Genomic DNA, 451,758 nt, shown 5'->3' on the forward strand with positions numbered 1-451,758 from the left:
CAACCCCCGAACCCAAAGACCGCCGCATGCTGGCGACCTGGCTCAGCCATGACGATCTCGAACGTCTGGTGGTCGCTGCGCTCACCGCGCCCATCGTCGGACACAGCATCGTCTACGGCATGTCGGACAACCAAACCACCTGGTGGGACAACACCCATGCCAAACACATTGGTTACCGGCCGCAAGACTCTTCGGATGTGTTCCGCAGCGCGGTGGAAGCTCGCCAGCCATTGGTTGACACGAAAGACCCTGCAGCCATTTACCAGGGCGGTGCGTTTGTAAAAGTCGCGCCCCACGGCTGAAGACAGGTTCTGCATGGGGTATCCTCCAGCCGCAAAAGGAAACCCCATGAGCCACCTGCCCGCTTGCCCCAAATGCCACGACGAATACACCTACGAAGATGGCAACCTGCTGATCTGCCCCAGTTGCGGGCACGAATGGAACCCCACTGAAGCCCCTGCGGCAGAAGCCGCCAAAGTCTGGAAAGACGCCAACGGCAACGTGTTGCAAGACGGTGACACGGTTACCTTGGTCAAGGACCTGAAGATCAAGGGCTCCTCGTCCGTCGTCAAGGTCGGCACCAAAGTGAAGAACATTCGCCTGATTGAGGGTGACCACGACATCGATTGCAAGATCGACGGTTTCGGACCGATGCAGCTCAAAACAGAATTTGTGAAAAAAGTCTGACCACGCACAACAGGTGTCTGCTCACATCAGACAGCCTGTTCTGCGATCCATCACAAAGCGTTATTTTTTGGGATATAAATCAGGATACATGTCTTTCAACAGGCAGCCTGTTTCGCTGTTGGCGGGCATGTTGCCTGTGCGTTGCGCTTCGGCCAATTCGGCCTTGACCTGTTCACGGGTCTTGCAAGGCACCACAGGCTTGGGCGGATAAGCAGATGGGTTGACCTCATTGAGCAAACAGCCCGACTCGCCGGGAGCCATCATGTTGCCCGTGCGCTTGGCCTCTTCCAGCTCAGCCTTGACCTGTTCGCGTGTCTTGCAAGGCACGACCGGCTTGGGCGGGTAGGCGGAAGGATTGACCTCATTGAGCATGCGACCAGTTTGGTCGTTGGCAGGCATGTTTCCCTTCCGAATGGCCTCCTTCAGTTCGTTTTTGACCTGCTCGCGTGTCTTGGGCCCCGCAGAATCTTGCGCCATGACCTGGCCTGAGCACAACGCCAACAGCGTCAGAGTCAGGGCTGAAATTGAGGTTCGCACTTGCATATTGGATTCCTTTCAAAATGAATAAGAACGCTGGCTTTGAGTCCTTCGAGAACGACAAATTCATTCAAGGCTCAGCGTTGCCCTCAATTTAGAAAACCTCTGGGTTGGCGTCTGTGCGTTAATTCACGTCTGCCCCCACGACTGCCATGACAGAAGAATTCCAGATCCACATCCCGCCATCTTTCATGGCGCTTTACGTGCCGCCAGGCAAGATCAAGCCGACTCTCGGCCTACGGGACATGGCCGAGCGCTACGAACTGTGCGAAGACCTGGCCAACTTGCTCACCGAAAAAGCAGCCAACATGCAGTTCACACTAGGCATCACCGAGGAGCTGGTGCTGCAGCAATGCGAGCTGGGTCTGCTGGCAGAGCCTGCAGTGGTCATACCGGTTGAAGCACGCTGGGTGGTGTGTCGCCTGGCGGAGTTGCTCAACTGGCCCATGGACCAGCTGCTGCAAAACCCACCCTTGTCAGATCCTGTCGCCTAAGTCAACTGCTCGGGCTGCCCAAGCTGCCAAGATGCAGGCATGAGCCCACAACACAACGACCTGCAGCGCCTGCTGAACGCCCCCATCTTGCCCACCCTTTTGCGACTGGCCGCACCCAATGTGCTGGCCATGGTCATGACGGTGCTGGTGGGCATTGCAGAAACCTACTACGTGGGCCGCCTGGGCACAGCGCCGCTGGCCGCCATGGCACTGGTGTTTCCGTTTGCCATGCTCACGCAGATGATGTCGGCCGGGGCCATGGGCGGCGGTGTGTCGGCAGCCATCAGCCGTGCTTTGGGCGCATCGGACACCCCACGCGCCCAAACCTTGTTGCTGCATGCGCTGGTCATTGGCATGGGCGCGGGTGTGATCTACAGCGCCATCTTTCTGAGCTTCGGTCCTCACTTGTACAAACTGCTCGGCGGCAAGGGTGCTGTGCTCGAAGAAGCGGTGCGCTATTCCGGTATTTTGTTCACCGGTGCCCTGCTGGTCTGGCTGATCAACACGCTGGCTTCTGTCTTGCGCGGCACGGGGAATATGCGGGCACCGTCCGTGGCGCTGGTGGCCACGGCGTTTTTACAAATTATTTTGGGCGGTGTTCTCTCCTTAGGGGCCGGTCCGGTACCCGCCATGGGCATGGTGGGGGTGGCACTGGGTCACATCATGGCCACGGCGGTTGGCGTGGTCTATTTCTTTTGGTATCTCATCAGTGGACAGGGCCGCCTGACGCTCCAACTGAAAAACTTTGAACTGCAAAAAAGCATGTTTGCGGACATCCTCAAAGTGGGAGCCATCGCCTGCCTGTCGCCGGTGCAATCGGTGCTGGCCATTTTGATTTTTACGGGCATGTTGGCGCAACTGGGCACCGAGGCACTGGCCGGTTATGGCATCGGTCAGCGGCTGGAGTTCTTGTTGATTCCCATCGCTTTTGGCATCGGTGTGGCTTCAGTCCCCATGGTCGGTATGGCCATGGGTTCGGGCAACGTGGTCCGTGCACGGCGCGTGGCCTGGGTCGCTGGGGGCGTGTCGGCCTTCAACCTGGCCGTGATTGGTGCCGTCGTTACATTGGCGCCTGATCTGTGGGCACGGCTGTTCACGCAAGACGAAGCGGTGCTGACGTATGCGCGGCAATATCTGGTGACCGCAGGCCCGGCTTTTCCATTCTTTGGGCTGGGCCTGACGCTCTACTTTGCATCGCAAGGTGCGGGCCAGGTGATTGGTCCGGTGCTGGCGGGCACGGTGCGACTGGCGTTGGTCGCCATTGCGGGTTACTGGTTGTCACAACACCAAGGCACTGCCGAGCATTTTTATGGTCTGGTGGCACTGACCATGGTGCTGTACGGTCTGATCACCGCCGCCGCCGTCAAGATCACGCCGTGGAGCTTGAGCCGCAAAAACTGAAGCGCCAACCCCATCAAAACGTGCGAACGATCACCAAGCCGACAGATGTGCGGGTCACCACCGGCACCAAAAGATATTTATCGGTGGCCCAAGCCCCCAGCGCCGAGCCCAGGGCATGCCAAGCCATGTCCTTGATCTGGCTGTTGCGGTTGGCACCACGCGAAATTTCGTAGCCCTGCTCCAAGACCACTGCGGCCGTGCTCACGGCAAAGCCTATCCATGCGCGGTTTTCCGATTCGCTGTAGATTTTGGTCACGGCACCCGCCAGCAATGCGCCCCCAACCGCATGGCTCAACTCACTGCTCAAACCGTCATAAGCATGGCTGTGGGCGGAACAAAACAACAGCGCGATAGCCCAAAATTTTTTCATGGATTTGCCGCTTTCAACAAATATGCAACTCTAAGACAGAACGCATAAATCGCGGCACTGGATGCGCAAAAGCTTGATCCAGATCAGCATGCCCGCCCACCCGCACGCAGCCAGGGTGGGCATCGCATTCAAGCCGCTTTGTCCAGGCCCAACAAACGCACCGCGTTGTCTTTCAGGATGCCGGGCATCACTTCGGGGCGGAAACCGGCCACTTCAAAGTCTTTCATCCAGCGCTCGGGCGTGATGAGCGGGTAATCGCTGCCAAACAAAATGCGGTCTTTGAGCAGCGTGTTGGCGTACTGGATCAGCTGCTTGGGAAAGTACTTGGGGCTCCACCCCGACAGGTCGATCCACACATTGGGTTTGTGCGTGGCCACGCTCAGGGCTTCGTCTTGCCACGGAAAGCTGGGGTGCGCCATGACGATCTGCATGTCGGGCCAGTCAATCGCCACATCGTCCAGGTGCATGGGGTTGCTGTAGGCCAGACGCAGACCGCCGCCGCAGCGCATGCCCGAGCCAATGCCGCTGTGCCCGGTGTGAAAAATCGCAGGCAGCTTGTATTCGTTGATGACCTCGTAGATCGGCCAGGCCATCTTGTCGTAGGGGTGGTAGCCCTGCACCGTGGGATGAAACTTGAAGCCCTTGATGCCTTCTTCCTTGATCAGGCGCTCGGCCTCACGGGCACCCATCTTGCCCTTGTGCGGGTCGATGCTGGCAAACGCAATCATCATGTCGCTGTTCTCGCGAGCGGCCTTGGCGATTTCCTCGTTCGGGATCCGGCGACGACCCAGCTGCGATTCGCTGTCCACAGTGAACATGACCAGGCCGATCTTGCGCTCGCGGTAATAGGCCACGGTTTCTTCAATGGTCGGGCGGCGGTTGCTGCCAAAGAACTTGTCAGCGGCGCGGTCGTATTCCTCGCCGTAGTTGTCAAAGGGGTTCCAGCAACTCACTTCGGCGTGGGTGTGGATGTCGATGGCGATCAGGTCTTGGTGTTTCATGGTGCGCTCAATTGCGTTGAATTGCGTTGGACACGAGGTTAACGATAGCCGATACGCGCCGTACCGACTTTTGTTTGCAAGCTGAATGCGCAAGCCCCTCCATCCAACCTAGGGTAAATCCCAAGAAGAAAAGTGCAACTGCTTGCGCACAATATCGTTATCAATAATAACCTTCTTGGCCATTGGGTCAAGTCTTCTGAAGGACACCACGATGACACACCCGAGCAACCCCATCCTTGACCGTGCTGCAGCCCATGGCGTTGCTTTGGAGATGCAAGGCACTGTCGCCGTGGTGCGTTTGTGCCGCCCCGCCAAGCGCAACGCCCTCAACGATGGTCTGATCGAAGGACTGCGCGATGTGTTCCAGAACTTGCCTGCTGAAGCGGGTGCGGCCGTGATCCACGGCGAAGGCGACCACTTCTGCGCAGGTCTCGATTTGTCCGAACTGAAAGAGCGCGACGCCGGTGAAGGCATTCACCACTCACGCGGCTGGCACGTCGCTCTCAACGCGATTGAGCAAGGCCGCGTGCCCGTGGTCGCCGCCCTGCACGGTGCGGTGGTGGGTGGCGGGCTGGAGCTGGCCAGCGCCTCGCACATCCGCGTAGCCGACGAAAGCACTTTTTACGCCCTGCCCGAAGGCACGCGCGGCATCTTCGTGGGTGGAGGCGGCTCGGTGCGCGTGCCCAAACTGATTGGCGCAGCCCGCATGACCGACATGATGCTGACAGGCCGCGTCTACAACGCACAAGACGGCGAACGCGTGGGCTTTGCCCAGTACCTGGTGCCCACGGGCACCGCTTTGACCAAGGCCATTGAACTGGCCACCCGCATTGCCACCAACGCCCCCCTGACCAACTTTGCCCTGATGCACGCCCTGCCCCGCATCGCCGAGCAACCGGCCGACCACGGCTTCTTCACCGAAGCGCTGATTTCATCGATTGCACAAGCCGCGCCAGAAGCCAAAGCCCGTGTGCGCGCCTTCCTCGAAGGCAAGGCCGCCAAAGTCCAGAAAACCAACTGAATACCCTGTAGGAGGCCGCCCCCGCGGCCGAATGGACGCCAAGCCACAGTCCTTCTGTCGCAGGGGCAACCTCCTAAAACACCTCACTGAGGAGACAAAAAATGAGCACCCCCAAATTCCGCCCTCTCAAGTTCGGTGTGACCCGCGTCACCGTGCGCGATGGCGTGCCCGGCACGCATTACCTGACGGCCGAGCAGCCCCTGCAGCCTTTTGCAGAGCGAATGACCGACCGCCTGCAACACTGGGCTCAAACCAAGCCCGAGGACACCTTCATGGCCCGCCGCGTCAAGCAGGCCGACGGCAGCACGGGCGACTGGAAGCACATCACCTACGCTCAGGCTTGGGCTAGCGCACGCAGCATTGCGCAAGGCCTGATCAACCGGGGCTTGAGCGCAGATCGCCCCGTGGTCATCCTGAGTGAAAACAGCCTCGAACACGCTCTGCTAGGGCTGGGCTGCATGCTGGCTGGTGTGCCTTTTGTGCCTACCTCGCCGCCGTATTCGCTGGTCAGCGTGGACTACGACAAGCTCAAGCATGTGCTGAAAACCGTGACGCCGGGCATGGTGTTCGCAAGCGACGCCCGCTACGCCAAAGCCATTGCCGCCACCGTCAGCGATGACATGGAAGTGGTGATGTGTGAAGGCGGTGTGGATGGCCGCAACGTGACCTCGTTCGAGAGCCTGTGCGCCACAGCCGCCACGCCTGCGGTGGACGCGGCCATTGCGGCCACCGGCCCCGACACCATCGTCAAGTTCTTGTTCACCAGCGGCTCCACCAAGCTGCCCAAGGCCGTCATCAACACCCAGCGCCTGTGGTGCGCCAACCAGCAGCAAATGGCCCAGTCCATGCCCGTGCTGGCCGAAAAAGAACTGGTCTTGGTCGACTGGCTGCCGTGGAACCACACCTTCGGTGGCAACCACAACGTGGGCATGACGATCTACCACGGCGGCACGCTCTACATCGACGACGGCAAGCCCACCCCCGCCCTGATTGGCGAGACCCTGCGCAACCTGCGCGAGATCGCGCCCACGGTCTACTTCAACGTGCCCACCGGCTTTGAAGCCATTGCCAACGCGATGAAGACCGACGACCAGCTGCGCAAGACCCTGCTGTCGCGTGTGCAGATGTTCTTCTACGCCGGTGCCGCATTGGCCCAGCCGATTTGGGACAGCCTCTACGAATCGCAAGAACGCGAAATCGGTGAGCGCATTGTCATGGGCACGGGCCTGGGCATGACCGAGTCGGGTCCGTTCGGCATCTTCGTGACCAACCCTTTTGTTCAGGCGGGTGATTTGGGCGTGCCCACCCCCGGCCTGGAACTCAAGCTGGTGGACATGCAAGGCAAAACCGAAGTGCGCTACCGCGGCCCCAACATCACGCCGGGCTACTGGCGCAACCCGGAAGAAACCGCAGGCGCGTTTGACGAAGAAGGCTTCTTCAAAACCGGCGATGCGGTCAAGTGGATCGACGAAACCGATGTGCATTTGGGTCTGAAGTTTGACGGCCGCATTGCCGAAGACTTCAAGCTGGCCACGGGCACCTTCGTGAGCGTGGGCCCGCTGCGCGGCAAGATCATTGCCGCAGGCGCCCCCTACATCCAGGACGCGGTGCTCACGGGCCTGAACATGAAGGAAGTCGGTGCCATGATTTTCCCGACGCCTGCCGTGCGTGCGCTCAGCGGCCTGCCTGCTGACGCCCCCCTGGCCGACGTACTGGCCTCTGCGCCTGTGCTCGCCAAGTTCCAGGAGATCGTGAACGAGTTGGCCAAAACCGGCACCGGCAGCGCCAACCGCATCGCCCGCCTGTGCCTGCTGTCTGAGCCGCCCACCATCGACAAAGGCGAGATCACCGACAAGGGCTCAATCAACCAGCGCTCGGTGCTCACCCACCGCGCCGACACCGTGGCGGCGCTGCACGCCGACACGCTGCACTACATCGTTAAACCGACGAACTGACACCATGTGGGAGGCCGCCCCTGCGGCCGAATGTCCCGATACACATCGATTCGGCCGCAGGGGCGGCCTCCTACAAAAAAGGCTGATATGGCTTCCAAAGGATTTTTCAACGCGTTTGCCGATGTGTGGATGCACGAAGGCGTGCGCACGCCCATGGTGGACTATTGCGGCGCACTGGGCCACATCTCGCCCACGGACCTGGGCATCAAGGCCGCACGCGAAGCTTTGAAGCGCGCAGGCATCGCCCCCACCGAAATCGGCTCGGTCATCACCGGCAACATGGCCCCGGGCGACTTTGACCAGTTCTTCTTGCCCCGCCACATTGGGCTGTATGCCGGTGTGCCGCAAGAAGTCCCGGCCATCATGACCCAGCGCATTTGCGGCACCGGCTTTGAGCTGTTCCGCCAGGCCGGTGAGCAAATCGAAGCGGGCGTGTGCGAGGCCACGCTGGTGGTCGGCACCGAGAGCATGACGCGCAACCCCATTGCCGCCTTTGACCACCGCACCGGCTTCAAGCTGGGTGCGCCCGTGGGCTTTAAGGACTACATGTGGGAAGCGCTGAAAGACCCGGCCGCTGGCATCAACATGATCCAGACCGCCGAGAACCTGGCCAAAAAATACAACATCACCCGCGAAGAGGTGGACCAGTTCGCGTCTGATTCGTTTGCCAAGGCCGTGGCCGCACAAGAAGCTGGCTTCCACGCGGGCGAGATCGTGCCCGTGGTCACCGAAAAGTTTGAACTCGAAGGCTACAAAGCCCGTGGCATCAAGCTGCAAGGCAAGGTCACCGAAGTGGCCACCGACACGCACCCCCGCATTTCACCTCCCGAGGTGCTGGCCAAGCTCAAGTCCGTTTACGAAGGCGGCGTGCAGACCGGTGGCAACAGCTCGGCCCTGGTCGATGCCGCTGCGGCCTGTGTGGTCACCTCCGGTGCTTACGCCAAAGCCCAAGGCAAGAAGCCACTGGCTCGCGTGGTGGCTGCGGCTGCCGTGGGCGTGCCGCCCGAGATCATGGGCATTGGCCCTGCCCCAGCGATTCGCTTGCTGCTGGAGCGCACCGGACTGCAACTGTCCGACATTGGCCGCTTTGAAATCAACGAAGCCCAAGGCGCGCAAACCCTGGCCGTGGGCCGCGAGTTGGGCCTGGACTTGTCCAAGCTCAACGTCAACGGCGGCGCGATTGCGCTGGGCCACCCGCTGGCCGCCACCGGCGTGCGATTGACCATCACCTTGGCTCGTGAACTGAAACGAAGCGGCTTGCGCTACGGCATCTCCAGTGCCTGCGTGGGCGGTGGCCAGGGCATTGCCCTGCTCATCGAAAACCCCGACTTCACAGCCTGATATTCCCCATATTTCGACAAAGGAACCGACATGAAAATCCAAGGACAAGCAGCTCTGGTCACCGGCGGTGGCTCCGGTCTGGGCGAAGCCACGGCCCGCGAATTGGCCCGCTTGGGCGCGAAGGTCGCGGTGCTCGACCTCAACATGGACAACGCAGAGCGCGTGGCCAAAGACATCGGTGGCGTTGCGGTCAAATGCAATGTGAGCGATCCAGACAGCATGGCCCAGGCCATCGAGACCGCGGCGGCTGCACACGGCCCCGCCCGCATCCTGATGCAGATCGCAGGCATCGGCTCTGCCAAACGCGTCGTCGGCAAAGACGGCAACGCCGCCCCGCTGGAAGACTTTGCCAAGGTGATCAACGTCAACCTGATCGGCACCTACAACGCAGCGCGACTATTTGCTGCGGCTTGCGCCAAGCTCGACCCCATGGAGGACGGCGCGCGAGGCGTGATGGTCTTCACCGCCTCGGTCGCGGCCTTCGACGGCCAGGTCGGCCAGCAGGCCTACAGCGCCTCCAAAGCAGGCGTGGCCGGCATGACGCTGCCCATGGCACGCGACTTGGCGCAACACGGCATCCGCGTGTGCACCATCGCCCCCGGCCTGTTCAAAACCCCGCTGCTGGCCAGCTTGCCCGAGCCGATACAACAGTCCCTGGCGGCCAGCATCCCCTTCCCGGCACGTTTGGGCAAACCCAGCGAGTTCGCCGAACTGGCCTGCCACATCGTCAGCAACGACCATCTGAACGGCGAAACCATTCGCCTGGACGGCGCTTTGCGCATGGCCCCCCGCTGAAAGAGCCTCATGAACAAAACCGTTGTTTACGAAGTGCAAGTGATGTTCGGTGACTGCGACCCCGCAGGCATCGTCTTCTTTCCCAACTTCTCCAAATGGATGGACGCGTCGTCGCTGAACTTCTTTGTGAAGTGCGGTGTGCCGCCCTGGCGCGAACTGGTCAAGACGCGCGGCATCATCGGCACGCCGCTGCTGGAGATCAACACCAAATTCATCCGCCCCGCCACCTATGGTGAGACCCTGCAGGTGCACACCAGCGTGCAGGAGTGGCGCGAAAAGGTCATCGTGCACAAGCATGTGGTGATGCGTGGCGACACCGTGTTGTGCGAAGGCACCGAAGTGCGTGCGTTTTGCATCAAGCACCCCGATGATCCTGACCGCATCAAGGCCATTGCAGTGCCTGAAGACATCAAGGCCCTGTGCGCCTGATACGGGCATTTGCGCTGTTCAACCGTTCCGTTTTCCCCTAACCTGCGTTTTCCAACCACCCCTCCGAGGAGACAAGCATGAAACTCAAGAAAACCCTGCTGGCTTTGGCCATCACCGCCGTGTCCAGCACCGCTGCGCTGGCCGACATCAAAATCGGCGTGAGCCTGGCCCTGACAGGCCCCGGCTCCGGCCTGGGCATCCCCATGCAAAACCAGCTCAAGCTGTTCCCCCAAAGCATCGGCGGTGAAAAGGTCCAGCTGATCGTGCTGGACGACGGCACCGACCCCGGCAAAGGCGCAGCCAACGCACGCCGCTTTGTGACCGAAGACAAGGTGGACCTGATCATCGGTTCGTGCATCACCGCTGTGGCCGCTGCCATGACCGACATCGCCGCCGAAGCGGGCACCGTGCAACTGGCTGGCTCGCCCGTGGGCGTGCCCCCCGGCAAGGACAAGTGGATGTTCCGCCTGCCCCAGTCCAACACGGTCATTGGTCATGCCATGGTCGAGCACATGAAAAAGCAAGGCATCAAGACCGTGGGCTTTTTGGGCTACACCGACGCCTACGGTGAGCAATGGCTCAAAGAAGTCACGCCCCTCCTCGACAAAGCGGGCATCAAAATCGTCGCCACCGAGCGCTTCGCCCGCACCGACACCAGCGTGACACCACAAGCCCTGAAGATCAACGCGGCCAACCCTGATGCCGTGCTGGTCGTGGCCTCGGGCTCTGGCGCTGCCATGCCCCAGCTGGGTCTGGCCGAGCGTGGTTACAAAGGCAAGATCTACCAAACACACGCCGCAGCCACCATGGACCTGATGCGCGTGGGCGGCAAGACCGTTGAAGGCACTTTTGTGGCCGCAGGTCCCGTGATCGTGCCCGAGCAACTGCCCGACAGCCACCCTTCCAAGAAAGTGGCGCTGGACTTTGTGGCCAAGTACGACAAAGCCTATGGTGCTGGCAGCCACAACCAGTTCTCTGGTCACGCTTACGACGCGCAGATCGCTTTGGAAAAAGCCATTCCCATGGCGCTGAAAAAAGCCAAGTCCGGCACACCCGAATTCCGCGCCGCTTTGCGTGACTCACTTGAAACCATGGGCCGCACCGTTTTCGCACACGGCGTGATGAACTGGACACCCGCTGACCACTGGGGCTACACCATGGAAACCGGTGTGGTCATGAAAGTGGCCGACGGCAAGTTCAAGGTCGAATAAGACCTTGTCCATCACCCGCAGGGGAGCTTCTGTAGGAGCCCGCCCCTGCGGGCGAAAAGACCCGCCAGAAAGCCGTCTCCACTGAGGCGGCTTTCTCTGCCCCAGGGCCTCACCGTTTTTCTCTTCAAGGTTCCCCCATGGACTTCTCGATCGCCAGCATTTTGCTGCTGGACGGATTCACCAATGGCGCTGTCTATGCCCTGCTCGGGCTGGCCACCGTGCTGGTGTTCACCGTCACGCGGGTCATCTTCATCCCGCAAGGCGAATTTGTGGCCTACGGTGCCCTCACCCTGGCCATGCTGCAAACCGGCAAAACACCGGGCACCGTCTGGTTGCTGATGATTTTGGCCGTGGTCGCTGCCCTGATGGAGCTTTTTGAGCGCTGGCAACACCATGGCAACGCGGTGCGTGCGCTGCAATCGGCCTTCAAAACGCTGGCTTTTCCGGCCCTGATTTCTGCGTTGTCCATTTGGGCAGCGCCTCAACAATTTCCGCTGGGTGTGCAAGCCGCACTCAGCGTGGCCATCGTCACCGCATTCGGTCCGCTGGTGTACCGCGTGGCCTACCAGTCGCTCGAAGCGGCCACCCCGCTGGTGCTGCTGATCGTGTCGGTCGGTGTGCACTTTGCCATGACGGGTCTGGGCCTGCTGTTTTTCGGTGCTGAGGGCTTTCGCAACCCGCCCTTCTGGGATGCACGCTTCAGCGTCGGTCCCCTGAGTCTGTCGGGTCAAACCGTGATCACCTTCATCACCTCACTCGCCCTGATCGTGCTGCTGTGGCTCTACTTTGAAAAATCGCTGCGCGGCAAAGCCCTGCGCGCCACCGCCGTCAACCGCACAGGTGCCCGACTGATGGGCATCTCCAGCCACACCTCAGGCCAATTGACCTTTTTGCTGGCGGCTTTCATCGGAGCCCTGTCGGGCCTGCTGATCGGACCCACCACCACTGTGTTTTACGACTCGGGCTTCCTCATCGGTCTCAAAGGTTTTGTGGCCGCCGTGATCGCGGGCCTGTCGAGCTACCCCGGCGCTTTGCTGGGGGCCTTGTTTGTGGGTGTGGTCGAGTCTTTCGGCTCCTTTTGGGCCAGCGCATTCAAAGAGGTGATCGTGTTCACGCTGGTGCTGCCCATTCTTCTAGTGCGCTCGCTGCGCAGCGGCCATTCGGACGAGGACCACTGACATGTTCAAAAAACAAAACATCGCTTTGTGGCTGCTGATCGCCGCCGTGCCCTTGGTGGCCGTGCTGCCGCTGCCTGATTTCTGGATCGCTCAACTGAACTACATCGGCCTGTACAGCCTGGTCTGTCTGGGTCTGGTGCTGCTGACCGGCGTGGGGGGGCTGACATCGTTTGGTCAGGCCGCCTTTGTGGGCATGGGCGCGTACACCACCGCCTGGCTCACGCTCAACACCGGCATGTCGCCATGGCTGACCTTGTTCGTCGGACTGGCGCTCACGGCTGTGAGCGCGCTCATCGTGGGCATGATCACCTTGCGCATGTCGGGCCACTACCTGCCGCTGGCCACAATTGCCTGGGGTTTGTCGCTGTACTACCTCATGGGCAACCTCGATGCTTTGGGCAAATACGACGGCTTGCTGGGCCTCAAAAGCCTGTCCATCGGCAGCATTGACATCGGCCAAGGTCGCCTGTTCTTTGTGCTCACCTGGGCCATCTTGCTGGCCGGGGCGATTGCCCTGCTCAACCTGCTGGACTCGCGTCCGGGCCGGGCGATCCGCTCGCTCAAGGGTGGTTCACAAATGGCCGAGGCCATGGGCATCAGCACCTTCCGCTACAAGGTCACGATCTTCATCATAGCGGCCTTGTTCGCCTCGGTGGCGGGCTGGTTGCTCGCGCACTTCCAGCGTACCGTCAACCCCTCTGCTTTTGGCCTGAAGATGGGCATCGAATACCTGTTCATGACCGTGGTCGGAGGCGTGGGTTATGTCTGGGGCGCCATCGTGGGCGCTGGCTTGATCAAGCTGCTCGACGACCAGTTGCAAGTGCTGCTGCCGGCCCTGATCGGCACCAGCGGCAGCTACGAAGTCATCGTGTTCGGCATCGCACTGGTCCTGGTGCTCAAGTACCTGCCCGATGGCCTGTGGTCGGTCGTGGCGCGCAAGCTGCCACGCCCCCCGCGTGCGGTCGACTGGCAAAACGCCGCCGACCTGCCCGCGCGCAGCAAACCCGCTGTAGGCGATGTGGTGCTCAAGGTCGACAAGATCCGCAAACAGTTTGGCGGCCTCACAGCGGTGAACGACATCAGCTTTGACATCCAGGCGGGCCAGATTGTCGGCCTGATCGGCCCCAACGGCGCAGGCAAATCCACCACCTTCAACCTGATCACGGGCGTGCTGTCCAAAACCAGCGGTCAAGTGCTGTTCCGTGGTGAAGACATCAGCGCCCTGCCCTCGCGCGAGATTTCCCGCCTGGGCATGGCCCGCACCTTCCAGCACGTCAAGATGATCCCCGACATGACCGTGCTGGAAAACGTGGCGCTGGGTGCCTACACACGGGGCAGCAGTGGCGTGGTTTCGTCGATGCTGCGCACCAACCAGGCCGAAGAGCAGCGAATGATGAAAGAAGCCCAGCGCCAGTTGGAGCGCATTGGCATGGGTGCCTACCTGCACGAACAAGCTGGCAACCTGGCCATGGGCCCACAACGCTTGATGGAAATCGCCCGTGCGCTGTGCAGCGATCCGGCCCTGTTGCTGCTGGACGAACCCGCGGCCGGTCTGCGCCACAAAGAGAAACAAGGCTTGGCTCAGGTGCTGCGCCAGTTGCAAGGCGAAGGCATGAGCATCTTGCTGGTCGAGCACGACATGGACTTGGTGATGGACGTGTGCGATCAACTGGTGGTGATGGAATTCGGCACGCTGCTCACTCGCGGCACCCCCGCCGAAGTGCAAGCCAACCCGGCCGTTCGCGCCGCTTACCTCGGAACGGAACACTGACATGGCAACCCCTCTCCTCAAAGTCACCGACCTGCGTGCGGGCTACGGCAAAGCCGAAGTGCTGCATGGCCTGAGCCTGGACGCGGCCAAGGGCAGCGTGATCACCGTGATCGGCCCCAACGGCGCGGGCAAGTCCACCTTCTTGAACAGCCTGATGGGCATCCTGCCCGCCAAAGGCCAGATCGAATTCGAAGGCCAATCGATCACCGACCTGACGCTCGAAGAACGCGTGATGCAAGGCATCTCGCTGGTGCCCGAAAAGCGTGAGCTGTTTGGCACCATGAGCGTGGAAGACAACCTGGTGCTGGGCGGCTACCGCCAGATGCGTCTGGGCAATGCGCAGTGGCGCAGCCGCCTGGATGACGTGTTCGACCTGTTCCCCCGCCTGAAAGAGCGCCGCTTGCAGGAAGCTGGCACGCTGTCGGGTGGCGAGCGCCAGATGCTGGCCGTGGGCCGCTCGCTCATGTCGCGCCCCTCGCTCTTGATGCTGGACGAGCCCAGCCTAGGCTTGGCCCCGCTGATCGTCAAAGAAATCTTCACCATCATCGAAACCCTGCGCCAAACCGGCGTGACGATCGTGCTGGTCGAACAAAACGCCCGCGCCGCGCTGGCCGTGGCCGACGACGGCTATGTGCTGGAGATGGGCGAAATCGGCTTGCACGGCAAAGCCGCTGACCTGGCCCAGGACCCCCGCGTGATCGACACCTATCTGGGTGCCGCCAAGAAATAAATTGCGAGATTGACCATGAACGCCTTCCAACCCCGCACCGACGACATGCAGTTTGTGTTGTCACGCGTTTTGAACGCGCCCGCCCAACTGCAAGCCCTGCCCGCCTTTGCCGAGGTGGACCCGGAACTGATGCAGCAGGTGCTGGAAGAAGCAGGCAAGTTTGTGGGCGAAGTCATCGCGCCACTCAACCGGTACGGCGATGAAATCGGTGCGCAATGGAAAGACGGCGCAGTCACGATGCCGCCTGGCTTTAAAGCTGCTTACCAGTCTTTCTGGCAATCGGGCTGGCCCGCGCTGGCATCCAGCACAGAAGACGGCGGCCAGGGCCTGCCCAGCGTGCTCGAAGCCATGCTCTACGAAATGCTGTCGGCTGCCAACCACGGCTGGACCATGGCCCCCGGGCTGCTGCACGGCGCTTACGAGTGCATCAAGCACCACGCCAGCGACGAACTCAAAGCGCAATATTTGGAAAAAGTGGCCACCGGCGAATGGCTGGCCACCATGTGCCTGACCGAGCCACACGCAGGCTCTGACCTGGGCCTGGCCCGCACCAAAGCGATCCCACTGCCCGACGGGAACTACGCCGTCAGCGGCACCAAAATTTTCATCTCGGGCGGCGAGCACGACCTGACCGACAACATCGTGCACCTGGTGCTGGCCCGGCTGCCCGACGCGCCGCCCGGCCCCAAAGGTCTGTCGCTGTTTTTGGTCCCCAAGTTTTACCCCGACGGCTCGCGCAGCCGTGTACATTGCGACCGCATCGAAGAAAAGATGGGCCTGCACGGCAGCCCCACCTGCGTGATGCGCTTTGACGAAGCGGTCTCTTCAATAGTGGGTGAGCCCGGCAAGGGATTGGGCGCGATGTTCGTGATGATGAACGCCGCCCGCCTGCACGTGGCGCTGCAAGGCATTGGCCTCTTGGACGCCGCCTGGCAAAAGGCCGATGCCTATGCGCAAGAGCGCCGCCAAATGCGTGCGCCGGGCAAGGGCAAAAGCGCTGGCGAAGCCGACCTGATTGGCGAGCACCCCGCCATGCGCCGCATTCTGGACACGCAACGCGCCTGGGTCGACGCCGGTCGCGTGCTGGCCTACCGCACCGCGCTCGAACTCGACCTGATCAAGCACAGCCAGGATGCCGACACGCAAGCCGCCGCGCAGCGCTGGTGCGCGCTCGTCACGCCGGTCATGAAATCGGTGTTCACCCACCAGGCCTTCCATGGCGGCAGCGACTGCCTGCAGGTGTTTGGCGGCCACGGCTATGTGCGCGAGTGGGGCATCGAGCAGATCGTGCGCGATGCCCGCGTGGCCATGATTTACGAAGGCACCAACGAAATCCAGGCGATTGACCTGCTGGTGCGCAAGGTGCTGGCCGATGGCGGCACCGGCATGAACGCCCTGCTCGACACCATCGCCTCTGACCTTCCCCAAGAGGCCAAAGCCAGCACCGCAGCCGCAGCCCGCATCCAGACGCTGCGCGCCGTCACTGCTCAAATCGTCAAGGCTGCTCCGCAAGACGCGGCGCTGGCCTTCCGCGTGGCCGACGACTACCTGCGCGCCGTGGCCCTGGTGCTGATGGACTGGGCTTGGTTGCGCATCGAAGCAGGTGTGGACGACAGCACGCCCAACGCCGATGCACGCTGGCTGGCCCCCGCCAAAGCCCTGCGCAGCTGGGTGCTGCCCGAGTTCCAGATGCGCACCTTCATCATCGTGCAGCAGTGCACGGCGGCAGCGGCATAATCGCCCGGCCATGCCCACCCCTCAAAAGCCCATGCCAACCCAAAGTGCCGCCAGCTCGGGGAAAGCGCGCGCCAGTGCAATCGAAGACCTGAAGGGCAAAGCACCGCGCGCAGCCACGGCCAAGAAGCCCAGCGCTGGCCTGGCGGTCGACAAGGTGGACACCCGTTACCTGCAAACCTTGATGGGCTACAACGCCCGTCGTGCAGCGCTGAGCATCATCGAATTGTTTTTGGAGCGACTGGCGCCGTATGGCCTGAAGCCCGTGGATTTTTCGGTGATGTCCACCATCCAGCACAACCCGGGCGTGACCTCGCGGCAACTGTGCGCCGCGCTCAACCTGCTGCCCCCCAATCTGGTGGGCTTGATCCAGTCGCTGGAGTCACGCGGGCTGATCGAGCGCAAACCCCACCCGCACGATGGCCGTGCCGTGGGGCTGCACGCCACCCCAAAAGGTCAGGCCTTGATGGTGCAAGCCGAGCAAACCGCCTCGGATCTGGAAATCGAAAAAACCGCCAAGCTCACACCTGCACAGCGCAAAACACTGTTGGCGCTGTTGCAAAAAATTTACCTCTGACCCCGCTCAGCCAGGTAAATTTCGATCCGGCGGTTGCGGGCACGGCCAGCTTCGGTGCTGTTGTCTGCTATCGGCTCTCGTTCGCCCCGTCCATCAATCGTGATGCGGCTGGCATTCACACCACGCGCCACCAGATAATCGCGCGCACTTTGTGCCCGGTTCACCGACAAGGCGTTGTTCAGGGCATCACTGCCCACATTGTCAGTGTGGCCCACGATGCGCACCTCGGTACTGGGCTGCTGCGACAAGCCTTGTGCAAACTGGTCGAGGATGGGCCGCAGGTTCGGTTTGATGTCATAGCGTCCCGAATCAAAAGAAATATCGTTCGGGATGGTGAGTTTGAGCTGGTTATCAGGCGTTTGCGTGACCACCGTGCCGGTGCCTGCAGTGGCAGCCTCCATGGCGCGTTTTTTGTCTTCCATGCTTTTGGACCAAACATAGCCACCCAAGGCCCCCAAACCCGCACCAATGGCCGTGGATTTGGAGTCGCGTCCCAAAATTTGTCCTGCGACCGCGCCAATCAGTGCGCCGGTACCCGCCCCCTTTTGCTCCGGGGTGGCCGTTGCGCAAGCTGTCAGCAAAACAGCGGCTGCGCAAGTCGCAGCGCCCATGGCTCTGAAAGTAATTTGTGGGTTCATTTGGAAAGTCCTTTCAATCCGTGCAGGGAACTCTAAGCCGAATGCGTTGCCGCGACCGTACTTCAGCGCACAAGATTGCAACCAATTGCGACAGACCTTCCGACCTGACCCAGACCCCAAGCCCGTGGGTGACAGCTGGCGCATGGCCCATCTGGCAAGATAATTGCGATTGATTTGTCAGGAAAACCCATGAACATCACCTTGCCCGCACACAGTGACCATGCCTTGCTCATTGGCCGCATTTGGCAGCCGGCCGTCGGCCCGGTCCTGGTCGCGGTCACAAGCGATGACGTGCTCGATCTGTCCGGTTTGGCACCCACCTGCAGCGATTTGCTGGAACAAGATCAGGCTGCGCTCAAGGTCCGGCAATTCATCGCTTCCGGCCAAGCCACGCGGCTGGCGAAAACCTCAGCCGTTTTGGCCAACAGCGACGAACCCCATCGCAAGCAAACCTTGCCGTGGTTTTTGGCACCTTGCGATTTGCAAGCCATCAAAGCATCGGGCGTCACCTTTGTGGCCAGCATGCTCGAACGTGTGATCGAAGAGCAAGCCCGAGGCGACGCCAGCCGCGCCGAAGCTGTGCGACAGGCGGTGGTGGCCGTGATCGGCGACAACCTGCGCAGCGTGAAACCAGGCTCGCCCGAGGCCGCCAAACTCAAAGACGTGTTGCTGGCCCAAGGCATGTGGTCGCAATACCTGGAAGTGGGCATCGGCCCGGATGCCGAAATCTTCACCAAAGCACAGCCCATGAGCGCCGTGGGCCCCGGTGCGATGGTCGGCATTCACCCAGGCAGCCAGTGGAACAACCCGGAACCCGAAATCGTGCTGGCGGTCAACTCGCGTGGCGAAGTACTTGGCGCGACCTTGGGCAACGATGTCAACCTGCGCGATTTTGAAGGCCGCAGCGCCTTGTTGTTGGGCAAAGCCAAGGACAACAACGCCAGTTGCGCCATCGGCCCGTTCATCCGCCTGTTCGACGCACACTTTGGCATCGACGATGTCCGCCAGTGCGATTTGAGCCTTCAAGTGCACGGCCCGGAAGGTTTTGTGATGCAAGGCAGCAGCTCGCTCAGCCAGATCAGCCGCGACCCGCTGGACCTGGTGGCGCAAGCCATGGGCCCGTACCACCAATACCCGGACGGCATGGTGCTGTTTCTGGGCACCATGTTTGCACCTACCCAGGACCGCCATGGTCCGGGCCAGGGCTTCACACATGTGGTGGGCGATGTGGTGAGCGTTTCCACGCCGCAATTGGGCACGTTGGTCAACCGCGTCACGACCTCGGACCAGGCCGCCCCATGGGTCTATGGCACTCGGCAATTGATGCACGATCTGGCGCAACGGGGGCTGCTGGCATAATTTTGGCTTTTCGCCCTGAGCCAGCGTCCATGGGACAAACCCATTGACGGCACAGGGCACCACCGAGAGAAAGCCATTTCATGAACACCACACCCTCTGGCCTGCAATACGAAGACACCCTCGTGGGCGAAGGCGCCGAAGCCACCGCTGGCCAAGATGTCACCGTGCATTACACCGGCTGGCTCTACAAAGACGGCGTTCAAGGTGCCAAGTTCGATTCGAGCCGTGACAGACGCGATCCGTTTGTGTTCGGTTTGGGTGCTGGCATGGTCATCAAGGGCTGGGACGAAGGCGTGGCCGGTATGAAAATCGGTGGCCAGCGCACCCTGATCATCCCTGCGGAGCTGGGTTACGGTGCACGTGGTGCTGGCGGTGTGATTCCGCCAAACGCCACTTTGAAATTTGACGTTGAATTGTTGGCTGTCGAATAACGCCCAGCGATGGCGTTGACTGCAGCCACCAGGCGACTTACGCCCATCGCGCTCACAGCTTGCGTCTGGATGAGCTTGAGCTCGGCATGGGCCCAAGCACCTCACATTGAATCCATCCCGAGACCCAAAGCATTGCCGGTCACGTCAACTCTGGCGCGCAGTCTGGCCGCGTGGGATAAGGAGCAAGCTCAATTGGCCAAGGAATGTGCCAAAGACGTGGCGCAAATCAAGGCCCGCGAGAAAAATTCACCCATATCAGTGGAGTTCACTCTTCGGTATGAAGTGCTTCTTGATTCTTCGCGAATCTACACCGTGGCCAGTCTGTTGAACATTTATTGCGGTGGTCCCTATCCTGCATTTGTCGAAAATGCGGTGGTATTTGACCTCACGACCGGCAAGCGATACGACCCGTTGAAGCTTTACGCCATTTCACGCAGAGGTCGCTATGGCGCAGAATTTCGTCCGGCCGTTCGCAAAATGGTCCGAGAGGCCTTGATCGCAGAACGAAAGCCGATCGAAAAAGACGACGACTGCATACCCGTTCTCCAGCAAGACGACATCCAGTTGATCGAAAAAGACACGATCGGGCTGGGTGCCCAAGGTTTGCACGTGATGTACGCGGGCGCCCATGTGGTCCAGGCCTGCTACGGGAACGTGGTGCTGCCCTATGAGCGCCTCCAGAAATTTCTGAACACTAAAGAAGCCAAAAGAATCCATTGGGTGCACTGAATTTTCAGAGAGCCCCTCTTGAAAACAGGGATTGGCACCCCCAGCTGATTTAAATCATTGAAAAACGTCCAAAAATGTCTGACACCACCCAACCCATGCCCCAAGGCAACCCCGCTGAAGAGCCGTCAACCGCCACTGAGGCCGTCCAGTCGCTCGACCCCTTGGCCGATGCCCAAGCCGAGCTGGCCAACCTGAAAGCAAAAAACGCCGACTTGGCCGACCAGTACCTGCGCGCCCAAGCCGATGTGCAAAACGCCCGCCGCCGGGCAGATGACGAGATTGCCAAAGCCCGCAAGTTTGCCGTCGAAGGCTTTGCTGACAGCTTGCTGCCCGTGCTGGACAGCCTGGAAGCCGGTCTGGCCATCCCCAACGTGACCATTGAGCAAATCCGCGAAGGCTCTGAAGCCACGCTGCGCCAGCTCAAAAGCGCGCTGGAACGCAACAAGGTACTCGAAATTGCCCCACCTGCTGGCACCAAGTTCGACCCGCATCACCACCAGGCCATCAGCGTGGTGCCTGCAGAGCAAGAACCCAATACCGTGGTCGGCGTGCTGCAAAAAGGCTACTCCATTGCAGACCGCGTGCTGCGTCCAGCCTTGGTGACGGTCACCGCCCCCAAATAATCAAAAACCTTTTTTGGCGTAAGGGGACTTGAAAAGCGTCCCACCTGCCTCAACTGCAGAACATCTGCACTTTTACTTAATTTCGGAGCATCAAAATGGGAAGAATCATCGGTATTGACTTGGGCACCACCAACTCGTGCGTGGCCATCATGGAAGGCAACACGACCAAAGTGATCGAGAACGCCGAAGGCGCTCGCACCACCCCGTCGATCATTGCTTATCAGGAAGACGGCGAAATCCTGGTCGGTGCCTCGGCCAAACGCCAAGCGGTCACCAACCCCCGCAACACCCTGTACGCGGTCAAGCGCCTGATCGGTCGCAAATTCGCCGAAAAAGAAGTCCAAAAAGACATCGACCTGATGCCTTACACAATTGCCAAAGCCGACAACGGCGACGCATGGGTGGAAGTGCGCGGCAACAAGCTGGCCCCCCCACAAATCAGCGCTGAAATCCTGCGCAAGATGAAGAAAACCGCCGAAGACTACCTCGGCGAAGAAGTGACCGAGGCCGTGATCACGGTGCCCGCTTACTTCAACGACGCACAGCGCCAAGCCACCAAAGACGCTGGCCGCATTGCCGGTCTGGATGTCAAGCGCATCATCAACGAGCCGACCGCTGCCGCTTTGGCTTTCGGCCTGGACAAGACGGAAAAAGGCGATCGCAAGATTGCCGTCTATGACTTGGGTGGCGGCACGTTCGACGTGTCCATCATCGAAATCGCCGACGTTGATGGCGAAAAGCAGTTTGAGGTGCTGTCCACCAACGGTGACACCTTCCTGGGCGGCGAAGACTTTGACCAGCGCATCATCGACTTCATCATCACCGAGTTCAAGAAAGAATCCGGCGTTGACTTGGCCAAAGACGTGCTGGCGCTGCAGCGCCTGAAAGAGGCCGCAGAAAAAGCCAAGATCGAACTGTCCAGCTCCGCTTCGACCGACGTCAACCTGCCTTACATCACGGCAGACGCCACCGGCCCCAAGCACTTGAACGTCAAGCTGACACGCGCCAAGCTGGAGCAGTTGGTGGAAGAGCTGATCGAGCGCACCATCGCCCCTTGCCGCATGGCCATCAAGGACGCTGGCGTGTCGGTCGGTGACATCGACGACATCATTTTGGTCGGCGGTATGTCCCGCATGCCCAAGGTGCAAGAGAAGGTCAAAGAGTTCTTCGGCAAGGAGCCGCGCAAAGACGTGAACCCAGACGAAGCCGTGGCCGTGGGCGCTGCGATCCAGGGTCAGGTCTTGTCGGGCGACCGCACCGACGTGCTGCTGCTGGACGTGACGCCTTTGTCTTTGGGCATTGAGACCATGGGCGGTGTCATGACCAAGATGATCACCAAGAACACGACCATCCCGACCAAGTTTGCACAGACCTTCTCGACCGCTGAAGACAACCAGCCAGCCGTGACGATCAAGGTGTTCCAGGGTGAGCGCGACATCGCTTCGGGCAACAAATTGCTGGGCGAGTTCAACCTCGAAGGCATTCCACCGGCTTCACGCGGCACACCGCAAATTGAAGTGTCGTTTGACATCGACGCCAACGGCATCTTGCATGTGGGTGCCAAAGACAAAGGCACCGGCAAAGAAAACAAGATCACCATCAAGGCCAACTCCGGTCTGTCCGAAGCCGAAATCCAGCAAATGGTGAAAGACGCCGAGCTGAACGCCGAAGAAGACAAGAAGAAGCTGGAGCTGGTGCAGGCCCGCAACGCCGGTGAAGCCGCCGCCCACAGCGTCAAGAAAAGCTTGGGCGAGCACGGCGACAAGATCGAAGCGGCCGAAAAAGAAGCCATCGAAGCGGCCACCAAGGAACTGGAAGAAGTTTTGAAGGGCGAAGACAAAGACGCCATCGAAGCCAAAACCGAAGCCCTGATGACCGCCAGCCAGAAGCTGGGCGAGAAGGTCTACGCTGAAATGCAAGCGCAGCAAGCTGCTGCGGGTGCAGGTGCAGCGGGTGCGGCCGAAGCCAAACCACAAGATGACAACGTCGTGGACGCTGAAGTCAAGGAAGTCAAAAAGGGCTGATGCCCAAAGTGATGCTGTGGGAGCGAGCACCCGCTCGCGAAGGCATTCGCCCGCAAGGGCTGCCTCCCACAAATCAGCTGCAGCGTCCCGTGCCTTGCCCGGGACGCTTTTTGCATGAAACGGCCTGAAGGCCAGGGTCCAAAGTCATGGCGACAAAACGAGATTTTTACGAAGTGCTGGGCGTTGCCAAAAACGCCTCGGACGAAGACATCAAAAAGGCTTATCGCAAACTGGCGATGAAGTACCACCCTGACCGCAACCAGGGTGAAGACGCCAAGGCCAAAGAAGCCGAAGCCAAGTTCAAAGAGGTCAAGGAGGCCTACGAAATGCTGTCGGACGCGCAAAAACGCGCGGCCTATGACCAGCACGGCCATGCCGGTGTCGACCCCAACATGCGCGGTGGTGCCGAAGGCTTTGGCGGTTTTGGTGATGCGTTTGGCGACATCTTTGGCGACATCTTTGGTGGCCAGGGCCGCGGTGGTCGCGGCGGAGGACGCCAGGTCTTCCGGGGTGCCGACCTGAGCTACGCGATGGAAATCACGCTCGAAGAAGCGGCCAATGGCAAGGATTCACAGCTGCGCATCCCGAGCTGGGACGCCTGCGACACCTGCAGTGGTACCGGCGCCAAGCCGGGCACCAGCGCCAAGACCTGCTCGACCTGCCATGGCCAAGGCCAAGTGCAAATGCGCCAGGGCTTTTTCAGTGTGCAGCAGACCTGCCCCAACTGCCGTGGCACTGGCAAGATCATCCCCGACCCTTGCGGCACTTGCCACGGGCAAGGCAAGCTCAAAAAGCAAAAGACGCTGGAAGTCAAAATCCCGGCGGGTATCGACGACGGCATGCGCATTCGCAGCGCGGGCAACGGCGAGCCGGGCACCAACGGTGGCCCTCCTGGTGATTTGTTCATCGAAATCCGCCTCAAGAAGCATTCCATTTTTGAGCGCGATGGCGACGACCTTCACTGCGCTGTGCCGATCAGCTTCACCAAAGCAGCTTTGGGCGGCGAGATCGATGTGCCCACCTTGGGCGGCAAAGCGGCCATTGACATTCCCGAAGGCACACAGACCGGCAAACAGTTCCGTTTGCGGGGCAAGGGCATCAAGGGCGTGCGCGGCAGTTACCCAGGCGATCTGTACTGTCACATCACGGTAGAAACGCCTGTCAAGCTCACCGAGCACCAGCGCAAGCTGCTCAAGGAGTTTGACGAATCGCTCTCCAAAGGCGGTGGCAAACACCAACCCAGCGGCGAGAGCTGGACCGACAAGCTCAAGGGCTTTTTCGGGGCCTGACGACCGACCGTGTGGGGGTGCGCCAGCACTTGCGCCGACCACGAGGCTGTTTGACTTGCGTCAAGCAGCCTTTTTTCTTTTGGCGTCAGCATGCAACCATGAGCGCCACCATCACCTTCCTCGGCGGAGCCGACACCGTCACCGGCTCCAAGTACCTGATCGAACACAACCACCAGCGTCTGCTGGTCGATTGCGGGCTGTTTCAGGGCTACAAGCAACTGCGCTTGCGCAACTGGGGCCCCTTGCCCGTCGCGGCAGATCAAATCCATGCCGTGGTGCTGACCCACGCCCATCTGGACCACAGCGGCTACCTGCCGCTGCTTGTGAAAAATGGCTTCAAGGGCCGCGTCCATGCGACAAACGGGACTTGCGATCTGGCGAGCATTTTGCTGCCCGACAGCGGTCACATTCAGGAAGAAGATGCCTTTTTTGCCAACCGGCATGGGTTCAGCAAGCATGCCCCGGCCTTGCCGCTCTACACCAAGCGGGAAGCCATTGACTCGCTCAGACAACTGCACGCCGAGCGGCAGGGTCAGTGGTTCGAACCGATTCGCGGCTGGAAGGCCCGCTTCCAACCCGCCGGACACATTTTGGGCGCCGCCAGTTTGCTGCTGGATGTGGCAGGACGACGCATCTTGTTTTCGGGGGATTTGGGCCGCCCCGATGACCCGCTGATGAACCCGCCAGAGCCGCCCCCACAAGCCGATACGGTGTTGATCGAGTCGACCTATGGCGACCGGCAGCACCCCAAAGAAAAAGTGTTTGAGGAACTCGGGCCGCTCTTGAAAAAGCTCGCTGCTCGCGGCGGTGTGGCCGTCGTGCCGGTGTTTGCTGTGGGACGGGCGCAGGCGGTGCTGCACACCATCGCGCAACTCAAGGCCGCAGGGCAAATTCCACGCAGTCTGCCCATCTTTTTGGACAGCCCCATGGCCATTCACACCACCGCATTGTTTGAACGCCACCCCGGCGAGCATCGCCTGAGCACACAAGAGGTGCGCAACATGGACCATGTGGCCACCATGCTGGAGACGCCCGAACAATCCAAGTCACTGGCCAAGCGACACGGGCCCATGGTGATTCTGGCGGCCAGCGGCATGGCCACGGGTGGACGGGTGCTGCACCACCTGGCGCAATACGCGGGCGACCACCGCAACATGGTCATCCTGACGGGCTACCAAGCCCCGGGCACGCGCGGGGCTGCGCTGGCCAGCGGGCACAGCAGCATCCGCATCCATGCGCAAGACGTGGCTGTGCGGGCAGAAGTGGTGCAGATCGAATCGGCGTCTGCACATGCCGACGCCAACCAATTGCTGAGCTGGTTGCACAAAATGCCCAGCGCACCGGGGCAGGTGTATGTGGTGCATGGCGAGCGCGAGGCGTCTGACATGCTGCGCCAGCGCATCGAACACGAGATCAAATGGCGGGCGCTGGTGCCAGAGCAAGGCTCGGTCTGGCCGCTCTGAAGCGCGGCAAAGCGCGTCTCAGAGGAAACGGTCGAGCAGTTTGCGCGAGTGCTTGTCCATACCCGCCAAGTCGCGGATCATGAACTGAACGCCATTGGCATCGTTGATGAGCAGCACCGTGCCGGTCAGGCGGCGGATGTCTTCCTCGCCCTTGAGCAAAAACTGCGTGACTCCCCGATCAGTCACCACCGACCAGGTGCTGGGTGTGGCAAAGCTGCTGACTTCTGTCAGCTGAAGGATTTCGGGCAAGAACTCACGCTCGGTCAAGGCTTGCAAAAGCTTGGCACGCAAGGGCGCATCGAGTTGGGCCAGCTCATCGATCCAGACGATCTCGTGTCCATCGGCATCCATCAGCGCCACCCCGGCATCGGGGGCCGACACCGGATACGCACGCAAAGCGGTCACAGGGCAATAGCGCGTCCCGTCGGGCATTTCCAGCGCCCAGCGGCCAAAGGCATCGCGTTGCAAGTCAAACGGGTTCATGCGCTCACCTTCTGTTCTGGGGCTTCGATGCTGCCACCCAAAACCGCTTCGGTTTCGGCTTGCCGCTGTTGGGCTTCATACAAGCGCCAATAAGCCCCCTGGGCCTCGATCAACGCGTCGTGCGTGCCCTCTTCCACCACCACACCTTTGTCCATCACCACCAACCGGTCGGCTTTGCGCAAAGTCGACAAGCGGTGGGCAATGGCGATGGTCGTGCGACCACGCACCAGGTTGTCCAGCGCCCTTTGAATCTCTTTTTCGGTCTCGGTGTCCACCGCCGAAGTGGCTTCGTCCAGGATCAAAATGCGCGGGTTGATCAGCAAGGCACGGGCGATCGAAATGCGCTGACGCTCCCCGCCCGACAAGCCTTGACCCCTTTCGCCAACCAGCGAGTCATAGCCCTGCGGCATGCGCAAGATGAACTCGTGGGCATGCGCGGCGCGGGCGGCGGCCACGACTTCTTCGCGGGTCGCGTCGGGCTTGCCGTAGGCGATGTTGTCTGCAATGGTGCCAAAGAACAGGAAAGGCTCTTGCAACACCAAACCAATTTGTCGGCGGTAATCGGCCACTTTCAGCTGCCGGATGTCGACGCCATCCAGCTCGATGGCGCCATCGGTCAGGTCGTAAAAACGGCAAATCAGGTTGACCAAGGTGCTCTTGCCTGAGCCGCTGTGGCCGACCAGGCCAATCATCTGTCCGGGCTGGATGTCCAGATTGAGCTGTCGAATCACAGCGCGGTTGCCATAGCGAAAGCCCGCCTCTCGCACCGTGATGCGGCCTTGCACCTGCGGCGGCAAAGGCACGGGGTTGACTGGCTCAGGCACGCTGGAGACGTGGTCCAGGATGTCAAAAATGCGCTTGGCCCCCGAAGCCGCCTTTTGCGTGTTCGAGACGATCCGACTCATCGAATCAAGGCGGCTGTAAAAGCGGCCGATGTAGGCCAGAAAAGCGGTCAACACACCGACTGTGATCTGGTCGTCCGAAACCAGCCAGATGCCAAAACCCCAGACCACCAGCAAGCCGATTTCGGTCATCAGGGTCACCGTGGGCGAGAACAGCGACCACACCCGGTTCAAGCGGTCGTTGACTTGCAGGTTGTGTTTGTTCGCGTCCTTGAAGCGCTGGGCTTCACGGTCTTCTTGCGCAAACGCCTTGACCACACGAATCCCTGGAATGGTGTCGGTCAGCACGTTGGTCACTTCGGCCCAGACGCGGTCGATCTTCTCAAAGCCCGTGCGCAGTTTTTCGCGCACCACATGGATCAACCATGCGATGAAAGGCAAGGGCAGCAAGGTGACCAAAGCCAAGGTGGGGTTGATGGTGAACAGGATGACCGCCGTCATCAGGATCATCAAAACGTCGGTCGCAAAATCCAGCAGATGCAGCGACAAAAACACGTTGATGCGGTCGGTCTCGCTGCCAATGCGGGCGATCAGGTCGCCCGTGCGGCGTCCACCGAAATACTCCAGCGACAGCTTGAGCAGATGCTCATAAGTGGTGGTGCGCAAATCGGCACCGATGCGCTCGGACACCAGCGCCAAAATGTAAGTTTTGGCCCAACCCAAGCCCCAAGCCAGCAAGGCGGAAGCCAGCAAACCCAGCAAGTAGAGGGACACCAACGAGGGATCGATCTCTTTGCCGTTCTGGTACGGGATCAGGATGTCGTCCATCAGCGGCATGGTCAGATAGGGCGGCACCAATGTCGCGGCTGTGGCCGCCAGTGTCAGCGAGAAGCCGGCCAGCAAAGAGCGCTGATAAGGCCGCGCGAAGCGCCACAGCTTGAACAGCGTCCAGGTGGAGGGCGGCGCCAGATCCTCGCGGCCGCAGCTCGGACAGTCTTCGTCCTCGTCGCCCATGACGGTCTGGCAGACCGGGCACACCGAACCCGACAACACCGCCTGCAACGGTCGCCCTTCCGAAGGACCGCCAGATGGCGCCTGCTGGTGCGCCAACTGGCTTTCAAACTGCGCCACCCAACGGGTGACTGCGGCCTGCAAGCCCAAAGTGAAGCGCCAAACCGCCAACTGCCCATCGGCGTTGGTCAAAGCCAGACTGCCCACACCCGCATGGTCCGTGAGTTTCAGAGACAAACCTGGCTGCAAAGCCCAGCTGGACCAGTTTTTTTCGCCCTCAAGGCGAGATAAGACCCGTTGATCGGTCAAAATGATGGCACTTTTGACGAATCGCAAGCTGCCGTCAAGGTCAACCTCCAACCAGGCTGTCGCGTTTTCTTGAGGTTGCAGACACGAATGGACTTCGACCTGCCAAGCGTCGGGAAGAACCTGACGGGATGCAACGGCCAAAGTAGAAGTTGATGTCATGAAGGATGAACCGGAAGCGACTCGAACGACCACGGCGGTCGACGAGACAAAAAACAACCATTGATGTCGCCCACGACTGCACATGTACTGCCCATGTATCTTTTGAATCCAGAGCAATCAGCCAGCGCCGTGACAGGCCGGTCATTGTATAGCCGCCCTTTTCATTCATGAACGCCAAAAACATCCAATTTCTGCGCATGACCCATTTGCGCGGGCCCAACATCTGGACTTACCGTCCTGTCATGGAGGCGCTGGTCGACATCGGTGAGCTGGAAGACTTCCCTTCCAACACCTTGCCCGGATTCAACCAACGACTGACGGCATGGCTGCCGGGTTTGATCGAACACCGCTGCAGCGTGGGCGAACGCGGTGGTTTCTTGCAGCGGCTTGAAGAAGGCACTTGGTCTGGCCATGTTCTGGAGCACGTCGCACTGGAGTTACAAACCCAGGCCGGCATGCAAACCGGTTTTGGCAAAGCACGCGAGGCTGGCCCCCGGGGTCTCTACAAAGTCGTCATCCGGACGCGCCACGAAACCGTCAGCCGCAGCGCGCTTGAAACCGCTCGCGACCTGATCATGGCCGCCATCGAAGACCACCCTTTTGACGTCAAGAGCGAAATCAACCGCCTCAAGCAAATGGTGGACAGCCTGTGCATTGGCCCCAGCACAGCCAGCATTGTGGACGCGACCAGTGACCGAGGCATACCCGCCATCCGTCTGAACGACGGCAACTTGGTGCAACTCGGTCATGGTGCACAGCAGCGCCGCATCTGGACAGCCGAGACCGACCGCACCAGCGCCATTGCCGAAGGCATCTCCAAAGACAAGGACCTGACCAAGCAGCTGCTCAGCATGTGCGGCGTGCCTGTGCCCCAAGGTCAAATTGTGGACAGCCCCGCTGCGGCTTGGGAAGCGGCACAGGACATCGGTTTGCCCGTGTGCGTCAAGCCCACAGACGGCAACCATGCGCGTGGTGTCTCGCTCGAACTGTCCAAACAAGAAGACATCGAAGCCGCCTACGACATCGCCCTGGCCGAAGGCAGCGAAGTCATTGTGGAAAGCTTCATCCTTGGTGAAGAGCACCGCCTGCTGGTGGTGGGCGACCATGTCGCCGCGGCCAACAAAGGCGAAACCGCCAGCGTGGTGGGCGATGGCGTGCACACCGTGACCGAGTTGATTGAACTTCAGATCAACTCCGACCCCCGACGTGGTGAAGAAGAAGATTTTCCGCTCGACACCATTCGGCTCGATGAACACACCACTTCCGTGCTGGAGCTCAAACGCCAAGGCCTCACGGCCGACAGCGTGCCGGAAGCTGGCCGGTCGGTGCTGATCATGCGCACCGGCAACATGGCGCTGGACGTGACCGACGAAGTGCACCCCGATGTGGCGGCGCAAGCTGTGCTGGCCGCACGCGTGGTGGGCTTGGACATTGCAGGCGTCGATCTGGTCGCGCGCGACATCTCGCAACCCCTGGCTGCACAAGGCGGCGCGATCGTCGAAGTCAACGCAGGTCCAGGCTTGCTGATGCACCTGAAGCCCGCCGTAGGCCAGCCACGCCCGGTGGGTCTGGCCATTGCCAACCATTTGTTCAATCCCGCAGAGACCGGCCGCGTGCCAGTGGTGGGCCTCATGGGCGATGGCGACACGACCCGCCCAGCCAAATTGGTGTCCTGGCTCTTGCACCTGAAAGGGCTCTACACCGGTCTGGCCTGCGCGGATGGTTTGTTCATGAACCAGCGCCAACTGCAAAGCCAAAACGGCATGGCCTGGGAAAACGCCCAGCGGCTCTTGATCAACCGGTCTGTTCAGGCTGCGGTGTTTGAAAGCGATGCCCGCCATTTGCTGGCCGAAGGCTTGCCCTACGACCGTTGCCAGGTGGGCGTGGTCACACGCATGCCCAAGGCCCAAGGTCTGGACGACTTGTACGCAGGCAGCGACGAAAAAATGCCCGGCTACGTGCGCACACAAATCGACGTGATCCTGCCCCATGGCACAGCGGTACTGAATGCCGCTGACGATCAAGTGGCCGATCTGGCACGGCATTGCGATGGCGGTGTGATTTTTTATGCCGATGACGAGAACACCCCCCGCCTTGTTGCCCATCTGGCCGCAGGAGGTCGCGTGGCCTTTTGGCGTGACGGACAACTGGTCTTGAGCGAAGGCCAGCGCGAATCTTTGGTGTTGTCGACCAAGCGGCCTGCGGTGTCCCGCCTGCTGCAAGATGGCAGACTCAACACCGACGACATGCTGATCGCCGCCTGTGTGGCTTGGGCTTTGGACATCAGCACGGATTTGATACGCGCTGGTGTGAAAAGCTTCGCTCAGAACACCTCTCATTAACACCCGACGAGCCCCTCGGCCTTACCGCATCACAGGAATCCAGGTTCATGGAAGTGTCAAGAATTCGCGCGCTGCGCGGTCCCAATTTGTGGAGCCGTCACACGGCCATTGAAGCCATCGTGACCTGCCCCGAGGCTGAACGCAGCCTGGTGGCCAACCACCCCATCGAGCAGCGCTTGCGCCGCATTTTTCCCGAAGTCGGCCCCATCGAGGGCAGCCGCTCGGGCCAAGCGCCGTCGATGGCCCATGCACTGGAAAAAGTCACGCTGGCCTTGCAAGCCCAGGCAGGATGCCCCGTCACATTCAGTCGAACCACGGCCACCGAAGAAGCGGGTGTTTACCAGGTTGTGGTCCAGTATTCCGAAGAAGCCGTGGGTCGCTTGGCACTGGAGCTGGCCGAGAAGCTTTGCCAGTCCGCCACGCAAGGTCATGGGTTTGACCTCGAAAGTGCTTTGGCCCAACTGCACGAATTGGACGAAGACGTGCGCTTGGGACCGTCCACCGGCTCCATCGTCGATGCAGCCGTTGCACGGGGCGTTCCGTTCCGACGACTGACCGACGGCAGCTTGGTGCAATTTGGCTGGGGCTCGCAGCAGCGCCGCATTCAAGCGGCAGAAATTGACTCCACCAGCGCCATCGCCGAATCGATTGCACAAGACAAAGATCTGACCAAAAAATTGCTGCATGCCGCTGGCGTGCCCGTGCCCTTGGGCCGTCCGGCACAAACACCTGACGAAGCCTGGGCCATTGCCCTTGAAGTCGGTCTGCCCGTCGTGGTCAAGCCGCAAGACGGCAACCAAGGCAAAGGCGTCACGGTCAACATCACCGAGCGCACTGCGTTTGACAACGCCTACGCCACGGCCGAGCGCTATGGCACCGTGATGGTGGAGAAGTTTTTGCCTGGCCATGATTACCGCCTGCTGGTGGTGGGCAACAAACTGATCGCGGCAGCACGCCGCGAACCCCCTTTGGTGGTGGGCGATGGCAAGCACACCGTGCGCCAATTGGTCGATCTGGTGAACGCCGATCCACGTCGCGGCACCGGTCATTCCACCTCCTTGACCAAAATCCGTTTTGACGACATCGCCATCGGCCGTTTGCACGCCCAGGATCTGGAGCCAGAATCGGTGCCCGAAAAAGGCCGCCGGGTCATCCTGCGCAACAACGCCAACCTGTCCACCGGCGGCAGCGCCACCGATGTGACCGACGATGTGCACCCCGAAGTGGCTGCACGCGTGGTGGAGGCCGCCCAAATGGTGGGCCTCGATATTTGCGGTGTGGACGTGGTGTGCGAATCTGTTTTGCGCCCCCTGGAAGAACAAAACGGCGGCATTGTCGAGGTCAATGCCGCCCCCGGCTTGCGCATGCACATCAGCCCGTCGTACGGCAAAGGCCGTGACGTGGGCAACGCCGTGATCGACCAGATGTTTCCCAACGGTGCCACTGGCCGCATCCCGGTGATTGCGGTCACCGGCACCAACGGCAAAACCACCACTGTTCGCCTGACCGCCCACTTGCTCAAGGCACAAGGTCTGCGTGTGGGCATGACCAACACCGATGGCGTGTATGTGAACGGCCGCCAGACCGACTCAGGCGACTGCAGCGGCCCGCGCAGCGCCCGCAACGTGCTGATGCACCCCGATGTGGATGCCGCTGTTTTTGAAACCGCACGCGGCGGTCTGCTGCGCGAAGGCCTGGCCTTTGACCGCTGCAATGTGGCCATCGTCACCAACATGGGTGGTGGCGACCATCTGGGCCTGAACTACATCACCACGCTCGAAGACCTCTCGGTCTTGAAGCGCGTGATCGTGCTCAACGTGGAACAAAGCGGCATGGCTGTGCTCAATGCAGCCGATCCTGCCGTGGCCTCGATGGCACCGCACTGCCCGGGTGATGTGACCTTTTTTGCACTCGACGCCAACCAGCCTGTGCTGGCCACGCACCGTGCCCAAGGCAAGCGTGTGGTGTTCACCGAAGACGGCCACATCGTGGCCCAAAAAGGCAAGCAGGTGTTCCGCATCCCGCTGGCACAGGTGCCACTGACCCGACAAGGTCAGATCGGTTTTCAGACCGAAAACGTCATGGCCTCGATTGGGGCCGCCTGGGCGGTGGGTGTGCCATGGGAAGCCATTGCGCAAGGTGTGGCCACGTTCATCAGCGATATCCAGGGCGTGCCCGGCCGGTTCAACGTGTTTGACTACAGGGGTGCCACCTTGATCGCCGACTACGGCCACAACCCGGATGCCATCCAGGCACTGGTGCAGGCGGTGGACAACATGCCTGCCAAAAAACGCATGGTGGTCATCAGCGGTGCTGGCGACCGCCGCGACCAGGACATCCGCGACCAGACCAAAATCCTGGGCCAGGCTTTCGACGAGGTCTTGCTGTACCAGGACGCCTGCCAGCGCGGACGCGAAGATGGCGAAGTGATTGCCTTGCTGCGCGAAGGCTTGCAAGGTGCGGCACGAACCACTTACGTGCAAGACATCCAGGGTGAGTTCAACGCCATTGACACGGCCTTGAGCCGCCTGTCCTCGGGCGACCTTTGCCTGATTCTGATTGACCAGGTGGAAGAGGCTTTGGCCTACATTGGTCAGAAGGTCGCATCCGCCAGCTGACGGCTAAAGCCCGTCGACAGGGCTGCCGATGCGGCCCTGTCTTCAACGCAAGCGTTCAGGCCAGCGCCATGGCCAGCCCACCGCTCAACACAAACGCCAGCTGCCACAGCAGCAAATGACCCCAGGTGGCAGGCCTGCGCTCCACTGCACGGTAAAGCACCGAACCGGCACACAGCGACAAGGCAAACGAGAGACACATGCCCGCCAGATTGGCCCATGGGTCTTGCCAATCGGCTTGGTACCAAGCTGCGCTCACCAGCAAGCTGACCGCAAAGTGCACCAGAAAGACCGAATACGATTTTTCTGCCAGGCTTGAGATGGCGCGTTGCCAGCGCGCACCCACAGATGCAACAGCCGCGGACGCCGCACCGGGTGCAGCGATGGGTGGCAAGGCCGCCAGCATCAAGGCCAAGCCCCAAGCCAGGCCCATGCGCATGCGCGGCTCCAGCCACAAAGCGAACAGCCCCAACACAAAAATGATGGACCATCCTTTGGCCGTGATGCGACTCAGGCGAACCCGGTAAGCCAGCATGCCCAAACCATAAGAGCCAAAGAAATACAAGCCCTGAACATCCAGGTTGTCCTGACGGTTCCACCAGTCCAACGACAAAGCGGACAAGAGCAACCACAACAACACCGTCAACCCACGCAGATTGAACCGAGGCTGCCACCGTTGAATTTGACCGGCCAACCAGACACAGCCCACAGCAATGGCAAACAACTGGAAATCAATGGCCACATACCAGATGCCCGCAGACAAGGCAGGCACACCCAGCAGGTCTTGCAGCATCAACGCGTGCACCACCAGCGTCCAAACGCGGGGGGCATCGGACAAAGAGTCATGCGGGTACCAAGGCCGAACCAGCGCCGTCACGCACACGGTGAATGTGAGCGCGGCCATCAAAGGAATGGCCAGCCGCAAATACCTTTTGGCCAGCAAATGGGGCACGGAAAAGTGGGCGGACAAGCTTTGTGCACTCACCGGCACAAACCGCAAAAGCTGCGCTGCGCTGAGGAAACCCGCCACCACCAGAAAAGCCTGAACAGCCAGTTGGCCGTGGTTATAAAGCGCAGCGAAAGGGTCTGGCGCCAGCCACATGACCCGGTCAAACATGGGGCTGTACACCGCCAGGTGATGCCAGACGATGAGCACGCAGCCGATGGCTTTGATCACATCCAGTAAAAACCAACGGCCTCCATCACTGGAGGCCGTTGCAGGGGAAAAATGACGAATCGAATCCAAATCAGCTTTCAACAGTTCCCATCAAAGCGCCAGTCTGGCGCGTGCAGCTGAGTATTCTCGCTTGAATTTGGCCACCAAATCGGCCGTGCTTTGCACCGCCTGGATGGCCCCAATGCCCTGACCGCAACCCCAGATGTCTTTCCAGGCTTTTTTGGCATCACCGCCAAAATTCATTTTGGTTGGATCGGACTCGGGCAGGTTCTCGGGGTCCAGGCCCGCCGCGCGGATCGATGGCGCCAGGTAATTGCCGTGCACGCCTGTGAACAGGTTGCTGTAGACGATGTCATCCGAGTTGCTGTCGACGATGGCTTGCTTGTAGTCGTCTGCCGCACGCGCTTCGTGCGTGGCAATGAAGGCCGAGCCAATGTAGGCAAAGTCTGCGCCCATGGCTTGCGCGGCCAAAATGGCATCGCCCGAAGCGATCGAGCCCGACAAAGCCACCGGACCGTCGAACCACTGGCGGATTTCCTGAATCAGGGCAAACGGGCTCTTGACACCCGCATGACCACCAGCACCTGCTGCCACGGCGATCAGACCATCAGCGCCTTTCTCGATGGCTTTGTGTGCATGCTTGTTGTTGATGACATCGTGCAGCACCACGCCACCATAGCTGTGTGCCGCCGCGTTGATCTCTTCGCGTGCACCCAAGGAAGTGATGATGATTGGCACCTTGTATTTCACGCACAAGGCCATGTCGTGCTCCAGACGGTCATTGCTCTTGTGCACGATCTGGTTGATGGCAAACGGTGCGGCAGGCTTGTCCGGGTTGGCTTTGTTGTAGGCGGCAAGTGCTTCGGTGATTTCAATCAACCACTCTTCAAGTTGCGCAGCAGGACGCGCATTGAGCGCCGGCATGGAGCCGACCACACCTGCTTTGCATTGCTCAATCACCAACTTGGGGTTGCTGATGATGAACAGGGGCGAAGCGATGGCAGGAAATGGCAGGTGGGCCAGAACGGGGGGCAACTTGGACATGGGGTCTCCTCAAATGATGAACTGATTGTGTAAGACCGGAGCAGAGATGGCTGTCGGCGCGGAGACACGCCAGCCAACATGCAACCGCCCAAAACCAACAGGCCCGCCCGAAGGTGCGGGCCTGTCAGGCTTCAGCCGTGGACAGGCAAACTCAGAACGCGTCGAGCGCCAGTTCCGTCACGCTGCCTGCGCCTTCGACGATGCTGTCGCGGATGCCGGGCACCTTGGACAGGATGTGGTCGGCGTAGAAACGCGCTGTCGTGACCTTGCTGGCCATGAAAGCGGCGTCTTGGGCTTGTGCCTCGGGTGTCAAGGCCACCAGCATGGCGCGGCCCATCTGCCAGCCTGCCATCAGGTTGCCGGTGAGCATCAGGTAAGGCACGCTGCCTGCGAACACGTCGTTGGGCTTGGCTTTGGTGTTGCCTGCCACGAAGTTGACCACGTCCACAAAGGCTTCGCGGGCGGCCTTCAGGCGCTTGGCCATGGCCTGCGCGTCGGCGTTGCCAGAGGCCACCAGTTGCGCCTCGGTTTGGGCCACTTGATCGGCCAGGGCTTTGGCGGTTTGACCACCGTCGCGCGAGGTCTTGCGACCGACCAGGTCGTTGGCCTGGATGGCGGTGGTGCCTTCGTAAATGGTCAGGATCTTGGCGTCGCGGTAGTACTGGGCGCAGCCGGTTTCTTCGATGAAGCCCATGCCGCCGTGCACCTGCACGCCCAAGCTGGTGACTTCCAGGCTCATCTCGGTGCTGTAGCCCTTGACCAGCGGCACCATGAATTCATAGAAGGACTGGTTTTGCTTGCGCACTTCGGCATCGGGGTGGTGGTGCGCGGCATCGTAGGCGGCGGCGGCCACCGAGGCCAGCGAACGGCAGCCTTCGGTGTAGGCGCGCATGGTCATGAGCATGCGGCGCACATCGGGGTGGTGAATGATGGGGCCAGCTGCCGGCAAGCTGCCGTCGACTGGGCGGCTTTGCACACGGTCACGGGCGTACTGCACGGCATGCTGGTACGCGCGCTCGGCGATCGAGATCCCCTGCACGCCCACCGCATAGCGGGCGGCATTCATCATGATGAACATGTATTCGAGGCCACGGTTTTCCTCACCAACCAAGAAGCCGGTGGCGCCGCCGTGGTCGCCGTATTGCAACACCGCCGTGGGGCTGGCCTTGATGCCCATTTTGTGCTCGATGGAGACGCAATGCACATCGTTGCGCGCGCCCAGGGAGCCATCGCCATTGACCATGAATTTGGGCACCACAAACAGACTGATGCCTTTGACGCCCTCGGGCGCACCCTGCACACGGGCCAACACCAGGTGGATGATGTTGTCGGCCATGTCGTGCTCACCGTAGGTGATGTAGATCTTGGTGCCAAAGACTTTGTAGGTGCCATCGGGCTGGGGCTCGGCGCGGGTGCGCACAGCCGCCAGATCGGAGCCTGCCTGAGGCTCGGTCAGGTTCATGGTGCCGGTCCACTCACCCGAGATGAGTTTTTCAAGGTACTTGGCCTTCATGTCGTCCGAGCCTGCCGTCAGCAGCGCTTCGATCGCGCCATCGGTCAGCATGGGGCACAGGGCAAAACTCATGTTGGCCGAATTGAGCATCTCGCCGCAAGCCGCGCCAATGGTCTTGGGCAAGCCCTGACCACCAAACTCGGCCGGGTGCTGCAGGCTTTGCCAGCCGCCTTCGGTGAATTGCTTGTAGGCCTCCTTGAAGCCGGGCGTGGTCGTCACCTGGTTACCGCTGTGGTGAAAAGACGGGTTCTTGTCACCTTCCCAGTTCAGCGGCGCGATGACTTCAGTGTTGAGCTTGCCGCATTCCTCCAGCACCGCTTGCGCGGTTTCCAGACCGGCGTCTTCAAAGCCGGGAATCTGCGCGATCTGGTCGATGCGGGCCAGGTGCTCGATGTTGAACAGCATGTCTTTGAGGGGGGCGGTGTAGCTCATGAAAGTCTCCGGTAAGTCTGGGTTTGGGTACAAAAAAGACCTCTCTCGGAGGCCTTTTTTGCAGTCGTCAAATGATCACAGTGCGTTGGTCAATTCAGGCACAGCGGCAAACAGATCAGCCTCCAGGCCAAAGTCAGCCACGCTGAAGATCGGGGCTTCAGGGTCCTTGTTGATCGCCACGATCACTTTGGAGTCCTTCATGCCCGCCAAGTGCTGGATCGCACCCGAGATGCCGCAAGCCACATACAACTGAGGCGCAACGATCTTGCCGGTCTGACCCACTTGCAGGTCGTTGGCGGCATAACCGGCATCGACTGCAGCGCGGCTGGCACCAATCGCTGCACCCAGCTTGTCGGCCAGGGGGGTCATCACTTCGTTGAACTTCTCCGAGCTGCCCAAAGCGCGGCCACCCGAGACGATGATCTTGGCGGCGGTCAGTTCTGGGCGGTCGTTCTTGGCGATCTCGCTGCGCGTGAAGCTGCTCTTGCCGCTGTCGGCCTGAGCTGCAGCGGCTTCCACCGCTGCGCTGCCACCGGTGGCGGCTGCGGCGTCAAAGCCGGTGGTGCGCACGGTGATGACTTTGGTCGCGTCGGTGCTTTGCACGGTGGCGATGGCGTTGCCTGCGTAGATCGGGCGCTCGAACGTGTCGGCCGAATCCACTTTGGTCACGTCGCTGATCTGGGCCACATCGAGCTTGGCCGCCACGCGGGGGGCGACGTTTTTGCCAGCAGCGGTGGCAGGGAACAGGATGTGGCTGTAGTGGCCTGCGATGGCCAGCACCTGGGCTGCAACGTTTTCAGCCAGGCCGTGGGCCAAGGCTTCGCTGTCGGCGTGGATCACTTTGGACACGCCAGCAATCTGCGCGGCAGCTTGTGCTGCGGCAGCGGCGTTGTGGCCAGCGACCAGCACGTGCACGTCACCGCCGCAAGCGGCGGCAGCGGTCACGGTGTTCAGGGTCGCGCCTTTGATCGAGGCGTTGTCGTGTTCTGCAATAACGAGGGATGTCATGTTTTTTCCTTGATTCGTTGTTTCTGTAGGAGCGAGCCCCTGCTCGCGAATGGTTGTTCACCACCATTCGGCCGCGGGGGCGGCCTCCCACATGGACTTCAGATGACCTTGGCCACGTTCTTGAGCTTGTCCACCAGCGTGGCGACATCGGGCACCTTGATGCCGGCGCTGCGCTTGGCAGGCTCTGCCACTTTGAGTGTCTTGATGCGGGGAGCCACATCGACGCCCAAGTCTTCAGGCTTGAAGGTGTCGAGTTGCTTTTTCTTGGCCTTCATGATGTTGGGCAGCGTCACGTAGCGCGGCTCGTTCAGGCGCAAGTCGGTGGTCACCACCGCTGGCAGGCTGATGCTCAGCACTTCCAGGCCGCCGTCGATCTCGCGGGTCACTTGGGCTTTGCCGTCCACGATCTCGACCTTGGAGGCGAAAGTCGCTTGGGGCAAGTCGGCCAAAGCAGCCAACATCTGGCCGGTCTGGTTGCAGTCGTCGTCAATGGCTTGCTTGCCCAAAATGATCAGGCCGGGTTGCTCTTTGTCGACCAGCGCCTTGAGCAGCTTGGCCACGGCCAAAGGCTGCAAGTCCATATCAGCGGGGGTCTCGACCAGGATGCCACGGTCTGCACCGATGGCCATGGCGGTGCGCAGGGTTTCCTGGCACTGTGCCACGCCGCAAGAGACGGCGATCACTTCGGTGGCGAAGCCTTTTTCTTTCAGGCGCACAGCTTCTTCGACGGCGATCTCGTCAAAGGGGTTCATGCTCATCTTGACGTTGGCAATGTCCACGCCGGAGCCATCGGACTTGACACGGACTTTGACGTTGTAGTCCACGACCCGCTTCACGGGAACCAGAATTTTCATGAAAGCATCTCCATTGATAGATCAAAACCAGCGACGTTTTGAAACACGCCATTGAGGGAAATCAGTTGACGTTAACGTAAACGTCAATTGTGCATCAAAACACTTTTAAAACCATGAATTATGGACAAAAAAGCACGGTCGTTCGTATTTTCCAGACTGCATTCTGTCATTTTTTCAACATCCTAACCCCGGGAATTCACCGACCAATCGGTTGGCGAATCAGGGTTAGCATGGAGTGCGTTCTGGCCGAATCCAGATTAGATTATGTTTTGTAACCAATTTGACGGAGCATTTTGATGAAAAAAACCCTGATTTCCATGGCCGCTGTCGCCCTGACCAGCTTGACAGGTTTGGCACAAGCGCAAACGGTGTTGACCGTCTCCAGCTGGCTCCCCCCAACGCACACGGCCAGCATGGCGCAAAAGGAATGGTGCGATCTGTTGACAGAAAACACCAAGGGTCGCATCAAGTGCAACATCTTGCCCCGCGGTGTCACACCCGCACCAGGCACTTATGACGCCGTCAAAAACGGTCTGGCTGATCTGTCTTACACCGTGCACGGCTACACGCCAGGTCGTTTCGTGATGACACAAATGACCGAATTGCCTTTCCTGGGCAACAGCGCGGAAACCATTTCGGTGGCTCTGAGCCGCGTCACAGGCAAGCACCCTGAATTCGCAGCCGAACACCAAGGCGTCAAGGTCCTGACCTTGTTCTCTCACGGTCCTGGCATCGTGTTCAACACCAAACGCCCCATCACCAAAGTGGACGATCTCAGCGGTCTGAAGTTCCGCGTGGGTGGCGGCATGGTCAACGAAATGTCCAAAGCACTCGGCATGAACGTGACCTTGAAGCCTGCGCCTGACTCTTATGAACTGCTGTCCAGCGGCGTGATGGACGGCACCCTGTTCCCGGCCGAATCGACCGAGTCGTTCAAGATCGACAAGATCATCAAGCACGCCACCACCTTCCCCGGTGGCATGTACAACACCAGCTTCGTCTTCATGATGAACCAGGCCAAGTACGAGAAGCTGTCGCCTGAAGACAAAAAGGCCGTGGACGACATCTCTGGCGAAACCGCAGCGCGCATCTTTGGTCGTGGCTGGGACAAAGTGGACCGCCGCGCCTTTGCCTTGATGCAAGCCAACGGCGTGGTCATCACCAAGGCCGATGCCAAATTCGTCAAAGAAGTCAAGGACAAGACTGCACCGCTGGAGCAAGCTTGGGTCAAGGCCGCTGAGGGCAAGGGCCTGAAGAACCCTGCCAAAGTGCTGGCCGACTTCCGTGCCGAAATCATCAAACTGGAAAAGTAATTCCCACTTTGCCGCGAGCGCAAAAGGAATACCCGGCAGTCCCTGTCCGCAAGGCGGGGACTGCCTTTGAATTTGAAAGACCCGATTTTGAAAAAATTGCTTGAAACCCTCAGCGGGCTGCTGGCCGGAATCGCCCTGTTTGCGATCATGGTCCTGACCTTTCTGGACGTTGGCGGGCGCAAACTGTTCGACAACTCCATCACAGGCTCGCTCGAACTGACTGAACTCTTGATGGTCGTCGTCATCTTTGGTGCGCTGCCCCTGGTGTCCGAACGCGGTGAGCATGTGGTGTTCGACTCCTTGGACCCCTACTTGCCTGAATTCGTTCAAAAAATCCAACGCGCCCTGGTGCACCTGCTTTGCGCGGGCTCACTGCTTGCACTGGGCTGGTTGATGTGGAAAACAGGTGGCGACTTTCTGGAAACGGGTGAAACCACCGCCCAACTCAAAATCCTCAAGGCCCCCTTCATTTATGGCATGGGCCTGCTGTGCGCCTTCACCGGCGTCATCCACTTGGGCTTGATGTTCAAGGAACAACAAGACAACGAAGGAGGCGTACTGTGATTGAAGCGCTGATTGGATTTGCGGCCATTTTTGGCCTGGCGCTCTTGCGCGTACCGCTGGCTTTCTCCATGGGCCTCGTGGGTCTTGTGGGCATTGGCCTGACCCGAGGCTGGATGCCCGCCTTCGCCAGCACAGCCCAAGTCGTTTACGAGACCGGATTCGCTTACACCCTGTCGGTGATCCCGTTGTTCATCTTGATGGGCAATTTTGTGGCCCGCGCCGGTCTGGCGCATGAGCTGTTCCATGCGGCCTACACCTTCATTGGACACCGTCGTGGCGGCCTGGCGCACGCCACCATCGCTGCTTGCGCGGGCTTTGGTGCCATCTGCGGTTCGTCGATAGCAACTGCGGCGACCATGAGCAAAGTCGCTTACCCGTCGATGAAAAAGCTCGGCTACAGCGATGCCTTGTCTACCGGCGTGATCGCCGCGGGCGGCACCTTGGGCATCATGATTCCTCCCTCCACCATCATGGTCATCTACGGCATCATCACCGAGACCCACATCGGCAAGCTGTTTGCAGCAGGCGTGATCCCCGGCCTCCTGACCGCCATATTGATGATGGTGGCAGTGGTCATCATGACTTCGCGTGACCCGCAGCATGCCCCCGCAGGTGAAAAATTCACCTGGTCCCAACGCTGGGCTGCCTTGCGCGGCATCTGGGGCGTGTTGCTGCTGGTGGTGATCGTATTGGGCGGCATCTATGGCGGCTTCTTCACCGCCACAGAAGGCGCGGGCATGGGTGCCATGGGTGCCTTCCTGTTTGCCGTTGCACGCGGTGCGCTGAGCTTCAAAGCCTTGTTCGAGGTATTGGTCGAGTCGGCCCGTACCACCGCCATGCTGTTCACCTTGCTGATTGCCGCGACGATCTTCGCCAATTTTGTGAACTTCACCAGCATGCCCATGGAACTCAAGGAGTGGATCACCCACCTGGGACTGTCACCGATCATGGTCGTTGCCGCCATGATGCTGATTTACGTGATCCTGGGGACCGTGATGGAAGAGCTGACGATGGTGCTGTTGACCATTCCCTTGTTCTTCCCGATCGTGGTTCAACTCGGCTTTGACCCGGTCTGGTTTGGCGTACTGATCGTGATGGTCATTCAAATTGGCCTGATCTCGCCACCCGTGGGCATGAACCTGTTTGTGCTCAACACCTTGTTGCCCAAAGTCGGCCTGGGCACCATCTTCCGTGGCGTGTGGCCACTGGTGCTGGTGCTGGTCATCACGCTGGGCATCTTGCTGGCATTCCCCAGCCTGAGCCTGTGGCTGCCGTCCATGATGGACTGAAGTCCCGGCACTTCAAGCCCAAAGGCACACCCCAGAGTGTGCCTTTTTTCATGGACATCACTAAGAAGATACGGCTCTTAGGGCTTGGAGGGCATGTGCACCACGCGCTGAGGAAACGGAATCTCGATGCCGTTTTCCCGAAGGGTTTTCAAGATGGCCCGATTGATGTCCGATTTGAGGCTGAGTTGGCCGCTGGCAGGGTCTTCAAACCAGTAGTTGACCGTGAACTCCAGCCCATCCGCGCCAAAAGCCGACAAAGCGACCAAAGGTGCCGGGTCGGCCAATACGCGGGGCTGCGCCTGGCAGGCTTGCAACAGCAAATCCATCACCTGGTCCACCGGCGCGTCATAAGCTACCGACACGATGGTGGTCTGCGCGACCTTGGAGTCGGCGAGTGACAAACTCTCCACACGCTGCGTGATCAACATCTCGTTGGGGACGATGGACTCGCGCCCCGAAGGAGAGCGAATCACGGTGTAGCGGGCCTTGATGTCGGTGATGCGTCCTTCAAAATTATCGATCTTGACGCTGTCGCCGATGCGCATGCTGCGCTCGGCCAGAATGACAAAACCACTGACATAGTTGGCGGCCAGTTTTTGCAGGCCAAAGCCGATGCCCACGCCCACCGCACCGCCCAGCACAGACAAAGCCGTGAGGTCAATGCCCACTGAAGACAGCGCCAGCAGCAGGCCGACAAACATGAGCAAAGCCCGCACCGTGTTGCTGATGACTTTGCGCAGCGACAAATCGCTGCCGGTGGCCGACTTGAGCAAACGCGACTCGAGTGCCGAAGACACCCAAAGCGCAAAGATCAGCACCGCGCCAGCGGTGAGCGCGCCCTCGATCAGGGTGCGAACCGACAGCATGGAGCCGCCGACCTTCCAGCGGATCTGGTCCAACTCTTCCAGGATCAGCGGCAAAATGCCCGTGACCCACAACACCACAGCCAACCAGGCGATCCATGAAATCGTGCGCTCCAGCATCCGCACAAACGGGGCTTCACCAAAAGCCACCTGCAACACCTTGACCCCAAATCGGATCAAGGCCAACGAGATGCAGACGGGCAACAAAATGCCAAACAAGGCGACCGGGTGGTCTTCGGTCAACAAGGCTCGGGCGACGAAGGTCAGACCCAGCAAGACCGTAGGAAACAAGACCCCGTCAATCAGGCGCTTGCCCAACAAGACAGACAGCTCGTGTCCCGCAAACGCCCGGCGAACCAGCCACACCAGCAACCAGGCCAAGGCGATGCAGACGCCAAATGCCGCCAACACCTGAAGCGATTCGGCCCGGACCAAGGTGTCCAGCCAGACCATGGGGTCGGCAATGCTCAAAGATTTCATGCTCGCCATGAGGGTTTCCTTTTGTCGATGAAGGCCTGAACGCCCTCTTGGGCAACCTCGTCCATCATGTTGCAGGCCATGGTCTGGCCAGCCAACTGGTAAGCGGCTTCCACGCCCATTTCGCGCTGTTTGTAAAACAAGGCTTTGCCCAAACGCACCGCTTCTCGCGGCTTGGCTAAAATGGCATTCACCAGCTCATCCACCTGCTCATCCAGATCGGGGGCAGCGCACACCCGGTTGACCAGCCCACTGCTGCGGGCCTCGGCAGCTGAAATGAAGCCGCCGGTCAACAGCATTTCCATGGCTTGCTTGGCGTGCATATTGCGCACCAAAGGCACACTGGGTGTAGCGCAAAACAGACCGACATCGATGCCATTGACCCCGAATGTGGCGCTGTCGACCGACACCGCCAGATCGCATTGCGCCACCAGCTGGCAACCCGCTGCGGTGGCAATGCCTTGCACACGGGCGATCACCGGCACCGGCAAATTCTGAAGCGACAGCATCATGCGTGTGCACTGTGCAAAGAGCTTTTGGTAATACGCCAGCTCAGGCTGGGCCCGCATTTCCTTGAGGTTGTGCCCGGCGCAAAAAGCCTTGCCTGCAGCAGCCAACACCAGCACGCGGGCCTGCTCGTCCTGCGCGATCACATTCAAGGCTTGTTGCAGCGCATCCAGCAGGGATTCGCTCAGGGTATTGAAGCTGCTGGGGCTGTTGAGAGTCAGCCTGTGCACGCCACGCGCATCGCGCTGGTGGAGCAACAGGTCTGTTGAAGTGGGGGCGGTTGCGTCGGTCATGGCTAGATTGTGCACAAACGCGCCGTGCAGCAACCCAGACCAGACCGCTCACAGCGGCCTTGATTCAAACGTCGGCCAGCACGCGCAGGTGCGCTTCCACACTGCGGCCCAAGGCGCTGAGGCTGTAGCCCCCCTCCAGGCAACTGACGATGCGCCCTTTGGCAAAACGCAACGCCACATCCTTGATGCGCTGGGTGATCCAGGCGTAATCCTGCTCAACCAGGCCCATCTGGCCCATGTCGTCTTCGCGGTGGGCATCAAACCCTGCGCTGATGAAAATCAGCTCGGGCTTGTGCGCTTCCAGTCGCGGCATCCACATCATGTCGATCAGCTCACGGATGTCCATGCCCTTGGTGTAGGCTGGAACCGGCAAATTGACCAAATTGGCGGCATTCGATTGCGAACCGCCTTCCGGATAAAACGGGTGCTGAAAAAAGCTGACCATCAAAATCCGATCGTCCCCGGCCACGATGTCCTCGGTGCCATTGCCGTGGTGCACATCAAAATCCACAATCGCCACACGTTGGAGGCCATGGCGCTCCAGCGCATATTTGGCAGCGATGGCCACATTGTTGAAAAAGCAAAACCCCATGGCCTTGTCGCGGCAAGCGTGGTGCCCCGGTGGCCGCACGGCACAAAAGGCGTTCTCCAGCTCACCGGCCAGCACCGCATCGGTGGCATCAATGGCCGCACCGGCAGACAGCAAAGCCGCATCCCAAGTGTGCGCGTTGATCATGGTGTCCGGGTCCAGCGAGGTGTGGGTGGGCCCACCTGCAGCCATGTCTTCCCGCAGCACATCGCCCAAACCGCGCAAAGCCGCCACATGCATGCGCCCGTGCGCCAATTCGATGTCGGCCAAAGCGGCAGGGGTGGGCTCTCGGCGCTGCAAAGCCATGTCCAGACCCGTGATCAGCAGGCGGTCCTCAATGGCCCCCAGCCGCTCGGGGCACTCGGGATGCCCTGCGCCCATTTCGTGTTTCCAGCATGTGGGATGTGTGAAATACCCTGTTGCACCCATAAAGACTGTCTTCCTCTTGCTCCAGCGCTTGTTAGAGCTGTTGATTTTTTTGAATTACCGCACATTTATTATTTTCAGCTTATCACGCCAGCCCCACTTTCCGAGCTGCCTGCGCCTCTGGCGATTAAACTGACTTGGCATGAATTTTCCATCTCACTCCTTACGCGGTCTGGCCACAGGCCACCTGATCACCCTCTGCGCGAGCCTGATCGGCCTTTGCTTGTGCCTGACATCGCCAAATGCGGCCCATGCGCAAGCCCCGCACACCAAGCACGCGGCACAACACCACAAAAAGTCCAAGAAGAAGTTGCCCCACTCCGCCCAGGCATCCGGCAAGCCTTCTGACAGAAAGATGGCAGCGGTGTCTGGCACCCCGTTGACCGACAACCCCGAAGTGCTGGTGTGGACACAGGATGCGGCAACTCGCTTGCAACTTGACCCGAACTGGGTGCAAAAAACCATGAACCAAGCCCAACGCTTGGCCGTGGTGGAAAAACTGGTATTGCCCCCTGCCAGCCCGGTGGCCAAGGACTGGGGCGCTTACCGTGCGCGCTTCATCGAACCTGTCCGCATTCAGGCGGGGCTGCGCTTTTGGTTAAAGCACAAACCAGCACTGGAGCGAGCCGAACGCGAATACGGCGTGCCTGCATCGATCGTGGTCGGCATCATTGGCGTTGAGACGCTGTATGGCCAAAACACCGGCAACTTCCGCGTGGTGGATGCCTTGGGCACTTTGGCCTTCCATTTTCCACAAGCCCACCCCAGAGCCGCAGAGCGCCAAGCCTTTTTCCGCAGTGAGCTGGAGCATTTTTTGCAACTGACTTCACGCAGCGGCGCAGACCCCTTGTCTGTTCGCGGCAGCTACGCAGGGGCTTTGGGCCTGCCACAGTTCATGCCCTCCAGCTGGGCCAAATTCGCGGTGGATTTTGATGGCGATGGCCGCATTGACTTGTTCGGCAGCCCCCAAGACGCCATCGGCTCGGTGGCCAACTACTTCAAGGCCTTTCAGTGGCGCACCGGCATGCCCACGCATTACCCCGTGACTTTGACGTCCGGCCAAACCGACATGGACAGCCTGATGGCCCCGGACATCCTGCCAACCTTCAGCGTGGGCAGCTTTGTGGGCAAAGGGGCAGCCCTCGAAGGCTCAGCGCTCACGCACCCCGGCCCGCTGGCACTGATAGAACTGCGCAACGGCAGCAACCCACCCAGCTACGTGGCGGGCACCGAGAACTTTTACGCCATCACGCGATACAACTGGAGTAGCTACTATGCGATGGCGGTGATTGAATTGGCGGAGGCTGTGGCGCGGGAAATGCAGAGCAGACCCTGAGACATCAGCAATGCCCACGCCAACACTTGATCGACGCTCACTCCGTTTCAATCAGTCCAGTAAATGTCCTGTCTTGACAAAGATGGTGCACCCCTCTTTGCTGAAGGGCTGGTGCAAGCTCATGTGAGGACTTCTGATCCATGAGCCGGCCGGATAGCGCCCGTGCTCATCTTCAAACACCCCATCGACCACAAAGATCTCTTCGCCGCCAAAGTGTCTGTGCGGATTGAAATAGGTTTCAGGTGCCCACCTCACCAAGGTCGATCCACTGCCCTGCTGCATGAGCGGCATGACGTTCAGGCCGGGCACCATACCTTGGTACCAAGGCGCTGTTGCCGTGTTCAACACCTCTCGCTGCACTTGATCCGCACCCAGGTGCCGCAGCTTGACGAAAAGCATGCAGCCGGTTTGGCTGTGAGGCGCGTGAGAAGAGCCTAGCGGGTTCATCATGTACGTGCCAGCGGGGTAGTCGCCAGTCTCGTCACTGAACACGCCAGCCAACACCAATATCTCCTCCCCCAACTCATGGGTATGGGTTGGAAACTTGGCTCCGGCTTGATAACGAACGATGGAAGTGGCTTTTGCAACCTCGTCACCCTTGCGCTCAAGCATTCGCCTCTCAACCCCAGTTTCAGGGCTGGGGATCCAAGGCAAATCATGGTGGTTAACCACGACCCGCTTGCTGTAGTCAGCGTTGATGTCCATTCATGGCATTTCAAAAAATCCAAACACTTCAAATCGGCCGGGTTCAGTGGAGGCAGGTGGGTGCAAATTAAGACCTCGTCGCACTTTTGCAATCAAGGTCTCTGTCTGGCTGTTCAAGCCCCGTGCGCTTTCATGGCCTTGCCCACTTCCAGCGTGCCCTGCTCCGAGCCCGAACGCGGCACGGTTTCGCCTTGACGGTCAGTGACCTGCTCCAGCGCTGCGGCCAGGCGCTCTGGGGTGTCGGGGCCGGTGCCCAAATACACGCCTTGGGTCAGGGTGATGTGCGCCACTTCAAAGCTGCCCGCGCCGGCGCAGATGATGGTGCGGTTGGGCGCGTCTTCGCTGGCCATCACCAGCATGGCGGGCACCACGGCGCTGGGGTCGAGGGCTTTGAGCACCGCTTCGGGCATCAGGCCTTCGGTCATGCGTGTGGCAGCCGTGGGGGCCAGGCAGTTGACGCGGATGTGGTGTTTTTCGCCTTCGATCGACAAGGTTTGCATCAGCCCAGCCAGCGCCATCTTGGCAGCGCCGTAGTTGGCCTGACCAAAGTTGCCGTACAAACCGCTGGATGAGGTGGTCATGACGATGCGACCGTAGTTCTGCGCCTGCATGATCGGCCAGACGGCCTGGGTGCAATGGAATGCACCCATGACATGGACATCCATCACCAGTTTGAAGTCGGCCAGTGCCATCTTGCCAAAGCTCTTGTCGCGCAATATACCGGCGTTGTTGACCAGAATATCGACCCGCCCCCAGGCGTCGACCGCCTGCTGGACCATGGCTTTGACGGCTTCAACATCGGTCACTGATGCGCCGTTGGCCATGGCTTCTCCGCCTGCCGCCAGGATTTCATTGACCACGGCTTGCGCCGCTGACACCGAACCACCCTCGCCATGCACATCGCCACCCAAGTCGTTGACCAGCACTTTGGCGCCCCGTGCGGCTAGGGCCAAAGCGTGCTGCTTGCCCAAACCGCCTCCTGCGCCAGTGACGATCGCGACGCGGCCTTTGAAATCGATGCTCATGGGTTTTCCTTGATTGAATGCTTGTGAATGGGTGACAGGGCGTTTCGGCACCATCTGCTAATCTGGCTGCCAATTGAAGCCTTGCCCTACTTTAAAACAGCCAGCGCCTTGGCTGTGTTGCACGATTGACACCTTGCCATGGAACTGAACACCGAAATCATCACCACACCGCCCCTGGACTCCGCTTCGGTGGTTTTGCTGCGCGACAGTGCGGAGGGTATGCAAGTGCTGCTGCTCAGACGCCACCAGGCGTCGAATGTGCTGGGCGGGGCTTATGTGTTTCCGGGCGGCAAGCTCGACCCGGAAGACCAACACCCGGCCCTGTTGTCCCAGCTCAGCCAGGATGCCGCCACCTTGCACCAACGCTTGGCCGAGCCCGAGCTGAGCCCAGACCGTGCAGCGGGTCTGTTTGTGGCCGCCATTCGCGAAGCGTTTGAGGAATGCCGCATTTTGCTGGGCCAAACCGGCGGCGGCACGCCCGACCTGCAAGCCTTGCAAAATGCCTTGGCCAGCGGGCAAAGCTTTTCGCAGGCTTTTCAAAGCCTGTCACTTCAGTTACACACCGATGCGCTGGTGCCCTGGACCCGGTGGATCACACCCCGACAGGCGTCTGTGACCCACAAACGCTTTGACACCCGTTTTTTCATCACCCGGGTGCCCGAGGGCCAAACCGCCGAACACGACAACTTTGAGGCCACCGAAACCCTGTGGACCACGCCGCGCGAAGCCTTGATCCGCTATTGGGACCATGAAATTGAACTCGCGCCGCCCCAAATCATGGGCCTGGTTCAGCTGGCACGGCATCCGGACACCCAAAGCGCGTTGACCGAAGCCCAGAGCCGCCAACCACCCGTGGTGCAACCTGAACCGTTTGACCAGGACGGCGTTCGCACCATTTGCTACCCCGGTGACCCCAAGCATTCGGTACCGCTGGCGGTATTTCCAGGCCCCACACGTTTGTTGTTTAAAAACAAGCGTTTTGAGCCCGAGCTCGGTTTAGCCGCTTTGCTTGATTAAAATTGAACGAATTACAATTTGTAACTTTTGAACGCATTGATACGCCACTTGACTGTATGAGCCAACCATCTGAGCCAATTTACCTGTCTGTTGAACGGGCCATGGAATTCATTGGCGATGCCAGCGGGGTTCTGTCGCTGTTGAAAACCTTGCACCAGACACTGGGGGAGGACCTCCCGCGCATCAAGGCCCTGCTGGACAAAGACGACATGCACGGTGCCAACCGCTTGTTGCACCAGCTCAAAGGATTTACCCCCGTGTTCTGTGTGGACAGCTTGGTGGAGCTGGTCGTGTCGGTCGAGCACCTGAGCAAGCACGGAGAGTCTTCAGAAGTCACTGCCGCCTACAACCAGCTGGCACCCCAACTGGAGCAGCTTCGCAACGAAGTGGCCACTCACCTGGCCGAGCACCCCGAGGTCTGAGCCAACCGCTAAGGGTGCGCGGCCCAACCACGCGGTACTTCAGAAAAAATCGACCCGCCCAATCAAGGGCGACCTGCCTTGACAGGTGTTTTTATGCCGCTGGCAGCGCTTGCGCATCCAGCCATTGCGCGATCTGGGCGGGGTCGTGCATCAAACGCAGCTGGTCAAACGCTTCTTGTGCTTCGGGATAGACCCGGCGCAAATAATTGAGCCACTGTTTAAGCCGTCCCGCACGGTGCCTCGGAGCCACGCGCAGGCTGATGCCCTGCCAGAACAAGCGCATCAACACCACAATGTGCGACCAGGTCACGCCCTCGCCGGTCAAGCGGCTATCGAACAAGGCATCGTGTTGCGTGATGGCCAAAGCCAGGCCAGGGTCGGCCACCATGCCGCGCCCAATCATCAGCCGCTCACACCCGGTCACTTCGCGGCAACGTAAAGCATCTGCCAAAGTCCAGATTTCGCCATTGGCCACCATGGGCAAGCGCACATGCTGGCGCAAATCGGCAATGCGGTCCCAATACGCCGGAGGGCGGTAACCATGGGCCTTGGTGCGTGCGTGCACCACCAGGTCGCTGGCCCCTGCGGCCTCAATGGCGAGCGCGCAGTCTTCGGCGCGGCTGTCGTCGTTGAAGCCCAGGCGCATCTTGGCCGAGACCGGAATGTGCGCAGGCACTGCCCGGCGCACTGCCGCCACGATTTGCCCCACCAACTCGGGTTCGTCCAGCAAAACAGCGCCGCCACGGTGCTGGTTCACCGTCTTGGCAGGGCAGCCAAAGTTCAAATCGATACCCGCGGGCTGGAGCTCGGCCAGCGCCGCAGCGTTGGCCGCCAAATAATCGGGGTCAGACCCCAACAATTGCACCCTCACAGGCACACCGGCCACCGTGCGGCTGTTGTTCAACAGCTCGGGGGCCACCCGAATGAAAGCGCGCCGCGGCAACACCGTGTTGGTGACGCGGATGAATTCGGACACGCACAAGTCAACGCCCCCAACACGCGTGAGCATGTCGCGCAAGGTGTGGTCCAGCAGCCCCTCCATGGGGGCCAGCAAGACACGCGCCCCCAAATGGCCCATGGTCATGCGGTCAATGCGTCAGGCCAATTTGCGCTTGAGGCGCACTTCTTCGACCTTGACCCCGCCCAAAGGCACGGTGCGGGCGGTGTTCATTTCGCGCTTGAAGCCCGCCAGATCATGGAAACGCAGGGTTTTTTCGTGCAACAAGGGCAGCCAGACCGTGACGTCGGTGCAACCTTCTTCTTCCAGGCCTTCGCGGGCCGCATCCCACAAAGCCAAGCCAATGCCTTGGCCCAAGCGGTCTGGCGCTGCATAGATGGCCCAGATTTCGCCCGTGGTGTTTTTGGACTTGGGATCGCGCGAACGGTCAAAACCAACAAAACCGACCACATCCTTGCCATCCGTGGCCACGATGACTTGGGGTTCGCCGTATTCAATGGCCTCTTTCCAGAAAGAGACCCGTTTGGGCATGGGGGTGGCATCCCAATGGGCATCGGGCACTTGCCCGGCATAAGCGGCACGGCAAGCGCTGGCGTGCAAAGCCGCCACAGCGGTGGCGTCTTGTTGGGTGGCAAATCGGACTTGGATATCGGACATGGCTTGAATGGGAATGAGAAAACAACAGAGCAATGGGCGGTCATGCCCAAAGTCAAACCCTGTATTGTCGCTGCTTCGGTTATCTTCAAGGGATGTGGAAGCTACTGAAACCCTTGAAACTGCCCAAAGTCTGGATGGCACTGTCAATCCTGGCCTGCTGCGCTGCTGCGACAGCCCAAAACCCGACGGCCCCAACGGCCTCACCGGCCGCCTCATCCACGCCCCGCGTCCGTTTTGAAGACAACATGGCCGAGCGCACCAAGGCGTGCACCGCCTGCCATGGAGACCAGGGCCGCGCCGGGCCAGATGGTTATTACCCGCGCCTGGCAGGCAAACCGGCAGGCTATCTGCACAACCAGCTGCGCAACTTTGCCCAAGGCCGACGCCATTACGAGCTGATGACGCGCCTGATCGACCCGCTCTCAGACGCGTATCTGGGCGAAATGGCGCGGTATTTTTCTACTTTGGAATTGCCTTACCCGAAACCCAGCGCCAGCAACACGATTTCGGCGGAACGCCTGGCCAAAGGCCAGCAACTGGTGACACAAGGCGATGCATCGCGCGGACTGCCTGCCTGCACCCAATGCCACGGCGTGCGCTTGACGGGCGTGCAACACCATGTGCCCGGCTTGCTGGGGCTGCCGCTGGATTACCTGAATGCCCAGCTGGGCGCATGGCAAACGGGCCAGCGCAAGGCCCATGCCCCCGACTGCATGGCCGAAGTGGTCAAGCGCATTCCGTCTGAAGACCTGATTGCCGTGTCCAGCTGGCTGGCACGCCAGGCTTTGCCTGCCGACACACACCCCGCACCTCGCCCACCGGCCGGTCCGCCATTGCCTGCGGCCCTGCGCTGCGGCAGCGCACCCGAACTGTCCAGCACCGCAGGGGGTCAGCCATGAAAGCATCACGCATCGGCTGGGGTCTGGCCTGTGGCGTTCTGGCATTGACCGCCTATGTCGCTTGGGACAACTGGGGCGACACCTGGCTGGCACCCGCCAAGCCCGCCACAAGTCCAGCTGCCAACACCACCGCCGGACCTTTGGAGAAAAGCGCTCAAATTGAACGCGGCCAGTACCTGGCCCGCGCGGGCAACTGCGTGGCTTGCCACAGCGCACGCGGGGCTGAGCCCATGTCTGGTGGGCGGCGCATCGAGACACCTTTTGGCGCTGTTTTCAGCAGCAACCTGACGCCAGATGCGGCCACCGGCATCGGCACCTGGAGCCCCCAGGACTTTTGGCAAGCGCTGCACCACGGTCGCTCCAAAGATGGCCGACTGCTGACACCGGCTTTCCCCTACAACCACACCAGCGTCATCACCCGTGAGGACAGTGACGACCTGCTGGCCTGGCTGCAAAGTCTGCCTGCGGTGCACCAGCCTGTTCAACCCCACACCCTCATGTGGCCCGTGGGCACACAAGCGGCGCTGGCCGTTTGGCGCAGCCTGTTTTTCAGCCCTGCACCGTTCAAGGCGGACCCGGCGCAATCGGCCGAGTGGAACCGGGGCGCTTACTTGGTGAAAGGCCTGGGCCACTGCGCCGCATGCCACAGCCCGCGCAATGCTTTGGGGGCCAGTGGCGCTGTCGACGATTTGTCGGGCGGTCTGATGCCCGTGGTCAACTGGTATGCCCCGGACCTGACCCGAGAAAGCGAAACGGGCTTGGCCAGCACACCGTTGGCCGACATCGTGCAATTGCTGCGCACCGGCCAGAGCCGCCAGGCCCAAACCAGCGGCCCCATGGCCGAAGTGGTGCAGCACGGCACCCAACACATGACCGAAGCAGACTTGCAAGCCATGGCGGTGTATCTGCAGTCCCGCGCGTCAAAAGCCGCCACGGCTGCCACAGCGACCGTGCGCGCCAAAGTCAGCTTGGTGGTGGCCGAAAAAGGCCTGCAAATCTACGATCGGCATTGCGTGCAATGCCATGGTGAGCAAGGCCAGGGCATCACCACGGCAACCGGGGATGCGGCCTATCCGGCGCTGGCGGGCAACCGCGCCGTGCTGCTGAGCGACCCCACCAACCTGGTGCAAACGGTTTTGTACGGCGGCTATGGCCCGGCCACGGCGCTGCACCCCCGCCCCTTTGGCATGCCGCCAGCGGTGTTGGAACTCGACGACCGCGACATCGCCGCTGTGCTGACCCACTTGCGCACCCAATGGGGCAACCAGGCCAATGAAGTCACACCTTTGCAGGTCAACCGCATCCGGGCAGCGCAAGGCCATTGAAATTTTTAACACATGAAACACCACCTTTACATCCTGACAGGCGCCTCTCGCGGCATGGGCTTGGCCATTGCGCAGCAATTGCTCGGCGCCGGCAACAGCCTGTTGTGCATCTCGCGCCACGCCAACGATGCGCTGGCCAATGCGGCCCAAAGCAGCCAAGCGCCACTGGTGCAGTGGACCCATGACCTGAGCGATGGCCAAGGTGCCAGCCAGCGCCTGCGCGACTGGCTTAAGAGCCAAAACATGGCCTCTTACGCCAGCGCCACGCTCATCAACAACGCCGGGGCCATTCCCCGCATTGGGCCGCTCAGCCAAGCCGATGCCCAGGATTTGGCCCAAGCCTTGCGGGTGGGGCTGGAAGCGCCCATGCAACTGTGCGCGGCTTTTCTGGGAGCAACCGAAAGCTGGGCCCTGCCCCGCCGGGTGCTCAACATTTCATCGGGTCTGGGCCGCTACCCCATGGCCTCGCAAGCCGGATATTGCGCCGCCAAGGCGGGCATGGACCACTTCACGCGCTGCATGACGCTCGACGAAGCCCTCAAGCCCAACGGGGCCAAAGTCTGCTCGCTGGCCCCCGGCGTCATCGACACCGACATGCAGGTGCAGCTGCGCGGCGCGGCGGGCGAGGCGTTTCCGGACCAAGCCAAGTTCTTGCAGCTGAAGGCGCAGGGCCAGCTCAGCTCCCCCGCGCAAGCGGCCGAGCAGGTGCTGCGATTTTTGGCGCGGCCTGACTTTGGCCGTGAGCCGGTCGCCGACGTGCGGGGCTGAAAAGCCCTGGCGACGCCCGCAGGCACGCTTGTCAGGCCGCTGTAGCCATTGCGTCTGACACTGTTTGCGTTGTACCCCTTGCCATTTCATCCATTTTTTCAATTCGGAGACTTTCCATGAGCCGTGAAGTTGTTGTTGTCAGCGGTGTGCGCACCGCCATTGGTACCTATGGCGGCAGCCTGAAGGACATCGCCCCCACCGAGCTGGCCGCCCAAGTTGTGCGCGAAGCCCTGTCCCGCGCCGGAACCGACGGCAAGGACGTCGGCCATGTGGTGTTCGGCCATGTGGTCAACACCGAACCCAAAGACATGTATTTGTCGCGCGTGGCGGCCATCAATGGCGGCTGCGCCGAAGGCACGCCCGCTTTCAACGTGAACCGCCTGTGCGGCTCGGGCCTGCAGGCCATCGTCAGCGCCAGCCAGTCCATCCTGCTGGGTGACTGCGACATCGCCATTGGCGGCGGCGCTGAAAACATGAGCCGTGGCCCCTACGCATCCCTGAGCGCCCGCTGGGGTGCCCGCATGGGTGACACCAAAATGGTCGACATGGTGGTCGGCGCGCTGCACGACCCCTTCCACACCATCCACATGGGCGTGACGGCCGAAAACGTGGCCGCCAAATACGGCATCACCCGCGAAATGCAAGACGCGCTGGCCGTGGAAAGCCACAACCGCGCGGAACGTGCCACCGCCGCCGGTTACTTCAAAGACCAGATCATGCCGGTCATGCTCAAGAGCAAAAAAGGCGATGTGGCTTATGCCACCGACGAGCACTTCCGCCCCGGTTGCAAGCTCGAAGACATGGCCAAGCTCAAGCCCGTCTTCGTGAAAGAAAACGGCACCGTGACCGCTGGCAACGCCTCGGGCATCAACGACGCCGCCGCCGCTGTGGTGCTGATGGAAGCCGGTGCTGCCAAAGCCCGTGGCGCCAAGCCGCTGGCCCGCCTGGTGGGTTATGCCCACACCGGTCTGGACCCCAAGATCATGGGCGTGGGCCCGATCTCGGCCACACACGCCGTGCTCAAGAAGACAGGTCTCTCGGTGAACGACCTGGACGTGATCGAAGCCAACGAAGCCTTTGCTGCCCAGGCCTGCGCCGTGACCCGCGAACTGGGTCTGGACCCCGCCAAAGTCAACCCCAACGGCTCGGGCATCTCGCTGGGCCACCCCATCGGCGCGACGGGCGCTTTGATCACGGTGAAAGCGCTGTACGAGCTGCAACGTGTGAACGGCCGCTATGCGCTGGTGACCATGTGCATCGGCGGCGGTCAGGGCATCGCGGCGATTTTTGAGCGCATGTGACGCACCGGGTCAGGCCTCAACGGCCTGGTCTGATCAGGCCATAAGCGCCTGAGCAAGCAAGAAAAATGGGCATCGGTTGATGCCCATTTTTTTGCTTCATTGCTTTTCGACCGTCTCAAGGTTTCACTGCCGCCGTGACCACCACCTCGATCAAATAGGCCGGGTTGGCCAGCGGCGCTTGCACCGTGGCGCGTGGTGGCGCGCTGCCTGCCACCACCCAGGCATCCCACACCTCGTTCATGGCAGCGATGTCGGTGATGTCTTTGAGGTAAATCTGGGTGCGCAGGATGCGGGTTTTGTCGCTGCCCGCCTCCAGCAGGCGGTGCTCGATCTGGCGCAGCACATCGGCCGTCTGGCTGCGGATGTCGGTAGCTTCGCACTCGGGCACCATGCCAGCCAGATACACCACGCCGTTGAAGATGGCCGCTTCGCTGTAGCGGGCTGCCACATGCAAACGTTGAATGTCTTGGCTCATTCTTTTTTCTTTCCCAATTTGGACTCGGTCCCAGCCAACAGGCGGTTGATGTTTTCACGGTGACGCCAGACCAGCAGCAAGGCCATGATGGCCAGGCACAAGACCTCCGCCCCGTTCGCATCCCAAGCCACGCCGTTGCCGAAGAGATAAAACACGGGCGCAAACACAGCGGCCACCATGGACGCCAGCGACACGTAGCGGCTGAAATACACCACGATGCCAAATGTGAGCACGGTTGCCACAGCCAAGGCACCGTTGACGCCCACCAGCACGCCCACGGCCGTGGCCACACCCTTGCCGCCCACAAAACCAAAAAACACCGGGTACAGATGCCCTAAAAAGGCCGCCAACCCCGCCAGCGCGGCCACACTGGCACCCAAACCGTGTTCAGGCCCCCAGGCCAGCACCAGCGCCACCGGCAACCAGCCCTTCACGGCATCCAGCAACAAGGTCAGGATGGCCGCCTTTTTGCTGCCCGAGCGCAACACATTCGTCGCACCGGGGTTTTTGCTGCCGTAGCTGCGCGGGTCGTTCAACCCCATCAGGCGGCTGACGATCACTGCAAAACTGAGCGAGCCCATCAAATAACTGGCCAACACCACGGCCACCGGAATCAACAAATCCATCGAAAGCTCCCTTGTTCTTGTATGGGCGTCATTCTGCCAGCGCGCAATTCACCACCTTCGCGTCCAGCAGCTGCACGCAGACCTGCGGGTCGATGCCCACCAGATAACCGCGCCGCCCACCGTTGATGCAGATGCGCGGCAAGCCGAGGATGGTTTCCTCGATGTAGACCGGCATTTGCCTGCGCGTGGCAAACGGCGAGGTGCCGCCCACCAGATAGCCGCTGTGCCGGTTGGCCACCTCGGGCGCGCACGATTCAATGGCTTTGAGGCCGACTTGCCGCGCCAGGTTTTTGGTGGACACCTTGCGGTTGCCGTGCATCAGCACCACCAGCGGCTTGGCGTCCTGGTCTTGCATGATCAGGGTCTTGACCACGGCAAACGGGTCCATGCCCAACACCTGCGCGCTGTGCTGCGCGCCGCCGTGCTCCAGGTATTCGTAGGGATGCTCGGTGAAGCTCACCCCGTGCTGGCGCAGCAGCGCCGTGGCCGGGGTTTCGCTGACTTTGTCTTTCTTGGCCATGGGCCGAAATCACAAAGCTGGGTCGCGCATTTCCCAGCGGATCGCATCAATCGCCTTGAGCACTTCGGGCGACAACTCGGTCGACCAGGCCGCCAAGTCTTCGTTCAATTGGGCCACCGAGGTCACGCCAATGATGGTGCTGGCCACGCTCCAGCGGTGGTAGCAAAACGCCAGCGCCATCTGGGTGGGCGTCATGCCGTTGTCGCGTGCCAGCTGGTTGTAGCGGCGCGCCGCCACCAAGGCTTCTGGGCGGCCCCAACGCTGTTTGCGCATCGAGTCGTAGCGGGCAATTCGGCCACCATCAGGCACCAGCGGACCGGTCAGGTCAGTGTGGTCGTATTTCCCTGTCAACAAGCCAAAGCCCAGCGGTGAATAAGCCAGCATCGACACGTTCAGGCGGTGGCAAGTTTCGTCCAGCGCATTGTCGTAAGTGCGGTTCACCAGGCAGTACGGGTTTTGGATCGTGGCCACGCGCGGCAAACCATGCTGCTCGGCCAAGCGCACAAACTCGTGCACGCCATAGGGCGTTTCGTTCGAGAGGCCCACATAACGCACCTTGCCCGCCTTGACCAACTTGGACAGGGCTTCGAGTTGCTCGTGGATCGAGGTCTGCGGCTTGTCTTTGCTCGGGTCGAAATAGGTCATGCCAAACACCGGCACATGGCGCTCGGGCCAGTGGATTTGGTACAGATCAATCACATCGGTTTGCAGACGGTGCAAGCTGGCATCACACGAGTTCAGGATGTCCTGACCGGTCATGCCGGAGCCTTCACGAATCCAGGGCATGCCGCGCGAGGGACCTGCAACCTTGGTGGCCAGCACCAGTTTCTGGCGGGCACCGGGGTTTTTGGCAAACCAGTTGCCGATGTAGGTTTCGGTGAAACCACAGGTGGCTGCGGTGGCGGGCACGGCATACATCTCGGCGGTGTCGATGAAGTTGACCCCGGCTTCGAGCGAGCGGTCTAGGATGGCGTGCGAGTCGGCCTCGTTGACCTGCTCGCCAAAAGTCATGGTACCCAGACAAATGGGCGTCACTTGCAAGTCGGACTGGCCGAGTTGAACGAGTTTCATGGTGTTTCCTGTGTTGTTCTGAATCGGTGGTGGCAGAGTCAACAAAAATGGCCTGCACGGAGCGATGGCGACACAGCGCTCATGGACGCGCTGTGTCGGGCGCTTATTTTGTCACGCCGAGGCACCGGTGCCCGCCGCCCTCGCCTCTTCTTGCTGCCGCAGCACGCGGCGCTGCACTTTGCCGGTGGTGGTCATGGGCAGCTGGTCAATGAATTCGATCTCTTTGGGGTATTCATAAGGGGCCAGCAAGCCGCGCACATGGGCTTGCAGCTCCCGGCGCACTTCCTCGTCAAAAGCGCTTTGCCCTGGGCCTGTGGGCCTGCGGCTTTGCCAGTCGGGCGACAGCACCACATAGGCTTTGACCAGCGCGCCGCGATCCTGGTCGGGTTTGGGCACCACGGCGGCATTGGCCACGGCGGGGTGTTTGACCAAGCAGTTTTCGATCTCACCAGGGCCAATGCGGTAGCCCGCCGCCTTGAACATGTCGTCGGTGCGGCCCTGGTACCAAAGGTAGCCGTCCTCATCGCAGACTGCCATGTCGCCCGTGCGGCACCAGTCGCCGGTGTATTTGGCTTGGGTGGCTTTGTCGTTGTTCCAGTAGCCCAAAAAGAACACCGGGTCGGGGTGGCCATGCACGTCAAACCGGTTGACCGCCACCTCGCCGGGCGTGCCTGCGGGGCACAAGCGCCCGGCGTCATCGATGACCGCCACTTGGTGCCCCGGATAGCCTTTGCCCATGCTGCCGGGCTTGGCGGGCCACAGGCGGGCGCAGTTGCCCACCACGTAGTTGATCTCGGTCTGGCCAAACATCTCGTTCACCGTCACGCCCAGTTGCTGCTGCACATAGGCAAACACCGCGTCACCCACCGCCTCGCCTGCGCTCATCATGGCTTGCAGCTTCAGGCGGTAGCGGCCCCGCACCTCGGGCACGGCCTTCATCATGGCTTTGAGCGCGGTGGGGAACAAAAAGGTGTGCGTCACGCCGTGGCTTTGCAAAATTTCAAACGCCGCCTCGGGCGAAAAACGCCCGTTGAAAGCCACGATGGGCCGACCGAAGTACAGGCTGGGCAGCAAGGCGTCCATCAGCCCACCGGTCCAGGACCAGTCGGCGGGTGACCAGAACACCGCTTTGGAGGGCCGCTCGGCTTTGAAGGGGTCAAAGCCAAACCAGTTCTGGCTGCACACAAAGCCCGTGAGGTTACCGATCAGGGCCCGGTGGGGGATCAAAGCGCCCTTGGGGTTGCCCGTGGTGCCGCTGGTGTAGATCAGCACCGCCGGGTCTTCGGCCAGGGTGGACACGGGTTTGAACGTGGGCGCGCTGGCGGCCATGGCCTGATTCAGGTCCAGGTCGGCCAGGGCTGCCGCCTCGCCCACCCCCAGCAGCACTTGCAAGCCGGGGCAATCGGCACGGGCCTGCAGCAGGGCCTGCACGGTGGATTCGTCGCACACCGCCACGCGGGCCTGGCTGTCGTTGATGCGAAACGACAGCGCCTCAGGCCCAAACAGCATGGACAGCGGCATGGCCACCGCGCCCATTTGCAGCACCGCCATGTAGGCCACAGCGGTTTCGTAGCGCTGGGGCATGACGATGGCCACGCGGTCGCCGCGCTGCACACCGTGCGCGCTGAGCACCCGGCTCAGGCGGTTGGCGTCTTGCTGCAACTGCCCGAAGGTCCAGCTGCGCCCCAGGCCCTGCCCGGCCACATGCTCGCGGATGGCCTGGCGCTTGGCGGTGGCTGCTTGCGCCGCCCATTGACCGCAACAGGCCTGCGCCATGTTGAAGCGCTTGGGCACTTTCCAGCCAAAGCCCTGGTGGATGGCCTGGTAACGGTCCGGGGTGGCAGGGGCTTGGCGGTCCTGGTTGCGACTGACGCTCATCGGTTGTCTCCTTATGATCGAAAGTATGTACCAAGTTCAACGCGAATCACAAAGCTTCTGGGTGCCGCTGCGCGGCTGTCGTTACCACGTTCGCCAATGGGGCACGCCCACACCGGGTGCCACGCCGCTGGTGTTGGCACACGGTTGGATGGACGTGGCCGCGTCTTGGCAATTCATGGTGGATGCCTTCAGCGAAGCCTTTGCACAGCAGCGCCCGATCATCGCCATGGACTGGCGCGGCTACGGCCTGACCGAGTCACCGCCCACCGACAGTTATTGGTTCCCCGACTACCTGGCCGATCTGGACGCCTTGCTCGACGCCCTGTACCCCGACCAGTCCATCGACCTGGTGGGCCACAGCATGGGCGGCAATGTGGTCATGATGTATGCGGGCACACGGCCAGAGCGCATTCGCCGACTGGTCAACCTGGAGGGCTTTGGCATGCCCGCCACCCGCCCGGCACAAGCACCTGGGCGCATGGGCCAATGGCTGGACGAACTCAAAGCGCAGCGCGGCGGCAGCAACGACTTGAAACCTTATGCCGATGCAGCGGGTGTCGCGTCACGGCTGATGAAAACCAACCAGCGCCTGGGACAAGACAAAGCCACTTGGCTGGCGCAACATTGGGCCCAACCCGGCAGCGATGGGCAGTGGCGCATCTTGGGCGATGCGGCGCACAAGGTGGTCAACCCCTACCTCTTTCATGTCGACGAAGCGCTGGAAATGTACCGCCGCATTGCAGCGCCTGTGCTGGCGGTGGAGGCCTCTGACGACTCGCTGGGCATGTGGTGGAAGGGCAAGTACACGCTGGCCGAATTTCATGAGCGCTTGCAAGCCGTTCCAGTGCTTGAAAAAGCCACCATTCAGGACGCAGGCCACATGCTGCACCACGACCAACCCCAAACGCTGGCGGCGATGATTGAAAAGTTCACCCGGTAAGAAGCCCTAAAATCACACCGTTTTAATATTGATGATCGTTCGCCATGCACCCCGTACACACTTTGCGCTTTTTTCTGGCTGTGGCCCTCTCGGCCTTGTTTTCATTGGCGCACGCGGACAGCACCAACCGCTTTTGCCCTGACCTTTTGGCCGTCAAAGGTGCGCCAGAGCCCACACACCGGGGTGAGTTCACGTTTTCCCCTTACACCCACCACTGGAGCCAAAACCCGGATCACAAAAAAGTGGTTTTGGTGGCGATTGACGAGCAACTGCCGGGCGACCGTTTGTGCGGCGTCAGCTTTTTCAGCAACTCGTTTGGCCAGCCCTCAGTGTACGTGTATGCCGGGCAGCAGTTCAACAACCTGATGGGCGTGCCCCAGCTGTTCGCCAAAGTCACGGGCGGCCTGATGTACGGCTATGTGTCCCCTTACGAGAACAAAGTGCCCCTCAATTACAAGGGCTTCAATCCCGCCATCATCCCGGCTGTCGGCTACAAGCTGACGCAGCACGACTCGGTCCAGGTCAAGTTTTTGGGCACTGCCGCCCTCATGTTCTCTTACGGGCGTCAGTTTTAAGCCCCAATACAGGCGTGCGAGACGCCAACTCATGAGAAAATGTCCGGTTTACCGAACCGGACACTTTCCCCATGGACGCAGAACACATCAACCAAATCGGCGCATCCCTCACAGACCTGACCGCTCGTACCCACGAGTTACGGGGGTATCTTTGACTACGATGCCAAATCTGAACGGCTGAGAACCGTCAACGCATCACTCGAAGATCCTTCGGTCTGGAACGACCCGAAAAAAGCCCAAGAACTGGGCAAAGAGAAAAAAGCCCTCGACGGCGTGGTGGTGACCATCACCAACCTGACCAGTGAGTTGGCCGACAACCTTGAGCTCTTCGAAATGAGCAAGGAAGATGGCGACGATGCGGGCCTTCAAACCATCGAAGCCGAAGCCGCCAAGTTGGCCAAAATGGTGGAAGACCTTGAATTCCGCCGCATGTTCCGCCACGAGGCCGACCCGCTCAACTGCTTTGTGGATATCCAGGCAGGCGCAGGCGGGACCGAAGCCTGCGACTGGGCCAGCATGTTGCTGCGCCAATACATCAAGTACGCCGAACGCAAGGGCTTCAAGGCCACCGTGGAAGACGAAACCCCGGGCGACACCGCAGGCATCAAGGGCGCGACCATCAAGATCGAAGGCGAATATGCGTTTGGTTTGCTGCGCACCGAAACTGGCGTGCACCGTTTGGTCCGCAAGAGCCCCTTCGACTCGTCGGGAGGCCGCCACACGTCTTTTGCCTCCTTGTTTGTGTACCCAGAGATCGATGACTCGATCGAGATCAACATCAACCCCTCTGACGTGCGCACCGACACCTTCCGTGCCAGCGGCGCGGGCGGTCAGCACATCAACAAAACCGACTCGGCAGTGCGATTGACGCACATCCCCACGGGTATCGTGGTGCAGTGCCAAGATGGCCGCAGCCAGCACAGCAACCGCGATGTGGCTTGGCAACGCCTGCGATCGCGCCTGTACGACTTCGAAATGCGCAAGCGCCTGGAAGAGCAGCAAAAGCTGGAAGACACCAAGACCGATGTGGGCTGGGGTCACCAGATTCGCAGTTATGTGCTGGACAACAGCCGCATCAAGGATCTGCGCACCAACGTCGAAATTTCGGCCACCCAGAAGGTGCTCGATGGCGACCTTGATGCGTTCATCGAAGCCTCACTGAAACAAGGCCTCTGACCCGGTCAGACCTCAACCAAAACGGAGTTAGTGATGCGTGAAGGACAACCCACCGCGATTCACCGGGAGGCTTATGCCGCCCCGGCTTTCTGGATCGACACGGTCGATCTGACGTTCGACCTCGACCCGACCAAAACCCGCGTGCTCAACAAGATGCGCCTGCGCCGCAACCCCGACGTGGCGGCGCAGCCGTTGCGCCTGGATGGCGAAGACCTGAACCTGGCGCGCGTGCTGGTCAACGGCGGTGGCACCTCGTTCAAGATGGACGGCAATCAGCTGGTGCTGGAGAACTTGCCCGAAGGCAACGACGCCTTCGATCTGGAAATTTTCACCACCTGCAACCCCGAGAAGAACACCCAGCTGATGGGCCTGTACGTCAGCAACGACTCGTTCTTTACGCAGTGCGAGGCTGAGGGCTTCCGCCGCATCACCTATTTCCTGGACCGTCCGGACGTGATGGCCAGCTACACCGTCACCCTGCGCGCCGACAAAACCAAATACCCGGTGCTGCTGAGCAACGGCAACCTGGTGGCGCAAGGCGCATTGGACGACGGACGCCACTTTGCCAAATGGGTCGATCCGCACAAAAAGCCCTGCTACCTGTTCGCCCTGGTCGCGGGCCAATTGGTGGCGCGTGAGCAGCGCATCGTCAGCCGCAGCGGCAAAGAGTATTTGTTGCAGGTGTTCGTGCGCCCCGGCGACCTCGACAAAACCGAGCACGCCATGAACTCGCTGATGGCCAGCGTGGCCTGGGACGAAGCGCGTTTTGGCCTGCCGCTGGATCTGGAACGCTTCATGATCGTCGCCACCAGCGACTTCAACATGGGCGCGATGGAAAACAAGGGCCTGAACATCTTCAACACCAAATACGTGTTGGCGAACCCGGCCACCGCCACCGACATGGATTTCGGCAACATCGAATCGGTCGTCGGCCACGAATACTTCCACAACTGGACCGGCAACCGCATCACCTGCCGCGACTGGTTCCAGCTCTCGCTCAAAGAAGGCCTCACCGTCTTCCGCGACCAGGAGTTCAGCCAGGACATGGCTGGCGAGGCCAGCGCCCGCGCGGTCAAACGGATTGAAGACGTGCGCGTGCTGCGCACCGTGCAGTTTGCCGAAGACGCCGGCCCCATGGCCCACCCGGTGCGCCCGGACAGCTATGTGGAAATCAACAACTTCTACACCGTCACCATCTACGAAAAAGGCTCCGAAGTCGTTCGCATGATGCAGACGCTGGTGGCCACGCCCACTGACCTGCAAGGCCGCGACGGTTTTGCCAAAGGCATGAAGCTCTACTTTGAGCGCCATGACGGCCAGGCCGTGACCTGCGACGACTTTGCCCAGGCCATTGCCGATGCCAACCCCGGCTCGGCGCTGGCGCACAACCTGAGCACCTTCAAGCATTGGTACAGCCAGGCGGGCACACCGCGCCTGCAGGCTAGCGGCAATTACAACGCCGCCGAACGCACCTACACCCTCACACTCAGTCAAAGCTGCCCCGCCACGCCCGACCAGTCGAACAAAGCCCCCTTCGTGATCCCTGTCACGCTGGGTCTGCTCAGCCGCGACGGTCAGGCACTGCCCCTGCAACTGGCCGGTGCCACCGACACAGTCACGCAGCAAACGCTGGTGCTGACCGAAGCCAGCGCCAGCTACACCTTTGTCAACATCGACAGCGCACCTGTGCCCTCGCTCCTGCGCGGTTTCAGTGCCCCGGTGGTGCTCGAAGACGGCCTGAACGCTGACGACCTGCTGATCTTGCTGGCCCACGACAGTGACCCCTTCAACCAATGGGAAGCAGGTCAGCGCCTGATGCTGCAAAGCGCCATCGACGCGATCCACCACAACAAGGACCTGACGGGCCAACCCGTGCTGTCCGACGCTCTGGTGGCGGCCCTGCGCAACGTGCTGCGACACCCCACGCTGGACGCCGCCTTCAAAGACCTGGCGCTCACGCTGCCGTCTGAAAACTATATCGCCGACCAGCTGGATGTGGTGGACCCGCAGCGCGTGCACGCCCTGCGCGAAACCATGCGCCTGCAATTGGCCACGGCCTTGCAAGCCGACTGGCAATGGGCCTGGGAGGCGCACAAGCACAACGGGGCCTACACGCCCGATGCCAAGTCGAGTGGTCGCCGCGCCCTGGCAGGCCTGGCCATGACCATGCTGTGCATCGCCGCCGTGCAAAGCGGCGACGCCGTCACGCCCGGCCGTGTGTACCAGCAGTTCAAGGACGCCAGCAACATGACCGACCGCTTCAACGCCTTGTCGGCGTTGGTGGTCAGCGGCCATGCTCTGGCGCAAGACGCATTGGCCCTGTTCCACAAGCTTTTCAGCCACGAAGCGCTGGTCATCGACAAATGGTTTGCCCTGCAAGCCGGTGCGCCTGACCGCGCGGGCGACATCCTGCCGCGTGTGCGCCAGCTGATGCAGCACCCCGACTTCAGCCTGCGCAACCCCAACCGGGCACGCAGCCTGATCTTCAGCTATTGCAGCGCCAACCCGGCAGGCTTTCACCGCGCCGACGCGGCAGGCTATGTGTACTGGAGCGAGCAGGTGCTGGCGCTCGACGCCATCAACCCGCAAGTGGCCGCCCGCCTGGCCCGCGCCATGGACCGCTGGAGCCGCCTGGCAGAGCCCTACCGCAGCGCGGCCCGCGTGGCCATCGAGCGCGTGGCAGCCAAAGCCGACCTCAGCAATGACGTGCGCGAAGTGATCAGCCGCGCTTTGAACAGTCATTGACAGCACCAGAACCCAAGGAACGAACATGAGCAGCAAAATTTCCCTGTCACGCTACCTGGTAGAGCAACAACGCGACAAAGGCCACATTCCGGCTGACTTGCGCTTGTTGCTCGAAGTGGTGGCCCGCGCCTGCAAGAGCATCAGCCACGCCGTGAACAAAGGCGCTTTGGGCGGTGTGCTGGGCAGCGCCGAAAGCGAGAACGTGCAGGGCGAAGTCCAGAAAAAGCTCGACATCATCGCCAACGAGGTACTGCTCGAAGCCAACGAATGGGGCGGACATCTGGCGGCCATGGCCTCTGAAGAGATGGACAGCATCTACCTGGTGCCCAACCGCTACCCGCAAGGCGAATACCTGCTGTTGTTTGATCCTTTGGATGGCTCGTCCAACATCGACGTCAACGTCAGCATTGGCACCATCTTCAGCGTGCTCAAAAAGCCCGAAGACAGCCAAGGCGTGACCGAGCAGGACTTCCTGCAACCCGGCAAGAACCAGGTGGCCGCGGGTTACTGTGTGTATGGACCGCAAACCACCCTGGTGCTTACCGTGGGCGATGGCGTGGCCATGTTCACCCTGGACCGCGAGCAAGGCTCTTTTGTCCTCACGCAAGAAAACGTGCAGGTGCCCGCCGACACCAAAGAGTTCGCCATCAACATGAGCAACATGCGCCACTGGGACGAACCCGTGCGCCGCTACATCGATGAATGCCTGCAGGGCAAGGAAGGCCCGCGCGGCAAGGACTTCAACATGCGCTGGATCGCCAGCATGGTGGCCGATGTGCACCGCATCCTGACCCGTGGCGGTGTGTTCATGTACCCCTGGGACAAGCGCGAGCCGCACAAAGCCGGCAAGCTGCGCCTGCTGTACGAAGCCAACCCCATGAGCTGGCTGATTGAGCAAGCTGGTGGCGCATCGACCAACGGCAAGCAGCGCATTCTGGACCTGCAACCGGGCCAACTGCACGAGCGCGTGAGTGTGGTGCTGGGCTCCAAAAACGAAGTTGAGCGCCTGACCGAATACCACGTGAAGGCCTGAGCTTCAGGCCCTGCAGCTTTGCTGCTGAAACGCCCCAATCAAAAGGCCCCTGACACGCGAGTGTCAGGGGCCTTTTGACATTCATGACCGCAAGCTTTTGACCTGCGTCTGGATTTATTCGTCGCCGTCTGGCGGGAAGCCATCGCCAGCAGGCACAGGCGCTGCAGCCACGGCAGGCTCAGACACCACGGCACGCAGGGTTTCGCGCAACATTTTCTTCTCGGGCAAGCTCAAGGCACGGGCCAGGCGTTGACGCATGCGCAACAAGAGTTGGCGGTCGACTTCCTGAGGAATGCCACGGCTAATCTGCAGGGCATCACGCAGGTCTTCGCGCAGGTCTTCGGGCTCATCCGCCCACCAAGCTGTGATGATCTCGTGCATCGACTTGCGCAGCTCTTCCACGTCTTCGACAGCCAGCCCCATGCCCGTCGGAATTTTGCCTTGCAGCATGTCCGCCAGCGCTTGCGAATTGACCACCACACGGCGATCCGCCTGCGCCAGCAAACGGGCCCAACCCGGATCGGTTCGGACCATTTGGGGCATGTTGCGCGCGGACTCATCGGCCAACAGGTGGACGCTCAGGCCACTCAGCTGGGCTTCGTCGATGGTGGCAAGGAAGCGCTCGTCATCGCTGGCCACCAACACATGGTCACAGGCGTGGTGTTCGGCCAATTGTTTGAGGTCATGACCCAAGGAACGCAGCAAGGATGCACCGCCATCGGCATCGTGCGTTTGGACCAGACGCACAATTTGGTCATCAATGATCAAGCCGTCCGAGCGGTCGCTGTACCAGTAAATCCGGCGCAAGTCGACATCCAGCCCGGAATGCGACAGCGCTTGTGACAGCAGGCTCAGCAAGCCTTGACGGTTCACCGACTCGCCCGTGGCCCCCACGGCACCTTGTTGGGCCATCCAGATCAAAAAACGGCCATCGATCAAAGCCATGCAAGTGCCTGAACGGTGTTCGCCAAATCGACGGTCAGAGGGAGTGCCTTGAGAAAAATAATCACGCTTCATGGTGTCAACCTAAATCAATAAGAAAATAGCGCTGCTAAAAAATGCAACGTTGGCCATTCTAAAGCGGCAGGCGTGTCTGTCGGTTATAAATACCGCCTGTGTCCAGCCCTTTGTCCTTCGATCCCCGCAATGTTCCGATTTGGCGCATCGATCACGATATGCCAGCGGTGCCGAGTGCGCATTTGCGACCTGACGCACTGAAAACCCGCTTCGCGCAGCCCCCTGTCTGGCAACCCGAGGTCGAACGGGAAACCTCTTTTTCTACCCGAGCACCCGCCCATGCGGCGGTTTTGGTGCCCATCGTGATGCGCGGGCCTGACTTCTCGGAGTCGACCATTTTGCTCACCCAGCGGGCCAACCACATGTCCACGCACTCGGGGCAAATCGCTTTTCCCGGCGGCAAGGTGGACCCAGAAGACGCCAACAGACATGCCACCGCACTGCGTGAAACCTATGAAGAAGTGGGCTTGCACCCCAGGCACGTGGAAATCATTGGCGAATTGCCCGTTTATGTGACAGGCACGGCCTTTTGGGTCACCCCCGTCATTGCCCTGGTTTCACCTGACTTCGAGCTGGCACCGAACGCCGATGAAGTGCAAGACGTTTTCGAGGTGCCTCTGGCTTATTTGATGAACCCGGCACACCACCGACGCCACCAATTCGAATGGCAAGGTGCCCAACGGCAATGGTTTTCAATGCCCTACCAGGAGTCCCGACCTGCCGCCAATGGCCAAACCGATCTGGTCGAGCGCTTCATTTGGGGTGCCACAGCCGCTATGCTTCGTAACTTTTATCGGTTTCTAGTGGTTCATCCCGCGGAATGAGGACCCCATGAGTTTTTTTGCAATCCTGCTGGCCTTGGTTCTGGAGCAAGCCCGCCCGCTCAATGCGGTCAATTGGATCTACACCACCGTGGCGCATTGGGTCGCCTGGGTGGCCCGCACTTTTGATGCGGGCGTGCGACACCAGGCCTGGATCACCTGGGGCATCACAGTGATCGGCCCTGCGCTGTTGACCATGGCGGTGCACTGGTTGCTTGAGTTTGGTTTGGGCTGGCTGTTTGCCGTCGTCTGGAATGTGGCGCTGCTCTACGTCACTTTGGGGTTTCGGCAATTCAGCCACCACTTCACCGCCATCCGCGAAGCCCTGGAAGACGGCGATGAAACCAAGGCCAGAGAACTGCTGGCCGAGTGGCAACAAGTCCAAGTGGGTCACATCCCGCGCAGCGAAATCGTTCGGCATGTGATCGAGTACTCCATGATCGCCGCCCACAGGCATGTGTTTGGCGTGTTCTTTTGGTATGCGATCTTGTCCATCATTGGCTTGGGGCCTGTCGGCGCGGTGGTTTACCGCCTGACCGAATTGGCCCAGCGCCGTTGGCAAGAACCCACCGAAGATGGCTCCGTGGTGAGTGAGGCGCTGCAATCGGTGGCATCCCGGGCATGGCAAGCCATGGACTGGTTGCCCTCGCGCATGACCGCTCTTGGGTTTGCCATTGTGGGCAGCTTTGAAGATGCCATGGACGGCTGGCGCAACCATGCGCAAAATTTTCCGAACGACAACGATGGCGTGATTCTGGCTGCGACAGCAGGCGCCATCAACATCCGCTTGGGAGGCGCCCCGTTGCAGGCCCCCAACGATGACCTTGAAACCAACGACACCGCAGGCGCCAGCAGCACACCAGGGCGCACGCCCGAAGTGGCGCACTTTGCTCAAGTGGTGGGTTTGGTCTGGCGCACGGTGATCATGTGGTTGGTGCTGGTGGCTTTGCTCACCATGGCCAACTTGGTGGGCTGAAAACCCGCAGGGGGCGCTTGAGCAGCGCCCTGCCGCTCACCAGCGCTGCTGGCTCAATTCCTCAAACAGCTGCGCATAAATCCGGTGGCGGCGGACGCTGATGGTGCCGCTTTGGTGTTCGTTCTCGACCTGGGCCAACACGGCACAACCCGGCTCATGCAAATGCGTGCAGTTGTAAAACTTGCAGCCTCCCACATGGGCACGCAAATCGGGCATGCAGTCGGCCAGGCGGGTCGGCTCGATGTGGTGCAAGCCAAACTCCTGAAATCCAGGTGAATCGATCAAGGCCGTTTTAGCGCTGCCCGCAGGGGCCGAAACGTCGAGCGCAGGCACCCAGTACCAGCGCGTGCTGGTGGTGGTGTGCTTGCCCGAGTTGAGTGCCAGGGAAATTTCACCGGTCTCCACCTGCGCATCGGGTACCAAACGGTTGATCAGGGTGCTTTTGCCGCTGCCCGAAGGCCCCAGCACCAAGGTGGTCAGGCCCTGCAAATGCGCGCACAAAGCCTGCACGCCGTCATCGGCCACCGGGCTGCGCGGGCTCAGGCTGATGGGCATCACGCTGTAACCCATGGCGCGATAAGGCGCCAAACGTTCCCAGGCTTGCGCAAAGGGTTGCGCCAGATCGCTTTTGTTCAATGCAATGATGGGCGTGATGCGTTCGGCTTCGGCAGCCACCAAGGCACGAGACAGCTGGCTTTCCGAATACTCGGGATCGGCTGCGATCAAAATCAGCACACGGTCCAGGTTGGCTGCGAACGATTTGGTGCGGATTTCGTCTTGGCGGTAAAACAGGTTGCGACGGTCCTGCAGCTTTTCGATGCTGCCCTCGTCACCCGCGATTTGCCACAACACCTGGTCACCCACCACCACTTGGTTTTTTTTGCCTCGGGGGTGGCAAATCAACCGGCGTCCTTCGGGTGTTTCCACCAGACAGTGGCGACCATAGGTGGCCACCACCAGGCCCGGCTCCAGATCAGCAGCCAAAGGAATGTCCGGGCGTTGTTTGGGTTTACTCATGAAATTTCATGTCGGCAACAAGGTGTCGGTTTGGGTGGCGGCGTCAAAGTCGAGGCGACTGAGCCCTTGCACGTCGTGGGTGCGCCAACGCACCACACAGCGCGCGTGGTTCAACACCATCTCCGGGTGGTGGTTGAGCTTTTCGGACAACCAACCCACGCTGTTGACAAACAGCAGCGCATGGCTGTGCTGGTCAAACACAAAGGTTTTTTCAATCGCAATGTTTTCACCGTCGCCAGACAAGGTCCAACCGGGCACCTGGCTGAGCGCCATGACCACTTCGGTGGGCTTGAGAGCACGGATGTCAGGCGTGGTCATGTGGAGACCATCCGGGAAAGGCGCTCACTGGCAGGCGGGTGCGAGTAATAAAACTTCACGTACAACGGATCGGGCGTCAAAGTCGAGGCGTTGTCTTGGTAGAGCTTGAGCAAAGCCGACGACAAATCAGCGCCTGGCGTTTGCGACACAGCGTAGGCATCGGCTTCAAACTCTTGCTGGCGTGAGCGCCAGGACGAAATGGGTGCCAAAAACAAGGTGAAGACGGGCGTGACCAGTATGAACAACACCAGCGCCAACGCGTTGTTGCTGCCCGTCAGGCTGGGTATGACGCCCAAGCCCGTGTAAAACCAGACCTGTTGCGCCAACCAGCCCAGCAGCGCCAAACCTCCCAAGGTCATGGCAAAGCTGGTCGCCATCATCTTGACAATGTGCTTGTGCTTGAAATGGCCCAGCTCATGCGCCAGCACCGCCTCCATTTCGGCAGGGCTCAGTTGCTTGAGCAAGGTGTCGAAAAAGACCACGCGCTTGCTTGCACCAAAGCCTGTGAAAAAAGCGTTGGAATGTGCCGAGCGGCGGCTGCCGTCCATCACAAAAAACCCTTTGGCGGTGAACCCCGCGCGCTGCATCAAGGCCTGCACACGGGACTTGAGCGACTCGTCATCCAATGGTGTGAACTTGTTGAACAGCGGCATGATCACATTGGGGGCAATGGCCATCAAGAACAACTGCCAGCCGACCAGAACAGCCCAGGCCCACAACCACCACGCGTTGCCCCCGGTTTGCATGAGCCATAAGACCACCCACAACAAAGGCACCCCCAGCGCCAGCCCCAGCAGCAGGCCTTTGGCCATGTCACCCAACCAAAGTGCGGGGGTGATTTTGTTGAACCCAAAACGCTGCTCCACACCAAAGGTCTGCAGCAGCGACAAGGGCAAGCCGATCACGCCGCCCACCAAGGCAAAGGCCAGCACCAAAGCGATTTGCTGGGTCATGCCCGGGCCCATCCAATCCAGCAAGACCTGGTTCAGCGCATCGAGCCCGCCCAGCAAAGTCCAGCCCAAAAGCACAGCCGCATCGAGTGCGATGTCCATTTGTGACAAACGGGCTTTGGCCAGCGTGTAGTCGGCTGCCTTTTGGTGGTCTTCCAAGGACACTGTCTGGGCATAGGCCACAGGCACAGCTGCACGGTGGCTGGCCACATGCCTGACCTGGCGGGCATTGAGCCAAAATTTCAGCGCAACGTGCGCCAGCAAAGCGGCCACCAGCGTCAGGGTCAATGTGAGTGAAGCATTCATGGGCGCAAAGTGTAGGGCAGTTTGAATCCACGTTCAGCGCCACCGTCATCGGCGACAATCCATCCATGTCTCAAGCACCCTCCACCTCTACCGCCACCGGAACAACCGACCTGCCCAAATCCGACCTCAATTTGGTGTGGATAGATTGTGAAATGACAGGCCTCGATCCTGAAAATGAGCGCTTGCTGGAAATTGCCGTCATCGTCACAGCGCCCGACTTGACACAACGCATCGAAGGTCCGGTTTTGGTCATTCACCAAAGCGATGAACTGCTGGGCAAGATGGACGCCTGGAACAAAGGCACGCATGGCAAAAGCGGCTTGATCGACAAGGTCAAGGCATCTGCGACCAGTGAAGCCGATGCGCAAGAGCAAATTCTGGCGTTCTTGAAAAAATATGTGGGCAAAAACAGCTCGCCACTTTGCGGCAACACCATCAGCCAAGACCGCCGCTTCCTGGTCAAATACATGCCCAAGCTCGAAGCGTTTTTCCATTACCGCAATCTGGACGTCAGCACCCTCAAGGAACTGTCACGCCGCTGGAAGCCCGAGGTGTATTCAAGTTTCAAGAAACAGCAAAAGCACACCGCACTGGCCGATGTGCACGAATCCATCGATGAACTGGTGCATTACCGCGAGCATTTCATTAAATTGTGATTTTTCAGGGAAAACCCTAGCGTTTTTTTCTGAGCCATGGCATAATCCGGGGCTCACTGCACACAGGTGCGGCGTTTCCTACATCTCCCTTCACGCCTTGACCCAACGATAGGGTCACTCACAGCGGCCAGGCTCCACGCCCAGCGCCTCTCGCGAGCACCGTTTGATGGTTGATGTTTTTTCAACCTTGCGGTGCCTGCGGCCTTAGCAATATTTGCGGCCGTTGTTCCGTGCGAGTTTTTATACACACATGACTGACACTTTGAACACAGTGCAGGACGACTTGTCGCCTGCCGAAAACATTTCCATTTCCGCCGAGTCGGCACCCGTGACGGCAACGCCCAATCTGGCCACCGAAATCATGCAGACAGCGGCCATGACCGAAGCCACGCCAGAGCAAGCTACCGCCGAAGTGGCTGTGGAAGCCGAAGCCGTGGCTGAAGCGCCCAACGGTTTCGTCGAACTGGGCCTGGCCCGCGAGCTGGTGCAAGCCGTGGCCGATCTGGGCTACACCCAACCCACCGCTGTGCAATTGCGCGCCATTCCTTTGGCATTGCCCACAGCCGGCGGATCCAAAGACGGCAAGTCGAATGGCTACACCGACCTGATGGTCTCCAGCCAAACCGGCAGCGGCAAAACCGCCGCATTTTTGCTGCCCGTGTTGCACACCTTGATCGCCCAGATGGCCGAGCAGGAAGACGCAGAACGCGCCGAGTTTGAGCAAGCCTGTGCCGACGCAGCCGCCAAGGGCGAGCCAGCGCCCAAGCGTGCCAAGCGCAAAGACCCCACCAACCCACGCAACTTCAAGGCACCAACACCTGGCGCCCTGATCCTGTGCCCTACACGTGAATTGGCCCAACAGGTGGCGCACGACGCCATCGAACTGGTCAAGCACACACGCGGCCTGCGCGTGGCCAACGTGGTCGGCGGCATTCCTTACCAATTGCAAATTGCCAAGCTGCAAAACGCCAACTTGGTGGTGGCCACACCAGGCCGTTTGCTTGACCTGCAACGCTCGATGCAAATCAAGCTGGACCAAGTGCAGTTCCTGGTGGTCGACGAAGCCGACCGCATGCTGGACCTGGGTTTCTCGGACGATTTGGCCGATATCAACCAGATGACCAGCCAACGCCGCCAGACCATGATGTTCAGCGCCACCTTTGCGCCGCGCATTCAGCAACTGGCCATGCGCGTGATGCACGACGGTGGTTCTTCGGTCCAGAAAATTCAGATCGACAACCCCCAAGAAAAACACAACAACATCAAGCAAGTGCTGTTCTGGGCCGACAACGCCCAACACAAGCGCCAGTTGCTTGACCATTGGCTGCGTGACGCGACCATCGACCAAGCGATTGTTTTCTCAAGCACCCAGATCGAGTGCGATGGCTTGGCCGCAGACCTGCAGGAAGCCGGCTTCTCTGCCGTGGCATTGCACGGTGCGCTCAGCCAAGGTCTTCGCAACCGCCGCCTGATGGCGCTGCGCAACGGTCAGGTGCAAATTTTGGTGGCCACCGATGTGGCTGCTCGCGGCATTGACGTGCCCACCATCACGCACGTATTCAACTACGGTCTGCCCATGAAGGCCGAAGACTACACCCACCGCATTGGCCGCACAGGTCGTGCTGGCCGTGACGGTTTGGCCGTGACCTTTGCTGAAATCCGCGACCGTCGCAAAATTGGCGACATCGAGGCTTACACACGCCAACCTTTCAAGGCCGAAGTGGTTCCTGGTCTGGAGCCCAAAGTGCGCATGCCAGAAGCACGCAAGCCGATGGGCCGTGGCGGTGACCGCTTTGGTGGCGAGCGCAACTATGCCAACGCAGGTGGTGGTTTTGCAGGCCGCGGTCGCCCAGCGGGTGGCCGTGACTTTGGCGGCAACCGCGATCGCGATGGCGGTGGCTTTGACAACCGCGCCCCCCGTGGCAACTTCCGCGATGAACAGCCCCGCTTTGAGCAACGCGCCGAACCCCGTTTCGACCAGCGCAAAGAAGGCGGCCGTTTTGACGCCCCCCGTGGCGACAATCGCCCGGACAACCGAGGCGGTGACCGCTTTGAGCAACGCGCTGCACCCGCCCACCCATGGGACCGTGGTGACAGCCGTGGCGCACCGCGTCAGGACGCCCCCCGTCAAGGCCAAGGTGGCGGACGTTGGGAAGAGCGTGGCGGCGACAACCGCAATGCAGCACGCCCAGCACCCCGCGGTGCAGCCGGTGACAAATTCGGTCGTGGCCCCAAGCAGTTCGGTGCCAGCAATTTCAAACCCCACGCAGCAGCGGGCGAAGGCCCTGCCGGCAAACGTGGCGGTACCCGCGTGCTGAAAATCACACGCGGCTGATCCAGCTCCAGGGTTCACGCCCTGGACTTTGAGACGCCTGAAAAGGCCTTGCCCTCACCGGCAAGGCTTTTTTTTCATGGCTTGGCGATTCTGGCGAAACCATAAAAAAACCGCCCTGGGCGCAAACCCGGGCGGTTTTTTCGTATGGCCGAAAAGGCTTTACGCTTTGGCTGCTGGTGCTGCTTTGCGCTGTGGCAACTTTTCTTTGATACGTGCCGACTTGCCGCTGCGGTCACGCAGGTAGTACAGCTTGGCACGGCGAACATCACCGCGACGCTTGACTTCAATGCTGGCGATCACTGGGCTGTAGGTCTGGAACGTACGTTCCACGCCTTCGCCACTGGACATCTTACGCACGGTGAAGCCGCTGTTCAAACCACGGTTACGCTTGGCGATCACAACACCTTCGTAGGCTTGGACACGCTTGCGCGCACCTTCAACCACGTTGACGCTGACGATCACGGTGTCGCCGGGGGCAAATTCAGGAATCACTTTACCCAAACGGGCAATTTCTTCCTGCTCAAGAGTTTGAATCAAATTCATTTTTTGAACTCCGTCCGATCATGCCTCGCTACACAAGGGGCGTTTTGTGCTGTAAAGGCCATGCCAACATGTGCATGACTGAGCCAAATCGCGGCGGGTAGAGGATCGAAAAGCCTTTGATTATAGCTTTTTCGAACCCGTGCTGTTGATTGCATCTGGAGCGTCATCCCGAACCTGCTTTAAACAGGCTTCGTCCTGACGGCTCAGCAAGCCAGACAGACGGGCTTGCACCAGCAATTCGGGCCGGTGCTGTGCAGTCAGCCGCAGACTTTGCTCGCGCCGCCAGCGCGCGATGTGGGCATGGTGGCCCGACATCAACTCAGCGGGCACGGCGTGGCCCTGCCAGACCTCGGGGCGGGTGTAGTGGGGGCTGTCCAGCAAGCCGTCCAATGCCGGGTTGAAGCTGTCCAGCTGGTGGCTGCCTTCGTCATTGAGCACGCCGGGTTGCAAGCGGGCCACGGCATCGAGCAAAGCCATGGCGGCGATTTCGCCACCTGACAGCACAAAGTCACCCAAACTGATTTGCTGATCGACATATTGGTCGATGAAGCGCTGGTCGACCCCTTCATAGCGGCCACACAACAACACACCGCCTGCGCTTTGAGACCACTGCTCGACGGCGGTGTGGTTCAGCGTCTGCCCTATGGGAGAAAACAACACCAAAGGTGCCGGATTCGTTTCTTGGCGCGCAGCGCGAATGGCCGTGAGGCATTTGAACAAGGGCTCGGCCAACATGACCATGCCGGGACCACCACCAAATGAGCGGTCGTCGATGCGGCGGTAATTGCCTTCTGCGTGGTCGCGCGGATTCCAGAAGTGCACATCAACCAAGCCACTTTCGTAGGCACGGCGCGTGATGCCACTGGTCAACAGCGGCGCGAACAACTCGGGAAACAGGGTGATGATGTCAAAGCGCATGGATGGCCCTCCACGGCCGGGGCCGATCAGTAGTCGGGTTGCCAGTCCACCGTGATGCGCTTGCCGGGCAGGTCCACGCCATCGACGAAAGCCGCGACAAACGGGATCATGCGCTCGACCGTTTTGCCACCTTCGGCATCGGAAGTGGCTTCAATGACCAGCACGGTTTGTGGTCCTGTGGACATGAGATCGCGCACCAAGCCGAGGTCAAGGCCTTCACGGTTCACGACTTGCAGGCCGATCAGGTCGACCCAGTAATACTCGCCTTCGGCTGCGGTCGGAAAACTGGAACGCGGTACAAAAATGCGTGCGCCACGCAAAGCCTCGGCCGCATTGCGGTCGTTGATGTCCTGGGCGCAGGCCACCACGGTATCCGAATGGTCTTTGGCTTCCTTGATGCACAACAGCAAAGGCTCGGTCCAAGCCACTTGCTCGGTTTTGGAAGCAGCGATTTCGGTCGCGCGTTTGGGCTTCATGGGCCGATCGGGCGGCAACAAGAACCAGCGCTTGGAAGAAAAAAGCGCCTCGGGCGAGGCGCTGTGGGGCAAGACCTTGAACCAGCCTTTGATGCCCCAAGCATCGGCAATGCGCCCTATTTCGATGGCATCAGCCGGCAAGGCGGCTGTTTCCAAAGGGGGACGCATGGCCAAGGCGAGTCGCCGATCAGGCGGCAGCTTTGCCAGCTTGACGAATCAGGCGTTCCACGGTGGGGGAAGCCTGGGCGCCAACGCTCTTCCAGTAGGTCAGACGGTCTTGTGCAATGCGCAGACCTTCTTCGCCACCTTTGGCTGTGGGGTTGTAGAAACCGATGCGCTCGAGGAAGCGACCATCGCGACGCACGCGCTTGTCAGCAACGACGATGTTGAAGAAAGGACGTGCTTTAGAGCCGCCGCGGTTCAAACGAATAACAACCATGATTTATCCTTGGGTGGTTGGGTATCTTCGGAACAATTGCCGAGACGCCCGGTATCCTTCAGCGTTTGAGACACGCAACTGGCCACCCGGCCAGTGACACACTGAAAAGCCCACCATTATACAACGGGAGCCCTGCCTTGCCTCTGATCCGACCCAGCCGCGACGAAGATATCGCCGCCATCACGGCCATTTACCGCCACCATGTGCTCACGGGCACCGGCACTTTCGAGATCGACCCGCCCACTGAGGCCGACATGGCCAGTCGCCGAGCCGATGTGCTGTCCAAAGGACTGCCCTATTTGGTGGTGGAAGATGAGGGCCGCGTGATGGGGTTTGCCTATTGCAACTGGTTCAAACCGCGCCCCGCTTACCGTTTTTCTGCCGAAGACTCCATTTACATGGCCCCCGATGTGCACCGCAAGGGCATGGGCCGGGCCTTGCTGGCCGAGTTGTGCAGCAAAGCCGAGCAAGCCGGTGTGCGCAAGTTTCTGGCGGTCATTGGCGATTCAGCCAATGCGGGATCGATTGGGGTCCACACGTCAGTGGGCTTCAGCCATGTGGGCATCCTCAAGTCATGCGGCTGGAAATTTGACCGCTGGCTGGATGTCGTGATGATGGAAAAGCCTTTGGGCGCTGGCGACAGCACCGCTCCGCAATAATCAGCACCATGAAAAACAAAACACTCGCGACCTGGTTGACTTTTTGGGGCGGCCCTTTGGGCTTGCACCGCTTTTACCTCAAGGGCTTGGGTGACACACTGGGTTGGCTGCTGCCCGTGCCCACCGCACTGGGCATTTACGGTTTTGAGCGCGTCCAGGCGCTGGGTCTGGACGACCAATTGAGCTGGTTGCTGATTCCCTTGCTGGGCTTCACCATCGCCGGCTGCGCCCTCAATGCCATTGTCTATGGCCTGATGCCTGCAGAAAAATGGAATGCCAAATTCAACCCGCAAGCCGCGCCCGATACCTCCGCAGGCCAGACCCAGTGGAGCACCGTGATTGGCATCGCCACGGCCCTGCTGATTGGCACCGCCATCTTGATGTCCAGCTTGGCGTTCAGCTTTCAGCGGTATTTTGAATACCAGATCGAAGAAGCACGACTGATCAGCCAATGAAAAAGCCGCCTGGTTTGAATCAGGCGGCTTGGACGACGAAGTCTCGCCGAGTCAGCTCATTGCGGCCCGTTGGCCATGGTCATTCAAAAACCTGAAAACTGACCCAATAAGCGACAGCAGCCACAAAAGCGCTGGCGGGAATGGTCAAGACCCACGCCCAAATGATGTTGCCTGCAACCCCCCAGCGCACAGCGCTGGCTCGTTGCGTGGAACCCACGCCCACGATGGCACCCGTGATGGTGTGGGTGGTGGAAACAGGGATACCCAGCGTCGTCGCCAGAAACAAGGTCATGGCACCACCGGTCTCAGCACAAAAGCCACCCACCGGTTTGAGTTTGGTGATTTTTTGGCCCATGGTTTTGACAATACGCCAGCCACCGAACATGGTGCCCAGGCCAATGGCCATGTAGCAACTGATCACCGTCCAGGTGGGGGGTGACTTGTCAGCCGTGCTGGCATAGCCCGTGGCGATCAACATCATCCAGATGATGCCGATGGTTTTTTGAGCATCGTTGCCGCCGTGGCCCAAGCTGTAGGCACCAGCAGACACCAACTGCAGACGGCGAAACCATTTGTCGACCTTGGAGGGTCTGGCACGGCGGAAAATGTGGGCAACAGCCACCATCATCAAAGAGCCCAGCAAAAACCCCAGCAATGGCGACACAAAGATGAACGCCACCGTTTTCATGATGCCCGCAGACACCAAGGCACCCGCGCCCGCTTTGGCAATCACCGCACCCACAATGCCGCCAATCAAGGCATGCGAAGAGCTGCTGGGAATACCGTAATACCAGGTGATCACGTTCCAGGTGATGGCGCCTACCAAAGCGCCAAACACCACATGGGTGTCCACGATGCCTGGCTGGACAATGCCCTTGCCCACCGTGGCCGCCACGCTGAGGTGGAAGATGAAGATGGCGACAAAGTTGAAGAAGGCGGCAAATACCACCGCCTGAGCCGGTTTGAGCACGCCCGTGGACACCACGGTCGCAATCGAGTTGGCGGCATCATGAAACCCGTTCATGAAGTCGAAAATGAGCGCCAAGGCGACCAGCAAGATCACCACCCACAAGGCGGCTTGTACGGTTTCCATAGTCGGGCCGTCCGCTTCTAAATCAGGAGTTCTCGAGGACGATGCCCTCGATCTGGTTGGCCACGTCTTCGCACTTGTCGGTGATGGTTTCCAGCAGTTCGTAAATGGCCTTGAGCTTGATGATCTCGCGCACATCGGGCTCGTCGCGGAACAGCTTGCTCATGGCGCTGCGCATGACGCGGTCGGCATCCGACTCCAGGCGGTCGATTTCTTCGCAGGTTTTCAGGGCCGATTCGGCCACCGCAGGCTCGCCGATGCGGGACAAGAGCTTGACCGCGTCCTGCACACGCTCACAGCAACGCACCGACAGGTCGGTCAGGCGCGAAATTTCTTCGGTCATGTGGCGCACGTCGTACAGCGCCATGGTTTCCGCCGAGTCCTGAATCAAGTCAGCCACATCGTCCATCAGGTTGATCAAAGCGTGAATTTGTTCGCGGTCGATCGGTGTGATGAAGGTGGTGTGGATCAGGCGGTTGACTTCCTGGGTCACGCGGTCCGCAGCGTGTTCTGCGTTGTCCACATCGCGGTTGTATTTTTCGCGCAGGTGCAGATCGCTGTAATTGGCCACCAGGTTCGAGAACGCCCGAGCCGCTTCGACAATGCGCTCTGCGTGTTGGTTGAACAATTCGAAGAAGTTGCCTTCTTTGGGCAGCAATTTGCCAAACAGCATGAGAAGCTCCTGATAACGGAAAATGAACGAATGTGATGACTTCGTGACAGCGGCGAGTTTAACCGCTCGGTTTGAGCCAGGGAGCGCAGAAATACTTATGCGCTGCGGAAAATGAAATAAACCGCCCCGACCATGCACAAAGCCGCCCAGAGGTAATCCAGCTTGAACGGCTCTTTCAGGTAAAAGACCGCAAAAGGCACGAAAACGCTCAAAGTGATCACCTCTTGAATGATCTTGAGCTGACCCACGCTGAATTGGGTGTGGCCAATGCGGTTCGCGGGCACCTGAAACATGTATTCCAGCGAAGCAATGCCCCAGCTCACCAAGGCTGCCGCATACCAAGGTGCCGTGGCCATGTTGCGCAGGTGGCCGTACCAAGCAAAGGTCATGAACACATTGCTGGCCAGCAAAAGCAAAATCGTCTGCAAGGAAATCGGCAGGCTGGTGAAAAACGTCATGGCTTGGACTCCGGCACAACATCGATCGCCTGATCTGACACGCGAGCCCGGTCTTCTGCGGTCACTTGACCTGGGCACACATCGGCCAAGGGGTACAGCACAAAAGCCCGTTCGCGCCAACGAGGATGTGGCAGGGTCAAACGTGGGCTGTGCATGGTCGCCTGCCCGTACATCAGCAAATCCAGATCCAGGGTGCGCGGGGCATTGATGTAGGGTCGCTCACGCCCGGCCTGGTTTTCGAGTGTCTGCAGGGCATCCAGCAATTCGGGGGCCGTCAAGCGGGTTTCGATTTGCGCGACCGCATTGATGAAATCAGGGCCCTGGGCTTCAAAAGGTGCGGTGCGGTAAATCCGGGAACGACCCGTGACGCGCGTGCCAGACAGCAATGCCAGCGCGTCAAAAGTCTGCAACACCGTTTGCAGGGCTGGGCCCAAATTGGCCCCCAGCGCCACATAAGCGGTCACGGGGTCTCGCAGCATCGACACCTTGGAACAGGCGCAGGCTTATTCAGCGCTGCCCGAATCTGCACCCGCTTGGTCACCGGCTGTGCCGGGCTTACGACGGCGGCGGCGGCGTTTTTTCGGCGCGCCTTCATCGCCAGATTCTGGCGACGGGTTCACGGGGTGGGGTTCTGCGGGGTCTGCTGCCTGCCGGGGTGCCGCTGCACCCTCTGGCTTGGGCGCACGGCGCACGCGGGGCTTGGCCGCTTGCGAGGCCGCCTGCTCGGCTTTCGCAGCCTGCACCAGGTCTTCGCGCTCCGAGTCGCTGGCCATGCTGAACTCTTGCCACCAGTCGGCCAAGCGCACATCGACCTCTTCGATGTCTGCGCGCAAACGCAAAAAGTCAAAACCAGCCCGAAAGCGCGGCTGCTCAACCAAGCCAAAAGGCGTGCTGCCGACGCGCTTTTCAAAGCGCGGCTGCATCATCCAGATCTCGCGCATGTCGGCCGCCAGCTTGCCGCGACCGGAGACATCGCCAATGCGCGCGTCAAACACCTGATCGATCGCGTCCTGCAAAGCCGGGTGTGGGTGTTCTTTGCGTGCCAAGCGCTTGGCCCATCCCTCGCGCACATCGGCCCACAGCACGCAGGCCAGCAAAAAGCTCGGGGCAACGGGCTTGCCCTCGCCCACGCGGCGGTCGGTGTCGGCCAAGGCCACTTGCACAAAAGCACTTTCCGCCCGCTCCACCACCACATCCAGCAAGGGGTAAATGCCGGTGGCCAGACCCAGCTTTTTCAGCTGCGCAATGGACGCCAGGGCATGTCCGGTTTGCAAGAGCTTGAGCATCTCGTCAAACAAGCGGCTTTGCGGCACATCGGCCAACAAGGTGGCGGACTGGGTCAGGGGTTTGGCGGTTTTGGCTTCGAGCTTGAAGCCCAAAGGGCTGAGCTTGGCCGCAAAACGCACCGCACGGATGATGCGCACCGGGTCTTCGCGGTAGCGCGCCACCGGGTCACCGATCATGCGCAAGACGCGCTTCTTGGCATCCGGAATACCCCCGTGGTAATCCACCACGATCTGCGACTCGGGGTCGTAGTACATGGCATTGACTGTGAAATCGCGGCGGGTGGCGTCTTCGTCTTGTGGACCCCAGACGTTGTCGCGCAGCACACGACCACTGGAGTCGACAGCGTGGTGCATGCCTTCGAGTTGGCGTTTGCTGGTGCGCTCATTGCCTTTGACCTGTTCGGCCGCAGCATTGTCCAAGTGGGCGCGAAAAGTCGAGACTTCGATCACTTCGTTGTCGCGGCCTCGGCCGTACACCACGTGCACGATGCGAAAGCGGCGACCGATGATGAAGGCGCGGCGAAACAGGCCCTTGACCTGCTCGGGCGTGGCGTCGGTGGCCACATCAAAGTCTTTGGGGCGCAGGCCCAGCAGCAGGTCGCGCACCGCGCCGCCCACAATGTAGGCCTCAAAGCCGGCTTGCTGCAGGGTGCGCGTCACATTGATGGCGCGTTCGTCCACCAGATGGGGGTCGATGCCGTGCACCGATGCAGGCACTTCTGTGCGGCGGCCAAAGTGGGGCTTGTTGCTTTTGGGCGCTTTGCCCATCAGCTTGTCGATGAATTGTTTGATCATTCTTGAAAGAGTTCGAGGATGCGCCAGCCACGCTCTGTGGCCAGTTGACGCAACCGAGCGTCAGGGTTCGTTGCCACCGGATGGTGGGCTTTTTCCAGAAGCGGCAGGTCGTTCATGGAGTCCGAGTAGAACGTCATCTCTACATCGCCCCAGTCCAGGCCCTGTTGGGTCAGCCACTGGGCAACACGGGTGACTTTACCTTCTCTGAATGAGGGGGTTCCCTTGATCTCGCCGGTGATCCAGCCCGTGGCATCGCGCTCAAGCTCCACCGCAATCAGCTCGTTCACCCCGAAAGCCTGGGCAATCGGGCGGGTCACAAACTCGTTGGTGGCCGTCACGATCATGACTGTGTCCCCTGCGTGCTGGTGCGATCGTACCAGCGCCAGCGCCTCGGGCGTGATGCGCGGACGGATGACGTCGTCCATGTAGCGAGCATGGGCGTGGGCCGCCTCTGTCGCGCCGCGTTCGCGCGCGGCACGGGTGGCAAAGCGCACGTAATCGTGAATATCGAGCGTGCCCGCTTGGTAGTGGGCATAAAACTCGTCGTTGCGCTGGCTGAACACAGCGGGATCGTTCCAGCCCATCTCGGTCGTGAAAACACCCCAGGTGTGGTCGGAGTCCAGTGGCAAAAGCGTGTGGTCCAGGTCAAACAACGCGAGTTTCATTCGTTCTCCAGCATGGCGCGCACCAAGGGAATGGTCAGGGCGCGCTGCGTTTGCAAGGCGTATTGGTCCAGGTTGTCGAGCAATTGCATCAAGCTGCCCAGATCACGCGAAAAGCGGTTCAGCATGTAAGACATGACTTCATCGCTCAAAAACAGGCCACGGGCGTCGGCCTCCTGGCGCAACACGGCACGGCGTTCGGGCTCGTCTAGCACCTGCAGGGCGTCAATGTGGCCCCAGCCCAGGCGCGAGCGCAAATCGTCGCGCAGTTTCAGATCAGCAGGCGGCAAGGCACCTGCGGCCAGCACCCAACGCGGCAAGCCTGTGCGAGGTGTCAAGGCGTTCACAAACCAGTTGAAGGCCGTGTGTTGCTGCTCGGAGTTGTACAGGTGCACATCGTCCATCAGCACCGCACTCCACTCGTCATTGAATTCGGGCGGGTTCAGCGTGTGCGCGTCGAGCCAGCCGACTTGGGCCCCCTGCTCTTTCAACGCATGGTGAACCGCGTGCAACAAATGGGTTTTGCCCGAACCGCTCTCGCCCCAGAGGTAACTGGGCACAGGTGAACGGCTGCTGGAGGCGGTCCACAAGCGCAAATGCGCCACGGCCGCCACATTGGGTCCGGCGAAAAAATTGTCCAGCGTGGGCGTTGAGGCCAGGCCGATGTCCAAAGCCAGTTGCTTCATGCCGGGTCAGGCCCCTGCCCGGCATCGTCCGCACCACTTTTTTGGTACAGGTCACTTTGCAAATAACGCAGACGCAGGCGGCGCAGGGCCACCAGCAAAACAGCGCTGGCGGGCAAAGCGATCAACACGCCCACAAAGCCCAGCACTTGGCCAAACGCCATCAAGGCCAAAATGACAGACAAGGGGTGCAAGCCAATGCGCTCACCCACCAAGCGGGGCGTGAGCACAAAACTCTCTATCAATTGGCCCAGGCCAAACACCACGGCCACCATGACCACCGCTTGGGCCGATGCAAATTGCAGCAGGCCTGCCAGCAAAGCCAAAACCAAGCCCAAACCAAAACCCAGATAAGGCACAAACACGGCCAAGCCGGTGAACACGCCAATCGGCAAGGCCAAGTCCAGTCCAAACAGCTTCAGGCCCACTGCGTAAAACACCGCCAAAGCCAGCATGACCAGCAACTGCCCACGCAGGTACTCACCCAACACCTGATCGCTTTCCTGCATGAAACCGTCAAAAGTCCCGCGCCAAGCGGGTGGCACCAACTCGATCACACCGTTCACCATCCGCGTCCAGTCGTGCAGCAAATAAAACAAGGCCACGGGCACCAGCACCACATAACCCATCAAAGCCAAGGCCGCGCTGCCACCCATCTTGAGCGACGACATGAGCGGAGCCCACCAGTCTTCACGGTTGGCACTCAGGTAAGCCACCAACTGGGTTTTCAAATCGCGCAAATCAAGCGACAGGTTCATGCCCAACTGGTTCAACAAGGGGTTGATGGCGTCGCCCAAACGGTCCAACAGCAAAGGCAATTGCTGCTGGAGCAAAGGCCACTCCCTCACCAAAATCGGCACCAGAAGCAACAAGATGCCCAGCAGCGCCAGAATGGCCAAAACCTCGACCAGCAGCACGGCCAGGGCGCGCGGCAAACGCACACCGGCCAAACTTTCCAATCGAAGCACCAAGGGGTGCAAGACATAAGCCATGACCGCCGCGACCACAAAGGGTGCCAACACCGGGGCCAACAGCCAAAAAACCAAGGCAGCGACCAAGGCCACACCCAACCAAGCGGCCAGACGGGTCATTAAAAATGGGAGGGGTGCTTGCACGTGGGTCTCGTCTTTTGCGGCGGGTTGTCCAAACTGGTCAGGGTCAACCCTTAAAATAGACTCTGATTTTAGTCTGCCAGCCCGTTTATTGGCCTCTCGTTCCCCATTTACCTGCCCCTTTCGGGCCAAAACCATGAGTCAAACTCCACTTTCCTACAAAGACGCCGGTGTCGACATCGTTGCAGGCGACGCCTTGGTCGAGCGCATCAAGCCTTTGGCCAAGAAAACCATGCGCGAAGGTGTGCTGGCGGGCATCGGCGGTTTTGGTGCCCTGTTTGAAGTGCCCAAGCGCTACAAAGAGCCTGTGCTGGTGAGTGGCACCGACGGCGTGGGCACCAAGCTCAAGCTGGCTTTTGAATGGAACATGCACGACACGGTGGGCATCGACCTGGTGGCCATGAGCGTGAACGACGTGTTGGTGCAAGGTGCTGAGCCTTTGTTCTTCCTCGACTACTTTGCCTGCGGCAAGCTCGATGTGGACACCGCAGCGGCCGTGGTCGGCGGCATTGCCAAAGGTTGCGAGCTGTCAGGCTGCGCCCTGATCGGTGGCGAAACCGCCGAGATGCCCGGCATGTACCCTGCGGGAGAATACGACCTGGCCGGTTTTGCGGTCGGCGCGGTCGAAAAATCCAAGATCCTCACCGGGCAGAACGTCCAGGCGGGCGATGTGGTGCTGGGCCTGGCCTCGAGCGGCGTGCACTCCAACGGTTTCAGCCTGGTGCGCAAGTGCATCGAGCGCGCAGGCTCAGAAGCCCCCGCTACGCTGGACGGCAAGCCCTTCAAACAAGCCCTGATGGAACCCACCCGCTTGTATGTGCTGAACGTGTTGGCTGCGCTGGCGGCACACCCCATCAAGGCGCTGGCCCACATCACGGGTGGCGGCTTGCTGGAAAACATCCCGCGCGTCTTGCCCGACGGCCTGGCCGCTCACCTGCAAAAAGGCAGCTGGCCCCAGACCGAGCTGTTTGCCTGGTTGCAAAAAACCGCCGGCATCGACGACATCGAGATGAACCGCACCTTCAACAACGGCATCGGCATGGTGGTGGTGATTGACGCGGCCGAAGCCGAGGCCTGCGCCCAAACCCTGCGTGCAGCAGGTGAGCAAGTTCACGTCATCGGCAAGATCGCACCCCAAGGCAGCGGCGCTCAGGTCGTGGTCGCCTGAGGCCAACAAAAGTCAGGTGCTTGAGAGTTCGCTGATGCGATCTCTCAGCGCATCCTGATCGGGCGCCAAGGGCTCGGCCTGCAAATACATTTGCAAATCCTGCAAGGCCTCGTGCTTGCGCCCCAACTCCGCCAACACCAAACCACGGTCGCGGCGTTCAGACCACACCTCGGGCAAAAGCACCACCAGTCTGTCGAGCACGCTCAACATGCGTGGCCAATCTTCTTGTGACCGGAAGACTTCTTTGAGGTTGCGCAGCATGCGGGCCAGCAAATCACGCGGTGGGCAGGGCTGCAAATACAAACCCAAAGGCGTTTCGCCATCGTCCAGATCAGCGCCAGACACCACATCCGATGCATCGCGATAAGGCCCCAAGCGTTCAGCCAGGTTGTCGACACCCAAAGACTCCCCCGTCAACGGGTCGAGCACCACCAAACCACCCTGCAAGGTGATCTTCACCAGAAAGTGGCCCGGAAATGAAATGCCCTGCGCATGCAGACCCAAACCTTGGGCCAAATCCAGCCAGATCACGGCCAGAGAAATCGGAAGTCCCCGCCGGGTGCGCAACACTTCATTCAGGTAACTGTTTTCCGGGGCGTAGTAATTGTTGGCATTGACGCCAAAACCCATTTCTTTGTAAAAAACCTGGGTCAGGATGGCCAGGCGGGTCAGATCGTCGGCATCCGCAGGCAAGCGGGCTTTGACCTTTTTGAACAAGCGCGCCACATCGTCAAGCACCAGCTGCACATCCAGATCGGGCTCTTCGTCTTGTGCCAAGCTGGCTGCGGCTTCCAGCAAAGGGAAATGCGCATCGCTTTGCACCAAACTGGCAAAGTAATCCAGGGGCGAGGGGGTGGCGAAGTTCAAATTCATGAAGAAATCAGCCCCTTCAACGCTTCAAGAAGGCCTTGAGCCGCAAGCCAGTGGCCCACAAAACACCAAAATACAGCACGGCAGACGCAAGCATCACCAGGACCATCCAGCCGATGCGCTGCCAGGCATCCTGTCGCATGGCCACCCAAGGCAAGGCGTGGGCGGCAAACCAGAGCAAGCCTGCAAGCAAGCCCGAGGCCAACATGACCTGAAACACAAAGCGCAGCCAACCCGGCTGGGGCTTGTAACTGCCTCGGCGCAGCAGGCCCACCAGCAACCAGCCCGCATTGACCAGCGCCCCCAGACCAATCGAAAGCGCCAACCCCGCATGCGCCAGATAGGGCACCAAAAGCACGTTGAACACTTGCGTGAGCACAAGTACCACCACCGCAATCCGCACGGGCGTGCGGATGTCCTGGCTGGCGTAATAGCCGGGTGCCAGCACCTTGATGGCCACCAGCCCGAGCAAGCCCACGCCATAGCCGGTCAAGGCCAAGGTGGTTTGCTGTACATCCCGGTCGGTGAAGGCACCGTAGTGGTACAGCACCGACACCAGCGGCTGCGAAAACACCAACAAAGCCGCGGCACAGGGCACGGTCAACAACAGCACCAGACGCAAACCCCAATCGAGCATGGCGGCGTAGCGCTCGCTGTCACCTGTGGCTTTGGCTGCGGCCAATTGGGGCATGAGCACGACACCCAACGCCACACCCAGCATGGCGGTCGGAAACTCCATCAAGCGATCGGCATAGGTGAGCCAGCTGACGCTGCCCGGCGCGAGGTGAGAAGCGATCTGGGTGTTGATGAGCAGAGAAATTTGCGCCACGCCAACGCCCAGCAAGGCAGGTGCCATGAGGCGCAGGATGTTGCGGGTGGCCGGGTTGGTCCAGGCTTTTTTAACAGCGGCGGGTCCCAGTCCCAGACGGGGCAACAAACCCAGACGATGCAGCGCCGGAATTTGCACGGCCAGCTGCAGGAAACCGCCCACCATGACGCCAACGGGCAGTGCATAAATGGCTTCAAACCCTTGACGAGCCAGCCAAGGTGACAAAAACCAGGCGGCGGCAATCACGCTCACGTTGAGCAAAACCGGTGTAGCCGCTGGCACAGCAAAACGACGCCATGTGTTCAAGACCCCAGCCGACAACGCCACCATGGACATGAAGGCAATGTACGGAAACATCCAGCGCGTCATGTGGACCGCCGAAGCGTAGCCTCGGGCATCTTGCTGCAAACCACTGGCCAAAGCCCATACCAACCAGGGCGAAGCCAACACGCCCAAAATGGACACCACCAGCACAGACCAGGCCAAAGCGGTGGCCACGCTGTCGATCACTTCTTTGGTGGCTTCATCACCGCGCTGGGCGCGGTTGGCCGCCAAAACCGGGACAAAAGCCTGGCTGAAGGCCCCTTCCGCGAACAAGCGCCGAAACAAGTTGGGGATGCGAAAGGCCACATTGAAGGCGTCGGTCAAGGCACTGGCGCCAAAAGCCGAGGCAATGAGCAGCTCGCGCACCAAGCCCGTGACCCGGGAGGCCAAGGTGAAAAACGACACGACAGAAGCAGAACGTAAGAGGCTCACAGAGGGCGAGTGTAGCTGTCCTGAGCTTGGCAACGGTCCGCCGGGGAGATAAATCGCAGGGGAAAGATCGCACATCTGCTAGAATGCCGGGTTCGCTGGACATCATCCTCAGACACTGAAAGAACTTATATATGGCATCCGCTAAACCCAAAAAGAAAAACCCCCGTCTTGCTTCCGGCCGTAAACGCGTCCGCCAAGACGTCAAAATCAACGCCGCAAACTCTTCGCTGCGCTCCAAATACCGCACTGCTGTGAAAAACGTCGAAAAAGCCGTTGCAGCTGGCGACAAGACCAAAGCCACAGAGTTGTTTGCCAAAATGCAAACCGTGGTGGACATCATTGCCGACAAGGGCATCTTCCACAAGAACAAGGCTGCTCGTGACAAGAGCCGCCTGAGCGCCAAAGTCAAGACTTTGGCCCTCGCCGCAGCCTGATCCGCTCCAACAGATCAACAGCCCGGCGAGGCTCTGTCCTCGCTGCCGTTTGAAACGGGTGCGCTGTCCGCGAAAACTAAACCGCCTTTGGGCGGTTTTTTTATGGGCGCAGAGTCCGCCGGGGGCAGGGTATGGGCTGGCTCCTCATGATTCGCTTCGCTCATAAAATCGTCACCCACCCATACCCTGCCCCCGGCTCTGTGGACTCACAATCAAAAAACCGCCCGAAGGCGGTTTGGTTTCTTGGGGGTTATTTTTGGGCGGGTGGGTCCGGTAGCAAACAGGCCTCAGCCACTTGCAAGTGGTTGTCGCGGGCAAAGTTCATCACGAAGTCCCATGCCATCACGTCGTAATCGCGCAAATCATGGTGGACCACCACGCATTTCACGTTACCCATGGTCGTAGGAATGCACCAAGGGGAATAGCTCAGGTGGCTGCCCGGAATGGCCCCGCCAGGACGGAACTGGCTCATCACGCCTGCCAAGCGCTCAGCCCAATCGCTGGGTCTGAATGTCTTTCCGTCCTCGGTGATGCCCTGGATGAAGACTTCTTTGGCAGTGTTGGAGACCATCGGATAGAGGGGTTAGTCAAGGGAGCACAGAGTGCGGGATCGCCGCCTTCTGGTTTACCCGGGTATTGTATCTTATATAAGACTTAAAACACGTTTGTCACTTGGCGGCACACACTGGACACCCGCCAAATGGGCCCGGTATTTCTGCCTCTAAAATCTGGTTTCAGCGGCCCTCTTCGTTGGGCCGATTTTTATTTCAGGAGTTCACGCATGTCCGCTTTCATTGAAGCCGCCTCACCGCACACCATGAACACCTATGGCCGACTGCCGATCGCACTCAGCCATGGTCAGGGTTGCCGAGTTTGGGACGTCAATGGCAAGTCCTACCTGGACGGACTGGCCGGTATTGCGGTGAACACCTTGGGTCACAACCACCCAGAGCTGGTGCCTGCACTGCAAGACCAGCTGGGCAAGATGATCCACAGCTGCAACTACTTCCATGTGCCCAACGCCGAAGTGCTGGCGGCCAAGCTGGTCGAGTTGTCGGGCATGACCAATGTGTTTTTTTGCTGCACGGGCCTTGAGGCCAACGAAGCGGCCATCAAGCTGGCGCGCAAGTTCGGTCACGACAAAGGCATCGAGAAGCCCGAGATCGTGGTTTATGAAAAAGCCTTCCATGGCCGCAGCATTGCCACCCTGAGCGCCACAGCGAATGAAAAGCTCAAAACCGGCTTTGGCCCCATGCTTGAAGGCTTTGTGCGCGTGCCGGTCAACGACATCGAAGCCCTGAAAAAAGCCACACAAGGCAACCCCAATGTGGTGGCCGTGTTCATGGAAACCATCCAGGGCGAAGGCGGCGTCAACCCGATGCGCATTGAATACCTCAAGCAAGTGCGCGCCCTGTGTGACCAGAACGACTGGCTCATGATGATCGACGAAGTGCAGTGCGGCATGGGTCGCACCGGCAAGTGGTTTGCCCACCAGTGGGCAGGCATCGTGCCTGATGTGATGCCGCTGGCCAAGGGCCTGGGCTCGGGCGTGCCGATCGGCGCGGTGGTGGCTGGCCCCAAGGCCGCCAACATCTTTCAGCCCGGCAACCACGGCACCACCTTTGGCGGCAACCCGTTGGCCATGCGCGCCGGGGTCGAAACCATCCGCATCATGGAAAAAGACGGCCTGATGGCCAACGCGGCGCGGGTCGGCGACCATTTGCGCGGTGCCCTTGAAAAGACCCTTGCTGGCGTTCAAGGCGTTAAGGAAATCCGTGGCCAGGGCCTGATGTTGGGTGTGGAACTCGACCGCCCCTGCGGCGCCATCTGGAGCCGCGCTGCCGAAGCCGGGCTGCTGCTGAGCGTGACCGCCGACAGCGTGATCCGCCTGGTACCTCCACTCATCATGACCGAGGCCGAAGCCGACGAAGTGGTCGCCATTTTGGTGCCCCTGATCAAGACCTTTTTGACGGAGTCTGCATGAGCCTCTCCAAACCCGTACCCGTGCGGCATTACCTGCAATTCACTGACCTGAGCGCCGACGAATACGCGCACCTGTTCGCCCGTGCCGCCGAGATCAAGCGCAAGTTCAAGGCCTACGAAAAATACCACCCACTGGCCGACCGCACGCTGGCCATGATTTTCGAAAAAGCCAGCACCCGCACCCGCGTGAGCTTTGAGGCGGGCATGTACCAGCTGGGCGGCTCGGTGGTGCACCTGACCACAGGCGACAGCCAGCTGGGCCGCTCCGAGCCCATCGAAGACAGCGCCCGCGTGATCAGCCGCATGACCGACATCGTCATGATCCGCACCTATGGCCAGGACAAAATCGAGCGCTTTGCCGCGCACTCGCGCGTGCCCGTCATCAACGGACTGACCAACGAGTTTCACCCCTGCCAGATTCTGGCCGACCTGTTCACCCTGCTGGAGCACCGGGGCCTAGACGCCCAGGGCAAGCCTGACCCGTCTTACCTGAAGGGCAAAGTGGTGGCCTGGGTCGGTGACGGCAACAACATGGCCAACACCTGGCTGCAGGCGGCCGAGTTGCTGGGCTTCACGGTGCACCTGAGCACGCCGAGCGGCTACGAAGTGGACCAGGCCGTGGCCGGTTTGCGCAGCGCCGACTGCTACAAAATCTTCCAAAACCCACAAGACGCCTGCCGAGGTGCCGACCTGGTCACCACCGACGTGTGGACCAGCATGGGCTACGAGGCCGAAAACGAAGCCCGTAAAAAAGCTTTTGCCGACTGGTGCGTGGACGAAGCCATGATGCAAGTCGCCAAGCCCGACGCCCTGTTCATGCACTGCCTGCCCGCCCACCGAGGCGAAGAAGTCAGCGCCGAAGTCATCGACGGCCCGCAATCGGTCGTGTGGGACGAAGCCGAAAACCGCATGCATGTGCAAAAGGCGCTCATGGAGTTTTTGCTGTTGGGTCAGGTGACTTGATCGCAAATGAATATGGAACTGATCGAAGGGCTTCTCCCGCAATGGCAGTTCAGTGAACGACACACCTTGGTGCTGGATGGTGTGACGCCCGTTCACGCTTACGCCAGCATCATTCCAGGCCTCAGCACGCAAGCCCCACTGGTTAACCAAGCGATTGCGCTTCGCGAAGTGCCTGGTCGCTTATTGCGTGCGCTAGGCTTGTCAAGGAACGGCCTGCCTTCACAAGCTTTTGGCGTTCACAGTTTTGCACTATTGGGTCAAGTGCCCAACAAGGAAATCGCCTTTGGTCTGGCTGGTCGCTTCTGGCAGCTGGATTACGGACTTCGCCCTGTCGCCAACGCACAAGCGTTTGCCGCCATGATCGACCAACCGAGGCTGGTGCTCAATGTCTGCGTGGAACCCTTGGGCGATCACAGCTGCCGTTTGGTGACACACACCCGCGTGCACTGCCCCGACGAGGCACAGCGCCGCCGCTTCGCGCCCTATTGGTACGTCATCCGTCCGGTCAGTGGCCTGATCCGCCAGCGTATGCTGAGGCGCATCGCCAAGCTTGCCCTCGCCACATCGCCATGAGCCAATGCACCAGCTGCGGTGCCTGCTGCGTGAGCTTCCGGGTGGACTTTTCCGTGTACGAATACGAAGAAGGCGGCGGCGATGTGCCTGCGGGCTTGGCCTCGCCCATCACCGAACACACCTGCCGCATGCGCGGCACCGACCACAGCCCGCCGCGCTGCGCCGCGCTGTATGGCAAGACCGGTGAAAAAGCCGTTTGCGGCATCTACGAATGGCGGCCCTCACCTTGCCGCGAGTTTGAAGAAGGCAGCCCTGCCTGCGAACAAGCACGCCGCCGACAAGGCCTGCCTGCACTCGGCCCCCATTTCGACCCCTGAAGGGTTGGAGGTATTCGCGAGCAGGGGCTCGCTCCCACGAAAACCCCAGGCCATCTCCACCGTAGGAGGCTGCCCCTGCGGCCGAATGGGATTCAGGCTGTAGCGTGTGAATGGGCTACAAGTCTTTTTTGGCAGGTGTTGGAAATAACCGACACCACGGTTTTTTCTCAAGTGCTACCTTCGCACACCATGAAAAAACTTTGGGACATTTCTCCGCCCGTCAATGCGCAAAGCCCGGTCTTCCCCGGCGACACGCTCTACACCCAACAGTGGGCTGCCACGCTGTCTGACGCGTGCCCCGTCAACGTGAGCGCGATCACTTTGTCGCCGCATGTGGGCGCGCACGCCGATGCGCCACTGCATTACGACCCGCAAGGCGCGACCGTGGGCGCTTTGGACCTGCTGCCCTTTCTGGGCCACTGCCGCGTCATCCACGCGCTCAACGCCAGCCCACTGATCACCCTCGCGCATTTGCAACACGCGCTGACCGATCTGCCCCCACGCGTGCTGGTGCGCACCTACCGCCAGTTTCCGCTCGCACACTTCGACACCCAGCTCACCGGCTTTGACCCCGCCTGCGTCCAGAACCTGGCCAACCTCGGCGTGCAGCTGATCGGCACCGACAGCGCCAGCATCGACCCAACCGACAGCAAGCAACTGCCCAGCCACCAAGTCATCCGCCAGCGCGGCCTGCGCGTGCTGGAAAACCTGCTGCTCGACGACGTGCCCGAAGGCGATTACGAACTGATCGCCCTGCCTCTCAAACTCATGACCGCCGACGCCAGCCCCGTGCGGGCGGTCTTGCGCGAACTTTAAAAGCCTACTGAAAGACCGCCCCATGATGAACCTCACCCCCACCTTGCAAGACTGCGAACTGCTGGACGCGCAAGACCCGCTGCGGCCCCTGCGCGACCAGTTCGATTTGCCACCCGGCGTGATTTACCTGGACGGCAACTCGCTGGGCGTGCTGCCCAAAACCGCCCTCGCTCGCTTGGCCCATGCCGTCACGCACGAATGGGGAACCGATCTGATCAAAAGCTGGAACACCGCGGGCTGGTTCAGCCTACCCCAGCGCGTGGGTGACAAGATCGCCCGCGTCATTGGCGCGCAAGCAGGCGAAGTGATCGCGGCCGACAGCACCTCGATCAACCTGTTCAAAGTGCTGGCCGCAGCGCTGCACATCGCCAAGGCCGACCACCCGCATAAAACCAAAATCGTCAGCGAGCGCAGCAACTTCCCCACCGACCTTTACATCGCAGAGGCCTTGTGCAAAGAGCGTGGCTTCACCTTGCAATTGGTGGAAGCGCAAGACATTTCCGCCGCGCTGCAGGCCGATGTGGCGGTGCTGATGCTCACGCATGTGAACTACCGCACCGGGGCCATGCACGACATGCAAGCGGTGACGGCACAAGCCCATGCGCAAGGCATACTCACCGTATGGGACCTGGCGCACAGCGCGGGTGCTGTGCCGGTCGACCTGAACGGCTCGGGCGCCGACTTTGCGGTGGGCTGCGGCTACAAGTACCTCAATGGCGGCCCTGGCGCACCGGCATTTGTGTGGGTGCACCCACAACACACCGACCGATTTTGGCAACCGCTGGCCGGTTGGTGGGGCCACGCCGCGCCGTTTGCCTTCACCCCGGATTACCAACCCGCCAAAGGCATCACGCGCTACCAGTGCGGCACGCAACCCATCTTGAGCCTCACGGCGCTCGACTGCGGGCTTGACGCCTTTTTGGCCGCTGAAGCACTGGGCGGCATGACCGCACTGCGCCAAAAGTCCCTGGCACTCACCGGCTTGTTCATGCAGCTGGTGCGCACGCGCCTGCACGGCCACGGCTTTGGCATCGCCACCCCGGCGCAAGAAGCCCTGCGCGGTTCGCAAGTGAGCCTGACCCGCGCAGAAGGCGCTTACGCCATCGTGCAAGCCTTGATCGCACGCGGCGTGATTGGCGATTTCCGTGCAGGCGATGGCGGCCAGCACGCCGACATCCTGCGCTTTGGCTTCACGCCGCTTTATGTGGGCTATGCCGACGTGTGGCAGGCCGCTGAACACCTGTGCCAAGTCATGGAAAGCGGCGAATGGCAAGACGCCCACTTTGCGCAAAAGAACGCCGTGACTTGAGAGACCTGTCATGAGTTCTTGCCCTTTCTCATCCACCGCCCACACGGCCAGCGCCAGCACAGCGCAAGGCGAACGCATCGTGCAAGAAGAAAAAGCCCAGCTCGACTTTGACGGTCGCATGAGCTACGGCGACTACCTGCAGCTCGATGCCATCCTGAACGCCCAAAAACCGCTCTCGCCCGACCACAACGAGATGCTGTTCATCGTGCAGCACCAAACGAGCGAGTTGTGGATGAAGCTGATGCTGCACGAGCTGCAAGCGGCCATCCACAACATCGCGGCCGACGAACTGCCCGATGCCTTCAAAAAACTGGCCCGCGTCAGCAAGATCATGGAGCAGCTCGTCCACGCCTGGGACGTGCTGGCCACCATGACACCGCCCGAGTACAGCGCGATCCGCCCCTACTTGGCGCAGTCGAGCGGTTTTCAGAGCTGGCAGTACCGCTGCATCGAATTTTCGATGGGCAACAAAAACGCCGCCATGCTGCAACCGCATGCGCACCGGCCCGACCTGTCGGCCACTGTGCAGACCGCCTACGAAGCGCCATCGCTTTATGACGAATGCCTGCGCCTCTTGAAGCGGCGTGGACTGGATGTGCCGAGCACCCACACCGAGCGCGACTGGCGACAACCCTACCCCGCCAGCGAGGCGGTGGAAAACGCCTGGCTCGTGGTCTACCGCGACCCGAAGCAGCACTGGGACCTGTACCAACTGGGCGAGGAGCTGACCGATCTGGAAGATGCTTTTCGCTTGTGGCGCTTTAGGCATGTCACCACGGTGGAGCGGGTGATTGGTTTCAAGCGCGGCACGGGTGGCACCGGTGGCGTGAGCTACCTGCGCAAGATGCTGGACACCGTGCTGTTCCCCGAAATCTGGACGCTGCGCACGCAACTGTGACCGCCAGAGCGCAGCGAGGGTGACCTCCCACAAGGGCCACTCATGTCTGTGGGAGCCCCACCCTCGGGGCAATGGCTTGTGGTCTGCACGGCTTTTCGCGACGAGGGCGTCGCTCATACAGGGACAAGTCACTCCTGCACGTCAAGCTCTTGCGCAAGACCGTTAACATCTTGCACCAGCTACATTCCCGGGAGACTCCGTGCAACTGAACATCAACGGCCAAAGCCGCACATCCACCGCCGACCCGAGCATGCCCCTGCTATGGGTGCTGCGCGATGAATTGAACCTCACGGGCACCAAATTCGGCTGCGGCATCGCCGCTTGCGGGGCCTGCACAGTCCATGTCGACGGCCAGCCCGTGCGCTCTTGCGTGATGCCAGTATCGGCGGTGGCCAATCAAGCCATCAAGACCATCGAATCTTTGGGCACGACAGAAAAACCGCACCCCTTGCAAACCGCATGGATCGCAGAGCAAGTGCCGCAATGCGGTTACTGCCAAAGCGGCATGCTGATGGCCGCCGCCGCCCTGCTCGAAAAAAACCCCAACCCCAGCGACGCCGACATTGACGCCGCCATGACCAACCTGTGCCGCTGCGGCACTTACCAGCGCGTGCGCGCCGCCATCCACCGCGCTGCTGCGCAAATGAAGAAAGGCGGTGCCGCATGAAACGCCGCACCTGGTTACTCAGCGCGCTCGGCGCGACCGGCGCATTGGTCGTCGGATGGGGCGTCATGCCCGCCCGCTCGCGACTGGGCTCACCCGAACTCATGCTCAAAACCCAAGGCGATGTCGCCCTGAACGGCTGGATCAAGATCGCTGCCGACGGCGCCGTGGTGCTGGCCATGCCTCGCAGCGAAATGGGCCAAGGCGTGCACACGGCGCTGGCCATGCTGGTGGCCGAAGAACTCGATGTGCCATTGAGCCGTGTGCGTCTGGAGCAAGCCGGTGGCGACAGCATTTACGGCAACGTGGCCATGCTGGTCGCCAGCCTGCCCTTTCACCCGCTGGACAGCGAAGGCGAGCACAAACCCACCAAGATCAAGATGGGCGAATGGCTGGTGGGCAAAGTCGCCCGCGAACTGGGCCTCAACGCCACTGGCGGCTCGTCTTCGATTGCCGACTTGTGGGACCCTTTGCGCATGGCCGCTGCCACGGCGCGAGCCAGCTTGTTGCAAGCCGCTGCTTCGGCTTGGAAAGCACCCGCCAGCGAAATCACGGTGGCGCATGGCGTGATGCAACACGCGTCGGGAAAATCGGCGCACTACGGCCAGATGGTGGCCGCTGCTTCGGGCAGCACGCCCTCGGGCATCCAAACCAAATCGCGCCAGAAGTGGCAACTCATCGGTCAAGCCGCGCCGCGCACCGACATCCCGTCCAAAGTCACAGGCCAAGCCACGTTCGGCTTGGACGTGCGTCTGCCTGGCATGCTGTTTGCCGCTGTGCAAATGTGTCCCATGCTGAGCGGCAGCGCTGCGTCCATGGACACGAAAGACGCCTTGGCGTTGAAAGGCGTTTCCAAAGTTGTGCCGCTCGACGCCTGGGGCGGCGGCACTGCAGGCTTGGCCGTGGTGGGACAAACCACCTGGCACGCACGCCAAGGCGTGCAGGCCGTCAAAGTGCAGTGGCAGGCCCCTGCCAAGGGCGCAGTGGACACCCAGCGCATCCAGGCCAACTTGCTCAAGGCCTTGAACGAAGAAAGTGGCTTCACTTTCCACGAACAAGGCGTGCCCACCCAAACCGAAAAAGCTGCAGCCACCCGCATTGATGCGCTCTACCAAGCGCCTTATCTGGCCCACGCCACGATGGAGCCGATGAACTGCACGGCGCAAGTCAAAGACGGCAAGGTCGAGATCTGGGTGCCCACGCAAGTGCCGCAAATGGCCCGCGACATGGCCGCCAAAGTGGCCAAGGTCGACAAAGACCAAGTTACTGTCCACGTCACCCAATTGGGTGGTGGTTTTGGTCGTCGCCTGGAAGTGGACTTCATCGGCCAAGCGGTGCAAGTGGCCATGGCCTGCGAGGGTCAACCGGTGCAGCTGAGCTGGTCGCGCGAAGAAGACATGAAGCACGACTTTTACCGCCCCATGCACCTGGCCAAGTTCCAGGCCTCGCTGGACGAGAAAGGCGAAGTCAGCAGCTTGCGCATCAAGTCGGCCGGTGACGCCATCACCCCGCGCTGGATGGCGCGTGCAGCGCCCCACCTGTCGGGCCCCATCGACATGCCCGACAAAACCGCATCCGAAGGCCTGTTCGATTTGCCCTACGGTTTTGCCAGCCAGCACATGAGCCATGTGGCCACGAAGTCCAGCGTGCCCGTGGGCTTTTGGCGCTCTGTCGGCCATTCGCACAACGCCTTCTTTTCGGAAAGCTTCATCGACGAGCTGGCTGCGGCCACGAAACAAGACCCGCTGGCCTTCCGCTTGAAGCTGTTGAAAGACGCACCGCGCTACGCCGCCGTGCTGCAGCTGGCGGCCGACAAAGCGGCTTGGAGCACGCCCCTGCCTGCTGGCCGTGCGCGGGGCATCGCGCTGCACGAATCGTTTGGCTCCATCGTGGCGCAAGTGGCCGAGGTCTCGCTGACCGAAGGCCAAATCCGCGTGCACCGCGTGGTGTGTGCCATCGACTGCGGCACCGTGGTCAACCCCGGCACCGTGGCCCAGCAAATGGAAAGCAGCGTGGTCTACGGTTTGAGTGCCGCGCTTTACGGCCGCATCGACATCGTGGGCGGCGTGGTGCAACAAGGCAACTTCCCCACCTACCCCATGGTCTCGCTCAGCCAAGCCCCGGTGGTGGAAACCCACATCGTGCCCAGCACCCGTCACCCCGCAGGTGTGGGCGAACCGGCGGTGCCACCGCTGGCACCGGCCGTAGGCAACGCGCTGTTTGCCCTCACCGGCAAGCGGCAGCGGGCTTTGCCGCTGACCGCCTGAGCTCAGCCGCCTCGCAGGGCCTTGAGGATTTTTTGGCCGCCACGGCCATTCGCCTCATGGCCCAGGCGCTGCTGCTCGGCCCGGATCGCCTGGCGGGATGCGTCACCCAACATGCCGTCGATGGGGCCGATGTCGTGGCCGCGCATCGTCAGCAAGCCTTGCAACTCGCGCCGCTCGGCGCGTGACAGACCCGCGTCGTCGGTCGGCCAGGGTGTGACTAATGGGTCACCGCCGCGCAGGCGGTCGCTCAGGTGGGCAATCGCCAGACCGTAGCTTTCGGCGGCGTTGTAGCTGTAGAGCGCGTCAAAATTGCGCGTCACCAAAAACGCCGGGCCGTTGGCACCGGCCAGCGTCAGCAAGCCCACGTTGCCCAAACTTTCTGGCAAGGCAGCGCCATCTATGCGGCGCACGCCACGGGCGGTCCATTCAGACACCGGGCGCTTGCTGCTGCGGCCTTCTCCAGCCAAAGAGATGCCTGCTGGCAACTTGACCTCGATGCCCCAGGGCAGGCCGCGCTGCCAGCCTGCACGGGCCAAAAAGTTCGCGGTCGAGCCCAGCGCGTCCACGCTGCTGTCCATCAGGTCAGCGCGGCCGTCGCCATCAAAGTCCACCGCCAAGCGTTCAAAGGTGGTGGGCATGAACTGGGTGTGGCCAAAGGCCCCTGCCCACGAGCCCACCAAGCGCTCGGGTGCGATGTGCCCGGCTTGCAAAATGCGCAGCGCCGCAAAAAACTCGCCTCTGAAATAGCTTTGCCGCCGCCCGTGGCACGACAAGGTGCCCAGCGCCTGCACCAGCGGGTATTTGCCAAAGGTCTGGCCAAAATTGCTCTCCACGCCCCACACTGCCACCACCGTGGCCGGGTCCACGCCAAAGCGCTCTTCGGCACGCGCCAGCGCTGGGCGGTGCTGGGCCAAACGCGCCGCGCCATCGGCCACGCGTTCTTCGTCCACCAGGGCCGACATGTAGTCCCAAATAGCAGTGCGAAATTCGGGCTGAAAGTTCAGCTTCTCGATCACGCTGAAGTCGGCTTGCAGGCCTGCCGTGTGGCGAACCCAAGTGGCATCGCTGACGCGACCTGTGCGCGCTGCCGGGCGCAGCTCGGCCATGCAAGCCGACAAATCGGTGCTTTGTGCCATGGCGGTCGGTGCCGCCAAAACCAGGGCCATGCAGGCAGCGGCCCAGCGCCCAGTCACGCTTGGCGGATTCGTACGGGTGTCCCGACCTGCGGCCAGCGCAGCGACGACCAGCGGCGGTGATGATAGATGTTTGAACATGACCCATTTCCCTGAAGTGTTGAACCGGTGTGTCCGCGTGCGGGCCACAGCAACTAAGCAGGCGAATGTACAGGGGATGGCGAGCCATATAGCCAAGGCACATCCATCACCCGCTCGCCCATCAGTCGCATCGACAGGTTGCGACCCCAGGCCACGGGACCGGTGGCGTGAAAGATGCGGCCGTTGCGCATCGCCCGCGCCTGCACCCTGGCATTGCGCGCCCAGCGTTGCTCGGCATAAGCCTGCAATCGCTCGGCCACGCTGCCGGCCTCTGCACTGAGGCACAGCCCCAGCACCTGTGCATCTTCGATCGCCATACCCGCACCTTGGGCCAGATACGGCCGCATCGGGTGCGCCGCATCGCCCAGCAATGCCACGCGGCCTTGCGCCATTTCGTGGGTACCGGCCATGGGCGCACGGTCGTGCAGCGCCCACTGCCGCCAGGCGGGCACAGCAACCAATCGTTCGTGCAAATCCGCGCCCACCGCGCCCATGGCCTGCATCAGCGACTGGGTATGCCCAGCGCTGTCCCAAGCCTCGGCCTGCGCGGGTTTTTCGCCATGCACGATGGCAATCAGGTTGAGCCATTGCCCGCCGCGCACCGGGTAATGCACCACATGCAGGCGCGGCCCCATCCAGACGGTGACTTCATCCGAGCGCAAATGCGTGGGCAAATCGGCCTGCGCCACCAGCGCCCGGTATGCCAAATGCCCGGTGAAGCGGGCCGGTGCATCGCCCAGCAACTGCTGGCGCACCGCACTCCACACGCCATCGGCACCGATCAACGCATCGGCCATCAACGGGGGTACCGTTGCGGCGCCCTCCCCCCGAGGTTGGGCTGCACCAGCGGCCACCTCTTGTGCTGTGGTCACGGCCAGACCCTCAGCGGTCTCGCGCCAGCCTTGCACGGTTTGGCTCAAACGCACATCCACGCCCGCCGCCTGAACCGCTGTGTGCAGCATGGCTTGCAAATCAGCGCGGTGGATGGTGGCGTAGGGCGCGCCATACAGCGCCTGCGCCCGCTCACCCAGGCGCAAACTGCCCAGCACCTGCCCGGTGCGGGCGTCGCGCGCCTGCAAGCGTTTGGGGAATGCCGCCACCTGCGCCAGCGCGTCGCCCAGGCCCCAGGCCTGCAAAATGCGCGTCACGTTAGGGCCGATCTGGATGCCCGCGCCCACCTCGCTCAGCTGCGCGGCCCGCTCCAGCAATTGCACCGGCACGCCTTGCCGGGCACAAGCCAAGGCCGCAGCCAGGCCGCCGATGCCACCACCGGCAACCACCACTTGTTGAAGCCCCGCTGGGGCCATGTTTCTTGTCATGCGTCAATTGTGCCCCGCCCGAGATGCATCCAAAAAATTGGACAATTGAAGGCTATGACGACGATCAAATCTCCTGAACTTTTATTGCCCGCCGGGTCCCTGGACAAAATGCGCGCCGCCTACGATTTCGGCGCTGACGCGATTTATGCGGGCCAGCCGCGCTACAGCTTGCGGGCACGCAACAACGAATTCAAGCTCGAACAGATCGGCATCGGCATTGCCGAAGCCCACGCCCGGGGCAAGAAGTTTTTTGTCACCAGCAACCTGCTGCCGCACAACGACAAAGTGCGCACTTACCTGCGCGACATCGAGCCGGTGATTGCCATGAAGCCCGACGCCCTGATCATGGCCGACCCGGGCCTGATCATGATGGTGCGCGAGAAGTGGCCCGAGATGCCCATTCACCTCTCGGTGCAGGCCAACACCGTCAACTGGGCGGCCGTGAAGTTTTGGCAAAAAATGGGCGTGGCCCGCATCATCTTGTCACGCGAACTGAGCCTGGACGAAGTCGAGAAAATCCGCCAGGAATGCCCGGACATGGAGCTGGAAGTGTTTGTGCACGGCGCACTGTGCATTGCCTACTCGGGCCGCTGCCTGCTGTCGGGCTACTTCAACCGCCGCGACCCCAACCAAGGCACCTGCACCAACGCCTGCCGCTGGAGCTACGGCACGCAAGAGGCCACCGACGAGACCGATTCGGGCGAGGTCAAGCCCACCCGCATGGACGGCGACTTCAGCTTTGAGCAAGAGCAAGAAGCCGCAGAGAAAAACTTCTCGGCCTGCGGCGACGGCCAGCGCCACCCCGCCGCCGACAAGGTCTACCTGATCGAAGAAGCCGGCCGCCCCGGTGCGCTCATGCCCATCATGGAAGACGAGCACGGCACCTACATCATGAACAGCAAGGACCTGCGGGCGGTGGAGCTGATCGAGCGCCTGGTCAAAATCGGCGTGGACTCGCTCAAGATCGAAGGCCGCACCAAGAGCCTGTATTACGTCAGCCGCACCGCGCAGGTGTACCGCCGCGCCATTGACGACGCGGTGGCGGGCCGCCCCTTCAACCCCGAGCTGATCAGCGAACTCGACGGCCTGGCCTCACGCGGCTACACCTCGGGCTTTCTGGAGCGTCGCCCCGCGCAGGACTACCAAAACTACGAAACCGGCCACTCGGTGGGCCACCGCAGCCAGTTCGTGGGCGAAGTTCGCTCGGTGCAGGACGGCTGGGTTGAAGTTGAAACCAAAAACAAGTTCTCGGTGGGCGACACGATCGAGATCATCCACCCCAGCGGCAACCGCAAGGTGCAGCTCAGCGCCATGAAAAACGGCAAAGGCGAAGCCATCGACGTGGCCCCCGGCAGCCCGCTCAAAGTGTGGATTCCCCTCGACGGCCCGGCCGAAGGTGCGCTGATTGCGCGGATGTTCTGAAGAACGGAAGCCTGCGATCATGAAAACCATGGGTTGACCCCCGTCAACCCAGCGCAACGAAGCTTCAGCGGCCGTTCAGCGGATAAGCCGGGTCGTTGTAACCGGGCGTCGATGGATGCCCCGGCGAGACCAGCCCATTGACCACCGCTTCGTCTTCGGCCGTGATGTCCACATCCAGTGCTGCCGCGTAGTCTTGCCACTGCGCCAATGTGCGCGGGCCTGCAATGACCGCGCTCACATGGCGGTTGGCCAGCACCCAGGCGGTGGCGAAGTGCGCCAGCGACACCCCTTTGCGTTCGCAATGCTGTCGCAAAGTCTGGGCGATTTGCAGAGACTCTTCGCGGAACTCGGTTTCCATGATGCGCTTGTCTGCCCTGGCGGCGCGGGTGCCTTCTGCTGGCGCTTGCCCAGGTGCGTATTTTCCCGTCAACACACCACGCGCAATGGGGCTGTAAGGCACCACGCCCAAACCATAGTGCCCACAGGCCTCCAGCACTTCCACCTCTGGCATGCGGTTGAGCAAGTTGTAATAAGGCTGGCACACCACGGGGCCGGGCATGTTCATTTGTTTGGCCATGTTGACGAGTTCAGCGATGCGCCAGCCACGGAAATTGGAGACGCCCCAATAACGAATTTTTCCATCGCGCAGCAAGGCCTCGATGGCACGCAAGGGCTCTTCCAAATTCATGCCGTTGTAATCGCGGTGCAGGTAATAAATGTCCAGGTGGTCGGTGCCCAAACGGCGCAGACTGCCCTCGCAAGCACGCATGACCCAGCTGCGCGAGTAACCCACTTCATTCGGCAAGGACGACATGGGGTTGCCCAACTTGCTGGCCAACACCCAGCGGTGCCGTTGTGTAGACAGCAACTGCCCCAGCAACTCTTCCGACTTGCCCAAACTGTACACATCGGCGGTATCGATGAAGTTGCAGCCCAAGCTCAACGCGTGGTCCAGAATGCTTCGGGCTTCGTCCAGCGGGGTTTGATCCGCAAACATCATCGAGCCCACACACAGGCGGGAAACTTGCAAGGGGCTCTTGCCCAGATTGACGTACTTCATGGCAAACCTTTGGATCAAAGTTATGGCTCTCAAAGACTAAACCATTTGCAAAGACCGAACTGTCGCGTGTGCGTGAAGATGAAAAAAGCCCCCGGGCTTTTCAGCGCGGGGGCTTCCAACTCAACGGTCAGGGCCGTATCAAGCCGTCACGCCTTTGGCGATGTCCACGTACTCTTCAATCTGGTTGAAGTTCAGGTACTTGTAGATGGCTTCGCCGTCTTTGTTCACCACGCCCATTGCTTCGTGGTATTCGGCCACGGTGGGGAACTTGCCCATCTTCGAGGTGATGGCCGCCAATTCGGCAGAGGCCAAGTACACGTTGGTGTTTTTACCCAAACGGTTCGGGAAGTTGCGGGTCGAGGTAGACACCACGGTAGCGCCTTCGCGCACTTGCGCTTGGTTGCCCATGCACAGCGAGCAGCCGGGCATTTCGGTGCGGGCACCGGCAGTGCCGAATGCGGCGTAATGGCCTTCCTTGATCAGCTCGCTCTCGTCCATTTTCGTTGGAGGTGCCACCCACAACTTGACAGGGATGTCACGCTGGCCGCCGAGCAACTTGGCCGCTGCGCGGAAGTGGCCGATGTTGGTCATGCACGAACCGATGAAAGCTTCGTCGATCTTGGTGCCAGCCACTTGCGACAGGAACTTCGCGTCATCGGGGTCGTTCGGGCAGCACACGATGGGCTCTTTGATGTCGGCCAGGTCGATTTCGATGACGTGTGCGTACTCGGCGTCTTTGTCGGCTTCTAGCAGGTTGGGCGCTGCCAACCATTGCTCCACCTTCTCGATGCGGCGAGCCAAAGTGCGTGCGTCGGCGTAACCGTCGGCGATCATGTTCTTCATCAGAACCACGTTGGACTTCAAGTACTCTTCGACAGGCTCTTTGTTGAGCTTGATCGTGCAACCGGCGGCTGAACGCTCGGCAGACGCGTCAGACAATTCAAACGCTTGCTCGACCTTGAGGTTGGGCAGGCCTTCGATTTCCAAAATGCGGCCCGAGAATTCGTTGATCTTGCCGGCCTTGGCCACAGTCAACAAACCTTTCTTGATCGCGTACAAGGGAATCGCGTGCACCAAGTCGCGCAGGGTCACGCCAGGCTGCATTTCGCCTTTGAAGCGCACCAGAATGGACTCAGGCATGTCCAAAGGCATCACGCCTGTGGCTGCACCGAAGGCCACCAAGCCAGAACCAGCGGGGAAGCTGATGCCGATGGGGAAACGGGTGTGCGAGTCGCCGCCGGTGCCGACGGTGTCAGGCAACAACAAACGGTTCAACCAAGAGTGGATCACGCCATCACCGGGGCGCAGGGCCACGCCGCCACGGTTGCTGATGAAGGCTGGCAGTTCGCGGTGCGTTTTCACGTCCACAGGCTTGGGGTAAGCGGCGGTGTGGCAGAACGATTGCATGACCATGTCGGCCGAGAAACCGAGGCAGGCCAAGTCTTTCAGCTCGTCGCGTGTCATGGGGCCTGTGGTGTCTTGTGAACCCACGGTGGTCATCTTGGGTTCGCAGTAAGTGCCGGGGCGCACGCCTTGGCCTTCTGGCAAACCAACCGCACGACCGACCATCTTCTGGGCCAATGTGAAACCAGCCTTCGTGGCGACAGGCGCTGTAGGCAAACGGAACACAGTCGACGCAGGCAGACCCAGGAATTCACGGGCCTTGGCGGTCAAGCTGCGACCGATGATCAGGTTGATACGGCCACCGGCGCGCACTTCGTCAAACAGCACATCGCTCTTGAGCTGGAATGTGGTGACGGTCTCACCGTTGCGAACGATCTTGCCGTCGTAGGGCAAGACGTCGATCACATCGCCCATCTCCAGCTTCGTCACGTCCACTTCGATTGGCAGGGAGCCAGAGTCTTCTTGCGTGTTGAAGAAGATGGGGGCAATCTTGCCGCCCAAAGTCACGCCACCAAAACGCTTGTTCGGCACGAACGGGATGTCCTGGCCGGTGGCCCAGATCACGCTGTTGGTGGCCGACTTGCGGCTGGAGCCGGTACCGACCACGTCACCGACGTAAGCCACCAGGTTGCCTTTTTTCTTCAGGTCTTCGATGAACTGCATCGGGCCGCGTTTGCCGTCTTCTTCGGGCTTGAACGCTGCGCCTTCGCGGGTGTTTTTCAACATCGCCAGGTAGTGCAATGGGATGTCTGGACGGCTCCATGCGTCAGGCGCTGGCGACAAGTCGTCGGTGTTGGTCTCGCCGGGCACCTTGAACACGGTGACGGTGATTTTTTTCTCGACCTCAGGGCGGGTGGTGAACCACTCGGCGTCGGCCCAGCTTTGCATGACTTCCTTGGCCTTGGCGTTACCGGCCTTGGCTTTTTCTGCGACGTCGTTGAAGAAGTCGAACATCAGCAAGGTTTTCTTCAAAGCTTCAGCGGCCACAGCAGCCACTTCAGCATCGTCGAGCAATTCGATAAGGGGGTGCACGTTGTAGCCGCCCACCATGGTGCCCAGCAGCTCGGTGGCTTTGGCTTTGGAGATCAGGCCGACCTTGACTTCACCGTGGGCCACGGCAGCCAGGAAAGAGGCTTTCACTTTGGCAGCATCGTCCACGCCTGGTGGCACGCGATGGGTCAACAACTCCATCAGGAAGGCATCTTCGCCTGCGGGTGGGGTCTTGATCAGCTCGATCAGCTCGGCCACTTGCTTGGCGTCCAGCGGCAGCGCGGGGATGCCAAGGGCAGCGCGTTCGGCTGCGTGTTCACGGTAGGCTTTCAACATGGTTTTTTTCTCCGGTCAGTCAAAGTTTCAAGATTTATCGCCCCATGCCTGTCGTGTCGATCAGGCTGGGCGGGGGATTGGTTTTCATGTTCTCGGCAAAGGCCACTTGTTCGGCATTGGCGCATTCATCGGCCAAGCGGCGACCTTTGTTTTGGTCCATCAACATCGATTTGTTGGCCAACTGCAGCCAGACAGTGCCCGCTTTGCGGTCTTCCAGACGAATGGCGCCTGTGGTCGTTGCCACGGGGTGCATGCGATAACGAAAGCCTTTGCCGTGCAAATAAAAATAGCCTGGCTGTGAAGCGTCGGCCTCCAAGCGGACCGTGGCACCCAACTCGCAAGGCAATTGGCCTTTGTGAACGCGATCGGCGATGGCCAACTCATCAGGGCCCATGGGGGTTTCTGGCTCGACCTTGGGAGCCATTTGGGTTTTGGCCGTGGCCGGTTTCGACTTGGCTTGTGCAGATTTGGCCGTGCTCGCCGGTGCTTGCGACCAAGCGGGCGAAGCCAAAAAGGCCAACAGCAGGACAGTGGTCATCTTTTGCATGTCAACGCCCTTCGAATGAATGGATCTCATCATGATGAAACAAGCCCGTTAGGGTGGCCGAGTTCTTTGAAAAACAGCTGAACTTCTGCCGGCAAACGGCGACCGGTCTGGTGCGCCCGTTCGATCAATTGCCAGAAAAACCGGTAACTGGCCCGGTCGTGCAATTGGCCGGCATGGCTGATCGGTGCCCATTGGGCCGCTTGGGCAGCGAGGATGATCTCGCTGGCCTGATCAATTTGCGCTTCGCTGGGGGCCATAGCCTCCAGGATAGGACGAATCTGGTCGGGGTGGATGCTCCACATGCGGGTGTAGCCCAGCTCGCGGGCCGCTTTTTGGGCCGCCTGGCGGATGGCATCGGGGTTCTTGAATTCGGTGACCACGCAGTGCGAGGGCACTTTGCCGTGGGCGTGGCAGGCGCTGGCAATCTCAAGCTTGGCGCGCAGCACCAGCGGGTGTGTGAACTGACCCTGGATGCCCATGCCATCTGCGGGTATCGCGCCGCCATGGGCCGACACGAAATCCATCAGGCCAAAGCTGATGGATTGCACACGCGGGTGGGCGGCGATGTCAAAGGCGCGGTGCACGGCGGCGGGCGACTCGATCAGCACATGCAGCGGCAAATCGGCGGCACCAGCGGCGATCAGGGCGGCCTGGGCGCGGTCCACATCGGCCACGGTCTCGACCTTGGGCACCATGATGTGGGTAAGGATGTGTCCGGCGCGGCCCGCGATGTGGGCCATGTCGGCATCAAAACTGGGGTGGTCCACGGGGTGGACACGAACGGCAATGCGGGGGGGAACCAGGGCGTTAGGGCTGGCGGCGGTCGTGGCGAGTGCCATTTCTGTGACCAGTGCAGCGTGTTCGGCTTCGCCACCGACGGGCGCGCCATCTTCGCAGTCCAGGGTGACATCAAAGACGCAAGTGCCAAACTCTTGCGCCATGTCGGCCTGCAATTGCAGGCTTTTGCGCATCCGCGCTTCCACTCCGCTGTAATGGTCACACACCGGCAGCTGAACGCTACCGGCTTGCGCTCCCAACAGAATTTCGCGCGGATGGCTCACTCTGGTTCTCTGTTGAGAATCAGATCAAGTGGGCGACGCCAGCTTGCTCGTCGGTCAACTCTTTCAGAGTCTTGTCGATGCAGCCTTGGCTGAACGCGTCGATGTCCAGACCTTCAACGACTTTGTATTCGCCATTTTCGCAAGTGACGGGGAAGCCGAACATGACGTCTTTAGGAATGCCGTACCAGCCTTGCGATGGGATGCCCATGGTGACCCACTTGCCGTTGGTGCCCAGGGCCCAGTCGCGCATGTGGTCGATGGCGGCGTTGGCAGCCGAAGCGGCCGAAGACAGGCCACGGGCTTCGATGATGGCCGCGCCACGCTTGCCCACGGTAGGCAAGAACACGTTGGCGTTCCACTCTTGGTCATTGATCATGGCCTTGACCGACTCGCCCTTGATGGTGGCGAAACGGTAGTCAGCGTACATGGTAGGCGAGTGGTTGCCCCAGACGCACAGTTTTTCGATGTCGGCCACGGCTTTGCCGGTCTTCGCAGCGATTTGCGACGCAGCGCGGTTGTGGTCCAGACGCAGCATGGCGGTGAAGTTGCCGGGCTTGAGATCAGGCGCGGCCTTCATGGCGATGTAGGCGTTGGTGTTGGCGGGGTTGCCCACGACCAGCACTTTGACGTCACGCGAAGCGACAGCGTTCAGGGCCTTGCCCTGTGCAGTGAAGATGGCACCATTGATGGCCAGCAATTCAGCGCGCTCCATGCCAGGGCCGCGTGGTCGCGAACCGACCAGCAAGGCGTAGTCGGCGTCTTTGAAGGCGGTCATCGGGTCGCCGTGGGCTTCCATGCCGACCAGCAATGGGAATGCGCAGTCTTCGAGTTCCATCATCACGCCGCGCAGGGCTTTTTGTGGGCCTTCGACAGGCACTTCCAACAATTGCAGGATGACGGGCTGGTCTTTGCCCAGCATTTCGCCGGAGGCGATGCGGAACAACAATGCGTAACCGATTTGACCTGCTGCGCCGGTAACGGCAACGCGGACGGGCTTTTTGCTCATGGTGGATAACTCCAGAAGTGTTGAAAACAAGGGTCGCAGTCCCTGGCCGACAACTTTTGTCAGCGGGTCTGTCCGGCGCACCGGACCCGCGCATCAATCCCTACCGATGTGGAGATGACCGCAAGCAAACAGCTTCGAAGTGTACCCGCGAAAACCCTGATTCGTCAATTTGTCTTATGTCTTATATAAGATATGATGGCGCACCTGACGTGCAACTGACCCACACGCCGGATTCAAACCCATGAACAACATTTCCCCATTGGCCGACAGCAGCTTTCCTGCCGCAGACACCGCAGCGACCACGCCTGCGTTCAGCCCGCTGTACCAGCAAATCAAGGGATTGATCCTGCAAAACCTGCAGTCTGGCGAATGGAAACCCGGTGAGTCAATTCCCAGTGAAATGGAACTGGCCGCCCGCTACCGGGTCAGCCAGGGCACCGTCCGAAAAGCCATCGACGAGCTGGCAGGCGACAACCTGTTGGTGCGCCGCCAAGGCAAAGGCACATTTGTCGCCACGCATGCTGAACACCATGTGCAGTACAGATTCCTGAAATTGGCCCCGGACAACGGCAACCTCGACACCGAAGGCCCGGCGCAGCGCGAAATTGTCGATTGCAAGCGCCTACGCGCCACGGCCGACATCGCACGCGCCCTGGCCTTGAGGACAGGCGATGCCGTTTTGCAAGTCCGACGCGTGCTGTCTTTTGCAGGCACCCCCACCATTTTGGAAGACTTATGGCTTCCCGGCGGCCCCTTCAAAGGCCTCACCGCCGAACGCCTGGCCGACTACCACGGGCCCATGTATGCACTTTTCGAGACCGAATTTGGCGTGCGCATGGTCCGTGCCGACGAAAAAATCAGGGCGGTGCTGCCCGACGAGACCCAAAGCCAATTGCTGAAAGTTTCCGCTGGCACCCCATTGCTCAGCGTGGAACGCATTGCATACACCTACAACGACACCCCCATGGAGCTGCGCCGCGGCTTCTACCGCACCGAAAGTCACCACTACCACAATGCCTTGAGTTGACCTGCGCGGGGTGATTGAAAAATCCCCCCGCGTCAGTCATGTGCAATGCTCATGTCAGTTTGTTGCGTTGCAATAGAATCCACCGGTTTGTCATCCAAATTACGAACGCGTTACACCCAGAAAGTACCCACATGACTGAACTAGCTCGAAAGCGGCCTGAATTCCGCAACATCAACGCCCTGAAAGACCTCCCGTCTTACCGCCTTCCAGCGGCCGGCATTGTGTCCATCCTTCACCGCATCAGCGGTTTCCTGATGTTCGCGCTCCTGCCACTCATCATTTGGATGTTTGACAGTTCCATCACTTCCGAAATTTCTTTCGCGAAACTCTCGGCCGCTTTCAATGTGGGCCTCGGCTTTGTGCCAGGCTGGTTCATGAAGCTGGTCGCGCTGGCCCTGATTTGGGCTTATTTGCACCACTTCATCGCCGGTTTGCGCCACCTCTACATGGACGTCTGCCACGCCGTGACCAAAGAATTCGGCAAATCATCGGCCATCGTGACCTTGACCCTCAGCATCGGCCTGACCGCCGTGTTGGGTGCCAAGATGTTTGGTCTGTATTGATCAGCCCCCATCAGAAAAAAGGAAACTGACCTATGTCGACCGTGAACTACGGCTCCAAACGCATCGTGACCGGTGCTGGCTACGGCTTTCGTGACTGGCTTGCCCAGCGCGTGACCGGTACCCTGATGGCCCTCTTTACCGTGATCTTGCTGGCACAGGTGATCTTCACCTCCGGCCCGATCGGTTACGAAGAATGGGCTGGCATCTTTGCTTCCCAATGGATGAAGGTCCTGACCTTCTCCGTCATCCTTTCCCTGCTGTACCACGTCTGGGTGGGCATGCGTGACATCTGGATGGACTATGTGAAACCGCTGGCCGTGCGCCTGGTTTTGCACGTCTTCACCCTGGTCTGGCTGGTCGGCTGTGCTGGCTGGGCTATTCAGGCCCTGTGGCGCCTGTGATTGCGTTGACCTCACACAAAGATAAAACACCATGAGCTATACCAAAGATCAAATCACCACCCGCAAGTTTGACGTCGTGATCGTCGGCGCCGGTGGTTCGGGCATGCGTGCCTCGCTGCAACTGGCCCGCGCGGGCTTGAACGTGGCCGTGCTGTCGAAAGTGTTCCCTACCCGCTCGCACACCGTGGCGGCACAGGGCGGCATTGGCGCTTCGCTGGGCAACATGTCCGACGACAACTGGCACTACCACTTCTACGACACCATCAAGGGCTCCGACTGGCTCGGCGACCAAGATGCGATCGAATTCATGTGCCGCGAAGCGCCCAAGGTCGTGTACGACCTGGAGCACATGGGCATGCCTTTTGACCGCAACCCTGACGGCACCATTTACCAGCGGCCATTTGGCGGCCACACTGCCAACTACGGCGAAAAGCCGGTGCAACGCGCTTGCGCGGCTGCCGACCGCACCGGTCACGCCATGCTGCACACACTGTACCAGCAAAACGTGGCCGCCAAAACCAGCTTCTTCGTGGAGTGGATGGCCCTCGACCTGATCCGTGACGCCGAAGGCGACGTGGTGGGTGTGACCGCTCTGGAGATGGAAACCGGCGACCTGCACGTCCTGCACGCCAAGACCGTGTTGATGGCCACCGGTGGCGCAGGCCGCATTTATGCCGCCTCCACCAACGCCTTCATCAACACCGGTGACGGCCTGGGCATGGCTGCCCGCGCAGGCATTCCTTTGGAAGACATGGAGTTCTGGCAATTCCACCCCACTGGCGTGGCCGGTGCTGGCGTGTTGTTGACCGAAGGCTGCCGTGGCGAAGGCGCGATTTTGCTCAACAGCAACGGTGAACGCTTCATGGAGCGCTATGCGCCCACCCTGAAAGACTTGGCACCGCGTGACTTTGTGTCCCGCTGCATGGACCAGGAAATCAAGGAAGGCCGTGGCTGCGGTCCCAACAAAGACCACGTGATGCTCAAGCTCGACCACCTGGGTGCCGACACGATCCACAAACGTCTGCCTTCTGTGTACGAAATTGGCGTCAACTTCGCCAACGTCGACATCACCAAAGAGCCGATCCCTGTTGTGCCAACCATTCACTACCAAATGGGCGGTATCCCGACCAACATCAACGGTCAGGTCGTGGTTCAGAACCCCACCGACCACAACGCGGTGGTGAACGGCTTGTACGCCGTAGGCGAATGCTCTTGTGTGTCGGTGCATGGCGCCAACCGCCTGGGCACCAACTCGCTGCTCGACTTGCTGGTGTTCGGCCGCGCTGCGGGCAACCACATCGTCGACTTCGCCTCCAAGACCAAGTCACACAAGCCATTGCCAGCCGATGCCACCGACCGCACGCTGGAACGCCTGAACAAGCTCGAAGGCCGTGGCGGCGAATACGCCCAGGACGTGGCCAACGACATGCGCGCCGCCATGCAACAACACGCTGGCGTGTTCCGCACACAAGCCAGCATGGACGAAGGCGTGCAAAAGATCGCAGCCATCCGTGACCGCGTCAATGCCATCGGCCTGAAGGACACATCCAAAGTGTTCAACACCGCCCGCATCGAAGCGCTGGAAGTGGAAAACCTGATCGAAGCCGCGCAAGCCACCATGGTGTCTGCCGCGGCCCGCCGCGAGTGCCGTGGTGCCCACACCGTGAGCGACTACGAGCGTCCAGTGGATGACGCCGTCGCTCCGTTGGGTCGCGACGATGCCAACTGGATGAAACACACCCTGTGGCACAGCGAGTCCAACAGCCTGACTTACAAGCCTGTCAAGCTCAAGCCCCTGACCGTGGACTCCGTGCCACCCAAGGTTCGCACGTTCTAACGATTGTCTGGACCGCTCGCTGAAAAGCCGGCGGTCCACCACCAGAATCCAACAGGAGTTCTTCCATGACCCTACGCACTTTTCAGATCTACCGCTACGACCCCGACAAGGACGCCAAGCCTTACATGCAAACCATCCAGGTCGAACTGGACGGCAACGAACGCATGCTGCTGGACGCCCTGATGAAACTCAAGGCCGTGGACCCCACCATCTCCTTCCGCCGCTCTTGCCGCGAAGGCGTGTGCGGTTCGGACGCGATGAACATCAACGGCAAAAACGGTCTGGCTTGCCTGACCAACATGAACACCTTGCCCGGCACCATCGTGCTCAAGCCTCTGCCAGGCCTGCCCGTGATCCGCGACGTGATCGTGGACATGACCCAGTTCTTCAAGCAGTACCACTCGATCAAGCCTTACTTGATCAACAACAACATCCCGCCCGAAACCGAGCGCCTGCAAAGCCCGGAAGAGCGTGAAGAGTTGAACGGCTTGTACGAATGCATCTTGTGCGCCAGCTGCTCGACCAGCTGCCCCAGCTTCTGGTGGAACCCCGACAAGTTCGTGGGCCCCGCCGGTCTGCTGCAAGCCTACCGTTTCATCGCCGACAGCCGCGACGAAGCCACTGCCGAGCGCCTGGACAACCTGGAAGACCCTTACCGTTTGTTCCGTTGCCACACCATCATGAACTGCGTCGATGTTTGCCCCAAGGGTCTGAACCCCACCAAGGCCATCGGCAAGATCAAAGAGATGATGGTTCGCCGCGCTGTCTGATGACTGTCACACCGATCCTGGAAGACGCGTCACTGGTCGGCGCAGACCGCCTCGCCCCATTGAGCGAGCGGTCGCTGAGCAAACTCCGTTGGCGCAGCCGACGGGGCCTGCTCGAAAACGACTTGTTCATCGAGCGCTTCTTCAATCGGCATGATTCTCGCTTGACCGTAGGACAGGCCCGGGGCATGTATGTGCTCATGGATCTGTCCGACAACGATCTCATGGACTTGCTGTTGCGCCGCAAGGAGCTGCAGCCCGAGATCAGCACCGAAGAGGTGCGTGAAGTCCTGGACATGTTGAGAGCGTGACCCAAACTGGATCACACCTGGAATTTTTGAGGAAACCCACCATGAAACTCGCTGATAATAAAGCCACCCTGTCGTTCTCCAATGGCAGCCCCAGCATCGAGATGCCCGTGTACTCCGGCAACATCGGTCCTGACGTGATCGACATCCGCAAGCTGTACGCACAAAGCGGCATGTTCACCTACGACCCCGGTTTCCTGTCCACCGCCTCGTGCCAATCGGCCATCACCTACATCGATGGCGACAAAGGCGAGCTGCTGTACCGTGGCTACCCCATCGAACAACTGGCCAACAAGGCCGACTATCTGGACACCTGCTACCTGCTGCTCAAGGGCGAACTGCCCGTAGGCCAGGAAAGCAAAGACTTCCACAACCTGGTGAACCAGCACACCATGGTCAACGAGCAGATGCAGTTTTTCCTGCGTGGCTTCCGCCGTGATGCACACCCCATGGCTGTGTTGACCGGTCTGGTGGGTGCCCTGTCGGCCTTCTACCACGACAGCACCGACATCAATAACCCGGAGCACCGCCAGATTGCTGCGATCCGCCTGATCGCCAAAATGCCAACCCTGGTGGCCATGGCTTACAAATACGGTGTGGGTCAGCCTTTCATGTACCCCCGCAACGACCTGTCGTACGCTGGCAACTTCCTGCGCATGATGTTTGGCACCCCTTGCGAAGAGTACAAGGTCAACCCCGTGCTCGAGCGCGCCATGGACCGCATCTTCACACTGCACGCTGACCACGAGCAAAACGCATCGACCTCCACAGTGCGCCTGTGCGGTTCGTCCGGCACCAACCCGTTCGCGGCTATCGCTGCGGGCGTGGCTTGCCTGTGGGGCCCTGCCCACGGCGGCGCCAACGAGGCTTGCCTGAACATGCTGGAAGACATCCAACGCATGGGCGGCATCTCCAAGGTCGGCGAGTTCATGGAAAAGGTCAAAGACAAGAACTCCGGCGTCAAACTGATGGGCTTCGGTCACCGCGTTTACAAAAACTACGATCCACGCGCCAAGTTGATGCAAGAAACTTGCGACGAAGTGCTGAAAGAACTGGGCCTGGAAAATGACCCATTGTTCAAGTTGGCCAAGGCCTTGGAAAAGATTGCCTTGGAAGACGATTACTTCGTCAGCCGCAAGCTCTACCCCAACGTGGACTTCTACTCCGGCATCGTGCAACGCGCCATCGGCATTCCAGTGAACCTGTTCACCGGCATCTTCGCCCTGGCCCGCACCGTCGGCTGGATCGCCCAACTGAACGAAATGATCAGCGACCCCGAGTACAAAATCGGCCGTCCACGTCAACTGTTCACCGGCTCACCACGCCGCGACGTGCAGCGTTGATCGGTTAACACCCGAGCACGAAAGCCCGCCTTGTGCGGGCTTTTTTCTTGGTCCTGCGGGAGCGAGCCCCTGCTCGCGAATGCCTGCTCTGCGCCAATGCCCCCATTCGGCCGCAGGGGCAGCCTCCCACAGACATCACGCGAATGCAGGTATGCCCCTTGTGGGAGCGAGCCCCTGCTCGCGAATGCCTGCTCTGCGCCACCGTCCCCATTCGGCCGCAGGGGCAGCCTCCCACAAACAACCCCATGCCGTCCTGCCAATGTACCTGTGAGATCAATCCACATTCAGACTCTGGACAGCCATCTCTCCGCATAAAATGGCAGGCTGCACAGCAAGGAAGCTCCATGGCACGCACGCTTTACGACAAGATCTGGGACGAACACGTCGTCCACACCGAAGAAGACGGCACCTCCGTCTTGTACATCGACCGACACCTGGTGCACGAAGTCACCAGCCCGCAAGCCTTTGAGGGCCTGCGCCAAGCGGGCCGCAAAGTCTGGCGTGTCAGCTCCATTGTGGCCACCGCTGACCACAACACCCCCACCACCGGCTGGGAGCTGGGCTACGACGGCATCACCGACCCGATCAGCAAAGAACAAATCACCACGCTCGACGCCAACATGAAGGAATCCGGCTCGGCCGCATTCTTCCCTTTCCTGTCCAAGCGCCAGGGCATCGTGCACGTGATTGGCCCTGAAAACGGCGCCACCCTGCCCGGCATGACCGTGGTCTGCGGCGACTCGCACACCTCCACACATGGCGCGTTTGGCGCACTGGCCCACGGCATCGGCACCTCCGAAGTCGAGCACGTCATGGCCACACAAACCCTCTTGGCCAAAAAAGCCAAGAACATGCTCATCAAGGTCGAAGGCACGCTGGCCAAAGGCCTCACGGGCAAAGACATTGTGTTGGCCATCATCGGCAAGATCGGTACCGCTGGCGGCACCGGCTACACCATCGAATTTGCAGGCTCGGCCATCCGCAGCCTCTCCATGGAAGGCCGCATGACGGTCTGCAACATGGCCATCGAAGGCGGCGCGCGCGCAGGCTTGGTGGCGGTGGACGACAAGACCATCGAGTACGTCAAAGGCCGCTTGCTCTCGCCCACGGGCGTGGAGTGGGACCACGCTGTTGCTTATTGGAAAACTTTGCAGTCCGACCCCGGTGCGCACTTTGACGCCGTGGTTGAGCTGGACGCCAGCACCATCGTGCCGCAAGTTACCTGGGGCACCTCACCAGAAATGGTGCTGGGCATCGACGGTCACACGCCCGACCCGGACAAAGAAAAAGATGACGTCAAGCGCGACGCCATTGAACGCGCACTGACTTACATGGGCCTGCAGCCCGGCAAGGCGCTGTCCGACATCACCATCGACAAAGTGTTCATCGGCTCGTGCACCAACAGCCGCATCGAAGACATGCGCGAAGCCGCTGCCGTCGTCAAAAAGCTCGGCCAAAAAGTCGCCAAGAACGTCAAGCTGGCCATGGTTGTCCCGGGCTCTGGCTTGGTCAAAGAGCAAGCCGAACAAGAAGGCCTGCACGAGATTTTCAAGGCCGCTGGCTTTGAGTGGCGTGAACCCGGCTGCTCCATGTGTCTGGCCATGAACGCCGACCGCCTGGAACCCGGTGAACGCTGCGCATCGACGTCCAACCGCAACTTCGAAGGTCGTCAGGGCGCGGGTGGCCGCACCCACTTGGTCAGCCCAGCGATGGCCGCAGCTGCTGCCGTGCATGGCCACTTTGTCGACATCCGCAAATTCGCCTAAAGCGTTCGAGGAATCACACCATGCAGAAATTCACCCTCCTCAAAGGCCTGGTGGCCCCGATGGACCGCGCCAACGTGGACACCGACGCCATCATCCCCAAACAGTTTTTGAAGTCCATCCGCAAAACCGGCTTTGGCCCCAATCTGTTCGACGAATGGCGTTACCTGGACGTGGGCTTCCCCGGCCAAGACCCGGCCAGCCGCAAGCCCAACCCAGACTTCGTGCTGAACCAACCGCGCTACCAAGGTGCCAGCGTCTTGCTGGCCCGCAAGAACTTCGGTTGTGGCTCCTCGCGTGAACACGCCCCTTGGGCCATTGATCAATACGGTTTTCGCTGCGTGATCGCGCCCAGTTTTGCCGACATCTTCTTCAACAACTGCTTCAAAAACGGCCTGTTGCCCATCGTGCTGCCCGAAGCCGTGGTCGCTCAGCTGTTCGATGAAGTCGCCGCCTTTCCTGGCTACGAGCTCACCGTCGACCTGGAACGCCAGGTGATCGTCAAGCCCCAAGGCGAAGAAATCCCGTTTGAGGTGCAAGCCTTCCGCAAGTACTGCCTGCTCAACGGTCTGGACGACATCGGTCTGACCTTGCGCCACGCCGACAAGATCAAGGCCTTTGAAGCCGAGCGACTGACCACCAAGCCCTGGTTGGCACACACCGCCGTCAACGCCAACTGATTCCAGCACCCTTTGTGGGAGGCTGCCCCTGCAGCCGAATGCACGCACATATTTCGGCCGCAGGGGCGGCCTCCCACATTCAGACCCGACAAAAATGAAAATCGCAGTCCTCCCCGGTGATGGCATCGGCACCGAAATCGTCGCCGAAGCCGTCAAAGTCTTGAACGTTCTCGACTTGAAGTTCGAGATGGAAACCGCTCTGGTCGGCGGCGCGGCTTACGACGCGTTTGGCCACCCCCTGCCCGAAGCCACGCTCAAGCTGGCCATGCAGTCAGACGCCGTGCTGTTTGGCGCGGTGGGTGACTGGAAATACGACAAGCTCGACCGCCCCCTGCGCCCCGAGCAAGCCATTTTGGGCCTGCGCAAGCACATGGGCCTGTTCGCCAACTTCCGTCCCGCCATCTGCTACGAGCAGCTGGTGGGCGCGTCCAGCCTCAAGCCCGAGCTGATTTCGGGTCTGGACATTTTGATCATCCGCGAGCTCACGGGCGACATTTACTTCGGCCAGCCACGCGGTCGCCGCATCGCGACCGACGGCCACTTCCCCGGCGCCGAAGAAGCCTTTGACACCATGCGCTACTCCAAGCCCGAGATCGAGCGCATCGCCCATGTGGCCTTCCAGGCCGCACGCAAACGCAAGGCTGCAGGCAAAGAAGGCCGTGTGACCAGCGTGGACAAAGCCAACGTGCTGGAAACCTTCCAGTTCTGGAAAGACGTGGTCACCGAAGTCGGCAAAGAGTACCCCGATATCGCGCTGGACCACATGTACGTGGACAACGCCGCCATGCAACTGGTCAAGGAGCCCAAGCGTTTTGACGTGGTGGTCACCGGCAATATGTTCGGCGACATCCTGTCCGACGAAGCCTCCATGCTCACGGGCTCGATCGGCATGCTGCCCTCGGCCAGCCTGAACACCCAAAACCAGGGCCTGTACGAGCCCAGCCACGGCAGCGCCCCCGACATCGCGGGCAAAGGCATCGCCAACCCGCTGGCCACCATCCTGAGCGCGGCCATGATGCTGCGCTTCAGCCTGAACCAGGACGCCGCCGCCCAGCGCATCGAAGCCGCAGTGCAAAAGGTGCTGGCTCAAGGTCTGCGCACCGGCGACATCTGGAGCGAAGGCACCACCAAAGTCAGCACCCGCGAAATGGGTGATGCGGTGGTCAAAGCCCTCGGCTGAGCTTGAAAAAGTCCAACCGGCTGGAAACAGCCGGTCATTAATGCATTAGCATTCATGACTTTCAAATGATGGAACTTCATGCATGGATAAACGTCAGTTCAGCGAACGCGATATCTGCACAAAGTTCATCACGCCTGCTATTCAACAAGCTGGTTGGCAGCAGCATCAATTCCGCGAAGAAGTCAGCCTCACTGCAGGCCGAGTCATGGTGCGCGGTAAATTGGCTTCGCGCATCAAAAATCCGGATGCCAAGGGAGGCCCCAAACGCGCCGATTTTGTTCTGTACGGAAGGCCCAATGTACCCATTGCCATCGTCGAGGCAAAGCAGGCCAAGTTTTCTGTTGGACACGGCATGCAGCAGGCTCTGGCTTATGCAGAAATGCTGGATGCACCTTTTGCGATCAGCAGCAATGGCGAAGGTTTCCTGATCCACGATCGCACGGGCATCACTCAACCCGCTGAACGCGAGCTCCAACTCAGCGAGTTCCCTACCCTGAATGAACTTTGGCCGCTGTACCAACAGTGGAAAGGTTTGACCAGTCCCGCATCCGTCAAACTCATCGAACAGCCTTTTTATACCGACGGCAGCGGTCGAGCGCCCCACTATTACCAGTCTGTAGCCATCAACCGTGCCATCGAAGCCATTGCACTGGGCCAACAGCGAGTGTTGTTGGTCATGGCCACAGGTACTGGCAAAACCTACACCGCCTTTCAGATCATCTGGCGCTTGTGGAAAGCCAAAGCCAAAAAGCGAATCCTGTTCTTGGCCGACCGCAATATTCTTGTTGACCAAACCATGCAACAAGACTTCGCCCCCTTTGGTGAAGTCATGCACAAGGTCACCAACCGCGAGATTAAGAAAAACTACGAAATCTACCTTGCCCTTTATCAGGCGGTGACTGGCAAGGAAGAGTGGAAACAGATTTACAAACAATTTCCTTCAGACTTTTTCGATTTGATCGTTGTCGATGAGTGCCACAGAGGCAGCGCTGCTGAAGATTCAGCTTGGCGTGAGGTGCTTGAATACTTCAGCAGTGCCACCCATCTGGGCCTGACCGCCACACCCAAAGAAACCAAAGAGGTCAGCAACACCCACTACTTTGGCGATCCTGTTTACACCTATTCCCTCAAGCAAGGCATTGAAGACGGTTTTCTGGCCCCCTACAAGGTCATCCGCATCGCAACCGATGTCGACGCGGTCGGTTACACGCCAGAAAAGGGCAAGGTCGACAAACACGGGCAAGAGGTAGCTCAACGCCAATACAACACCAAGGATTTTGACCGCACGCTTGTACTGGAAAAGCGCACCAAGCTGGTGGCCAACAAGGTTTGGGAGTACCTTAAAGCTACCGACCCGATGGCCAAAACCATTGTGTTCTGTGATGACCAGGACCACGCCGAACGGATGCGGCAAGAACTTGTGAAACTTATCCCAGCCGCCGCCAGCAACCGCCGCTACGTGATGCGCATCACGGGCGACGACACCGAAGGCAAAGCCCAGCTTTCTTACTTCATAGACAACGACGAGCCTTACCCCGTCATTGCGACCACCTCCAAGCTCCTGACCACCGGGGTTGATGCCAAGACCTGCAAACTCATTGTCTTGGATCAGAACATCAACTCGATGACCGAGTTCAAACAGATCATTGGACGTGGTACTCGCCTGCGGGAGGATTACCAGAAGCTCTACTTCACCATCATGGATTTCAAAGGTGCTACGCGCTTGTTCGCTGACCCAGATTTCGATGGCGAGCCGGTGGTGATTTACGAACCCAAACCCGATGAACCCGTTGTACCGCCCGAAATTGAGCCACCAGAAGGAACCCATCCGCCCGGTGTGGCCGAACCCGATCCTCCGCCGTATGGCCCCGGCCAAGAGGGTGAGACTTCAGGCGAAGGTGGTGGAGGCAGTGGTGAAAGCCGAATCAAGTACGTGCTTGATGATGTGGATGTGCGCGTGGCCGTTGAGCGATCGCAATACCTCGACGCAGATGGCAAGCTCATCACAGAAGACTACCGGGTTTTACTGAAAGACGACATCAAAAAGGCGTTGCAAACCGAGTTCGGATCCATGACCGATTTCCTGCGTCGATGGAACAGCACGGAGCGAAAGCAAGCCGTTTTGGAAGAACTGGCCGAACAAGGGGTACCGTTGGCAACACTTCAACAGGCCGTGGCGAACGGCAGCGAGTTGGATGTATTTGACCTGGTTGCCCATGTTGCCTTTGACCAAAAACCACTCACCCGCCGTGAGCGTGCCAACAACGTCAAAAAACGCGATGTGTTTGGCAAATATGGCGATCAGGCTCGCGCTGTACTCGAAGCTTTGCTCGACAAATTTGCCGACCACGGTGTGCAGGACATTGAAGACGCCAAAGTATTGGAATTGCCTCCCTTTGACCAATTCGGCAGCAAAACCCAAATACGGCGCGGTATTTTTGGCGGCGTTGATCAATACACTCAAGCTGTTCACGAGCTCGAACAAGCGCTTTACGACACCAACGATCAGAAGCAGGCCTGAGCATATTGCGCAGGCCAAACAATAAGAACAGAACCCCATGAATCTCAGCAGCACCATCAAGTCCATTCAGGACATCATGCGCAAGGACGACGGTGTTGACGGCGACGCACAGCGCCTCGGTCAGCTCACCTGGATGCTTTTCCTCAAAGTGTTTGACCAGCGCGAAGAAGAATGGGAAGACGACAACGCCAAATACAAATCGCCCTTGCCCGAGCGCTACCGCTGGCGCAACTGGGCCGCACATGTGGCTGGCGCAGATGGGAAGAAAGCCCCGCAAAAGACCCCGACCGAAATCGTTGGCTTCATCAACAACGAACTGTTTCCCGCACTGAAAGAGCAGATTGATGCGAGCAAAAGCCCGCAGCACAAGGTCATCAAACAAGTCTTTGAAGACGCCAACAACTACATGAAGTCTGGCCCCCAGGTGCTGGCCGTGATTGAAAAGCTAGAAGAGACCATCAACTTCCACGACTTCAAAACCCGCGCCAGTTTGGGTGATGTGTACGAACAAATGCTCAACGACCTGCGTGGCGCAGGCAATGCAGGTGAGTTTTACACCCCGCGTGCCATCACCGCGTTCATGGCCGATCGCGTCAATCCGCGCTTGGATAAGCGCGAAACCGTCATGGACCCAGCCTGCGGCACGGGCGGCTTTTTAACCGCTGCCATCGACCATTTCCGCAACCAGCTCAGCACCAAATCCAGCGCCGAAGACAAACGCGCTATTGAAGAACTGATCTTCGGCATTGAAAAAAAGCAGCTGCCTCACCTGCTGTGCACCACCAACATGCTGCTGCACGGCATTGACGTGCCCAGTCAGATCGAGCACCGCAACACGCTAGGCATCGGTTGGAACGAGTGGAGTGCCAACAACAAGATGGACTGCGTCATCACCAACCCACCCTTTGGCGGCTATGAAGACGACGGCGTAGGAAGCGACTACCCTGCAGACCTGCGCACCCGCGAAACCGCCGACATGTTCATGGCGCTCATCATCAAAAAGCTCCTCAAAGAAAATGGCCGCGCCTCTGTGGTGCTGCCCGATGGCTTTCTCTTTGGCGATGGCATCAAGGGCTCCCTGAAAAAGCTGATGTTGCGCGACTGCAAACTGCACACCATCATCCGTCTGCCCAAAGGTGTGTTTGCGCCTTACACCTCCATCAAAACCAACCTGTTGTTCTTTACCAAGGGCACCACGGTGGACGATGGCACCGAACGATTCCATACCGACACCATTTGGTTTTACGAGCACCCTTACCCAACTGGCTACAAAAGCTATTCCAAAACCAAGCCGATCCGGTTAGAGGAATTCAAGCCCGAACAAGAGTGGTGGGGCAATGAGGCCAACGACTTTGCCGACCGCGTGGAAAACGAATTCGCCTGGAAGGTCGACTTCAAAACCAAACGCGAACAGGCCGAAGCCGCCGCGCAACCCCATTGGCAACGCGCCGAAGACCTGAACAACAAGGCTGCAGCTCTGGAGGGCCAAGCCACCGACCTGCGCAAGAGCTTGGTGGGCACCACCGACACCGCCCATCGCGAAAAGATTGACGCCGAAATCACCGAGCTGCGAGCCGCGGCAGAACCACTGCGCCTGCAGGCGCGCGACGCGCAGGCTGCGGGGGACCGACTCTATTGGCCGATCTACAACCTCGACATCAAAAACCCCAACGCGGCCGAGGAAGAAATCCACGACCCCGACGTGCTGCTCGACAAGTTCAAACAGCTGCTAGGCGAAATTGAAGAAACCGAGAACCAACTCAAAGGCGAGCTGGCTGCCGCCTTGGCCCACCACTTCAGCAGTCCTGAGGTCAACGATGCCTGACATCGTTCCCCTGCCCCCAGGTTACGCCGACTGGCTGACCAGTCTCAAAAGCCGCATCCACCAAGCCCAACAACGCGCCGCACTGGCGGTTAACCGCGAGCTGGTGCTGCTGTATTGGCAAATTGGCCAAGACATCCTGACACGTCAGGCCCAACAGGGCTGGGGGGCCAAAGTCATCGATCGGTTGGCGCAAGACCTGCGTGCCGCATTTCCAGACATGAAGGGGTTTTCACCCCGCAACCTCAAATACATGCGGGCCTTTGCCCAAGCCTGGCCAGATGCCGACTTTGTGCAAGGGGTGCTTGCACAATTGCCTTGGTACCACCATCTGGCACTGCTGGACAAACTGCCCAGCCCCGAAGCGCGCCGTTGGTACGCAGCCAAGGCCATTGAACACAACTGGTCGCGCAATGTGCTGGTCATGCAGATCGAAACCCAGCTGCAAGAACGCAGCGGCACGGCGGTGACGAACTTTGAGGCCCAACTGCCCAAGCTCGATTCCGACCTGGCACGAGAATCCCTGAAAGACCCCTACCGATTTGACTTTTTGGGTCTGAGCGCAGAAGCCCAAGAGCGCGAAATTGAACACGCCCTGGTCAAACACCTCACCGAGTTCTTGCTGGAGCTGGGCGCGGGCTTTGCCTTTGTTGGTCGGCAGGTGCTGCTCAATGTGGGAGGCGACGAGTTTTTTATTGACCTGTTGTTCTACCACCTCAAGTTGCGCTGCTATGTGGTCATTGAACTCAAGGGCGGCAAGTTCAAACCCGAACACCTGGGGCAACTGAGCTTTTACCTGACCGCCGTGGACACACAAATTAAAACCGAGCACGACAAACCCACCATTGGCTTGCTGCTGTGCAAAAGCAAAAATAAAGTGGTGGCCGAATACGCCCTGCGCGACAGTGCCCAACCCATGGGTGTGGCGGAGTACCAATTGATTGAATCTTTGCCGACCGAGCTGCAAACCAGCCTGCCCAGCATCGAACAAATCGAGCAGGCACTGGCCGGGGATGAAACTACTGAAGAGGACCCAGCCTGATGGACGCACAAAATTTTTTGGCGGAGTTTGGGCACCTTGCAAATGCGCCGGGCGGGGTGGGCAAGTTGCGGGAATTGGTGCTGCAACTCGCAGTATCTGGCGACCTGACAATTGCTGAAACACCTATTGACGCAGCACCGTTGCTAGAGACTATTGAAAAGCAGAAGAGAGATCACCCAGAAAGAAAAAAAGTAATACCTAAGCAGCCTTACTCATCAAGAGAGCTTATCAAAGCACCAAACCACTGGATTATCTGCCGTTTGGGTGACTTGGCTTTGACGATCATTGGGGGTGGAACTCCATCAAAGAATAACCCAGCTTACTGGGGAGGTGATATCCCTTGGGCCAGTGTTAAGGACATGAAGGAGCTGAAATATCTAGATGACACAGAGGACCATATTACGTTAGAGGGGCTTAATTCAAGTTCATCAAATCTTATTCCGCCTGGTCGAGTGATCGTTTGTACTCGAATGGGCCTTGGCAAGGTTGCAATTAACCGTATTGCGATTGCTATCAACCAAGACCTTAAGGCGCTAGAACTACCAAAGGAAGTGAATGCTGATTTTTTCTTGATCCTCTATCGAACTCGTGAGTTGAAGGGCACCGGAACAACAGTCTCTGGAATAAAACAGGATCAATTGTTGGCATTGCCCGCAGCTTTGCCTCCACTTGAAGAACAAGCCCGAATCGTCGCCAAAGTCGATGAACTGATGGCCTTGTGCGACAAGCTGGAAGCGCAGCAGCAAACCCGCAGAAAAATACAAAACAACCTGCGGCAATCCACCCTGCAAGCCGTCGCCACCAGCCAAAGTCCGCACGAACTGCAAACCAACTGGACACGACTGGCAGGTAATTTTGGCCAATTGAATGATGCGCCGGAAGACGTGGATGAAATGCTGGGAGCGTTGAAAACTTTGGCGGTACGCGGCTTGCTAGTAAAAGCTTCATCTACGCCTCCGAACCTTGATTCCATCAAGGCCGATTGCATCAAGCTGCGCGAGAAATACATTTCCGATGGGTTGATGCGTCGTCAAAAGCAGGTCGACATGGCTGATGCCGCCGAAATCTACCCTGATCATTGGGCGGTCGCAGCATTCGACGAATTGGCTGTTGTCATTGGCGGAGTCACTAAAGGTCGAAACCTTCGTGGAAGGCAGATGATCGTCTGCCCATACTTGGCGGTTGCCAACGTTCAACGTGGCTACTTCAAATTAGAAAACTTAAAGACCATTGAAATTGCTTCTGACGAACTGGCGAAGTACCAAGTCAGTGAAGGCGATCTACTGATCACGGAAGGCGGTGATTGGGACAAAGTAGGTCGTACGGCTATCTGGCGTGGTGGTGCAATGAACTGCTTGCATCAAAACCACGTGTTCAAAGCACGCGTCCCCAGTGCGCATCTTCTCAATGACTGGGTTGAATTGGTTTTTAACTCCGACATTGGACGCAACTACTTTGCTGGAGCCTCCAAGCAGACGACCAATCTCGCGTCTATCAACATGACCCAGTTGCGCAGCTTTCCAATACCGATTCCGCCTATTGACGAGCAACGTCGAATCCTCTCGATGCTTGCCAGGCTGGGGAACCGATGCGGAGAGTGGCGGAGTCAACTCAAAAAGAAGCATTCACTTGCACGGGTTTTAGCCGATGCTGTGGTGTCAGGTTTTACCGGTATAGCCATTGAAAAAGAAGAGGAACCCATGAAAGCCCCTCAAACTGAGTTGATCGCCATGCTGCACTTGGATAACCCCCCCGGCATCAAGGATCAAGCGCCGCTGGCCACCATCTTGGCTCGACACAACGGCGTAATGAGAGCCAAGGATTTGTGGCAGCGCTTTGGTAGCGAGATTGATGTCTTCTATGCGCAACTCAAAATCGAGGTGGCGCAAGGTTGGATACAAAAACCTGCGCCAGCCGTGATGCGTGAAAAACCAACTGACATGGTGAACGCTTGATATGCAGCTGCAGCGCATCCGAATCCCAGCCTTTCGCAACCTCCGCGATCTCGACATTGCGTTCGATTCGCACCTGACACCCTCTGCCAGCGCGTCGGCTGATACCAAGCCCAAGCCCATCCGAAGCCATGCGCTGATAGGCCAGAACGGCACAGGAAAATCCAACCTGATTGAGGCGCTGATCACCATTTTTCGGGACATCGACTTGGGCAATAGAGCGTCCTTGGCCTACACGCTGGAATACAGCATTCGCGGTCATGCGGTGCGTATTGAGGCCACCGAGCAGAAGACCCCTCTTGTCTGGGTAGATGGTGACAAAGTCACTCAAGACTATCTGCGCACCAACGATGATCGCTACCAATTTCCACGTGATGAGCGCCGTGGGCCACGGCTGTTGCCCACACACGTTTTCGCGTATTACTCGGGCCGAAATGAGCGCATTGAAGTGCTTTTCCAGGAGCACCAGCGACGTTTTAACCGCCGCCAAGAAATCACCACAGACGAGGTATTAGACGAACACTTATTGGAAAAATTCGCAGGCTCTGAAGCTGACATTCGCTCCATTCAAGAGGCCACACGCAGGCACGACTCTAGGTTAAAACAAGCAGGCGATGATCGCCTGCGTCGCTTGTTTTATTGTCGTGGCGGCCACAGTCAATTGGTGTTGCTGGCCTGCCTGCTGTCTGATGATCCTGTATTTAAGAAGGTTCTGAAAAATCTGCACATCGAATCACTGGAGTCAGCGCTGTTCGTACTAAAGGAGCCGCACCGTCTTCGTGAAAAGCGCAGAGGCGGCAAGTTTGATGACCAGGATTTGACCGAGGGCGATCCACGCTTTTGGTTCGCACGCGGCAACGTGGTGAGCGAGTTTCTCGACAAGCTATGGCAAGTTTCTTGGGCACCCATTGAGCAAGAGGCCACTAAGCAGATCGACTTCAGGGGGCGAAGCGAAAAGCAAAAGCAGCTTTATCTGTTCGTGCCCAGTCAGGAAAAATTAAAGAAACTTGGCGAGCTGGTGGGAAGCCCAGATAGCTTTTTCCGTTATGCAGAGGGCGCGTACATCGGCGACCTGATCGACGAGGTGCGCATCACCGTCAAGAAACGAGACGAACACGGCGGGAAGGTGAGTTTCACCCAACTCTCTGAAGGTGAGCTGCAAATGCTCACCGTGCTTGGTCTGATGCGCATTACCCGTGAGGATAATTGCTTGTTCTTGCTTGACGAGCCCGACACCCACCTCAACCCCATTTGGAAGCTCCGCTATTTCGACGACATCGAGGGCGTGCTTTCGCCCGATGACGCCATGGTGCAGGGTGAGTCACAAATCCTCATCACCACGCATGACCCAATGATGGTGGGCAGCCTCAAGCGGGAACAGGTGCACATTCTGAGGCGGCAAGGTGGAAGCACAGTAGTGGACGTGCCGTTAGAGCATCCACAAGGCATGGGTGTAACAGGCTTGCTAAAGAGTGAGTTGTTTGGCCTTTCGTCCACGTTGGACATGGAGACAGAACGACGCTTATTCCGTCGCAATGAGTTGCTCGTTAAGTTGGCGCGCACACCAGATGAACATGCTGAACTTAGTCGTCTGTCAACCGAACTTGCAGACCTAGGCTTTTCTACGTCTGATTTCCGTGACCCTGATTACGCGCTGTTCGTGCGAAAGATGGCGGAACACAGGAAGTTCCGAAAACCTACGCTCAGCCCAGATGAGCAGGCCGAGCAAAACAGGGTTGCGGACGAGATCATTGACGAGATTCTGAGAGAGGAGGTCGGCAAGTGATTTTCATCGACCTAGAACACAAACGGCCGACGGACAGCGACATTCCGGGCTGGACCCCATGGACTCAAGCGCAATGGGATACATGGTTGGTGAAGTCCGCGCAGTTAGTGGCTGACATGGCAACACTACAGGCCTCGAACAAAAAGGACGAACGTAATACCCTGATCGATGCCAACGGCCCGCACTGGGGTGCGCTCAAGCAGTGGCTGTTGGCGCTGTCGGGCGGCAAGTGTTGGTTCTCTGAGGTGCGCGATCTCTATTCGCATTACGACGTTGAGCATTTCCGGCCCAAGAAGGAGGCCAAGGCCTTGGATGGCACAGGGCGTGACGGCTACTGGTGGCTTGCTTTCGACTACATGAATTTTCGGGTTTGTGGAAACGTTGGTAATCGCAAAAAGGGCGGCTGGTTCCCATTGCAACAGGGCTCGCTTTGCTCTGCGTTTGACACGCGATGCGAGGAATCCGAGGTGCCCTACCTGCTAGACCCGATCGACGACGACGATGTCTCGCTCATCGCATTCGACGAAGAGGGCAAGCTCATCCCTATGCCGGGCAGTTCCCTTTGGGAGCAAGAACGAGTCAGTGAGACCGTAAGGCGCATGAAGCTCAATGAGCATGTGCCACTGGCAGAAGCGCGCCGTAGCGTTTGGCAGAAGGTAGATGCTTTGATTCAAGACTTTCTAGCCGCAAAAGCTAAGTGCGCATGCGGAAAGAATCCGGCGGCAAAGGCTAAGCTACTGGAAGTTCGCGCTAAGGTACGGGAATTGACAGATAGGTCAGCCGAGTTGTCATCGGTGGCACGTTGGTGCCTGCAAGTCCGCAATGAGCCACAGCTATTAAGATTGATCGGATAAGACGTTGAAATGAAAGATGGACATCGCAGGGGAAGTCTGACCTCTATCTGGAGTCAGACCTTACTGCAGCCTTTATGGAGACAACACTGATCAACAAAACCTAGATCTTCGACTGCGCTACCGCTGACGAAGCTTGAAGAAAACCAAAAACCAGATACACCCCTGACACTTACCCCGAAGCCACAACAGGCCCCCGTGTAAGGCCCACTAAAGCCTATCCGTTACAATGTTTTCCCATGTTCCACGCCCGCCTTTTCTCCCTGAACCAGATCACTGCCGCTGCAGTGGCTGCTGGCGCGCGTGCAACTTCCACAAAAACCACGACCATTAAGGGCTGATCCGGCCTGGTTCGTCGTGCGCCCCTCCCGGCCAGACGAGCCGGGCAAACAGTCTGGTCTGACACTGTTTTAAAAACTGAAAGGGCGTTGAAATGAGCAAGTTAGTAGGTTTGGTCGGCTGGCGCGGCATGGTCGGCTCGGTTCTGATGGACCGCATGATTCAGGAAAAAGACTTTGACCTGATCGAGCCATTGTTCTTCTCCACATCGAACGCGGGCGGCAAAGCCCCTTCGATGGCCAAGAACGAAACCACACTGCAAGACGCTTTCAACATCGAGCAGCTCAAACGCTGCGACATCATCATCACGGCCCAAGGCGGCGACTACACCTCTGAGGTCTTCCCTAAGCTGCGCGCTGCGGGCTGGACTGGCCACTGGATCGACGCGGCCTCGACCCTGCGCATGGAAAAAGACGCCGTGATCATCTTGGATCCGGTCAACATGCCCGTGATCAAAAACGCCTTGGCACACGGCGGCAACAACTGGGTGGGTGGCAACTGCACCGTCTCGTGCATGCTGATGGGCGTGGGCGCTTTGTACAAAGCCGGACTGGTCGAGTGGATGAGCACCCAGACTTACCAAGCCGCGTCTGGTGGCGGCGCACAACACATGCGCGAGCTGCTGACCCAATACGGCACCCTGAATGCCGAAGTCAAAGCCCTGCTGGACGACCCCAAGAGCGCGATTCTGGAAATCGACCGCATGGTCGTGGCTAAACAACGCGCCCTCACGGCAGCTGAGACCGCCAACTTTGGCGTGCCACTGGGCGGTTCGCTGATCCCCTGGATCGACAAGGATCTGGGCAATGGCATGTCCAAAGAAGAGTGGAAAGGCATGGCCGAAACCAACAAGATTTTGGGCATGGGCGAGGGCTTCAACTCTGCCGCCATTCCAGTGGACGGTTTCTGCGTGCGCGTGGGCGCGATGCGCTGCCACAGCCAAGCCCTGACCTTCAAGCTCAAAAAAGACGTGCCCGTGGCCGACATCGAAGCCATGATCGCCGCCGACAACGAGTGGGTCAAAGTGGTACCCAACACCCGCGAAGCCACTGTGAAAGACCTGACCCCCGTGGCAGTGACCGGCACCATGACGATCCCTGTGGGTCGCGTGCGCAAGCTGGCCATGGGCCCTGAGTATGTCGGCGCGTTCACCATCGGTGACCAGCTGCTGTGGGGCGCGGCCGAGCCGCTGCGCCGCATGCTGCGCATCTTGCTGGACGCTTGATGCCGGGGCGCAGCATTCTTTTGTGCGTGACCGTTCGGTGACCCAAGACGCCACTGAAAACATGCTGCGCCTGAACCGCTTCCCGCAAAAAAACCCAGCTCTGCCAAGAGCTTGGGTTGTGGCATCGCTGCTGGCCTGTGCCAGCTTGTCGGTCAAGGCGTTGACGCTGGGCCAGTTCTCGGTGGAATCAGGTTTGGGCGAACCGCTTCGGGCCGCCATTGAGATCACGCAATACAAGGTCGAAGACCTGCGCAAGCTCAAGGTACAGCTGGCAGAACCGGCCAGTTTTGAACAAGCAGGCATGGCGTTTCACCCCGCCCTTCAGGGCCTGCAAACCCGCTTGGAGTTTCGCGGTGACGGTAAACCCTACATCGCCTTGACCGGGCAAACACCGGTCAACGAGCACTTTGTCGATGTGATTGTGGAGGCCCAGTGGCCTTCAGGCCGTCTGGCCATGAACTACACGCTGCTGGTCTCGCCCGTCGGCGCATTAAAAGTCCGAACAGACAAGCCCCAAGGTGATGCAGCGGCCACCACAGCGGTCATCGCGCCTGTGGTCTCCCCGCAAGCCTTGGCGGTCACCGCAGCACCCGCGGTTGACAACACCGTTCGCAATGCCGAAGACGCCATCACCGTGCGGGCAGGCGACACCGCCTCGAAGTTGGTTTTGCGCCAAATGCCTGCCGGCGTGTCACTCGACCAAATGTTGCTGGCCATGGTGCGCGCCAACCCCGAGGCTTTCATCGAAGGCAATGTGAACCTGCTGCGCGAAGGCGCCCCAGTTCATCTGCCCAACGCGCAAGAGGCTGCGCAAATTTCGGCCGAAGAAGCCCGGCAAACGGTGATCGCACAAACTGCGGACTTTGTGGCCTATGCCCGGCGTCTTGCGCAATCCACCTTGAAGGCCACAGACACGGCCAGCCGCGAAATGACCGGTAAAGTCGCCACCGAAGCGCCCACCACGGTACCGGTCCCCACCGAGCAGGACAAATTGACCCTGAGCAAACGGGAAGTCACGGCCGACAGTGCAGAGGCCCGCTTGGCCGTGGAGCGCGAAATCCAGGACAAAACCGAGCAACTCGCGGCGCTGAAAAAGAACCTGGAAACCTTGAAGTCCTTGTCGGCCCAGCCCGGCCCCGAAAAAACAAGCCTTGCCGAGCCCTCGGCCCTGAAACCTAGCCTTCCCGTTGCGGCTGCAGAAGCTCCTTCGGCCCCCTTGCTGGACACCATCAGCCGCAACCCAAGCATCTGGGCTTGGGTCATGGCCTTGCTGGCAGGCATGGCTGGCTTGGTGTGGGTGGTCAGACGCCGCCCTGCAAAACCCGTCGATTTGTTTGGCACGGACAGCCGTTTGGCTCCAGCACGTCAGGCCTCGCCATTGCCTTCGGGCCTGCCGCCTCAATTTGCCGGTCTGGACTTGAACCTGACACCCGCAGCGGACACTACGCCTGGCCCGCAAGCGCCCCACACAACAGGCCAAAGCCAGTGAGACTCGCACTTGGCATCTGTTACTCCGGCACGGCTTACCAAGGCTGGCAAAGCCAAAGCACGGGCTTGACCATCCAGGACAAGCTTGAAAAAGCCTTGGCCAAATTTGCCGATGTACCGCGGGTCAGCACTTTGTGTGCCGGCCGCACCGATGCGGGTGTGCACGGCTTGATGCAGGTGGTGCACTTTGACACCGAGATCGAACGCGACACCCATTCCTGGGTGCGGGGCACCAACCGGTATTTGCCTCCAGACATCGCGGTGCAGTGGGCGCAAGTGGTGCCCGACAGCTTTCACTGCCGCGCCAGTGCCACGGGCCGGCGCTATGTTTATGTGCTGCTCGACTCGATCGTGCGCCCCAGCCTGGAAGCGGGCCGCGTGGGTTGGGTTTACCGACCGCTGAGCGAAGAGGCCATGCGTCAGGCCAGCTTGCATTTGTTGGGTGAACACGACTTTTCTTCATTCAGAGCCAGCAGCTGCCAAGCCTTGTCGCCCGTGAAGACACTGCGGCATATCCGCATTGCCAAGCACGGCGCATATTGGCGCTTCGAGTTTGAGGGCAACGCCTTTTTGCACCACATGATCCGCAACATCATGGGCTGCTTGGTCACCATTGGCCAAGGCAACCAGACGCCGGACTGGATGCGCGAGGTGCTACACGCCAAAAGCCGCGATGCAGCTGCCCCCACGTTTTCGCCTGACGGCCTGTATTTTGCCGGGCCCATCTACAGTCCTGAATGGGGCCTGCCCGACACCACCCCCGCTTTTGATTGGTTGCCATGACGCCGCAACAACGCACTCGCATCAAAATGTGCGGCTTCACTCGCGAAGCCGACGTGATGGCCGCCTGTGCTGCCGGCGCAGACGCCATTGGTTTTGTGCTCTACCCGCCCAGCCCACGCAGCGTGAGCATTGAACGTGCGGCCGAACTGGCCCGTTGGCTGCCCGCCTTTGTGATGCCCGTTCTGCTGTTCGTCAACGACACGCCCGAGCGCATCCAGTCAGCCTGCTCGGCTGTGCCCGGAGCCTTGCTCCAATTTCACGGTGATGAGAGCCCCGAATTTTGCGCAGCCATGAGTCTGGCCACAGGTCGTCCCCACCTCAAAGCCGCCCGAATCCCCCTGTCCGGGGTGGCCGACTTCGACTTGCTAGAATTTGCGCTCCTTCACCAGCAAGCCCAAGCCCTCTTGCTCGACGCTCATGTCGACGGATACGGCGGCGGCGGGAAAACATTCAATTGGTCACTGCTGCCACCAAACGTCAATGCTCACCTCGTTTTGTCTGGTGGACTCACACCTGCAAACGTGGGCGATGGCATTCGGGCGCTGCGCTCACGCGGGCTGTCGCTGGCCGTTGACGTGAGCTCGGGCATCGAGGCCGCCAAGGGCCTGAAAGATGCCGAAAAAATCCAGCAATTCGTGGCAGCCGTGCGTGCGGCCGATGCTGACCCCCTTTGAATTTTTCCCGGGCTGAACCCCGGCACCACTTGCCATGTACGACTACCAACAACCCGACGCCAAGGGCCATTTCGGCATTTATGGCGGCAGCTTTGTGTCAGAAACCCTGACGCACGCCATCAACGAACTCAAAGCCGCTTACGTCAAATACCAGCACGACCCTGAATTCATCGCCGAATTCAAGTCCGAGCTGGCGCACTTTGTGGGCCGCCCCTCGCCCGTCTACCACGCAGCCCGCATGAGCCGCGAGATGGGCGGCGCGCAGATTTTCTTGAAGCGCGAAGACCTCAACCACACTGGCGCGCACAAGATCAACAACACCATTGGCCAGGCCATGCTCGCCAAACGCATGGGCAAGCCGCGCATCATTGCCGAGACCGGCGCGGGCCAGCACGGCGTGGCCACGGCCACCATCTGCGCCCGTTACGGGCTGGAGTGCGTGGTTTACATGGGCGCTGAAGACGTCAAACGCCAAAGCCCCAACGTCTACCGCATGAAGCTCCTGGGCGCGACCGTGGTGCCTGTCGAATCCGGCAGCAAAACCCTGAAAGACGCCCTGAATGAAGCCATGCGTGACTGGGTGGCCAACGTGGACAACACCTTCTACATCATCGGCACTGTGGCGGGCCCGCACCCCTACCCCATGATGGTGCGCGACTTCCAGAGCGTGATCGGCGAAGAATGCCTCACGCAAATGCCCGAGATGTTCAAGAGCCTGAAAATGGCCGAGGAACAGCCTGACGCGGTGATCGCCTGCGTGGGCGGTGGCAGCAATGCCATGGGCATCTTCTACCCCTACATCCCGTTTGAAAAAACCCGCCTGATCGGCGTGGAAGCGGCCGGTGAAGGCATGGACACGGGCAAGCACTCGGCATCGCTGCAATTGGGCAGCCCCGGCGTGCTGCACGGCAACCGCACCTACATCCTGCAAGACGAGAATGGCCAGATCACCGAAACGCACAGCGTGAGCGCCGGTCTGGACTACCCTGGTGTGGGCCCCGAACATGCTTTCCTGAAAGACATTGGCCGCGCCGAGTACGTCGGCATCACTGACAAGGAAGCGCTCGAAGCCTTCCATTACCTGTGCCGCACCGAAGGCATCATCCCGGCGTTGGAGTCGAGCCACGCCGTGGCCTACGCCATGAAGCTGGCCAAAACCATGCGCTCCGACCAGTCGATTCTGGTCAACCTGTCGGGCCGGGGCGACAAGGACATCGGTACCGTGGCCGACTTGTCGAACGCCGACTTCTATTGCCGCCCCAGCTGCCAGGGCCAGTCGGTCAAAGGCGGCGAGCAGCCCGTCAATTTTTCCAAATAATCCCTCGTGGGAGGCCGCCCCTGCGGCCGAATGGTTTTCTTCGTTGTTCACCCATTCGCGAGCAGGGGCTCGCTCCTACAAAGACAGAAATGGTCATTCCATGAGCCGCATCGACGCCACCCTCTCCGCCCTCAAAGCCCAGGGCCGCAAAGCCCTGATTCCCTATGTCACGGCCGGTTTCCCGCAAGCGGGCACCACCGTGCCCCTGATGCACGCCATGGCCGCAGCCGGGGCCGACATCATCGAGCTGGGGGTCCCTTTCTCTGACCCATCGGCCGACGGCCCCGTCATCCAGAAAGCCGGTGACAAAGCGCTGGCGCTGGGCATTGGCACCGTACAGGTGCTGGCCATGGTGCGCGAGTTCCGCCAGACCAATGCCACCACCCCGGTGGTGATGATGGGCTACGCCAACCCCGTGGAGCGCTACGACCAAAAGCACGGCACCGACAGCTTCATCCGCGACGCCTCGGCCGCCGGTGTGGACGGCGTGCTGATCGTGGACTACCCGCCCGAAGAATGCGTGGAATTTGCCGCCAAACTGCGCGCCCACAGCATGGACCTGATCTTTTTGCTGGCCCCCACCAGCACCGACGAGCGCATGCAGCAGGTGGCCCAGGTGGCCAGCGGCTATGTGTATTACGTGTCGCTCAAGGGCGTGACGGGCTCGGGCACCCTCGACACCGACGCGGTCGAAGCCATGCTGCCGCGCATCCGCCAGCAAGTGAGCGTGCCGGTGGGCGTGGGTTTTGGCATCCGCGACGCCCAGACTGCCAAAGCCATCAGCCGCGTGGCCGACGCGGTGGTGATCGGCTCGCGCCTGATCCAGCTGATCGACGCCGCCCCGGCAGACCGCATCAATGCCGTGGCGGGTGAGTTCCTTTCGGGCATCCGACAAGCGCTGGACGCCTGAGCCTGAGCCTTTCACACCCGCACCGCCCCACTGAAGGTGCGGCACGGCGGCGGGGTCAACTGCGTGTTTGACTCCGCTCAGTCTTCACCCTCTCCCACGCATCCTCGACCCAGTCACACAAAATGCCACGGGTCTCCCGAGGGTCGATGATGTCCAAAATGCCGAACTTCTCGGCCGTGCGGAACGGCGAAGTCATGTTCAGGTAAAAGGCCTCCAGCTCGGCACGCTTGGCGGCCGGATCGGGCGCGGCGTCGATTTCGGTCTTGTGCGCGGCCATCACGCCGCCTTCGATGGGGATCGAGCCCCAGCGGGCCGAAGGCCAGGCGTAACGCAGGTTCAGCGCCTCGCCGTATTTGGGGGCATGCAAGGCCCCGGCCATGCCAAAGCAGCGGCGAATCAGGATCGACACCCAAGGCGATTGGCAGTCGTGCAGCGCTTCGCCCACGCGCAGGGCACCCAGCAGCGTGCCGTCGATCTCTGCTTCCAGCCCGGTCTGGTTGCCCGGCTGATCGACAAAGTTGACCACCGGCAGGCCGAACTGGCTGCACAGCTTGACGTGCCGTTCCATCTTGTAAGCCGCCTGCAGCGTCATGGCACCGCCTTGCACTTTCGGATCATTGGCGATCACGCCCACCGGCATGCCGTTCAGGCGGGCCAGCGCGGTGATGACCGAGCCGCCCTGGTAGCGGCCCATCTCAAACAAGGAGCCGCTGTCCATGACCGAGGCCAGGATTTTGCGCGGGTCGTAAATCTTGCGGCGGTCACGCGGAATCGCGTCCTTGAGCCAATCGTCGGCCCGCCAGGGATCGTCCTGCGGCGCGGTCACGGGGGGCAGGTGGTGCACGCTGCGTGGGAGGTAGCTCAAAAAGCGTTTGGCTTGCGCAAGCGCATCGGCTTCGTCTTCGGCCTCGTTGTGAACCAGCGCGCTCTTGCGGTGCACCATGTGCCCGCCCAAGTCGTTTTTGTCGACCTCTTGCGCATACGCCTGCCGCACCACATGCGGGCCAGCGGCCATGACTTGTGCCTGATCGCGCACCATCACCGAAAAATGCGAGGACAGCACTTTGACAGCCCCTTGCCCCACACAGGCCCCGAGGGCCACCCCCACCACGGGCACCGTCTTGAGCAGCTCCTGTGCAGGCCAGCTCGGATATTCAGGAATCTTGGTGCCGCCGATTTGCATAAGCAGCTTGACGCTGCCGCCGGCCGAATCGACCAGACGCACCAGTGGCATGTGCAACTGATGGGCCATGCGCTCGATGTAGATCCATTTGTCGGCAATGGTCGCCTCGGAGGATCCGGCCCGGATCGTGAAGTCGTCCGCATGCACCGCCACCTTGCGGCCATCGATGCGGCCGGTACCCACAATGGCGTTGGTGGGCTCCAGCCGTTCAAACGCACCGTCTGCGCTGTAGCGGCCTTTGCCCGCCAGCGCACCCAGTTCGCGGAAGGTGCCGTCATCGAAGATCGCGTCGATGCGCTCGCGGGCGTTCATGCGGCCACTGGCCTTGAAGCGCGCCAGTGCCTCGCCGCCGCCCATGGCACGGGCGTGTGCACGCCGCGTCTGCAGCTCGCTCAGTTCAGCGGCCCATTCACCTGCAGGTTCAAAAGTTGTCCAGCCTGTCATGCCGCCCCCAGAGCCAGTGCACTCACCAAAGCGCGGGTTTCGGTCAGCTCGGCCTCCAGGTAGCGGTGCGAATCCACATACCCTTTGAACATCGGCTGGTTGCCAGACTTCTCGACCATGGCCCGCCACTCGGAGGATTCGGCCACTTTGCGCAGTGCCTCTTCCCAAAAGCGGATCTGTTCAGCATCCACACCGGCAGGCAACAGCACGCCGTTGTAACTCACATAGTCGGCAGCCACGCCTTGCTCACGCCAGGTGGGAATGCCGGCCAGCAGGCCGGTACCCCGACGCGGTGCAGCACTGGCCAGCACGCGCACCTTGCCCGCTTGCACCTGCGGCATCACGGCGGGGCTGGTGGCCGAGACCACGTCCACATTGCCCCCCAGCAAGGCGGTCATGGACTCGCCCGATGAGCGAAACGGCACCACGGTCAATTTGTCCACCGCGATGCCCGCCACCTTGAGCGGCTTGGCGATCGCCAGGTGGGTGTTGAGCCCACGGGTCGGCGCGACCGCAAAGCTGACTGCGCCCGGATCCTGCCGCAGGCGTGCCAGCAGGTCCTGCAGGGTTCGCAGCGGGCTGTCAGCGCGCACCGCCACCAAAGAGGTTTCTTCCACCATCATGGCTACCGGCACGAATTCGCGCATGTCGGCCTTGAGGATGCCCGTGGCCTGACCGGCAATGCTGCCAGTGTGAAAGGTGCCGAGGTGGTGCGCGTTGCCGCGATTGCGCTGCAGCTGCTGCAGCCCCAGCAAGCCGGCAGCGCCAGGCTTGTTGTCGGCCAACACGGTCTGGCCGTTCAAGAGCTGCATTTTTTCCAGCACGGTCTTGATGCCACGGGCATACAAATCCACCGAGCCACCGGGGGCCACGCCAATCACGTAGCGGATCATTTCGGATGGCTTCCAGCCCGCCTCGGTGGCCAGCACCGAAGGCACCAGCGCAGCGCCTGCCATCAGGCCCAAGGCCTGGCGACGGTCAATCAATGTGTTCATGAGATGTCCTTTCAGATCGGGGAAGAATTCACAAAAAGTGCAGATGGCCATGGCCAACAGGTCATGCGGGTGGCCACCCCAGTTCTTGCAGCACTGCTTCGGTGTCCTGGCCCAGGGTCGGCCCGGTACGCACGATGGCACCGGGGGTGGCCGACAGGCGGGGCACGATGCCCGTCTGCACGGTGTGCCCCAGCTGCGGATGCGGCACTTGTTGCAGCATCTGACGCGCCCGGAAATGCGGGTCCTGAAAAATGTCGGCGATCGTGTACACAGGCGTCGCAGGCACTTGTGCCTGTTGCAACATCTGCACCAGCGCAGGGGTTTCAAAGCCCCGGCTCCAGTCGGCAATGATGGCGTCGATGGCCCGCATGTTCTCCGGCTTGCCCCGTGCCTGAATGGACTCGAACCTCGGATCGGTCAGCAAATACGGCTTTTGCATCAGGGCCACCAGACGCTGCCAAGTCGGCTGGCTGTTGGCGGCAACCAGCACCCAGCCGCCATCCTTGGCCGGATAAGAACTGTTGGGGGCCATCGAGGGCAGGTTGGAACCCTCGCGCATCGGCACAATGCCCAGTTTGTCGTGCGCTGGCACGATGGGCTCCATTTGGGTAAATGCCGCCTCGTAAAGCGCAACATCCACCACCTGCCCCTTGCCGGTGTGCTGGCGCGCATGGATGGCGGCCATGGCACCAAAGGCGGCATAGACAGACGACAGGTAATCGGTGGTGGCCAGCGCCACGCGAGCGGGCGGGCGGTCTGGGTCACCGGTCATGTGGCGCACGCCCCCCACCGCCTCGCAGATCGCGCCGTAGCCGGGCTGACCGGCATACGGCCCGTCCTGACCGAAACCACTGATGCGCACCATGACCAGGCCCGGATTGCGGGCCGACAGGGCTTCATAGCCCAGCCCCAGGCGCTCCATCACGCCGGGGCGGTTGTTCTCCACCACGATGTCGGCGCGGGCCATCAGCTCAAAAGCCACGTCGCGGCCCTGCGGGGTTTTGAGGTCAAGCACCACCGAGCGCTTGTTACGCAAGATGGAAGCGGCATACAGCGAGACGTTGTCAATGTGCTGGCCCATCTGGCGCACCGGGTCGCCCTCGGGCGGCTCGATCTTGATGACGTCAGCACCAAAATCTGCCAGCAGCCGAGCGCAGGCCGGCCCGGCAATCGTGGTGCAGACTTCGATGACCTTGAGGTCGGTCAGCGGGCCCTGACGTTGCGGCTGTGGCTTTACCCCTTGATCAGCCGGGTAATGATCAGCAGGGTGTTGGACGGACGCATTCATGACCGGGCCTCGCGTGTGCCCAGCAAGCGAACGGCCTCGTGTGCCGACTCGTCCATGCGCTGGCGTGTGAGTTGGACCAATGCCTCCACATCGCTGGCTTGCAGCGCCAATATCGCCTGCTCCCACAGCTGCACCGAGCGCTGACGGCGTTCCAAAGACGCCAGCCCGAGTTTGCTGTAACGCAGCGTCTGCAAAGAAATCGAGGTCAGCATGCGCTGCAAGCGGCTGTTCCCGGTCAGGCGGACCACCAGGATCAACAAGCGGTAAGTGGTCTCGGCATAGGACTCTCCTGCTTCGGGGTCCTGCGCCAAAGTTTGCAGGCGGTGGGTGCCCGCCACCATCAAAGGAATGAGCTCCGGGCATGGACGCGACATCAGGCGACGCACCGCCACTTCAAACAGCCCGGCACGGATATCGAGCAGCTCGGTCAGCTCTTGCGCACTCAGCTCGGTCACGATGGCCCCTCGCCGCGCCAGCAAAGTGGCCAGACCTTCCCGCTCCAGAATGCGCAAGGCCTCGCGCACCGGCCCACGGCTGACCTGAAATTCATCGGCCAGCTCCTGCTCGCTGATGCGCTCACCCGGCAACAAACGGCCATCCAGAATGCGCTCGCCCACGCGGGCCGCGATCTGTTCGGGCACCGTCATCGTGGGCACATCCTGGTCCGCAAACAGTCGAAACACGACCGCGCTTTCCCATTCTTCTGCCGAAATCCGGGTTAATTCGATGTTGTTCATGTCAGCTCCCCGCTCAGTCCAAGGTGACCAGCCACTGGCCATCGGCCACCGCTTCGCCCTCGTTCACGAAGACTTCGCGCACCGTCCCGTCAGCGGGCGCGTCCACCGGAATTTCCATCTTCATGGATTCAACGATCAACAGCCCCTCACCGGCCAGCACCCGTTGGCCGGGCTGCACCAGCACTTTCCAGACACTGCCACTGATTTCAGAATGGATTTTTTTCATGAATTTACCTTTGAAAACATTGAGATTGTTAACAATCTTAATGTTTTTCAAATCAGTGAAAACCCTTCAGAGCACAAACGGCAGCCAACTTTGCAAGTCAATGCCGCACGGTCATGAATCTCAAGGGGGTGCACGGGTCAGGTGTTTCGGGTACCACCGCCTTGAAAGCTTCGCCATGTGAAATGGGCTCTGTCCCGTTTCAACGATAATTCGCCGCTGAAGGAGATCCCTCATGAGTTGGCTAGAAAAATTGCTTCCCCCCAAGATCCAGCACACCGACCCGGCCGATCGTCGCCAGGTGCCCGAAGGCTTGTGGGTCAAATGCCCCAGCTGCGAGACCGTGCTCTACAAGACCGACCTCGAAGAAAACCAGAATGTCTGCCCCGGCTGCTCGCACCACCTGCGCATCGGTGCCCGCGCACGCCTGAACGGTTTCCTGGACGGCGAAGGCCGCTACGAAATCGGTCAGGAAGTGGTGCCGGTCGATGCCTTGAAGTTCAAAGACAGCCGCAAATACCCTGAGCGCCTGAAAGAAGCCATGAACAACACGGGCGAAACCGACGCCTTGGTGGTCATGGGTGGTGCCGTGCACAACATCGAATTGGTGGTGGCCTGTTTTGAGTTCGACTTCATGGGCGGCTCCATGGGCTCCGTGGTGGGTGAGCGTTTTGTGCGCGGCGTCGAAACCGCCATCGAGCAAAAAGTGCCTTTCGTCTGCTTTACGGCCACCGGTGGCGCACGCATGCAAGAAGGCCTGTTGTCGCTGATGCAAATGGCCAAAACCAATGCGGCGCTGACCCGTCTGGCCAAAAAAGGCCTGCCCTACATCAGCGTGCTGACCGACCCGACCATGGGCGGCGTGTCGGCCGGTTTTGCCTTTTTGGGCGATGTGGTCATTGCCGAACCCAAAGCGCTGATCGGTTTTGCCGGTCCCCGCGTGATCGAAAGCACCGTGCGCGTAACCTTGCCCGAAGGCTTCCAGCGCGCCGAGTTCCTGCAAACCAAAGGCGCAGTCGACTTCATTTGCGACCGCCGCGAACTGCGCAAGACCATCGCCAGCACCTTGGCCATGCTGCAGCGCCAGCCGGCCGATGCGGTGAGCTGACACGGGCCAAGGTATTCGGCCGCAGGGGCGGCCTCCCACAAATAAAAAGCGCATCAGGTCTTGGGTGGGAGCGAGCCCCTGCTCGCGAATGACTGCCGGAGCCTGTCAAGCGATTGGGCGACTCAGTACATCCAGCTCATTTGAAGTTGGGCCAGCACCATGCCCACAATCTGTAACACCAACAGCAAGACCACGGGTGACAAATCCACCCCGCCAATCAGGGGCACCAACCGCTGAAACGGCCGCAAAAACGGCTGACACAAGCGCGCTGCCAGGCTGTACATGGGCGAGCCGGGGTTGACCCAGGACAGCACCGCCAGCACCAACACCAGCGCACTCAAGGCCGACACCACCAGCTGGGCCATGCCCACCAGACTGACCAGCGGCAATAAGCCCAAAGCGCCCTGCCCGCCCGCCACCAGCCACAGCAGCGTGTACTGCAGCAGTTTGATGAGGAAGGCCCCCACCAGACTCGACAAATCCCAAGCCGACCATGATGGAACCACCCGGCGCAAGGGCAGCAGCAACCAGTCGGTCACCGCAAACACAAATTGGCCCAAAGGTTGGTGAAAAGAAATGCGTTGCCACTGCATCAAAAAGCGCAGCAAGCAGGTGCCTGCAATCAGGCCCGCCACCACATCCAACACCAAGCTCACCATCTGGAACAACATTGTTTTTCTCCTGCTCGTGCGATGATACCCAGATGCCTGAACGCGAAGCCCCATCTCCCGCCGCCTTGACGGAATTGCCCTTGTTCCCATTGGGCACGGTGCTTTTTCCCGGCGCTTTGCTGCCCTTGCAATTGTTTGAGTTGCGCTACCTGCAGATGATTGGCGAATGCGAGCGGCAGGGCACCGGTTTTGGTGTGGTCACCCTGACCCGGGGCCGCGAAGTGCACCGCCCCGGCACAGCGGCCGAGCAGTTTGAGGCCCTGGGCACCCGGGTGCAGATCGAGCGCATCGAGCGGCCCCAGCCCGGTTTGGTCATGGTTTGGTGTCGGGGCGTGGAGAAGTTTCGCATCGAGGCCACGCAGCAGCGCAGCGACGGCCTGTGGCTGGGCCGGGTGCAATCCTTGCCACCCGAGCCCGCCGTGCAAGTGCCCGAAGACCTGCAACACCTGTCGGCGCAAATGCACGAGGCCCTGACTCAGCTGAGCGCCCAGCCCAGCGTGGTGCTGCCCTGGAACGAAGCCTGGCGGCTGCAGGACTGCAGCTGGCTGTCCCACCGCTGGGGCGAATTGCTGCCCCTGCCATTGCAGATGAAATACCGATTGTTTGCCCTGCAAGAACCCTTGATGCGGCTGGAATTGGTGGGCGATTGGGTGGCTCCGCCTGAACCATTCACCAAGAACCCCAACAGCCCGGGCCCAAAGCCCTCTGCAAACTCTTAAAATAGACGGCTTTGCGCCTTGGCGCAGTCACAGTTCCCCCGAAACCCCGGTTCAGGTGCCCAGCGCATCCAGCCCAACCACTGCCCGCCATGTCCGACACGAACGCCAACGCCCAAACGGCACCAGCACCTGCGCCAGCCCCACAAGATGAAAACCAGCTGATCGCCGAGCGCCGCGAAAAACTCAAAGCCATGCGCCAGGCACAGGCCGACGGCAAGGGCGTGGCCTTCCCCAACGACTTCAAGCCCGAACACCACGCCGCCAACCTGCACCAGGCCCATGGCGAGAAAGCCGCCGAAGAACTGAACGGCGAAGGCGTGGCCAAGACCACTGCCAAGGTGGCGGGCCGCATGATGCTCAAGCGCGTCATGGGCAAGGCCAGCTTTGCCACGCTGCAAGACGCCACGGGCCGCATCCAGGTCTATGTGACCCGCGACGATGTGGGTGAAGACCTGTACGCCCTTTTCAAGCACTGGGACTTGGGCGACATCGTGGGCGTCGAAGGCCATTTGTTCAAGACCCGCACGGGCGAGCTGTCGATCCACGCCACCAGCATCCGCATGCTCACCAAGAGCCTGCGCCCCATGCCCGACAAGTTCCACGGCGTGGCCGACCAGGAAGTGAAGTACCGCCAGCGCTATGTGGACCTGATGACCGACGAAGCCGCCCGCAAGCGCTTTGTGGCCCGCAGCAAGGCCGTCAGCGGCATCCGCGAGTTCATGGTCCAGCATGGCTTTTTGGAAGTCGAAACGCCCATGCTGCACCCCATTCCCGGTGGTGCCAACGCCAAGCCCTTTGTGACGCACCACAACGCACTCGAGCAAGAGATGTTCTTGCGCATCGCGCCCGAGCTGTACCTCAAGCGCTTGCTGGTCGGCGGCTTTGAGCGCGTGTTCGAGATCAACCGCAACTTCCGCAACGAAGGCATCTCGGTACGCCACAACCCCGAGTTCACCATGATGGAGTTCTACGCGGCGTACTGGAATTACCAGGACCTGATGGGCTTTACGGAAAGCCTGATCCGCGACGCGGCCATGACCGCTGCGGGCACGCTGGATCTGACCTACAACGGCAAGCCGGTGGACCTGAACAAGCCCTTCGCACGCATGACGATCCGCGAAGCCATTGTCAAGCACACAGAAGCCGGTGACAACGTGGACAACGCCGAGTGGCTGATCAATGCCTTGAAAAAGCTGGGCATGAGCGAAGCCAAAGACAAGCTGTCCACACGGAGTCTCGCCAGCCTGCAGGTGTTCTACTTTGAGCAAACCGTGGAAGACAAGCTCTGGGAGCCGACTTTCATCATGGAACACCCCACCGAAATCTCGCCGCTGGCCCGCGCCAACGACACACGCCCCGAAGTGACCGAGCGCTTTGAGCTCTACATCACTGGCCGCGAGTTCGGCAACGGCTTCAGCGAGTTGAACGACGCCGAAGACCAAGCCGCACGCTTTCATGCGCAAGTGGCTGCCAAGGACGACGGCGACGACGAAGCCATGTACTACGACCACGACTTTGTGCGTGCGCTCGAATACGGCATGCCGCCTGCTGGTGGCTGCGGCATCGGCATCGACCGCCTGATGATGCTGCTGACCGACAGCGCGAGCATCCGCGACGTGATCTTGTTCCCTGCGCTGCGCCACGTGCAGGAATGAGCAGCGCAAGCGCCTGAAAGAAAAATGGCCCGCTGATGCGGGCCATTTTTTGTGGGGGAATACCGTTAAAGCACTGTCACTTGAAGATCGTGCTTGATGTACAGATCCAGACCCCAATGGGCATTGCTGTAAACCTTGTAGTTGGTCGCGTCCAGCTGCTGAGTTGTCGGCTGATTCCATGTTTGATCTGCCGACGATCCCACCAAGTCATCGAGCGACACTTTGTCACCTGCATCACCATCGATGCGCATTTGCCGATGGCCGTTCGACACAAAACTGTCCTTGACGCCAAGCGCCAGCACATCGCCCATGGTCAGTTTTAAGGTGTCATTTCCGACACCATCGGTCATCACGATGTGGTTGATCGCCGCTACAGAGTTCACTGCAGGGTTTATCGAATGAGCATCAGCAACATTCAATAAAGTTTCTTGTCCCAGAGCGAATTGGAGCTTACCAACAGCACCAGCTAAAGCAGCAGCGCCAAATGTTTTAGGGGTTTTAAAACTAGCGGACAAACTGTCTTGATTTAAGTAAACACCAGTGACGTTCGATGCAAATGCCCAAGCATCATCAACTGCAGGTGTTTGAGGGTTATCTACACTGGTCAGAGTTTTAGCTTCATTGCCCGCCAAATCCCAAAATCCCATCTTGAACATGCCATTATTGGTTGCATCAAGTAGTGAGACAGCGATGGTTGAAATTTTATTAGCAGTCGATGAGGCCCAATAGTTTCCTAACTCAGAGGAGTTAGCTGTAACCGGCGCACCCCATGTAGAGCTGGAACTTGATCCATTGAATGCCAATTCAAAAACAGGCACCACCCGGTCCACGCCAAACGACTGATCCCAAGCTTTCAAAATATTGCCAGCGTTGTCCACCAAGGTCGTCTTCAACAGGTATTGGTCATTGTTACCCGCTAAGTCGATGGTTGGCTTGAATGCCCATGCGCCAGTCGTTGCATCGGGGGTGATGTACGCGTAATCGACCGTTGTGCCGGTGATGCCCACCACCTGCACCAAGAGTTTTTGCGTAGCAGCGTTGTAGTTGGTGATCGTTCCGTCAAATTCTGGTTTCGACTGATTGGTTAAAAAATCGTCTTTGTCAAAATCGAACTCTGACTGTGTCATCTTGGTCAAGTTGAACGATGGGGATGGGTCAAGCACCTCCGACAATCGGTCCACCACAAAGGGGGTTCCCGAAAAGGGTTGCGATGTGTTGCCTGCCGCATCCTTGACCACCACCGAATAAGTCACCGGCCCGTTGTCCAATGCATCGGTATCGGGAATTTGGACCACAAATTGACCTTGCGCATTTTTGGTGGTCGAGGTGTAAATTTTCCCGTTCAAGGTGACCGTGGCGCTGACGGCATCAGCGTCAGCATCAATCAACAACCTCGGCGTGTTGTCGGCCGTGATGCCATCGCTGTTGCTCACCCCGGTATCGTCTTCGGGCGCCAATCGGGCAGCGCTGATTTTGGGTGGGGTTGTATCGGGTACACCGCCACCGCCGGTATCGCCTCCCCCTCCCCCACCAGCCCCCAACAAAGCCAATGGTGCAGCCAGCAACGGGTTAAAACCCGCCACAGCGACCAGTGCGCCGACGGCAGCCCCCGAAGCAGCGACCGGTTCCCCACCGAGGGCCATGCCGATATTGGAAGCACCATCTGGCAAGTTGCCCATCAAGGCCGATGTTTGGCCTGACTCTGGCGTGTAGGCGTAGTAAACGCCGGGATCGGTTTCCCCGATGACGGCCCCAAAGCCTGACACGGTCTGTTCGTAGTAATCGGTGATCACCAGATCGGCCTCTTCGCGGCCTTCGAAACTGATGCGCAAGTCATTGCCCGCGCGTTTGACGCGGATGTTGTCCGGCCCTTGCCCTGTGGCTTTGTCAATGAGTTGGTAGCGCGCGCCGGGGATGGCCTTGACTTTGAGTGCCCCCCACCATGAACCCGGCTCTGGAACTTCGTGGGTCGTGGACTTGGCCGAACCCTGATTGGCTTTGACGATGACTTGGTATGCGTTTTTCATGGCTGATGTGTCAGATAAGAAGGTGTCAATAGGGGCTTACCGTTTGGCACCCGTCACGATGATTTCCACACGGCGGTTGGGTGCATGACACAGCTTGTTTTCTGGTGTGGGGCTGTTGCCGCATTTGAGCTTGACCAAATGCGTTGAGCCCTCTCCTTCGACCTTGAAGCCTTTGGTGGGTCGCAGCCCTCTTTCTTGCAGCTGTTGCGCCACTACCTTGGCCCGCTCCATCGACAACTTGGCATTCGATTTGGGTTTGCCAATGGCATCGGTGTGCCCAACGACCCGGATGCGCTCGACCTCTGTGAAGTCACGCTTGAGTCTTTGGGCCATGATTTCAATGGCGTTGTAGCTGTTGGCACGCAACTCGTCCTTGCCGAACTCAAACAAGGCATCGGATTCGAGTGCATAAAGCCGTGGCACGGGCGGCTTGGGCGCTGCAGGCTTGGGTGGTGTGGGCAGCACAGACACCGGCGCTTGCGCCAGCACGGGGGCAGGTTCCTGGCAATCCTGCACCACAGGCGCACGGGACACCGTGTGGATTTGCTGCGCTGTTCCCGTCAGTTCCCGCTGGGCCTGGGCCGGCGGCACCTCCGCCAGGCGTCCGGGTTCCTGGACTTTGAGAAACAGGGTTTTACCGGCCTGAAACGTCCAAGACTGTCCCGTGCCTTGCCTGCCGGTGTGCATTTTGTTGGCGTCTGCAAGCACCGCGTGAAAAGCCACGGGGCCAGCCAAAGCACAAAACTCGGAGTAGCCGCCTTTCAACAAGGAGGCGTGATAACGACCATTCAGGTAAATGTTGACTGGCTCGTCGGGCGCGATGGGCCCTTGTCTGTAAACGAGTACCCGAGCTTGCTTGACGGGTGCGGCCTGCGCCACTGAAAACCGGGCCCCAAAAGGTTCAACGGTCTGGGAGATGGGCTCTGGGGTTGGGAGTTCTGTCCGTGTGGTGTCTTGAGCTGCGGCTTGAAAAACACAACAAATTAGCAAGGCTAATGTTTTTATTGATTTATTTGATTTTTTATACCAGGCGCGATCAGATTCAAAGTGGCTCACAGACTCTCCGACAAGCTGAAAACCTCAAATGTATCTTAAATGCCTCAAAAAAATACCAGTGATATCCCTTTACAAGTAACAAAAATACAAGAACACCTCATTTTCAGTACTTCAATATTGCAATCACTACAAACTCTGCAGCCTGCGAAATGGCCTGAATTCAATGAGGCGGTAAGCGCTGCGCGTTGTCCACCACTTCGCGCGCTTCGACGTCCACCACCTGGGCGTCTGTGGCTTGCGTCTGCCCCCAAGGGTCTGCACCTGTTGATCTGCGAAAACCGCCTTGGCTGAAGTTTTGGCGCATGGCGCGAAACTGCTGCCAAACCAGCACCACTTGGGGTTTGCGGCCAGTGAGCAGCCAGCGCAAAGTAGCCCACACGATGTAAATGCCTAATGCTCCCACCAACAAGGCCAGCACGATCAGGCCCGCCAGAGCTAGGAAAATTTTGGACAGCAATTGGTTCATGGATGGGTGAATGGACGAGGTTTTGGGAGATGGATGAGCGCAATCTCGGCCATCGCATCAGGGGCGTGCAGGCCAAGTGGCCATCTTGTCAGGGCAGGCGGTCAAGCGCCTGCATGTAGTCGGCAGAGCGCACCAGCTCGTCCCAAGGGCGGGCGGGTGATCGGGGCAAAAGGTTCAAACGCCGCTCTTCGCTGATCTCGCTGGGCGTCCAGTGGCCCTTGAGCTGAGCTTCAGCCAGCTGGTCGAGCACTTCGTCGAGTTCTACGCCACCGTTCACGGCCGAGCGGTTGCACAGCAGCGCCAAGTCACAACCTGCTCGCAGTGCGGTGATCACGGCTTCGGTGTAGCTGAGGGTGCGCCCGTCCATCTGGCGGGCAGCGGCCATCGACAGGTCGTCGGTGCAGACCACGCCCTGAAAGCCCAGCTGGGCGCGCAGGATCTCTTGCAGCCAGCGTGGCGAGAAGCCTGCCGGGCGGCTGTCGACCTTGCTGTAGATGACATGTGCAGGCATCACGGCCGTGAGCACGCTGGTGAGCCAACGGTAGGGCTGCGCGTCGTCGGCCAGGATGGCCTTGAGGCTGCGCTTGTCCACCGGCAAGGCCACATGCGAGTCGGCTTTGACAGCGCCGTGCCCGGGAAAGTGTTTGCCACAGTTGCCCATGCCCGCTTGCAGCAAGCCCTGCATCAGGCTGCGGGCGAGCAGGCTCACCACACGTGGGTCGCGGGCGAAGGCGCGGTCGCCAATGACACCGCTTTCGCCATGATCGAGGTCAAGCACAGGGGTGAAGCTGAAATCGACGCCGCAAGCGCGCAATTCGCTGGCCAGCACAAAGCCTGCCGAGGTGGCCGCCTCGCAGGCCTTGAGCACGCCTGAGCCAGGCAAGCCTTTGTCGTCTTTTGACCAGAGTTCACCCAATGCACGCATGGGGGGCAGATGGGTGAAACCGTCGGTGCGAAAGCGCTGCACGCGCCCGCCTTCATGGTCCACCGCGATCAAGAGGTCAGGACGGATGTTTTTGATGTCGGCGCACAAGTCGGTGAGCTGCGCCCGACTTTGCCAGTTGCGGCCAAACAAGATCATGCCGCCCACCAACGGATGCGCCAGACGGCGGCGGTCCACGTCGGTCAGTTGATGGCCTTCGATGTCGATGATCAGGGGGGCGTGGATGCTCATGGGTGTTCCAAGTTCAAGAGTCAGTTCGGGGTGAACCACCCCATATCAAGGGGCAACGCTGACAGAAACCGGCAAAGTGGCCGTGGCAGCGGTCTCGACCACGCAAAAACTCGCGGCGTATTCGGACTCGTCGGTCACGGTGATGTGGGCTTGCAGGCCCTTGGCTTCAAACCATTCTTTCAGCACCCCGTGCAACACGATGACCGGCTGGCCGCTGGGCAGTTTGCCGATTTCGCACAGCCGCCAGGTCATGGGCATGCGCATGCCAAGGCCGATGGCTTTGCTGAAAGCTTCTTTGGCCGAAAAGCGGGTAGCCAAATAGCGCACACCGCGCTCGGGCCAACGCGCGCTTCGGGCCTTCCAGGTGGCCATCTCGGCATCAGACAGTACCTTGGCGGCAAAGCGCTCGCCGTGCCGCTCCAGGCTGGCCTTGACGCGGCGGATGTCGCAGATGTCGGTGCCGATGCCGTAGATCATTTTTGCAGGCAAGCCAAATAGGCGTGTACCGTGGCGGCGTAACCCATCTCCAGCGCGTCGGCCATGAAGGCGTGGCCAATCGAGACTTCTTGCAGGCCTGGCACGGCCGCCACAAAGGCAGGCAGGTTGTCGCGGTTCAGATCGTGCCCGGCGTTCAGGCCCAGGCCTGCAGCCAGCGCGGCTTGCGCAGCATCGGCATAGCGCTGCAACTGCGCCGCATTCTCTGGCGTGCCCCACGTCGCCGCATAGGGCTCGGTGTAAAGCTCCACCCGGTCAGCACCCACAGCGCGGGCGGCGGCCATTTGCTCAGGCATAGGGTCCATGAACAGGCTCACGCGCACGCCCAGGGCCTTGCACTCGTCGATCAAGGGCTTCAAGCGCTCAGCATCTTGCGGAAAGGTCCAGCCGTGGTCGCTGGTGAACTGGCCTTCGCTGTCGGGCACAAAGGTCACCTGGTGCGGGCGCACTGTGCGCACATGGTCCATCAGGTTGTGAAACGGGTTGCCTTCGATGTTGAACTCGCGGTCTGGCCAGGCCTGCATGAGGGCGGTCAGCTCGGGCACGTCGCTCGCACGGATGTGGCGCTCGTCGGGACGGGGGTGGATGGTGATGCCTTGCGCGCCCGCTTGCAGGCACAGCTGGGCCGCGCGCGTGACGCTGGGGATGCCCAGGTGGCGGGAGTTGCGCATCAGCGCGACTTTGTTGACGTTGACCGACAAGGCCACACGTTGCTTGGAATGGGTCATAGGGTTTGCAGGTCCAGCATCATTTGGCGGGTGCGCAAGGCGCCGACACCGCAATGGTAGTTGAGCATGAGGCGCAAGGGGCGCTGCAGCGGCCCCAGCAGGTCGGCGCATTCGCGCAGCAAAGCGGCCAACGGGCTGGGGTTGTCGAGCGCGGCTTGCAGTGCCAGCCATTGCGCGCCACGCAAGGCGTGTCGGCTGTCTTCGGGCACCCATTGCAGCCCGGCCTCGGGCACCAGGGTGTAAAAGCCTTCAGGCTCCAGCAGCTTGAGCGTCAAGGTTTGCAGGTTGAGTGCAGGCAGCAAGCCCATGTTTTTGAGCAGCAGCAGCTCAAACGCCCGCAAGGCCCATTGCAGGGCATCGGGGTCGCCACTGGCCAGCAAGCGCACGGCAGCGGCGTAGACCTCGAACAAATGCGGATGGGGGTCGTCTCGGGCCGTCAGGCGCATCAGCAATTCATTGAGGTAATAGCCCGACAGCAGGGCTTCTCCCGTGGGCATGACGTGACCGCCCACCCATTCGGCCGATTTGAGTGTGCGGATGTCGCCATCGCCCCCAAAAGCCAGCGACAAAGGCTGCAAAGGCAGCAGCACAGGACGAAAGCTCGATGTCGGCCGCTTGGCCCCCTTGGCCACCAAAGCCACCCGGCCGTGGTGACGGGTGAAGACCTCGAGGATCAGACTGGTTTCGCTCCAGTCGTAGCGGTGCAGCACATAGGCTGGCTCGTCTGCGATCCGCTTGGTGGCCATTGAAAGTGGGGTTACTCGTAACCGAAGCTGCGCACGCGCGCTTCGTCATCGGCCCAGCCCGAACGCACTTTGACCCACAGCTCGATGAACACCTTGGCGTCCAGCAGCTTTTCCAGCTCGACCCGCGTCTCGGTGCCAATGCGTTTGAGTTTTTCGCCCTTGTCACCGATCACCATGGCCTTGTGGCCTTCGCGCTCGACCACGATGGTGGCCGCAATGCGCAGCATGCGCTTGGACGTGCGGCCCGCTTCTTCTTCGAACTTGTCGATCACCACCGTGGAGGTGTAAGGCAATTCGTCGCCCGTCAGACGGAAGAGTTTTTCGCGCACCATTTCGCTGGCGAGGAACTTCTCGCTGCGGTCGGTGAGTTCGTCTTCGGCATGCCACCAGGGCTGCTCAGGCAGGTATTTTTCGCAAATGCCCAGCAAGCGCTCGATGTCTTTGGGCTGCTTGGCCGACATGGGTACAAACTCGGTGAAGGCGTGGCGCTCTTGCATGCTTTGCAGCCAAGGCGCGATGTCGCCACGGCGGTGCACATTGTCCAGCTTGTTGGCTACCAGCAAAACCGGGATGCCGGGCTTGAGCAGGGCCAGCACTTTGGCGTCCGCTGGCGTGAAGCTGCCCGCCTCGACCACAAACAGCACCAGATCCACATCGCTCACAGCGCCGACCACGGTCTTGTTGAGCGATTTATTGAGCGCGGTGCCGTGGATGGTCTGGAAACCGGGCGTGTCCACAAACACATATTGGGCCGCGCCCTGGGTGCGGATGCCGGTGATGCGGTGGCGCGTGGTTTGGGCTTTGCGCGAGGTGATGCTGATTTTTTGGCCCACCAGGGCGTTGAGCAGCGTGGATTTGCCCACGTTGGGTTTGCCCACAATGGCCACCAAGCCGCACCGCTGGCCCTCCACCGGCACAGGCGCGGGGGCGGCAGCAACTGGGGGCAAGGCGGCGTCTTCGGACGCATCGCGTGGCTGAATGGTCACACCCGCGATTTGAACGGGGCGGCGCATGGTTTGCTCTTGAGCCGTACGCTCCGAGTCAGTGGCTTTCTTGTCGGTGCTCATGCGGCGCTTTCAGATTTCAAGGTGAGGAGCATGGCGGCTGCCGCTGCTTGTTCGGCTGCGCGACGCGATGCGCCCGAGCCTTGTTGGGTTTGGCGCAATTCGGTCACTTCGCACGAGACCTCGAATTGCTGGCGGTGCGCCGCGCCGGAGGTGCCGACCACGGTGTATTTGGGCAGCGCGAGCTTGCGCCCTTGCAGCCACTCTTGCAGCTCGGTCTTGGGGTCTTTGCCCACCGCCTGCATGTCGGGTTTGATGTCGACCTGGGCAAACAGGCGCTCGACCAGCGCTTGCGCATCCTTGTAGCCACCGTCCAGGTACACAGCGCCAATGATCGCCTCAAGGGCATCGGCCAGGATGGACGGACGCCCTTGCCCGCCCGAGCGCATTTCGCCCTCGCCCAGCCGCATCACGGCCGACAAGTCCAGGGTTTTGGCCAATTGGTGCAGGGTGTCCTGCTTGACAAGGTTGGCCCGCACACGCGACAAATCGCCTTCGGGCAAGCTGGCCAGCTGGGTGTACAGCATGTGCGCGACCGAGAGGTTGAGCACCGAATCGCCCAAGAACTCCAGACGCTCGTTGTGGTCGGCGCTGAAGCTGCGGTGCGTGACGGCCTGCTGCAACAAGCCTGGCTGGCGAAAAGCGTAGCCCAGGCGAATTTGCAATTCAGACAATGCGGGAGAAACAGCGGATGTGATGGCCACGCTCACCTCAGTCAAAAGCGCCAATGCGCTTGAGGTTGCCAAAGTTCATCCACACGAAAAAGGCTTTGCCAACGATGTTGGCGTCCGGCACAAAACCCCAATAGCGCGAATCCAGCGAGTTGTCGCGGTTGTCGCCCATCATGAAATAGTGGCCTGTTGGCACTTTGCAGGTCACGCCCTCCACGGTGTAGTTGCAGTTTTCGCGTCCGGGAAACTGGTCGGCACCGGGTATGAAGGCGGGACGGTCATCGTCCAGAATGGTCTGGTGCGGCTTGGCACCCAGCGTTTCGCTGCGGTGCTTGAAGTAACGCATGGTCGACTCGTCAAAAAAGTCGGGCAAGGCCTGGGTGGGCAGCTCTTTGCCATTGATGGTGAGCTTCTTGTTTAGATAAGCCACCTCGTCGCCGGGCACACCCACCACACGCTTGATGTAGTCCACCGTGGGCTTGGGCGGGTAACGGAACACCATCACGTCGCCGCGCTGCACAGGCGTGCCATCGGTCAACTTGATGTTGGCCACAGGCAGGCGAACGCCGTAGTGGAACTTGTTCACCAGGATCAAATCACCAATGTGCAAGGTCGGGATCATCGAGCCGGACGGAATCTTGAAGGGCTCAAACAAGAACGAACGCAAGATGAAGACCACCACGATGACAGGGAACAGGCCTGCGGTCCAATCGAGCCACCAAGGTTGCATCAACAGTTTTTCTTGCGCTTCCTTGATGTCGGTGTCCACCTTGTCGATGCCCATCTTGGCCAGGTCTGCGCGGCGCTGCGCAGTTTCGGCTTCCAGTTGGGCAGCGGCCTTTTGGCGCTGTGGCAAAAACACAAAGCGCTCGGCCAGCCAATAAATGCCCGTGACCACGGTGGCCAGCAGTAAGAGCAACGCAAAGTTGCCCTCAATGAAGCCCGTATACCAAGCACCGGCATAGCCCACAAAGGCGGCCAACACCAAAGACGTTAAAAACTGCATCAATCTTCCACCTGCAAAATGGCCAGAAACGCCTCTTGAGGCACTTCGACCGAACCAATCTGTTTCATGCGCTTTTTACCCGCTTTTTGCTTTTCGAGCAGTTTGCGTTTGCGCGAAATATCGCCACCGTAGCACTTGGCCAGCACGTTTTTGCGCAAGGCCTTGATGCTTTCACGGGCAATGATGTTGGCACCAATGGCGGCCTGAATCGCCACGTCAAACATCTGGCGGCTGATGATTTCGCGCATCTTGGCGACCACAGCACGGCCACGGTACTGAGACTGCGAACGGTGCACGATGATGGACAAGGCATCGACCTTCTCGCCGTTGAGCAAGATATCGACCTTCACCACATCAGAAGCCCGGAATTCCTTGAACTCATAGTCCATGGACGCATAACCCCGGCTGACCGATTTGAGCTTGTCAAAGAAGTCCAGCACGATCTCGCCCAGCGGCATTTCATAGGTCAGCATGACCTGACGCCCGTGGTAGGCCATGTTGATCTGAACACCCCGTTTCAGATTGGCCAGCGTCATCACCGGGCCCACATAGTCTTGCGGCATGTACAAATGCACCGTGACGATGGGTTCCCGGATTTCCTGCAACTTGCCCTGATCGGGCATTTTGGAAGGGTTTTCGACCATGACCACTTCGCCGTCCGGCTTGACCACCTGATACACCACGCTGGGCGCGGTGGTGATCAGGTCCTGGTCGAATTCACGCTCCAGACGCTCCTGCACGATTTCCATGTGCAACAGGCCCAAAAAGCCGCAGCGGAAACCAAAACCCAGCGCTTGCGACACTTCGGGTTCGTAGTGCAGCGAGGCGTCGTTGAGTTTGAGTTTTTCCAGCGCGTCGCGCAGTGCGTCGTACTGGTTGGCTTCGGTCGGGTACAAACCGGCAAACACCTGGGGCTGGATTTCCTTGAAACCAGGCAGCGCTTCGGTGGCGGGGCCCAGGTTGTTGGGCAGTTTCTTTTCCAGCGTGACGGTATCGCCCACCTTGGCCGCTTGCAATTCCTTGATGCCCGCAATGATGTAGCCCACCTCACCGGCCTTGAGCAACTGGCGCGGCTCGTTGGCCGGGGTGAACACACCCAGACTGCCGGCTTCGTAGACGGCGTTGCTGGCCATCATCTTGATTCGTTCGCCTTTGTGCAACACACCATCCACCACACGCACCAACATGACCACGCCGACATAGCTGTCAAACCAGCTGTCAATGATCATGGCGCGCAAAGGTGCATCGGGGTTGCCCTTGGGTGGCGGAATACGTGCCACCACGGCTTCGAGGATTTCTTCGATGCCCATGCCGGTTTTGGCCGAACAGGGAATGGCGTCGGTCGCGTCGATGCCGATCACGTCTTCGACTTCGCTGCGCGCATTGTCCGGGTCGGCGTTGGGCAGGTCCATTTTGTTGAGCACCGGCACCACTTCCACACCCAGGTCGAGCGCGGTGTAGCAGTTGGCCACGGTCTGGGCCTCGACGCCCTGGCTTGCATCCACCACCAACAAGGCACCTTCGCAAGCGGACAAGGAACGCGAGACTTCGTAAGAGAAGTCGACGTGGCCAGGAGTGTCGATCAGGTTGAGGTTGTAAACCTGTCCGTCTTTGGCTTTGTAGTGCAGCGCAGCGGTTTGCGCCTTGATGGTGATGCCCCGCTCTTTCTCGATGTCCATCGAGTCCAGCACCTGGGCTTCCATGTCACGCGCTTCGAGACCGCCACACCGTTGAATCAAGCGATCGGCCAGCGTGGATTTGCCATGGTCAATGTGGGCAATGATCGAAAAATTTCTGATGTGATTCATCAAGCAACGTCTGCAAGTGTTTGTGGATCAAGGATCCGTAAAAGAAAAAAGGGCGCGTCTGGTGGTGACGCGCCCTGAACCAACAATCTATGGCAACTGCGATAGTTGGGACTTCATTGTAGGCAAATTGGCCCACGCGCACAGCCCCAAAAACACGTTTGGCAGGTCGTTGCTGCTTTGCAACATGAACTTTATACACATGTTATCCACAATCAATTGCATATCTGATTGAACAACTTGTGGGTCATCTGTGGATCACCGGTGGACTCCTGTGTGGAATCTCGCATCGTGAATTCACCCCTGCGCTTTATGCCATCTATTAATGGTCAAGACCACCAATTTTATCTAAATTCGTTATGAGAGACCAATAAAGTTAGTTGGCGCAAACTTTAAAAATCTTTTTAAAGAAGCCCAAATTTTTTCCAGATCTCCATCTGAAAGCCCTGAATTGAACCGAATGCCCTCCTGAGGGCTGTGGACTCTTGACAAGTCCACGGCTTCATTTGCCAGGTCGGATCAAGACATATTGCGCTCCATCGCCACGGCGAATGAGCACATTGATGGGCCGATTTTTGTCCACACGGGACATGATCAGCTCAAACTCCTTGAGAGAGGTCACCTCAACATTGGCGATCGCCAAGATCAAATCCCCTTCGCGAATGCCAGCGCGTGCGGCCATGTCGGTGGCCGCATCAACACGCACCCCACCGCGCACACGAAACTCTTTCTTTTGCGCCTCGGTCAAATCACTGACTGCCAAGCCCCAAGGCTGACCAGTGGTCGCTGGTGCTTTTTTCTCAGGCGATGCCGCAGCCACTTTTTCGGGCTCAATTTCAGCCACCGTGATGTTCAAGTCTTTATGGCCACCACGGCGGAAAATACTGATACCCACTTTGCTGCCAGGCTTGGTGTTGCCAACCGCCCGAGGCAAGTCTGCAGGCTTGTCGATCAACTTGCCATCGAAGCGCGTGATGATGTCGCCAGCTTCCAGGCCCGCTTTGTCTGCGGGGGAGCCTTCTTCGACACCGCGCACCAGAACACCTTGCGCCTTGCCCAAACCAATCGACTCAGCCACCTCTTTGGTCACCGGTGCAATCTGAACCCCGATGCGGCCACGGCTGACGCGGCCATTGGCACGCAGTTGCTCACTGACGCGGATCGCCTCGTCCATGGGAATGGCAAACGAGATGCCCATGAAGCCCCCCGAACGGGAATAAATCTGGCTGTTGATGCCCACCACCTCACCACGCATGTTGATCAACGGCCCACCTGAATTGCCGGGGTTGATCGCCACATCGGTCTGAATGAAGGACAAGTAGTCGCCGGTGTCGCGCTGCTTCGCGCTCACGATGCCCGCCGTGACCGTGTTTTCCAGGCCAAAGGGCGAGCCGATCGCCATGACCCATTCACCGACACGCAAACGGCTCACATCACCCACCTTCACGGCGGGCAAACCGGTTGCCTGAATCTTCACCACCGCCACATCGGTGCGCTTGTCAGCACCCACAATGCGGGCTTTGAACTCGCGTTTGTCGGTCAAGGTCACCAACACCTCGTCTGCGCCATCCACCACGTGCGCATTGGTCATGATAAAACCATCGGTGCTCAAGATAAAGCCCGACCCCACCCCTTTGGGTTGGGCCTCTTCCTGGGGTCTGTTTTGACGCGGCACTTGACGCGGCGCATTGGGAATGGGCACCCCAAAAAAGCGCCGAAACAACTCCTGCATCTCTTCATCCGAGCCCCCCGGACCGGCTTCACTTGGACGCGCCTTTTCAAGGGTACGGATGTTCACCACCGAAGGTCCTACCTGCTCTACCAGTTCGGTGAAATCCGGCAAGCCCCGCACAACAGCGCCCTGCCCTTGCGCCATGACGACGCCAGCAACACCGAGGCCCAATGCCCCGACCAAACCAGCCGTCAGCAGCGCAGCGGCTGCACTTTTATTCCACATGTCTTTGAACACACCGGCCTCCTTGGGCTTTTAAAACCATCTGATCAGTCGCTCACAAGTGGTGGCAACACTCTCGACTTCAAGCCTTCAAAACGCATCACTGGCGTGATCGGCAGGCTTTCGTTCGACGTTTGATCGCGAATATACCGCGCACCGCAAACCGTGCCACATCTGGGGCATATCGCGCCCCTCCAACCAGACAAAGCGCTGGCTCAAACGCCACGGCGCCTCAACTGGGCGAAGGCCGAGCCCCAGCGCCGATCCAACATCCAGCAGCACCCGCAGCTGCGTCTCCATTTCCCGGCCTTTGGCATCGCGCCACAGCCAGACTTCACCCGTCCAAACCAAGCTGCCTCCAGCCAAAATGTCGTTTGAACTGGCGTACATGGCGGCAAGAACACAGATGGCCCATGAAGCCCAAGCCAACTGGATCACAGAAGCGTTCGCGTTCGCTTGCCAAAAACCCAAACCCAGCGCGCCGCACAAAGCCAACACCAACATGACTCTGCGGCCCCAAACAAAACGCCCCACCGGGAAAACCACAGGTGGGGCGTTGTGCATGGTTGTGGCCTTGCTGAATGGCAGATCAGATGCGTTTAAACACCAGCGAACCGTTCGTGCCACCAAAGCCGAAGTTGTTTTTCAGGGCTACATCGATTTCCATGTCGCGTGCCGTGTTGGCACAGTAGTCCAGATCACATTCGGGATCAGGGTTGAGCAGGTTGATCGTTGGCGGCACTTTTTGATGGTGCAGCGCCAACACAGTGAACACGCTCTCAATGCCGCCTGCACCACCCAAGAGGTGACCGGTCATGGACTTGGTGGAGCTGACAACGGTTTTGTACGCGTTATCGCCCAAAGCCGCCTTGATGGCGTTGGTTTCGTTGATGTCACCCAGCGGTGTGGAGGTGCCGTGTGCGTTCAGGTAGTCAATCTGATCGGCGTTGACACCGGCATTGCGCATGGCATTGAGCATGGCGCGGCGGGGGCCGTCCATGCTGGGCGCGGTCATGTGACCGGCGTCCGCGCTCATGCCATAGCCACCCAGCTCGGCGTAAATCTTGGCACCACGGGCTTTGGCGTGTTCGTACTCTTCGAGCACCATCACGCCAGCGCCTTCACCCAGCACAAAACCGTCACGGTCTTTGTCCCAAGGGCGCGAGGCGGCTGTGGGGTCGTCATTGCGGGTCGACAGAGCGCGCATGGCTGCAAAGCCACCCACACCCAGCGGCGACACGCAGGCTTCAGAGCCCCCGGCCACCATCACATCGGCATCGCCGTATTCGATCAAACGACCGGCTTCGCCAATGCTGTGCAAACCTGTGGTGCAAGCGGTCACAACGGCCAAATTGGGGCCTTTGAAACCACTGCGCATCGACACATGCCCCGAGATCATGTTGATGATCGAGGCTGGAACGAAAAATGGGGAAATGCGACGCGCACCGCGCGCCGTGTATTCGGTGTGGGTGTCTTCGATCAGCGGCAAGCCGCCAATGCCCGAACCAATCACCACACCCATGCGGCAGGCTTCTTCTTCATCCAGAGCATCGCCTGTGGGCAATCCGGCATCCTGGATGGCCTGGGCTGCGGCAGCAATGCCGTAATGAATGAAACGGTCCATCGTCCGCGCCTCTTTGGCGGAGATGTAGGACTCGAGATCAAAGTTCTTGACTTCACCCGCAAACCGGCAGGCTATGGCTGAAGCATCAAAACGTGTGATCGGAGCAATGCCGGACTGTCCGGCAAGCAGGCTGGACCATGCATCGGCCACCGTGTTGCCCACGGGGCTGATACATCCCAAACCCGTGACAACAACGCGGCGCCGGGTCATCGTCGATCAGGCCTTCTTGCTTTGGGCGTAGTCGATCGCGGCCTGCACAGTCGTGATCTTTTCTGCGTCTTCGTCAGGAATTTCGATGCCGAACTCGTCTTCGAGTGCCATCACCAATTCCACCGTGTCCAGGGAGTCGGCACCCAGATCGGCCACGAAGGCTTTTTCGTTGGTGACTTGTGACTCTTCAACGCCGAGTTGTTCAGCAATGATTTTTTTGACACGTGCTTCGATATCGCTCATGGGGTCCCTCTGAGGGTTGTGAAAAATGAAGATTTTACCTGTCCGGAAGGCGTTTCCGCCAATCGGCATATGAATCAGGCCATGAACATGCCACCATTGACATGCAATTCTTGCCCGGTGACGTAGCCCGCGTGCGTTCCGGCCAGGTAGGCCACGGCATGCGCGATGTCTTCGGGTTTGCCCAGATGGCCCAGAGGAATCTGGCCCAACAAGGCTTTTTGTTGTTCTTCGGGCAGGCTGGCGGTCATGTCGGTTTCGATGAAACCGGGGGCCACGCAGTTGACCGTGATGTTGCGGCTGCCCAACTCGCGGGCCAGCGCACGGGTCATACCCGCCACGCCCGCCTTGGCAGCGGCGTAATTGGCCTGGCCAGGGTTACCCGACGCGCCCACCACGCTGGTGATGCTGATGATGCGGCCATAGCGCTGCTTCATCATGGGGCGGATCACGGCGCGACTCATGCGGAACACGGCTTTCAGGTTGGTGTCCAACACCGCATCCCAGTCGTCGTCCTTCATGCGCATGGCCAGGGTGTCGCGGGTGATGCCCGCGTTGTTGACCAGCACCTGCAAGCCGCCGTGCTCTTTGACGATGGCGTCGATCAGGGCTTCGCCAGCGGCGGCGTCGTTCACGTTCAGATTGGCTCCCCGGCTGCCGGGGAAGGCCGACAGGGCTTGGCTGATCTTGGCCGCACCGTCATCGCTGGTGGCGGTGCCAATGACCACAAAACCTTGTTGGGCCAGGTGCAGGGCAATCGCGGCACCAATGCCACGCGATGCGCCAGTGACCAGTGCGATTTGTTTTTGTGCTTCGCTCATGCCAGGATTCCTTTCACTTCAGCCAGGGTGGCGGGGTCATACAGCGCCACGCCGGTCAATTCAGCGTCAATGCGCTTGGTCATACCTGCCAGCACCTTGCCGGGGCCGCATTCCACCAAGGTGGACACGCCACGGGCCTTGATGGCCTGCACACACTCAACCCAGCGCACCGGGCCAAAAGCCTGACGGTACAGCGCATCACGGATGCGGTCGGCATCGGTTTCGATGGCCACATCGATGTTGTTGAGCACCGGAATTTGCGGTGCACCCAGCGTCAGGGTGGCCAGCTTTTCGCGCAACTTTTCGGCAGCGGGTTTCATCAGGCTCGAGTGGAACGGTGCCGACACGGGCAAGAGCAGCGCACGCTTGGCACCCATGCCCTTGAGCACTTCGCAGGCTTTGTCGACCGCGGCCTTGCTGCCTGCGATCACGGTTTGCGCGGCGTCGTTGAAGTTCACGGCCTCGACCACTTCTGGGCTGCCTGCGGGGAATGTGGCCTGGGCTTCTTGGCACCCGGCAATGACTTTGTCGGAGGCCAGACCCAGAATCGCGGCCATCGCGCCCACGCCCACGGGCACGGCTTCTTGCATGGCGGCGGCGCGCAGGCGCACGAGCGGCGCGGCTTGCGACAGCGTCAACACGCCAGAAGCAACCAAGGCGCTGTATTCGCCCAACGAGTGACCAGCCACCACGGACGGCTTGGCACCGCCCTCAGCCAGCCAGGCGCGGTAAGCGGCCACGGCCGACACCAGCATCACGGGCTGGGTGTTGGTGGTCATGGCCAGCGCTTCTTTGGGGCCTTCGTGGATCAGTTTGGCCACGTCTTCGCCCAGGGCGTCAGAGGCTTCTTGGAGGGTTTCGAGCACCACGGGGTGGTCGCCCCAGGCGTCCAGCATGCCCACCGACTGGGAGCCCTGGCCGGGAAAAACAAAAGCAAATGTGGTCATGTGCAAATTTTTTGTATCTGGAAAGAATCCGGGAAAGTGAAATGGAGCATGCCGCGCATCACTGACCCGGGTCTGTCAAATCAAGCGCGTCAATACCGCAGGAGGACTGAGCCCCAGGTGAAGCCACCGCCCACGCCTTCGAGCATGAGGGTCTGGCCGCGCTGGATGCGCCCGTCGCGCACGGCGGTGTCCAGCGCCAGCGGGATCGAGGCTGCCGAGGTGTTGCCGTGCTGATCGACCGTGACCACCACCTTGTCGGTGCCCATCTTGAGCTTTTTGGCGGTGCTTTGCATGATGCGGATGTTGGCCTGATGCGGGATCAGCCAGTCGATGTCTGCATCGGTCAGATTGGCCTTGGCCAGGCTGGCGCGGGCGGTTTCTTCGAGCACACCCACGGCCAGTTTGAACACGGCCTGGCCGTCCATCTTGAGCACAGGGTCACCCAAAATGCCGCCCCGGTTCACGTGACCTGGCACGCACAAAATGTCTTTGTATTTGCCATCGGCATGCAAATCGGTGGCCAGAATGCCGGGCTGCTCAGAGGCTTCGAGCACGACAGCGCCTGCGCCGTCACCAAACAGCACGCAGGTGGTGCGGTCTTTGAAGTCCAAAATGCGGCTGAAAATTTCTGAACCAATCACCAATGCACGCTTGGCCGAGCCCGACTGAATCATCGCATCGGCAATCGTCAGCGCGTAAATGAAGCCACTGCACACGGCTTGCACATCAAATGCAGGGCAACCCGCCGTGCCCAGCTTGTGCTGCACCATGGTCGCCACAGACGGGAACACCATGTCGGGGGTGGAAGTGCCCACAATGATCAGGTCGATGTCGCTCGCGGCCAAACCGGCAGCATCCAATGCTTTGCGCGCGGCTTCGGTGGCCAGATCGCTGCAACCCTGGTCGTCCGCAGCAAAGTGGCGGGCACGGATGCCGGTGCGTTCCACGATCCAGTCGTCGGAAGTTTCAACGCCCTGCTGCGCCAGTTCGGCGGCCAGATCGGCGTTGGTCAGGCGGTTTTCAGGCAGATAGCTGCCTGTGCCAATGATGCGTGAATAAATTCTCATACGGGGGTGACCGCTTCTGAGCGCTCAGCCTGCGCGCCCATCAACAAGGGGGCGGCATGCGCGATGCGTTCACGAACACGGTCCAGCAATTGGTTTCGGCCTGCATCATAAGCCCGGTTCAGGGCCGTCTCGAAAGCAATCTCGTCGGCTGAGCCGTGGCTCTTGAACACCAGACCGCGCAACCCCAAAAGGGCGGCGCCGTTGTAACGGCGGTGGTCTACACGGTTTTTAAATGCAGATAGCACCGGATAGGCGAATAGTGCTGCGATTTTCGTGAAGATATTGCGAGAAAACTCAGTTTTAAGGAAGCCACCGATCATGGTCGCCAAGCCTTCGCTGGCCTTCAAAGCCACATTGCCGACAAAGCCATCGCAGACCACGATGTCCACCGTGCCCTTGAAAATGTCATTGCCTTCCACATTGCCGTAAAAATTCAAATCGCCCGAACTGGCCGCAGATCGCAGAAGTTCGCCCGATTTTTTGATGATTTCATTGCCTTTGATAGCCTCTTCGCCGATGTTCAGCAAACCCACGGTGGGGTTTTGTTTGTTCTGGAGTACCGAAACCAGAGCCGAACCCATGACGGCAAATTGCAGCAAATGCTCGGGGGTGCAATCGACATTGGCCCCGAGATCGAGCATGGTGGTGCCACCACCTTTGAAGTTGGGCATCTGGCCTGCAATGGCAGGTCGGTCAATGCCGTCCATGGTTTTGAGCACGTAGCGGGCAATCGCCATCAAGGCACCCGTGTTACCCGCCGAAACGGCAGCTGCGGCCTTGCCATCGCGCACCTGCTCAATGGCCACGCGCATGGACGAGTCTTTTTTCTTGCGCAGCGCCACTTCCAGCGCGTCGTCCATCTCCACCACTTCAGTGGTAGCCACCACTTCGGCGCGGGGATCGGCGAAACCGGCTAGCGCCTCCGCACGTCCCACCAGCAAGAGTCGGGCATCGGGGTGCGTTGACAAGAAACGGCGACAAGCGGCCAGCGTGACGCGGGGACCGTGGTCGCCGCCCATGCAATCGACAGCCAGGGTGATCGGGGTGGGCGAAGTCATGGAATCCTTGGGCTCAAAACCGGGCAATACAAAGCGAACGCCACAAAAACAAAAGCCCGATGCTACTTAAAAAGTAGCGCCGGGCCTCTTGAGGCTTGAGGGCTGACGCCGATCAGGCTTCTGACTTGTTCTTCAACACTTGGCGGCCACGGTAGAAACCGTTGGGGCTGATGTGGTGACGCAGGTGTGTTTCGCCAGTGGTTGGCTCGACAGCGATGCCCGGCACATTCAGGGCATTGTGCGAACGGTGCATACCGCGCTTGGAAGGCGACTTTTTGTTTTGCTGAACAGCCATGATGGCTCCTTGGAAGCTGGAGGCCGCGCAAATGAAGACGCAGCGTCTGGTTAATGAGAATGTCTCCCGGCAAACCGGGCGAAGCCATCGATTATAGCCTAAGCGAACGCCCATTGGAAGGGCTTGGTGACCGACTTATTTGGACGGGCCTTTTTTGAGCCCTGCCAAAACACCAAACGGGTTGGGCCGCTCGGCAGCCACTTCAAACTCGGGGTCGGCCACCGACATGGGCACCGTTTCGGGACACACCTCATGCAAAGGGACCAAGGGCAAGGACAAAATCAATTCGTCTTCGACCAACGCCAAGGCATCAAAGTCACGGCTGATCACCAAAATATCTTCTTCAGCCTCGTCGTCGAGGGCAGCTGCCGTGGCCTCATCGGCCACAAAACGGAACGAACGCTCGGCCTCCACCGTTTCCAACACGGCGGTGAGGCAACGCTGGCACTGCATGGGCAAAGCCACCGAAGCCTTCAAATCCAGCCAAATTTGGTCAGCACCGCCCGACTGAGGCACCAAACGGCCTTGCAAAGCCCAAACCACCGGGCCAGCAGGCATGGCACTGCCCCATTGTTCTTCTGCCAAGCGCACCCAATCGGCCAAAAGGCTCTCGCCCTTCAGGCTGATGGCATCACGGGCGAAAGACACCACATCCAGGTGTTGGGGGTCGAGTTTTTTTTCCATGGCTGCAGTGTAAGAGAATCACCCATCCGAATTTCACCTTGGGTTTGCGTTTTGACACCGACTTCTGCCCCCGCCTCACCCCTCAACCCGTCTGCCAGACAGGTCGTGCTGGGCTCCACCTCGCGCTACCGCCGCGAGTTGCTCACGCGCCTGCGCATCCCCTTCAGTGTGACCGCGCCCGACGTGGACGAAACCCCTGCACCCGGCGAATCTCCGCGCGAGCTGGCGCTGCGCCTGGCTTTGGCCAAAGCTCAGGCCGTGGCAGCCTTGCATCCCGAGGCAGTGGTCATCGGCTCAGACCAAGTGGCCGATCTGGCGGGTCAGCCCTTGGGCAAACCCGGCGAACACGATCGCGCTGTGCAACAACTGCGCCAAATGCGCGGTCAAACCGTGATTTTTCAGACCGCCCTGGCCGTGGTTTGCCTGGCCACAGGGTTTGAACAAGTCGATCTGGCCGAAGTGCGGGTGGTGTTTCGCGACCTGAGCGACGAAGAGATCGAGTCTTACCTGCAAGCCGAAAAACCCTACGACTGCGCCGGCAGCGCCAAAAGCGAAGGCTTGGGCATTGCCCTGCTGGAATCCATCGACAACGACGACCCCACCGCCTTGGTCGGCTTGCCACTCATCCGCACAGCCCGCCTGTTGCGCCAAGCCGGAGTCAAACTGCTGTGAATGCCCCTCAAATCAAAGGCCGCCTGCTGCTGGTGCCCACCCCGCTGGACTTTGGCTGCAACGAACAAGCCCCCATCACGCAAGTGCTGCCAGAAGCCACTTTGGCCTCGGCAGCGAACGTCCGGCATTGGGTTTGCGAGAACGCCAAAACCACCCGGGCATTCCTCAAACGCGTAGGGGAAACCCATCCGCTGATCGCACCCTTGTCCGAGCAAAGCATCACCGAACTGCCACGCCATGTGCATAAAAAAGGCGATCACCAATCGGGCTTTGACGGCAAACCTTTGCTGGCAGCGGCTTTGCAGGGCCACGACGTGGGTCTGATCAGTGAAGCCGGCATGCCTGCCGTGGCCGACCCCGGCAGCTCAGTGGTGCGTGCGGCGCATGATCTGGGCTTGACCGTAGTGCCCTTGGTCGGCCCGGTGTCCTTGTTGCTGGCCTTGGCCGCCAGTGGGCTCAACGGCCAGAACTTCGCGTTTGTCGGCTACCTGCCGCAAGACGCGGCCGAACGCGCTGCACGCCTGAAACAACTGGAATCACTGGCGCTGAAAACCGGCCAAACCCAGCTGTGGATCGAAACACCTTACCGCAATGCGGCCATGCTCAGCGGCCTGCTGCAAAGCCTGCAGGCCAACACGCGCCTGGCGATTGCCAGCGGGCTGACGCTGCCTTCTGCCAGCATCCAAAGCCACACCGTGACGCAATGGAAGAAAGGCCTGAAAGGCCCGGACGGTCACACACCGGCGGTCTACGCGATCGGCCCCTGAAAAACCAAGGGGCCCGAAGGGCCCCCTTGAATCGGCACAGGAATGACTCAGCGCAGGCTTGAACCCATGCGCAAGGCGTGTACAGCCCCCTCACCCACCGCCGCACCAAAGCGCTTGGCCAAACGCTCGGCCACATTTTCTTTCTGGGTGTAATCCACCACATCAGGTGACTTGACCACGTCACGGGCCACGCCGTCCAGACTGCCCAACGCATCGGCCAGACCCATGTCCACCGCCTGCTGGCCACTCCAGAACAAACCACTGAACATCTCGGGGGTTTCTTTCAGACGGTCACCCCGTCCTTTTTTCACCACCTCGATGAACTGGCCGTGAATTTGGTCCAACATGGCCTGGGCATGTTTGCGCTGCGCCTCGGTCTGCGGGCTGAACGGGTCCAGAAAACCCTTGTTGGCACCCGCCGTCATCAGCCGACGCTCAATGCCCAGCTTGTCCATCAAGCCTGTGAAGCCAAAACCGTCCATCAGCACACCAATGCTGCCCACGATGCTGGCCTTGTCCACGTAAATCTTGTCAGCGGCTGCCGCAATGTAATAAGCCGCCGAAGCACACGATTCTTCCACCACCACATAGATGGGCTTGTTGTGCAAAGCCTTGAGGCGTCGAATCTCATCGTTGATGAGTCCCGCCTGCACCGGACTGCCACCGGGGGAGTTGATCAGCAGCACCAAAGCCTGCGATCCCGAATCTTCCAGCGCGTTGCGCATGGCCGCCATGACGTTCTCGGCGCTGCCTTCGCCTTCGGAACCGATTTCACCCCGGATCGACACCATGGCGGTGTGCGGCAAACTGGGGTTGGTGGTGGGCGTGTTGAAGCTGAAAGCCTGCCAGAACAGCACCGACAGAAACACCAGCCAGGCCACACGCAAACCGTTTTTCCAGCGGCGGGCCGTTTGCTGTTCACGCAGGGCGGCAAAAGCCAGTTGCTCCAATGCCTGACGCTCCCAACCCGGTTGAGTGGGCGCTACAGATGGGGTGGAGGCCGGGGCGGACGTGTTGTCCTGTGGGTCTTGCATGGTCAAAATTCAAGGGGTTTTAAGTTGTAGGCAGTATGCCAGTGAACCACACCGTCCCGCTCTGAAAGGTCTATTTTCACAAGGCCTCCGCGGCAAGGGCCGCCTGAGCAAGCGCCGGTATCGGGCTGGTAAGTGGCACCGTGCGTGGCGCACATCAACCAGCGCCCGGTGTCGTCAAAAAAGCGGTCGGGTTGGTAGTCCATCTCCATCGCCACATGCGTGCAACGGTTCAGGTAGGCATGCACCTGGCCTTGGTACCGGATGGCAAATGCGCGGCAGGTCTGTCCGGCATAAACGATGTCGAAAGGCACAGCGCGCCCACCGTTGACCAAGTCGGCACTGTTGCACAAAGGGACCATGGGCTCCATGAGGGGCTCCTTTTCAGGCATTTTGCAACAACCAGTCATGCAAATCGCGCACGCTGTGCGCCACGTGGCGCGGATTCAAGACATGAAATGCCTCGGGCTCATGTGCGCCATAACTCACCCCCACACTGGCACAACCCGCGTTCACGGCCATTTGCAAATCGTGCGTGGTGTCGCCAATCATCAGGGTGCGCTCAGGCTCCACACCAAATTCACGCATCAGTTCATGCAACATCAGCGGATGGGGCTTGCCTGCCGTCTCGTCTGCCGTGCGTGAGCCGTCAAACCGATGGCGCAGCTCCACCGCTTGCAAGGCCTCGTTCAGACCTTGGCGGCTTTTGCCTGTGGCCACCGTCACCCAATGGTGCCGGGCTTTCAGGTCATCCAGCAAATCGAGCACCCCCTCAAACAGGCTGATGTCGTTTTGGTGCTGGATGTAATGGTGGCGGTAACGCTCCCCCAAAGCCGGGTACTTGTCTTTGGGCACATCCGGCGCAGCGTGGGCCAGCGCGGGCATCAGGGCCATGCCGATCACATAAGAAGCGGCCTCGCGGGTGGGCTCCTGCCCGCCCACATCCACCACCGCACGCTGAATGCAGCGGGTGATGATGGCGGTGGAGTCGAACAGCGTACCGTCCCAATCGAAGGCGATCAGGTCAAACTGGCGGGGTCTTGCGTTGGGCATGGTCAACATACGCTTTCAATTCGGGGGGTAAATCGGCTTGCAGGGCCACGCGCTCGTCGGTCACCGGATGGTTGAACTGCAAGCGCCAGGCATGCAAAAACATGCGTTTAAGGCCCGGGCTGGCACCCGGTTTTTGCAATTGGCGGTTCCAGTCGAAATCGCCATATTTGTCGTCTCCGGCGATCGGATGGCCTTGCGATGCCAGGTGCACCCGGATCTGGTGCGTGCGCCCGGTCTTGATGGTCACCTCCAGCAAAGTGGCGCCAGGCAATCGCTGCGCCACCTTGACCAAGGTGATCGAACGCATGCCGTCCGGGTCTTCAGGGGTGGTGACCTTGACCCGGCGTTCACCGTCGGGCAAAAGAAATTTGTGCAGCGGCTGGTCAATCACCTTGAGTTTGGCGGGCCAATCGCCTTTGACCAAGGCCAGATAGGTCTTGCCAGTTTCGCGTTCGCGGAACTGGTCTTGCAGGTTTTTCAGGGCGCTGCGCTTTTTGGCCACCAGCAAAATGCCGCTGGTGTCTCGGTCCAGCCGGTGCACCAACTCCAGCAACTTGGCCTGAGGCCGCGCCTGCCGCAATTGCTCAATCACCCCAAAGCTCACTCCCGAGCCACCGTGCACCGCCACACCCGCCGGTTTGTTGATCGCCATCAGGCTGTCATCTTCCAGCAAGAGAGGAAATTCTCGCCCCGGTGCAGGATGTGCGGCCTTTTCGGCCACTTTGTCTGACACGCGCACGGGCGGCAAGCGCACTTCGTCGCCGCTCTCCACCCGCGTTTCGGCCGAGGCACGGCCCTTGTTGATGCGCACTTCGCCGCTGCGGATGATGCGGTAAACGTGGGTTTTGGGCACCCCTTTGAGGTGACGCATCAAAAAGTTGTCCAAACGCTGACCGGCAGACTCTTCGTCCACCAACAACCATTTGACGGCGGGCGTCGCAGTGGCGGACTTGGCCCCTATAATGTGATTCACTGGCAATTGGCTGTAAGTGGTTGATTCAAATGGAAATGAATTCCTGAAGACGGGAGTTTAGTCCACCACCACCGCGCCAAACCAGATGGTCGATGCCACCCTCGGCACGATTTGCAGACTGAAGGCCAACGCCAACAGTGGCCAATCGCCCCGGAGGTTGGGCCGACGCCCAGAAACCCAGATACGGAATACCCCAAGTTCAATAGCCCTTCAGGCTGTTGAGCGGATCAAAGCGAGATGGTTGTGTTGTTCGGAACTTTGCTGATGTGTTTGGAGTGGCTCACGAAGCCTCGCTCCACAGTCACGCCTTGTGCCCGGCAGTTTGTCTTGGACACCGGGGGAAGCCCCCGGCAGTGGACAAATCTTTGCACGCCTTTTGCCTCGCCCCATCCACGCGCCACGATCCCCATTCCTGTGCTCACGCGCAGCTGAATGGCGATCACCCTCGGCAATTCCCTTCGTTTCAGGCGTCAGCTCCGGCAACGGAGGCTTTGAGATTCCCAGGAATCCAGAGCCAGTTGTGTAAACAGGTTCCAGACAGCAGGCATTTTTCTGCACTGGGGCCAACGCTGACAAGAGAAGGAACGCATCATGAAACGGATGCTGATCAACGCCACGCAAGCTGAAGAGCGACGCCTGGCCATCGTCGATGGACAAAAACTCCTCGACTACGAAATCGAAATCGAAGGCCGCGAACAGCGCAAGGGCAACATCTACCAAGCGGTGGTGACCCGTGTCGAGCCCTCGCTCGAAGCCTGCTTTGTGGACTACGGCGAAGACCGCCACGGCTTTTTGCCTTTCAAGGAAATCTCGCGCCAATACTTTGCTGAAGGCGTGTCCGTCAGCCAGGCGCGCATCCAAGACGTCATCAAGGAGGGTCAGTCCCTTTTGGTGCAGGTCGAAAAAGAAGAGCGTGGCAACAAGGGCGCGGCCCTGACCACCTTTGTCAGCCTGGCTGGCCGTTATGTGGTGCTCATGCCCAACAACCCCCGTGGCGGTGGCGTCAGCCGCCGCATCGAGGGCGATGACCGGGCCGAGCTCAAAGAAGCCATGGACCAGCTGGAATATCCCAAAGGCATGTCCATCATCGCCCGCACCGCAGGCATCGGCCGCTCGGCGCCCGAACTGCAGTGGGATCTGAACTACCTGCTCAAACTGTGGACTGCCATCGATGGCGCATCCCAAGGCGGCAAAGGCGCTTTCCTGATTTACCAGGAGTCGTCGCTGGTCATCCGTGCGATCCGTGACTATTTCAACAATGACATCGGCGACATCCTGATCGACACCGATGACATTTATGACCAAGCTCAGCAATTCATGAGCCACGTCATGCCCGAGTTTGCGAACCGCGTGAAGCGCTACCGCGACGACGCACCCCTGTTCAGCCGCTTCCAGATCGAGCACCAGATCGAATCGGCCTACGCCCGCACCGTGCAACTGCCTTCGGGCGGTGCCATCGTGATTGACCACACCGAAGCGCTGGTGTCGGTGGACGTGAACTCCGCCCGCGCCATCAAGGGCGGCGACATCGAAGAAACCGCCACCCGCACCAACCTGGAAGCCGCTGACGAAGTGGCCCGCCAGATGCGCCTGCGCGACTTGGGTGGCCTGATCGTGATCGACTTCATCGACATGGAAGAGTCGAAGAACCGCCGCGAAGTGGAAAACCGCCTGCGCGACGCCCTGCGCCAAGACCGTGCCCGCGTGCAGTTCGGCTCGATCAGCAAGTTCGGCTTGCTGGAGATGAGCCGCCAGCGCTTGAAGCCTGCTTTGTCTGAAGGTGCCTCGATTCCTTGCCCACGTTGCGGCGGTGCAGGCCACATCCGCGACACCGAGAGCTCGGCGCTGCAGATTTTGCGCATCATCCAGGAAGAGTCCATGAAGGACAACAGCGCTGCTGTGCACGCCCAAGTGCCCGTCGAAGTCGCGTCTTTCCTGCTCAACGAAAAGCGCTCCGAGATCGCCAAGATCGAATTGCAGCAGCGCATCAACGTGCTGCTGGTGCCCAACAAGTCGCTGGAAACACCGCACTACAAGCTGGAGCGTCTGAAGCACGACGATCCACGCCTGGACCGCATCGAAGCCAGCTACAAGATGGCCGAAGAGATCGAAGACGCGACCACCGTGACGCGTCGTTCGCAAGAACCCACCAACAAGCAAACGCCCGTCATCAAAGGCGTGTTGCCCGACGCGCCGGCACCGGTTGCACCGGTCAAACCAGAAGCCCCTGCAGCTGCCGCCAAACCGGCACGCAAGCCTGTAGCCGCACCTGTGGTTGCACCGGCTGCTGCCACAGGCGGTTTCTTTGGCTGGCTGAAAAACCTGTTCGGCGGCAGCGCCCCCGAAGCAGCGCCAGCCGCCGTTGGCAAGAAAGATGACAAAACACGCGAAGGCCGCAATGGCGAACGCCGCACCGAGGGTCGCGAAGGCGGCCGCGATGGTGAACGTCGAGAAGGTGGTCGTGATGGTCGCCGTGGTGGTCGCGATGGCCGCCGCGGTGAACGCAGCGAAGGTGCACAAGGCGAAATCCGCGCACCACGCGAAGGTGGTCGCCGTGGCGAGGGCCGAGGTGAGGGCCGTGCCGAAGGTCGCAATGAATTGCGTGAAGGCGAAGCCCGCCCCGCACGTGGCGAACGCGCTGAGCGTGGTGAGCGCACGGAGCGCCCTGCCGGTGACCGTCCTCCCCGTGAAGGCCGTCGCGATGGTCGTGGCGAGAACCGCAATGAAAGCAGAAACGAAGGCCGCAGCGATGCAACGCCCGAGCTGAACGCCGACGGCACCGAAGTGCGCAACGAACGCGCGCCCCGTGGCGAAGGCCGCCGAGAGCGTGGCGAACGCGGTGGCGAAGGCCGTCGTGAACGCGGTGGCGAACGCCGCCAGGGTGACAACGCCTCCAACGAAAGCAACGCCCCTGAAACAGAGGTGATCGTCGCTGAAGGACAAGAAGCCCAAGTCGCCCAAGAAGGTGGCGCACCCTCCGAAAACAACGGTGAACGCCGTGAACGCCGCTCGCGTGACCGCTACGGCCGTGACCGCCGTGAACGCGCAGGCGAACCACGCCAGGAAAACGCCACTGAGGAAGCCCAAGGTGATGTGAACGCTGCACCCGCTTTTGCCGCCGCCGAAGCCAATGGTGAAGACCGCCCTGCACCACGCTCTTACTTTGAGCGTGCCCAGCAAGCATCAGCAGCCCCAGCTGGCGAAGCCCCTGCGGCCGAGGCAACTGAAGCTGTGTCGGCCCCTGCCCCTGCACCGGCCCCTGCTGCTGTGGCAGAAGCACCCGTGGTCGCAAGCCCAGTGGCCCCAGTGGCTGTGGCACCGGCAGCACCCGCCCCCGTGGCCGCCCCAACAGCACCTGCAGCTGCACGCGCAGGCTTGCCTTCCGTGGCCAGCTACACCTTGCAAATCGACAACCTGCACCAAGTGGCACAAGGCTCTGGCCTGGTCTGGGTGAATTCGGATGCCGACAAAGTGGCTGCCGTCCAGGCCGCCATCGCAGCCGAACCCAAGCCGGTCCGCGTACCGCGCGAGCGTCCACCTGTTGTGGTGCTGAACGAAGGCCCATTGGTTCTGGTGGAAACACGCAAAGACCTGAAGCAGCTCAACGTGCCGTTCTAATCCGTCAGGTCAAGCGCTCATGGCGCTTCAAAAAAAACCGGGCCAAGTGCCCGGTTTTTTTTCGCCTCAAGCCATCGCAGCCCAACAAACAGGAAAGGCCTCAGCTCTGGGAAACCAGTGCAGCTTGCTTCCAGGCGGCTGCAGCGGCTGCCGGCTCCTGGCGCTGCTCAGCCAGTTCGGCCAAGGCACACCAGGCCTTGCGCTTCAATGCCGGGGTCTGCAAACCCTTGACCGATTGGGACAGCAGGCTTTGCGCCTTGCCCCACAGCTGATGGCGCAAACACACCATACCCGCCAGATACTGCAGGCGTGCATCTTGAGGGTGAGCTTGTTGCGCAGCCTCGACCCGCGCCAGCCACTGCCGGGCATCGGCAGCTTGCGCGTCTGTCAGGCAGGCTTCCATGGCTTGCACCATGCGCGCCAACTGGTCTGGGGTCCACTTCGCTTGTGGCGATTGCAAAGGGGCCCACAAAGGCTGCAGCCATGGCTTGGCCAAGGCAACCGAACCGCCCAAAGCCACAAAGCGCAAAGCAATCTCTGCGGCCAAGTCGGGCATGGCGCGTTGCGCCAAGGTCAAATTGAGCCACATGCGTTGCACAGACTCGGGATCGTGCAAGTGCGACAACCATTCCAGAATCAGGCCACGCACCAAACTGTCGGCCGTGGCAGGTGTGAAGGCGCGGTGTTTGGCCAGCAAAACCGCCGTGTCCAGGGCCTGCGCGGGTTGGCCTGCCAATCGGGCCGCCTTGAGCTGCATGCGCATGGCCACCATGCGACGCCCCAAGGCCGAGGGCAAGGATTTCAAGAGGCTCAAGCTTCCGGCGGCATCCCGGTCATCCAGCAACCAACGCGCTGCACGCAGTTGAGCGCCTTCGGTCAAAGCCTGGCGCTCGGAAGACTGGCCTTCTTTGGCCGCATCGAGCGCTTCTTGCAGGTGGGTTTGTCGCACATCGCGGTCTTGCAAAGCGTGCGCCGATTCGGCCACCATGATGTGCGCGACCGTTCGCAAAGCCACCGCATGGTCAAGTTCGAGGCCCGCATCTTTCAGGCGAGCTTCTTTGTCCAAGGCCGCCTGCGCCGATTTGCGCGCACGCAAAAAACGTCCGGCCATGAAGTTGCTGATCGATTTAAGCAGGGCCGCGTGCGCGGCCCTTTCTTTTTGTTGCAGACGCCAGCGCTGCGCTTGCTTGGGCAAAGACAGCAAGGCCGACAAAGCCTGTTGGGCCAACACCACCACCAGCACAACCAGACCCAGCATCAACAGGACCAGATTGAGTGAAAAATCGACCCGGTAGGGCATCAAGAAGAAGGTCACCGTGCCGTTGTTGTGCCAAGCCAGCCAAGCGGCGGCCACGGCCAAAGAAAACAAACTGATGAGCCAAAGAGCTGCGCGCATGGGGTCTTACCTTCCTGCAGCCGCTGTGGCCAAAGCCGTCAATGAACCATCCAGACGCGGGGACTCACTGGCTTTTAATTGCACCCCGGATTGCTCCAGCAACTGCAGCAACTGGCTTGTCTTGCGCGACGAAGCATCGGCATAGCGACGCACGATCACGGAAGCCGAAGCCAGGTCTGCACGGGCCGCGTCTTTTTGCCGTGCCAACAAACCCAGACGGGCATTGAGCAATTTGAGTTTGAGGTTTTCACGCAAGAAAAAGCCCTGCTCAGGCGAGAGCAAAGCAGCCTCCGGCGACTCGATGCGGCTCACCCGTACCAAACCCTTGAGTTGGTCGCCAAACTGCATCAAGCCCGCCATCCACCACGAGGGCGGGGTTGGCGTACTGCCTGCATCGGTCACGGACCGGTTCATGGCTGCGGTGGGCAACTCCTGGTTGGCGAGCACCAAACCATCGACCAGGGCCACGCCTTCGTCCAGCTTGATCAGCAAGCCCGGCAAATCGAATGCTGGCGTCGTGTTGAGGCGGTCCAGGTCTTTTTCAATGGCCCGAAGCACCGGGGCCAAGCGCGGCTGCGCGGCCCGTTTCACCCGCACCTGGGCCGACTTGAGTGCGGCCAGCAAGGGCTCCATACTGCCGGTCAATTGCGCCTGTTGCTGGGCCATGCGCAAAGCGGCTTCAATGTCGACCACCAAATTTTCGTCCCGTGAGCGCGACAGGCTCTGGATCAACTCTTCAAGTTGTCCACGCTGCAAGGCCACCTCGCCCAAGCGGGCTTCCATCAGCGTCAAGCGTGCGGCACTGTCTTGGACCGTTTCCTGCGCTTGTTTGGCCCAGGCTTTGGCTTCCAGCGACTGCTGTCCGGCATCGGCACTTTGGCGTGCCAGCTGCTCCTGAATGCGTGACAGCTTTTGCCACAACAACACCGACACCAACAAAGCCAGGCTGGCCACCCCCAACGGCACCCAAAGGCTCCAGACGCGTCGGCGCACAGGTTGGCTGGTCGCAGCGGAGGGTGATGGTGTTTCGGGCGTGGAGGTCATGTCAGCGATTTTATAGACACAGCTTGCGCCTCCAGGCCTGCGGGCACCGTCTCCACCCGCCCCCAGCCGGTCTGCCGCAAGCGCTGGGCAATGCGTGGGTGTGTGGCCAGCGCTCTGGCCTGCCCCACATCCAGGTCGGGACAGGCCTGTAACAGGTGCTGAGCGGCCTCGGAACTGCTGAACAGCCACCAGCTGCCATCGGTCATGGCTTGCACCGCCCTTTGCTGCTGGCTGACCGACAGAACGGGGGTCTGACGCACATAAGCCACGGCCTGCTGCACCTGCACGCCTGCGTCTGCCAACTTTTGCGCCAACCAATCACGCCCCGCCATGTGCCCTTGCGCGTCTGAACCGCGAACAATCAACACCGAAGCCTGGTCCGTCAACACAACACGATCCGACACCAAGGCCCACAAAGCCTCCGAGTCAAATTGGCTTGAATCGGCATCCGGCGAATCGATCTGGTCGGCTGGCCAGCCACTGGCCAACAAGGCCGCCTGGGTGCCGGGCCCCGTGGACCAAGCACGGCAAGCCCGCAAATCCAGCCCATCGGGTCTCGCGGCCATGAAAAACCGCACCGCATTGGCGCTGACAAACATCACCGCCAGCTGCTGGGGCACCTGCTGCCACACGGCCCGCAGGGCAGCCGCATCGGGCAAGGGCGCGATCTGAATCAGGGGAAGAGTTTCTGTGCGAACGCCTTGGCTCTGCAAGGCCGAAGCCCAAGGCCCCGCCTCACGCTCGGGCCGGGTCACGATCACCACGGAGGCTTCAGCCATGCCAAGCCAGAAAAATCAATGCGCACCCGACTGGCGCAAGGCCTGGGCCACGCTCAGGCCCAAAGCCTCTGCGGCCTGCAAGTCTGTGGCGGCAGCGTGGGCATGGGCCGTGACCAACTGGGCAGAGCCTTGCGGGTCTCCCCAGGCTGCGCGCAGCTGGAGCACGCCGTCCTCGATGGTGGCGTGCGCCGCCAAAGGCATGGAGCAACTGCCCCCCATGGCACGGCTCACCGCACGCTCGGCCGCCACCCGACGCCACGATGGGGCATCGGCCAAGGGTGCCAGCAAGGCGCGCAAGTCCGCCCGGTCGCTGCGGATCTCGATGCCCAAAGCGCCCTGCCCTGCGGCGGGCAACATCTGCTCGGTTTCAAAAATGTGGCGAATGCGCGCCGTCAGCCCCAGCCGCTTGAGGCCCGCAGCGGCCAGCACAATGCCCGCGTACTGGCCATCGTCGAGCTTGCGCAAACGGGTATCCAGGTTGCCGCGCAGGGGCTCAATCTTCAAGTCAGGACGCAAAGCACGCAGCAGCACCGTGCGGCGCAGGCTCGATGTGCCCACCACCGCGCCTTGCGGCAAGTCCTCGAGTCGGGCGTAACCGGCAGACACCCAGGCATCACGCGGGTCTTCGCGCTCCATCACGCAGGCCAGCTCAAAGCCTTCGGGCATGTCCATGGGCACATCCTTGAGCGAATGCACCGCGATGTCGGCCCGGCCTTCGTGCAGCGCGACCTCCAGCTCCTTGACGAACAGGCCCTTGCCGCCCACCTTGGACAGGCTGCGGTCCAGAATCTGGTCGCCTTGCGTTGTCATGCCCAACAAGGTGACCTGGCAGCCGCGCGCTTGCAACAAGGCTTTGACGTGCTCGGCCTGCCAGAGCGCCAAACGGCTTTCACGGGTAGCGATCACGATGGAAGGGGCAGAAGTCGAAGACACGTTGAATTTCTCGTCAAAAAGGCCTCATCAAGATGAAACCTGTTGGTAATTTACAGGGGTCGGGCGATGCTAGCATGAGGTCGCAGGCCAACCTCCTTGCCACGCCTCAGCCACCCCCCCCCCTTCACCGAACCCATTCCGATGAAACAGGCCTCCTCAGACCAGCACGCCGCAGCCAAACCGCCCCGCGCCACACCTCGCACCGAAAAACGCGACAGCGAACGCCCCCTGGTGGAAGACATTCGCCTGCTGGGCCGCATTTTGGGTGACGTGATCCGCGTGCAAGAAGGCCCTGAGGCCTATGAGCTGGTCGAGCAAATCCGCAAACTCTCGGTGGCCTTTCGGCGTGACGCCGACCACGAGGCCGACAAGGCCCTGAAAAAGCTGCTGAAAAACCTGCCCGGCGACCGCGCCGTGAGCGTGATCCGCGCCTTCACCTATTTCAGCCACTTGGCCAATTTGGCTGAAGACCGCCACCATATCCGTCGCCGCGCCATTCACGAGCGTGCGGGCCACACGCAAGAAGGCAGCATCGACGTGGCGCTGCAGCGCCTGCGCTGGGCGGGCATCACGCCGCGCAGCATCTCGGACATGCTGGCCACCAGCTATGTCTCGCCTGTGCTCACGGCCCACCCCACCGAAGTGCAGCGCCAAAGCATTCTGGACGCCGAGCGCGACATCGCCCACCTGCTGACCGAGCGCGATGCCATCAAGGCGCGCGCCGCTGCCGTCAACGCCGCCAAAGACGCGCTGACCCCCAAAGAACTGGCCGCCAACGAGCTGCAAATGCGCGCCCGCGTGATGCAGCTGTGGCAAACCCGCTTGCTGCGCTTCACCAAACTCACCGTGGCCGACGAGATCGAAAACGCACTGAGCTATTACGAAGCCACCTTTTTGCGCGAAATTCCCAAGCTTTATGCCGAGCTGGAAGAGGCGCTGCCCGGTCAGCCCATTGCCAGCTTCTTGCGCATGGGCCAGTGGATTGGTGGCGACCGCGACGGTAACCCCAATGTGACCGCGCAAACGCTGGAACATGCCTTGACCCGCCAAAGCGATGTGGCCATGCGCCACTACCTGACCGAAGTGCATTACCTGGGCAGCGAGCTGTCGTTGTCGGCCATGCTGGTGCCCTTTGGCCCCGAGATGCTGGCCTTGGCCGCGCAATCGCCCGACACCAACGAACACCGCCAGGACGAGCCTTACCGCCGGGCGCTCACAGGCATTTACGCCCGCCTGGCCGCCACATTGAAAGTCCTAACAGGGGGTGAAGCCGCACGCCACGCCGTGGTCCCGCAAAACCCCTATGCCAGCGCCGAAGAATTTCTGGCCGATTTGCGCACCATCGAAGCCTCTTTGTGCAGCCACCACGCCGAAGCCGTGGCCGCCCAGCGCCTGCACCCGCTGATACGCGCCGTGGAAGTTTTCGGCTTCCACTTGGCCACCGTGGACCTGCGCCAAAGCTCGGACAAGCACGAAGAGGTGGTGGCCGAACTGCTGACCGCTGCACGCGTGGAAAAGAACTACAGCCAGCTGGACGAACACGCCAAGCAAGCCCTGCTGCTGGGCCTGCTCAACGACGCCCGCCCGCTGCGCGTGCCAGGTGCCGACTACAGCGCGCACGCCGTGTCGGAACTGGCCATTTTTGAAATGGCACGCCGCATGCTGGCCAGCTTTGGCAAGCAAGCCATTCGCCACTACATCATCAGCCACACCGAAACCGTGAGCGATTTGCTGGAAGTGCTGCTGCTGCAAAAAGAAGTCGGGCTGCTGCGTGGCACCCTGGACGGCGAAGCACACAACGACCTGATCGTGGTGCCGCTGTTCGAGACCATCGAAGACCTGCGCAACGCCGCGCCCATCATGCGCGACTTCTACGCCCTGCCCGGCGTGGCGGCGCAGGTAGCACGCTCCGGTGGCGAACAAGACATCATGCTGGGCTATTCGGACAGCAACAAGGACGGCGGCATCTTCACAAGCAACTGGGAGCTGTACCGCGCCGAAATCGCCCTGGTGGCCTTGTTTGACAAACTGCAAAGCAGCCACGGCATCACGCTGCGCATGTTCCATGGCCGCGGCGGCACCGTGGGCCGGGGCGGTGGCCCCAGCTACCAAGCCATCCTAGCCCAGCCCCCAGGCACTGTGCGCGGCCAGATCCGCCTGACCGAACAAGGCGAAGTCATTGGCTCCAAATACGCCAACCCCGAAATCGGCCGCCGCAACCTGGAAACCCTGGTCGCAGCCACCCTGGAGGCCACGCTGCTGCAACCCACCAAACCCGCCACGCGGGCATTTCTGGACGCTGCGGCAGAACTGTCAGAAGCCAGCATGAATGCCTACCGCGCCCTGGTGTACGAGACCCCCGGCTTCACGGATTACTTTTTTGGCGCCACCCCGCTCAAGGAACTGACGCAGCTGAACATCGGCTCACGCCCCGCATCGCGCAAAGCGCTTGAAAAAATCGAAGACCTGCGCGCCATCCCCTGGGGCTTCAGCTGGGGCCAATGCCGCTTGACGCTGCCCGGCTGGCTGGGCTTTGGATCGGCCGTGGCCGCTTTTCTCGACAAGCCCGAGGCTGCAGAGCGCAAAGCCGCGCTGGCCTTGCTGCAAAAGATGTACCGCCAATGGCCGTTTTTCCGCACCCTGCTGTCCAACATGGACATGGTGCTGGCCAAGAGCGACCTGGCCCTGGCCTCGCGCTACGCCGAACTGGTGAGCGACAGCCGCCTGCGCAAAAAGATCTTTGCCGCCATCGAGGCCGAATGGCACCGCACCGCCGACGCGCTGGCCCAGATCACGGGCGAAAAGAACCGCCTGGCCAGCAACCCGGCGCTGGACCGGTCCATTCGACACCGCTTCCCCTACATCGACCCGCTGCACCACCTGCAAGTCGAGCTGATCCGCCGCTACCGGGCGGGCTTGGCCGACGAGCGCGTGCAGCGTGGTATTCACATTTCGATCAACGGGATTGCGGCGGGGCTGCGGAATACGGGTTAAGGAGGGGCGGACGCCCGATCGTTTAGCCCTATTTAGCCCTAGTATTGGAGGATGAAACGACCCTTGTTCACCATTCTCCGGCAGGTTCGGGCCCGCATCCGCCTGGTCAGTGCCACCCTGTTTGGCGTGGCGCTGCACCTGGCGCTGCCGCCGAACTGGCCCACGCTCACCACCACCCGAATTTTGCTGTGCTGGAACGCCGCTGTTGCGCTTTACCTGCTGATGGCGCTGTGGGTCATGGCGCAATCGAATGTGGACAACATGCGCCAGCGAGCCTACCGACAGGACGAGGGCCAAAAAACCATTCTGCTGCTCACCATCGGCGCAGTGCTGGCCAGTCTGGTCGCCATCGTGGCCGAGCTGTCCACCATCAAATCGCTCAGCGGCAGCGACAAGCTGCTGCACATCGGCCTGACCGGGGCCACCGTGGCCAGTTCGTGGGTGTTCATGCACCTGATGTTTGCCATGCACTATGCCCACGATTACTACCTGAGCGGGCGTCACGGGCGCGAGCCAGGGCTGGCTTTTCCGCAAGAGCCTGCGCCTGACTACTGGGACTTTCTGTATTTTTCGGCCGTGATCGGCACCTCAGGCCAGACGGCGGACGTGTCGTTCACCTCCAAAGCCATGCGCCGCACAGGCCTGGTGCACTGCGTGCTGGCCTACTTCTACAACACCACCGTGCTGGCCCTGACGATCAACATTGCCGCCAGCCTGATGTGAACCCGGCCGGGGTCTGCCCCTGCGCCCGATAAAATCCCCTACTTATGACAAACCAACTCGACAAAAAATCCCAGGCCTGGTCCGCGCTCTTTTCTGAACCCATGAGCGAGTTGGTCAAGCGCTACACCGCCAGCGTGTTCTTTGACAAGCGCCTGTGGCAAGCCGACATCCAGGGCTCGCTGGCACACGCTGAGATGCTGGCTACGCAAAAGATCATCGGCGCGCAAGACCTGGCCGACATCCAACGCGGCATGGCGCAGATCACGCAAGAGATCGAATCCGGTGCTTTCGAGTGGAAGCTCGACCTGGAAGACGTGCACCTGAACATCGAAGCGCGCCTGACCGCCCTGGTGGGCGATGCGGGCAAGCGCCTGCACACCGGCCGCAGCCGCAACGACCAAGTGGCCACCGACGTGCGCCTGTGGTTGCGCAGCGAGATGGATCTGATCATTGATTTGCTGGTCGACCTGCAAAAGTCGCTGGTCGATGTGGCCGAGCAAAACGTCGAGGTGATCGTGCCCGGCTTCACCCACCTGCAAGTGGCCCAGCCCGTGAGCTTTGCGCACCACCTGCTGGCCTATGTCGAGATGTTTGCCCGCGATGCCGAGCGCATGAGTGACGTGCGCCGCCGCACCAACCGCCTGCCATTGGGCAGCGCCGCTCTGGCGGGCACAACCTACCCGCTGGACCGCGAACGCGTGGCCCGCACCCTGGGCATGGTCGACGAGCAAGGCAACCCACAGGTCTGCCAAAACAGCCTGGATGGCGTGAGCGACCGTGACTTCGCCATCGAATTCACCGCAGCGGCCAGCCTGTGCATGGTGCACATCAGCCGCATGTCGGAAGAACTGATCTTGTGGATGAGCCAGAACTTTGGCTTTGTGCGCATTGCCGACCGCTTCACCACCGGCTCGTCGATCATGCCGCAGAAGAAAAACCCCGACGTGCCCGAACTGGCGCGCGGCAAAACCGGCCGCGTGGTCGGCCACCTGATGGGCCTGATCACCCTGATGAAAGGCCAGCCCCTGGCCTACAACAAAGACAACCAGGAAGACAAAGAGCCGCTGTTCGACACCGTCGACACGCTCAAAGACACCCTGCGCATCTTCAGCGAAATGGTTGGCGGCCAGCTCAACCCCGCCACAGGCCAAAAAGAAGGCGGCATCACTGTGAATGCCGCCGCCATGGAAGCGGCCGTGAAAAAAGGCTACGCCACCGCCACGGATCTGGCCGACTACCTGGTCAAAAAAGGCCTGCCCTTCCGCGACGCCCACGAAGTGGTGGCCCACGCCGTCAAGACCGCCCAAGGCTTGGGCGTGGACCTTTCAGAGCTGCCGCTCGAAACCCTGCAAAAGTTCGACAGCCGCATCGAAGCCGATGTGTTTGGGCCGCTCAGCCTGCAAGGCTCGCTGAACGCCCGCAACACCCTAGGCGGCACGGCGCCCGCGCAGGTGCGTTTGCAGATTGCACGTCACCGCAGCCGTTTGGCTTGACGGCCCCATCAGCGCTGCACAGCAGCGCTGATCACCCCCACTCCCGCCCCAGCCTGGGCGCTGACACCCCTTTTTGCAGGCGGATCACCGGCACGGCCATGCTGATCACGCGGGGTTTTTCGTCCTTGAGCAGCACCACATTCAAGAACAAGGTGCCCAAGCCTTTTTCGGTTTTGAAGATGCCCCAGCGCCGCTTGGGCGCGATGGCGGCCAGCAGGGCTTGTTCATCCCAATCGTCACTCAAAGGCAGGTAGCTGTAGGCCTGTTCGCGGTGACGCAACATCACATGGGTGTAGCTGTAACCCGCAATCGGCTGGCCATCAGTGCCGATGGGGCGGAACTTGATTTCGTAATCACCCGTGGCAGTGTTGCCGTGGGCGCAGCGCCCCGCATGGATGCCTTTGGCGAACTTGAAATTGGGTCGCCCAATGACCAATGGTGCGTCCATCAGGTTGCGCAGCTCGATGTTGAGCACATTGGGGTAGTTTTTGTGCCCCGTCCCCATCGAGTAGGTCAGGTGAACCGAAAACTCGGGAATTTTCTTTTTGCTGCCGCCGATCACAAAGGCCGAAATCAGCAATCCGGAGCCTGCCGTGATGAAGTCCCACAGCCCCTGGTCTTTGGCCCATTTGATCCAGGTCAGCGGCATTTGGACCCAAGTCCAGAAATCGTCAGTGAAAATCATGGGTCATTTTAATCAACTATAAGTATTCAAAATATTCACCAATAAGCTCCCGTTGGCGCCCATCCAGCTCGCTTGATTTCGATCCCAGCGCAGCAAACGAGTCGCCTGCAAGGCCTCACTGCGGCCCAAACGCTGGATGACGGCCACCGCAACAGCGGCAAAGTCAGGGCCATGGTGAGTCCGCACACAGACCCCGAAGACCCATCGCGCAAGACTTGACGTTTTGACGCGCCAAGGCGCAAAGCACCTCTCTCGGTTTGGAGAAGACGGATGAGGCCACAAGGAGACACGCCATGCAGTTCAGAGCCCACTCATCTTTGGTCGAAAACCTGACGGGTGTGCCGCGCACCTTGTTGATACCTTTGGTGGCACGCGCTAATGGGGGAACGACGTTCCCCTTGCTCGAACCCAACGACCGCTATGCCCAAGAACTGCTCACCGCCATGGGTGCCGAAGTGAAAACTTCGGGTCATGACGCCCCCACGTTTGTCAACGTGCTTTGGCGCACTGTCCTGATCAAAGAACTGGGCAGTGATTTTTTCTCTCGTGCGCCCCAAAGTCCCGGCATCAATTTGGGTGCAGGTCTGGCACATTATTTTCAGTGGCTGGGCAACGGCAAAAACACCTGGATCGATGTGGACCTGGAGCAGGTGATCGACTTGCGCAAATCGTTTTTGCCCGATTCATCTTCGCATTGCCTCAACCAGGCCATGGACATCACCCAGCCCGGTTGGTGGAACCGCCTGCCGCTGCACAAGCGTGACCACAAGCGCCCGGTGTTTGTGGTCTGTGAAGGGGTTCTGATGTATTTGGAGCCCTGCAAGGTGCGCAGCATCATCCGGGAATTTGCCGAAAACGCGCCCGAAGGCTCCGAGTTGATCCTGGACTTCGTCTCGCCTTTGGCCGTGGGGCCCACCGCCGTGCTGCGGCACAACGAAGAAACTGGCGCACCGTTCGCGTGGGGCGTGCACAACGGCCTGGAAATTGCCCATTTGCACCCGAGACTTGAATTGCTTTCGCAACACAGCGTTTCAGAAGCTTATGGACTGGGCGCATCTTGGGCCGACATGTATTGGGGCCTGTTGATGGGCGGCCCTGTTTATGGATTGGCGCATCTGAGGGTGACTGAACCCTGAGAAACACCCCGGGCTGGGCGGTTGAAGAGGTGGCAATAAGTCACGCAGCAGCGACATCCGTGATAATTCGCGGGCGATTTGCCGCTTCCAACAACTTCGACAACACCATGCAAACCTCCACCGCCGCCCCCGAACTGATGCACTGGACAGACTCGCTCAACACGGGCGATGCACGCATGGACGAAACCCACCAGGAGTTCGTGGACATGATCAACCAGATCCTGGCCACCCCTGAAGACGAGCAACTGCCGGTTTACAAAGCGTTTTTGGCCCACACGGTGGAACACTTTGCGCAAGAAGAGCGCTGGATGCTGGCCACCGGCTTTTCGGCCGACAACTGCCACGCCGAGCACCACGCCACCATTTTGGAGACCATGCGCGTGGTCGAAGCCCACTACCTGGACACCGACAAACAGATCATCACCCGCCTGGCCGAAGCGCTGGCCGAGTGGTTTCCGGGCCACGCCAACAGCATGGACGCAGGCCTGGCCGCGCACCTGAAATCGGTCGGCTTTGACAGCGAGACCGAAACCCTGGCCGACCCATCGGCCATCAAAAACGTGACCATGTCGGGCTGCGGCAGCGTCAGCTGCACCAGCTGAACTTGCCGGGCGCAAGGCCCGCAAGACAAGAAATTTCAAAGCGGCTGTCTCAAGTTTCACAAGCTGCAGGCCACTCGGGGGCTAGGATGGCGGCTCGTTTAAAACAAATGCCCCATCCGGAGACTGCCCCATGCCCGTGATCACCAACATCGAAGACCTGCGCGTTCTGGCCGAAAAGCGCGTGCCGCGCATGTTTTACGACTACGCCGACAGCGGCTCGTGGACCGAGGGCACCTACCGCGCCAACGAAAGCGACTTCCACAAAATCAAGCTGCGCCAGCGCGTGGCGGTGAACATGGAAAACCGCACCACCGCCACCAGGATGGTGGGCATCGACACCAAAATGCCCGTGTGCATCGCCCCCGTGGGCCTGACCGGCATGCAACACGCCGACGGTGAAATGCACGCCGCCATGGCCGCCAAAAAGTTCGGTATCCCCTTCACGCTGTCGACCATGAGCATCTGCTCCATCGAAGACATCGCAGCCCACACGCAAGCCCCGTTTTGGTTTCAGCTTTACATGATGCGTGACCGCGACGCCATGGTGCGCATGATCGACCGCTGCAAGGCTGCCAACGTGAGCGCCCTGGTGCTCACGCTCGATTTGCAGGTGATCGGCCAGCGCCACAAAGACCTCAAAAACGGCCTGACCGCGCCACCCCGCCCCACCCTTGCCAACATCATCAACCTGATGACCAAGCCCCGCTGGTGCTTAGGGATGGCGGGCACCAAACGCCACACTTTTGGCAACCTGGTCGGGCATGTGAAAGCTGTGACCAACATGAAGTCGCTGGCCTCGTGGACCAACGAGCAGTTTGACCCCACGCTCAACTGGGAAGACATCGCCTGGGTCAAGAAGCAATGGGGCGGCAAGCTGATCTTGAAAGGCATCATGGACGTGGAAGACGCCAAACTGGCGGTGGCCAGCGGGGCCGACGCGATTGTGGTCAGCAACCACGGCGGCCGCCAGCTCGACGGCGCGCCCAGCAGCATCGAAGCCCTGCCAGCCATCGTGGCGGCCGTGGGCAGCCAGATCGAGGTCTGGATGGACGGCGGCATCCGCAGCGGCCAGGACGTGCTCAAGGCCTGGGCGCTGGGTGCCAAAGGCACCATGATCGGCCGCGCCATGGTTTATGGCCTGGGTGCCATGGGCGAAGCAGGTGTGACAAAAGCCCTGCAAATCATCCACAAAGAGCTGGACGTGACCATGGCCTTTTGCGGCCACACCAACATCCAGAACGTGGACACCAACATCTTGCTGCCGGGCACCTTTCCGAAGGCGTAAACCTGTTCAAAGCGCAACTCATGGGGCGTGGCGGGCCTGTGGCTCGCGCTATGCTTGAAGGGTGACTGCTCCCCCCCCGCCCATCCGCCGCATTGCCCACCTCGACATGGACGCGTTTTACGCATCCTGCGAGCTGCTGCGCTACCCGCAGCTCAAGGGCTTGCCGGTGGTCATTGGCGGAGGCCGCCGCAAAGAAGACGACCTGCTGGGCAAGCTGCAAGCGGCCTACCCCGATGGCGAATGGACCGAAGAGACCTTTGCCGAACGGCTGGACCGGATTCCGGTGGATTTTTTCCCGCGCATCGAGGGCTACACCGGGCGCGGCGTGATCACCACCGCCACCTATGCGGCACGGCAATTCGGCATCGGCTCGGCCATGGGCCTGATGAAAGCCGCCAAGCTCTGCCCGCAGGCCATTTTGTTGCCGGTGGACTTTGACCGTTACCGGCACTACTCGCGCACCTTCAAAAGCATCATCCTCGACATCGCACCCGTCATGCAGGACCGGGGCGTGGACGAGGTCTACATCGACTTCACCGACGTGCCCGGCGGCCAGCGCGAAGGCGGTCGGGTGCTGGCGCGCTTGATTCAGAAAAGCATTTTTGATGCCACAGGTCTGACCTGCTCAATCGGCGTGGCACCCAACAAGCTGATCGCCAAGATGGCCAGCGAGTTCAACAAACCGAACGGCATCTCCATCGTGCACGATGCCGACCTGCAAACCCTGATCTGGCCGCTGGCCTGCCGCAAGATCAACGGCGTGGGCCCCAAGGCCGATGAAAAGCTCAAAGGCTTTGGCATCCACACCATTGGCGAGCTGGCGGCACGCGAGCCGCACTGGCTGGTCGAGAACTTTGGCAAAAGCTACGGCGCCTGGCTGCACGAAGCCGCCTGGGGCCGCGACGACCGCCCGCTGGAAACCGCGAGCGAACCCGTCAGCATGAGCCGCGAAACGACGTTTGAACGCGACCTGCACGCCGTGCGCGACCGGGCCGAGCTGGGCGCGGTCTTCACCCGGCTGTGCGAACAGGTGGCCGCCGATTTGCAGCGCAAGGGCTACGAAGGCAAAACCATCGGCATCAAGCTGCGGTATGACAACTTTCAGGCCGTGACGCGCGACCAAAGCATCGACGGCCACACGGCTGACGCCAAACGCATCCGACAGGTGGCGGGCCAGTGCCTCAAGCGGGTGGACTTGTCGCGGCGGTTGCGACTGCTGGGGGTGAGGGTCGGGGCCCTGGTCAAGGCGGGGACAGTCGTGCCATCGACCGACCGCTACATTGCACCCGAGGAGACAACCCATGAACAAGCTGAACTGTTTTTCCCTGACAACTGAGGGCCACGTTGCCCACCTGATGATGAACCGCCCCGAGGCGATGAACACCATGCACCCGACCTTTTGGCGCGAGCTGCACGAGGTGCTGACCGACATCCACAAAGCGGGCACAGCGCGGGCGCTGGTGATCTCCAGCACCGGCAAACACTTCAGCGCAGGCATGGACCTGCAAACCTTTGGCAGCGCCATCCAGATGGACGACAGCAGCGCCGAAGGCCGCTCGGCCGTGTACGACCTGTTGACCGACATGCAGCACACCTTCACCCTGCTCGAAGAATTGCGCATCCCGGTCATTGCCGCCATCCACGGCGGCTGCATTGGTGGCGCGGTCGACATGGTCACCGCCTGCTGCATGCGCTATGCCTCGGCCGATGCGTTCTTTTGCATCCAGGAAATCAACATCGGCATGGTGGCCGACGTGGGCACCTTGCAACGCCTGCCCAAGCTGCTGCCCATGGCCTTGGTCAAAGAACTGGCCTACACAGGCCGCCGCCTAGGTGCCGACAAGGCGCTGGCCCACGGCCTGGTGAACGAAGTGCTGCCCACCCACGAAGCCACCGTGGCCGCCGCCCTGCAAGCGGCCAAAGAGATTGCCAGCAAACCGCCCGTGGCCATCTGGGGCACCAAGCAAGTGCTGCACTACGCCCGCGACCACAGCACCGAAGACAGCCTGCGCCACATGGGCTGGCTGCAAGGCGCGATCTGGAGCAACGCCAACGTGCGCGAGGCCATCAGCGCCATGCAACAAAAACGTGAGGCGAACTTCGCGCCACTGCCAGCGCTCAAGGGGTTTCGCGAGTTTGGCTGACAACCAACCATGAAAATCTTCCAGAACACCCACCACGCCCAACACGCAGGCCGCCAGGAAATGTTCCGGGGCCGCATGGTCGATTGCCATGAAGTACCCGACCGTTTGCGCTTTGTGCTGGATGAACTGAAGCGCCGCCCGGTAGGGCAGTTGCTGACGCCCGATGCAGCGCTGGATGTGGATGCCGCCATGGCCCGCGTCCATGCACCCGACTATCTGGCTTTTTTGACGCGGGCCTGGGACGACTGGGTGGCGCTGGACCCTGCCAATGTCGAGCGCGACGCCCTGCCCTCGGTCTGGCCGTTGGCAGCAAAGCACGGCTTTCGCACCGACGCGCCGCCACTCAACTTTGCGGCGCGGCTGGGGCAATATGCGTTTGACTCGGGCACGCCCTTGATGGCAGGCAGCTGGGCCGCAGCACGCGGGGGCGCTGCTTGCGCACTGGCTGCCGCGCAGGCGGTGCTGGGTGGTGAGCGATTCGCCATGGCGCTGACGCGCCCGCCGGGCCACCATGCAGGCCCCAGCTTCATGGGTGGTTATTGCTTCATCAACAACGCCGCTGTGGCCGCGCAGGCCCTGCGCGACGGCGGGCTGGAGCGCGTGGCCGTGCTGGATGTGGACTACCACCACGGCAACGGCACGCAGACTTGTTTTTATGAGCGCAGCGATGTGTTCACGGCGTCCATCCACGGCGATCCGCGCACCGAATACCCCTTTTTTTTGGGCCATGCCGACGAGCGCGGGCTCGGCGCGGGTGAAGGCTTCAACCTGAACTTGCCGCTGCCGCGTGGCACCGGTTTTGACGTTTGGTGGGCCACGCTGCAAACAGCTTTGCAGGAGGTGGCTGACTTTGCCCCGCAGGCGCTGGTGGTGCCGCTGGGGCTGGACACGTTTGAGGGCGACCCGATCTCGGGCTTCAAGCTGAGAAGTGCGGATTACCTGAAGCTGGGGCAAGCGATTGCGCAACTGGGCTTGCCGACGGTGCTGACGTTTGAAGGGGGTTACGCCGTGGCCGAGGTGGGGGTGAACACGGTGAATGTGCTGTAAAGTCTACAGACCTGAACTCGTCAGCTTTTGTCATCAGCGAGATATATACTTTTTAAGTATTCAAAAGTTTTGAAAGATCCGACATGTTCTATCGGCCCCGCTTCTTAATTGGCTTGTTTTTGTCGTTGTTGCTTCACACAGCACCTGGCTGGACGCAATCGAAAAATCTGGCTCCAGGCTTCACTCGGCTGCCAGATCAAGCCAAGGTGGTGATCATGCCTGCCGATGTCGAGCTTTTTTCCATCAGCGCAGGAGGTGTTCAGGAGCCCCGAGCCGACTGGACCGAGCAAGCGCAAAAACATCTTCAACAAGAGCTGTTGCACCAACGCAGCAACTTGGCCCGTCAAGTCAGCCCGCTCAAAGCAGAACTGCACGACCCGATGGCCGAGCTCAACGGCTTGCATGGTGCTGTGGCGCAATCCATCTTTTTGCATCACATACAGGGCATCTCCAAACTGCCCACCAAAAATGGCGAACTGCGCTGGACTTTGGGCGAAGCCGTCAAAGACTTGCGCGATCAAACACAGGCAGATTACGCCTTGTTCGTCTGGATTCGTGACAGTTACGCCAGCGCCGAGCGCAAAGCCGCCATGATTGCCATGGCATTTCTGGGGGTGGGCTTGGCCGGTGGCGCCCAAGTAGGCTACGCCTCCTTGGTCAATCTGAAAGACGGCCAAGTGGTCTGGTTCAACGCCTTGATGCGCGCAAGCGGCGACTTGCGCGAACCCCAAGCGGCCGAAGAAACCGCTCAGGTCTTGCTGAGGAACTTCCCTCGGGCGCCATGATGGAGCGGGCGCACATGCACAGACGTGGTTTTTTGCGGGCCGCTTGCTGTCAGGGCTTGGGCCTGACTGGCTTGGTGGGTACGCATAACATCTGGGCACAAAGCACTGCGGCCACGACAGCCAACCAGACCGATTGGCAATCGCTGCTGAGCAGCCGATTTGTACGCCCTACGCTCGACACCGACGAAGGCGGCCTGTGGGCCATGATGGACCGGGAAGAAACGCGCTTGCGTCGCAGCTCACAGGTGGTGCGCGACACGAAGCTACAGGACTATCTGCGCGACATGGTTTGCCGACTGGTGGGAGACCACTGCCCGGACATCCGGGTGCACGTGGTGCGGACACCGTTTTTCAATGCCACCATGGCCCCCAACGGCATGATGCAAATCTGGAGCGGCTTGCTGCTGCGCGTGGAAAACGAAGCACAGTTAGCCGCGGTGGTCGGCCACGAAATCGGTCACTATCTGGAGCGCCACTCGCTGGAACGCCTACGCGACATGAAGTCACGGGCAGCCTTTGGCCAGTTCATTGGCATGTTTGGTGCGGTCGGTGCACTGGCGCAGTTGGGCGTCCTGGCAGGGGCATTTGCCTTTTCGCGCGAGCACGAGACGCGTGCCGATGTGCTCGGCATGCGCTTGCTCAAACGCGCCGGCTACCGTGCACAAGAGGCCGCACAAGTATGGGACAACCTGTTGGGTGAGTTGCAAATTCGTGGCGGAAGCGATGTCGGCCAGCGCAGCCCGATGATGGCAACACACCCTCCTGTCGCCACACGGCGAGACGACTTGCTCAAGTTGGCAGGCGACGATACGGGTGTCACGCAAGCAGAACCACTGGCCCAAGTATTGGCGCCCCACCGCCTCGATTGGATCCATGACGAAATCAGGCGCGGCCAACACGAAGAAAGTCTGGTGCTGTTCGGCCGCATGCTAAAAAACAGCCCCAGCGATGCACAGGCTTGGTATGCGCGCGGTGAAATCTACCGCCAACGAGGGCAATCTAATGATTTGGAATTGGCTTTACAGGATTTTCAGCAAGCGATTCAGGCCAGCAATACCCCACCACCCTCGTACCGCTCTTTGGGCCTGATCCACAAGCAGCAAGCCCGAAAACCAGAGGCCTTGGCTTCTTTCGAAAAATACCTTGAACTTGCACCACAGGCACCTGATGCCGCCTTGGTGCGCAGCTACATCACGGAACTACAGTCATGAAAAAAATCGTCATCCTGAGCCTCGCGCTCATCCTGAGCGCCTGCACCACCGTCACCCAAATTCAAGGCGAACAACGCATGGGCAACCGTTTGACTGTCAAGCTGCCCAGTGCTTGGAACAAGTTCTCCCAACCCGCCAGCGTACCCTATGAGGTCTGGACACAAGAAGGCATCATGCTCGATCAATTGCGCATCTGGGCCGCAGTCAAGCCCGAGCAGGCATTGATCGTCAAGCAAATGGCCAATCAACAAAAAGCAGCCAAGGTCCCCGTATTCTCCCAGGGTTTGCGCCCGGACCAATGGGTGGCGCTTTTGGAAACTGCATATGCATCAGACGGGTCGGTGGTCAACATCGACAAGGTCGAACCGTCCACCTTCGCGGGTGCCAAAGCCGTGCGGTTCGAGTTTTCCCTGACACGCAAAAACGATGACCTCGCGTTTCGGGGAGTAGGTTGGGCCACTGAGCAAGACAAACAGTTTTTTGCCGCCGTCTTCACCGCACCCCGACTGCACTTTTACGGGCAATTACTGCCCAAAGTGGAAGCGATCATTCAGACCGCACAATTCACGCCATAACCCGAATTTTCACTGCCGCGCCGTGCGCACATTGGGTGGCAACTTGCCTGGTGCACTGGTGCGCCAGGGGTTGATGTCCAGCCCGCCGCGGCGGGTGTAGCGGGCATACACCGTCAGCTGGGTGGGTTTGCAGCGCGTCCAGATGTCCATGAAGATGCGCTCGACGCATTGCTCATGAAATTCGTTGTGGTTACGAAAGCTCACGATGTATTGCAGCAAGCCCGCTTGCTCGATCTGCGGTCCGCTGTAAGTGATTTGCACGCTGCCCCAGTCGGGCTGGCCGGTGACCAGGCAATTGCTTTTGAGCAAGTGGCTGACCAGGGTTTCGGTCACGGGCAACTCTTCGGCATTGGCGCTCAAGAGGTCCGGCGCGGGCTGGTAGCGGGTGCATTCAATGTCCATTCGGTCGAGGTTCAGGCCATCGAGTTCGTGCACGGGCTCGGTGTCAAATTGCTCTTGCAGCAGCAGCTTCACGCCCACGCTGGCTTGCACCGCGCCGCCGTGCCAGATGGCGGCGCTGATGTCGCGGCGGATCATGTCGCGCACCACGTCGGCGCTCTCAAGGCGGGTGTTGTTGAAGCTGTTCAGATACAGCTTGAAGGATTTGCTCTCCACAATCTGCGTGCTCTCGGCGGGCACGGTGATGTGCGCCAGCGCCACCTGCGGCTTGCCTTTCAGGTTGAGCCAGGACAGCTCAAACGCCGTCCACAAATCGGCCCCAAAAAACACGGGCTGGCCGGTGACACCGATCTCGGCGCGTTTGGTGGCACGGGGAATCGGGAACAGCAAACCCGCGTCGTATTGGTCCACATAAGCGCTGGATTTGCCCAGCTGAGACTGCTCGGGGGTGTGTTCTGGAGAGTTCATGCTCATGCCTGCACCTTGCGACGGAAAACGAGACGGTCTGGCTCGGACACTTGGGGGTCGTAGGCGTAGCCTTCCAGATCAAAACCCAGCAGCCCCTCGGGGTGGGTGATGCGGTTTTGCACCGCATAGCGCGCCATCAGGCCCCGCGCCCGCTTGGCGTTGAAGCTGATGATTTTGTATTTGCCGCCCTTGAAGTCTTCAAACACGCATTCGATGACGCGGGCCTTGAGGGTTTTGCGGTCTACTGACTTGAAATATTCTTGCGAGGCCAGATTGACGATGACCGGGGTTTTGTCTTTGGCCAGCTGGGCGTTCAGGTACTCGGCAATTTGCGGACCCCAGAACTTGTACAGGTTGCTGCCTTTTTCTGTTTGCAGCGTGGTGCCCATTTCCAGGCGGTAGGGTTGCATCCAGTCCAGCGGGCGCAACACCCCGTACAAGCCACTCAAAATACCCACATGGGTTTGCGCCCACTCCAGGTCTTGCGCTGACAAGGTCTTGGCGTCCAGGCCCTCATACACATCGCCATTGAAGGCCAGCACGGCTTGCTTGGCGTTTTTGGCGGTGAACTTGGGCGTCCAGGCTTCGTAGCGGGCCACGTTCAGGGCCGATAGCGCGTCCGACAGGTCCATCAGCTCGGCGATTTGCTGGGGCGACTTTTGGCGCAGCACCTCGATCAGGGCCTGAGATTGCGGCACGAACTGGGGCAGCGTGTGGGGCACACCTGCGGCGGGGGTTTCGTAATCCAGAGATTTGGCGGGTGACAATAAGAACAACATGCTCGACATCCTTTACCTGGACGATTATCTCGCCATCGTCAACAAGCCCGCCGGCTGGTTGGTGCATCGCACCCCGTTGGACAAGGGCGAAACCCGCTTTGTGCTGCAAACCCTGCGCGACCAGATCGGGCAACACGTCTGGCCCGCGCACCGGCTGGACAAGGGCACCAGCGGCGTACTGCTGTTTGCACTGGATGCCGACACCGCACGCCTGCTGGGCCAGGCCTTTGAAAGCGGCCAGGGCCTGCAAAAAACCTACCGCGCCGTGGTGCGTGGCTGGCCTTTGCCTGAGGGTCTGATCGACCACCCCTTGAAGCGCATGCCCGACGACATGCGCACCGAGCGCCTGGAAGTGCAGCCCGCCCAAAGCCGCTTTGCCGCCTTGCGCCACTTTGATTTGCCGCTGCCACAACAAGGCTTTGCCAGCACCCGCTGCGCCGAAGTGGCTTTGGAGCCACTGACAGGCCGCCGCCACCAGCTGCGCCGCCACATGAAGCACATCGCCCATCCGATCATTGGCGATGCCACACACGGCAAGGGGCCGCTGAACCGGGCGGTGGCTGAGTTGATGGGGCTGCAGCGGCTGTGGCTGCATGCGGAAAGTCTGGAATTGCATCACCCAGTCAGCGGGCAGCCGTTGCGTTTGGCGGCGCCACTGCCCAGCGAGTGGGGGGTTTGGACCGCTTTTGCCATGCGGGCATCCGGCTGAGTTCAGAAAACCTTCGCGACGGGGGCGTCGCGCCTACAGGGGGAAAGTCCCCTGGATGGGGGGGGGGGTTGTCTCGCATCGGATAAGCGTCCTCGCGGTTTTCCATAGGATTCAGGGTTTGGTCGCTTTGGCGCCCCCACTTACCTACCCTTCAGACGCCCACACATGAGCCTGCTTTTCACGCCCTTCACCTTTGACGCGCCATCCGGCCCCCTCACTTTGCCCAACCGCATCGTGATCGCGCCCATGTGCCAGTACTCGGCCGACCACGGCCAAGCCACCGACTGGCACCTGACGCACTGGACCAACCTGCTCAACAGCGGAGCTGGCCTGTTCACCATCGAAGCCACCGCCGTGTCGGCCGTGGGCCGCATCAGCCCCGGCTGCTTGGGCTTGTGGGACGACGCGACGCAAGTGGCGCTGGGTGACAAACTGCACCGCGCCCCCGCCGCTTAGCACCCGCCATGCCAGTGTGCATCCAGATCAGCCATGCGGGCCGCAAGGCATCGAGCGCAGCACCTTGGCACGGCGGCATGTTGATCGCACCCGAAGACGGTGGCTGGCAAACCGTGGCCCCGAGCGCTCTGCCCCACTTGCCGCATGAGGCCGCGCCCATCGAACTGAGCTTGGCCGACATCGCTCAAATCAAGGCCGACTTCGTCAACACCGCCAAGCGCAGCCACGAGCTGGGCATTGAGGCGGTGGAGCTGCACGCCGCCCACGGCTATTTGCTGCACCAGTTTTTGTCGCCCTTGTCCAACCAGCGCACCGACCAATACGGCGGCTCATTTGAAAACCGCATCCGCTTTCCGATGGAAGTGTTCAAGGCGGTGCGCGAGGCTTTTGGCGGCACGCTGGGCATGCGCATTTCGGGGACCGACTGGGTCGATGGCGGCTGGACGATCGAAGAAACCGCCGAACTGTCCAAGCAGCTCAAGCAAGCCGGGGCGCAGTTTGTGCACATCTCGTCAGGCGGTGTTTCGCCTTTGCAAAAAATCATCTTGGGGCCAGAGTACCAAGTGCACTTGGCCAAAACGGTCAAAGCCGCCTCAGACCTGACCACCATCGCCGTGGGCCTGATCACCGAGCCCGCGCAAGCCGAAGCCGTGCTGCAACGCGGCGATGCCGATCTGGTGGCGCTGGCCCGCAGCTTTTTGTACAACCCGCGCTGGGCATGGAAGGCCGCCGCCGAACTGCAAGGCCAAGTGGAAGCGAGCAGCCCCTACTGGCGCTGCCTGCCACGCGAAGCGCAAGCTATTTTTGGCAGCGTACGCATTGGCATGAGGTGAATGGATCGAATATAAAATCGATACTTTTATCGAAAAGGGACCCTATGCCAGCCTTGCGTCTCCCCCTCTTTTGCGCAGCCGCCCTGCCATGGCTTGCAGCGATCCCATCGGCGACAGCACAAACCACCACCCCGATCAAAAATTTGATCGTAGTGGTAGGTGAGAACACCAGTTTTGACACTTTGTTTGCGACCTACCAACCCCCACAGGGAAGCAGCGTGCGCAACCTGTTATCGGCGGGCATTGTCGATGCGCAAGGCAATCCCGGGTCGGCTTATGCCAAAGCCTTGCAAAAGTTCCCGACCACGGATGGCAAGTTCGATGTCGACTTCAAGCAAACTACGCCATACAAAGCCCTGCCCAGGCCCTATGCCAGAGCTGAAAAAGGCGGCCCCAAACGCATCGACGACAAAATCCCTGCCGATCTGCCAGCAGGGCCATTCCCGATCACCAAATACCGGGCCTACACCGACTACACCGACAGCAACCCAGTTCATCGTTTCTTCCAAATGTGGCAACAAGTCAACGGCGGCCGAAATGATCTGTTTTTGTGGGCGGGCCTGACGTCTGGCGAGGGTGCAAAAGACAAAAAAGACCCCACACGGGGCACTTACTACGGTAGCGAGACCATGGGTTTTTACAACATGGCTGCAGGTGATGTACCTTATTTCAAGCAACTGGCACAGCAATACGCCATCTCAGACAACTATCACCAGGCCATCATGGGCGGCACCATGCCCAATTATTTCTTCCTCGCATTTGGCGATGTCGCTCGGTATCAAGAGGATGGAAAGACGACAACGCCGCCAGAGCTGCAGGTCGAAAATCCGGAGCCTGTCAGTGGATCAGCCAATTGGTACACCAACAGTGGCTACAGCGCTGGCTCCCATGTGGCTTGCGCTGACGAAACCCAACCCGGCGTGAGTGCAATCCGGAGGTATCTCAAAACCCTTCCGTACAAAAGCTTCAACGATGGGAACTGCGAAACAGGTGCGTACTATCTGGTCAACAACTACGCATCGCCTTACACGTTCAAGGGGGGCAAAAAAACACCCGCTGCCAATCAGTTGTTGGGCACCATTCAAACCATTCCCAATATTGCCACCCAGCTGCAAGCAGCAGGTGTGAGCTGGAAGTGGTACCACGGTGGACGTGATGGTGCGGGCGTCAAGAAAGGTGAATATGCGTCGGACACCGACCCCCTGACATTTTCCAAGCAAATTATGGAGTCCGGGCTTTCACGGCAACTGCAAGGCGATGCTGATTTTTTTGCCGACGTTGACAAAGGCCTTCCAGCCATTTCATTTATCTCACCACCACTGAGCCAAACTGGCCACCCACACTACGGTTCGCCCGCCTACTTTGAAAGCTATGTCAAAAACATCGTTGACAAAGTACAAGCCAATCCCAAAGTTTGGGAACAAACAGCCATTTTGGTCACCTACGATGAAGGCGGGGGTTACTTCGACTCTGGTTATGTGCAAGCCGTCGACTTTTTTGGAGATGGCACTAGGGTCCCCATGATCGCAGTTTCAAAGTGGGCCAAGTCTGGCCATGTCGATCACACTTATTACGACCACGCCTCAATCCACAAATTCATCCAGCGCAACTGGAACCTCAAAGCACTTTCTGCCCGAAGCAGGGACAACCTGCCTAACCCGGTCCACAGCAAGGATGCTTATGTTCCCGATAACCGCCCTGCAGTGGGTGATTTGATGAATCTTTTCCAATTCAAACCTTGAGACCATAGGCCCAAGGGCATCAAGGCGGAAACATCCTGCTCGACTGCTGCCAACAGCCCAACAAAAAGCCTGAACAGGTCAACGCCCGTTCAGGCTTTTTTATCTGATTCAGGCGACGAGATTTACTTCAAATCGCCCGCCAAACTGGCCAAGGTATCGGCAGCGATTTCGATGTGCGATGGGTAATGCGTGTGGTCGCAACCCATCTTGACGCCAGCGCCAGCCTTCACCGCCGCGCACATTACGGGCGTCAGCTCAAAGCGCACAAAGTGCACTGCCGAGGTCTTTTCTTCGGTTTCGCGGTCCAGGTCTTCGTCAGCAATGGCATACACGCGGGCATGGCCTTCGACCTCGACAAACATGCGGTCTTCCACACCGATCAGCTTGGCCAGTTCGCGCTTGCGCTCGTTGATGTCGGTGTACTCGATCATCATGGTGGCCTTCCAGTTGCTGCCGTCCGGCACCAGCGGGGCATAGGCTTCAATCTCTTGCAGGATGCCCTCCTCTTCGAAGACTTTTTCGATGCGCAGCATCTCCTGGATTTGGTAGCGAATGGTGGTTTCGCTTTCAAACTGCACATTGATGTGCTCACCCAGCTGCACGCTGCGCAGCTTGCGGTGGGCGATCACTTCGGGCTTGTGAAGCTTGCGCCACTTGGTGTAGGCCTCCAGCGACATCAGGGTCTCGGGCGTGATTTTTCCGGTCAGTTGCATGGCGGTGTTCCTTATTTGAGACCGTAGGCTTTGCGCACCAGGGTCAAGGGGTGGTTCAGTTCGGGGGCACCCAGGCCGTTGACCTCAAAGCCCTGGGCAATGTGGTGGCCGCCCAGCGGGCAGTCGGAGCTGATGAAGTCGGGCTTGGAGCCATCTTTCATGGTGGCCATGGCTTTGAACACGGGCTTGCCGATCTTCATCGCCATCTCGTGTAAGCCTTTTTTGACGCCATAGGTGCCAGCGTGGCCCGAGCAACGCTCGATGGTGTTGATCTCGGTATCGGGGATCATTTTGAGCATTTCTTCGGTCTTCTTGCCGATGTTTTGCACGCGCCCGTGGCAAGGAATCTGGTAGCTCACATTGCCCAGCTTTTGCGGGAATTCGGTCTTGAGCAAGCCGTCGCGCTTGCGGGCCATGAAGTATTCAAACGGGTCCCACATCGCGTCTTTGACCAACTGGGTGTCTGTGCAATCGGGGAACATCAGCGGAATCTCTTGCTTGAACATCAGGGCGCAGCTGGGCACCGCCGCCATGATGGCAAAACCGTCTTTGGCGTACTTGGCCAGCACGGGGATGTTGGCTTCTTTGGAGGCCTTGACCGAGTCCAGATCGCCCAGCTCCAGTTTGGGCATGCCGCAGCATTTTTCCCTCTCGACCAGCACATACGGGATGTCGTTGTGGTCGAGGATCTTCAGCAAGTCGTGGCCAATGCCCGGCTCGTTGTAGTTGATGTAGCAGGTCGAATAAATGGCGACCTTGCCGGGTGTCTTCTCGCCGTCCACCACTTTGGAAGCCTTGGCATCGGGCGCGCTGGCGCGAAACTTCTTCGTGGCCAGCGCGGGCAGCCAAGCATTTTTGTCCACGCCTGCCACGCTTTCCATGATGCTGCGTGCGGTTTCGGTTTTGTTGATGGCATTGACCGCCTGCACCACGATCGGAATACCGGCAAATGAACCGTGCACATCGGTGGAAGCCAACAGCTTTTCAGCCAAGCCGACTTCACCTTTCTTGAACTTGATGGCCTTGGCGCGCAGCATGGTGTGCGGGAAATCCAGGTTCCAGGCGTGCGGTGGGGTGTAGGGGCACTTGGTCATGTAGCACAGGTCGCACATGTAGCACTGGTCCACCACCTTCCAGTAATCTTGCTTGTCGACCCCATCGACTTCCATGGTGCTGCTCTCGTCCACCAGATCAAACAAGGTGGGGAAAGCGTTGCACAGGCTCACGCAGCGTCGGCAGCCATGGCAGATGTCAAAGATGCGTTCCAGCTCGTCAAAACACTTTTCTTCGTTGTAAAAGTCAGGGTTTTGCCAGTCCAAAGCGTGCCGTGTGGGTGCTTCAAGGTTGCCTTCTTTGGCCATGGTGTGCTCCTTAAAAGGGGACTCAAGGGGACTGATGGATGGGCTTATCTGAAAATTCGGCGTGCCAAAACTTGAGATAAGCCCGCTGCGCGGTGCAGCGCAACGGGCGAGCGCAAGCTCAGTCCACCAGCTCGTTCAAGGCTTTCTGGTAGCGGTTGGCGTGTGAACGCTCTGCCTTGGCCAGGGTCTCAAACCAGTCGGCCACTTCATCGAAGCCTTCTTCGCGGGCGGTTTTCGCCATGCCCGGGTACATGTCGGTGTACTCGTGGGTTTCGCCAGCCACAGCCGAAGCCAGGTTTTGACGGGTCGAGCCAATGGGCAAACCCGTAGCCGGGTCGCCAGATTGCTCCAGGAACTCCAGGTGGCCGTGGGCGTGACCGGTCTCACCTTCTGCGGTGGAACGGAACAGGGCGGCTACATCGTTCTGACCTTCAATGTCAGCCTTGTTCGCGAAGTACAAATAGCGACGGTTGGCCTGGGATTCGCCTGCAAAGGCGTCCTTCAGGCATTGCTCCGTGCGCGAGCCTTTGAGTGCTGCCATGGAAATCTCCTTGATCGGTTTTGAACATTGAATGCCCTGGCAGGATCGCCAGAGGCCGCCAGATTAACCCCAGACCGCTCGCTGCGCCAAATAGATTGATCAAATGGCATGGATTTATCTGGCCTATGAGGTCTGAAGCCAATTCCCCAACAGCGACGAACCGGTCAAGCGACAACCCCAACACGCCACAGACGGGCGAGTGCGTGCGCTTGCAAATGAATGCCCGGCCCACAGGTGCCCCGGGTGGGCTAGGTAAAATCACCCTTTTGGACCTTGATCGTCCTGCGCGGCATCTGCTGAGGTGCCGTTTTTCTTTTTAAGAAGCCCCCAGCCATGAGCAACGCGCCCGTCACTCCCGTGAACCAACCCGGCCTTGAGAGCCTGTCCAAATCGTTCGAGCCCGCCGCCCTGGAAGCCCATTGGGGCCCCGAGTGGGAAAAACGCGGCTATGGCGTGGCGGGTTTCCGTGGCACAGGCACACCCGTGGCAGAAGCCCCGGCGTTCTCCATTCAGCTGCCCCCGCCTAACGTGACGGGCACGTTGCACATGGGCCACGCCTTCAATCAGACCATCATGGACTCGTTGACGCGCTACCACCGCATGCTGGGCCACAACACCGCCTGGATTCCGGGCACAGACCACGCGGGCATTGCCACGCAAATCGTGGTGGAGCGCCAGCTGCAGGCCAAAGGCATCAGCCGCCACGACATGGGCCCGACACCTGCCGAGGCTCGCAAGAACTTTGTGAGCAAAGTGTGGGAGTGGAAAGAAGAGTCCGGCAGCACCATCACCAGCCAGATGCGCCGCATGGGCGACAGCGTGGACTGGAGCCGCGAATACTTCACGATGGACCCCAAGCTGTCCAAGACCGTGACCGAGACCTTTGTGCAGCTGTACGAGCAAGGCCTGATTTACCGTGGCAAGCGCCTGGTGAACTGGGACCCGGTGCTGATGAGCGCGGTGTCGGACCTCGAAGTCGAGAGCGAAGAAGAAGACGGCTCCATGTGGCACATCCGCTACGACTTGGCCGATGGCACTGGCAGCCTGACGGTGGCCACCACCCGGCCCGAAACCCTGCTGGGCGACGTGGCCGTGATGGTTCACCCCGAAGACGAGCGTTACAGCGCCCTGATTGGCAAACAGGTCAACCTGCCTTTGTGCGGCCGCACCATCCCCGTGATCGCGGACGACTACGTGGACAAAGCCTTCGGCACCGGCGTGGTCAAGGTCACGCCCGCGCACGACACCAACGACTATGCCGTAGGCCAGCGCCACAAGCTAGAAATGATCTGCGTGCTGAACCTGGACGCGACCATCAACAACAATGCACCCGAGAAATACCGAGGCCTCGACCGCTTCGTGGCCCGCAAGGCCGTGGTGGCGGATCTGGAAGCCGCAGGCGCGTTGGTTGAGGTGAAGAAACACAAACTCATGGTGCCCCGTTGCGCCCGCACCGGCCAAGTGATCGAGCCCATGCTGACCGACCAGTGGTTTGTGGCGATGAACCAAGTCGGCAAAGGCGATGCCACCGGCAAGAGCATCGCGCAAAAAGCCATCGATGCCGTGCAAACCGGTCAAGTGAGCTTCGTGCCCGAGAACTGGGTCAACACCTACAACCAGTGGATGAACAACATCCAGGACTGGTGCATCTCCCGCCAACTGTGGTGGGGCCACCAGATTCCGGCTTGGTACGACGAAGACGGCAAGGTGTATGTCGCCCGCAATGAGGCGGAAGCACAAGCCAAAGCCCCGGGCAAGACGCTCAAGCGCGACGAAGACGTGTTGGACACCTGGTACTCCAGCGCACTGGTGCCGTTCTCAACACTGGGTTGGAGCAGCGACACCAACAACGCAGCTGGCGGCAGTGGTGCCGCCGGATCGGGCGATTTGGCGAGCGAAGCGAGTATGAGCACGACCGGCGGTGCCACTGCCGCCAGCGGAACACAAGACTACGACCTGTATCTGCCCTCCTCTGTGCTGGTCACCGGCTACGACATCATCTTCTTCTGGGTCGCCCGGATGATCATGATGACCACGCACTTCACCGGCAAAGTGCCTTTCAAGCACGTCTACATCCACGGCCTGGTGCTCGATGCCCAGGGCAAGAAGATGAGCAAGTCCGAGGGCAACGTGCTCGACCCGGTCGATCTGATCGACGGCATCACGCTCGAACCCCTGCTTGAAAAACGCACCCAGGGCCTGCGCAAACCCGAGACCGCACCCAAGGTGCGCAAGCAGACCGAAAAAGAATTCCCCGAAGGCATTCCGGCCTACGGTGCCGACGCACTGCGCTTCACGTTTGCGGCGCTGGCCAGCCTGGGCCGCAGCATCAACTTTGACAGCAAGCGCTGCGAGGGCTACCGCAACTTCTGCAACAAGCTCTGGAACGCCACCCGCTTTGTGCTGATGAACTGCGAAGGCCAGGACTGCGGCCTCAAAGAACACACCAAAGCCGAATGCGCTGTGGGCGGCCCGGCCCACGGCTACCTGGCCTTCAGCCAGGCCGACCGCTGGATCAGCTCACACCTGCAACGCGTCGAAGCCGACGTGGCCAAAGGCTTCGCCGAATACCGCCTCGACAACGTCGCCAACACAATTTATGACTTCGTCTGGAACGAGTTCTGCGACTGGTACCTCGAAATCGCCAAGGTGCAGATCAACAACGGCACCGACGCGCAAAAACGCGCCACGCGCCGCACCCTGATCCGCACGCTTGAAACCATCATGCGCCTGGCGCACCCGATCATCCCCTTCATCACCGAAGAGCTCTGGCAAAAAGTGTCGGTGGTCGCCGGACGGCCAGGCGAGTCGGTCAGCATCGCGGCCTACCCCGTGAGCCAGCCCGAGCGCATTGACACCGCCGCCGAAGCCCATGTGGCCAAGCTCAAAACCCTGGTGGACGCCTGCCGCAACCTGCGTGGCGAGATGAACGTCTCGCCCGCCACCCGCATGCCCATGTACGTGCTGGGCGACACCGACTTCATGCAAAGTGTGGCCCCCGTGTTGCAGTCGCTGGCCAAGCTGAGTGAGGTCAAGGTTTTTGACACCGAAGCCGAATGGATCGCGGCCGCACAAGCGGCACCCGTGGCCGTGGTGGGCGAAGCACGCCTGTGCCTGTTCATCGAAGTGGATGCGGCCGCAGAAAAAATTCGCCTGACCAAGGAAGCCGCGCGCCTGGAAGGCGAAATCACCAAGGCCAACGCCAAACTCGGCAACGAAGCCTTTGTGGCCAAGGCCCCGCCAGCGGTGCTCGACGAAACCAAGAAACGCGTGGCCGACTTCGGTGCCACCCTCGACAAAATTCGCCAACAATTGCAACGACTGGGCTGAAGCCCTGCTTGGACAAGGAATCGACCATGAGCCACAACGTCATCCGCAAAGCCGTCTTCCCCGTCGCTGGTCTGGGCACGCGTTTTTTGCCTGCCACCAAAGCCGCGCCCAAAGAAATGCTGCCGGTGGTCGACAAGCCACTGATCCAGTACGCGGTAGAAGAGGCTTATGCGGCGGGTGTGCGCCACATGATCTTTGTGACGGGCCGCAGCAAGCGGGCCATCGAAGACCACTTCGACACCGCTTACGAGCTTGAAACCGAACTCGAAGCCGCGCACAAAGACGAATTGCTGGCCTTGGTGCGCTCAGTGCAGCCCGACGACATGGTCTGCGCCTATGTGCGCCAGAACCGCATGCTGGGCCTGGGCCACGCGGTGCTGTGCGCCGAGCCTTTGGTGGGCAATGAGCCTTTTGCGGTGCTGCTGGCCGATGACCTGATGGTCAACCAAGGCAGTTCTGTTTTGACCCAAATGGTCGATGCGTACACCAAGCAAGGCCGCTCGGTACTGGCGGTGCAAGAAGTGCCGCTCGACCAAGTCAAGCGCTATGGCATCGTGGCGGGTGAGTCAGCGGGTCTCCAATTGATTCGCGTCGAGCAGATCGTGGAAAAACCCAGCCCCGACAAAGCGCCCTCGCGCATGGGCGTGGCGGGCCGCTACATCCTGACGCCGGGCATTTTTGACGAAATCCGCAACCAGCCCACGGGCGTGGGCGGCGAGATCCAGTTGACCGATGCAATTGCACGCCTGATGCAACGTGAAGCGGTCTATGCCTTCCAGTACGAAGGCAAGCGCTACGACTGCGGCAGCAAAGAAGGCTTCCTGGAAGCCACGGTAGAGCTGGCTTTGCAGCACCCGCAAGTGGGTGCGTCGTTCCGCACATACCTCAAAGGTCTGAACCTCTGATCAGTGAGCAGTGCTGATCACTCCCGCTGTGGGAGCGAGCCCCTGCTCGCGAATGGGGTTAAAGCCATGGCCATCATTCGGCCGCAGGGGCGGCCTCCCACAGAAGATGTGGGAGTGACGTTTCTTCAACGCCGCTTGAGTGCAAACACAAACGCCGTGTCGGTTTTTTCCTGCAGCAGCAAATCATTGCCCGTCTGGCGGGCAAATGCTTCAAAGTCGCGCCAAGCCCCCGGGTCGGTGGCAATCACCTTGAGCACCTGGCCACTGACCATGTCGTTCAAGGCCTTCTTGGCTTTCAAGATGGGCAAGGGGCAGTTCAGGCCGCTGGTGTCAATTTCCTTGTCGATCTGCATCACGTTCCCTGATGGTTTTCTTGGCTTTGCGCGGCGCGCTCTTCCCAGCTCATGAACTTGGGCTCGATGCCGATGGTGCGCAACCAGTCGCCCAAGGCATAGCCGGTGCCCGCAGGCCAGCAAATCAGGTCCTTGAAATCGAACATCTTGTACTCGGCCAATTCAGGCGAGAGACGCACTTCGCCCTCGGCCACGGCGTGGTAAGCAATGATCACCTGGTTCATGCGCTGGAAGTCGTACACGCCAATCAACTTGAGCGCTGACACCTTCAGATTCGTTTCTTCGGCGATCTCGCGTCGAATACCGTCTTCGGGTGTTTCACCGGCTTCCATGAAGCCCGTGATCAACGCAAATCGACGCCCTGGCCAGGCGGCGTTGCGGGCCAGCAAGATCTGGTCGCCCACCTGCACAATGCCCGCCAGCACGGGTGTGGGGTTGTTCCAGTGGGTGAAGTCGCAGGCAGTGCAGCGCAGGCGCAGCACCTCACCGCCATCTTCCATCTGCGAAAGCCAGGCCAGGGGCGTGGCGCACTGCGGGCAAAAACGAAATTCAGCCATGGGGCATCCTGGGTTCAGGCGGGAAACACGCCTGTGGACAAGTAGCGATCACCGCGATCGCACACGATGAACACAATGGTGGCGTTTTGCACCGTTTTTGCAATCTCCTGCGCGACCCAGCAGGCACCTGCGGCAGAAATGCCTGCAAAAATGCCTTCGGTCCGGGCCATTTGGCGGCAAGTTTCTTCGGCATCGCTCTGGCTCACATAAACCAGTTCATCCACCTGGCTCGGATCGTAAATTTTGGGCAGGTACTCTTGCGGCCACTTGCGAATACCCGGAATGCGCGAACCTTCGCTGGGCTGCGCGCCGATGATGCGAACAGCCGGGTTCTTTTCTTTCAAAAAGCGCGACACCCCCGTGATGGTGCCGGTGGTGCCCATGGCGCTCACAAAGTGGGTGATGCGCCCGCCGGTCTGCTCCCAGATTTCAGGGCCGGTGGTTTCGTAATGGATGCGCGGGTTATCGGCATTGGCAAACTGGTCCAGGATGCGGCCCTTGCCTTGCGCCGCCATGTTGTCGGCCAGATCGCGGGCGTATTCCATGCCACCGCTCTTGGGCGTGAGGATCAGCTCGGCGCCAAATGCTTTCATGGTCTGGGCACGCTCGATGGACAAGTCCTCGGGCATGATCAAAATCATGCGGTAACCCTTGATGGCCGCCGCCATGGCCAGCGCAATGCCGGTGTTGCCTGAGGTGGCCTCGATCAAGGTGTCGCCGGGCTTGATCTCACCGCGCTCTTCGGCCCGGCGGATCATCGACAAAGCGGGGCGATCCTTCACGGAACCGGCAGGGTTATTGCCCTCCAGTTTGCCCAAAATCACGTTGTTGCGCGCCTTCGCGTCGGTAGCCCCCAAACGCTGCAAAGCCACCAAGGGGGTTTTGCCGATGGCATCTTCAATGGTTGGATAAATCATGGGCGTACTTTGCCATAACTTGGGCATTGCGTTCGTCAACACACCGACGCTTGACGCCGACTTTTTTATCGTTGCGCCACTGGGTGCCCGGATGAGGCATTCAGCTTGAAATGCTTCGGCAAGAAAGGTGTTTATGAAGATCAAACAGACATGCTTGGCCATTTTGTTTCTGTCCGCCACCTTGGCACAGGCCCAGTGGTACGGTGAAATTGGCGTGACCCCCTTGTCCGTCAAGGGCTCGGTGGATGGCAACACGCTCAAATCCAAACCCACCATGGCGGGGGTGGTTCTGGGGTACGAATTTCATCCCAATTTTGCGCTGGAGGGCATGGCAGGCACCAATCTGGACGCTGACCCGATCAAACTCAACGGTGTTGAAGTTCCTGGGACAAGCCTGAAAGTGCAACGTGCTTATGGTTTTTTCATCAAACCCAAGGCCATGCTAACCCCTGAGCTGGAACTGTTTGGGCGCTTGGGTTGGATTGAGAACAAGACCACCGGCCAAGTGAACAGCTATTCCCTCACCGACACGGACAATGATTTTGCGTACGGCTTGGGCTTGAACTACCACTTCAACAAAACCACCTATGGCTCGCTGAGCTATACGAACTTTTATGACAAACAAGGAACCAAGACCCAAGGGGCGACGCTCGCTGTGGGCATGAAATTCTGATTTTTGTCTTGAGCAGTCCGTGACTGCGCGAAAATGTGCCATAATTTGCGTCTTCACAAATACCGCCCGGGTGGTGAAATTGGTAGACTCAGGGGACTCAAAATCCCCCGCCGCAAGGCGTGCCGGTTCGAGTCCGGCCCCGGGCACCACGAAAACCCTATTAAAATCAATAGGTTACAAAAGCCAGCTACATGCTGGCTTTTTTGTTTTCAGCTGAACTCCAACATTCTTCCAACACAACTACAAAAGCACCCAGCAAGTCTTCCGAGCTTTAAGTCAATGCTTAGACAAGGATGCCAATTGTTTTTCAGGGCGCGGAGCATAGCCCCTGGACAGCAAGCACCTCAGCACGCGGCATGGAGCCCACCGCTCCCCTGCATTCGGGGGGATGAACCCCCTCACCCCTTCGGGGCGGCTTCGCCGTGCTACAGGGGCCCCGTGCGGATGGTCTTGATGAGCACCAGTTTCTTCGCACTGCAGATACAAACAGGAAAACGCTTAGGGTGTTAGACGGTCTAACACCCTCGACAACGAACGCAGCTTTTTCGTAAGCTATTTAAATAGAGTTCAGTCAGTGAACTCCTGCAACGACCTTTGCAGACAGCAACAAAACCAAATCCGTGGACTGTTCATCATCTCTGTTGGATACGTTGAAACCGAACAGAGAAGAACGAGAAGAAACACCGCGTGAGCCCGTCAAGCCGCCGATGACAGCGACTTCACCATCCGCTAACACAAGCGAGGTTTTAACTTGTCGCTTAGACAATGTGGGTGAACCGTTCACGCCGCTTTCCGTCTTACTAAAACTAGAAACCTGAGCATCAACGGTGGTTGAAACCATGGCGGAATCCTTTTCAGTGATTGCCACAGGCTGGACGTTGAGAAGCACACCAGAAGGCCGGTACACGACTTGACTGGTCACCTGCCCGGTGTTGTCGCGAGACTGACCGGACAGGGTAGGCACTTCGTCGCCAATGGCGATATTGAAAAGAGAACCAGACGCGACACGACCGGAAGGGCTGGCCACCTGCTTAAAGCGGCCATCACTTCGGAGAATATCAAGCAATGCCGTGAAGTTCGCGCCCTTGATCGTGATCGTGGACGTGTCAGCAGTCGCGCCGAGGTTCAAACCAAGTGAGCCGCCGAGCACGTTTGCAACCAATCCGAAACCGTAGCCATCACGCTTAGAGCCGGTCACTTCGATAAACGTCGCGGACACATCCACAAGCGTGGGCTTGATATCAAGCTGTGAAGCCAGTTCAGAAATGACTTCAAGGTGTTGCGAATGAGTAAGAACCACAACGGCAGCAGCCGGGTGACAAGTGTTCAAAAAAACACGATTGACCGATTCACAAAGAACTGTAGGCGTTGACCTAGTTGGCATAAAAACTTTAAACGAAGGTGGCAAGGGTTCAACAGGCTTAGCAGGTTCAAGAGAATCACGCGCAGAGGTAACACGCGAAGGAAGAGGGCTATCCAACAAAGAAAAAGAAGCGCGTGAGTTATCAAGGGAAACAGGCGCAGGAAGGGCAACAGAAGAGCTAGCGAGCGTTGATTTAATGCCAACGTAGGTAACACCATCACGGACAACAGCAATAAGACCCTGATCCGCAAGAAAGCCCGTAACAAAAGACCCAATCATTTCAGGCTCAAGTGACACGTTGAGCGTCACAGGACGATTAAGAGATAAAACGTCAGGACTAAGAACAAAACTCTTTTGCAAAATCTTGCCGTATAGAGTGCCCAAAAACGATTGAACACTTGCTTTATCAAAAGTCAGTTGCAAAGGTGCAGCAGCAAACGCAAACAGCGGACAACAAATAGCAAGCGCGAGAAGTATTTTTTTCATGTCAAAAACCTTTCAAATAAACCCAAGATTCACCGTGTTTGAACCGACGACCTTTAGCGTCCTTCACAAATGCTGATTCATGCACTTTGTCAGAGGTGCCATCCGATAAAGAAACAAGCCAATCAGAACCAAATCGAACAGTGCCAATCACTGACAAAGTTGAAATGGTTACAGGCTCAGCAGCAGCTTGAGGGGCAGCAGCAAAGAAGCCAGGAATGAATGCCCAAAAGACAGCACCAAGAGCAAAAGCCCCAGCATTGGTGAACGCATATTTGTAAATTTCTTTCACTTTAGTCACCCATGTTTTAGAGGGAACAAAGTCCCAAGGAAGCAACGACGAAAAGGTTCCGTGCGGATAGTCAGTCTCGAAAATTTGCTTGGTGTTGTAGGCTGAATGCAATTCATAGCCCTTGAAATACCACCGTTCAGCAACAACGGCACCAGCGCCATAACCGACACGGGCAGTCACCAAGTGAAGACGCGGCAGATAGCCCAAGCGATCATGAATAACTGAGAGCATCCAACCAACATAAGGAATGCGAACTTTGTCCAGGCGAAGACAGCGACATTGATACTCAATGAGAGCTTCACGGACTTGCTTATCAATCATGTTGGCATCTTGGACAATGAAGTAAACGTCCCATCCATGCTTACGTGCATGAATGAACCAATCAAGCAAAGCAGCCCTATCTTTGTCTTGAAAGGAACGTGAATTCAGCCAAGTTCCAAGTTCATCAAGAAGCAAAATTCCATTGCGATCTTCTTCATACGAATCAGGGTTTCCATTGCCAATTGCATCAAGATCAAAGGCAGTTGGCTTGTCAGGAATACGAACATAAGAAGAGCGCCTGAACGGTGTCAGATGCTCCATTTTCAAATCGACATTTCCAGCAACTTTGCGGCCAGCGTATAGAGCCTGCTGGGCCATCCAAACGCAAAATTTTGTCTTGCCCGTGCCTAACTTTCCCTCAACAGAATAGTTAGCCATATCAGTCCTTGAAAACAATCATTGACAGCTTCGAGGTGTACCGCATAGCAGCGACACAACCCCAAAAAATCACCAACGAAGCCAAGACGGTGCCAGCAACTGGAGGAAACAAAAGACCAATGACATTGCCAACAACCTGACCAGAACCAGAGGGGCTGCTAAGCAAGCCAGAAAACCAAGGCGCAATCATGTTGCTGAACGTCACAACACAGCCAACATACAAAGCCCCAAGCCATGCGACAAAAAGCAAGCGCCGTGCAATCGCAGAAGTGTGAATAGCGAGAACAAACGCAGTCCACTTGCCTGCAATCAATGCGATTAATTGACCAAGAGCACCCATGATGAAAGTCCTTTAAGCGGTTGCCATAACATTGCGCCAGAAGAGGCCGATAGAGCCAAAGAGCCCACCGAGAACCCATACAACGGACATGATTCCGTGGAAGGTTGGCTGGAATTGGCAAACGTCCACGCTATCAAGAACTGGAGCAAAAGCAGGCACTGAAATAACGCTACAAGTAGTGGGAAGTGCAAACGTCCAATTTATGAGAGGGAAAGCAGGCCACAAACCGGCCTTGTCTGGGTCATTGACGCGTGAATCAAGAGGCCTGAATGTGTCTGCAATGGCCGATGAAGGATTCGCCAAACCTTCAACCGTTGAAGGCACACCAGCCGAATCAACGGCTACGCTACAAGGTGGTAAAGGTGCAACACCGCAGATCCACGCAAACGAGCCAGAACCTGTAGAAGTTCCAGTTCCAGTTCCAGTTCCAGTTCCAGTTCCAGTTCCAGTGCCAGTGCCTGGAGCGGTATAAGGGAAAGATGCAGGGTTGATGGTGTCACCAGCCAAGGGCTTGGCCATATCAGCAACAGTAGGGACAGAAGCCGTATTAGCAGCACGCCAAGCCTCAACGTCAGCAGCAGTAATGGCGCGAGCTTGAGTCCAGCTGGCAGCGGCACTATCAGCAGCAGCAGCAGCTTTCCAAAGGGCATTAGCAGCAGCGGCCAATGCGTCATTTGAAGCTGGTTTATCAGCAGCAGAAGCCGGGATGTCAGAGACAGCAGCAGCAACAGATTTAGCAGAAGGCGTATAGGGCACAGACTGACCAAAAACAGTGTTTGCAACACCATTTGAAGTGCAAACGCCGTTCACAATGCCAGTACCAGCAGCGCAATCTTTATTAGAAATTGACCGTGTAATTGTCTTCGTGGCAGTCGTATTGTTCAAGTAAAGTTCAGGAATGGAATAGATATATGTCGCGTCAACTTGACTGGCGTTAACCTGATTGAATGTCGGTTGACCATAAGTAGCACGTGGGTACGTCTGCATGGTCTTATTCCAGCCGTAAGCCAAGGCCTCTTGATAGCTGCCCCAGCAGCCATCAAAGGCAGTCCAACAGTAACCACCAACCGTAGTGCCATTAGAATAAATCGGAGCTGTTGCCGCATTCATGCCAGTGCCCGAAGCAGTCACAGTGCCAGAAGAACCAAAAGCAAAATTGATACTCTTGTCATAGGCCCATTCAAGGGTTTGACGACAGCCGGTTTCCCACATAGCAGCACAGGTAACAACACCAGTAGCAATGCCACCAGCGACCATGCACAACGCCGAGCCGGGACCAGTTGCACCGCAAGCAGTACCAAGGGCAGCGACACGCCCCCCCATGCTTGCCAATGTGCGAGAAATAGCCGCTGATTCACCTAGATAACCAAGCTTGCCGCCGACAAGGGAGCCAAGTGCAGAATTCGCCACGCCGTTAAAACTGGTCACAGTTATGGCGTAGCTATGAATTGGCGCCCAAATGTACAGAACAAGAACCATAAGACCAGAAATAAGACGACGAGTAGAAGACATAAAAACTCCAAAAAAAACCCCCGAGGTTTCCCCCGAGGGTTTAAAACATCAAGAAGCTTTAGGCAGCTTTTTGACGTACTTCACGGCCACCATGAACACCACAGCAACAGCAGCCAAGCCAACCAACGCACCAGCGTAGCTTGTGACCTTAGTGGTCACAGTTGCCAAAGCGGTGTCGAAGGGGTCCGCAGTTTGAGCGAACGCCACAGCAGGCAGAAGAGCAGCAGCCGAGACGGCAGCACCGATGCGGGCGACTTGACCACGCAGAACAGCGAAACGACGATTCATGTCGAACTCCTGAAAACAGGTGAAAGCGCACCCGCCAACGCATCGAGCGATTGCCCGAATTCATGCCACGTTCTTGATGTACCTGACCCATGCAACGGATTTACCGATGCCATAGCCAAGCGCCCACAAGCCCGCGTAAATGCCAACGATGTAAGCAACCATCGCAGCACTGATGTAAGAAGTCATGTTCAACATAGGTCAACCGATCTTGTTGCCAGCGTTAACACCCATGAAGAAAATCGCCACTCCGAGAATCACAAAAATGGCTTGAAAGAGATGACTGACGTTGTTGAAGTCCATTTGTTTTCCCCTGAGTAATCGCGACAAATGAGCAAATCAAAATTGCCCCTAAAGTCATGTAAACACGCACAGAAAGGTCATTAAATTTGTAGGCTTTGAGCCCCAAGAAAAGTAAAGCCCACCAGAAAAAAGCTTCAAAACTTGTCATTGATCAAGCCTTACGTCCAAGCTGGCCGATGGTGCAGATGCCACAGCAGGAAGAACGTTCAGCACCACACCACGAACACGGCTCAGGATTTCCGTTACTGGTAACAGAAATAGCCTTGCGCTGACGATGTTCACGGGTTCGTTGTGCACCTGTCTTTGCATTGACCTTTCGTGGTCTGCCAGGCTTGTTGCCAAGCAAATCGCGGGTGTAGTAATCAGCTTCAGATTTCATTGAATAAACTCTTCGCAAGTCATGGGTTGATAGAGCTGAATCAGAGAGGCTTGGCCGTCGAAATGGTCCACAGCGGCATGAACGGCGGCTTCGCGGGTTTCGAAAGGGACGGCATGCGCTAACAAATGCACCATGACAATGCCGCCCTCACCATCAGGCGCAAGAAATGCACCGTCATCTAGTGACTGGACATACCAGCACGGGCGGCAGTCCATATCAGACCCCTTTACCGGGCTTAGTGATTTCCACCGGGCGCAGACTAACAATCTGGGTCTTTTGGGTCTTGCCGTTGGTGACGATTTCAAGCTCTGCGTCACACTCAATGGGAAAAGGCAGATGCTTGAACTTGTGATACTCGTCGCTGGTGCCGAAGTTGTATTCAACAGTGGCAAAGCCTTTACCCATGCCTTTGGAATCGTCCAAATCGGTCTGGACATAAATCTTGGTGCTGTCATAAGCCTGACCGCTTTCAAGCTGGCCTTTGCTGCCTTTGATGCCCTGAACGGTGATGCGTGAAGTGAATTTCATGGTTCGATTTCCTTTGGATTTCCGGCAGTTACGAAGGCATCAGCCCGGCCGGTTCGGGCGATGTGTGGATGAAACGTTTACAAGCCCGCTGAACACCTGACTTAATGGACTCAGAACTAAGTCCTTTCAGTGAGCGAGGTTTGTCGCGGTGAGCATGTTCAACAGCCATACGCGTGAGCCAATCAAATCCGGCTGTCATGCTGATATGAACCAAAGAGGGAGCAACAGTCTTTTCAAACCATTGCAAGGTACGCTCTACAGAAGCTTCTGCGACCTTCAAACCTGTGGGAATGGCCTGGGGTTCCACGTTCTCCAATATGCGCGCACAGAAGCCATACGCACCCGCAAAGAATGATGCTGGGCGAATCAACGCTTCCAAGGGAATGACACGGTTGTGATTGCGAAGCTCGACTTCTGCGCGCCACCATGGGTCATCCATCAATTTGAACTGGTGGCCCTTGTCGTAGCCGCGAAACAACTTGCCGGATTCACGTTTGCCGACATAGAACGTGGTGGCAAAGCCCTTCTTGCTGCCCGCGTCATCGAACGATGGTTTGCGGCCCCTGTAGCTGAATTCGTCGTTTTGGTAGGCGTCGTAAGCCGCTTGAAACCCGTATTCACCTTTGAAGAAGTCGCGGGCGAGGTCGATACGGGTTATGGTGGCTTGCAGCGGTGTGAAGAACTCATGCGCCCGGCTTTCCCACCCCGGTTTAGCGCTGGTGCAGCCATAGCCCTTGAGCGTGAAGCAGAAGGTGCCGCGTTGCATGACACCACCGCCACTGACGGAGCCAACTTCTATGCCGTCTTCGTTGACAACGGTGAACGTGTGATCGTAAAAGTCACGTCCTGGACGAACCTCGCCGGGTTCAAACCCAAGCAAACAAGCCCAATGGACAGCGAGGTCATAAACGATTTCAGCATCGGTCTGAAGACCATCGACGATCAAATCGCCCTTGCTGGGAATGCTCGACTTGAACAGGGCATCACGAACCACTGAGCAACGGAAATAGTCAACCACCACGCCAGCATCAGCACTTGTTGAACGTTCGACCGACAGGAGCTTTACCTTTCGACCCTCAAGAACCATTTTTTCTTCGGACTGGTACTTGCTCATGCTGCGCCCCCGTTTATCCCCGTGTTACTCAGGGGGGGTATAGATTGCGCCTTGCGGTTGTGGGTTGGCAGGGGCTGCGCCCGGCCCGACTTCGTCGTGTCGGGCGCAGCCCCTGCCAACCCACCCAAGTCAATACCGCCGGCGATCCACACACGCATATCAACCAAAGAACGCTTGCCCATCTGAAAGCAAGGTACCCGACCATCGCGAATCCAACGTTCGAGCGTGTCATCAGTAACGCCTACAAGCTCAGCAAAACGCTGCCGAGTGACGAAAGGGGTGAACTGTATTAACATTTTGGTAACATGCTTAAAGGTGTTATCGTTATGGTAGTTATCGTTTTAGATAACGTCAATAACCGTCAGGCGGAAAGATGTAACAAAATGAAACATAAAGAATTATTTTCACAATTTAAGGCTTTGTACGAGTTAGCAAGTGACGCTGAAGCGGCCTATGTACTAGGCGTGCAAAAAACAGCACTGTCGGCATACATCAATGAGAAAAAACCGATTCCAGTACCGCTGAAGTTCAGGCTGCTTGAGCACGTCCACTTCTCACCTGAAATCAGAAAAGTTGCGGCAGCATTTCTGAACGAGGATGAGCACGTAGTGCAACTGACCCAAGACCTAGACAGGCTCGAAGAGTTAAGACGACGCCAAGCAGGAATGGCTGTCAACTTCGCAGATCAAAAATGGATTGAGCGGGTATCAAGCCTCCAGGCAAAACATGGCCTAACGGATTCGCAAACCGCCCAGTACCTAGAAATGAAGGAAAGCGACCTGGCAGGAATCAAAGCGGGGAAGCGCGAACTAGGCCTAGATCAAAAGGCTCTCCTACTTGGACTTCTCGCAGTCAAGGACATCGTTCACAAAGAAACGCTGAAACGAAAACTCAACAAACGCATTGAGAAAAGCTGATGGCAATCAGCAAACGCAAAGACGGAAAATGGCTTGTGAACATCAAGCCAGGTGGTCGAGTAGGCAAGCAAATCAAGCGCGTGTTCAATACGGAGCGAGAAGCGAAACAGTTCGTCATTTGGGCTAACGGACAAGCACTTCAAGATCCCGACTGGGCTCCGATAAAAAAGGACACTAGAAGGCTTTCAAAGCTAATCGAACGTTGGTTTGAACTGCATGGATGCAAGTTACGTGACGGGAAAAAGCGCTTGGGCAAACTAAAAATGATGTGCCTAAGCCTAGGCGACCCAATCGCCAGTCAGTTCAAGGCATTTCACTTTTCAGAGTACAGAGCACAACGCTTGAAAGATGGCATCTCAGACAACACAGTAAATCATGAGCATGCACACCTTAGAAGCGTATTCAACGAACTACGAAGGCTTGGGGAATGGAACGAAGAAAACCCGCTTGAATCGGTCAAAGCGCTAAAGCTTCAAGAGCAAGAGATGGGAGAGCTGAACTCAGAACAAATACAAATCTTGATGAACTCATTAGACAGTGCTGAAAACAAGCACGTGAAGCTGATTGCAACAGTTTGTCTAAGCACAGGAGCACGATGGGGAGAAGCGGAAAGCCTCAACGTTAGCCAAGTAAAGGATGGTTTGATTTTGTTTGCCAACGAAACAAAATCGCGTAAAGCAAGAGGAATCCCAATTAGTGAAGAACTTGAAAAAGCACTAAAAGCGCACCACAAGAAGCATGGTGAAGGAGCAAAGCTCTTCGGACCTGCTTACAGCGCTTTTAGAAGAGCATTAGAACGCGCAGCAATACCAATGAAGCAAGGTCAAGCTTCGCATGTGCTTCGACATACTTTCGCTTCAGAATTTATGAGGCGAGGAGGGAACATACTTGTGCTGCAAAGAGCTCTGGGTCATCAAAGCCTTGCAATGACCATGCGTTACGCTCACATGGCGCCCGACCACCTAATTGAAGTAAGAACACTAAACCCGATGGCTGAAAGGTAGAAATCAAAACGTCTTGACCAACTTGCACACTGACCCGCAAAACGGTTTTATGGGTCAAAGTGCAAAACGGTTTTGCACATACATCCCAACAACGGCCAACTTTCAATTGGCACAACCCCGATCAAGAAGAAATAGTGAAAAGGTACAGTACCACACACCCTGCGGTACTGTACCGCTGGGTGGTAAAAGCTGGACTCTTAGCATGACTCAAAAAAGTCCAACATTCTTCCAACAGCAAAGACATTCAATGACTTTCAATGACGGCTAAATCATTGATATGACACACAATGACGTTCTAGGACGGCCATTTATAGGGACTCAAAATCCCCCGCCGCAAGGCGTGCCGGTTCGAGTCCGGCCCCGGGCACCAGACAAAAAGCCGCAAGCTCCAACGAACTTGCGGCTTTTTTCTTGGCCGATGCGTTCATTCAAAGCCAATATCAATCGATGCTCGCACTCCAGCGGTCATCCCAAGTCTTTTCAATTTGACGGCGATCACGCTTGGTCGGTCGGCCTTGCTCAATGCTGAGGGCAGGTTCACGGGCCAGGCGGTTCATCTCGGCGGCTTTTTGGCGCAGCGCCATGCTTTCGGCGGTTTCTTCGTAAAGCAACTGCGCTGCAGGTGCCGGGCCACGCACACCACTCGCCCCTTTGACCGTCACCGTGCGTTGCACAGCGCCTTGGCGCAGGCGCACCGTGTCGCCCGCTTTGACTTCGCGTGAGGCCTTGGCGTCTTGCCCATTGACCTGAACACGGTTTTTGCCGATTTCATCGCTGGCGATGCTGCGGGTTTTGAAAAACCGTGCGGCCCAAAGCCATTTGTCGATGCGTTGGGCGTTCATGGCGCGTTCAGTATCATGTTTCAAATCAATCGACCTTGAAGGCTCAGGCCATCGCGCACATGCGGGTAACGCAATTGGATTTTCAATTCACGTTTCATGCGTGTGTTGTCCAGACGCCGGGACTCGTTCATGAAGCTCAACAGCATCAAGGGCAAGGCTGTGCTGGCATCGCTGCGCGAAATTCGGGGGGGCTTGGGCAAGCCGTACAAGCCGGCGGCCAAATCAAAATAATCACCCATCTTCAGGTCGGTGTCGTCCGTGACGTTGATCACCCGCTGCGGCTTGCCGCGCCACAAAGCGGCGGCACAAGCCCGCGCCAGATCGTTGGCGTGGATGTGGTTGGTGTAAACATCCTCTTTGGCCAGCAGCACAGGCGTGCCTTTGAGCAAGCGGTCACGGGGCGTGCCGCCTTCGCGGTCTGGTGCGTAAATGCCGGGGATGCGCAACACGCTCACCCGCACGCCACTGCGCCCCAAAAAACGCATCAGCGCTTCGGCATCCACCCGGCGCTGCGCGCGTGGGGTATGCGGGTGCACAGGACGCGTTTCGTTCACCCGCTGCCCAGCGCAATCGCCATACACCCCCGTGGTGGAGCCATACACCAGTGCTTGGGGCGGCGTGCGCAAGCGCAAAGCACGCACCAAGGCCAGGCTGCGCGGATCCCGTTCGGACTCGCCCCGGCGGTCGCTCGGCGGTGGGGCCAAGTGGATGACTCGGTGAGCGATGCCTGCCAGACGCTTCAAACTGACTGCATCGTCCAGATTGCCCAGCAAGGGGGTGATGCCACAGGCGCGCAGCAAACGCACACGTTCGGGCGAAGAAGTCAACGCCAACAAGCGCACCCGCTGGTTTTGGGGTGCCCCCAACTGGCCCGCCGTGCGCAGGCCCACATCGCCGCAACCCACGATCAAGACACGCTGTCGGCGAAAGCGGGCGGGCAGCGCGCCCAAAGGGGTTTGGTTTGAGGGCAAAATCAGGGGTTCCGGGTCAAATGCAACCCCTCAAGGATACCCAAAAGATGAGCTTTCAAATTTCCGTGCAGCCCAGTGGCCGCAGCTTCACCGCCGATGACAACGAAACCCTGCTGGCCGCTGGCATCCGCCAGGGCATCGGCCTGCCCTACGGCTGCAAGGACGGCGCTTGCGGTTCGTGCAAATGCAAAAAAATCTCGGGCACCGTGGTGCATGGCCCGCACCAAGCCAAAGCCCTGAGCGACGAGGAAGAAGCCCAAGGCCTGGTGCTGACCTGCTGCGCCACCGCCCAAAGCGATGTGGTGCTCGAATCCAAACAAGTCACCGCAGAAGGCGGCCTGCCCGTCAAAAAGATGCCGGTGCGCGTGGTCAGCCTGGAGAAAAAATCGCACGACGTGATCGTGTTGAAACTGCAACTGCCCGCCAACGACGTGATGAAGTTCCACGCCGGTCAGTACATCGAATTTTTGCTGCGCGATGGTTCACGCCGCAGCTACAGCATGGCCAACGCGCCGCACACCTTGGAGGTGGCACCGCCGACAGTGGAGCTGCACATCCGCCACATGCCCGGTGGCAAGTTCACCGACCCGGTGTTCACCACCATGAAGGAAAAAGACATCCTGCGTGCCGAAGGCCCGTATGGCAGCTTTTACCTGCGTGAAGACAGCGACAAACCCATCGTGCTGCTGGCCTCGGGTACGGGTTTTGCGCCCATCAAGGCGCTGATCGAACACATGCAGCACCGCGGCATCACACGTCCGGCCACGCTGTACTGGGGTGGTCGCCGTCCGGCTGACCTGTACATGGCCGACTGGGTGGAGGCCCGCTTGGCCGAGATGCCCAACCTGAAATATGTGCCCGTGATCTCCAACGCCGAAGCCGAAGACAACTGGACTGGCCGCGCAGGCTTTGTGCACCAGGCCGTGTTGCAGGACTTCCCTGACTTGTCGGGTCACCAGGTTTATGCCTGCGGCGCGCCCATCGTGGTGGATTCGGCCAAGCGCGACTACGTGGCGCAAGGCGATTTGCCCGAAGATGAGTTCTACGCCGACTCGTTCACGTCTGAGGCCGACAAGGCCAAGGCCTGATTAGGCGCATTGGGGCCCCCAAGGATTCTTTGTGGGAGGCTGCCCCTGCAGCCGAATGGGCGCACCCGCCACCGCAAGCATTCGCGAGCAGGGGCTTGCTCCCACAAACGCTCAACGCCTGCCCTTCTTTCATCAGGAGCCTATCTCATGACTTTGATCACCCGCCGCCAGTTTGCTGCCGCCTCACTCGCGCTCAGCGCCCCCGCATGGGCGCAAGGCAAGCCGATCCGCATCATCGTGCCTTATGCACCTGGCGGCCCGATCGATGTCACGGCACGTGCCTTGGCCGAGCGCGTGAAAGACAGCTTGGGCACCGTCATCATTGAAAACCGCCCTGGTGCTGGAGGCAACTTGGGTGCTGACTTGGTGGCTAAGGCCGCACCCGATGGCTTGACGATCGGCATCGCGGCCACAGCCACGCACGCCATCAACCCTTGGCTGTTTGCCAAGATGCCCTACGACGCCAGCCGCGACTTTGCGCCCATCACACAAATGCTGCGCGTGCCCAATGTGTTGGTCATGAATGCCGAAACCGCACAGCGCCTGAAGATCAACACCCTAGCCGATTTGGTGGCGTATGCCAAAGCCAACCCCGCCAAGCTCAACTTTGGCTCCGGCGGCAACGGCAGTGCGGGTCATTTGGCAGGTGAGATGTTCAAACGCGCCGCAGGCATTTTTGCCGTGCACATCCCCTACAGCGGCGGCAACCCGGCCCAGCTGGCCTTGTTGTCGGGGCAGGTCGACTTCAACTTTGACAACCTGGCCACGGCAGCGGCCAACATCAAAGCGGGCCGGCTCAAGGCCCTGGCCGTGACCACCGCACAGCGCAGCAACGCCCTGCCCGACATCCCCAGCATGAGCGAGACCCTGAAAGACTTTTCGATCGACACCTGGTGGGGTCTGGTGGCCCCTGCGGCCACACCACGCGATGTGGTGGACCGCCTGAACAAGGCTTTTGTCGCCGCGCTGCAAACCCCCGAAACCAAAACACGCTTTGCCCAACTGATGGCCGAACCCGTGGGCAACACGCCTGAGCAGTTTGGGGCCTTCATGAAAAAGGAACTGACACGCTACGAAAGCGTGGTCAAGGCCAGCGGCGCTCGGGTGGACTGAAGCCAAACCGCTTCGCGTTGAAGCAAAAAAACAGCCCGGCAGTGCCGGGCTGTTTTTTTTGGGGGTGCTGCAAGCGCAACACGTGAAGGATCACTCGCCCAAATAGGCTGCACGCACCTTGGGGTCCTCGAGCATGTCTTTGCCCACACCGGTCATGGTGATGAGGCCGGAGTCCATCACATAACCGCGGTCGGCAATGGCCAGCGCACGGCTGGCGTTTTGCTCCACCAGCAACACGGTGACGCCTTGGGCGTATACATCGCGCACCACTTCGAAGATCTTGTCGACCATGATGGGCGACAAACCCATGGAGGGCTCGTCAAGCAACAAGACCTTGGGGCGGCTCATCAGGGCGCGGCCCATGGCCAGCATCTGCTGCTCACCACCGGACATGGTGCCTGCCAGCTGGTCCTTGCGCTCACGCAGGCGAGGGAAGATGGTGAACATCTTCTCGATGTCATCGGCAATGCCTGCGGCGTCCGAACGGATGTACGCGCCCATTTGCAGGTTTTCGGTGATGGTCATGCGGGTGAACACACCGCGACCTTCCGGCACCATGGCCAGCCCTTGCTTGACAAGGTCCCAAGGGCCTTGGCCCTGAATGCTTTGGCCCATGTACTCGATGTCGCCAGCTTGCAAAGGCAAGGTGCCGGTGATGGCTTTCATGGTGGTGGTTTTGCCCGCACCGTTGGAGCCGATCAGCGAGACCAGTTCGCCTTCGCGCACTTCCAGGCTGACGCCCTTGACCGCCTGAATGCCGCCGTAGCCGACTTGCAGGTCTTTGACTTTCAAAAGGATGTCGGCCATCTCAGTGTCCTCCCGTGCCCAGATAGGCTTCAATCACTTTTTCATTCTTCTGCACATCGGCAGGCGTGCCTTCGGCAATCTGCTTGCCGTAGTCGAGCACGGTGACACGGTCACACAAGCCCATGACCAGCTTCACATCGTGTTCGATCAACAAGATGGTGCGGTTGTCCTTGCGGATCTGGTCGATCAGTTCGCGCAGCTGCACCTTTTCGGTCGCGTTCATGCCAGCGGCAGGCTCGTCCAGTGCAATCAGTTGGGGGTCGGTGGCCAATGCACGGGCAATCTCGAGGCGACGCTGGTCGCCATAAGACAAGGTACGCGCCTTGTAGTCGGCGTATTTGCCAATGCCCACATAGTCAAGCAACTCTTGTGCACGCAGGGCAATCGCGGCCTCTTCGGCCTTGAAGCCAGGCGTGCGGAAAATCGCGCCCAGCAAGCCCGAGTGGGTACGCACATGGCGGCCCACCATCACGTTTTCGAGGGCCGTCATTTCGGCAAACAAACGGATGTTCTGGAAAGTGCGGGCAATGCCCGCCTTGGCCACTTCGTGCACGGCTGTAGGCTGGTAAGGCTTGCCTGCCAGCTCAAAGGTGCCGCTGTCGGGCGTGTACAGGCCGGTGATCACGTTGAAGAACGTGGTCTTGCCTGCGCCGTTGGGACCGATCAGGCCATAGACCTGTCCACGTTGAATGGTCATACCCACATCGGTGAGGGCTTGCAGACCGCCAAATCGCTTGGAGATACCCGAGACGTTCAGAACGGTGTCTTTGTTGGCTGTTGGATTCATGTTCTGCTCCTTCATTTCGTCTTGAGCGATTTGCCGTGCTCAGGCGAAGGCCACAGCCCGCGAGGACGCATCAACATGATCACAATCATGGCCAAAGCCACCAACAACTGGCGCATGATGGAGGCATCCAAACGGCCTCCGGTGATTTCTTGCAGTGGCCCGGCCACATAACGCAACACCTCAGGCAAGGCGGACAACAAAATGGCGCCCAAAATCACGCCAGGCAAATAGCCCAAGCCCCCCAAAACCACCATGGCAATGATCATCACCGACTCCATCAAGCTGAAGGACTCGGGCGAGATGAAGCCCTGGAAACCGGCAAACATCGCACCCGACACGCCACCAAAAGTAGCGCCCATGCCAAAAGCCAGCAGCTTCAGGTTGCGGGTGTTCAGGCCCATGGCTTTGGCAGCGATTTCGTCTTCACGGATCGCCATCCAGGCGCGACCGATGCGGGAAATCTCCAGGCGGTGGGAAATCAAAATCGTCACCAGCACCAAACTCAGGAACAGGTAGTAATAAAGCGAGACCGAGGCGATTTCGAAGTCGCCGATCATCAGCTTCTTGCCCAGGTTCAGGCCAAAGATCGAAATCGGATCGATTTGGTCCAGACCTTTGGGGCCGTTGGTGATGTTGACGGGGTGGTCCAGGTTGTTCATGAACACACGGATGATTTCGCCAAAACCCAAGGTCACGATGGCCAGGTAGTCACCACGCAGCTTGAGCGTGGGCGCACCCAGCAACATGCCAAACAAACCTGCAAGACCCGCGCCCACAGGCACGATGAGCCAGATTGGCATGTGCATGCCCGCAGGGAATGCGGCAGCGATCCACTCAAAGGTGTTGGTCAGGTGCGGCGACGACAGCAGGCCGTACATATAGGCCCCCACCGCAAAAAAGGCCACATAGCCGAGGTCGAGCAAACCGGCGTAGCCCACCACGATGTTCAGGCCAATGGCCAACAAGATGTAAAGCAAGGCCATGTCAGCAATACGCACCCAGGCGTTGCCAAAAATTTGCAAAATCAAAGGCAAGGCAATCAGGGCCACACCGATCAGCAGAAATTGAAGTGTTTTGTTGTTTTTCATGTTCGCCTCCATCAAGCGCGGTCGGCCACGCGCTCACCCATCAGGCCCGAGGGGCGCAGGGTCAACACAATGATCAACACAATGAACGCAAAAATGTCGGTGTAGTGGCTGCCCAGCACACCGCCCGTGATGTGGCCAATGTAGCCCGAGGCAATGGCTTCGATCAGGCCCAGCAAGATGCCGCCAATGACCGCACCGGACAGATTGCCAATGCCGCCAAACACCGCTGCGGTGAAGGCCTTCAGACCCGGCAAAAAGCCCATGGCGTGCTGTGCTGTACCGTAGTTGGACGCGTACATCACGCCAGCAATGGCCGCCAAAATGGCACCGATCACGAAGGTGGCCGAAATCACCATGTCGGGCTTCACGCCCATCAAACCCGCCACGCGCGGGTTCTCGGCCGTGGCACGCATGGCGCGGCCCAGGCGGGTGTAATTGACCAGCCACATCAGCACGGCCAATGAGACAGCGGTAACGCCCAAAATCATGATCTGCGTCGGCGTGATCACCACGCCACCCATGTTGATGGGGGTGCTCGACAGCAAAGTGGGATACGCCTTGTAGTTCGGCTTCCAGATGATCATGGCCAGGGTCTGTAGCAAGATGCTCATGCCGATGGCGGTGATCAGGGGAGCCAATTTGGGGCTGTTGCGCAAGGGTCGATAGGCGATCTTTTCGATCGAGAAGTTCAAGACCACGGCCACCACACACGCAATCAAGGTGGCCAGGATCAGGATGACCCATCCTGGTGCACCGGGCATGGCGTCACGCATCATGCCAATGGCAGTCCAGCTCGTCAGAGCTCCCACCATCAGCACTTCACCGTGTGCAAAGTTGATCAAGTTGATGATGCCGTACACCATGGTGTAGCCCAAGGCCACCAAAGCGTACATGCTGCCCATGACCAGGCCGTTGATGACCTGCTGGAAGAAGACGTCCATATATTTCTCCGTGTGTTGACCTGTTGTTAACGGGTCGCGCGTCGGTTGTTGTTATCAAATCAAGAGTCACTTTTTGGGTGAACCCTGACAACTAGCAAAAACCCCGCCAGATCAGCTCTTCACTGGGCGGGGTGGCGGGATTGTAGTGAAAGAAAGTATCGCGTCAGTATTCAATTTGCTCGGGACTTACCCTGTGGCTGAATTTCTCTTTCGCAGTTCTTCCAGTTTGTCAGCAATTTTGATCTCCAAGCCCCTGCGCACTGGCCTGTAAAAACCAGGCTCGGCCATGCCATCGGGCAAATAGCGCTCCCCCGCAGCGAAGCCGCCCTCTTCGTCATGGGCATAGCGGTAGCCCTTGCCGTAGTCCAGGTCTTTCATCAACTTGGTTGGCGCATTGCGCAAATGCATGGGCACTGGGCGGGTGCCGTCTTTTTTGACAAAGGCTTTGGCTTCGTTGAAGGCTTTGTAGGCCGCATTGGATTTGGGCGCCATGGCCAAATAAATCACGCACTGCGCCAAGGTCAACTCGCCTTCGGGGCTGCCCAGTCGCTCGTACACATCGGCAGCGTCCAGCGCCATGCGCAGCGCTCGCGGATCGGCCAGCCCAATGTCTTCACTGGCCATCCGGATCAAACGGCGGGCCATGTAGCGAGGGTCTGCACCGCCGTCGAGCATGCGGACGAACCAATACAGTGCGGCATCGGGGTCGGAACCCCGCACCGATTTGTGCAAAGCGCTGATGGTGTCGTAGAACTGCTCGCCGCCTTTGTCGTACCGGCGCATGCGCTCGCCCAACACACGCATCAACCAAGCGTCTGTCACGGGGTCGATGGCCTCTTGTTTGGCGGCCATGGCCAAGGTTTCCAGCGTGTTGAGCAAACGCCGGGCATCGCCGTCGGCGTAGGCCAGCAGACGGGCCAGGGCCTCGGGCTCGATGGCGGGAATGGCCTTGATGGCTTGGGCCCGCACGACGATGTGTTGCAGGTCGTCCTCGGACAAGGGTTGCAGCACGTACACAGCCGCCCGTGAGAGCAAGGCCGAGTTCACCTCGAAAGACGGGTTTTCGGTGGTCGCGCCGATGAAGGTGAACAAACCGCTTTCCACATGCGGCAAGAACGCGTCTTGCTGGCTTTTGTTGAAGCGGTGCACCTCGTCCACAAACATGATGGTGCGTTGCGGGTGCAGACCGGTGCGGGCGGCCTCTGCTTTTTCAACCGCTTCGCGGATGTCCTTGACGCCCCCCAGCACCGCACTGATGCTGAGAAACTGCGCGTCAAACGCATCGGCCATCAAACGGGCGATGGTGGTTTTGCCCACACCGGGTGGCCCCCACAAAATGCAGCTGTGCGGCTGGCCCGACTCGAATGCCAGACGCAGCGCCATGCCCTCGCCCAGCAAATGTTGCTGACCAATCACCTCGCCCAAATGGCGTGGGCGCAAACGCTCCGCCAAAGGGGCATGGGGTGACAGGGGCTGGGTCATGGGCGGATCACATCCACCCCGGGTGGCGCACGAAAAACAAAAGCCTGAGCGGTCAAAGTGGGATTGAGCTCAAAAGCGGTGAAGGTCAGCACCGAGCGTTGACCCAGAGTGTCCTGCACATCCATGACCGCCAGTTCGGGGCCTTTGTCGGCCACGTGCAAACCGATCATCACGGTGCGGATCTGGCCTTCAGCGGCTTTGGGGGTTGCGCTGACCCATTGCAAGCCATCACGGTCGGGCTCGGCTTTGAACACGAAATCCGCTTTCAAGGCTTCCAGGTCAGAAGCGGCGGTGAGCAAAGCGGCAGGGGTGGAGCCCAACACCTGCGCCTGCTTGCGGGCCGTGACCTGATTCAGGTCCACATCGTGCAGCCACAGCGTCTGGCCATCGGCAACCAGGGTCTGCACAAAGGGTTTGCGGTAGTCGAACCGGAATTTGCCTGGCCTTTGAAACTCAAAACTGCCACTTGAAGTCTTGACGCGTGGCGGCTGACCGGCTTTGGACGGCGATGTGACTGACTGACTGAATTGGGCCCGTCCACTGCGGGCTTGTTTCATGAATTGCGTCAGAGAGTCCAGGCCATCGGCCGACACGGTCATCGCCCAGCACAGCCCTGAGGCCAAAAGCCCCAGCACCACTCGTCTGCGGGTACGGTCCAAACGGTTCATGTTCATTACTCTGCCCGAGCAGGCACCAAAATTTCGCGCTGGCCACTGCCGCTCATGCTGCTGACCAGACCGGCTTTTTCCATGTCCTCAACCAAACGGGCCGCGCGGTTGTAGCCAATCTTGAGATGGCGCTGAACCAGTGAAATACTGGCTTTGCGGTTTTTCAAAACCACCTCGACGGCTTGGTCGTACATGGGGTCTTTTTCGGCGCTATCGCCCTCACCCAACATGCCACCGTCGTCATCGACCGTGCCGCCTTCGAGCACACCCTCGATGTAGTCGGGCTCGCCCTGACTCTTAAGGTAGCTCACCACGCGGTGCACTTCTTCGTCACTGACAAAAGCACCGTGCACCCGAATCGGAAAACCCGTTCCTGAAGGCATGTAGAGCATGTCGCCCATGCCCAGAAGGGCTTCCGCGCCCATCTGGTCCAAGATGGTTCGGCTGTCGATCTTGCTGGACACCTGGAAGGCGATGCGGGTCGGGATATTGGCCTTGATCAGGCCGGTGATCACGTCCACGCTGGGGCGCTGCGTGGCCAAGATCAAATGGATACCAGCGGCACGGGCCTTTTGGGCCAGCCGTGCAATCAGCTCTTCGATCTTCTTGCCCACCACCATCATCAGGTCGGCCAGCTCGTCAATCACCACCACAATGTGCGGCAGGCGTTTGAGCGGTTCTGGATCGTCAGGCGTCAGGCTGAAAGGGTTGTAGATGAACTCTTCACGGGCGGTGGCTTCGTCTATTTTTTGGTTGTACCCGGCCAGATTGCGCACGCCCATTTTGCTCATCAGCTTGTAGCGCTTTTCCATCTCGGCCACGCACCAGTTCAGACCATGCGCCGCCTGCCGCATGTCGGTCACCACCGGTGCCAGCAGGTGCGGAATGCCTTCATAAACCGACATCTCCAGCATCTTGGGGTCGATCATCAAGAGACGCACATCGCGGGCTTCGGCCTTGTACAGCAAGGACAAAATCATGGCGTTGATACCCACCGACTTGCCCGAGCCGGTGGTACCGGCCACCAGCACGTGCGGCATCTTGGCCAGATCGGCCACCACCGGGTTGCCAATGATGTCTTTGCCCAAGCCCATGGTTAGCATGGACTTGGCTTCGTTGTAGACCTGCGAGCCCAAAATCTCGCTCAGTTTGATGGACTGCCGCTTGGCGTTGGGCAACTCCAAGGCCATGAAATTTTTACCCGGGATGGTTTCGATCACCCGGATGGACACCAAGCTGAGCGAGCGCGCCAGGTCTTTGGCCAGGTTCACTACCTGCGAACCCTTCACACCCGTGGCGGGTTCGATCTCGTAACGCGTGATCACCGGGCCCGGAGCGGCAGCGACCACACGCACTTCGACACCAAAGTCCTTGAGCTTTTTCTCAATCAGGCGGCTGGTCATCTCCAGCGTTTCGTGCGACACCGTTTCCTGGCGCAGCGTGATGGCATCGAGCAAGTCCACCTGGGGCAGCTTGCTGTCGGGCAGTTCGTTGAACAGTGGTTTTTGCTTTTCCTTGACCACCCGATCGCTGCGCGGCACATCGACAACGGCAGGCTCGATGACCATGGGTGCCGGAGGCGGCGCGGGAACAGGCACAGGTGCCAAATCCAATTGCCCTTCGGGGGCCTTCAACTGGTCCATGTCCCACTGTGGCTCGATGGCCTGCATGGGCGCCGATTGCTCGCGTTCACGCAAAGCCTGCTGGCCCAAGGCCATGTCTTCCTGAATTTCACGTTTCACATGGCGCGACTGGATCAAGGCGTCAATGCGCGCACCAACTTGCTCTGCCAACTGACCCCATGAAAAGCGAAACACCATCGCGACACCGGCCACGACCAGCGCAATGCCCATCAATGCAGCACCGGTAAAGCCCAACCAACGGACGCTGGTAGCCCCCACCAAATAGCCCACCACACCGCCACTGTGCCCTGGCAGATGGGTCTCCAGCCTATAAAGACGCGCCCATTCGATGCTGGCACTGGCAGAAACCAGAACCAGCAAACCGACCCAAAAAATCCAGCGGCTGCGTCGCCAATAAGCGGGCAATGTCGGCATGTCTTCGCCTGACGGGCCGCGCATCCAGCGGGCCAAGCCAACCAACCAGGCACGGCCAGCCGCCGCCAGGCACCACCAAGCGGAATAACCCAAGCCGAAATACGCCAAATCGGCCAACCAGGCGCCTGCTCGCCCCACCCAGTTGCGAACGGCCGGGCTACTGCCCGAGGTAGACCAAGCGGGATCGGAGGGCTGGTAACTCAAAAAAGCCAGCAGACACAGCAAAAGCAAAGCTCCGCCCAGCAAAAGGACGATTTCTTGCGCAAATCGCGACCAAACAGTCTGAGGCGCTTCAACCTCCGTGCCGCGGGCCGTGGGGTTGGTCAATGTGTGCAGTGAATAGGTCATAAATTAAGCCTCAAGCTTACCCGATCAAGCCGCCCTCAGACCGTACGGAAGCCCGTTGGAAACCCTGTCGGTTCGCTGCCTTTGGTGGTTTCTTACAATCACCCCATGCGATGCGATGCATCCACTTTGTCTTTTAACCGACCGATTAACCCGATTGCACACCATGTCCGCCACATCCAAACACGCCCAAGTCCTGATCCTCGGCTCTGGCCCTGCCGGTTACACCGCTGCTGTTTATGCCGCTCGCGCCAACCTGAAGCCCTTGTTGATCACCGGCATGGCGCAAGGTGGCCAGCTCATGACCACCACCGAAGTCGACAACTGGCCAGCCGACGTGCATGGCGTGCAAGGCCCTGAGCTGATGCAGCGCTTTCAGGAGCACGCAGAGCGCTTCAACACCGAAATCGTGTTCGACCACATCCACACAGTGAAGCTCGACCAGCGTCCGTTCACCCTGATTGGCGACAGCGGCACCTACACCTGTGACAGCCTGATCATTGCCACAGGCGCTTCGGCCAAATACCTGGGCTTGCCGTCCGAGACCGCCTTCATGGGCCGAGGCGTGAGCGGTTGCGCCACGTGCGACGGCTTTTTCTACCGCGAGCAACTGTGCTGCGTGGTGGGCGGCGGCAACACCGCCGTCGAAGAAGCCCTTTACCTCTCCAACATCGCCAGCACCGTCTATTTGATTCACCGCCGGGACAAATTCAAGGCCGAGCCCATCCTGGTGGACAAACTGATGGAAAAAGTGGCCGCAGGCAAGATCGTGCTCAAAACCTTCCAGACATTGGAAGAAGTGCTGGGCGACGCCTCCGGTGTGACCGGCGTGCGCCTGAAAAGCACGGTGGACGGTAGCCTGCAAGACATTGAACTCAAAGGCTGCTTCATTGCCATCGGCCACGCGCCCAACACCGAGATTTTCCAGGGCCAACTGGAACTGGAAAACGGCTACATCGTGACCCAGAGTGGTTTGAAGGGTTTTGCCACACAAACTTCGGTGCCCGGCGTGTTTGCGGCGGGTGACGTGCAAGACCACGTTTACCGCCAAGCCATCACCAGCGCGGGCACGGGCTGCATGGCGGCGCTGGATGCACAGCGCTTTTTGGAACAGAACAACGGTTGAGCGGGGTTCGCCAACTGCCAGGGTGAGCTGTTGCGCACCAGTTTAAAACCACTTGCTTGGGCATCATCCCGGACTTGGGGGTGTCTGCCGGGGTTCAGAGGCGCTTCGCTTTGCCACATCACCCCGACAGACACCCCCAATGTCCAATGAGCCGTCTCGGTTGAACCACCAGAGATGCAATCCGACTCAACGCCCGGTCATGACCACCGATTTCTGGTTATAATTCAAGGCTTTGCTGGATCTGCCCGGACTCTTTGACCGGGATCACAGAGACAGCGATCTGGGATACCGCCACCCATCTTGGCGAGGTGAGGCTGGAGCGCCAGGCCCCATGCAGACTGCATGAGACCCATCGGCACCGGCTGTTTTAAAAGTATCGGAGTGTCCACATGGCACGCGTTTGCGACGTAACGGGCAAAGGCCCAATGACGGGAAACAACGTTTCCCACGCCAACAACAAAACCAAGCGCCGGTTCCTGCCGAACCTGCAATACCGTCGTTTCTGGGTTGAAACAGAAAACCGTTGGGTGCGTCTGCGCGTTTCCAGCGCCGCTCTGCGCCTGATCGACAAAAATGGCATTGATGCCGTTCTCGCTGACCTGCGCGAACGCGGTCAAGCCTAAACCCAGAATATTAGGAGTCATACACCATGGCAACCAAAGGCGGACGCGAAAAAATCAAGCTGGAATCCACAGCTGGCACTGGTCACTTCTACACGACCAGCAAAAACAAGAAAACAATGCCCGAGAAAATGTCGATCATGAAGTTCGACCCCAAAGCTCGCAAGCACGTTGAATACAAGGAAATCAAGCTGAAGTAATTCGGCCTGATCCTTGCAAGAAAAACCCGCTGTCTACACAGCGGGTTTTTTTATGCCCGAAAGATGGGCGATGCTTCGGGGTCGTGTGGCTTGAGACTCTTGCGCCTTGGCCATGCTCAAGACTGAGCCTGTGCACGCCTTGTCGGCGCTGAGTCTCGGCCCTGCGAGGCAAAACCGGATGGCCTGTCGGTCAGTGGCTTCAACCACCATATGGGAAGCCGAATGCGCCAGAGCTCAAACGATCTATGACCAAAAGCAAACAGGGCCCGAAGGCCCTGTTTGCATGGGTGCTGAAAAGCTCAGGCGGTCTGGCGAACAGCGCGCAACTTCACGGAGAAGTCACGCAAAGCAGCGATACCGCTTTCTTCGGCCCGGCGGCACCAGGCTTGCAAATCGGCCGCCAGTTGCTCGCGTGAATGCGAGGTGTTGAGCCAGATCTGGGTCAGCTCTTCGCGCATTTGCACCATCTTGTCGAGTACGGGGCTCGCAGCGCGTGCTTGCTCGAGCTGCGCCTGTGCAGCGGCGGGCACTTTGGCTGTGTCACGGTGCAACCAACGCTGGGCAGCCTGTAAGGCATTGGCATCCAGCTTGAGCTTGCTGGCTTCTTGCTGCATCACCGCGCGCACATTGCGTGCGTAACCGGCCATCACTTCGTAGCGGTTGGCGATCAGGGCTTCGAGTGTCTTCTCGTCTGCGACAGGGCGAATGTCGCCATACGCCAAACGGGGAGCAGTCTTCTTGACGGTCGCCATGCCCAGGGTTTCGAGCACACGAATGTACAACCAACCGATGTCGAACTCGTAAGGCTTGACCGACAACTTGGCCGAGGTGGGGTAGGTGTGGTGGTTGTTGTGCAACTCTTCGCCGCCAATCAGGATGCCCCAAGGCGAAATGTTGGTGCTGGCGTCATGCGCCTCAAAGTTGCGGTAACCCCAATAATGGGCAGCACCGTTAATGATGCCTGCCGCCGTGATCGGGATCCAGGCCATTTGAACCGCCCAGACCGTCAGGCCCAGGAAACCAAACAAGGCCACGTCGATGATCAACATCAAAGCCACGCCTTGCCAAGAAAAGCGGGTGTACAAATTGCGCTCAATCCAGTCGTCGGGCGTACCGTGACCGTAGCGCTTCATGGTTTCCAGGTTCTTGGATTCCTTGCGGTACAGCTCAGCCCCGGTGAACAACACGGTCTTGATGCCGTGCACGTGCGGGCTGTGCGGGTCTTCGGCTTGCTCGCACTTGGCGTGGTGCTTGCGGTGAATGGCAGCCCACTCCTTGGTCACTTGGCCGGTGGTCAGCCACAGCCAGAATCGGAAGAAATGCGAGGGAATGGCATGCAGGTCCAAAGCGCGGTGCGCTTGGTGACGGTGCAGGAAAATCGTGACGCTGGCGATGGTGATGTGGGTCAGGCCCAAGGTGACCAACACCATTTGCCACCACGACAAATCGAACAGGCCATGGCCCATCCACTGAATCAAAGCATCCAAAAAAGCCCAATCAGGCAACAACATGAGTCTGTCTTTCTACGAGCGCCTGATTTCAGGCAATTTGTCGATTTTAAGTTTTCCGTCCTCAAAAGGACAGCTATTTCGGCCGAATCCGCACGCAACGCGTTTTAAATGATTACTTTCTAACCCACGCCGCAGCAAAAAAACCATCCGTGGCATGGCGATGAGGCCACAAACGCAAGAATGTGCCAGCAGGCAGATCTTCTGGTGCGACATCTTGTGGGGTCTGCGCCGATGGCGCAGGAGAACACAAGCTCGCTGCATCTGGCACCTTGAGTCGCTCCAGCTCTTGCGCCACGTTCAAGGGCACAAAGTCCGGGTTGGCGGCGCTGAAGGCTTGTGCGATCAGCTCATTTTCTTCGGGCAAGACGCTGCAAGTGGCGTAGACCAAACGGCCACCCGACTTGACCATGCGCGAAGCGCTTTGCAGAATAGCTTGCTGCTTCTCGGTCAACTCTTGCACAGCTTGGGGCTTTTGACGCCATTTCAAGTCGGGGTTGCGGCGCAAGGTGCCCAGGCCCGAACACGGTGCATCGACCAGCACGCGGTCGATCTTGCCCGCCAGGCGCTTGACGCGGTCGTCCCGCTCGTGCGCAATGGCGGCAGGATGGACATTGGACAAACCACTGCGAGCCATGCGGGGCTTGAGCGCATCCAGGCGGTGGCCCGACACGTCAAAGGCATACAGGCGACCCGTGCTGCGCATGGCAGCGCCCAGCGCCAGCGTTTTACCGCCCGCACCGGCGCAAAAGTCGACCACCATCTCGCCGCGGTGCGCGTCCACCAGCAAAGCCAGCAGCTGCGAGCCTTCGTCTTGCACCTCGATCGCGCCACGTGTGAACGCATCGGTCTTTTGCAGGGCGGGCTTGCCTTCGAGGCGCAAGCCCCAAGGGGAGTAAGGCGTGGGCGTGGACGAGATGCCGACTTGCGCCAACTCCTTTTGAATCTCGCTGCGTTTGGCTTGAAACATGTTGACCCGCAAATCGAGCGTGCCGGGTTGCTGCAGGTTCTCGGCCAAGGCCCAGAAATCGTCACCCAATTGGGCCTGCAAAGCCTGCGCCATCCACTCGGGCAGGTTGTGGCGGTGGGGGGCCATCAGGGCATCCACCGGAATGGCGTCGCACGTGGCCAGCCATTGTTTTTCGGTGTCGTTCAGGGCCGCTGCCAAAAAGTCACGCGGACCGAAAAACCCCAAAATGGCGAGCTTGCGCTCTTTGGGACCCGACCCGGAACGGGCCAATTGCTCAAACAGCAATTTCTTGCGCAAAACGGCAAAGGCCGTTTCGGCCAAGGTGGCCCGCTCACGCGGACCGAGCGAACGGTGTTCACGAAAATAGCGCGACACAACAGCGTCGGCAGGATGTTCAAATTGGAGAACCAGCCTGACCAAATCGGCACAGGCGTCTAAAAGGGCTTTTGGATGCATGGGGCGTATTGTCCCATCCCCGCCCTTGCAAATTGACCCCACACGCAGAAAGCACCCCATGTCCGAGCCACTTCCAACGTTGATCGAAACACCCAAAGGCCTGTATCGGCACTACAAAGGCGGCATGTACCGGGTGCTGGGCACCGTGCGCCACAGCGAAAGCCTGGAGCCCATGACGCTGTACCAAGCCCTTTATGGCGACCAAGGTCTGTGGGTGCGCCCTGCGGCCATGTTTGCGGATGTGGCCGAGTTCAACGGGACAGTCCAGCCCCGCTTCACCCGCACGGGGGACTGAGCCGGCGGCTGCAGGTGTCGTTCAGGGCAATGCCGCCAGAAATTGCGCCACTGCGCGGGGGTAAATCAGATGCTCTTGGCTCAGCACCCGTGCCGCCAAGGTGGACGCCGCGTCGTCCGCCAGCACAGGCACAACGGCCTGGGCCAAAATGCCGCCATGGTCCAGCTCGGCAGTCACTTGGTGCACCGTGGCGCCTGCAAACTGGCAACCCGCATCGATGGCGCGCTGGTGCGTATTGAGCCCTGGAAACGCCGGCAGCAAAGACGGATGAATATTGAGCAAACGGCCTTCGTAATGCGCCACAAATGCGGGCGTCAGGATGCGCATGAAACCCGCCAAAACCACCAATGCGGGAGAAAGCGGGTCAATCTCGGCCATCAAGGCCTGATCGAATGCTTCACGGCTGGCAAAGCCTTTGTGGTCCAGCACCGTTGTGGCAATGCCGTGGTCTTTGGCGAAACGCAGGCCCTCGGCGTCGGCACGGTTGCTGATCACAGCGGCGACCCGGGCATTCAAGCGCTCGCCCCAGCGGCCTTGCTCTGCAGCGCGCACGATGGCGGCCATGTTGGAGCCCGAGCCGGAAATCAAAATGACAATGTTTTTCATGGTTTGTGTCCGATTATCCCAGCACCGCTGTGCCCTTAAAACGGATCAACCAGCGCACCAAAAGCGCACGACTGGGCGCATTTTTGTCGCAACCAGGACAGGCCTGTGCCGACGGGGCGTGATAAAAAGCACGACCGTTTGATTTTGATGGCGCTGCTCATTGGCGCAGTCACCACCCCCACCGGAGAAAGTCCCCCATGGATTTGGCATTCACCCCCGAAGAACTCGCATTTCGCGATGAGATTCGCACCTGGGTCAAGGAAAACTTGCCCGCCGACATTTCACACAAAGTCCACAACGCCATGCGCCTGACGCGTGAGGACATGCAACGCTGGGCCAAGATTTTGGGCAAAAAAGGCTGGCTGGGCTGGGGTTGGCCCACAGAGTTTGGCGGCCCGGGCTGGGGCGCTGTGCAAAAGCATTTGTTTGAAGAAGAATGCGCCCTCGCCGGAGCACCCCGTGTCGTGCCTTTTGGCCCTGTCATGGTGGCACCGGTGATCATGGCTTTCGGCAACGCCGAACAGCACAAGCGCTTTTTGCCTGGCATCGCCAGCGGTGAAGTCTGGTGGAGCCAGGGCTACAGCGAACCGGGCTCCGGCTCGGACCTGGCCTCCCTCAAAACCCGCGCCGAGCGCGTGGGCGACAAATACATCGTCAACGGCCAGAAAACCTGGACCACCCTCGGCCAATACGGCGAGTGGATCTTCTGCCTGGTGCGCACCAGCACCGAAGGCAAACCGCAAACCGGCATTTCCTTCTTGCTGATCGACATGAAGTCGCCCGGCATCACCGTGCGCCCGATCAAGCTGCTCGACGGCGAATGCGAGGTGAACGAAGTCTGGTTTGACAACGTTGAAGTGCCCGCAGAAAACCTGGTCGGCGAAGAAAACAAAGGCTGGAACTACGCCAAGCACCTGCTGGCCCACGAGCGCACCAACATCGCCGATGTGAACCGCGCCAAGCGCGAACTCGAGCGCTTGAAGCGCATCGCCAAGGCCGAAGGCGTTTATGACGACCTGCGCTTCCGTGACGAAATCGCCAAGCTCGAAGTCGACATCGTGGCCCTCGAGATGTTGGTGCTGCGCGTGCTGTCCGCCGAAAAGTCGGGTAAAAACTCCCTCGACATCGCGGGTCTCCTGAAGATCAAGGGCAGCGAAATCCAGCAGCGTTACACCGAGCTGATGATGCAAGCCGCTGGGCCCTTTGCCCTGCCCTTCATCTTTGAAGCCATGGACGCAGGCTGGCAAGGCAACTTCCCCGGCGGCGTTTTGGCCAATGCGCCACTGGCCGCCAACTACTTCAACATGCGCAAGACCACCATTTATGGCGGCAGCAATGAAGTGCAACGCAACATCGTCGCGCAAACCGTGCTCGGCTAAGGAGAGACAAAGATGGATTTCGATTTTTCTGACGACCAAGAACAACTGCGCGACGCGGTGCGCAAATGGGTGGACAAGGGCTACGACTTCGAGCGTCGCCGAGCCATCGTGGCCGCTGGCGGTTTTGACCGCGCTGCCTACTCCGAGCTGGCCGAGCTGGGCCTGACAGGTCTGTACGTGAGCGAAGAGCACGGTGGCATGGGCATGGGCCCGACCGAAGCCATGGTGACCATGGAAGAACTCGGCCGCGGCATCGTGCTCGAACCCCTGACCCAAACCCTGATCACCAGCGCCACGCTGCAAACCCACGCGCCTGCAGCACTGCAGTCCGCCTGGCTGCCCCGCATGGCCGCAGGCGAAGCGATCGTGGTCCTGGCCCACCAAGAACGTGGCGCACGCTACCAACTGAACCGATGCGCGGCGCAGGCCAGCGAGTCGGGCGGTCAATGGACCGTGACAGGCACCAAGAGCGTGGTGGCCGCAGGCGACCAGGCGGATGCTTATGTGGTTCCCGCCATGGTGAATGGCCAAAATGGGGCCAGCTTGGCCCTGTTCCTGGTGGAGCGCAGCGCCAGCAGCGTGAGCACCCAGGCCTACGTCACGCAAGACGGTTCACGCGCCGCCGAAGTCGTGCTGAACAAAGCCCCCGCACAACTGATCACCCTGAACGGCATGACCGCCCTCGAAGAAGCTGTGGACATTGGCATCGCCTGTGTGTGCGCCGAAGCGGTGGGTGTGATGGACAAGACTTTGGCCATCACCGTCGAGTACATGAACACGCGCAAGCAATTTGGCGTGGCCATTGCCAGCTTCCAGGCGCTGCGCCACCGCGTGGCCGACATGAAGATGCAGCTGGAACTGGGCCGCTCCATGAGCTACTACGCCACGCTGAAGCTGCACGCGCCCGCCGAAGAGCGTCGCCGCGCCATGGCCCGTGCCAAATACCAACTGGGCACCTCCATGCGTTTCATCGGCCAACAAGCTGTGCAGCTGCACGGCGGCATTGCCGTGACGGACGAATACATCGTGAGCCACTACTTCAAGAAATTGACGCAGCTGGACATGACCTTTGGCGACAGCCTGCACCAGTTGGGTGAAGTGTCAGCCCGGATGCAAGACACCGCAGGCGTGTTTGCCTGAGGTACCTTGTGGGAGGCCGCCCCCGCGGCCGAACGGTGTTTCTGAAAAGCAGACATTCGCGAGCAGGGGCTCGCTCCCACACGGTTCACTCCGGGTCACGCACCCGCAAAAAAGAAGCAAACCGTGGCAAGCCCGATGGGGTGCGGTCCCGGTAACGGTAAGTCACCCAGGCCCCAACAGGTGGAGGAACGCGGCGCAGAGCGTCACTCAAACCCGATCCCAGAGCAAACCGCTGGCCCGTGGGCATCTGCAGCAGCAAGGCACCTGTCATGCCCTGCAAACGGCCTTTGCCCGCCTGGTAGCCCACCACCAAGCCTTCTTCGTCGGGTTCGGGTTTGAGTTTGTACAGCGCATCGGTGCGCCCTGAACGCCAAAGGGCGTCGGCACGGTGCAGCACCAGCCCCTCACCGCCTTGCGCGACTGTTTGGCGCAAACGCGCTTGCAAGGCCTGAGCGCCATCCACAGCCGCTTGCGCCACAGGCGAGAGCCAGGGCACGCCCGCAGCATCCAGCGTGTCTTGAAGCTCACGCACCCGCTCGGCAAACGGTGCGGCATGACCGGGCACATCAAACACCAGGTATTTCACCGCACGCCAAGCCTCGTCATCGGGCACCGCTTTGCGCACCACGCCCGACAAACGATCAAACTGCCCCCGCCCCATCCAGAGTTCACCGTCCAGTGGGTTCGAGGGCAAGGCCGAGGCAAACCACGCGGGAGCGGTCAGAACGCGTCCACTGCGAAAGCGCAACACCTGTCCGTCCCAGACCGCGCGCACGCCGTCGAATTTTTCACTCACCAAAAAGCCTTGTGGCGAACGACCAGGGGGCCAAGTGGTCGCCAATTGCACGGGGGCTTCATCGGCCAAGGCCACAGGTGCAAGCCAGGGGCTGATGACCAACACCCCCAAGGCTTGCCGCCGGGTCAGGCCCTGCCCCGGCGCTGCGTCATCGGCCTGTGTGTGGCCCTGTGTTGGGGTTCGCATGGTGTGTCTCCCTGAGGGCTCAGGATCTTGAACCCCGGCCTTTTGTTTTCAAAAAGCCATGATGCGACCGTTTGCCCACCAGTGCAAGCGCCCCGTCGGGGCCTGCCGCGTCAGCCCATCAAACGGGAATTTTTGGGCACATGCGCCATCAAAAAGGCCATCTGGTCAGACAGAATGCGGCGGTTGCGCAGGATGAAGTCCTCCCACAGGCTGGGGATGTACGGCGCATACAGCAGCGGCATGCGGGCCTGCTCGGGGGTGCGGTTGCTTTTGCGGTGGTTGCACGAACGGCAGGCCGTGACCACATTCATCCAGTGGTCAGGGCCGCGCTGCGCCAGCGGCACAATGTGCTCGCGGGTCAGATCTGCCTCATGGAAATGCCCGCCGCAATAAGCGCACACATTGCGGTCACGCACAAACAATTTGGTGTTGGTCAAGCCGGAGCGCATCTCAAACGGGTTGATGCGCGGCACGCCCTGGGTGCCGATGATGCTGTTGACGGTGATGATGGATTGCTCGCCCGTCAGCGCGTTGTGGCCGCCATGAAAAACCGCCACTTGCTGGCCCGCCTCCCAGCGCACCTCATCGGCGGCGTAGTGGGTGACCGCCTGCTCCAGTGTGATCCACGATTGCGGCAGCCCTTGGGCCGAGAGTTTCAAAACCTTCACAGACGCCTCCATCCAACAGTTCAAAGACCACTGACACGAAAAGTTCCGTCTCGATCCTGCGCCACCGGCATGGGGCCACGGTTGGGAGGATCGGGCTCAGTCACAATATACCCTCTTACATTGACAAAACCGTGAAGCTTGGCGCATGGCCAGCTGACCGGACAGGACACCCCAAACAACATGAAGGTTTTTCGCGGCTTCCAACACCCTGACCTGGCCCCGGCCTGCGCCCTGACCATCGGCAACTTCGATGGCGTGCACCGTGGGCACCAGGCCATGCTGGCGCTTTTGCGCAGCGAGGCAGCCCACCGGGGCGTGCCCAGCTGCGTGATGACTTTCGAGCCCCATCCGCGTGATTACTTTGCCAAGGCCCTCAACAAGCCTGAGCTGGCCCCGGCCCGCATCGCCACCTTGCGCGACAAGCTGCAAGAGCTGGAACGCTGCGGTGTCGACCAGGTGGTGGTGGTGCCCTTCGATGCCGAATTGGCCAGCCAATCGGCCGAAGACTTCATCCAACAGGTGCTGGTGCGAGGCCTAGGAGTGCGCTATGTGCTGGTGGGCGACGATTTCCGCTTTGGTGCCAAACGCGCTGGCGACTACACCATGCTCGACGCCGCCGGGCAAAAGCTGGGCTTTGATGTGGCCCGCATGAACAGCTACGAAGTGCATGGCCTGCGGGTGTCCAGCTCGGCCGTGCGCGAAGCCCTGGGCCAGGGCCGATTGCAAGACGTGCAGGCACTGCTGGGCCGCCCCTACAGCATCAGCGGCCATGTGGTGCACGGGCGCAAGCTCGGGCGCGAGCTGGCCGCCACCGCCCAGGGCGCGGGTGACGGTTTTCGCACTCTGAATTTGCGCTTTTCGCACTGGAAGCCCGCCGCCAGCGGCATCTTTGTGGTGCAGGTGCACGGCCTGGCCGAGCAACCCTTGCGCGGCGTCGCCAACCTGGGCATACGCCCCTCTCTCGACCCGAATGACGTCAACGGCGGGCGCGTGCTGCTGGAGACCCATGCCTTCGACTGGCCCGCCCATCTGGGGGCCGAGGGGGGCTACGGTAAAATCATCCGCGTGGATCTGCTGCACAAACTACACGACGAGCTCAAATACGACGGTCTGGACGCCCTGACAAAGGGCATCGCCAAAGACTGCGAGGACGCACAGGCGTGGTTTGCCTCCCGCCACGGCGAAACCAGCCGCCAGACCACCCGCGACCGAATTTGACGCTCACCCGTCCCGGCGTCGACATTGGCAATGCCTCTGCGCCACACCTCCTCGGGCCGGTTTGCACTGCCCACCTTTTGCTCCCAGCGGCTTGATGGCCGCGCTCTCGGATTCCTCTCATGTCTGAACAAAACAACGCCCCCAGCACCGCATCCGGCACCGATTACCGGGCCACGCTGAACCTGCCGGACACCCCCTTCCCGATGCGCGGCGACCTGCCCAAGCGCGAGCCGGGCTGGGTGAGCGGCTGGAACGACGGCGGCCTCTACAAAAAACTGCGCGCTGCCCGCCAGGGTGCACGGCTGTTCGTGCTGCACGATGGCCCACCCTATGCCAACGGCAAACTGCACATCGGCCACGCACTCAACAAAGTGCTCAAAGACATGATCGTCAAGTCCAAGCAGCTCGCTGGCTTTGACGCGCAATACATCCCCGGCTGGGACTGCCACGGCCTGCCGATCGAAAACGCCATCGAAAAACTACACGGCCGCAACCTGAGCCGTGACGACATGCAGGCCAAAAGCCGCGCCTTTGCCACCGAGCAGATCAACCAGCAGCGTGAAGACTTCAAGCGCCTGGGCGTGCTGGGCGACTGGGAGCGCCCTTACCGCACCATGGACTTCGCCAACGAGGCCGGTGAAATCCGCGCTTTCAAACGCGTGATCGAGCGCGGCTTTGTCTACCGTGGCCTCAAGCCCGTGTACTGGTGCTTTGACTGCGGCTCGTCGCTGGCCGAGTTCGAGATCGAATACGCCGACAAAAAGAGCGACACGTTGGACGTGGCTTTTGAAGCCGACAACAACGCCGCGCTGGCCGCCGCCTTTGGCCTGCCCAAACTGCCCGGCGAAGACAGCAAAAAAGCCTTTGCCGTCATTTGGACCACGACCGCCTGGACCATCCCGGCCAACCAAGCGCTCAACGCCCATCCCGAGCTGGAATACGCCCTGGTGGACACACCCCGTGGCGTGTTGATGCTGGCCGCGAGCCTGGTCGAGAAATGCCTGGAACGCTACAAGCTCGAAGGTTCTGTGATTGCCACCGCTGTGGGCGAGAAGCTGCGCGGTCTGGTGTTCCGCCACCCACTGCACGATACCGTGACCGCCGAAGAAGGTGGTGAATACAGCTACCGCCGCAAATCACCGCTGTACCTGGCCGAGTACGTCACCGCCACCGACGGCACCGGTATCGTGCATTCGTCGCCCGCCTACGGCGTGGACGACTTCAACTCCTGCGTGGCGAACGGCTTGAAATACGACGATATCCTCAACCCCGTGCAAGGTAACGGCGTCTATGCGCAAGAGCTGCCTTTCTTTGGCGGTCAGCACATCTGGAAAGCCTGCGCCCGCGTGATCGAGGTGCTGGGCCAAAGCGACCGCCTGATGGCCACGGTGGAAATCACCCACAGCTACCCGCACTGCTGGCGCCACAAGACGCCCGTCATCTACCGCGCTGCCGCCCAGTGGTTTGTGCGCATGGACGAGGGCGAGGGCGTGTTCACCCAAGACAAAGCCCCCAAGACCCTGCGCCAGCTGGCGCTGGACGCCATCGAGCAAACCCAGTTCTACCCGGAAAACGGCAAGACCCGCCTGCGCGACATGATCGCCAACCGCCCTGACTGGTGCATCTCGCGCCAACGCAGCTGGGGCGTGCCCGTGCCGTTTTTCCTGCACAAGGACAGCGGCGAGCTGCACCCGCGCACCATGGAAATCCTGGACCAAGCCGCTGACATCGTGGAAAAAGGCGGCATCGAAGCCTGGAGCCGCGTGACGGTGGAAGAAATTTTGGGTGCAGCCGATGCACCGCACTACAGCAAGAGCACCGACATTCTGGAAGTCTGGTTCGATTCGGGTTCTACCTTCCAGCATGTGCTGCGTGGCAGCCACAAAGACGCTTACGGCGTGCCGCCTTTCCACAGCACACCGGACAATTCCAGCCCTGAAGCCGACCTGTACCTGGAAGGCCATGACCAGCACCGCGGCTGGTTCCACAGCTCGCTGCTGCTGGGCTGCGCCTTGTACGACCGCGCCCCTTACCGGGGCCTGTTGACCCACGGCTTTGCCACCGACGGCCAAGGCCGCAAGATGAGTAAAAGCTTGGGCAACACCGTCGAGCCGCAAACCATCACGAGCAAAATGGGTGCCGAAATCGTGCGCCTGTGGGTGGCCAGCACCGACTACTCAGGTGACCTGAACATCGACGACAAGATCCTGGCCCGTGTGGTCGACGCCTACCGCCGCATCCGCAACACCCTGCGCTTTTTGATGGCCAACGTGAGTGACTTCGACCCGGCCACCGACACCGTGCCCGACGACCAGCTGCTGGAAATCGACCGCTTTGCCTTGGCCCGCGCTGCCCAGTTGCAGGCCGACATCCGCGCCCACTTCGACATGTACGAGTTCCACCCCGTGGTGTCCAAGCTGCAAATCTATTGCTCGGAAGACCTGGGTGCGTTTTATCTGGACGTGCTCAAGGACCGCCTATACACCACAGCGCCCAAGTCGCTGGCACGCCGCAGCGCACAAACCGCTTTGTGGCGCATCACCCACGGCATGCTGCGCTGGATGGCACCGTTCTTGTCCTTCACGGCCGAAGAGGCCTGGAGCACCTTTGGCAGCTCCGAGTCCATCTTCATGGAAACCTTCGGCGACTTTGGCTCGGCCGATGCGGCGCTGTTGGCCAAGTGGCATGACATCATCCAGGTTCGTGATATCGCTAATAAGAAAATTGAAGAAAAACGTGTTGAAGGGCAAGTGGGCGCATCACTGCAAGCCGAATTGCTCATCGAATGTGACTCACCCGTTTTCCAAGAACTCGCTTCACTTGGTGAAGACCTGAAGTTCATCTTCATCACATCAAAGGTCACGCTCAAGCAAGTGGCAGGTAAGGGGCTGACCGTCACCGTGACGCCCAGCCAAGCCACCAAATGCGAGCGCTGTTGGCACTACGCCGACGATGTCGGCCAGGATGCGGCGCACCCTACCATTTGCGGCCGCTGCGTGAGCAACCTGCATGGCGCGGGCGAAACACGCCTCGTTGCCTGACCCTCAACACCCGGCAAAGAACAAGGCAAGCCCATGGCCAGCTCCAAAAAATTCGGCAAAGGCAGCTCCAGCAAAAACCAAAGCATGGTGCTCTGGCTGGGCATCGCCTTGCTGGTGCTGCTGATTGACCAGTTCACCAAAGTGCTGGTGCTGGGCGCTTTTCAGCTGGGTGACAGCACGCCCATCACCGGTTTTTTCAACTTGGTGCGGGTGCACAACCACGGCGCGGCATTTTCGTTTTTGGCCAGCGCTGGTGGGTGGCAGCGTTGGTTCTTCACGGGCATCGGCGTGGTGGCAGCACTGTTCATGCTGTGGATGCTGCGCTCCCATGCAGGGCAAAAACTCTTCAGCCTGGCCATCGCCCTGATTTTGGGCGGCGCCATTGGCAACGTGGTGGACCGCCTGCTGCACGGCTACGTGGTCGACTTTCTCGACTTTTACTGGGGCGCTTGGCACTTCCCGGCTTTCAACGTGGCCGACAGCGCCATCAGCGTGGGCGCAGCCTTGCTGATCCTGGATGAAATCTTGCGGGTGCGGCGCGGTCGCTGACCGCCCCCCCGACATTCGGCCGCAGGGGCGGCCTCCCACAAATACCACCAAGCCACCGCTGATCCTGCTGGCCTTGGCCAATGACCATTGGCCCTTGGCTGTTTGGCTTTTGTGGGAGCGAGCCCCTGCTCGCGAAGGTATTTACAAAGTGATGATCGTGCAGCCTGTGGTCTTGCGCGCTTCCAGGGCGATGTGCGCATCCTGGATGTTGGCCAACGGGAAGGTCTGGTCGATGTGGATCTTGACCTTGCCGCTCGTCACCGCTTCAAACAAATCATCGGCCATCTCTTGCGTGCTTTCACGCGTGGTGATGTGGCTGAACAAGGTTTGGCGCGTCACATACACCGAGCCCTTGGGGCCAAGGATGCCGGGCGCAAACGGGGCCACAGGGCCCGACGCGTTGCCAAAGCTGGCCATCAGGCCAAACGGGGCCAAGCAGTCAAGCGACTTGTCCCAGGTGTCTTTGCCCACCGAGTCGTAAACCACCTTGACGCCCTTGCCACCCGTGATTTCTTTGACCTTGGCCTGGAAGTCTTCGGTCGAATAGTTGATGCAGAACTCGGCGCCGTTGGCCAGGGCCAACGCACACTTGGCGTCACTGCCCGCTGTGCCGATCAGGCGCAAGCCCAAGGCCTTGGCCCACTGGCAAGCGATCAGGCCCACACCACCTGCTGCGGCGTGGAAGAGCACAAAGTCACCCGCTTTCAGGCCGCCTTGGGGCAGCGTGCGCTTGAGCAAATATTGCGCTGTCAGACCCTTGAGCATCATGGCCGCGCCCGTCTCGAACGAGATCGCATCGGGCAGCTTGCACACGCACTTGGCGGGCATCACTCGCACTTCACAGTAGCTGCCGGGCGGCTGGCTGGCATAGGCGGCGCGGTCACCCACTTTAAGGTGCGTGACGCCCTCGCCCACGGCTTCGACCACGCCCGAGCCTTCCATGCCCAGCTTGAGCGGCATGGGCAGCTGGTACAGGCCGCTGCGCTGGTAGACGTCGATGAAGTTCAGGCCGATGGCCTTGTGGCGGATGCGGATCTCGCCGGGGCCGGGTTCACCCACGGTCACATCGACCAGTTTCATGACTTCGGGACCGCCGTGTTGGTCGATCTGGACTGCAAGGCTCATGGAATTCTCCTAAGGGTGAAAGCAAACGATGCGTGACTTTGCCACGAAATCCATGACCCAGCGAACCCGAAGGACAGCTGCGCGACAGCGGGAAAACCCGAACCCCGATACAGTGCCGCATGTCCCAAAAACTCTCCCCGGTCACCGCCTTGTTGCTGACGGTGCCGCCGCTCATGTGGGCGGGCAATGCCGTGGTTGGCCGCCTGGTCACCGACCTGGTCCCGCCGATCACGCTCAATTTTTTGCGCTGGTTCGTGGCGCTGTTCATCTTGCTGCCCCTGGCCTGGAAGGTGCTGCGCCCGGGCAGCGGTCTGTGGTCACACTGGCGGCGCTTTGGGCTGCTGAGCCTGTTGGGCGTGGGCTGCTACAACGCGCTGCAGTACCTGGCGCTGCAAACTTCGACGCCACTCAACGTGACCCTGGTCGCGGCCAGCGGGCCATTTTGGATGCTGGTCATCGGCGCCCTGTTCTTCAAAGCCCCGGTGCGGCGCATGCAGCTGGTGGGCGCGATGCTGTCCATCAGCGGCGTGCTGGTGGTGCTCTCGCGCGGCCAATGGGCTGAGCTGTTGGCCGTGCGGCTGGTGGCGGGCGACATGTACGTCCTGCTGGCCACGGCGTGCTGGTCTTTCTACAGCTGGCTGCTCAGCCGCCGCGATGAGCCAGACGCCATCCGCAACGACTGGGCGGCCTTTTTGCTAGGGCAAGTGGTGTTTGGCCTGGGCTGGTCGGGCCTGTTTGCCGGACTGGAGTGGACCTTCACCGACGCCCACATCGTGTGGGGCTGGCCTTTGATCGCCACGCTGGCCTTTGTGGCCGTGGGCCCGGCCGTGCTGGCCTACCGCTGCTGGGGCCTGGGCATCCAGCAGGCAGGCCCAGCGGTGGCGGGCTTTTTTGCCAACCTCACGCCGTTGTTTGCGGCGGTGTTGTCGGCCGCGTTCTTGGGCGAGCTGCCGCACCTGTACCACGTGGCGGCGTTTTCGCTGATTGTGGGCGGGATTGTGGTGTCGGCCAGGCAATGAGCCGCAAGGGTTTTGCTCAGCTGCATCTGGAATTTTTGAAGTTGATGCTTGCTGCGATAACTAGCGGAAATTTTTTAGAAAGACTGATTTGCAGCGAATGCTGCCGTTGCAAATGGTCTCGGCTTGATTCGGTTTCAGCCTGCTCCTAACGTTTTAGGAAGAAATTTTTCCCTAAAATTTATTGTCACACCATCCGAACTCATTTGCCAAGTTGAAATCCTGATAGCAGGCACTATCGCTTATTACTTTCCAATTGTGATCAATCAGCGCTTGGAACTTGGACACATCAATTAGCTGCATATAGTCAACCCGGTTAAATTCGCGACTAAACCCCAAACAGTCATCAGCCGACTGGACAAGAGATGTGGGGTAATAGGTCCAATCAGCGTGTGCTACAGCTTGGTCTCGAATCTCGAGAATCTTTTCGTGGAGTTCGGCCAGATCAGGACGCCCATCAAATAGGTTGATTTCATTTGCGTTCAGCCACTTAGACGCATTGCCGTTTGAGAGTGTTTTTTTGAAATGCCTAGCGTAAACAACTATGGATGCAATGATGATTGCATCCTTGGCCTTCTTTAGTCGGTATTTACTCAGATTCCCGAGATTTTTTTCGACCTCACGGAGCGACCATAGATAGTCACCAACCTCCCCCATATCTCGGGCTGCTAGAAATACTTTATGAGCTAACTTTTGCTTTTCTTGACTCATTGGTGAAATGATAATCTCCAGTAGCTCAAGACATCCGCCGGACGGCGCCCAAGCAAATGACGGCTCTCAGCCTTAAGCTGAACATTGGACTACGTTGACCGGTACCCATCAGATCTGACCAAGTTATCCGAAGAAAGGAGCTTATTCAGTCACGGAAATTACTCCGCTGAAGATGGCCTTACATGCTGACTGCACTATTCCATTCGCATGGCGTTTGAACAACAGCACGATTGCGGCAAAGAATCGTGTCCGGCTCTTTCTGGTCGATCGTAAGAAGAGCTAGCAGTCAATACTGTATGAATTTTTGCCAATCGCCATGTGCATCATGCTTAGTCCTTCACCGCTTTTTTCCCGAGCTGATTGTTAACAGCATCAATTACGCCAGCGACAACCCAAACAATAACAATCACTCCAAGGACGATCATCGTTGTGGCCAGCCATCCGCGCCCTGCGATAACGGGCATTGCGACAACAAATTCATAAGCGGTGTCCCATACCGTCCCAGCGACATGCATCAGAAGGGTAAAACTGACAATCCAAAATAAATTTCGGAAAGTCCAGAGGCTTTGCTTGCTCCAAGCTATATATTGCTCTTCATAGCTTGACTCAAGTTGCTGAATCTTCGCCTCGTTTTCTTTTGCTCTCTCTGCGTAAGCTGCACGCAAAGCATCTCGTTCAGCCTCCGATTTGCTCTCCCAGTTTTCCGACTCAACGTCCCAGATCGCATCTTCTTTGGCACGGGCCTCTGCCCGTGCGTCGTCCATTGCCTGCCAGACGTCTTCAGGCTGCTTTAGCCCTAACCAGATCTCGCGTACAGACTGTGGCTTTGCCAGAGATCTAGAGACAAGAACCGAACCACTAAGGACCAAAATCGCCAGCAAGACAATTACATCGAACTCTTCTTTTTTAAGGTACTGGAATGTCACCATCACTGCAAGCCCGAATGCAATGTAGCCAAGAACTTTGAGCGTCTTCTTGGTCGCAGCTTTGCGGTCAGCTTCAAAGGAAGCGCGGATTTTTCTGTAATTCGTCCAGACGATAGCCGGAGGAACAATTACACCCAATGCTGCACTTATGACTAATGACCAAGTGCTGTCGTTGTTCAAAGAATTTGACCAAAGCAAAACTCCGAGGAATAACGACCATATTAAAAAAATGAAAGCGAACAGGAGGGCGTACTTGATAACCTTATTGACGGCCAGTGCAGCCCCCTGATTCGATTGCATGAGCGCAACAAGAATCAGAGCAAGCAAAATAGCGATGATCCAAGTCATAGTATTTTTTGATAATTAATAGCTACAGGAGTATAGGACCTTTCCGCGCTTTTGCTTTGGCAAATACGAAGACTAACTTTGTCATGTAGTGCTCGTGTGAGCGATAACGCCACACAAGCTGTACTTGTCCAATTTTGGAATAAGTCGGCTGCTACCGTAACCAGAAGTCCTGCAAGTTCAACTTCCAGCCCATGTAGAGCATTGCACCAACTGCCCCTCGGCTAAATCGAGATCAATGATTAACTAAAGGCCACCGCAATGGCCCAACAGCCATTGCAGAGCTTCAACTCTTAGCCTTAAGCAGTGTCAATACGTCCCCGGATAAGCCCCGCCATCGGCCAACACGTTCTGGCCCGTCATGTAGGCCGCGTGCTGACTGCACAAGAAGGCGCAGATCGCCCCAAACTCTTGCGGGTTGCCGTAGCGCCCAGCCGGGATTTGCGCTTGCTGGATGGCGCGCATTTCTTCAACTGTCTTGCCTTGCTTTTGCGCCATCGCGGGCAGCGTGGAGCGGATGCGGTCGGTGTCGAACTTGCCGGGCAGCAGGTTGTTGATGGTCACGCCCTGGCCCGCGATCTTGCTGCGCGAGGTGCCGGCCACAAAACCGGTCAGGCCACTGCGGGCACCATTGGACAAGCCCAGCACATCGATGGGCGACTTCACCGAGCTGGAGGTGATGTTCACAATGCGGCCAAAGCCGCGCGCGGCCATGCCGTCCACCGTGGCTTTGATCAGCTCAATCGGTGTGAGCATGTTGGCGTCGATGGCCTTGATCCAGGCCTCGCGGTCCCAGTCGCGGAAGTCGCCTGGGGGTGGGCCGCCTGCGTTGGTGACCACGATGTCGTAGTCTTTGCCCGGGCCGCCAGCCACGTTCCAGATCGCTTCGCGGCCGGCTTCGCTGGTGATGTCTTGCGCCACGGCGATCAGTTGCACTTGGCCACCTGTTTCGGCACGCAAGTCATCCACGGCTTTGTTCAGCACTTCGGCGCCACGCGCCACCATGACCACGTTCACGCCTTCCAGCGCCAGCGCACGTGCGCAACCCCAGCCCAAGCCTTTGCTCGCGCCACCCACCAATGCCCACTTGCCTGCAATGCCCAAATCCATTTTTTTCTCCTGTTGATTTCAAATTTTGGGTGCGCGTGTCACCCAGAAAACACCCGACAGCACCAGCACGGTGCCGCCCACAATCCACATATTGAAAGGCTCACCCAAAAGGACCACACCCATGAGCAGCGTGGACATGGGTCCGATCATGCCGGTCTGAGCAGTCAGTCCAGAGCCGATGCGTTCAATGGCCATCATGACCAAGACCACGGGCACCGCCGTGCAGGCGGTGGCGTTGAGCAGTGACAACCAGATCACGGGTTCGGCCACCTGCGCTGCAGACAGCGGCCGCAGCAACACGAACTGACCAATGCAAAACACACAGGCCACCGAAGTGGCCCAGCCAGCCAGCCGCAGCGAACCCAAGCGCTGCACCATCTGACCGCTGTAACTGAGGTACAGCGCATAACTGATGGCACTGCCCAGCACCAGCGCCGCACCCAGAGCGGCGTTCTTGCCGTCCAGTGCAGCCTCGTGGCCGAACACCAGCATCACACCCGCGTAGCTGATGGCCATGCCCACCCCTTGGCGGTAGCTGATTTTGCGGCGATACAAGAACCAGCCCAGCACCAGCACCAGTGTGGGGTTGAGGTAAAGGATCAGTCGCTCGAGCGAAGCGCTGATGTATTCGAGCCCCCAAAAGTCCAGAAACGAAGCCAGGTAGTAACCGCTGAAGCCCAGACCCAAAATGCCCAGCCAGTCACGCCCACTCATGCGGGGTTTGCCGCGCCCAGCCCACAAAGCCATGAGCAAGAACATGGGTAAAGCGAAGAGCATGCGGTACATGACCAGCGTGACAGCGTCCACACCATGGCGGTAAGCCAACTTGACGATGATGGCCTTGCCACTGAAAGCGATCGAGCCGGCCATGGCCATGAGCAGGCCGGAAGTCATTTGGGAGGGTTTGAAGGCGGTCATGGTTCAACGGCCCGTTCGGGCTTTGACCCAGTCCAACAATGCGTCGGATGCGGCCTCGGGTGTGGTGGCATGGTTCGCTGGCACCACCAGATAACGGCTATCGGCATGCACCGGTAATTTTTGATAAATCGCGGCAGAACCAGAAGGGTAGAGAGGGTCTTGGGTCCCGATGGCCCAGAACACGGGCACGGGTTTGCGGAAGTTCTGAGCACTCAGCGCCATGTTGCCCCAACCTTGCGGATCAAAATAACTCCACAATGCTGCGGCCGTCGCCTTGACCGTCCGTCGCTGGCCCTGGTTGATGTCGGTCATCTCCACCCCAGCTGCGCCTTGGCCTGACGCTACCGCCTGGCGTGCGGCGTCAATGCCGGTGCGAACATCCGCGATGGCATAAAAATTTTCAGGCACGTGGCCCGGCGCCATGGGCAGCACCGCGTCCACATCACCCTCTTGCGCCATGTAGGCCAAAGAAGCATTGGCACCAAAACTTTGTCCGCCCACGGCCACCCACTGCAAGCCCGATTGCCTGAACTGGTGGACAGCTTCGCGAATTTGCGCGATCGCATCGGCATAAGGCTTGTCATACAAGCGCGCACGCGACCAAGGCATCTCCAGCGACTTGACCTGGCACATCGGCTCCAGTTTTTGCACCACCGGCTTGAGGTACGGCGTTTGGGCAGTTCCCCATTTGCCATGCATCAGCACCACACCGCACGAAAGCGGTTCGGCCCATGCCGGCGCACCCGCCCAAAGGCCTGCGCCCAAAAGGCTGAGTGCAACTGCGCGAATGTGCATCAAAAGCCCACCGCCTGCCCATCACGGCGCGGGTCGCTGGCGGCCATGTAACCTTCCACGCCCGGATCGCCCATGCGCCAGATGAACTGGCCTGCGCCAAAGTCTTGGTACGAGTCGTTGATGATGTCCAGCTCGTGACCACGGGCGATCAGGCCCTGCACGGTCTGGGCGTTCATGGCGGCTTCGACGTTGATGTTCATGCCGGTGTTGTAGCGCCAGCGCGGTGCATCGCAGGCGGCTTGCGGGTTTTGCTTGTAATCGAGCATGCGCACCAGGGTTTGCATGTGGCCCTGCGGCTGCATGTTGCCACCCATCACGCCGTAGCTCATGACGGGCTGGCCGTCCTTCGTCAGAAAAGCCGGGATGATGGTCTGGAAAGGCCGCTTGCCAGGCTTGACCAAGTTGGCCATGTTGGGGCCGTTGAGGTTGGTGCTGAAACCATGGCCCCGGTTTTGCAGGCTGATGCCGTAGGTCGGCTCCACCACACCCGAGCCAAAGCCCATGTAGTTGCTCTGAATGAAGCTGACCATCATGCCGTTTTCATCGGCAGCCGTCAGGTAAATGGTGCCGCCCTTGACCGGGTTGCCTGCCTGGAAGTTTTGTGCTTTTTTCAGGTCGATGAGCTTGGCACGGCTGGCCAAATAGGCCGGGTCGAGCATTTGCTCGGGCGTGACCTCCATGTAGCGCGGATCGGCCACATAGCGGTACACATCGGCAAAGGCCAGCTTCATGGCTTCGATTTGCAGGTGCTGCGAATCCACACCGTCCACCGCGTGGCTGGCCAGGTCAAAGTTGGAGAGAATGCCCAAGGCGATCAGCGCGGCGATGCCCTGCCCGTTCGGCGGAATTTCGTGCAGGGTGTAGCCCCGGTAGTCTTGCGCAATGGGCTTGACCCACTCGGGTTTGAAGTCGGCCAGGTCTTTGGCGGTGATGCTGCCGCCGTTTTCCTTGGCGAACTTTTCAATCGCCTCAGCGATTTCACCGCCATACAAGGCTTGGCCTTTGGACTCGGCAATGGCGCGCAGACCACGGGCGGCATTTTTGAACTGGAACAGCTCACCCACCTCGGGCGCACGACCCCAAGGCAAAAAGCTTTGTGCAAAACCCGGCAATGACTGCAACTCGGGTGTCGCAGCCGCCCATTTCTGCTGCACCACCACGGGCATCAAGTAGCCACGCTCGGCCACGTCGATGGCGGGCTCCAGCAAATCGGCAAAAGGCAGCTTGCCAAAGCGCTCACTCAGCGCCACCCAACCTGCCACCGCGCCGGGCACGGTGACCGAATCAAAGCCGCGCTTGGGGGGCGTGAGGGCGTCAGCGCCGTATTTGCGGTGAAAGTAGTCGGGCGTCCAAGTGGCCGGGGCGGGGCCGGACGAGTTGAGGCCGTGCAATTCTTTGCCGTCCCACAAAATGGCAAAAGCGTCCGAACCGAGGCCGCAACTCACGGGCTCGGTCAGCGTGATCACCGCTGCAGCGGCAATGGCGGCGTCCACCGCGTTGCCACCCTTGAGCATCATGCGCAAGCCGGCTTGCGCCGCCAAAGGGTGAGAAGTGGAAACGATGTTGCGCGCAAACAGCGGCAAACGGGTGCTGGTGTAGGGGTATTGGTTTTGAAATTGCATGTCAGTCCAATGTGATCTTGCGCTCGGTGATGGTCTTTTTCCATTTGGCCGATTCCTTGGCCAGCATGGTGGTGAATTGGGTGGGTGTGCCACCCACAGGCTCGATGCCAAAGCGTTGGAGCTTGTCGATCACTTCAGGGTCTTGCAGCACCTGGTTGGCGGCAGTGTTCACTCGGCTGATCACATCGGCAGGCAGCCCCTTGGGGCCAAACAGGCCAAACCAAGTGGTGGATTCGTAACCGGGCAACACATCGGCAATGGGCGGAACGCCAGGGGCCAAAGGCGTGGCTTTGAGCGAGGTCACACCCAGCGCACGCAAACGACCGTCGCGCACATGTGGCAGGCCCGTGGGCAAGCTGTCAAACAGCACGTCGACCTTGCCGCTGACCAAATCAGGAATGGCCAGGGCTGTGCCCTTGTAGGGGATGTGCACCACAAACAGATTGGCCTGCGCTTTGAACAGCTCAGCCGTCAACTGCACGATGGTGCCGTTGCCACTGGAGGCGTAGTTCAGGCGACCCGGGTTCTTTTTGGCGTAGTCGATCCATTCCTTGACGGTCTTGGCCGGAGAACTGTTGGGCACCAGCATGATGCTGGGCGCGTTGCCCACCTGGCCGATGGGGGTGAAGTCTTTCACAGCGTCATATGGCATGCGCGGGTTCAGATTGGGGCCAATCGAGTGCGTGCTGGAGGTGGCCAGCAGCAAGGTGTAACCATCGGGCGTGGCTTTGGCCACCAAATCCGAGCCCAAGGTGCCGCCCGCACCGGGGCGGTTTTCGACCACCAAGGTTGTGCCCATTTTTTCGCTGAGTTTTTGCGACAGCGTGCGGGCAAACAAATCGGTGGCCCCTCCCGCTGGAAACGGCACGATCAGACGGACGGGCTTGGTCGGGTAGGACTGGGCTTGCACGGAAGTGACGCAGACCAAGCCCACAAAGGCAGCCAGCAGCGCATGGATCACATCTTGTCTTTTCATGAGGTTTCCAAAAACAAAAAACAGGGCCCAAGCCCAATAAAAAACTTATTTTGGCAGAGCCACGGCCGGTGCTGCGCGCTCTGGTGACATGCCCCTTGGACGGACCAAAGAAAACGGCCTCCAAGGAGGCCGTTTTCGCATTGAAAGCTTCAGTCGATCATTCTTCGACGAAAGCCTCTTCACGCTTGGACTTGATCGATGGCAAAGTCACAATGACCAAGAGGACCAAAGCCGCCGCCAACAAACTGGCAGACAGGGGACGCGTGACAAACACGCTCCATTCACCACGCGACAGCAACATGGCGCGGCGCAGGTTTTCTTCCATCATCGGCCCCAAAATGAAGCCCAGCAGCAAAGGTGCAGGCTCCATGCCCAGCTTGATGAAGCCGTAACCCACCACACCAAACAAGGCCACCAACCAGATGTCAAAGGTGTTGTTATTGGTCGAGTAGACACCGATCGCGCAGAACAGCACGATGGCGGGGAACAACCAGCGGTAAGGCACCGACAGCAACTTGATCCAGATGCCGATCAAAGGCAGGTTCAAGATCACCAGCATGGCGTTGCCGATCCACATCGAGGCAATCAGGCCCCAGAACAACTCGGGGTTGCTGGTCATGACCTGAGGGCCAGGCTGGATGTTGTGGATCGTCATGGCACCCACCATCAAGGCCATCACGGCGTTGGGCGGGATGCCCAAAGTCAGCAAAGGAATGAACGAGGTTTGTGAGGCTGAGTTGTTGGCCGACTCAGGCGAGGCCACACCACGGATGTTGCCTTGACCGAAAGGCACTTCGCCTGGCTTGAGCTTGGTCTTTTTCTCGATGGTGTAGGCAGCAAACGAGGCCAACAAAGCACCGCCGCCTGGCAAGATGCCCAAAGCGGCACCCAGGAAAGTGCCACGCAACACAGCCGGGACCATGTTCTTGAAGTCTTCCATGGTGGGCATCAAGCCCGTCACTTTGGCGGTGAAAACTTCGCGGTCTTCTTCTTTTTGGGACAGGTTGGAGATGATCTCGCCGTAACCAAAAACACCCATGGCGATGGTGATGAAGCCCACACCGTCGGTCAGCTCAGGAATGTCGAAGCTGAAACGCGCCACGCCAGAGTTCACGTCGGTACCGATCAGGCCCATGAGCAAACCCAAGACGATCATGCCCACAGCTTTGACCAGTGAACCCGAGGCCAGCACCACGGCACCGATCAAGCCCAGAACCATCAGCGAGAAGTACTCGGCAGGGCCGAACTTAAACGCCACTTCGGTCAATGGACCCGCGAAGGCCGCCAACACCAAAGTACCCACACAACCGGCAAAGAAAGAACCCAGACCGGCCGCTGCCAAAGCAGGACCTGCCCGGCCTTTTCGGGCCATCTGGTAACCGTCGATCATGGTCACCACCGAGGAAGCTTCACCCGGCAGATTGACCAAAATGGCGGTGGTGGAGCCGCCGTACTGGGCACCGTAGTAGATACCGGCCAGCATGATCAGCGCAGCCACAGGAGGCAGCGCATAGGTGGCAGGCAGCAGCATGGCGATGGTGGCCACAGGGCCAATGCCAGGCAGCACACCAATCAGGGTGCCCAAAAGGCAACCAATCAGCGCGTAAAGCAGGTTTTGAAAAGTGAACGCGACCCCAAAACCGAGCGCAAGGTTGTCAAACAATTCCATGAATTTTTCTCCTCAACCGGTAATGAATGTGGGCCAAACAGGGAACTGCAGCTTGAGCAACATCACGAAAGCGCCGTAACTGCCGATCGACAGGATCGTGGCAAGCACCAAGACTTCTTTGAGTTTGAAGGTGTCACCAGCCAGGCTGACCACCAAGGTGGTGCCGAAGATGGCCACAACCAAACCCATGGCCGGCACGCCCAAACTGGGCAGACCACCCAGCAAAATGCCAAACAGCACGTTGCCTGCAATGATGAAGAACAAAGGCTTCCAAGCCCATGCACCGATCTTGTCGCCGTCCTGGGTCTCAACGGTCAAGGACTTGAACATGACGAAGGCACCGATCAGGGCCAACAAAATGCCCAGCAGCAGCGGGAAGTAGCCAGGGCCCATGCGTGCGCCTGAGCCCACGGTGTAGTTGGTGGCTCCGTAGGCGAAGGCTGCGCCTGTGACTGTGTAGAACAGTCCGGAAAAAAAGTCTTTTTGACTCTTGATGTTCACGAGATATCTCCTCTGATTTGAGTTGACAAGATTCTGCGTGAACAATCCGGTTTTATGGATGTGGGTTACACCTATGTTCCCGAGGTGACAAACACATGGTTTACCCTGATGCGCGTCCGATGGTTGCAGCCATCAAACTCGATCACTCATTTGACCAAAGGCTTGAACACCTTGAGCCATTTGACAGCGGGCAAGCCCCATTTGTCCTGAATGTCAGCAGCTGCGGCGATCAACTCTTCACGTTGGGGTCGACTTGCGGTGCGCTGTGCCAGCACGATGGCATTGCCCTCACGGGTGGGTTTGAATTCCCATACGGCGTCTTCGCCAAAAGCTGCGCAAATTTTTTCCACGCTCTCGGCGTAGCTTGACGAGCGGCCAAACAGGTTCACCGTCATGCAACCATGCTGGCTGAGCAGTTCACGGCAGTGGCGGTAAAAGTCTGGGGTGTCCAGCACCGGGGCCGCCGCCTCTTCGTCGTACAGATCAACCTGCAAGGCATCTACCGTGCCGCGCCATTCGTCCGACTGGATTTCCTGCGCCGCATCGGCCAGCACCACGCGCAAGCGCTCGTCATCGGGCGGCAAACGGAACCAGCCCCGGCAGGCGTGCAGCACACCGGGGTTGAGCTCAATCGCAGTGGTGGTCATCTTGAGTTTTTTATAGCAAAACTTGGTGATCGTGCCTGCACCCAAACCCAGCTGCATGGCGTGTGCGCCCTTGACTTCGTCGTGCGGGAAAAACAGCAGCCAACCGAACATGCGCTGCACGTACTCCAGCTCGATGTCAAAGGGTCGGTCCAGAAACATCGAGCCCTGAATCCATTCGGTGCCCAGGTGCAGGTAACGGATTTCACCATCTTCGGAAAAATTGACTTCGGGCAGTTCGATGGCTTTGGCTGTGGCTTTTTTGCGGATCATTCAGATTTTCCGTGCGGGTGCGCCATTCAGGCGTCAGGGGTGTCGTTTGGGTCCGTTGCATCGCCGGACCACAGGCCATGCGCTTGCATGACCGCACCCCAGGCAGCGCGTTTTTGTTCAAAAGTCCATGTCGCATTCGCGGGACTGGTCGATGGTAGGCGATGGAGCGTGACTTGCTCGGCCAATCCGGCTTGCGCCAGAGATTTTTTGACGGCCTGGGCATGGCGAAAGCTCTCGCTCCCGTTGTGGGCGATGCCGGTCAGATGGGGACAGCGCTGCAACAATGCGGGAAAGTCATTCAATTGCGCGGCACGGATCGCGCTGTCCAAGCTGCCTTCGCGCTCGCATTGCGCATACACATCCCACACACCCACGCCTTGGGCCAGCAGGCACTGGCAGCGCTGCGGGTAATCGCGATCGGCGGGCCAGGGGGCATTGGGCCAAAGGGATTGCATGATGCGCCAGAAATGGTTTTGCGGGTGAGCGTAGTACTGCTGCAACTGCAGGGATTTGACGCTCGGGAAACTGCCGAGCACCAGCACACGCGCACCCACGCCCACCAATGGCTGCAAACCCTGCAAACGCAGGGGAGCTGACAAATCAGATGGCGCAAGTTGGTTCATCGGCTGGCACCTGCCAACCCGGGCAAGACCCGCTGCGCGTTGCGCGTGGTTGCTGCGGCCAGATCGTGCAGCGACAGGCCCCGCAAATCGGCCATCACTTTGGCGATGCGCGGCAACTCAGCCGGGGTGTTTCGGCCTTGCACAACGCCTTGGGCACGTTGGTCGGCGGTTTGGTAGATCCACTGCGGCGGGATATCCGGTGCGTCGGTTTCCAACACGATGTCGCACAAGGGCAGTTCACAGGCAAGGCGTCGCAGTTGCAAAGACCGCTCATAGGTGAGTGTGCCGCCAAAACCCAGCGCAAAACCCTGGTCTACAAAAGCTTGTGCTTGCTGCGCACTGCCATTAAAAGCGTGGCCAATGCCCGAGACCACCGGGTATTGGCGCAAGCCTTTGAGCAAGAGGTCAGCCGATCGCCGCACGTGCAAGATCACGGGCAAGCTGTGTTGTTGCGCCAGCTTGAGCTGCGCGGTATAAAAAAACCATTGGCGCTCGCGCATCTCGGGAGTGCACAGCGCAGGCAGAAAAAAGTCCAGACCGATCTCGCCCACCGCCACCAGCCTCGGGTCGCCTGCGTGCTCGCGCAAGGCCTGGTCCAGCGCCTGCAGATCGGCTTCTTGGGCCTGCGGTACATACAAGGGATGGATGCCCAAGGCGTAAGCATCACCATGCCGCTCGGCCAGTTGCGCCACCTCAGCCCAATGACTGGCGTGCACCGACGGGATCACGCAGCGCGTCACCCCTGCTTGGCGGGCTGCCTCGCGCACCACATCCCTGTCGGCGTCAAACTCGGCCGCGTCCAGGTGGCAGTGCGTGTCGATCCACATTCAAAATTCACACAGGCGCTTGCAACACGCCCTTGACCAGGTGCAATTGCCGGTCGCAACGCGCCGCCAAGGCCTGGTCGTGCGTGACCACCACAAAGGCTGTGCCACGCTCACGGGCCAGCTGCAGCATCATGGCAAACACGCCGTCGGCGGTTTCGCGATCCAAATTGCCGGTGGGCTCGTCCGCCAACACACAGGCCGGGTCATTGACCAATGCGCGGGCCAAGGCCACACGCTGGCGCTCGCCGCCCGACAACTCCGATGGCCTGTGGTACAGGCGCTCGCCCAAGCCCACGCGTTGCAACCAGCCCGAGGCCACCGCAGCGGCTTCGGCGCGGTCTTGCCGGCGAATCCACAATGGCATGGCCACGTTGTCGAGCGCGCTGAACTCGGGCAGCAGGTGGTGGAACTGGTAAACAAAACCTAAATAACGGTTGCGCCACTGGCCCTGCTCGGCTGCACTCAGGGCGGACAGCAATTGACCTTTGAGCTTGACCGAGCCTTGCGTAGGCGCGTCCAACCCGCCCAGCAAATGCAGCAAGGTGCTTTTGCCTGAGCCCGAAGCGCCCACGATGGCCAAGGTCTCACCAGCGTTCACTTGCAGATCCACGCCTTGCAGCACGGTCACGTCCAAGCGCCCTTCGGTGAAGCGCTTGGTCAGGCCTTGGGCCTGCAATACGGTGCCCACGTTTTTGGTGTCATTCATAACGCAGTGCCTCCGCCGGATTGACCTGGCTGGCCCGCCAGCTGGGGTAGAGCGTGGCCACAAAAGCCAGCACCAAAGAAATGATGGCCACCGGCCAAATGTCGCTGGCCAAAGGCTCGCTGGGCATGCGGCTGATCAGGTAAATGTCTCGCGGCAAAAAGCTGGCGTTGAACAGTTTTTCCAACGCGGGCACGATCACGTCGATGTTGAAGGCCACCAGCAGGCCCAAGAGCAAGCCACTCATCGTGCCGATCACCCCAACCGCCGCGCCCTGCACCACAAAGATGCCCATGATGCTGCGCGGGCTGGCCCCCAGTGTGCGCAAGATCGCGATGTCTGCACGTTTATCGGTCACCGTCATCACCAGTGTGCTGACCAAATTGAAAGCAGCCACCGCCACGATGAGGGTGAGGATAATGAACATCATGCGTTTTTCGACCTGGACGGCGGCAAACCAGGTCTTGTTTTGCTGCGTCCAGTCGCGCACAAAGAATTGCGGGCCCAGCTCAAGCTGCAGGTCGCGCGCCACCTCACGCGCGAAGTGCAAATCGCGCAGCTTCAAGCGCACGCCGCTCGGACCTTCCAGGCGGAACATGCGGGCGGCGTCATCGACATGCATCAGCGCCAGCGCCGAGTCATATTCGTAATGCCCGGAAGAAAACGTGCCCACCACGCCCATTTGCTTCATGCGTGGCACCACACCCGCAGGCGTGACCTGGCCTGACGGCGACACCAGGGTCACTGGATCACCCGTCTGCACGCCCAAGTTGTTGGCCAAATCGCGGCCCAGCACCAGGCCAAACGCACCTGGCTGCAATCGCTGCAGCACCCCGGCTTGTGTGTCGTTCGACAAATCACTGACCTCAGGCTCCAGCGCCGGGTCAATACCGCGCACCAACACACCCTTCATGTCCTCACCCCGGGCCAGCAGGGCCTGCGCGGTGATGAAAGGCGCAGCACCCACCACTTGCGGGTGCGCCTTCAAGCGGGTGAGCAATGCGGGCAACTGGTCAACCGCCGCGCCGTCGGCGGCATACACCTCAATGTGCGAGACCACGCCCAACATGCGGTCGCGCACCTCTTTCTGGAAGCCGTTCATCACGCTCAACACGATGATGAGCGCCGCTACCCCCAGGCCAATGCCCATCATGGACACACCAGAAATGAAAGAAATGAAGCCGTTGCGCCGCGTGGCACGGCCCGCGCGGGTGTAACGCCAGCCGAGCACCAGCTCGTAGGGGATGTTTTTGAAAAAAGCCATAGACCGCTATTGTGACCAATCGGTCAATGCCCTGAGCAAAGCTCAAAAACACGTGCACACATGGTGTTTCCACCGAGAAAGTCGCTGCAGTGACGGTGCTTGCATTGCTTTGAATTAAAACTTGGACACCTGTGACGTTCAACCATGCCCCCAGAGTGCCTGAGCTCAAGGTTAGAAGCATCTTTTACCCCAAGGAAGCCCGCTATGAAAACACAACACGTCAGCCTGTACACCTTCGCCGCAATCGCCCTTTTAAGTGCCTGCCAAACCGCCCCCGTCAATCGCGCTGAGCCACCCACCTCACCCGAAGTCGTGGGCGAGTTTCGCAAGGGGTCGGGTTATTTGAACGGTTATTTGGACCGCAAAGCCTTGCCCGACAGCCTAGCCCTGGTGCCTCCGCCACCGCCCCCCGGATCGGCCCGACACGCGGCAGACCTCGAGGCGCACCGCCAAACACGCGCTTGGCGCGACACGCCTCGCTGGGCACTGGCCACCCAAGATGTGAACCTGAAGTTCCCTGAGGCCGGCGGGGTGTTCTCGTGCGCACTCGACGTACCCATCTCGCAAGAAGCCACGCCCCACCTCAACATGTTGCTGCGGCGCACCCTGATCGATGCAGGGTTGGCCACGTACAAAGCCAAAGACCATTACGCGCGCAAACGCCCATTTGCACAACTGAGTGAGACCACCTGTTCGCCCAAGGAAGAAGCGCAGCTGGCCAAAGACGGCTCCTACCCTTCAGGCCATGCCGCCTTGGGCTGGGCCTGGGGCCTGATCTTAACAGGCGTGGCACCCGAAAAAGCTGACGCCCTGTTGCAACGTGCACACGCTTTTGGGGACAGCCGCATGGTCTGTGGCGTGCATTGGCAAAGCGACTTGGAAGCCGGGCGCGTGGTGGGTGCCGCCGCCGTGGCCCGCTTGCAAGCCGATCCGGTTTTTCAGGCGCAGGCCCAGCTGGCCAAAGTCGAAATAGCGAGCGCCCGCGCCAAAGGTCTGAAATCCGACCGACAAGATTGCGCCACAGAAGCAGCTGCACTGCAGCGGTGAAATGCGGGTGCGTCTGCACCCGCAAAGGTCAGCGCTGATCACGCCCCCCCGGTGCTGAACTTGCCGATCTGCAAGTTAAGGCCTGTTGTTCTCCGTTGGCGACTTCAGCCCCGACGGTTTTCAGCGGCTGGCCTTAGCCAGCGCCTGGTCGATGTCCCACAGGATGTCGTCCAGATTCTCCAAGCCTACCGAAATGCGCACCATGTCGGGCGGTACACCTGCGGCCAGTTGCTGCGCTTCGTCGAGCTGGCGGTGCGTGGTGCTGGCCGGGTGGCTGATCAGGGTGCGGGTGTCGCCAATGTTGACCAGGTGGCTCATGAACTGGGCCGACTCGATGAAGGTCACGCCCTGCGCCAAGCCACCTTTCACGCCAAAGGACAACAGACCCGAGGCACCGCGCATCTGGCGCTGCATCAGGGCGTGTTGCGGGTGGTCGGGCAAGCCGGGGTAATTGACCCAGGCCACACGCGGGTCGGCCTGCAAAAACTTCGCCACGCCCAGCGCGTTGTCGCAGTGCTTTTGCATGCGCAGCGGCAAGGTTTCGACGCCTTGCAGAATTTGCCAGGCACTCATGGGGCTGAGCGATGCGCCGAACACGCGCAGGCTTTCCATGCGGCAGCGCATGGTGAAGCCAAAGTCGCCAAAGGTCTCGTAAAACTTCACGCCGTGGTAGCCCTTGGACGGCTCGGTCATGCCCGGAAACTTGCCGTTGTCCCAAGGGAATTTACCGCCTTCGACCACCACACCGCCCAGCGTGGTGCCATGGCCCGCCAGGTATTTGGTGGCCGAATGCACCACGATGTCAGCGCCCAGCGCGAGCGGATTGCACAGCAGCGGACTGGGCACGGTGTTGTCGATGATGAGCGGCACGCCGTGCGCGTGGGCCACCGCGGCCACAGCCGCGATGTCCAGCACCACCATGCTCGGGTTGCCCAGGCTTTCGGCGTACACCGCGCGGGTGTTGGGTCGCATTGCGGCGGCAAAAGCTTCGGGTTTGGTTGCGTCCACAAACGTGGTCTCGATGCCAAATTTAGCCAAGCTCACGGCCAGCATGGTGACCGAGCCGCCGTACAAGGCTCCAGCGGCCACCACATGGTCACCCGATTGCAAGATGGTCATGAGCGCCATGGTCTCGGCTGCCATGCCCGAGGCACTGGCCACCCCGGCGCGTCCGCCTTCGAGCGCGGCCACACGCTCTTCGAGCACCGCCACCGTGGGGTTGCTCAGGCGAGAGTACACATTGCCAAAGGTTTGCAGGTTGAAGAGTGATGCTGCGTGCTCGGCACTGTCAAACACAAAGCTGCTGGTTTGGTAGATGGGCAAGGCGCGTGCGCCGGTGGCCGCATCGGGAATTTGCCCGGCGTGGATGGCCAGGGTTTCGGGGTGAAATTGGCGGTCGGTCATGGTGTTCGGTATGAAAAGTTGGCTTGAATTTGTAGGAGCCCACCCCCGTGGGCGATGGCTTGTTTCACACCAAGCGCCGCGCCGAGATGATGCCGGTGTTCACACCCACCCAGTTCAGGCCGCCAAACAGCCGGGCATGCTCAATCTTCACGCAGCGGTTGCTCACCGAATCCAAACCCGCTTGCCGGGCCAGGGCGTCGGCTTCGGAGTTGGCCACGCCCAGTTGCTGCCACAGGCACTTGGCACCGATCTGCACCGCTTGCTCGGCAATGGGCAGCACATCCTCGCTGCGGCGAAACACATCTACCATGTCCACCTTGAAAGGAATGTCGCTGAGGTTTGCGTAACAGGTTTCGCCCAAGATTTCCTGACCCGCATAGCGCGGGTTCACGGGCACGATCTTGAAGCCGTGCGACTGCATGTACTTGGCTGCAAAGTAGCTCGGTCGATGCCACTCAGCCGACAGGCCCACCACAGCGATGGTGGGGCAGGTTTTGAGGATGCGCCGCAGCGCGTGCAAATCGTTGTGCATGAGGTGATTCTTTCTCAATTCAATACCGCGCTTGGCCGCAGCGTTTCATTTGCCGTGATGCCCAGGTGGCCATGAGCGACAGCACGCCGCACACCGCCATCACGCCCAAATAATGCCCGCTGTGGTCAAACACCGCACCGGCCAATACGGGGCCTAACAAATTGCCCACAGCCGCGCCGCTGTAGAGCGTTCCCACCACGCTGGCCACCGAGCGACCGCCAAAGTAATCCATACAAATCGCAGGCAAAAGCGAGACGATGGACCCATAACTCAGGCCAAACCACAAAGCAAACACCACCAACATGATTTGCCCGCCCGCCGCGCCCCACAGCGCATAGGACGCACCCATGGACAGCTGCATCAGCACCAGCGTCTGCGCGCGGCCCAGTCGGTCGGCCAACAGGCCAATGGCAAAGCGCCCGACCAGACTCCCCACCCCAATCAGGCCCACCAAACCGACTGCAAAGGCTTCGCCCAGGCCCATATCACGCGCCGAGGCCGATACATGGGCGAAGGGAATGAACATTACAGGTGAAGCCAGCACGGTGGCCAGGTAAAGCCAACGGAAGGTGGGGCTGCTCAGGGTCTCGCGCAAGCTCAGGCCAGAGGCGGCGCCACCCGCAGTGGGCACACCCGGGGCGGCCTGTGCCGCAGGGGCGCGGCGCAGCAAACCGGCTGCCAACAAACCCAGCACCAACACCCCAAAAGCCAACAACTGCATGGCTTCACGCCAGGGCATGGGGCCAATCGCCATGGCCACCAGCACCGGCACCAGCAAGGTACCTGCGCCCACGCCCGAACTGGCAATGCCACCGGCCAGGCCACGGTGGGTAGTGAACCAAGGCTGCACGCTGGCAATGGAAGGTGTGTACACCAATGCAATGCCCAAGCCTACTAACAAGCCGTAACTCAGGTACACCGCCAGCAAAGATGAAGCCCAGCTGGTGGCCAACAGGCCCAGCGCAATGAGTGCCATGCCCGCCGAGCACACGATGCGCGGACCAAAACGGTCGGCCAGCATGCCGCCGCCCGCGCCCAGCACAAAGTAGACAAAGCCAGACAGGCCAAAAATCCAGGACACATCGGCCCGCTGCGCCGAAAACTCGGCTGCGAAAGATTCAAAAAATGCCGCAAACGAATACGACACCCCAAAGATCAGGGCCAAGCACACAAACGTTGCCCAAACCACCACCCAGGCATAGGGTTTTTCTTTCATGGTGTCTCCGTATTTTTTTTCGGCTGTGGTCGATTGTGCCCCCAAGGTCGAGGGCCCGCTGACCACCATGAACACCCGCCCCCGTCCATGAAAGTCGCAATGGACGGCATGAATGACCACACAGGGCTGCTCCCACTCGTCCCCGGCCAAAACCCTGGCACTTGGGGCCTGCGACAATCTGGACCCATGCACTTGATCATTCCCTACGCGGCCAGCCACGCCTTCAACGGCCCCGAGGTCTGGGGCGGTTTGCAGCTGCCCCATCTGCAAACCCTGCTGGGTCAGCTACAGCGCCAGCAAATTTGGCAAGACCCCGAACGAACACCTTTGCACCTGCCCCACGAACGTCTCCAGGCCCAAGCCTTGGGCTGGGTCAGCGACGCCACCGCCCTGCCTTGGGCTGCCTGGCATCAGGCGCAACAAAGTCAGCCCAGAGACCAAGCGCAGGCTTGGATGACACCTTGCCACTGGCAAGTGGGCATGGACCAGGTGGTCATGGCCGACCCGGCGCACCTGCACTTGTCTGACGAAGAGTCGCAACAACTTCTGCAGGCCATGCAGCCCTTCTTGATTGAGGACGGCCTGCAAGTGACTTGGCACAGCGCCTTGCTCTGGCACGCCCAAGGTGCCCTGTTGGCCGAGCTGAGTTGTGCCTCGCTGGACCGCGTGATCGGCCAAAACGTCAAAGCCTGGATGCCCGACAGCCCGACAGCCCGCCCGCTTCAGCGCCTGCAAAGCGAAATGCAAATGCTGCTGTACAACCACCCTGTCAACAACGCCCGCGATGCACGCAGGCAAATCGCCGTGAATTCATTTTGGCTGCACGGCGCGGGCAGCTTGCCAGTCGGCACACAGCCAAAGGTGCACCCCGTGACAGTGCCCGAGGGCCTGCGCTCAGCCGCCTTGCATGGCGATGTGCAGGCCTGGCGGCAAGCCTGGCAGCAGCTGGATACCACCACCGTGGCCGATGCGCTGGCCCACCTCCAAGCCACCGGCCAAGTCACGCTGAGCCTGTGCAGCGAACACGCGGCACACACCTACACCGCTGCGCCTGCGGCCTGGCACCAGCGGATCACCCGCCTGTTCAACAAGACGACCCCTGCGGCGGCATTGGCTGCCCTCATCACTCCTTAAACGCTCATTGATTGCCCATGAATTTGCTCACCCGAGATGTGCCACCCCGCAGCGCCTGGGCGCTGGAACAAGCGGGCATCCACCCCCTGCTGGCCCGCCTGTATGCCGCTCGCGGCGTGCAGTCCAAAGACGAACTCGACGACGCGCTGAACCTTCTGCTGCCCCCGGCGGGCATGCTGGGCACCCAAGAGGCCGCCAAGTTGCTGGCCGATGCCATGGCGCAAAACAAGCGCCTGTGCATCGTGGCCGATTACGACTGCGACGGCGCCACCGCCTGCGCCGTGGGCGTGCGCGGCTTGCGCATGCTGGGCGCGCAAAACGTGAACTACTTGGTGCCCGACCGCGTGGTAGACGGCTATGGCCTCACGCCCCCCATCGCCCAGCGCGTGCACGCGCAAGGCGCCGATGTGCTGATCACCGTGGACAACGGCATCGCCAGCGTGGCAGGTGTGCAAGCCGCCCAGGCCCTGGGCTTGCAGGTGCTGGTGACCGACCACCATTTGCCAGGCAGCGAATTGCCCACAGCAGAAGTCATCGTCAACCCCAACCAACCCGGTTGCGGCTTCACCAGCAAGTCCATCGCCGGTGTGGGCGTGATGTTTTACGTGTTGCTGGCCCTGCGCGCCGAGTTGCGCCAGCGCGGTGTGTTTGACGCCAGCACCCAACCGCGCCTGGACGCCCTGCTGCCCCTGGTGGCTTTGGGCACCGTGGCCGACGTGGTCAAGCTCGACGCGAACAACCGCCGCCTGGTGGCGCAAGGCCTGCGCCGCGTGCGGGCAGGCGCGCTGCCTCCGGGCATGTCGGCGCTGATGCGTGCGGCCAGCCGCGAAACCGCCAAGGCCACGACATTTGACTTTGGTTTTGCCTTGGGGCCACGCATCAACGCCGCAGGCCGCCTGGCCGACATGACGCTGGGCATCGAGTGTTTGCTGACTGACGATGCGGGCCGCGCCGACGAGCTGGCCAAGCAGCTGGACGCGATCAACCGCGAACGCCGCGTGATCGAGGGCGACATGCGCGAGATGGCCATGGAAATGGCCGAGTCGCTGTTTGACGAAGGCGACGAGCCGCCCCCGGCCATTTGCGTGTTCGATCCGGATTTTCACGAAGGCGTGGTGGGCATCGTGGCCTCACGCATCAAGGACAAGCTACACCGGCCCACCTTTGTGTTTGCCGCCAGCAGTGCGCCGGGCAAAGAGCACGAGCTCAAGGGTTCCGGCCGCTCGATTGCGGGGTTCCATTTGCGCGATGCGCTCGACCTGGTGGCCAAACGTGCCCCGGGCGTGCTGCTGCGCTTTGGCGGGCACGCCATGGCGGCGGGCTGCACGATTGCCGAAGAGCACCTCGATGTGTTTGAGGAAACACTGAACCAGGTGGCCATGGAATGGCTGGACGCTGCCACACTGCAACGCCGGCTGGAAACCGATGGGCCGCTGCCTGCCGAGTACCGCCGGGTCGATTTGGTGGACATGCTGCACCACGAGGTCTGGGGCCAGGGCTTCGCGCCACCGGTGTTTTGCGAAGAGATCGAGATCGTGTCGCAGCGCTTGGTGGGTGAAAAACACCTGTCGCTCAAGATGAAACACCAGGGCCAGCCGGTGGACGGCATCTGGTTTGGCCGCACCGAACCGCTGCCCTCAAAGGTGAAGCTGGCCTACCGGCTGGACGCCGACGAGTGGCAAGGCCAAAAGCGCGTGCGGTTTTTGGTGGAAGGCGCGGAAGTTTGAAGATCGTTGGGCCTGAAGGTCCGACCTGCAAGCAAAGCCTTCTCTGTGGGAGGCTGCCCCTGCAGCCGAAAGCTTATTTGTGGGAGGCCGCCCCTGCGGCCGAATGCTTGTTCTGCCACCACGTTGGCGGTAGCTCACAGGCCAAAGCCCCATCGGAGATTCGCGAGCGGGGGCTCGCTCCCACGGCAGACCAACACGCCCGGCACAAGCGTGCCGTCAATGTTTGGTGGCCACCTTGCCTTGCAAGGCGTTGAGCACCGGGGCAGACACCAAGCCCGACACATCGCCGCCCAATTTGGAAATTTCTCGTACCAGCGTGCTGCTGATGTGCTGCACACCCGCGCTGGTGTGCAAAAACACGGTGTCCACTTCGGGGGCCAAATGGCGATTCATGCCAGACATTTGCGTTTCGTAGTCGTAGTCGGTCACCGAACGCAGGCCCCGCACGATCACTTGGGCGTGTTGCGAACGCACAAACTCGACAATCAGGCCGTCAAACGGCATGGCTTTCACATTCGGGCAATCGGCCAACGCGGCTTGCGCCAGGGCCACGCGTTCGTCCAGGCTGAACAGGGTTTTTTTGTGGTGCGCCACGGCCACGGCGATGATGACCTGGTCAAACATCTGCGCGGCGCGGCGGATGGCGTCTTCGTGCCCCAAGGTCAGGGGGTCAAACGTGCCCGAATACACAGCGGTCACAACGGTGTTGGCAGATCGGCTCATGGGGTTGTCCTTGAAAAACAGCTGCAAACTGGAATGGTTTGCCCAGCAAATTATGCAATCCGCTGCAACAAATGGGCATGCACTGCGCCGGCTTTGAGGTGGCGTTCGCACTGCAACCCCAAGGCACCCAATGCCTCAGCGGTCCAGGCCACGGGGGCTTCCAGATAAATCCAGCCCCCCGCAGGCACGGCACGGGCCGCTGCTTTCAGCGCCGGTTCAAACCAGGGGCCGTCAAAAGGCGGGTCCAGAAAAATCAGGTCCACGCTGCCAGCAGGCAAGCGACTCAATGCGGTCACGGCATCGCCACGCTGCACATTGACCATGCTTGCTTTCAGGCGCGCGGCATTTTCTTGCAAATCACGCACCAGCACCGCGTCTTGTTCCACCATCAACACCTGGGCCGCGCCACGCGAGGCGGCTTCGAGGCCCAGCACGCCGGTGCCTGCGAATGCATCCACACAGCGCCAGCCACTCAGGTCCTGGCCCAGCCAGTTGAACAGGGTTTCGCGCACACGGTCGGGCGTGGGGCGCAGGCCCGGTTTGTCGATCACTTTCAGGCGCGTGCGACGCCACTGCCCGCCGATGATGCGGATTTCGTGCGAAGGCGGGCCTTTGGGTGCCCGATGCACAGGCTTTTTGGCGTCAGGTTTGCGGGCATTGCCGCTGGGCGACTGACGTGAAGATTTGGATGAAGGCATAGGGCGCAAGTGTAAAGGCCATCCAACCAAGCGGTGGACTGCCCCGTCCCCGAAGGCCCATGCCTTGCGCGAGACACAGACAGAAAAAAACCAGCACGCAGCTGGTTTTTTCTGAAGCGGAGGCCAAGCCAGAAGCTTGGCCATTCAGCTCACTTGGCTGGAGCGACTTTGGCATCCATTTTGGCGTCGGCCTTGGCGGCTGGTGCATCGGCCTTGGCAGCTGCTTTGGCGGCTTTCTTTTCCGCTTTGGCGGCAGCTTTTTTCTCGGCTTTCACTTTGGCATCGGCCTTGGCATCTTTGGCCTCAACCTTGGCTGGAGCGACAGCTGCAGCAGGCGTTGCAGCGACAACGGGCGCAGCAGAAGGCGCTTGGGCAAATGCACCGACAGCAAAGAAACCGGCGACGAGGGTGGCGAGCAGCTTGTTCATGAGAGATGTCCTTGATTCAGGTTTTCAGTCCAACACCTTGTTGAACTTGCAACTACAACGCGGCCCGACACGGTGCTGATGACCGCAAGAGCCCTGCAGTTGTAACGCCATGTGTCTTGTGCATCAGCACCAAGGACTTCACGCCGCCATGCCGCACAGACGTCACCGCATTTTTTGCAAGGGCCGACATGACTTGCATCAAAAAAATTACAGATGGTGCTTGGCCGAAAAGTTGGCTCAACCTAAAGTGAAACATCGACAGCCGTTTGAGATCCATCACCATGAACACATCTGACACCGAAGCCCCCATTTCACACTTCTCCAACTGCCACTTGGGTATTTTTGCGCAACTGTCGCGCATGGGGGACTTGCCCGCCTTGCTGGGCCCAGCGGCCCAAGCCCGAAGAATTGCCGACGAGTCCCTCGCCTTCTTCAGCAAAGCCATGTACAGCCACCACAGCGAGGAGGAAAAAGACCTTTTCCCGGCTGTTCATCAAAGCGCTGACGCAGGTGTCGAGCGTCTCAGGGTAGAAGGCTTGGTGGCGCAATTGACACATGACCACAGAGCCTTGGAGAAACTCTGGGAGTCGCTCGAGCCCGGTTTGCGCAAAGTGGCCAAAGGGCAGGACACCACACTGGACGTATTGGCACTGCAGTCCATGGTGCAACGTTATCAGGCGCACGCCAAATTAGAAGAGCAGGAATTTCTGCCTTTGGCCCAGACCATTTTGGGGCGCAACGACAACCACATGGCCGCCTTGGGACTGACCCTGCACATGCGGCATGTGCCGCATTTTGCAGCCCACATTTGACACTCAGGGCGTGGGTGCCCCAACCACCACCGTGACCATGCGTTGGGGTTGCAGCACCCGCGCCATGGCACGGCGAACATCGGCCACAGTGACTCGTTCAACTTGTTGGGTCCAGGTGTCCAGATAATTCAGGGGCAACCGGTTCCAGGCGATGTTGGCCACGTTGTCGAGCAGCTTGCGGTTGCTGTCAATGCGCAAGGCGAAACCACCCACCAAGTTGGATTTGGCCGCTTGCAGTTCGGCCTCGGTCGGACCTTCGCTCACAAAACCTTGCACCACGTCCTTGGCCACGGCCACGGCTTGCGCAGCCTGGTCAGGCCGGGTTTGCAGGCCCACAGTGAACGCCCCGGCATGCAAGCCCGGTGAGAAATAGCTGTACACGCTGTAGCTCAGTCCGCGCTTTTCTCGCACCTGTTCGGTCAAACGCGACACGAAGCCGCCCCCACCCAGAATGTGGTTGCCGATCAGAAGCGGAAAAAAGTCAGGGTCGTTGCGTTTGTAGCCCGGCTGCCCGATCAGGACGTGGGCCTGGGCTGAATCAAAAACCACATTCAGGTTCTGAGGTTCGGCCAAGGGCTGGACCTCGGGCACCACGGGCAGGGCTTGGCATGGCCCTTCGGCAGGCCACAGCGCCAGCAAACGCTGAACCAGGGCATCGGCCTGTGCACGCGTCACCGCACCGACCAGACTGACCGATGCGCGGCACGCTTGAAGCGACTTGGCGTGCAGTGCTTTCAAGTCCTTGACCCCCATGCGCGACAGCGACTCGGGCGTGACGCGGTAACCATACGGATGGTTGCCGTACACCGCTGCAGCAAAGCTGTTTTGCACCAGCGTACCCGGCTGGGTCAAGGACTCGCGCAGGGATGCCGACATGCGCTCCCGGTCGCGCAACCAAACGTCTTCCGGAAAAGAAGGATGCGCCATTTGCCGAGCAGCCAAAGCCACCGCCTTGCCCAGCAAATCCGGATAACTCAGGCTGCGCAAGGCAAAGCTCAAACGGTCCGCGCTGGCGCTGCTCGAAAAACTCGCCCCCAGATCGGCCCAGGCTTCCCCGATCTGGTTTTCATCCAGGGCCTGCGCATAAGGGCCCTTGCCGGCAGGGGCCGCACGCATGCCGCTGGACATCTGCCCCGCCATCACGGATGCCAAGCCCGCTTGGGCGGCGGGATCGCGACGGCTGCCGGCATCCAGGTCAATTTGGACATCGACCATGGGAATGGCGTGGCTCTCCACCAAATACACACGGGCGCCGCCCGGCTGTGTCCAGTGCTGAATCGGCAAAGCGGCTTGCGCCGCGCCCAAAGCACACCAGCCAGCCAGCACCAGCGTCGAGTGCACCAAAAAATTCGACACGACCGACGGATAAGGAATCAAGGCCATTTTGCTTTTGACTTTCATGAAATAACGGCGACTCAATGCCGAGCACCGGGAACCGCTCGACGAGCACGCGGCTGGCCTGACAAAGGCTGGGGTCGCAAAACAGCGACCGTGAGGCTGTCGTCACCAAAGTATTTTTGAGCAACGGTCTGCACCTGTGCCGGTGTCACTTGGCGCAGACGCGCAATCAATTGCGTGCCGTAATCCGGTGGCAGACCCAAGGTCCAGGCCACACCCAATTCACGCCCCTGGTTGAACACCGAATCGAGTTTGTAAATTTCACTGGCCACCCACTGGGTTTTGACACGCTGCAGTTCTGCTTCGGTCACGCCATCTGTCGCCACGCGTTTGACTTGCGTGCGCAAGGCCACCTCCAGCGCTTCAGGTGTTTGGCCTTTGGCGGGCACCCCGTCCATATAAAAGAACTGCGGGCCTCTGCCCATCAGCCCATTGTGCGCACCCACGCTGTCGGCCAGCCGGTTGTCGCCTTGGGTCAGGCTGCGTTCAAGGCGTGCGCCGCTGTAACCGTCCAGCACAGCGGCCAACACCGTCAGAGCCAAAGCATCGTCGTGCTCGGGCGTGACCTCCAGACTGGCCAGTCGAGGCACCTTGAAGGCCAGGGCCACATAAGACTGCTCGGCGGGCGCTTTGAATTCAAAACGCCGCTGCCCCTGTTGCGCGGGTTCTTGCTGGGGCTTGCGATCGGCGACCGGACGCACGGGGATGCTGCCGTAGTATTTTTCAGCCAGTGCCTTCACCTGCATGGGATCAACATCCCCTGCCACCACCACCGCCGCATTGCTCGGCACGTACCACTTGCGGAAAAAATCGCGTGCGTCTTGCGCGGTCATGGCGTCCAGGTCGCTCATCCAGCCCACGATGGGGCGGCGGTAAGGCGAAGCGGACAAGGCCGTCGCCGATAGCATCTCGTGCAATTGGGCCCGGGGATTGTCATCGGTGCGCATCCGGCGCTCTTCCTTGACCACCTCCAGCTCCTTGGCAAACTCCGCGTCGGGCCACTGATTGTTGGCAAAGCGGTCAGCCTCCAGGCGCATCACGGCTTCAAGCTGATTGGACGGAATTTGTTGGTAATAGCCGGTGTAGTCCTTTGATGTGAAGGCATTTTCCCGCCCACCCAAAGCAGCTACGCGGCGGGAAAACTCCCCCGCGCTCAAACTGGGTGTGCCCTTGAACAGCATGTGTTCGAGCACATGCGCCACACCGCTGGTGCCATCCACCTCGTCCATCGAACCCACACGCACCCAAACCATGTGCACAGCCGTCGGGGCACGGCGGTCGGGCTTGACCCACAGCGTCATGCCATTGGCCAAGGTGAAGGTGTGGACCTGAGCGGCCAAGCTGCTGGGGGCACCCGAAGTTGGGCCTGCCAGACTTGCAAGGCCTGTTGGGGCCTGCGCCCCAGCGCCTAAAGCAGCCCCGAGCAAGGCCATGGCCAGAGAAATATCCAGGAGAAAGTTCGGTTTCATAGAATGCATGATCCTTGAAATCCACACCATGTTCAGTTTTTTCAAAAAAAAATCCCCCGCTCCCGAGGCCCAATCCGTCCCAGCGCCTTTGCCACAGCCCGCGCAAGCGCCTGACGCGGGAGTCTCCACTGCAAGTTCTGCAGCCCAGCCCGAGATCGCCAGCCAGGCACCAACCCCGCCAAGCGGCGCGGCAACCGCTCCGGCAACCCGGCAAGGTTGGCTGGACCGCCTGAAGGCAGGCCTGCGCAAAACCGGCTCCAGCATCACCACCGTCTTCACCGGCACCCGGATCGACGACGAACTGTACGAAGAGCTGGTAACCGCCTTGCTGATGGCCGATACCGGGGTCAAAGCGACCGAGCATTTGCTGCAAGACCTCAAACGCCGCGTCAAGGAGACCAAGGCCACCGACCCCTCGCAGGTGAAAACCTTGCTGGCCGATGCCATCACCGACCTGTTGCAGCCCCTGCAAAAGCCCCTGTCCATCGGTGACCACCACCCGACGGTGATCATGGTGGCGGGCGTCAACGGCGCGGGCAAAACCACCTCGATTGGCAAACTGACCAAGCACCTGGCCGACGAAGGCCTGAGCGTGTTGCTGGCAGCGGCCGACACCTTCCGCGCGGCGGCCAAAGAGCAGCTGGCCGTCTGGGCCGACCGGAACACGGTCGAAATCGTCAGCCAGCAAGGCGGCGACCCGGCAGCCGTGAGCTTTGACGCCGTGACCGCTGGCCGCGCACGGGGCCGCGATGTGGTGCTGGTGGACACAGCAGGCCGCCTGCCCACACAAACGCACCTGATGGAAGAGCTGAAAAAAATCAAGCGCGTGGTGCAAAAAGCCGATGGCACGGCCCCGCACGAGGTGCTGCTGGTGATCGACGGCAACACTGGACAAAACGCCCTGGCCCAGGTGCGCGCCTTTGACGACACCTTGGGCCTCACGGGCCTGATCGTCACCAAACTGGACGGCACGGCCAAAGGCGGCGTACTGTGTGCCATTGCCCGTGAAAAGCCGATCCCGGTGTATTTCATTGGGGTGGGCGAGAAGCTCGAAGACTTGGAAACCTTCAATGCCCGCGAATTTGCCCAGGCTCTCTTGAGCTGAGCCCTGTCTTTCAACGCACAGACATCGTGGCACGCGGGCCTCAAAATAAGGGAAAACCCTGATGTCAGCGCGCCATCAAGGTCAGGCTTAGCACTCCACCCCTTGGAGTGCTAATATCTCGGTATTCTGAAAGGAGTTCTGGTATGAACATTCAAACTGGTTCCCCCACCACAGCCATCACGCTGAGCAACCCTTGGGCGGTGGTGCCCTCGCTCGGCCACCTCGACGCCTACATCTCTGCGGTCAACCGCATGCCCATGCTCACCCTTGAGGAAGAGCAAGCAGCCGCCCGTCAACTCAAAGCCAACGACGACCTCGAAGCCGCGCGCAAGCTGGTGCTGTCGCACCTGCGCTTGGTGGTGTCGGTGTCGCGCCAATATCTGGGCTATGGCCTGCCGCACGGTGACCTGATCCAGGAAGGCAACGTGGGTCTGATGAAGGCCGTCAAGCGTTTCGACCCCGACCAAGGCGTGCGTTTGGTCAGCTACGCGCTGCACTGGATCAAGGCCGAGATTCACGAGTACATCCTGAAAAACTGGCGCATGGTCAAGGTGGCCACAACCAAGGCCCAGCGCAAGTTGTTTTTCAACCTGCGCTCCATGAAGCAAGGGTTCAAGGCCGAGGCCGAAGACGGTACACACCGCGACACCCTGACGCCCGAGCAAATTGACGTGATGGCCCAAAACCTGAACGTCAAACGCGAAGAAGTCATGGAAATGGAAATGCGCATGTCCGGAGGCGATGTGCTGCTGGACCCAGCGCCCTCTGACGATGGTGAACAAGCCTTTGGTCCCATCGCGTATTTGGCCGATGTCAACCACGAACCCACAGCCATGATCGAAGCGCACCAGCGCGATGTGATGGCGAGCGATGGACTGGCCACCGCGCTGAATGCGCTGGACGAACGCAGCCGCCGCATCGTGGAAGAGCGCTGGCTCAAGGTCAACGACAACGGCTCGGGTGGCATGACGCTGCACGACTTGGCCGACGAGTACGGCGTGAGCGCCGAGCGCATCCGCCAGATCGAGGTCGCCGCCATGAAAAAGATGAAAAAGGCGCTGGTCGAATTCGCCTGAATGGCACCAGCCCTTAAGCGCCTCTGGATACCCGGTCTTGACCGGGTATTTTTTTGAGTGCGTCGAAGCGCAGAGGGGCAAAGAAACGGGGCCTGCTGCGCTAAAGTGGCCCCTGTTTTTGAATTGGAAGGAATTGACCATGAACATCCGCTCGCTGGTGCTTTTTTCTCACCGCTGGACACGCCAAGTGGCCTGCGCCACTTTGGCCTTGGGCATGGCCTCGGCTTGGTCTGCTGGATCAGCCACATCTACCGCATCTGCCAATTGGCCCACACAGACGGTGCGCTTGGTGGTGGGTTTTCCGGCAGGCTCCAGCCCTGATCTGACCGCACGCGCCTTGGCCGAGCCTCTGGGCAAGGCCTTGGGCCAAAACGTGATTGTGGAAAACAAAGTGGGTGCCGGTGGCAACATTGCCGCTGACTTTGTGGCCAAGTCAACCGACGGCCATACCCTGGGCCTGATGATCAACGGCAACATGACGATTGCCCGCATCCTGAACCCCAAGGTACCGTATGACCCCTTGAAAGACCTCGCCCCGATCAGTCTGGTTGGCAAAGCCCCCTTGGTACTGACTGTGCCGGCCAATGCACCGGGACAAACGGCCGCCGAATGGCTCAGCCAAGCCCAAAAAGCGGGTGACAAGCTCAGCTATGCCTCACCCGGCGTGGGCACTGTGGCGCATTTGGGCATGGAGCTGTTGAAAACCAAGGCAGGCATCGCCCCCGTGCATGTGCCCTACCCTGGCAACCCACAAATCATCACCGCCATGATCGGTGGTCAGGTCCAATTGGCCTTGCTGCCACCCGCCATGACGGCGGCCCAAGTGCGTGGCGGCAAGTTGCGCGCCATCGGCACCACCAGCACCGGTCGCAGCCCTGTGGCCCCCGAAGTCGCCAGCCTGTCCGAAATCGGCGTGAAAAACTACCAATTGGAAATCTGGAACGCGGTGGCCGCACCAGCGTCCATGCCAACCGCCGTAGCCAACAAGCTCTCGGCCGTGGTCAGTGACATCGTGCGCTCAGCTGACATGCGCGAACGCTTGTCTCAGCAAGGCTGGCAGGTGGTGGGTTCCTCACCCGAAGGCCTGCGCAACCGCATCCAGGCAGATACCCAGGCCTTGGGAAGCATCATCCGCAGTCAGAAAATCGAGGTGAACTGAAAGACCGATGGCTGCGACGGGGCAGTGGCTTTTCACTGCCCTTTGAGCAACATCCTGACATCGTCGGCCAGCGCCGCAGCGCCGCTGCCATGGCGGTTGTACAAGCGCACCCTGCCTTGCGGGTCAAAGGTAAAGCTGCCCGCCGAATGATCCATGGTGTAGCTGGTGGGCGTTTTGCCTTCCACCTTTTTGTAATAAATCTTGAAGTCCTTGGTGACTTTGGGCAATTGTTCAGGCGTGGGGTGCAACGCCACAAAATCGGGCCCGAAGTTGGCCATGTAGGCCTTGAGCAATTCCGGCGTATCGCGCTCCGGGTCCACCGTGATGAAAACACCCTGCAGCTTGTCGGCGTCTGCGCCCAACAGCTGCTTGGCTTCGACCATTTCTTGCAAAGCGGTCGGGCACACATCCGGACATTGCGTGTAGCCAAAAAACACCACCACCGCTTTGCCCGCAAAGTCTTTCAGGGTCCGCACCTGGCCATTGTGATCGGTCAGTTCCCAGCCTTGGGCATAGTCAGCGCCCGTGATGTCCACGCCCTTGAAGGCCGGTTTGTCTTTTCCGCAACCAGTCAAACCCAACAAAACCGACAGACTCAGCACACCCAACCATTGACGTTTGTTCATGGTGATTCAAAAAAGGTAGTGGTCCACCAGCAACGCGGCAAACAGGGCGCTCAGGTGAATCAGTGAAAAACGGAAAGTCTTGCGGGCCAGCTCGTCCGAATAGGCGCGGTAGAGCGCGATGGCATAGGCCATGAAACCGATGCTCAACACCACCGCCACACCCAGGTAAAGCCATGAACTCATGCCGTACACAAATGGCATCAAGCAAGCGGCCATCAAGACCACGGTGTAAAGCAAAATCTGCAAACGCGTGAATTCGTTGCCATGTGTCACGGGCAACATGGGCAGACCTGATTTGCGGTAGTCCTCCACGCGGTACAAGGCCAAGGCCCAGAAGTGCGGAGGCGTCCACAAGAAAATGATCAGAAACAAAATCAAGGCTTCGGGGCCCACATCACCCGTCATCGCGGCCCACCCCAACACCGGTGGCATGGCCCCGCTGGCCCCACCGATCACAATGTTCTGCGGCGTGAGTGGTTTCAGGATCACGGTGTAGATGATGGCGTAGCCCACAAAGGTGGCAAACGTCAGCCACATGGTCAAGGGGTTGACCATGACATAAAGCACGACCGAGCCCACGGCACACAACAGCCCCGAAAACAACAAGGCCTGGCGGTCACTCAGCTCACCCTTGGCCGTCGGACGCCAGGCGGTGCGTTTCATTTTGGAGTCGATCGTTTTCTCGACGAGGCAGTTGAAAGCAGCGGCAGCACCTGCCACCAGCCAGATGCCTGCGCAAGCCCAGAGCCCCAACACCAACTCTTGCGTGCCAGGTGCACCGGGGACAGCCAGCACCATGCCAATCAGTGCGCAAAACACGATCAGTTGCACCACACGGGGTTTGGTCAGCGCGTAATACTGACGCCAAGTCGAAAGAGAAGCAGTCGCAGCAGTCATGCAGCAGGCCTTGAATCAAAAGAAGGATGCCCCGCCTTGGGCGGCGCATCAGAAGCAACAAAAATAGCCGACCGGCTGATGCTCAGCGCCCAGGTCAATGAAACGACCATGGCCGCAGCCCCACCGGTGTGCAGCACCGCCGCGATCAGTGGCCATTCGAACACCACATTGCTCACGCCCGTGAGCAATTGCAATGCCGACAAAGCCAACAAGCACTGGCCTGCGCGCTGCATGCCCGGCACTCGGCGCAAACGCCAACCCACTGCCACCAACACCGCCAACACCACCCAAGCGGCACTGCGGTGCACAAAGTGAAGTGCCGACAACGCAGCGAATGGCAAGATTTGACCGTCTGCGGCGAGACCCAGTTCGCGCCACAGCGCGAAACCTTGCATGTTCATTTCGGGCACCCACTGACCGTGGCAAGTCGGAAAGTCCGGGCATGCCAGCACGGCATAGTTGGTGCTGACCCATCCGCCCAAGGCAATTTGCACCCACAGCAATCCAAAAGCCAGCCACAAGCCCTTGCGCAAAAGGGGCGGCACAGTCCGGGATTGCCAACCGTCATAACGCACAGCCTGCACCATGAGCAAGGCCAACAAGCCCATTCCGAACATCAGATGCAACGTCACGATGACGGGAAAAAGCTTCATGGTGACAGTCAGTGCGCCAAACGCGCCCTGCAAACACACCCAAACCAGCGTCAGCGTAGGCCACCAAGGACTGACGGCCGAAGTCGCTTGCCGAAGTCGCTGCCACCAAGTCATGGCAGCCAAAGTCAGAATCAACACCCCGACACCCGTCGCCAAATAGCGGTGAATCATTTCGACCCAGGCTTTGCTGTGCGTCACGGGGCCCGTGGGCATGGCCGTCTGTGCCGCCGTGATGTGCGCTTGGGCCCCCACAGGGCTGGCGCTGCCGTAGCAACCTGGCCAATCCGGGCAGCCCAGACCTGAATCGGTCAAGCGCGTGAAAGCACCAAACAGCACTAAATCAAAAGTGAGGAACAAGGTCAGCACGGTCAAGGCCTGCAGGCGGCGCGATGGCGCAGCATGGCGCTGCCGCCAAGCCAGCCAAGCCAGCGGCAAGGCCGCCACAGCCAAGCCCACCCCCATGAGGTGAAAGACAGGCTGCAGGTTGTACAAGTCGGCGTCGGTCATGGCTCAGCGTCCTGCTTGGTCCCAAGATGCAGAGGCACGCAGCAAGCGCTCCAGATCTTTCTTGGCCTTGGACGCACTGGCCACATCCATGTTCGCGGGGAATCGCATCATCCAATTGCCCATCGGGTCAATCACATACAAATGGTCTTGCAGTGCATGGCCCGGCGCTGGGCTGAGCCACGCCTGCAACACAGCAGGCGCGATGCGCAGCACATGGGCTTGATTCAAAGCGGGCAACAAAGTTTCAGGGATAGCCGCGTCATCGCTCACCAGCCAGACACGGTCAAGCCGGTCTTTTTCTTTGCCCATGATTTCACGCAATTGGCGCTGGAAATACAGATTCTTCTGACAACGATCGTCACACGCGCCCGGCGCCACCGTGACCAGCAACCACTGGCCTTTCAGGCCGGACAAGGGCACCGATTCGCCTTTCAGGTTCTTCGCCTCTGCTTGCGGCAAATCTTTCTGGGGCGAAATCAATTCACCGTAATTGCGACGGGCCTCAGGCCGCAGCACGTAATACGTGAAATACGACGCAATGACCGGTGCGGCACACACCAACATCAAGGCCACCATCTTCCAGCGGCCCAAGCGTGTACGTTGCCCATCCGCCTGCGCCACTTCTCCGGGCTGCGGGATGGAGTGAACGGTCATGCTGAGCGGGCCGTCAGGCAGTTCGTTTTTTTCGACGGGGTTGGACAATTTGAAACCAGACATAAAGTAAAGCGATCAAGGCACTCAGCCCGAACCATTGAAAAGCGTATCCGTGGTGCTTTTCAACACCACTGGCCACCACGGGCCAATCACGCAACAAACCTTCCAATGCAGGACCTTGTTGAAGCACACTGACCTCCAGCAAGGGCAAGCCCGTTTGTTGCCTGAACAACGCCAGGTCGAGATTTTGCCGTATCGGCCCCTCTTCAACACCGCCAAAGTCATACAGCCGTGAAGGCCATGGGGCCAAATGGCCGACCACTTGCACCTCGCCGCCAGGTGTTTCGATCTCTGGCAAAGCAGCACGGTCTGTGAACGAACGGGGCGCCCAGCCCCTCTGGACCAAGACAAGCGTTCCGGTTTCGGCGACCTTGAACGGCGTCATGACGAAAAATCCAGGCCGCCCGTGCATCTGGCGGTTTTCCAGATAAACCGTATGTTCTGCCTGCCAATGGCCTTTCATGACCACCTTCCGGTAAATCAAGCCCTGTCGATTGGCCACGGAATCAGCCGAGCCGCCCAGTGTCCGCCCATCCAGAGGGGCCAATGCCGACTGCTGGTCTTTGGCCTGCTGCAAAGCCATTTTTTCGGCCCCACGCCCCAATTGCCACAGGCCCAACGACACGGTGACAGCCACGCCCAAAAGGGCGGCCACCAGGACCAGGATGCGTTGCCAAGCAGGGGTTTGCTGACTCATTGATAATGCCGGTTATGAAAATTCTGGTTGCAATTGCTTTTATCGCCATCCTGGCAAGTCTGGCTTCGGCCTTGATGTACATGATGCGAGCCCCTCGCGAAGATGGGGCACCGCCACCCAAGGGCAACATGGCGACCGCATTGGCCTTGCGAGTGGGCTTGTCAATTGTGCTCTTTGTTTGTGTCCTGATTTCCTGGAAGATGGGCTGGATTCAACCCACAGGCATCCCGCCCGGCGCCTGAAAAACGGACATCTCAATGCACCAACAAAAAAGCGCCCTCGGGCGCTTTTTTGTTGCAGGCTGTGCGCATTACATCCAGTAAACCAAGATGTACAAGCCCAACCACACCACGTCCACAAAGTGCCAGTACCAAGCTGCGCCTTCGAAGCCAAAGTGACGCTCTTTGGTGAAGTGGCCTTTTTGCAAACGCAACGTGATGAACAACAACATCAACATGCCAACCAAGACGTGGAAGCCATGGAAGCCGGTCAACATGTAGAAAGTCGAACCATAGATGCCCGAAGACAACTTCAGATTCATCTCAGTCCATGCGTGCGCGTATTCGTAACCCTGAACAAACAGGAACGTCACACCCAACAGCACGGTCATCCACATGAACTTGATGGTCTTGCTGCGGTCACCGTGCTGCAAAGCATGGTGTGCAACCGTCAAAGTCACACCCGAAGTCAACAACAAAGCCGTGTTGATGGTGGGCAACCAGAAGGGGCCCATGGTCTGGAAGGGCTCAATGATGCCGGCAGGCGATGTGGTCGCACCTGCGACCAAGCTGGGCCAAGCGGCTTTGAAGTCTGGCCAGAGCAAAGCGTTTTCGAGGCTGCCCAAAGCTGGCACAGAGTGCGAGCGAGCCCACCACAAAGCAGTGAAGAATGCTCCGAAGAACATCACTTCGGAGAAGATGAACCAGGTCATGCTCCAGCGGTAAGACAAGTCGATTTTGCGACCGTACATGCCGCCTTCACTTTCAGCAATCGCCTCTTTGAACCACTGGTACAAAACGGTGAGCCACCAGACCAGGCCGAAATAGAGCGAATACATGCCCCACTCGGCACCATTGATCCATTGACCTGCGCCCAGAATGACAAAAAACAAACCAATGGCGGCCATCACGGGATGACGCGACTCATGTGGCACGTAGTAATAAGGCGTTGTGCCGTGTGCTGCTGAACTCATGGTGACTCCTGCTCTCTCTTCTTTCGAAATCTAATCTTGCGGGTTACAGCCCAGTTGGCTGAACAACAACCCAATTGACCAGGGCGATCAGCCCCAGAACAAACAACAATGCCGCGCCGATGGCCACACCAATGATGTGGAACGGGTTGAGCTTTTCAATGTCTTGCTGGTATTCGGAATTCTTGCGAAGACCGACAAATGACCAAAGCACGGCCTGGATGGTGCGCAACCATGAAGCTTTCGGCGCATCCATGACAGGTTTTTTACTCATGAACCCACTCCACTTTTCAGAGGGGCAGGGACCGGTTGAACCACTGCAGCCACTGGTGCTGTTGGCGTTTTGCCGCCCACTTCAAAGAAGGTGTAGGACAAAGTGATGGTGGTCACGTCTTTGGACAACTTGGGATCGATCACAAAGGCGACGGGCCAAACTTTTTTCTCACCGGGCTCCAGGGTGTACTGGTTGAAACAGAAACACTCGAGCTTGTTGAAATGGCTGGCGGCTTGGCGCGGTGCATAGCTGGGAATGGCTTGTGCCGACATCCGACGGTTTTGCACATTCTGGAATTCGTACATGACCGTACTCAATTCACCAGGATGAACCTGAATGGAGCTCTTTTCGGGTTTGAACTCCCATGGACCACGGACGTTTGCGTCGAATTCGACGGTGATCGTGCGTGTGGTGTCCACCTGGGTGTTGGCAGGAAGGCGCGCTTGGTCGCCAACTTTGCCATTGCCCGGAACCATGCGCTCTGAAATGGACAGGATGTTGATGCCCGTCATTTCACAGATGTGCTTGTAGATCGGAATCAGCGCGTACCCAAAGCAGAACATGCCCGCGGTCACAACCGCCAGCTTGCCCACCATCTTCAGGTTTTCACCACGCAAATTCATGCTTGATCTCTCAACGGCTCAGCAAAACCAGCTTGGCCACAAAACCCGCCAATACAGCCAGTGCCACCGAGGCCAGGATCAGGCCAAGGCGCACGTTGCTTTTCTTTTGTTCAGGTGTCAAGGCCATCCTGGTTCAACCAATCACGCGGGTCGCAGTTGCGTCCAGCTTGGGTGGGTTTTCAAAGGTGTGGAACGGCGCGGGGGATGGCACTTCCCACTCCAGGCCTTCAGCCGCTTCCCAAGGTTTTTGAGGTGCTTTCTCGCCCTGACCGCGCATGGTAGGCACGACCACGAACAGGAAGAAGTAAAGCTGAGCAAAACCGAAGAAGAAAGCGCCCACCGATGCGACCATGTTGAAGTCTGTGAACTGCATGGGGTAGTCGGCATAACGACGTGGCATGCCAGCCAGACCCAGGAAGTGCATCGGGAAAAATGTCACGTTGAAGGAAATCAGCGACCACCAGAAGTGGATCTTGCCGCGTGTCTCGTGATACATCACACCGGTCCATTTGGGCACCCAGTAGTAGAAGCCTGCAAACAAGGCGAACAAGGAGCCAGCCACCAACACATAGTGGAAGTGGGCCACCACGTAGTACGTGTCTTGCAATTGGATGTCGATGGGAGCCATGGCCAGGATCAGACCGGTAAAACCACCCATGGTGAACACAAAGATGAAGCCCACAGCAAACAGCATGGGGGTTTCAAACGTCATGGAGCCACGCCACATGGTGGCGATCCAGTTGAAGATCTTCACAGCGGTCGGCACAGCGATCAGCATGGTCGCATACATGAAGAACAGCTGGCCGGTCACAGGCATGCCGGTCGTGAACATGTGGTGCGCCCACACGATGAACGACAAAATAGCGATGGACGATGTGGCGTAGACCATGGAGGCATAGCCGAACAGTTTCTTGCGTGCAAAAGCAGGCACGATCTGGCTGATGATGCCGAAGGCCGGCAAGATCATGATGTACACCTCGGGGTGACCGAAGAACCAGAAGATGTGCTGGTACATGACCGGATCACCACCACCAGCGGGGTTGAAGAAGCTGGTGCCAAAGTGACGGTCGGTCAAAGTCATGGTGATCGCGCCAGCCAAAACAGGCATCACGGCGATCAGCAAGTACGCGGTGATCAACCAGGTCCATGCAAACATGGGCATCTTCATCAAGGTCATGCCAGGAGCGCGCATGTTCAGGATGGTCACGATGATGTTGATCGAGCCCATGATGGACGAAGCACCCAGGATGTGCATGGCAAAAATACCAGCGTCCATTGAAGGACCCATTTGCAGGGTCAGAGGTGCATACAGTGTCCAGCCAGCAGCGGGTGCGCCGCCAGGCATGAAGAACGAACCCACCAGCATCAATGCGGCAGGAATCATCAGCCAGAAGCTGAAGTTGTTCATGCGGGCAAAGGCCATGTCGGAAGCGCCAATTTGCAAAGGCAGCATCCAGTTCGCGAAGCCCACGAAGGCGGGCATGATCGCACCGAACACCATGATGATGCCGTGCATGGTGGTGAACTGGTTGAACAACTCGGGGTTGACCACCTGCAGACCAGGCTGGAACAGCTCGGCGCGGATACCCAGCGCCAAAATGCCACCGATCATGAGCATGGTGAAGCTGAACAACAGGTACAAGGTACCAATGTCTTTGTGGTTGGTGGCATACACCCAACGACGCCAGCCAGCAGGCGCGTGACCGTGATCGTCATGGGCGTGATCGTGATGGTCTAGAACGGCACTCATCTTGATTTCCTTTGATTTGAATACGGTACGGCTTACTTGCGAGCGGCCAGAACTTCAGCCGGTTGCACGATTTGGCCGGTCTTGTTGGACCAGTTGTTCTTGGTGTACGTGATCACGGCGGCGATCTCGGTATCAGACAACTGCTTCCAGGCGGGCATGGCACCGTTGTTCTGACCATTCAGCAACACAGCCACTTGCTTGGACTTGTCGGCATCCAGGACAACAGCCGAACCGTCGAGAGGCTTGATCGGGCCAGCGCCCTTGCCGTTGGCCTGGTGGCAAGCAGCACAGTTGGCCGCATAGACTTTTTCGCCACGCTTGGACAAATCGTCCAATGCCCAGACTTTGCTTGGATCGTCGGCTTTGGCAGATTGCTTTTTCTTCTCAGCCACAACCCAAGCGGCGTAGTCTTCAGCAGACAACACTTTCACGTGGATGGGCATGTAGGCGTGCTCTTTGCCGCACAACTCTTGGCATTGGCCGTAAAAGTCGCCTGTTTTTTCAGCGCGGAACCAAGTGTCACGCACGAAACCAGGGATGGCATCTTGCTTGATACCAAAAGCAGGAACAGCAAACGCATGGATAACGTCGTTGGCCGTGGTGATCACGCGCACTTTTTGGCCAACAGGAACCACCAATGGATAGTCCACCTTGAGCAAGTAGTTGTCACCTTCAGGCTTGCCTGCATCGGACATGGCGCGCTGCGTAGAGTCGAGCGTGGAGATGTAGCTCAGGCCCTCGCCCTCGCCCTTGATGTAGTCGTAACCCCATTTCCACTGGTAACCCGTGGCCTTGATGGTCAAGTCGGCGTTGGTGGTGTCCTTCTGAGCAACCAACACCTTGGTCGCTGGCAAAGCCATCAGGATCACGATCAGGAAAGGCACTGCCGTCCAGATCACTTCAACCGTGATCGATTCGGTGAAAGTCGCCGGCTTGTGCCCGACCGACTTGCGGTGCTTCCAGATGGAATAGAACATCACCGCAAAAACGGCGATGAAAATCACGGTGCAAATGATCAACATGAACCAGTGCAGCCAATGCTGCTCTTCGGCAATCTTGGTTGCCGGAGGGGCAAAGTTGAGCTGGTTGACCGCCGGGCCACCCGGCAAGTCTTTGACCGCATGGGCGGCGGTGGCCAGCCAAGCGCCGACAAAAATGCCCGCACGCGACAGCAGCGAAGCCAATTGGTTGGAAATATTCTTCATGGTTCTCACTAACTTCCAAGTCTCTGTTGAACTCACACCATGGACAAGACCAGCCAAGGCCAATCTTGCCAACCAGCATCACGCAGTGCGCAACGCCCTTCTGATTTCTCGCGCCAGCACTTGGCGCAACTCGGGACGCACAAAACGCCCCACCTCAATCGAACGACCTTGGCCTGACAACTCGATCAGACTGTGGTCACCCGACTTTGGCTCGACCCTCACCCATTGACGCGCAAACTCCGCTCGCTCACGCCGCCCGGCAGATTCACATTCCACGACAAGACTCGCGCCTTGCAATGAAATCCACTCGCCATCGGCCGCATGCCGGGCATAGGCCAAAAAGGCCACCCCCACCAGCGTAATTTCCAATCCTGCAAAGGCGAGCACCAAAGTGGCCCCTTGCAACCAAAAGAACAAGCCGATGCCCAAAGACACCGCGCACAAAGAAAGGTAAAGCCAACCCAATTGGGCAGGCGTTACCGAGCAATTGCGCCTGAGCCGCCAATGAATGGCCGGGCCAGACTCTTGTGCGAACTGGTAAGTGGGATTTGACACGCGTCAACTTTCAATAACCTAACATGCCCTAGGGCACGCATTCTGGCTAAATTCGGCCGGATTTTACCCGAGTTACGAAGGGGTTTTGATTTAACTCAAAGTTTGTCGGATATCCCGGCGGGGGTGCGCAACATTTGTCGCATTTGATCCAGCCCGATTTCCGTGTGCGCACTGAGCCGGGCTCGCGGCTGGGGTTTCAGGGCATGGCCATACACGATTTCAAAACTCAAGGACAGTCGCCCGCCCTCTTCGGGACGCGCCAAAGTCATCAAAAGCTCCAGCAGTTGTGCGCGCCAACGGCGACCTCGCCAACCGGCAAAACGCTGAACATGCAGATTTCGACCCAACTCACGCAATTCAGCCAGCATGCGTTCTGGCGTTTCATAAGTCAGGGTGATGCGCTCCATGTCCATGACGGGCTCGGCAAAACCGGCCTCCATCAGCATGTCCCCCCAATCGTGCATGTCAGTGAACTCATGCGCGGGCTCAGGCCACCCCCGCTGGGCGTAGGCACTGCGCAACTCGCGCAAAGTGTCCGGGCCCAAACAGGAAAACATCAAAAAACCGTCCACGGCCAACGCCTGGTGCCAGGTTTTCAGCAAATGCTGGGGGTGGGCAGACGTGTGCAGCAGCATATTGGCCCACAGCATCTGTGCTTGCCCCTCGGGTGGTGAACCGACCCGAATGCGGGGCTCCATCCACCGTGCAACTTGCCACCACCGTGCTTGCACCAAGGATTTCGCCCGCAAAGCCTGCTGGGGTTGATCACTGCTGAGCCACACCTGCGCCTTCGGATAACGCTGTCGCAAAGCCTCATGGGCCTGCAAGCCGCCGCGCAAAGGCTCCCAATGGACCCATTGATGGGGCTGCTGTTTGATGAAGTCCAACCGATCCAGCATGCGGGAGGCGACCTCTTCATGCAGCCAGGGTGAAGCCATCCCCGCAGGATGTGCCGCCCAGCGGGCTGCAGCAACAGGGTCAAGGGAAGGTGGACGTTCGGGTGCAGACATGGTCAAAGGAGAAAAAGAGAAAAGCCTGCGCCCAAGTAGCGCGCAGGCGCCGCGCTTGTGATCAAGCCATGGCGGCAGTATATTGATTCCATGTGGCCCAAATGGTTCAGGGGGATAGGCTCAACACCTGCGGTACACCATCCCGACAGGGCTTGGGGTTGGCTGCCCAGCCGTTGCGCCATCTGCCGCAGTTGGCCGCAAGCCCCCCTGTGCGACACCTGCATCAGCCGTTTTGCCCCTCCGCTGCACCGATGCTGCACTTGTGCCCTGCCCTTGGCCAGCCCAGCACAAAGATGCGGGGCATGCCTGACCGAATCCCCGCCACTGGACCAATGCCTGACGGCAACGGCCTACGTCTGGCCCTGGAACCAACTGATCGCCGATTTCAAATTTCACCAAAGGGCAGGCTGGGCAGGTCCACTGGCAACCCTGATGGTGAGCGCCACCGGCGCAGAAGACGCGTTGGATGCAGCCGACTGGGTGCTACCGATCCCTTTGTCGGCACAACGCCTTTCCGAGCGAGGCTACAACCAGGCTTTGTTGTTGGCCCGTCAGCTCAGTCCGCACAAAACCGATGCCAACCTGCTTTTGCGCACACGCCACACCTTGGCTCAACGCACCCTGCCAAGGGCTGAACGGCTCTCCAATTTGGCAGGTGCCTTCGCCGTCGATCCCTTGCGCGCACATGAAATCAAAGGCCGTCGGCTGGTCCTGGTTGACGATGTGATGACCAGCGGGGCTTCACTCCACACCGCCGCCCAAGCTTTGCGCCAGGCCGGTGCAGCCCACATTTGCGCCCTTGTCCTGGCACGCACAGAGGCCGATCTAGAAGGCTGACCCACACGATGCGCCATCGAGGCGGGGCCGTCGCCAAGGCACAATACCCGCCATGTTTCACATTGTCCTGGTCGAACCCGAAATCCCCCCCAACACGGGCAACATCATCCGTTTGGCCGCCAACACCGGCTGCACACTCCATTTGATTGAACCCTTGGGTTTTTCAATGGACGACAAACACATGCGCCGGGCGGGTCTGGATTACCACGAGTACGCGCAATTGCGCCGCCATACCGATTGGGCCACTTTCCTGACCAACGAACAGCCTGCGATCCACCGCATGTTTGCCCTGACCACCCGGGGCAGCCGCGCTGCGCACGGTGTGGCCTTCGAACCAGGCGACTGGCTTGTGTTTGGTTCTGAAACCAGAGGTCTGGCACCTGAGTTGCGCGAGCAATTTGCACCTGAGCAACGCATCAAGCTGCCCATGCGCGAGGGTCAGCGCAGCCTGAACCTGTCGAACGCAGTGGCGGTCACCGTGTTCGAGGCATGGCGTCAAAACGGTTTTGGGGGTGCCAGCTTGGCAGCCAACACCGACGCTCAGGCGTAAAGGCGCACCAGCGACTCGGCAGCGCAAACGGGTTTGTCGCTGCCCTCACGCTCCAGCGTGACGTTCCACTGCAATTGCAAGCCGTTGCCCTCAATGGGCGTGGCAGAGTGCAAATGCAAATGCGCCCGCAAGCGGCTGCCCACAGGCACCGGCGCCATGAAACGCACTTTGTTGAGCCCGTAATTGACGCCCATGCGCGCGGAAGACACCACGATGGTCTTGTCAAAAAATTGCGACAACAACGACAACGTCAAAAAGCCGTGGGCAATGGGTGCGCCAAAAGGTCCCTGCTGAGCCCGCTCGACATCCACGTGGATCCACTGGTGGTCACCCGTGGCCTCTGCAAACTGATTGACTTGCTGCTGAGTGATGTCCACCCACTCTGTGGTGGCAACATGTTGGCCCACGCAGGCGGCCAGATCGGCCAGTGTTTCAAATTTTTTCATGCTGATGACTTTAGTCACCTTCCGCCATCCGAGGTGTCGATAGCGTGACACCGCCATGCCAAGGGACCAGGACCCTCAACCCCTGCTTTTGCCAACCACCGCGCTGAAGTCAAAGGTTTGATTCCGCACCGTCCGAACGCATGCGCACAAGTTCTGCACGCAAACGCGCCAGTTCGGCCTGGTAATTTTCGGCATCGCCATAGTCTGCAAACCCGTGGTAATGCGGGTGCGCCTGCATCACTCGGCGTGCGTGCTTGATGGGGCACCAATATTGTTCGGTCAAACCCACCACTTCACGGCAATAAGCAATCAGGCCATTGGCATAGGAACAATAAGCGCAGTTGATTTTTTCAAGCACATTCAAATACGCCAGATGTGTGCGGTCATATACAAAATAGTCTGAGCGCTTGACACGCGCAATCCGATACAAGGGAAAGCAAACCCACTGGTACAGGGTGACAAAGAAATCCAACAAGACCAGGGGCAAGAGCACCGGGTAAATGAAAGGGACGCTCAGCACATGTCGCCAATCGGCTGTCAGCACATAGCGCAGCAGTCCTTCTTTGAAGCGTCGCTGCTGAGCCAGTACTTCCTTTTCAAACTTGACTTTGTGCTCGTCAAAGTCCACTTGCAGCTGTTGCCTTCGCAGCTGAATTTCCTGTTCAATGCCGGCCTCCAATTGGCGGATGCGCTCCAGAAATTCATTGATTTGGGTGTTCATGATCGTCCTTCAACAAAAAAATGAGCCCACGCTCGAGGCGTTCCATTTCAGGGGGCTTGACCTGCATCAAGCCAACACAGACCCCAACACGGCACAGTCCGTGCTCTTATGCCTGCAAATCACCTTAACACTCTTGACGGTCTAACGACAGCCGAAGCATCAAGACGCTTGACAGAAAACGGGCCCAACGAGATTGCGCAGACGCCCCCCAGATCCGTTTGGCGACGTGGCACCGACATGCTGCGCCAGCCCATGTTTGCCTTGCTGTGTACGGCGGCCTTGCTTTACATCTTCTTGGGTGATTTGACAGAGGGGCTGACGTTGTCCGTTTTTGTGCTGGCCGTGTTGGCACTCACGTTTTACCAAGAGGGCAAGTCAGAAAAATCGATCCAGGCCTTGCGCGACCTCACCCAGGCCTACGCCCAAGTGGTGCGCTCAGGCCAAGTCATCAAAGTGCCTGCACGCGATGTGGTGGTCGGGGATTGGCTGATGTTGTCCGAGGGAGATCGGGTCGCTGCAGATGGCCGCCTCATCCGTGTCGACCACCTGCAAATCGACGAATCCTTGCTGACCGGGGAATCGGTGCCGGTCAACAAAGCGCCACCAGACAATGCCAACGTCTCAGCCGATGGCAGAGTCAGCGCAGGCACCTTTGTGGTAAGGGGCCAAGGCTTGGCCGAAGTCACGGCCACCGGCAGCCAGAGTCAGATTGGGCGAATCGGCTTGTCACTCGCCCAACTGCACGCAGATGCCACCCCCCTGCAAAAGCAAACCGCACGGCTGGTGAAAGTGCTGGCCGGCATCGTCGGCATTTTGTGTGTGGCCATGGTGATCACTTTGGGCATTCGAACAGGACAATGGTTGCCTGCGCTGCTGTCTGGCATTGCCCTGGCGATGGCCATACTGCCCGAAGAATACGCGGTGGTGCTCACGATTTTTCCGGCCATGGGTGCGCACCGTCTCGCGCACGAAGGTGTGCTCACCCGGCACATCAATGCGATTGAGACGCTGGGAGCCACCAGTGTGCTGTGCACCGACAAAACCGGCACCTTGACGGAAAACCGCATGACCGTGACGGCGCTGGCCGCTCCGAAATACCGCGATCTCAACCACAACGCCGCCGAGCAAGCCGAAGTCGCGACCTGGAATGCAGCGGCAGGTGGACTGTCTGAAGCTTTTTATGCATTGGTCGAGCACGCCATTTTGGCCAGTGCGCCTGAACCATTTGACCCCATGGAAGCGGCATTCCACGCCATGGGCCAACAGCATTTGAGCGACACCGGTCACCTGCACAGCGACTGGGCACTGGTGCAAACCTACGCACTCAGCACTGCCTTGAAAGCCATGTCGCATGTCTGGCAAATGGATGCCGGACCTGCACGCACCGTCTCAGCCAAAGGTGCCCCCGAAGCGGTGATGGACCTGTGCCACCTGACACAGGCACAACGCCAAACCTGGGGCCGCGCAGCAGACGACATGGCGGCGCAAGGCTTGCGTGTTTTGGCCGTGGCACAAAGCCGCTTTGTAGGCGACAACTGGCCAGACACCGCGCATGCTTTTGACTTTCAGTGGCTGGGCCTGATGGGCTTGACCGACCCGCTGCGTACGGAAATCCCCCAAGCCGTGGCCGAATGCCAATCGGCAGGCATTCGGGTGATCATGATCACTGGGGACTACCCGACCACAGCGCGTGTGATCGCATCCCAAGCCGGTTTGCCAGATGGCGAAACGCTGACAGGCGATGCACTGGATCAACTGAGCGATGTGCAATTGCGCGAAGCCCTGCCCCGTGTGACTGTCTGCGCACGCATCGCACCGCACCAAAAATTGCGGATTGTGCATGCACTGCAAGCCAATGGCGAAGTGGTCGCCATGACCGGTGACGGCGTGAACGATGCACCCGCCTTGAAAGCCGCCCATGTGGGCGTGGCCATGGGCGCACGGGGCACCGATGTCGCGCGCGAAGCGGCAGACTTGATCCTGGTCGACGACAACTTCGCGTCGATCGTGCGAGGCATCAAGGTCGGCAGGCGCATTTTTGGCAATCTGCAAAAGTCGATGCATTACATCTTCGCCATCCACATTCCCATTGCGGGCATTGCGCTCTTGCCCATGATGATGGGCTGGCCGCCATTGGTGTTGCCATTGCATGTGGCCTTGCTGGAGTTGGTGATTGACCCTGCATGCTCGGTCGCATTCGAGAATGAGCCTGCCGATGCGGATGTGATGCAAAAACCACCACGTGACACCCATGCCCCCTTGTTTGGAGTTCATGCCATCGCTTTGGCCATGGGGCAGGGCTTGTGCGTGTTGGCCAGTGTGGCACTGACATTCTTTTGGGCCCAGACGAGAAATGACTCCGGGGCCAACGCCCTCCTGAGTGAAGAACAAATCCGCGCCATGGTCTTCATCACCTTGATCGCAGGCAATGCAGCGCTCATCTTGGTCAACCGGGCTGGTGGCGGGAAATTTTGGCGCAGTTTGCGCACCCCCAACCGTACGGCCTATGCCGTGATCGGATTGGCCATGGCATTTCTGGCCTTGGCCATCCACTGGCCCTGGCTGGCCACGCCCTTGAAGTTTGAACCGATCACTCTTTGGCCAACAGTCATCGCCCTGGGCTCAGGCCTGCTCAGTTTGATCAGCGTCTCGGTTTTGCAATGGGTGGTCGCGGCGTGGTCGCAAAAATCGAAATACCAACGCTGATCAGAAACCGCCACATCGCCATCTGGTTCCACATGGCCTCAGAGCTCAGGCCAGGTCACCACCACGCGCAAGCCCCCAAGTTCTGAACTGCGCTCAACCAGAACCCGCAACCGGTAACGCTGCGCCAAGCGCCGCACGATGGACCAGCCCAAGCCACTGCCATCTGCACCATTTGCGGCGACTCGGAAAAATCGATCCCCCAAACGCGCCAAATCTGCATCGCTCAGACCCGGACCACTGTCCTCCACCACCAGTTGCGGCAGCGGTGTGGCATGCCATTGCACATGGATACTCGCGCCTTCGGGGCTGTAGCGTTGGGCGTTGTCCACCAAATTGCCCACCAGCACACCCACCAAACCAGGTGGCATGGCGAGTTGCAAACTGTCTGGCGCATTCAAACTCAGGTGCTGACGTCTGGCCAAAGCCTGTGGCCCCAAATCCGCCAAAGTCGCACGGGTTTCAGCCACAGCATCGCAAGGGCCCACGCCCACAACGGCTTCATCGGCCTCCAGTCTGGTCAACTGCAGCAACTGGGCCACCAAGCGTGTGGCGCGATCACAGCCTTGCAACACGGCATCCAGAGCGCTGTTCCGCTCACCGTCCTCCTGGGTGCCACGCGCCACTTGCGCCTGCATGCGGATGGCGGCAATCGGCGTTCGCAGTTCATGGGCGGCATCGGCTGTGAAGCGACGCTCCCCTTCCATTTGCAAGGCCATCTTTTCAAACAAGCGGTTAAGCGCCTGAACCAAAGGTTTGACCTCCATCGAAACTTGCTCGTTCAGGGGCTGGCGGGCATCGGCATGCCGTTGAGACACCGATTGGCTCAACTGGCGCAACGGCACCAGCGACCTGAAGATCACGCCCCAAATCAAAAAGGCCAAAACAGGCAAGGCCAGCAGCATTGGCACGATGGCAGACTTCAATCCGGCCATCAAAATATCATCACGCGCCGAATGCAACTCAGCCACCACCACCCAAACACCGTCTTCACGTCCGGGTGTTGCAAAGACGCGCCAGTATTTTTGGCCCTGCCATTGATCGGAAATACCGCTTGCGCCCAAGGGTGCAAAAGGCACCATCGGGGCTCCGGCTGAACGCGCCAACAAAGTCTTGTCGTGCCAGATCTGGAACGCCACGCGGGGCTGGTATTTGTGCAATACCGCAGCGGTCGTGAAGTCGTCATCGTGCTCATCGTCTGTTTGAACAGCCAACACGGCGGCAGTTTGGGCCAGGTGGGCGTCCAGCAGCTCACTGAGTTCATGCGCCGTATTGAGCCAGGTCATCACCAGCACCAGCGCCCAAACCAGGCCCGTTGCCAGCAACAGGCTGAATGTCAAACGCCATTGCAATGATGACTGTGACCAGGATTTCATGCCGTGCCCTTGTGAGCTGTCACAGCATCCGGCTTGACCTGTTGCGGCATCATGTAGCCCACACCGCGCAAAGTTTCGATCACGTCCGAGCGGAGCTTTTTGCGCAGGTTGTAAATGTGAACCTCCACCGTGTTGCTGCTGACCTCGGTGCCCCACTGATACAGCTGCTGTTCAATCTGTGTGCGGGTCAAAACCCGCCCTGCATGGAGCATGAAAATTTGTAAAACCTCATATTCACGCAGTGACAACTCAACCAAGCGATCGCTCAGCCAGACTTGTCGCGATGCGGGGTCCATGCGCAAAGCACCCACCTCCATCATGGGTTCGACAACCCCATGGGCCCTGCGCACCAAAGCACGCAAACGTGCAGCCAATTCCAGCAAATCCACCGGTTTGACCAAGTAGTCATCTGCTCCGGCATCCAGCCCGGCAATCCGATCGGGCACACCATCGCGAGCGGTCAGGATCAACACAGGTGTCGTGATTTTTTGTTGTCGGACCGTGGCCAGACATTGCATGCCATCCTGCCTGGGCAAACCCAAATCAAGCACACAAGCCTGATAAACACCGGTCAACAATTCACGCTGAGCCGCCACACCATCTCGAACCCAGTCGACTTGAAAACCTTGTTGCTGCAAACCCGCCCGGAGGCCAGACCCCAGCAATTGATCATCTTCGGCCAATAAAACGCGCATGTGCAGTACCTGACTTTCCATTCAGAAAAACATCAATCATCGTCTTCTTCAGATTGTGCCTTGCCTGATACCGAGTGCGATCCATCCGGACCGCCGCTCGTCTGCAATGGTGGACCCGACTGCCATTGCCACACCCAAAATGACAGCACCGCCGTCAGCAACACAGCCGCCAACACCGCATGGTTGCGCTTGACCAAATCCGGCCCAACGCCAGGCACGCGCCCCGTGAGCATGGGCGTGGCCAGATTGCGACGGCGCAACAAACTGAGCGCCAGCACACCGCCAATGTGAGCCAACACGGCCATCAGCATGAAATTACCGAAAAACTCATGCACTTCTTCCATCCAGTCACCCGTCCACTCTTGGTAGGTCACATAGCCCGACACCACCAAGGGTGCGATGGCCAACAAGAGCAGTGCCACCGACACCGCCATGTACAGATTCTGAGCTTGGCTCCAGGATGCCTGGCCTGCTCGCAGTCCCTGAAACCAATTGCCCAAACCGCGCAGCTTGCCCCACAAGGCTGACAAACGTGCATGACGGGGCCCCAGCACGCCCCAGACCACACGAGCCAACAGCAAGCCGCCCAAGGTATAACCCAAGCTCACGTGCACCCATCTGAAAATTTCACTTTCAGCTGTGACGTAGGCCCCCACAAAGCTCAAAGCCAGCAAGGCATGCAAGGTCCGAGTGAAAGCATCCACGGTGCAGCGAGTGGGTGTGGGCACGCCATGGCGCGCATCGGCAACTGAAGAAATGTTCGACGTCATTGAGGGACTCCTTGTACACATGTGCGTGACGTATGGCTTGAAGAACTGGGATGTAAAGCGACCTGTCAGCGCGGAATCCGCACCTGATGCTCATCAAAGTTCCCCGCGTCGGCTTGGGTATGGCAGGCGCTGCACTGCGCGGCACTCTTGATGCTGGCCCGCTTCCAGACCGAGGATTCCACTTCGCGATGTTTGCGAACAAACCAGGCCGATCGGGTGATCCGGTCGTCGGCCGGCTCTTCGCGCACACGTTTATAAGTGCCCGCATTGGCTTGCAACCAGGCCCCAATTTGCTGAACTTGTGCAGGTTCCATCGCCGCATCGCTGCCGTAGTGCCGATCCAGCCCATGGAGGATGCGTCGCCAAGACGCCGCAGGCAACAGGCCCGGCGGATAGGCCATGTGACAGGCCGCACATTCTTGTTTGTACACGGCAGGCACTTGTGCAGGCATGAGTCGTCCATCGGCCCATGCCGAGACAAAGCCACTCCAACCTGCACAAAATAACACCACCGATTTGATGCACATTGATTTCATCATTTCAACCCGATCAGGTAAGCCAGCACGTCGGCCTTTTCAAGCGCCGTGCACTCACGTGACAAAACGTCCTTGCAGTTGCGCTTGAACCATTTGTCAACCTTGGCACTGTCGGTGAAGCGTTCGGCATTGAACCCCGGTGCCAACGCAGAGATCTTCTTGCCTGTAGAGGCGTGCTTGCTGTCCCGCGTAGGGGGTTGACCGTGGCATGACGCGCACGACCACTCACCGTTATGACGCCGTCCGAAAAAAACCTGTCCCCGGCCTGCATCACCCGGCTGCCCTGCCGCCTGTTGCCAACGTTGCAATTCGCTTTGGGGTGTAGCCGCTAAAGCCACAAGCGGCAACATCAAGGCACTGATGGCCAAGGCAGCCACTTTTGCACAGGAAATTTTGTTCAAGCTCATCATGGATTCGACCTTTCATGGCATCTCAATTCAGAGATTAAAGATCGTGGATGAAGCACGGCTTAAACAAAAAATCCCATAGGCCAGAGCACAAACACTCTGACCTGTGGGCGGATGAACCCCGATCAGGCTTGTGGTGCCTGCCCCTCTGACCCCTCGTACACACTGCCGCCAAACTTCAAGGCCGTGTGCTCACGCTTGGATTGCAGCAAGGGGTACCACATCTGGTGGTACCAGCGCTCCTGACCAAACAACTTGTCATCGATCAAGCCGACCTGCGCAGGGTAGCGGCGTGTGATGTGCGCGCTGCCAAAAATGATGTCCCACAAAAACAGCAGGTTGCCAAAATTGCCTTTGTAGTGCCCCACACCATCGGCATTGGAGATCGCATGGTGCGCCCAGTGCGTTGCCGGTGTTGAAATGGTCCGCTCCAGAACCCACATGACCGGATGCAATGCGCGGATGCGGTACAAGGGCTCGTCCCAGCGCCAAGCGCTGTGCGCCCCCAAAATGACAAAGAGCTTGACCACGATGTAGCCCGCGTAAACCATGCCCCCAAAACCCAAATACAACAGAGCGCCTGCAAACCAAAGGCCCGGCATCATCAGGTAATAGAAGAAATTGTTGCGGAACGTCACCCGAATGCTCATGTACTCGGCAGAGTGGTGCGCACGGTGCAAAGGCCACAGGAACGAAGTGTGCGACAAGCGGTGCCACCAATACTGCGTCATGTCATCGAACACCAGCAAAACACCCACCATGCCCCACCATGGCATGTCAGCCAGCACACCCTTGTATTGCGGAACCCACAAGGCCCCCAGTTTGGCCGTGACAAAAATGGCCAAGGGCTGCGTCACAGCCAGCACGCTCAGAAACATCAACAGCTCAAGTTTGGTGTCATTGCCTGTGGCATGGACGGTTTGTTTGTAGCGTCGACTGACAAACTCCATGGTTGCAAAACCGACAATGGTGCAAAGCACCAACGCGTTCTGTATCTGTGCAGCGGTCATGGATGTGTCTCCTCTTATGGATCTGCGACCCTCAAGACGGTAGAGGGCCAGATGCCGCTTAAGGTATCAAATCATCCAAGGATCGAACATCCGGGTATTCCCCTTCCTGCTTGCGCGTGATTAAAAAGGATTCAATGTATTTCATGAATTCCAGACCATCTATGGCGATTCACATGGGTGCCAAGACCTCGAATATCGAGTACGTCCATTACCCTCCCACATAACGCTTTCTCCAGAAAATGAGCGCCAACCCGATGGCAACGAAGCCCATGAACACCTCGGTCAAAAACAAGCCATGGTCGGAATGCAGGGCCGGAAAATTTTCAAAGTTCATGCCGAAAAATCCGGTGATCAAATTCAACGGCAAGAAAATGGCTGTCAACACCGTCAAGGTGCGCATGATGTCGTTGGTGCGGTTGCTTTGTGCGTTGAAATGCATCTGAACAGCCGTCTCCGCGCTTTGCTCCAAACGCCCCACATGGTGCACCACGCGTTCAATGTGCTCCAGCACATCCCGGCTTCGAACCTTCAGCATCTCCAGGTATTCAGGCAGCAAAACATCATCGACTTTCCAGGCATCCAGCGCGTCAATCCAATCGGTAATGGCTGCGCGCTGGTCTTCACACACCTCGTCAAGATAGTGCAATGTCAATCGGGCGTTGAGCAAGGCACTCCAGTCGTTGAAACTGGTTTTAGGATTGATCAACTCACTTTGCCAATGATCGAGCTGACGGGTCAATTCACGCCGCAAATCAAGATACCCATCCACAACGCTGCTGACCATGCGCAACATCAAATCGGCTGAATTGGCGGGCAATCTGTGGGCTGCCTGAACGAATGAAGAATGAGTCGCACTGAGCATGCGGGCGGCAAACACATCGCGCACACTGCAGTCGGCCGGATGAACAGAAATGACCACGCGATCCAGCACCAAAAAAGCGACGGGGCTGGTGTCTATTTTTCGCAAAATGCTCGGACCACCTCGGGTGTTTTCCTGATGCAGGATTTCACCGGGTTTGGACACATCGGTTTCAGTTCGTCCCCGAGCCAGTCTGCGAAAAACCAGCAAATCGTAGTCTGCCGTGAAATCATAATGAGATGGCAACTGGTTGTTGAGCAAATCCTGCAAGTGCAAGTCATAAATTTGCGCACCGCAATGCGCCAACAAGAACGCCTGGACCTGTTGCTGCAATATTTCAAATTCGCGCCGCGCAAAAGCCATCCACAAGAACCCCTGCAGTGGCAATGCCAGCGGCAATATGGCTGACTCTTGAATTTGGTCTTTTTGAATCGAAAAAATACGCATATCGCCCTTTGCAGAAATCAAGCTCAAAAGACCATGCTGAACCGCCGTCATGAAAGTGTCATGACAATCTCAAACAACAGGGGGCGACTTGTCATGAAATTTTCATCAAACAACACGACAGTGGAAGGCTGTTTCTACTTGATGAACTGACATGACGCCGATTAACCACATCAACGAAGACCAGATGCGCCAGCTGCGCGAAGACTTGCTCGACAGCCTCGACGAAGAACTGGAGCTGGAACTGGACGACCGCTGGGGCACAGAGGGCGCCGCCAATGACTCGACCGTAGGCGAGAGGGCTCACTACTTCCGCGAACTGTTGCGTCTGCAGTCGGAACTGGTCATGCTGCAGGACTGGGTGGTCAAAACCGGTCACCGCATGGTCATCCTGTTCGAAGGCCGTGACGCTGCCGGCAAAGGCGGTGTGATCAAACGCATCACGCAACGCCTGAACCCCCGCGTGTGCCGGGTGGCTGCCCTGCCCGCCCCCAACGACCGCGAAAAAACCCAGTGGTATTTTCAGCGCTACATCTCGCACCTGCCTGCAGCTGGCGAGATCGTGCTGTTCGACCGCAGCTGGTACAACCGCGCCGGCGTTGAAAAAGTCATGGGCTTTTGCAACGACGAAGAATACGAAGAGTTTTTCCGATCCGTGCCCGAGTTTGAAAAGATGCTGGTGCGCAGCGGCATCCAGCTGGTCAAGTACTGGTTCTCGATCACCGATGACGAGCAGCATGCCCGCTTTCTGGGTCGCATTCATGACCCCCTCAAGCAATGGAAGCTCAGCCCCATGGACCTGGAAAGCCGTCGCCGCTGGGAAGACTACACGCGCGCCAAGGAAACCATGATCGAGCGCACCCACATCCCCGAAGCCCCTTGGTGGGTGGTGCAGGCTGTGGACAAGAGAAAAGCCCGACTGAACTGCATTGACCACCTGTTGGGCCAGGTGCCTTATCACGAGATCGAACACCCAGAAATCAACTTGCCCGGTCGCGTGCGCAATCCAGACTACATCCGCCACCCGGTGCCGTCAGAAATGGTCGTTCCAGAGAAATACTGAAACGATCACCGGCGCACCCCGCTGCTTCAGGCGGGCTTCCTCAACAAGGCCTGCCCCATCTTGATGCGTTGGCCCGTGGCGATGCCATCGGCCCACTCAAAACCTGGCGGCACAAACACCAAAATGGTTGAGCCGTGCTCGAACCAACCCATCTCTTGGCCTTTGGCGTATGCAGCATCGCAAGGCATTTCGTTCGGTCCCTTGTAGCGCAGATTCAGCAAAACATCGACCGCATGAAAGCGCATGCTGGCCACCAGCACAGCGGCCACCGGCACGATCAAAAATGGCACCCCGTCTTGCGTCTGCATGTGCAGGACAGCGCGTTCGTTCTTGCAAAACAGTTGCTCGACGCGCTTGAGCGCAACGGGATTGACATTCCACGTGTCGCCCGAGATGTAGGTCACATGCTTGAGCTGCACATCGTGGGGCGCATGGAAACGGTGGTACATGCTGCTGGTCAAGCGCAAGGTCAGGTATTTGCCCACCTCCAGCGCACCAGGCCACGCACGACACTGTTCCGATTCACCCAATAAGCTGTGCAGCTGGTAAGGGAAACCTTTGGCCTGAAAGACCTGCCCCTGGTGAATTTCACCGCAAGCGCCCACGATGGCATCGCACGGCGAAGTCATGAAAGAAGGATCGGCATCCACAACTCTGGCACCCGGGACAAGTTCGCGTGTGAAGCAGGCGTGCAGGCTTTCGAATTCCTTTTGCTTTGCATCACTCAAATCCAGGTCTGTGAACAGACGCCAAACCGCGATGGATCCTTTGACCACCCAGGGGTTTCGTATCTGGCTCCACCAGCCCATGAAACGTGTCAGGGTGATGCGTGGAATTCGGTTGGTCAGCAAAAAGTTCAGGTCTTCTTGCAGCATCCATTTTTGGAACAGTGGGCGAATCTTCATCATGTTGTCACTCAAATTGAATAAAAAGAAATTTCATTGACACAAGGAAATTGACTGTGAACCCCACTTGGATCAGTTTGGCCGTTTTGGCGGCGCTGGCACCCTCCCTGCAAAGACGCATCCAGCTGTCCAGGGCCAAGCACCGCTCGCTGGCTGGCCACTCGCGCATGGCCAAGCGGCTCGCCCGCTGGTTGCCTGGATACAGCTTCGACGAGCCTGCATTCTTTGGCTGCGATGACGCACCGGCAGAGATTCAGGCTGGACGCCGAGCCGCGTTTTTCGCGATGGCCAACACGCTCCAAACACGGCATCGCCTGAGCATCGAAGCCACTGCGGCTGCGCGCGAAAACATCTCGGACATGCAGTTCATTGCCGCCTACCGGGTGCCGTTCCAGTTCAGTCGGCTGGTCCGCGAGCACTTGAAGGTCGGCTCTTTTTTGCAGTCGGCACAAGGCGTGCAGGTCACCGATCTGGATGGACATGTGTTTTACGACCTGACGGGCTCGTATGGCGTGAACGTGTTCGGTGCCGACTTTTACAAGCACACCATGACCGAAGGTCTGGCCCGCACCCAGGCGCTGGGGCCGGTATTGGGCTCTTACCACCCGGTGGTGGCCACCAACGCAGAACGCCTCAAAGCCTTGTCGGGCATGAACGAGGTGTCCTTTCACATGTCCGGCACCGAAGCGGTCATGCAGGCCGTGCGCTTGGCCCGTTACCACACACGCCGCAAAAACATCGTGCGGTTTTGCGGGGCTTACCACGGCTGGTGGGAAGACGTGCAACCCGGCCCGGGCAACCCCATGCCACCACGTGAAACCTACACACTCAGCGACATGAACGAGCGCAGCCTCGATGTGCTGCGCACTCGCAAAGACATTGCCTGCGTGCTGGTCAACCCCTTGCAGGCGTTGCACCCCAACGCCAACGCACCAGGTGACTCCACCTTGGTGGACAGCAGCCGCCGTGCCGCCTACGACCGACAGGCCTACACCGCATGGCTCAAGGCCTTGCGCCAGGTCTGCACGGACAAAGGCATCGTGCTGATTTTTGATGAAGTTTTTTTGGGTTTTCGACTGGCCACAGGGGGTGCACAAGCCTACTTTGGCGTGCAAGCCGACATGGTCACTTACGGCAAAACTCTGGGAGGCGGATTCCCTGTGGGCGTGGTGTGTGGCAAAAAAGAATGGATGCACCGCTTTCATGAAGACCGCCCTGCGGACATCTGCTTTGCGCGTGGCACCTTCAATGCCCACCCCGTCGTGATGGGGGCCATGTCGGCCTTTCTGGACCAACTCGAAGCACCCGAAATTCAGGCCATTTACCAAGGGCTGGATGAACGCTGGAACGCACGTGCGCAACACTTTAACCGCGTGATGCAGGCTGAGGGCTTGCCACTGCAAGCGGCCAACATGTCGAGTGTCTGGACACTGTTTTACACACAAGCCAGCCGTTACAACTGGATGCTGCAGTACTACCTCAGGCTGCATGGTCTGGCACTCAGTTGGGTGGGGACAGGACGTTTGATCTTCAGCCTCAACTACAGCGACGCTGATTTCGAGGCCGTGGTTCAGAAGTTTGTATTGGCCGCGCAGCAAATGAAAGAGGATGGTTGGTGGTGGCACACACCTGCACTCACCAACAAATCCATACGCCGCCGCATCCTCAAAGAAACCCTGTTTCGCTGATTCAACCCCTGTTCAGGTGCAGGCACCTGAACAGGCCATCAAGAAACGTCATTCATCGACTGGCGTGCAAATCGTGGTCAGCAAAACGCTGACCACGCAGCAATTGCCAAGGGGCTTTGTGGTACAGGTAGATGTCGTGGAAAGGGTCGGTCAGTATTTTGCTCATCCAGACCAAGCCGGTCTGAACATCTTGCAGAATGAACAAATGCACGGTGCGAAACAGCAAAGCCGCAGCGCCAAGATACAACCAGGCATAGCCCACTGCACGCAAGAATTCAGGCAGTGTTTCATGCTCTGGCAACACCCCCAGGAAACCCGGATTCATAAAAATAAGCAAAGGCAACAAGGCCCAGGCGCTCAACAACACCACTTTGCGGCGCAGGTTGTAACCCACCTTGATCTCTTCCTTGAATTCGTTGGTGGCTTGATTGACGTGGTCATAGCCCAAAGGCTCAAAGAAAAAATGTCCTGCTTGTCTGGATGTCATGGACACCAACCAGGCCACCAAGGCGGCTACCGAGGGATCAATGAACAACAGCACGTAAGCTAAAACAAAGGCCATGGCACTCAAAAAATGCAAGGACTGGTTGATGCGGCAGTGGTGGTAATAACGATGATCGTCCCAACGCTGCACCCGCAAAGCTTCTAAGAAATCTTTCACACGCTCACCTCTTGATAGACGAACCCTGATCATCAGGACTTCGTGTGAAAAATCGATGACAACACACCTTTCAAGGTATTGAAACATGGCATTCAAAAATCTGTCTTTGTCATCAAGTTGTTAAACACGGTCGTCATGATCCAAGTCATGGACCTTTCACAAACCGACCGAATTTTGGTGGAAAACTTTGAACCAGCGTCCGCCTCAATGCGGATTGCCGTGGTCACAGAGACGTGGCCGCCCGAAGTCAACGGCGTTGCACTCACGCTGTCCAAGTTGATTCACATGCTGAGTCAACGCAACCACACCATCCAATTGATTCGCCCTCGACAAGACAAAAATGATGCAGGCGCCGATCAAATCGGTTGGTCGGAGATGTTGATGAAGGGCTTACCCATCCCTCACTACCCTCAGTTGAAGTTGGGACTGCCCAGTAAAAAAGCACTTGTCAAAGCCTGGAGTCATAAAAGACCGGACTTGGTTCACATTGCCACAGAAGGGCCATTGGGTTGGTCCGCCTTGCAGGCGGCCCGGGTCTTGCGCTTGCCCGTCACGTCTGACTTTCGAACCAACTTCGCCAGTTACAGCAAACACTACGGCGTTGGCTGGTTGAGCAAACCCATCATGGCCTATTTGCGGAAATTCCATAACCGGACTGCCTGCACCATGGTCCCGACCCATGCACTGAAAACACAACTCCAAAGCTGTGGCTTTGACAACCTGCGTGTTGTCGCACGCGGAGTGGACACACAGCTCTTTCATCCAAACCAACGCAACGAAGTCTTGCGCCAATCGTGGCAAGCCGATCAGAAAACCACCGTTCTTTTATCTGTCGGTCGCTTGGCTGCCGAGAAGAATCTGGATTTGATCGTGACCACCTACCAGACACTCAAGCAAAGTGGTCGTTCCGTGAAATTGGTTTTTGCCGGTGATGGCCCTTACCGGGCGACACTTCAGGCCCATTGCCCGGATGCGTATTTCATGGGCATGTGCAGCCACGCGAAACTGGCAGAGCTGTATGCCAGCGCTGATCTATTCTTGTTCCCCAGCTTGACGGAAACTTTTGGCAACGTGACCTTGGAGGCACTGGCCAGTGGCACCCCGGTGCTGGCATACGACTGTGCAGCCGCCACCGAGTTGATCAAGGACACTTACAACGGATGGCTGGTCGAGGGTGAGGACCCACAACGCTATGTCCTCAAGGCCCTTGAAATCACCCAGCACGCCAACACCCTTGCAAACGCCCGGCAGCACACACACACCAGTATTCACCAATGGGATTGGCAGGAAATCACACGACAGGTCGAGGTGATTTTTCGCATGGCAGCGATGAACAGCGGGAATATCTGAGCGGGAAATTTTCTGTCAGTGAAGTCAGCATGTGAGCAGTGTCTGCCGCAAGCGCTCATTTAGCGCGCAATGGCCACCTGATTTTCAGACGCCACGGCATGACCGCAGCCAGCAAGGGCAACATCAGCAGCAGCATCACAGACAACAAGGGAACTTGCCAGGCCAACAAGACGCTGTAAGTGCCCAACATGAGCAAAACACTCAAATTTTCATTGAAACCCTGCACAGCGATGGAGCGGCCTGAAGTCAGAATTTTTTGACCCCGATGCTGCAGCAATGCGTTCATCGGAACCAGCAGCATCCCTCCCGCGCATCCAGCCAGTATCAACAAGGGAACAGCCAGCCACAACGATGTCGTCAGCGCCATGCAGGGCAACAATACCGCCAACACCAGGCCCCAAGGCAATGCGTTGTGGGCATTGAAAATCTGAAATACGTTTGCGGCCATCACCGCACCCGAAATCACACCCACGGCCACGAGGGCCTGCAGATAGGCTCCGTGCTGCAAACTCAAACCAGCAGAGGTCTGGGCCCAAGCCAAAACTGCAAACTGAAGCACCGCCCCAACACCCCAGCTGAGCGTGGTTACGTACAAGGAAACCCCGCCCAAAGGGTCTGCCCACAATTGACGGTTGTTTTTCCAAAACAAAGGCCATTGAATTGAATGCCAAGTCAAAGGGTGCCTTGTGCCTCGGGCATCCATCGAATTCAAGCCCATGTTCAGGCCTGATGACACGATGTAAATCAGACACACCGCCACAAAGGCAGGAAATATCTGCGTGGGTGCAAGTTGTGGAGGCAAGTCCTGGAAGATGGCAAAAGCCTCATTGATCCATGGGTCCTTGTGCCAACCTGTCAGCCACCCGCCCAAGGCCACGCCCAACAACACAGACAAGACCACAGAAACTTCCAACCAAGCATTGGCTTTTACCAGCAAGGAGGCAGGAACCGATTCGGTGACCAAGGCATATTTAGCGGGCGCATAGACAGCAGCCGCCAAACCGGCCAACGCAAACCCAAAAAAGGGATGAACACCGCACAAAAGCAAGACCACACCGGCAAGCTTCAACATGTTCATGGACGCCATCAAACGTCCTTTTGGAAAAGCGTCTGCAATGGGGCCCACCACGCCGGCCAGAACGACATAACTCAAGGTAAATGAAAACTTCAACAAGGGCGACCACCATCCTGGATGGCCCTGCTCTTGTAAAAAGCAAACCCCCAGAATCATCAAAGCGTTGTCTGCCAAGCCACTGGCGAACTGCGCCAGTATCAGCAGATAAAAGCCTTTAGGCATTGACCATCAGATCATGCATCGTCGGGTGTGAACCTTGAAAGACCTCGTCACTAGGCAGCACAGGATCAAAGGACAACAGTTGCACCAAATCGTTGCGACGCCCCACCCCTTGGTAGGCCATGCCCAGCTCACTCAGCGCTTCGGGGTTGTAAAGGTTCCGGCCATCCAGAATAAAAGGCCTGCGCATCAAGGCTTTCATGGCCTCGAAATCTGGGTTGTGAAAAATCTTCCACTCGGTCAAGACCATCAAGGCGTCTGCGCCTTGCAAGGCCTGCATGTCGTCTGAGGCCAATTCAAACCGGTCCAACCAATCGGGATTTTGCTCACAATCGATTCTTAAAACCCGCAGAGCCTCTGGGCCTGCCACCGGATCGCAAGCACTGACCTGCGCGCCACGCATCAGCAAATTCTGAATCACCACTCGGCTGGTCGCCTCACGCATGTCGTCGGTATTGGGTTTGAAAGACAGGCCCCAAATGGCTATTTTTCGACCCGTCAAATCAGCCCCCATGCGCTGTATCAAGCGCTCCACCAACAACAGCTTTTGTTGCGCATTGACTTGCTCTGTCGCGCTGACGAGCCTCATGGACTGGCCGTGTGACTTGGCTGTGCTCACCAAAGCCTGGGTGTCTTTGGGAAAACAACTGCCGCCATAGCCGCAACCGGCATACAAAAAGCTGTGCCCAATGCGACTGTCCGCACCGATGCCCCGGCGGATGTGGTCCACATCTGCACCCAAGACATCGGCCAGATTGGCAATTTCGTTCATGAACGAGATGCGCGTGGCCAGCATGGCATTGGCAGCGTATTTGGTCAGTTCGGCACTGCGCACATCCATCCAGACGGTGCGCGAGTGGTGCCGATTGAAGCTGGCGTACAAATCGCCCATCATGCGTTGGCTTTTGGCCTGATTCACACCATCGTCGACACCGACCACGATGCGATCCGGCCGCATGAAATCGTCAATGGCGGCGCCTTCCTTCAAAAACTCCGGGTTTGAAACCACGTCAAACAAATCAGGAGGCATGCCGCGATGGGCCAACTCATGAGAGATCGCAGATCGAACGCGGTCTGCCGTTCCTACCGGAACCGTGGATTTGTTGACCACCAGTTTGAAGCCCTTGAGGTGACGCCCAATCAGGGAGGCCACAGACAGCACATGGCCCAGATCTGCCGAACCATCTTCTGCGGGGGGTGTTCCTACGGCAATGAAAAGAATGTCGCCATGCTCGATCGCTTCACAGGCATCGGTTGTGAAACGAATGCGGCCATCGGCTCGGTTTCTGGACAAAACCTCTTTCAGACCTGGCTCGTAAATAGGCACATCCCCCTCTTGCAGGGCCCGAATTTTGGCTTCGTCTTTGTCAAGGCAAACCACTTTGAAGCCCAAGTCAGACAGACAAGCGCCTGTGACCAAACCCACGTAACCCGAACCTATGACCGTGATGCGCATCGTTCAACTCCTCGTTGAAATCAATGATTCATCTTTCAAGTGAAATGCTGACGTCAGTTTGGAGAATTTCAGATGACAGTGAAATTCTGTTGGCTTTATTTTGTCGATCACAGTTCCGGTTCAGCTTGCGGGCAAACCCATGATCAATGTGGCGTCTTTGCCCGCTAGATTGCAAGTCCAGCACAACTGTCAAATGCAAACAGTCCTCATGGGTACGGATCTAAGTGACATCCGTGACGCAGGCCTGCTCTGGCTCAACGGCTCAAGCCGTCAACGCAACTTGTTGCAAGTGGGCGTTGTAATGGCTCAAGTCGGGCACAACTTTGGCGGGCACCTTGGCCAAGTCGTCGTAACGGCGCAAACGCACTGCTTCAGTCGCAAAAGGTTGAGAAATGAAGGCTTCGGCCTCGGCCTCGCTAAACACCCCTCCCTGCTGTTCCAGGCTGTGCTTGGATGCGGGCGACAGATCAGCCCAATAACCAGGATCAATCAGACAAAGATAACGTTTGGCATCCACATGCATGCGGATCGGCTCCAGCACTGCATCGGGAAATAAATTGCGGATGAAGGGCAATGCGATGTATTGGTGTAAATCGTCATGCTCGGTGGTGTGCTCTTTGCTGCCATCACGCTCGGCGGCCAACAAATGCCCCAAGTCGTGCAACAACGATGCCACTACGGTCTCTGGCGTTTCACCCGCTTTTTCTGCCAAATCGGCACACTGCAAAGCATGTTCTAGCTGATTGATGGCTTCCATACCGTATTGGTTCTGGCCACGGCGTTGGAGCAAAGTAAGCACTTCAGGCAAGGTCAAAGACATGCTGCACCTCAGACAAAGAGTTGGCGAATGCGGGACGACACCAGGTCAATCAAACTGACGGTGACGATGATGATGAGCATGACGGCACCGGTTTCGGCGTACTGGAAACCCCGGATGATTTCCCACAACACCACCCCAATGCCACCCGCGCCCACCATGCCCACCACCGACGCGGAGCGCACATTGGCCTCCAGCCGGTAGAGCGTGAACGAGATCCACAGCGGGATGACCTGGGGGATCACGCCATACACAATCTCGTGCAGTGCAGAAGCGCCGGTGGAGCGGATGCCTTCGACCGGCTGCGGGTCAATGGCTTCCACGGCTTCGGAAAACAGCTTGGCCAGTGTGCCGGAAGTGTGAATCCACAAAGCCAATACCCCGGCAAATGGCCCCAGGCCGACAGCCACCACAAACAGCATGGCAAACACCATTTCGTTGATGGCCCGGAATGCATCGAGCACCCGGCGCATGGGTTGGTACACCCACCACGGCACGATGTTGGAGGAGGCCAGCAAAGCCATCGGCACCGCCGTCACCACGGCCAATGCGGTGCCCCAAAGGGCGATCTGCAAGGTGACCAGCATCTCATAGACATACAAGCGCCACTGCGAAAAGTTGGGTGGGAAAAACTCCTTCGCATAGGTGGCCATGTTGCCGGAGTCCCGCCACAGGTCTGCCGGCCGCATGTCGGCACCTTGCCAGGAAGCGGCCAGCAAGACAAGCAAAAGGCCCCAGCCCAAATAACCGAAGAGGCTGCGTCGGGACGCCGCCGATGCAGCGAGAGCCTGCATTTTGGAGTTGACCAAGGTGTGGGACATGCGAATCAATTAAAAATGGGGCGCTGTGCTGCACAGTGATGCAACGCAGCGCCGGTCCAAGCCAAACGAATTACTTGAGTGCGGCCAGTTGTTGGTCGATCTCAGCCAACTTGGTTTTCTTGTCGGCTTCTGACAGCATGGTGTCGGCCTCCAGCTTGGTGCGTTTGCCAAACAGGTCCAGCTGGCGAATGGGCTTGAGCTGGTCGTTGGTCGAGGCCTTGAAGCCCGACAACTTGGAGATCTTCATCACGATCTCTTTTTCACGGGCATCGGTCTTGGCGTAGTTGTAGAAGAAGTTTTTGACCTTGAGCTTGGTGGCTTCAGGCAGGTTCTTGCTCATCACCAGCGGGTCCAGTGCGATCAGCGGCGAAGTCCAAACCACTTTGATGTCCTTGAACTTCTCGGGCTGACGCTCCCGGATTTTTTCCAGGTTTTCGCTGTTGTTGGTGGCCACATCCACTTGCTTGTTGGCTACGGCCAATGCGTTGGTTTCGTGGTTGGCGTTGCGCACCACTTTGAAGGCGGTCTTGGGGTCCACCTTGTTTTGGGCGAACACATAAAAGCCGGGCACCAGGAAGCCCGATGTGGAGTTGGGATCGCCATTGCCGAAGCTCAGGTTTTTGGCATTCTTGAACACATCGTCCAGGCCTTTGATGGGGCTGTCCTTGTGCACGATCAGGTGCGAGTAGTAGCCCTGACTGCCATCTGCGTTGACCATCTGGGCAAAAACTTCACCGTTGGAGCGGTCCACCGCTTCCATGGCGGATTTGTTGCCCATCCAGGCCAGCTGCACCTTGTTGAAGCGCATGCCTTCAATGATGCCAGCGTAGTCCGATGCAAAGAAAGCCTTGACCTTCAAGCCGGTTTGCTTTTCCATGTCGTCCAGCAAGGGCTGCCAATCGGCTTTGAGGTTTTGGCTGGCTTCGGTCGAAATGAACCCAAAGTTGATGTCTTGCGCCATGGCGCTGGAAAGGCTCAGGCCCAAAGCCAGTGCCGAGAGGGTTGTCTTGAACATGTCAGGAACTCCGTTGAAGTTAAAAAGAAAAATCAGGCCGCCTGGGCCATGGGCGTGGGCCAGGCCAATACCGGCGCGGGGTGATGCAATGCAGCTGCTGGCGCTTGTGCAGAAGTCAGCAACTCGCTGCCACTCAAAAATTCATCGGCCTGCATGCCGTACAACTCACGCAGCAAAGCAGGGGTCAGGCTGGCCGAGGGACCGTCGTACACCACCTGGCCCTGGTTGAGCGCAATCACACGCGGGCAATAGCGGATGGCCATGTCCACCTGGTGCAAGGACACCACCACCGTGCGGCCGTCTTCGCGCTGGATGCGGGTCAGGATTTCCATGACCTTGCGTGAGGCCTCGGGGTCGAGCGAAGCGATCGGTTCATCGGCCAACACCAGCTGGGCACCTTGCACCAGCGTGCGGGCAATGGCGGCACGCTGTTGCTGACCACCCGACAAAGTCGAGGCGCGCTGTGCATGGCAATCCATGATGCCGACACGCTGCAAGGCGTCCAGTGCCAATGAGCGCTCATGCTGATTGAACCAACGTGCCAGGCCGCGCCACCAGGGCATGGTGTGCAAACGCCCCACCAGCACATTGACCAGCACAGGCAGGCGGTCGACCAGGTTGAATTGCTGGAACACAAAGCCAACCTGCGAACGGATGGTTCGGATGTCCGACGTGATGCGCCCGTTGCGCTGCACACACTGGCCATTGACTTCGATCAACGAGCCTGACCCGGCATCGGCTTCTAGCAGACCCGCCACCATGCGCAGCAAGGTTGATTTGCCTGAGCCTGATGCACCGATCAAGGCCACCATTTCACCGGTGCCAATGTCGATGTTGATGTCACGCAAAGCGTGCTTGCCATTGGCAAAATGTTTGTCGATGTTTTGGATACGCAGTGCCATGTGAATGACTTTCGGAAGATGTCTATACAAGCGGAGTTTGGACAGGCTGTGTGACAGGCTTTTGACACCTGCGGGAAGCTTGCGTGTCAGTGCATCAAAGCACGCGCTGCCCTTCACGCCAAACGGCACGCACCACCGCATGGCGTTGGCCTTGGGGCATGTCCACAAAGCGCACCTGGATCAGGTCGGCGCGCAGGCCTGGGGCGATTTGTCCCCGGTCTTTCAGGCCGGTGGCCTGTGCCGGGTTGTGGGTGACGGTGGCCACGGCCTGCGGCAAGCTCAGGATGCCGTCATCGACCAAGCGCACCACGGCGCTCAGCATGCTGCCGGGCACATAGTCCGACGACAAGATGTCGAGCAGGCCATGGCGTGCCAGTTCGCCCGCCGACACATTGCCCGAATGCGAGCCGCCGCGCACCACATTGGGTCCGCCCATCACGTTCAGCAGGCCATGCGCGTGGGCCGTGCGTGCAGCCAGCACGGTGGTCGGAAACTCGGACATGCTGGCCCCTTCGGCATGGGCTTGCGCCACATGGGCGGCGGTGGTGTCGTCGTGGCTGGCCAGCGCAATACCGTGGCTGCGGCAGTAGTCCACAAAGTAAGCGCGGTGGGGCTGGGCGTAGCGGTCTTGCAACTCGGCCGACAAAGCCACCTGGCGTTCGAATTTTTCATTCGACCAGCCTTTTTTTCCGGTGTAGTAAACGCGGGCCACATCGATGTTTTCCCACTGGCGCTGACCGGGTGTGTGGTCCATCAGCGAGATCAGCGACAAGCGTGGGTGGTCATGGAAGGGCTTGAACAAATCAATGGTGTTGGGCGCAGGCAACTCGCAGCGCACATGCAAATGATGGTCGGCGCGCAGCAGGTTTTGCCGGGTGCACAGGTCGATGGTCTCGATCACCGGGTCCCAGGTGCTGCCGCGCAGGCTGTCCGGGTCGGCATCGCCCACGCCCAGTGCGTCAAACACGGTGGTGATGCCTGCTGCGGCCACCTCGGCGTCGTGCGCCAGCAACGCAGGCATTTCTGCCCACTGCACTTTGGGGCGAGGCATCAGGTGGCGCTCGAAGTTGTCGGTGTGCATCTCCACAAAGCCGGGCATGAGGTAGTCGCCTTCCATGTCCAAGCCTTCGGCACCCGAGGCGCTGCCCTGGTCCACCGAATGGATGCGCCCGTCCTTCACATGTACGCTGCCTTGCACTACTTCGGTGGGCAACACAAGGCGGGAATTTTTGAAGATGGCGGTGGTCAACACAGCGGCATTCATGCGGCGCTCCTGAACTGGGCCACGTCGACACGGCGGGTCGCCACAGCAGCGCCCACATGCGCGTCATGGAAGATGCCCACCAGCGCGGCACCCCTGCCCACGGCTTCGTGGATCAAATCGATCACGGTCTGGGTGTTGGCCGCGTCGAGCGAAGCGGTGGGCTCGTCGAGCAAAAGGATGGGGCGGGGTTTGATCATGTTGCGGGCAATGTTGATGCGTTGTTGTTCGCCACCGGAAAAGGTGGCCGGAGGCAGGTGCCACAGGCGCTCGGGAATGCGCAGGCGGGTCAGCCACACACGGGCTTGTTCGCGGGCGGTTTCCATCGCCTCGGCCTGTTCGGCCACGTCTTCCATCAAAGGCTCGGCCACCACATCGAGCGCCGATACACGCGGGATCACGCGCAAAAACTGGCTGACATAGCCCACCGTGTCGCGGCGCATGCGCACCAGTTCGCGGGGTGAGGCCTGCGCCAGGTCGAGCACCTGACCGTTGGCCTGGCGCACCTCAATCTGCCCACTGGTGGCGCGGTAGTTGGCATAAATGAGCTTGAGCAAAGTGCTCTTGCCCATGCCCGATGGGCCGTCGAGCACCACGCATTCGCCCGGGGCCACCGACAAATCGACCTGGTTGAGCACCTGCAGTTCGGCGCCATTTTGGTGGTGCAGCGTGAAGCGCTTGGACACCTGTTTCATGTGCAGCATCGTGGGGTTTCCGAAAGGTTCAGGGTTGCAAGACAGAAGACACCAGCAATTGGGTGTAGGGGTGTTGCGGGTCATCGAGCACTTGGTCGGTGAGCCCGGCTTCGACCACACGGCCGCGCTGCATGACCATCATGCGGTGGGCCAGCAAACGGGCCACGGCCAGATCGTGCGTGACGATGACCACGGCCAGTTGCATCTGGCGGGTGAGCTGGCGCAGCAAATCCAGCAAGCGCGCTTGCACCGAAACATCGAGCCCCGAGGTGGGTTCGTCCATGAAGACCAGTCGTGGGCGGGTCACCAGATTGCGGGCAATTTGCAGGCGCTGGCGCATGCCGCCCGAGAAGGTGCGCGGCGCATCGTCGATGCGGGCCGCGTCGATCTCGACCCGCTGCAACCAGTCTTGCGCGGTGCTGCGCAACTGGCCGTAATGCTGCTCGCCCAGGCCCATCAGGCGTTCGCCCACGTTGGCCCCGGCAGACACGTCCATGCGCAGACCATCGGCCGCGTTCTGGTGCACAAAGCCCCAGTCGGTGCGGGCCAGCAGGCGCTGCTGGGCTTCGGTCATGGTGTAAATGTCTTGCAGCTGGCCGTCGCGTCCCAGAAACTCGACCTGACCGGCATCGGGTCGGCTGCGCGCCGCAATGGCGTTGAGCAAGGTGGTTTTGCCCGAGCCGGATTCGCCGACCACGGCCAGCACTTCGCCGGGCCACAGGTCAAAGCTGGCCTCGTGCAGGGCGACGCGCTCGCCATAGCGTTTACCCACGCCACGCACGCGCAAAAGTGGCAATGTGTTGTCCAGAGTGTCCATCTCAAATCCCGATCACAAAACTGAAACCGTGCCGCTGAAAACCCAGCGACTCGTAAAAGGCATGGGCGCGTTCGCGCTTTTGGTTTGACGACAGCACCAGCTTGTAGCAAGCGGCTGCACGGGCCTGCTGCTGGGCGTGCTGCATCATTTGCTGGCCAATGCCCTGGCCTTGCCGGTCGGCGCTGACCACCACGTCTTCGACGATGGCCGATGGTGTGCCCCGGTGCGCCAGGTTGTGCATGATGAGCAAGGCATAGGTACCCACCACTTCACCGCCGCTGGCGGCTTTGCTGTTGTTGCCGTTGTCGTTGTTGCAGGCCACCCACAGCCGGTAGCTGGGGTACTGGCGAAACTGCGCCAACAGCAGCTTGGCCTCATCGGGCGTCAGCACCTGGCCGTCGTCCATGCCCGGCTGGGCGTAAAGGGCCAGCACGGCGGGCAGGTCGTCCTCGGTGGCTTCGCGGATCAGCAGGTTCATGACGCGACCGTTCCCAGCGCTGCGGGGATCTGACTCCCGGCCTCATCCTGCCGAGTCTGGCAGTAGTCTGAATCGGAGCACACATGCATGCGGCCTCCGGCATCGTCGGTGATGACTTCGTCCAAAAAGGAATCGGTGGCCCCGCACAAGGCACAAGACGCTTTCCACTTTTGCACTTCAAACGGGTGGTCATCGAAGGCCAGACTTTCCACCGGCGTGTAGGGCGGCACCGCGTAAATGCGTTTTTCGCGGCCAGCGCCAAACAACTGCAGCGCCGGGTTCATGTGCATCTTGGGGTTGTCGAACTTCGGAATGGGTGAAGGCGACATGATGTAGCGCTGGTTCACCATGACCGGGTAGTCGTAGGTGGTGGCGATGTGGCCATAGCGTGCGATGTCTTCGTAGAGCTTCACATGCATCAGCCCGTATTCGGCCAGGCCGTGCAGGGTGCGGGTTTCGGTCTCGCGGGGCTCCAGTCGCTGCATGGGCTCAGGCACTGGCACCTGGTACACGATGATCTGGCCTTCGGTCAAAGGCTTCTCGGGTATGCGGTGGCGCGTCTGGATCAGCGTGGCTTCGTGCGTACGGGTGGTGGTGTCCACGCCCGCAGTGCGCTCAAAAAAGCGGCGGATGTTGACCGCGTTCACCGTGTCGTCCGAACCTTGGTCAATGACCTTGAGCACGTCCTGCGGGCCGATCACCGAGGCGGTGACCTGGATGCCGCCTGTGCCCCAGCCGTAGGGCAAAGGCATTTCGCGTGAGCCAAACGGCACCTGGTAACCGGGAATGGCCACGGCCTTGAGGATCGCGCGGCGGATCATGCGTTTGGTGCGCTCGTCCAGGTAGGCGAAGTTGACTTCGGGGGCGCTGTCTGGGGTGCGGGGTGCGCCGTTTTCGGGGGCAGCCCATTCAGGGAATTCGCGGGGGGCGTTCATGCGGTCTCCTCGGGGTGCTCGGATGCGCTGGCGGCTTGCGCGCGCATCTTGCGCACCAGCTCTAGTTCGGACTGGAAGTCCACGTAGTGCGGCAGCTTCAGGTGCTGGACAAAGCCCGAGGCCTCCAGGCTGTCACTGTGTGAGAGCACAAACTCCTGCATCTGGGCTGGGGACTGGATGTCTTCACCCAGCTCGTCGGCACGCAAAGCGCGGTCCACCAGGCTCATGGCCATGGCTTTGCGTTCGCTGTGGCCAAAGGCCAGGCCATAGCCGCGTGTGAATTTCGGCGGCTCGGTTTGGCTGCCGCCAAACTGGTTGACCATTTCGCATTCGGTGATTTCGATGTCACCGATCGAGATGGCAAAACCGAGTTCTTCGGGTTCGATCTCCACCGCCACCTGGCCCAGCCGCACTTCGCCGACAAACGGGTGGGTGTGCGAATAACCGCGCTGGGTCGAATAGGCAATGGCCAGCAAAAAGCCTTCGTCGCCGCGTGCCAGGTTTTGCAAACGGGTGGCACGGCCTGCCGGAAAGCGCAACGGCTCGCGGGTCAAGTCGGATGGGGCCGGGTCTTCTGCGGCTGGGGCGAAGGTTTCAATCAGGCCTTCCTGGTTGAGCAGGTCCACCACGCGGGGCACGGCTTCGATGGGTGTGGTGGCCAGTTCCGGTGCGGCGTCAGGCGCGTGATCCAAAGTTTGCGCGTCGGCCAGCAAGCTGAAGTCGAGCAAGCGCTGTGTGTAATCGTAAGTGGGACCCAGCACCTGGCCACCGGGCAAGTCCTTGAAGGTGGCCGAGATGCGGCGGTTCAGCTGCATGTGGCTGGTGTCCAGCGGGCAGGTGCTGCCCAGGCGCGGCAAGGTGGCCCGGTAGGCGCGCAACAAAAAGATGGCTTCCACCAGGTCGCCGCTGGCTTGCTTGATGGCCAGCGCGGCCAGTTCAGGGTCGTACACCGAGCCTTCGGTCATGACGCGGTCCACCGACAGTTTGAGCTGCTGGCAGATTTGGGCCACAGACAGTTCGGGCTGGGTGGTGTCACCACGGCGCTGCGCGGCGAGCAGCTTGTAGCTGTTGAGGATGGCGGTTTCTCCGCCTTTGACGGCAACGTACATGTCAGGACTCCGTGGCGGGCAGGATGCGCGTGGTGCGCGGCAGGCCTGCGATTTGGGTGTTGGTGCAGATGAACACGTCAACTCCCCGGGGGAAGCTGGCGTGGTTGTCGGCCCATTGCTGGTTGAAGTCAGATGGCAAACCGCGCACACGCAAATTGCGTTCAGCCGGAATGCCCGGGCCTTGCAAGCGCCAGCCCATGGCATCGGTTTGCAGGCTGTTCACGTCGAGCACGCAGGTGGCGGACTGGTCGGGGTAAGCGTCGCTGCCTCCTTGCAAACTGGCCAGGGCAGGCAGCTCATCACCTTGCGCCACCCATACAAATTGTGCAACGCGGGCATCGACCACGATGGGGCAGCCGGTGTGAAAGCGCAGCCAGGCGGGTGCATCGCTGCTGGCCAAAGTCGGTGACAACCAGAGCGGGGTATCGGCGTCGAGCAAGCCCAGCAGCAATGCCGCTGCCGCGCAATGGCCTTGCCTGGGCAGTGCGGTGTTCAGCGGCATGTCGAGTGGGCGACCCGGGTGCGACAAGGCATTGAGCGCGACGCGAAACACCGCCTGGCTGCCAAAGGCCTCATGGTCGAATCCGGCCACGATGTTTTGCAGGTCAGGGGCATTCATGCTTCATCTCCTTCGTCGTCACCACCGGCTTCGCGGGCCACCGTCAAAAAGTCCACCTTGGTGGTCTGGACGCGTTCGTGGCGCTGGGCTTGCATTTGTTGCAGGTGCTGGCGCACAGGGTCGATCAGCTGTGCTTCGAGCAAGTCGCGCTGCAAGGGGTCTTGCAGCAAGGCGTCGGCCATGGCGGCCAGTTGCGCCTGGCGGTGATTGCGGCCCAGCACATAGGCCACGCCCACCGGGGCATTGACGTCTGCATCGGTGTCGGCACCGGCCAGCCGCAAGGCGCATCGGGTCACGGTGACTTCTCCCAAGTTGAAACGCTCGCCAGTGCCGCCTGCGCGGCCTTGCACCATCATCAAGCCGGTTTCAGGTTTGCGCAGCCACAGCGGCTTGGTGTGGGTGTGGGCCGTCAAAGCCCCGCTGAGCAAGGGCAAAGGTGCCCGGGCCAGCAGCGCCATCCATTCGGGGCGGGAAATTTTCCGGTCCGAGCCGGCATTGTCAAATGCGTGAAACATCGTTGTGGCACCCTGTCACTTGTCTATACAACTCAAACATGGGTGCCAGCTTAGGCAATCCGTGTGTAGCTTTCATGACAGCCATGACCACTTCATTGACGAGTCCACAGCCCCCCACTCAGGACATGCCCGAGCGCGACAGCTTTTGGTCGCGCATCGCGCAGCAACTGGCCGATGCCATTGGGCAAGGGCACTACATGCCCGGTGAACGCCTGCCATCCGAGCACGCTTTGGCGGAACAGTTTGGTGTGAACCGTCACACCATCCGCCGCTCTTTGGCCAATCTGGGCCAACGCGGCCTGGTGCGCTCCACGCAAGGGCGCGGCACCTTTGTGGAAGCGTTTGCGGTGGACCTGGTGCTGGGCAAGCGCACCCGCCACCGCCAAGGCCTGGCGCAAGCCGGCGTGCGTGGCGGACTGCAAATCATCCAGTCAGAAACCGTGCAGGCCAATGCCGATCAGGCCCAGGCTTTGGACCTTGCTTTGGGCAGCCCTTTGCTTTATCTGCAAGTGCTGGGCGAAGGTGCAGGCCAACCGCTGCATGTGAGTGAGCGTTACTTTCCCCTGCCGCGTTTTGCCCGGCTGTCCAATGTTGTGCAAAGCAGTGGCTCCATCACTGAGGCATTCGCACAACATGGCGTATCGGATTACTTGCGACAGGAAAGCCGCATCAGCGCACGCCTGCCCAATACAGAAGTCGCGGCGCTCCTGAGTCAGACCAGCACACGTCCCGTGCTGCTGGTGACCAGCGTGAACGTGGACACGCAGGGCGTGCCCATTGAATACGCCCGCGCCTGGTTTGCGGGTGACCGCGTGACATTGACGGTGAAACACGATGAACTCTGAACGCCATTCAACACCTTACCGCTGCGCGGTGTATTTCGTGCCCGAGGTCCACAGCGACTGGTGGCAAGCGGGCAGCCATTGGCTGGGGCGCTGCGCGGCGAGCGGCGCATCTTATGCACCGCCCGACATCCATGGCGTGACGCCTGGCGAGTTTCAGGCCTGCACCGCCGACCCGCGCCGCTACGGCTGGCACGCCACACTGAAAGCCCCCTTCGCTCTGGCCCCCGGGCAAAGCCTGGACGCGCTGCGCAGCGCCATGCGGGAACTGGCAGACAGCTTGCCCGCCTTTGACCTGCCGCCGTTGCGGGTGTGTACGCACGGTGGTTTTTTAGCCTTGCGTCCAGATGGCGATACCGCGCACATCAACGCCACGGCGGCGGCCTGCGTGAAACGCTTGCACGGCTTGGCACAACCTTTGAACGCAGCTGAATTGGCGCGCCGCCGAAAAGCCCGCCTCACACCCGAACAAGACCAGCTGCTGTTGGAATGGGGCTACCCCTGGGTGCTTGAACATTTTCAGTTTCACCTGTCCCTGACAGGGCCACTCGATGCGGTCTCAGCCGACGTCCAAACCGCTTTGGTACAAGCGGCGCAGGCACGCTTTGAGTCTCTGCCGCCGTGTCGGTTTGCGCACATCGCCCTGTTTGCTGAACCCCAAGCCGGTGCCGATTTTGAATTGATCGAACAAATGGAATTGCGCGGATGAACCAGCGACTGATTTATGTGATGGGGCCTTCGGGAGCGGGCAAGGACAGCGTACTCGGCTGGCTGCGTGAGCACTTACCCCCAGACCTGCCGGTGCATTGGGCCCAACGCACCATCACCCGACCGGCCCTAGCGGGTGGTGAAGCACACGAAGAGATCGACACTGCCAGCTTTATCAGCTTGCGAGACCAAGGCCAATTTGCAATGGCATGGCAAGCCAACGGTTTGCATTACGGCGTGCGTCACGCCGAACTGCTGGCCTTGCAAAAGGGGCAATGGGTCTTGGTCAATGGCTCACGAGGTCACCTGCTCCAAGCGCAGCAAAGCCATCCAGGGCTGCAAGTGGTGCACATCACCGCCGATCCGGCCACGCTGATGCAGCGCCTGACCGCACGCCAACGCGAAACGCCCGAGCAAATTCTGCAACGCGTTGAAAGAGCCAAGGCCTTTGCTGTGCCACACGAGGCGATACAGATTTTCAACAACGGTGCTTTGGAACAAGCAGGGCAAGATCTGCTGCTGGGTCTCAAAAATCTGGAAAATTGGCCAGTGCGATGAGTGTCCTCAGCTGCAATGGTCAATTTCCGTCAACTTGTGAACGGCGCCATCTGCGCTTTCAAAGCGCTGACTGTGGGCTTTGTTTCAGTCGGTCAACGGTTCGATTCGGCTCGCGGGCAACACCAACATGAACGTGGAGCCTTTGCCCACTTGGCTCTGGATGCGAAGTTCCCCCCCATGGCGCTGGACCACGTGCTTGGCAATGGCCAAACCCAGACCTGTGCCACCGGTTTCACGGGATCGACTGCGATCCACGCGATAGAACCGCTCTGACAAGCGAGGCAGATGCTCAGGTGCAATCCCTGGTCCAGTGTCTTTCACTGAAAAAATGGCACCATCCGCTGTGCGTGACCACGCTGCACGAATCACGCCACCGGCAGGGGTGTAGCGTATGGCGTTGCTCACCAAATTTGACATGGCACTGAGCAACTCAGACCGAACGCCCAGCAATGCCCAATCGGGTGCGGGCTCAAAAATCAGATCGTGAACCGGTCCACGATCATCACCCTCTTGACCAGACAAGACCGATGACAGCGCCAGCGCATCCGAAGTCACACGAGCCATCAAGTCGGGCAAGTTGACCTTTTCGTACAAACCAGGAGGTGAGCTGCCTTCAAGCTGTGACAAGGTCAACAAATCGGCCACCAGGCTTTGCATGCGATCGGCCTGAACAGCCATCAATTCCAAATATTGCTGGCGTTCGCTGTCTTCCATGGGGATGGACTGCAAAGTCTCCACAAAGCCACTGAGCACAGTCAAGGGAGTACGTATTTCGTGCGACACATTCGCCACAAAGTCGCGGCGCATGGCATCGGCCAAGGTCACCGAGGTGATGTCACGACTCAGCAGCAACTGCTGCCCTTCACCATAAGCATGGAGCTGCACCGACAACTTGGGTGTGCTTGACACTGAACTGGCACGGCCATCCATGATCACCTCCGAGTCATGATCTCCCGTCGCGAAATATTTCGAAAAAACGGGATCGCGAACCAAATGGACAATGTGCTGCTTCAAATCACGGCTGATATCCAGCCCCAGGTGGCTGGAGGCGGTGGAATTGCACCACTCAATGCGACCTTGTGCATCCAGCAAAGTCACGCCATTGGGTGAAGCCTGAATGGCCTGCAAAAAATACTGCAATCGCTGCTCTGCAACAGTCACTTGATTTTCGCGTTGGCGCAACAAGCGCTGAATGCGATGAGCAATCTCTGACCAGACGCCTTTCCAGGGCACGGGGGTATGCAAATCAGATTCAGACAACCACCGTTCAATGCGGTAGGTTTTCCAGATCACCCCAACCGCACAGACCAAAACGACCAACAGCGCAGCGAGGGCAGCTTCTGTCAAGCCAGCCCACCACCAGACCGACAAAGCCACCACCAGCACTGAAAAAAACAGCTCAATTAAGGAGACAAGCATTCAAACGCCAACCGTTAAATCGCGGGAGAGCCGGTCATGCGGTAGCCTGCACCGCGCACCGTTTCGATCATGCTGCCTGCATCACCCAGCGACTCTCGCAAGCGCTTGACATGCACGTCCACCGTCCGTTCTTCAATGTAAACGTGATCACCCCAAATTTTGTCTAGCAACATGCCGCGCGTGTGCACACGCTCCGGATGGCGCATCAGGTATTGCAGCAACTTGAATTCGGTCGGGCCGACTTTGATCGGCTTGTCTTGCCAACTGACACGGTAGGTATCCGCATCCAGTTGCAATTCGCCAATCTTCACGGCACCACCAGCGGACTCAGGAACCCGACGGCGAAGAACCGCACGGATTCGGGCCAGAAGCTCACGCGGCGAAAACGGTTTAACGATGTAATCGTCAGCGCCTGCGTCCAAACCAGCGACCCGGTCGGCCTCATCACCACGCGCAGTGAGCATGAGGATCGGAATGGCCTTGGTGCGCGCAGCAGACCTCCAGCGGCGTGCCAATGCCAACCCACTTTCACCCGGCAGCATCCAGTCCAGCAAGATCACATCGGGCAAGATTTCGTCCAGTTCACGCTGCGCCGACTCCGAGTCCATGGCCCAGACGGGTTGAAACCCGTTGTGGCGCAAGTTCACCGAGATCAACTCGGCAATCGGAGCCTCGTCCTCGACGATCAGAATTCTGGGCAGGCTTCTCATTGGAACGCTTTTTCGATGTCCGTCAGGGCCGTGTGGCGTACGTCGGCACCCTTGACCACATAAATCACAAATTCAGCAATGTTCTTGGCATGGTCACCAATGCGTTCAATCGCCTTGGCCACAAACAACAGATCCAGGCTGGCCGAAATGGTGCGGGGGTCTTCCATCATGTAGGTGACCAGCTTGCGCACAAAGCCATTGAACTCGGCATCGATCAGATCGTCTTCTTTGAGAATCACAAGTGCCGTATTGACATCCAGGCGCGCAAACGCGTCCAGTGCTTTGCGCAGCAAATCTGAGGCCAAATCTGACGCGATGCGCAACTCGGAAGAAGGCAGGTTGCGAGGACTGCCTTGCTCCAAAATCTGCTTGACCATGCGGGCAATGCGCTCGGCTTCGTCACCAGCGCGCTCCAGGTTGCCGGTGATCTTGGAGATGGCCATCAGCAAGCGCAAATCGCGGGCAGTCGGCTGGCGGCGGGCAATGATTGAAGCCAGTTCAGCGTCAATTTCCACTTCGAGCGTGTTCACTTGCTTTTCGGTGGCAATGACCTGGTTGGCAACTTCCATGCTGAACTGGGCCAAAGAGTAGACAGCATGGCGTGTCTGCGACTCCACCAGGCCCCCCAGCTCCAGAACGCGGGACGACACGTTGGTCAAGTCGGCATCGAATTGGCTAGAAATGTGTTTTTCCATGGTACTTCTCCTGATCAGCCGAAACGGCCGGTGATGTAGTCTTCGGTCTCTTGGCGTGCAGGCTTCATGAAGATTTGCTCGGTCTGCCCAAACTCAACCAACTCGCCCAAATACATGTAGGCCGTGAAGTCAGACACACGCGCTGCTTGCTGCATGTTGTGCGTCACGATGGCCACGGTGTGGTCTTTCTTGAGCTCACTCACCAGCTCTTCGACCTTGGCAGTAGAAATCGGATCCAACGCAGAAGTCGGCTCGTCCAGCAAAATCACCGAAGGCTTGACGGCCACGGTGCGGGCAATGCACAGGCGTTGCTGCTGACCACCGGACAATGACAAACCGCTTTGGCCAAGTTTGTCCTTGACTTCGTTCCAGATCGCGGCCTTGGACAATGCCCACTCCACGCGCTCGTCCATGTCGGCTCGGCCCAAGTTTTCATAAAGGCGGATACCGAAAGCGATGTTGTCGTAAATCGACATCGGAAATGGCGTCGGTTTCTGAAATACCATGCCAACGCGGGCGCGCAGCAAGTTCAAGTCCTGCTTGGCATCCAGCACGTTTTGACCATGCAGGTTGATCTCACCTTCGGCGCGCTGGCCGGGGTAGAGGCTGTACATGCGGTTGAGCGTGCGCAGCAAAGTCGATTTGCCGCAGCCCGAAGGACCGATGAAAGCGGTGACCTTGTTCTCGGCGATGTCGAGGTTGACGTTTTTCAGGCCCTTGAAGGTACCGTAGAAAAAGTTCAGATTGCGAATTTCAATCGCATTCTTCAATGGCAATGGTGAAGTTGCAGGCATGTCAATTCCGATTCATTCAAAAATTAGGCTTGGGATTTGTCGCGGAAAAACACGCGCGCCAGGATGTTCAAAATCAGCACCGTCAAGGTGATCAGCAAAGCGCCGCCCCAGGCCAACCGAACCCAGTTGTCGTAAGGGCTCATGGCGAACTGGAAGATCACCACCGGCAAGTTGGCCATGGGTGCGTTCATGTCGGTCGAGAAGAACTGGTTGTTCAGTGCCGTGAACAGCAAAGGCGCTGTCTCGCCGCTGATGCGGGCAAGCGCCAGCAGTAAACCAGTCATGACACCCGACTTGGCCGCACGCAGCGTGATGAAGGTGGCCACTTTCCAGCGGGGTGCACCCAGCGCAAAAGCCGCCTCGCGCAGGCTGCCGGGCACCAGGCGCAGCATGTTTTCAGTGGTGCGAACCACCACCGGCACGGCAATCAGCGACAGGGCCAGCGAACCAGCCCAACCGGAAAAATGCTGCACCTGCGCCACCAAAATGGCATAGACAAACAGGCCCAAAACAATCGAGGGCGCCGACAACATGATGTCGGTCACAAAGCGGGTCAGTTCGGCTGTTTTGCTCTGGTCGCCATATTCGGCGAGGTAAACCCCGGCAAAGATGCCGATCGGTGTGCTCACAAAGGCCGTGACCAGCACCATCATCAAGCTGCCCACAATGGCGTTGGCCAGACCACCACCATCCGAGCCGGGTGCGGGGGTGGATTGCGTGAACATGGCCCAATCGAGCGCAGCGATACCGTTCGAGAACAGCACGTACAAGATCCACAACAAAACGAACAAGCCGAGACCCATGGCCATCATGGACAAGCTCAGTCCGACCCGATTGGCCAGTTGCCTGCGTTTGTAAATTTTCAAATCCATCAAATTTCTCCTGTGCGGTGCTCAGCTTTTGGTGCCTTTGGCTTTTTCTGCACGGATCAACATGATCTTGGCAATGCTCAAGACAATGAAAGTGATCACGAACAGCAAGAAGCCCAATGCAAAGAGGGTGGACAAATGGAAGTCTGCAGCCTCGCCGAATTCATTGGCCAAGGTGGAAGCGATGGTGGTGCCTGGCGAAAACAGCGATGCGCTCAAGCGCTGTGAATTGCCAATCACAAAGGTCACGGCCATGGTTTCACCCAGTGCACGCCCCAAGCCCAGCATGACGCCGCCGATTACACCTTTTTGGGTGTAGGGCAACACAATGCTGCGCACCACTTCCCACGTGGTGCAGCCCAAACCATAAGCCGACTCACGCAAGATGGGCGGCACGATCTCAAACACATCGCGCATCACAGCGGCAATGAAGGGCAAGATCATGAAAGCCAAAATAATGCCTGCTGCCAAAATGCCCACGCCGTTCATGGCCCCGCCGAACAGACTGCCGATGATGGGCATTTGACCCAAGGTGGACTGCAAGGCAGGCTGTCCGTACTCGGCAAAGAGCGGGGCAAAGATGAACAAACCGAACATGCCGTAAATGATGGATGGCACTGCAGCCAGCAATTCGATGGCCGTGCCCAGGGGGCGGCGCAAATACGTGGGGCAGGTTTCAGTCAGGAACAAGGCAATGCCAAACGACAAAGGCACTGCAATCACCAATGCGATGACCGCGCTGACCAGCGTGCCAAAGATGGCGATCGCTGCGCCGAACTCGTCGTTGACGATGTCCCACTCAACGCGCCAGATGAACTGGAAGCCGAACTTCGACAGCGACGGCCAAGCGTTGATGAGCAAAGAAATGATGATGCCCAAGAGGGCAAACAAGACCAGCAGGGAAAAGCCCAGCGTGATTTTGTGAAAAAAGAAATCCTGGATGCGTTGTCGCTTCACGACGGACAGCATGTTTTGATCGGGCACTTGGCTGGCCGTTTCGATCGAGCCCATAGTTATTCCTTGTGACAACTGCATAGCAAATACCACTGTTTTGAGCAAAGACCCCTCACCCATGTGGGCAAGAGGTCTGTGAAGCCTGCACAGCAGGCTTCAACTCGGTTTACTTGATCTCGGACCAGACTTTGGTGCGGATCTGGCTGGTCAGGCTGTCTGGCAATGGCACATAGTCCATGTCCGCGGCCATTTTCTTGCCATTCTTGAAAGACCATTCAAAGAACTTCAGGACTTCGTCTGACGCAGCCTTGTCGGCGGGCTTCTTGTACATCAAGATGAACGAAGCGGTGCTGATGGGCCAGCTCTCGTTGCCCTTGGCATTCACCATGGACACGCCCATGCCGGGCACGCTGAACCAGTCGGCGCTGGCCGCTGCGGCCGCAAAGGTCAAGTCATCAGGGCTCACATACTTGCCCGCCGCGTTTTGCAGCTGCAGGAAAGTCATGTTGTTTTTCTTGACGTAGGCGTATTCCACATAACCCACAGCACCCTTGACGCGGTTCACGTTGGCGGCCACGCCTTCGTTGCCCTTGCCACCCACGGACGAATCAGCCGGCCACTTCACAGCAGCGCCCTTGCCCACTTTGTCTGCCCAATCTTTGCTGATGGCAGTCAGGTAGTCGGTGAAGTTGAACGTGGTGCCCGAACCGTCAGCGCGGTGCACCACGGTGATGGCCTGGTCAGGCAACTTCTTGCCAGGGTTCAGCGCCGCCAATTTGGCATCGTTCCACTTGGTGATGACACCCATGTAAACCTCGGCCAGCACAGGGCCGGTGATGCGCAATTCGCCGGGCTTGAAGCCTTCCAGGTTCACAACCGGCACAGTGCCGCCCACGATGGCAGGAAACTGGACCATGCCGTCTTTGTCCAGATCAGCACCCGACACGGGCGCGTCAGAAGCGCCAAAGCTCACGGTTTTGGCACGAATTTGCTTCAAGCCACCCGAAGAACCGATGGATTGGTAGTTCAGGCCCACACCAGTGGCGGCTTTGTAAGCCTCGGCCCACTTGGCGTAGATGGGGTATGGGAATGTGGCGCCGGCGCCTGTGATGTCAGCAGCCCATGTGGTGGCAGCCACCACACTCAGGCCAATCGCAGCGATGGCAGATTTCATTTTCAACATGTCAACTCCTGGTTCAGGGTGATAAAAATTCGGGATTCGGACGGGTGCTCACGATAGCTTTTCGGCACCTGTTTCAACTTTATCCACCAATTGTGACAATGCCGTGTCAGAAAACCCTTTGTTTTGATGACGAACACTGGCCGGATCCGCTAAAACTTGGTCCAGATCAAGTTTTCAACCGCCTGAAGGACTAGGCTCATGAGCCTTTCTGTTCTCAAAAAGCATCAAATGTCGAGCTTTCTCTCTGTTTCGGTTCTTTTTGATCTTTCTGTTGCTTTGGGCATTGGTTTGCTGGTCGGGGCCGAAAGAGAGCGCCGCAAAGGCGATGGCCCCTTGCGGCGCTCGGCAGGCATTCGCACATTTGCAAGCGTGTCTTTGTGCGGTTTTGTTGCGCAAAGCCTGGGCTCATGGGTGCTGCTTGGTGCTGCGCTGCTGACCGTGGGCGCATTGGCTTTCGCGTCCTACCGACTGTCTCGCCGTCACGACCCCGGCATCACCTCTGAAGTCGCCATTTTGTTGACCTTTTTGCTGGGGGCCATGGCCGTACAAAACGCGGCTTTGGCAGCGGTCATCGGCATTGTCTTGACTGCCCTGCTGGCGCAACGTGAGCGCCTCCACCAGTTCGTGCGCCAAGCCATGACGCAACAAGAGCTGGAGGACCTGATTGTCTTTCTGGCTTTGGCCATGATTGTGTTGCCACTGGCACCCGACGAATTTGCAGGCCCCTTCAACGCGGTCAACGGGCATCAATTGACACGCTTTGTGATTTTGATGATGACCATTGGCGCCTTGGGGCATGTCTTCAGACGATTGCTGGGGCACCGCGGTGGCTTGGCCTGGGCAGGCTTTTTGGGTGGGTTTGTATCGAGCACAGCCACCGTTGCCAACATGGCCAAATTGTCCAAATCAGAGCCCGCACAACTGCCACTGGCTGCAACAGGCGCTTTGCTGTCCTGCGCATCCACATTCATCCAGTTGGGCTTGCTGGTGGCGATCACCCTGCCTGAATTGCTGGTGCACATGTGGATACCTCTGGCTTTGGGGACAGGCATCGGTCTGGCCCTGGCCGCTTGGCAAGCACGCATCAAGACTGACACGCCAAGCTCGCAAGACATGGCACTGCAAGGCCATGCGTTCGACCTCAAAACGAGCTTGCTTCTGGCGCTGGCCTTGCTCGGCGTCACCGTGATGACCGCAGGCTTGAACCAGCAATGGGGCACGCCCGGCGCATGGATTTCGGCCGCGTTGTCAGGCCTGGTCGATGCACACGCCACCGTGGCCACCATGGGTGTGCTGGTCAAGCAAGACCTGATTTCACACCCGCAAGCACAGGTTTGCATCTGGCTGGCCGTGAGCGCCAACAGCCTGAGCAAAGCATTGATGGCCGTGCTGGTGGGTGGCAAGGCCTTTGCGATGCAGTTTTTGCCAGGCCTGTTCACCCTCATTGCGGCGGTCTGGCTCAGTTTGCTGGTGGTGAATGGGCCGTTTTTTCGCTGAGCCAGACAAAGTGCAATCAAAAAAGGCCACGCACGGGGCGTGGCCTTGGCGTCACCCGGAAAACGGGCAAACCGACTCTGTCGCGTTTACAAGCCGATCAGACCACCGTCTTTGCGTGTGATGACGATGGTGGCCGAACGGGGACGGCCTTTGGGGCCAAAACCCTGATTCCCTGGCCATGTGCTTTGCGGGGCGATGCCCGAAGACAAGGGCTTGGACAGCTCGCCCGGGTGCTGGATGTTGACAAACAAGGTTCGACCATCGGCCGTTTCGGTAATGCCGGTCACCTCAGAACCCTTGGGTGCCACCAGAAAACGGCGCAGTTTCGCTTCACCCAAAGCCGCGCCCAAAAATGTTTCCTGTGTGCCCGTTTGCTCAACACCATTGACGATCATTTTATTTTTGACCGTGACCTTGGCACCGTCCCCCACCTGCCCAGGAATGGCGGCCAGCATCATGCAATTGGTCTCGTCGGTGTAGGCACCATCGTCCGTCTGGATCCAGCAAATGCCGGTGGCTTTGCTGAACCACAGGCCATCCGGCGAAGAAAACGCGTTTTTGGCCGTCAGACCCGACAAGTTGGCATCGCTCATGTCTTCTTCTGCACCAAACAAGAAGATGTCCCAGGCAAACGCTTTGGCGTTGGCTTGGTGTCCCGACTCCCTGAACCGAATGATGTGGCCGTTGGGGTTACCCGAAGACTTGATGCCATCCAGATCCATATAGGCACGTGGATTGGCTGCGTCCACTTTGGAGGGCGTGCGGTTGGCAGCGCTGTTGTTGGTCAACGAAAAGTAAATTTCGCCATTGCGGTGGTTGACGGCACCCCACTCCGGGCGATCCATCTTGGTGGCCCCCACCGCGTCTGCGGCATGGCGGGCATTGACCAATACATCACCCTGATCGGCAAACTTGTAGGCGCTGTGCTGAGCGATGCGCGGGTCGGCGATGTTCAGCTCCAACCATTCGCCCTGACCGCTGGCGTCAAAGCGGGCCACGTAAAGTTTGCCCTCACTCAGGTATTTGTCACCCGCTACCATGCCGCCGCCCACATCACGTGGGTCCCACACGGCAGCGGTCACGAACTTGTAGATGTATTCGTTGCGCGAATCGCAACCCATGTAAAACGCCAAAGGCTCGCCCGCCTTGGGCACACCACAAACGGCGGCTTCGTGGGCGAAGCGTCCCATGGCCGTGCGCTTGGCTGGTGTGGAGTTGGGGGCCAGCGGGTCGATTTCGAGGATGTAGCCAAAGGTGTTGGCTTCATTGCGAAAATCCTTTTCAGCGTTGGCGCCCACAGCGGCCAGATTCCAGCGGGAAAAACGGTCATCTGTCGCAGACACGGTGTGCCAGCCCTGGCTCACGGCTTTGGTGGCACCAGTGGCAGGGGGCTCTGATGCCACGCCATAACGCTTGCGCGAGGCCACTTCTTTGGCCGACAAAGCGGCACCTGCGCCAGTGGTCTGAAAGTAAAAGGCCCAATTTTCTTCGCAGCCCAGGTAAGTACCCCAAGGGGTTTTACCGTGACCACAGTTGTTCAAAGTGCCCCGAGCCATGGCACCGGCCGTGTCCCAACGCGTGACCATGAGGCTGCGAATCTGGTCAATGGCGGCTCGGGGGCCACTGATGCGAACCGGTGTTTGCGCCGTGATGCGACGGTTAAGAGGCGAGTCTTGCACGATGCGCCAGCCTTGTGGTGTTTTGACGATCTCGACCACGCTCACGCCATGGTGGTTGATTTCCTTGAGCACTTCCAGCTCCGGACGTGTGCCCAGATCCCATTGACCAAACTGGTCGAATTTTTTACCACTGACGTTGTTGGAGGTCTGGCCGTTGGGGTGCATGAAATGTGCATCGGCCGAGCTTTCATGGTTCACACACAGCACAGCACGGGCCGTTTCCTTGTCGGAATAGCGGCCATTTGCATCGATGTAATAAATGTCCATGCCGTCATGGTGATCACCAATCCGACGCGACCAGTCGTCGGTCTCGGTGCCCAAGTTGGAATAGGCGGGCAAGCTGGAGTCCAGCGCATCGCCCGTGGCGTGCAAAACGCTGTACTGGTAGCCAGGAGGCAACATCACGTTGTCGAGCAGGCTTTTGTCCACCGCCGCAAAACCCAGCGCGGTGGGCGCAGCGGCCATGCCGGATGTCAAAGTGGCGCAGCCGGGCAACATGGCCAGACCCGCCAGGCCTAAACCACCGCGCAACAAGCCACGGCGCATGGGGTTTTGCAAGGACTGTGTCAAAACATCCTGAAAGTGGAGGTTGTCAGAGGTGTTGCAAACAGGGTCAAGGTCGTGGTTGGACATGGTAAAGCTCCAGTGAGAAAAGCTTGATTTCATGTTTTTGATGTGACGATTTCATGGCTTTATTTTGACAATTTAAAGACGAGCAGACGAGGTGTTTGCCGCGCCTGAACGTCACGCAATCGTCACAGAGTCATGACAAAATGCAGAAAACCACATTTCCAGAACCATTGAAAGATAAAGCATGAAAGTCGGTATCAACGGCATGGGACGCATCGGCCGCTTGGCCTTGCGTGCGGCCATGGGCGCTGCCGAGCGCCAGCAAGACGACCCCCGCGCAGGCAATCGCCTGGAGGTGGTGCACGTCAATGAGCTCAAAGGCGGCGCAGCGGCCACGGCCCATTTGCTGGCGTTTGATTCTGTGCAGGGCAAGTGGCGTGAGCACATCGAAGCCGAAGGCGAAAGCCAGATCAGCATCGGTGATCGCACCTTGGGTTTTTCATCGCACGCCAACCCGGCCGACATCCCCTGGGGCGACATGGGCGTGGACCTGGTGCTGGAGTGCACGGGCAAATTCCTCACGCCCGAAACCATTCAGGGCCACCTGGACCGGGGGGCTAAACGCGTCATCGTGGCCGCGCCCGTCAAGGTGGGCGATGTGCTGAACATCGTGATGGGCATCAACCACACGCAGTACAACCCAGCCAAAGACCGCATCGTCACAGCCGCGTCTTGCACCACCAACTGCTTGGCCCCGGTCGTCAAAGTCGTGCACGAAGCCATCGGCATCAAGCACGGGCAGATCACCACCATCCACGACCCGACCAACACCAATTTGGTGGTCGATGCGCCGCACAAAGACCTGCGCCGCGCCCGCAGCGCCATGACCAGCCTGGCCCCCACCACCACCGGCAGCGCCACGGCGATTGCCCTGATCTACCCCGAGCTCAAGGGCAAGCTCAACGGCCACGCGGTACGTGCCCCGGTGCTCAACGCCTCGCTGACCGACTGCGTGTTCGAGATGAAGCGCGAAACGAGCGCTGAAGAAGTCAACGCCTTGTTTGCCGCCGCAGCCCAAGGCCCGCTGGCCGGCATCCTCGGCTACGAAACGCGCCCCTTGGTCAGCGTGGATTACGCCCGCGACACGCGCAGCGCCATCGTGGACGCACTGTCCACGCTGGTGACCGACGGCACGATGCTCAAAATCTATGCTTGGTACGACAACGAAATGGGCTACGCCTGCCGCATGGTGGACCTGGCTTGCCACATGAACGAAGTCGGCATCTGAGATGAACGCTGCTGAACGCCACTACGGCGGTGTCACCACCGCTGAACGCAACTACGGCATCGTCACCGCCGCCTATTGGGGCTTCACCCTGACCGATGGCGCTTTGCGCATGTTGGTGCTGCTGCATTTTTACAAGCTGGGCTATTCGCCTTTCACGCTGGCCTTTTTGTTCTTGCTGTACGAAGCGGCGGGCGTGCTGGCCAACCTGATCGGCGGCTGGCTGGCCACGCGCTTTGGCATCGCCCGCATGCTCACCGTGGGTTTGACCACGCAGATCATCGGCTTTGGCTTGCTGTCGGCACTGCAACCCGAATGGACCGCCAGCCTGTCGGTCGCCTGGGTCGTGTTGTCGCAAGGGGTGTGTGGTGTGGCCAAAGACCTGACTAAAACCGCCAGCAAGTCGGCCATCAAGATCACGCAGGCGCAAGCCAAAGACCAAGGCAACGGCCAATTGTTCAAATGGGTGGCTTGGTTCACCGGCAGCAAAAATGCCATGAAAGGCTTTGGCTTCTTTTTGGGCGGCTTGCTTCTGGAGACGCTGGGTTTTCAGGGTTCGCTCTGGGCCATGTCAGGCCTCTTGGCTTTGGTATTGATCGGGGTGGTGAGCAGCTTGCCACCCATGATGGGCAAGAGCAAAGCCTCGGGTTCGGCGCGTGAGTTGTTTGCAAAGAGTGAAGGCATCAACGCGCTGGCTGCTGCCCGTGTGGCCTTGTTTGGCGCACGCGACGTGTGGTTTGTGGTGGGCGTGCCGGTGTTTTTGTATTCAGTCGGCTGGACCTTCACCATGGTGGGCGGCTTTTTGGCCGCCTGGACGATTGGCTACGGCCTGGTGCAAGCGCTGGCCCCGCAACTGGTGCGCCGCAGCGCCGACGGCCTGAGCCGCGAGGTGCCTGCTGCGCGTTGGTGGTCGGCGGCGCTCACGCTCATTCCACTGGGCATTGCCGCCGCCGTTTGGCTGCAAGCGCCGCAGCTGCAGTGGTGGGTGGTCGGGGGCCTGAGCCTCTTCGGCTTTGCCTTTGCCATCAACTCGTCGGTGCACAGTTACCTGATATTGGCCTACGCGGGCTCTGAAAAAGCGGCCGAAGACGTGGGCTTTTACTACGCGGCCAACGCACTGGGCCGCTTCATGGGGACGCTGCTGTCGGGCCTGCTGTACCAATGGGGCGGGCTGCTGTACGCCTTGCTGGGTTCGGCGCTCATGCTCTTGCTGTGCTGGCTGACCACCTTGCGTCTGCCCGTAGGTTTGCTTGAACACACCAAGCCCTTAGAAAAGACAGGCACCCCATGACCACCGACACCTTTTTGAACGCCATGGACGAAGACCTTGCCGTCAGGGCCCTGGCGGCTTTAGCACAACCCTCGCGCTTGCGCGTGTTCCGGGCCATCGTGGGCGCAGGCCCCGAAGGCATGCAGCCGGGCCAGCTGTCGCAAGCGCTGCAAGTGCCACCCAACACCTTGTCTTTTCACCTCAAGGAACTGCACCATGCGGGCCTGGTGAGCGTGCAACGCGAAGGTCGTTTTATGCGTTACCGCGCCGACATGACCGCCATGCAAAGCCTGGTCGGTTTTTTGACCGACCACTGCTGCCAGGGCGTGCCTTGCGTTGACATGTCGCCGGTGGCTTGTGGGCCGGACAACTGCTGTACAGCGGAGCCTGCGATACGTTGAACCCAGGCGCTTGCTGTCAGCATCGCGTTCCGAACCCAGCGCCCGTCATCGAATCGACATACATCCGTCACATAATCTGAACCTTCCTTTGCCAACGCCACCTGCCCTCATGCAAACCAAGTCTCTCTACGCCGCCATTGATCTGGGCTCCAACAGTTTTCGGCTCGAAATTGGTCAAATGGATGCGGGTCAGTTGCGGCGCGTGGAGTACATCAAGGAAACCGTGCGACAGGGCAATGGCCTGGACACCGAGCGCAACCTGACAGACGAAGCGATGGAGCGCGGTTGGGATTGCCTGGCCCGTTTCGGCGAACGCATTGCAGGCTTCAGGCCCAGCCAAGTGCGTGCGGTGGCCACACAAACCCTGCGCGAGGCTCGCAACCGCGATGTGTTTTTGGCCAAGGCCAAGCGCATTCTGGGTTTTCCGATCGAAGTGATCGCCGGCAAGGAAGAAGCCCGTCTGATCTACCTCGGTGTCTCGCACCTGTTGCCTCAGTCCGATGAGCGCCGCCTGGTGGTGGACATTGGCGGGCGTTCCACCGAAATGATTTTGGGCCAGCACGAAAGCGCAAGCACCCTGGAGTCTTACCGCGTGGGCAGCGTGGCCTGGTCGATGAAGTTTTTCCCCGACGGTTTGTGGACCTCATCGGCCTTCAAGTCGGCCGAAATTGCGGCCAAGGCCGTGCTGGACGAAGCCCAAATTCTGTTCAACCGCAGCCACTGGGACAAGTGCTACGGCTCTTCTGGCACCGTGGGGGCTGTCTCGGATGTGTTGACAGCGGCAGGCTGGCCGCCAGGCCAGATCACGCGCGAAGGCCTGGCCTGGCTCAAGGACCGCTTGCTCAAAGCCCAAAAACCAGAAAATCTGCGGCTCGAAGGTGTCAAAGAAGACCGCAAACCCGTCATTGGCGGGGGCTTGGCGGTCTTGCAAGCGGTGTTTGACTTGCTGCAAATCGATGAAATGCACGTGGCCCAAGGCGCGCTCAGGCATGGTGCGCTGTACGACCTGATTGACCGCGAAGGCACGCAGGATGTCCGTTCATCGATGGTCGATTGGCTGGCGCAACGCTTTGGCACCGACAAAGTGCAAGCCGACAGGGTGTCCCGAACGGCCCAAAGCCTGCTGCAGGCGATGATTCCAGACAACGCTGGCACCCCTGCAGGTGAGCGCCAGCGTTATTTGCAAAAACTGCATTGGGCGTGCCAATTGCACGAAACCGGTCTGCGCATCTCGCACAGCGATTACCACAAGCATGGTGCCTACATTCTGGACAACACCGACCTGCCCGGCTTCACCCTCGACGAGCTGCACCGCCTGAGCCAATTGGTGCTGGGCCACCGGGGCAAATTGCGCAAACTCGAAGTCGAGATGGAGGACGGCAGCTTTGTGCAACAACTCATGGCCCTGCGCCTGGCCGTGATTGTGTGCCATGCACGACGTGACCCCGACTTGTCAGGTCTGGACATCAGCTGTGATGCGCTGCGACGCACAGCCCGCCTGAAAATCAGCCCCGACTGGGCAGAACTTTGGCCCCAGTCCACCCACCTGTTGCGGGAAGAAAAAACGGCCTGGCAAAAAACCGACTGGACGTTTCAGGTGCAAACAGATTGAACATTTGCATGTGTGCAGGCACACACAGACGCCGGAATTTGGAGCCACGGTGAGGGCCAAGTCTGTTGGTGCTGACCGACTGACTTGTCATTTTTGAATCAACGGTATAAACTGTATACACCGTTAATTTTAAAATTCACTCACCATGAACATGACTTCAAGCCCATCGACCCCATCCACACCTGCTGCCGATACAGTCCAAACACCTGCACGCAAAAAAGCAGCGGCACCGGTGAAAGCGGCATCCACCAAAGCAGCCCCAAAACCACAACGGGCCAAGCCTGTGGCAAAAAAACCCGCAACAAAGCCAAGCCCCAAAACAGCTGCCAAGCAGCCCGCGCTCAAAAAGCAGGCAGCAGCACCTGCAAAACCCTTGAAAGACAAAAAAGTCAAAGTGGTGCGTGACAGTTTCACCATCCCCAAAACCGAGCTGCTGCAAATCGGCGAGATGAAAAAGCGTGCATTGACGCTGGGTGTTGGCGTCAAGAAAAGCGAGCTGATTCGCGCAGGCTTGAGCGCACTGGCCGGCATGGCAGATGCATCATTCAAAAAGGCCTTGGCCAGCATTCCGACCATCAAGACCGGACGCCCTGCCAAAGACTGACACCTTTACAGTTTTTCCGGGGAGGTCACGGCCAAAAGGACTGTCTGGTCCAGGCCTTCCCGGCTGCGTCGGCGCAACCACCAGACGGCACCTTTGCGGATGGCACATGCGTCATCCGGCATTTTCAGCAAATGGGCGATCACGCTGCCCAATGCGGGCTGGTGCCCCACCAACAAAACCGGGTACTTGGCATCAGGCCAGCCCGAAGTTTCCAGAACATCCTGAACCGAAGCGCCTGGCGACAAGGCATCACGCACTTTGTATTTCCGTCCCAAGGCACGCACCGTTTGCTCGGACCTGACGGCCGGACTGCTCAAAATCCGGGTGCCTTGTGGCAGCTGGTTTTCAAGCCAGACCGCCATGCGCTCCGCCTGTTTGCGGCCACGGGGAGTCAAGACCCTTTGCATATCGTCTTCACCGGACTCAGCCTCGTGGGCTTCGGCATGACGCCAGACAATCAAGTCCATCGCATTACTCCTGGTGGGTAGCGGCGCTGTAGCGTTGCATCAAAGCGTTCTGAGCGCCATGGCCGGGCGCCGTCAAACCCACACGGTGGTATTGACCGTCGGGGGCCAGATCCCAGGCATCGCGGCCATCGTGCAGGTAGGCAATCAGGCATTCGTCAATGATGCGTTGACGCAAAACCGGGTCTGTCACGGGCCATGCCAATTCGATCCTGCGCGTCATGTTGCGGCTCATCCAGTCGGCACTCGACAGATACAGCGATTCGTCTTGGTCGGCGCAAAAGTAAAACACCCGCGAGTGCTCCAGAAAGCGGCCAATGACCGAGCGCACCCGGATGTTTTCACTGAAGCCCGCCACACCGGCAGGCAGCATGCAGGCCCCGCGCACAATCAGGTCGATCTTGGCGCCTTTTTGTCCCGCCTCCAGCAAAGCCTCGATCAAAGGCTCATCGGTCAAGGCGTTCATCTTGATCACAATGCGCCCCACAGCGCCTCGCGCCGCCGCATCGCCCACAGCCCTGATGCGCGCTTGCATGTCGGCATGCAGCTGAAAAGGGGCCACCAGCAAACGCTTCATTTTCGGCAAGCGGCTCTGGCTGGCCAAGTGGCCAAACAACTGGTCCATGTCCGAGGTGATGTCGGCATCGGCGGTGAGGTAGCTGATATCGGTGTAGAGGGCTGCAGTGCGACGGTTGTAATTGCCTGTCGACAAATGCCCATAACGCTTGAGCGAGCGCCCCTCGCGCCGCGTGACCAACAACATCTTGGCGTGTGTCTTCAGACCCACGATGCCGTAAACCACCTGCACGCCAATCGATTCGAGTTGCTCAGCCCAGTTGATGTTGGCTTCTTCGTCAAATCGGGCTTTCAACTCCACCACCGCGGTCACTTCCTTGCCGCGGCGGACGGCTTCGCGCAGCAAATCCATCATGGTCGGATCGCTGCCTGCACGGTAAATCGTTTGCTTGATGGCCAGCACATTCGGGTCCATGACGGCTTCACGCAAAAACGCCAGCACGCCATCGAAACTCTCAAACGGCTGGTGGATCATCACATCACCGTCTTTGAGGCGCGCAAAGATCGAACCGTGCTGCGGCACTTGTATTGGAAAACTGGCTTTGTAAGGCGGGAACAGCAATTCGGGCGCATCGATCAGATCGATCAGCTGCATCAAGCGCACCAGATTCACGGGTCCATTGACCCGAAACACCGATGGCTCCGGCAGCTGAAACTCCTTGCGCAAAAACTCCACCAAGCGGGGTGAACAGTTGGCAGACACTTCCAGTCGAACCGCCTGGCCGTAGTGACGGTGCTGCAGTCCTTGGCGCAAGGCCATGCGCAGATTGGCGATTTCGTCTTCGTCTACCGCGAGATCCGAGTTACGCGTGACCCGAAACTGCGAGAACTGCCCGACCTCACGGCCCGGAAACAACTCGGCCAAATGCGCCCGAATCACACTGGACAGCATGACAAAGGCGGTGCTGCCATCACACACCTTGGCTGGCAAGGGGATCAGGCGGGGCAACACACGGGGTACTTTGACGATCGCGATTTCATTGGATCGGCCAAAAGCATCCTTGCCCGACAGCTGAACAATGAAATTGAGGGACTTGTTGGCCACCTGAGGAAACGGGTGTGCGGGGTCCAAGCCTACAGGCACCAGCAAAGGTTGAACCTCGCGCTGGAAATAGCTGCGCACCCATTGGCGCTGCGCCGCATTGCGCTCGCCGTGGGACAGGATGCGGTAACCCTTGCGCTGCAAGGTGGGCAGCAAATCGTCGTTGTACAGCGCGTATTGCCGCGCGATCATCGCATTGGTTTTTTCAGAAATGGCGGCCAGACTCGCTGCGGTGTACTGCCCCGATTTCAAACTCTGCAAACTGCCCATCACGTGGGGCTCTGCACGCACCTCAAAAAATTCGTCCAAGTTGGACGACACAATGCACAGATAGCGCAAACGCTCCAGTACGGGCACTTCCGGGCGGTGCGCCCAGTCCAGCACACGCTCATTGAAAGCAAGGATGCTCAGATCCCGGTCCAGCAGGGCATACCGATCGTCTGCAAATGAAATCGCGTCTTTTGAATGAACCATGGCACTGTGTAATGAATTGAAAAATCATTCTAGGAAGCCACCGTGTCAATTTGATGACATCTTCGTGAATCACAAACCAGTGCCGCCGCCTGATGCAGGCACCAGATGCGATACGAACAGTTCTACCGTTTTGGGCCAACCAAACGCCTCAGCTCGCTGACGCGGCTCTGCGCGGTCAATCGAAAGGCAATTCAAGACCGCCGCATTCAAATCCTCAGACAACTCACCGCCCATCGTCTGCCCATCCGCATCGCCCAGCACTTGCAAGGGGCCATCCACCGGAAACGCCGCCACCGGGGTGCCGCACGCCATGGCTTCCAACATAACCAGCCCAAAAGTCTCGTTGCGCGAAGGAAAGACAAACACGTCGGCAGCCGCATACACCTTGGCCAGCTGATCGCGTGGCAACACGCCCATCCAGACCACGTCCGGATACCGAGCCTTGAGCTGCGCCTCCAGCGGACCGACGCCGCAGACAATGCGCGTGCCTTCCAGCTTCAAGTCCAAAAAAGCATCGATGTTTTTCTCGTAAGAAACACGGCCCACGAACAAGGTGTACGGTCGCGGATGGCCCTGCAATTCGGGGATTTCCAGGGGCAAAGTGTGGTGATCAAACAAATCCAGGTCCACACCGTGTGTCCAAGGCTTGAGCGACTTGAATCCCCGGCTTTCCAGCATGTTCAGCACCCCTTGCGTGGGCACCATCACCCCCGAAGACGGGCGGTGGAAATGGCGAAACAAGCCATAGCCCAGGAACAAAGGCACACGCAACGCGGCCTTGAGGATTTCAGGAAATTTGGTGTGAAATGCGGTGGTGAATTTCCACCCCCTTTTCAGGCAATGCTTGCGTGCAGCCCAACCCAAAGGGCCTTCAGTGGCAATGTGCACCGCATCCGGCTGCAGAGCATCCAGCATCGCGGCCAGCGCTTTATAGGGGCGCACGGCCAGATCAATGCCCGCATAACCGGGACAGCTTCGATTCTTGAAAAGGCCCGGGTGCATGACCGACACATTCACACCCCATGGGCCCATGGCTTGCACCAACTCATGCAAGGTGGTGACCACGCCATTGACCTGGGGGTGCCAGGCATCGGTGATGAGTGCCAGCTTCATACAGGCACCACCGCAGCCACAGGCGCACGGCTGAGCACCACCGCCTGGCCACCCCAGTGGATGATTTCCAGGCGGCCATCAGGGTGTTCCACCAAGGCGGTTCGGCTTTCCACCCAATCGCCATCGTTGCAATACAAAGTGCCATTCACTTCGCGAATTTCTGCATGGTGAATGTGCCCGCACACCACGCCGTCAAAGCCCCGGCGCTTGGCTTCGTGCGCGACAGCCACCTCAAAATCACTGATGAAGTTGACCGCCTTTTTGACTTTCAGCTTGAGGTAGGCCGACAAAGACCAGTATTCCAGTCCGATTCGGGCCCTGAAACTGTTCAAGTGTCGATTGATCTTGAGGGTCAGCTCATACAACCAGTCACCCACATACGCCAGCCACTTGGCACACTGGATCACACCATCGAAATGGTCACCATGCACCACCCACAGCTTGAGACCCTTGGCGGTGGTGTGGGCCGCTTCGTGCATCACCTCCACGCCACCAAATGCGTGGCCCACAAAATGCCTGGCGAACTCGTCGTGGTTGCCCGGCACATAAATCACGCGACACCCTTTGCGGGCCCTGCGCAACAGTTTTTGCACCACATCGTTGTGGCTTTGTGGCCAGAACCAGCGCCTGCGCAACTGCCAGCCATCCACAATGTCGCCCACCAGATACAACACATCGCTGGGGTGGTGCCGCAAAAAGTCGAGCAAGGCTTCGGCCTGAAACCCCGGTGTCCCGATGTGCAGGTCTGAAATGAAAATCGCCCGCAACCGTTGATGGTCTGCAGGCGATGCTTCTTCATCGTGGGGCGGAATTCGCCCCCCGACACCCAGTGGCTCTCCCACCAAGGTCTCGTCCAGACCCGCATAAGAGGTCTTGAACAGGGGGCTGTTTTGCAATGGCCCAAGCGGCGACGTCATGGCACACCCATCGAAAAATGCTTGCGGTACCGGGCAGGCAAATCTGCTGTGCGCATCATCATGGGCAAGTCGGCCGTGTTGAAGTCAGGGTCCCATGCCGGTGCGCCCAAGACCTTGGCCCCCAGCCTCAAATAGCCTTTGATGAGCGCAGGCGGATCGATCTGCACATCATGGCCCAGCTCGTCCACAGGCAAAGGCAATCGTGGTCGAACATGGTATTGAATATTCGCCAGGTGTGTCTCACGCAGCTGGTGCCAGATGCTGGCCGCAGCGTCGCCCGTGACCACGCCGTTGTGGAGCATGGGAATGCTGGCGCAGCCGATCATGGTGTCCAGGCGGTTGCGGTCCATGAACTCAAACAAGGCGCCCCACAAAGCCATGATCACGCCGCCATGCCGGTGCTCGGCATGGACACAGCTGCGGCCCAGCTCCACCATCCGTTTGCGCAGATCACGCAAACGGGTCAAATCAAATTCGGTGTCGCTGTAAGTGCTGCCGGCACGCTTGGCTTGCGCGGGCGTGAGCACCCTGTAAGTGCCAATCACCTGTCCACTCAAGGTGTCACGAACCAGCAGATGCTCGCAGTAGTCATCGAACAAATCGATGTCATGACCGGGCAAGGTTTTCGGCAGTCTCGCGCCCATCTCGGTCGCGAATACCGAATACCTCAGTTGCTGTGCCTCCCGAACTTCATCCTGATGCTTCGCCCAAGCAACTTGAATGGTGCTTTGCACACGCCGAGGCAAAAAATCCACATTGGGGTTGGCTGGCCCTGGATGAAGTGACCCCCTGGGAAAATACACGGGCGATAGCGCAAAAGTGGGATTTGGCAACTCTTTCATGGCAACAACTCCTTGTGATCCATGCCACCATGGTCCCCAAAAGCAATGACAGGAAAAAGTCTGCTGTATGAATATTTCGTGTCGCCTGCAACTTATGCAGCGAGCGCCAGCGCCAACGCGCGCCCATTCAAAAGCGACTCAGATGGCCCGCAGCGCCTCACTCAACTGGTCGATGCGATTGGCCCAGTCAGCGTCTTCCAGAAGTTTTTCACGCAAAAACGCCGCCTAGGCAGGCGTCCAAAAATCGGCATCTGGCAGTGCAATGTCGCCTGCCAGTGGCGTGTGCGTTTTGATAAACGCCGCAATGCTCAACCGATCACAAGGCAAGCCCAGTTGCGCAAAGAGTTCATGAAATGGATGGTGAGGCGTGTCCATGGCAAAAGCCTTTCATTTTTGCAACACATACTGACCCGGTGCATCGTCCATGGGAGACAAGCCCATGTCGGGTGCGCCCATGGCAGGCAAAGGCCCCACTTCGCCCGAATGGGCTTGCAACCACGCCAGCCAATGCGGCCACCACGAGCCTTCATGGCGGACTGCAGCTTGCAGCCAGGCTTCAGGATCGAGATACGGCCCATCGTGCCTGCGAGTCAACACTTGGTAACTTCGCCCCGGCAACCCTGGCGGATTGACAATGCCCACATTGTGCCCCCCTGATGTCAACAAAAAGGTGGTGTCTACATTGGTCAACAGGTGTAATTTGTGAACCGAGCGCCAAGGTGCAACATGGTCACGCACCGTGCCAATGCCGTAAATCGGGCATTGAACATCGGTCAAGGCCACCGGCTTGCCATTGACGGGGTAGCGGCCACTGGCCAAATCGTTTTTCAAAAACATGCGGTGCAAATATTGGGTATGCATGCGGTAAGGCAAGCGTGTGCCGTCGGCATTCCAAGCCATCAAGTCACTGAACGGCGTGCGTTCTCCCAACAAATAATCCTTGAGCAGTCGCGACCAGATCAGGTCGTTGGAGTTCATCCATTGGAACGCGCCCGCCATCTGCGCACTGTCCAGATAACCCCGGTCCCACATGATGTCCTCCAGATGGGCCACCTGGCTGTCGTCAATGAAAAGTTCCAACTCGCCCGGCTCGGTGAAATCGGTTTGGGCGGCGATCAGTGTCATGCTGGCCAGGCGGTCATCGGCCTCTCTGGCCATGGCCGCTGCAGCGATGGCCAGCAGCGTTCCGCCCAGGCAATAGCCCACAGCGTGCACTTTGTGTCTGGGCACCACGGCGCACACCACCTCCAGCGCATCCATGACGCCCATGCGCAAGTAGTCGTCCATGTCCAGTTCGCGGTCATCGGCCGTGGGATTGGTCCACGACATGGCAAACACGGTGTGCCCCTGATCCACCAAGTATTTGATCAGCGAGTTGTTTGGCGACAAGTCGAGGATGTAGTACTTCATGATCCAAGCGGGCACGATCAACACAGGCTCTGGCCTCACCTGCCCCGTGGTGGGTGTGTACTGAATCAACTCGATCAAGTGGTTGCGGTAAATGACCTGCCCCGGCGTCACCGCCAGATTGCGCCCCACCTCATAAAGCTCTGACCCTTTGGGCGCAGCACCTGACTGGTATCGCTGGATGTCTTCCAGCCAATTTTGAAAACCCTGACGCAAATTGGCCCCCATGGTTTCCTGGGTGCGTTCCAGCACTTCGGGGTTGGTCAACACAAAATTGGCGGGCGACACCATGTCCAGACACTGTCTGGCCGTGAAATTGACCACGGCTTCGTGGTGCGGCGAAACGCCCCTCACACCGGTCGTCGCTTCTTGCCACCATTGTTGTGTCAGCAAAAAGGATTGGCTGATCGCGTTGAACGGCCAGTGCTGCCAACCGGGATATGTGAAACGGGTGTCGTGCACCATGGGCTCGATGCAGGGTTTGCAGTCGTTTCTTTGCGCTTGAACTGCGTAGTTAAGCCCATGCTGCACATTTTGCATGGCCAGTTGGAGCAACTTGAGTTGCTCGGCCGGATTCATGGACAGATGCGTGACCCAGTCGTCAAACGCCATTCGCAAAGACGCGGTGGAAACGCCTCTTGTGTATGGCGACAACTGGGTGTGCGCCCAGCGGTCAAGCGTAGGCCCCGGACGATGCGAATCGGCAAAACGCTGGCGATAGTGAGGCATGTTCATCGCAACATGCTATGCCGCGCTGCGCCCGCCTCACATTGGCCTTTCGGTGTGTTTAGCTACACCGATGGAACCATACCGTTCAGGGTATCCCCAGCTGACGCGCGGCACGCAGACAGCCGGGATCGAACCCACAAGGCTCAGAGCATCATGCTCAACTGGAACACCGAGTTGGGCGCTTTGGGCATGACCGGCGCAGGCATGGGCTTCAGGCGGAACTGGCCCAGCATGGACGTGACGCGGGCATCGCGTGGCATGTGGGGCACGGCCACATCGTCCAGCGTTTGCTCAGACAATGTTTCTTGAAGATGCCGCTGAATTTCGGACTCCAAATGCTTCATTGGGTGCGCGTCATCGGGGTAAACCTCGTCAAAACTGTGCACCACTTCGAAGTGTTTCACCACATCCCACAAAGTGATGTCTTCGGGATTGCCACGAATTTGATAACCACCACCCGGACCACGGTGAGCGCGGATCAAGCCCGCTTCGCGCAGCTCCTTGAGGATCGACTCGGTATATGAGCAAGAAAGGCCCAGGCCCGTCGCAATTTCTTCGGTTGTGACAGGCTTCACGGTGGCACGAGACGTGATGTAAACCGCGATATCGACGGCTTTGGCTGTTTTCTTCAAGATCATGGCGGGCCTTTGTTTGAATAGACATTGTATTGTTTAAAACAGAAAATTCAATTCAAAACATGTTTTTTCTTTACAAATTTCTTTTAAGACATAAAATATCTATTCAATACATAAACAAACAATGAACACACCTCACTCGCCCGATTCGGCGCTTTACCGCATTGGTGCCGTCTCCAAGCTCAGCGGCATTCCCGTACCGACCTTGCGCGTTTGGCAAACGCGTTACGGGGCTTTTTCGCCCACCACCACGCTCGGGCAGCACAGGCTCTACAACGAAGACGATGTGCGAAAAGCAGTGTTGTTGAAATCGCTGACCAGCCAAGGCCATGGCATCAGCCAGATTGCTGGCTTGTCGACCACACAACTGCAGCAATTGCTGCAAACAGGTTCTGGCTTTGCTGCGGCACAAGCACAGCAAGCCGATGCGCCAGGCCACGCCTCAGGCACATGGGTGGTGATTGGGCAGAGCTTGGCCAATCGGCTGCAATCGGACACATTCACCTCAACCCGCTGGGGGCAGCCATTGCCTATCCAGCAGGTTTGGACTGATCTGGCGGCCGTCAGTCGCAGCCCTCTCGACCCAGCGCCGGATGTGTTGATGGTCTCGGTCAATGGTCTGAATGAGCACATCGCTCAACAAATTCAGACCGTGGCGCAGCAACTCGCAGCACGCCAAACGGTGGTGCTTTACGCCTTTGGCCAAATGGCTGCCGTCGCGCGCTTGCGCCATGCGGGTTATGGGGTACACCAAGACCCTTTGAACGACAGCGCCTTGCTCAACATCGTGCAAAGCACCCGCCCACCGCTGTCCGTTCCTTCGTGGGCACTGGACCAGTTTCCCAACCCGATTCCGGCACGACAATTTTCGGATGCGGTGTTGCAACGCGTGGCCAACATCCCCAGCCAGGTGCTGTGCGAATGCCCTCGGCATGTGGCTGAACTCATTGGCCAGCTGGGTCGTTTCGAAGACTACAGCCGCGACTGCCTGAACCAAAGCCCCAAAGATGCCGAACTGCACACACAACTGAACATCATGGCCGCCACAGCGCGCGCCTTGTTTGAAAAAGCACTGCACATGGTGGCCACGCACGAAGGCATTTCCTTGCAAGAAAGCGTTTGACCCGATGCCCCTCAAAGCCAGCGCATGAAACGCCACGTCGCAGCCACCTTGATGGCGGTGCTCGGTTTTCTGATCATCGACAGCCACATCGACTGGGTCCACCACGATAACGGGACACTGCTGGAGGTGAGTGGTCAACCGTTTGACCCGCGCGGCTGGATGGCCGAACAATGGCGGCAACTGCGCAAAGACTGCCGCCTTGTACGCAGGGAGTCCCCCAGCAGTGCCACGTCCAACGCCGTGCTGCAGGTCATTCAACAGCACAGCCTGCCCGACTCGCTCGATGCCCAATTGCTTCAATTGCAGCTGCAAGCCGATTGGGGCATGGCCGAGGTCGAGTTCAAAACACTGAACCCCAGCATCGTCGTGCTGCACCAAGTGAACGGGCACTGGCAAATACAAGACACCGCCATTTGGAGTGGGTCCACATCGCCCTGGATGGCAGCCGATTTTGTGCGCCGGTATTTGCGCCAACAAGCACCCGAGTTGCCGCAAGCGCTGCTGGATTGCATGCCCATCGACGCCCACCGGTATGCCGCAGCCACGTCAAGGCTTGGGGCATGACTTACCGCGTCGTCTGGTTCAAGCGCGACTTGCGGCTGCACGACCATGCCGCGCTGATGCATGCCGCGCGCCAGGGACCGGTGCTTTGTCTGTACATCGTTGAGCCCGAACTGTGGGCGCAGCCCGATGCTGCCTTGCAGCACTTTGAGTTTGTGCGCGAATCGCTGACCGAACTGCATGCCGACTTGCAGGCACTGGGCGGTGCTTTGCACCTGCGCGTGGGGCCTGCAGCGCAAGTGCTGGCAGCGCTGCACCAACAAGCGCCATTTGCCGAGCTGGTCTCGCACATGGAAACCGGCAACGCCTTCACTTACGAGCGTGACTTGGCTGTGGCCGCATGGTGCCGCAGCGTGAACCTGAGCTGGACCGAATTACCCCAGTTTGGCGTGGTGCGCCGCCTGAAAGACCGCAACACCTGGCAACGCCGCTGGGAAGCCCACATGGCAGCGCCGCAAGCGGTGTTGCCAGACTTGTGTTTCTTTGCAAACGCCAACACCGGTACAAGCCAGCTCACACCCGCGACTTTGCAAGCTCCCACAGGTCTGCAGCACAACCCGACCCAGCGCCAGCGCGGCGGGCGCAGCCTGGCTTTGGACACGCTGCACAGCTTCTTGAACGCCCGAGCGCTGGGCTACCGGGGTGGCATCTCATCGCCACTGTCTTCGCCCGATGCGTGTTCTCGCCTGTCGGCCTATCTGGCCTGGGGCTGCATCAGCCTGCGCGAAGTGGTGCAAAGCACCCGCGCCACGCTGGACGCGCTGCCACCGCAAGCGGGCCGCCACCGGGCGGGGCTGGTGGGTTTCATGAGCCGCCTGTATTGGCACTGCCACTTCATTCAAAAGCTCGAAAGCGAGCCTGAGATCGAATGGCGCAACATGCACCCCGGCTACGATGGCCTGCGCGAAGACGGCTGGAACGACGCGCACTTTGCGGCGCTGACTGCTGGCCGCACTGGCTGGCCCATGGTGGACGCCTGCGTGGTCATGCTGCGCGAGACCGGCTGGCTCAACTTTCGCATGCGCGCCATGCTGGTGTCGGTGGCGGCTTACCCCTTGTGGCTGGACTGGCGGCCCGTGGGCCAATGGCTGGCCACGCAGTTTCTGGACTACGAGCCCGGCATCCACTGGAGCCAGCTGCAAATGCAATCAGGCACCACCGGCATCAACACCACGCGGGTGTACAACCCGATCAAACAAGCACAAGACCACGACCCACGGGGCATCTTTGTGCGCCGCTGGCTGCCGCACATGCGGCGCGTGCCCGACACCTGGCTGTTTGAACCCTGGCTCATGCCGCCCGAAGTGCAGCGCCACTGCGGCCTGACCGTGGGGGTGGACATTCCGCAGCCCTTGGTTGATCTGGCCGAAGCCACCCGCACCGCCAAAGCCGCGCTGCACGCCCGCCGGGCCGACCCTGATGTGAAAGCCGGCAAAAAAGCCGTGATCGACAAACACGCCTCGCGCCGCGTCAGCACCAGCACGCGCAAGCGCCGCGCCCCATCCACAGACACCCCACCCAGCAGCCAACTGGGCTTTGATTTTTGAACATGCCCACCACCCCATCGACCACCTTGTATTGGTTTCGCAACGACCTGCGCCTGCAAGACCAACCCGCCTTGCTGCAAGCCGCCGCACACGCCACGGCGCACGGCCAGGCCCTGTTGCTGGTCTATCTGCACGACGCCGAGCAAGACGCGACCACCGCCTGGGGCTTTCGGCGCATGGGGCCGCACCGCAGGCGCTTTGTGGCAGACACCTTGCAAGACCTGCACACATCGCTGCAAACCCTGGGCCAGACGCTGGTGCTGCTGCACGGCACAGCGGGCACGGCGCTGGCCGATTGCGCAAGGCACGTTCAAGCCACCACCGTGTTTTGCGAAGACATCGCAGCCCCCGAAGAGCAAGCCCAAGTGCAGGCGCTGCGCGATGCGGGCCTGACGGTGCACACCGTCTGGCAATCGAGCTTGCTTGAACCGGCAGACTTGCCTTTTGACGTGACCGACTTGCCGCAGGTGTTCACCACCTTTCGCCAACGCATCGAATCAGCAGGCCTGCGGCCCCGCTCGCCACTGCCCGCGCCCACGCAACTGCCTGCACCGCCACATGTTGAGCTGTACACCCTGCCCGGCTGGGCAGGCAACCCCGAGAAACTGCTGCAAGCGCCCGAAGGCCAAAACGCTCACGAAAGCTCGAATTTTCCGTACACCCTGCCCCACTGCCGGGGTGGTGAGGCCAGCGCACTGGCGCACTTGCAAAGCTACCTGACCCCGCCCTGGCCCGACCGCTACAAGCAAACCCGCAACGCCCTGCAAGGGGCGCACACCAGCAGCCACTGGTCGCCCTGGTTGGCCACGGGGGCGGTGTCGGCACGTACCATTTGGGTCGCCCTACACACCTACGAACAACAACACGGCGCGAACGACGGCACCTATTGGCTCTGGTTTGAACTGCTGTGGCGAGATTACTTTCGCTTTTTGCACCTGCAACACGGTCGCCAGTTGTATGCCGCCAGCGGTTTGTCCCAGCTGCCACGCCCCTCGCACTGGCCCAAAGACTTTCAGCGCTGGTGCGACGGCGAAACCGGCGAGCCCATCGTCGATGCCGGCATGCGCGAGCTGGTCGCCACCGGCTTCACCTCCAACCGCATGCGCCAGATCGTGGCCAGTTACCTGGTGCACGACCTGGCCTGCGACTGGCGGGCAGGCGCGGCTTGGTTCGAGTCGCAGTTGGTGGACTTTGACGTGTGCAGCAACCAGGGCAACTGGCTCTACATCAGCGGCCGGGGCACCGACCCGCGCCAGGGGCGGCGTTTCAACCCCACCAAACAAGCCCAAGACCACGACCCACAAGGCCGCTACCAAAAGGTCTGGCTCTGAACCTGGTCGGGGCGAAAGCCCACGACCTGCAATAACCACGTCCCTGTCGGTCGGCACCTTCAGGTCGGACGCTTTGGGCTTCGACCCAGCAACATCGATAATCCCCAACATGTACGGAATTCAATCTTGGGGTGAAACCCTTCGCCTGTTGGTCGAGTTGTCGGCCACCGCCGCTTTCGCACTTTCTGGCCTGATGGAAGCCGCGCGCAAAAGGCTCGATGCGGTGGGCGTGTGCGTGGTGGCTTTTTTAACCGCGTTTGGCGGCGGCACGCTGCGCGATTTGCTGCTCGATCAAAGGCCCTTCTTTTGGGTTCAACACACCGAAATGCTCTGGGGGATGCTGGCCCTGTGCGTGCTCGCCATGCTGTTCATGCGCCAGCGCCATTTTGAAGTCACCGAAAAAGCCATCCTCTGGCCGGATGCATTGGGCCTGGGCCTGTTCACCGCGACGGGCGTGCACCACGCGCTGCACGCGCTCATGCCGCCAGTGGTCGCCGTGCTGATGGGTTTGATCACGGGCGTGTTTGGTGGCGTGCTGCGCGACATGGTGTGCAACGAAATCCCCACCGCCTTCAAAGACCACCGGCCTTATGCGGTCTGCGCCTTTGCGGGCGGCTGGACCTATGTGGGCCTGTGGTTCACCGACGCCCCAGGTTGGGTGGCCCTGATGGGCTGCCTGGTGGTCACCGTCGGCTTGCGCGCGCTGGCACTTTGGCGCAACTGGCAACTGCCCGCCTGGCGCGCCTGACCCCTTTCTTCAAGACATATGCCCAAAAACGCCAGCGCCTTCTGGGGCGGTATCTTCTTTTCATTGGCCGCCGGACTCATGTGGGGCCTGGTGTTTGTCGGCCCGCTCATGCTGCCCGAATACCCCGCCGCGCTGCACACCTTTGGTCGCTACCTTGCCTTTGGCCTGATCGCCTTGCCCTTGGCCTTTGTCGACCGCGCTGAAATCAAACGCCTGACCCGGGCCGACTGGCTGGCCGCGCTCAAGCTGGCGGCCATCGGCAACGTGCTTTATTACCTGTTCCTGTCCAGCGCCATCCAGCGTGCAGGTGGTGCGCTGCCCACCATGATCATCGGCACGCTGCCGGTGGTGATCGCGGTTTCGGCCAACCTGCTCAACCACCAACGTGACGGGCGTTTTCCGTGGCTCAAACTGGCCCCGCCTCTGGCGCTGATTTTGTTGGGCATTGCCTGCGTCAACCATGTGGAATGGACCGCCATGCTGCAAAACCCGCAGGCCGACACGGGCCGCTACATCACCGGGGCCGTGCTGGCGGTGGGCGCAGTAGTCTGCTGGACCTGGTACCCCCTCAAAAACGCCGACTGGCTGCGCGGCCACCCCGACCGCAACGCCCGCGTGTGGGCCACCGCACAAGGCCTGGCCACGCTGCCCCTGGCCTTGCTGGGTTACGCCGCTTTCTGGCTGTGGAGCAGCGCCACCAACAACCCACTGCCCATGCCCTTGGGTCCGCGCCCCCTCGAATTCATAGGCCTCATGATGGCCATCGCCCTGTTCGCCTCGTGGCTGGGCACCCTGTGCTGGAACGCCGCCAGCCAGCGCCTACCCACCGCCTTGGCGGGCCAGCTCATCGTGTTCGAAACCCTGGCCGCATTGACCTACGCATTCTGGCTGCGCGGCCAGTGGCCAGAGCCCCTCACACTGGCGGGCATTGCGCTGCTGGTGGCGGGGGTGATTGGCGGGGTGCGCGTCAAAGCGGTCTCGAGCTGATCAAACCAGCTTCATGAGGTCCAAAATGCTACGTCAACCAGGCATCAGCGCTCAGGCCCTGGACAAAAACTGCTTGAGGCCAAACGCCAGCAGCAAAACGCCAAAAAGCGACTCGAAATAAACCTTGAAACGTCGGAAGGCGCTGCTCGCACGTGGGGTAGACAAGACCAACACCACCACAGAAAACCATATGACCGCCACGGCCACCACAACGGTCAACATCCAGCCCAGCAACAACATGCTCGCGTTTTCAGGTGCTGCCGACGAGAGAGCAGAGGCGTAGTACAGGGCCGCTTTGGGGTTCGCCATGGTGGTGGACAGCCCTTTGGCGAACGAGGTGCCAAGAGACAGGGAAGGGTCTGCGGCCGTCCTTTCGGGCAAAGGCGTTCGAGCGGAGCGCAGCAACTGAATGCCCAGCCAAGCGATGTAGGCCGCGCCAGACAACTTGATCGCCAGGAAAAGTGAGGGAAACAGAGCGAACAAGGCACCCACACCCAAAAGGGCGGCGCCTGCCCAGATGCCATTGCCCAGCACCACGCCGGCCGCTACGGCAGCGGCGTCTCGCCGCAGGCCGGTGATGGCGGCATAACTGACGGCCAGAAAATCAGGCCCTGGACTCATGATGCCCACGGCCGCAATGGCGGCCACGGTCCATAAGGCGTGGATCGATTCCATATTCCCCTTGATCGCCCATGGGGCGGGTTGTTCAATACACCGGCTGATGCTGCTTCAAGCTCGCAATCACTTCCGGCGTCAGCACAAACCCCGCACCATACTTCGTTGCCAATTCCGCGCAGCGCTTTACAAACGCATCCATCCCCTGGCCATAGATGAACTGCAACGCCCCACCCGTCCAGGCCGGAAAGCCGATGCCGAAGATGGAGCCGATGTTGCCGTCGTGTACCGAGGTCAGCACGCCTTCTTGCAGGCAGCGGGCGGTCTCCACGGCCTGGCGGTAGAGCAGGCGGTCCTTGATGTCTTGCAGGTTGAGCGCCACGTCGGCTTTTTCAAAGCGGGTTTTCAGCTCGGGCCACAGCACTTTCTTTTGCCCTGCGGGGTAGTCGTAAAAACCACCGCCTGCGGCACGGCCGGGGCGCTTGAGTTCTTTGAACATGCGCTCGACAAACAGCTCGCCGGGCGTGGCGGTGTGGGTCTTGCCTTCTTTGGCGAAGTCTTCGCGGGTTTGGTCCAGCACATGCACCGACAACGACAGCGCGGTTTCGTCCAGCACGGCCAGCGGCCCGACGGGCATGCCCACTTGCATGGCCAAGTTCTCGATCACGGGGGCGGGGATGCCCTCGCCCAGCATGGCCGCACCTTCCATCACAAAGGTGCCAAAGGTGCGGCTGGTGTAAAAACCGCGCGAGTCGTTCACCACAATCGGCAGTTTGCCCAGCGCCTGCACATAGTCATAGGCACGGGCGATGGTTTCGTCGTCGGTCTGCGCGCCGCGAATGATTTCCACCAGCTGCATCTTGTCGACTGGGCTGAAGAAATGGATGCCGACGAATTTGTTGGCATTGGCGCTGGCCGTGGCCAGGCCGCTGATGGGCAAGGTGGAGGTGTTGCTGGCAAAGAAGCCGCCCTCGGCGAGCATGGGCTCGGCCTCTTGCGTGACGCGGGCCTTGAGCTCGCGGTTTTCAAACACGGCTTCGATGATCAGGTCGCAACCTTTCAGGTCTGCGGCGCTGGCGGTCGGCTGGATCAGTGACAACAAGGCCGCTTGTTTGTCCACCGCCATGCGGCCTTTGTCCACGCGCTTCTGCGTGAGCTTGTGGCTGTAGGCCTTGCCTTTTTCTGCGGCCTCAACGCTCACGTCTTTGAGCACAGTGGCGATACCCCGGCTGGCTTGTGAATACGCAATGCCAGAGCCCATCATGCCCGCGCCCAAAATGCCTACCTTTTGCGGCTTGTAGCGCGGCGCAGCCTTGGGGCGGCTTTGGCCGCCCTTGATGCTGTTCATGTTGAAGAAGAAGGTGTTGATCATGTTGCGCGCCACCTGGCTGGTCATGAGGCCAGCGAGGTAACGGCTTTCGATGCGCATCGCGGTGTCAAAGTCCACCATCGCGCCTTCGACCATGGCGGCCAGCGCCGCTTCGGGCGCGGGGTAAAGGCCGCGTGTTTTTTGCTTGAGCACGGCCGGGGCAACACTCAGCATGCCCGCGATCTTGGGGTTGCTCGGCGTGCCGCCGGGCATTTTGTAGTCCTTGCGGTCCCACAAGTGCTGGGCGGCTTCGGGCTGGCCCTGGCTGCCCGCGATGTGCGCCAGAGCGCGGGGGCGCAGCTGGTCATCGCTGGCCACGATCTCGTGCACCAGGCCCAGCTTTTGCGCTTCTTCGGGGCCAAAGAGTTTGCTCTCCAGCACATAGGGCTGCGCGGCCAGCAGGCCCAGCTGACGCGTCATCTTGGTGATGCCGCCGCCACCGGGGATCAAGCCCAGCGTGACTTCGGGTAGACCGAATTGGGTTTTGGGGTTGGCTGTGGCGATGCGGTAGTGGCCGATCAGCGCCACTTCCCAGCCACCGCCCAGCGCCGTGCCGTTGAGGCAGCTGACCACCGGCACGCCCAGCGTCTCGATGGTGCGAAAAGCTTTCTTGATGCCTTCGATCTCGGCAAAGACACGCGGGCCGTCTGAGGCTTGCGAGCGCATCACGCCCTTGAGGTCGGCCCCTGCAAAGAAGGTGGACTTGGCCGAGGCCAAGATGACCCCTTTTAAAGATGCCTTGTCTTTGGCCACCTGCTCGGCCGCCTGTGTCAGGTCGGCCTGCCATTGCAGGCACATGGTGTTGACCGGCGAGCCTTGCTCGTCAAAGGTGATGGTGGCGATGCCGTCCGCCAGTTCGTAGCGCAGTGTTTTCAAAATCATTTTGGTGTCTCCCCGATCAAACGCGTTCAACGATGGTGGCAATGCCCATGCCGCCGCCCACACACAAAGTGGCCATGCCGTAACGCAACTTGCGGCGGTGGAGCTCGTCGATCAGGATGCCGATGATCATCGCGCCCGTGGCCCCCAGCGGGTGGCCCATGGCGATCGCGCCGCCGTTGACGTTGACCTTGTCGTGCGGCACATGCATCTCTTGCATGAACTTCATGGGCACGGCAGCAAATGCCTCGTTGATCTCGAACAAATCGATCTGGTCAATCGTGAGGCCCGCCTTGGCCAGCGCCTTGCGGGCGGCGGGCATGGGGCCTGTGAGCATGATGGTCGGGTCAGCACCCGACAAGGCCACCGACACGATGCGCGCACGCGGCGTGAGGCCATGGGTTTTGCCAGCGGCCTCTGACCCGATCAACACCGCCGCTGCGCCGTCCACGATGCCGGACGAGTTGCCTGCGTGGTGCACATGGTGGATGCGCTCGACCTGCGGGTAGCGCTGCAAGGCCACGGCGTCAAAGCCCATCGCGCCAAGTTGTTCAAACGAGGCTTTGAGGCCGCCCAGTGTTTCCACCGTGGTGCTGGGCTTGATGAATTCGTCTTGCGCTAGGATGACCTGGCCCAGCTTGTCTTTGACCGGCACGACCGAGCCATCGAAGTAACCCGCCGCACGCGCCGCCGTGGCGCGCTTTTGCGATTCGACCGCGAAGGCGTCCACATCGTGGCGCGTGAAGCCGCTCATGGTGGCGATCAGGTCAGCGCCAATGCCTTGCGGCACAAACAACGTGGCGCTGTTGGTCTCGGGGTCTTGCGCCCAGGCGCCGCCGTCCGAGCCAATCGGCACGCGGCTCATGCTTTCGAGGCCACCGGCCACGACCAGGTCTTCCCAGCCGCTGCGCACTTTCATGGCGGCGGTGTTGACGGCCTCTAAACCCGAGGCGCAAAAGCGGTTGAGCTGCACGCCTGAGCAGCGCCAGTCCCAACCCGCAGCCAGCGCCGCCACTTTGGGGATCACCGAGCCCTGTTCGCCAATGGGCGAGACCACGCCCATGACCACGTCGTCCACTGCCGCAGTGTCGAACTGGTTGCGGCTTTGCAGCTCGCGCAGGACGCCCGACAGCAAGCTGATGGGCTTGACTTCGTGCAGGCTGCCGTCTTTTTTGCCTTTGCCACGCGGTGTGCGTATGGCGTCATAAACAAATGCTTCGCTCATGGGGTCTGTCTCCTCGGTGTCATCAGGGGGATTGCCCTGTGTTGTGGGTTTCAGCATTCAGTATAGACTTTTACCAAGCAAACGCTTTGTGAAAATACCAACCCCCAAGTCTTGAAGGTGACACCATGATTGAACGCACACTCTTTTCCGCCGACCACGAAGCCTTTCGCGACAGCTTTCGCCGCTTCATGGACAAGGAAATCGCCCCCCACCACGAAGCCTGGGAAGAGCAAGGCTATGTGGACCGCGCCGTGTGGGACAAAGCCGGTGAAAACGGCTTTTTGTGCATGACGCTGCCCGAGGCCTATGGCGGCTCGGATGCCGACAAGCTGTATTCGGTGGTGCAGATGGAGGAACTCTCACGCGCTGGCTTTACCGGCATCGGCTACGGCCTGCACAGCGAAATCGTCGCCCCCTACATCCTGCATTACGGCACCGAAGCGCAAAAGCAAAAGTACCTGCCCAAACTGGCCAGCGGCGAGATGGTGGGCGCGATCGCCATGAGCGAACCGGCTGCGGGCTCAGACCTGCAGGGCGTCAAAACCACCGCCATGCTGCAACCTGATGGCACTTACCTGATCAACGGCAGCAAGACCTTCATCACCAACGGCTGGCACGCCGATCTGGTGATTTTGGTGGCCAAGACCGACCCGGCTGCAGGAGCCAAAGGCACCAGCTTGTTTTTGATCGAGCGCGGCATGCCAGGATTTGAAAAAGGCAAGCGCTTGAAGAAATTGGGCCTCAAGGCACAAGACACGTCTGAGCTGTTCTTTGACAACGTCAAGGTCAGTGCCGACCAGCTGCTGGGCGGCGCAGCCATGCAGGGCAAGGGCTTCATTTGCCTGATGGAGCAGCTGCCTTGGGAGCGCCTGCAAATCGCGATTGGCGGCATTGCCGCAGCGCAAGCGGCCATCGACTGGACGGTGCAATACGTGAAAGACCGCAAAGTGTTTGGCCAGGCCGTAGGCAACTACCAAAACACCCGCTACACCTTGGCCGAGCTGCAAACCGAGGTACAAGTTGCCCGTGTGTTCGTGGACAAGTGCTCTGAACTTTTGCTGCAGGACAAACTGGATACCGCCACAGCTAGCATGGCCAAGTACTGGTGCTCAGACTTGCAATGCAAGGTGATGGACGAGTGCGTGCAGCTGCACGGCGGCTACGGCTACATGTGGGAATACCCCATCACCCGCGCCTATGCCGACGCCCGCGTGCAACGCATCTACGGCGGCACCAACGAGATCATGAAAGAAGTGATCTCGCGCAGCATGGGTTTGGCAGGGCGCTAAATGCCCACCATCCCTGCCGTCTTTTGGGAACAATGCTCTGAGCGGGAGCAACCCTCTCTGTGGGAGCGACGCCCTCGTAGCGAAGGTTTTCTGCCATGACCGAACTGGCCGAGCCCAAACGCGCACGCGGCCGCCCCCGCAAGACTGAGGACGAGCGCGACGACGGCAACCGCCGTCAAGCGCTGATCTCGGCGGCGGCGCAGCTGTTTCACCGCAAGGGCTACGACGCGACCAGCACCCGCGAGATCGCGGCGCTGGTGGGCATGCAGCCGGGCTCGCCGTTTTATCACTTCGACAACAAACAAGACCTGTTGCTGGCGGTGATGGTGGAAGGCATGAAGCAGGCCAGCCAAAGGCAAACGACCGCCTGCGCTGACCTGCCGGATGACCTGCCCCCACGAGAACAACTGCGCGCCCTGATCCGCAACCAGTTCGATGTGCTGCTGGGGCCTGACAGCGATTTCATCCCGGTGATGCTGTACGAATGGCGGTCCCTCAACGGCGAGCAGCGCCAGACCATTACGCAAATCAAAGACGACTACGAAGCCGCGTGGACGCCCGTGTTGCAAGCGCTGCATGTCAGTGGCCAGTTGCAGGCCCCGGTGCAGCTGGCGCGCTTGATGATTTTTGGCGCGCTCAACTGGGCGGTGCAGTGGTACCAGCCCCCCGCTGAAACAGCCACCAAGCCCACCCCCAAAGCCAAACAAAAAAGCCCCCCACGCGCATCGCTGGACGATTTGACCGATGCCGCACTGGCCTTGTTTTTGAGAGACCCCACATGACAACACCCACGCCTTACCAATCGGTCTTTGCCCCCGGGCTCCTCACGGGCCAGGCAATCCTGGTCACCGGCGGTGGCTCGGGCATTGGCCGCTGCACCGCGCACGAGCTGGCCAGCTTGGGCGCGCATGTGGTGCTGGTGGGCCGCAACCCCGACAAGCTGACCGTCACCGCGCAAGAGATCACGGGTGACGGTGGCCAGGCGAGCTGGCACAGCTGTGACATCCGGCGCGAGGGCGATGTCCAAGCCATGGTCGCGCAGGTGGTGCAGCAGCACGGGCGGATTCACGGCCTGGTCAACAACGCAGGCGGTCAATACATCTCGCCCCTGGCCCACACCAGCGCCAAAGGCTGGCAAGCGGTCATCGACACCAACCTCACCGGTGGCTTTCTGGTGGCACGTGAGTGCTTCAACCAAAGCATGCAACAGCAAGGCGGTGCGGTGGTCAACATCGTGGCCGACATGTGGGGCTCGATGCCGGGCATGGGCCACAGCGGCGCGGCGCGGGCGGGCATGGTCAGCTTCACCGAAACGGCCGCGCTCGAATGGGCCGCTCAAGGCGTGCGCGTGAACGCCGTTGCCCCAGGCTACATCGCCAGCAGCGGCATGGACCACTACCCGCCCGAGGCGGGCCCGATGCTGCGCGAGATGCGCAACACGGTTCCACAAGGCCGCTTTGGCACCGAAGCCGAAACGTCCGCCGCCATTGTGTTTTTGCTGTCACCCGCTGCCAGCTTTGTGAGCGGCACGGTGTTGCGCGTAGACGGTGCCCGTCCGCAAATGCGCATGGGCTGGCAGCAAGCCGTGGCCCAAGCCGATGTGCAAGAACGCGATGCCGTCAAACCCTTTGACGGCTTTCACCGCGCCGTGACCCCCAAGGTATTCCAATGACTTTTGAATCCACCTGGAACCCGCACAGCCCCGTGGCCCAGCAGCGGCGCGAAGCCGCCCTGGCCCGCTTGGCGCAGTGGCATGCCCTGCAAGACCGCGCAGCGCTTGCCTCGGCCCAATCCAAACCGGTGTTTGACAAACGCGGGCAGTTGCTGCCGCGTGAACGTGTGGCCTTGCTGCTTGACCCGGGTGCACCTTTCTTGCCGCTGTGTGCGCTGGCGGGCTTCATGCAGGACACACCCGACCCGGCCAAGTCGGTACCCGGCGGCGGCATGATCGCGGGCATCGGCTTCATCAGTGGTGTGCGCTGCATGGTGGTGGCCAGCGACTCGGGCATCGAAGCCGGGGCCATTCAGGCGCGAGGCCTCGAAAAGATTTTGCGCGTGCAAGAGTTGGCCCTTGAAAACAAACTGCCTTTTGTGCACCTGGTCGAAAGCGCCGGGGCCAATTTGATGCAGTACAAGGTCGAAGGTTTTGTGCTGGGCGGCAGCCTGTTCCGCAACCTAGCACGCTTGTCGGCGGCGGGCCTGCCGGTGCTCACCGTGCAGCACGGCTCGGGCACCGCAGGCGGGGCCTACATGCCGGGGCTGAGTGACACCGTGATCATGGTGCGCGGCCGCTCGCGGGCCTTTTTGGCGGGGCCGCCTCTGCTCAAAGCCGCCACCGGTGAAGTGGCCACCGAAGAAGAACTGGGCGGGGCCGAGATGCACACCAGCGTGTCGGGCTTGGGTGAATACCTGTGCGAAGACGACCGCCACGCGCTGGGCACGGCCCGGGATGTGGTGGCGCGTTGGGACTGGGCTGCGCACAACTCGCAACGGCAAGCAAAGCCCCCGCGCCTGGACGCTGAAGAACTGCTGGGCCTCATGCCCGCCCACCACCGCGAACCCATCGACATGCGCGAAGTCATCTTGCGCTTGATCGATGACTCGGATTTTCTGGAATTCAAACCGCTGTTCGGCGCGGCCACGGTGTGTGCGCAGGCCCGCATCGGCGGTCATGCGGTGGGCATCATCAGCAACAACGGACCGATTGATGTGGCCGGGGCCAACAAGGCCACGCACTTCATCCAGTGGATGTGCCAGCTGGGTCATCCCATCGTTTATTTGCAAAACACCACCGGCTACATGGTGGGAAAAGACAGCGAACAAGGCGGCATGATCAAGCACGGCTCCAAGATGATCCAGGCCGTGACCAGCACCACCGTGCCGCAAATCACCATCCAGTGCGGGGCATCGTTTGGGGCGGGTAATTACGGCATGTGCGGGCGAGGTTATGCACCGCGCTTTTTGTTCAGCTGGCCGGGGGCCAAGACGGCGGTGATGGGCGGCGAGCAAGCCGCCCGCACCATGCAGATCGTGGCCGAAGCCGGCATGGCCCGCAAAGGCATCACGCCCGACCCCGAAAAAATGCAGGCCCAGTTCGACAAGATCGTGGCCCTGTTTGAAGCGCAGGCCGATGCCTTCTACACCAGCGGCCTGGTGCTGGACGACGGCGTGATCGACCCGCGCGACACCCGCAGCGTGCTGAGCTTTTGCCTGGACACCTGCCTGGAAGCTGCAAAGCGCCAACCCCGCGCCATGACGTTTGGCGTGGCCCGCATGTAAAAAAACCAACCCCCACGGAGACACACCATGCAATACACTCACGAACACCGCGAGATCCAGAACACGCTCAAGCGTTTCATCGAAGCCGAGATCAACCCCCATGTGGACGAGTGGGAAGCGGCCGAGATTTTTCCGGCGCATGAGGTCTTCAAAAAAATGGGCAACTTGGGCCTGCTGGGCCTGACCAAGCCCGAAGCCTTTGGCGGCGCGGGGCTGGACTATTCCTACAGCATTGCCATGGCCGAGGCGCTGGGCCACATCGACTGCGGCGGCATTCCCATGGCGATTGGCGTGCAGACCGACATGGCCACGCCCGCCTTGGCGCGTTTTGGCAGCGACGAGTTGCGAGCGCAGTTTTTGGCCCCAGCGATTGCGGGTGACATGGTGGGCTGCATTGGTGTGAGCGAGCCGGGTGCGGGCAGCGATGTGGCGGGCATCAAAACCGTGGCGCGCAAGGATGGCGACGACTACGTCATCAGCGGCCAAAAAATGTGGATCACCAACAGCTTGCAGGCCGACTGGATGTGCATGCTGGTGAACACAAGCGAAGGACCGATCCATAAAAACAAAAGCCTGGTCATGGTGCCCATGCGCGAAAACGGCAAACTGCTGCCCGGCATCGAGGTGGGCAAAAAGATCAAAAAGATCGGCATGAACAGCAGCGACACGGGTTTGATTTATTTTGACGAAGTGCGTGTACCGCAGCGCTACCGCATCGGGGCCGAGGGCCAGGGCTTCATCTACCAGATGCAGCAGTTCCAAGAAGAGCGCCTGTGGTGCGCGGCCAGCACGCTGCAGTCGCTGACCAACTGCATTCAGTGGACGGTGGAATGGGCGCAAGAGCGCAAGCTGTTTGGCAGCACACTGGCAGACCAGCAGTGGGTGCAGTTCAAGCTGGCCGAACTCAAGGCCGAGGTGGAAAGCCTGCGCGCATTGACCTACCAGTCTTGTGAACACTACATCGCCGGTGAAGACGTGACCGAATGGGCCACCATGGCCAAGCTCAAAGCGGGCCGCTTGAACCGCACCGTGCCCGACACCTGTTTGCAGTTTTGGGGCGGTATGGGCTTCACCTGGGAAAACAAAGTCTCGCGCATGTACCGCGACGGGCGTCTGGCCTCGATTGGCGGCGGCGCCGACGAGGTGATGCTGGGCATCTTGTCCAAGATGATGGGCATTGCCAAGCGGCCACAAGCATGAGCACTTTGTTGATCGAACGCCAGGGCCCGGTCGAGACCTGGACCCTGAACGACCCGGCCACCCGCAACGCCCTGAGCGACGCGGTGGTGGATGGCTTGCTGCAAGCCTGTGCGCGGGCAGCGCAAGACGCGACACTGCGCATCGTGGTGCTGACCGGCGCAGGCGGTGCCTTTTGCGCGGGTGGTAGCCTGGGCGGCTTTGCCAGCCTGATTGGCCAGCCCTTGCAGACTGGCCAAACCGACCCGCTGCTGGCCATGAACCGTGGCTTTGGTGACCTGCTGCATGCCTTGAGCGCCCTGCCCCAGTTGCTGGTGTGCCGGGTGGATGGCGCGGCCATGGGCGGCGGTTTTGGCCTGGTGTGCTGCGCCGACCATGTGGTGGCCACAGCCCGCTCGGTGCTGGGCACGCCCGAGGTCACGCTGGGCCTGCCGCCTGCGCAGATTGCGCCTTTTGTTTGGCAACGCCTGGGCGAGAGCGCCGCACGCCAGTGCCTGCTGCAAGGCCTGAGCTACACCGCAGCGCAAGCGCTGCAAGTGGGCCTGGTGAACGAGGTGATCGAGCAGAACACCGATGAAGCCTGGCAAACAACACTGACGCGCCTCATGCGCGCTGGCCCCGGCGCGGTGGCCAGCACCAAACAACTGCTGCGGCAGCTGCGCGGCCCGGTGCCTGATTTGCGCGATGCCGCAGCACAAGCTTTTGCACAAGGCCTGCGCAGCGCCGAAGCCGCACAAGGTCTGGCCGCGTTTGCACGCAAACAGCCTGCGCCCTGGACACTTTCTGGCAAGGACACGACATGACTTCGACCTTGTCCACCACTTTGCCCCATAAGGTCACGCGCCTGCTGATCGCAAACCGGGGTGAGATCGCCCGACGGGTGATCCGCACCGCCCGCCACATGGGCATTCAGACGGTGGCCGTTTATTCCGACGCCGACTGCGATGCGCTGCATGTGAAAGAAGCCGACACCGCCGTTGCATTGGGCGGCACCCTTTCAGCTGACTCGTATTTGCACATCGACAAACTGCTCCAAGCGGCTCGTGACACCGGGGCAGACGCGGTGCACCCGGGCTATGGTTTTTTGAGCGAGAACGCCGAGTTTGCGCAAGCGGTGATCGACTCGGGCCTGACCTGGGTAGGCCCACCGCCTGCGGCCATCCGGGCGCTGGGCAGCAAATCGGCTGCCAAAGCGCTGGCTTTGAAACACAGCGTGCCCTGCTTGCCGGGCTACTTTGGCACCGACCAAAGCGACGCGACCTTCACCGCACAAGCGCAGCAGCTGGGCTTGCCGCTCATGGTGAAAGCCGTGGCCGGGGGCGGCGGGCGCGGCATGCGCCTGGTGACCGACATGGCCCAACTGCTGCCCGCGCTGAACAGCGCCCGCTCCGAAGCCCTGGCCGGGTTTGGCAACGGCGACTTGTTGATGGAGCGCGCCTTGCTGCGCCCCCGCCACATCGAGGTGCAGATCATGGCCGACATGCATGGCCACTGCATCCACCTGGGTGAGCGCGACTGCTCGGTGCAGCGGCGGCACCAAAAGATCATCGAAGAATCGCCCAGCCCGGCGGTGGATGCTGCACTCCGCGCGCAACTCGGCAAGGCAGCCATTGCGCTGGCGCAATCGGCGGGCTATGTGGGTGCGGGCACGGTGGAGTTTTTGCTGGACGAAGCACAAGCTAACAAGCCGTTCTATTTGATGGAGATGAACACCCGCTTGCAGGTGGAACACCCCGTCACCGAAATGCTCACCGGGTTGGACTTGGTCGAGTGGCAACTGCGCATCGCACGCGGCGAACCGCTGCCGCTGACGCAAGCCGATTTGCGCCTGCAAGGCCACGCCATCGAGGTGCGCCTGTGCGCCGAAGACGAACACTTCACGCCGCAGACCGGCACGGTGCAGGCCTTTTCAGCGCCAGAGGGTTTGCGCTTTGACCATGCGCTGCATGTGGGCGCAGTGGTCACGCCGCACTACGATTCGATGCTGGGCAAGTTGATCGCTCACGCGCCCACACGCCATGACGCTATCGCCAAGCTGTGCGCAGGCCTGAACCAGACCACCGTGCTGGGCTTGCCGACCAACCGGGCTTTTTTGGAAGCTTGTTTGCAGCACCCCACGTTTGCAGCAGGCGAAGCCTTGATTCCGTTTTTGGCCGAACAAGCCGACACGGTGCGCGAGCGCCTAGAGGCCACGAGCGACGCACGCACCGTGGCCTTGCTGGCTGTGCTCTATGCACAACAAACACCCGCCGCCGCGATGCCCAGCCCCTTCACGCGGCCTGTGCACATGGGCCTGGGCGATGAGCTCTTGTCGCTGAGCTTGCAGGAGCTGGGGCAAGGACAAGTGCGCGTCCAAATCCAAGATGCCACGCACGAGGCCCACATCCACCGCAGTGGCGATCTGCTGCACATCACGCTGAACGAACGCCGCTGGCAAGCCCGCGCAGTGGCCTGCTCTGGTGCGGTCAAGCGCTGGCATGTGCAACTGCAAGGCCCGGAATGCTTTGAGCTGTGGCTCACCGACCAAAACCACAGCGCACCCAGCACAGGCGCCAGCGCCCAAGCGACGCAGTCACTCCGCGCGCCCTTCAACGGCAAGCTGATCGCTTTGCATGTGCAAGAAGGCCAATCGGTCCAACAAGGCGAAGCCGTGCTGGTGATCGAGTCGATGAAGCTCGAACACATTTTGTGTGCCCCACGCGATGCGGTGGTGCACAGCCTCTCGGCCAGCGTGGGCCAACAAGTGGGCCCCGGCCAGGTGCTGGTGCAATGGAAGGACGCCGCATGAGTACCGCTGGATTCACCGCTGATTTCACAACCGAAGACCTGCAAAGACTGCAAGCCACTGTGGAGCGTTTTGCCAAACAAGCCATCGCCCCGCATGTGCCCGCCTGGGAAGAAGCCGGTCAATTTGACCGCAGCCTCTACAAGCAAGCCGCTGACCTGGGCCTGCTGGGCCTGGGCTACCCCGAACACCTGGGCGGCACACCCGCACCCTGGCGTGCACGCAACCTGCTGTCGCAAACCCTGGCGCGTCACGGCGGCAGCGGCGGCGTGATGGCCAGCCTGTTTTCACACAACATTGGCTTGCCGCCCGTGATGGCGCATGGCAGCGCCGAGTTGCAAGCCGAAGTGGTGCCGCCTGTGTTGCGCGGCGAGCGCATCGCCGCGCTGGCCATCACCGAACACGGCGGCGGCTCGGACGTGGCCAGTTTGCGCACCACCGCCCGCGCCGATGGGGCCGACTACGTGATCGACGGAGAAAAAGTTTTCATCACCTCGGGCCTGCGCGCCGACTGGATCACCCTGGCCGTGCGCACTGACCCGGCCAGCAAGGGGGCCAGCGGCATTTCCATGATCGTGGTGCCTGGCGACACGCCCGGCATCTCGCGCACACGCCTGCACAAGATGGGCTGGCACAGCTCGGACACGGCGCAGCTGCGCTTTGACGGTGTGCGCGTTCCCCAGCGTTACCGCCTGGGCGAAGAAGGCGCAGGCTTTCGCATGATCATGGGCAACTTCAACGGCGAGCGTCTGGCCATGTCGGCCATGGCTTTGGGCTTTGCGCAGGCTTGCTTTGACGAAGCGCTGAACTGGGCACGCCAGCGCCAGACCTTTGGCGCGGCCCTGATCGAGCGGCAGGCGATTCGCCACAGGTTGATGGACATGCAGATGCGCATCTCGTCCACGCAAGCCTGGGTCGATGCTGTGACGCACCAAGCCGACGCAAGCCAGACCGGTGCCGACTGGGTGGCACAGGTCTGCCTGCTCAAAAACCACGCCACCCAAACCATGCAGTTTTGCGCCGATGCCGCCGTGCAACTGCTGGGCGGCATGGGCTACATGCGCGGCACCGTGAGCGAGCGGGTTTACCGCGAAGTCAAGGTGATGATGATTGGCGGGGGGGCCGAAGAAATCATGAAAGAGCTGGCGGCGAAACAGTTGGGGATTTGAATCAGCCTATGAAACTTTTTGCTGCATGCAGGTACAAAGGGATACCCAACAAAATATTGAAGGGGAACGTCAATCCCAACGACATGCCGAAATAGAGCGAAGGGCTGGCTTCCGGGATGGCGTGCCGAATAACCGCTGGCACCGCAATGTAAGACGCACTGGCCGACAACACCATCAACAAAGCCGCATTGCCCACCGAGAAGCCCAGTGCCCAAGCCATCAACAAGGCCACTGCGGCATGGACAAGCGGTCCCAATATGGCATAAGCGACCAGCCACAGCGACTGGCCTTTGATCTGCGCCATATTGCGTGCAGCCAATAGCCCCATGTCGAGTAAGAAAAATGCCAGCATGCCTTTGAACAAGTCCACCGAGAACGGCTTCATCGCAGCTTGTCCAGCATCTCCCGTCAACAAGCCAATCAGCATGGCCCCCAACAGCAACATCTGCGCACCGTCGGTCAGTGCCTCGTGCAATATGCCGCCCAAGCGTGGATTACAGCTGGCTTGCGCATCGACACGGCCATTGGTCAAGTGGGCATTGGCGTTCATCCGCCGTCGCACTTGGTTGGCCATGACCACCGCAAACACAATAGCGGGTGACTCCATCAAGGCCATGGCTGCAGCCATGTGACCACCAAACGCCACGCCCTGGTTGTCCAGGTGTTGTACGGCGGTGATGAAGGTCACTGCGCTGACCGAACCGTATGTCGCAGCAATGGCTGCCGCATCCAAGCCCGACACAAATTGACGCAAAACGGTGTAGCCGATAATGGGCACAATGAATGCCATGGTCAGTGCAGCACCGAGGGTGATGACCACTTCACGACTGAGTCCCGAGTCAGCCAGCGCAAAACCACCTTTGAGACCCAAGGCCATCAGCAGGTAAAGCGACAGGAATCGGGAGATCGCCGCAGGTATTTCCAAATTGGACTTCAAGAATCCAGCCAGCATGCCGAACACAAAAAACAAAATGGCAGGATCAGAGAAGATGTTCATGGGCAACTCAAATCATCAATCAAAAATTTCATGCAGCCAGGATTTTTTGCGCTTGTAGTGGGCCTGATGGTCATGGCCATAACGGCCTTCAACAAACGCCTCTGATGGTACTTGGCCCCGCGTGGGTTGAGACGCCTGCGTCGATGACAAGGCGGATGCTTGGATCGTTGCCAGTGCACGATCAAGCAATTTGTCCAGTTCTCCACGATCAAGCCAGATGCCTCGACACGCAGGACAGTAATCGATCTCCACGCTTTGGCGTTCTGCCATGACCAAGGATGTTTCTGTGCATGTGGGGCATTTCATGGGGACTCCTTGGCGTTTAAAAATGCAACGGATGTATGGCAGTGGCCAGGTTCAAGCACTTGGCTTGAAATGGACTGTTCAAATTTATCCAGACAAGAACCATTTAAAAAGCAGATAATTTAAGACAAATACTCCATGAAAAACTGAGATGCGTACCACTTTCAACTACAAGCACTTGTATTACTTCTGGGTGGTAGCCAAAGAAGGCGGTATCACTCGGGCGGCAGAGAAACTCGACATGGCGGTGCAAACAGTGAGCGCACAGGTGCGTGAGCTTGAGCGCTCTCTTGGTTATGCGTTGCTCAAACCTGCAGGGCGCGGTTTAACGCTGACGGATGCGGGTGTAGCCGCAATGCAGCAGGCTGACCAAATTTTCCAATTGGGTGAAAACCTGCCCAGCAAAGTACGCGACGCGGTGAGTTCTCCCACCGTGCGTCTGGCCGCAGGCATATCGGATGGCCTGCCCAAACTGGTGGTGCGACGCCTGATGCAGCCTGTGATGGGCGAGCCCAATTTGCGCTTGCTTTGCCACGAGGGCGAGTTTGATGACCTGTTGGGCGACTTGGCCCTTCACCGGCTGGACGTGGTGCTGTCAGACCGCCCTGCACCGGCCAACGCCAACATCAAGCTGTACAACCATGCACTGGGGTCATCGGACGTGTCCTGGTATGGCAGTGCGGCGCTCGTCAAGTCGGCCAAAAAGAAATTTCCGGCCAGCTTAGCCGAGGTGCCAGTGCTCTTGCCCACCGCCCACACGGCGGTGCGTACCCGACTGGACCATTGGTTTGAGCACCACGCCATCCAGCCGCGCATCGTGGGCGAGTTTGAAGACAGCGCCTTGCTCAAGACGTTTGGTGAAAGCGGCATGGGCGTGTTCCCGGCAGCCGGGTGGGTGCACGACGAGTTGCTGGCACATTACGATGTGCAGCGCCTGGGATCGTGCGATGGCGTGAAAGAACATTTCTTTGCCATTGGCACCGAAAAGAAAGTGCAACACCCGCTGGTGCAGCGGCTTTTGCAAGCCACAGAATCCGCTGCTTGAAAAGCAAAGAGCCCCCGGGGTGAACTGACCCCGTGGGCTCTTTCGCATTGCTGACCGTTAAGCCTTGGCTGAACGCACACTCAACAACATGGTCACCGCCAGGATACCGACCACCACACCCAGGGAGATGCCCACCGGTATCTTGAACACATCGATCAGGCACATCTTGGTGCCGATGAACACCAGGATCACCGCCAGACCGTAGTTGAGCAGGTGGAACTTGTTGGCCACAGCGGCCAGAAGGAAATACATGGCACGCAAACCCAGGATGGCGAACACGTTGCTGGTCAACACGATGAAGGGGTCCGAGGTGATCGCAAAAATCGCCGGGATCGAATCCACCGCAAAGATCACATCCGTCAACGCGATCAAACAGATCACCATGAACAAGGGCGTGGCGATCTTCTTGCCGTTTTCCACGGTCCAGAAACTTTCACCGTCGTAGTTTTTGCTGACAGGCAAAACCTTGCGCAGCAGCTTGAGCGCCGGGTTGTCGTCGAGATCAGGCTCTTTGCCTGCAGCCCACCACATCTTCACACCCGTGAGGATCAGGAAAGCACCAAACACATAAAGCACCCAGTGGAACTCGGCCAGCAACCAGCCCCCCACCAGAATCATCACGGTGCGCAGCACGATGGCACCGATGATGCCGATCATCAGCACGCGCTTCTGGAAATTCGTGGGCACAGCGAAGTAGGTGAAGATCATCAGGAAGACAAAGATGTTGTCCACCGCCAATGATTTTTCAATCAGGTAGCCGGTCAGAAACTCCAACGACTTGGTGTTCGCGAGCTCGACCGAGCCAGTGGTGTCCTTGATGGCCCACCAGAACAGTCCGTTGAACAAAAAGCTCAACGCGATCCAGATCAGGGACCAGTTGAGCGCTTCCTTGACGCCGATGTCGTGAGCGCCCTGCTTTTTGAGCACCACAAAATCCACGAAGAGCGACACCAGCACGATGGCCACGAAGGTGGCCCAGAGCCACAGGGGAGCAATGGTTTCCATCAAATACCTCTTTGTTATTGAACACACACTGTAGGCCGAATCGGTTTTCGAACTGACGTGAATGTTTATCCACATACACGACAGAACAAGGGATTCGGATGCCCGTATTTTTACTGAATAAATCTATTATTTACTCTTAAAAAACAAGAGTTTCAAACTTGATTTTCTTGCTGTTTTCCGTAGCCCTTCATGGGCAACATGCCCTATCGACTTAGCGGAAGCGTCATGCCTTTCTTTAAAACCCTGCATTCCTCCCTGCAAAGGGCATTACCCACACGCGAATCACTGGCGCAACATACCTGGCTGAAACCGATCGCGCACCACTTGCTGAATCCACAGCTCTGGCGTCTGCAGCATGAGTCTGTCGCCCGAGGCGTGGCGATTGGCACTTTTTGGGCCTTCGTGATTCCATTGGGCCAGACTTTTGTGGCAGCGGCAAACTGCACTTGGTGGCGCGGTAACATTCCCGCAGCTGCCGTCATGACCATGCTGACCAACCCTTTGACTTTCGGATTCTGGTTGTGGTTGGCCTACCGTGTGGGCCATCTGGTTCTGGGGGTGCCCGTACCGACAGAAACGCTGGCCATAACAGGCTGGAGCCACAACCTGCAAGAGGTGGGTGGCCCCATTCTGCTGGGCATGGGCATTTTTGGTGTGGCTGGTGCCACTTTGGGCTATCTGCTGGTCAAACTCAGCTGGCGTCTGCGAGTGGCGCTCAGACGGCACAAATCGAACACGGTTGCATGAAAGTTCGTTAACCGCAGCACTCTTTAAGCAAAAACCGCCAGCCCCTTTCGGAGACTGGCGGTTTTTTCATGCAGCCTCAGCTGAACGCATCACTTGGCTTTCGGGTAATCAGAAACCACTTTCCAGCGGCCGTCCTGAATTTGGGACATGCGCGAAATGTTGCTGCCCAAGCGCTTGGTGGCACTGAAAGTCATTTCAGGGCTACCGAACATGTCTGCAGGGATCTTCATCGTGTCCATGGCCTTGATGAAGCTTTCGGTGGTTAGGTTGGCACCGGCCTTTTCAACCGCACGCAGGTACGAGTCCAAGGCGTTGTAGCCATAAACCGAGAACACGGTCGGGTCTTCGTTGAACTTGGTCTTGTACTTGTTGGCCCAGAAACGGATGTTCTGCGCGGCTTCGTCCAGGTAAGGGTGCTGCACGGTCATGGTGGCGTAAAAGCCGTTCATGGCGGGGCCGCCCAGCTTGTGGATCAGGTCGGTGTAGGCGGCGCTGGAACCGATGAACGTGGGGTTGAAACCCAGACGGCGCGCGGTGGCAATGCCGCCAATCGTTTCACGGATGATGGTGCCCATGACCACAAAGTCGCACTTGGCCGAAGAGAGCTTTTGCATCTGCGAGGCGAAGTCGGTTGCGCCGCGCTTGTAGGTGGTAACTTCTGCAAACTGCAAGCCGGCGTCCTTCAGACCTGCTTCGGCGCCCCGGAACACTTCAAGGCCGAATTCATCGTCTTGGTACATGGCGCAAATTTGCTTGGCACCTTTTTCTTTAACCAGAACCGGGACTGCCTGGCGCATCTGGTCAAAATAGGTGGCGGCAAAAGAGTACTTGAGCTTGTGGAAGGGCTCGTACATCTCACGCGCAGCGGTCACAGGGAAAAAGTTGACCACGTTTTTCTGGAACTGCACAGGCATGGCGGCCATGTTCTGGGCCGTGCCGATGTGGGCGATCATGCCGAAGATCTTGTCCTGGTTGACCAGCTTCTGAGCTGCCAGCACCGCGCGGCGTGGGTCATAGCCGGAGTCTTCCACCAGCAGCTTGATCTTGCGACCACCGACACCGCCTTGTTCGTTGGCTTCATCGGCGCGCAGCATCATGCCCAGGCGCACTTGCTTGCCAAAACCAGCCAGTGGGCCGGACAAATCCTGGATGGACCCCAGCACAAGTTCGTTTTTGCTCACACCTTGCGTTTGGGCCATGGCGCTGCCTGCGGTCAAGGCCATCGCCGCAGCGATCAGACTGAGTTTGATTTTCATGGGGCTTGTCTCCTGTTGTAGTGAAAAAGGTGAATCGGTCAGCGGTACATCGCTTCAATTTGCGGCGCGTACTTTTGTTGAACCAGTTTGCGCTTGAGCTTCATGGTGGGGGTCAGCTCTTCGTCTTCGGCGGTGAGTTGCGTCTCCAGCAGCCAGAATTTCTTGATCTGCTCGACGCGGGCAAATTTCTTGTTCACACGCTCAAGCTCGTTCTGGATCAGGTCCTGCACCTCTGCAGCGCGAGTCAGGCTGGCGTAGTTCGAGAAAGGCACATCGTTGTCCTGTGCAAATTTCTCCACGTTTTCCTGATCGATCATGATGATCACTGTGAGGTAAGCCCGTTTGTCGCCAATGACCACCGCATCGGTGATGTAGGGCGAAAATTTCAGTTCGTTTTCCAGCTCGCTGGGGGTGATGTTCTTGCCCCCAGCCGTGATGATGATGTCTTTCATCCGATCGGTGATGCGGAAAAACCCTTCCTCGTCGACCACGCCCACGTCACCTGTGTGCAACCAGCCGTCCGCGTCGATGGTCTCGGCGGTTTTTTCGGGCAGGTTCAAGTAGCCCATGAAGACGTTGATGCCACGGACCAGGATCTCACCGGTCACTGGGTCCAGACGGACTTCGTTGAAATCGGCCGCAGGGCCAATGGAGCCGGGTTTGATGTGGTCAGCGGGCACACCGGTGGCCGCACCACAGGTTTCGGTCATGCCCCAGACTTCCAGCATGGGCAGGCCCAGCGCCAGATACCAGCGCACCAGATCGGGCGAGATGGGCGCGGCACCGGTCACCAGAAAGCGGGCACGGTGGATGCCGATCATCTTGCGCACGTTGTTGAGCGCGAGCCAGCGTGCCACATGAAAGCGAGCCTTCAGGTGCGCAGGCACAGGCTTGCGCGCCAGCACCAAGTCGGCCACCTGCTGGCCCACGCCGATGGCCCAGGCATAAATGGCCTGCTGAAAGCCACCAGCCTCTTTCAGCGCGATCATCACGCCGGAATAAAACTTCTCCCACACACGCGGCACACCCGTGAACACGGTGGGCGCGATCTCGCGCACATTTTCGGGCACGGTTTCGGGATTCTCGACAAAGTTGAGTTTGGCACCGGTGTAGAGCGAAAAATACTCGCCGCCCATGCGTTCGGCGATGTGGCACAGGGGCAAGAAACACATGCACTCGTCGGTCTCGTCGCGCGCGATCAGCGTGTTGTAGCCGCGCACGCTGTGCACCAGCCCCCGGTGGTTGTGCATGGCGCCCTTGGGTTTGCCTGTGGTGCCTGAGGTGTAGACCAGAATGGCCAGGTCTTCGGGACGGCAGGCCTGCGTGCGCTGCGCCAGCATGTCGGGATGGGTCTTCAGATGCTCACGGCCCAAGGCGCGCAAGTCATCCAGGCTGATCACCTGCGGGTCATGGAACTCGCGCAAACCGTCCATGTCGAACACGACAATTTTTTGCAGCAGCGGCAATTTGTCGCGCACGGCCAGCGCTTTGTCGAGTTGCTCGTCGTCTTCGACAAACAGAACCGACGTGCGTGAATCTTCACTCAGGTAATGCACCTGATCGGCCGCATCGGTGGGGTAGATGCCGTTGGACACACCGCCGGCACTGAGCACCGCCAAGTCACACAAGACCCACTCGATGTTGGTGTTCGAGAGGATGGATGCGGTGTGCTTGGCCTCAAAGCCCAGCGACATCAGGCCATGGCCGATCTCGCGCACAGCTTGGGCCGTTTCGTTCCAAGTCCAGCTGCGCCAGATGCCCAGCTCTTTTTGACGCATCCAGACATTGGGGCCGCGAGCGGCCACCGCGTTCCAGAAAATCGCGGGGATGGTGTCGCCCGCCATGACGATGTTTTTATTGGGCGCAATGCCCGAGGCGTCCCAGAGGTTGCTCATCTCTTATCTCCAGGTTTTCTTCTTTTTCCAGCGGCGGTCGGCGCGCACGCCTTCTTCCTTCATGCCCAGATAGAACTCCTTGATGTCGTCCTTTTCACGCAAGCGGGCACAGCTGTCTTCCATCACGATGCGACCGTTTTCGAGCACATAACCGTAGTCCGAAGCGTTAAGGGCCATGTTGGCGTTTTGCTCGACCAGCAAGATGGTGGTGCCACGCTCGCGGTTGATGCGCACCACGATCTCGAAAATCTCTTTGGTCAGCTTCGGGCTGAGGCCCAGGCTGGGCTCATCGAGCAAGATCAGATCGGGGTTGGCCATGAGGGCCCGGCTGATCGCCAGCATTTGTTGTTGGCCGCCCGAGAGCAAGCCCGCGTCTTGCGCCGCACGCTCTCGCAAGATCGGGAAGTAGTTGAACACCGCTTCCATGTCGCGCGCCACGCCATCGCGGTCGTTGCGGGTGAACGCCCCCATCAGCAGGTTGTCGCGGATCGACAGCAAGGGGAACACCTCGCGGCCTTCGGGCACATGCATCAGGCCGCGCTGCACAATGTGGGCCGGGTCCATGGCGGTGATGTTTTGGCCCTTGAATTCGACCGAGCCCTTGCGCGGATCGATGATGCCGCTGATGGTCTTGAGGATGGTGGTCTTGCCCGCGCCGTTGGAGCCGAGCACGGTGGCGATTTCGCCCTTTTTGACCTGCAGGCTCACGCCCCGGATGGCCTTGATCGGGCCGTAGGCGCTTTCGACGTTGAGCAGTTTGAGGACGATGTTGGCTTCGTTCACGGCGGTGTTCATGCGGCCTCCGCTGTGTGGTTTTCGCGGCGCAGGCTGGACACATCGTCCACCGAACCCAGATAGGCCTCGATGACACCGGGATCGCTTTGCACTTGGCTGGGTGAGCCGGTGGCCAGCTCCTGGCCCTGGCTCATGGCCAGCACGCGGTCAGAGACTTTGGACACCAAGCCCATGTCGTGCTCGACCATGAGCACCGAAATGCCCAACTCGTGTTGGATGTCGGAAATCCAGAAGGCCATGTCTTCGGTCTCTTCGACGTTCAGGCCCGACGAGGGTTCGTCCAGCAACAAGAGCTTGGGCTCGGTGCACAGAGCGCGGGCCAGCTCCACCACTTTGCGCACGCCGTAGGGCAAGCCTGCGACCATGGAATCGCGGTGGTGTTGCAGGTCCAGGAAGTCGATGACTTCTTCGACTTTTTCACGCGCTTCGATTTCGGCCGCACGGGTTTGGCTGCTGAAAAACATCTCACTCCACAAACCCGTTTTGCGGTGCGTGTGGCGACCGATCAACAGGTTTTGCAGCACGGTGGCGTGCTCGAACAACTCGATGTTTTGGAAAGTGCGCGCAATGCCCAGCCCGGCAATGTTGTGCGCGGGCTGATCCGTCAGGCGCAGCGTGCCCTTGGGGCCTGCGTAGTCGATCGTGCCCGTGGTGGGCGTGTAGATGCGGCTGATCAGGTTGAACACCGTGGTCTTGCCCGCGCCGTTGGGGCCGATCAGGGTGAAGACTTCGCCGCGTTTGACGTCGAAGCTGACGTTGTTAACGGCCAGCACACCGCCAAAGCGGACGCTCAGGTTCTGAGCCGAAAGGAGGATGTCGTCGTTCATTTGAGGCGGTCCGACTTCTGGAAGGATTTTTGACGCTTGAACATGCCACGGCGGTAAAACGGGAACAGCTGGAACCAGGTGCGCACCTTGAGCCAGCGACCGTACAAGCCCATGGGCTCAAACAACACAAAGGCAATCAACACAATGCCGTAGACCGTGCCTTGCAAACCGGTCGCACCGCCAATGGCGGCAGGCAAAAAGTCTTTGCCCATGGCAATCAGCTGCGGCATGACGATCAAAAAGATCGCGCCCAAAAACGCACCGTGCACCGACCCCAAACCGCCGATCACCACCATCAACAGCAAGTCGATCGACTGGATGATGTTGAACTGATCGGGCGAGAGGAACTGGATCTTGTGCGCGTACAAAGCGCCGCCAATGCCTGCCAGCGCGGCCGACAAAGCAAACGACAGGGTCTTGTAACGGGCCAGGTGGATGCCCATGCTTTGCGCCGAAATTTCAGAATCGCGGATGGCCACAAAGGCCCGGCCTGTGGACGAGCGCAGCAAGTTGAGGATGGCCAGCGTGGCCCCCACTGCCACCACCAGGCAGAGGAAATAAAACTCTTCGGTGCTGTCCAGCGTCCAGCCCAGCATGGCAGGCGGGTTGACGCTCAAACCGGCGTTGCCACCGGTCATGTGCTCCCAGCGCGCAATGCCCTCTTCGACGATGAAACCGAAGGACAAAGTGGCCATGCCCAGGTAAATGCCTTTGACGCGCAGCGCGGGCAGGCCCACGACGACACCGGCGATGGCCGAGAACAGCCCGGCGCACACCAGCGCCAGCAGAAACGGCACCCCGGCATTGACCATCACGGCTTCGGTGTAGGCGCCCACGCCCAAAAAGGCCGCATGCCCCATGGAGAACAAACCGGTGAAACCGGCCAGCAGCATCAGGCCCAGGCCCACCACGGCGTAGATCAGCACAAAGGTCAGTTGGGCCAGCCAGTATTCAGCCACCACCCAGGGGGCGGCGATCAGGAACAGCGCCAGCAAGCTGTACCAAAAGACATGGCCACCATGCTTGGCCAGCGTGATGTCCTGGTTGTATTGGGTTTTGAAAATGAATCGCATGCGAGGGCCTCAGACTTTCTTGCGCAGTTTTTCGCCGAACAAGCCATTGGGCTTGAGCACCAGCATGAGCAAGACCACGATGTAAGGCGCGATGTCTTTCACGCCTTCAGGCAAATAAAAGCCCGCGAGCGACTCCACGATGCCGATCACCAGACCCCCCACGATGGCGCCCGGCAAGCTGCCAAAGCCGCCGACCACCGCTGCGGGGAAAGCTTTCAGGCCAATGAAGCCCATGTTGGCGTGCACAAAGGTGATGGGCGCTAAAAGCAAACCCGCCACCGCCGCCACACCCGCCGCCAAGCCCCAAACCAGACCGTTGAGGCTTTGCACCGGGATGCCCATGTAATAGGCCGCCAACTGGTTTTGCGACGAGGCCTGCATGGCGATGCCCAGCTTGCTGTACTTGAACATGGCAAACAAGCCCAGGCACAGCACCGAGGTGAAAGCGATCACCACCAGCTGCTCAGCCGCCACCACGAGCCCACCCATCTGCAAGACCTGGCCCGCATACGGTACGGGCATGGTGTGGGTGTCGGTGCCCACGTCGGGGATCATGGTGATCAGGCCGCGCAGCACATAGCCCACCCCGATGGTGAGCATGACAATTGAAAAAGCAGGCTGGCCAAGGATGGGGCGAATGACCAAGCGTTCGAGCAGAACGCCAAACACACCCATGGCCACGATGGCGGCAGGCACCGACACCCAGAACGGAAAACCCAGCCACGTCATGGCAGCCAGGCCCGCGAAGGCGCCGACCATCATCAGATCGCCCTGGGCAAAGCTCACCGTTTCGGTGGCCTTGTAAATCAGCACGAAACCCAGGGCGATGAGTCCGTAAATACAGCCCTGAGCCACACCGCTGATCAGCAGTTGCAGCAATTGCACGCTTGTCTCCTTTTTTGTACTTTTGTCGATTTGCCTCTGCTGGATGGTGCTTTTGGTGCACACCCCTGCATTTGCGAACGATCGTGCGATTGTGTATGTCTTTCACGAGACTGACCCTAGGGGTTGTCCCCCATCCACAGTCACGTGAGCGGCAGCAAGATGAGGGCATGAAGCAATCCATACGCATCGGCTCAGGCCTCGGTTTTTACGGAGACAACTGGGAGCCCGTGGTGGCCAGCATTGAGCGCGGCGAAGTGCAGTTCATTGCCAGCGACCATCTGGCCGAACTCACTCTGGCGATCTTGCAAAAAGACAGACAACGAGACCCGAGTCTGGGTTTCGCCCGCGATGTGGTGCCCATGCTTTTGCGCCTGTGGCCTTTGATGCAGCCGCGTGGTGTGCGCTTTGTTTGCAACGCCGGCGGCTTGAACCCTATGGGCGCAGCCCAGGCCGTGCGCACTGCCTTGGCCAGTAAGGGATGGCACCCACGGATTGCCGTGGTCTCTGGCGACGACGTGCTGAGCAAGTTACAAGATGCGCAGGCTGACTTTGACCACATGATGAGCGGCACCGAGGTGAACAGCGTTCGTGATCGTCTGGTCTTTGGCAACGCCTACTTGGGCGCGCAACCGATCGTTGACGCCTTGGACCGAGGGGCCGACATCGTGATCACTGGGCGTGTGGCCGATGCAGCGCTTTTTTTGGGACCGCTGGTGCATGGCCTGGGCTGGAAGCTGGGCGATGCCAGCACGCCAGAAGACTTCAATCGCCTGGCGCAGGGCCTGACGGTGGGACATTTGCTGGAGTGCTCAGGCCAGGGCAGCGGCGGCAATTTTGGCGACCAGGGCCACTGGCAAAGCATCCCGGATCTGGGCCACATCGGTTACCCCATCGCCGAAGTGTTTGCCGACGGCACGGCCATCATCACCAAAACGCAGGACACTGGCGGGCTGGTGAACTTTGACACCGTGCGCCAGCAATTGCTGTACGAGGTGCACAACCCGCACGCGTATTTTTCACCCGACGTGGTGCTCGACATGGGGCAAATTCAGCTGCACGACGAGGGTCAAAACCGTGTGCATTTGAGCGGTGCACAAGGCAGTGCTCCTTCTAACCAACTCAAAGTGGTGGCTGGCTTCAGGGACGGCTTCAAGGCCGACATCACCTGGGGCTTTTCATGGCCCGAAGCTTGGGACAAGGTTCAAGCGGCCGAGCGCATCATCCGCGAGCAATTGCGCGAGAGAAAAATCCCTTTCGACGAACTGTTTGTGGAATACCCCGGCCTGAACTCTGCCCATGGGGCATTGACCCCCTTGCCACCCGCCGCCGAACTCAATGAACGCCATGAAATCTGGGTGCGCATGGTGCTGCGCACGCCCAGCAAAGCGGCAGCCGATGGCTTTGGTCGGCTTTTTCCATGGATGGCCCTGAGCGGCCCGGCCTACACCTGCGGCTTTCAGGGCCTGAACAACACCAGCGAACTGCTGGGCATCTGGCCCACGCTCATCGATCGAAATCTTGTCAAAGCGCACGTTGAAATGCTGGAGGTGCAAGCATGAACACCACACTGCGCATACCCCTGGTGAAACTGGCCCACGCCCGCAGCGGCGATAAAGCCGACTGGGTGGACTTTGGCCTGTTCGCCTGGAATGAAACGGGTTACCGCATCCTCGCACGCGAGGTGTCTGCTGCCAAAGTGCAAGCGCACTTCGCACCCTGGCTGCCCGGCCATGTCGATATCTGGCCGCTGCCAAATATTCTAGCCATCAAGTTGGTGCTGCACGCCGCCTTGCAAGGCGGCGGTGCACGCAACCTTCGCTTGGACAACTTGGGAAAAGCAATGGGTGCAGCCCTGCTGCGCATGGAAATCAACGTCAGCCCCGAAGAACTCGAGCAGGCACAAAAAAGCCCCCGAAGGGGGTGGTGGCCGGACTTACCCCGGACTTGATCCGGGGTTCATGGTTCAAACGCGCTCGATGATCAACGCAATGCCCTGACCCACGCCAATGCACATGGTGCACAGCGCGTAACGGCCCGCAGTTTGCTGCAAACGGTTGATGGCGGTGGTGGCCAAACGGGCACCCGATGCACCCAGCGGGTGGCCCAGCGCGATCGCACCGCCCCAGGCGTTGACACGGGCGTCGTCGTCTTTCAGACCCAGCATGCGCAGCACCGCCAGGCCTTGCGCAGCAAACGCTTCGTTCAACTCGATCACGTCCATGTGGTCAATGGTCAACCCCGTCTGGGCCAGCACCTTGAGCGTGGCGGGCGCAGGGCCAATGCCCATGACACGCGGGGCCACACCGGCCGTGGCCATGCCCACGATGCGGGCTTTGGGCGTCAGGCCGTTTTTGGCTGCAGTGGCTTCGTCGGCCAGCAGCAGCGCACAAGCGCCATCGTTCACACCGGAGGCATTGCCTGCGGTCACGGTGCCGTCCGGGCGCACCACGCCTTTGAGTTTGGCCAACGCTTCGAGGCTGGTTTCGCGAGGGTGCTCGTCGGTATCGACAATGATCGCATCACCCTTTTTCTGGGGAATGCTCACACCCACAATTTCACGCGCCAAGTGACCGGCCTTGATGGCGGCCACAGCGCGCAACTGGCTGTTGTAGGCCATCAGGTCTTGTGCTTCGCGCTCGATCTTGTAATCGGTGGCCACGTTTTCGGCCGTCTCAGGCATCGAATCGACGCCGTATTGGGCTTTCATCAGCTTGTTCACAAAGCGCCAGCCAATCGTCGTGTCGTACACCGCGTTGGCGCGGCTGAAGGCGCTCTCAGCCTTGGGCATGACAAAGGGGGCGCGGCTCATGCTCTCGACACCGCCAGCAATCATCAAACCCGCTTCACCAGCCTTGATGGCGCGCGCGGCGGTGCCGATGGCGTCCAGACCCGAACCACACAGGCGGTTGATGGTGGCGCCCGGAACATCAATGGGCAAACCGGCCAGCAAGCTGCTCATGTGGGCCACGTTGCGGTTGTCTTCACCAGCCTGGTTGGCGCAGCCATAGAGCACGTCGGTCACCGCCGCCCAGTCCACATTGGGGTTACGGGCCATCAGGGCGCGCAGGGGCACAGCGCCTAGGTCGTCGGTCCGCACGCTGCTCAAGGCACCGCCGTAACGGCCGAAGGGGGTGCGGATGGCGTCGCAAATGTAGGCTTGATTCATGTTTTTAGTCTCCAGATTAAGGTTGCATGCATTTTATTGCATGTTTTGAGTTTGCTTGGGTTCATTCTAGGTGCTGAATCCGCAAGGGGTATGTGCGGCGCTGCCCGGGCTCAGAGGCGCTTCGCTTTGCCACATCGCCCGAGCAGCGCCGCACATACCCCTTGCTCAGTCTTCGGCTTAATTTGTACTGCACCCATGCTGGTGTGTTGGGCTCAGGGGCTGGGGTGATGTGGCAAAGCGAAGCGCCTCTGAACCCCGGCCCCTGAGCCCAACACACCAACCCACGCAGGGCGACATGAAGGACAATCCATCCCATGCTGATCCAACCTTCACAAGCCGACGTACGGCGATTTTTTTGTGGTGTTTACGCCAAAGCCAAAACCTCAGCCGCTCTGGAGCCGATGGAAATGCTCGTCAGCCAATGGATTGACGAGCACCCTGAATACCACGCCGAATTGGCCGATATGGATGCCGCGCTGGCCAGCATGCACAAAGCCGATCCCCACAAGGAAAATCCATTCCTGCATTTGTCCATGCACCTGTCCATCAGCGAGCAATGCAGCATCGACCAACCTCGCGGCATTCGCCAAGCGGTCGAGTTGCTGACACACAAACTGAACTCGCTGCACGACGCCCACCACCAGACCATGGAATGCCTGGGCCGCATGGTCCACGAAAGTCAGCGTGCAGGCCGCATGCCCGATGGGGCGGCCTACATCGACTGCGTACAGCGCCACGCCACCAAGGACTGAGGCTGCGCAAGGCTCAAAGGGCCGTGAACGCGATCAAAGCGCTGTGCGGCTCTGGATGTGCGACAGGATGTCGGCGACCGACACCTTGGTCGCTTCGGCATCGCGGCGGTGCTGGTACTCGACCACACCGTCTTTGAGGCCCTTGTCGCCGATGGTGATGCGGTGCGGCACACCGATCAGCTCCCAGTCCGCAAACATGGCGCCGGGGCGCTCGCTACGGTCGTCCAAAATCACGTCCACACCTGCGGCCAGCAGACCGTTGTAGATGCGCTCGGCCTCGGCCTTGACGGCTTCGCTGCGGTCCATGCCGATGGGGCAGACCACCACGGTGAAGGGGGCAATCGCGTCGGGCCAGATGATGCCGCGCTCGTCGTGGTTTTGCTCGATGGCGGCGGCGGGCAGGCGGGTCACGCCGATGCCGTAGCAGCCCATCTCCAGAAACTGCGGCTTGCCGTTTTCATCGAGGAAAGTGGCGTTCATGGCCTTGGAATATTTCGTGCCCAGGTAGAACACATGGCCGACTTCGATGCCGCGCTCGATCGCCAGCTCACCTTGGCCGTCGGGCGACTTGTCGCCAGCGACCACGTTGCGGATGTCCGCCACCAGTGCGGGCTCGGGCAGGTCACGGCCCCAGTTGACGCCGGTGATGTGGAAGTCTTCTTCGTTTGCACCGCAGATCCAGTCGGCCATCACGGCCACATCGCGGTCGGCCACCAAGTGCACGGGCTTTTGGAGGTTCAGCGGGCCGAGGTAACCGGGCTTGCAGCCGAAGTGCGCTTCGATTTCGCTCAGTGTGGCGAACCGGAAACCGCCTTCCATGCCGGGCAGCTTGCCGACTTTGACCTCGTTCATGTCGTGGTCACCGCGCAGCAGCAAGAGCCAAACTTGGGATTTGACGATCTCGCCCTGCTCGTTCAGGGTGTCGGTGGCCAACACCAACGACTTGACGGTGGTAGACAGCGGCACGTTCAGCAAGGCGGCCACGTCTTCGCAGGTGCTCTTGCCGGGCGTGGGCGTTTTGCTCAGAGCTTGGGTGGCTGCGCCGCGTGGCTGGCTGGGTGCCAGGGCCTCGGCTTTTTCGATGTTGGCGGCGTAGCTGCTGGTCGGGCAGTAGACGATGGCGTCTTCGCCGGTGGCGGCAATCACCTGGAACTCTTCGCTCAGGTCGCCCCCGATGGCGCCGCTGTCGGCGGCCACGGCGCGGTAAGTCAGGCCAAAGCGGTCAAAAATCTTGCGGTAAGCGGCGGCCATCACCTGGTAGCTAGCCTTGGCGCTGACCATGTCGCGGTCAAAGCTGTAGGCATCTTTCATGATGAATTCACGGCCACGCATCAGGCCAAAACGCGGGCGGCGCTCGTCGCGGAACTTGGTTTGGATTTGGTAGAAGTTTTTGGGCAGCTGCTTGTAGCTGCGCACTTCCTGGCGCACCACGTCGGTCACGACTTCTTCGCTGGTCGGTTGGATCACGAAATCGCGGCCGTGGCGGTCCTTGATGCGCAGCAATTCCGGGCCCATCTTGTCAAAGCGGCCGGTCTCTTGCCACAGCTCGGCGGGCTGCACCACGGGCATGGTCATCTCAATCGCGCCTGCGCGGTTCATCTCTTCACGCACAATGGCCTCGACCTTGCGGATCACGCGCAAACCCATGGGCATGTAGTTGTAAATGCCTGCGCCCAGCTTCTTGATCATGCCGGCGCGGGTCATCAGCTTATGGCTGACAACTTCCGCGTCCGCTGGGGCTTCTTTGAGGGTGGAAATGAGGAACTGGGAGGCTTTCATCGCGGCAGACTATCTTGACAAGGGCATCAGGGAAACATCCAAGAGCGAGCGCTGGTGCGGCGTGCATAATGGACACAATTTAAAAATTTGAGGTTGATTATGCTTGACCGTGAAGGCTTTAGGCCGAACGTCGGCATCATTCTGCTCAACCAGAGAAATCAGGTTTTCTGGGGCAAGCGCATACGCACCCACAGCTGGCAGTTTCCGCAGGGTGGCATTGACCGGGGTGAAAGCCCTGAACAGGCCATGTTCCGTGAACTGCACGAAGAAGTGGGGCTCCACCCGGAGCATGTGCGCATCGTGGCCCGAACCCGTGACTGGTTGCGCTATGAGGTGCCAGACCGCTTCATCCGAAGGGATGCACGCGGCTTTTACAAAGGCCAGAAACAGATCTGGTTTCTGCTGCAGATGGTCACGCACGACCACCACTTGAACCTGCGCGCCACCGACCACCCCGAGTTCGACGCCTGGCGCTGGAACGACTACTGGGTGCCACTGGATGTGGTGGTGGAGTTCAAGCGCGGCGTGTACGAAATGGCGCTGACCGAGTTGGCGCGCTTTCTGCCTCGCAATGACCGGCAAAACCGTTATTTGCGCGGCGGCTCTCGTGGTCCACGCGAAGGCATGGATGCAGACAACGGCAGCATGGAAATGCAGCCTCCACCGCACATGGAGTTGCCTCCGGGTGCCAGCTTTGATCCCAATCCGCAAGGGTGATCGAGGCGAGCAGACATTAAAAAGCCCACTTCAAGTGGGCTTTTTTGCGTGCCATCGGCGGCAAGCCGTCATGGTTGGTGTCAACGACTGAGGATCAGGTTGTCGCGGTGCACCATTTCCGGCTCGGCGGTGTAACCCAGCAAAGCTTCGTATTCGTGCGAGGGCTTGCGGCACAACAAACGGGCCTCGGCGCTGGCGTAATTGGCCAGACCGCGGGCGATTTCAGCGCCCTGTTCATCGCGGATGGCGATCACGTCACCGCGCGAAAAATCACCCGACACCCCATTCATGCCGATGGGCAACAAACTCTTGCCTTCGTTCAGCACCTTGTGGGCGGCCCCAGCATCCACCGTGACCGAACCGCGCAACTGCAAGTGGTCGGCCATCCACTGCTTGCGCGCTTGCTGCTTGGCGGTTTGGGCCACCAGCAAAGTGCCCATGTTGTCGCCCTGACACAAGCGCAGCAGGGCATCGGGTTCGCGCCCCCAGGCAATCACCGTGGATGCCCCAGAGCCTGCAGCCCGTTTGGCCGCCAAAATTTTGGTGATCATGCCGCCCTTGCCCAAGCTGGAGCCTGCACCACCGGCCATAGTTTCCAGCGTGGGGTCGCCTGCACGGGCTTCGTGCACGAACTTGGCGGAGGGGTCTTTGCGCGGGTCGGCGGTGTATAGACCCTTCTGGTCGGTCAGGATGACCAACAAATCGGCTTCTATCAGGTTGGCCACCAAGGCACCCAGGGTGTCGTTGTCGCCAAACTTGATCTCGTCGTTGACGACCGTGTCGTTTTCGTTGATGACCGGCAACACGCGGTGCTGCAGCAAAGTCAGCAGCGTCGAGCGGGCATTGAGGTAACGCTCACGGTCAGCCAGATCGGCGTGCGTCAGCAGCACCTGGGCGCTGCCCATGCCGTTTTCACGCAGCTTGGTTTCGTACATCTGCGCCAAGCCCATCTGCCCAACAGCAGCGGCCGCTTGCAGGGCGGGTACTTCGCTCGGGCGAGTGGTCCAGCCCAGGCGCTTCATGCCCTCGGCAATCGCACCGCTGGAGACCATGACCACTTCTTTGCCTTGGGCGCTGAGCAGCGCCATTTGGCGGCACCATTCGCCAATCGCGCCCTCGTCCAGACCACGCCCTTCATTGGTCACCAGGCTGGAGCCCACTTTCACAACGATGCGGCGGGCGTCACGCAAGAGGGAGGAAACAGCAGGAGTGGTCATGCTCAAGGGTCTACTTTGGCTTTTGATCAGCAGTGGGCAGCAATAGCGCCCGGTGTGGCGTTATTCAGAAGGCAGCGCTTTGAAACGCGGGTCATCGGCATCGGGCTCTTGCGGCTTGTCCTGCTCCTTGAAGCGAGGATCAATGTCCACCACACCCTGCTCAATGATCTGCTGGGCACGGATGTGCTTGTAGATTTCCTTGATCAGCGGCTCACAACCTTCGCGGGTCAAAGCTGAAATCTGGAAAACCGGGCCTTTGTAGCGCATGCGTTTGATGAAGTCTTTCACGCGCGCCTCGCGCTCGTCGGCTGGCACCATGTCCAGCTTGTTGAGCACCAACCAGCGCGGCTTGTTGTAGAGGCCCGGATCGTATTTTTTCAGCTCGGCCACGATGGCCTTGGCTTGCTGCACCGGATCGACGTTTTCGTCAAACGGCGCAAAGTCGACCACATGCAAGAGCAAGCGGGTGCGCTGCAAATGGCGCAGAAACAAGTGGCCTAAGCCCGCACCTTCGGAGGCACCTTCGATCAAACCTGGCACATCGGCCACCACAAAGCTTTGCTCGGGACCCACGCGGACCACACCCAAGTTGGGGTGCAAAGTGGTGAAAGGGTAATCGGCAATTTTGGGGCGGGCGTTCGAGACGGCCGCGATGAAAGTGGATTTGCCTGCGTTGGGCATGCCCAGCAGACCCACATCGGCCAGCACCTTCAATTCGAGCTTGAGCTCTTTTTTCTCACCCAGCCAGCCGGGTGTTTTTTGGCGCGGGGCACGGTTGATCGCGCTCTTGAAGCGCATGTTGCCAAAACCACCGTCACCGCCTTTGGCAATCATGATGGTTTCACCCGGCACCAACAGTTCGTACAGCACTTCGCCCGTTTCGGCGTCGGTGATGATGGTGCCCACCGGCATTTTCAGCGTCACATCGTCACCGGCCGCACCAAACATATCAGAGCCCATGCCGTGCTGGCCACGTTTGGCTTCGTGACGGCGCGAGTAGCGGTAATCGACCAGGGTGTTGAGGTTGATGTCGGCATAAGCGAACACATGGCCCCCACGACCGCCATCGCCCCCGTTGGGACCACCGAATTCTTTGTACTTTTCATGGCGGAACGAGACGCAGCCGTTCCCGCCGTCACCCGCGGAGATGTCAATATAGGCTTCGTCAACGAACTTCATGAGATTTCCAGTGTAGCTTGGGGCTCGCCGTCAAATACCAGCGAGCCAAAATGCGAAAAGCCCCGGCTTGCGGGGCTCCTCTTCGCAATGGGCGAGACAGGCTTAAACAGCCGGTGTCACGTTGACCATGTGCTTGCTGAGCTCACCTTTGGTGGAGAACGACACGTGGCCGTCAACCAGGGCAAACAAAGTGTGGTCCTTGCCGATACCGACATTGTTGCCAGCATGGAACTTGGTACCACGTTGACGAACGATGATCGAGCCAGCGCTGATCAGTTCACCACCGAAAGCCTTGACACCCAGCATCTTCGGCTTGGAATCACGACCGTTACGCGTAGAGCCGCCGCCTTTTTTCTGTGCCATGACCTATTCTCCTCAGGCAGAGATCGCGCCGATTTGCAGTTCAGTGAACTGCTGGCGGTGACCCTGACGTTTCTGATAGTGCTTACGACGGCGCATCTTGAAGATGTGCACTTTGTCGTGCTTGCCATGAGCCAAAACTGTGGCTTTGACTGTGGCGCCGGACACCAGGGGCGTGCCGATCTTGAGTTCAGCGCCGGTACCGACGGCCAAAACTTGATCAATCACGATTTCCTGGCCAACGTCCGCAGCAATCTGTTCTACTTTAATTTTTTCGCCAGCGACAACACGATACTGTTTGCCACCGGTTTTTATGACCGCGTACATAAATGACCTCTTTGAATGGAAGTTTCCAAGGGCTAATCCCCAAGGAACCGAAGATTCTAACACGACACCGACAGATCAGGCAAATGCCCCGAGCAAGCCGACCGCTTGCGTCAAGGTGTCACAAACGCGGTCCCTATAATGAGTGGGCATCCAGAACACCCCCCATTCACCCCCTCCCGCCTCGGCTTTGCCGGGCCACCCTGCCGGATATTTCAAGTTGTCTGCCTCCGAACACAGCACCGCCACCGTCCTGGAACTGGTGGCTCCCGATATGGCCGAAGTCGACCGGGTCATCGCCCAGCGACTGGATTCAGGTGTCCCTTTGGTGGGTGAGGTGGCTCGGTACATCATCTCAGCCGGAGGCAAACGCCTTCGCCCGGTGCTTTTGCTGCTGACTTGCGGCGCTTTAGGCTTTACCGGGGCACAACGCCACAACTTGGCTGCCGTGGTCGAATTCATCCACACAGCCACCTTGCTGCATGACGATGTGGTGGACGAATCCACCTTGCGGCGCGGCCGCCCCACCGCCAACGAAAACTTTGGCAACCCGGCCAGTGTGCTGGTGGGTGATTTTTTGTATTCACGTGCCTTTCAAATGATGGTGGATGCCGAAAGCATGCGCGTCATGCAAACCCTGGCCGATGCCACCAACGTGATCGCTGAAGGCGAAGTGCTGCAACTGATGAACATGCACGATGCCTCGCTCGACGAAGAAGGTTATTTGCGGGTCATCCGCTCCAAAACAGCCAAATTGTTCGAGGCCAGTGCCCGGCTGGGGGCCATTTTGGCCGGCAGCCCGGCAGACATTGAGTCTGCTTGCGCCGACTATGGTCAGGCACTGGGCACCGCATTCCAGGTCATCGACGACGTGCTCGACTACGACGGCAATGCCGCGGAAATGGGTAAAAACTTGGGTGATGACTTGCGCGAAGGCAAAGCCACCCTGCCGCTGATTTTGGCCATGCAACGCGGCAGCGAAGCTCAGCGCCAGACTGTTAGTGAAGCCATTGAAACCGGCAGCGTCGACCGCTTGGCCGACATTGTGGCCATCGTGCGTGAAACCGGTGCCCTGGAGGCCACACGCGACGCCGCAGCAGCCGAAGCGCAGCGCGCCATCGATGCCGCCATGCAACTGCCAGACAACGCACACCGCCAAGCCATGGTGGTGCTGGCCTCTCAACTGCTCAACCGCAGAACCTGAGGATTTTCGCCGCTGATGAGCCCATCTCTGCTCCAGCTCAACACCGGCCATCAACCGATAGTTCATGATTCAGGCAACCAGAAGAGACTGAGAACCATGAAACTGACCCGACCCATCGCTTGCGCCCTCATGGGCTTGTCGCTCCTGCTGTGCTGGGGGGCCAAGGCCAGCACCAAGTGGGAAGCCATCATGCTCAACGACCAAGGTTTGTTCTACATTGACCCCAAGTCCATCACCGAAGAAGATGGACGCAAAAAAGTGTGGAGCGCCCTGGATTACAAAAAGCCCCAGACCACAGGCGACGGCAAGCCCTACTTGTCCATCCACTCACAGATCCAACTCAATTGCCATTTGAAAATGGCCCGGGTTTTGCACTTGACCTATTACACAGGCCCGATGCTCACAGGCCAGGTCGTGAGTCGGCAAGGCATGCTGCACGAATGGTTGGACATTGACCCCTCGTCCCCCATTCAGAAAATCGCCAGACGCGTTTGTTGAGTGCCAAGCGCGCGGTGACCCCGCGCTCAGTCGGTCACCATCCGGCAAGACTCTTTGATTTTCAGTTCTTGCCGTTTTTCTTCGCAATAACGCATGGCGCGGCGTGCGCCCTCGGCGGCCATTTTGATGTGCACTGAGCACTGCAAAGTCATTTTTTCAACGTCGCTGTGGTTATCAAAAGCCGCCGCACACCGGCTGGTTTCCGTCATCTCCGGCCTGGTTTGTCGCCAGACCATCTTGAGTCCTTCGGGGATGTCCCTGACCCGAACCGTGGGATAGGCATCTGCCGCCATCACCTGCGCCGCACTGGCAAATAACAGAACGGTCAGTAATAAATTTTTCATGAGAAACCCCGTTTGCGCTTTGTTGTTCCACCAGCGCCACCCATGACGCGGATGGGCCATCCTCACCGCTCGATTTCAGTATCGCGCAACCGCGCCACCTCTTCGCGCAAGGCATGGGCCCAAGCACGGCGATCACGGCCCTCGGCATGCTGCAATTGCCCAAAATGAACCACCGCCGTGATGCGGGGTGCGGTCAGTGTGCGCCAGATGGAGCCCAACAAAGTGTCATCACCGATGTAGCAAGGCGCAAAGCTGGGCTCGCCACTTCGTGCGTCCAGGAACTGCAGCGACATCGGCTGCACCGGGGCTTCGGCTTGGATCGCGGACTGGATCAGGTTGGCGTGAAACGGCAGCAAATTTCGACCGTCACTGGTGGTGCCTTCAGGAAAGACCGCCACCACATCGCCGTTTTGCATGGCATCGGCCATGTCCTTGACCATGCGCAGCGCATCCTTGCGGCTGGTGCGCTCGATGTAGAGCGTGCCCGCCCCCGTGGCCAAGGCCCCGACCAAGGGCCAATCCCGAATGTCTGACTTGGAGACAAAGCGGCAATGCCGCGCCGCATGGATGACAGAAATGTCCAGCCATGAAATGTGGTTGCACACCATCAGCGCCGGGCCTTGGGCCACAGGCTGCCCCAGCACCTTGAGGTGAATGTCCCAAATCGCCAAAAACTGCAAGGCCCAAGCTTGCACACGCATTTCGCGCTGCTCAGGACCGAGCTGAGGAAAGCGGACATAAATGGCCCAAATGCCCATGAGCACATGCCACAGACCACGCAGCAGCTTCCAGATGGCTTTCAGCGTCCGCATGTCAGCCCATCACAGGCCGACGCGTGCACACACACGCATGCATGGGGCCCATAGAAAAAACGTGCATGAAAGAAGGCTGAGGTTCAATGCGCTTCAAAAGCCACATGCCCTGCGACCACCGTGGCCAGCACCCGTCCGGGCAATTCGTAGCCCGAGAACGGGGTGCTCTTGCCCTGACTGCGCAAAGCCTCAGCGGTCACAGGCCAGTGGCCTTGGTCCGACAAGACGCACACATCGGCAACGCCACCCACAGCCAGCTGGCCCACCGAGCCTTGCAATGTGGCAAGCGAAGCGCCCAGCACACGGGCCGGATCGGCCGTGATGCGCGAGAGGACTTGCATCAAGGGCAAGCCAGCGTCTTGGCCCCACTTGAGCGCCAGGCTCCACAGCAACTCAACGCCGGTGGCACCGGGTTCGGCTTCGGCAAACGGCAGCGCCTTCGCGTCGGCATCGACCGGGGTGTGGTCGGACACCAGCGCATCGAGCGTGCCGTCGGCCAGGCCTGCGCGCAGCGCATCGCGGTCGCGCTGCTGGCGCAGCACGGGCGTCAAGCGCGCACGGCTGTCAAAGTAGCCCATGTCGGCATCGGTCAGGTGCAGCGAGTTGATGCTCACGTCGGCGGTGACCGGCAGCCCCTCGGCCTTGGCCTGACGCACCAGTTCCACGCCTTGGGCGCTGCTGATGCGGCACAGGTGCACGCGGGCGCGGGTGCTGCGCACCAACTCGAAAATCGTGTGCAGGGCAATCGTCTCTGCCGCCACCGACACACCCGACAAACCCATGCGCGTAGCCAGCGGGCCGCTGGCGGCCACACCTTTGCCCAGGTGCAACTCTTGTGGGCGCAGCCAGACGGTGTAAGCAAAGGTGCTGGCGTATTGCATGGCGCGTTGCAACACCTGGGTGCTCGGGATCGGCACTTCGGCCTGGCTGAAACCCACGCAGCCTGCGGCGGTGAGTTGGCCCATTTCGGTCAACACATCACCCTTCAGACCAGCCGTCAGTGCGCCCAAAGGCAGCACGCGGGCCTGGTGCAGTTTTTCGGCGCGGTAACGCAGCATCTCGACCAGACCGGGTTCATCGAGCACCGGGTCGGTGTCGGGCGAGCAGACCAAGCTGGTCACACCACCGGCCACGGCCGCGGCCATTTCGCTCTCGAGCATGCCCGCGTGTTCTTGCCCAGGCTCGCGCAGGCGCGCCGCCAGGTCCACCAAACCGGGGGCGACGATGCAACCTTTGGCGTCGATGACGCGGTTGGGCGAAAAGTCGGCAGGAGCTTGGCCCACCGCCACGATGCGGCCAGCGGCGATCGCCACATCGGCGGTTTGATCGAGGCCACTGGCGGGGTCGATGACGCGGCCGTTTTGAATCAGGATCTTCATGTTCTTGTCCTTATGCCTCGTTGCCCGCGACGATGCTCATCACCGCCATGCGCACCGCGATGCCAAAGGTCACCTGCGGCAAGATCACGCTTTGCTGGCCGTCGACAACGGCCGAGTCGATCTCGACGCCGCGGTTGATCGGGCCGGGGTGCATGACGATGGCGTCGGGTTTGGCCAGTTGCAGTTTTTCGGGCGTGAGGCCAAAGCTCTCGAAGTATTCCTGGCTGGACGGCAGCAGCGCGCCGCTCATGCGTTCGTTTTGCAAGCGCAGCATGATGACCACGTCGCAGCCCTTGATGCCTTCTTCGAGATTGTTGAAGACGCGCACCCCCATCTGGGCCATGTCAGCAGGCACCAAAGTCTTGGGGCCGACCACGCGCACTTCGGCGCAGCCCAAGGTGGTGAGCGCGTGGATGTCTGAGCGCGCGACCCGCGAGTGCAGGACGTCGCCCACGATGGCCACAGTGAGGTTGGTGAAATCTTTTTTGTAGTGCCGGATGGTGTACATGTCCAGCAGACCTTGGGTGGGGTGGGCATGGCGACCGTCACCGGCATTGACCACATGCACATGGGGCGCGACGTGTTGCGCGATCAAATACGGCGCACCCGACTCGCTGTGGCGCACCACAAAGATGTCAGCGGCCATGGCGCTCAGGTTGGCGATGGTGTCGAGCAGCGACTCGCCTTTGCTGGCCGACGAGCGGGCGATGTCGAGCGTGTAGACATCGGCCGACAGGCGGGTGGCGGCGATGTCGAAGGTGGTGCGGGTGCGGGTGCTGTTCTCGAAGAACAGGTTGAACACGCTCTTGCCGCGCAAGAGGGGCACTTTTTTCACTTCGCGGTCGCTCACGCTGACGAAGCTGGCCGCCGTGTCGAGGATGTGCGTCAGGATGTCTTTGGACAGCCCTTCGGTGGAGAGCAGGTGGATCAGCTCGCCGTTTTTGTTCAGTTGGGGGTTGTTGCGTTTGTAGAGCATGTTGTTCTTACCTCGTGGCCTGTGGAAGCGCCTTCAAGAAAGCGGGGCTTTGATCTCCACGTCAAAACTGAAGCGACCCGCCGCGTCGCGGGCCAGCGCCAGCGATTGCGTCTCGGGCAGGGCCACACGGGCAGCGGCGTAGTCGGCTTGCACCGGCAACTGGCGCCCCCCGCGGTCCACCAGCACCGCCAGCTGCACGCGGGCGGGACGACCGTAGTCAAAAATCTCGTTGAGCACCGCACGGATGGTGCGCCCGGTATAGAGCACATCGTCGAGCACCAGAATGTCGGCACCATCCACCTCAAACGGCAGGTTGGTCTGGCCACCGGCCGACAAGCCGCGTTGGGCAAAGTCGTCGCGGTGCATGACCGAAGACACCTGGCCCGAATCACCGGCCAGGCCCAGATCGCGCTGCAGGCGCTGGGCCAGCCAGGCGCCACCCGAAGTGATGCCGACCAAGCGGGTATTGGCCTGGCACAGGCTGCGCACGCCGCGCAGAAGTTCTTGGTACAGGGCCTCGGCATCGAGAGCGAGGGCACTCATGACAGTTCTCCCGCCGGGCCGCCGCAAGGGAGAACAGCGCCCCCGCGGGGGGCAGCGATGACACGAAGTGCAGAGCGTGGGGGCTTCATGTAAGGCTCCTTAAAAATTGGTCAAGAATGATGGCCGCTGCCGCCGCATCGGCGTCTTTGGCGCCATAAGAATGGGCTTCGGTGGTGGTGTAACGCTCGTCCACTTCATAAACTGCCAAGCCAAAGCGGCCGCGCAGCTGGCGACCGAACTTGCGGGCGCGCAAGGTGTTTTCGTGCTCACCGCCATCGGGGTGGGTAGGCACACCGATCACCAGCGCGTCGGGCTGCCACTCCTTGATGCGTTTGGCGATGTGTTCAAACCGGGCATCGCCCTCGGCGGCAATCGTGCCTTGGGGGGTGGCGCTTTTCATCAGGCGGTTGCCCACGGCCACGCCAGTGCGTTTGAGGCCATAGTCAAAAGCTAGGAAAGTCTGTTGCGAAGCGGGGACGGTGTTTTCAGGCACGGCGCTCATGCGTGCCCCGCTTCTGGCGAAAGCATCCAGCTTTTGAGGCCCAGCAGGTCCAGTGCGCGGTCGTAGCGCTCGGCCATGGGCACGTCAAAAATCACCTCGGCTGAAGCGGGCACCGTCAACCAGGTGTTTTCGCCCAGCTCGGACTCCAGCTGCCCCTCGCCCCAAGACGAATAACCCAAGGTGATCAGCACGCGGCGTGGCCCGGCACCCGAAGAAAGGGCTTCCAGCACATCGCGAGAGGTGGTCATCTCCAGCCCGCCCGGCACAGCCAGTGTCGAGGCGTAAACGGAACCCCCACCCTCTTCGGTCTTTTCCATCACCACAGGGTCGTGCAGCACAAAGCCACGTTCGGTTTGCACTGGCCCCCCCTGTGACACGGGGTTTTGCACCAAATCTTCGCGGCGCAGCGGCAAATCCACCTTGTCAAACAACAAGCGCATGCTGATGTCGGCAGGTTTATTGATGATCAGCCCCATGGCCCCGCGGGCGCTGTGTTCACACATGTAGATCACGCTGCGGGCAAAAGTCTCGTCCTCCAACCCGGGCATGGCGATCAGGAAATGATGCTTGAGGTCGATGGAGGCACAATCTGTCATGCACCGATTTTAGCGGTCTGGCCCTTGCGGCTGGGTCTGAATGTGCATTGATTGATCCAACCCGGCAAACCCTGATGGAAACCCCTTTTTCTTGCGGCCTGGTCTGGCTGCGGCGCGACCTGCGCGTGACCGACCATGCGGCCCTGCACCAAGCCCTGAAGCATTGCCAGCGGGTGCATGTGGTGTTCGTGTTCGACACCGACATCCTGGACGCCCTGCCCCGCGCGGACCGTCGGGTCGAATTCATCCGCGAATCGCTGGTCGAAGTCGATGCCCAATTGCGCGAGTTGGCAGGTCACCCCCAGGCAGGCCTGATCGTGCGCCATGGCGTGGCCAAGGACAAAATCGTCAAACTGGCCCAGCACCTGCAGGCCCAGGCGGTGTTTGCCAACCACGATGACGAGCCCCAGGCGCTGGCCCGCGACATCCAGGTGCGCGGCCACTTGGCGGACCACGGCATCGTGCTGCACACCTTCAAGGACCATGTGGTGTTTGAGCGCAATGAGGTGCTGACCCAAATGGCCAAACCCTTCAGCGTGTTCACACCCTACAAGAACGCCTGGCTGAAAAAACTCACGCCCGAAGACCTGCAGGCCTGGCCGGTGGCCCCTTTTGCCACCCGCCTGGCGCCCCGGCCGGATGATCTGGCCCAGCCAGTGCCCGCCCTGCAAGACCTTGACTTTGAAACCACCAACCTGCAGGCCCTGAAAATCCCGACCGGCGAGTCGGGTGCCCAAGCCTTGCTGCAAGACTTTTTGACGCGGATTGACCAGTACGAAGACACGCGCAATTTCCCGGCCGTCAAAGGGCCCAGTTACTTGAGCGTGCATTTGCGCTTTGGCACCGTGTCGATCCGCCAGCTGGCGCGAGAGGCCCATGCCCGCATGCTGGCGGGCAGCCCCGGCGCCAGCGTTTGGCTGTCCGAGCTGATCTGGCGCGACTTTTATGTGCAGGTGCTGCACAACTTCGCGCATGTGGGCCACGGCCAAAGCTTCAAGCCCGACTACGACGCCATCCACTGGGAACACGGCACCCATGCCCACAAGCTGTTTGACGCCTGGTGCGAAGCCCGCACCGGCTACCCGCTGGTGGACGCAGCCATGCGCCAGCTCAACCAAACCGGCTACATGCACAACCGTTTGCGCATGGTGGTGGCCAGCTTTTTGGTCAAGGACTTGGGGATCGATTGGCGTTGGGGCGAAAAGTACTTTGCCACCCACCTGAACGACTTTGACCTGTCGGCCAACAACGGCGGCTGGCAGTGGGCCAGCTCCAGCGGTTGTGATGCACAGCCTTACTTTCGCATCTTCAACCCGATCAGCCAGAGCGAAAAGTTTGACCCGGAGGGCAAATTCATCCGCCGCTATGTGCCCGAGCTGGCGGCCTTGTCCACCAAAGACTTGCACGCACCCTGGCTGGCCAAGCCCCTTGAGCTACAAGCGGCCGAGGTGGTCATGGGTCAAACCTACCCAGCGCCCATCGTGGACCACGCCGCAGCACGCGAAAAAACGCTGCAACGTTACGCGGTGGTCAAGAAAAAGCCGTCTGAATAAGACGGCTGGGTAGGAGGTGTTGATCTGTTCAGATCAGATCGCCACCATCTCGAAATCTTCCTTGCGGGCGGCGCACTCGGGGCATGTCCAGTTCATGGGCACGTCTTCCCATTTGGTGCCCGGGGCAATGCCGTGCTCGGGGTCGCCCTCGGCTTCGTCGTAAATCCAGCCGCAAATCAGGCACATCCAGGTTTTGTGTTCCATCACAGTGTCGCAATCAAAGAGTCGAATAGAATGATTTGATTGTATCGGGCCCCGCCGAGTGCCCGGCTGAAGACCTTCTGAAGCCCCCTGCAATTCGCCTTTCATGACCGATCACAACCCCGAATCACCCCCAGAAACCGAGATCCTCAGTGATGAGGAAGAATCTGCCGGGCTGGCCTGCGTGCTGTCCTTCAACGCCAACGACCCCAGCGGTGCGGGCGGGCTGACTTGCGACGCCACGGCCATGGCCTCGGTGGGCGCGCATTGCCTGCCGGTGTGCACGGGCACTTATGTGCGGGACACCAGCAGCATCACCGACTTTTACCCCCTTGACGAAGAAGCCGTGAACGACCAGGCCCGCGCCGTGGCCGAAGACGTGCCGGTACAAGTCATCAAAGTCGGCTTTGTCGGAACACCCGAAAGCCTGGCCACCATTGCAGCGCTGGCCGACGACTACGACGGTGTGCCCGTGGTGGCCTACATGCCCAACCTGTCCTGGTGGGAAGACGACAAGATCGACGCTTATCTGGACGCTTTCCGCGAATTGCTGTTGCCACAAACCAGCGTGTTGGTCGGTCACCACAGCACCCTGCGCCGCTGGTTGTTGCCCGAATGGACAGGCGAGCGCAACCCCGGGCCCCGCGACATCGCCAAAGCAGCCTCTGAGTTGGGTGTGCCCTACACGCTGGTGACGGGGTTGACCTTGCCCGAGCAGCACATCGACAACGTTTTGGCCTCGCCCGAAACCGTGCTGGCCCACGAAAAGTTCGAGCGCATCGAAGCCGTGTTTGTGGGGGCCGGCGACACATTGACCGCCGCACTGGCCGCCTTGCTGGCCACTGGCATGGACTTGCCCGAAGCCACCAGCGAAGCCCTGCATTACCTGGACCGCTGCCTGGACGAAGGCTTCCGACCCGGCATGGGCCAGGTCATTCCGGATCGCCTGTTTTGGGCCTTGCCCGAGGACGAAGAAACCGAAGACGACGAAAGCCCCGAAGTGCACCCCGGTGACGATTACTTTGAAGTGCCTTTCAACGAAACCAAACATTGAAGCCAGAGACAAACACCATGACCGATCGCAACCAGACCCTTTTTGACCGCGCCGCCCAAGTGATCCCCGGTGGCGTCAACTCGCCCGTGCGCGCCTTTCGCGCCGTGGGCGGCACACCGCGTTTTGTGCAACGCGCCAAGGGTGCCTATTTCTGGGACGCGAACGGCCAGAAATACATCGACTACATAGGTTCCTGGGGCCCGATGATCCTGGGCCATGGCCACCCTGCCGTGCTCGAAGCGGTGCAAAAAGCCGCGCTCGACGGCTTCTCGTTTGGTGCACCCACCGAGCGTGAAATCGAGCTGGCCGAAGAAATCCTCAAGCACGTGCCGTCCATGGAAATGGTGCGCCTGGTCAGCTCGGGCACCGAAGCCGGCATGAGCGCGCTGCGCCTGGCGCGTGGTGCCACAGGCCGCACCAAGTTCATCAAATTTGAAGGCTGCTACCACGGCCATGCCGATGCCTTGCTGGTCAAAGCCGGCTCGGGCCTGGCCACCTTTGGCAACCCCACCAGCGCCGGTGTGCCGCCCGAGGTGGTGCGTGACACCCTGGTGCTGAAGTACAACAACATTGCTCAACTGGAAGAAGCCTTTGCCCTGCACGGCAAAGAACTGGCCTGCGTGATGATCGAACCCATCGCGGGCAACATGAACTTTGTGCGCGCCAGCGTACCCTTCATGAAGCGCTGCCGCGAGCTGTGCACCGAGCACGGCACGCTGTTTGTTTTTGACGAAGTCATGTCGGGCTTTCGCGTGGCATTGGGCAGCGCACAAAGTGTTTATGCCCAATTGATCCCCGGCTTCAAACCCGACATGACCGTGCTGGGCAAGGTGATTGGCGGCGGCATGCCACTGGCCGCGTTTGGCGGCCCACGCGAAATCATGCGCCAGTTGGCCCCCACCGGCCCGGTTTACCAGGCCGGCACTTTGAGCGGCAACCCGGTGGCCACGGCGTGCGGTCTGGCCACATTGCGCGAGATCGCCAAGCCCGGCTTTTGGGACGCATTGAGTGCCCGTACGCAAAGTCTGGTGGATGGCCTGAAAGGCGCTGCCGCTGCTGCGGGCGTGCCCTTCAGCGCCGACTGCCAGGGCGGCATGTTTGGCTTTTTCTTGCTGCCTGAGCTGCCACAGAATTACGCCAAAGTGATGACCAGCGACAGCCCCAAATTCAACAAGCTGTTCCACGGCCTGCTCGATGGCGGTGTCTACATAGCCCCCGCTTTGTACGAAGCCGGTTTTGTGAGCGCAGCCCACACCGAAGCCGACATCGCAGAAACCGTGCGCGTGGCAGGAGACGTGTTCAAAACACTTTGAGTCAGACCATGCCGAACTTGACGCCAGTGAGCTGTCGGGCAAGTTCGGCTTGAATGTCCACTTCGTGCCCCCGCTGAAAGACCGACTCTATGGTGCGGTGAGTTTCCAACTGAAGTTCAGGTTTCAAGACTGAAGCGGGTCAAGCACCAGCCCAAACCAGCGATAATTCGCCCCTGCATTCACGTCCAGACCGGGCGCTGGCCCAGACCCCTAGGACTCCCCATGAAAAAGAATTTCCCCCTGCAAGCCGAAGGCAAGCACCCCGACCGCGTGCTCGAAGCCGTTAAACACGAAATCCGAAAATACTTCAAGCGCGAGCGCAACCGCGACGTGCCCAAGGGCGTGGATTTTTGGGACTTTGACTGCAAAGTGGGCCTGACCGCCGACACCGCCGAAGTGGTGCGTGTGAGCGGCGTGATCGAAGCTGTAGACGCAGCCGCCAAATCAGGCGCGACTTCGGTGTACGTCGAAATTTTGAGCAAGCACGGCGTGCGCGTGCTCAAGGCGCAAGACGACCACGAAGGCGGCGAAGACCACTTTGGCGATCTGCCCAACGACTGAAGCGCCGGACAGCGCCTGCAAAAGCACAGCGGGCCTGGTCTGGCTACCCGATCAAATTGGGGATGTTCCAGTCGGGCATGACCCACTCAGCCAACCGCACTGAGTGTGGTCACCCTCACGCAGTCGATTTCACTTCGGTGCGTTGGCCTGTGACGCAGCGGCCGCCCGCAACTTATCTTTCTTGCTCAGCCTCGAACCCTTGATGCCGCCATTGCCCGGTGATGGCGGTGGCGGGGTTTCGGTTTGATCAAAGCCTGGCACCTGCTCCAAAGGCAGCTCCAGGCTTTCGCGTTTCTGGATCAGCTGCCAGTGCGCCAATGCGGCAGCAGTGACAAAGCTCACCGCGTCGCCATGCGCCCCGGCCCGGCCGGTGCGGCCGATGCGGTGGGTGTAATCAGTGGCCGAGCGCGGCAGGTCGTAGTTGACCACCACGGGCAGCATGGCGATGTCGATGCCGCGTGAGGCCAAATCGGTGGTGACCACCACATCCCAGCGACCGGCTTTGAATTCGTGCAGCGCATCTTGCCGGGCACCCTGGCTCATCTCACCATGAAAAGGTGTGGCAAACACGCCTGCTTTATAAAGTTTGCCCGCCACATGCTCACAGGCATAGCGCGTGGCCACAAACACCAGCACCTGCTTCCAGCCGTTCTCCTTGATCAGGTGGCGCAGCAAGGCGGTGCGGCTTTTCTCGTCCACCGCAATGGCACGCTGGGTGATGTCGGGCTTGTGGCCTTCAAAGGCATCCACCGTGATGCGCACCGGATCGCGCAGCAGCCTGGCCGCCAGCGCCTCGACCTCGGGCGCAAACGTGGCCGAAAACAGCAGGGTCTGACGCCTGGCAGGCAGCAGCGCCAGCACGCGTTGCAACTCGTCGGCAAAGCCCAGGTCCAGCAGGCGGTCGGCTTCGTCCAGCACCAGGTGCTGCACATCGGCCAGGCGCAAAGCGTTCTGGTCGATCAGGTCCAGCAAACGACCGGGCGTGGCCACCACGATGTCGGCACCGCCGCGCAGCGCCATCATTTGCGGGTTGACCGAGACACCGCCAAACACGGTGGTCACCTTCAAGGATTGCGGCAGCTTGTACGCCAGATTGGCCAGCACATCGCCCACCTGCACCGCCAGCTCGCGCGTGGGCACCAGCACAAGCGTGCGGATGGGGCGGCGAAAGTTGGTCTGGCGCGGCGCGGCCAGCAATTGCTGCAACAGTGGGAGGGCAAACGCCAGCGTCTTGCCCGAGCCGGTGGGCGCAGTGGCCCACACGTCGGCCGACTTCAAGGCAGAGGGAATCGCCTCGGCCTGGATGGGGGTGGGGGCGTACAAGCCCATGTCACCCACGGCACGCAAAAGCATGGGGGTCAAGCCGAGTGAATCAAAGGCCATCAGGGGCTTTCTGTAGGAGGCCGCCCCTGCGGCCGATGAACTCTGGCAAAACAACCATTCGCGAGCAGGGGCTCGCTCCCACGGGGCATACCGAGGGATGAACCATCAATGACGGAAGTGCCGTACACCCGTGAACACCATCGCCACGCCACGCTCGTTGGCAGCGTCGATGACTTCTTGATCACGCATGGAGCCACCGGGCTGGGCCACGCAGGTCGCACCTGCGTCCACCACCACGTCGAGGCCGTCGCGGAAGGGGAAGAAGGCGTCGCTCGCCACCACGGTGTTTTGCAGGCTCAGCTTGGCCGCTTCGGCCTTGATGCTGGCGATGCGGGCTGAATCAAGGCGGCTCATTTGGCCTGCGCCCACGCCCATGGTCATGCCGTTTTTGCAGAACACGATGGCGTTGGATTTGACGAATTTGGCCACTTTCCAGGCAAACAGCAGGTCGTGCAATTCTTCAGGCGTTGGTTGCTTGACGGTGACGATTTTCAAGTCGGCCAGTGCCAGCTCGTGGTTGTCGGCGCTTTGCAGCAAGAGGCCCGAGCCCACACGCTTGGTTTCGAGCGCGTTGCGCACGTCGCCGTAGTGGGCAGGCAAGGCGATTTTCATCAGGCGCACGTTGACTTTGCTCTTGAACACTTCGAGCGCTTCGGCGCTGAAGTCAGGGGCCATCAGCACTTCGACGAATTGCTTGCTCACCGCTTCGGCCGCGGCTTTGTCCACGGGGCGGTTGAAGGCGATGATGCCGCCGAAGGCACTGGTGGGGTCGGTCTGGAAAGCTTTGCTGTAAGCCTCAAGGGGGTTCGCGCCCACGGCCACGCCACAGGGGTTGGCGTGTTTGACGATCACACAAGCTGAGCTATCGAAGCTCTTCACACACTCCCATGCCGCATCGGCGTCGGCAATGTTGTTGTAGCTGAGTTCTTTGCCTTGCAGCTGCACGCCAGTGGCTAGCGAACCTGCGGCAGGCGCCAGATCGCGGTACCAAGCGGCTTGCTGGTGGCTGTTTTCACCGTAGCGCAGGTCTTGCACTTTCACATACTGCTCGTTGAATTGGCCGCTGAATTGGGCGCGCTCGGGCACGTACTCTTCGCTCAGCTTCTCGGCTTCAAAGTTAACGCTCGACAGGTAGTTGCTGATCGCACCGTCGTATTGGCTGATGCGGTTGAACGCGGCCACCGACAGGGCAAAGCGCAGTTTGTCGCTGAGTTTGCCGCTGGTCTTGAGTTCGGCGATCACATCCGCGTATTGGCTGGCGTCGGTGACGATGCCCACGTCTTTCCAGTTCTTGGCGGCCGAGCGCACCATGGCGGGGCCACCGATGTCGATGTTTTCAATCGCGTCGGCCAGCGTGCAACCGGGCTTGGCCACGGTGGCTTCAAAGGGATACAAATTCACGATCAACAGATCGATGGTGTCGATGCCATGCGCCTGCAAAGCGGCCATGTGCTCAGGCGAGTCGCGGCGGGCCAGCAAGCCGCCGTGCACTTTGGGGTGCAGGGTCTTGACGCGGCCATCGAGCATCTCAGGGAACTGGGTCACTTCGGCCACTTCGGTCACGGGCAGGCCTTGCTCGGCCAGCAGTTTGGCGGTGCCGCCGGTGGAGATCAGGCTCACGCCCAGGGCGTGCAGTTCTTTCGCCAGATCGACGATGCCGGTTTTGTCAGAGACGGAAATCAGGGCTCTCATGGGGGCTTTCTTCTACAAAGTTCAGATCAGGGGGCCGGGGTACACGGTTCCGGCAGGTATTCATCAGGGGCCGGGCACCGCACGACCACCCGGGTTCATTTCAGGAGGTCGTGCTCCAGCAGTTTCTTGCGCAAGGTGTTGCGGTTCAGGCCCAGCCATTCGGCAGCGCGCGACTGGTTCTGTCCCGACTGGGTCATCACCACGTCGAGCAGGGGCTTTTCAACCAGCTTGACCAGCATGTCATACAGACCCGTCGGCTCGGTGCCGTCCAGGTCGCGGAAATAAGTTTCCAGGTTGCCCCGGATGCAGGTTTCTATGGATTTTTGTTCGCTCATTCGGATGTCTCCAGAAACGGCTGGGCACGGGCCACAGGCAGGCGGTCCATCTGGCTGCCCAGGCCATCCAGAAAGTGCGCCACCGCCGCCAGCTGTTGCTGCGCCGTTTCAAGGGTGTTCATGTGTTCACGGAATGCGTCGCCGCCGGGCAGCGCACGCACATACCAGCCAATGTGTTTGCGGGCCGAGCGCACGCCGGTGTATTCACCATACAGGCCGTAATGGTCTTGCAGGTGCTCCAACAAGGCGCGGCGCACTTCGGCCACCAGCGGCGGGGCCAGGTGTTCGCCTGTCACCAAAAAGTGTCCGATCTCGCGGAAGATCCAGGGGCTGCCCTGGGCGGCACGGCCGATCATCACGGCGTCAGCGCCCGTGGCCCGCAGCACGTCGCGGGCTTTTTCAGGCGAATCGATGTCGCCATTGGCCACCACCGGGATCTTGAGCGCGGCCTTGACTGCGGCCACGGTGTCGTATTCGGCAAAACCTTTGTAACCCTGCTCACGGGTGCGGCCGTGCACGGTGACCATCTGCACGCCAGCCACTTCAGCGGCGCGGGCCAGACTCAGGGCGTTCTTTTCGGTATCGCACCAGCCGGTGCGCATCTTGAGCGTCACAGGCACGCCATGCGGCAAGGCCGCCTCGACCACGGCAGAAATGATCTGAAGCGCCAGCGGCTCGTCTTGCATCAGGGCCGAGCCGGCCCATTTGTTGCAGACCTTTTTAGCGGGGCAGCCCATGTTGATGTCGATGATCTGCGCGCCCCGGTCGATGTTGTAGCGCGTGGCGTCGGCCATCATCTGCGCCTCGGTGCCTGCAATCTGCACCGCGATCGGGCCGGGCTCACCGTCGTGGTTGGCGCGGCGTGAAGTCTTCAAAGACGCCCACAGATCGGGCCGCGAAGTCACCATTTCACTCACCGCGTAGCCCGCCCCAAACTGCCTGCACAGCTGACGGAAAGGCCTGTCCGTCACCCCCGCCATGGGGGCAACGAACAAATTGTTCGGCAATGGGTAAGGGCCAATCTGCATGACTGGTGAAAGGTGCGAAAGGTGGATTGCTTAAAAAGGAGGCACGATTGTAATTGCTTAATATTTCAGCAACTGAAAGCTGACTGTGCTAAGCAAATGACCATCGCCATGGGCACTGTGTGACCTGATTTTTGGGCCCCCGCTACACTGGCCCTCATGGAACTTTGGCTCGATCAATTGCTGCAATGGCTGGCTCTGCCACAACATGGCCTGAGCACGGTGTTTGTGGTGTCCTTCATTTCCGCCACATTGCTGCCGCTAGGGTCCGAACCTGCCGTTTTTGGCTTGGTCAAACTCAACCCCGAGCTGTTCTGGCCCGCCATTGGGGTGGCCACCGCAGGCAACACCCTGGGGGGCATGCTCAGTTGGTGGATGGGCTGGGGGGCACACAGCGCTGTCGACAAATGGCGAGACTCCACCACCCACCTGCGGGCGCTGGTCTGGCTGGAAAAGCTCGGCCCCAAAGCCTGCCTGCTGAGCTGGCTTCCCGTGGTGGGTGACCCACTGTGCGCGGTGGCGGGCTGGCTCAAGCAACCCTTTTGGCCCTGCGCTCTGTACATGGCCATCGGCAAATTCGGGCGCTATCTGGTCATGACGGCCGCATTGCTCTGGTTTTTCCCGCAAGGGGGCATCGCATGAAAACGCTTCGTCTGTTTCGCTGGGTAGTTTTCACTGTGCTTTTGATGCTCGCTGCAGGCATTGGCCTGTCGTGGGCACCCGATCGCAGCGTGGAAAGCCTAAAGGCCCGCTGGGCCACAGCACCGTCCCAATTCATTGCCTTGCAAGGCATGCAAGTGCACCTGCGCGACGAAGGCGCGCGCGACGACTCCGAACCCATCGTGCTGATCCACGGCACATCGGCCAGCCTGCACACCTGGGACGGGTGGAGCGAGGCGCTCAAGGGTCAACGCCGCGTCATCCGCATGGACTTGCCGGGCTTTGGCCTCACAGGCCCCGCGCCCGATGGTGACTACCGGATGGAACGCTACGCCGACTTCATCGCTGCCCTGATGGACCAGCTGGGCGTGCGCCGTGCGGTGCTGGCGGGTAATTCGCTGGGTGGCGGCATCGCCTGGCACACTGCGGTGCGTCATCCCGAGCGGGTCAGCCGTCTGGTGCTGGTGGACGCCACCGGTTACCCCCTGCAATCGACCTCGGTGCCGCTGGGCTTTCGGCTGGCGCAGATTGACTGGCTCCAACCCCTGATGAGCCAGCTACTGCCACGGCGCATGATCGAGTCCAGCGTGCGCAGCGTCTACGCAGACCCGGGCAAAGTGACGCCGGAACTGGTGGACCGGTACTACGAACTGACCCTGCGCGCAGGCAACCGCGTGAGCCTGAGCCAACGCCTGAAGCTGCGCGAAACCGACGAACAATATGCAGGACTGATCAAGACCATCCGGCAACCCACGCTGATTCTCTGGGGCGCACAAGACCAGCTCATCACCGAGCCGTCGGGCCAGCGCTTTCACCAGGACATCGCGGGCAGCCAATACGTGGTGTTTGACGCGCTGGGCCATGTGCCGCAAGAAGAAGACCCGAAACGCAGTGTGGTGCCGGTGCTGAAATTTTTGGCTTCAAGCCGCTGAGCAGAGCCCGTCCAGCTCGCCCTGCCGACGACGCACAAAAAAACCGCGCCAAGGCGCGGTTTTTTGCGGGGATTTGAAGTCAACTCAAGAGCTGAACAAAAAGTTCATCACGTCGCCGTCTTTCACGACATATTCCTTGCCTTCAGCGCGCATCTTGCCCGCGTCTTTGGCGCCCTGCTCGCCCTTGAAGGCAATGAAGTCGTCAAACGCGATGGTTTGGGCGCGGATGTAGCCCTTCTCGAAGTCCGTGTGGATCACGCCAGCCGCTTGCGGGCCCGTATCGCCCACATGGATGGTCCAGGCGCGCACTTCCTTCACACCGGCGGTGAAATAGGTTTGCAGGCCCAGCAAGGTATAGGCGGAACGAATGAGGCGGTTCAGGCCTGGCTCGTCCTGGCCCAATTCCTTCAAAAACTCCAAGCGATCAGCGTCTTCCATCTCGGACAACTCGGCCTCGATCTTGGCGCAAATAGCCACCACGGGCGCATTTTGCTTTGCTGCAAAGGCCTTCAAGCGGTCGAGGAAGGGGTTGTTCTCGAAGCCGTCTTCCGACACGTTGGCAACAAACATGGCGGGCTTGGCCGTGATGAAGAAGAACTGCTTGAGCTCGGCGCGCTCTTCTTTGCTGAAGTCGATGGTGCGCACCGGCTGGGTGTCGTTCAGTGCCGTCTGGCACTTTTCCAGGATCGCCATTTGCTTGACAGCATCCTTGTCGCCGGAGCGGGCGATTTTGCTCACGCGGTGGATGGCTTTTTCAACGGCGGCCAGGTCGGCCAGGCACAGCTCGGTCTGGATGACCTCGATGTCGGCAATCGGGTCCACCTTGTTGGCCACGTGGATCACGTTGTCGTCTTCAAAGCAGCGCACCACGTTGACGATGGCGTCGGTTTCGCGGATGTGCGCCAAGAACTTGTTGCCCAGGCCCTCGCCCGTGCTGGCCCCGGCCACCAGACCAGCGATGTCCACAAACTCGACGATGGCGGGCACGATGCGCTCGGGCGTGATGATCTCGGCCAGCTGCTGCAAGCGCGGATCAGGCACTTCCACCACGCCTGTGTTGGGCTCGATCGTGCAAAAAGGGTAGTTCTCGGCGGCAATGCCGGCTTTGGTCAGGGCGTTGAAAAGGGTGGATTTGCCAACGTTGGGCAAACCCACGATGCCGCATTTGAGGCTCATGGAAGGCTTTCGGTGATTCGGGAGATAAGCCGGGATTTTAACGGGTGCCCTCAGTCCGCCCATCCATGCAGCGCTGACTGTCGTGGGAGCGCGCCCCTGCTCGCAAATGCCTGACTGGGCCCATGCAGGCATTCGGCCGCAGGGGCGGCCTCCCACAAGGGTCAAGGGTCGGCCCGGGTATCGGCTTGTAGCCCACCTGTCATTCGGGTGCCACCTACAATGCGGGTCATGGCAAACCCTCCCGATATTTGCATCCGTGGCGCTGGCATAGTGGGTCGCACACTGGCCTTGCTGCTGGCCCGTGAACGGCTGAACGTGGCCTTGGTCGAGTCCCCCACCAAGCCCACGGTGCCCGATGTGCGTGCTTATTCATTGAACGGCGCGGCCATGGCCATGCTGCAAGACCTGCGCTGCTGGCCCGACAGCCCTGCCGTCACGCCCGTGCACCGCATGCAGGTGTGGGGCGACCACGGCGGCCAACTGAATTTTGGAGCCCAAGAACAAGGCGTGGGCGAACTCAACTGGATGGTGGATGTGCCCGTGCTGGAAGCACTCTTGGCCGCTGCGGTGAAGTTTCAGCCGCACATTGAGGTGGTGCCAGCCCCAGTAGCCGCACCGTTGACGGTGGTGTGCGAAGGCCGTGCCAGCCAGACCCGGGCCGAGTTGGGTGTGGCGTTTGACATCACCCATTACGAACAACACGCCGTGGCCGCCCGCTTGGTGTGCGAGCAAACCCATGAAGGCATTGCCCGGCAATGGTTTGGCTGGAGCCAAGTGCCCGGTCTGTCGCAGCCGCAAGCCGAAATTTTGGCCCTGCTGCCTTTGAGCGGCGAAGGTGGACGCGAGGTCGCTCTGGTCTGGTCGGTGCACCCGCTGCGCGCGCAAGAATTGATGGCTTTGCCGCCCGAGTCGTTTGCTGGCGAACTCGGTCAGGCTTGTGGCCTAGCATTGGGCCGCATGACCTTGTCTGCAGAGCGCGCCGTCTGGCCGCTGCAACTGGCCCGCGCCGAGCGCTGGATTGGTGCGATGCCCGGCACTGCCAAACAGTCGTTTGCCTTGGCAGGTGATGCGGCCCACGCACTGCACCCCTTGGCAGGCCAGGGGCTGAACGTGGGTCTGGCCGATGTGGCCGAGCTGGTCCGCGTGATCCGGGCCAAGGAATTCTGGCGTCCATTGAATGACTTGAAACTGCTGCGCCGCTACGAGCGCGCCCGTCAGGCCGACGTGCAGGCCATGGGCCTGGTCACCGACGGTTTGCAGCGCCTGTTTGCGCAACCTGGCCCTGTGTGGCAAAACCTGCGCAATTGGGGCATGCGCGGCTTTGACCGCAGCGGCCCGATCAAACAATGGATGACGCAACAAGCCATGGGCAAAACAAGCTCTGGCCTGCATTGATTCCGCTTTGCAACACCACCCTTTTTGACCTCGAAAGAAATCCGATGAAGTTTGTCCGTTTGATGCTGATGTCGCTCGTGGCGTTGGCATCCCTGTCGATGAGCCCTGCCTTTGCCCAGGAAGCGACCTTGCGCAAAAACCTGAGCGAACGCCTGCCCAACTTGCCCAAGATCGATGAGGTCAGCAAAACACCCATGAACGGCCTGTACGAGCTGCGCATGGGCAACGACGTGATGTACAGCGATGCCGAAGGCAACTTCCTGATCCAGGGTTCGCTGATCGACGTCAAGCAAAAACGCAACCTGACCGAAGAGCGCATGGAAAAACTGTCTTCCATTCCGTTTGACCAGTTGCCCCTGAAAAACTCCTTCACCCAAGTGCGTGGCAATGGCAAACGCAAGCTGGCCATCTTTGCCGACCCCAACTGCGGCTACTGCAAGCGCTTTGAGAAAGACCTGCAAAAGCTCGAAAACGTGACGATCTACCACCTGCTTTACCCCATCTTGGGCGACGACTCCAAAACCAAATCCAAAAACATCTGGTGCGCCAAAGACAAGGCCAAGGTCTGGAACGACTGGATGATCAACGGCACGCCCCCTGTGGCGGCCAACTGCGACACGAGCGCCGTGGATGCCAACGTCGAATTTGGCAAAAAACAACGCATCACCGGCACCCCCACGCTGCTGTTTGCCGATGGCTCTCGCGTGCCCGGCGCTGTGCCGATTGCCCAAGTCGAAAAAATGCTGACTGACATCAAATGAACACACACCACCCCGAAGACCCCACTTGGCAATTGATCCGTCGTCTGGGCTACGCCGGACTGATCCCGTTTGTGTTTCTGGCGCTGTGCCTGTGGTCGGTGGGTCCAGACCTGCACCCCTATGTGGCGCTGTCCATGCAAAGCTATGGCGCGGTCATCGTGTCCTTTTTGGGCGGCATTCATTGGGGCGTGGGCTTTCGCAACGCACTGATCACACCTGCCGCACCACGCATCCACTTCACTTGGGGCGTTGTGCCCACCTTGCTGGCATGGGTGGCCGTGATGATGCCGGCTTTTGCCGGTTTGCCTTTGCTGGGCTTTGTGCTGATCGGCTGCTACGTGATGGACCGCCGCACCTGGCCTGCCGCAGGTCTGGCCCCCTGGCTGCCGATGCGCTTGCAATTGACCATCGTGGCCTCGCTCAGCTGCTTTCTGGCAGCGGGTGCAACCTGACAAGCATTGCCCATGACCGCCCTCCACTACACCGTTGAAGCCGCCGACCTGCATGCCCACCTGTTTCGGGTCTCGCTCAGCATCGCGCAACCCGCAGCACTGCAAACCGTGTCGCTGCCGGTGTGGATTCCGGGCAGTTATCTGGTGCGCGAATTTGCCAAAAATCTGCAACACCTGAGCGCCAAACAAGGCCGCCGCCAAGTCGCACTGACACAACGCGACAAATGCACTTGGGACATCGCCTGCCAACCGGCCCAGCCCCTGGTGCTGAGCTACGAGGTCTATGCTTTTGACAACTCGGTGCGCACTGCCTGGCTGGACAACCAGCGCGGCTTTTTCAATGGCACAAGCCTGTGCCTGCGCGTGCACGGGCAAGAAGAACTGCCGCACCAATTGCAGTTGCAAGCCGTCCAAGGCCAGCCCGACTGGCAAGCGGCCACCGGCCTGCAAGCAGTCAAAACCGACAAAAAAGGCTTTGGGCTATACCAGGCAACCCACTATGACGAACTGGTGGACTGCCCGGTGGAGCTGGGTGCGTTCTGGTCAGGCAGCTTTGTGGCCTGCGGCATCCCGCACCGCTTTGTGGTGGCCGGTGCCCTGCCCTCCTTCGACGGCGACCGCCTACTGGCCGACACGCAAAAAATCTGCGAAGCCGAAATTCGTTTCTGGCATGGCAAAGGCCCACAAGCAGGCACCAAAGCGCCGCACAAAAATTACCTGTTCATGCTCAACGCCGTGCACGACGGCTACGGCGGGCTGGAGCACCGCAATAGCACGGCCCTGATCTGCAACCGCGCCGACTTGCCGCGCATCACCAGCCAGCATGGCAGCGCGCACACCAGCGAGGGCTACACCACGCTGCTGGGCCTGATCAGCCACGAGTACTTTCACACCTGGAACGTCAAGCAATTGCGCCCCGACGCTCTGGCGCGCTACGACTACGCGCAAGAGAACTACACCCAACTGCTGTGGTTTTTTGAAGGCTTCACCAGCTATTACGACGACCTGCTGCTGCGCCGCGCAGGGCTGATCAACGACGCCGCTTACATCAAGCTGCTGGGCAAAGCCATCGCTCAGGTGCAGCAAACGCCGGGCCGCCATGTGCAAACCGTGGCGCAAGCCAGCTTTGACGCCTGGGTCAAGTACTACCGCCAGGACGAGAACACCCCCAATGCCACGGTGAGCTACTACACCAAGGGCTCACTGGTGGCGCTGTGCCTGGACCTGTCATTGCGCCAGGAAAACCAGACACTCGACAACGTGATGCGCGGCCTGTGGAAGCGCTGCAAGGCTGGCCCCATGCGCGAGCAAGACCTGCTGGACGAACTGCAGGCCCTCACAGGCCGCAGCTGGCACAGCGAGATCAAGTCCTGGGTGCACAGCACGCAAGATTTGCCGCTGCGCGAATTGCTGACGGCACATGGTGTCAGTATCGATGTCGAAATAGCCACCATGCCCCAGCGCCTGGGCCTGCGCGTGAGCGAAACCGGGGGCAGCGTTCAGATCAAAGGCGTGCTGCGCGGCAGCGCCGCCGAAGCCGCAGGGCTGGCCGCTGGCGATGAATGGCTGGGGCTGGACGTGGGGGCCAAAGGCCAGGGCGGCAGCTGGCGTCTGAGCAAACTCGACGACCTGCCCGCGCTGCTGGGCAAGGAACACCGTCTGGTGGCGCTGGTCTCACGCGACAAACGCCTGCTGCGCTTGCCTTTGAAAGTGCCCGAACAAGCCAGCGGCTGGAAACTGGGCCTGAGCGCCGACCGCAAAGCAGGCTGGCCTGCGGCCTGAGCGCTGCCCTGCTTCTTGCCATGCGGCCGAATGGGCGAAGTGGCTCCAACCACCCTTCGCGAGCAGGGGCTCGCTCCCACATAGCCTGGCTCTCACACTGAAATGCCCATGGGCACTCAGTGATGAGTACCTTCACTTGCCGCGCAAATCCACCACGCGTTTGGCTTTGCCCTGGCTGCGCTCAACACCGCCTTCGGCCTTGAGCTCGATGGCCACGCTCGAGCCAATGTAGACCTTGATCTCGTGTTGCAGCATCTTGGCAGCCGCACGGGCTTCGATGCTGTCGGGTGACACGCCGGGTTTGGTTTCGATGACGACCTTCAAATCGTCCATCGGGCCTTCGCGGGTCAGCACGCACTGGTAGTGCGGGGCCAGTTCGCTGCGCTTCAAGATCAGCTCTTCGATCTGGCTGGGGAACACGTTCACGCCGCGAATGATCATCATGTCGTCGCTGCGGCCGGTGATTTTTTCCATGCGGCGCATGGTGCGGGCGGTGCCGGGCAGCAGGCGCGTCAGATCGCGCGTGCGGTAGCGGATGATGGGCAGCGCTTCTTTGGTGAGGCTGGTGAACACCAGTTCGCCCATCTCACCGTCGGCCACAGGTTCGCCCGTTTCGGGGTTGATGATCTCGGGGTAGAAATGGTCTTCCCAGATGGTCGGGCCGTCTTTGGTCTCGATGCACTCGCTGGCCACGCCGGGGCCCATGACTTCAGACAGGCCATAGATGTCGACCGCGTCGATGGCCATGCGTTTTTCGATGGCGGCACGCATGTCGTTGGTCCAGGGCTCAGCGCCGAAGATGCCGATGCGCAGCGAAGAAGTCTTGGGATCGATGCCCTGGCGCTCGAACTCGTCGGCAATCGCCAGCATGTAGCTGGGCGTGACCATGATGATGTTGGACTTGAAATCCTGGATCAGCTGCACCTGGCGCTCGGTCTGGCCGCCGCCAAAAGGCACGACTGTGAGGCCCAGTTTTTCTGCGCCGTAGTGCGCGCCCATACCGCCAGTGAACAGGCCGTAGCCATAGCTCACATGCACCATGTCGCCAGGCTTTGCACCACCCGCGCGGATGCTGCGCGCCACCACGGTGGACCAGGTGTCGATGTCTTTGAGGGTGTAACCCACCACCGTGGGTTTGCCGGTGGTGCCGCTGGACGCGTGGATGCGGGCGCAGTTTTCACGCGACACGGCGAACATGCCAAAGGGGTAGCTGTCGCGCAGGTCCGACTTGGTGGTGAAGGGGAACTTGGCGATGTCGGCCAAGCTCTTGCAGTCGTCGGGGTGCACGCCTGCGGCATCGAACTTGGCGCGGTACACGGGCGAGTTGGCATAGGCGTGCTGCAAGGTTTGTTGCAGGCGCTTGAGCTGCAGGCTGCGCAGTTCGTCGATGCTGGCCTTTTCAATCGGCTCCAGGGGGAAGGCTTTTTGACTCATTCATAACTCCACTTGATCAGCGGGGGACAGGGCTGAAGACCGGTCCCCCAATTTGTTCATTTATTCCGGCACCACGGTGCCTGGGATTTGTGCGCTCTTGCCACGGAACATGGCGATCACCTCACCATTTTGGTTGGTGACCTTCATGTCGTAGATGCCGTGGCGACCGCTCAGGGTCTGCTCAACGCCTTCGCAGGTCAGCACATCGCCCAGCTTGCCAGGCTTCAAAAACTCGATGCTGCAGCCTGCCGCCACCGCGTTCTTGTTGTAGCTGTTGCAAGCAAAGGCAAAGGTTGAATCGGCCAGCGTGAAGATGAAGCCGCCGTGGCAAATCTGGTGACCGTTCAGGTGCAGCGACTTGACCTCCATGCGCATCACGGCACGGCCCGGCTCGCAGGCCAGCAGCTCCATGCCCATGGTGTCTTTGGAGGCCACGTCGACGGCGAACATGGTGTCGCCCACCAGGCGGGCAAGGGCTTGAGGATCAGCGGTGCTCATCATTCGCCTTTGATCATTCGCCAGTAAACAACGGGGCGCGCTTTTGCAAGAAGGCGTTCACGCCTTCCATGTAGTCGTGCGTTTTGCCCAGCGCCGATTGCGTGTCGCGCTCCACATTCAGGTGCGCGTCCAGCGAGCGGGTGCCCGCGTCGCGCAACAGGTGGCGCGTGGCGACCAGCGCCTTGGTTGGCATCACGGCCAACTTGTCGGCCATCGCCAACGCAGCGGCCACGCAGTCCTCAGCCACATCCCAGATCAGGCCCCACTCCTTGGCCTTGTCGGCGTTCAGCTTGTCACCCGTCATGGCCAAAGCCATGGCGCGGGGCAGGCCCAAGCGCTCCACCAGCAGCCAGCTGCCACCCGCGTCCGGAATCAGACCGATCTTGCTGAACGCCTGCACAAAACTGGCCGTGGGCGCGGCGATCGCGATGTCACAGGCCATGGCCACCGAGGCGCCTGCGCCAGCGGCCACGCCGTTGACGGCGCAGATCACGGGCATGCGCAACGACTGCAAACGGCGCGTGGTGGGGTTGAAAGCGTCGTGGATCACTGGGCCGGGATCAGCCCGTTCCAGCAAACCAGGGCCGGGGGTGAAGTCGAGTTCAGACAGATCCAGACCGGCGCAAAAGCCGCGACCCGCGCCGGTCAGCACCAGGGCGCGCACGGCGGGGTTGGCTTCGGCCTGATCGAGCGCAGTCCACAGGCTGCTGTGCATCTCGCGGGTGAAGCTGTTGAGGGCCTGGGGGCGGTTGAGCGTGACCAGCGCCACGGCGCCTCGCACTTCGTACAACACCGATGGGGCGGCGGATTCGGTCATGGAAGTTCTCCTTACCCAGCGAATTTACCATTAACCGACCGATCGGTTGGTTAATGTTTTCCCTATGTTGAGCTTTTGAACCGCGCGCGGCCTGCGCCGTATTTGACAGTCCGGCGGCAGCTGCTGCGGGTATAGTGGAATGCGATATTCAACTCTGATCGATGGAGAGCGTCTTGAGCTACGAAAACATTGAAGTCCGCGTCGAAGGCGGCAAAGTCGGCATCATCACCTTGAACCGCCCCAAGGCGCTGAACGCCCTGAACGGTCAATTGATGGACGAGCTGGGCACAGCGCTCAAGGCTTTTGACGCCGACGAAGCGATTGGCTGCATGATCATCACCGGCAGCGAAAAAGCCTTTGCAGCGGGTGCCGACATCGCGGCCATGGCCAAGTACAACTTCAACGATGTCTACAAACAGGACTTCATCACCCGCAACTGGGAAACCATCCGCACCATCCGCAAGCCCGTGATCGCGGCTGTGGCCGGTTTTGCCCTGGGGGGTGGCTGCGAGCTGGCCATGATGTGCGACTTCATCATCGCGGCCGACAACGCCAAATTCGGCCAACCCGAAATCAAGATTGGCATCATCCCCGGTGCCGGTGGCACCCAGCGCCTGCCCCGCGCCGTGGGCAAGTCCAAAGCCATGGACCTGGTGCTGACAGCCCGCATGATGGATGCCCAAGAGGCCGAACGCGCCGGACTGGTCAGCCGCGTGGTGCCTCTGGACAAAATGATGGACGAAGCCTTGGGCGCCGCCTTGGTGATCTGCGGCTACGGCCAATTGGCCACTATGGCGGCCAAGGAAAGCGTCAACCGCGCCTTTGAAAGCGGCTTGTCAGACGGTGTGATGTTCGAACGCCGCCTATTCCACGGTCTGTTCGCCACTGCCGATCAAAAAGAAGGCATGGACGCCTTTTTGAACAAACGTGCACCCAATTTTGTGAACAGCTAAAGCAACCCGATTGCCAACACCCCGGCCCGCCGTGCCTGCACGGCGGGCTTTTTCATGGGTATGGCACACACGCCCTCTGCCACTTTGCGCTTCACTTTCAGGTTCTCGTGCCGATGTATCCATCAAGCACCCTGAAAGTTCCTCATGCGAATCACCCCCATCTCCATTGGCCAAACACTGCGCCCCATGGCCCCCGTGGTCAATCAGATCGACCGCGTGGAAAAACGAATGGCCCCTGAGGCCGTCGCTGGGCGAGTCCGGGTGTCTTCGTCAGACAAAAGCGGAAAAGCGGGCAAAAACAGCAGGCTGGGCAGCCCACGCAAAAAAATGAGCTGGAATGGCTTGGGTGACGCCGTGGACGTTTTCGCCTGAACGCCAAAAACCAAAAAGCCCACAGTCGCAAAACTGTGGGCTTTGTATTTGGTGGAGATAGGTGGACTTGAACCACCGACATCAGCATTATGAATGCTGCGCTCTAACCAACTGAGCTATATCTCCAGGTAACCTGCTTGCTTCGAAACAAACTGTCTCAAAGCGGATGACTGACGTCATCAAGCCAAAAATTATACACAAAATTTCGCCCAACTCTTGCCAGCTGGCGTAACAATCGGCACATGGGCACACAAAAAGATTTGAGCAAAACATCCGCCACACAAGCCGCACAAGTGGTTTGGGCGCACTGGCAATCGGGACAGGTCATGCAAAACTTGCCCGAAGAATGCAGACCTTTGACAACAGAGCAAGGCTACAAGGTGCAAGCACAACTGCCCTCCGTGTCTGGCCGCAGCGTCGTGGGCTGGAAAATCGCCGCCACCAGCGCCGACGGGCAAAGCCACATCCATGTGAGCGGCCCTCTGGCTGGTCGTTTGCTGTCTGGCCAAGTGTTTGAAAGCGGTGCCACTGTACCTTCAGCTGGCAACCGCATGCGGGTGGCTGAACCGGAATTTGCATTTGCCATGGGGCACGACTTGCCGCCGCAAAACACCTCATACACCGTAGAAGAAGTCATGGCCGCCGTGGCCACACTGCATCCGGCCATTGAAATACCCGACTCCCGACTGGCTCCATTTACCGAAGCCGGCGAAGCACAATTGCTGGCAGACAACGCATGCGCACGGCATTTTGTCTTGGGGGCGGCGGCCCCAGATGCCTGGCGCGCACTGGATTTAAGCACCGATACCGTACAGGCCCGTGTTGACCATGGAACCAGCCTGCAATTCACACGCGAAGGCACCGGGGGCAATGTGCTGGGTGATCCACGCATCGCCTTGACCTGGCTGGCCAACCAACTGTCGGCCTTGGGCATCACTTTGCAAAAAGGCCAAGTGGTGACCACCGGCACCTGCATGGTGCCACTGGCGCTGAAACCCGGCGACACGGTGAGCGCAGACTACGGCCTTTTGGGCCATGTGCAGATGACTTTTTCCCCGGACAAACCGGTGCCGGTGCAAGCATGAACCTGACAGGAGGATGGCATTGGCATTGGCGCGCATGGCGATCGCAAAAGCGCTGGGCGCCTGCTTCTGCGCAGATCGCAGATTGGTTGATGGCGCAAAGCATGCCGCGCAAGCAACTGATCCTGATCGGCGCCAGTGCAGGCTGGATGTTGCCGACATCCTGGCTGGCGCAATTTGAAGAAATACACGCTTGGGACATCGACCCTTTGGCCGCGCCCTTGTTCCGCTGGCGCCATGAACGCACCTTGAAACGTCAGGGCATTGCCTTGCACCTGCACACCGGCGATGGCCTGGCCCGATTGACCGATGCCGTTCGGGCCATGCCCGATGCGTTTTTCTGGTTTGACAACGTGCTCGGACAATTGCGCTTTACCGGTGAGCCCCTGGATCGCGTGAGCCAACGTTTGAAAACGCTGCAGCAAAGCTTGAAGCGCGTGAACTGGGGCAGCGTGCATGACCGCATGTCAGGCCCAACCTTGCCGGAGGTGACTTTGCCCTTGTCTCGCCCAGGGCTGGCCGGCGTGGCCATGGAGACAGCCGAAGGGCAAGCTTGGCTGCAGCACATGGGGGCCATCAGCCCTTGGCTAGATCACCTGACCGAGCACGTCCTGCCGAAAGACACACCCGTGCAACACACTGCATGGCCCTTCAAACCGGGCTATGCGCACTGGCTTGAAATGGGCTGGCATCCCGCTGACTGACATTCAAAGCCCTGACCAGACTTCTAGTCGTTCCGGTTTAAGGCTTCCAGTGAAAAACCAGCGATTTTTTTGTAGTCGTCAGAAATTTGGCGCAACTCGGCCTGGCTGATCACATCGTCGATGTGGCGAAACGGTTTGCCTTGTGTCAACTCGTCCACCTTGATGTTGATGAAGTCCGGGGGCGTGCTGCGGTTGGTCAAGACCACCTTCGTGGTCAAAGGCCTGCGCACCGCTTCGTAGCGGTGCAAAGCTTGCACCCGGTCACCGCCAGCGACGTTACTGGCCAATTCATCGGCCAATGTGCGCGCGTCCACCAGCGCTTGCGCTGAACCGTTGGAGCCACGCGGGTACATGGGGTGCGCCGCATCGCCCAGCAAGGTGACGCGACCAAACGTCCACTGGGGAATGGGGTCCTTGTCGACCATGGGGTATTCCAAAATCGAGTCGGCCTTGGCAATCAATTCGGGCACGTTGAGCCAATCGAAGGTCCAGTCCTTGAACAAGGGCAAGACATCTTCCAAACGGCCTTGGCGGTTCCAGTCATTGGGGCTTTCATTTTGCAAGCCAATTTCCGCCACCCAGTTGATCAACTGGGTGCCCTGTCCGTCGATGTTGTCGGCAATGGGGTAAATCACCATCTTGCCAGTGTCGATCGAACCCACCCGCATGTAACTTTTGCCCGTCAGGATCGGCTTGCGCCGTGTGACGCCGCGCCAAGTGTTGATGCCGTTAAAGGCCACTTTTTCGTTGGGGTAAAACACCCGGCGCACCGCGGAGTTGACACCATCTGAGGCCACGACCACCCCACAGCGTACCGCTGGCAAGGCTTGGCCTTGTGCATCGGTGAACAGCAAAGTCACGCCATTGTCGTCTTGTTGCATGCTGGCAAAGCGGTGCCCGGTGTGCACCCGATCACTTCCTAAACGTTGCACCGCCGCGTCCCACAAAATCTTGTGCAACTTGCCCCGGTGAATGCCCACTTCGGGCAACGCATAGCCGGCATGACGGCCTCGCAGCTCGCTGTAAATGAATTGGCCGTAACGGTTGTAAAACACACTTTCGTAGTTTTCGATGCCTGCTGCCTCAACCGCTTCGGCCAAGCCCAAAGCAGCCAACTCGCGCATGGCATGTGGCAAGACGGTGATGCCCACACCAATCTCTTGGACCTGCTGCACGGCCTCAAACACCTCGCACACCACGCCCCGGTGGTGCAAGTGAAGCGCCAAAGCCAAGCCACCAATCCCGCCGCCCACAATGGCGATGTCTGCTGTTCGTTCTGTCATAAGAGTCCTTATGTCCTCACCCATCAATCGGCTGAAATTTGTTTGGAACGGATCACGTTGCCCCACCGTGGATAGTCTTTGGCTACCAAGGCACCCAGTTCAGCGGGGGTGGATGTGCTGGCATCCATGCCCGAACGGGCCAGCAGTTCCTTGACGTCGTTTTGGCGGATGATGGCTGAGATTTCTGTGTTCAAACGGGCCACCACTGCAGCGGGTGTTTTGCTGGGGGCATAAAACGCGTACCAAAGGTCCACGTCAATGCGCTGGATACCGACTTCGGCAAAGGTCGGCACATCGGCAGCCACAGGGTGTCGTTTTTGACTGCCCACCGCGAGCGCCACCAAGCGACCGCTTTTCACAAACCCTGCGGCCACATGGACTGGCAAAAATCCAGCCTGAACTTCACAGGCCAACAAATCTTGCGTATAACCCGCCGTGCCTCGGTAAGGCACATGCAACATGAAGGTGTCTGTTTCGAGTTTGAACAACTCCATCGCCATGTGGTGGGGCGTTCCCACCCCGGGCGAGCCAAAGTTCAAGCGACCTGGCTGGGCTTTGGCCATCCGGACCAAGTCGCTGGCCGATTTGATGCCTGTTTTGGGATGGGCCACCAACATCAAGGTGCCATAGGCCGTCATGCCAATGGGGGCAAAGTCGGTGACGGGGTTGTAGCTGCTCTTGGCGCTCATTTGTGTGGCCATCAGCATGGTGTTTGCCGTGATCAACAAGGTGTGGCCATCGGGGGCCGACTTGGCCACCGCGTCCGAGCCAATGTTGCCACTGGCACCCGCTTGGTTTTGCACCACCACCGGCTGCCCCAAGCGCTCGCTCAGGCGCGGTGCTACGGCGCGGGCAATCGTGTCCATGCCCGTGCCGGGCGTGAACGGCACGATGATTTTGATGGGCTGGGTCGGGTAAGGCGCAGGTGTCTGGGCTTGCGAAGCACCCATGAGCACCAAGGCCGCCAAGCCCGTCAGCCAATTGCGGCCTGGACGAAGTGAAAGGAATGTCATGAAAATCTCCAGTCGTTAATTTTTCAGATCCAGCGCCCAATACTGACCTACCAAATCGTGTCCAAACGAATGGTGGGTCTCTTCGGACATCAATTCAAAACCAGCCGTTTGGTAAATGTGCTTGGCCGCGTGCAGGATGTCGTTGGTCCACAAACTCAATTTTTGATAGCCCCGAGCCTTGGCAAACAAGATGCATTCTTGCGTCAAGCGCCGACCCAAACCGGTGCCACGCATCTCAGGCTCCACATACAGCAAGCGCAGCTTGGCCTCGGCGTCTGAGACTTTGACCAAGAATACCGATCCCACCACCTGCCCATCGCTCTCGGCAATCCAGGCATTTTCGTTAACAGGATCGAAGTTTTTGACAAACTGCGCGGCAATCTCGGCCACCAAGGCCTCGAAAGTGCCATCCCAGCTATATTCCTGCGCGTACAAAATGCCCTGCCGGTGCGCCACCCAGCCGATGTCGCCCACTTGCAGGCCACGCAAAACGATGTTGGACGTCATGCCTTTTCACCGCTTTCATAACGCTGACCCAGCGCCAGCAATTGTGGTGTTTCAATGACCGCGTTCAAGCCATCGAAGTCCAGCATCTGTTCTTGCCAAGGCCGCGTGGTCTGGTGCGTGTGCAAACTGACGTAATAACCTTGCAGCGTTTGCAGCACCGCACGCGCCGTACCGCCGGGGAAGATCACGATCTTGAAGCCCCGCTCGCCCAGTTCGGCTGCGCTTTGCACTGGCGTTTTGCCGCCTTCGACCATATTGGCCAGCAGTGGTACACGCTTGGCGAACTGCGCACAGGCGCGGTTCATCTGTTCATCGGACCGCAAAGCTTCGATGAACAAAGCATCAACGCCGCATTCCAGATAGCGCTCAGCCCGCTCGAGTGCTGCGTCCAGTCCTTCCACCGCCACCGCATCGGTGCGCGCCAGGATCAGGGTGTTTTTGTCATGCCGGGCATCCAGAGCGGCGAGCAGCTTGCCTTGCATCTCGGCCACAGGCACCACGCCTTTACCATCCAGGTGGCCGCAGCGCTTGGGGAAAGTCTGGTCTTCGATCTGGATCATCGCTGCCCCGGCGCGCTCGAAGTCGCGCACCGTGCGCTGGGTGTTGAGCGCGTTGCCAAAGCCGGTGTCGGCGTCCACGATCACAGGAATGTTCACCCGGTCGGTGATGTGGGCCAGGGTCTGCGCCACTTCGGTGGCAGTGGTCAGACCGATGTCCGAGCGTCCGAGGCGGGTGTAGGCGATCGATGCACCTGACAAATAGAGCGCCTCGAATCCGGCCTGCTGGGCCACCAATGCGGTGAGTGCGTCGTACACGCCGGGGGCCAGCAAGGCCTGAGGTTGCTGCAGGCGCTGGGCCAAATGGCCTTGTGTCAAGGTGTGGGGCTGGCTCATGGCATGTCCTTCAAAAGTTGTTGCGCGGTGTGAGCCGCAATGTGCCCGCCCGCGACGGCGCTGAGCAAACCGTTGCCCGACAGATAACCCCAGACCGCTTGGCCCGACACGCCCCGCGCTGCGCCGCCAGCGGCCAGCAGGTTGGGCAAAGGTGTGCCGTCTTGCCGCAACACGCGGGTGTGCACGTCGATGTCCAAACCGCCCTGGGTGTGAAACAAAGCACCGGTGACCTTGATGGCATGGAAAGGAGCTTGCAAGGCGCGTTGGAACGTGCGTCCTGTGACGGGGTCGGTGCCAGGCTGCACTGCATTCATAGTGGCTTGAAGGGCTTCGCTCGGGCAGCCGATCAGTTGCGCCAGTGCATTCGCATCTGCTGCATGCTGCACCGCGCCTGCGCCTTGCGCAGACACAAAGTCCGGAAACGCTTGCGCAAAGGCGAGCAGCGAATCGTCAAACACGTTCCATGCCACGCCACCCGGCTGCGCCAACACATGCACCGCGGCCTCAGAGTAACCCTGGGTCTCGTCATGAAAGCGCTGGCCTTGGTTATTGATTTGCACGCCGCCTTCCATCATCAGCGCCCATGAGATCAAAGCGCCTTGCGGCACGGCCCAAGAGCCGTGGCCCTGGTAAGCGCCCAAATCGGCCAGGCGTGCGCCCAGCTGCTGGCCCCAAGCGATGGCGCTGCCATCGTTGCCCACATGGCCTGCATAGGTGGCCTCGGCCATTTCGGGCAACAGGTCTTTCACCATGGCCGTTGCCCCGCCAAAACCATTGCAAGCCAAAAGCACCGCATCGCAACGGATGCGCTCGGTCTGCCCATCGGGCCGCACAAAACCCACGCCGTGGATGCGCTGCGCTTCGTCGGCCCACAGCTCGGTCACTTGCGCTTGCGTGAGCACCACCACGCCAGCAGCGTCGGCGGCGGCTTGCAGACGGCTCATCAAACCGGCCCCGGTTTTTTCGGGCACAGCGTGCATGCGGTGAGCGCTGTGGCCGGGGTACAAAAAGTTGTCCAGCACTTGCCAGGGCAGGCCGTGATGCTCGGCCAACGCGTCCATGGCCGGACCAATGTTTTGGGCATAGGCCTGCACCAGATGCGGCGCAGCCTGACCGTGTGCCTTGGCCTGAATGTCGGCGGCAAAAGCTTCCACACTGTCGGTGATGCCTTGCGCCTGTTGGGCTTGCGTGCAAGGGGCGGGGATGAAACCCGAGGATAAAGCCGTAGAACCTGCGGCAAACGCATCTCGCTCCAGCACCACGCACTCAACGCCCATGCGGTGCAAGGCCAGCGCAGCCGTCAAGCCGCAAGCGCCTGCGCCCACAATCACCATCGGCGTGTGGTCTTCGGCCAGCAATTGAGAAGCCGGACAAATGTGTGCCAGCGTGGCGGTCATGGCTTCAGCCCAGTTGTTTCAAGAAAGTGGCGCTGTCCATCACCTCGCCCACCGACGCCATGTCGGCCAGCGCGGCTTGGTGCGCGGCTTCGCTGAAGGCGGCGCAACCATCCGACAACACGATGACGTGGTAGTCGCGCACATGCGCATCGCGCACCGTGCTGGCCACGCCACCGTTGGTCACGATGCCACACACCACCAGCGTGTCGATGCCCGATTTTTTGAGCACCCAGTCGAGCTGCGTGTTGAAGAAGGCCGAATACGCGACCTTGAACACCGACACATCGACCAGCGGGGCCAGCAGGTCCACATTGGCCTGGCCCCGGCTGCCGGGCGCAAAGTCGCCTTTGCGCAAAAACGGCCGTCGCTCTTTCAGGTGCGCCGAAATCATGGGCTCACCTTGGGCATCGGGCCACAGCGTGAACAGGCTGGCCGTGACCAGGCCACCACGCCCCTTGATGGCACGCGCCACCGCGGCCATGCGCTCAGGCAGCTTGACGGCTTCGGCGCTCAGGGTGTTGCCCCGGGCATAAGCCCCATCGGGGGCCAGAAAATCATTTTGCAGGTCCACGATGACCATGCCCAGCTTGGCGTTCTTCAAGTTCATGCACTGCGCTCCACCAGCAGGTTGCCCAGTTTGTCGACCCGGCCTTCAAAGCCGGGCTCCAGCCAGACGGTGGTGTCGGGTTGTTCCAAAATCGCCGGACCTTGCACCACGATGCCCACGGGCAGACTCAGACGCTCGTAGCGCTGGGCTGTCCACCATTGGCCCTGGTGATACACCTGCTGCTCGCCCACCGGCATGGTGCTGCCATCGCCTTGCGGGGCCAGCACCGCCAAGTCAAATTTCGGACGACGCCCGATGCGGGCATAACGCAGGTTCATCACGCGGATCACCGGGCCTTGCAGCACGCGGCCAAAGGCGTGCTGGTACGCCGCTTCAAACGCGGCCAACAACCCAGCGGCATTCAAAGCTTCACGCTTCACGGGCACTTGCAGTGTGTGGGTCTGGCCCATGTAGAGCATGTCGAAGCTGATGACTTCATCGACCCGCACAAAGTTCACACCGGCGGAATCGAGACGCACCTGGCAAGCCTCGGCCAGTGCTTCCACACGTTGCAGCAACTCGGGCCAAGCCACATCGGACAGGGCCACGTTCAGGGTCTGTACCGCGTCGTGGCGCATGTCGGCCATCACGCAGCCCAAGGCCGAAGTCACGCCTGGGTAACGCGGCACGATGCCGGTGGTCACGCCCACCTCACGCATCATGGCGCACACATGCAAGCCGCCACCGCCACCAAAAGGCATGTAGGCAAACTGGCGCGGATCGTGGCCGCGCTCGATGGATACCACACGGATCGCGCCAGCCATGCGGGCGTTGGCGACTGTCAAAATCGCCTCGGCCGCGGCCAGCGCGGTCAGGCCCAGAGGCTCAGCCACATGCTGGGTGATGGCCTGCTCAGACAAACCGGCATTGAGCGCCTGCAATAAACCGCCACCCAAAGGCCGGTCGGCCGCGATGCGACCCAAGAGCACGTTGGCATCGGTCAAAGTGGGGCGGGTGTTGCCGCGTCCATAACAGGCCGGACCGGGAATGCTGCCGGCCGACTCGGGGCCCACTTGCAGCATGCCGCCCGCATCGACCGAAGCGATCGAGCCGCCCCCGGCACCGATGGTCTCGATCTGAATCATGGGCGAGCGCACCACCAGGCCAAACTCGATGGAGGTTTGTGCGGCCAGCGCCGCCTCGCCACCGGCCACCAAGGACACATCAAACGAGGTGCCGCCAATGTCACCGGTGATGACGTTTTCAAAGCCCGAAGCGCGGGCGATTTCAGCGCAGGCCATCACGCCCGCTGCCGGGCCGGACAGCGCGGTGCGCACCGGCACATCGCAAGCGGTCTGGCGTGACATGACGCCGCCATTGCTTTGCACGATCAAGAGTTCACCGCCAAAGCCCTGGGCACGCAAATCACCATCCAGGCGCTGCAAATAACTGCCCACCACAGGCTGCAAGGCGGCGTTCAGGGTAGCAGTCGAGCAGCGCTCAAACTCACGAATCTCAGGCAGCACTTCACTCGCCGCCGTCACATAGCTGTTGGGCCAGATCTCGCGCACAGCGGCCACGGCGGCTTGTTCGTTGCCGGGGTTGGCATAGGCGTGCACAAAGAACACACACACGGCCTCGCAGCCCTCGGCCAGCAATGCGCGGGCTTGTTCGCGCACTTGCTCCAGATTCACAGGCGTGTGCAACTGGCCGTCGGCCAGCACACGCTCGTCGACTTCCAAGCGCCAAGCACGCGGCACCACCGGCGTGTAGCTGCCGCGCAGGCCCCAGGTTTGCGGGCGGTCGCGGCGGCGCATCTCCAGCACATCGCGAAACCCGCGTGTGGTGATAATGCCGGTGCGGGCGATCTTGCGTTCGAGCAAGGCGTTGGTGCCCACGGTGGTGCCGTGCACGATGGTGGCGATGTCTTTGGCCCCTTCAGCACCGGTGACCCCGGTCACTTTGGCGATGCCGTTCATGAAGCCCCGGGCTTCTTCACCCCGGGTCGAGGGCACTTTGACAATGCGGGCCTGGCCGGTTTTTTCGTCCAACACAAACAGGTCGGTGAACGTACCGCCCACGTCCACGCCCACCACCCAATGCGGTTGGTTCAATGTTGGCTCACTCATGCTTGTTCCTTGGTGTAACCCAGTGCGGTGTCATTGGCGCGGTCTTTTTCTGTGCGCTCAGCGGGAGTGCCCCAGCCGCCACCGCCAGGCGTTTGCAGGCGCACGCGGTCGCCTTTTTTCAGATGGATGCCGAGCATCTTGGACACCATGGGCGGCGTCTTCCATTCGCCGTTCTGGCAGTACTCAAACACGTTGGGTAATGCGGGTTGTCCGCCGTGAATGCCTTTGGGGGCTGACTTGCCGCGCTCGCCAAAGATGAAGGCCTCGGCGCTGTCTTCGAGCAGCTCGATTTCGTAAATCGCGCCCAAGCCGCCCCGGTGCTGGCCATCGCCGCCCGAGCCGGGTCGCAAAGCCCACTGGGTGAAGCGCACCGGGTAGGCCGCTTCCAGAATTTCCATCGGTGGGATCGTGGCGGTGGAGATCGGCGCATTGCCGTGCGACAGGCCATCGCCATCCGAATGGCCACCGTGCCCGCCGCCGAAAAAGCTGAACATCACCCAGCGCTGGCCTTTGCGCTTGTCGTCGGTGCGGTGCCCGGCGATCGACAAGGCGTTGATGGTGCCATAGGCATGGGCCACCGCCCGCTGCGGGTCAGCTAGTGCCGTGGCGCTGAAGATCACGTCGATCATGCGCAAAATGGTTTCGGTGTAACCGCCCACCGGCCGGGGCCGCGAAGCGCTGATGACCAGACCATCGGGAATCACAAAGTCCACCGCATCGAGCACACCCGCGTTGGCCGGCACATCGGGGAACACATGCTTCAAGGCCACATAGCAAGCCGCCACCGCCGTGGCACGCGAGATGTTCACCGGGCCTGCGCACTGCGCCGAGGTGCGAGAGAAGTCCAGCGTCAGCCGGTCCCCGGCCACAGTCATGTCGAGTGCGATGGTCAGCAGCTCGTCTTTCACGCCATCGTTGTCGAGCACGTCTTCAAAGCTGTAACGCCCATCGGGCAGGCTGCCGATGTGCGAGCGCATCAGGCGCACGGCGCGGGTGCGCAGCTCCACCAGGGCCTGTGCCACTTTGGCGTCGCCGTATTCATCGAGCAGGCCATCCAGACGGCGCGCACCCAGGTCGAGCGCGGCCAGCTGGCCGTTCAGGTCACCCCACAGGCTGTCGGGCAGGCGGGTGTTGGCGCGCAGGATGGCCAGCACATCGTCGTCGAGCACGCCGTCGCGCAAAATGCGCACCGGTGGAATCTGCACCGCTTCTTGCCAGCATTCGGTCGCGGCCGGGTTGTAGTTGCCGGGCACTGCACCGCCCACGTCGTGCCAGTGCGCGGCCGAGGCCAAAAAGCAGTACAGCTGACCGTTGCGAAAGCAGGGCTTGACCAGCTTGAAGTCGTTGGCGTGGGTGCCGCCCTCATACGGATCGTTGAACAACCACACATCGCCCGGCTGCATGCCGCCGCGCTCAGCCGCCACGCGCATGGCGGCGCGCACGGCAAAAGCCATGGCCCCCACAAACACCGGCAGGCCCGACTTGCCCTGGATCAGGGTGTCACCGGTGATGGCGTCGTACAGCCCGTGGCAGGCGTCGTGTGCCTCGGCAATGATGGGGTTGAAGGCGCTGCGGTACAGCGTGGCGTCCATCTCGTCGGCGATCTGTTCGAGTCGGCCGCGCAGCACGGCCAAAGTCACGGGGTCCATGACCGGGTCCATCACTGCATCCGTGACAGCGGGTGTTTGAGAAGCTGAAACCATCGGGTTCATCCTTGTTGTCTTTGTTTGAGCAGGGGCAGCAAGCCACCTGCATCGACCATGTCCATCAAAAAATCGGGAATCGGTGCACAAGCCAGCGCCTGGCCATTGGCGCGAATCACCACAGGTGTGTCACCTTCAAATCGCAAAGCCACACGCTCGCCTTCTTCGATCTTGTCGGCCTCGGGGCAGGTCAGCAGCAACAGGCCCAGGTTGAAAGCGTTGCGAAAATACAGGCCGCTGTACGATGGCGCGATCACCGCCGCCAGCCCCAGGTGCCGCAGCACACCTGCGGCCTGCTCGCGTGAAGAACCGATGCCGAAGTTGGCCCCAGCCACGATCACGTCGCCCTCTTTCACGCCCGAAGCGAAATCGCTGCGCACGGCCTCCAGGCAATGCCAGCCGATCACTTCCAGACCGTGCTTCATGTAAGCGCCGGGTGCCAGCGCATCGGTGTCCACATCAGCACCCACACGCCAAACACTTGCGTTGCTAAAGTTGCGGGGGTTCATGCCAGCACCTCGCGTGCATCGCTAATGTGCCCGCGCAAGGCCGAAGCCGCCACGGTGTAGGGGGATGCCAAATACACGTTGACGCTCGCCGGGCCCATGCGGCCCTTGAAGTTGCGGGCGGTGGTGGAGATCACGGTAGAGCCTTCGGGAAAAGTCGCGCCATAACCTGCACACGCGCCGCAGCTGTTGGGCAACACAGTGGCCCCGGCGTCCAGCAAGGTTTGCATCACGCCTTCTTCCGTGGCCTGCGCTTGTTCACGGGCACTGGCCGGGGCCACCATGAGCTGTACCCCGGCCGCCACACGCTGGCCCTTGAGCACCGACGCGGCAGCGCGCAGGTCTTCGAGCTTGGCGCCGGTGCAAGCACCGATGTAAGCGATGCTTGGTCGAATGTCTGAAAAATCGGCCACGTCACGCGTGTTGGCCGGGCTGTGTGGCGCGGCCACTTGGGGGCTGAGACTGCTGGCATCAAAGCTGTGCTGTTCAAACTCAGCGTCTTCGTCGGTACACCATTGCTCGGCACCGGCCAGCTTGTCAGCCGAAATTCCGATGGATTTCAAATGCGCCAACGTCGTGGCATCGGCGGCAATCAGGCCCGCCTGCGCGCCCATTTCTGCACTCATGTTAGAGAGCGTCATGCGCTCGGCCATGCTCAACGCCTGCACGGCGGGTCCGGCAAATTCCACCGCCTGGTATTGCCCACCGTTCATGCCAAAGCGGCCAATCATGTGCAGCATCATGTCCTTGGCCGACACACCGCGCTGCAGTCGGCCGCTCCAGTGCATGCGCAAGGTGCGCGGCACCTGCACCCAAATTTGGCCGGTGACGCACACGCCCAGCATTTCGGTAGCGCCGATGCCAAACATATAGCAGCCAAAGGCACCGCCCGTGGGCGAATGCGAGTCACCGCCCACGCAAAACATGCCGGGCTTCAAATGACCCCGCTCGGGCAGCACCACATGGCAAATGCCTTCGCTGTCGATGACATGGGGCAGCTTCCATTGTTTGGCCGTGTCGCGCGCGATCTGCACGATCTGCTGCGCATCGGCGTCCTGTGCGGGCACGTAGTGGTCCAGCACCAGCACCACCTTGTTTTTGTCCCAGATCTCTGCACCCAGCTCGTCCAGCATGGGCTTGAGACGCCTGGGGCCAGACGAGTCATGGAACATGGCCAGGTCCACGTTGCAAGTCACCACCTCGCCCACCGCCACATGGCTGCGGCCTGCAGCATGGGCAATGAGTTTTTGCGCCAAGGTTTGCGGAAGGGTGGCACTCATTCGGGTTTCGCTCCGGCGTAATGCACCACGGCGCGCCAGCGCACGATTTCGCTATTGACAAAGCGGGCAAATTCTTCCGGGCTGTTGCCCACCGGTGTGGCCCCTTCGTTTTCGATACGGCGCTTCACTTCGGGCGATTGCACCGCAGCGCGCGCAGCATCGGCCAGCCGCTTCGTCAAATCCGGACCCATGCGGCCAGGGCCAAACAGGCCAAACCAGGCGCTGGATTCATAACCGGGCAAGCTCTCGCCAATCGCAGGCACATCGGGGAAAGTCGCCAAGCGCTTGGCACTGGTCACCCCCAAAGCTTTGAGCTTGCCGGCCTTGATATGGGATTGCACATTGCCAATGGCGGCAAACATCAGTTCGACCTGACCGGCCAACACGTCTTGCACCGCTGGTGCCGTGCCGCGGTAAGGGATGTTGACGATGTACACACCCGATTTCATCTTGAAAGCATCGCCTGCCATGTGCAATGAAGAGCCCATGGCACCAATGGCGAAATTCAGTTGCCCCGGTTTGGCTTTGGCCAAAGCAATCAACTCGGCCACACTCTTGACCGGTAATTTGGGGTGCGCCACCAACATCGACGGCGAGGTGGACACCATGGTCAGCGGTGTGAAGTCCTTGACCGGATCAAAAGGCAAACTCGGGTAAAGCGAAGCGTTGATGGCGTGGCTGGTGAAGCTCATGAGCAGGGTGTTGCCATCGGGCGGGGCCTTGGCCACGGCCTCTGCCGCCAAATTGCCACCCGCACCGGGTCGGTTTTCCACCACCACAATGCGCCCCAGTTGCGTGCCCAGCACCTGAGCCAGTGTGCGGGCCATGGTGTCCGTGGTGCCTCCTGCAGGTGCACCCACCAAAATCTTGATGGGCGGTTGCGTTTGTGCATTCGCCAAGCCTGAAGCAAACAGCCAGGCCACGGCTGTGGTCAGCATGAGGAATCGGCGAGAAAAGTCGATGCGGAATGTCATGGCAAAACGATTGAAATCCAAAATATCAATGACCTGTAACGATGTCACTCAGGTCTGCAAAACATCACATGCCCAAGTAAGCTTGTCTCAGCGTGTCGCTGGCCAACAAGTCTGCCGGGGTGCCCGAAAAACGGATCAGGCCGTTTTCCATTACATAAGCACGGTCCGCAATGTCCAGCGACTGGCCCACGTTTTGCTCGACCAGTAAAATCGCCAGACCGCTGCTGCGCAGCTGAGAAATCAGGCCAAACATTTCTTCGACCAGCAGCGGCGACAAACCCAGTGAGGGTTCGTCCAAGATCAGCAAGCGCGGCTCGGCCATGAGGCCCCGGCCAATGGCCAGCATTTGCTGCTCGCCACCACTGAGCGTGCCCGCCAGCTGGGCCACACGCTCTTTCAGGCGCGGGAAGGTTTCATAAACCTTGTCCAGGTTGTGTGCCCGGCGCTCACGGCCCCGGGTGAAAGCCCCGAGTTCCAGGTTTTCATGCACGCTCAGGTTGGGGAACACCTTGCGGCCTTCGGGCACCTGAATGAGGCCGTGCAGCACCACCTTTTTGCTGTGCTGGCCGGTCAGATCATGCCCGTCAAACTGCACCTGGCCGGCGCGGGTGGCCACCAGGCCGCTGAGCGTGTGGTTGAGCGTGGTCTTGCCCGCGCCGTTGCTGCCCAAAAGCGCCACCAGCTCGCCTGGCATGACCTGCAAATCGACGCCGCGCAAGACCTCGACCGCGCCATAGCCCGACTTGAGGCCTTTCACATCCAGCAATGCTGTGCTCATGCCTGCACCTCTTTTTGACGGGCGGCGCTCTTTTGCAAACGCTCGGCCGTGCCGTGGCCCAGATAGGCCTCGACCACGGCTTTGTTGTTCGTCACCTCGGCCGGCGTGCCGTGGGCAATCAGCTGCCCCTGGGCCAGCACCCAGACCTCTTGCGCCAGGCTCATCACCGCCTGCATGACGTGCTCAATCATGAGCACCGTCACACCGCCCTGGGCAATGCCCTGCACCACCGGGATCATCTCGGCAATCTCTTGCGGGTTCAGGCCCGCCAGCACTTCGTCAAGCAGCAGCAGACGCGGGCGGGTGGCCAGCGCCCGGGCCAGCTCCAGCCGCTTGCGCCCAGCCACTGTCAGATCACTGGCCAGCTTGTCGAGTTGCGGTGTCAGGCCCACCTGCTGCGCCACCGACTCGGCAAAGTCGAGCGCCTGCGCACGGCCGGGCAAATGCAGGTGTGCACCCACCGCGATGTTTTCGCGCACGGTCTGCGCCGCAAAAGGCTGCACGATCTGGAAGGTGCGGGTCAGGCCCATGCGGGCATTCAGGTGCGGCGGCTGGCCGGTGATGTCTTGCCCGGCAAAGGCCACACGGCCCGTGTCGGGTTTGAGAAACCCCGACATGAGCGCAAACAAAGTGGTCTTGCCCGCGCCGTTGGGGCCGATCAGGGCGCTCAGGCGGCCTTCGGTCACCGACAGGCTCACGTTTTGCACGGCTTTCAGGCCGCCAAAGGATTTGCCCACGCCGTCGATTTGAAGCAGCGTGCTCATGATTTCTCTCCGTCGGACTTCTGGCCGCGCAGCCATTGCAACGGCGTGATGGCCCCCAGGCCCGCAATGCCCCGGGGCAGGAACATCACGATCAGGATCAGCACCGAACCGTAAATGACCATGTTGATGCCCGGCAACTGACCGAACAAATTGCGCGTGAGGTCGGCCAGAATGTGCAGGCTGACGGCCCCCAGCAGCGGCCCCCAGAGCGTGCCCAGGCCACCCACAATCGCACCCACCAAAGCTTCAACCGAGGTGTGCGAGCCAAAGGCGATGCCCGGATCGATGTATTGGAAAACCTGCACATAAAACGCACCGCCTGCGCCCATGAGGCCACCCGACAGAATGGTGGCGACCAGCTTGACGCTGAAGGGGTTGACGCCAATGGCGCGGGCTGCATCTTCGTTGTCGCGCACAGCCTGCAGGTATGCGCCAAAGCGCGAGTGGCGCAGCCAGGCGGTGACGCACAGGGCCAGCGTGACCAGGCCCAGCATGAGCCAGATGAAACCAGCACGGCTGCCAAACTGCATGTTGGCGGCCGACTCCCGGAGCGGCAGCATCAGGCCCACACCCGCACCGGTGAACGGCACCGACGTGGCCACGATGCGGAACACCTCGGCAAAGGCCAGCGTGACCAGCGCAAAGTAAGAACCCTTGAGCCCGTAGCGGAACGAGGCCGCGCCCACAAAAGCGCCCACACCCGCCGCAAAAGCCATGGCCAGCGGCAAAGCCACCCAGGGGCTCAAGCCCCACTGCATTTGCGCAATGGCCTGCAAATAAGCACCCGTGCCAAAAAACAATGCATGGCCGAACGAAAACTGACCACCAAAACCGCCCAGCACGTTCCAGGCTTGCGACAGCAAACAGGCGTACAAAGCGGTCATGACGAAGTTGAGCATCACGCCCGACTGCGTAAAAAAAGGCACCGCGCCGACCAACAGCACAAACAGCGCAATGTTGCGAAAGTCTTTCATGCCTTCGCTCCAAAAAAACCTTGTGGCCTGAGCAAAAGCACCACAATGAAAATCACAAAAATGCCGACTTGACCCAGCGATTCGCCCAGCAGCAAACCGCCCAGCGACTCGACCACACCAATCAGCAAACCGCCCAGCAAGGCGCCAGCAAAACTGCCCATACCGCCCAGCACCACGATGGTGAAAGCCACCAGCACAAAACCATTGCCCACCTGCGGGTTGACGTAATAGGCCGGCATCAAAAAGCAAGCCGCAGCGCCCAGACTGGCCAGCCCCAGGCCAAAACACATGGCGTAGACATGGTCCACATCGATGCCCATCAATCGGGCCCCCTGCTTTTCTTTGGACACGGCGCGGATGGCGCGACCCAGATCGGTTTTTTGCACGATGAGCAGCATCACGGCCGACACCACCAAGGCCCCACCAAAGGCCACCAGCTTGGGCAGCGCGATGAAAGCCGGGCCGATCTCCACCGTGGTCAGGGTGTAGGCCGTGTCAATGGTGCGGGTATCGGACTTGAAGAACAACAGCGCCAGGTTTTCGAGCACGATGGACACGCCCAGCGTGACCAACAAAATGTTTTCATCCTTGCCATGGCTGGCGCGGTTGATGACGCCGCGTTGCAGCGCATAACCCAGCACAAACATGGCAGGCACCATGATCGGCAGGGCCAAATAGGGATCGACCCCGAGCTTTTCCTTGAGCATGTACACGCCATACAGCGCCACCATCAAAGCCGCGCCGTGCGCGAAATTGATGATGTGCAACACGCCATAAATCAGTGTGAGGCCCAGCGCAATCAGTGCATAGACGGCACCGGTGGTGATGCCGTTGAGCAAAGAGGGGAACAGGATGTTCAGGTCAAGCATCGGGGAGCCCTGGCGATCAGCCCTTGAGCGGGAAGACGGGTTCGACTTCGCGGTAATCGCGGGGCACGATCACCTTGATGTCGCCTTTGTAGACCTGGGTCATCAAAGGCTGCGCGCCCATATTCTGGCCGTTGACAAACTGGGTCGGGCCGTACGGCATGATGTGGTTGGCAAACTTGCTGGAGGCCAGTGCGTCGGTGATGGCTGCGCGGTCAGGCGACTTGGCGCGTTCGATCGCATCGGCCAGCAGCATCATGGCGGTGTAGGTCATGAACACTTCGTAGCTGAAGAACTGGCCTTGCGCTTCGACACGCTTTTTGAGTTCGGCTGAGCGCTTGTCTTTGGGGTTGAACCAGTGGTTGCAGTCGATGATCCCGTTGGCAGCCTCGGGGAATTCCTTGACGAACTTGTAGCTCGACGCTGCACCGCCCAACACCGAATAAATCGCTTTGGGCGTGATTTTTTGCTGCTGCAAGGTGCGCACCAGCAGAGCGTATTCGTTGTAATAGTTGGCCGGGATCAGGATGTCAGGATTGACCTGCCTGATGCGCAGCGCGATGTTATTGAAGTCACGCGTGGGGTTGGCGTGCTTGATGATTTCTTTAACCTCGTAGCCATAGCCGGGCAACTCTTTGGCCAGCAGTTGTGCGGTGCCGGTGCCAAACAGCGACTCTTCGTGCACGATCATCACAGTGCGGGCGGGCTTGCCAGCGGCGGTGTTCAGCGCGTGCAGGCTTGCCACAGCGACTTCGGCGCATTTCTTGTAGCCGGGGCCAAAGCGGAAGGTGTTTTTCAGGCCGCGTTCAACGATCTGATCGGCCACGCCGACATCCACCACATGGGGCAGGTTGTATTTGGCAGCCGCTTGCGTGGTGGCCAGGCAAATGGCCGAGGCGAATGCGCCGACAACGGCGCTCACACCCGCTTCGTTCATTTTCTCGATTTCGGCGGTGCCGGCTTGCGGGCTGGACTGCGCATCACCCAGCATGGCTTCGATTTTGGCGCCGCCCAGCGACTTGATGCCGCCGGCTTTGTTGATGTCTTCAATCGCCATCAGCGCGCCCATGCGGCACTGCTGGCCGGAATAAGCCAAGGCCCCCGTGACAGGGTGCAAAACGCCGACCTTGACAGGCTTGGGCTGTGCCCCGCCCACCAACGGAAATGCGAGTGCCGAAGCCGCAGCTGCGGACTGGCCCATGAAAGTGCGACGTGAGGTCATGAGAACATCCTTTATGAAGGTCAATGAAAGTTGGCGGACAGCTCTTGGCTTACCCACACCTTGGCATCGATGCTGCCAACGCGGGATAACTGCATTTGGTATTCGTACCGGTCCGGTCGGTACAAGCCATGCAACCATTGAACGGGACGGTCGTCCTCGTCGTAAATCAAGCGCCGCACCGCCAGCAAGGCCGATCCGACGGACACATCCAAATGTTGGGCCATGCCCACATCGGCCAGACGGGCCGAGATGGTTTGCTCGGCCCGGCCCACCTTGACGCCCGATTCTTCGAGCAGCACCAAAATGGGTTTTTGCGCCAGCTCGCGTTTGCCAAAGCCCGATGAAATCGCATCGGGCACCCAGGTGGTGATGTGCGACAAAGGGCCTTCCGGGGTGCTGCGCACGCGCTCAGCTTTTTGAACCATGGCTGTGGCGGGCAACCTCAACGCAGCCGCCACATCCACAGGCGCACGCATGTGCTCCACGCTCAGCACCTTGACCTTGGTGCGCATGCCCATGGTCACCAGGTTCTCCAGCAAACCCGTCAGCCGCGCTTGCTGACCCGAGGCCATGGTGGAAGCCTGCATCAGCACCTCTTGCGCGCGCGCCGTCACAGGCCGCGTGCCTCGCCCGGGCTCACGTTGAATCAGGCCTTCTTCGGCCAACTGCGACAAGGCACGGCGCACGGTGACACGCGCCACACCAAACTGGCCCATCAAGGCCAACTCACCGGGCAAACCGTCGTCAAAACGGCCTTCGCGCAATTGCTCGCGCAGCACCAGATAGATCTGGTGGTACTTCGGCAAAGGCAGATGGGCATCCATGACCGCCATGGTCAAACAGTCCCATTGTTCTGTCAATAGGACATTCAGGTCTTATGCATAGAACATTTGATCGGGGATTTCCCTAGGTGCCGTAAGGCGCGCACTCACACCCTTTCAAACAAGATCTGAAGCTGGGCCGAAGGGCCGCGTGCCGCTTGATCTCGCGGGGATACCGCCAGCTCTTCACTCACGCATACAGGACACGCAAATCCCGCTTGAGCAATTTACCACTCGGATTCTTGGGCAGCGCATCGGTGAACACCACTCGCTTGGGCGTTTTGAATCCGGCCATGTGCTGCGCGCAGTGCGCAATCACTGCCGCCTCGTCCAGGCTCTGTCCAGCTTTGACCACGATCACCGCCGTCACCGCTTCAACCCACTTGGCATCGGGCAAACCAATCACCGCCACTTCGCTCACCTGCGGTAAGCGGTAGATCATTTCTTCCACCTCGCGGCTGGCCACGTTTTCGCCGCCGGACTTGATCATGTCTTTCTTGCGGTCCACCACGGTGATGTAGCCCTCGTCGTCGATGATGCCCAGGTCGCCACTGTGGAACCAATCACCCTCAAACGCCGCCTTGGTGCGCTCGTCGTCATAAAAGTAGCCGAGCATCAAATGCGGCGAGCGGTGCACGATTTCGCCCACCTCGCCCACGGCCACGTCCTGCATGTCGTCGTTGACCACCCGGGTCTCGACGTTGCGCACTGCCTTGCCGCAGGAGCCGGCTTTGCGCAGCTGGTCGTCGGGGCCGAGCAGGGTGGCCAGCGGCGCGATTTCCGTCTGGCCATACAGGTTCCACAGCCGCACTTTGGGCAGACGTGCCGCCAACTCTTTGAGCACCTCGACCGGCATGATGGACGCGCCGTAATAGCCCTTGGCCAGTTGGGCGAGCTTGTCCGGGTCCAGCAAGGGCGAGCGCAGCAGCGCGATCCACACCGTGGGTGGCGCAAAGAAGCTGGTGATGCCGAACTTTTCAATCATCGGCAGCAGGTTGTCGGGCGTAGGCTTGGACGTGATGACGTTGGTGCTGCCCATGTAAATGGCCGGGCCAAAAAACACATCAAGCTGGGCACAGTGGTACAGCGGCAGCGCGTGCAGGGCCACATCGGCCTCGGCGATTTCGGCGTCGATCACACAGCTGACGTATTGCCACATGACCGCATCGTGTGTGAGCTGCGCGCCTTTGGGCGACGACTCGGTGCCGCTGGTGTAAACAATCTGCGCCACGTCGTAGCTGCCCAGCTGCAAATCGGGGAGCGCATTGCTGCAGGTGGCCAGCACGTCAAAGCTGTGCATGCCCGCCACCAGCTCGCTCGGGTCTTCGGACGGCAGCCAGATGAACTGCTGCACTTGGGTGTCGAGCTTGGCGGCGGCCTGCGCCAGCTCGGCCAGTCCGCTGTCGGTGGCGAGTGTTTTGGCACCTGCGTGACGCAGGATGTAAGCCACCTCTTCGGCCTTGAGCATGAAGTTGATCGGCACCATGACCGCGCCCCGGCGGGCCAGCGCAAAGCGCAGTGCGGCAAAACCATGCGAGTTGCGCGCCAGCACCGCCACTTTGTCGCCCTCGGCCACGCCGATGCTGGCCAAGCCTGCGGCCAGGCGCGTGACCAGTGCGTCGAATTCGGCATAGGTCCAGCTTGTCGCACCACACACGATGCCGGTCTTGGCAGGCAAACGAATCGCGGTGCGGCGCAGGGCATCGGCGATGGTCTGGCGGCGAACGGCGGGATGGATGGCGGATGTGGAAGAGAGGGACATGTTCAGGGTTCCTGCGTGGCTATGATTGGGAGATTCAACACCAGACCCGCGAGATTTCCATTGGCACTTCCACCACCCTCCCCCCGAAAACTGTCACATACGCGAACCGTGGTCTACCAAGGCTATGACCGCGAAGACGGCCTGTGGGACATCGAAGCCGAATTGACCGACGTCAAGACCTACGGGTTTCAGGTGCCCAACGAGCGCCCCTTTCCAGCCAACGAGCCGATTCACCACCTGAAAATACGCGTCACGCTGGACAACAAAATGGCGATCCAGGACATCGCCACCTCCATGGACGACATCCCCCATCCCGAATGCGCCAGTGCACCGCATGGCATGCACAAACTGATTGGCTGCACCATGGGCCCGGGCTGGCGCAAGGTCATCAACGAACATGTGGGCGGCACCGAGGGCTGCACCCATCTGCGCGAGATGCTGTTCAACATGGCTACGGCCGCCTACCAAACCTTGCCTGCAGGCCAGTGGCATCGTCGCGATCAGGCAGGTCAGCCACAGCCAGAAATCACCAAACCGCCCTATCACTTGGGGCAATGCCACAGCTGGGCATTTGACAGCCCGACGGTTCAAAGGGCTTATCCGATGTTTTACAGACCCAAGGCGGCTGAGGGCTCTTGATCAAGCCAGATTGGCACTCCATGAAACCCTCGGCAGCACTGGCAGCACACCGAAGCCAAATACGCGACATCGTTCTGGCCCACAGAGCAGTGAATGCACGCGTTTTTGGCTCTGTCGTGCATCGATCGGACACTGAAGACAGTAATCTGGACATCTTGGTGGACACCACTGACAACACCACCTTGTTTGACCTGGGCGCAATTCGCTACAAACTCCGCCACTTGCTCGGTGTACCCGTCGATGTGCTGACGCCAGGATTTGCCTATGACATGCGCAACTTGCCGGCACACGGCTATTACAAAGTGGACATGGGCATCGTCTGAAAAACTATTGAGCGCGATTTGCCTTACCTGCATGAGCAAGTCACTCTGGCCAGGAATGACATCAGCGTTTAACCCTGCAATCGCTGCTGCACACGCTATTCAAAATAGACAGCCAAACGACTGTCTGACTCCCGTTCTCATCGCCTGAAAAGCCCTACTCAATGGGAAAGATCGTCTTCGCTTTATTAATGACAGTTATTGCGACAGCATTTATGTCACAATAACCTCATGACCACCACTTACTCCATAGACCAGCTTTGCGCACTGACCGATTTGCCCAAGCGCACGGTCCGCTACTACATGCAGATGGGATTGGTGGACCGCCCCGTGGGCGAGACCCGGGCTGCGCATTACACGCCAGTGCATCTGGGCCAGCTCATGCAAATCCGCAAGTTGGCCGACTCAGGGGTGTCGTTGGAGCGCATCCGCGCTGTCATGGCCGGAGGGGAATCGCCCGTAGCTGAACGCCAACAACAGCCCGGCAGCATCCGCGTGCGCAGCCATGTGTTCATCGCGCCTGGGGTGGAACTGCAAATCGATCCGCAAGAAGCTGGCTTGTCGCCCGAACAACTCCGCGCCTTTGTGCGCACCGTCATGACTGCATGGGAAAACAAAAATGAGCAATGAAGTGATGGGCCTCAAAAGCCGCGATGACGACCAAGCCGTCGCCCTGCAATCGGTGCAGGCCCAAGGCCAACTGCAAGGCCTGATGCTGCGCATGAAGCTGCGGCAGGTTTACCGCAACTCCACCAGCGACAACCTCGAATGCGTCTACACCTTCCCGCTGGCCTGGGGCAGCGTGCTGCTTGGCATGGCGGTCGAACTCAACGGCAAACGCATGACCGGCACCGTGGTCGAAAAGAAAGAAGCCGAAACCACCTACGAAAAAGCCATCCAGTCCGGCGACTTGCCCGTGATGCTGGAGCGCTCGGGCAAGGACCTCTACACCGCCAACCTGGGCAACATACTGCCCGGCGACGAGGTGGTGATCGAGCTGGAATACGCCCAACTGCTCAAGCTGGAGGGCGGCATGCTGCGTTTGAGTCTGCCCACAACCATCGCCCCGCGCTATGGCAACGAACACAGCCAAGGCGGTCTGGCCCCGCACCAGACCACCGCCAGCAGTCCATTGGCCGAATACCGACTGCATGTGTCGCTCGACATCGCCAACCCGTTGGCCCAAGGCACCATCACCAGCCCCTCACATGGCGTGCAGCGAGTCAAACACCAAAATGGCGTGATGGTCAAACTGCAAGACAAAGCCTGGCTGGACCGCGACTTTGTGCTGACCATCCACGGCCTGAAAGACATGGCCTTTGCCATGGCCAGCGCCGATGCGACGCAACCCGGCCAATACACCCTGCTGACGAGCGCGACCGCACATTGGGATGCGGCCCAGACACCGCCCGCCAAACTGCGCATGAAAGTGCTGGTGGACGGCTCCGGCTCCATGCAAGGCGACAGCAACGAACAAGCCCGGGATGCACTGGACTGGCTATTCCATCAACTCGAGATGGACGACAAAGTGTCCTTGACCCGTTTTGGGAACCATCCGCTGCATGTGCTGCCCCGGCTTCAACGTTGCACTGAGGCTTATCAACGCCGCCTGCGATCAGAAGCGCGCAACCTCAAAGCCGACTTTGGCGGCACAGAAATGGATAAGGCGCTTGAAGCTGTGATTCGGGTCACGTCAGAAGACGATCGCCAATTAGAAGGTGCCAGCATCCTGCTCATCACCGATGGTGAAGTCTGGAACATTGAAAACATCGTAGCCACCGTACGCCAGTCCGGCCACCGACTGTTTGCGCTGGGTGTGGGCAGTGCCCCGGCCGAAAGCCTGCTGCGCGAGCTGGCCGAAGTCAGCGGCGGCGCCTGCGAAATGGTTAGCCCCAAGCAAAGCATGCAACAAGCCGTGGCCCGTTTGCTCGATCGCATGCGCCACGCCTGTTCCATCCAGTGCAGCGTGGAAAGCGATGCCGAACTGATCTACCAGTCGCCCAGCCCACACCAGATCACCCAAGGCGACACCATTCACCAATGGGCACAAGTGAGCAGCAAACCCATTGCCGCCCCCAGACAGCGGTGGACACTGACAGAAAAAATAGTCCGTCAACAGGCCGAAAGCCTGATGTGGGACGAAGCAGGCATCTTGCCCCGCCTGTGCGCCGCACAACGTTTACTGGACACCAGCGACTTGCAGCTTCAGCGTACATTGGCATTGCAATACCAACTGGTCACGCCCCACACCAACTTCATCTTGGTGCACCAACGTGCCGAAGGTGAAAAAGCACAAGAGCTGCCTTTGCTGCAACAACTGGCGCAGATGCAGGCGGCGGGAGTTGGTGGTAACGGGACAGTTATTCAGGATTCGCTCAGCAGTTTCGATTCGTCAAATTATTCAATGCTGGTCAATCAATCCTGCTCAATGGATGTGTCTGAGAGACTCAACACCCACGTTACCAATAGCAATACCCCAGCCCTTTGGCGGTATAGCAGAACAAGTGCAGCAGGCAGGGTTGATGGCATGGCCAATGCAGGCATGGATGACATCGAGATTCCAGCATTCCTGCGAAAGCACGCCGATGGCGATGACATGGATGAAATTCTTCGCAAAGCTCGTGAGCGTAATGAAGCAAAAGCGCAACGCGCCGATTCAGCGCCCCCCCCCGAAGATGACGACTATTGGAAGAAACAACGCGAATACACATTCAACAACTCGCTCGTCCAATTGTCCGAAGTGCTGAAAACATTGGATGATCCAGCCAACCCATTGACTGACATGCTGCAAATATTCAATGAGCAGGCCTACGGCAACCGAACGTTCAGAGCAGCCTTGTCTGTAACACTGCGTTCATCGAATACAAGCTTCATGTCTGGTTTCGTTTTGCATCACGCCAAAGCATTGGGAAGCCCTGCCATGGTTTGGGCGGTATTGTTGTTGTGGTTGGCGGATGAAAAAGGATTGCCGTTAGACCGGCATGCGCGAAGGCTGCTGCAATCCGAAGTCACAAATCTTAAAACGACAGAAATAAATCAATTGACATTTATTCTGAGCAACTTGCCATGAATCGGTAAAACGGCCATCGAAAAAATCACACCATAGAGCCAATCGATAATCAACTAGCCACATCTAAGGAAGCAAGTTGACCAATAAGATTTTCTCTGTTATCATTAAAATAAAAATGATCAATTTCCGTATCAAAAAAATGTTTAAATTTTTAGCTGCTTCATTAATGTATTTGCTCTGCGTCTCAGGCACATATGCAGGTTACTTGGTACAAGGTCCTGTGAAGGCGGAAGACTGCTATGACTTAGGAATAAAAATCTGTTCCACAAAAACTGTGACAGAGGTAAGGAAGGACGGACGCAGATTCGAAATAGCTAACTATTTTGAAGATGTATCTTCACATGATGCTTCTCGTAGGATGTGTTGGATAAACACTAAGTCAAGGGGCTTAGGGTTTTTGTCACTTGGTATAAATTCTCTAACTCAGCCTGAGTTTTGGGGTTATGATAAAAGTGGCAAATACGTAAAAATTGACGCTGACAACATCTATTTTAAATGCATTAAACAATAAGGAGAATAATGTGAGTAATCAATTTTTACTTGGTGCTGTTATTGCAATGTCAGCGAGTGTGCTTTTAATTATCTACTCAGGACATGCAAATCAGCACGGCTTGATGCAAGGCACATACTTTCAAAGTGGTAAAGCAATGCTTCTTGGTTGGCTTGGATTGTTGGCATCTATATTAATTTGCTTTTTCAAAACAGGGACATGGGATCTTTTGATTGCTGTTGCACTCTCATACTTTTTATCAATTCCAATTTTGCTTTCATGGTTTCGCGAAAAGGTTCAAATAATGTCCTTGATTGGTTTGCCAGCAGGCTTATACTTGCTATTAACAACGAATAATTGAGATGAAATATTATTTCTCTATTTGAATGTTTTTTTCTTAATTTACTGCTTTTGCTAAGCCGCCGCAAAATATAATGAAAAACTCTGAAAAATTAGCCACTACCTCAAGGGCTCAGAGGAGGACGTGCTGCATGCGCTGCTGTGCGAAGCGAGCTACAGCATGCGCTAGCTGCTGCGGATAATCGTCAAGAAAGGCCTTGGCTTTTTGTTGCGCCTGTTGCAGGCGAGCAGTTTGGCGGGCTTGTTTGAGAAATTGACCAAAATAATCGGCAGTAACGAACTGCAAAACTCAGATCAGTGCTAGGTGCTGGCTTGAGATGCATTTTGCAGGAACGACTATTTATGAAATATTTCAATTTTTATTGCTTTAATACAAAATGAAATTTAATATTTTCAATTTAAAATCAAAGAAAATAATATTTACATTGATTACACTTTCATCACTTAATGCAACAGCAGGCTGGGATGAAATTGATTGGAAATCGTGTGGTCCTAATACTATCTCTAGACGGTTGAAGCTAGCCACCGACAGCAAGGGGTTTTGGATAAGTCAATACATCGATCTTGAATTCATTCTAGAAACAAATGCTCATCTACACGAAGAGTACAAAGCTGATTGTATTTACAGTCGCGGCTCCGAACAAAAAAAGCTAGGGTGCATCCTTCAATTAGAAAATCAGTTACGAAACATTTCTCGATGCCTTGATCATGCCCAAAAAATGTGTGCTTTATACGGTGGTCGTTGTTAAAAATTAAACTTTAACCGCTTGATAACAGAGCACCCTAGACAGCCATAGCAGAACCATTGAATCACCACCTGCGATAATTCCCCCTCCCCAGCGCCCCAAGCGCTTTCCTCAACAGCCTCTGGATCTACACCATGAACCGCTGCACTCTGGCCCTTCACGGGCGTGCTTTGCTTTGCCTTGACTTCATCACCTCCGTGAACACCGTGGAGGCCGCATGAGCAAGAAGGTCTTCATCAAAACCTTTGGCTGCCAGATGAACGAGTACGACTCGGACAAGATGGCCGATGTGCTGGGCGCGGCCCAGGGCTATGAGCCCACGCAGGACGTGGACGAGGCCGATCTGATTTTGTTCAACACCTGCTCGGTGCGCGAGAAGGCGCAAGAAAAAGTGTTCAGCGATCTCGGCCGGGTGCAGCACCTGAAAGCCAAGGGCGTGCTGATTGGCGTGGGCGGCTGCGTGGCCAGCCAGGAAGGCGCCGAGATCATCAAGCGTGCGCCTTATGTGGACGTGGTGTTTGGCCCACAGACCCTGCACCGCCTGCCCGAGCTGCTGGCCGAGCGCGAGCGCAAGCAGCGCCCGCAGGTGGACATCAGCTTCCCCGAGATTGAAAAGTTTGACCACCTGCCGCCCGCCAAGGTGGACGGAGCCACCGCCTTTGTGTCGATCATGGAAGGTTGCAGCAAATATTGCAGCTACTGCGTGGTGCCCTACACACGGGGCGAAGAGGTGTCACGGCCGTTTGACGACGTGCTGGTCGAGGTGGCGGGGCTGGCCGCGCAGGGCGTGAAAGAGATCACCCTGCTGGGCCAGAACGTGAACGCTTACCGGGGCAGGATGGGCGGCAACACCATCACAAACAGCACAAGCGCTGTGGACATAGCCGACTTTGCGCTGCTGCTGGAATACGTGGCCGACATACCGGGCATCGAGCGCATCCGCTACGTGACCAGCCACCCCAACGAGTTCACGCAACGGCTGATCGACGCGTACGAAAAGATCCCCAAACTGGTGAGCCACCTGCACTTGCCGGTGCAGCACGGCTCGGACCGCATCTTGATGGCCATGAAGCGCGGCTACACCGCCATGGAATACAAGAGCACGATCCGCAAGCTGCGGGCGATCCGCCCCGACATGTCGCTCAGCAGCGATTTCATCGTGGGCTTTCCCGGCGAGACCGAGGACGACTTCAACAAGATGATGAAGCTGATCACCGATGTGGGTTTTGACACGAGTTTCAGCTTCATCTTCAGCCCCCGCCCCGGCACGCCGGCAGCCAACCTGCACGACGACACGCCGCACGCTGAAAAATTGCGCCGCCTGCACCACCTGCAAGCCACCATCGAAGAGAACGTGCAGCGCATCGGTGACAGCCGCGTGGGCACGGTGCAGCGCATTTTGGTGGAGCGCCCTTCACGCAAGGACGCCACCGAGCTGGCGGGCCGCACCGAATGCAACCGGGTGGTCAACTTCCCCGGTGGCCCCCACATGGACCGCCTGATCGGTCAGATGGCGGATGTGCGCATCACCCAAGGCCTGTCGCACTCACTGCGCGGCGAGTTGGTGATCAAGGACTGAAATATGTGGGAGGCCGCCCCTGCGGCCGAATGCGTGCCGAGCCCATGCAGACATTCGCGAGCGGGGGCTCGCTCCTACAAAAGACCCTGAAATTCAAGACTCGCGGCCGATTTCTCGGATGTAGCGGCGGTAGTCCCCGTGCGGAATGGGGGTGCAGCCATCAAAAGGGTGGTTGTAAACATAGGTCTGCACCGGTTGGCCTTGCAACGGCCCACCGAGCACAGTCACGGCTTCGCGCCAGTATTGAGATGCGGCGCGGTCGCCGTGCACCAGGCCTTCCACCACATCCAGTCGGGCCAAGTGCGCGTCATCGACTTCATAGACTTCGCCCGTGACCGTTCCATTGCCCGTGGACAGGTCCAGCAGCAGGCCGGGAAAACGCCCCACATCGACCAAGCGACCCGGCACTTGGGCCGCGCCCACAAAGCGCGCGCCGTGCATTTCAGCCTCGAGGCGCAAACCGGGCATCAGCGTGCCGTAAATGAAGAGAAGCGTCATGGGCTTGTGCTCTGTGAAGATCAGCGCGGCATGCCGGGAAAGCCGCCGCCGCCCATCATGCCTTTCATGGCCCCCATGCGCTTCATCATTTTCATCATGCCGCCACCGGACATTTTTTTCATCATGTCCTGCATTTGCTCAAACTCCTTGAGCATGCGGTTGACGTCTTGCACCTGAACGCCTGCACCTGCAGCAATGCGGCGCTTGCGGGTGGCCTTGATCAATTCAGGCTTGCTGCGCTCTTTGGGCGTCATGCTGTGGATGATGCCTTGCTTGCGGCCGATGTCTTTTTCGACCTTGTCCATGTCCATCGCTCCTGCTTTGGCCGACAACTGCGAAGGCAATTTGTCCATCAAACTCGACAAACCACCCATTTGTTTCATCTGCTGGATCTGCGCCAAAAAGTCATTCAGGTCAAACCCACCACCGCTCTTGACCTTGGCGGCCAGCTTTTGCGCCGCCTCCATGTCCACGCCAGCGGTGACCTGTTCAACCAAGGCCACGATGTCGCCCATGCCCAGCACACGACCAGCGTGACGCTCGGCATCGAACACTTCAAGACCATCAATTTTCTCGCTCGTACCCGCAAACTTGATCGGCACACCCGTGATCTGTCGCACAGACAGAGCTGCACCACCACGCGAATCGCCATCCAATTTGGTCAGCACAATGCCCGTCAAAGGCAGTGCGTCGCTGAAAGCCTTGGCGGTATTGGCTGCATCCTGGCCTTGCATGGCATCCACCACGAACAGCGTTTCAACGGGTTTGAGTTCAGCATGCAGCGCCTTGATCTCGGCCATCAAGGCTTCGTCAATCGCCAGGCGACCGGCGGTATCGACCAGCAGCACGTCAAAAAAGTGTTTACGGGCGTAGTCGATGGCAGCGCGGGCGATGTCGATCGGCTTTTGGTCGGGCGAGCTGGGGAACCATTCGGCCCCGGCCTGCGCCGTCACCGTCTTGAGCTGCTCGATGGCGGCGGGGCGGTACACGTCGCCCGAAACCGTGAGCACTTTCTTTTTGCGCTTTTCGATCAGGTGTTTGGCCAGCTTGGCGGTGGTGGTGGTTTTACCGGCACCTTGCAGACCGGCCATCAAAATCACAGCGGGGGGCTGCGCCGCCAGGTTGATGTCCGACACACCTTCGCCCATAGTAGCGGCCAGCTCGCGGTTGACCACGCCCACCAAAGCCTGGCCGGGCTTGAGTGAACCCATGACTTCCTGTCCCAGGGCTTTTTCTTTCACCCGGGCAATGAAATCGCGCACCACGGGAAGGGCCACATCGGCTTCCAGCAAGGCCATGCGCACTTCACGCAACATGTCTGCCACGTTCGATTCGGTGATGCGGGCCTGTCCGCTGAGGGTCTTGACGAGGCGTGAGAGTTTGTCGGTCAGGGCGGAGGCCATGGGGGAATCCAGAAATAACCGGTCAACCGTGGTGGTGAAGCCCCTGTGGCCGCACCTGAAAGGCTAAACTCGGACCCATGATTTTAGCGAGTCCCCCATTTTGGATGCTGCCCGCCACCGCGCTGGCCGCGCTGGCCTACGGGTTTCCAGCGCTGGCGGGTGGACGCTTGAATGACGCGCATGCACGCCGCCTGCTTTGGCTGGCCTGGGTTGCCCATGCAGTGGCATTGCTGAGTTTGTTGATCGGGCCCGTTCGTTTCGGATTTGCACCGGCCATTTCCGTGACCGCTTGGCTGGTGGTGACGGCCTACATGATTGAAAGCCAGTTTTTCCCTAAATTCAAAGCACGCTGGGCCATGGGCGGCTTGGGCGCACTGGCCGTCGTGCTGGCCTGGTGGTTTCCCGGCACACCCTTGACCACCCAAGCGTCGGCCTGGCTACCGCTGCATTGGGCCTTGGGTTTATCGGCTTACGGCATGTTTGCTGCAGCCGTGGTGCACGCCTGGATGATGACGCGCGCCGAGCACGAGATACGTCTGGCGCACGATGCAGAGAGCGGTTTACCGCTGCTGACCCTGGAGCGGCTCACTTTCCGCTTTGTCACGGCAGGCTTTGTGCTGCTGAGCGCCACGCTGGTGGCGGGTGTTTTATTTGGTGACGCACTTTACGGCCAAGGCAACACTCACTGGCGCTGGGATCACAAAACCCTTTTTGCCTTGCTGTCATGGGTCACCTTTGCCGTTTTGCTGATCGGCCGAAGCCAATGGGGCTGGCGTGGCCGACGTGCGGTCAGGGTGCTTTACATCGGTGCGGGCCTGCTGCTTTTGTCGTATGCGGGCTCCCGATTTGTTTTGGAAGTCTTGTTGGGGCGCATGGGATGAAGTACCTGTTTTTATTGCTGGTGGTTCTGGTGGTCATATGGGCCCTCAAACGAGGCCGTGCCGTCAACACATCCGCCCCGACCCAAGCAGAACAAGCACCCAAGCCCTCAGAAATGGTGACCTGCGCGCACTGCGGCATCCATCTGCCGCACGAAGAAGCGGTCACAGGTCAAAAAGGCCTTTACTGCAGCACCGAGCACCGCACAGAAGCACAAGACCGCAACCCAGGCTGACACCACAGCAACCATGCACCAGCCTGCACCCGGGAAAATACCGACGCCTCTTTGGAAGCAGGGTTGGCATCCTCAAGCTCAGCGGCTCGAGTCACCCAATTTCGGACCTCGCCCCCCCCATGCCTGCATTGACCTGGTCGTGATCCACTCGATCAGCCTGCCGCCTGGGCAATACGGTGGAGACGCGGTGCAACGCTTGTTCACCAACCAGCTCGATTCGGACACACACCCTTACTTTCAGACCATCCGGGGGCTGGAAGTTTCATCGCACTTTTACATCCGCCGCGATGGCGCGCTTTGGCAATTTGTCAGCTGCGATGACCGCGCCTGGCATGCAGGGCAGTCCCAGTACAGAGGGCGGGCCAACTGCAATGACGACTCGATCGGCATTGAACTCGAAGGCCTCGAAGGCGATCTCTTTGAAGATGCCCAATACAGGTGTCTGACTGATCTTTGCCAGGACTTGAGACGCAACTACCCCATCGCGCATGTGGCAGGACACGAACACATTGCGCCCGGCAGGAAACAGGACCCCGGTCCAGGCTTCGACTGGGCACGTCTGCAAAAACTGTTGGATTTATCGCCTCAGGTTTTTCCCTGATAGGGATGCGCAGCGCAGCTTGCTCAAAAAATATTTTGACCATCCGAAGACCTCTTTGAAATCATCCTTTGATTTTGGAAAGCGCTCTCGCCAAGCCATCGCAATGCAAGCCAATCAAGGTTTTTTCAGCACAAGTCTTCGGTAAGCCGCTCCAGGCTTGAAAAAACATATCCCGAGGGCTTGGAGACAAGTACTTCAAGACACTTTTTCAGCAAGTGAAAAGTTGAACCCAACTCGGCCTGACATCAATTTATTTACCCCTCCCCGGCCAGAGTGGCAAAACAGGCCGGTACACTACCTGTAGTGGCTTGTCATGACGCCAGACACCAGATATAGTGTCCCTTACAAATTCTCACAATTGAATTTGACGCCAGTTCAAGCGTCAAACTCCAGACTCAACGATCACCGAAAAATCAAAGAAATGACCATGCAAACAGACCTGAACATCACGACCTCATCTGCCGGCCAGATGCGCCAGCCAGAAACAGCACACGGCAACACGCCAGCCTCACAGGCACTTGCCCACTACCAGATCATTCGCCGCAACGGCGCTGTCGTGTCTTTTGAGCCAAACAAGATCGCAGTGGCCCTGATGAAAGCCTTTTTGGCGGTACACGGCACACAGGGCGCGGCATCTGCTAGCGTTCGCGAAGTGGTCGAAGAACTCACCCAAAACGTGGTGCGCGCCTTGGTTCGCTCACGCCCTGGTGGCGGCACTTTCCACATTGAAGACGTGCAGGACCAAGTCGAATTGGGCTTGATGCGCAGCAGCAACCACGAAGTTGCACGTGCTTATGTCTTGTACCGCGAGCGCCGCACCCAAGAACGCGCCCAGCAGCAGCAACAGGCGGCGCCCGCACCTTCTTCAGAGCCCCGTCTGCATGTGATCGATGGCGGTCAGCGCATTGCACTGGATCTGGACTACCTCAAATCCTTGATGGTCAACGCCTGTGCAGGCTTGGGCAAAGACGTCAGCCCGGAACCCATCGTGGCCGAAACCATGCGCAACCTGTATGACGGCGTGCCCATGGAAGAGGTTTACAAAGCATCCATACTGGCTTCGCGCACCTTGATCGAGAAGGATCCGGACTACACCTATGTGACTGCCCGCTTGTTGATGCACACCATTGCCAAGGAAATCCTGGGCAAGGAAGTGACACAAGACCAGATGGGTGCGGAGTACATCAACTACTTCCCGAAATTCATCAAAAAAGGCGTTGACAACGACTTGCTCGACGAAAAACTGCTGCAGTTTGATTTGCAAAAACTGGCCTCGGCACTCAAGCCCGAACGCGACCTCCAGTTTGACTACCTCGGTTTGCAAACACTGTATGACCGCTACTTCCTGCACGTGCGCAAGCAACGCATCGAGATGCCGCAAGCCTTCTTCATGCGCGTGGCCATGGGCCTGTCGCTCAACGAAATCAACCGCGAAGCCCGTGCCATCGAGTTCTACGAGATCCTGTCTTCGTTTGACTTCATGTCCTCGACACCAACCCTGTTCAACAGCGGCACTTTGCGCTCACAACTGTCAAGCTGCTACCTGACCACCGTGCCCGACGATCTGGACGGCATCTACGAATCGATCAAGGAAAACGCCTTGCTGTCCAAATTTGCGGGCGGTCTGGGCAACGACTGGACGCGCGTGCGCGCCATGGGCTCGCACATCAAGGGCACCAACGGTGAGTCGCAAGGCGTGGTGCCTTTCCTCAAAGTCGTCAACGACACGGCTGTGGCCGTGAACCAGGGCGGCAAGCGCAAGGGCGCAGTCTGCACGTATCTGGAAACCTGGCACCTGGACATCGAAGAATTCCTGGAACTGCGCAAGAACACCGGCGATGACCGCCGCCGCACCCACGACATGAACACGGCCAACTGGATCCCCGACCTGTTCATGCGCCGCGTGATGGAAAAAGGCAGCTGGACCTTGTTCTCGCCATCCGATGTACCCGACCTGCACGACCTGTTTGGTCTGGCCTTCGAAAAAGCCTATGTGGCTTACGAACAAAAAGCCGAACGTGGCGAGATCAAACCCAGCAAGACCGTGCCTGCCACCGACCTGTGGCGCAAGATGCTGTCGATGCTGTTTGAAACCGGTCATCCTTGGATCACATTCAAAGACCCTTGCAACGTGCGCTCGCCTCAGCAGCACGTCGGCGTGGTCCACTCGTCCAACCTGTGCACTGAAATCACGCTCAACACCAGCGACACCGAAACCGCTGTGTGCAACCTGGGCTCGGTCAACTTGTCGCGCCACCTCAAAGACAGCGCCACCGGCAAAGTCATTGACCACGACAAATTGAAAAAGACCATCACGATCGCCATGCGCATGCTGGACAACGTGATCGACATCAACTACTACGCCGTCAAGAAGGCCCGTGACTCCAACATGCGCCACCGTCCTGTCGGTCTGGGCTTGATGGGTTTCCAGGATTCGCTGTACGAAATGCGCATCCCTTACGCCTCACAAGCGGCGGTGGAATTTGCCGACCAGTCGATGGAAGCGATTTGTTACTACGCCTACTGGGCATCGACCGAGCTGGCCAAAGAACGCGGCCAGTACGCCACCTACAAAGGCTCTCTCTGGGATCAAGGCATCTTGCCTCTGGACACCCTCAACCTGCTGGAGCGCGAGCGCGGTGGTTATGTTGAAGTTGACCGCTCGTCCACACTGGATTGGGACACGCTGCGCAAGAAAATCGCTGCAGACGGCATGCGCAACTCCAACTGCGTGGCCATTGCCCCTACAGCCACCATTTCCAACATCATTGGTGTGGACGCCTCGATCGAGCCTTGCTTTGGCAACTTGTCGGTCAAGTCCAACTTGTCAGGCGAGTTCACCGTGATCAACGGCTACTTGGTGCGTGACTTGAAGCGCCTGGGTCTGTGGGACGACGTGATGGTCATGGACCTCAAACACTTCGACGGTTCACTGCGCCCGATCGACCGCGTGCCGCAAGAAGTGAAAGCCCTTTACGCCACTGCGTTTGAAGTCGAAACCACTTGGCTGGTCGAAGCGGCTGCACGCCGTCAGAAGTGGATTGACCAAGCTCAGTCGCTCAACATCTACATGGCCGGTGCTTCGGGCAAGAAGCTGGACGACACTTACAAACTGGCTTGGTTGCGCGGCCTCAAAACCACGTACTACCTGCGCACATCCAGCGCAACGCAAGCGGAAAAATCGACAGTGCAAGCAGGCTCGCACAACGCAGTCTCTTCATCGGGTGCACCATCTTCAAGCATGAGCGCATTGGATGCAGCAGCGGCTTCAGCGCAAGCGCAGATGAACGCGACACCAGCCACCGATGTCAAGTTTTGCGCGATCGATGATCCAGGTTGTGAGGCTTGCCAGTGATTTGAAAAACATTGCACTTGGCTGTGACATGCCAAGTGCGATGCAATTGAACAACACTTCACGGTTGCGCAGATCGAAAAAGTGCCTCGCTTCTTTGAATTTCGCGCGCTTGCTTTCATAATTTGAGAATTGGAATTTTTTATGTTGTCCTGGGACGATCAAGTCAAACCCGCATCGCAACCTGTGATGCCCTCTTTTTCCGGCGCTGGTGAAACAACAGCGCCTGCTGCTGCATCTTCAACAGCCAGCCCACGCCGCATGAATGCGGCAGACAAACGCATCATCAACGGCCAGACCGACGTCAACCAGCTGGTTCCCTTCAAATACAAATGGGCTTGGGAGAAATACCTGGCCACCTGCGCCAACCACTGGATGCCGCAGGAAGTGAACATGAACCGGGACATCGCTTTGTGGAAAGACCCCAACGGTCTGACCGAAGACGAGCGCCGCATCGTCAAGCGCAACCTCGGCTTTTTTGTCACCGCCGACTCGCTGGCGGCCAACAACATCGTGCTGGGCACTTACCGCCACATCACAGCCCCCGAGTGCCGTCAGTTCTTGTTGCGCCAGGCCTTCGAAGAAGCCATCCACACCCACGCTTACCAGTACATTGTGGAATCGCTGGGTCTGGACGAAAGCGAAATCTTTAACGCTTACAACGAAGTCCAGTCCATCCGCGACAAGGACGAGTTCCTGATCCCGTTCATCAACGTGATCATGGACCCGAACTTCCATACCGGCACACTGCAAACCGACCAGACCTTGCTCAAGTCGCTGATCGTGTTCGCCTGCCTGATGGAAGGACTCTTCTTCTATGTGGGCTTCACGCAAATTCTGGCGCTGGGTCGTCAAAACAAGATGACCGGCGCTGCCGAGCAGTACCAGTACATCCTGCGCGACGAGTCGATGCACTGCAACTTCGGCATTGACCTGATCAACACCGTCAAACTTGAAAACCCACAGCTGTGGACAGCCGAGTTCAAGGCCGAAATCAAGGAACTGTTCCTCAAAGCAGTCGAACTCGAATACCGCTATGCCGAAGACACCATGCCGCGCGGCGTGCTCGGCATGAACGCGTCCATGTTCAAAGGCTATTTGCGCTACATCGCCAACCGCCGTGCCACCCAGATCGGCTTGGAGGCCTTGTTCCCGAACGAGGAAAATCCATTCCCCTGGATGAGCGAAATGATCGACCTGAAAAAAGAACGCAACTTCTTTGAAACCCGGGTCATCGAATACCAATCCGGTGGAGCCTTGTCCTGGGACTGATCTTCTGAACACCCCGTCAATGCAACCCCTCTTCAAGCCACACTTCGCAACGCCTTCGGGTGTTGGGAGCTGTGGCTTTCCCGCGTTCATGGTGTTGGGGGTTTCCTCAGCACCATGGATCGCTTTGTGCAATCCAACAAGCACCAAGCGTTCCCTTTCCGTTGAGTTCTCAACTTGATCAAGGAGAAAATCATGGCAACTGCAAAAAAAGTAGCGGCAAAAAAAGCTGCTCCCGCAAAGAAGGCCGCTGTGGCCAAAAAACCCGCTGCTAAAAAAGCCGCTCCAGCTAAAAAAGCAGCTCCTAAAAAAGTAGCCGCCAAAAAGCCAGCAGCGAAAAAAGCCGCTCCAGCTAAAAAAGCAGCTCCTAAAAAAGTAGCCGCTAAAAAGCCAGCAGCGAAAAAAGCCGCTCCAGCTAAAAAAGCAGCTCCTAAAAAAGTAGCCGCCAAAAAGCCAGCAGCGAAAAAAGCCGCTCCAGCTAAAAAAGCAGCTCCTAAAAAAGTAGCCGCCAAAAAGCCAGCAGCGAAAAAAGCCGCTCCAGCTAAAAAAGCCGCAGCCAAGAAAACTGCTGCTAAAAAGCCAGCCGCCAAAAAGCCCGCTGTTAAAAAAGCTGCTAAAAAACCTGCTGCAAAGAAGGCATCTAAAGCACCCGCTGCCCCCGCTGCACAGACAACACTGAATCCACAAGCTGCATGGCCGTTTCCTTCGGCCGCCAAGCCCTGATTCAAAAGTTAGACGCAAGTAGCGCTAAGGCCCGACACTGGCAACAGTGGCGGGCTTTTTTGTGGGCTCTGCGTTTTGTAGAAAGAGCCCGTGTTCAGCTCAGGGGTAGAAGCTGAGAAGCCGGTATCCCGAGGGTGCCAGGTCATCTTCAGGCATGAGTTGCAATTGCCCATCCCAAGTTTGCCCGGGTGCCAAAGACGCTGGTGCACCCAGCTCTGCAACAGGAATCACACGACGCAGCAAAGCTTTGTCTTGCGCACTTAAAAGCGTCAACTCCAAAGCAGGTGTCTGCAAAGGCTTCGATGTGGCATTGCGCCACGACCACCTGAGCAAAAAGCCACCCTCTTCACGCGGCGTCAAACTGGAGTTCTCAATGACCATGCCATCGCGCACTTGCAGCGAAGAGACATTGCAACCCCATGTGCGGCAAACCATCTGCCAAATTCTTGCAATGCTGGGATCAGCCGCTGCAAGCGTGCGGCGTTCGATCCAAAGCCACTGGAGCGCAAGCGCTAACAACAAGACCAGCACGCCCAACTTTATCCGCCACGAATGCTGCCCCCTCGTTTGGCCTGGGTTCTTCTCAGGTTGTGCAGCGTATGACTGGTGATGACCGTTTTCGTTTGAAGCCGCAGGCGTCGCCTCGTTGCGCAAGGGCGACAAGGGCTGGGGTTTGAAGGTCGCGAGGGCTTCTTCAAATGCAGACACGGCTGTCACAGTTTGAACAACCGTTTCGGACCTGTCTTCTTGCTTGAGCAATTCGTCGATGACCAAGCGCTCTGCGTTGTCAACAGGAGCAGCCGTCTCGCGGTCGATCAACGCGGTCTCAGGCCATGCCACCACCAAACCCGTGCTGTCAAAAGCATGCTGGCATTGTCCGCAGCGCAACCAAGCTTTAGCGATCTTGAGCTGATCAGGCACCAGCTTGTAGATCGTGCCGCATTCAGGGCAACGGACAATCCAGGTCATGCGGCGGCAAGGTTCATGGCCAGCACCTTTGCTTGCCGATCAGACCAAAGCAGCGGCCGATTGGGCTGTCATCAGGATCCAGCCATCTTCGCTGTCAGCGACTTCCAGCTGAATCCAGGGGGCATAAGCGGCCTTGAGTTCATCGGCCTGTCGCTCCAAAATGCCGGCAAGCACCAACGAACCGCCCGACGCCACATAAGAGCACAGCAAAGGAGCCAGCACCTTGAGGGGTGTGGCTAAAATATTGGCCAGCACCGTCTGGTATTGACCCTTGGCCTTGTCAGGCAAACCCGCCAACAACTGAACATGGTTGGCTTCAGCGTTCAGCTCGGTGGACGTGACCGCCGCCTCGTCGATGTCCACAGCGTCAATGGACGAGGCACCGTACTTGGCCGCTCCGATGGCCAAAATACCCGAACCGCAACCGTAATCCAGCACGCGCTGACCTTGCACGCCGTGCTGAGCAATCCAGCGCAAGCACATGCGGGTGGTCGGGTGCGTGCCCGTGCCAAAGGCCAAACCAGGGTCCAGCCGGATGATCTGCTTGGCTTGCGCAGGCGGTTCGTGCCATGTGGGCACGATCCAGAAATCAGGGGTGATTTCAACCGGTGCAAACTGCGATTGGGTCAAACGCACCCAGTCCTGATCGGCCAGCAACTGAACGCCCAAAATGCGACATCCCTCAAAAAAGTCCTGCGCTGACAACAGCTGCAGCGCTTCTTGCGCTTGCGCCTCTTGAGCAAATAAAGCCACCATGCGCGAGCGCTGCCAGCCGTCTTTGGGCGGCGGCATGCCGGGCTCACCAAACAAGGCCTGCTCTGCAGGGGTCTGGGCATCGGCGTCCTCCACCGACACACTCAAGGCATCGAGCGCATCGAGGGCATCGCTCAGGACATCGACCCGGTCTTCCGGGCACAGCAAGCTCAGTTCAAACATAGCGTCTCAGCGTTTGTGCTGGCTCAGCCAGTGTTCAAGGTAGTGGATGTTGGTACCACCCTGCATGAATTTGGCATCCACCATCAGCTCGCGGTGCAACGGGATGTTGGTGCTGATGCCTTCGATCACCGTCTCGTTCAAGGCGGTTTGCATGCGGGCCAAGGCCTGCTCGCGGGTATCGCCGTGAACAATCAACTTGCCAATCATCGAGTCGTAGTTCGGGGGCACGAAGTAGTTGTTGTAGACGTGTGAGTCCACCCGCACACCTGGTCCACCGGGCATGTGCCAAGACGTCACACGTCCAGGCGAAGGCGTGAACTTGAAGGCGTCTTCGGCGTTGATACGGCATTCGATGGCATGACCGCGAATTTCAATTTGACGTTGCGTGAATGGCAACTTTTCACCGGCAGCGACCATGATCTGCGTCTTCACGATGTCCACACCGGTCACCCACTCGGTCACGGGGTGTTCGACCTGCACGCGGGTGTTCATTTCAATGAAATAGAACTCGCCGTTTTCGTACAAAAACTCGAAAGTGCCGGCACCGCGGTAATTGATCTTCTTGCAGGCGGCCACGCAACGCTCGCCGATCTTGTCGATCAGCTTGCGGGGAATACCCGGTGCTGGCGCTTCTTCGATCACTTTTTGGTGACGGCGCTGCATGGAGCAATCGCGCTCACCCAAGTAAACCGCATTCTTGTGCTTGTCAGCCAAAATCTGGATTTCGATGTGGCGCGGGTTCTGCAGGAACTTTTCCATGTAGACCGCAGGATTGTTAAAAGCAGCACCCGCTTCGGCCTTGGTCATTTGCACCGCGTTGATCAGGGCCGCTTCGGTATGCACGACGCGCATGCCACGACCGCCGCCGCCGCCAGCGGCCTTGATGATCACCGGGTAACCCACGCTCTTGGCAATGCGGCGAATCTGAACCGGATCGTCGGGCAGTTCGCCCTCAGAGCCAGGCACGCAAGGCACGCCCGCACGGATCATCGCCTGCTTGGCAGACACTTTGTCACCCATGATGCGGATCGAGTCCGGCGTGGGTCCAATGAACTGGAAACCGCTTTTTTCGACGCGCTCAGCAAAGTCAGCGTTTTCACTCAGAAAGCCATAGCCGGGATGAATGGCCTCGGCATCGGTCACCTCAGCGGCCGAAATGATGGCGGGCATGTTGAGGTAGCTCAGCGAAGAAGCCGCCGGGCCAATGCACACGGCTTCTTCGGCCAACTTCACGTATTTCGCGTCTTTGTCGGCCTCGGAATACACCATGACCGCTTTGACGCCCAACTCTCGGCATGCGCGCTGGATTCGCAAAGCGATCTCACCGCGGTTGGCCACCAGGATTTTCTTGAACATGAAATCCCCGTTTGCTTATTCGACGATGAACAAGGGCTGACCGTATTCCACAGCCTGGCCGTTTTCACACAGGATCTGCGTGACAGTGCCCGATTTGTCGGACTCGATCTCGTTGAGGATCTTCATGGCTTCGATGATGCACAGGGTGTCGCCCTCTTTCACCACAGAACCGATTTGAACGAAGGGTGCAGCGCCCGGGCTGGACGAACGGTAGAAAGTGCCCACCATCGGTGATTTGACGGCATGACCAGCTGGCACCACGGGGGCAGCGGGTGCTTCTGCCACGACAGGAGCTGCAACCGGTGCGCTGGCCACAGCGACAGGGACCGCCTGCTGCATGACCATCGGGGCAGCAACGCCCATGCTTTTGACAATGCGAACCTTGCCTTCTGCCTCGGTGATTTCGAGTTCAGAAACATTCGAATCAGACACCAGATCAATCAGTGTTTTGAGTTTGCGCAAATCCATAGATCCTCCATCGCGTTGAGCACATGTAATGGATCGAATTTACACCAATTTTCATCAAAACACCCCGAAACTGCAGCCATTCAAGACGATAGAAGCGGAAATTCACCAGAATTTGATGAATTCACTTGTCAAAAACAGAAGGGAATAAGCCCTGAACAAGCTTAACCGGCAGCAGCCCCCCACTGAAGCAAATCGTCTTTCGTCAATTGACCCATCTTTTGCCGCCAAATACTGCCATCTGCTTTGAAAAACACAGTAAACGGCAAGCCGCCCGCAGCATTGCCCAGCGTTTTGGCCAACTCGGTGCCCGCCAACCCCGCCATGCCAACCGGGAATCCCAAGGGTTGACGCCCCAGGAATCGGCGCACCGCACTGGGCTGGTCAATGGCCAAAGCAAGCACTTGATGGCCGTTGGGTGCATGTTCGCGCCAAAAAGCATCCAACATGGGCAATTCATCGACACACGGTGGGCACCAGGTCGCCCAAAAGTTCAGCAGCAGGGGTTTCCCACGAAATGCCGACATGCGCAAACCCTCACCCGAAGGGGTTTCGAACTGTTCTGACCAGACCGGGTGATGGCTCGCATCCGCCACCGCTTTGGGCTCCAAACGCCACAAGGCCAAGCCCATGCCTGCCACCGCAGCCGCCGCGCCGGCCCCCAAAATCACATTGCGCCGTGAGGCACCAGAGCTTTGATGGTTCATGTCCGGATTGTCTTTCATGCTGCCAACAGGCGCTCCAGCGCCACCAAATCCCCTCGGGGTGAGCGGCCTTGGGCATCGGGCAGCAAGGCGCCACGCAAATCGTCCAGGTCGTAAATGCGCAAATGCACACCCACATCTTCGTCCAACGGTGCGCAAAAGCTGTGCAAACTCAGCACATCCACATCATCACCGTGCAA

General features: G+C 59.6%; 446 protein-coding genes, 2 tRNA genes and 2 pseudogenes (2 of these 450 running past the window's edge). 193 read left to right on the top strand and 257 right to left on the bottom strand.

The window, feature by feature from the left end; translation table 11 throughout:
* Positions 1-302, top strand: partial view of an NAD(P)-dependent oxidoreductase gene (locus B9Z33_RS12900; RefSeq protein WP_108287428.1) — the 3' portion only. 520 nt of this gene lie to the left of the window's left edge; 302 of the gene's 822 nt are visible here — the last part of the coding sequence; its start codon lies off the left edge, out of view; it ends in the stop codon at positions 300-302.
* 46 nt (positions 303-348) lie between these two features.
* Positions 349-687 carry a zinc ribbon domain-containing protein YjdM gene (locus tag B9Z33_RS12905; protein WP_108287429.1) on the top strand — a complete coding sequence of 113 codons (339 nt, stop codon included), beginning with the start codon at positions 349-351 and terminating at the stop codon, positions 685-687.
* A 60-nt stretch (positions 688-747) separates the two neighbouring features.
* On the opposite strand, the gene B9Z33_RS12910 is transcribed toward B9Z33_RS12905, so the two are convergent.
* Positions 748-1,230, bottom strand: coding sequence for a DUF4148 domain-containing protein (locus B9Z33_RS12910; RefSeq protein ID WP_108287430.1), 483 nt, complete (start codon positions 1,228-1,230; stop codon positions 748-750).
* Positions 1,231-1,376: 146 nt separating this feature from the next.
* Here B9Z33_RS12910 and B9Z33_RS12915 point away from each other — a divergent pair, with 146 nt between their 5' ends.
* On the top strand, positions 1,377-1,718 hold the full coding sequence (locus B9Z33_RS12915; protein ID WP_108287431.1) for an ATPase with chaperone activity: 342 nt from the start codon (positions 1,377-1,379) through the stop codon (positions 1,716-1,718).
* 39 nt (positions 1,719-1,757) lie between these two features.
* A complete protein-coding gene (locus B9Z33_RS12920; protein ID WP_108287432.1) occupies positions 1,758-3,119 on the top strand; it encodes an MATE family efflux transporter in 1,362 nt (453 codons plus the stop codon).
* A gap of 13 nt (positions 3,120-3,132) precedes the next feature.
* On the opposite strand, the gene B9Z33_RS12925 is transcribed toward B9Z33_RS12920, so the two are convergent.
* Together B9Z33_RS12925 and B9Z33_RS12930 are read right to left on the bottom strand one after the other, a co-directional pair.
* On the bottom strand, positions 3,133-3,489 hold the full coding sequence (locus tag B9Z33_RS12925) for a hypothetical protein (RefSeq protein ID WP_108287433.1): 357 nt from the start codon (positions 3,487-3,489) through the stop codon (positions 3,133-3,135).
* Positions 3,490-3,617: 128 nt separating this feature from the next.
* The gene (locus B9Z33_RS12930) at positions 3,618-4,490 is read right to left on the bottom strand and encodes an amidohydrolase family protein (RefSeq protein WP_108287434.1); all 873 of its coding nucleotides are present in this window, start codon (positions 4,488-4,490) and stop codon (positions 3,618-3,620) included.
* A 211-nt stretch (positions 4,491-4,701) separates the two neighbouring features.
* Between B9Z33_RS12930 and B9Z33_RS12935 the strand changes: the two genes are divergently transcribed.
* From B9Z33_RS12935 to B9Z33_RS12985, 11 genes are all read left to right on the top strand, one after another.
* Positions 4,702-5,511, top strand: coding sequence for a crotonase/enoyl-CoA hydratase family protein (locus tag B9Z33_RS12935; protein ID WP_108287435.1), 810 nt, complete (start codon positions 4,702-4,704; stop codon positions 5,509-5,511).
* 101 nt (positions 5,512-5,612) lie between these two features.
* Entirely contained in the window at positions 5,613-7,466 is a 1,854-nt protein-coding gene (locus B9Z33_RS12940; protein WP_108287436.1) for a feruloyl-CoA synthase, read from the top strand.
* Between the two features lie 87 nt (positions 7,467-7,553).
* Positions 7,554-8,807 (top strand): thiolase family protein, encoded by a 1,254-nt coding sequence (locus B9Z33_RS12945; protein WP_108287437.1) that lies wholly within the window; start codon positions 7,554-7,556, stop codon positions 8,805-8,807.
* Positions 8,808-8,837: 30 nt separating this feature from the next.
* On the top strand, positions 8,838-9,602 hold the full coding sequence (locus B9Z33_RS12950; protein WP_108287438.1) for an SDR family NAD(P)-dependent oxidoreductase: 765 nt from the start codon (positions 8,838-8,840) through the stop codon (positions 9,600-9,602).
* Between the two features lie 9 nt (positions 9,603-9,611).
* A complete protein-coding gene (locus B9Z33_RS12955; protein ID WP_108287439.1) occupies positions 9,612-10,031 on the top strand; it encodes a thioesterase family protein in 420 nt (139 codons plus the stop codon).
* Between the two features lie 77 nt (positions 10,032-10,108).
* Complete coding sequence (locus B9Z33_RS12960; RefSeq protein WP_108287440.1) at positions 10,109-11,242, top strand: ABC transporter substrate-binding protein; 1,134 nt, start codon at positions 10,109-10,111, stop codon at positions 11,240-11,242.
* 137 nt (positions 11,243-11,379) lie between these two features.
* A complete protein-coding gene (locus B9Z33_RS12965; protein ID WP_108287441.1) occupies positions 11,380-12,420 on the top strand; it encodes a branched-chain amino acid ABC transporter permease in 1,041 nt (346 codons plus the stop codon).
* Between the two features lies 1 nt (position 12,421).
* The gene (locus B9Z33_RS12970; protein ID WP_108287442.1) at positions 12,422-14,191 is read left to right on the top strand and encodes an ATP-binding cassette domain-containing protein; all 1,770 of its coding nucleotides are present in this window, start codon (positions 12,422-12,424) and stop codon (positions 14,189-14,191) included.
* 1 nt (position 14,192) lies between these two features.
* On the top strand, positions 14,193-14,921 hold the full coding sequence (locus B9Z33_RS12975) for an ABC transporter ATP-binding protein (protein WP_108287443.1): 729 nt from the start codon (positions 14,193-14,195) through the stop codon (positions 14,919-14,921).
* Between the two features lie 15 nt (positions 14,922-14,936).
* On the top strand, positions 14,937-16,658 hold the full coding sequence (locus tag B9Z33_RS12980; RefSeq protein ID WP_108287444.1) for an acyl-CoA dehydrogenase family protein: 1,722 nt from the start codon (positions 14,937-14,939) through the stop codon (positions 16,656-16,658).
* A 10-nt stretch (positions 16,659-16,668) separates the two neighbouring features.
* Positions 16,669-17,232: a MarR family winged helix-turn-helix transcriptional regulator gene (locus B9Z33_RS12985; protein ID WP_369916746.1), complete on the top strand. Its 564-nt coding sequence runs from the start codon at positions 16,669-16,671 to the stop codon at positions 17,230-17,232.
* Here the strand turns inward: B9Z33_RS12985 and B9Z33_RS12990 are convergent.
* Positions 17,223-17,870 carry an OmpA family protein gene (locus B9Z33_RS12990; RefSeq protein WP_199220350.1) on the bottom strand — a complete coding sequence of 216 codons (648 nt, stop codon included), beginning with the start codon at positions 17,868-17,870 and terminating at the stop codon, positions 17,223-17,225. The two genes, B9Z33_RS12985 and B9Z33_RS12990, sit on opposite strands and share 10 nt — an antisense overlap.
* 189 nt (positions 17,871-18,059) lie before the next feature.
* Between B9Z33_RS12990 and B9Z33_RS12995 the strand changes: the two genes are divergently transcribed.
* The 7 genes from B9Z33_RS12995 to B9Z33_RS13025 all read left to right on the top strand — a co-directional run bounded on the left by B9Z33_RS12995 (position 18,060) and on the right by B9Z33_RS13025 (position 25,788).
* Positions 18,060-19,229: a fumarylacetoacetate hydrolase family protein gene (locus tag B9Z33_RS12995; protein WP_108287446.1), complete on the top strand. Its 1,170-nt coding sequence runs from the start codon at positions 18,060-18,062 to the stop codon at positions 19,227-19,229.
* 80 nt (positions 19,230-19,309) lie between these two features.
* Positions 19,310-19,660 (top strand): FKBP-type peptidyl-prolyl cis-trans isomerase, encoded by a 351-nt coding sequence (locus tag B9Z33_RS13000; protein WP_108287447.1) that lies wholly within the window; start codon positions 19,310-19,312, stop codon positions 19,658-19,660.
* Positions 19,661-19,669: 9 nt separating this feature from the next.
* Entirely contained in the window at positions 19,670-20,389 is a 720-nt protein-coding gene (locus tag B9Z33_RS13005; RefSeq protein WP_108287448.1) for a hypothetical protein, read from the top strand.
* 74 nt (positions 20,390-20,463) lie between these two features.
* A complete protein-coding gene (gene grpE, locus B9Z33_RS13010; protein WP_369916747.1) occupies positions 20,464-21,012 on the top strand; it encodes a nucleotide exchange factor GrpE in 549 nt (182 codons plus the stop codon).
* Between the two features lie 95 nt (positions 21,013-21,107).
* On the top strand, positions 21,108-23,036 hold the full coding sequence (dnaK, locus tag B9Z33_RS13015; RefSeq protein WP_108287449.1) for a molecular chaperone DnaK: 1,929 nt from the start codon (positions 21,108-21,110) through the stop codon (positions 23,034-23,036).
* A 146-nt stretch (positions 23,037-23,182) separates the two neighbouring features.
* Positions 23,183-24,325, top strand: coding sequence for a molecular chaperone DnaJ (gene dnaJ / locus B9Z33_RS13020; RefSeq protein WP_108287450.1), 1,143 nt, complete (start codon positions 23,183-23,185; stop codon positions 24,323-24,325).
* A 98-nt stretch (positions 24,326-24,423) separates the two neighbouring features.
* On the top strand, positions 24,424-25,788 hold the full coding sequence (locus B9Z33_RS13025) for an MBL fold metallo-hydrolase RNA specificity domain-containing protein (protein WP_108287880.1): 1,365 nt from the start codon (positions 24,424-24,426) through the stop codon (positions 25,786-25,788).
* An 18-nt stretch (positions 25,789-25,806) separates the two neighbouring features.
* Here the strand turns inward: B9Z33_RS13025 and B9Z33_RS13030 are convergent, their stop codons facing one another.
* Positions 25,807-26,271 (bottom strand): DUF1854 domain-containing protein, encoded by a 465-nt coding sequence (locus tag B9Z33_RS13030; protein WP_108287451.1) that lies wholly within the window; start codon positions 26,269-26,271, stop codon positions 25,807-25,809.
* Complete coding sequence (locus tag B9Z33_RS13035; RefSeq protein ID WP_108287452.1) at positions 26,268-28,592, bottom strand: ABC transporter ATP-binding protein; 2,325 nt, start codon at positions 28,590-28,592, stop codon at positions 26,268-26,270. Before B9Z33_RS13035 ends, B9Z33_RS13030 begins: the two co-directional genes overlap by 4 nt.
* 167 nt (positions 28,593-28,759) lie before the next feature.
* On the opposite strand from B9Z33_RS13035, the gene cphA (B9Z33_RS13040) reads away from it, so the two are divergent.
* Positions 28,760-30,934 carry a cyanophycin synthetase gene (gene cphA / locus B9Z33_RS13040; protein WP_108287453.1) on the top strand — a complete coding sequence of 725 codons (2,175 nt, stop codon included), beginning with the start codon at positions 28,760-28,762 and terminating at the stop codon, positions 30,932-30,934.
* A 47-nt stretch (positions 30,935-30,981) separates the two neighbouring features.
* Positions 30,982-33,552 (top strand): cyanophycin synthetase, encoded by a 2,571-nt coding sequence (cphA, locus tag B9Z33_RS13045; protein ID WP_108287454.1) that lies wholly within the window; start codon positions 30,982-30,984, stop codon positions 33,550-33,552.
* Positions 33,553-33,607: 55 nt separating this feature from the next.
* Here cphA (B9Z33_RS13045) and B9Z33_RS13050 read toward each other — a convergent pair whose 3' ends face one another.
* The 5 genes from B9Z33_RS13050 to B9Z33_RS13070 form a co-directional block, all read right to left on the bottom strand.
* On the bottom strand, positions 33,608-34,795 hold the full coding sequence (locus B9Z33_RS13050; RefSeq protein WP_158270218.1) for an acyltransferase: 1,188 nt from the start codon (positions 34,793-34,795) through the stop codon (positions 33,608-33,610).
* 21 nt (positions 34,796-34,816) lie between these two features.
* Positions 34,817-35,770: a nitronate monooxygenase family protein gene (locus B9Z33_RS13055; RefSeq protein WP_108287456.1), complete on the bottom strand. Its 954-nt coding sequence runs from the start codon at positions 35,768-35,770 to the stop codon at positions 34,817-34,819.
* Between the two features lie 151 nt (positions 35,771-35,921).
* Positions 35,922-37,715 carry an acyl-CoA dehydrogenase gene (locus B9Z33_RS13060; RefSeq protein WP_108287457.1) on the bottom strand — a complete coding sequence of 598 codons (1,794 nt, stop codon included), beginning with the start codon at positions 37,713-37,715 and terminating at the stop codon, positions 35,922-35,924.
* Between the two features lie 75 nt (positions 37,716-37,790).
* Positions 37,791-38,723: an electron transfer flavoprotein subunit alpha/FixB family protein gene (locus tag B9Z33_RS13065; RefSeq protein WP_108287458.1), complete on the bottom strand. Its 933-nt coding sequence runs from the start codon at positions 38,721-38,723 to the stop codon at positions 37,791-37,793.
* A 98-nt stretch (positions 38,724-38,821) separates the two neighbouring features.
* Positions 38,822-39,577, bottom strand: coding sequence for an electron transfer flavoprotein subunit beta/FixA family protein (locus tag B9Z33_RS13070; RefSeq protein ID WP_108287459.1), 756 nt, complete (start codon positions 39,575-39,577; stop codon positions 38,822-38,824).
* A gap of 296 nt (positions 39,578-39,873) precedes the next feature.
* Between B9Z33_RS13070 and B9Z33_RS13075 the strand changes: the two genes are divergently transcribed.
* From B9Z33_RS13075 to B9Z33_RS13085, 3 genes are all read left to right on the top strand, one after another.
* Positions 39,874-40,890, top strand: coding sequence for a TRAP transporter substrate-binding protein (locus B9Z33_RS13075; RefSeq protein ID WP_108287460.1), 1,017 nt, complete (start codon positions 39,874-39,876; stop codon positions 40,888-40,890).
* Between the two features lie 66 nt (positions 40,891-40,956).
* Complete coding sequence (locus tag B9Z33_RS13080; RefSeq protein WP_233252831.1) at positions 40,957-41,454, top strand: TRAP transporter small permease; 498 nt, start codon at positions 40,957-40,959, stop codon at positions 41,452-41,454.
* Positions 41,451-42,743: a TRAP transporter large permease gene (locus B9Z33_RS13085; protein WP_108287461.1), complete on the top strand. Its 1,293-nt coding sequence runs from the start codon at positions 41,451-41,453 to the stop codon at positions 42,741-42,743. Before B9Z33_RS13080 ends, B9Z33_RS13085 begins: the two co-directional genes overlap by 4 nt.
* A 77-nt stretch (positions 42,744-42,820) precedes the next feature.
* On the opposite strand, the gene B9Z33_RS13090 is transcribed toward B9Z33_RS13085, so the two are convergent.
* The 3 genes from B9Z33_RS13090 to B9Z33_RS13100 form a co-directional block, all read right to left on the bottom strand.
* A complete protein-coding gene (locus B9Z33_RS13090; RefSeq protein WP_108287462.1) occupies positions 42,821-44,095 on the bottom strand; it encodes a mechanosensitive ion channel family protein in 1,275 nt (424 codons plus the stop codon).
* Positions 44,083-44,883 (bottom strand): enoyl-CoA hydratase, encoded by an 801-nt coding sequence (locus B9Z33_RS13095; protein ID WP_108287882.1) that lies wholly within the window; start codon positions 44,881-44,883, stop codon positions 44,083-44,085. The genes B9Z33_RS13090 and B9Z33_RS13095 overlap by 13 nt, the downstream gene beginning before the upstream one ends.
* Before the next feature lie 64 nt (positions 44,884-44,947).
* Positions 44,948-45,901, bottom strand: a complete 954-nt coding sequence (locus tag B9Z33_RS13100) for a histone deacetylase family protein (protein WP_108287463.1) — start codon at positions 45,899-45,901, stop codon at positions 44,948-44,950.
* A gap of 139 nt (positions 45,902-46,040) precedes the next feature.
* On the opposite strand from B9Z33_RS13100, the gene mltB reads away from it, so the two are divergent.
* Entirely contained in the window at positions 46,041-47,234 is a 1,194-nt protein-coding gene (mltB, locus tag B9Z33_RS13105) for a lytic murein transglycosylase B (protein WP_233252832.1), read from the top strand.
* Positions 47,235-47,285: 51 nt separating this feature from the next.
* Here the strand turns inward: mltB and B9Z33_RS13110 are convergent, their stop codons facing one another.
* Both B9Z33_RS13110 and B9Z33_RS13115 read right to left on the bottom strand, forming a co-directional pair.
* Positions 47,286-47,939 (bottom strand): cupin domain-containing protein, encoded by a 654-nt coding sequence (locus B9Z33_RS13110; RefSeq protein ID WP_108287464.1) that lies wholly within the window; start codon positions 47,937-47,939, stop codon positions 47,286-47,288.
* Between the two features lie 113 nt (positions 47,940-48,052).
* Complete coding sequence (locus B9Z33_RS13115) at positions 48,053-48,964, bottom strand: SDR family NAD(P)-dependent oxidoreductase (RefSeq protein WP_108287465.1); 912 nt, start codon at positions 48,962-48,964, stop codon at positions 48,053-48,055.
* A 138-nt stretch (positions 48,965-49,102) separates the two neighbouring features.
* Here B9Z33_RS13115 and B9Z33_RS13120 point away from each other — a divergent pair, with 138 nt between their 5' ends.
* The gene (locus B9Z33_RS13120) at positions 49,103-49,981 is read left to right on the top strand and encodes an NUDIX hydrolase (protein WP_108287466.1); all 879 of its coding nucleotides are present in this window, start codon (positions 49,103-49,105) and stop codon (positions 49,979-49,981) included.
* 56 nt (positions 49,982-50,037) lie between these two features.
* Positions 50,038-50,403, top strand: a complete 366-nt coding sequence (locus B9Z33_RS13125) for an Hpt domain-containing protein (protein ID WP_233252833.1) — start codon at positions 50,038-50,040, stop codon at positions 50,401-50,403.
* A 91-nt stretch (positions 50,404-50,494) separates the two neighbouring features.
* Here B9Z33_RS13125 and B9Z33_RS13130 read toward each other — a convergent pair whose 3' ends face one another.
* Positions 50,495-51,487, bottom strand: coding sequence for a tRNA-dihydrouridine synthase (locus B9Z33_RS13130; RefSeq protein WP_108287467.1), 993 nt, complete (start codon positions 51,485-51,487; stop codon positions 50,495-50,497).
* A 12-nt stretch (positions 51,488-51,499) separates the two neighbouring features.
* The gene (locus B9Z33_RS13135) at positions 51,500-52,018 is read right to left on the bottom strand and encodes a GNAT family N-acetyltransferase (protein ID WP_108287468.1); all 519 of its coding nucleotides are present in this window, start codon (positions 52,016-52,018) and stop codon (positions 51,500-51,502) included.
* A 245-nt stretch (positions 52,019-52,263) separates the two neighbouring features.
* Here B9Z33_RS13135 and B9Z33_RS13140 point away from each other — a divergent pair, with 245 nt between their 5' ends.
* The 4 genes from B9Z33_RS13140 (at position 52,264) to bktB (ending at position 56,311) form a co-directional block, all read left to right on the top strand.
* The gene (locus tag B9Z33_RS13140; RefSeq protein WP_108287469.1) at positions 52,264-52,917 is read left to right on the top strand and encodes a c-type cytochrome; all 654 of its coding nucleotides are present in this window, start codon (positions 52,264-52,266) and stop codon (positions 52,915-52,917) included.
* Positions 52,914-54,242 (top strand): cytochrome c, encoded by a 1,329-nt coding sequence (locus tag B9Z33_RS13145; RefSeq protein ID WP_108287470.1) that lies wholly within the window; start codon positions 52,914-52,916, stop codon positions 54,240-54,242. The genes B9Z33_RS13140 and B9Z33_RS13145 overlap by 4 nt, the downstream gene beginning before the upstream one ends.
* 12 nt (positions 54,243-54,254) lie before the next feature.
* Positions 54,255-55,010 (top strand): SDR family NAD(P)-dependent oxidoreductase, encoded by a 756-nt coding sequence (locus tag B9Z33_RS13150; protein ID WP_108287471.1) that lies wholly within the window; start codon positions 54,255-54,257, stop codon positions 55,008-55,010.
* Between the two features lie 116 nt (positions 55,011-55,126).
* Positions 55,127-56,311: a beta-ketothiolase BktB gene (gene bktB / locus B9Z33_RS13155; protein WP_108287472.1), complete on the top strand. Its 1,185-nt coding sequence runs from the start codon at positions 55,127-55,129 to the stop codon at positions 56,309-56,311.
* Between the two features lie 115 nt (positions 56,312-56,426).
* On the opposite strand, the gene B9Z33_RS13160 is transcribed toward bktB, so the two are convergent.
* From B9Z33_RS13160 to B9Z33_RS13180, 5 genes are all read right to left on the bottom strand, one after another.
* Positions 56,427-56,786, bottom strand: a complete 360-nt coding sequence (locus tag B9Z33_RS13160; RefSeq protein ID WP_108287473.1) for a RidA family protein — start codon at positions 56,784-56,786, stop codon at positions 56,427-56,429.
* Entirely contained in the window at positions 56,783-57,412 is a 630-nt protein-coding gene (gene plsY, locus B9Z33_RS13165; protein ID WP_108287474.1) for a glycerol-3-phosphate 1-O-acyltransferase PlsY, read from the bottom strand. Before plsY ends, B9Z33_RS13160 begins: the two co-directional genes overlap by 4 nt.
* A gap of 28 nt (positions 57,413-57,440) precedes the next feature.
* The gene (locus tag B9Z33_RS13170) at positions 57,441-57,932 is read right to left on the bottom strand and encodes an aminoacyl-tRNA deacylase (RefSeq protein ID WP_108287475.1); all 492 of its coding nucleotides are present in this window, start codon (positions 57,930-57,932) and stop codon (positions 57,441-57,443) included.
* Positions 57,933-57,941: 9 nt separating this feature from the next.
* A complete protein-coding gene (locus B9Z33_RS13175; RefSeq protein WP_108287476.1) occupies positions 57,942-59,003 on the bottom strand; it encodes an aldo/keto reductase in 1,062 nt (353 codons plus the stop codon).
* Positions 59,004-59,114: 111 nt separating this feature from the next.
* Positions 59,115-60,881, bottom strand: coding sequence for an acyl-CoA synthetase (locus tag B9Z33_RS13180; RefSeq protein ID WP_108287477.1), 1,767 nt, complete (start codon positions 60,879-60,881; stop codon positions 59,115-59,117).
* A gap of 25 nt (positions 60,882-60,906) precedes the next feature.
* Between B9Z33_RS13180 and B9Z33_RS13185 the strand changes: the two genes are divergently transcribed.
* The 5 genes from B9Z33_RS13185 (at position 60,907) to B9Z33_RS13205 (ending at position 67,350) form a co-directional block, all read left to right on the top strand.
* Positions 60,907-61,821, top strand: coding sequence for an alpha/beta fold hydrolase (locus B9Z33_RS13185; protein ID WP_199220351.1), 915 nt, complete (start codon positions 60,907-60,909; stop codon positions 61,819-61,821).
* 44 nt (positions 61,822-61,865) lie between these two features.
* Positions 61,866-62,396 carry a hypothetical protein gene (locus B9Z33_RS13190; RefSeq protein WP_108287479.1) on the top strand — a complete coding sequence of 177 codons (531 nt, stop codon included), beginning with the start codon at positions 61,866-61,868 and terminating at the stop codon, positions 62,394-62,396.
* Between the two features lie 71 nt (positions 62,397-62,467).
* A protein-coding gene (gene prfB / locus B9Z33_RS13195; RefSeq protein ID WP_108287480.1) for a peptide chain release factor 2 occupies positions 62,468-63,572 on the top strand; the annotation gives its coding sequence in 2 pieces (ribosomal slippage) (positions 62,468-62,548 and positions 62,550-63,572; 1,104 coding nt in all).
* Positions 63,573-63,605: 33 nt separating this feature from the next.
* On the top strand, positions 63,606-66,317 hold the full coding sequence (gene pepN, locus B9Z33_RS13200; RefSeq protein WP_108287481.1) for an aminopeptidase N: 2,712 nt from the start codon (positions 63,606-63,608) through the stop codon (positions 66,315-66,317).
* 25 nt (positions 66,318-66,342) lie between these two features.
* Positions 66,343-67,350, top strand: a complete 1,008-nt coding sequence (locus B9Z33_RS13205; protein ID WP_108287482.1) for a class 1 fructose-bisphosphatase — start codon at positions 66,343-66,345, stop codon at positions 67,348-67,350.
* 114 nt (positions 67,351-67,464) lie between these two features.
* Here the strand turns inward: B9Z33_RS13205 and B9Z33_RS13210 are convergent, their stop codons facing one another.
* A complete protein-coding gene (locus tag B9Z33_RS13210; RefSeq protein ID WP_108287483.1) occupies positions 67,465-68,367 on the bottom strand; it encodes a hypothetical protein in 903 nt (300 codons plus the stop codon).
* 158 nt (positions 68,368-68,525) lie between these two features.
* Between B9Z33_RS13210 and B9Z33_RS13215 the strand changes: the two genes are divergently transcribed.
* A complete protein-coding gene (locus B9Z33_RS13215) occupies positions 68,526-69,191 on the top strand; it encodes a CoA pyrophosphatase (RefSeq protein WP_233252834.1) in 666 nt (221 codons plus the stop codon).
* A gap of 7 nt (positions 69,192-69,198) precedes the next feature.
* Positions 69,199-70,164 carry a CobD/CbiB family protein gene (locus B9Z33_RS13220; RefSeq protein WP_108287485.1) on the top strand — a complete coding sequence of 322 codons (966 nt, stop codon included), beginning with the start codon at positions 69,199-69,201 and terminating at the stop codon, positions 70,162-70,164.
* A gap of 36 nt (positions 70,165-70,200) precedes the next feature.
* Here the strand turns inward: B9Z33_RS13220 and rsgA are convergent, their stop codons facing one another.
* The 3 genes from rsgA to B9Z33_RS13235 are packed head-to-tail and all read right to left on the bottom strand — an operon-like array spanning position 70,201 to position 72,755.
* Complete coding sequence (rsgA, locus tag B9Z33_RS13225; RefSeq protein WP_108287486.1) at positions 70,201-71,181, bottom strand: ribosome small subunit-dependent GTPase A; 981 nt, start codon at positions 71,179-71,181, stop codon at positions 70,201-70,203.
* A gap of 6 nt (positions 71,182-71,187) precedes the next feature.
* Positions 71,188-71,499, bottom strand: a complete 312-nt coding sequence (locus B9Z33_RS13230) for a 4a-hydroxytetrahydrobiopterin dehydratase (protein ID WP_108287487.1) — start codon at positions 71,497-71,499, stop codon at positions 71,188-71,190.
* Complete coding sequence (locus tag B9Z33_RS13235) at positions 71,496-72,755, bottom strand: M48 family metallopeptidase (RefSeq protein ID WP_108287488.1); 1,260 nt, start codon at positions 72,753-72,755, stop codon at positions 71,496-71,498. The genes B9Z33_RS13230 and B9Z33_RS13235 overlap by 4 nt, the downstream gene beginning before the upstream one ends.
* Positions 72,756-72,820: 65 nt before the next feature.
* Here B9Z33_RS13235 and orn point away from each other — a divergent pair, with 65 nt between their 5' ends.
* Both orn and B9Z33_RS13245 read left to right on the top strand, forming a co-directional pair.
* Complete coding sequence (gene orn, locus B9Z33_RS13240) at positions 72,821-73,411, top strand: oligoribonuclease (protein WP_108287489.1); 591 nt, start codon at positions 72,821-72,823, stop codon at positions 73,409-73,411.
* Positions 73,412-73,661: 250 nt separating this feature from the next.
* Entirely contained in the window at positions 73,662-75,746 is a 2,085-nt protein-coding gene (locus B9Z33_RS13245; RefSeq protein ID WP_108287490.1) for a DEAD/DEAH box helicase, read from the top strand.
* Positions 75,747-75,905: 159 nt separating this feature from the next.
* Here B9Z33_RS13245 and rplS read toward each other — a convergent pair whose 3' ends face one another.
* The 4 genes from rplS to rpsP form a co-directional block, all read right to left on the bottom strand.
* On the bottom strand, positions 75,906-76,289 hold the full coding sequence (rplS, locus tag B9Z33_RS13250; RefSeq protein ID WP_108287491.1) for a 50S ribosomal protein L19: 384 nt from the start codon (positions 76,287-76,289) through the stop codon (positions 75,906-75,908).
* Positions 76,290-76,409: 120 nt separating this feature from the next.
* Positions 76,410-77,207: a tRNA (guanosine(37)-N1)-methyltransferase TrmD gene (gene trmD / locus B9Z33_RS13255; protein ID WP_108287492.1), complete on the bottom strand. Its 798-nt coding sequence runs from the start codon at positions 77,205-77,207 to the stop codon at positions 76,410-76,412.
* 26 nt (positions 77,208-77,233) lie between these two features.
* The gene (rimM, locus tag B9Z33_RS13260; protein WP_108287493.1) at positions 77,234-77,851 is read right to left on the bottom strand and encodes a ribosome maturation factor RimM; all 618 of its coding nucleotides are present in this window, start codon (positions 77,849-77,851) and stop codon (positions 77,234-77,236) included.
* A 19-nt stretch (positions 77,852-77,870) separates the two neighbouring features.
* On the bottom strand, positions 77,871-78,122 hold the full coding sequence (gene rpsP / locus B9Z33_RS13265; RefSeq protein WP_019430383.1) for a 30S ribosomal protein S16: 252 nt from the start codon (positions 78,120-78,122) through the stop codon (positions 77,871-77,873).
* Positions 78,123-78,259: 137 nt separating this feature from the next.
* Between rpsP and B9Z33_RS13270 the strand changes: the two genes are divergently transcribed.
* Together B9Z33_RS13270 and B9Z33_RS13275 are read left to right on the top strand one after the other, a co-directional pair.
* Complete coding sequence (locus tag B9Z33_RS13270) at positions 78,260-78,781, top strand: GNAT family N-acetyltransferase (protein ID WP_108287494.1); 522 nt, start codon at positions 78,260-78,262, stop codon at positions 78,779-78,781.
* Between the two features lie 8 nt (positions 78,782-78,789).
* On the top strand, positions 78,790-79,236 hold the full coding sequence (locus tag B9Z33_RS13275) for a hypothetical protein (RefSeq protein ID WP_108287495.1): 447 nt from the start codon (positions 78,790-78,792) through the stop codon (positions 79,234-79,236).
* 79 nt (positions 79,237-79,315) lie between these two features.
* Here B9Z33_RS13275 and B9Z33_RS13280 read toward each other — a convergent pair whose 3' ends face one another.
* From B9Z33_RS13280 to B9Z33_RS13315, 8 genes are all read right to left on the bottom strand, one after another.
* Positions 79,316-80,329 (bottom strand): inorganic phosphate transporter, encoded by a 1,014-nt coding sequence (locus B9Z33_RS13280; protein ID WP_108287496.1) that lies wholly within the window; start codon positions 80,327-80,329, stop codon positions 79,316-79,318.
* A gap of 22 nt (positions 80,330-80,351) precedes the next feature.
* Positions 80,352-80,999 carry a DUF47 domain-containing protein gene (locus B9Z33_RS13285; protein ID WP_108287497.1) on the bottom strand — a complete coding sequence of 216 codons (648 nt, stop codon included), beginning with the start codon at positions 80,997-80,999 and terminating at the stop codon, positions 80,352-80,354.
* A gap of 95 nt (positions 81,000-81,094) precedes the next feature.
* Positions 81,095-81,457: a DMT family protein gene (locus B9Z33_RS13290; protein ID WP_108287498.1), complete on the bottom strand. Its 363-nt coding sequence runs from the start codon at positions 81,455-81,457 to the stop codon at positions 81,095-81,097.
* Positions 81,454-81,936: a 2-amino-4-hydroxy-6-hydroxymethyldihydropteridine diphosphokinase gene (gene folK, locus B9Z33_RS13295; protein WP_369916748.1), complete on the bottom strand. Its 483-nt coding sequence runs from the start codon at positions 81,934-81,936 to the stop codon at positions 81,454-81,456. The genes B9Z33_RS13290 and folK overlap by 4 nt, the downstream gene beginning before the upstream one ends.
* A 24-nt stretch (positions 81,937-81,960) precedes the next feature.
* Positions 81,961-83,538 (bottom strand): polynucleotide adenylyltransferase PcnB, encoded by a 1,578-nt coding sequence (gene pcnB / locus B9Z33_RS13300; RefSeq protein ID WP_108287499.1) that lies wholly within the window; start codon positions 83,536-83,538, stop codon positions 81,961-81,963.
* Positions 83,535-84,203: an HAD family phosphatase gene (locus B9Z33_RS13305; RefSeq protein ID WP_108287500.1), complete on the bottom strand. Its 669-nt coding sequence runs from the start codon at positions 84,201-84,203 to the stop codon at positions 83,535-83,537. Before B9Z33_RS13305 ends, pcnB begins: the two co-directional genes overlap by 4 nt.
* On the bottom strand, positions 84,200-84,886 hold the full coding sequence (hda, locus tag B9Z33_RS13310; RefSeq protein WP_108287501.1) for a DnaA regulatory inactivator Hda: 687 nt from the start codon (positions 84,884-84,886) through the stop codon (positions 84,200-84,202). Before hda ends, B9Z33_RS13305 begins: the two co-directional genes overlap by 4 nt.
* A complete protein-coding gene (locus B9Z33_RS13315) occupies positions 84,883-85,974 on the bottom strand; it encodes an AI-2E family transporter (protein ID WP_108287502.1) in 1,092 nt (363 codons plus the stop codon). Before B9Z33_RS13315 ends, hda begins: the two co-directional genes overlap by 4 nt.
* A gap of 157 nt (positions 85,975-86,131) precedes the next feature.
* On the opposite strand from B9Z33_RS13315, the gene purM reads away from it, so the two are divergent.
* Positions 86,132-87,163 (top strand): phosphoribosylformylglycinamidine cyclo-ligase, encoded by a 1,032-nt coding sequence (gene purM, locus B9Z33_RS13320; protein ID WP_108287503.1) that lies wholly within the window; start codon positions 86,132-86,134, stop codon positions 87,161-87,163.
* 12 nt (positions 87,164-87,175) lie between these two features.
* On the opposite strand, the gene B9Z33_RS13325 is transcribed toward purM, so the two are convergent.
* Both B9Z33_RS13325 and murJ read right to left on the bottom strand, forming a co-directional pair.
* Positions 87,176-88,036 (bottom strand): SirB1 family protein, encoded by an 861-nt coding sequence (locus B9Z33_RS13325; protein WP_108287504.1) that lies wholly within the window; start codon positions 88,034-88,036, stop codon positions 87,176-87,178.
* Between the two features lie 16 nt (positions 88,037-88,052).
* On the bottom strand, positions 88,053-89,618 hold the full coding sequence (gene murJ, locus B9Z33_RS13330) for a murein biosynthesis integral membrane protein MurJ (RefSeq protein WP_108287505.1): 1,566 nt from the start codon (positions 89,616-89,618) through the stop codon (positions 88,053-88,055).
* Positions 89,619-89,749: 131 nt separating this feature from the next.
* Between murJ and rpsT the strand changes: the two genes are divergently transcribed.
* Complete coding sequence (gene rpsT / locus B9Z33_RS13335; protein WP_019430397.1) at positions 89,750-90,052, top strand: 30S ribosomal protein S20; 303 nt, start codon at positions 89,750-89,752, stop codon at positions 90,050-90,052.
* 250 nt (positions 90,053-90,302) lie between these two features.
* Here the strand turns inward: rpsT and B9Z33_RS13340 are convergent, their stop codons facing one another.
* Positions 90,303-90,623: a DUF3579 domain-containing protein gene (locus B9Z33_RS13340; RefSeq protein ID WP_108287506.1), complete on the bottom strand. Its 321-nt coding sequence runs from the start codon at positions 90,621-90,623 to the stop codon at positions 90,303-90,305.
* 210 nt (positions 90,624-90,833) lie between these two features.
* Between B9Z33_RS13340 and B9Z33_RS13345 the strand changes: the two genes are divergently transcribed.
* The 9 genes from B9Z33_RS13345 to B9Z33_RS13385 all read left to right on the top strand — a co-directional run bounded on the left by B9Z33_RS13345 (position 90,834) and on the right by B9Z33_RS13385 (position 99,842).
* Positions 90,834-92,036, top strand: coding sequence for an aspartate aminotransferase family protein (locus tag B9Z33_RS13345; protein ID WP_108287507.1), 1,203 nt, complete (start codon positions 90,834-90,836; stop codon positions 92,034-92,036).
* The gene (gene argF, locus B9Z33_RS13350) at positions 92,033-92,998 is read left to right on the top strand and encodes an ornithine carbamoyltransferase (RefSeq protein WP_108287508.1); all 966 of its coding nucleotides are present in this window, start codon (positions 92,033-92,035) and stop codon (positions 92,996-92,998) included. The genes B9Z33_RS13345 and argF overlap by 4 nt, the downstream gene beginning before the upstream one ends.
* Before the next feature lie 12 nt (positions 92,999-93,010).
* Positions 93,011-93,571 (top strand): hypothetical protein, encoded by a 561-nt coding sequence (locus B9Z33_RS13355; RefSeq protein ID WP_108287509.1) that lies wholly within the window; start codon positions 93,011-93,013, stop codon positions 93,569-93,571.
* Positions 93,568-93,888 (top strand): YkgJ family cysteine cluster protein, encoded by a 321-nt coding sequence (locus tag B9Z33_RS13360; protein ID WP_199220353.1) that lies wholly within the window; start codon positions 93,568-93,570, stop codon positions 93,886-93,888. Before B9Z33_RS13355 ends, B9Z33_RS13360 begins: the two co-directional genes overlap by 4 nt.
* A gap of 189 nt (positions 93,889-94,077) precedes the next feature.
* Positions 94,078-94,704 carry an arylformamidase gene (kynB, locus tag B9Z33_RS13365; protein WP_108287510.1) on the top strand — a complete coding sequence of 209 codons (627 nt, stop codon included), beginning with the start codon at positions 94,078-94,080 and terminating at the stop codon, positions 94,702-94,704.
* Between the two features lie 22 nt (positions 94,705-94,726).
* Complete coding sequence (gene kynU / locus B9Z33_RS13370; RefSeq protein ID WP_199220354.1) at positions 94,727-96,013, top strand: kynureninase; 1,287 nt, start codon at positions 94,727-94,729, stop codon at positions 96,011-96,013.
* 10 nt (positions 96,014-96,023) lie between these two features.
* Positions 96,024-96,911, top strand: a complete 888-nt coding sequence (kynA, locus tag B9Z33_RS13375) for a tryptophan 2,3-dioxygenase (RefSeq protein WP_108287511.1) — start codon at positions 96,024-96,026, stop codon at positions 96,909-96,911.
* Between the two features lie 199 nt (positions 96,912-97,110).
* Complete coding sequence (locus B9Z33_RS13380) at positions 97,111-97,578, top strand: (2Fe-2S)-binding protein (RefSeq protein ID WP_108287512.1); 468 nt, start codon at positions 97,111-97,113, stop codon at positions 97,576-97,578.
* On the top strand, positions 97,575-99,842 hold the full coding sequence (locus B9Z33_RS13385; protein ID WP_108287513.1) for a xanthine dehydrogenase family protein molybdopterin-binding subunit: 2,268 nt from the start codon (positions 97,575-97,577) through the stop codon (positions 99,840-99,842). Before B9Z33_RS13380 ends, B9Z33_RS13385 begins: the two co-directional genes overlap by 4 nt.
* A gap of 2 nt (positions 99,843-99,844) precedes the next feature.
* Here the strand turns inward: B9Z33_RS13385 and B9Z33_RS13390 are convergent, their stop codons facing one another.
* Both B9Z33_RS13390 and B9Z33_RS13395 read right to left on the bottom strand, forming a co-directional pair.
* Entirely contained in the window at positions 99,845-101,008 is a 1,164-nt protein-coding gene (locus B9Z33_RS13390; RefSeq protein WP_108287514.1) for a lytic murein transglycosylase, read from the bottom strand.
* A gap of 161 nt (positions 101,009-101,169) precedes the next feature.
* Positions 101,170-102,423, bottom strand: a complete 1,254-nt coding sequence (locus B9Z33_RS13395) for an FAD-dependent monooxygenase (RefSeq protein ID WP_108287515.1) — start codon at positions 102,421-102,423, stop codon at positions 101,170-101,172.
* Between the two features lie 66 nt (positions 102,424-102,489).
* Here B9Z33_RS13395 and yegQ point away from each other — a divergent pair, with 66 nt between their 5' ends.
* The gene (gene yegQ, locus B9Z33_RS13400) at positions 102,490-103,857 is read left to right on the top strand and encodes a tRNA 5-hydroxyuridine modification protein YegQ (RefSeq protein WP_108287516.1); all 1,368 of its coding nucleotides are present in this window, start codon (positions 102,490-102,492) and stop codon (positions 103,855-103,857) included.
* Between the two features lie 64 nt (positions 103,858-103,921).
* On the opposite strand, the gene B9Z33_RS13405 is transcribed toward yegQ, so the two are convergent.
* The 5 genes from B9Z33_RS13405 to B9Z33_RS13425 all read right to left on the bottom strand — a co-directional run bounded on the left by B9Z33_RS13405 (position 103,922) and on the right by B9Z33_RS13425 (position 110,261).
* On the bottom strand, positions 103,922-104,917 hold the full coding sequence (locus B9Z33_RS13405) for an aldo/keto reductase (protein ID WP_108287517.1): 996 nt from the start codon (positions 104,915-104,917) through the stop codon (positions 103,922-103,924).
* 138 nt (positions 104,918-105,055) lie between these two features.
* Positions 105,056-107,647 (bottom strand): bifunctional aconitate hydratase 2/2-methylisocitrate dehydratase, encoded by a 2,592-nt coding sequence (gene acnB / locus B9Z33_RS13410; RefSeq protein ID WP_108287518.1) that lies wholly within the window; start codon positions 107,645-107,647, stop codon positions 105,056-105,058.
* A 34-nt stretch (positions 107,648-107,681) separates the two neighbouring features.
* Positions 107,682-108,194, bottom strand: coding sequence for a hypothetical protein (locus B9Z33_RS13415; RefSeq protein ID WP_233252835.1), 513 nt, complete (start codon positions 108,192-108,194; stop codon positions 107,682-107,684).
* 29 nt (positions 108,195-108,223) lie between these two features.
* A complete protein-coding gene (locus B9Z33_RS13420; protein ID WP_233252867.1) occupies positions 108,224-109,165 on the bottom strand; it encodes a CoA ester lyase in 942 nt (313 codons plus the stop codon).
* Between the two features lie 109 nt (positions 109,166-109,274).
* Positions 109,275-110,261 (bottom strand): malate dehydrogenase, encoded by a 987-nt coding sequence (locus tag B9Z33_RS13425; RefSeq protein WP_108287520.1) that lies wholly within the window; start codon positions 110,259-110,261, stop codon positions 109,275-109,277.
* A 241-nt stretch (positions 110,262-110,502) separates the two neighbouring features.
* Here B9Z33_RS13425 and B9Z33_RS13430 point away from each other — a divergent pair, with 241 nt between their 5' ends.
* The 22 genes from B9Z33_RS13430 (at position 110,503) to trpA (ending at position 136,841) form a co-directional block, all read left to right on the top strand.
* Positions 110,503-111,288, top strand: coding sequence for a GntR family transcriptional regulator (locus B9Z33_RS13430; protein WP_108287521.1), 786 nt, complete (start codon positions 110,503-110,505; stop codon positions 111,286-111,288).
* A gap of 131 nt (positions 111,289-111,419) precedes the next feature.
* Positions 111,420-111,851, top strand: a complete 432-nt coding sequence (sdhC, locus tag B9Z33_RS13435) for a succinate dehydrogenase, cytochrome b556 subunit (RefSeq protein ID WP_108287522.1) — start codon at positions 111,420-111,422, stop codon at positions 111,849-111,851.
* A 32-nt stretch (positions 111,852-111,883) separates the two neighbouring features.
* Positions 111,884-112,252 carry a succinate dehydrogenase, hydrophobic membrane anchor protein gene (sdhD, locus tag B9Z33_RS13440; protein ID WP_108287523.1) on the top strand — a complete coding sequence of 123 codons (369 nt, stop codon included), beginning with the start codon at positions 111,884-111,886 and terminating at the stop codon, positions 112,250-112,252.
* Between the two features lie 31 nt (positions 112,253-112,283).
* Positions 112,284-114,089, top strand: a complete 1,806-nt coding sequence (sdhA, locus tag B9Z33_RS13445) for a succinate dehydrogenase flavoprotein subunit (RefSeq protein WP_108287524.1) — start codon at positions 112,284-112,286, stop codon at positions 114,087-114,089.
* Positions 114,090-114,154: 65 nt separating this feature from the next.
* A complete protein-coding gene (locus B9Z33_RS13450; protein ID WP_108287525.1) occupies positions 114,155-114,859 on the top strand; it encodes a succinate dehydrogenase iron-sulfur subunit in 705 nt (234 codons plus the stop codon).
* Positions 114,859-115,167 carry a succinate dehydrogenase assembly factor 2 gene (locus B9Z33_RS13455; RefSeq protein ID WP_090045366.1) on the top strand — a complete coding sequence of 103 codons (309 nt, stop codon included), beginning with the start codon at positions 114,859-114,861 and terminating at the stop codon, positions 115,165-115,167. The genes B9Z33_RS13450 and B9Z33_RS13455 overlap by 1 nt, the downstream gene beginning before the upstream one ends.
* A gap of 41 nt (positions 115,168-115,208) precedes the next feature.
* Positions 115,209-116,507 carry a citrate synthase gene (gene gltA / locus B9Z33_RS13460; protein WP_108287526.1) on the top strand — a complete coding sequence of 433 codons (1,299 nt, stop codon included), beginning with the start codon at positions 115,209-115,211 and terminating at the stop codon, positions 116,505-116,507.
* Positions 116,508-116,851: 344 nt separating this feature from the next.
* Entirely contained in the window at positions 116,852-118,273 is a 1,422-nt protein-coding gene (leuC, locus tag B9Z33_RS13465; protein WP_108287527.1) for a 3-isopropylmalate dehydratase large subunit, read from the top strand.
* 20 nt (positions 118,274-118,293) lie between these two features.
* Positions 118,294-118,950 carry a 3-isopropylmalate dehydratase small subunit gene (gene leuD / locus B9Z33_RS13470; protein ID WP_108287528.1) on the top strand — a complete coding sequence of 219 codons (657 nt, stop codon included), beginning with the start codon at positions 118,294-118,296 and terminating at the stop codon, positions 118,948-118,950.
* Between the two features lie 94 nt (positions 118,951-119,044).
* Positions 119,045-120,130 carry a 3-isopropylmalate dehydrogenase gene (leuB, locus tag B9Z33_RS13475; protein WP_108287529.1) on the top strand — a complete coding sequence of 362 codons (1,086 nt, stop codon included), beginning with the start codon at positions 119,045-119,047 and terminating at the stop codon, positions 120,128-120,130.
* A gap of 82 nt (positions 120,131-120,212) precedes the next feature.
* Entirely contained in the window at positions 120,213-122,651 is a 2,439-nt protein-coding gene (hsdR, locus tag B9Z33_RS13480) for an EcoAI/FtnUII family type I restriction enzme subunit R (protein ID WP_108287530.1), read from the top strand.
* A 37-nt stretch (positions 122,652-122,688) separates the two neighbouring features.
* Complete coding sequence (locus tag B9Z33_RS13485) at positions 122,689-124,476, top strand: type I restriction-modification system subunit M (protein ID WP_108287531.1); 1,788 nt, start codon at positions 122,689-122,691, stop codon at positions 124,474-124,476.
* Positions 124,469-125,515, top strand: a complete 1,047-nt coding sequence (locus tag B9Z33_RS13490) for a YhcG family protein (protein ID WP_108287532.1) — start codon at positions 124,469-124,471, stop codon at positions 125,513-125,515. The genes B9Z33_RS13485 and B9Z33_RS13490 overlap by 8 nt, the downstream gene beginning before the upstream one ends.
* On the top strand, positions 125,515-127,470 hold the full coding sequence (locus tag B9Z33_RS13495; RefSeq protein WP_108287533.1) for a restriction endonuclease subunit S: 1,956 nt from the start codon (positions 125,515-125,517) through the stop codon (positions 127,468-127,470). The genes B9Z33_RS13490 and B9Z33_RS13495 overlap by 1 nt, the downstream gene beginning before the upstream one ends.
* Position 127,471: 1 nt before the next feature.
* The gene (locus B9Z33_RS13500; protein WP_108287534.1) at positions 127,472-129,253 is read left to right on the top strand and encodes an AAA family ATPase; all 1,782 of its coding nucleotides are present in this window, start codon (positions 127,472-127,474) and stop codon (positions 129,251-129,253) included.
* Positions 129,250-130,107 carry a hypothetical protein gene (locus B9Z33_RS13505; RefSeq protein WP_108287535.1) on the top strand — a complete coding sequence of 286 codons (858 nt, stop codon included), beginning with the start codon at positions 129,250-129,252 and terminating at the stop codon, positions 130,105-130,107. The genes B9Z33_RS13500 and B9Z33_RS13505 overlap by 4 nt, the downstream gene beginning before the upstream one ends.
* Before the next feature lie 430 nt (positions 130,108-130,537).
* Positions 130,538-131,668, top strand: a complete 1,131-nt coding sequence (gene asd / locus B9Z33_RS13510) for an aspartate-semialdehyde dehydrogenase (protein WP_108287536.1) — start codon at positions 130,538-130,540, stop codon at positions 131,666-131,668.
* Positions 131,669-131,690: 22 nt separating this feature from the next.
* On the top strand, positions 131,691-133,157 hold the full coding sequence (locus B9Z33_RS13515) for a FimV family protein (protein ID WP_158270219.1): 1,467 nt from the start codon (positions 131,691-131,693) through the stop codon (positions 133,155-133,157).
* The gene (gene truA, locus B9Z33_RS13520) at positions 133,154-133,939 is read left to right on the top strand and encodes a tRNA pseudouridine(38-40) synthase TruA (RefSeq protein WP_108287538.1); all 786 of its coding nucleotides are present in this window, start codon (positions 133,154-133,156) and stop codon (positions 133,937-133,939) included. Before B9Z33_RS13515 ends, truA begins: the two co-directional genes overlap by 4 nt.
* Positions 133,936-134,613 (top strand): phosphoribosylanthranilate isomerase, encoded by a 678-nt coding sequence (locus tag B9Z33_RS13525; RefSeq protein ID WP_108287539.1) that lies wholly within the window; start codon positions 133,936-133,938, stop codon positions 134,611-134,613. Before truA ends, B9Z33_RS13525 begins: the two co-directional genes overlap by 4 nt.
* Before the next feature lie 34 nt (positions 134,614-134,647).
* Positions 134,648-135,931, top strand: a complete 1,284-nt coding sequence (gene trpB / locus B9Z33_RS13530; protein WP_108287540.1) for a tryptophan synthase subunit beta — start codon at positions 134,648-134,650, stop codon at positions 135,929-135,931.
* A gap of 100 nt (positions 135,932-136,031) precedes the next feature.
* The gene (trpA, locus tag B9Z33_RS13535) at positions 136,032-136,841 is read left to right on the top strand and encodes a tryptophan synthase subunit alpha (protein WP_108287541.1); all 810 of its coding nucleotides are present in this window, start codon (positions 136,032-136,034) and stop codon (positions 136,839-136,841) included.
* A gap of 55 nt (positions 136,842-136,896) precedes the next feature.
* On the opposite strand, the gene B9Z33_RS13540 is transcribed toward trpA, so the two are convergent.
* From B9Z33_RS13540 to B9Z33_RS13560, 5 genes are all read right to left on the bottom strand, one after another.
* Positions 136,897-138,468, bottom strand: coding sequence for an acyl-CoA carboxylase subunit beta (locus B9Z33_RS13540; RefSeq protein WP_108287542.1), 1,572 nt, complete (start codon positions 138,466-138,468; stop codon positions 136,897-136,899).
* Positions 138,465-139,463, bottom strand: a complete 999-nt coding sequence (locus tag B9Z33_RS13545) for a tripartite tricarboxylate transporter substrate binding protein (protein ID WP_158270220.1) — start codon at positions 139,461-139,463, stop codon at positions 138,465-138,467. Before B9Z33_RS13545 ends, B9Z33_RS13540 begins: the two co-directional genes overlap by 4 nt.
* Before the next feature lie 61 nt (positions 139,464-139,524).
* Entirely contained in the window at positions 139,525-140,751 is a 1,227-nt protein-coding gene (locus B9Z33_RS13550; RefSeq protein ID WP_108287544.1) for a CaiB/BaiF CoA-transferase family protein, read from the bottom strand.
* Complete coding sequence (locus B9Z33_RS13555; RefSeq protein WP_158270221.1) at positions 140,748-141,488, bottom strand: GntR family transcriptional regulator; 741 nt, start codon at positions 141,486-141,488, stop codon at positions 140,748-140,750. The genes B9Z33_RS13550 and B9Z33_RS13555 overlap by 4 nt, the downstream gene beginning before the upstream one ends.
* Before the next feature lie 13 nt (positions 141,489-141,501).
* Positions 141,502-141,714 (bottom strand): acetyl-CoA carboxylase biotin carboxyl carrier protein subunit, encoded by a 213-nt coding sequence (locus B9Z33_RS13560; RefSeq protein ID WP_108287889.1) that lies wholly within the window; start codon positions 141,712-141,714, stop codon positions 141,502-141,504.
* Between the two features lie 232 nt (positions 141,715-141,946).
* On the opposite strand from B9Z33_RS13560, the gene accD reads away from it, so the two are divergent.
* Positions 141,947-142,819, top strand: coding sequence for an acetyl-CoA carboxylase, carboxyltransferase subunit beta (gene accD / locus B9Z33_RS13565; RefSeq protein WP_108287546.1), 873 nt, complete (start codon positions 141,947-141,949; stop codon positions 142,817-142,819).
* 122 nt (positions 142,820-142,941) lie between these two features.
* Here accD and B9Z33_RS13570 read toward each other — a convergent pair whose 3' ends face one another.
* Positions 142,942-143,490, bottom strand: coding sequence for a YggT family protein (locus B9Z33_RS13570; protein ID WP_108287547.1), 549 nt, complete (start codon positions 143,488-143,490; stop codon positions 142,942-142,944).
* Positions 143,491-143,522: 32 nt separating this feature from the next.
* Between B9Z33_RS13570 and B9Z33_RS13575 the strand changes: the two genes are divergently transcribed.
* Both B9Z33_RS13575 and lysS read left to right on the top strand, forming a co-directional pair.
* Complete coding sequence (locus B9Z33_RS13575) at positions 143,523-144,209, top strand: LON peptidase substrate-binding domain-containing protein (RefSeq protein WP_108287548.1); 687 nt, start codon at positions 143,523-143,525, stop codon at positions 144,207-144,209.
* Between the two features lie 89 nt (positions 144,210-144,298).
* The gene (lysS, locus tag B9Z33_RS13580; RefSeq protein WP_108287549.1) at positions 144,299-145,864 is read left to right on the top strand and encodes a lysine--tRNA ligase; all 1,566 of its coding nucleotides are present in this window, start codon (positions 144,299-144,301) and stop codon (positions 145,862-145,864) included.
* 65 nt (positions 145,865-145,929) lie between these two features.
* Here lysS and B9Z33_RS13585 read toward each other — a convergent pair whose 3' ends face one another.
* From B9Z33_RS13585 to B9Z33_RS13685, 21 genes are all read right to left on the bottom strand, one after another.
* A complete protein-coding gene (locus B9Z33_RS13585) occupies positions 145,930-147,891 on the bottom strand; it encodes an Ig-like domain-containing protein (protein ID WP_108287550.1) in 1,962 nt (653 codons plus the stop codon).
* 36 nt (positions 147,892-147,927) lie between these two features.
* The gene (locus B9Z33_RS13590) at positions 147,928-148,770 is read right to left on the bottom strand and encodes an OmpA family protein (RefSeq protein WP_108287551.1); all 843 of its coding nucleotides are present in this window, start codon (positions 148,768-148,770) and stop codon (positions 147,928-147,930) included.
* A 337-nt stretch (positions 148,771-149,107) separates the two neighbouring features.
* Entirely contained in the window at positions 149,108-149,413 is a 306-nt protein-coding gene (locus B9Z33_RS13595) for a hypothetical protein (RefSeq protein WP_108287552.1), read from the bottom strand.
* An 88-nt stretch (positions 149,414-149,501) separates the two neighbouring features.
* A complete protein-coding gene (gene nagZ, locus B9Z33_RS13600; protein WP_108287553.1) occupies positions 149,502-150,587 on the bottom strand; it encodes a beta-N-acetylhexosaminidase in 1,086 nt (361 codons plus the stop codon).
* A gap of 45 nt (positions 150,588-150,632) precedes the next feature.
* On the bottom strand, positions 150,633-151,064 hold the full coding sequence (acpS, locus tag B9Z33_RS13605) for a holo-ACP synthase (RefSeq protein WP_108287554.1): 432 nt from the start codon (positions 151,062-151,064) through the stop codon (positions 150,633-150,635).
* On the bottom strand, positions 151,061-151,810 hold the full coding sequence (locus tag B9Z33_RS13610) for a pyridoxine 5'-phosphate synthase (protein ID WP_108287555.1): 750 nt from the start codon (positions 151,808-151,810) through the stop codon (positions 151,061-151,063). Before B9Z33_RS13610 ends, acpS begins: the two co-directional genes overlap by 4 nt.
* The gene (recO, locus tag B9Z33_RS13615; protein ID WP_108287556.1) at positions 151,807-152,556 is read right to left on the bottom strand and encodes a DNA repair protein RecO; all 750 of its coding nucleotides are present in this window, start codon (positions 152,554-152,556) and stop codon (positions 151,807-151,809) included. The genes B9Z33_RS13610 and recO overlap by 4 nt, the downstream gene beginning before the upstream one ends.
* 11 nt (positions 152,557-152,567) lie before the next feature.
* The gene (gene era, locus B9Z33_RS13620) at positions 152,568-153,623 is read right to left on the bottom strand and encodes a GTPase Era (RefSeq protein WP_199220355.1); all 1,056 of its coding nucleotides are present in this window, start codon (positions 153,621-153,623) and stop codon (positions 152,568-152,570) included.
* On the bottom strand, positions 153,620-154,324 hold the full coding sequence (rnc, locus tag B9Z33_RS13625) for a ribonuclease III (RefSeq protein ID WP_369916749.1): 705 nt from the start codon (positions 154,322-154,324) through the stop codon (positions 153,620-153,622). Before rnc ends, era begins: the two co-directional genes overlap by 4 nt.
* Positions 154,325-154,331: 7 nt before the next feature.
* On the bottom strand, positions 154,332-155,297 hold the full coding sequence (gene lepB / locus B9Z33_RS13630; protein ID WP_108287557.1) for a signal peptidase I: 966 nt from the start codon (positions 155,295-155,297) through the stop codon (positions 154,332-154,334).
* Positions 155,297-157,105, bottom strand: a complete 1,809-nt coding sequence (gene lepA, locus B9Z33_RS13635) for a translation elongation factor 4 (RefSeq protein ID WP_108287558.1) — start codon at positions 157,103-157,105, stop codon at positions 155,297-155,299. The genes lepB and lepA overlap by 1 nt, the downstream gene beginning before the upstream one ends.
* 499 nt (positions 157,106-157,604) lie before the next feature.
* Positions 157,605-159,059: a DegQ family serine endoprotease gene (locus tag B9Z33_RS13640; protein ID WP_108287892.1), complete on the bottom strand. Its 1,455-nt coding sequence runs from the start codon at positions 159,057-159,059 to the stop codon at positions 157,605-157,607.
* Between the two features lie 87 nt (positions 159,060-159,146).
* Positions 159,147-159,620, bottom strand: coding sequence for a hypothetical protein (locus tag B9Z33_RS13645; RefSeq protein ID WP_108287559.1), 474 nt, complete (start codon positions 159,618-159,620; stop codon positions 159,147-159,149).
* A 25-nt stretch (positions 159,621-159,645) separates the two neighbouring features.
* Positions 159,646-160,890: a beta-ketoacyl-ACP synthase II gene (gene fabF / locus B9Z33_RS13650; protein WP_108287560.1), complete on the bottom strand. Its 1,245-nt coding sequence runs from the start codon at positions 160,888-160,890 to the stop codon at positions 159,646-159,648.
* A 6-nt stretch (positions 160,891-160,896) separates the two neighbouring features.
* On the bottom strand, positions 160,897-161,133 hold the full coding sequence (gene acpP, locus B9Z33_RS13655; protein ID WP_019427049.1) for an acyl carrier protein: 237 nt from the start codon (positions 161,131-161,133) through the stop codon (positions 160,897-160,899).
* A 74-nt stretch (positions 161,134-161,207) separates the two neighbouring features.
* Complete coding sequence (fabG, locus tag B9Z33_RS13660) at positions 161,208-161,951, bottom strand: 3-oxoacyl-ACP reductase FabG (protein ID WP_108287561.1); 744 nt, start codon at positions 161,949-161,951, stop codon at positions 161,208-161,210.
* The gene (gene fabD / locus B9Z33_RS13665; RefSeq protein WP_108287562.1) at positions 161,948-162,898 is read right to left on the bottom strand and encodes an ACP S-malonyltransferase; all 951 of its coding nucleotides are present in this window, start codon (positions 162,896-162,898) and stop codon (positions 161,948-161,950) included. The genes fabG and fabD overlap by 4 nt, the downstream gene beginning before the upstream one ends.
* Before the next feature lie 89 nt (positions 162,899-162,987).
* Positions 162,988-163,965, bottom strand: coding sequence for a beta-ketoacyl-ACP synthase III (locus B9Z33_RS13670; RefSeq protein ID WP_108287563.1), 978 nt, complete (start codon positions 163,963-163,965; stop codon positions 162,988-162,990).
* The gene (gene plsX / locus B9Z33_RS13675; protein ID WP_108287564.1) at positions 163,962-165,023 is read right to left on the bottom strand and encodes a phosphate acyltransferase PlsX; all 1,062 of its coding nucleotides are present in this window, start codon (positions 165,021-165,023) and stop codon (positions 163,962-163,964) included. The genes B9Z33_RS13670 and plsX overlap by 4 nt, the downstream gene beginning before the upstream one ends.
* Before the next feature lie 112 nt (positions 165,024-165,135).
* A complete protein-coding gene (rpmF, locus tag B9Z33_RS13680; protein WP_005794249.1) occupies positions 165,136-165,318 on the bottom strand; it encodes a 50S ribosomal protein L32 in 183 nt (60 codons plus the stop codon).
* 135 nt (positions 165,319-165,453) lie between these two features.
* On the bottom strand, positions 165,454-166,002 hold the full coding sequence (locus B9Z33_RS13685; RefSeq protein ID WP_108287565.1) for a DUF177 domain-containing protein: 549 nt from the start codon (positions 166,000-166,002) through the stop codon (positions 165,454-165,456).
* A gap of 105 nt (positions 166,003-166,107) precedes the next feature.
* Here B9Z33_RS13685 and B9Z33_RS13690 point away from each other — a divergent pair, with 105 nt between their 5' ends.
* Positions 166,108-166,674 (top strand): Maf family nucleotide pyrophosphatase, encoded by a 567-nt coding sequence (locus B9Z33_RS13690; RefSeq protein WP_108287893.1) that lies wholly within the window; start codon positions 166,108-166,110, stop codon positions 166,672-166,674.
* Complete coding sequence (locus B9Z33_RS13695; protein WP_108287566.1) at positions 166,671-167,441, top strand: SAM-dependent methyltransferase; 771 nt, start codon at positions 166,671-166,673, stop codon at positions 167,439-167,441. Before B9Z33_RS13690 ends, B9Z33_RS13695 begins: the two co-directional genes overlap by 4 nt.
* 47 nt (positions 167,442-167,488) lie before the next feature.
* Here B9Z33_RS13695 and B9Z33_RS13700 read toward each other — a convergent pair whose 3' ends face one another.
* Genes B9Z33_RS13700 through B9Z33_RS13715 form a run of 4 tightly spaced genes read right to left on the bottom strand, consistent with a single transcriptional unit; the run spans position 167,489 to position 170,498 of the window.
* Positions 167,489-168,475 carry a S49 family peptidase gene (locus B9Z33_RS13700; protein ID WP_108287567.1) on the bottom strand — a complete coding sequence of 329 codons (987 nt, stop codon included), beginning with the start codon at positions 168,473-168,475 and terminating at the stop codon, positions 167,489-167,491.
* Positions 168,476-168,477: 2 nt separating this feature from the next.
* Complete coding sequence (locus B9Z33_RS13705; RefSeq protein ID WP_108287894.1) at positions 168,478-168,843, bottom strand: Rieske 2Fe-2S domain-containing protein; 366 nt, start codon at positions 168,841-168,843, stop codon at positions 168,478-168,480.
* A gap of 13 nt (positions 168,844-168,856) precedes the next feature.
* Positions 168,857-169,525: an HAD family hydrolase gene (locus B9Z33_RS13710; RefSeq protein WP_108287895.1), complete on the bottom strand. Its 669-nt coding sequence runs from the start codon at positions 169,523-169,525 to the stop codon at positions 168,857-168,859.
* On the bottom strand, positions 169,497-170,498 hold the full coding sequence (locus tag B9Z33_RS13715; protein ID WP_108287568.1) for an RluA family pseudouridine synthase: 1,002 nt from the start codon (positions 170,496-170,498) through the stop codon (positions 169,497-169,499). Before B9Z33_RS13715 ends, B9Z33_RS13710 begins: the two co-directional genes overlap by 29 nt.
* A 591-nt stretch (positions 170,499-171,089) precedes the next feature.
* On the opposite strand from B9Z33_RS13715, the gene B9Z33_RS13720 reads away from it, so the two are divergent.
* Positions 171,090-174,116: an Rne/Rng family ribonuclease gene (locus B9Z33_RS13720; RefSeq protein WP_108287569.1), complete on the top strand. Its 3,027-nt coding sequence runs from the start codon at positions 171,090-171,092 to the stop codon at positions 174,114-174,116.
* Between the two features lie 100 nt (positions 174,117-174,216).
* On the opposite strand, the gene B9Z33_RS13725 is transcribed toward B9Z33_RS13720, so the two are convergent.
* The 4 genes from B9Z33_RS13725 to hemC are packed head-to-tail and all read right to left on the bottom strand — an operon-like array spanning position 174,217 to position 178,268.
* Positions 174,217-175,512 carry a heme biosynthesis protein HemY gene (locus B9Z33_RS13725; RefSeq protein WP_108287570.1) on the bottom strand — a complete coding sequence of 432 codons (1,296 nt, stop codon included), beginning with the start codon at positions 175,510-175,512 and terminating at the stop codon, positions 174,217-174,219.
* A 6-nt stretch (positions 175,513-175,518) separates the two neighbouring features.
* A complete protein-coding gene (locus tag B9Z33_RS13730; protein WP_108287571.1) occupies positions 175,519-176,556 on the bottom strand; it encodes a uroporphyrinogen-III C-methyltransferase in 1,038 nt (345 codons plus the stop codon).
* Entirely contained in the window at positions 176,553-177,335 is a 783-nt protein-coding gene (locus tag B9Z33_RS13735) for a uroporphyrinogen-III synthase (RefSeq protein WP_108287572.1), read from the bottom strand. Before B9Z33_RS13735 ends, B9Z33_RS13730 begins: the two co-directional genes overlap by 4 nt.
* A gap of 15 nt (positions 177,336-177,350) precedes the next feature.
* Complete coding sequence (hemC, locus tag B9Z33_RS13740; protein WP_108287573.1) at positions 177,351-178,268, bottom strand: hydroxymethylbilane synthase; 918 nt, start codon at positions 178,266-178,268, stop codon at positions 177,351-177,353.
* Positions 178,269-178,409: 141 nt separating this feature from the next.
* Here hemC and ppc point away from each other — a divergent pair, with 141 nt between their 5' ends.
* The 3 genes from ppc to argH all read left to right on the top strand — a co-directional run bounded on the left by ppc (position 178,410) and on the right by argH (position 183,478).
* Positions 178,410-181,262, top strand: a complete 2,853-nt coding sequence (gene ppc / locus B9Z33_RS13745) for a phosphoenolpyruvate carboxylase (protein ID WP_233252837.1) — start codon at positions 178,410-178,412, stop codon at positions 181,260-181,262.
* A 63-nt stretch (positions 181,263-181,325) separates the two neighbouring features.
* A complete protein-coding gene (locus B9Z33_RS13750) occupies positions 181,326-181,985 on the top strand; it encodes a DUF1345 domain-containing protein (protein ID WP_199220356.1) in 660 nt (219 codons plus the stop codon).
* Between the two features lie 44 nt (positions 181,986-182,029).
* Complete coding sequence (gene argH, locus B9Z33_RS13755) at positions 182,030-183,478, top strand: argininosuccinate lyase (protein WP_108287575.1); 1,449 nt, start codon at positions 182,030-182,032, stop codon at positions 183,476-183,478.
* A 31-nt stretch (positions 183,479-183,509) separates the two neighbouring features.
* Here the strand turns inward: argH and B9Z33_RS13760 are convergent, their stop codons facing one another.
* Positions 183,510-184,163, bottom strand: coding sequence for a hypothetical protein (locus B9Z33_RS13760; RefSeq protein WP_108287576.1), 654 nt, complete (start codon positions 184,161-184,163; stop codon positions 183,510-183,512).
* A 72-nt stretch (positions 184,164-184,235) separates the two neighbouring features.
* Here B9Z33_RS13760 and B9Z33_RS15550 point away from each other — a divergent pair, with 72 nt between their 5' ends.
* The 10 genes from B9Z33_RS15550 (at position 184,236) to B9Z33_RS13805 (ending at position 192,948) form a co-directional block, all read left to right on the top strand.
* Positions 184,236-184,382 (top strand): hypothetical protein, encoded by a 147-nt coding sequence (locus B9Z33_RS15550; RefSeq protein ID WP_158270222.1) that lies wholly within the window; start codon positions 184,236-184,238, stop codon positions 184,380-184,382.
* Positions 184,383-184,456: 74 nt separating this feature from the next.
* On the top strand, positions 184,457-185,299 hold the full coding sequence (locus B9Z33_RS13765; protein ID WP_108287577.1) for a class I SAM-dependent methyltransferase: 843 nt from the start codon (positions 184,457-184,459) through the stop codon (positions 185,297-185,299).
* Between the two features lie 107 nt (positions 185,300-185,406).
* A complete protein-coding gene (locus tag B9Z33_RS13770) occupies positions 185,407-185,901 on the top strand; it encodes a bacteriohemerythrin (RefSeq protein ID WP_108287578.1) in 495 nt (164 codons plus the stop codon).
* Positions 185,902-186,031: 130 nt separating this feature from the next.
* A complete protein-coding gene (locus B9Z33_RS13775) occupies positions 186,032-187,186 on the top strand; it encodes an alpha-hydroxy acid oxidase (RefSeq protein ID WP_108287579.1) in 1,155 nt (384 codons plus the stop codon).
* A gap of 106 nt (positions 187,187-187,292) precedes the next feature.
* Positions 187,293-188,522, top strand: coding sequence for a DNA polymerase IV (locus tag B9Z33_RS13780; protein WP_108287580.1), 1,230 nt, complete (start codon positions 187,293-187,295; stop codon positions 188,520-188,522).
* Entirely contained in the window at positions 188,488-189,330 is an 843-nt protein-coding gene (locus tag B9Z33_RS13785) for an enoyl-CoA hydratase-related protein (RefSeq protein WP_108287581.1), read from the top strand. The genes B9Z33_RS13780 and B9Z33_RS13785 overlap by 35 nt, the downstream gene beginning before the upstream one ends.
* Before the next feature lie 9 nt (positions 189,331-189,339).
* A complete protein-coding gene (locus B9Z33_RS13790; RefSeq protein ID WP_108287582.1) occupies positions 189,340-190,377 on the top strand; it encodes a histone deacetylase family protein in 1,038 nt (345 codons plus the stop codon).
* A gap of 83 nt (positions 190,378-190,460) precedes the next feature.
* Complete coding sequence (locus B9Z33_RS13795; protein ID WP_108287583.1) at positions 190,461-191,162, top strand: hypothetical protein; 702 nt, start codon at positions 190,461-190,463, stop codon at positions 191,160-191,162.
* 14 nt (positions 191,163-191,176) lie between these two features.
* On the top strand, positions 191,177-192,373 hold the full coding sequence (locus tag B9Z33_RS13800) for a M48 family metalloprotease (RefSeq protein WP_158270223.1): 1,197 nt from the start codon (positions 191,177-191,179) through the stop codon (positions 192,371-192,373).
* Complete coding sequence (locus tag B9Z33_RS13805) at positions 192,370-192,948, top strand: hypothetical protein (RefSeq protein ID WP_108287585.1); 579 nt, start codon at positions 192,370-192,372, stop codon at positions 192,946-192,948. Before B9Z33_RS13800 ends, B9Z33_RS13805 begins: the two co-directional genes overlap by 4 nt.
* Before the next feature lie 9 nt (positions 192,949-192,957).
* Here B9Z33_RS13805 and queF read toward each other — a convergent pair whose 3' ends face one another.
* Both queF and yaaA read right to left on the bottom strand, forming a co-directional pair.
* On the bottom strand, positions 192,958-193,815 hold the full coding sequence (gene queF / locus B9Z33_RS13810; RefSeq protein WP_108287897.1) for an NADPH-dependent 7-cyano-7-deazaguanine reductase QueF: 858 nt from the start codon (positions 193,813-193,815) through the stop codon (positions 192,958-192,960).
* A 2-nt stretch (positions 193,816-193,817) separates the two neighbouring features.
* The gene (gene yaaA, locus B9Z33_RS13815) at positions 193,818-194,594 is read right to left on the bottom strand and encodes a peroxide stress protein YaaA (protein ID WP_108287898.1); all 777 of its coding nucleotides are present in this window, start codon (positions 194,592-194,594) and stop codon (positions 193,818-193,820) included.
* Here yaaA and B9Z33_RS13820 point away from each other — a divergent pair.
* The 3 genes and pseudogenes from B9Z33_RS13820 to B9Z33_RS13830 all read left to right on the top strand — a co-directional run bounded on the left by B9Z33_RS13820 (position 194,593) and on the right by B9Z33_RS13830 (position 198,334).
* Positions 194,593-195,303, top strand: coding sequence for a pseudouridine synthase (locus B9Z33_RS13820; RefSeq protein ID WP_108287586.1), 711 nt, complete (start codon positions 194,593-194,595; stop codon positions 195,301-195,303). The genes yaaA and B9Z33_RS13820 overlap by 2 nt on opposite strands.
* 165 nt (positions 195,304-195,468) lie before the next feature.
* Positions 195,469-196,592: pseudogene (locus B9Z33_RS13825) on the top strand (NADH:flavin oxidoreductase/NADH oxidase).
* A complete protein-coding gene (locus B9Z33_RS13830) occupies positions 196,478-198,334 on the top strand; it encodes an alkaline phosphatase family protein (protein WP_233252838.1) in 1,857 nt (618 codons plus the stop codon). The pseudogene B9Z33_RS13825 and the gene B9Z33_RS13830 overlap by 115 nt, the downstream one beginning before the upstream one ends.
* 122 nt (positions 198,335-198,456) lie before the next feature.
* Here B9Z33_RS13830 and B9Z33_RS13835 read toward each other — a convergent pair whose 3' ends face one another.
* The 3 genes from B9Z33_RS13835 to B9Z33_RS13845 all read right to left on the bottom strand — a co-directional run bounded on the left by B9Z33_RS13835 (position 198,457) and on the right by B9Z33_RS13845 (position 200,949).
* The gene (locus tag B9Z33_RS13835) at positions 198,457-199,047 is read right to left on the bottom strand and encodes a DUF3501 family protein (RefSeq protein WP_108287588.1); all 591 of its coding nucleotides are present in this window, start codon (positions 199,045-199,047) and stop codon (positions 198,457-198,459) included.
* 11 nt (positions 199,048-199,058) lie between these two features.
* On the bottom strand, positions 199,059-200,408 hold the full coding sequence (locus B9Z33_RS13840; protein ID WP_108287589.1) for a (Fe-S)-binding protein: 1,350 nt from the start codon (positions 200,406-200,408) through the stop codon (positions 199,059-199,061).
* Positions 200,409-200,526: 118 nt separating this feature from the next.
* The gene (locus B9Z33_RS13845; RefSeq protein WP_019431318.1) at positions 200,527-200,949 is read right to left on the bottom strand and encodes a rubrerythrin family protein; all 423 of its coding nucleotides are present in this window, start codon (positions 200,947-200,949) and stop codon (positions 200,527-200,529) included.
* 333 nt (positions 200,950-201,282) lie between these two features.
* Between B9Z33_RS13845 and B9Z33_RS13850 the strand changes: the two genes are divergently transcribed.
* Both B9Z33_RS13850 and galU read left to right on the top strand, forming a co-directional pair.
* Positions 201,283-204,279 carry a valine--tRNA ligase gene (locus B9Z33_RS13850; protein ID WP_108287590.1) on the top strand — a complete coding sequence of 999 codons (2,997 nt, stop codon included), beginning with the start codon at positions 201,283-201,285 and terminating at the stop codon, positions 204,277-204,279.
* Between the two features lie 26 nt (positions 204,280-204,305).
* Positions 204,306-205,184: a UTP--glucose-1-phosphate uridylyltransferase GalU gene (gene galU / locus B9Z33_RS13855; RefSeq protein WP_108287899.1), complete on the top strand. Its 879-nt coding sequence runs from the start codon at positions 204,306-204,308 to the stop codon at positions 205,182-205,184.
* Between the two features lie 125 nt (positions 205,185-205,309).
* On the opposite strand, the gene B9Z33_RS13860 is transcribed toward galU, so the two are convergent.
* From B9Z33_RS13860 to cysM, 3 genes are read right to left on the bottom strand one after another with little or no spacing between them, the layout of a single operon-like run.
* The gene (locus tag B9Z33_RS13860) at positions 205,310-205,537 is read right to left on the bottom strand and encodes a sulfurtransferase TusA family protein (protein WP_199220357.1); all 228 of its coding nucleotides are present in this window, start codon (positions 205,535-205,537) and stop codon (positions 205,310-205,312) included.
* Positions 205,537-206,094 (bottom strand): NUDIX domain-containing protein, encoded by a 558-nt coding sequence (locus B9Z33_RS13865; RefSeq protein WP_108287592.1) that lies wholly within the window; start codon positions 206,092-206,094, stop codon positions 205,537-205,539. The genes B9Z33_RS13860 and B9Z33_RS13865 overlap by 1 nt, the downstream gene beginning before the upstream one ends.
* A 14-nt stretch (positions 206,095-206,108) precedes the next feature.
* A complete protein-coding gene (gene cysM / locus B9Z33_RS13870) occupies positions 206,109-207,011 on the bottom strand; it encodes a cysteine synthase CysM (protein ID WP_108287900.1) in 903 nt (300 codons plus the stop codon).
* 133 nt (positions 207,012-207,144) lie between these two features.
* Here cysM and B9Z33_RS13875 point away from each other — a divergent pair, with 133 nt between their 5' ends.
* Positions 207,145-207,684, top strand: a complete 540-nt coding sequence (locus tag B9Z33_RS13875; protein ID WP_108287593.1) for an outer membrane beta-barrel protein — start codon at positions 207,145-207,147, stop codon at positions 207,682-207,684.
* Between the two features lie 64 nt (positions 207,685-207,748).
* Positions 207,749-207,833: transfer RNA gene (locus tag B9Z33_RS13880), tRNA-Leu, on the top strand.
* A 422-nt stretch (positions 207,834-208,255) separates the two neighbouring features.
* On the opposite strand, the gene B9Z33_RS13885 is transcribed toward B9Z33_RS13880, so the two are convergent.
* The 10 genes from B9Z33_RS13885 to B9Z33_RS13920 form a co-directional block, all read right to left on the bottom strand.
* A complete protein-coding gene (locus B9Z33_RS13885; RefSeq protein ID WP_108287594.1) occupies positions 208,256-209,533 on the bottom strand; it encodes a type II secretion system protein GspD in 1,278 nt (425 codons plus the stop codon).
* Position 209,534: 1 nt separating this feature from the next.
* Positions 209,535-210,521 (bottom strand): zonular occludens toxin domain-containing protein, encoded by a 987-nt coding sequence (locus tag B9Z33_RS13890; protein WP_108287595.1) that lies wholly within the window; start codon positions 210,519-210,521, stop codon positions 209,535-209,537.
* 1 nt (position 210,522) lies between these two features.
* Positions 210,523-210,861 carry a hypothetical protein gene (locus B9Z33_RS13895; protein ID WP_108287596.1) on the bottom strand — a complete coding sequence of 113 codons (339 nt, stop codon included), beginning with the start codon at positions 210,859-210,861 and terminating at the stop codon, positions 210,523-210,525.
* A 12-nt stretch (positions 210,862-210,873) separates the two neighbouring features.
* Positions 210,874-212,373, bottom strand: a complete 1,500-nt coding sequence (locus B9Z33_RS15480; RefSeq protein ID WP_146183870.1) for a hypothetical protein — start codon at positions 212,371-212,373, stop codon at positions 210,874-210,876.
* A gap of 48 nt (positions 212,374-212,421) precedes the next feature.
* Positions 212,422-212,661 carry a hypothetical protein gene (locus tag B9Z33_RS13905; RefSeq protein ID WP_108287598.1) on the bottom strand — a complete coding sequence of 80 codons (240 nt, stop codon included), beginning with the start codon at positions 212,659-212,661 and terminating at the stop codon, positions 212,422-212,424.
* Positions 212,662-212,721: 60 nt separating this feature from the next.
* Complete coding sequence (locus tag B9Z33_RS15795; protein WP_255418216.1) at positions 212,722-212,847, bottom strand: hypothetical protein; 126 nt, start codon at positions 212,845-212,847, stop codon at positions 212,722-212,724.
* A 265-nt stretch (positions 212,848-213,112) separates the two neighbouring features.
* Positions 213,113-213,340 carry a hypothetical protein gene (locus tag B9Z33_RS15485; protein WP_146183871.1) on the bottom strand — a complete coding sequence of 76 codons (228 nt, stop codon included), beginning with the start codon at positions 213,338-213,340 and terminating at the stop codon, positions 213,113-213,115.
* Entirely contained in the window at positions 213,337-213,555 is a 219-nt protein-coding gene (locus tag B9Z33_RS13910) for a hypothetical protein (RefSeq protein WP_108287599.1), read from the bottom strand. Before B9Z33_RS13910 ends, B9Z33_RS15485 begins: the two co-directional genes overlap by 4 nt.
* A 1-nt stretch (position 213,556) precedes the next feature.
* Positions 213,557-213,868 carry a hypothetical protein gene (locus tag B9Z33_RS13915; RefSeq protein WP_108287600.1) on the bottom strand — a complete coding sequence of 104 codons (312 nt, stop codon included), beginning with the start codon at positions 213,866-213,868 and terminating at the stop codon, positions 213,557-213,559.
* A gap of 28 nt (positions 213,869-213,896) precedes the next feature.
* Positions 213,897-214,982, bottom strand: coding sequence for a replication initiation factor domain-containing protein (locus B9Z33_RS13920; RefSeq protein WP_108287601.1), 1,086 nt, complete (start codon positions 214,980-214,982; stop codon positions 213,897-213,899).
* Positions 214,983-215,308: 326 nt separating this feature from the next.
* Between B9Z33_RS13920 and B9Z33_RS13930 the strand changes: the two genes are divergently transcribed.
* Both B9Z33_RS13930 and B9Z33_RS13935 read left to right on the top strand, forming a co-directional pair.
* A complete protein-coding gene (locus tag B9Z33_RS13930) occupies positions 215,309-215,899 on the top strand; it encodes a hypothetical protein (protein WP_158270224.1) in 591 nt (196 codons plus the stop codon).
* On the top strand, positions 215,899-216,903 hold the full coding sequence (locus B9Z33_RS13935; protein ID WP_108287604.1) for a tyrosine-type recombinase/integrase: 1,005 nt from the start codon (positions 215,899-215,901) through the stop codon (positions 216,901-216,903). Before B9Z33_RS13930 ends, B9Z33_RS13935 begins: the two co-directional genes overlap by 1 nt.
* 440 nt (positions 216,904-217,343) lie before the next feature.
* On the opposite strand, the gene B9Z33_RS13940 is transcribed toward B9Z33_RS13935, so the two are convergent.
* Positions 217,344-217,745: an RNA-binding S4 domain-containing protein gene (locus B9Z33_RS13940; protein ID WP_108287605.1), complete on the bottom strand. Its 402-nt coding sequence runs from the start codon at positions 217,743-217,745 to the stop codon at positions 217,344-217,346.
* Positions 217,746-217,765: 20 nt separating this feature from the next.
* Positions 217,766-218,716: an SDR family oxidoreductase gene (locus tag B9Z33_RS13945; protein ID WP_108287606.1), complete on the bottom strand. Its 951-nt coding sequence runs from the start codon at positions 218,714-218,716 to the stop codon at positions 217,766-217,768.
* Positions 218,717-218,763: 47 nt separating this feature from the next.
* Here B9Z33_RS13945 and B9Z33_RS13950 point away from each other — a divergent pair, with 47 nt between their 5' ends.
* Entirely contained in the window at positions 218,764-219,804 is a 1,041-nt protein-coding gene (locus B9Z33_RS13950; RefSeq protein WP_108287901.1) for a CDP-6-deoxy-delta-3,4-glucoseen reductase, read from the top strand.
* A 147-nt stretch (positions 219,805-219,951) separates the two neighbouring features.
* Positions 219,952-220,917, top strand: coding sequence for a tripartite tricarboxylate transporter substrate binding protein (locus tag B9Z33_RS13955; protein ID WP_108287607.1), 966 nt, complete (start codon positions 219,952-219,954; stop codon positions 220,915-220,917).
* A 90-nt stretch (positions 220,918-221,007) separates the two neighbouring features.
* Here the strand turns inward: B9Z33_RS13955 and B9Z33_RS13960 are convergent, their stop codons facing one another.
* The 7 genes from B9Z33_RS13960 to B9Z33_RS13990 all read right to left on the bottom strand — a co-directional run bounded on the left by B9Z33_RS13960 (position 221,008) and on the right by B9Z33_RS13990 (position 229,095).
* Positions 221,008-221,724, bottom strand: coding sequence for an ABC transporter ATP-binding protein (locus tag B9Z33_RS13960; protein WP_108287608.1), 717 nt, complete (start codon positions 221,722-221,724; stop codon positions 221,008-221,010).
* Between the two features lies 1 nt (position 221,725).
* Positions 221,726-222,511 (bottom strand): ABC transporter ATP-binding protein, encoded by a 786-nt coding sequence (locus tag B9Z33_RS13965; RefSeq protein ID WP_233252839.1) that lies wholly within the window; start codon positions 222,509-222,511, stop codon positions 221,726-221,728.
* 11 nt (positions 222,512-222,522) lie between these two features.
* A complete protein-coding gene (locus tag B9Z33_RS13970) occupies positions 222,523-223,599 on the bottom strand; it encodes an ABC transporter ATP-binding protein (RefSeq protein WP_108287610.1) in 1,077 nt (358 codons plus the stop codon).
* 11 nt (positions 223,600-223,610) lie between these two features.
* Complete coding sequence (locus tag B9Z33_RS13975) at positions 223,611-224,540, bottom strand: branched-chain amino acid ABC transporter permease (RefSeq protein WP_108287611.1); 930 nt, start codon at positions 224,538-224,540, stop codon at positions 223,611-223,613.
* 186 nt (positions 224,541-224,726) lie between these two features.
* Complete coding sequence (locus tag B9Z33_RS13980) at positions 224,727-226,022, bottom strand: replication-associated recombination protein A (RefSeq protein ID WP_108287612.1); 1,296 nt, start codon at positions 226,020-226,022, stop codon at positions 224,727-224,729.
* Positions 226,019-226,696: an outer membrane lipoprotein chaperone LolA gene (gene lolA, locus B9Z33_RS13985; RefSeq protein ID WP_369916752.1), complete on the bottom strand. Its 678-nt coding sequence runs from the start codon at positions 226,694-226,696 to the stop codon at positions 226,019-226,021. The genes B9Z33_RS13980 and lolA overlap by 4 nt, the downstream gene beginning before the upstream one ends.
* Positions 226,696-229,095 carry a DNA translocase FtsK gene (locus tag B9Z33_RS13990; RefSeq protein ID WP_108287613.1) on the bottom strand — a complete coding sequence of 800 codons (2,400 nt, stop codon included), beginning with the start codon at positions 229,093-229,095 and terminating at the stop codon, positions 226,696-226,698. Before B9Z33_RS13990 ends, lolA begins: the two co-directional genes overlap by 1 nt.
* A 163-nt stretch (positions 229,096-229,258) precedes the next feature.
* Here B9Z33_RS13990 and trxB point away from each other — a divergent pair, with 163 nt between their 5' ends.
* The 3 genes from trxB to rpmG all read left to right on the top strand — a co-directional run bounded on the left by trxB (position 229,259) and on the right by rpmG (position 231,038).
* Entirely contained in the window at positions 229,259-230,218 is a 960-nt protein-coding gene (gene trxB, locus B9Z33_RS13995; protein ID WP_108287903.1) for a thioredoxin-disulfide reductase, read from the top strand.
* A gap of 389 nt (positions 230,219-230,607) precedes the next feature.
* On the top strand, positions 230,608-230,841 hold the full coding sequence (gene rpmB / locus B9Z33_RS14000; RefSeq protein ID WP_019430503.1) for a 50S ribosomal protein L28: 234 nt from the start codon (positions 230,608-230,610) through the stop codon (positions 230,839-230,841).
* Positions 230,842-230,867: 26 nt separating this feature from the next.
* The gene (rpmG, locus tag B9Z33_RS14005) at positions 230,868-231,038 is read left to right on the top strand and encodes a 50S ribosomal protein L33 (RefSeq protein WP_006298735.1); all 171 of its coding nucleotides are present in this window, start codon (positions 230,868-230,870) and stop codon (positions 231,036-231,038) included.
* Positions 231,039-231,337: 299 nt separating this feature from the next.
* Here rpmG and B9Z33_RS14010 read toward each other — a convergent pair whose 3' ends face one another.
* Positions 231,338-232,549 carry an acyl-CoA desaturase gene (locus B9Z33_RS14010; protein WP_108287614.1) on the bottom strand — a complete coding sequence of 404 codons (1,212 nt, stop codon included), beginning with the start codon at positions 232,547-232,549 and terminating at the stop codon, positions 231,338-231,340.
* Positions 232,550-232,661: 112 nt separating this feature from the next.
* On the bottom strand, positions 232,662-233,972 hold the full coding sequence (locus B9Z33_RS14015; RefSeq protein ID WP_108287615.1) for an RsmB/NOP family class I SAM-dependent RNA methyltransferase: 1,311 nt from the start codon (positions 233,970-233,972) through the stop codon (positions 232,662-232,664).
* 58 nt (positions 233,973-234,030) lie between these two features.
* Between B9Z33_RS14015 and B9Z33_RS14020 the strand changes: the two genes are divergently transcribed.
* A complete protein-coding gene (locus B9Z33_RS14020) occupies positions 234,031-234,267 on the top strand; it encodes a DUF1653 domain-containing protein (RefSeq protein WP_108287616.1) in 237 nt (78 codons plus the stop codon).
* A 21-nt stretch (positions 234,268-234,288) separates the two neighbouring features.
* On the opposite strand, the gene purN is transcribed toward B9Z33_RS14020, so the two are convergent.
* Entirely contained in the window at positions 234,289-234,873 is a 585-nt protein-coding gene (gene purN, locus B9Z33_RS14025) for a phosphoribosylglycinamide formyltransferase (RefSeq protein WP_108287617.1), read from the bottom strand.
* A 197-nt stretch (positions 234,874-235,070) separates the two neighbouring features.
* Here purN and B9Z33_RS14030 point away from each other — a divergent pair, with 197 nt between their 5' ends.
* Together B9Z33_RS14030 and B9Z33_RS14035 are read left to right on the top strand one after the other, a co-directional pair.
* On the top strand, positions 235,071-236,252 hold the full coding sequence (locus B9Z33_RS14030) for an acyl-CoA dehydrogenase family protein (protein WP_108287618.1): 1,182 nt from the start codon (positions 235,071-235,073) through the stop codon (positions 236,250-236,252).
* 12 nt (positions 236,253-236,264) lie between these two features.
* Positions 236,265-237,392, top strand: coding sequence for an acyl-CoA dehydrogenase family protein (locus tag B9Z33_RS14035; RefSeq protein ID WP_108287619.1), 1,128 nt, complete (start codon positions 236,265-236,267; stop codon positions 237,390-237,392).
* An 85-nt stretch (positions 237,393-237,477) separates the two neighbouring features.
* Here B9Z33_RS14035 and B9Z33_RS14040 read toward each other — a convergent pair whose 3' ends face one another.
* Together B9Z33_RS14040 and B9Z33_RS14045 are read right to left on the bottom strand one after the other, a co-directional pair.
* Positions 237,478-238,374 (bottom strand): DNA ligase, encoded by an 897-nt coding sequence (locus B9Z33_RS14040; RefSeq protein ID WP_108287620.1) that lies wholly within the window; start codon positions 238,372-238,374, stop codon positions 237,478-237,480.
* A 110-nt stretch (positions 238,375-238,484) separates the two neighbouring features.
* Positions 238,485-239,042: an HNH endonuclease gene (locus tag B9Z33_RS14045; RefSeq protein WP_108287904.1), complete on the bottom strand. Its 558-nt coding sequence runs from the start codon at positions 239,040-239,042 to the stop codon at positions 238,485-238,487.
* Positions 239,043-239,222: 180 nt separating this feature from the next.
* Between B9Z33_RS14045 and B9Z33_RS14050 the strand changes: the two genes are divergently transcribed.
* The 3 genes from B9Z33_RS14050 to lspA all read left to right on the top strand — a co-directional run bounded on the left by B9Z33_RS14050 (position 239,223) and on the right by lspA (position 243,850).
* Positions 239,223-240,260 carry a bifunctional riboflavin kinase/FAD synthetase gene (locus tag B9Z33_RS14050; RefSeq protein WP_108287905.1) on the top strand — a complete coding sequence of 346 codons (1,038 nt, stop codon included), beginning with the start codon at positions 239,223-239,225 and terminating at the stop codon, positions 240,258-240,260.
* Positions 240,261-240,379: 119 nt separating this feature from the next.
* Positions 240,380-243,301 (top strand): isoleucine--tRNA ligase, encoded by a 2,922-nt coding sequence (gene ileS, locus B9Z33_RS14055; protein WP_108287621.1) that lies wholly within the window; start codon positions 240,380-240,382, stop codon positions 243,299-243,301.
* A 33-nt stretch (positions 243,302-243,334) separates the two neighbouring features.
* Positions 243,335-243,850 carry a signal peptidase II gene (lspA, locus tag B9Z33_RS14060; RefSeq protein ID WP_108287622.1) on the top strand — a complete coding sequence of 172 codons (516 nt, stop codon included), beginning with the start codon at positions 243,335-243,337 and terminating at the stop codon, positions 243,848-243,850.
* A gap of 141 nt (positions 243,851-243,991) precedes the next feature.
* Here lspA and B9Z33_RS14065 read toward each other — a convergent pair whose 3' ends face one another.
* A complete protein-coding gene (locus B9Z33_RS14065) occupies positions 243,992-244,975 on the bottom strand; it encodes a quinone oxidoreductase (protein WP_108287623.1) in 984 nt (327 codons plus the stop codon).
* Positions 244,976-245,094: 119 nt separating this feature from the next.
* On the opposite strand from B9Z33_RS14065, the gene B9Z33_RS14070 reads away from it, so the two are divergent.
* Positions 245,095-245,994, top strand: coding sequence for a DMT family transporter (locus B9Z33_RS14070; protein WP_108287624.1), 900 nt, complete (start codon positions 245,095-245,097; stop codon positions 245,992-245,994).
* Positions 245,995-246,165: 171 nt separating this feature from the next.
* Here B9Z33_RS14070 and B9Z33_RS14075 read toward each other — a convergent pair whose 3' ends face one another.
* From B9Z33_RS14075 to B9Z33_RS14140, 14 genes are all read right to left on the bottom strand, one after another.
* A complete protein-coding gene (locus tag B9Z33_RS14075; RefSeq protein ID WP_108287625.1) occupies positions 246,166-246,702 on the bottom strand; it encodes a hypothetical protein in 537 nt (178 codons plus the stop codon).
* A gap of 329 nt (positions 246,703-247,031) precedes the next feature.
* Positions 247,032-247,976 (bottom strand): hypothetical protein, encoded by a 945-nt coding sequence (locus B9Z33_RS14080; RefSeq protein WP_108287626.1) that lies wholly within the window; start codon positions 247,974-247,976, stop codon positions 247,032-247,034.
* 306 nt (positions 247,977-248,282) lie between these two features.
* Positions 248,283-249,083, bottom strand: coding sequence for an SDR family oxidoreductase (locus B9Z33_RS14085; protein ID WP_108287627.1), 801 nt, complete (start codon positions 249,081-249,083; stop codon positions 248,283-248,285).
* 18 nt (positions 249,084-249,101) lie between these two features.
* The gene (locus B9Z33_RS14090; protein WP_233252840.1) at positions 249,102-250,001 is read right to left on the bottom strand and encodes a DMT family transporter; all 900 of its coding nucleotides are present in this window, start codon (positions 249,999-250,001) and stop codon (positions 249,102-249,104) included.
* A gap of 3 nt (positions 250,002-250,004) precedes the next feature.
* Complete coding sequence (locus B9Z33_RS14095; RefSeq protein ID WP_108287628.1) at positions 250,005-250,796, bottom strand: alpha/beta fold hydrolase; 792 nt, start codon at positions 250,794-250,796, stop codon at positions 250,005-250,007.
* On the bottom strand, positions 250,796-252,418 hold the full coding sequence (locus tag B9Z33_RS14100) for a gamma-glutamyltransferase family protein (RefSeq protein ID WP_108287629.1): 1,623 nt from the start codon (positions 252,416-252,418) through the stop codon (positions 250,796-250,798). Before B9Z33_RS14100 ends, B9Z33_RS14095 begins: the two co-directional genes overlap by 1 nt.
* Before the next feature lies 1 nt (position 252,419).
* The gene (locus tag B9Z33_RS14105) at positions 252,420-253,394 is read right to left on the bottom strand and encodes a tripartite tricarboxylate transporter substrate binding protein (RefSeq protein ID WP_108287630.1); all 975 of its coding nucleotides are present in this window, start codon (positions 253,392-253,394) and stop codon (positions 252,420-252,422) included.
* A gap of 157 nt (positions 253,395-253,551) precedes the next feature.
* Positions 253,552-255,063: a tripartite tricarboxylate transporter permease gene (locus B9Z33_RS14110; RefSeq protein ID WP_108287631.1), complete on the bottom strand. Its 1,512-nt coding sequence runs from the start codon at positions 255,061-255,063 to the stop codon at positions 253,552-253,554.
* A 12-nt stretch (positions 255,064-255,075) separates the two neighbouring features.
* The gene (locus tag B9Z33_RS14115; RefSeq protein WP_108287632.1) at positions 255,076-255,564 is read right to left on the bottom strand and encodes a tripartite tricarboxylate transporter TctB family protein; all 489 of its coding nucleotides are present in this window, start codon (positions 255,562-255,564) and stop codon (positions 255,076-255,078) included.
* 146 nt (positions 255,565-255,710) lie between these two features.
* Positions 255,711-256,481 (bottom strand): spermidine synthase, encoded by a 771-nt coding sequence (locus B9Z33_RS14120; protein WP_108287633.1) that lies wholly within the window; start codon positions 256,479-256,481, stop codon positions 255,711-255,713.
* A gap of 26 nt (positions 256,482-256,507) precedes the next feature.
* Positions 256,508-257,104, bottom strand: a complete 597-nt coding sequence (locus tag B9Z33_RS14125; protein WP_108287634.1) for a DNA-deoxyinosine glycosylase — start codon at positions 257,102-257,104, stop codon at positions 256,508-256,510.
* Complete coding sequence (locus tag B9Z33_RS14130; RefSeq protein WP_108287635.1) at positions 257,101-257,931, bottom strand: TatD family hydrolase; 831 nt, start codon at positions 257,929-257,931, stop codon at positions 257,101-257,103. Before B9Z33_RS14130 ends, B9Z33_RS14125 begins: the two co-directional genes overlap by 4 nt.
* Positions 257,932-257,938: 7 nt before the next feature.
* Positions 257,939-258,637: a lipoprotein-releasing ABC transporter ATP-binding protein LolD gene (gene lolD / locus B9Z33_RS14135; RefSeq protein ID WP_108287636.1), complete on the bottom strand. Its 699-nt coding sequence runs from the start codon at positions 258,635-258,637 to the stop codon at positions 257,939-257,941.
* Positions 258,630-259,898 (bottom strand): lipoprotein-releasing ABC transporter permease subunit, encoded by a 1,269-nt coding sequence (locus B9Z33_RS14140; protein ID WP_108287637.1) that lies wholly within the window; start codon positions 259,896-259,898, stop codon positions 258,630-258,632. The genes lolD and B9Z33_RS14140 overlap by 8 nt, the downstream gene beginning before the upstream one ends.
* Before the next feature lie 204 nt (positions 259,899-260,102).
* Between B9Z33_RS14140 and B9Z33_RS14145 the strand changes: the two genes are divergently transcribed.
* Positions 260,103-260,945: a phosphatase PAP2 family protein gene (locus B9Z33_RS14145; RefSeq protein ID WP_108287638.1), complete on the top strand. Its 843-nt coding sequence runs from the start codon at positions 260,103-260,105 to the stop codon at positions 260,943-260,945.
* 120 nt (positions 260,946-261,065) lie between these two features.
* Here the strand turns inward: B9Z33_RS14145 and B9Z33_RS14150 are convergent, their stop codons facing one another.
* The 3 genes from B9Z33_RS14150 to B9Z33_RS14160 all read right to left on the bottom strand — a co-directional run bounded on the left by B9Z33_RS14150 (position 261,066) and on the right by B9Z33_RS14160 (position 264,097).
* Positions 261,066-262,349 carry an O-acetylhomoserine aminocarboxypropyltransferase/cysteine synthase family protein gene (locus B9Z33_RS14150; protein ID WP_108287639.1) on the bottom strand — a complete coding sequence of 428 codons (1,284 nt, stop codon included), beginning with the start codon at positions 262,347-262,349 and terminating at the stop codon, positions 261,066-261,068.
* Positions 262,350-262,413: 64 nt separating this feature from the next.
* Positions 262,414-262,881 (bottom strand): CoA-binding protein, encoded by a 468-nt coding sequence (locus tag B9Z33_RS14155; protein ID WP_108287640.1) that lies wholly within the window; start codon positions 262,879-262,881, stop codon positions 262,414-262,416.
* A 19-nt stretch (positions 262,882-262,900) separates the two neighbouring features.
* Positions 262,901-264,097, bottom strand: a complete 1,197-nt coding sequence (locus B9Z33_RS14160) for an MFS transporter (RefSeq protein WP_158270225.1) — start codon at positions 264,095-264,097, stop codon at positions 262,901-262,903.
* A gap of 186 nt (positions 264,098-264,283) precedes the next feature.
* Between B9Z33_RS14160 and B9Z33_RS14165 the strand changes: the two genes are divergently transcribed.
* Both B9Z33_RS14165 and recJ read left to right on the top strand, forming a co-directional pair.
* On the top strand, positions 264,284-265,231 hold the full coding sequence (locus B9Z33_RS14165) for a hypothetical protein (RefSeq protein WP_108287907.1): 948 nt from the start codon (positions 264,284-264,286) through the stop codon (positions 265,229-265,231).
* Between the two features lie 17 nt (positions 265,232-265,248).
* Positions 265,249-266,958 (top strand): single-stranded-DNA-specific exonuclease RecJ, encoded by a 1,710-nt coding sequence (gene recJ / locus B9Z33_RS14170; protein WP_108287642.1) that lies wholly within the window; start codon positions 265,249-265,251, stop codon positions 266,956-266,958.
* 216 nt (positions 266,959-267,174) lie between these two features.
* Here the strand turns inward: recJ and coaD are convergent, their stop codons facing one another.
* The 3 genes from coaD to B9Z33_RS14185 form a co-directional block, all read right to left on the bottom strand.
* The gene (coaD, locus tag B9Z33_RS14175; protein WP_108287908.1) at positions 267,175-267,681 is read right to left on the bottom strand and encodes a pantetheine-phosphate adenylyltransferase; all 507 of its coding nucleotides are present in this window, start codon (positions 267,679-267,681) and stop codon (positions 267,175-267,177) included.
* 50 nt (positions 267,682-267,731) lie between these two features.
* Positions 267,732-268,379 (bottom strand): 16S rRNA (guanine(966)-N(2))-methyltransferase RsmD, encoded by a 648-nt coding sequence (rsmD, locus tag B9Z33_RS14180; RefSeq protein WP_108287643.1) that lies wholly within the window; start codon positions 268,377-268,379, stop codon positions 267,732-267,734.
* A gap of 149 nt (positions 268,380-268,528) precedes the next feature.
* Positions 268,529-268,807 carry a cell envelope biogenesis protein TolA gene (locus tag B9Z33_RS14185; RefSeq protein ID WP_108287644.1) on the bottom strand — a complete coding sequence of 93 codons (279 nt, stop codon included), beginning with the start codon at positions 268,805-268,807 and terminating at the stop codon, positions 268,529-268,531.
* Positions 268,808-269,088: 281 nt separating this feature from the next.
* On the opposite strand from B9Z33_RS14185, the gene B9Z33_RS14190 reads away from it, so the two are divergent.
* Positions 269,089-269,619 carry a hemerythrin domain-containing protein gene (locus B9Z33_RS14190; RefSeq protein ID WP_108287645.1) on the top strand — a complete coding sequence of 177 codons (531 nt, stop codon included), beginning with the start codon at positions 269,089-269,091 and terminating at the stop codon, positions 269,617-269,619.
* Positions 269,620-269,622: 3 nt separating this feature from the next.
* Here the strand turns inward: B9Z33_RS14190 and B9Z33_RS14195 are convergent, their stop codons facing one another.
* Together B9Z33_RS14195 and B9Z33_RS14200 are read right to left on the bottom strand one after the other, a co-directional pair.
* Positions 269,623-271,020: a pitrilysin family protein gene (locus B9Z33_RS14195; protein ID WP_233252841.1), complete on the bottom strand. Its 1,398-nt coding sequence runs from the start codon at positions 271,018-271,020 to the stop codon at positions 269,623-269,625.
* 14 nt (positions 271,021-271,034) lie between these two features.
* A complete protein-coding gene (locus B9Z33_RS14200; RefSeq protein ID WP_108287646.1) occupies positions 271,035-272,486 on the bottom strand; it encodes a pitrilysin family protein in 1,452 nt (483 codons plus the stop codon).
* 28 nt (positions 272,487-272,514) lie between these two features.
* Here B9Z33_RS14200 and ftsY point away from each other — a divergent pair, with 28 nt between their 5' ends.
* The 3 genes from ftsY to B9Z33_RS14215 all read left to right on the top strand — a co-directional run bounded on the left by ftsY (position 272,515) and on the right by B9Z33_RS14215 (position 275,826).
* Entirely contained in the window at positions 272,515-273,591 is a 1,077-nt protein-coding gene (gene ftsY / locus B9Z33_RS14205; RefSeq protein WP_108287910.1) for a signal recognition particle-docking protein FtsY, read from the top strand.
* A 143-nt stretch (positions 273,592-273,734) separates the two neighbouring features.
* Positions 273,735-274,667, top strand: coding sequence for an RNA polymerase sigma factor RpoH (gene rpoH / locus B9Z33_RS14210; RefSeq protein ID WP_108287647.1), 933 nt, complete (start codon positions 273,735-273,737; stop codon positions 274,665-274,667).
* Positions 274,668-274,806: 139 nt separating this feature from the next.
* Positions 274,807-275,826: a tripartite tricarboxylate transporter substrate binding protein gene (locus B9Z33_RS14215; RefSeq protein WP_108287648.1), complete on the top strand. Its 1,020-nt coding sequence runs from the start codon at positions 274,807-274,809 to the stop codon at positions 275,824-275,826.
* Positions 275,827-275,858: 32 nt separating this feature from the next.
* Here the strand turns inward: B9Z33_RS14215 and B9Z33_RS14220 are convergent, their stop codons facing one another.
* The 5 genes from B9Z33_RS14220 to B9Z33_RS14240 are packed head-to-tail and all read right to left on the bottom strand — an operon-like array spanning position 275,859 to position 279,920.
* Positions 275,859-276,452 (bottom strand): SCO family protein, encoded by a 594-nt coding sequence (locus B9Z33_RS14220; RefSeq protein ID WP_108287649.1) that lies wholly within the window; start codon positions 276,450-276,452, stop codon positions 275,859-275,861.
* A 6-nt stretch (positions 276,453-276,458) separates the two neighbouring features.
* Positions 276,459-277,349: a heme o synthase gene (gene cyoE / locus B9Z33_RS14225; protein ID WP_108287650.1), complete on the bottom strand. Its 891-nt coding sequence runs from the start codon at positions 277,347-277,349 to the stop codon at positions 276,459-276,461.
* Complete coding sequence (locus tag B9Z33_RS14230) at positions 277,346-278,509, bottom strand: heme A synthase (RefSeq protein WP_108287651.1); 1,164 nt, start codon at positions 278,507-278,509, stop codon at positions 277,346-277,348. Before B9Z33_RS14230 ends, cyoE begins: the two co-directional genes overlap by 4 nt.
* A 3-nt stretch (positions 278,510-278,512) precedes the next feature.
* Positions 278,513-279,226, bottom strand: a complete 714-nt coding sequence (locus B9Z33_RS14235) for a hypothetical protein (RefSeq protein WP_108287652.1) — start codon at positions 279,224-279,226, stop codon at positions 278,513-278,515.
* A complete protein-coding gene (locus B9Z33_RS14240; protein WP_108287653.1) occupies positions 279,177-279,920 on the bottom strand; it encodes an SURF1 family protein in 744 nt (247 codons plus the stop codon). Before B9Z33_RS14240 ends, B9Z33_RS14235 begins: the two co-directional genes overlap by 50 nt.
* A gap of 14 nt (positions 279,921-279,934) precedes the next feature.
* Between B9Z33_RS14240 and B9Z33_RS14245 the strand changes: the two genes are divergently transcribed.
* Entirely contained in the window at positions 279,935-280,162 is a 228-nt protein-coding gene (locus tag B9Z33_RS14245; RefSeq protein WP_108287654.1) for a twin transmembrane helix small protein, read from the top strand.
* Between the two features lie 68 nt (positions 280,163-280,230).
* On the opposite strand, the gene B9Z33_RS14250 is transcribed toward B9Z33_RS14245, so the two are convergent.
* From B9Z33_RS14250 to B9Z33_RS14280, 8 genes are all read right to left on the bottom strand, one after another.
* Positions 280,231-281,112, bottom strand: coding sequence for a cytochrome c oxidase subunit 3 (locus B9Z33_RS14250; protein WP_108287655.1), 882 nt, complete (start codon positions 281,110-281,112; stop codon positions 280,231-280,233).
* A 43-nt stretch (positions 281,113-281,155) separates the two neighbouring features.
* Positions 281,156-281,383, bottom strand: coding sequence for a DUF2970 domain-containing protein (locus tag B9Z33_RS14255; RefSeq protein WP_108287656.1), 228 nt, complete (start codon positions 281,381-281,383; stop codon positions 281,156-281,158).
* Positions 281,380-282,006, bottom strand: coding sequence for a cytochrome c oxidase assembly protein (locus B9Z33_RS14260; protein WP_108287657.1), 627 nt, complete (start codon positions 282,004-282,006; stop codon positions 281,380-281,382). Before B9Z33_RS14260 ends, B9Z33_RS14255 begins: the two co-directional genes overlap by 4 nt.
* 10 nt (positions 282,007-282,016) lie before the next feature.
* Entirely contained in the window at positions 282,017-282,133 is a 117-nt protein-coding gene (locus B9Z33_RS15755) for a cytochrome oxidase small assembly protein (protein WP_233252842.1), read from the bottom strand.
* Positions 282,134-282,139: 6 nt separating this feature from the next.
* Positions 282,140-283,756, bottom strand: coding sequence for a cytochrome c oxidase subunit I (ctaD, locus tag B9Z33_RS14265; RefSeq protein WP_108287658.1), 1,617 nt, complete (start codon positions 283,754-283,756; stop codon positions 282,140-282,142).
* A gap of 32 nt (positions 283,757-283,788) precedes the next feature.
* The gene (gene coxB, locus B9Z33_RS14270) at positions 283,789-284,961 is read right to left on the bottom strand and encodes a cytochrome c oxidase subunit II (RefSeq protein ID WP_108287659.1); all 1,173 of its coding nucleotides are present in this window, start codon (positions 284,959-284,961) and stop codon (positions 283,789-283,791) included.
* Positions 284,962-285,039: 78 nt separating this feature from the next.
* A complete protein-coding gene (locus tag B9Z33_RS14275; RefSeq protein WP_108287660.1) occupies positions 285,040-285,516 on the bottom strand; it encodes a DUF2244 domain-containing protein in 477 nt (158 codons plus the stop codon).
* A 95-nt stretch (positions 285,517-285,611) separates the two neighbouring features.
* The gene (locus B9Z33_RS14280; RefSeq protein WP_108287661.1) at positions 285,612-286,526 is read right to left on the bottom strand and encodes a biotin synthase; all 915 of its coding nucleotides are present in this window, start codon (positions 286,524-286,526) and stop codon (positions 285,612-285,614) included.
* 432 nt (positions 286,527-286,958) lie between these two features.
* Here B9Z33_RS14280 and B9Z33_RS15835 point away from each other — a divergent pair, with 432 nt between their 5' ends.
* Both B9Z33_RS15835 and trmL read left to right on the top strand, forming a co-directional pair.
* Positions 286,959-287,363 carry a ComF family protein gene (locus B9Z33_RS15835; protein ID WP_369916754.1) on the top strand — a complete coding sequence of 135 codons (405 nt, stop codon included), beginning with the start codon at positions 286,959-286,961 and terminating at the stop codon, positions 287,361-287,363.
* A gap of 52 nt (positions 287,364-287,415) precedes the next feature.
* Complete coding sequence (gene trmL, locus B9Z33_RS14290; protein WP_108287663.1) at positions 287,416-287,913, top strand: tRNA (uridine(34)/cytosine(34)/5-carboxymethylaminomethyluridine(34)-2'-O)-methyltransferase TrmL; 498 nt, start codon at positions 287,416-287,418, stop codon at positions 287,911-287,913.
* Here the strand turns inward: trmL and B9Z33_RS14295 are convergent.
* Positions 287,904-288,359 (bottom strand): MaoC family dehydratase, encoded by a 456-nt coding sequence (locus B9Z33_RS14295; protein ID WP_108287664.1) that lies wholly within the window; start codon positions 288,357-288,359, stop codon positions 287,904-287,906. The genes trmL and B9Z33_RS14295 overlap by 10 nt on opposite strands.
* A 109-nt stretch (positions 288,360-288,468) precedes the next feature.
* The gene (locus B9Z33_RS14300; RefSeq protein WP_108287665.1) at positions 288,469-289,080 is read right to left on the bottom strand and encodes a hypothetical protein; all 612 of its coding nucleotides are present in this window, start codon (positions 289,078-289,080) and stop codon (positions 288,469-288,471) included.
* 168 nt (positions 289,081-289,248) lie between these two features.
* On the opposite strand from B9Z33_RS14300, the gene B9Z33_RS14305 reads away from it, so the two are divergent.
* Positions 289,249-291,786 (top strand): cation-translocating P-type ATPase, encoded by a 2,538-nt coding sequence (locus B9Z33_RS14305; protein ID WP_233252843.1) that lies wholly within the window; start codon positions 289,249-289,251, stop codon positions 291,784-291,786.
* A gap of 38 nt (positions 291,787-291,824) precedes the next feature.
* Here the strand turns inward: B9Z33_RS14305 and B9Z33_RS14310 are convergent, their stop codons facing one another.
* The 7 genes from B9Z33_RS14310 to B9Z33_RS14340 form a co-directional block, all read right to left on the bottom strand.
* The gene (locus B9Z33_RS14310) at positions 291,825-293,159 is read right to left on the bottom strand and encodes an ATP-binding protein (protein WP_108287667.1); all 1,335 of its coding nucleotides are present in this window, start codon (positions 293,157-293,159) and stop codon (positions 291,825-291,827) included.
* The gene (locus tag B9Z33_RS14315; protein ID WP_108287911.1) at positions 293,156-293,854 is read right to left on the bottom strand and encodes a response regulator; all 699 of its coding nucleotides are present in this window, start codon (positions 293,852-293,854) and stop codon (positions 293,156-293,158) included. Before B9Z33_RS14315 ends, B9Z33_RS14310 begins: the two co-directional genes overlap by 4 nt.
* Before the next feature lie 32 nt (positions 293,855-293,886).
* The gene (locus B9Z33_RS14320) at positions 293,887-294,624 is read right to left on the bottom strand and encodes a cytochrome b/b6 domain-containing protein (RefSeq protein WP_233252844.1); all 738 of its coding nucleotides are present in this window, start codon (positions 294,622-294,624) and stop codon (positions 293,887-293,889) included.
* 65 nt (positions 294,625-294,689) lie between these two features.
* A complete protein-coding gene (locus B9Z33_RS14325; RefSeq protein WP_233252871.1) occupies positions 294,690-295,160 on the bottom strand; it encodes a diheme cytochrome c in 471 nt (156 codons plus the stop codon).
* Entirely contained in the window at positions 295,160-295,570 is a 411-nt protein-coding gene (locus tag B9Z33_RS14330; protein ID WP_369916755.1) for a DUF1924 domain-containing protein, read from the bottom strand. Before B9Z33_RS14330 ends, B9Z33_RS14325 begins: the two co-directional genes overlap by 1 nt.
* Before the next feature lie 122 nt (positions 295,571-295,692).
* The gene (locus tag B9Z33_RS14335; RefSeq protein WP_108287670.1) at positions 295,693-296,577 is read right to left on the bottom strand and encodes a sterol desaturase family protein; all 885 of its coding nucleotides are present in this window, start codon (positions 296,575-296,577) and stop codon (positions 295,693-295,695) included.
* A 208-nt stretch (positions 296,578-296,785) separates the two neighbouring features.
* Positions 296,786-297,883: a magnesium transporter CorA family protein gene (locus tag B9Z33_RS14340; protein WP_108287913.1), complete on the bottom strand. Its 1,098-nt coding sequence runs from the start codon at positions 297,881-297,883 to the stop codon at positions 296,786-296,788.
* A 151-nt stretch (positions 297,884-298,034) separates the two neighbouring features.
* Between B9Z33_RS14340 and ppk2 the strand changes: the two genes are divergently transcribed.
* Positions 298,035-298,943, top strand: a complete 909-nt coding sequence (gene ppk2, locus B9Z33_RS14345; protein ID WP_199220358.1) for a polyphosphate kinase 2 — start codon at positions 298,035-298,037, stop codon at positions 298,941-298,943.
* A gap of 26 nt (positions 298,944-298,969) precedes the next feature.
* Here the strand turns inward: ppk2 and asd (B9Z33_RS14350) are convergent, their stop codons facing one another.
* Positions 298,970-299,851 (bottom strand): archaetidylserine decarboxylase, encoded by an 882-nt coding sequence (gene asd / locus B9Z33_RS14350; protein WP_233252845.1) that lies wholly within the window; start codon positions 299,849-299,851, stop codon positions 298,970-298,972.
* Positions 299,852-299,904: 53 nt separating this feature from the next.
* On the opposite strand from asd (B9Z33_RS14350), the gene B9Z33_RS14355 reads away from it, so the two are divergent.
* Positions 299,905-301,536, top strand: coding sequence for an aminotransferase class III-fold pyridoxal phosphate-dependent enzyme (locus B9Z33_RS14355; RefSeq protein WP_233252846.1), 1,632 nt, complete (start codon positions 299,905-299,907; stop codon positions 301,534-301,536).
* Positions 301,537-301,588: 52 nt separating this feature from the next.
* On the opposite strand, the gene B9Z33_RS14360 is transcribed toward B9Z33_RS14355, so the two are convergent.
* A complete protein-coding gene (locus B9Z33_RS14360; RefSeq protein ID WP_108287672.1) occupies positions 301,589-302,197 on the bottom strand; it encodes a hypothetical protein in 609 nt (202 codons plus the stop codon).
* 147 nt (positions 302,198-302,344) lie between these two features.
* On the opposite strand from B9Z33_RS14360, the gene B9Z33_RS14365 reads away from it, so the two are divergent.
* Positions 302,345-303,547, top strand: coding sequence for a glycosyltransferase family 1 protein (locus tag B9Z33_RS14365; protein WP_108287916.1), 1,203 nt, complete (start codon positions 302,345-302,347; stop codon positions 303,545-303,547).
* A 55-nt stretch (positions 303,548-303,602) separates the two neighbouring features.
* On the opposite strand, the gene lplT is transcribed toward B9Z33_RS14365, so the two are convergent.
* From lplT to phnG, 14 genes are all read right to left on the bottom strand, one after another.
* Complete coding sequence (gene lplT, locus B9Z33_RS14370; protein WP_108287673.1) at positions 303,603-304,844, bottom strand: lysophospholipid transporter LplT; 1,242 nt, start codon at positions 304,842-304,844, stop codon at positions 303,603-303,605.
* On the bottom strand, positions 304,837-306,297 hold the full coding sequence (locus B9Z33_RS14375) for a UDP-glucose/GDP-mannose dehydrogenase family protein (RefSeq protein ID WP_108287674.1): 1,461 nt from the start codon (positions 306,295-306,297) through the stop codon (positions 304,837-304,839). The genes lplT and B9Z33_RS14375 overlap by 8 nt, the downstream gene beginning before the upstream one ends.
* A gap of 262 nt (positions 306,298-306,559) precedes the next feature.
* The gene (locus B9Z33_RS14380) at positions 306,560-307,117 is read right to left on the bottom strand and encodes a phosphonate degradation HD-domain oxygenase (RefSeq protein WP_108287675.1); all 558 of its coding nucleotides are present in this window, start codon (positions 307,115-307,117) and stop codon (positions 306,560-306,562) included.
* 8 nt (positions 307,118-307,125) lie between these two features.
* Positions 307,126-307,908 (bottom strand): phosphonate ABC transporter, permease protein PhnE, encoded by a 783-nt coding sequence (gene phnE / locus B9Z33_RS14385; RefSeq protein ID WP_108287917.1) that lies wholly within the window; start codon positions 307,906-307,908, stop codon positions 307,126-307,128.
* 97 nt (positions 307,909-308,005) lie between these two features.
* The gene (gene phnD / locus B9Z33_RS14390; protein WP_108287676.1) at positions 308,006-308,950 is read right to left on the bottom strand and encodes a phosphonate ABC transporter substrate-binding protein; all 945 of its coding nucleotides are present in this window, start codon (positions 308,948-308,950) and stop codon (positions 308,006-308,008) included.
* Between the two features lie 32 nt (positions 308,951-308,982).
* Positions 308,983-309,858 carry a phosphonate ABC transporter ATP-binding protein gene (gene phnC / locus B9Z33_RS14395; protein ID WP_108287918.1) on the bottom strand — a complete coding sequence of 292 codons (876 nt, stop codon included), beginning with the start codon at positions 309,856-309,858 and terminating at the stop codon, positions 308,983-308,985.
* Positions 309,859-309,946: 88 nt separating this feature from the next.
* Positions 309,947-311,116, bottom strand: coding sequence for an alpha-D-ribose 1-methylphosphonate 5-triphosphate diphosphatase (locus B9Z33_RS14400; protein ID WP_108287677.1), 1,170 nt, complete (start codon positions 311,114-311,116; stop codon positions 309,947-309,949).
* The gene (phnL, locus tag B9Z33_RS14405) at positions 311,113-311,817 is read right to left on the bottom strand and encodes a phosphonate C-P lyase system protein PhnL (RefSeq protein WP_108287678.1); all 705 of its coding nucleotides are present in this window, start codon (positions 311,815-311,817) and stop codon (positions 311,113-311,115) included. The genes B9Z33_RS14400 and phnL overlap by 4 nt, the downstream gene beginning before the upstream one ends.
* A 19-nt stretch (positions 311,818-311,836) precedes the next feature.
* Positions 311,837-312,625, bottom strand: coding sequence for a phosphonate C-P lyase system protein PhnK (gene phnK, locus B9Z33_RS14410; protein WP_108287679.1), 789 nt, complete (start codon positions 312,623-312,625; stop codon positions 311,837-311,839).
* A 1-nt stretch (position 312,626) separates the two neighbouring features.
* Entirely contained in the window at positions 312,627-313,103 is a 477-nt protein-coding gene (locus B9Z33_RS14415) for a GNAT family N-acetyltransferase (RefSeq protein WP_108287680.1), read from the bottom strand.
* Positions 313,100-314,038, bottom strand: a complete 939-nt coding sequence (locus tag B9Z33_RS14420) for an alpha-D-ribose 1-methylphosphonate 5-phosphate C-P-lyase PhnJ (protein WP_369916756.1) — start codon at positions 314,036-314,038, stop codon at positions 313,100-313,102. The genes B9Z33_RS14415 and B9Z33_RS14420 overlap by 4 nt, the downstream gene beginning before the upstream one ends.
* A complete protein-coding gene (locus tag B9Z33_RS14425) occupies positions 314,035-315,147 on the bottom strand; it encodes a carbon-phosphorus lyase complex subunit PhnI (protein WP_108287681.1) in 1,113 nt (370 codons plus the stop codon). The genes B9Z33_RS14420 and B9Z33_RS14425 overlap by 4 nt, the downstream gene beginning before the upstream one ends.
* A gap of 1 nt (position 315,148) precedes the next feature.
* Complete coding sequence (gene phnH, locus B9Z33_RS14430; protein ID WP_108287682.1) at positions 315,149-315,766, bottom strand: phosphonate C-P lyase system protein PhnH; 618 nt, start codon at positions 315,764-315,766, stop codon at positions 315,149-315,151.
* Positions 315,763-316,281: a phosphonate C-P lyase system protein PhnG gene (gene phnG / locus B9Z33_RS14435; protein ID WP_108287683.1), complete on the bottom strand. Its 519-nt coding sequence runs from the start codon at positions 316,279-316,281 to the stop codon at positions 315,763-315,765. Before phnG ends, phnH begins: the two co-directional genes overlap by 4 nt.
* A gap of 83 nt (positions 316,282-316,364) precedes the next feature.
* Here phnG and phnF point away from each other — a divergent pair, with 83 nt between their 5' ends.
* The 3 genes from phnF to phnN are packed head-to-tail and all read left to right on the top strand — an operon-like array spanning position 316,365 to position 318,389.
* Entirely contained in the window at positions 316,365-317,126 is a 762-nt protein-coding gene (gene phnF / locus B9Z33_RS14440) for a phosphonate metabolism transcriptional regulator PhnF (protein ID WP_369916757.1), read from the top strand.
* Entirely contained in the window at positions 317,116-317,832 is a 717-nt protein-coding gene (locus B9Z33_RS14445) for a DUF1045 domain-containing protein (RefSeq protein WP_108287685.1), read from the top strand. The genes phnF and B9Z33_RS14445 overlap by 11 nt, the downstream gene beginning before the upstream one ends.
* The gene (gene phnN / locus B9Z33_RS14450; protein ID WP_233252848.1) at positions 317,829-318,389 is read left to right on the top strand and encodes a phosphonate metabolism protein/1,5-bisphosphokinase (PRPP-forming) PhnN; all 561 of its coding nucleotides are present in this window, start codon (positions 317,829-317,831) and stop codon (positions 318,387-318,389) included. Before B9Z33_RS14445 ends, phnN begins: the two co-directional genes overlap by 4 nt.
* A gap of 84 nt (positions 318,390-318,473) precedes the next feature.
* Here phnN and phoR read toward each other — a convergent pair whose 3' ends face one another.
* From phoR to pstS, 7 genes are all read right to left on the bottom strand, one after another.
* Positions 318,474-319,808: a phosphate regulon sensor histidine kinase PhoR gene (phoR, locus tag B9Z33_RS14455; protein ID WP_108287686.1), complete on the bottom strand. Its 1,335-nt coding sequence runs from the start codon at positions 319,806-319,808 to the stop codon at positions 318,474-318,476.
* Positions 319,809-319,822: 14 nt separating this feature from the next.
* On the bottom strand, positions 319,823-320,518 hold the full coding sequence (gene phoB, locus B9Z33_RS14460; protein WP_108287687.1) for a phosphate regulon transcriptional regulator PhoB: 696 nt from the start codon (positions 320,516-320,518) through the stop codon (positions 319,823-319,825).
* Entirely contained in the window at positions 320,515-321,213 is a 699-nt protein-coding gene (gene phoU, locus B9Z33_RS14465; RefSeq protein WP_108287688.1) for a phosphate signaling complex protein PhoU, read from the bottom strand. Before phoU ends, phoB begins: the two co-directional genes overlap by 4 nt.
* Positions 321,214-321,227: 14 nt before the next feature.
* A complete protein-coding gene (pstB, locus tag B9Z33_RS14470) occupies positions 321,228-322,007 on the bottom strand; it encodes a phosphate ABC transporter ATP-binding protein PstB (protein ID WP_108287689.1) in 780 nt (259 codons plus the stop codon).
* Between the two features lie 23 nt (positions 322,008-322,030).
* A complete protein-coding gene (gene pstA, locus B9Z33_RS14475) occupies positions 322,031-322,879 on the bottom strand; it encodes a phosphate ABC transporter permease PstA (protein ID WP_108287690.1) in 849 nt (282 codons plus the stop codon).
* Positions 322,880-322,900: 21 nt separating this feature from the next.
* Complete coding sequence (gene pstC / locus B9Z33_RS14480; protein ID WP_199220359.1) at positions 322,901-323,887, bottom strand: phosphate ABC transporter permease subunit PstC; 987 nt, start codon at positions 323,885-323,887, stop codon at positions 322,901-322,903.
* Between the two features lie 109 nt (positions 323,888-323,996).
* Positions 323,997-325,013, bottom strand: coding sequence for a phosphate ABC transporter substrate-binding protein PstS (gene pstS, locus B9Z33_RS14485; RefSeq protein WP_108287692.1), 1,017 nt, complete (start codon positions 325,011-325,013; stop codon positions 323,997-323,999).
* Between the two features lie 198 nt (positions 325,014-325,211).
* Here pstS and B9Z33_RS14490 point away from each other — a divergent pair, with 198 nt between their 5' ends.
* Complete coding sequence (locus B9Z33_RS14490; protein WP_108287693.1) at positions 325,212-326,510, top strand: DUF4010 domain-containing protein; 1,299 nt, start codon at positions 325,212-325,214, stop codon at positions 326,508-326,510.
* Positions 326,511-326,596: 86 nt separating this feature from the next.
* Here the strand turns inward: B9Z33_RS14490 and B9Z33_RS14495 are convergent, their stop codons facing one another.
* Entirely contained in the window at positions 326,597-328,822 is a 2,226-nt protein-coding gene (locus B9Z33_RS14495; protein ID WP_108287694.1) for a PhoX family phosphatase, read from the bottom strand.
* 181 nt (positions 328,823-329,003) lie between these two features.
* Here B9Z33_RS14495 and B9Z33_RS14500 point away from each other — a divergent pair, with 181 nt between their 5' ends.
* The 4 genes from B9Z33_RS14500 (at position 329,004) to ppx (ending at position 333,327) form a co-directional block, all read left to right on the top strand.
* Entirely contained in the window at positions 329,004-330,047 is a 1,044-nt protein-coding gene (locus B9Z33_RS14500) for an ArsJ-associated glyceraldehyde-3-phosphate dehydrogenase (RefSeq protein ID WP_108287695.1), read from the top strand.
* Between the two features lies 1 nt (position 330,048).
* On the top strand, positions 330,049-331,335 hold the full coding sequence (gene arsJ, locus B9Z33_RS14505) for an organoarsenical effux MFS transporter ArsJ (RefSeq protein WP_108287696.1): 1,287 nt from the start codon (positions 330,049-330,051) through the stop codon (positions 331,333-331,335).
* 23 nt (positions 331,336-331,358) lie between these two features.
* Positions 331,359-331,715 (top strand): helix-turn-helix transcriptional regulator, encoded by a 357-nt coding sequence (locus tag B9Z33_RS14510; RefSeq protein WP_108287921.1) that lies wholly within the window; start codon positions 331,359-331,361, stop codon positions 331,713-331,715.
* Positions 331,716-331,824: 109 nt separating this feature from the next.
* Positions 331,825-333,327: an exopolyphosphatase gene (gene ppx / locus B9Z33_RS14515; protein ID WP_108287697.1), complete on the top strand. Its 1,503-nt coding sequence runs from the start codon at positions 331,825-331,827 to the stop codon at positions 333,325-333,327.
* Positions 333,328-333,456: 129 nt separating this feature from the next.
* Here the strand turns inward: ppx and B9Z33_RS15640 are convergent, their stop codons facing one another.
* Positions 333,457-333,657 (bottom strand): hypothetical protein, encoded by a 201-nt coding sequence (locus tag B9Z33_RS15640; RefSeq protein WP_199220381.1) that lies wholly within the window; start codon positions 333,655-333,657, stop codon positions 333,457-333,459.
* Positions 333,658-333,700: 43 nt separating this feature from the next.
* On the opposite strand from B9Z33_RS15640, the gene B9Z33_RS15760 reads away from it, so the two are divergent.
* Entirely contained in the window at positions 333,701-333,931 is a 231-nt protein-coding gene (locus tag B9Z33_RS15760) for a hypothetical protein (protein WP_233252849.1), read from the top strand.
* A gap of 5 nt (positions 333,932-333,936) precedes the next feature.
* On the opposite strand, the gene B9Z33_RS14525 is transcribed toward B9Z33_RS15760, so the two are convergent.
* The 5 genes from B9Z33_RS14525 to B9Z33_RS14545 all read right to left on the bottom strand — a co-directional run bounded on the left by B9Z33_RS14525 (position 333,937) and on the right by B9Z33_RS14545 (position 339,272).
* Positions 333,937-334,398, bottom strand: coding sequence for a histidine phosphatase family protein (locus B9Z33_RS14525; protein ID WP_108287698.1), 462 nt, complete (start codon positions 334,396-334,398; stop codon positions 333,937-333,939).
* Between the two features lie 4 nt (positions 334,399-334,402).
* Entirely contained in the window at positions 334,403-336,487 is a 2,085-nt protein-coding gene (gene ppk1, locus B9Z33_RS14530) for a polyphosphate kinase 1 (RefSeq protein WP_108287699.1), read from the bottom strand.
* Positions 336,488-336,556: 69 nt separating this feature from the next.
* The gene (locus B9Z33_RS14535; protein WP_108287700.1) at positions 336,557-337,600 is read right to left on the bottom strand and encodes a glycosyltransferase family 1 protein; all 1,044 of its coding nucleotides are present in this window, start codon (positions 337,598-337,600) and stop codon (positions 336,557-336,559) included.
* The gene (locus tag B9Z33_RS14540; protein WP_108287701.1) at positions 337,597-338,517 is read right to left on the bottom strand and encodes a UDP-2,3-diacylglucosamine diphosphatase; all 921 of its coding nucleotides are present in this window, start codon (positions 338,515-338,517) and stop codon (positions 337,597-337,599) included. Before B9Z33_RS14540 ends, B9Z33_RS14535 begins: the two co-directional genes overlap by 4 nt.
* Positions 338,514-339,272 carry a GNAT family N-acetyltransferase gene (locus B9Z33_RS14545; RefSeq protein WP_233252873.1) on the bottom strand — a complete coding sequence of 253 codons (759 nt, stop codon included), beginning with the start codon at positions 339,270-339,272 and terminating at the stop codon, positions 338,514-338,516. Before B9Z33_RS14545 ends, B9Z33_RS14540 begins: the two co-directional genes overlap by 4 nt.
* Here B9Z33_RS14545 and B9Z33_RS15765 point away from each other — a divergent pair.
* Entirely contained in the window at positions 339,194-339,430 is a 237-nt protein-coding gene (locus tag B9Z33_RS15765) for a hypothetical protein (protein WP_233252878.1), read from the top strand. The genes B9Z33_RS14545 and B9Z33_RS15765 overlap by 79 nt on opposite strands.
* Before the next feature lie 67 nt (positions 339,431-339,497).
* Here the strand turns inward: B9Z33_RS15765 and B9Z33_RS14550 are convergent.
* The 3 genes and pseudogenes from B9Z33_RS14550 to B9Z33_RS14560 all read right to left on the bottom strand — a co-directional run bounded on the left by B9Z33_RS14550 (position 339,498) and on the right by B9Z33_RS14560 (position 342,133).
* Positions 339,498-339,734 (bottom strand): annotated as a pseudogene (locus tag B9Z33_RS14550) (DUF2789 domain-containing protein).
* Positions 339,735-339,746: 12 nt separating this feature from the next.
* On the bottom strand, positions 339,747-341,495 hold the full coding sequence (locus B9Z33_RS14555) for an alpha/beta hydrolase (protein WP_199220360.1): 1,749 nt from the start codon (positions 341,493-341,495) through the stop codon (positions 339,747-339,749).
* Positions 341,496-341,638: 143 nt separating this feature from the next.
* Positions 341,639-342,133 carry an Rrf2 family transcriptional regulator gene (locus tag B9Z33_RS14560; protein ID WP_108287704.1) on the bottom strand — a complete coding sequence of 165 codons (495 nt, stop codon included), beginning with the start codon at positions 342,131-342,133 and terminating at the stop codon, positions 341,639-341,641.
* 121 nt (positions 342,134-342,254) lie between these two features.
* Between B9Z33_RS14560 and B9Z33_RS14565 the strand changes: the two genes are divergently transcribed.
* From B9Z33_RS14565 to B9Z33_RS14590, 6 genes are all read left to right on the top strand, one after another.
* Positions 342,255-343,253 (top strand): MerR family transcriptional regulator, encoded by a 999-nt coding sequence (locus B9Z33_RS14565; RefSeq protein ID WP_108287705.1) that lies wholly within the window; start codon positions 342,255-342,257, stop codon positions 343,251-343,253.
* A 24-nt stretch (positions 343,254-343,277) separates the two neighbouring features.
* The gene (locus B9Z33_RS14570; protein WP_108287706.1) at positions 343,278-343,817 is read left to right on the top strand and encodes a hypothetical protein; all 540 of its coding nucleotides are present in this window, start codon (positions 343,278-343,280) and stop codon (positions 343,815-343,817) included.
* Positions 343,814-345,361, top strand: coding sequence for a cryptochrome/deoxyribodipyrimidine photo-lyase family protein (locus tag B9Z33_RS14575; RefSeq protein ID WP_108287707.1), 1,548 nt, complete (start codon positions 343,814-343,816; stop codon positions 345,359-345,361). Before B9Z33_RS14570 ends, B9Z33_RS14575 begins: the two co-directional genes overlap by 4 nt.
* A gap of 2 nt (positions 345,362-345,363) precedes the next feature.
* The gene (locus B9Z33_RS14580) at positions 345,364-346,692 is read left to right on the top strand and encodes a DASH family cryptochrome (protein ID WP_108287708.1); all 1,329 of its coding nucleotides are present in this window, start codon (positions 345,364-345,366) and stop codon (positions 346,690-346,692) included.
* Between the two features lie 109 nt (positions 346,693-346,801).
* On the top strand, positions 346,802-347,440 hold the full coding sequence (locus tag B9Z33_RS14585; RefSeq protein ID WP_108287709.1) for a trimeric intracellular cation channel family protein: 639 nt from the start codon (positions 346,802-346,804) through the stop codon (positions 347,438-347,440).
* Positions 347,441-347,458: 18 nt separating this feature from the next.
* Positions 347,459-348,427, top strand: a complete 969-nt coding sequence (locus tag B9Z33_RS14590; RefSeq protein WP_108287710.1) for a DMT family transporter — start codon at positions 347,459-347,461, stop codon at positions 348,425-348,427.
* A 51-nt stretch (positions 348,428-348,478) separates the two neighbouring features.
* Here the strand turns inward: B9Z33_RS14590 and B9Z33_RS14595 are convergent, their stop codons facing one another.
* Genes B9Z33_RS14595 through B9Z33_RS14605 form a run of 3 tightly spaced genes read right to left on the bottom strand, consistent with a single transcriptional unit; the run spans position 348,479 to position 352,572 of the window.
* The gene (locus B9Z33_RS14595) at positions 348,479-349,102 is read right to left on the bottom strand and encodes a LysE family transporter (RefSeq protein ID WP_108287711.1); all 624 of its coding nucleotides are present in this window, start codon (positions 349,100-349,102) and stop codon (positions 348,479-348,481) included.
* A 31-nt stretch (positions 349,103-349,133) separates the two neighbouring features.
* Complete coding sequence (locus B9Z33_RS14600) at positions 349,134-351,287, bottom strand: 3-hydroxyacyl-CoA dehydrogenase NAD-binding domain-containing protein (RefSeq protein WP_108287923.1); 2,154 nt, start codon at positions 351,285-351,287, stop codon at positions 349,134-349,136.
* A 22-nt stretch (positions 351,288-351,309) separates the two neighbouring features.
* Positions 351,310-352,572 (bottom strand): acetyl-CoA C-acetyltransferase, encoded by a 1,263-nt coding sequence (locus B9Z33_RS14605; RefSeq protein WP_108287712.1) that lies wholly within the window; start codon positions 352,570-352,572, stop codon positions 351,310-351,312.
* A 68-nt stretch (positions 352,573-352,640) separates the two neighbouring features.
* Between B9Z33_RS14605 and B9Z33_RS14610 the strand changes: the two genes are divergently transcribed.
* From B9Z33_RS14610 to B9Z33_RS14645, 8 genes are all read left to right on the top strand, one after another.
* The gene (locus tag B9Z33_RS14610; RefSeq protein WP_108287713.1) at positions 352,641-353,804 is read left to right on the top strand and encodes an acyl-CoA dehydrogenase family protein; all 1,164 of its coding nucleotides are present in this window, start codon (positions 352,641-352,643) and stop codon (positions 353,802-353,804) included.
* 95 nt (positions 353,805-353,899) lie between these two features.
* A complete protein-coding gene (locus B9Z33_RS14615; protein ID WP_108287714.1) occupies positions 353,900-354,586 on the top strand; it encodes a TetR/AcrR family transcriptional regulator in 687 nt (228 codons plus the stop codon).
* The gene (locus tag B9Z33_RS14620; protein ID WP_108287715.1) at positions 354,583-355,476 is read left to right on the top strand and encodes an SDR family oxidoreductase; all 894 of its coding nucleotides are present in this window, start codon (positions 354,583-354,585) and stop codon (positions 355,474-355,476) included. Before B9Z33_RS14615 ends, B9Z33_RS14620 begins: the two co-directional genes overlap by 4 nt.
* A complete protein-coding gene (locus B9Z33_RS14625) occupies positions 355,473-357,083 on the top strand; it encodes an acyl-CoA carboxylase subunit beta (protein ID WP_199220362.1) in 1,611 nt (536 codons plus the stop codon). Before B9Z33_RS14620 ends, B9Z33_RS14625 begins: the two co-directional genes overlap by 4 nt.
* Before the next feature lie 27 nt (positions 357,084-357,110).
* Positions 357,111-358,283 (top strand): acyl-CoA dehydrogenase family protein, encoded by a 1,173-nt coding sequence (locus tag B9Z33_RS14630; protein WP_108287717.1) that lies wholly within the window; start codon positions 357,111-357,113, stop codon positions 358,281-358,283.
* A complete protein-coding gene (locus B9Z33_RS14635) occupies positions 358,280-359,083 on the top strand; it encodes an enoyl-CoA hydratase/isomerase family protein (protein WP_108287718.1) in 804 nt (267 codons plus the stop codon). Before B9Z33_RS14630 ends, B9Z33_RS14635 begins: the two co-directional genes overlap by 4 nt.
* On the top strand, positions 359,080-361,068 hold the full coding sequence (locus tag B9Z33_RS14640) for a biotin carboxylase N-terminal domain-containing protein (RefSeq protein WP_108287719.1): 1,989 nt from the start codon (positions 359,080-359,082) through the stop codon (positions 361,066-361,068). Before B9Z33_RS14635 ends, B9Z33_RS14640 begins: the two co-directional genes overlap by 4 nt.
* Positions 361,065-362,234, top strand: a complete 1,170-nt coding sequence (locus tag B9Z33_RS14645) for an acyl-CoA dehydrogenase family protein (RefSeq protein WP_108287924.1) — start codon at positions 361,065-361,067, stop codon at positions 362,232-362,234. Before B9Z33_RS14640 ends, B9Z33_RS14645 begins: the two co-directional genes overlap by 4 nt.
* A 1-nt stretch (position 362,235) precedes the next feature.
* Here the strand turns inward: B9Z33_RS14645 and B9Z33_RS14650 are convergent, their stop codons facing one another.
* The gene (locus B9Z33_RS14650; protein ID WP_108287720.1) at positions 362,236-363,231 is read right to left on the bottom strand and encodes a sodium-dependent bicarbonate transport family permease; all 996 of its coding nucleotides are present in this window, start codon (positions 363,229-363,231) and stop codon (positions 362,236-362,238) included.
* A 15-nt stretch (positions 363,232-363,246) separates the two neighbouring features.
* Complete coding sequence (locus B9Z33_RS14655; protein WP_108287721.1) at positions 363,247-363,537, bottom strand: zf-TFIIB domain-containing protein; 291 nt, start codon at positions 363,535-363,537, stop codon at positions 363,247-363,249.
* On the opposite strand from B9Z33_RS14655, the gene B9Z33_RS15645 reads away from it, so the two are divergent.
* Together B9Z33_RS15645 and B9Z33_RS14660 are read left to right on the top strand one after the other, a co-directional pair.
* Entirely contained in the window at positions 363,500-363,655 is a 156-nt protein-coding gene (locus tag B9Z33_RS15645; RefSeq protein ID WP_199220382.1) for a hypothetical protein, read from the top strand. The two genes, B9Z33_RS14655 and B9Z33_RS15645, sit on opposite strands and share 38 nt — an antisense overlap.
* A gap of 30 nt (positions 363,656-363,685) precedes the next feature.
* Positions 363,686-364,579: a LysR family transcriptional regulator gene (locus tag B9Z33_RS14660; protein WP_108287722.1), complete on the top strand. Its 894-nt coding sequence runs from the start codon at positions 363,686-363,688 to the stop codon at positions 364,577-364,579.
* Positions 364,580-364,636: 57 nt separating this feature from the next.
* Here the strand turns inward: B9Z33_RS14660 and B9Z33_RS14665 are convergent, their stop codons facing one another.
* The gene (locus B9Z33_RS14665) at positions 364,637-365,584 is read right to left on the bottom strand and encodes a TerC family protein (RefSeq protein WP_108287723.1); all 948 of its coding nucleotides are present in this window, start codon (positions 365,582-365,584) and stop codon (positions 364,637-364,639) included.
* A gap of 225 nt (positions 365,585-365,809) precedes the next feature.
* Here B9Z33_RS14665 and B9Z33_RS14670 point away from each other — a divergent pair, with 225 nt between their 5' ends.
* Entirely contained in the window at positions 365,810-366,331 is a 522-nt protein-coding gene (locus tag B9Z33_RS14670; protein ID WP_233252851.1) for a DUF2062 domain-containing protein, read from the top strand.
* Between the two features lie 89 nt (positions 366,332-366,420).
* Here B9Z33_RS14670 and B9Z33_RS14675 read toward each other — a convergent pair whose 3' ends face one another.
* Genes B9Z33_RS14675 through B9Z33_RS14700 form a run of 6 tightly spaced genes read right to left on the bottom strand, consistent with a single transcriptional unit; the run spans position 366,421 to position 373,062 of the window.
* Positions 366,421-367,587, bottom strand: a complete 1,167-nt coding sequence (locus B9Z33_RS14675; RefSeq protein WP_108287724.1) for an ABC transporter substrate-binding protein — start codon at positions 367,585-367,587, stop codon at positions 366,421-366,423.
* Between the two features lie 38 nt (positions 367,588-367,625).
* Positions 367,626-369,482, bottom strand: a complete 1,857-nt coding sequence (locus B9Z33_RS14680) for a long-chain fatty acid--CoA ligase (RefSeq protein WP_108287725.1) — start codon at positions 369,480-369,482, stop codon at positions 367,626-367,628.
* A gap of 3 nt (positions 369,483-369,485) precedes the next feature.
* Positions 369,486-370,277, bottom strand: coding sequence for an ABC transporter ATP-binding protein (locus tag B9Z33_RS14685; RefSeq protein ID WP_108287726.1), 792 nt, complete (start codon positions 370,275-370,277; stop codon positions 369,486-369,488).
* Positions 370,274-371,104, bottom strand: a complete 831-nt coding sequence (locus B9Z33_RS14690; protein ID WP_108287727.1) for an ABC transporter ATP-binding protein — start codon at positions 371,102-371,104, stop codon at positions 370,274-370,276. The genes B9Z33_RS14685 and B9Z33_RS14690 overlap by 4 nt, the downstream gene beginning before the upstream one ends.
* The gene (locus B9Z33_RS14695; protein ID WP_108287728.1) at positions 371,101-372,177 is read right to left on the bottom strand and encodes a branched-chain amino acid ABC transporter permease; all 1,077 of its coding nucleotides are present in this window, start codon (positions 372,175-372,177) and stop codon (positions 371,101-371,103) included. Before B9Z33_RS14695 ends, B9Z33_RS14690 begins: the two co-directional genes overlap by 4 nt.
* A gap of 9 nt (positions 372,178-372,186) precedes the next feature.
* On the bottom strand, positions 372,187-373,062 hold the full coding sequence (locus B9Z33_RS14700) for a branched-chain amino acid ABC transporter permease (RefSeq protein ID WP_108287926.1): 876 nt from the start codon (positions 373,060-373,062) through the stop codon (positions 372,187-372,189).
* Positions 373,063-373,229: 167 nt separating this feature from the next.
* Between B9Z33_RS14700 and B9Z33_RS14705 the strand changes: the two genes are divergently transcribed.
* Together B9Z33_RS14705 and B9Z33_RS14710 are read left to right on the top strand one after the other, a co-directional pair.
* A complete protein-coding gene (locus B9Z33_RS14705) occupies positions 373,230-374,621 on the top strand; it encodes an acyclic terpene utilization AtuA family protein (RefSeq protein WP_108287729.1) in 1,392 nt (463 codons plus the stop codon).
* Positions 374,618-375,010: a hypothetical protein gene (locus tag B9Z33_RS14710; protein ID WP_108287730.1), complete on the top strand. Its 393-nt coding sequence runs from the start codon at positions 374,618-374,620 to the stop codon at positions 375,008-375,010. The genes B9Z33_RS14705 and B9Z33_RS14710 overlap by 4 nt, the downstream gene beginning before the upstream one ends.
* A gap of 15 nt (positions 375,011-375,025) precedes the next feature.
* Here the strand turns inward: B9Z33_RS14710 and pcaF are convergent, their stop codons facing one another.
* On the bottom strand, positions 375,026-376,228 hold the full coding sequence (pcaF, locus tag B9Z33_RS14715; RefSeq protein ID WP_108287731.1) for a 3-oxoadipyl-CoA thiolase: 1,203 nt from the start codon (positions 376,226-376,228) through the stop codon (positions 375,026-375,028).
* A gap of 314 nt (positions 376,229-376,542) precedes the next feature.
* Between pcaF and B9Z33_RS14720 the strand changes: the two genes are divergently transcribed.
* Positions 376,543-376,980 (top strand): DUF1841 family protein, encoded by a 438-nt coding sequence (locus B9Z33_RS14720; RefSeq protein WP_108287732.1) that lies wholly within the window; start codon positions 376,543-376,545, stop codon positions 376,978-376,980.
* A 33-nt stretch (positions 376,981-377,013) separates the two neighbouring features.
* Here B9Z33_RS14720 and B9Z33_RS14725 read toward each other — a convergent pair whose 3' ends face one another.
* Positions 377,014-378,759: a proline--tRNA ligase gene (locus B9Z33_RS14725; protein ID WP_108287733.1), complete on the bottom strand. Its 1,746-nt coding sequence runs from the start codon at positions 378,757-378,759 to the stop codon at positions 377,014-377,016.
* Between the two features lie 99 nt (positions 378,760-378,858).
* Here B9Z33_RS14725 and B9Z33_RS14730 point away from each other — a divergent pair, with 99 nt between their 5' ends.
* A complete protein-coding gene (locus B9Z33_RS14730; protein WP_108287734.1) occupies positions 378,859-379,476 on the top strand; it encodes an RNA pyrophosphohydrolase in 618 nt (205 codons plus the stop codon).
* 80 nt (positions 379,477-379,556) lie between these two features.
* Here the strand turns inward: B9Z33_RS14730 and proB are convergent, their stop codons facing one another.
* From proB to rplU, 4 genes are all read right to left on the bottom strand, one after another.
* Entirely contained in the window at positions 379,557-380,693 is a 1,137-nt protein-coding gene (gene proB / locus B9Z33_RS14735) for a glutamate 5-kinase (protein WP_108287735.1), read from the bottom strand.
* 60 nt (positions 380,694-380,753) lie between these two features.
* A complete protein-coding gene (gene cgtA, locus B9Z33_RS14740; protein WP_108287736.1) occupies positions 380,754-381,872 on the bottom strand; it encodes an Obg family GTPase CgtA in 1,119 nt (372 codons plus the stop codon).
* Positions 381,873-381,974: 102 nt separating this feature from the next.
* Positions 381,975-382,235 carry a 50S ribosomal protein L27 gene (rpmA, locus tag B9Z33_RS14745; RefSeq protein ID WP_019430604.1) on the bottom strand — a complete coding sequence of 87 codons (261 nt, stop codon included), beginning with the start codon at positions 382,233-382,235 and terminating at the stop codon, positions 381,975-381,977.
* A gap of 12 nt (positions 382,236-382,247) precedes the next feature.
* On the bottom strand, positions 382,248-382,559 hold the full coding sequence (gene rplU / locus B9Z33_RS14750; RefSeq protein WP_019426390.1) for a 50S ribosomal protein L21: 312 nt from the start codon (positions 382,557-382,559) through the stop codon (positions 382,248-382,250).
* A 217-nt stretch (positions 382,560-382,776) separates the two neighbouring features.
* On the opposite strand from rplU, the gene B9Z33_RS14755 reads away from it, so the two are divergent.
* On the top strand, positions 382,777-383,760 hold the full coding sequence (locus tag B9Z33_RS14755) for a polyprenyl synthetase family protein (RefSeq protein WP_108287927.1): 984 nt from the start codon (positions 382,777-382,779) through the stop codon (positions 383,758-383,760).
* 96 nt (positions 383,761-383,856) lie between these two features.
* Complete coding sequence (locus B9Z33_RS14760; RefSeq protein ID WP_108287737.1) at positions 383,857-384,258, top strand: surface-adhesin E family protein; 402 nt, start codon at positions 383,857-383,859, stop codon at positions 384,256-384,258.
* Positions 384,259-384,284: 26 nt separating this feature from the next.
* On the opposite strand, the gene B9Z33_RS14765 is transcribed toward B9Z33_RS14760, so the two are convergent.
* From B9Z33_RS14765 to B9Z33_RS14795, 7 genes are all read right to left on the bottom strand, one after another.
* Positions 384,285-384,662 (bottom strand): hypothetical protein, encoded by a 378-nt coding sequence (locus tag B9Z33_RS14765; protein WP_108287738.1) that lies wholly within the window; start codon positions 384,660-384,662, stop codon positions 384,285-384,287.
* Positions 384,663-384,664: 2 nt separating this feature from the next.
* Entirely contained in the window at positions 384,665-385,414 is a 750-nt protein-coding gene (locus B9Z33_RS14770) for a 1-acyl-sn-glycerol-3-phosphate acyltransferase (RefSeq protein WP_108287739.1), read from the bottom strand.
* Positions 385,415-385,497: 83 nt separating this feature from the next.
* Positions 385,498-386,793, bottom strand: coding sequence for a dihydroorotase (locus tag B9Z33_RS14775; RefSeq protein WP_108287740.1), 1,296 nt, complete (start codon positions 386,791-386,793; stop codon positions 385,498-385,500).
* Positions 386,794-386,803: 10 nt separating this feature from the next.
* A complete protein-coding gene (locus B9Z33_RS14780) occupies positions 386,804-387,769 on the bottom strand; it encodes an aspartate carbamoyltransferase catalytic subunit (RefSeq protein ID WP_089958866.1) in 966 nt (321 codons plus the stop codon).
* 33 nt (positions 387,770-387,802) lie between these two features.
* A complete protein-coding gene (gene pyrR, locus B9Z33_RS14785) occupies positions 387,803-388,312 on the bottom strand; it encodes a bifunctional pyr operon transcriptional regulator/uracil phosphoribosyltransferase PyrR (RefSeq protein WP_108287741.1) in 510 nt (169 codons plus the stop codon).
* An 85-nt stretch (positions 388,313-388,397) separates the two neighbouring features.
* Positions 388,398-388,814 (bottom strand): Holliday junction resolvase RuvX, encoded by a 417-nt coding sequence (gene ruvX, locus B9Z33_RS14790; RefSeq protein ID WP_108287742.1) that lies wholly within the window; start codon positions 388,812-388,814, stop codon positions 388,398-388,400.
* Entirely contained in the window at positions 388,811-389,410 is a 600-nt protein-coding gene (locus B9Z33_RS14795) for a YqgE/AlgH family protein (RefSeq protein ID WP_108287743.1), read from the bottom strand. The genes ruvX and B9Z33_RS14795 overlap by 4 nt, the downstream gene beginning before the upstream one ends.
* Positions 389,411-389,484: 74 nt before the next feature.
* On the opposite strand from B9Z33_RS14795, the gene B9Z33_RS14800 reads away from it, so the two are divergent.
* Positions 389,485-390,963: a deoxyribodipyrimidine photo-lyase gene (locus B9Z33_RS14800; protein ID WP_108287744.1), complete on the top strand. Its 1,479-nt coding sequence runs from the start codon at positions 389,485-389,487 to the stop codon at positions 390,961-390,963.
* Positions 390,964-390,996: 33 nt separating this feature from the next.
* Here B9Z33_RS14800 and B9Z33_RS14805 read toward each other — a convergent pair whose 3' ends face one another.
* Positions 390,997-391,167 (bottom strand): rubredoxin, encoded by a 171-nt coding sequence (locus tag B9Z33_RS14805; RefSeq protein ID WP_019427587.1) that lies wholly within the window; start codon positions 391,165-391,167, stop codon positions 390,997-390,999.
* A gap of 103 nt (positions 391,168-391,270) precedes the next feature.
* Here B9Z33_RS14805 and B9Z33_RS14810 point away from each other — a divergent pair, with 103 nt between their 5' ends.
* The 3 genes from B9Z33_RS14810 (at position 391,271) to B9Z33_RS14820 (ending at position 394,092) form a co-directional block, all read left to right on the top strand.
* Entirely contained in the window at positions 391,271-392,218 is a 948-nt protein-coding gene (locus tag B9Z33_RS14810; RefSeq protein ID WP_108287745.1) for a bifunctional hydroxymethylpyrimidine kinase/phosphomethylpyrimidine kinase, read from the top strand.
* 17 nt (positions 392,219-392,235) lie between these two features.
* On the top strand, positions 392,236-393,531 hold the full coding sequence (gene hemL / locus B9Z33_RS14815; protein ID WP_108287928.1) for a glutamate-1-semialdehyde 2,1-aminomutase: 1,296 nt from the start codon (positions 392,236-392,238) through the stop codon (positions 393,529-393,531).
* A 222-nt stretch (positions 393,532-393,753) separates the two neighbouring features.
* Entirely contained in the window at positions 393,754-394,092 is a 339-nt protein-coding gene (locus B9Z33_RS14820; protein ID WP_108287746.1) for a DUF6172 family protein, read from the top strand.
* 129 nt (positions 394,093-394,221) lie between these two features.
* Here B9Z33_RS14820 and B9Z33_RS14825 read toward each other — a convergent pair whose 3' ends face one another.
* From B9Z33_RS14825 to dusB, 4 genes are all read right to left on the bottom strand, one after another.
* Positions 394,222-395,475 carry a DEAD/DEAH box helicase gene (locus B9Z33_RS14825; protein ID WP_108287747.1) on the bottom strand — a complete coding sequence of 418 codons (1,254 nt, stop codon included), beginning with the start codon at positions 395,473-395,475 and terminating at the stop codon, positions 394,222-394,224.
* A 105-nt stretch (positions 395,476-395,580) separates the two neighbouring features.
* Complete coding sequence (purH, locus tag B9Z33_RS14830; RefSeq protein WP_108287748.1) at positions 395,581-397,167, bottom strand: bifunctional phosphoribosylaminoimidazolecarboxamide formyltransferase/IMP cyclohydrolase; 1,587 nt, start codon at positions 397,165-397,167, stop codon at positions 395,581-395,583.
* 95 nt (positions 397,168-397,262) lie between these two features.
* Entirely contained in the window at positions 397,263-397,502 is a 240-nt protein-coding gene (locus B9Z33_RS14835) for a Fis family transcriptional regulator (protein WP_108287749.1), read from the bottom strand.
* Entirely contained in the window at positions 397,499-398,530 is a 1,032-nt protein-coding gene (gene dusB, locus B9Z33_RS14840) for a tRNA dihydrouridine synthase DusB (protein ID WP_108287750.1), read from the bottom strand. Before dusB ends, B9Z33_RS14835 begins: the two co-directional genes overlap by 4 nt.
* Before the next feature lie 156 nt (positions 398,531-398,686).
* On the opposite strand from dusB, the gene B9Z33_RS14845 reads away from it, so the two are divergent.
* Together B9Z33_RS14845 and B9Z33_RS14850 are read left to right on the top strand one after the other, a co-directional pair.
* Positions 398,687-399,169, top strand: coding sequence for a YqaA family protein (locus B9Z33_RS14845; RefSeq protein WP_108287751.1), 483 nt, complete (start codon positions 398,687-398,689; stop codon positions 399,167-399,169).
* Positions 399,166-400,119, top strand: a complete 954-nt coding sequence (locus tag B9Z33_RS14850; RefSeq protein ID WP_108287752.1) for an alpha/beta fold hydrolase — start codon at positions 399,166-399,168, stop codon at positions 400,117-400,119. The genes B9Z33_RS14845 and B9Z33_RS14850 overlap by 4 nt, the downstream gene beginning before the upstream one ends.
* 84 nt (positions 400,120-400,203) lie before the next feature.
* On the opposite strand, the gene ychF is transcribed toward B9Z33_RS14850, so the two are convergent.
* On the bottom strand, positions 400,204-401,295 hold the full coding sequence (ychF, locus tag B9Z33_RS14855) for a redox-regulated ATPase YchF (RefSeq protein ID WP_108287753.1): 1,092 nt from the start codon (positions 401,293-401,295) through the stop codon (positions 400,204-400,206).
* A 228-nt stretch (positions 401,296-401,523) separates the two neighbouring features.
* Here ychF and B9Z33_RS14860 point away from each other — a divergent pair, with 228 nt between their 5' ends.
* The 4 genes from B9Z33_RS14860 to B9Z33_RS14875 are packed head-to-tail and all read left to right on the top strand — an operon-like array spanning position 401,524 to position 405,685.
* Positions 401,524-402,690 carry an FAD-dependent monooxygenase gene (locus B9Z33_RS14860; protein WP_108287754.1) on the top strand — a complete coding sequence of 389 codons (1,167 nt, stop codon included), beginning with the start codon at positions 401,524-401,526 and terminating at the stop codon, positions 402,688-402,690.
* Positions 402,691-402,734: 44 nt separating this feature from the next.
* Positions 402,735-403,451, top strand: a complete 717-nt coding sequence (locus B9Z33_RS14865) for a DsbC family protein (RefSeq protein ID WP_108287755.1) — start codon at positions 402,735-402,737, stop codon at positions 403,449-403,451.
* Positions 403,448-403,903 (top strand): DUF3429 domain-containing protein, encoded by a 456-nt coding sequence (locus B9Z33_RS14870; RefSeq protein WP_108287756.1) that lies wholly within the window; start codon positions 403,448-403,450, stop codon positions 403,901-403,903. The genes B9Z33_RS14865 and B9Z33_RS14870 overlap by 4 nt, the downstream gene beginning before the upstream one ends.
* 12 nt (positions 403,904-403,915) lie before the next feature.
* Positions 403,916-405,685 (top strand): M61 family metallopeptidase, encoded by a 1,770-nt coding sequence (locus B9Z33_RS14875; RefSeq protein WP_108287757.1) that lies wholly within the window; start codon positions 403,916-403,918, stop codon positions 405,683-405,685.
* Positions 405,686-405,817: 132 nt separating this feature from the next.
* On the opposite strand, the gene paaK is transcribed toward B9Z33_RS14875, so the two are convergent.
* The 3 genes from paaK to B9Z33_RS14890 are packed head-to-tail and all read right to left on the bottom strand — an operon-like array spanning position 405,818 to position 408,434.
* Positions 405,818-407,119: a phenylacetate--CoA ligase PaaK gene (gene paaK / locus B9Z33_RS14880; protein WP_108287758.1), complete on the bottom strand. Its 1,302-nt coding sequence runs from the start codon at positions 407,117-407,119 to the stop codon at positions 405,818-405,820.
* A gap of 60 nt (positions 407,120-407,179) precedes the next feature.
* Positions 407,180-407,617, bottom strand: a complete 438-nt coding sequence (paaI, locus tag B9Z33_RS14885; protein ID WP_369916758.1) for a hydroxyphenylacetyl-CoA thioesterase PaaI — start codon at positions 407,615-407,617, stop codon at positions 407,180-407,182.
* Between the two features lie 13 nt (positions 407,618-407,630).
* On the bottom strand, positions 407,631-408,434 hold the full coding sequence (locus B9Z33_RS14890) for an enoyl-CoA hydratase-related protein (protein ID WP_108287760.1): 804 nt from the start codon (positions 408,432-408,434) through the stop codon (positions 407,631-407,633).
* Positions 408,435-408,607: 173 nt separating this feature from the next.
* On the opposite strand from B9Z33_RS14890, the gene B9Z33_RS14895 reads away from it, so the two are divergent.
* Both B9Z33_RS14895 and B9Z33_RS14900 read left to right on the top strand, forming a co-directional pair.
* Positions 408,608-409,387, top strand: coding sequence for an enoyl-CoA hydratase (locus B9Z33_RS14895; protein WP_108287929.1), 780 nt, complete (start codon positions 408,608-408,610; stop codon positions 409,385-409,387).
* Between the two features lie 144 nt (positions 409,388-409,531).
* Complete coding sequence (locus B9Z33_RS14900) at positions 409,532-409,759, top strand: hypothetical protein (protein ID WP_108287761.1); 228 nt, start codon at positions 409,532-409,534, stop codon at positions 409,757-409,759.
* 49 nt (positions 409,760-409,808) lie between these two features.
* Here the strand turns inward: B9Z33_RS14900 and B9Z33_RS14905 are convergent.
* Positions 409,809-409,885, bottom strand: a tRNA-Met gene (locus tag B9Z33_RS14905).
* 116 nt (positions 409,886-410,001) lie between these two features.
* Between B9Z33_RS14905 and B9Z33_RS14910 the strand changes: the two genes are divergently transcribed.
* Together B9Z33_RS14910 and B9Z33_RS14915 are read left to right on the top strand one after the other, a co-directional pair.
* Positions 410,002-410,844 (top strand): 2-keto-4-pentenoate hydratase, encoded by an 843-nt coding sequence (locus B9Z33_RS14910; protein ID WP_108287762.1) that lies wholly within the window; start codon positions 410,002-410,004, stop codon positions 410,842-410,844.
* Positions 410,841-411,545, top strand: a complete 705-nt coding sequence (locus tag B9Z33_RS14915; RefSeq protein WP_233252852.1) for a hypothetical protein — start codon at positions 410,841-410,843, stop codon at positions 411,543-411,545. The genes B9Z33_RS14910 and B9Z33_RS14915 overlap by 4 nt, the downstream gene beginning before the upstream one ends.
* 23 nt (positions 411,546-411,568) lie before the next feature.
* Here B9Z33_RS14915 and B9Z33_RS14920 read toward each other — a convergent pair whose 3' ends face one another.
* The 18 genes from B9Z33_RS14920 to B9Z33_RS15005 all read right to left on the bottom strand — a co-directional run bounded on the left by B9Z33_RS14920 (position 411,569) and on the right by B9Z33_RS15005 (position 430,964).
* The gene (locus B9Z33_RS14920) at positions 411,569-412,828 is read right to left on the bottom strand and encodes a flavin-dependent oxidoreductase (RefSeq protein WP_108287763.1); all 1,260 of its coding nucleotides are present in this window, start codon (positions 412,826-412,828) and stop codon (positions 411,569-411,571) included.
* Between the two features lie 23 nt (positions 412,829-412,851).
* Entirely contained in the window at positions 412,852-413,841 is a 990-nt protein-coding gene (locus B9Z33_RS14925; protein ID WP_108287764.1) for a tripartite tricarboxylate transporter substrate binding protein, read from the bottom strand.
* Between the two features lie 15 nt (positions 413,842-413,856).
* Positions 413,857-414,348 (bottom strand): GNAT family N-acetyltransferase, encoded by a 492-nt coding sequence (locus B9Z33_RS14930; RefSeq protein WP_108287765.1) that lies wholly within the window; start codon positions 414,346-414,348, stop codon positions 413,857-413,859.
* Positions 414,345-415,241 (bottom strand): oxaloacetate decarboxylase, encoded by an 897-nt coding sequence (locus B9Z33_RS14935; RefSeq protein WP_199220363.1) that lies wholly within the window; start codon positions 415,239-415,241, stop codon positions 414,345-414,347. The genes B9Z33_RS14930 and B9Z33_RS14935 overlap by 4 nt, the downstream gene beginning before the upstream one ends.
* Complete coding sequence (locus B9Z33_RS14940) at positions 415,238-416,638, bottom strand: FAD-dependent oxidoreductase (protein WP_108287766.1); 1,401 nt, start codon at positions 416,636-416,638, stop codon at positions 415,238-415,240. The genes B9Z33_RS14935 and B9Z33_RS14940 overlap by 4 nt, the downstream gene beginning before the upstream one ends.
* A 4-nt stretch (positions 416,639-416,642) precedes the next feature.
* A complete protein-coding gene (locus B9Z33_RS14945) occupies positions 416,643-417,245 on the bottom strand; it encodes a cysteine hydrolase family protein (protein WP_108287767.1) in 603 nt (200 codons plus the stop codon).
* A complete protein-coding gene (locus tag B9Z33_RS14950) occupies positions 417,242-419,314 on the bottom strand; it encodes a hydantoinase/oxoprolinase family protein (protein ID WP_108287768.1) in 2,073 nt (690 codons plus the stop codon). The genes B9Z33_RS14945 and B9Z33_RS14950 overlap by 4 nt, the downstream gene beginning before the upstream one ends.
* Positions 419,311-420,975 (bottom strand): hydantoinase B/oxoprolinase family protein, encoded by a 1,665-nt coding sequence (locus B9Z33_RS14955; RefSeq protein ID WP_108287769.1) that lies wholly within the window; start codon positions 420,973-420,975, stop codon positions 419,311-419,313. The genes B9Z33_RS14950 and B9Z33_RS14955 overlap by 4 nt, the downstream gene beginning before the upstream one ends.
* 47 nt (positions 420,976-421,022) lie before the next feature.
* A complete protein-coding gene (locus tag B9Z33_RS14960) occupies positions 421,023-421,526 on the bottom strand; it encodes a 3-isopropylmalate dehydratase (RefSeq protein WP_108287770.1) in 504 nt (167 codons plus the stop codon).
* Positions 421,523-422,803 (bottom strand): 3-isopropylmalate dehydratase large subunit, encoded by a 1,281-nt coding sequence (locus tag B9Z33_RS14965; RefSeq protein WP_108287771.1) that lies wholly within the window; start codon positions 422,801-422,803, stop codon positions 421,523-421,525. Before B9Z33_RS14965 ends, B9Z33_RS14960 begins: the two co-directional genes overlap by 4 nt.
* Positions 422,800-423,777, bottom strand: a complete 978-nt coding sequence (locus tag B9Z33_RS14970) for a tripartite tricarboxylate transporter substrate binding protein (RefSeq protein WP_108287932.1) — start codon at positions 423,775-423,777, stop codon at positions 422,800-422,802. The genes B9Z33_RS14965 and B9Z33_RS14970 overlap by 4 nt, the downstream gene beginning before the upstream one ends.
* A gap of 64 nt (positions 423,778-423,841) precedes the next feature.
* Positions 423,842-424,555, bottom strand: coding sequence for an ABC transporter ATP-binding protein (locus B9Z33_RS14975; protein ID WP_108287772.1), 714 nt, complete (start codon positions 424,553-424,555; stop codon positions 423,842-423,844).
* Entirely contained in the window at positions 424,552-425,319 is a 768-nt protein-coding gene (locus tag B9Z33_RS14980) for an ABC transporter ATP-binding protein (RefSeq protein ID WP_369916759.1), read from the bottom strand. Before B9Z33_RS14980 ends, B9Z33_RS14975 begins: the two co-directional genes overlap by 4 nt.
* The gene (locus B9Z33_RS14985; RefSeq protein WP_108287773.1) at positions 425,316-426,293 is read right to left on the bottom strand and encodes a branched-chain amino acid ABC transporter permease; all 978 of its coding nucleotides are present in this window, start codon (positions 426,291-426,293) and stop codon (positions 425,316-425,318) included. Before B9Z33_RS14985 ends, B9Z33_RS14980 begins: the two co-directional genes overlap by 4 nt.
* On the bottom strand, positions 426,290-427,162 hold the full coding sequence (locus tag B9Z33_RS14990) for a branched-chain amino acid ABC transporter permease (protein ID WP_108287774.1): 873 nt from the start codon (positions 427,160-427,162) through the stop codon (positions 426,290-426,292). Before B9Z33_RS14990 ends, B9Z33_RS14985 begins: the two co-directional genes overlap by 4 nt.
* Before the next feature lie 16 nt (positions 427,163-427,178).
* Positions 427,179-428,381, bottom strand: coding sequence for an ABC transporter substrate-binding protein (locus tag B9Z33_RS14995; protein WP_108287775.1), 1,203 nt, complete (start codon positions 428,379-428,381; stop codon positions 427,179-427,181).
* Positions 428,382-428,401: 20 nt separating this feature from the next.
* Positions 428,402-429,205, bottom strand: coding sequence for a GntR family transcriptional regulator (locus B9Z33_RS15000; RefSeq protein WP_199220379.1), 804 nt, complete (start codon positions 429,203-429,205; stop codon positions 428,402-428,404).
* Positions 429,206-429,392: 187 nt separating this feature from the next.
* Entirely contained in the window at positions 429,393-430,964 is a 1,572-nt protein-coding gene (locus tag B9Z33_RS15005; RefSeq protein ID WP_199220364.1) for an acyl-CoA synthetase, read from the bottom strand.
* A 108-nt stretch (positions 430,965-431,072) separates the two neighbouring features.
* Between B9Z33_RS15005 and B9Z33_RS15010 the strand changes: the two genes are divergently transcribed.
* The 6 genes from B9Z33_RS15010 to B9Z33_RS15495 all read left to right on the top strand — a co-directional run bounded on the left by B9Z33_RS15010 (position 431,073) and on the right by B9Z33_RS15495 (position 435,844).
* Entirely contained in the window at positions 431,073-431,603 is a 531-nt protein-coding gene (locus B9Z33_RS15010) for a DUF2889 domain-containing protein (protein WP_108287776.1), read from the top strand.
* Between the two features lie 20 nt (positions 431,604-431,623).
* Complete coding sequence (locus tag B9Z33_RS15015) at positions 431,624-431,926, top strand: nucleotidyltransferase family protein (RefSeq protein ID WP_108287936.1); 303 nt, start codon at positions 431,624-431,626, stop codon at positions 431,924-431,926.
* A 228-nt stretch (positions 431,927-432,154) separates the two neighbouring features.
* Positions 432,155-432,553, top strand: a complete 399-nt coding sequence (locus B9Z33_RS15020) for a helix-turn-helix domain-containing protein (RefSeq protein WP_108287777.1) — start codon at positions 432,155-432,157, stop codon at positions 432,551-432,553.
* Positions 432,543-434,993 carry a VIT and VWA domain-containing protein gene (locus B9Z33_RS15025; RefSeq protein WP_108287778.1) on the top strand — a complete coding sequence of 817 codons (2,451 nt, stop codon included), beginning with the start codon at positions 432,543-432,545 and terminating at the stop codon, positions 434,991-434,993. Before B9Z33_RS15020 ends, B9Z33_RS15025 begins: the two co-directional genes overlap by 11 nt.
* Before the next feature lie 76 nt (positions 434,994-435,069).
* Positions 435,070-435,504: a hypothetical protein gene (locus B9Z33_RS15490; protein ID WP_146183872.1), complete on the top strand. Its 435-nt coding sequence runs from the start codon at positions 435,070-435,072 to the stop codon at positions 435,502-435,504.
* A gap of 10 nt (positions 435,505-435,514) precedes the next feature.
* Entirely contained in the window at positions 435,515-435,844 is a 330-nt protein-coding gene (locus B9Z33_RS15495; protein ID WP_146183873.1) for a hypothetical protein, read from the top strand.
* 111 nt (positions 435,845-435,955) lie between these two features.
* Here the strand turns inward: B9Z33_RS15495 and B9Z33_RS15555 are convergent, their stop codons facing one another.
* Positions 435,956-436,129: a hypothetical protein gene (locus B9Z33_RS15555; RefSeq protein WP_158270226.1), complete on the bottom strand. Its 174-nt coding sequence runs from the start codon at positions 436,127-436,129 to the stop codon at positions 435,956-435,958.
* Between the two features lie 677 nt (positions 436,130-436,806).
* Here B9Z33_RS15555 and miaB point away from each other — a divergent pair.
* Positions 436,807-438,168, top strand: a complete 1,362-nt coding sequence (gene miaB, locus B9Z33_RS15030) for a tRNA (N6-isopentenyl adenosine(37)-C2)-methylthiotransferase MiaB (RefSeq protein WP_108287779.1) — start codon at positions 436,807-436,809, stop codon at positions 438,166-438,168.
* 93 nt (positions 438,169-438,261) lie between these two features.
* Here the strand turns inward: miaB and B9Z33_RS15035 are convergent, their stop codons facing one another.
* Both B9Z33_RS15035 and ffh read right to left on the bottom strand, forming a co-directional pair.
* On the bottom strand, positions 438,262-438,666 hold the full coding sequence (locus B9Z33_RS15035; RefSeq protein WP_108287780.1) for a gamma-glutamylcyclotransferase: 405 nt from the start codon (positions 438,664-438,666) through the stop codon (positions 438,262-438,264).
* A gap of 20 nt (positions 438,667-438,686) precedes the next feature.
* Positions 438,687-440,069: a signal recognition particle protein gene (gene ffh / locus B9Z33_RS15040; protein ID WP_108287781.1), complete on the bottom strand. Its 1,383-nt coding sequence runs from the start codon at positions 440,067-440,069 to the stop codon at positions 438,687-438,689.
* A 77-nt stretch (positions 440,070-440,146) separates the two neighbouring features.
* On the opposite strand from ffh, the gene B9Z33_RS15045 reads away from it, so the two are divergent.
* The 6 genes from B9Z33_RS15045 (at position 440,147) to B9Z33_RS15070 (ending at position 447,128) form a co-directional block, all read left to right on the top strand.
* A complete protein-coding gene (locus B9Z33_RS15045; RefSeq protein ID WP_108287782.1) occupies positions 440,147-440,950 on the top strand; it encodes an inner membrane protein YpjD in 804 nt (267 codons plus the stop codon).
* Positions 440,947-441,183, top strand: coding sequence for a PP0621 family protein (locus tag B9Z33_RS15050; RefSeq protein WP_108287783.1), 237 nt, complete (start codon positions 440,947-440,949; stop codon positions 441,181-441,183). Before B9Z33_RS15045 ends, B9Z33_RS15050 begins: the two co-directional genes overlap by 4 nt.
* Positions 441,184-441,196: 13 nt before the next feature.
* On the top strand, positions 441,197-441,784 hold the full coding sequence (gene ampD / locus B9Z33_RS15055) for a 1,6-anhydro-N-acetylmuramyl-L-alanine amidase AmpD (protein ID WP_108287784.1): 588 nt from the start codon (positions 441,197-441,199) through the stop codon (positions 441,782-441,784).
* Positions 441,785-442,253: 469 nt separating this feature from the next.
* On the top strand, positions 442,254-445,139 hold the full coding sequence (locus tag B9Z33_RS15060; RefSeq protein WP_233252874.1) for a ribonucleoside-diphosphate reductase subunit alpha: 2,886 nt from the start codon (positions 442,254-442,256) through the stop codon (positions 445,137-445,139).
* A 141-nt stretch (positions 445,140-445,280) separates the two neighbouring features.
* Complete coding sequence (locus B9Z33_RS15065) at positions 445,281-446,408, top strand: ribonucleotide-diphosphate reductase subunit beta (RefSeq protein ID WP_108287785.1); 1,128 nt, start codon at positions 445,281-445,283, stop codon at positions 446,406-446,408.
* 192 nt (positions 446,409-446,600) lie between these two features.
* Positions 446,601-447,128 carry a histone H1-like repetitive region-containing protein gene (locus tag B9Z33_RS15070; protein WP_108287938.1) on the top strand — a complete coding sequence of 176 codons (528 nt, stop codon included), beginning with the start codon at positions 446,601-446,603 and terminating at the stop codon, positions 447,126-447,128.
* A gap of 99 nt (positions 447,129-447,227) precedes the next feature.
* Here the strand turns inward: B9Z33_RS15070 and B9Z33_RS15075 are convergent, their stop codons facing one another.
* The 6 genes from B9Z33_RS15075 to B9Z33_RS15100 form a co-directional block, all read right to left on the bottom strand.
* A complete protein-coding gene (locus tag B9Z33_RS15075) occupies positions 447,228-448,097 on the bottom strand; it encodes a zinc-ribbon and DUF3426 domain-containing protein (RefSeq protein WP_108287786.1) in 870 nt (289 codons plus the stop codon).
* 39 nt (positions 448,098-448,136) lie between these two features.
* Positions 448,137-449,033: a 50S ribosomal protein L11 methyltransferase gene (prmA, locus tag B9Z33_RS15080; protein WP_108287787.1), complete on the bottom strand. Its 897-nt coding sequence runs from the start codon at positions 449,031-449,033 to the stop codon at positions 448,137-448,139.
* Positions 449,034-449,039: 6 nt separating this feature from the next.
* On the bottom strand, positions 449,040-450,389 hold the full coding sequence (gene accC / locus B9Z33_RS15085; RefSeq protein ID WP_108287788.1) for an acetyl-CoA carboxylase biotin carboxylase subunit: 1,350 nt from the start codon (positions 450,387-450,389) through the stop codon (positions 449,040-449,042).
* A 15-nt stretch (positions 450,390-450,404) separates the two neighbouring features.
* Positions 450,405-450,857 (bottom strand): acetyl-CoA carboxylase biotin carboxyl carrier protein, encoded by a 453-nt coding sequence (gene accB / locus B9Z33_RS15090; protein ID WP_108287789.1) that lies wholly within the window; start codon positions 450,855-450,857, stop codon positions 450,405-450,407.
* Positions 450,858-451,018: 161 nt separating this feature from the next.
* Entirely contained in the window at positions 451,019-451,561 is a 543-nt protein-coding gene (locus B9Z33_RS15095; RefSeq protein ID WP_233252853.1) for a TlpA disulfide reductase family protein, read from the bottom strand.
* Positions 451,562-451,575: 14 nt separating this feature from the next.
* Positions 451,576-451,758, bottom strand: the 3' portion of a protein-coding gene (locus B9Z33_RS15100) for a hypothetical protein (RefSeq protein WP_108287791.1). It continues 402 nt past the right edge of the window; the window shows 183 of its 585 coding nt (coding positions 403-585); its start codon lies off the right edge, out of view — the gene reads right to left on this strand; the stop codon is at positions 451,576-451,578.

It is taken from the genome of Limnohabitans sp. T6-20, assembly GCF_003063505.1.
GTDB lineage: Bacteria > Pseudomonadota > Gammaproteobacteria > Burkholderiales > Burkholderiaceae_C > Limnohabitans_A.

Bases quoted from the DNA above. Each gene is read 5' to 3' on its own strand.
- ileS (WP_108287621.1), top strand. From the start codon at position 240,380: ATGTCTGAACAAAACAACGCCCCCAGCACCGCATCCGGCACCGATTAC.
- bktB (WP_108287472.1), top strand. From the start codon at position 55,127: ATGAGCCGTGAAGTTGTTGTTGTCAGCGGTGTGCGCACCGCCATTGGT.
- B9Z33_RS13245 (WP_108287490.1), top strand. From the start codon at position 73,662: ATGACTGACACTTTGAACACAGTGCAGGACGACTTGTCGCCTGCCGAA.
- ychF (WP_108287753.1), bottom strand. From the start codon at position 401,295: ATGAGCCTCAAATGCGGCATCGTGGGTTTGCCCAACGTTGGCAAATCC.
- B9Z33_RS13975 (WP_108287611.1), bottom strand. From the start codon at position 224,540: ATGGACGTCTTCTTCCAGCAGGTCATCAACGGCCTGGTCATGGGCAGC.
- B9Z33_RS13735 (WP_108287572.1), bottom strand. From the start codon at position 177,335: ATGGCTGAAGCCTCCGTGGTGATCGTGACCCGGCCCGAGCGTGAGGCG.
- trpA (WP_108287541.1), top strand. From the start codon at position 136,032: ATGAGCCGCATCGACGCCACCCTCTCCGCCCTCAAAGCCCAGGGCCGC.
- B9Z33_RS14650 (WP_108287720.1), bottom strand. From the start codon at position 363,231: ATGAACATCTTCTCTGATCCTGCCATTTTGTTTTTTGTGTTCGGCATG.
- B9Z33_RS15835 (WP_369916754.1), top strand. From the start codon at position 286,959: ATGGTGAGCGCCACCGGCGCAGAAGACGCGTTGGATGCAGCCGACTGG.
- lepA (WP_108287558.1), bottom strand. From the start codon at position 157,105: ATGAATCACATCAGAAATTTTTCGATCATTGCCCACATTGACCATGGC.
- B9Z33_RS13765 (WP_108287577.1), top strand. From the start codon at position 184,457: ATGCAGTTCAGAGCCCACTCATCTTTGGTCGAAAACCTGACGGGTGTG.
- B9Z33_RS15795 (WP_255418216.1), bottom strand. From the start codon at position 212,847: ATGACTTCTTACATCAGTGCTGCGATGGTTGCTTACATCGTTGGCATT.
- B9Z33_RS14255 (WP_108287656.1), bottom strand. From the start codon at position 281,383: ATGAGTAAAAAACCTGTCATGGATGCGCCGAAAGCTTCATGGTTGCGC.
- B9Z33_RS14645 (WP_108287924.1), top strand. From the start codon at position 361,065: ATGAGTACCGCTGGATTCACCGCTGATTTCACAACCGAAGACCTGCAA.
- B9Z33_RS12975 (WP_108287443.1), top strand. From the start codon at position 14,193: ATGGCAACCCCTCTCCTCAAAGTCACCGACCTGCGTGCGGGCTACGGC.
- B9Z33_RS14835 (WP_108287749.1), bottom strand. From the start codon at position 397,502: ATGAGCGAACAAAAATCCATAGAAACCTGCATCCGGGGCAACCTGGAA.
- orn (WP_108287489.1), top strand. From the start codon at position 72,821: ATGTCTCAAGCACCCTCCACCTCTACCGCCACCGGAACAACCGACCTG.
- B9Z33_RS15095 (WP_233252853.1), bottom strand. From the start codon at position 451,561: ATGAACCATCAAAGCTCTGGTGCCTCACGGCGCAATGTGATTTTGGGG.
- B9Z33_RS14580 (WP_108287708.1), top strand. From the start codon at position 345,364: ATGCCCACCACCCCATCGACCACCTTGTATTGGTTTCGCAACGACCTG.
- B9Z33_RS12960 (WP_108287440.1), top strand. From the start codon at position 10,109: ATGAAACTCAAGAAAACCCTGCTGGCTTTGGCCATCACCGCCGTGTCC.
- B9Z33_RS13030 (WP_108287451.1), bottom strand. From the start codon at position 26,271: ATGAACCCGTTTGACTTGCAACGCGATGCCTTTGGCCGCTGGGCGCTG.
- ffh (WP_108287781.1), bottom strand. From the start codon at position 440,069: ATGGCCTCCGCCCTGACCGACAAACTCTCACGCCTCGTCAAGACCCTC.
- phnL (WP_108287678.1), bottom strand. From the start codon at position 311,817: ATGCTGCACATGAAACAGGTGTCCAAGCGCTTCACGCTGCACCACCAA.
- lolA (WP_369916752.1), bottom strand. From the start codon at position 226,696: ATGAACATGAACCGTTTGGACCGTACCCGCAGACGAGTGGTGCTGGGG.
- B9Z33_RS13950 (WP_108287901.1), top strand. From the start codon at position 218,764: ATGAGCTTTCAAATTTCCGTGCAGCCCAGTGGCCGCAGCTTCACCGCC.
- B9Z33_RS12915 (WP_108287431.1), top strand. From the start codon at position 1,377: ATGACAGAAGAATTCCAGATCCACATCCCGCCATCTTTCATGGCGCTT.
- ppk2 (WP_199220358.1), top strand. From the start codon at position 298,035: ATGACGCCGATTAACCACATCAACGAAGACCAGATGCGCCAGCTGCGC.
- B9Z33_RS13485 (WP_108287531.1), top strand. From the start codon at position 122,689: ATGAATCTCAGCAGCACCATCAAGTCCATTCAGGACATCATGCGCAAG.
- B9Z33_RS13275 (WP_108287495.1), top strand. From the start codon at position 78,790: ATGAAAAACAAAACACTCGCGACCTGGTTGACTTTTTGGGGCGGCCCT.
- B9Z33_RS14610 (WP_108287713.1), top strand. From the start codon at position 352,641: ATGATTGAACGCACACTCTTTTCCGCCGACCACGAAGCCTTTCGCGAC.
- B9Z33_RS13090 (WP_108287462.1), bottom strand. From the start codon at position 44,095: ATGGCGAGCATGAAATCTTTGAGCATTGCCGACCCCATGGTCTGGCTG.
- rimM (WP_108287493.1), bottom strand. From the start codon at position 77,851: ATGCGTCCCCCTTTGGAAACAGCCGCCTTGCCGGCTGATGCCATCGAA.
- leuC (WP_108287527.1), top strand. From the start codon at position 116,852: ATGGCACGCACGCTTTACGACAAGATCTGGGACGAACACGTCGTCCAC.
- B9Z33_RS14925 (WP_108287764.1), bottom strand. From the start codon at position 413,841: ATGACATTCCTTTCACTTCGTCCAGGCCGCAATTGGCTGACGGGCTTG.
- B9Z33_RS13705 (WP_108287894.1), bottom strand. From the start codon at position 168,843: ATGGAGCCCATGGTCCCTTTGTGCAACAGTGCCGACTTGGTCAACGGT.
- lspA (WP_108287622.1), top strand. From the start codon at position 243,335: ATGGCCAGCTCCAAAAAATTCGGCAAAGGCAGCTCCAGCAAAAACCAA.
- B9Z33_RS13235 (WP_108287488.1), bottom strand. From the start codon at position 72,755: ATGAATGCTTCACTCACATTGACCCTGACGCTGGTGGCCGCTTTGCTG.
- B9Z33_RS14250 (WP_108287655.1), bottom strand. From the start codon at position 281,112: ATGAGTTCAGCAGCACACGGCACAACGCCTTATTACTACGTGCCACAT.
- B9Z33_RS15015 (WP_108287936.1), top strand. From the start codon at position 431,624: ATGAAACCCTCGGCAGCACTGGCAGCACACCGAAGCCAAATACGCGAC.
- mltB (WP_233252832.1), top strand. From the start codon at position 46,041: ATGAATTTTCCATCTCACTCCTTACGCGGTCTGGCCACAGGCCACCTG.
- B9Z33_RS14140 (WP_108287637.1), bottom strand. From the start codon at position 259,898: ATGGCTTTTTTCAAAAACATCCCCTACGAGCTGGTGCTCGGCTGGCGT.
- B9Z33_RS13280 (WP_108287496.1), bottom strand. From the start codon at position 80,329: ATGGAAACCGTACAAGCCGCCTTGTGGGTGGTGATCTTGCTGGTCGCC.
- cysM (WP_108287900.1), bottom strand. From the start codon at position 207,011: ATGATTTATCCAACCATTGAAGATGCCATCGGCAAAACCCCCTTGGTG.
- B9Z33_RS13175 (WP_108287476.1), bottom strand. From the start codon at position 59,003: ATGAAACTCGTTCAACTCGGCCAGTCCGACTTGCAAGTGACGCCCATT.
- B9Z33_RS13710 (WP_108287895.1), bottom strand. From the start codon at position 169,525: ATGCCCAACGCAAGACCCCGCCAGTTTGACCTGATCGCCTTCGATTGG.
- sdhC (WP_108287522.1), top strand. From the start codon at position 111,420: ATGACTGAACTAGCTCGAAAGCGGCCTGAATTCCGCAACATCAACGCC.
- B9Z33_RS14660 (WP_108287722.1), top strand. From the start codon at position 363,686: ATGCGTACCACTTTCAACTACAAGCACTTGTATTACTTCTGGGTGGTA.
- kynU (WP_199220354.1), top strand. From the start codon at position 94,727: ATGATGAACCTCACCCCCACCTTGCAAGACTGCGAACTGCTGGACGCG.
- B9Z33_RS13845 (WP_019431318.1), bottom strand. From the start codon at position 200,949: ATGGCAGCACTCAAAGGCTCGCGCACGGAGCAATGCCTGAAGGACGCC.
- grpE (WP_369916747.1), top strand. From the start codon at position 20,464: ATGTCTGACACCACCCAACCCATGCCCCAAGGCAACCCCGCTGAAGAG.
- prmA (WP_108287787.1), bottom strand. From the start codon at position 449,033: ATGTTTGAACTGAGCTTGCTGTGCCCGGAAGACCGGGTCGATGTCCTG.
- pstB (WP_108287689.1), bottom strand. From the start codon at position 322,007: ATGCCTGCAACTTCACCATTGCCATTGAAGAATGCGATTGAAATTCGC.
- B9Z33_RS13035 (WP_108287452.1), bottom strand. From the start codon at position 28,592: ATGACATCAACTTCTACTTTGGCCGTTGCATCCCGTCAGGTTCTTCCC.
- B9Z33_RS13180 (WP_108287477.1), bottom strand. From the start codon at position 60,881: ATGAGCGTCAGTCGCAACCAGGACCGCCAAGCCCCTGCCACCCCGGAC.
- fabF (WP_108287560.1), bottom strand. From the start codon at position 160,890: ATGACCCGGCGCCGCGTTGTTGTCACGGGTTTGGGATGTATCAGCCCC.
- B9Z33_RS13305 (WP_108287500.1), bottom strand. From the start codon at position 84,203: ATGAAACTCGCGTTGTTTGACCTGGACCACACGCTTTTGCCACTGGAC.
- B9Z33_RS14490 (WP_108287693.1), top strand. From the start codon at position 325,212: ATGAGCCTTTCTGTTCTCAAAAAGCATCAAATGTCGAGCTTTCTCTCT.
- B9Z33_RS13415 (WP_233252835.1), bottom strand. From the start codon at position 108,194: ATGCAAAAGATGACCACTGTCCTGCTGTTGGCCTTTTTGGCTTCGCCC.
- B9Z33_RS14665 (WP_108287723.1), bottom strand. From the start codon at position 365,584: ATGGAAACCATTGCTCCCCTGTGGCTCTGGGCCACCTTCGTGGCCATC.
- B9Z33_RS13120 (WP_108287466.1), top strand. From the start codon at position 49,103: ATGGAACTGAACACCGAAATCATCACCACACCGCCCCTGGACTCCGCT.
- B9Z33_RS13360 (WP_199220353.1), top strand. From the start codon at position 93,568: ATGAGCCAATGCACCAGCTGCGGTGCCTGCTGCGTGAGCTTCCGGGTG.
- trxB (WP_108287903.1), top strand. From the start codon at position 229,259: ATGTCCGCCACATCCAAACACGCCCAAGTCCTGATCCTCGGCTCTGGC.
- ppk1 (WP_108287699.1), bottom strand. From the start codon at position 336,487: ATGGTTCATTCAAAAGACGCGATTTCATTTGCAGACGATCGGTATGCC.
- coxB (WP_108287659.1), bottom strand. From the start codon at position 284,961: ATGAAGAATATTTCCAACCAATTGGCTTCGCTGCTGTCGCGTGCGGGC.
- rpmA (WP_019430604.1), bottom strand. From the start codon at position 382,235: ATGGCACAGAAAAAAGGCGGCGGCTCTACGCGTAACGGTCGTGATTCC.
- B9Z33_RS15075 (WP_108287786.1), bottom strand. From the start codon at position 448,097: ATGACCTGGATTGTCCGTTGCCCTGAATGCGGCACGATCTACAAGCTG.
- B9Z33_RS13185 (WP_199220351.1), top strand. From the start codon at position 60,907: ATGTACCAAGTTCAACGCGAATCACAAAGCTTCTGGGTGCCGCTGCGC.
- B9Z33_RS13700 (WP_108287567.1), bottom strand. From the start codon at position 168,475: ATGCAAGACCCACAGGACAACACGTCCGCCCCGGCCTCCACCCCATCT.
- B9Z33_RS14950 (WP_108287768.1), bottom strand. From the start codon at position 419,314: ATGAGTGAGCCAACATTGAACCAACCGCATTGGGTGGTGGGCGTGGAC.
- B9Z33_RS14865 (WP_108287755.1), top strand. From the start codon at position 402,735: ATGAAGTTTGTCCGTTTGATGCTGATGTCGCTCGTGGCGTTGGCATCC.
- B9Z33_RS14185 (WP_108287644.1), bottom strand. From the start codon at position 268,807: ATGAACAAGCTGCTCGCCACCCTCGTCGCCGGTTTCTTTGCTGTCGGT.
- pepN (WP_108287481.1), top strand. From the start codon at position 63,606: ATGCGTGAAGGACAACCCACCGCGATTCACCGGGAGGCTTATGCCGCC.
- B9Z33_RS13100 (WP_108287463.1), bottom strand. From the start codon at position 45,901: ATGGGTGCAACAGGGTATTTCACACATCCCACATGCTGGAAACACGAA.
- B9Z33_RS14010 (WP_108287614.1), bottom strand. From the start codon at position 232,549: ATGTTGTTGCCTGATTGGGCTTTTTTGGATGCTTTGATTCAGTGGATG.
- B9Z33_RS14190 (WP_108287645.1), top strand. From the start codon at position 269,089: ATGAACACATCTGACACCGAAGCCCCCATTTCACACTTCTCCAACTGC.
- B9Z33_RS13450 (WP_108287525.1), top strand. From the start codon at position 114,155: ATGACCCTACGCACTTTTCAGATCTACCGCTACGACCCCGACAAGGAC.
- B9Z33_RS13875 (WP_108287593.1), top strand. From the start codon at position 207,145: ATGAAGATCAAACAGACATGCTTGGCCATTTTGTTTCTGTCCGCCACC.
- B9Z33_RS13220 (WP_108287485.1), top strand. From the start codon at position 69,199: ATGAGTTTTTTTGCAATCCTGCTGGCCTTGGTTCTGGAGCAAGCCCGC.
- B9Z33_RS14325 (WP_233252871.1), bottom strand. From the start codon at position 295,160: ATGAAATCAATGTGCATCAAATCGGTGGTGTTATTTTGTGCAGGTTGG.
- B9Z33_RS13640 (WP_108287892.1), bottom strand. From the start codon at position 159,059: ATGTGGAATAAAAGTGCAGCCGCTGCGCTGCTGACGGCTGGTTTGGTC.
- B9Z33_RS13990 (WP_108287613.1), bottom strand. From the start codon at position 229,095: ATGACCTATTCACTGCACACATTGACCAACCCCACGGCCCGCGGCACG.
- ppx (WP_108287697.1), top strand. From the start codon at position 331,825: ATGCAAACCAAGTCTCTCTACGCCGCCATTGATCTGGGCTCCAACAGT.
- B9Z33_RS13730 (WP_108287571.1), bottom strand. From the start codon at position 176,556: ATGACCTCCACGCCCGAAACACCATCACCCTCCGCTGCGACCAGCCAA.
- B9Z33_RS14590 (WP_108287710.1), top strand. From the start codon at position 347,459: ATGCCCAAAAACGCCAGCGCCTTCTGGGGCGGTATCTTCTTTTCATTG.
- ampD (WP_108287784.1), top strand. From the start codon at position 441,197: ATGCACCAGCCTGCACCCGGGAAAATACCGACGCCTCTTTGGAAGCAG.
- accB (WP_108287789.1), bottom strand. From the start codon at position 450,857: ATGGATTTGCGCAAACTCAAAACACTGATTGATCTGGTGTCTGATTCG.
- acpS (WP_108287554.1), bottom strand. From the start codon at position 151,064: ATGATCTACGGCATCGGCACCGACATCTGCGACATCCGCCGCGTCAAG.
- B9Z33_RS12925 (WP_108287433.1), bottom strand. From the start codon at position 3,489: ATGAAAAAATTTTGGGCTATCGCGCTGTTGTTTTGTTCCGCCCACAGC.
- B9Z33_RS14245 (WP_108287654.1), top strand. From the start codon at position 279,935: ATGAAAATTCTGGTTGCAATTGCTTTTATCGCCATCCTGGCAAGTCTG.
- B9Z33_RS13540 (WP_108287542.1), bottom strand. From the start codon at position 138,468: ATGACAGGCTGGACAACTTTTGAACCTGCAGGTGAATGGGCCGCTGAA.
- B9Z33_RS14555 (WP_199220360.1), bottom strand. From the start codon at position 341,495: ATGCCTCACTATCGCCAGCGTTTTGCCGATTCGCATCGTCCGGGGCCT.
- paaK (WP_108287758.1), bottom strand. From the start codon at position 407,119: ATGAGTCAAAAAGCCTTCCCCCTGGAGCCGATTGAAAAGGCCAGCATC.
- B9Z33_RS13820 (WP_108287586.1), top strand. From the start codon at position 194,593: ATGCTCGACATCCTTTACCTGGACGATTATCTCGCCATCGTCAACAAG.
- accC (WP_108287788.1), bottom strand. From the start codon at position 450,389: ATGTTCAAGAAAATCCTGGTGGCCAACCGCGGTGAGATCGCTTTGCGA.
- arsJ (WP_108287696.1), top strand. From the start codon at position 330,049: ATGAACGCTGCTGAACGCCACTACGGCGGTGTCACCACCGCTGAACGC.
- purN (WP_108287617.1), bottom strand. From the start codon at position 234,873: ATGAAAAACATTGTCATTTTGATTTCCGGCTCGGGCTCCAACATGGCC.
- B9Z33_RS14015 (WP_108287615.1), bottom strand. From the start codon at position 233,972: ATGCATCCAAAAGCCCTTTTAGACGCCTGTGCCGATTTGGTCAGGCTG.
- B9Z33_RS14920 (WP_108287763.1), bottom strand. From the start codon at position 412,828: ATGACAGAACGAACAGCAGACATCGCCATTGTGGGCGGCGGGATTGGT.
- B9Z33_RS15480 (WP_146183870.1), bottom strand. From the start codon at position 212,373: ATGTCTTCTACTCGTCGTCTTATTTCTGGTCTTATGGTTCTTGTTCTG.
- B9Z33_RS15035 (WP_108287780.1), bottom strand. From the start codon at position 438,666: ATGACGCTTCTCTTCATTTACGGCACGCTGATGCCCGGTTTGCGCCTC.
- B9Z33_RS13055 (WP_108287456.1), bottom strand. From the start codon at position 35,770: ATGTCCAAGTTGCCCCCCGTTCTGGCCCACCTGCCATTTCCTGCCATC.
- B9Z33_RS14695 (WP_108287728.1), bottom strand. From the start codon at position 372,177: ATGCGATTCATTTTCAAAACCCAATACAACCAGGACATCACGCTGGCC.
- B9Z33_RS14090 (WP_233252840.1), bottom strand. From the start codon at position 250,001: ATGACCGCCTTCAAACCCTCCCAAATGACTTCCGGCCTGCTCATGGCC.
- rpmF (WP_005794249.1), bottom strand. From the start codon at position 165,318: ATGGCTGTTCAGCAAAACAAAAAGTCGCCTTCCAAGCGCGGTATGCAC.
- cphA (WP_108287453.1), top strand. From the start codon at position 28,760: ATGAACGCCAAAAACATCCAATTTCTGCGCATGACCCATTTGCGCGGG.
- kynA (WP_108287511.1), top strand. From the start codon at position 96,024: ATGAGTTCTTGCCCTTTCTCATCCACCGCCCACACGGCCAGCGCCAGC.
- B9Z33_RS13970 (WP_108287610.1), bottom strand. From the start codon at position 223,599: ATGAAAAACAACAAAACACTTCAATTTCTGCTGATCGGTGTGGCCCTG.
- B9Z33_RS14260 (WP_108287657.1), bottom strand. From the start codon at position 282,006: ATGAATTTGCGTGGTGAAAACCTGAAGATGGTGGGCAAGCTGGCGGTT.
- B9Z33_RS13115 (WP_108287465.1), bottom strand. From the start codon at position 48,964: ATGAGCATCGATTTCAAAGGCCGCGTCGCGATCGTCACTGGCGCAGGA.
- lplT (WP_108287673.1), bottom strand. From the start codon at position 304,844: ATGCCTAAAGGCTTTTATCTGCTGATACTGGCGCAGTTCGCCAGTGGC.
- B9Z33_RS14315 (WP_108287911.1), bottom strand. From the start codon at position 293,854: ATGCGCGTTTTATTGGCCGAAGATGATCAATTGCTGGGGTCTGGCCTC.
- B9Z33_RS15020 (WP_108287777.1), top strand. From the start codon at position 432,155: ATGACCACCACTTACTCCATAGACCAGCTTTGCGCACTGACCGATTTG.
- B9Z33_RS14975 (WP_108287772.1), bottom strand. From the start codon at position 424,555: ATGAGCACAGCATTGCTGGATGTGAAAGGCCTCAAGTCGGGCTATGGC.
- dusB (WP_108287750.1), bottom strand. From the start codon at position 398,530: ATGCAGATTGGCCCTTACCCATTGCCGAACAATTTGTTCGTTGCCCCC.
- B9Z33_RS14870 (WP_108287756.1), top strand. From the start codon at position 403,448: ATGAACACACACCACCCCGAAGACCCCACTTGGCAATTGATCCGTCGT.
- phnF (WP_369916757.1), top strand. From the start codon at position 316,365: ATGACCACTTCATTGACGAGTCCACAGCCCCCCACTCAGGACATGCCC.
- B9Z33_RS14365 (WP_108287916.1), top strand. From the start codon at position 302,345: ATGGACCTTTCACAAACCGACCGAATTTTGGTGGAAAACTTTGAACCA.
- B9Z33_RS13980 (WP_108287612.1), bottom strand. From the start codon at position 226,022: ATGACCCAGCCCCTGTCACCCCATGCCCCTTTGGCGGAGCGTTTGCGC.
- B9Z33_RS14930 (WP_108287765.1), bottom strand. From the start codon at position 414,348: ATGACGTCCAACATCGTTTTGCGTGGCCTGCAAGTGGGCGACATCGGC.
- B9Z33_RS12980 (WP_108287444.1), top strand. From the start codon at position 14,937: ATGAACGCCTTCCAACCCCGCACCGACGACATGCAGTTTGTGTTGTCA.
- trpB (WP_108287540.1), top strand. From the start codon at position 134,648: ATGTACGACTACCAACAACCCGACGCCAAGGGCCATTTCGGCATTTAT.
- B9Z33_RS13390 (WP_108287514.1), bottom strand. From the start codon at position 101,008: ATGGCCCTGGTTTTGGCGGCACCGACCGCCATGGCACAAAGCACCGAT.
- paaI (WP_369916758.1), bottom strand. From the start codon at position 407,617: ATGAGCACCGCTGATCCTCAAGCCCTTGCCCGCCTGGTGGGCGACACC.
- proB (WP_108287735.1), bottom strand. From the start codon at position 380,693: ATGACCACTCCTGCTGTTTCCTCCCTCTTGCGTGACGCCCGCCGCATC.
- B9Z33_RS13145 (WP_108287470.1), top strand. From the start codon at position 52,914: ATGAAAGCATCACGCATCGGCTGGGGTCTGGCCTGTGGCGTTCTGGCA.
- B9Z33_RS14105 (WP_108287630.1), bottom strand. From the start codon at position 253,394: ATGAAAAGACAAGATGTGATCCATGCGCTGCTGGCTGCCTTTGTGGGC.
- cyoE (WP_108287650.1), bottom strand. From the start codon at position 277,349: ATGACTGCTGCGACTGCTTCTCTTTCGACTTGGCGTCAGTATTACGCG.
- B9Z33_RS14095 (WP_108287628.1), bottom strand. From the start codon at position 250,796: ATGCACATTCGCGCAGTTGCACTCAGCCTTTTGGGCGCAGGCCTTTGG.
- gltA (WP_108287526.1), top strand. From the start codon at position 115,209: ATGAAACTCGCTGATAATAAAGCCACCCTGTCGTTCTCCAATGGCAGC.
- pyrR (WP_108287741.1), bottom strand. From the start codon at position 388,312: ATGAGTGCCCTCGCTCTCGATGCCGAGGCCCTGTACCAAGAACTTCTG.
- B9Z33_RS13780 (WP_108287580.1), top strand. From the start codon at position 187,293: ATGGACGCGTTTTACGCATCCTGCGAGCTGCTGCGCTACCCGCAGCTC.
- B9Z33_RS14935 (WP_199220363.1), bottom strand. From the start codon at position 415,241: ATGAGCCAGCCCCACACCTTGACACAAGGCCATTTGGCCCAGCGCCTG.
- lepB (WP_108287557.1), bottom strand. From the start codon at position 155,297: ATGCAGTTTTTAACGTCTTTGGTGTTGGCCGCCTTTGTGGGCTATGCC.
- B9Z33_RS12965 (WP_108287441.1), top strand. From the start codon at position 11,380: ATGGACTTCTCGATCGCCAGCATTTTGCTGCTGGACGGATTCACCAAT.
- B9Z33_RS13935 (WP_108287604.1), top strand. From the start codon at position 215,899: ATGGCAATCAGCAAACGCAAAGACGGAAAATGGCTTGTGAACATCAAG.
- B9Z33_RS13585 (WP_108287550.1), bottom strand. From the start codon at position 147,891: ATGAAAAACGCATACCAAGTCATCGTCAAAGCCAATCAGGGTTCGGCC.
- B9Z33_RS14860 (WP_108287754.1), top strand. From the start codon at position 401,524: ATGGCAAACCCTCCCGATATTTGCATCCGTGGCGCTGGCATAGTGGGT.
- B9Z33_RS13775 (WP_108287579.1), top strand. From the start codon at position 186,032: ATGCCCGTGATCACCAACATCGAAGACCTGCGCGTTCTGGCCGAAAAG.
- B9Z33_RS14200 (WP_108287646.1), bottom strand. From the start codon at position 272,486: ATGAAACCGAACTTTCTCCTGGATATTTCTCTGGCCATGGCCTTGCTC.
- recO (WP_108287556.1), bottom strand. From the start codon at position 152,556: ATGGCCACCAAGCGGATCGCAGACGAGCCAGCCTATGTGCTGCACCGC.
- B9Z33_RS13420 (WP_233252867.1), bottom strand. From the start codon at position 109,165: ATGCGCAAAAGCCTGCAATTGCAGGCCGACATGGCGCAAGAGTTTGGC.
- B9Z33_RS14850 (WP_108287752.1), top strand. From the start codon at position 399,166: ATGAAAACGCTTCGTCTGTTTCGCTGGGTAGTTTTCACTGTGCTTTTG.
- B9Z33_RS13150 (WP_108287471.1), top strand. From the start codon at position 54,255: ATGAAACACCACCTTTACATCCTGACAGGCGCCTCTCGCGGCATGGGC.
- B9Z33_RS13905 (WP_108287598.1), bottom strand. From the start codon at position 212,661: ATGAATCGTCGTTTCGCTGTTCTGCGTGGTCAAGTCGCCCGCATCGGT.
- rplU (WP_019426390.1), bottom strand. From the start codon at position 382,559: ATGTACGCGGTCATAAAAACCGGTGGCAAACAGTATCGTGTTGTCGCT.
- B9Z33_RS15060 (WP_233252874.1), top strand. From the start codon at position 442,254: ATGCGCCAGCCAGAAACAGCACACGGCAACACGCCAGCCTCACAGGCA.
- B9Z33_RS14575 (WP_108287707.1), top strand. From the start codon at position 343,814: ATGACTTACCGCGTCGTCTGGTTCAAGCGCGACTTGCGGCTGCACGAC.
- B9Z33_RS15025 (WP_108287778.1), top strand. From the start codon at position 432,543: ATGAGCAATGAAGTGATGGGCCTCAAAAGCCGCGATGACGACCAAGCC.
- B9Z33_RS14595 (WP_108287711.1), bottom strand. From the start codon at position 349,102: ATGGAATCGATCCACGCCTTATGGACCGTGGCCGCCATTGCGGCCGTG.
- B9Z33_RS14565 (WP_108287705.1), top strand. From the start codon at position 342,255: ATGAACACACCTCACTCGCCCGATTCGGCGCTTTACCGCATTGGTGCC.
- phnN (WP_233252848.1), top strand. From the start codon at position 317,829: ATGAACCAGCGACTGATTTATGTGATGGGGCCTTCGGGAGCGGGCAAG.
- B9Z33_RS13685 (WP_108287565.1), bottom strand. From the start codon at position 166,002: ATGGAAAAAAAACTCGACCCCCAACACCTGGATGTGGTGTCTTTCGCC.
- B9Z33_RS14775 (WP_108287740.1), bottom strand. From the start codon at position 386,793: ATGAAGATCCTGATTCAAAACGGCCGCGTCATCGACCCCGCCAGTGGC.
- B9Z33_RS14890 (WP_108287760.1), bottom strand. From the start codon at position 408,434: ATGACCGAATCCGCCGCCCCATCGGTGTTGTACGAAGTGCGAGGCGCC.
- B9Z33_RS14635 (WP_108287718.1), top strand. From the start codon at position 358,280: ATGAGCACTTTGTTGATCGAACGCCAGGGCCCGGTCGAGACCTGGACC.
- pstA (WP_108287690.1), bottom strand. From the start codon at position 322,879: ATGGATTTGAAAATTTACAAACGCAGGCAACTGGCCAATCGGGTCGGA.
- B9Z33_RS15485 (WP_146183871.1), bottom strand. From the start codon at position 213,340: ATGAAATCTGAAGCTGATTACTACACCCGCGATTTGCTTGGCAACAAG.
- rsmD (WP_108287643.1), bottom strand. From the start codon at position 268,379: ATGCCTTCATCCAAATCTTCACGTCAGTCGCCCAGCGGCAATGCCCGC.
- B9Z33_RS14760 (WP_108287737.1), top strand. From the start codon at position 383,857: ATGAAACTGACCCGACCCATCGCTTGCGCCCTCATGGGCTTGTCGCTC.
- B9Z33_RS14940 (WP_108287766.1), bottom strand. From the start codon at position 416,638: ATGACCGCCACGCTGGCACACATTTGTCCGGCTTCTCAATTGCTGGCC.
- B9Z33_RS14155 (WP_108287640.1), bottom strand. From the start codon at position 262,881: ATGCACAACGATTTGCACGCGCTGCGGCGCATCCTCAAAACCTGCCCC.
- B9Z33_RS12940 (WP_108287436.1), top strand. From the start codon at position 5,613: ATGAGCACCCCCAAATTCCGCCCTCTCAAGTTCGGTGTGACCCGCGTC.
- argH (WP_108287575.1), top strand. From the start codon at position 182,030: ATGACAAACCAACTCGACAAAAAATCCCAGGCCTGGTCCGCGCTCTTT.
- B9Z33_RS14910 (WP_108287762.1), top strand. From the start codon at position 410,002: ATGGGCACACAAAAAGATTTGAGCAAAACATCCGCCACACAAGCCGCA.
- rplS (WP_108287491.1), bottom strand. From the start codon at position 76,289: ATGAATTTGATTCAAACTCTTGAGCAGGAAGAAATTGCCCGTTTGGGT.
- coaD (WP_108287908.1), bottom strand. From the start codon at position 267,681: ATGAGCCGATCTGCCAACACCGTTGTGACCGCTGTGTATTCGGGCACG.
- folK (WP_369916748.1), bottom strand. From the start codon at position 81,936: ATGCTGCGAGACCCCGTGACCGCTTATGTGGCGCTGGGGGCCAATTTG.
- rsgA (WP_108287486.1), bottom strand. From the start codon at position 71,181: ATGAGTAAACCCAAACAACGCCCGGACATTCCTTTGGCTGCTGATCTG.
- pstC (WP_199220359.1), bottom strand. From the start codon at position 323,887: ATGGGCTCGATCGAAACGGCCAGCCAAGTGCCCGATCAAAACATGCTG.
- B9Z33_RS12905 (WP_108287429.1), top strand. From the start codon at position 349: ATGAGCCACCTGCCCGCTTGCCCCAAATGCCACGACGAATACACCTAC.
- plsY (WP_108287474.1), bottom strand. From the start codon at position 57,412: ATGGATTTGTTGATTCCGGTGGCCGTGGTGTTGGCCAGTTATTTGATG.
- B9Z33_RS14320 (WP_233252844.1), bottom strand. From the start codon at position 294,624: ATGACGTCGAACATTTCTTCAGTTGCCGATGCGCGCCATGGCGTGCCC.
- B9Z33_RS14535 (WP_108287700.1), bottom strand. From the start codon at position 337,600: ATGAAGCTGGCACTCATCACCGATGCCTGGCACCCCCAGGTCAATGGC.
- B9Z33_RS13290 (WP_108287498.1), bottom strand. From the start codon at position 81,457: ATGACGTTTTTCACCAGCCTGCCGATTTCCTTGCAGACGATTTTGCTT.
- B9Z33_RS13110 (WP_108287464.1), bottom strand. From the start codon at position 47,939: ATGGACATCAACGCTGACTACAGCAAGCGGGTCGTGGTTAACCACCAT.
- B9Z33_RS14585 (WP_108287709.1), top strand. From the start codon at position 346,802: ATGTACGGAATTCAATCTTGGGGTGAAACCCTTCGCCTGTTGGTCGAG.
- B9Z33_RS14525 (WP_108287698.1), bottom strand. From the start codon at position 334,398: ATGGACTTGATTGTCTGGCGTCATGCCGAAGCCCACGAGGCTGAGTCC.
- leuD (WP_108287528.1), top strand. From the start codon at position 118,294: ATGCAGAAATTCACCCTCCTCAAAGGCCTGGTGGCCCCGATGGACCGC.
- ruvX (WP_108287742.1), bottom strand. From the start codon at position 388,814: ATGAGCGCCGTGCCTGAAAACACCGTCCCCGCTTCGCAACAGACTTTC.
- B9Z33_RS13395 (WP_108287515.1), bottom strand. From the start codon at position 102,423: ATGGCCCCAGCGGGGCTTCAACAAGTGGTGGTTGCCGGTGGTGGCATC.
- B9Z33_RS14795 (WP_108287743.1), bottom strand. From the start codon at position 389,410: ATGACAGATTGTGCCTCCATCGACCTCAAGCATCATTTCCTGATCGCC.
- B9Z33_RS13315 (WP_108287502.1), bottom strand. From the start codon at position 85,974: ATGACCCGTCTGGCCGCTTGGTTGGGTGTGGCCTTGGTCGCTGCCTTG.
- B9Z33_RS14120 (WP_108287633.1), bottom strand. From the start codon at position 256,481: ATGATCCGCAAAAAAGCCACAGCCAAAGCCATCGAACTGCCCGAAGTC.
- B9Z33_RS14805 (WP_019427587.1), bottom strand. From the start codon at position 391,167: ATGGAACACAAAACCTGGATGTGCCTGATTTGCGGCTGGATTTACGAC.
- B9Z33_RS14495 (WP_108287694.1), bottom strand. From the start codon at position 328,822: ATGTCCAACCACGACCTTGACCCTGTTTGCAACACCTCTGACAACCTC.
- cgtA (WP_108287736.1), bottom strand. From the start codon at position 381,872: ATGAAGTTCGTTGACGAAGCCTATATTGACATCTCCGCGGGTGACGGC.
- B9Z33_RS13500 (WP_108287534.1), top strand. From the start codon at position 127,472: ATGCAGCTGCAGCGCATCCGAATCCCAGCCTTTCGCAACCTCCGCGAT.
- B9Z33_RS13130 (WP_108287467.1), bottom strand. From the start codon at position 51,487: ATGACCATGGGCCATTTGGGGGCGCGTGTCTTGCTGGCCCCCATGGAG.
- B9Z33_RS14970 (WP_108287932.1), bottom strand. From the start codon at position 423,777: ATGACATTCCGCATCGACTTTTCTCGCCGATTCCTCATGCTGACCACA.
- B9Z33_RS15070 (WP_108287938.1), top strand. From the start codon at position 446,601: ATGGCAACTGCAAAAAAAGTAGCGGCAAAAAAAGCTGCTCCCGCAAAG.
- B9Z33_RS14030 (WP_108287618.1), top strand. From the start codon at position 235,071: ATGGATTTGGCATTCACCCCCGAAGAACTCGCATTTCGCGATGAGATT.
- plsX (WP_108287564.1), bottom strand. From the start codon at position 165,023: ATGACTTCGCCCACCCCGATCACCCTGGCTGTCGATTGCATGGGCGGC.
- B9Z33_RS13895 (WP_108287596.1), bottom strand. From the start codon at position 210,861: ATGGGTGCTCTTGGTCAATTAATCGCATTGATTGCAGGCAAGTGGACT.
- B9Z33_RS14330 (WP_369916755.1), bottom strand. From the start codon at position 295,570: ATGATGAGCTTGAACAAAATTTCCTGTGCAAAAGTGGCTGCCTTGGCC.
- rpoH (WP_108287647.1), top strand. From the start codon at position 273,735: ATGAACATTCAAACTGGTTCCCCCACCACAGCCATCACGCTGAGCAAC.
- B9Z33_RS14215 (WP_108287648.1), top strand. From the start codon at position 274,807: ATGAACATCCGCTCGCTGGTGCTTTTTTCTCACCGCTGGACACGCCAA.
- B9Z33_RS13345 (WP_108287507.1), top strand. From the start codon at position 90,834: ATGTCCGCTTTCATTGAAGCCGCCTCACCGCACACCATGAACACCTAT.
- acpP (WP_019427049.1), bottom strand. From the start codon at position 161,133: ATGAGCGATATCGAAGCACGTGTCAAAAAAATCATTGCTGAACAACTC.
- B9Z33_RS15645 (WP_199220382.1), top strand. From the start codon at position 363,500: ATGACCAAGGATGTTTCTGTGCATGTGGGGCATTTCATGGGGACTCCT.
- B9Z33_RS13800 (WP_158270223.1), top strand. From the start codon at position 191,177: ATGCACAGACGTGGTTTTTTGCGGGCCGCTTGCTGTCAGGGCTTGGGC.
- B9Z33_RS14310 (WP_108287667.1), bottom strand. From the start codon at position 293,159: ATGAAATCCTGGTCACAGTCATCATTGCAATGGCGTTTGACATTCAGC.
- B9Z33_RS15005 (WP_199220364.1), bottom strand. From the start codon at position 430,964: ATGTCCCTCTCTTCCACATCCGCCATCCATCCCGCCGTTCGCCGCCAG.
- asd (WP_233252845.1), bottom strand. From the start codon at position 299,851: ATGATGAAGATTCGCCCACTGTTCCAAAAATGGATGCTGCAAGAAGAC.
- B9Z33_RS14280 (WP_108287661.1), bottom strand. From the start codon at position 286,526: ATGTCTGCACCCGAACGTCCACCTTCCCTTGACCCTGTTGCTGCAGCC.
- purH (WP_108287748.1), bottom strand. From the start codon at position 397,167: ATGAGAGCCCTGATTTCCGTCTCTGACAAAACCGGCATCGTCGATCTG.
- B9Z33_RS14035 (WP_108287619.1), top strand. From the start codon at position 236,265: ATGGATTTCGATTTTTCTGACGACCAAGAACAACTGCGCGACGCGGTG.
- B9Z33_RS13005 (WP_108287448.1), top strand. From the start codon at position 19,670: ATGGCGTTGACTGCAGCCACCAGGCGACTTACGCCCATCGCGCTCACA.
- queF (WP_108287897.1), bottom strand. From the start codon at position 193,815: ATGAACTCTCCAGAACACACCCCCGAGCAGTCTCAGCTGGGCAAATCC.
- B9Z33_RS14560 (WP_108287704.1), bottom strand. From the start codon at position 342,133: ATGATCTTGAAGAAAACAGCCAAAGCCGTCGATATCGCGGTTTACATC.
- B9Z33_RS13575 (WP_108287548.1), top strand. From the start codon at position 143,523: ATGCCTGAACGCGAAGCCCCATCTCCCGCCGCCTTGACGGAATTGCCC.
- B9Z33_RS14725 (WP_108287733.1), bottom strand. From the start codon at position 378,759: ATGAAAGCCTCCCAGTTCCTCATTTCCACCCTCAAAGAAGCCCCAGCG.
- B9Z33_RS12945 (WP_108287437.1), top strand. From the start codon at position 7,554: ATGGCTTCCAAAGGATTTTTCAACGCGTTTGCCGATGTGTGGATGCAC.
- B9Z33_RS14630 (WP_108287717.1), top strand. From the start codon at position 357,111: ATGCAATACACTCACGAACACCGCGAGATCCAGAACACGCTCAAGCGT.
- B9Z33_RS13210 (WP_108287483.1), bottom strand. From the start codon at position 68,367: ATGAAGCGTGATTATTTTTCTCAAGGCACTCCCTCTGACCGTCGATTT.
- phnG (WP_108287683.1), bottom strand. From the start codon at position 316,281: ATGTTTCACGCATTTGACAATGCCGGCTCGGACCGGAAAATTTCCCGC.
- nagZ (WP_108287553.1), bottom strand. From the start codon at position 150,587: ATGAGCATCCACGCCCCCCTGATCATCGACATCGAAGGCCATCAACTG.
- B9Z33_RS13405 (WP_108287517.1), bottom strand. From the start codon at position 104,917: ATGAAGTACGTCAATCTGGGCAAGAGCCCCTTGCAAGTTTCCCGCCTG.
- B9Z33_RS13555 (WP_158270221.1), bottom strand. From the start codon at position 141,488: ATGAACAACATCGAATTAACCCGGATTTCGGCAGAAGAATGGGAAAGC.
- B9Z33_RS13835 (WP_108287588.1), bottom strand. From the start codon at position 199,047: ATGCAACTGACCGGAAAAATCACGCCCGAGACCCTGATGTCGCTGGAG.
- B9Z33_RS15065 (WP_108287785.1), top strand. From the start codon at position 445,281: ATGTTGTCCTGGGACGATCAAGTCAAACCCGCATCGCAACCTGTGATG.
- B9Z33_RS14420 (WP_369916756.1), bottom strand. From the start codon at position 314,038: ATGAACGCCCCCCGCGAATTCCCTGAATGGGCTGCCCCCGAAAACGGC.
- B9Z33_RS13095 (WP_108287882.1), bottom strand. From the start codon at position 44,883: ATGACCGACGCAACCGCCCCCACTTCAACAGACCTGTTGCTCCACCAG.
- pcnB (WP_108287499.1), bottom strand. From the start codon at position 83,538: ATGATCAAACAATTCATCGACAAGCTGATGGGCAAAGCGCCCAAAAGC.
- B9Z33_RS14820 (WP_108287746.1), top strand. From the start codon at position 393,754: ATGAAAAAGAATTTCCCCCTGCAAGCCGAAGGCAAGCACCCCGACCGC.
- pstS (WP_108287692.1), bottom strand. From the start codon at position 325,013: ATGTTGAAAATGAAATCTGCCATCGCTGCGATTGGCCTGAGTGTGGTG.
- B9Z33_RS14810 (WP_108287745.1), top strand. From the start codon at position 391,271: ATGACCGATCACAACCCCGAATCACCCCCAGAAACCGAGATCCTCAGT.
- miaB (WP_108287779.1), top strand. From the start codon at position 436,807: ATGAGCAAGAAGGTCTTCATCAAAACCTTTGGCTGCCAGATGAACGAG.
- B9Z33_RS12970 (WP_108287442.1), top strand. From the start codon at position 12,422: ATGTTCAAAAAACAAAACATCGCTTTGTGGCTGCTGATCGCCGCCGTG.
- B9Z33_RS14985 (WP_108287773.1), bottom strand. From the start codon at position 426,293: ATGAAAGACTTTCGCAACATTGCGCTGTTTGTGCTGTTGGTCGGCGCG.
- B9Z33_RS13430 (WP_108287521.1), top strand. From the start codon at position 110,503: ATGAACAACATTTCCCCATTGGCCGACAGCAGCTTTCCTGCCGCAGAC.
- B9Z33_RS14845 (WP_108287751.1), top strand. From the start codon at position 398,687: ATGGAACTTTGGCTCGATCAATTGCTGCAATGGCTGGCTCTGCCACAA.
- B9Z33_RS12955 (WP_108287439.1), top strand. From the start codon at position 9,612: ATGAACAAAACCGTTGTTTACGAAGTGCAAGTGATGTTCGGTGACTGC.
- B9Z33_RS14720 (WP_108287732.1), top strand. From the start codon at position 376,543: ATGCTGATCCAACCTTCACAAGCCGACGTACGGCGATTTTTTTGTGGT.
- sdhD (WP_108287523.1), top strand. From the start codon at position 111,884: ATGTCGACCGTGAACTACGGCTCCAAACGCATCGTGACCGGTGCTGGC.
- B9Z33_RS13720 (WP_108287569.1), top strand. From the start codon at position 171,090: ATGAAACGGATGCTGATCAACGCCACGCAAGCTGAAGAGCGACGCCTG.
- B9Z33_RS13285 (WP_108287497.1), bottom strand. From the start codon at position 80,999: ATGCTGTTTGGCAAATTGCTGCCCAAAGAAGGCAACTTCTTCGAATTG.
- phnE (WP_108287917.1), bottom strand. From the start codon at position 307,908: ATGCAGGCTCTCGCTGCATCGGCGGCGTCCCGACGCAGCCTCTTCGGT.
- leuB (WP_108287529.1), top strand. From the start codon at position 119,045: ATGAAAATCGCAGTCCTCCCCGGTGATGGCATCGGCACCGAAATCGTC.
- B9Z33_RS14620 (WP_108287715.1), top strand. From the start codon at position 354,583: ATGACAACACCCACGCCTTACCAATCGGTCTTTGCCCCCGGGCTCCTC.
- B9Z33_RS14990 (WP_108287774.1), bottom strand. From the start codon at position 427,162: ATGCTTGACCTGAACATCCTGTTCCCCTCTTTGCTCAACGGCATCACC.
- B9Z33_RS14825 (WP_108287747.1), bottom strand. From the start codon at position 395,475: ATGGCCTTTGATTCACTCGGCTTGACCCCCATGCTTTTGCGTGCCGTG.
- phnK (WP_108287679.1), bottom strand. From the start codon at position 312,625: ATGGACACTCTGGACAACACATTGCCACTTTTGCGCGTGCGTGGCGTG.
- B9Z33_RS13425 (WP_108287520.1), bottom strand. From the start codon at position 110,261: ATGAGCAAAAAGCCCGTCCGCGTTGCCGTTACCGGCGCAGCAGGTCAA.
- B9Z33_RS14040 (WP_108287620.1), bottom strand. From the start codon at position 238,374: ATGCGAACCCCAACACAGGGCCACACACAGGCCGATGACGCAGCGCCG.
- B9Z33_RS13135 (WP_108287468.1), bottom strand. From the start codon at position 52,018: ATGTCCGATATCCAAGTCCGATTTGCCACCCAACAAGACGCCACCGCT.
- era (WP_199220355.1), bottom strand. From the start codon at position 153,623: ATGAGCACCGACAAGAAAGCCACTGACTCGGAGCGTACGGCTCAAGAG.
- B9Z33_RS14050 (WP_108287905.1), top strand. From the start codon at position 239,223: ATGAAGGTTTTTCGCGGCTTCCAACACCCTGACCTGGCCCCGGCCTGC.
- B9Z33_RS13785 (WP_108287581.1), top strand. From the start codon at position 188,488: ATGAACAAGCTGAACTGTTTTTCCCTGACAACTGAGGGCCACGTTGCC.
- cphA (WP_108287454.1), top strand. From the start codon at position 30,982: ATGGAAGTGTCAAGAATTCGCGCGCTGCGCGGTCCCAATTTGTGGAGC.
- B9Z33_RS14445 (WP_108287685.1), top strand. From the start codon at position 317,116: ATGAACTCTGAACGCCATTCAACACCTTACCGCTGCGCGGTGTATTTC.
- B9Z33_RS14510 (WP_108287921.1), top strand. From the start codon at position 331,359: ATGGACGAAGACCTTGCCGTCAGGGCCCTGGCGGCTTTAGCACAACCC.
- B9Z33_RS14685 (WP_108287726.1), bottom strand. From the start codon at position 370,277: ATGAACACCGCCGTGAACGAAGCCAACATCGTCCTCAAACTGCTCAAC.
- B9Z33_RS14675 (WP_108287724.1), bottom strand. From the start codon at position 367,587: ATGAAAATCAAACTCAGTCTGATCGCTGCGGCGATGGCCTTGACCGCA.
- B9Z33_RS13960 (WP_108287608.1), bottom strand. From the start codon at position 221,724: ATGGCCGACATCCTTTTGAAAGTCAAAGACCTGCAAGTCGGCTACGGC.
- B9Z33_RS13760 (WP_108287576.1), bottom strand. From the start codon at position 184,163: ATGATTTTCACTGACGATTTCTGGACTTGGGTCCAAATGCCGCTGACC.
- ftsY (WP_108287910.1), top strand. From the start codon at position 272,515: ATGTTCAGTTTTTTCAAAAAAAAATCCCCCGCTCCCGAGGCCCAATCC.
- B9Z33_RS12985 (WP_369916746.1), top strand. From the start codon at position 16,669: ATGCCCACCCCTCAAAAGCCCATGCCAACCCAAAGTGCCGCCAGCTCG.
- B9Z33_RS14705 (WP_108287729.1), top strand. From the start codon at position 373,230: ATGAAGCAATCCATACGCATCGGCTCAGGCCTCGGTTTTTACGGAGAC.
- B9Z33_RS13325 (WP_108287504.1), bottom strand. From the start codon at position 88,036: ATGAATTTGAACTTCGCCACCCCCTCGCCCCTGGATTACTTTGCCAGT.
- B9Z33_RS13890 (WP_108287595.1), bottom strand. From the start codon at position 210,521: ATGGCTAACTATTCTGTTGAGGGAAAGTTAGGCACGGGCAAGACAAAA.
- B9Z33_RS12910 (WP_108287430.1), bottom strand. From the start codon at position 1,230: ATGCAAGTGCGAACCTCAATTTCAGCCCTGACTCTGACGCTGTTGGCG.
- phnD (WP_108287676.1), bottom strand. From the start codon at position 308,950: ATGTTCAAGACAACCCTCTCGGCACTGGCTTTGGGCCTGAGCCTTTCC.
- B9Z33_RS13170 (WP_108287475.1), bottom strand. From the start codon at position 57,932: ATGGCCAAGAAAGACAAAGTCAGCGAAACCCCGGCCACGGCGCTGCTG.
- B9Z33_RS14195 (WP_233252841.1), bottom strand. From the start codon at position 271,020: ATGAAAGTCAAAAGCAAAATGGCCTTGATTCCTTATCCGTCGGTCGTG.
- B9Z33_RS14500 (WP_108287695.1), top strand. From the start codon at position 329,004: ATGAAAGTCGGTATCAACGGCATGGGACGCATCGGCCGCTTGGCCTTG.
- B9Z33_RS14690 (WP_108287727.1), bottom strand. From the start codon at position 371,104: ATGAACGACGACATCCTCCTTTCGGCTCAGAACCTGAGCGTCCGCTTT.
- B9Z33_RS14900 (WP_108287761.1), top strand. From the start codon at position 409,532: ATGCGAATCACCCCCATCTCCATTGGCCAAACACTGCGCCCCATGGCC.
- B9Z33_RS14615 (WP_108287714.1), top strand. From the start codon at position 353,900: ATGACCGAACTGGCCGAGCCCAAACGCGCACGCGGCCGCCCCCGCAAG.
- B9Z33_RS14110 (WP_108287631.1), bottom strand. From the start codon at position 255,063: ATGGAATTGTTTGACAACCTTGCGCTCGGTTTTGGGGTCGCGTTCACT.
- purM (WP_108287503.1), top strand. From the start codon at position 86,132: ATGAGTCAAACTCCACTTTCCTACAAAGACGCCGGTGTCGACATCGTT.
- B9Z33_RS12920 (WP_108287432.1), top strand. From the start codon at position 1,758: ATGAGCCCACAACACAACGACCTGCAGCGCCTGCTGAACGCCCCCATC.
- accD (WP_108287546.1), top strand. From the start codon at position 141,947: ATGAGTTGGCTAGAAAAATTGCTTCCCCCCAAGATCCAGCACACCGAC.
- dnaJ (WP_108287450.1), top strand. From the start codon at position 23,183: ATGGCGACAAAACGAGATTTTTACGAAGTGCTGGGCGTTGCCAAAAAC.
- B9Z33_RS13930 (WP_158270224.1), top strand. From the start codon at position 215,309: ATGGTAGTTATCGTTTTAGATAACGTCAATAACCGTCAGGCGGAAAGA.
- B9Z33_RS14400 (WP_108287677.1), bottom strand. From the start codon at position 311,116: ATGAATGCCGCTGTGTTGACCACCGCCATCTTCAAAAATTCCCGCCTT.
- B9Z33_RS14945 (WP_108287767.1), bottom strand. From the start codon at position 417,245: ATGAACTTGAAGAACGCCAAGCTGGGCATGGTCATCGTGGACCTGCAA.
- ppc (WP_233252837.1), top strand. From the start codon at position 178,410: ATGAAACAGGCCTCCTCAGACCAGCACGCCGCAGCCAAACCGCCCCGC.
- B9Z33_RS14730 (WP_108287734.1), top strand. From the start codon at position 378,859: ATGCTTGACCGTGAAGGCTTTAGGCCGAACGTCGGCATCATTCTGCTC.
- B9Z33_RS14765 (WP_108287738.1), bottom strand. From the start codon at position 384,662: ATGGCCCATCCGCGTCATGGGTGGCGCTGGTGGAACAACAAAGCGCAA.
- B9Z33_RS13915 (WP_108287600.1), bottom strand. From the start codon at position 213,868: ATGAAATTCACTTCACGCATCACCGTTCAGGGCATCAAAGGCAGCAAA.
- B9Z33_RS13125 (WP_233252833.1), top strand. From the start codon at position 50,038: ATGAGCCAACCATCTGAGCCAATTTACCTGTCTGTTGAACGGGCCATG.
- B9Z33_RS13840 (WP_108287589.1), bottom strand. From the start codon at position 200,408: ATGGCCAAAGAAGGCAACCTTGAAGCACCCACACGGCACGCTTTGGAC.
- B9Z33_RS14995 (WP_108287775.1), bottom strand. From the start codon at position 428,381: ATGACCTCACGTCGCACTTTCATGGGCCAGTCCGCAGCTGCGGCTTCG.
- B9Z33_RS15045 (WP_108287782.1), top strand. From the start codon at position 440,147: ATGATTTTAGCGAGTCCCCCATTTTGGATGCTGCCCGCCACCGCGCTG.
- B9Z33_RS13340 (WP_108287506.1), bottom strand. From the start codon at position 90,623: ATGGTCTCCAACACTGCCAAAGAAGTCTTCATCCAGGGCATCACCGAG.
- B9Z33_RS13070 (WP_108287459.1), bottom strand. From the start codon at position 39,577: ATGAAAATTCTGGTTCCCGTGAAGCGGGTCGTGGACTACAACGTCAAA.
- lysS (WP_108287549.1), top strand. From the start codon at position 144,299: ATGTCCGACACGAACGCCAACGCCCAAACGGCACCAGCACCTGCGCCA.
- B9Z33_RS13215 (WP_233252834.1), top strand. From the start codon at position 68,526: ATGCCAGCGGTGCCGAGTGCGCATTTGCGACCTGACGCACTGAAAACC.
- B9Z33_RS13060 (WP_108287457.1), bottom strand. From the start codon at position 37,715: ATGAGCTACACCGCCCCCCTCAAAGACATGCTGTTCAACATCGAGCAC.
- B9Z33_RS14915 (WP_233252852.1), top strand. From the start codon at position 410,841: ATGAACCTGACAGGAGGATGGCATTGGCATTGGCGCGCATGGCGATCG.
- yegQ (WP_108287516.1), top strand. From the start codon at position 102,490: ATGACGACGATCAAATCTCCTGAACTTTTATTGCCCGCCGGGTCCCTG.
- B9Z33_RS13860 (WP_199220357.1), bottom strand. From the start codon at position 205,537: ATGCAGATCGACAAGGAAATTGACACCAGCGGCCTGAACTGCCCCTTG.
- B9Z33_RS13920 (WP_108287601.1), bottom strand. From the start codon at position 214,982: ATGAGCAAGTACCAGTCCGAAGAAAAAATGGTTCTTGAGGGTCGAAAG.
- B9Z33_RS13025 (WP_108287880.1), top strand. From the start codon at position 24,424: ATGAGCGCCACCATCACCTTCCTCGGCGGAGCCGACACCGTCACCGGC.
- B9Z33_RS14295 (WP_108287664.1), bottom strand. From the start codon at position 288,359: ATGAAAAAATTTGAAACACTGGCCGATCTGGCCGCCTGCGTGGGCCAA.
- B9Z33_RS13140 (WP_108287469.1), top strand. From the start codon at position 52,264: ATGGCCGAGCGCACCAAGGCGTGCACCGCCTGCCATGGAGACCAGGGC.
- B9Z33_RS13790 (WP_108287582.1), top strand. From the start codon at position 189,340: ATGAAAATCTTCCAGAACACCCACCACGCCCAACACGCAGGCCGCCAG.
- B9Z33_RS13190 (WP_108287479.1), top strand. From the start codon at position 61,866: ATGCACCCCGTACACACTTTGCGCTTTTTTCTGGCTGTGGCCCTCTCG.
- B9Z33_RS14065 (WP_108287623.1), bottom strand. From the start codon at position 244,975: ATGAGCCTTGCAGTCCAGATCGACCAACACGGCGGTCCCGAAGTCATG.
- pcaF (WP_108287731.1), bottom strand. From the start codon at position 376,228: ATGAATCAAGCCTACATTTGCGACGCCATCCGCACCCCCTTCGGCCGT.
- B9Z33_RS14070 (WP_108287624.1), top strand. From the start codon at position 245,095: ATGTCCCAAAAACTCTCCCCGGTCACCGCCTTGTTGCTGACGGTGCCG.
- B9Z33_RS14625 (WP_199220362.1), top strand. From the start codon at position 355,473: ATGACTTTTGAATCCACCTGGAACCCGCACAGCCCCGTGGCCCAGCAG.
- B9Z33_RS13385 (WP_108287513.1), top strand. From the start codon at position 97,575: ATGAAACGCCGCACCTGGTTACTCAGCGCGCTCGGCGCGACCGGCGCA.
- B9Z33_RS15000 (WP_199220379.1), bottom strand. From the start codon at position 429,205: ATGGATGCCCATCTGCCTTTGCCGAAGTACCACCAGATCTATCTGGTG.
- B9Z33_RS14960 (WP_108287770.1), bottom strand. From the start codon at position 421,526: ATGAACCCCCGCAACTTTAGCAACGCAAGTGTTTGGCGTGTGGGTGCT.
- rpmG (WP_006298735.1), top strand. From the start codon at position 230,868: ATGGCAACCAAAGGCGGACGCGAAAAAATCAAGCTGGAATCCACAGCT.
- B9Z33_RS13545 (WP_158270220.1), bottom strand. From the start codon at position 139,463: ATGAACACATTGATTGACCGTCGCCAGGCCTTGGGCCTGATGGCAGGC.
- galU (WP_108287899.1), top strand. From the start codon at position 204,306: ATGAGCCACAACGTCATCCGCAAAGCCGTCTTCCCCGTCGCTGGTCTG.
- ctaD (WP_108287658.1), bottom strand. From the start codon at position 283,756: ATGAGTGCCGTTCTAGACCATCACGATCACGCCCATGACGATCACGGT.
- phoB (WP_108287687.1), bottom strand. From the start codon at position 320,518: ATGAGAAGCCTGCCCAGAATTCTGATCGTCGAGGACGAGGCTCCGATT.
- asd (WP_108287536.1), top strand. From the start codon at position 130,538: ATGAGCAAGTTAGTAGGTTTGGTCGGCTGGCGCGGCATGGTCGGCTCG.
- B9Z33_RS12950 (WP_108287438.1), top strand. From the start codon at position 8,838: ATGAAAATCCAAGGACAAGCAGCTCTGGTCACCGGCGGTGGCTCCGGT.
- B9Z33_RS13865 (WP_108287592.1), bottom strand. From the start codon at position 206,094: ATGGCTGAATTTCGTTTTTGCCCGCAGTGCGCCACGCCCCTGGCCTGG.
- B9Z33_RS14800 (WP_108287744.1), top strand. From the start codon at position 389,485: ATGGAAACCCCTTTTTCTTGCGGCCTGGTCTGGCTGCGGCGCGACCTG.
- B9Z33_RS14165 (WP_108287907.1), top strand. From the start codon at position 264,284: ATGCACTTGATCATTCCCTACGCGGCCAGCCACGCCTTCAACGGCCCC.
- B9Z33_RS13560 (WP_108287889.1), bottom strand. From the start codon at position 141,714: ATGAAAAAAATCCATTCTGAAATCAGTGGCAGTGTCTGGAAAGTGCTG.
- yaaA (WP_108287898.1), bottom strand. From the start codon at position 194,594: ATGTTGTTCTTATTGTCACCCGCCAAATCTCTGGATTACGAAACCCCC.
- trmL (WP_108287663.1), top strand. From the start codon at position 287,416: ATGTTTCACATTGTCCTGGTCGAACCCGAAATCCCCCCCAACACGGGC.
- B9Z33_RS14335 (WP_108287670.1), bottom strand. From the start codon at position 296,577: ATGACCGCTGCACAGATACAGAACGCGTTGGTGCTTTGCACCATTGTC.
- B9Z33_RS14415 (WP_108287680.1), bottom strand. From the start codon at position 313,103: ATGAACCTGCTGATCCGCGAAGCCACCGAGGACGACCTGCCCGCCGTG.
- B9Z33_RS13850 (WP_108287590.1), top strand. From the start codon at position 201,283: ATGAGCAACGCGCCCGTCACTCCCGTGAACCAACCCGGCCTTGAGAGC.
- B9Z33_RS14100 (WP_108287629.1), bottom strand. From the start codon at position 252,418: ATGCAATTTCAAAACCAATACCCCTACACCAGCACCCGTTTGCCGCTG.
- B9Z33_RS13830 (WP_233252838.1), top strand. From the start codon at position 196,478: ATGGAAGGCCGCCGCCGAACTGCAAGGCCAAGTGGAAGCGAGCAGCCC.
- B9Z33_RS12935 (WP_108287435.1), top strand. From the start codon at position 4,702: ATGACACACCCGAGCAACCCCATCCTTGACCGTGCTGCAGCCCATGGC.
- B9Z33_RS13230 (WP_108287487.1), bottom strand. From the start codon at position 71,499: ATGACCACGCCTGACATCCGTGCTCTCAAGCCCACCGAAGTGGTCATG.
- hsdR (WP_108287530.1), top strand. From the start codon at position 120,213: ATGGATAAACGTCAGTTCAGCGAACGCGATATCTGCACAAAGTTCATC.
- phoR (WP_108287686.1), bottom strand. From the start codon at position 319,808: ATGCTTGTCTCCTTAATTGAGCTGTTTTTTTCAGTGCTGGTGGTGGCT.
- B9Z33_RS14240 (WP_108287653.1), bottom strand. From the start codon at position 279,920: ATGAGTCAGCAAACCCCTGCTTGGCAACGCATCCTGGTCCTGGTGGCC.
- B9Z33_RS12930 (WP_108287434.1), bottom strand. From the start codon at position 4,490: ATGAAACACCAAGACCTGATCGCCATCGACATCCACACCCACGCCGAA.
- B9Z33_RS14020 (WP_108287616.1), top strand. From the start codon at position 234,031: ATGTCCGAGCCACTTCCAACGTTGATCGAAACACCCAAAGGCCTGTAT.
- B9Z33_RS14125 (WP_108287634.1), bottom strand. From the start codon at position 257,104: ATGAACCAACTTGCGCCATCTGATTTGTCAGCTCCCCTGCGTTTGCAG.
- B9Z33_RS14235 (WP_108287652.1), bottom strand. From the start codon at position 279,226: ATGTCTGGTTTCAAATTGTCCAACCCCGTCGAAAAAAACGAACTGCCT.
- B9Z33_RS14670 (WP_233252851.1), top strand. From the start codon at position 365,810: ATGCCTTTCTTTAAAACCCTGCATTCCTCCCTGCAAAGGGCATTACCC.
- phnH (WP_108287682.1), bottom strand. From the start codon at position 315,766: ATGAATGCCCCTGACCTGCAAAACATCGTGGCCGGATTCGACCATGAG.
- B9Z33_RS14605 (WP_108287712.1), bottom strand. From the start codon at position 352,572: ATGCTGAAACCCACAACACAGGGCAATCCCCCTGATGACACCGAGGAG.
- B9Z33_RS15755 (WP_233252842.1), bottom strand. From the start codon at position 282,133: ATGGCCTTGACACCTGAACAAAAGAAAAGCAACGTGCGCCTTGGCCTG.
- rpsT (WP_019430397.1), top strand. From the start codon at position 89,750: ATGGCATCCGCTAAACCCAAAAAGAAAAACCCCCGTCTTGCTTCCGGC.
- B9Z33_RS14375 (WP_108287674.1), bottom strand. From the start codon at position 306,297: ATGCGCATCACGGTCATAGGTTCGGGTTACGTGGGTTTGGTCACAGGC.
- rpmB (WP_019430503.1), top strand. From the start codon at position 230,608: ATGGCACGCGTTTGCGACGTAACGGGCAAAGGCCCAATGACGGGAAAC.
- B9Z33_RS14875 (WP_108287757.1), top strand. From the start codon at position 403,916: ATGACCGCCCTCCACTACACCGTTGAAGCCGCCGACCTGCATGCCCAC.
- B9Z33_RS13795 (WP_108287583.1), top strand. From the start codon at position 190,461: ATGTTCTATCGGCCCCGCTTCTTAATTGGCTTGTTTTTGTCGTTGTTG.
- fabD (WP_108287562.1), bottom strand. From the start codon at position 162,898: ATGACCACATTTGCTTTTGTTTTTCCCGGCCAGGGCTCCCAGTCGGTG.
- B9Z33_RS13550 (WP_108287544.1), bottom strand. From the start codon at position 140,751: ATGAATGCGTCCGTCCAACACCCTGCTGATCATTACCCGGCTGATCAA.
- B9Z33_RS13770 (WP_108287578.1), top strand. From the start codon at position 185,407: ATGCAAACCTCCACCGCCGCCCCCGAACTGATGCACTGGACAGACTCG.
- B9Z33_RS14075 (WP_108287625.1), bottom strand. From the start codon at position 246,702: ATGAGTCAAGAAAAGCAAAAGTTAGCTCATAAAGTATTTCTAGCAGCC.
- B9Z33_RS13495 (WP_108287533.1), top strand. From the start codon at position 125,515: ATGGACGCACAAAATTTTTTGGCGGAGTTTGGGCACCTTGCAAATGCG.
- B9Z33_RS13805 (WP_108287585.1), top strand. From the start codon at position 192,370: ATGAAAAAAATCGTCATCCTGAGCCTCGCGCTCATCCTGAGCGCCTGC.
- B9Z33_RS14220 (WP_108287649.1), bottom strand. From the start codon at position 276,452: ATGAACAAACGTCAATGGTTGGGTGTGCTGAGTCTGTCGGTTTTGTTG.
- B9Z33_RS13205 (WP_108287482.1), top strand. From the start codon at position 66,343: ATGAGCAGCAAAATTTCCCTGTCACGCTACCTGGTAGAGCAACAACGC.
- fabG (WP_108287561.1), bottom strand. From the start codon at position 161,951: ATGAGCGAAGCACAAAAACAAATCGCACTGGTCACTGGCGCATCGCGT.
- B9Z33_RS13910 (WP_108287599.1), bottom strand. From the start codon at position 213,555: ATGGACTGCCGCCCGTGCTGGTATGTCCAGTCACTAGATGACGGTGCA.
- B9Z33_RS14080 (WP_108287626.1), bottom strand. From the start codon at position 247,976: ATGACTTGGATCATCGCTATTTTGCTTGCTCTGATTCTTGTTGCGCTC.
- B9Z33_RS14150 (WP_108287639.1), bottom strand. From the start codon at position 262,349: ATGACCGACCGCCAATTTCACCCCGAAACCCTGGCCATCCACGCCGGG.
- B9Z33_RS14230 (WP_108287651.1), bottom strand. From the start codon at position 278,509: ATGACCGACGCCGACTTGTACAACCTGCAGCCTGTCTTTCACCTCATG.
- B9Z33_RS14130 (WP_108287635.1), bottom strand. From the start codon at position 257,931: ATGTGGATCGACACGCACTGCCACCTGGACGCGGCCGAGTTTGACGCC.
- B9Z33_RS15050 (WP_108287783.1), top strand. From the start codon at position 440,947: ATGAAGTACCTGTTTTTATTGCTGGTGGTTCTGGTGGTCATATGGGCC.
- B9Z33_RS13725 (WP_108287570.1), bottom strand. From the start codon at position 175,512: ATGCGCGCAGCTCTTTGGCTCATCAGTTTGTTTTCTTTGGCCGTGGCC.
- hda (WP_108287501.1), bottom strand. From the start codon at position 84,886: ATGAAGCAACTGGCTTTGGACATCGGCCTGGCCTCAACGCCCACGCTG.
- B9Z33_RS14160 (WP_158270225.1), bottom strand. From the start codon at position 264,097: ATGAAAGAAAAACCCTATGCCTGGGTGGTGGTTTGGGCAACGTTTGTG.
- B9Z33_RS14980 (WP_369916759.1), bottom strand. From the start codon at position 425,319: ATGAGCACGCTGCTTCAAATCGACGGCGTGGGCAAATCCTTTGGCGGC.
- recJ (WP_108287642.1), top strand. From the start codon at position 265,249: ATGAATTTGCTCACCCGAGATGTGCCACCCCGCAGCGCCTGGGCGCTG.
- B9Z33_RS13670 (WP_108287563.1), bottom strand. From the start codon at position 163,965: ATGAGAATTTATTCACGCATCATTGGCACAGGCAGCTATCTGCCTGAA.
- B9Z33_RS13160 (WP_108287473.1), bottom strand. From the start codon at position 56,786: ATGAGCCAAGACATTCAACGTTTGCATGTGGCAGCCCGCTACAGCGAA.
- B9Z33_RS14570 (WP_108287706.1), top strand. From the start codon at position 343,278: ATGAAACGCCACGTCGCAGCCACCTTGATGGCGGTGCTCGGTTTTCTG.
- B9Z33_RS14655 (WP_108287721.1), bottom strand. From the start codon at position 363,537: ATGAAATGCCCCACATGCACAGAAACATCCTTGGTCATGGCAGAACGC.
- B9Z33_RS13610 (WP_108287555.1), bottom strand. From the start codon at position 151,810: ATGACCCATTCCAAGCAACGTGTGGCCTTGTCGGTCAACGTCAACAAA.
- B9Z33_RS13455 (WP_090045366.1), top strand. From the start codon at position 114,859: ATGACTGTCACACCGATCCTGGAAGACGCGTCACTGGTCGGCGCAGAC.
- B9Z33_RS13525 (WP_108287539.1), top strand. From the start codon at position 133,936: ATGACGCCGCAACAACGCACTCGCATCAAAATGTGCGGCTTCACTCGC.
- B9Z33_RS13595 (WP_108287552.1), bottom strand. From the start codon at position 149,413: ATGAACCAATTGCTGTCCAAAATTTTCCTAGCTCTGGCGGGCCTGATC.
- B9Z33_RS13000 (WP_108287447.1), top strand. From the start codon at position 19,310: ATGAACACCACACCCTCTGGCCTGCAATACGAAGACACCCTCGTGGGC.
- B9Z33_RS13955 (WP_108287607.1), top strand. From the start codon at position 219,952: ATGACTTTGATCACCCGCCGCCAGTTTGCTGCCGCCTCACTCGCGCTC.
- dnaK (WP_108287449.1), top strand. From the start codon at position 21,108: ATGGGAAGAATCATCGGTATTGACTTGGGCACCACCAACTCGTGCGTG.
- B9Z33_RS14540 (WP_108287701.1), bottom strand. From the start codon at position 338,517: ATGACGTCGCCGCTTGGGCCATTGCAAAACAGCCCCCTGTTCAAGACC.
- hemL (WP_108287928.1), top strand. From the start codon at position 392,236: ATGACCGATCGCAACCAGACCCTTTTTGACCGCGCCGCCCAAGTGATC.
- B9Z33_RS13355 (WP_108287509.1), top strand. From the start codon at position 93,011: ATGGAACTGATCGAAGGGCTTCTCCCGCAATGGCAGTTCAGTGAACGA.
- B9Z33_RS14965 (WP_108287771.1), bottom strand. From the start codon at position 422,803: ATGAGTGCCACCCTTCCGCAAACCTTGGCGCAAAAACTCATTGCCCAT.
- B9Z33_RS14640 (WP_108287719.1), top strand. From the start codon at position 359,080: ATGACTTCGACCTTGTCCACCACTTTGCCCCATAAGGTCACGCGCCTG.
- B9Z33_RS13490 (WP_108287532.1), top strand. From the start codon at position 124,469: ATGCCTGACATCGTTCCCCTGCCCCCAGGTTACGCCGACTGGCTGACC.
- sdhA (WP_108287524.1), top strand. From the start codon at position 112,284: ATGAGCTATACCAAAGATCAAATCACCACCCGCAAGTTTGACGTCGTG.
- kynB (WP_108287510.1), top strand. From the start codon at position 94,078: ATGAAAAAACTTTGGGACATTTCTCCGCCCGTCAATGCGCAAAGCCCG.
- B9Z33_RS12995 (WP_108287446.1), top strand. From the start codon at position 18,060: ATGAACATCACCTTGCCCGCACACAGTGACCATGCCTTGCTCATTGGC.
- B9Z33_RS14340 (WP_108287913.1), bottom strand. From the start codon at position 297,883: ATGCGTATTTTTTCGATTCAAAAAGACCAAATTCAAGAGTCAGCCATA.
- B9Z33_RS14085 (WP_108287627.1), bottom strand. From the start codon at position 249,083: ATGGATTTGGGCATTGCAGGCAAGTGGGCATTGGTGGGTGGCGCGAGC.
- trmD (WP_108287492.1), bottom strand. From the start codon at position 77,207: ATGCGCTTTGACATCATCACCCTGTTTCCCGAGTTGTTCGCGCCGCTG.
- argF (WP_108287508.1), top strand. From the start codon at position 92,033: ATGAGCCTCTCCAAACCCGTACCCGTGCGGCATTACCTGCAATTCACT.
- B9Z33_RS13075 (WP_108287460.1), top strand. From the start codon at position 39,874: ATGAAAAAAACCCTGATTTCCATGGCCGCTGTCGCCCTGACCAGCTTG.
- B9Z33_RS14145 (WP_108287638.1), top strand. From the start codon at position 260,103: ATGAAAACACAACACGTCAGCCTGTACACCTTCGCCGCAATCGCCCTT.
- B9Z33_RS14300 (WP_108287665.1), bottom strand. From the start codon at position 289,080: ATGAACACCCAAATCAATGAATTTCTGGAGCGCATCCGCCAATTGGAG.
- acnB (WP_108287518.1), bottom strand. From the start codon at position 107,647: ATGTTGAAAGCCTACCGTGAACACGCAGCCGAACGCGCTGCCCTTGGC.
- B9Z33_RS12990 (WP_199220350.1), bottom strand. From the start codon at position 17,870: ATGAACCCACAAATTACTTTCAGAGCCATGGGCGCTGCGACTTGCGCA.
- B9Z33_RS14780 (WP_089958866.1), bottom strand. From the start codon at position 387,769: ATGCTCTACAAACGCAACAACCCCCAACTGAACAAAAACGGCGAGCTG.
- B9Z33_RS13065 (WP_108287458.1), bottom strand. From the start codon at position 38,723: ATGACATCCCTCGTTATTGCAGAACACGACAACGCCTCGATCAAAGGC.
- B9Z33_RS13965 (WP_233252839.1), bottom strand. From the start codon at position 222,511: ATGAATCCAACAGCCAACAAAGACACCGTTCTGAACGTCTCGGGTATC.
- B9Z33_RS13940 (WP_108287605.1), bottom strand. From the start codon at position 217,745: ATGAACGCCCAACGCATCGACAAATGGCTTTGGGCCGCACGGTTTTTC.
- rpsP (WP_019430383.1), bottom strand. From the start codon at position 78,122: ATGGTTGTTATTCGTTTGAACCGCGGCGGCTCTAAAGCACGTCCTTTC.
- B9Z33_RS14680 (WP_108287725.1), bottom strand. From the start codon at position 369,482: ATGAGCAACCTCTGGGACGCCTCGGGCATTGCGCCCAATAAAAACATC.
- B9Z33_RS14380 (WP_108287675.1), bottom strand. From the start codon at position 307,117: ATGTCTTTGACCTTGCCTGAAGTGCTTACTTTGCTCCAACGCCGTGGC.
- phoU (WP_108287688.1), bottom strand. From the start codon at position 321,213: ATGGAAAAACACATTTCTAGCCAATTCGATGCCGACTTGACCAACGTG.
- B9Z33_RS14955 (WP_108287769.1), bottom strand. From the start codon at position 420,975: ATGGACCCGGTCATGGACCCCGTGACTTTGGCCGTGCTGCGCGGCCGA.
- B9Z33_RS14710 (WP_108287730.1), top strand. From the start codon at position 374,618: ATGAACACCACACTGCGCATACCCCTGGTGAAACTGGCCCACGCCCGC.
- B9Z33_RS14425 (WP_108287681.1), bottom strand. From the start codon at position 315,147: ATGTACGTTGCCGTCAAAGGCGGAGAAACCGCCATCCTCAACAGCTAC.
- B9Z33_RS13645 (WP_108287559.1), bottom strand. From the start codon at position 159,620: ATGCACAACGCCCCACCTGTGGTTTTCCCGGTGGGGCGTTTTGTTTGG.
- B9Z33_RS13885 (WP_108287594.1), bottom strand. From the start codon at position 209,533: ATGAAAAAAATACTTCTCGCGCTTGCTATTTGTTGTCCGCTGTTTGCG.
- lolD (WP_108287636.1), bottom strand. From the start codon at position 258,637: ATGAATGACACCAAAAACGTGGGCACCGTATTGCAGGCCCAAGGCCTG.
- B9Z33_RS13570 (WP_108287547.1), bottom strand. From the start codon at position 143,490: ATGTTGTTCCAGATGGTGAGCTTGGTGTTGGATGTGGTGGCGGGCCTG.
- B9Z33_RS14770 (WP_108287739.1), bottom strand. From the start codon at position 385,414: ATGCGGACGCTGAAAGCCATCTGGAAGCTGCTGCGTGGTCTGTGGCAT.